This window comes from uncultured Sphingopyxis sp. (assembly GCF_900078365.1).
GTDB lineage: Bacteria > Pseudomonadota > Alphaproteobacteria > Sphingomonadales > Sphingomonadaceae > Sphingopyxis.
In genome coordinates this window covers 1,595,338-2,051,730 of the sequence record NZ_LT598653.1, presented here as the reverse complement: position 1 = coordinate 2,051,730, position 456,393 = coordinate 1,595,338, and the positions used below count along the sequence as shown (strand labels likewise).

Below are 456,393 nucleotides of genomic sequence, written 5' to 3'. Positions count from 1 at the left end.
GACGGCAACCACTGGGTCATCAATGGTCGCAAGACCTTCATCACCGGCGCGCAGGGCGCGCGCGTCGGCATCGTGATGGCGAAGGCCGAGCAAGGCGCGTGCATGTTCCTCGTCGACCTGCCCGATCCCGCGATCCGCATCGACCATGTGCCGAACACGATCGACAGCTCGATGCCCGGCGGCCATGCCACGATAACGATCGAAAATTTGCGGGTGCCCGCCGACCAGATGCTGGGCGAAGCCGGCGAAGGCTTCCGCTATGCGCAGGTGCGCCTGTCCCCTGCCCGCCTGTCGCACTGCATGCGCTGGCTCGGCGCGTGCATCCGCGCGCACGAGATCGCGACCGACTATGCCAACCGGCGCGAGGCGTTCGGCAAGCCGCTGATGGAGCATGAGGGCGTCGGCTTCATGCTCGCCGAGAATATGATCGATCTGAAGCAGGCCGAGCTGATGATCGACTGGTGCGCGGGCGTGCTCGACGCTGGTTCGCTCGGCACCGTCGAAAGCTCGATGGCGAAGGTCGCGGTGTCCGAAGCCTTGATGCGGATCGCCGACCGCTGTGTTCAGGTGATGGGCGGTACGGGCGTCTCCGACAGGACGATCGTCGAGCAGGTGTTCCGCGAGGTCCGCGCCTTCCGCATCTATGACGGGCCGACCGAGGTCCATAAATGGAGCCTCGCGAAAAAGATCAAGCGCGACTGGAAGGCCGGTCTGGCCTGACAGGGGCGACAGTTGATCCCGCTCTCTCGTCGCGTCAAAACACTTGACGTTTACGTTAACGTTCGGATGATGGCCGAAAGCACGGGATAGAGGAACAAGCCGATGTCGATTTTGTACGACGAAGGGCAGCAGGCGGTGGCGACCGAGTCGCGGCGGGCGCTCGAGGCGCGGGTCGGCAAGGACGACCTGCTGCCGCTGCTCCAGGCCAGCGGCCGGTATCACGAGCATTTCTGGACGACGGCCAAGGAGCAGGGCTGGACCGCGCTCGCGCTTCCCGAAGCTTATGGCGGCCTTGATCTTGGCCTGGTCGAACTGGGACTGATCGCGCATCAGACGGGGCGAACGCTCAGCGGCGCGCCCTTCCTGACCTCGAGTTTCGGCGCGGCGAAAGCCATCGAACTTTACGGCAGCGAAGAGCAAAGGGCGCGCTGGCTCCCCGGCCTTGCGAGCGGCGAGACGATCGGTGCGGTGGCGTTCGCGTCGGGCCCCGACCCCCTGCCCGCGCGGCCCGCCGTCGCGCTGGCGGCAGGCAAGCTCGACGGAAGTGCCGTGGGCGTATCGGGCGGGCTCTTCGCCGGTGTCGCTATTCTTCTCGCCAACGAGGGCGGCGCGCCCGCGCTGGTCATCGCCGATCTGGCGGGCGTCGAACGCCGCGCGGTCGACAGCTTCGACAACAGCCGCTGCGTCGCCGATCTGACATTCGCCGGCGCCCCCGCTGAAACGCTCGTGACCGGCAAGGCGGTGCGCGGTGCGGCGCTGCACATCCTCGCGCTGCAGGCGGTCGTGACTGCGCACGAGCAGACCGGCGGCGCCGAGGCGCTGATGGAGATCGCGCGCGACTATGCGCTGACGCGCAAGGCGTTCGGCCAGCCGATCGGCGCCTTCCAGTCGATCAAGCATCGCATCGCCGAACTTTACGGCCTCGTCGAACTGTCGCGCGCCAACGCGATCCACGCGGCGGCGCGCGAAGGGCAGGATGATTTCATCACCGCCGCCGCCGCCGCGCGCCTGTCGGCAACCGAGGCTTACGACACGGCTGCGCGCGACTGCATCCAGATCCATGGCGGCATCGGCGTGACGTGGGAGATCGGGTTGCATCTCCATATGCGCCGTGCGCGCACCCTCGCGCTCGAACAGGGGAGCGGCTTCTTCTGGGAAGATGTACTCGTCGACCGGCTGGCAGGAGCAGGCGCATGACCGATCTCGAAGCCTATCGTGCCAAGGCCGTCGCCTGGTGCGAATCGATGGTGCCGACGTTCGGCAAGGCCGCGCGTCAGGGTCTGGCCGTCGAAGAAGATCTGGCGCTCGGCCGCCGTTACCAGAAAGCCAAGTTCGATGCAGGCTATGCCGGCATCAACTGGCCGATCGACCTCGGCGGTCAGGGGCTCGGCCATATCGAGAAGATCACCTTCGAGGGCGAGGAGATGAAGCACGGCTTCCCCAACGTCTATTTCGGCATCTCGCTCGGTATGCCGGTGCCCGTATTGATGCAGTTCGGCAGTGACCGCGAGTTCGTCAAGGAACGCGTGCTCAAGGCGCTGCAGGGCGATGAAATCTGGTGCCAGCTCTTTTCCGAACCGTCGGGCGGCACCGATCTTGCCGGCCTGCGCACGCGCGCCGAGACCGATGGAAACGGCTGGAAGATCAACGGGCAGAAGGTCTGGACGAGCTGGGCGCAATATAGCGACTATGGCGTGATCGTCGTGCGCACCGACCCGACCGTCGCGAAGCACAAGGGCCTCACCTACTTCTGGGTCGACATGAAGGCGCCGGGTGTCACGGTGCGTCCAATCAAGCTCGCGGGCGGCGACAGCCACGTCAACGAGGTCTTCTTCGACGATGTGAAGATCAGCGACGACCATCGCATGTCGCCGGTCGGCGGCGGTTTTGCGGTCGCGCTCGCGACGCTGATGATCGAACGCTATGTCGCGACGGACAGCGCGGGTTTCGGGCCGCACCTCGACCTGTTCGTCGATCTTGCGAAAGAGGTGAAGCTGAACGGCCGCCCCGCGATCGAGGATGGCCGCATCCGCCAGCAGATCGCGCGCAATTATGCGATGCGCGCCGGGCTCGATTCGATCAACCGCCGCGCGCGGCTGATGATGCAGGCCGGGATGACGCCGGGTCCCGAAGGCTCGCTCAACAAGCTCGTCGCGGTGCGGTCGCGCCAGAAGCTCTCCGAGCTCGCGCTCGACCTGCAGGGAACCGATGCTTTCGCGTTCGACGAACATGCGTCGCCCAAGGATGATTGGGCGTCGAGCTGGATCAACGCGCCGACGGGCCGCATCGCGGGCGGGTCGGACGAGACTTTGCTCAACACGATTGCCGAGAAGATTCTCGGCCTGCCGCAGGATCACCGACCAGACAAGGGCGTCCCCTTCAACCAGATACCAGCCTGAGAGGAGCCTCCCCATGAAAATCGATTCCTCCATCGCCGCTGTCGTCACCGGCGGCGCGTCCGGCCTCGGCCGCGCGACCGCCGAGGCGCTCGCCGCCGCGGGGGTGAAGGTCGCCATCTTCGACATCAACGACCCGCTCGGCGAAGAGGTCGCGCAATCGATCGGCGGACTGTTCGTCCATGTCGACATCACCGACGAGCAATCGGTCCTCGACGGCTTCGCCAAGGCGCGCGCAGCGCACGGGCAGGAACGCGTCGCCGTCCACTGCGCGATGACCTCGCGTCGCGGCAAGACGCTGGCTTATGACAAGGAAACGGGCACGTTCCGGCGCACCCCGACCGAAGATTATGCCTATGGCGTGGAGGGCATATTGACCGCGAGCTACCGCATCGGCTCGATCGCCGCCGAAGGCATGGCGACCCTGCCCGAGATAGAGGACGGCGAGCGCGGCGCGATCATCTTCACCGCCTCGGTCGCGGCGCAGGACGCGCAGATCGGCCAGGTGATTTACGGTTCGGCCAAGGCGGGGGTGAACGGCCTCGTCCTGCCGATGGCCCGCGACCTGATGGACCTCGGCATCCGCGTCAATTCGATCATGCCCGGCGTGTTCGGTACGCCCCTGCTCGGCAACATGAACCCGAAGGTGAAGGAGAGCCTCGAAGCCTCGGTCCCCTTCCCCAAGCGGCTCGGCAAGGCCGAGGAATATGCGAGCCTCGCGATGGAGATGGTCCGCAACACCTATTTCAACGGCCAGGCCGTCCGCCTCGACGGCGCGATCCGCATGGCTCCCCGTTAATTCTCTCAGCGAAGGAATATCTCCATGGCCGAAGCCTATATCATCGACGCCGTCCGCACCCCGCGCGGGATCGGCAAGCCCGGCAAGGGCGCGCTGTCGCACCTGCACCCGCAGCATCTCGCCGCGACCGTCCTCGCCGCGATCCGCGACCGTAACAACCTCGACACCGCGACCGTCGACGACATCGTCTGGTCGACGTCGAGCCAGAACGGCAAGCAGGGCGGCGACCTCGGCCGCATGGCCGCGCTGTCGGCGGGTTACGACACCAAGGCCAGCGGCACGACGCTCGATCGTTTCTGCGGCGGCGGCATCAGCAGCGTGAATTTCGCTGCGGCGAGCGTGATGAGCGGCATGGAAGATTGCGTCATCGCGGGCGGCACCGAGATGATGAGCTATACCACCGCCTATGCCGCCGAACAGGCAAATGCCGGCCTGCCGCCGCGCCTGATGGGGTCCGGCCACGAGGCGCTCGACGAACTGCATCCGCAATCGCACCAGGGCATTTGCGGCGACGCGATTGCGACGATCGAGGGCATCAGCCGCGAGGCGCTCGACGCGCTCGCGCTGGTCAGCCAGCAGCGCGCCGACAAGGCGATCAAGGAAGGCCGCTTCGCCAAGTCGGTCGTGCCCGTGCTCAACCCCGACGGCAGCGTCGCGCTCGACCGTGAAGAGTTCCCGCGCCCCGAAACCACTGCCGAGGGTCTCGCGGCGCTCAAGCCGAGCTTCGCCGGTCTCGCCGATTTCGACATGGGCGGCGGCTTCACCTTCAGGAAGCAGATCAACCGCCGCTATCCCGACCTCGAAATCCAGCATTTCCACCATGCGGGCAACTCCTCGGGCGTCGTCGACGGGGCGGCGGCGATCCTGCTGACGTCGAAGGACTATGCCGAGAAGAACGGCCTGAAACCGCGCGCACGCGTCGTCGCCTATGCCAATATCGGCGACGATCCGACGTTGATGCTCAACGCCCCGGTTCCGGCGGCCAAGAAGGTGCTCGAGAAGGCGGGGCTCAAGAAGGAAGACATCGACGTCTGGGAAATCAACGAGGCCTTCTCGGTCGTCGCCGAGAAATTCATCCGCGACCTCGATTTGCCCCGCGAAAAGGTGAACATCAACGGCGGCGCGATGGCGCTCGGCCATCCGATCGGCGCGACGGGCTCGATCCTGATCGGCACCGCGCTCGACGAGCTCGAACGCTCGGGCGGCCGCTATGGTCTCGTCACCATGTGCGCCGCCGGCGGCATGGCGCCCGCGATCATCATCGAACGCATCTGAAGGAACAGGAGAGCATCATGGCCGGGCCGCTGAAGGGCATCAGGATCATCGAATTTGCCGGCATCGGTCCCGGCCCCTTCTGCGGCATGATGCTCGCCGACCATGGCGCCGAGGTGATCCGCATCGATCGCCCCGGCGGCTTCATGGATCCGCGCGACCCGCTGAGCCGCAACCGCACCTCGATCGCGCTCGATATGAAGAACCCGGAAGCAGTGCGGATCGCGCGCGAACTGTGCAAGAGCGCCGACGGCATCATCGAGGGCTATCGCCCGGGCGTGATGGAGCGGCTCGGGCTCGGTCCCGACGTGCTGCTCGCCGACAATCCGAAGCTCGTTTACGGCCGCATGACCGGCTGGGGCCAGTTCGGCCCCTATGCGCAAGCGGCGGGACACGACATCAACTATATCTCGCTTTCGGGGGTGCTTCACGGCATCGGCCGCGCGGGCGAGAAGCCGGTGCCGCCGGTCAATTATGTCGGCGATTTCGGCGGCGGCGGCATGATGCTCGCTTTCGGCATGTCGAGCGCGCTCGTCCATGCCGCGCGCACCGGCGAGGGTCAGGTGATCGACTGCGCGATGACCGATGGCTCGGCGCTGCTCGCGGGCATGACCTGGGGCTTCCTCGCCTCGGGGCGGCTCAAGGACGAGGCGGGCGTCAACATGCTCGACGGCGCCGCGCATTTTTACGACAGCTATGTCTGCGCCGACGGCAAGTTCATCTCGATCGGGTCGATCGAGCCGCAATTCTATGCACTGCTCCGCGAAAAGACCGGGCTGACCGACGACCCCGATTTCGACGCGCAGATGGACCCGTCGAAATGGGGGGCGCTCAAGGAAAAGCTGACCGCCCTGTTCAGGACCAAAACCCGCGACGAATGGTGCGCGATCATGGAAATGACCGACGTCTGTTTCGCGCCGATCCTGTCGCTGGGCGAAGCGCCGCAGCATCCCCACAATGTCGCGCGCGAGACCTTCCTGACCGTCGGCGGCGCGATCCAGCCCGCCCCGGCGCCGCGCTATTCGGCAACGGTCAACGACACGCCGCGCGCGGCGCCCACGGTCGGCGCCGATGGCGACGCGGTGCTGGCGGGTCTCGGCTACGACGCGCAGAAGATCGCGGCTCTGCGCGACGGTGGCGCTGTGCGGTAGAAAAGCGGTCTTTGAAAAAGCCATGTGCTCCCGCGAAGGCGGGAGCCCATCTCCGGTCGGTGCCATGTTGAACCGGCAGGAGATGGGTCCCCGCCTTCGCGGGGACACGTAATCTTTGATACGCGAAGGACTCCCAGCCTACCCCCGCGCGGTCATCGCTTCCCACAGGCCGCGCCCGCCGAAACCGGCGACCTGACGGCCCAGCCGTGCCGCCCAATAGGCGTCGTTCCCGTACGCGCCGCGCCAGCGCATCAGCGGGATCGTCACGCGGTGGAGGTCATATTCCTCGGTGAAGCCGATCGCGCCATGCACCTGATGCGCGATGGCAGTGACGACACCGACCGCGCGATTGGCGCGCAGCTTTGCCGCCGCGATTTCGAAGTCGGCGGCGGACGGATCGCGGTCCACCATGTCGAGACGCGCCGCCAGCGCCGCCGCGGCGGCATCGACCGCGCGCACCTCGCACGCCATGATCGCGAGCGATTGCTGGACCGCCTGGAACTTGCCGAGCGGGCGACCGAATTGCTGGCGCGTGTTGACATGGTCGATCGAGAGCGCGAGCGCCCGCCCCATCGCACCCGCCATCAGGCTGACGGTCGCCGCGGGCTGGAGCGCCTCGCCGACGGTCAGTTCGGCAATTGGGAGCTCGGGGGCCATCACGCCCGCGATTTGCAGCACGACATTCACGTCGCCCCAGTCGCCGCCGAAGCCGCCATCCTCTTCGGGGACGAGCAGCAGGTCGAAACCAGCCTCCTCGACCGGTGCCATTCCGGCGGCCGCGGCCTCGGCGAACACCGCCCTTGCAGTATAGCACAACATGTCGCGTGCCGCGCTCACCGGAGGCCCAGCCCGCGTGCGACGATCCCCCGGATCACCTCCCGCGTCCCGCCGCGCAGCGAGAAGCTCGGCGATGCGATGAGCAAAGCGCGAAGCAATCTCGCGAGGTCGTCGGGGTCGTCCCAACCGCAATCGACGATCGCCTGCACGCGGCGCGGCATATCCTGTTCGAAGCCATTGCCCAGCTCCTTCACCACCGACGCCTCGACCATGGGATCCTCGCCCGACGCGAGCTTCGCCGCGGTCGACATCGACAGCTGGCGCAGCGTCCACATTTCGGCGGTGAGCTCGCCGATCAGGCCCGCGACTGCCGGATCGGGGTCGGCCCCCGCCGCGTCGATCAATGCGACCAGCAGCGCGTGGCTCGACAGATAACGTTCGGGCCCCGACCGCTCGAGGCCGAGTTCGGCGGTGACCTGCTTCCATCCCTGCCCGCGCTCGCCGACCAAGGCGCCGTGCGGCACCAGCACGTCATCGAAAAAGACTTCGTTGAAATCATGATGCCCCGCCATGTCGATGATCGGGCGGATCGTGATGCCGGGCGTGTCGAGGTCGATCAGCAGCTGGCTGAGCCCGGCGTTGCGTTCGCTGCCTTCCTCGGTACGGACGAGCGCGAGCATGATGTGGGAGAAATGCGCGCCGGTGGTCCATATCTTCTGACCGTTGATGCGCCAGCCTTCAGCGGTTTCGCGCGCCGACGTCCGCACGGCGGCAAGATCCGACCCGGCGCCCGGTTCGGACAGGCCGATGCAGGCGTAGAGCTCGCCCTTCGCAATGCCGGGCAGATAGCGCTCGCGCTGTTCCTCGCTGCCATAGCGCAGGATCAGCGGACCGGTCTGGCGGTCGGCGATCCAGTGCGCGCCCACCGGTGCCCCCGCCGCGAGCAATTCCTCGATCACGACATAGCGTTCGAGCGGGTGGCGATCGCCGCCCCCGTAACGCGCCGGAAGCGTCATGCCGACATAACCCGCGGCGCCGAGCGCCCGGCTGAAATCCGCATCGAAGCTCGCCCAGCAATTCGCCCTCGCGACGACGTCGCCCGCCGGCTGATTCACCGCAAGCCAGGCCCGCAAATCGGCGCGCAGTGCGGCAACGTCGCCGGGCGGATCGAAAGGATAGAGCGCAAAGCCTTGCATGTCGCCCCAGCCATGCAATAGCTTTGGTTAGGCAGCAAAGGATTATTGACGATGAGCGATTTTGGGGGCGAATTTTTGAGTGTCGAGCGGCGGGGCAAGATCGCGATCCTGACGATGATCAAGCCCGAGAGCATGAATGCGATCGGCACCCACGAAGACTGCCGGGACATCATCGACACGCTGCGCACCCTCGGCGACGACCGTAGCGTCAGCGCGATCATCCTGACCGGCAGCGGCAAGGCGTTCAGCGCCGGCGGGAACCTCAAAGGCATGCAGGACCGCACCGGCATCGGCGTGCTCGACCAGCCCGATTCCACCCGCGCCAATTACCGCAAGGGCGTCCAGGCGGTAATCCGCGCGCTGATGGATTGCGAGGTGCCGATGATCGCCGCGGTGAACGGCCATGCGATCGGGCTCGGCGCCGACCTCGCCTGCACCTGCGACATCCGCATCGCCGCCGAGAGCGCCAAATTTGCGTGCAGCTTCATCAAGGTCGGGATCGTCCCTGGCGATGGCGGCGCCTGGCTGTTGCAAAAGATACTCGGCTACCCGCGCGCCGCCGAGCTGTTCCTGACCGGCGACCGCTTTGACGCGGCACAGGCAAAGGAATATGGTCTGGTCACGGACGTCGTGCCCGACGCGGAGCTGCTCGACCGGGCGATCGCCATTGCCGAGCGGATCGTCTGCAACCCGCCCCGCGCGCTGCGTCTGACCAAGCGTCTGCTGCGCGAGGCGCAGCACAGCCGGATGAGCGATATTTTGGAATTGAGCGCAGCCTATCAGGCGATCGTCCATGAAACCGCGGATAACCGCGAGGCGATCAACGCGTTCGTCGAAAAGCGTCCCCCTATGTTTACAGGAGAATGACCATGCTCGCCGAGCGTGTCCTGCCGCTGTCCGGCATCCACAATTTCCGCGACTATGGGGGCTATGCCGTCGATGGCAACGGGCGGCTGCGCGACGGGATGCTGTGGCGCTCGGCGCATCACGAGGCGGCGACCGACGAGGATCTGACCGCGCTCGACGCGCTGGGGCTCGAGACGGTCGTCGACCTGCGCGGCGACGACGAGCGCGAGCTGCACCCGTGCCGGCGGTCGGACAATTTCTCGGCGCGCGTGCTCTTCGCGGGCGGCGTGACCGCGGGCCTCGCGCCGCATCTGCAGGCGGCGGGCGGTACGATCGATGTCGCGACGGCGCGCGAGCGGATGATCGATACCTATGCCGGCATGCCCTACCGCCCCGCGCTCGTCGCGACGCTGCGGCTCTATCTCGCGGCGCTTTCCGAATATGATGCGCCGAGTCTCGTCCACTGCGTTGCGGGCAAGGACCGGACGGGCTTTGCGGTCGCGATCGTCCACCGGTTGCTCGGCGTCCATGAAGACGATCTGATGCACGATTATCTGCTCACCAACACCGCGGGCAAGATCGAGGAACGCATCGCGCAGGGCGCCGCGCATATCCGCTCGCGCTATGGCGCCGAAATCCACGACGACGCGATCCGCGCGCTGATGTCGGTCAATCCCTCCTATATCGACGCCGCGCTCGCGACGGTGCGGCGCGACCATGGCGACATTCCGACCTATGCCGAAGCGGTGCTGAACTTCACCCCCGAGATGCGCGAGGCGATGATCGACCGGCTGGTGGTGTAGGAAAAACCCGTCGCCCCCGCGAAGGCGGGGGCCATTATCGGCCTTACGCTATATCTCCAGCGGCCCCCGCCTTCGCGGGGGCGACGATCATCCTCAGTTCCCTCGCACCAGCACCCCGCCCTTCACCACCGCATCGACGCTCTCCAGTTCGCGAACATTCACCAGCGGGTCGCCGTCGACCGCGACGATGTCGGCATAGCGGCCGACCGCGATCGCGCCGACGTCCTTCTCGCGGCCAAGCGCCTCGGCGGCGTTCTTCGTCGCGGCCCGGATCGCCTGCATCGGCGTCATCCCATATTCGACCATCACGCGAAACTGCCCGCCGACGTCGCCGTGCGGCATCACCCCTGCGTCCGAACCGAACACCATCCGCACGCCTGCCTTCACGGCCTTGCGGAAATTGTCGCGCTGGATCTGCGCGATCTCGCGATCCTTGCGCAGATTATCCTCGAGCACGCCATTCTTCGCGCCTTCGGCTTGCGTATATTCGGTGTTGAAGATGTCCATCGAGAACCACACCGGTCGCTCGCGCGCCATCGCCAAGCGGATGCCCTCGTCATCGACCAGGCTGACATGCTCGATCGTGTCGATCCCCGCCGCGATGGCGGCCTTGATGCCCGTCGTGCCGTGGGCGTGCGCCGCGACGCGCAGGCCCCACTGATGCGCCTCGTCGGCGATCGCGGCGAGTTCCTTTTGGGACACCTGCAACTGGCCCGGTTCGGTGTTGCGCGAGAAGACCCCGCCGGTCGCGCAGACCTTGATCACCTCGGCGCCATATTTGCGCTGGCGGCGGACCTGATAGCGCAGTTCATCGGGCGTGTCGCCGATCCCCTCTTCCTTGCCGTCCTTCTTCTCGAGGCTGGGCGGCAGATAGGTGCTGTCGCAATGCCCGCCGGTGGCGCCGAGCGCATAGCCCGCAGGCACGATGCGCGGGCCCGTCGCATAGCCGGCGTCGATCGCCTGCTTGAGCCCGATGTCGTTGCGGTCGCTCGACCCCAGATTGCGCACGGTCGTGAAACCGGCGTTGAGCATGTCGTTGGCATTTTTGACCGCGGTCATGCCCCAGAAGCTGTCGGTGAATTCGAGGCCGCGATAGCCGCCGATGTCGGCGGGGCCGTCGAGATGGACGTGCATGTCGATCAGGCCCGGCAGCAATGTCTTGTCCCCAAGGTCGATATGCTTGACCTCCGATCCCCAGCGCACCGTGCGCGCGTCGGCGATGCTCGCGATGCGACCGTCGGCGCCGACGAAGATGGCCGGAAACTCGACCGTCTTGCCGGTCAGCACATCGATATAGCGCGCGGCGGTGATGACGGTCTGGCCGGTGCCGTCCTGTGCCATCGCGGGAAGAGCGGCCACCCCGGCGAACGCCGTCGAGACAAAGATGATTCCCCGCAGAAAACTGCCGAACTTCACTCGCGATTGCATGTTCGTCCCCGCCCGTTGTGAGTGCCCGCGAACGGGATGGCAAACCGACGCAAAATAGGACAGCGGAAAATGCGTCAGGCCGGGATCCTGTGCCGGTCGGTCCACCAGGCGCCGAGCATCGCGAACGCCGCGCCCAGCATCGTGCCCCCGGCGATGTCGCTCGCCCAATGGACGCCGAGCATGATGCGCGAAAAGCCGTTGAGGACGATCATCGCCGCTGCGAGCGCCCAGGCGAAAGGCCGCCAGCGCGGCGGCGCGAGCCAGGCGAGGAGTAGGTAGACGGCCGCGGCGCTGGTCGCGTGGCCGCTCGGGTAGGAAAAGCTCGTCTGGTGGTCGAGATGGTCGATGAGGTCGGGCCGTGCGCGGCCGAAGCCGAGCTTGAGCAGGCTGGAGGCGAGGTTCGAGAGGAGCGATGCGCCGCCGAGCGCGATGGCGCAGCGCGGGCCGCACCAGTGCCAGACGAGACCGCAAAGCAGGATGACGATGATCCAGCGCGGAACGCCGCCGCCGATCCAGCTCGCGGCCTGCATGAAGGCGATGAAGGCGGGGTCGCTTTCGTCGACGCGCAGCGAAAGCAGGTGCGAGATTTGCCGGTCGGCGGTCTCGGTCCAGCCGGCACCGATGGCGAGGCCGAGGAGGATCACGGCGAGGAGGAGTGCGGCTGCGATGACGGGCAGTCGCTTGGCTTGGATTATCATCTTATTCCTTCGTCATTCCCGCGAAAGCGGGAACCCAGTTGCAACGTCAACTCGCTGGGTTCCCGCTTTCGCGGGAATGACGAGGTTGGTGAAGACTAAATATGCAGCGGCCGCCCGAACGCCGCGAGCACGCCTTCGTGCATCGTCTCGCTCAAGGTCGGATGCGGGAAGACGGTGCCGATGAAATCATCCTCGACCAGTTCGGCGGTCTTGCCGATCGTATAGCCCTGAATCAGCTCGGTGACCTCGGCGCCGATCATGTGCGCGCCGAGCAGTTCGCCGGTCTTGGCGTCGAACACGGTCTTGGTAAAACCCTCGGCCTCGCCCAGCGCGATCGCCTTGCCGTTGCCGATGAACGGGAAGGTGCCGGCCTTCACCTCGTAACCGAGCTCCTTCGCCTTCGCCTCGGTCAGCCCGACGCTGGCGATCTGCGGGCGGCAATAGGTGCAGCCCGGGATGTTGCGCGGGTCCATCGCGTGCGGATGATTGCCCGCGATCGCCTCGACCGCGATGATCGATTCGTGCATCGCCTTGTGCGCGAGCCACGGCGGCGCGGTGACGTCGCCGATCGCCCAGATGCCGGGCACATTGGTGCGGCACATCGCGTCGGTGTCGATATGGCCCTTGGTCGTCTTCACGCCGAGCGTTTCGAGACCGATATTTTCGGTGTTCGGAACGATGCCGATTGCCACGATCGCGTGGCTGAACTCGGCGCTTTCGACCTTGCCGTCCTTGCCCTTGATCTTCGCCGAGACGCCGTTGGCGGTGGCCTTCAGTTCCTCGACGCCCGCGCCGGTGTGGATCGTCATGCCCTGTTTCTTGAGCGCCTTTTCGAGGAAGGCCGAGACGTCGGCATCCTCGACGGGGACGAGGCGGTCGAGCATTTCGACGACGGTCACTTCGGCGCCCATGTCGCTGTAGAAGCTCGCGAATTCGATCCCGATCGCGCCCGAGCCGATGACGAGCAGCTTCTTCGGCATTTCGGGCGGGACGAGCGCGTGGCGATAGGTCCAGATGCGCTTGCCGTCGGCGGGCGCGAACGGCAGATCGCGGGCGCGCGCGCCGGTCGCGACGATGATGTTCTTCGCGGTGAGGGTTTCGCTGCCTTTCTCGCCCTTCACTTCGAGCTTGCCCGGCGCGGTCAGCTTGCCCTCGCCCATATGGACGGTGATCTTGTGCTTCTTCATCAGGAAGGCGACGCCCTGGCTGAGTTGCTTGGCGACGCCGCGGCTGCGCTTCACCACCGCGTCGATGTCAGCGCTGATCTGCTGGGCGATCAGGCCATAGTCGCCCGCGTGCTGCATGTAGTGATAGATTTCGGCCGAACGCAGCAGCGCCTTCGTCGGGATGCACCCCCAGTTGAGGCAGATGCCGCCGAGATTCTCGCGCTCGACGATTGCAGTCTTGAGCCCGAGCTGCGCCGCGCGGATCGCCGCGACATAGCCGCCGGGCCCCGAACCGAGAACGATGAGGTCGTAGTTGGTGTCAGCCATTATGGGCTCCTTCAAAAGCCCCTCTCCCCTTGCGGGAGAGGGGTTGGGGAGAGGGGGTGGACGTCTCGTCCTGAAGCGCCGCCCAGATGGCTTCGCCTACACCCTCGGTGTTGGTTAGAATGTCGTTGTTCCAGAAACGAAGGACGCGAAAGCCCTGTCTGGCAAGGTAGGCGTCGCGTTCCGCGTCATAATCGCTTTCTGCATGTTGCGAACCATCTGCCTCGATGATCAGACGATCCGCAAAACAGACGAAGTCCACAATGTAGCGGTCGATCGGCACCTGGCGCTTGAATTTATATCCGACGAACCGTTTGGCCCGGAGAAGTTGCCAGAGCGCCCGTTCTGCGTCGGTGGGTTCCGATCGCATGCGCTTCGCGCGGGCGAGTGCGACAGGCCGCCCCCCTCTCCCCAACCCCTCTCCCGCAAGGGGAGAGGGGCTATGGGCCGCGTCGGGCATTTTATGCCACCAGCCCCAGCGGGTTCTCCACCAGTTCCTTGAAGGTCTTCATCAACAGCGCCCCATCGGCGCCGTCAATCGCGCGGTGGTCGAAGCTGCCGGTCGCCGACATGACGGTGGCGATCGCGAGCGCGTCGTCGACGACATAAGGGCGCTTCTCGCCCGCGCCGATCGCCATGATCATCGCCTGCGGCGGGTTGATGACGGCGGTGAACTGCTTGATCCCCATCATGCCCATGTTCGAGATCGAGGCGGTGCCGCCCTGATATTCGTTGGGCTGGAGCTTGCCTTCCTTCGCCTTGGCCGCGAGTTCGGACATTTCGGTCGAGATTTTCGACATCGACTTGCCGCCGGCATCGACGATGATCGGGGTGATCAGCCCGCCCGGGATGCTGACCGCGACCGAGATGTCGGCGCGCTTGTACTGGCGCATCACGTCGCCGCCGAAGCTGACGTTGCATGAGGGCACGCGTTCGAGCGCGACCGCGAGCGCCTTGATCAGCATGTCGTTGACGCTGAGTTTGACGCCGCGGCTTTCGAGGCTGGCGTTGAGTTCGCCGCGGAGCTTGAGCAACGCGTCGAGGCGGATGTCGACGGTCAGGTAGATATGCGGCGATTCCTGCATCGACTGGCTCAGGCGGCGCGCGATCGTCTTGCGCATGCCGCTGAGCTTTTCGTCCTCGTGCGGGATGCCGAAATCGGGGATCGCGCCGGCGGCTGCCGGGGCCGGAGCGGCCGCGGCAGGAGCCGGAGCGGCGGTTGCGGCCGCGGGGGCTGCGGCGCCCTTCGGCGCGCCTTCGAGGTCTGCCTTGACGATACGGCCGCCGGGGCCGGTGCCGGTCACGCCCTTGAGGTCGATGCCCTGCTCGGCGGCGAGACGCTTGGCGAGCGGGCTCGCCTTGATGCGGTCGCCATCTTTCGTCGTCCCAGCGGAAGCTGGGACCGCTGGCGTCGGCGCACTCACGGGAGCGGCCCCAGCTTCCGCTGGGGCGACGTCTTTGGCGGACGCCGGCGCGGGAGTTTCGGCCTTCGGTTCGGCGGCAGGGGCCGCCTTCGCTGCGCTCGCATCTTCGCCCTCGCCCGCGATCACGGCGATCACGGTGCCGACTTTCACATTGTCGGTGCCCTCGGCGACGAGGATCTGCGCAATCACCCCTTCGTCGACCGCTTCGAACTCCATCGTCGCCTTGTCGGTCTCGATCTCGGCGAGCAGGTCGCCCGACTTGACCTCATCGCCCTCCTTCACAAGCCATTTGGCAAGGGTGCCCTCCTCCATCGTCGGCGAGAGAGCGGGCATTTTGAGTTCGATTGGCATGTCTAGGCTTGTCCCTGTCAGTCTTGCAGGCGGGGCCTGCCGCTACGGATTCTTCCTCGCCATAAGCCCTGTCCCGGTCAAGGTCCAGCGGGCCAGCTTGCGTTTCATACGAATGTGACGCACTCTTCCGCTCAAGCAAAAACACGAGGGGTCGGGGTGATGCGGACATATCTGGTGGTGATCGACGACAGCCCGGAGGCGTCGCTGGCGCTGCGCTTCGCGGCGCGTCGCGCGGCGCGGACGGGCGGCGGCGTGATCGTGCTCGCGATCATCCCGCCGCATGATTTCGTCGCCTTTGGCGGGGTTCAGGCGACGATCGAGGCCGAAGCGCGCGAACATGCCGAGGAACTGACCGCCGCGGCTGCCGATGCCGTCATGCAGGAAGCGGGATTGACGCCGCAGATATTGATCAAGTCGGGAAAGCCCGTGGAGGCCGTGCGCGAGTTGATCGGCGCCAGCGATGAGATCGCCGCGCTGGTCCTTGCGACCGCGCCGTCGGGAGCCCCCGGACCGCTGGTCGCGCATTTCACCGGACAGGATGCGGGGACCCTCCCCTGTCCGGTGATGCTAGTGCCGGGCGGGATCGACATCGCCCGGCTCGATGCGCTGAGCTGAGCTCACCTTGAAACAATTCGTCATTGCGAGGAGCTGAAGGCGACGAAGCAATCCAGAGTGGGCAGTGCCGCCCTGGATTGCTTCGCTGCGCTCGCAATGACGGAGTGTTTATGCAGTGATAGCTTGCGCGCTCACCGCTGCGCCTTTCCATTCGAGGATCGCGAAACCGAGCACGGCGAAGGCTTGCGCGACGACAACCGCGATGCCGATGCCGGTCATTGCGGCGGCGAAGGTCGCGACGACCGCAAAGCTCGCGGCGACCCAGCCGAGATTGCCGAGCGCGATCAGCTTGACCAGCGCGGCATTCGGCGCCTTCTGCAGCGCGGCGACGACCATCAGCAGCGCGGCGGCGAGGCAGATCCAGCCGCCGATCGCGACGACATTGGCGGGCAGCCCGAGCAGCGCGCCGACCGGCGTCGCGGCGAGCAGGCCGATGGCGAAGACCCCGGTGCAGGTCACGGCGTCGGCGATGAGGATATTCTTGAGGTTGCGGATCGACATGGTGATTCTCCTTTCGACCCGCCCCAATTGAACCGCGAATGGAATGGCGTCGATTACGCCGGAGGTAATGGAAAAACCGAAGCCCGGGGTATAGCGGACGTTACGAAGGAGAATGATAATGAAGCCCGCTCCCCTCGGCGAACAGCTCCGCGAATGGCGTGTCCGGCGCCGGATGAGCCAGATGGACCTCGCACTCGACAGCGAGATTTCGACGCGGCATCTGAGCTTCATCGAAACGGGGCGTTCGAAACCGAGCGCGGCGATGCTGCAGCGGATTGCCGATTGCCTCGAAGTGCCGCACCGCGCGCGCAACGCGCTGCTGCTCGCGGGCGGGTATGCGCCCGACTATCAGGAGCGGCCGCTCGACAGCCCCGAAATGGCGGGGATGCGGGCGATCGTCGAGCATGTGCTGAAAGGGCATGAGCCCTACCCCGCGCTTGCGGTCGATCGCCACTGGAACATGATCGCGGCGAACGCCGCGGTCGCGCTGCTCATGCAACTGGTGGCGCCCGAATTGCTCGAGCCGCCGGTCAATGTTCTGCGCGTCGCGATGCACCCGAAGGGGCTGGCGCCGCATATCGTCAATCATGGCGAATGGCGCGCGCATCTGCTCGAACGGCTCGACCATCAAATCGATGCGAGCGCCGATGCCGGATTGATCGCGCTGCGCGAAGAGCTTGCCGGCTATGCCGGAGGCAGCGACGCGCATAACGGCAGCGCGGCGAACGGGATAGCGGTGCCGCTGATCCTCGACACGCCGATGGGTCGGATTCGCTTCGTATCGACGGTCACGATCTTTGGCACGCCGGTCGACATCACATTGTCGGAGCTGGCGATCGAGGCCTTCTTCCCGGCCGATGCCGAGAGTGCGGCGTTGCTGCGCCAAACGGCCGTCGAACAATCATAATTCGTCATTCGAAGATAAGGTTCAGCGTTTCCGTCCCTTGTGCTTGATATTCGCCGGGCGCCCGCGCTTGCCGACCATATGCTTGCCGGCCTTGTCCCTGTCCTTCACCCCGTCGCGCCGCGGCGGGCGGTTCCGGAAGCCGCCTTCGGGCGCGTCGGGCAGCTCGAAGCGCAGCGCGCCGCTGATCGGATTGGCGTCCATCAGCCGAAGCTCGATCCGCTGGCCGACGCTATAGCTCACCCGCCCATGCTCGCTGTCGAGCGTGCGCGCCGCCTCGTCATAAAAGAAGCGTTCGCTGCCCAGCGTCGATACCGGCACCAGCCCGTCGCCGCCGAGCCCGTCGACGGTCGCGAAGAAGCCGAAGGGCTGCACCCCGGTGATGCGCGCGACGAGGATTTCGCCGGTCTTGGTCGCGAGATAAGCCGCGACATAGCGGTCGACGGTCTCGCGTTCGGCTTCCATCGCGCGGCGCTCGAGCGCGCTGATCGCTTCGCCGATGCGCGACAGCCCTTTGGCGTCGGCCTCGCCCAGCCCGGTGCGCGCGGGCAGATCCTTGGGCTTGCCGGGCACTTCGAGCCGGTAGCTGTCGACGAGCGCGCGGTGGACGATCAGGTCGGCGTAGCGGCGGATCGGCGAGGTAAAATGTGCGTAGGAGCCGAGCGCGAGACCGAAATGGCCGGCGTTGGCGGGGCCGTAATAGGCCTGCGTCTGGCTCCGCAAAATCGCCTGCATGATCTCGGGCAGCCGGTCGTCTTCCGAAAAACCGTCGATCAGGCGATTGAACACCGCGGGCGTGATCACCTGCCCCAGCGCGAAACTCTGTTCGAAGGTTTCGAGATAATCCTTGAGGCTGACGAGCTTCTCGCGGCTCGGCGGTTCGTGGATACGGTACATCACCGGCGACTTCTTCGCCTCGAGCGCCTTTGCCGCCGCGACGTTCGCCGCGATCATATAATCCTCGATCAGCCGGTGCGCGTCGAGGCGATCACGCACCCGGATCTCGGCGATGCCGCCCTGCTCGTCGAGGATCACCTGCCGCTCGGGCAGTTCGAGGTCGAGCGGATCGCGCGCCGCGCGCGCCTTGGCGAGTAGCGCCCAGCAGGCCCACAGATTTTTGAGGGCCGGAATTATATCGCCATCCCAGCGCAAGCTGGGATCGCTGGGGTCCTGGGTGGCCTCCTGCGACCCCAGCTTTCGCTGGGGCGACGTAGATCTATCATAGGCCGCCTGCGCATGTTCATAGGCGATGTTCGCGCGCAGCCGGACGAGCGCGCGGGTGAAACGCCATGACGTCACCTTGCCATGCCGGTCGATGACGAGATGGCACGCCATCGCGGCGCGATCTTCGCCGGCCTTTAGCGAGCAGACGCCCGCCGACAAGGTTTCGGGGAGCATCGGCACGACCTGGTCGGGGAAATAGACGCTGTTGCCGCGCCGCCGCGCCTCGCGATCGAGCGCGGCATCGGGACGGACATAGAAGCTGACGTCGGCGATCGCGACGATCGCGCGGAAACCGCCCTTGTTGCCGGGGTCCTCGTCGGGGATCGCCCAGACCGCATCGTCATGGTCGCGCGCATCGATGGGGTCGATGGCGACGATCGGCAGCTCGCGCAGATCCTCGCGCCCGTCGGGGGTGAGCGGCAGTTTCGCCGCCTTCTCGGCTTCGGCGAGCGTTTCGCCGTCGAAGACATGCGGAATTTCGTGCCGCGCGATCGCGATCATGCTCAGCGATTTGGGCGCGAAGGGGTCGCCGATGCGGTCGATGACCTTCGCCTTGGTCGCCGGCCCCCGCCCCGTCAGTTCGGCGCGCACCAGATCGCCGATCTCGGCATCGCCCTTGTCGGCGACCGCGAAGTCATAGCGCGCGCGCTTGTCGGCGGGGCGCAGCCAGATCATCGGCTTGCCGCCGGGCGACTTGTCCTCGACGAGCACGCCGATCACCATCTCGGCGCTCGCCGCCAGGCGTTTCATCGGATGCGCGACATGGCCGCTGCCGCGCTCCTCGGTGCGCGCGAGAATGCGGTCGCCGACGCCGAGCGCCCCCTTCTTCCCCCGCTCCATCACGCGCAGGCGCGGCGCGGGACCGGCGCCTTCCCAGCGTTCGGGCACCGCCCAGAGATTGCTGCCCTCGATTGCCGCGACGCGCAGCACGGTCACGCGCGGCAGCCCGCCATGCTTTTGAAAGGCGCGGCCCGGCGCCAGATCGACGAGGCCTTCGTCGGTCATGTCCTTGAGCAGCGCCTTCAGCGCGATCTTGTCGTTGCCGTGGAGCGCGAAATGCTTGGCGATCTCGCGTTTGCCGACCGGCTGGTCGGACGCCGTGATGAAATCGAGAATCTGTTGGCTGCTGGGCAAGCCGGGTGAATTATTCGAACGTTTTTTCATTGGCCGAAGCTATAAGCGCGCGAACGGGCTTTACCAAGCGATAGCGCGCCTTCGCCATCGTCAGCCGTAAGCGATCCAGCGCCCCGACGCCCCCGCCGCGAGCCACAGGAGGAGCGACGCCCCGGCCATCGCCCGCGCCGCACGAGGAACGGGGCCGGTCCAGCGTGCCATGCGCGCGCCCCACGCCCACCGGAAGGCGGCCGCGTTCGCCAGCGCCGCGGCAATGATGACCAGTTTTCGCTCGAAGATGGCCGACCGCGCCAGTGCCGCGCCATCGGCGGCGAACAGGATCGTGCCGCTCGCCGCCATCAGGACCAGCCCCGCGACGGCAACCGGCGTCAGCGCGCGCGACAGCTCCGCCATTGGCAGTCTCCGCCACAGACCCACGATCCGCAGATCGACGACGCCGATGCCGCCGACCAGCATGACGAGGCCGAGCAGGTGCAGCGTATTGGCGACGGGATAGACCAGCGCCGATCCGCGCGCCCACGGCCCGATGCCCGCCGCATCGAGCCATGCCGCGGCGGCGGTCAGAACGGGCTCCACCCGCGCGTCCTCAGCGCAGCTCGACCGTCTTCTTGCCGATCATCACGCGTTCGATCCGCATTTCGGCGGTGCCGTCGCGCCGCAGATAGCCGGTCAGGCGAAAGCGTTTGCCGGGTTCGATCTCGGCACGCGTCAGCCCGCGCGCTTCCATGCGGCCGACCGGCGCCAATATCACGTCCCAGACCTTGCCCTGCCAGCGCATCTTCGCGCTGCCGTGCGGATTGGCCCACGACAATTCGGTGAAGGACGCGGTCAGGGTGACGGGCTTGGTCTCGTCATAGGAGGACCAGCCATGGTGGGCGGCGGCGGGAAGCGCAGCCAGGCTCAGCGTCGCGGCCGCCATCAGCAGGGGGTATCGCATCGACAGTCTCCTTCGAGCCCCTCTATGCGAAAACTAGAACTCCAAGCTCCCCGGTGCAAGGGCGTCGCCGCTTAAGGTTTGTGGGACGGGATCTTTCCCCATGTACAAAAAACCGCGTGTCCCCGCCCTTCGACGCCGCCTGCGGCGGCGCTCAGGATAAACTGCCCCTTCGGGGCAGGCGGGGACCCATCTCCGGCTGGTTCCATCTTGCACCGACCGGAGATGGGCTCCCGCCTTCGCGGGAGCACACAGCTTTTTCAAAGCGAAGAGAAAGTATTCGAACTGAATCCCCACAAACCTTAGTAAGTCCGCCCGATCAGCACCCGCTCGACCGCCGGTTCGCCGGTGAAGAAGCAGACGCCATCCGCCGGCGCCGCGTCGAGCGGCGTGTTGCGCATCGTCAGCTTGAGCGCCTTCAATTGCTCGACGATCCCGTCGAGCGTCGCCCCGCTCGGCCGCGACCATTGCACCTCGACCCAGCCGGCGAACTTGTCGTCGCCCGCGAAATGCGCCGCGAGGTCGGTGACGTCGCGGCGGATATTGGCGTGGAGCCGCGCGCGCGCTTCGGCATGGAGGCTCGTCTGGATATTCTCGAGCGTCGCGGCCGCGTCGGCGACGAAATCGCCCTTCGCGACGAACGCCGAGTTGAGCTTGCCGTCGTCCTTGTAGAGCCGGTCGCGGCGGATCACCGCGACATTGCCGCCGGCGACGTCGCGCGGGCCGACCTCGACGATGACCGGCGCGCCCTTCTTGACCCAGCCCCAGCGCTTGGTCTGCGCCTTGTTTCCTCCGGTGTCGAGCAGCACGCGCACCGGCTCGCGGAAGACGTCGAGCGCCTTCAACTGCTTTTCGAGGTCGCGGCAATAGTCGAGGATCGCGGCATCCTCGTCATTGTCGCGGAGCATGGGAATGATGACGATCTGGTGCGGCGCGATGCGCGGCGGGCAGCGCAGCCCGTCGTCGTCGCCATGCGTCATGATCACGCCGCCGATCATGCGGGTCGAGGTGCCCCAGCTCGTCGTGTGGCACAGGCTGTGGCCGCCGTCCTTGTCCTGATAACGGATGTTCGCCGCTTCGGCGAAGCCGGTGCCCAGATAGTGCGAGGTGCCGGCCTGCAGCGCCTTGCCGTCCTGCATCATCGCCTCGATCGAATAGGTCGCAACGGCGCCCGGAAAACGCTCATTCTCGGGCTTTTCGCCCGCGATCACGGGCATCGCCAGCACATCCTCGGCAAAAGCGCGATACATTTCGAGCGCGCGCAGCGTTTCAGCCATCGCATCGTCGCGGTCGGCATGCGCGGTATGGCCTTCCTGCCAGAGGAATTCGCTCGTGCGCAGGAACATGCGCGTGCGCATCTCCCAGCGCACGACGTTGGCCCATTGGTTGACCTTCAGCGGCAGGTCGCGCCAGCTCTGCACCCAGCGGCTCATCGCATTACCGATCACCGTTTCCGACGTCGGACGGACGATCAGCGGCTCTTCGAGCTTCGCTTGCGCGTCGGGGACGAGCTTGCCCTTGCCGTCCGCGATCAGCCGATGATGGGTAACGACCGCCATTTCCTTTGCGAAACCATCGACATGATCGGCTTCCTTCTCAAAGAAGCTCAAGGGGATGAAGAGCGGGAAATAGGCGTTCTGGACGCCGGCGTCCTTGATCGCGGCGTCCATCACCGTCTGGATGCGTTCCCAGATGCCATAGCCCCACGGCTTGATGACCATGCAGCCGCGCACCCCCGATTCCTCGGCGAGGTCGGCCTCGGCAATGACGTCCTGATACCAGGCCGCGAAGTCGGCCTGACGGGTTACGCTGAGCGCATGTTTGATCATCTGTCCTGTTTTCTGTGCTTTGGGGGCGGGAAAGCGGCCCCGGTCATTTCTTTTTGGCGAGCTCGGCCTTGAGGTCGGCGATTTCGGCCTTCAGCGCGGCGATCTCGGCGTCCTTCGCCTTGCCTGCGCCGGCGCCTGGCATGAAGGCGCCTGCCGCCTGCTGGAACATTTCCATGTTGCGGCGGGTGAGTTCGGCGAGCGGGTTCGCGCCGAGCGCGCCTTCGAACGCCGAGCGGACGTCTTGCTGGTTCTTGCGAAACGCCGCCATCGAGGCTTCCAGATATTGCGGGACCATCGATTGCATCTTGTCGCCGTACATGCCGATCAGGTGGCGCAGGAAATTGACCGGCAGCAATGTCTCGCCGCGCGTTTCCTCATCCATGATGATCTGGGTCAGCACATTATGCGTGATGTCCTCGCCGCTTTTGGCATCGACGACGCGAAAATCGCGGCCATCGCGGACCATCGTCCCCAGATCGTCGAGCGTGATATAGCAACTGCGTTCGGTGTCGTAGAGGCGCCGGTTGGCGTATTTCTTGATCGTGACGACGTCATCTTCCGCCGCCCCCTTGGATTTCGCCATTTTCACCCGCGCTCCTGCATCCCGGAACCATTGGCGACCGCGCCGCACCGGACAGGCCGACGCATTAGCATCAAATTATGATGCGTCGCAACATGCGGCACTGCCACCGCGAGTCGCAACGGTCGCGCGCAGTTTCGGGTGTGGGCAGGCGACGCCCGCGCCGTTGCAACGCAGACGTTCTGCCTTCGTGCTGGTCAAAGACGGCATAAGAAATTTAGTTTCTGGCGTAACGACAATTCTGAAATATTCCTCCACAGTTATGCGCACCGGCGCTCGTTCGTGTCGCGCCAGGCAAAGCATATTATCCGCAGGCTATTGCCGTTTCGCGACTCTTGTGTTGCGCAAATATCACAGGCACCGCGTCATAAATCGGCTGCGTCGAGAAATTGCCACGGAAGGCTTGTGCTTCGAATTTTTTGGGTCTTTCTGGAATGCAATCCGTTCATCTTGTTTTTTGAACGGACAACCGGGGAGTTATCAATGAATAAGTCGCACCTGTTTCTGGGTGCTGCTGCCTTTGCAGTGGCTATATCGGTAAGCCAGCCCGTGCTGGCGCAGGACACCGCTCCGGCAGACACCGCCGAAGCAACCGATGACAATACCGAACGTTCGATCGTCGTCACCGGCTCGCGCATTGTGCGCCCGACGCTCGACTCACCTGTGCCGCTCACCTCGGTCGACGTCAGCGAACTGACCGACACGGGTGACGTTTCGCTGGGCGACGCGCTTAACGACCTCCCTTCGCTGCGCTCGACCTTCAGCCAAGGGAACTCGACCCGCTTTATCGGCACAGCCGGCCTCAACATCCTCGATCTTCGCGGTCTCGGCACGTCCCGCACACTGGTGCTTGTCAACGGCAAGCGTCACATCACGGCCTCGCCGGGCGACTATCTGGTCGACGTCAACACGATCCCCGTCGACCTGCTGGAGCGCGTCGACATCGTCACGGGCGGCAATTCGGCGATCTATGGCTCGGACGCTGTCGCGGGCGTGGTGAACTTCATCACCAAGCGCGATTTCGAAGGGATTAACCTGCGCGCGCAAGGCGGCCTGTCGTCGCGCGGCGACCGCGGCAACGTCTTCATCAGCGGCACCTATGGCAAAAACTTCGCCGACGGCCGCGGCAATATCGCGGTGTCGGCCGAATATGCCGAATCGAACCCGCTCTATTTCACCGATCGCGACAAGCTGACTGGTGCCTACTCAGGGCGCTGCCAGTTCCAAACGGTCGAGCCGACCGGTGGCGAACTGAACGGTTCGGACGGTATCACGGATACCGAATTTGTCTGTGGCGTCAAAAATGGCTCCATCTCCGATGGCGGCACGCTCGGCCGTGTCGGTCCTGGCCAATATCTGCGCTTTGGCCCCAATGGCGATCTTTTTGTCGATGTTCCCGACGGCGACTTCGAAGCCGGCGGCTCGGCGAACATCCTGGGCGGTCAGGGTTCGACGCTTCGCAATACTGGCCAGCTTGCAGCCGGCTTGAAACGCTACGCAGTTAACTTGCTCGCACATTATGATGTCAGCGATGCCTTCCGTCCTTTCATCGAAGCAAAATATGTGCGCGTCGACGCTATCCAGGAAGGACAGCCGAGCTTCTTCCAGGGCTCGTTGGCGGGTTTCTTCGCCACGACTCAGGAACAGTTCGACGCCATTCCCGAACTGCGCTGCGACAACCCCTTCCTTACCACGCAGGCTTTCAGCACATTGTCATCCTATGGCGTGTGCGGCGCGGCACCGGATGCGACACCATTCACCATTTCGCGCTTCAACCCGGACTTCGGTGGCCGCGGTGAAAAGCACAAGCGCGAAACCTACCGAGTTGTCGCCGGGGTCGAGGGTACGTTCAATGACGACTGGGAATATGAAATCGCCCTGAACTATGGTCGTTTCGAATCTTCGATGAAGTCGCTGAACAACCTCGTCCTGTTCGACGAACAGGGCAATCTCGATGGCTTCCTGCTCGCAATCGACTCGGTTCGCAACACCAACGGTCAGATTGTCTGCCGCGTTAATGCTGATGCGGATCCGACAAATGATCGCCCTGACTGCGTCCCGATCAATGTGTTTGGCTATGGCGCCCCAAGCCAGGCGGCTTTGGACTTTGTCAACACTACAGCGTTGCGGAAAGAAAAAGCCGAGGAGTTTGTCGCGACGGCCAGCGTTGCCGGCGATCTGTCTCAGTTGTTCGAACTGCCGGGTGGTCCTATCGGCTTCGCGCTTGGCGGCGAGTATCGCGAAGAAAAGGCGTCTTCGGTCTATGATGATCTGACCGCGAGCGGTGGTACGTTCCTGAACGCAATCCAGCCGTTCACTCCGCCCAAATTGTCGGTGAAGGAAGCCTTTGCCGAAGTCAGCGTTCCGTTGCTAGCCAACGTGCCGCTGGCGGAAGAACTGACGATCAGCGCAGCCGCCCGAGTCTCCGACTATAATACGTCGGCTGGCACGGTCTGGGCTTATAATGTGCAAGGTCTCTATGCGCCGATCCCGGATATCCGGCTCCGGGCGGCTTATGCGAAATCGGTTCGCACGCCCACGCAGAGCGACCTTTATTCGCCGTTCAGCCAGAACTTCGCTCAACTGAGCGATCCGTGCGACAGCGCGAATATCACTAATGATCCGAATCGCGTCGCAAACTGCGCCGCGGCTGGCGTTCCTACGGTGTTCGACGCCGCGTCGGCAGCTGCCTGCGCCGGCACCAGCTTCCCGGAAGATCAGCGCGAAGTGGGGGATCCTTGGGTCAATTGTATCGCACGAACCTCGTCGACAAGCTACCGTTCAGGCGGAAACCCGACGCTGCAAAACGAAATCGGCAAGAGCCTCACGCTTGGTGCCGTTATCGAGCCGAGCTTCCTGCCGGGCTTCAACTTCACCGTCGACTATTACAAGATCAAGGTGAAAAGCCTTATCTCGGCTCTGTCTGCGCAGACAATTATCAATCTCTGCTATGACAGCGCGACGGGTATCGACAATCCGTTCTGTGCGACGGTTAATCGCGAGGCGACCGGCTTTTTCGATCAGCAGAATGGTGCCGTGATTTCTGGCGGTGTAAACTTTGCAGCGCAGAAGACCGAAGGTATCGACTTCGATCTTGCCTATCGTCGTACCTTCGACAATGGTCATCGTTTGTCGTTCCGCGCGATTGCCACTTATCTGATGCGTCTGGACAATTACACTGACCCGACGAATCCGGAAGCGCCGAACCGTCAGATGAGCGAACTTGGCGACCCCCGTTGGGCCGCTAATGCAAGCATCAACTATGACTTCGGCGCGCTCGATCTCAGTTGGTCCGTACGGTATATCGGCAAGCAGACGATCGGCACTTGGGAAACGCAGAATTCATACAAGGGAGCCTGCCCCGCCGATGGAACGATCCCTGGCGGCGGATCCTGCATTCCTGGAGCGATTGTCACTCTGCCGCCGACGAATGCCGACGCCTATCCGCGGATTTATTACCCGGATGCGCTATACCATAACTTGCGCGCTAACTTGGAAATCGACAACAAGTTCGACTTCTACATCGGCGTCGACAATGCGTTCGATAAGCAGCCGCCGCTGGGCTTGCTCGGCACGGCGGGCGGTGATCCCTACGACACCTTTGGCCGCTACTTCTACGCGGGCATCAAGGCCAGCTGGTAATCCAATTCGGCATAACGAAATCGACCGCCTTCCTTTGGGAAGGCGGTCTTTTTTTGCTCATAGCTGCGTTCTTGTCTCGCCAGTTCTAAACCCAAGCGCGCTCGAACCGCGCCCCCAACCCGGTCAGCAGCTCATATTGCGACAAGCCGCTGCGCGCTGCCGTCGATGGCGGATCATAGTCGAGCGTGAGCCAGTCGCCTTCTTCGACAGCGCCGGCGTCGCTGACATCGAAGGCGGTCAGGTCCATCGACACGCGGCCGATCAGCGGCAGCGCGCAGCCCTGCCATGTCGCGCCGCCCGACCCCGCGTGACAGCGCAGATAGCCGTCGGCATAGCCCATGTTCGCGATGGCGACCCGGGCGTCGCGTGGCGCGGTCCAGGTCGCGCCATAGCCGACCGTTTCGCCCTGCCGCACCTCGCGCACCTGCAGGATGCGCGCCTCGGGAAAGGCGACTTGCCGGATATGGCCCGCGGCCTCGCGGCGCGGAATGCCGCCATAGAGTGCGATTCCGGGGCGGGTCAGATCGAACGCATAATCGGCGCCGAGGCAGATGCCGGCGCTGTTCGCGAGGCTGTAGCGCCGGGCAGGGACTGCCTGCCGAACCTCGCGGAACACCGCGAGTTGCCGCGCATTTTGCGCGCTGTCCTCGTCAGCCGAAGCGAGATGGCTGAGCAGCGTTTCGATACTCAGCCCGTCGAGCGCGCCGCCGGCCGTCTCTTCGACGCGAAGGCCGAGGCGGTTCATCCCGGTATCGATCATCACGTCGCACGGACGCCCCTCGCCCGCCTCGCGCCAGCGCGCGACCTGCTCCAGACTGCCGAGCACGGGGCGCGCGGGAAGCGTACGCGCGGCGATCATGTCGCGCGCGCCGGCGCCGTGGAAGACCGAAAGCGATACGCCTTCCGGCAAGGGCGTCAGCGCCGCGGCCTCGGCCCAGGTCGCGACGAAGAAATCGCGGCATCCGGCGGCGGCAAGATGCCGCATCACCTCGCGCGCGCCGAGGCCATAGGCGTCGGCCTTGATCGCAGCACCGCACGCCGCACTGCGGCTTTGCGCGGCGAGCCAGCGCCAGTTGGCGACGAGAGCCCCCGAAGACAGGCGGAGGCGAAGCGGCGAGGGAACGGCGATCATCCCTTCGCCCCTATACGGCTTGGCTGCCTCCGCCAATGGGGCGATCAGGCGGCAGGCTTGTCCCATTGCCCCTCGACCGGGTCCTTCAGCATGAAGGCGGTGACGAGGAAAGCGACGAGGACGACCCCCCAGGTATACCAGAGCCCGGCATAGGCGTTGCCGGTCTTCGCGACGATGAAGCTCGCGATCAGCGGCAGGAAGCCGCCGAAATAGCCGGTGCCGAGATGATAGGGGATCGACAGCGACGAATAGCGGACATGCGGCGGAAACATCTCCGAAAGCAGCGCCGCGACGGGGCCATAGGTGAAGCCCGACAGCGCGCTGAGCCCGAGAAGCGCGAGGAAGATCACGGCGATGCCGCCGGCGTTCGGCACCTGCTTCGCGAAATCATAGCCCATCGCCTCCAGCGCGGGTTGGAGCAGTTCGGGCTCCTCGCTCGCGACCTCGCGGTTTCCGATGCGGATGGTGACGCTGTCGAAACCGCTGTCGGTCTGGGCGACCGTATAGGGCACGCCGAGCTTCGTCAGTTCGCCGAGCGTGCGGCCGCATGCCGTCGCCTGTTTCTGCGCGAACGGATCGAAGCTGCATTGCGAACCCGTCACGGTCACCGGCGCCCGCGCAGCGGCGGCCGACAGCGCGGGGTTGCCGACGCTGCCCATCCACCAGAAGAACGGGAAGAGCAGCAGCAGCGTCGCGCCATAGCCCCAGACGATCGGCTTCTTGCGGCCGACGCGGTCGGAGAGTTTCCCGGCCCAGATGAAGAAGCCCATGCCGAGCGCGGCGGCGAGGCCGACGATGATCTCGGCGGCGGTGTCCTCGACCTTCATCGGCCCTTTCAGGAACGACAGGCCCGAGAACATCGCGGTGTACCAGATGACCGTCAGGCCCGCGGCGATGCCGAACAGCGCGATGAAGATGCGGCGCGGATTGCCCGGATAGGTGAAGCTCTCCTTGAGCGGGTTCCGGGCCAGCTCGCCCTCGCGCTTCATCGCCTGGAACACCGGGCTTTCAGAGAGTTTGAGCCGCATCCAGAGCGAAATGGCGAGCAGGATCAGCGAGAGCAGGAAGGGCACGCGCCAGCCCCAGCTTTCCCACAGCGCATCGGACATCAGCGCCTTGCAGCCGAGCACGACGATCAGGCTCAAGACGAAGCCGCCGACGACGCTCGCCTGGATGAAGCTGGTATAGAAACCGCGCTTTCCGGGCGGTGAATGTTCGGCGACATAGATCGCCGCCCCGCCATATTCGCCGCCGAGCGCGAGCCCCTGAAGGATGCGGAGCAGGATGACGATGATCGGCGCGGCGATGCCGATCGTCGCCGCCGACGGGATCATGCCGACCCCGGCGGTCGCGATGCCCATCAGCGTGACGGTGACGAGGAAGGTATATTTGCGCCCGAGCCGGTCGCCGAGGAAGCCGAAGAGCACCGCGCCCAGCGGGCGGAAGCCGAAACCGACCGCGAAACCCGCCCAGACGAGCAATATTTCGAGCGTCGCATTGTCGCTGGGGAAGAAAGCCTTGCCGATGATCGCCGCAAGCGTGCCGTAGATGAAGAAATCATACCATTCGAAGATCGTTCCCGCCGACGATGCGGCGATGACCATGCGGATATCTTTCGCGGTCGGCTGATAGCCCGCGCCATGGTCGGCGACGGCGGCTGCGTCGGTCATATGCTCTCCCCTGCCCCTGAACGGGCTTTGCGCCATCTCTAGCGGGCGCCGGACGGTGCGCAAGCCTTCTTGGCGTAGCGTCATTCCGGTGGCAGACTGGCCCCATGCAGTTCATCGACCTTTCGATCCCGATCACCAACGACGTCATATCCGACCCGCCGGTGATGCGGCCCAGCATCACCTATATGACCCACGAGAATACGTGGGAGCAGATCGCGATGTTCTTTCCGGGGCTGACGCGCGAGGATTTGCCCGACGGCGAAGGTTGGGCGGTCGAGATGCTGTCGCTGAGCACCCACAACGGCACGCATATGGATGCGCCCTGGCATTATCACTCGACGACCGACAGCGGCGCCGCGCCCGCCCCGTCGATCGACGAGGCGCCGCTCGACCTTTTCTTCCGCCCCGGCGTGAAGCTCGACTTTTCGGATCGCCCGCACGGCCATGTCGTCGGCGGCGCCGAGGTCGAGGCCGAACTGGCGCGGATCGGGCACGATCTCCAGCCGCTCGACATCGTGCTCGTCCAGTCGGGCGCGATCTACGGCACCGACAATTTCACCGATCAGGGCTGCGGCATGGGCGCCGAGGCGACGCTTTATCTGACGACACGCGGCGTGCAGGTCGTCGGCACCGACGCGTGGAGCTGGGACGCGCCGTTCAGCCACACCGCGCGGCGCTGGGCCGAAACGCGCGATCCGTCGATCATCTGGGAAGGGCACAAGGCGGGGCGGATCAAGCCCTATTACCAGATCGAGAAGCTGACCAACCTCGCGGCGATCCCGGCGACGGGCTTCACCTTCAGCTGCTTTCCGGTGAAGATCGAGCGCGCGAGCGCGGGGTGGATCCGGGCGGTGGCGCTGGTGGAGGATTGAGGGGCGCCGGCGGGCACGGAAGGTTTCGACCGGGAGCGGACCTATGTTTCATCGTCACCCCGGACTTGATCCGGGGTCCATTCACGCAGCGTGGAAAGAATGGATCCCGGATCAAGTCCGGGATGACGAGGGGCTGAAACCGACCGAAACCAGCCGTCGCCCACCTTTTACTTCGTCATCCCCGCGAAAGCGGGGACCCAGAGCATGCGTAGGCTGACCCCAGACTGGGTTCCCGCTTTCGCGGGAATGACGAACGATTGGGTTTGTCCGCTTCCCACCCCGAAGCGGCCACCCACGATCCGCTAGAACAATCGTGAACCGTTCGGCACTTTCCGGTCAGGCGCGAACAGGATCACGGCGCCTTCCGCGTCGGCGAAGCCCAGCGTCAGCACCTCGGACATGAATTTGCCGATCTGGCGTGGCGGAAAATTGACCACCGCGGCGACCTGCCGCCCCGGCAGGTCCTCGATCGCATAACGGTCGAAGATTTGCGCGCTGCTCTTCTTCACCCCGATCGCGGGGCCGAAGTCGATCTTCAGCTTGAACGCGGGCTTGCGGGCTTCGGGAAAGGGCTCCGCTTCGACAATCGTGCCGATGCGGATGTCGACGCGCAGGAAGTCGTCGAAGGCGATTTCGGATGCGGCGACTGCGTCGGCATCGTGATTTACGTGCATTTCAAATCTCCGTCATTCCCGCGCACGCGGGAATCCAGCTTCATCGCTGCCTTAGCTGGATTTCCGCCTGCGCGGGAATGACGAAAATGGGCTATTCCATCTCCAAAATCACCGCATCGACCGCAAGGCTGTCGCCCTGCGCGGCGTTCACCGTCTTCACCACGCCGGCTTTCTCGGCGCGCAGGATATTCTCCATCTTCATCGCCTCGACCGTCGCGAGCGGCTGCCCCGCCTCGACGCTGTCGCCCTCGCCGACATGCAGCGCGACGAGCAGGCCCGGCATCGGACAGATGAGGAATTTCGAGAGGTCGGGCGGGATCTTCTCGATCATGTGCGAGGCGAGCGGCGCGACGTGCCACGGCAGCACGCGCACATCATGGATCGCCCCGCGCGTCGTCATGCGCCAGCCGGTGCGGGTTTTGGCAACCTTCACCGCCAACTCGCTGTCGTCGATCTCGGCCACCACCAGCCGATCGCCGGGCGTATATTCGAGCGCGATGCCGATCTTCTCGCCATCGACCTTGATATGCTTGTGGCCCAGCTTGACCTTGTGGCTCGCGCCGCCGATCGTCACCTGCCATTTGGCGGGCGGGTCGAGCCGGTCGCCGAGCTGACCATCGGTGCGCCGCGCGCGGTCGGCCTCGGCGCTCGCCATGAAGCCCGCGATGGCCGCGAGCGCGCGCGTCACCGTCTCGTCGGCCGGCGCGCCGTGGAAGCCCTCGGGATATTCCTCGGCGATGAAGCCGGTGGTCAGCTCGCCCGAGCGGAAGCGCGGATGCTGCATGATGGCCGAGACGAAATCGATATTGTGGCCGAGCCCTTCGAGTTCGAAGCGGTCGAGCGCCGCGACCTGCAGGTCGGCCGCGGCGTCGCGCGTCGGCCCCCAGGTGATCAGCTTGGCGATCATCGGGTCGTAGAAGATCGACACCTCGCCGCCCTCCTCGACCCCGGCATCGACGCGCACGCCGTCGACGCCGCGTTCGTCGCCTTCCCAAGCGGGAACGGGGGTGCGGTACCGCACGAGCCGTCCGGTCGAGGGCAGGAAGCCGCGATAGGGGTCCTCGGCATAGACGCGGTTCTCGATCGCCCAGCCGTCGATCTTGATGTCATCCTGCGTCATTTCGAGCTTCTCGCCCGCCGCGACGCGGATCATCTGCTCGACGAGGTCGAGGCCGGTGACGGCTTCGGTAACCGGATGCTCGACCTGCAGGCGCGTGTTGACCTCCAAAAAGTAGAACTCGTCGCGCGCGCCATTTCGAGAAAATAGAAGCTCTCGCCCGTCGGGTCGGCGCCCGACACGATCAGCTCGACCGTGCCCGCGCTGTAATAGCCGACCGCCTTCGCCAGCGCGACACACTGCTCGCCCATCGCCTTGCGCATTTCGGGCGAGACGAACGGCGACGGCGCTTCCTCGACCACCTTCTGGTGGCGGCGCTGGATCGAGCATTCGCGTTCGTTGAGGTAGAGCGTGTTGCCGTGCTGGTCGCCGAGGATCTGGATCTCGATGTGGCGCGGGTTGAGAATGAATTTCTCGATGAACACGCGGTCGTCGCCGAAGCTGTTGAGCCCCTCGCGCTTGACGCTCTCGAACCCCTCGCGGACGTCCTTCTCGTCATAGGCGAGGCGCATGCCCTTGCCGCCGCCGCCGGCGCTGGCCTTCATCATCACCGGATAGCCGATCTCGTTCGAAATCTCGACCGCATGCTCGGTGTCGCGGATTTCGCCGACGAAGCCGGGGACGACGTTGACGCCCGCTTCCTTCGCGAGCTTTTTCGACTCGATCTTGTCGCCCATCGCGGCGATCGCATTCACCGGCGGGCCGATGAAGGCGATATTTTCCTTGGCGAGCGCTTCGGCGAAGCTGGTGCGTTCGGACAAAAAGCCATAGCCCGGATGCACCGCCTCGGCCCCCGTCGCCTTGCACGCTTCGATGATCCTGTCAGCGATCAGATAGGATTCGGACGCCGGCGACGGCCCGATATGCACCGCCTCGTCGGCCATCCGCACGAACGGCGCGCGCGCGTCGGCGTCCGAATAGACGGCGACGGTCGCGATGCCCATGCGCCGCGCGGTCTTGATGACGCGGCAGGCGATTTCGCCGCGGTTGGCGATCAGGATTTTCTTGAACATTAGCGATCTTTCTTTTCGAGCTGCCACCGACCGGTTAGGCGATATGTCCCTGCCTCTAGCTTTTTCAGGCTAAAACCTTCGAACGAGCCAGAAGCAGACACTTCCACTCCGCAGTCAGGAAGCTCCTCGGGCAAAGCATCCGAGTCCCATCGGACCTGGTAAGTCTTTTTACGAGAGCCCTTTAACGTGCGACTGGCCTCGATGTGGCCTTCGCCGCGCTCCCGGGAATCGATGACGAAAGTGCCCTCGGCAATCACATCGCTGTGCTTCCGATCCTGTTCCGGGGAGGAGGGGATGCAGGCCATCGCGTCCGATGCGATCAAAAAGGCGGCGCTAACGATCGCAAGCGCACATACTCGGTTGCTCACCCTGGTACCCCCATCCGCATCGCCTTTTTGACAAACATATCAATACTCCGCGATAAGCTCTTGGAGTTGCTTGGTACGCGCTTCCGTCAACTGGGTCTGGCACCCGCTGATGACCATCGGCTCGGCCGACCCGCCGCGCATCGTGTAGCCTTCGCTGGCGCAATGCTGGTCGCGATAGGTCAGCCACGCGCGCTGCGCGGCGAGGAGCGTATCGAAATAGCCGGGGCGGTTGTCCTGCGAGCGGTCGAAATCGGCGTCGATTTCCTTCATGCGCGCGGCCGTCACCTTCCACTGCGCGTTCATCGCAGCGTCGGCGCGTTCATATTCCTTGTAGGCGCAGGCGTTGAGTTCGAACTGCGCCATCGCATTGTCGCAATCGATCTCGGGATCCTGCGCGGCCGCCGCCAGCGCCAAAAGGGTTGCAAGGATCATTCCGCCGCCTCCGTCTGCGCACGCATCGGTTCTTCGCTGACCATCGGCACGATCCCCAGCTTCGCGAACAGCGCGGCGTCGGCATTGTCGCCCGCGTTCGCAGTCGTCAGCAGCTTGTCGCCGGTGAAAATGCTGTTCGCGCCCGCCATGAAGCAGAGCGCCTGCGTCGCTTCCGACATGCTCTCGCGGCCCGCCGACAGGCGGACCATCGATTTCGGCATGGTGATGCGGGCGACCGCGATGGTGCGGACGAACTCGATGTCGTCGATCTTCGCGAGCGGCGTGTCGGCGAGCATGTCGCCGAGCACGGTGCCCTTCACCGGCACCAGCGCATTGACCGGCACGCTTTCGGGATGGCGTTCGAGCGTCGCGAGGGCGTGGATGAAGCCGACGCGATCAGCGCGCGTCTCGCCCAGCCCGACGATCCCGCCCGAGCAGACGTTGATCCCGGCGTTCCGCACTTCCTCGAGCGTGTCGAGCCGGTCCTGAAAGGTCCGCGTCGAGATGATGTTCGCGTAATTCTCCGGGCTCGTGTCGATATTGTGGTTGTAATAGTCGAGCCCTGCGACCGCGAGCGTCTGCGCCTGCTCCTTCGTGAGCATCCCCAGCGTCATGCAGGTTTCCATGCCCATCTGGCGCACGCCCTCGATCATCTCGACGATCGCCGGCATGTCACGGTCCTTGGGGTTGCGCCACGCCGCGCCCATGCAGAAACGCTTCGAGCCCGCGTCCTTCGCCTGCGCCGCGGCCTGCAACACCGCACGCACGTCCATCAGCTTCGTGGCCTTGAGGCCGCTGTCGGCGCTCTTCGACTGCGAGCAATAGCCGCAATCCTCGACGCATCCGCCGGTCTTGATCGAAAGCAAGGTGCAAAGCTGCACCTCACCCCGTGCATGATGGCGCCGGTGAACGCCCTGCGCCTCCCACATCAGTTCGTCGAACGGCAGGTCGAACAGTTCGGCGATTTCTTCGCGCGTCCAGTCGTTGCGGGTCTCGCTCATGCGATGCTCTCCAATGCTTGCGCCAGGTCGGCGATGATGTCGTCGATATGTTCGATGCCCACCGACACGCGCACGACGTCGGGGCCGGCGCCGGCCTCGACCAGTTCGGCTTCCGAAAGCTGGCTGTGCGTGGTCGATGCGGGGTGGATGATCAGCGAGCGCGTGTCGCCGAGGTTGGCGAGGTGGCTGAACAGCTTGACCGACGAAACGAGCCGGACCCCCGCGTCGTAACCGCCCTTCAGCCCGAAGGTGAACACCGCGCCGCCCTTGCCGCCCAGATATGTCTGCGCGAGCCCGTGATAGGGGCTGTCGTCGAGTCCCGCATAGGATACCCAGCTTACCGCCGGATGCGCCTGCAGCCATTTGGCGAGCGCCAGCGCATTGCCGCAATGCCGCTCCATACGCAGCGCCAGCGTCTCCATGCCCGTGAGCGCGAGGAAGGCGTTCATCGGCGCGAGCGCCGGGCCGAGATCGCGCAGGCCGAGCGTGCGCGCCGCCAGGATGAAGGCCAGCGGCCCGAACGCCTCGGTAAAGGTCAGCCCATGATAAGAGGCATTGGGTTCGCTGAGCGTCGGATATTTGCCGCCCTTCGTCCAATCGAAGCTGCCCGCATCGACGATCACCCCGCCGATCGCATTGCCGTGGCCGTTCAGGAATTTGGTGGTCGAGTGGACGACGATGTCGGCGCCATGCTCGATCGGACGGCAGAGGATCGGTGTCGCCATCGTGTTGTCGACGATCAGCGGCACGCCCGCGTCATGCGCAATCTTCGCGATCGCCTCGATGTCCTGTACGACCCCGCCCGGATTGGCGAGGCTTTCGATGAAGACGGCGCGGGTGTTTTCATTGATCGCCGCCTCGACATTCGCCGGATCGTCGGCATCGACGAAATGCGTCGTCCACGCCATCTTGCGAAAGCTCTGCCCGAGCTGGTTGAGCGAGCCGCCGTAGAGCTTTTTCGCTGCGACGATCTCGCACCCTGGCTCCATCAGCGTGTGAAAAGCGAGGAATTGCGCGGCGTGACCCGACGCCACCGCCAGCGCCGCCTGCCCGCCCTCAAGCGCCGCGATCTTGCCTTCGAGCGCACCGTTCGTCGGGTTCATGATCCGGGTGTAGATGTTCCCGAATTCCTGCAGGTTGAACAGGCGTGCGGCATGATCGACATCGTCGAACACATAGGAGGAGGTCTGATAGATCGGCGTGATCCGCGCCTTGGTCGTCGGATCGGGCGCGGTGCCGGCGTGAACGCTCAGCGTCTCGGGTTTCATATCAGTCATGCGGCATCCTCCAGCGGCGGCATATTGTGGCCGAGCAGGCGCAGCACGTCGGCGGCGCATTCGACCACGTTGGAGCCGGGGCCATAGATGCCCTGCACCCCGGCGTCGCGCAGATATTGATAATCTTGCGGCGGGATCACCCCGCCCGCGATCACCTTGATGTCGCCGCGCCCCGCCTCTTTCAGCTTGCCGATCAGTTCGGGGATCAAGGTCTTGTGGCCGGCGGCGAGGCTCGACGCGCCGACGACGTCGACGCCGCTGTCGAGCGCAAGCACCACCGTCTCCTCGGGCGTCTGGAACAGCGGACCCGACACGACGTCGAAGCCCATATCGCCGAACGCCGACGCGATGACGTTGGCGCCGCGGTCGTGCCCGTCCTGTCCCATCTTGGCGACGAGCAATTTGGGTTTGCGGCCCATGCGGCGCTCGACCGCCGCGACGCCGTCGAGCACCTGCTGCCAGCGGCTGTCGCCCTCATAGGGCGCGGCATAGACGCCCTTAACCGGGGTCGGCTGCGTTCCGTAACGCTGGAAGCTTTCCTCCATCGCCGACGAAATCTCTCCGAGCGTCGCGCGGGCGCGGGCGGCTTCGACGGCATGGGCGAGCAAATTGGTTTCGATCGACTGCGGCGCCGCGGCCGCCTTGCGCAGCGCATCGAGCGCCGACTGGCACGCCGCCTCGTCGCGGTTCGCCTTCACCTTGTTGATCCGCGCGACCTGCGCCTCGCGCACCTTCGTGTTGTCGACCTCGAGCGTTTCGAGCAGATCCTCGTCCTGCAGGCGATATTTGTTCACCCCGACGATCACATCGTCGCCGCGATCGACGCGCGCCTGCCGCGCCGCCGCCGCCGTCTCGATCATCGCCTTGGGCCAGCCCGCCGCGACGGCCTTCGCCATGCCGCCTTCCTTCTCGACGCGCTCGATGATCTCCCACGCCTTGTCGACCAGCTCCTGCGTCAGCGCCTCGACATAATAGGAGCCGCCGAGCGGATCGACGACCTTGGTCATCCCCGTCTCTTCCTGGATGACGATCTGCGTGTTGCGCGCGATGCGCGCCGAGAAATCGGTGGGCAGCGCGATCGCCTCGTCGAGCGCGTTTGTATGGAGGCTCTGCGTCCCGCCGAGCATCGCCGCCATCGCCTCGATCGTCGTGCGCATGACATTGTTGTAGGGATCCTGCTCGGTCAGCGAGACGCCCGACGTCTGGCAGTGGGTCCGCAGCATCTTGCTGCGTTCGTCCTTCGCGCCGAGGTTGGTCATCACGCGGTGCCACAGCACGCGCGCCGCGCGCAGCTTGGCGATCTCCATGAAGAAATTCATGCCGATCGCGAAGAAGAAGGACAGGCGCCCGGCGAACTTGTCGATGTCGAGCCCGCTGGCGACGCCATAGCGCACATATTCGGCGCCATCGGCGATGGTGAAGGCGAGCTCCTGCACCTGCGTCGCGCCGGCTTCCTGCATATGATAGCCGCTGATCGAGATGCTGTTAAACTTGGGCATCTCGCGGCTGGTGTAGCCGAAGATGTCCGAGATGATCCGCATCGAGGGTTCGGGCGGGTAGATATAGGTGTTGCGGACCATGAACTCCTTGAGGATGTCGTTCTGGATGGTCCCGTCGAGCAATTTGCGCTCGACCCCCTGCTCCTCGCCCGCGACGATGAAGAAGGCGAGGATCGGGATCACCGCACCGTTCATCGTCATCGAAACCGACATCTGGTCGAGCGGGATGCCATCGAAGAGGATCTTCATATCCTCGACGCTGTCGATCGCGACGCCCGCCTTGCCGACGTCGCCGACGACGCGCGGATGGTCGCTGTCATAGCCGCGGTGCGTCGCGAGGTCGAAGGCGACGCTGAGGCCCTTCTGCCCCGCCGCGAGATTGCGGCGATAAAAGGCGTTCGATTCCTCGGCGGTCGAAAAGCCCGCATATTGCCGGATCGTCCACGGCCGCCCCGCATACATCGACGCGCGCACCCCGCGCGTGAAGGGCGCGAAGCCTGGCAGGCCGGGGTCGGCGGTCACGTCCTCGGCCGTGTAGAGCGGCTTGACGTCGATCCCCTCGGGCGTGTGCCAGGTGAGGTCCTTGCCCTTCACTTCCTTCTCGGCGGCGGCGGCCCATTGGTCGAGGGTCGGTTTGTCGGTCATAATCTAGTCCCCAGCCCTCTCTCCTTCAGGGGAGAGGATACGAAGGCTTGGCAACTTGTTGCCTAGCCGGAGTTGGAGAGGGGCCTCCCCCTCTCCGCTGCGACTAGGGCCTGCTACGCAGACCCAAGTCTCGCGCCTCTCCCCTTCAGGGGAGAGGGCTGATAAGTCAGTGCGCCCCCTTCGGCGTCTCCATGATCTCGGTCAGCACCCCGCCCATGTCGCGCGGATGGACGAAGAAGATCAGCGTCCCATGCGCCCCGATCCTTGGGCTCCCGAGCACGCGCTTGCCCATCGCCTCGAACTCCGCCTTGGCGGCGTGGATGTCGGGCACCTCGTAGCACATATGATGCTGGCCGCCCGCCGGGTTCTTCTCGAGGAAGCCCGCGATCGAGGTGTTGCCGGGCAGCGGCTCGACCAACTCGATCTGCGTGCCATTGAGCGCACCATCGGCGCCCGGCGTATCGACGAAGCACACCTTCACGCCCTGCTCTGGCAGGTCGAACGGCTCGTGAATCTTCGTGGCGCCCATCACGTCGCGGTAAAAGACGATGCTGTCGGCGATCGACGGCGTCGCGACGCCGATATGGTTGAGGCGGCCCAGTTTCATCATCTTCTCCTCAGCAACCCGGAACCTGGTCCTTGCCGACCAGCGCATATTTGCCGTCCTTCAGCACATATTGCTGCTTGAACGACCGCGTGCCGGTGTAGGCGACGGTAAAGCTCTTGTCGGGAACGGCAGCGACGATCTGCCCGTCATAGGTCTGTACGGTCTGACCGATCCCGGCGCCCGAACTCATCGAATCGGTGAAGCCGCCGCGATCGACGGGGCCATCAGGGGTCAGTTCGGTGACGACCGCCGAGCCGATCGCGCAGCCCTGCCACACGCCGCCGCCTTGGGTGACCAGATAGGGATTGCGGCCAAGCAGGCTGGTGAAGACCCAGCTCGTCGCGCCATTCCCCACGGTGCCGACCGCGCCGACGTCGATCCATTCGCCCTGCTTCACCCAGCCCGTCGGGCTCGATTTCAGATAGTGGATCGCGTTGAGGCCGCCCTCGCTATGTCCCGCCTCGTCGAGCCCGCCGACGCTCAGCAGCACGCCGGTATTATCTTCGAGCAGATGGATCGCAACGGGACGGAAATGATAGGTGCGATCGTCGATCACCCGCTCGGCCTCCGCCTTGGCGCCTTTCGGAAGCGCGAAGGCGGCGCGGAACGCGGCGTCGATCGTCGTGTCCTCGTCATCGCCGAGCACGACCGGAAACGCTTCCTTGGGCGCGCCGACCGGCGTGTCGGGATCGAACGCCGATGCGGCGGGCGCGGCCAGCAGGGCCGGAGCCATCAGAAGAGCGAGAAAGGCGTTACGCATTTTCAAACCTCATTGGAAAATCAAGACCATCGCGGCAGCCTAGCCGCTTGCTGCTCTTGCCTCCAGCCCGGCGCATCGGATGTGCCGGTCGTCACAATCGAACCTCACCGCCTTCGTCACCCCGGACTTGATCCGAGGTCCATTCTTGCGGCGCCGGAGAAATGGACCTCGGATCAAGTCCGGGGTGACGACAGAAATTACAGCGGAATATTGTCGTGCTTCTTCCACGGATTCTCCAACTGCTTGTTGCGCAGCTTCCTGAGCCCCAGCGCGATCCGCCGCCGCGTCGAGTGCGGGTAGATCACCTCGTCGATATACCCCCGCTGCGCCGCGACGAACGGGTTCGCAAAACGGTCCTCATATTCCTTCGTCCGCTGCGCGATCTTTTCGGGATCGCCGATGTCGGCGCGGAAGATGATCTCGACCGCGCCCTTGGCGCCCATCACCGCGATCTCGGCGGTCGGCCAGGCATAGTTGAGGTCGCCGCGCAGATGCTTCGACGCCATCACGTCGTATGCGCCGCCATAGGCCTTGCGCGTGATCACCGTGATCTTGGGCACCGTCGCCTCGGCATAGGCGAACAGCAGCTTCGCGCCATGCTTGATGATGCCGTTATATTCCTGCGCGGTGCCGGGCAGGAAGCCGGGAACGTCGACGAAGGTGACGATCGGAATCTCGAACGCGTCGCAGAAGCGGACGAAGCGCGCCGCCTTCTTCGACGAATTGATGTCGAGCACCCCCGCGAGCACCATCGGCTGGTTCGCGACGATGCCGATGGTGCGACCCTCGATGCGCCCGAAACCGCAGATGATGTTGCCCGCGTGCGCCGGCTGCACCTCGAAGAAATCGCCTTCGTCGACCGTCTTGCGGATCAGCTCGTGCATGTCATAGGGCTGGTTCGCATTGGGCGGGATCAGCGTATCGAGGCTTTCCTCGGCGCGGTCATAGGGGTCGCTCGTCGGGCGCACGGGAACGCCGCTGCGGTTGTTCTCGGGCAGATAGTCGAAGAAGTCGCGCGCCGCGAGCAGTGCCTCGATGTCGTTCTCGAACGCCAGATCGGCGACCGAGCTTTTGGTCGTGTGGGTGATCGCGCCGCCGAGTTCCTCCTGCGTCACGACCTCGTTGGTGACGGTCTTGACGACGTCGGGGCCGGTGACGAACATGTAGCTCGAATCCTTCACCATGAAGATGAAGTCGGTCATCGCCGGGCTGTACACCGCACCGCCCGCGCACGGGCCCATGATCAGGCTGATCTGCGGCACCACGCCCGAGGCGAGCACATTCTTCTGGAACACGTCGGCATAGCCGCCGAGCGACGCGACGCCCTCCTGAATGCGCGCGCCGCCGCTGTCGTTGAGGCCGATTACCGGCGCGCCGACAAGCATCGCCTTTTCCATGACCTTGCAGATCTTCTCTGCATGGCGTTTCGACAGCGAGCCGCCGAAGACGGTGAAATCCTGGCTGAAGACATAGACGAGGCGGCCGTTGATCGTGCCCGATCCGGTGACGACGCCGTCGCCCGGGATCTTCTGGTCCTGCATGCCGAAATCGACGCAATCATGCTCGACATAGGTATCGAGTTCCTCGAACGATCCTTCGTCGAGCAGCACGTCGAGCCGCTCGCGCGCGGTGAGCTTGCCCTTCGCATGCTGCGCATCGATGCGCTTCTGCCCGCCCCCCAGCACGGCGGCGGCGCGGCGGCGTTCCATTTCGGCGATATTGGCGGACATGCGGCTCTCCGGTTGATCTGGAAGATGCCGTCTGCCTTCGTCGGCGCTGCGATGCAAATGCGAAATTGCAAAGTTGCAAAGTGATAGTTTGCAAACTATCGCTTCTCTCCCCTTGCGGGAGAGAAAGACTTGGCTTGGCGACTTGTCGCCTCAGCAAGTCTTGAGAGGGGGCTTCCCCTCTCCAACTCCGGCTAGGCGGCTTTGCCGCCAAGCCTCCATATCCTCTCCCGCAAGGGGAGAGGAGAAGCTTTGTGACCCGCCAACGCATCTTCGCCGGCAGCCGCCTGCGCCAACTCCGTACCGAGCGCGGTCTCAAGCAGGCCGAGTTCGCCGCAACCCTCGGCATTTCGACCTCCTACCTCAGCCAGATCGAGCATGACGACCGCCCGCTGACGCCCGCGCTGCTCGACCGGCTGCAAAAGCTGTTTCCGCTCGAATGGGAGGAGGTCGCCGCCGGCGCGGGCGATCGCCGCGCGGGCGCGCTGCGCGAGGCGGCCGCCGATCCGCTCTTCGCTGCCGCTCCGCTCGCGCCTGAGCAGCTCGAACGCGCCGCGCTCCAGCAACCGCAACTCGCCGACCAGTTCGTCGCGCTCCACGCGGCCTATCGCCGGGCGGGACAGCGGCTCCAGATCATCGACGAGGCGCTGACCGGCGGCACGGCGGAGGGCAGCCGGCTGCCATGGGAAGAGGTGCGCGACTGGTTCCACGACGCGGGCAATTATGTCGACCGGCTGGACCGCGCCGCCGAGATGCTGGCAGGGCAATTGCGCGGAAAGGCCCCCTCGCCTGCGATCGAGGCCATCGAACGGCGATTGCGCGACGCGCTCGGCATTTCGATCGTCTACAGCCAGACGCAGGCGCTGCGCGATTTCGACGCGACGATGCGCCACCTCGTCATCGATCCGTCGCAGCCCGCCGAAAGCCGGCGCTTCCAGCTTGCGCACCAGCTCGCCGCGCTGGCCTTGGCGGATGAAATCGCGGCCGTGGTCGAAGCCTCGCCGCTGCGCACCGCCGCCGCCCGCCAGTTGCTTCACGTCGGCCTCGCCAACTATGCGGCGGGCGCGGTGCTGATGCCTTATGCGCCCTTCCGCGCCAGCGCGCGCGCGGTGCGGCACGACATCGACCGGCTGCGCCTTCAATATGGGGTAAGCTTCGAGCAGGCGTGTCATCGCCTTTCGACGCTCCAGCGTCCCGGCGCGCGCGGTATCCCCATGTTCTTCTGCCGCGTCGACATGGCGGGCAATATCACCAAGCGGCATTCGGCGACGCGGCTGCAATTCGCGCGCTTCGGCGGCGCCTGCCCGCTGTGGATCGTCCACGAGGCGGCGGCGATTCCCGACCGCATCCTGTTCCAGCTTGCCGAGACGCCCGATGGCCTGCGCTATGTCTCGATGGCGAAGGGGCTGGTGAAACCGTCGGGAAGCTATGCGCGGTCCCCGCGCCGCTACGCCGTCGCGCTGGGGTGCGAGGCGCAATATGCCGCCGATTTCGTCTATGCCGACGGTGTGGACGTCGCCGCGCCGCGAGCCGCGACGCGCATCGGTTCCTCGTGCCGCATCTGCCCGCGCGACGATTGCGACCAGCGCGCCTTCCCGCCGAGCGACCGGCCCATCCTTGTCGATCCCGACCGGCGCGGCGTGGTGCCATACCGGATTGGGTAATAGATAGATGGCCGTCGCCCCCGCGAAGGCGGGGGCCGCTGTCGGCCTTGCCCGACGATGAAAGCGTAAACTTCCGGCGGCCCCCGCCTTCGCGGGGGCGACGGGCCCGCTACTTCAGCAGCACCAGTTCCTCGGCCATGCTGGGATGCAGCGCGACCGTCGCGTCGAAATCGGCCTTGGTGAGCCCCGCCTTCACCGCGACCGCCGCCGCCTGCAGGATTTCGGGCGCGTCGGGGCCGATCATGTGCAGGCCGACGACCTGGTCGGTCGCGGCGTTGACGATCATCTTGTAAAGCGCACGCTCGTTGCGCCCCGCGAGCACATTCTTCATCGCGCGAAAATCGCTGGTGTAGACGCGGATCGAGCCGAGCTTGTTGCGCGCCTCGGCCTCGGTCATGCCGACGGCGCCGATCGGCGGGTGACTGAACACCGCGCTCGGGACGTTGCTATAATCCACCACGGTCGGCTTTTCGCCGTAGAAGCTGTCGGCGAAGGCCTGCCCTTCGCGGATCGCGACAGGCGTGAGCTGGATACGATCGGTGACGTCGCCGACCGCAAAGATGCTCGGCACCGACGACTGGTTTTTCTCGTCGACCTTGACCGCGCCCTTGTCGTCGAGTTCGACCCCGGCCTCTTCGAGCCCTAGGCCCTTGGTGTTCGGAGTGCGCCCGGTCGCCATTAGCACGGCGTCGGCCTCGATCGGATCGCAGCCCTCGAGATGGACGATGAGCGTCCCGTCGTCCTTCTTGTCGATCGACTGGAAAGGCGCGTTGAACTTGAAATCGATGCCCTTGGTCATCGAAATCTGGAGCAGCCGGTCGCGGATCTGTTCGTCATAGCCGCGCAGGATGGCGTCGCCGCGATTGTCGATCGTCACCTTGCTGCCGAATTCGTTGAAGATGCCCGCGAATTCGTTGGCGATATAACCGCCACCCGCGATGATGATCCGCTTCGGCAGCGCATCCAAGTGAAAGACCTCGTTCGAGGTGATCGCATGTTCGCTGCCCGGAAACTCGGGAACGTGCGGCCAGCCGCCGGTGGCGATCAGGATGCGTTCGGCGGTGACTTCGGTCCCGTCGGCGAGGCGCACTTTCTGCGGACCGGCTACGGTCGCGCGCGTCTTGAGCACCGTGACCTTGTGGTTGTCGAGCGTCTGACCATAGAGGCTCTCGAGCCGGTCGACCTCGGCGAGCACATTGTCGCGGAGCACCGGCCAGTCGAACTTGCAGTCGGGTACGTCCCAGCCGAACTTGCGCGCGTCGTGGATGTCCTCGGCGAAATGGGCGCCGTAGACGAGCAGTTTCTTGGGCACGCAGCCGCGGATGACGCAGGTGCCCCCGACCCGATATTCCTCCGCCACCGCGACGCGCGCGCCGTGCGAGGCGGCGATGCGCGAGGCGCGAACGCCGCCCGAACCGGCGCCGATGACGAAGAGATCATAGTCGAAATCGCTCATGAGAAGTCCCTGCTGGTTAACTATGCCTATGTGGGTGGGCGGCACCGCCTTGCCAACCGAATTTTGCGGTCACTATCATCGCGTTCGTCATTGCGAGCGTAGCGAAGCAATCCAGAGCGGTTTGCGCCACTCTGGATTGCCGCGTCGCCTTCGGCTCCTCGCAATGACGGAGGTTGCTACTCCCCCAGCGCCGCCTGCATCAGCGCCTGCGTCGCGGCGTCGAATTCGACGGTGCCTTCGGCGAGGCCTTTCGCCATCTCCTTGCCCAGCTCGACGCCGAACTGGTCGAACGGGTTGATGCCGAGGAGCACAGCGTTGACGAAGACGCGATGCTCGTAGAAAGCGATGAGCGCGCCGAGACTGCGTGGGCTGACCTGGTCGAGCAGGATCGTCGTCGAGGGGCGGTCGCCCGGATAGTTGCGCGCGCCATCCTCGCTTGCGCGGCCCGTCATCAGCGCCGCGCCCTGCGCGATGCAGTTGGCGACGAGCGTTTCGTGATGCGCGTCGTCGAGCAGATGGTCGGGCTCGCGCGCGACGACGAACTCGACCGGAGTCAGATGCGTGCCCTGATGAAGCAGCTGGAACACCGCATGCTGCGCATCGGTGCCGACGCCGCCCCAGGTGATCGGCGCGGTCTGCTGCGCGACCGCCTCGCCGGTGAAGCTCACCGACTTGCCGTTCGATTCCATTTCGAGCTGCTGGAGATAGTCGGGAAGCAGCCGCAGCCGCTCGTCATAGGCGAAGACCGCGCGCGTCTGACAGCCGAGGCGGTTGGCGTAGACCTGATCGGCGAAGGCCGCGAGCAGGCAGATATTGTCGGCACCCTCGGCGAGGCGGAAATGCCGGTCCATTTCGGCGGCGCCTTCGAGCAGGTCGGCGAAAGCATCCCAGCCAAGCGCGAGCGCCGCAGGGAATCCGATCGACGACCAGAGCGAATAGCGGCCGCCGACGGTTTCGCTGAACGGCAGGATGCGCGTTTCGTCGATCCCCCATTCCATCGCGCGCTCGGGCTTGGCGGTGAGCGCGATGAAGCGGCCGACCGGGTCCTCGACCCCCGCCTCGTCGAGCCATTGCAGCGCCGAATTGGCGTTGAGCAAGGTCTCGGTGGTGGTGAAGGTCTTCGACGCGACCGCGACAAGCGTATGCTCGGGGCTGAACTTGGCGAAGGCTTCGTCGAGCGCCGCGCCGTCGACGTTCGACACCACCGCGACGTCATAGCGGTCGCTGTGACGGCCGAGCGCATCGACGAGCAGGTCGGGGCCGAGCGCCGATCCGCCGATGCCGATGTGGAGCAGGTGCCGGATCTCGCCGAACGCGCCCGCCTCGATCGCGTCGATCATCATCCGCATCCGCTGATGCAGCGCCTGCGCGACATGGACCGATTCCGGCGCGCCGTCGCCGCGCTCGGCGCTGTGCTCGGCGGCGCGGCCCTCGGTCGGATTGGCGATGCCGCCCGAAAAGAGCGTCTTGCGCCGGCCCGCAAAATCCTGCGCTGTGGCAAGGCCAGAGAGGATGGCGATCGCCGAGCTGTCGAGATGCGTCTTGGCGAAGTCGAAGCGGATGTCGGCGACGTTGCGCACCAGCGCCTGGAGCCGCGCTTCGGGATCGGCGGCGATCAGGTCGGTCAGTTTCTGCGGCTGCCAGCTGGAAAGGGCCTGCCAGGCTTCGGATGCGGTTGTCATAGAGGTTCCCTTGATTTCCGCTCGTGTCGAGCGAAGTCGAGACACCCGCTGGCCTTGCGCCACGCCGACGGGCATCTCGACTTCGCTCGATGCGAACGGCGATGAGATGTCGGCTCTTCTCTAAGCCCGCCGCCCGCACGGCGCCAGTGGCGTCCGCCGATATTCGCTTGACGTGGCAACCTATTCATCGCCAAGGCCGCAGCATGACCAATGCCAGCTTTACCGCCGATGTGACGCCTCCCGCCGGACCGACGCCGCCCGCCCCGACTCCCGCGCCGGTATCCGCCAAGGAAGAGGCGGTCGATACCGTCCGCTTCCTCGCGCTGCTCGCGATCGCGGTGCTGATCTTCCGCAGCTTTTTCCTGTCGCCCTTCAACATCCCGTCGGAATCGATGCAGCCGCGCCTTCTGATCGGCGACTATCTGCTCGTGAACAAGATGGCTTATGGCTATTCGAAATTCAGCCTGCCGTTCAGCGCGCCGCTGATCCCGGGCCGCATTTTCCCGCGCACCCCCGAGCGCGGCGACGTCGTCGTGTTCAAGGCGCCGCCGGTCAACGACAATGATTATATCAAGCGCGTGATCGGCCTGCCGGGCGACAGCGTGCAGGTGAAGGGCGGCATCGTCTGGCTCAACGGCAAGCCGCTCAAGCGCGAAGCGATGCCCGACTTCGTCATCCCCGTGACCCCGAACATGATCGAGGCGTCGCGCGCGACGGGCACCCTGCCCTGCTACGCCCCCGAGTTCGAGGAAGTCGCAGCCGACGGGACGCGCCAGTGCCGCTACAAGCAGTTCCGCGAAACGCTGCCCAGCGGCAAAAGCTATGCGATCCTCGACATCACGACGATCGCCGAGGACAACACCCCGCTCATCGTCGTGCCCGAGGGGCATATGTTCCTGATGGGCGACAACCGCGACCGCAGCGCCGACAGCCGCTTCCCCGCGGTGGAGAACCAGGGCATCGGCCTCGTTCCCGAAGAAAATCTGGTCGGCCACGCGCTCGTCGGCATGTTTTCGACCGACGGATCGGCGAGCTGGATCAACCCGATCAGCTGGTTCACCGCCGCGCGCTGGGAACGCATCGGGGACGGTTTTTGAGCGATATTCTCGACACCGGGGCTCTCGCCGACATTATCGGCTGCACTCCGGATGATATCGCGCTCTACGACCTCGCGCTGACGCATGGCAGCACCGGGCGCGCCGATTATCAGCGGCTCGAGTTCCTCGGCGATCGCGTTCTCGGCCTCGTCATCGCGTCCGAACTCTACACGCGCTTTCCCGCGGCGAGCGAGGGCGAGATGTCGTCGCGGCTGCATGTGCTCGCCTCGGGCGCGACCTGCGCCACGATCGCGCAAAAGCTCGACCTCACCGCGCTGATCCGTTTCGGCGCGCAGGCGCGCAACGACGGCGGCCGCTACAGCGACAATATCGCCGCCGACGCGATCGAGGCGCTGATCGGCGCGCTCTATCTCGACAAGGGTGCGGAAGCGGCTCGGCGATTCATTCTGACCTACTGGAACGAGATGATCGACGGGCAGCAGGCGGCGCCCAAGCATCCCAAGGCGGCGCTCCAGGAATGGGCGCTTGCGCGCAAGCGCCGCCCGCCCGAATATGAGATCGTGTCGCGCGAGGGCCCCGACCATGCGCCGCGCTTCCGCGTCGCGGTGCGCGTTGGCAAGCTCGCGCGCGCCGAAGCCGAGGGCGCCAGCAAACAGGCGGCGGAGAAGGCCGCGGCGGCAGCTCTGCTTGCCGAACTCGAAGGAATGAAAAAATGACTCAGCATTGCGGTTTCGTCGCCGTCGTCGGCGCCCCCAATGCGGGCAAATCGACCCTCGTCAACGCGCTCGTCGGTCAGAAGGTCGCGATCGTCAGCCCGAAGGCGCAGACGACGCGCACGCGCCTGATGGGGGTCGCTATGGAGGGCGAGACGCAGATCATCCTGATCGACACGCCCGGCATCTTTGCCCCCACGCGCCGGCTCGACCGCGCGATGGTGGCCGCCGCCTGGGGCAGCCTCGAGGAAGCCGAGGCGATTCTCGTGATGATCGATGCCGCGGCGAAACTGACGGGCCGCGTCGAGCGCGTGCTCGAAGGAATCGCGAACCGGCCCGAGAAGAAATATCTGATCCTCAACAAGGTCGATCTGACCAGGAAGGACAAGCTGCTCACGATCGCCACCGAGCTGAACGGCAAGGTCGCGTTCGACGAGACCTTCTTCATCTCGGCGAGCAGCGGCGACGGTGTGCCCGAACTCAAGGCGCATCTTGCCAAGCTGATGCCCGAGGGGCCGTGGCACTTCCCCGAGGACGAGGTCAGCGACGCGCCCGAGCGCATGCTCGCCGCCGAAATCACCCGCGAGCAGCTCTATCGCCAGCTCCACGAAGAGCTGCCCTATCAGTCGACGGTCGAGACCGAATTGTTCAAGACGCGCCCCGACGGCAGCGCCGAAATCCATCAGCAGATCTTCGTCGCGCGCGACAACCAGCGCGCGATCGTGCTCGGCAAGGGCGGCGCCCGCATCAAGGAAATCGGCGCCCGCGCGCGGGCCGAACTCGCCGAACTGATGGGCCGCAAGGTCCACCTGTTCCTGCACGTCAAGGTCAAGGAAAATTGGGACGAAGACCGCGGCGTCTATCGCGACATGGGGCTCGACTGGGTGGATTGAGCCTCTGTCGGGTCAGGTTGAAAACATCGCTTCCTTCATGTCATCCTGGCCTTCGCCGGGAGACGATTCAATGGCGGGCTTAAATCCGCCGGCAATCATTCGGCGGCGGGTTGCCGTCGAAGCGCGCGCTGATCCAGCCGATCGTTTCCTGCGCGCTGTCCTTCGCGCTCGTGCCATGCCCACCGGTCATGTCGATCCAGCGCAGCGGCGTGCCGCGCCGGCACACGACCTTCGCGAACTTGCGCGTCACCGCGGGCGCGACGATCGTGTCCTTGCGGCTCTGCGCGATCAGCAGCGGGCCCGGCACGCGCGCTGGATCGACGCTGTTGGCGCGTGCGAACGATCCGAAGGGCTCGATCCTCGCGATATCCTTGTCCTTCGTTGCCCGCCCGATGGTGAGGATGCCGAGGATCGTGCCGAGTTTCGGTTTTTTGTTGAAGGCGACGCAATTATTCTGCGCCAGCCGGTTGATGATCCCCTGATTGGTGCGGCCCGTGATGCCGTCCATCGAAAAGCCGTAGAGCGTCGACCAGCTATGCAGCGCGAAGGACAGGAGCAGCGCGCGGGCGTTCTTGTCGCTGCCTTGAGCGAGGTTCGCGGCGAGGTCGGTCGGCGGCGCCGCAGCGGCGGTTCCGACGAGCGTCAGGTCGGGGGCATAGGAGCGCGCGGCGGTGGCGGTCCATAGTGCGGCATGGCCGCCTTGCGATTCGCCCCAGACGGCGAAGCTGCTTCCCGCCGCTGCGCCCGGGATTTCCCGCGCCGCGCGGACGGCGTCGAGCACCGCGTTGGCGGTGTCCGGACCGACGAGGAACGGGTGCATCGTTGGGCTGGCGAGACCGATATAATCGGGCGCAACGACGACATAGCCCGAGCGAACGGCATCCATTCCCGCCGAATATTCGAAGAAATTGGGACTGAGCGATGGAGCGCATTTCTCGGCGACACCCCATGCGCCGTGTGTCCACGCGATGACGCGGCGCGGGCGCGGCGGGATTGCCTCCATCGGCGCGCCGACGATGCCGGTGACCGCGAGGCGCTGGCCGCTGCCGTTCGTCGTCCAATATTGGATGCGCCACGCCTGCGTGCCGGGCGGCGTGTCGGTCATCGGCTGGGCGGAAATCAGGTGACGCAAAGGCTGGGCCGCAGCGGGCAGGGAAGGAACGGACAAAATGGCGAGCAGGATCACGGCAAGGAAATGGCGCATCGAAGAACCTCCCGATACGTCGCCATACCATGCCAAAAAAGGATCGTCATCCCGGCGAAGGCCGGTATCTCGCCATTACTTCATGGTGTTAGGGTGAGATCCCGGCCTTCGCCGGGATGACGCTATTCCTATTCCTTGAATGCCGCCTTCTTCGCCGGAGTCTTTTTAGCAGGCGCCTTCTTCGCTGCGGGCTTCTTCTTCGGCGCCGCCTTCTTCTTACCCTTCGCGGGCCCTTTTGCCGCGCGCGCATCGATCAGCGCGATGGCTTCCTCGGCGGTCAGCGTCGCGGGGTCGGCGGTCTTGGGCAGTGTCGCGTTCGTCGTGCCGTCGGTGACATAGGGCCCGAAGCGCCCTTCCATCAGCTTCATCTCGCCGCCGCTCGTCGGGTGCGGGCCGAAGGTGTTGAGCGGCTCGGCCTTGGTCCGCCCGCGCCCGCCGCCGGCGGCGGCTTCGGCGATGCGGACGACCGCGGCGTTCATGCCGATGTCGAAAATTTCGGCGGTGCCCGTCAGCTTCGCATATTTGCCGTCGTGAAGCAGATAGGGGCCATAGCGCCCCAGCCCCGCCATGATCGGCTTGCCGCTTTCGGGATGCACCCCGACCTCGCGCGGCAGGCTGAGGAGCCGGAGCGCATAATCGAGGTCGAAATCCTCAACCGCTATGTCCTTCGGGATCGACGAACGCTTCGCCTCCTTGCCGTCGCCGAGCTGGACATAGGGGCCGAAACGCCCGCTGCGCTTGGTCACTTCCAGCCCGCTTTCGGGATCGGTGCCCAGCGTCTCCGGCCCCGTGTCGGCCTCGCCATTGCCGCCCGGCTGCGCGAATTTGCGCGTATATTTGCAGTCGGGATAATTGCTGCACGCGATGAACGGTCCGAATTTGCCGCCGCGCAGCGCGAGACGCCCGGTGCCGCAATTGGGGCACAGGCGCGGGTCGCTGCCGTCGCCCTTGTCGGGGAAGAGATAGGGGCCGAGGAACTCGTCGAGCGCCGCGGTGATCTCCGACGGCTTCTGCTCCATCACTTCGCCGGTGCGCGGCTTGAAGTCGCGCCAGAAGCGTTCGAGCACCGCCTGCCACTGCGCGCGGCCGCCCGAGACATCGTCGAGTTCCTCCTCGAGCCCCGCGGTGAAGTCGTAGCCGACATAACGCTCGAAGAAGCGTTCGAGGAAGGCAGTGAGCAACCGTCCGCTTTCTTCGGGAATGAAGCGGTTCTTCTCGACCGTCACATAGGCGCGATCCTTCAGCACCTGGAGGATCGAGGCATAGGTCGACGGGCGCCCGATGCCGAGCTCCTCCATCTTCTTGACGAGGCTCGCTTCCGAATAACGCGGCGGCGGCTGCGTTTCGTGGCGCTCTACCTCGACCCCGGTCTTGGCGGGTGCGTCGCCCTTCGCCATCGCGGGCAGCAGACGCGCGTCCTCGTCGTCGGCCCCCTCCCGGGAGGGGGAAATACTCTCGTCGCGGCCCTCGTCATAGAGCGCGAGAAAGCCCGGGAATTTCACCACCTGCCCCGTCGCGCGTAGCACCGTCTTGCCGGTGCCGTCGCTCAGGTCGACGCTGGTGCGCTCGAGCCGCGCCGACGCCATCTGGCTCGCGAGTGCGCGCTTCCAGATCAGCTCGTAGAGCCGCGCATGGTCGCCGCTGCCGGCCTTGTCCTTCGCGAAATCGGTCGGGCGGATCGCCTCGTGCGCTTCCTGCGCATTCTTTGCCTTGGTTTGATACTGCCGCGGCTTGTCGGGGACATAACCGCCGTCGTATCGCGTCGCGATGGCCTTGCGGGCGGCGCTGATCGCGCTGCCGTCCATCTGGACGCCGTCGGTCCGCATGTAAGTGATCGCGCCATCCTCGTAGAGCGCCTGCGCGATGCGCATCGTGTGGCTCGCCGAGAAGCCGAGCTTGCGCGCGGCTTCCTGTTGCAATGTCGAGGTCGTGAACGGCGGCGGCGGGTTGCGCGTCAGCGGCTTGGTCTCGACCGCATCGACCGTGAAATGCCCCGCCTTGACGTCGGCTTCGGCGGCGCGCGCATCGGCTTCGCTCGTGATCGACAGCCGCTCGATCTTGTCGCCGCGCCAGCGTGACAGCCGCGCCTTGAACGGCGTGCCGCCCATTTCGAAAAGGCCGGTCACCGACCAATATTGCTGCGCGACGAACGCCTCGATCTCGCGCTCACGCTCGACCACCAAGCGCAGCGCGACCGACTGGACGCGGCCCGCCGACTTGGCGCCGGGCAGCTTGCGCCACAGCACCGGCGACAGGGTGAATCCGACCAGATAGTCGAGCGCGCGGCGCGCGCGATAGGCGTCGATCAGATCGTCGTCGAGCGCGCGCGGATGCGCCATGGCGTCGGTCACGGCCTGTTTGGTGATCGCGTTGAAGGTCACGCGGTCGACCGATGCGGGAAGCGCCTTCTTGCTGCGCAGCAATTCCTGCACATGCCAGCTGATCGCCTCGCCCTCGCGATCGGGGTCGGTCGCGAGGATCAGGCGGTCGGCCTGCTTCGCGGCGTCCTGAATCTCCTTCAGCCGCTTCGCCTTGTCGGGATAAAGCTGCCACTGCATCGCGAAGCCGTCGTCGGGATCGACGGACCCGTCCTTGGGCGGCAGATCGCGGACATGACCATAGGATGCCAGCACCTTGAAATCGCGACCGAGATATTTCTCGATCGTCTTCGCCTTGGCGGGCGATTCGACAATCACCAATTGCATGAAAAAATTCGTTCCCCGAAAACTCTATACGTACGCGCGAGGGTGGCGGGGGTTCGGTGCTCCCGTCAAGGGGGTTTGGAATAACCGTCGCCCCCGCCTTCGCGGGGGCGACGGGAAAAGGTCAGCGCAGCGCGTCCAGCCGTCCGAGCAGCAGTTCGCTGGCAAGGCTCGCCGCCTTCGCCGCACCCTCCTCATAATTACCCGGCTTCGCGGTGAAGGCGAACTTGCGCGTCTTGCCGAAGCGCAGCCCGCCAAAGCCCATGGCCGCGGCCACTCCGCCCGCGACGTTGGCGCCCGACTGCAACGCCTTGTCGGTGCCGCTCGACGCGTCGCTCTTTTCGACGAACTCACCCTCGACGGCGACCGGCGCCTTGACGGTGATCACCGCCTGCTTGCCGCTCGGCGCGATCAGCGTCATGCGCGAATAATCGGCGCTCACCGACAACGCGCTGTTGACCTGCAGCCCGCCGAAGCTGAACGCGCCCGGGCGCTTCTGCTGCGAAAAATCGATCAGATAGACGACGTCGATCACCCCGACGCCGCTTGCGCGGGCATAGTTGCCGAGCGCCATGCCGGCTTGCCCCGCCGCCATGTTGATTCCCATGCTGCTCATCCCCGATCCGGTGAAGTCGCCGGGGATCATCAGCAGCGACGGCAGCGCCGACGGCTTGAAATAGGTCGCTTTGCCCTTGCTTCCCTTTTCGAGCGCGATGTTGATGTCGAGCGGCACGTCCTGCGACTTGGTCTTCGCCAGTGCGCCATGGGCGAACAGGTCGGCAGCGGGCTGGACGGCATAGCCCCGCGCGCCGAGCTGCGTCACGAAATCGGCATAGGCCGCGTCGGCGATCGCCTGCATCATGTCGGGCGTGACGCCGACGAGTTCGCTCTTCGCCTTGGTCGTGCCGCCAAAGGCGCCCATCAGCCCGCCCGATGCCGCGGTGCGATCGACCGATTCGAAGATGAAGCCGACGTTGAACGCGCCGATCGCGACATTGGTCACGCCCTTTGCATTGGCGGGCCCCGATATCTTGACCGGATCCTTTTCCTTGGCGGCGATGGCGACGGGCTGGGCCAGCATCGCCAGCATGGCGACGGCCGACAGATATTTCCTCATGAGTCGTTCCCTCCGAACGCCCGTTCCGGCAGTCGACCCGTCCGACCGGAAAGGGAGTTGTCGAAGCAACCCACGCCCTCCGCATCGGTCAGATGCGGAGACGTGTCAATGGCATGGATGACCGGGCACAGGGCCCGGGATCACAGCAGCGAGATTTTCGCTCCCGCGTGGCGTTCGATCCGGCCCGCGAGCTCGAGTTCGAGCAACAGCAATTGCACTGTCGCGGCGGCTTGGCCCGACTGGCGCACCAATTCGTCGACCGCCACCGGCGTCGGGCCGAGCAGGTCGATAAGCGAGCGCCGGTCCCCGTCGCCCGCGCCAGCCGGCGCCGGCGCCGCGTTAAAGGGCCGCACCGGTTCGCGCACCATCCGCGTGTCGATCGGCCCCACCGCCTCCATCACATCGTCGACGGTCTGGATCAACGTCGCGCCTTCGCGGATCAGCAGGTTCCCGCCTTGCGCGCGCGGATCGAGCGGCGAGCCGGGCACCGCCATCACTTCGCGGCCGTAATCGCCCGCCCGCCGCGCGGTGATCAGCGACCCCGATTTCGGAGCTGCCTCGATCACCACGGTGCCGTGCGCGATGCCGGCGATGATCCGGTTGCGCGACGGGAAATGGCGCGCGAGCGGTTCGGTTCCCGGCGGCTGCTCGGCGATGAGGAGCTGATCGCTCGCAATCTTCTCCTGCAGCGCGGCATTTTCGGGGGGAAAGGCGATGTCGATACCGCTCGCGATCACGCCGACCGTCGCGCCGCCCAGCGCGCCGATATGCGCGGCGGTATCGACGCCGCGCGCCAATCCGCTCACCACCGTGACGTCGCGCGCGGCAAGGTCAGCCGCAAGCTGGCGCGCGAAGCGGCACGCGGCGGCCGATGCGTTGCGCGCGCCGACGATCGCGACGCACGGCCGCCGCAGCATCGCCGTGTCGCCGCGCACGACGACGACCGGCGGCGCGCCCTCGACCTCGCGCAGCATTGGCGAATAATCATCCTCGTCGCTGAATATGTGCCGGGCGCCGAGTGCCGCGACGCGCTCGATCTCGCGCTCGGCGACGTCGAGGGGGGCGATCCGCGCGCGGCCCGCGCCGCCGCGCAGCACGAGACCCGGCAGTGCGTCGAGCGCCGCCTCGCCCGATCCGAACCGCGACATCAGCTGGTGCCAGCTGACCGGCCCGACGTGCGGCGTGCGGATCAGCCGCAGCCGCGCCAGCCGCTCGGCGTAGGTCACGCGCGCTCCTTGCCGGCGCCGACACGCGGCTCGGTCCCGGCGCGCAGCCGGGCAATATTCTCGCGGTGCCGCCACAGCACGATCACCGCGAGCCCCGCCAGCCCGATCGCATAAACAGGATAGCCGAACGCCAGCGCGGCGACCGGCGCCGACACCGCGCCGAGCATTCCGCCGAGCGACGAGATACGCAAAAGCAGGACGGCGCCGAGCCAGACAAGCGCGAACACAAGCCCGATCGGCCAGGCGAGCGCCAGCGCAAGGCCGAGCAGCGTCGCCACCCCCTTCCCGCCGCGGAAATTGAGCCACACGGGATAGCAATGGCCGATCATCGCCGCCGCGCCCGCGATCATCGCGGCATGATCGCCGAGTTCGGGCACGAAGTGCCGCGCGAGCAGCACCGCGGCCGCGCCCTTCGCGCCGTCGAGGATCAGCGTTGCCGCCGCCAACCCCTTGCGCCCCGTCCGCAGCACATTGGTTGCGCCGATGTTGCCCGACCCGATCTGGCGCAGGTCGCCCGCGCCGAACAATCGCGTCAGGATGACGCCGAATGGGATCGAGCCCAGCAGGTAGCCGGCGGCAATCAGCAGATAGATGGTCATGGCGCTCCCCGCTCCGTTCGCGCCCCTTTTGGCGGGGTTGGGAAAAGCAATCAACGGATTCAGACAGACGATCGCCGAAATGGACGAATCCGTGCCCCCGCGAAGGCGGGGGCGCTGGAGGCGTAGCGCAAGGCTGCCAGCGGCCCCCGCCTTCGCGGGGGCGACGGGAAGGAATTGAGCCTTGCCAGACTGCCTGCTAGGCGACACACATGCACGCACCGCCCCCCGACGCCCCCATCCTCTTCTTCGATTCCGGCCTCGGCGGGCTCAGCGTACTCGGCCCGACGCGCGTGCTGTTGCCCACGGCTCCCATCGTCTATGCAGCCGATTATGCCGGCCTGCCCTATGGCAAGAAGAGCGACGAGGAACTCGCCGCGCGCGTGCCCGCGCTGCTGGGCCGCCTCGTCGAGCGGTATCAGCCGCGGCTCGCCGTCATCGCGTGCAACACCGCTTCGACGATCGCGCTCGGCCACGTCCGCGCGGCGCTCGACCTGCCGATCGTCGGCACCGTGCCCGCGATCAAGCCGGCCGCCGAAATGACGCGGAGCGGCGTGATCGGGGTGCTCGGCACCGAAGCGACGGTGCGTCAGCCCTATGTCGACGATCTGAGCGCGAAGTTCGCCGCCGGCAAGACGGTGCTGCGCCATGGCAGCCCCGGACTCGTCACCGGCGCCGAGGCCAAGCTGCGCGGCGAAGCGGTCGATCCGCAGGTCATAGCCCGCGCGGTCGCGGGCCTCAGCGATCAGCCCGGCGGCGATGCGATCGACGTCATCGTTCTCGCTTGCACCCATTTCCCGCTGCTCCGCGACGAATTGCAGGTCGCGGCGGGCCCGGGCGTAAGCCTGATCGACGGCGCCGCGGGCATCGCGCGGCGGATCGCCTTTCTGACGGAAGGACAAAGCTGGCCCGATGCGCCCGCGCCCGGCGTCGCCGTCTTCACGCGCAGCGACGACCGCCCGCCGCCGCCGCTCGCCGCGCTCGCACCCTATGGCATCGGGGCGATCGAGACGATCTGATAGGACAATTTGCCCTAGGTGCTGCGAATCGTTCGCACTGGCCTTTGACGACTTTCGGCGTTATTGGCCCGCATGTTAATAGCCGCCGGGGGAGCGGCGCCCAGAGCTTGACTGGCACCTGACTGCGGGGCTGAAACGTGAACTACAACGACATCTTCGCACGCGCGATCGACCGGCTGCACGAAGAGGGGCGCTACCGCGTCTTCATCGACATCCTCCGTAACAAGGGCGCTTTTCCGAACGCGCGCTGCTTTGCCGGCCACAACGGGCCGAAGCCGATCACCGTCTGGTGCTCGAACGACTATCTCGCGATGGGCCAGCACCCCAAGGTCGTCGCCGCGATGGAAGAGGCGCTGCACGACGTCGGCGCCGGATCGGGCGGCACGCGCAACATCGGCGGCAACACCCATTATCACATCGATCTCGAACATGAACTCGCCGACTTGCACGGCAAGGATGGGGCGCTGCTCTTCACCTCGGGCTATATCTCGAACGAAGCGACGCTCGGCACGCTCGGCAAGCTGCTGCCGAACTGCATCATCTATTCGGACGAATTGAACCACGCCTCGATGATCGCGGGCATCCGCAACTCGGGCTGCGAGAAGCGCGTGTGGCGCCACAACGACCTCGCGCACCTCGAGGAACTGCTCGCCGCCGACGATCCCGAGGCGGCGAAGCTGATCGCGTTCGAAAGCGTCTATTCGATGGATGGCGACATCGCGCCGATCCACGCGATCTGCGACCTCGCCGAAAAATATAACGCCCTCACCTATTGCGACGAGGTTCACGCCGTCGGCATGTACGGCCCGCGCGGCGGCGGCATTTCGGACCGCGACGAGGCGGCGCACCGCATCACGATCATCGAGGGCACGCTCGGCAAGGCGTTCGGCGTTATGGGCGGCTATATCGCCGCCGAGAAGAATATCATCGACGTGATCCGCAGCTATGCGCCGGGCTTCATCTTCACGACCAGCCTGTCGCCGGTGCTCGTCGCGGGCGTGCTCGCGAGCGTGCGGCACCTCAAGGCGTCGAGCGTCGAGCGCGATGCGCAGCAAGCCGCCGCCGCCTATCTCAAGCAGAGCTTCCGCGACGCCGGCCTGCCGGTGATGGATTCGACGACGCATATCGTCCCGTTGATGGTCGGCGATCCGGTGCGCGCGAAGAAGATCAGCGACATATTGCTCGCCGAATATGGCGTCTATGTGCAGCCGATCAATTTCCCGACCGTGCCGCGCGGCACCGAACGCCTGCGCTTCACCCCCGGCCCGACGCACGACGAAGCGATGATGCGCGAGCTGACCGAGGCGCTGGTCGAAATCTGGGACCGGCTCGAACTGCAGCTTCAGAAGGCGGCGTGACGGGCGTCCCCGGTTATGACGAGGTCGTCGTCGGACGTCGATCGATCCGCGGCTTCCTCGACAAGCCCGTTCCGAAGGAATTGATCGCGGAGATCATCGGGGTCGCGATGCGCGCGCCTTCGTCCTTCAATAACCAGTGTTGGAATTTCTCGGTCGTCACCGGCGAACCGCTCGAGGCGATCCGCCGCGGCAACACCGACGGCATCCTCGCCGGCAATCCCGACAGCCGCGAATTTCGCCGCTTCGACAAGGTGCCCGACGCGCATCGCGGCCGCCAGATCGAGATCGCCAAGCAATTGTTCGGCGCGATGGGCATCGAACGCGAGGACAAGGACGCGCGGCAGGACTGGGTGCTGCGCGGCTTTCGCCAGTTCGACGCGCCGGTCAGCATCGTCGTCACCTATGACCGCGTCCTGCTCGGCAGCGACATCGCGCCCTTCGATTGCGGCGCGGTCACCAACGCGCTCGTCAACGCCGCCTGGTCGCGCGGGCTCGGCTGCGTGATCAACAGCCAGGGTATCATGCAAAGCCCCGTCGTGCGCGAACATGGGCGCATCCCCGACGACCAGGTCATCATGATCTGCGTCGCGATGGGATGGCCCGATGCCGCTTTTCCGGCAAATGCGGTCGTATCAAACCGCAAGAGTCTCGACGAGGCCGTCCGGTTCGTCGGCTTCGACGACTGATTCCGGGGCGACAGCTCACTGGCAAGACGATAGGCTGGGGCGCGAATCCGACGCCGACCGTCCCGAAAGATTGCCATGCCCGCAACGCGTTACAGCTACACCGCCATTGCGCTTCACTGGCTCATCGCGCTGCTGCTGGCGTTCCAGATCGCGCTCGGCTGGGCGCTCGAGGGGAACAACAGCCCCGAACTCTTCGCGCGATACCAACTGCACAAATCGATCGGCATCACGATCCTGCTGCTCAGCCTTGCGCGGCTCGCGATCCGCTTCATCCTGCCGCGTCCGCCCGCATCGGACGGTCCGGCATGGACGCGCGGATTGGCGAGCGCCGTTCATTGGCTCTTCTATCTGGTGATGATCCTCGGCCCTCTCACCGGCTGGCTGCTCGTTTCGACCGCGCGGGTCCAGGTGCCGACCCTGCTCTACGGCACGCTGCCCTGGCCGCACCTGCCCGTCAGCCCCGCGTGGCACGAACCCGCGGAGGCGATCCACGGCGCGATGGCGTGGCTCGCCATCGGGCTGTTCCTGCTCCATATCGCGGGCGCGCTTCGCCACCAGTGGCTGCTCGGCAAGCCCGAGCTTCAGCGGATAATCCCCTTTGCGCACGGCAAGGCGGCCGGCGCCGCGGTCGGCGCACTGGCGCTTGTCGCCGGCGCGTTCGTTGCCGGACAGACGATCTATCCAGAGCGGGACCGGCCCGTTGCGAAGAAGGCGGCGCTGGTGCCGACTGCCGCGCCCGTCGCACCGCGCGCGGCGCCCGCGGCTCTCCCGACCGAAGAAGAAGGCAAAGCGCCTGTCGAAGAAGCGGCTAAAGAGACCCCCGTGGAAGCGAAAGAGCCGCTCGCCAACTGGACGGTCGCGTCCGGCGGCCGGCTCGGCTTCACCGCACGCTGGAACGGCGAAGCGGTGGACGGCAGCTTCGGGCGCTGGCGCGCTACCATCCGCTTCAGCCGCGACGAACTCGCCCAATCGAACATTCGCGTTACCGTCGACCTCGCCTCCGCCGACACCGGCGACGGGCAGCGCGACGATTCGCTGAAGGGCAGCGACTTCTTCAACGTCACGGCGCAGCCCAACGCCATATTCGCCGCGCGCGACGTCCGGCACCTCGGCGGCGACCGCTATGAAGCGCGCGGCACGCTCGACCTGCGCGGCGTCAGCAAGCCAGCCACGCTGCGCTTCACCTTGCGGATCGAGGGCGACACGGCGCGCGTCGCCGGCACCGCGCGGATCGACCGCACCGCCTTCGGCGTCGGACAGGGCGAATGGGCAGCGACCGATGCGATTGCGGCGGGGGTCGACATCGATTTTTCGTTCAGTGCGACGCGCCCGGCATCCTGATCAGCGCGCCGGGCGCATCATGCCCCAGAAATGCGGGCCACCGCCCGGCACGTCCCATTCGACCTGCGTGACAAAGCCCAGCCGCTCGTACAGCGGCACATTCTCCACGGTCGCCGTTTCCAGCCAGCACGGAAGCTTTTCGGCGTCGGCGGTCGCCGTCTGCGCGCGGATGATCCGCCCGCCATGTCCCTTGCCCTGGTGCCCGGGTCGCACGCCGACATAGTGGAGATACCAGAAATGCCCCTTCGGCCGGTGCGCGTCGATTCCGCCCTGCACCTTCAACCCGCGCGGCAACGCCGTCCCGAAGGTGGCGACGAGCGGGATGACGGTGCGCAGGAATTCCGGCATTCCGCTTTGTGCCTGCCCCGGCGCACGCCAAAGCGCCGCCGCTTCATCGCCGGGCGCCCGCAGTGCGACACCCGCACGCATGTCGGCGGGAACGAGAGTGCGGAACAGGCCGCGAAGCGCGCGGGCGCGATGGGCTGGATCGGGCAATATCCACGATAGCGCCGGGTCGGCCTGAAACGCCTGCGCCAGCGTTTCGACGAGCGCGCTTCGGTCGGCAGCCGTCGCAACCTTGATCTGGCCCATTCTGCCTCCCCCCGAATTTTGATGTCAGTGTCCTTACTTCAATCGCGGCAATAGCCTTCGCCGGTCTTGACGATCAGGCATTCCTGCTTGCCCGCGAGATATTTGAGGCCGGTTTCGTCGCCGTTGCCGCGGTGCAGGCTCAGATCCTCGCCGCCGCGCTTGAACCGGATGCCATGCTCGCTGTCCTGGCCGTCATAGGTGCCCTTGGTGTCGAGATCCGACTGCATCTCGAGCTTGTATTTGCCGGGTTCGGCGGGGGTGATCGTGACATACATGCCCTCGACGCCGGTCCATTTTCCCGCCCAGCTCGCAAAGCGATGCGGCGCGGTCGCGGGATCGATCGCCTCGGCGCCTTCGGGCGGTGCCGTTTCGACCGGAACCTCGGTCGCCCCCGTATCGGTCGGCGCGGGCGCCGGCGCTTCCGCCTTTTCGCAGCCCGCCAGCAGCACCAGCGCGGCGCCGCTCGCCAATATCATGCTCTTGTGCATCATGCGTCTCCTTCCCTCTCCCAAACGCATCGGCCCGGATAAGTTTCCTATTCGCTGATGATCTCCGCGAACTTCAGCGGGTCGACATTGCCGCCCGACAGGGTGACGAGCGTCGCATCGGTCGCCGACGCCTTGCCCGCGAGCACCGCCGCCAGCGCCGCAGCGCCGCCGGGCTCGACGACGAGGTGCAGCCGCTCGAACGCCAGCCGTATCGCGTCGCGCACCTCGCCGCGCGTCACCGCGACGCCCTTGACGCCCCGCGCCTGGAGCACCGCGAAGTTGATCGGCCAGGTCTCGGGCGTCTGGAGCGCGTCGCATTCGGTTGGGTATGCCATATCCTCGACCGACAGGATTTCGCCCGCGGCAAGGCTGCGCGTCACATCGTCCCAGCCCTCGGGCTCGACCGCGACGATCTCGGCATCGGGGCAGGCGAGCGCGAGCCCCGCCGACAGGCCGCCGCCGCCGCAACAGGCGACGATCTTGTCGGGACCGTCGATGCCGCGCGCCTTCATCTGCGCCGCCGCCTCGATCCCGGCACTGCCCTGCCCCTCGATGATCCACGGGTCACCATAGGCATGAACCAACGTCCCGCCGCGCTCGGCGAGCAGCTTCGCGGCGACCGCATCGCGCGATTCGATGACGCGGTCGTAGAGTATGACCTCGGCGCCGAGCTTGCGCGTCACCGCGAGCTTCATCGCGGGCGCGTTGCTCGGCATCACGATCGTCGCCCGGATCCCCAGTCGTTTCGCGGCCCAGGCGACCCCCTGCGCATGATTGCCGCTCGATACGCCGACGACGCCCTCATTGGCCTGCTCGGGGCTGAGGTCGGTCAGCCGGTGCCACGCGCCGCGGATCTTGAACGCACCGACGGGCTGGAGGCACTCGGCCTTGCACCAGATGGTGTTTCCGTCGATTTCGAGCGGCAGCAGCGGCGTGGGCGGCAGCAATGCAGCGACTTTCGCCGCGGCGCGTTCGACCCCTGCGAGCGTGGGCGCGCGTGTCGGATCGATGAGGGTATCGGGGCTTTGCTGTGTCATGGCTTCGTCCTATAGGGCCGGGCATACAAGACAAGGCGGCACAGGCCGCGACAGGAGATTTTTCGATGAGCAAGGTTCTGGTGATCGGCGCGGGCGGCGTCGGTTCGGTCGCGGTGCACAAGATGGCGATGAACCCCGACATCTTTCCCGACATCACGCTCGCCAGCCGCCGCAAATTCAAATGCGACGCGATCGCCGAATCGGTAAAGGCGCGCACCGGCGTCACGATCAAGACCGCCGAGGTCGATGCCGACCATATCGACGCGACCGCGGCGCTGATCCGCTCGATCGGCGCGACGCACGTCGTCAACCTCGCTTTGCCCTATCAGGACCTCACGATCATGGAGGCGTGCCTGTCGACCGGCGCGCATTATCTCGACACCGCCAATTACGAACCGCGCGACGAGGCGAAGTTCGAATATCACTGGCAATGGGCCTATCACGACCGCTTCAAGGAGGCGGGGCTGATGGCGCTGCTCGGCTCGGGCTTCGACCCCGGGGTGACGAGCGTCTTCACCACCTGGCTCAAAAAGCATCATTTCGAGCGGATCGACACGCTCGATATTCTCGACTGCAACGGCGGCGATCACGGCCAGCATTTCGCGACCAACTTCAATCCCGAAATCAATATCCGCGAAGTGACCGCAGTCGCGCGCCACTGGGAAAATGGCGATTGGGTCGAAACCCCGCCGATGTCGGTGAAGCAGCAATTCGACTTCGAGGAAGTCGGGCCGAAGAATATGTACCTCATGTATCATGAGGAGATCGAAAGCCTGAAGACGCACCTGCCCGAGATCAAGCGCATCCGCTTCTGGATGACCTTCGGCGACGCCTATATCCAGCATCTCACCGTGCTGCAGAATGTCGGCATGACGCGGATCGACCCGGTGATCTATGAAGGCCGCGAGATCATTCCGCTGCAGTTCCTGAAGGCCGTGCTCCCCGAACCGTCGAGCCTTGGCGAAACCACCAAAGGCAAGACCAACATCGGCGTCATCGCGACCGGAACGGCCAAGGACGGGACGGAAAAGACGCTCTACCTCTACAATATCTGCGATCATGAGGATGCGTTCGCCGAAACGGGCAACCAGGCGGTGAGCTATACCACCGGCGTGCCGGCGATGATCGGCGCCGCGATGATGGTCACGGGCACGTGGAACGGCGACGGCGTGTTCAATATGGAGCAGATGGACCCCGATCCCTTCATGGACATGCTGAACAAGCACGGCCTGCCGTGGCAGGTGAAGGAATTGGACGCGCCGCTGGATTTCTGATCGCGTCGCCCACTTGAATTTCGTCATTCCCGCGAAAGCGGGAACCCAGTAGCAACGCCGGAACTGGGTTCCCGCTTTTGCGGGAATGACGAAGGGTGTTGATATGAAACTTCGAATTGCAACGCTCGCACTGCTTGCCGCGATCAGCCTCCCCGCCGCCGCCCAAACCGAAGACCCCTACGCACCCGCGCGCGCGATCGTCGCCGACATCGGCAAGATCGTCACGCCGAACGGGGTGCAGGAAACCTTCGAGGTCACCCTCGGCGGCGCGCGGCAGGTCGTGAATGTGCGCGGTGCGGACCGCGACAATCCGATCCTGATCTTCGTTCACGGCGGCCCCGGCGCGGTCGAGATGCCCTTCGCATGGGCCTTCCAGCGGCCGTGGGAGGATGTGTTCACCGTCGTCCAGTACGACCAGCGCGGCGCGGGGCGCAGCTATCCGCTGAACGATCCGGAGGCGCTCGCCCCGACGATGACGCCCGAACGTTATCGCGACGACGCCATCGAGCTGATCGAGTTGCTCAAGAAGCGCTATGCCAAGCGCAAGGTCGTGCTGATGGGGCACAGCTGGGGTTCGATCGTCGGCCTGTCGGTCGCGGTCGAGCGGCCCGATCTTCTTTTTGCCTATGTCGGCGTCGGGCAAGGCATTGATTTTCGCGAGGGCGAAAAGGCCGGCATGGCGTGGACGCGCGCAAAGGCGCTCGCGGCAGGCGATGAAGAGGCGGTCGCGGCGATCGACGCGCTCGCACCCTATCCGCAAGGCGCCTTCACCATCGCCAAGGCCGACGGCTGGCGCAAATATGCGATTCCCTACGGATCGCTCATCTACAACAAACCCGACCTCAAATATTATTTCCAGACACCGCGCCTGTCGCCCGAATATGGCCCCGCCGATGTGCAGGCCTGGGGCAAGGGCAGCGAATTTTCGGTGACGACGCTCTGGCCGCGCCTCGCCGACGTCAGCTTCAAATCGGTCCGCAAGATGGACGTGCCGATCGTCTTCCTGCTCGGACGGCATGATTATACTGTCCCTTCGCCGGTGGCGGCCGACTGGTTCGCACAGGTCCAGGCGCCCTCGAAGAAACTCGTCTGGCTCGAACATTCGGCGCATATGCCGATGGTCGAGGAGCCGGGGCATTTCTTTGCCGCGCTGCTCCGCCACGTGCTGCCGCTGACGAAAGACACAAAATGACCGCCTATCTCGCGCCGATCGGGCTCTTGTTCGTGTCGAACATTTTCATGACCTTTGCCTGGTACGGCCAGCTCGGCGCTGTGTCGCGGCCGGTGTGGCTCGCGGTGCTGATCGCGTGGGGCATCGCCTTTTTCGAATATTGCCTCGTCATCCCCGCGAACCGCATCGGCTATGGCGTCTACAGCGCCGCCGAGCTCAAGACCTTGCAAGAAGTCGTCACGCTGATCATATTCGCCGGGTTCGCGGTCTTCTGGCTCGGTGAGAAGCTGACGGTGAACCATCTCGTCGGCTTCGGTCTCATCGCGACGGGGGCGTTCTTCATCTTCAAGGGACCGATTACGGTCTGACAGAAAGCATATAGCGACATGGAAACCCGTGCCGGCGATCCCGGAGCCTTTGCCCGCTTCGACCTGACCCGCGTCCCCTCTCCCGCCTTCGTCGTCGACGCCGCCAAGGTGCGCGCGAATCTCGCGCTGCTGCGCCATATCGGCGACGCGTCGGGCGTGCGCGTGCTGGCCGCGCTCAAGGCCTTTTCGATGTGGTCGCTGGGACCGACGGTCGCCGAATATCTCGACGGTGTCTGCGCCTCCGGCCTCTACGAAGCCAAGCTCGGCCGCAGCGAATATGGCGGTGAAGTCGCGACCTATTGCGCCGGCTACAAGGAAGCCGACCTGCCCGAGATCGCGGCGCTGTCCGACCATCTGATCTTCAATTCGCCGGGACAGATCGCACGTTTCCGCCCCCTGCTCGACGAATTGCGCGCGAAAGGCGAGACGTTCGACGTCGGCCTGCGCATCAACCCGATGCACAGCGAGGGCGAGGTCGCGAAATATGATCCCGCCGCGCCGTGCAGTCGCCTCGGCTTTCCGATCAGCCAGTTGCTGCCCGAGCATATGGAGGGCGTCGACGGCGTCCATATGCACAGCCTGTGCGAACAGGACTTTCCGCCGCTCCTGCGCACCTGGAACGCGGTGCAGCCGATGCTGCGCCCCTTCTTCAACCAGCTCAAATGGATCAACTTCGGCGGCGGGCACCATGTCACGCGCGCCGATTATCAGGTCGACGATTTGATCGCCTTTCTGAAACAGGTGCGCGCGGCGACCGATTGCGACGTGATGATCGAACCCGGCGAGGCGATCGCGCTCGACGCGGGCATCCTCGTCGGCGAAGTGCTCGACCTGTTCGATAACGGCATGCCGATCGGGATCACCGACATTTCGGCGACCTGCCATATGCCGGACGTGATCGAAGCGCCCTATCGCCCGGCGATGCTCGATGAAGGCAGCGACGGCATGCCCACGCGGCTCGGCGGTCCGTCATGCCTCGCCGGCGACGTGATCGGCGACTACCGCCTCCCCGGCGGCGGCGCGCGGATCGGCCAACGCTTCGCCTTCCTCGACCAGGCGCATTATTCGATGGTCAAGACGAACACGTTCAACGGCGTGCCGCTGCCGTCGATCTGGCTGTGGGACAGCGAGAGCGACGAATTGAAGCTGATCCGCGAATTCGGTTACGAGGATTTCAAGACGCGGCTGGGGTGATTCCTCCCTGTCGCGAAGCGATGGGGAGGTGGCAGCGCGGAGCGCTGACGGAGGGGCTGTGACGCCGCCCCTCCACCACTCGCTTCGCGAGCGGTCCCCCTCCCCACCGCTTCGCGGCAGGGAGGATTAATGGGTGCCCATCTCCGCCAGCGCCTGATGGATGTCGCTGACCACGACCGACCCTTCGCCGACCGACGAAGCGACGCGCTTCACCGATCCCTTGCGGACGTCGCCGACAGCATAGATGCGCGGCCAGCTCGTCTCGAAGCGGCTCGGCATGCGGTCGAGCGACCAGCCCGCCTTGACCAGTTCGAGCGGTGCGATGTCGGCGCCCGTCTTCACGAAGCCGCGCTCGTCGCACACCATTTCCTTTGGCAACCAGCTCGTGTTCGGGCTCGCGCCGAGGAAGAGGAACAGGAAACCGCAATCGCAATGCCCCTCGTCGCCGGTTTCGCGGCAACGATAGGTCAGGCCCGCCAGATGCTCTTCGCCGTGCAGCGCGACGACGTCGGTCGACGGGATGATCTCGATATTCGGATGCTCCTCCAACCGCTTGACCAGATATTCGGACATCGTCTCACGAAGGCTGCCGCGACGAAAAATGACATGGACCTTCTTCGCGACGCTCGCGAGATAGATCGCCCCCTGCCCCGCCGAATTGCCCGCTCCGACGATCGTCACCTCGGCATCGCTGCACAACTGCGCCTCCATCGGCGTCGCGCCATAATAGATGCCGCGGCCCTCATAGGCCTCTATCCCGTCGATCGGCAGGCTCTGATATTTCGCGCCGCTCGCGACGACCACCGCGCGGCTGCGCAGCTTGCGGCCGTCGGCGAGATGCAGGCAATAGGCGTCGCCATCGCGGTTTATCGACGCCGCGCGCACCGGCGACACCAGCCGCGCGCCGAATTTCTGCGCCTGAACCGTCGCGCGGCGCGCCAGCTCATTGCCCGAAATGCCGGTCGGGAAGCCGAGGTAATTTTCGATCTTCGACGAAGTGCCCGCCTGTCCGCCCGGCGCGAGCGAATCGAGCGCGATCACCGTCAGACCTTCCGATGCCGCATAGACCGCCGCCGCGAGCCCGCCGGGCCCGCTTCCCACGACGAGGACATCGGCGGTCGCGCCATCGGGAAGCAGGTCGAGGCCCAGTCCCGCCGCAAGCTGCTCGGGCGTCGGCTGGACGAGCACCTCGGCCGCACCGAGGATCGCCACCGGTAGTTGCTCCTCGGTCAACCCGCGCTCGGCGAGCAGATGCGCGGCCACCGGGCCATCAGCGGGATCGAACCAGCGATGCGCGACGCCATGCTTCATCAACAGGTCGCGCATCGCATAGACGCCGCGGTCCATCGCCGCGCCGATGATGATCGTGACCGCAAAGCCGCGATGCTTGCTGAATTCGCGCCGCGCCGACAGTACGCGGACGAAGATATCCGAAAAATGGCTGTTGCCCGCGATCAGCCGCTGGAAATCGGCGTGGGCGATGCGGAGAATCTCCCCGTCGGCGCCCATTTCGACGCGCGACAAATGCCGCTGTCCGGTCAGCACCGACAGGTCGCCCGCGAACTGCCCGCGCTCCATCCAGCCGACGCGCTTTCGCCCCTCGTCGGTCGACGCGAAGATGTCGGTGTGCCCCGACAATGTGACGATGCAGTCGGGCGCCATCGCGCCCTCCTCGACCAGCAGGTCGCCTGCCTTATGCGGCTCGGTCGTCCCGAACGCCTTCAGTTCCTCAAGCTCGGTGTCGGTGAAGGTGTGATTCACTTCGGCGCGGGAGACCATCAAAGCTTCGCCCTGTCTTTGTCATCCCGATCGCTGCCGGGGTGACTCGATGAAATGGGATGACCTGTCCCTAGCGTGGCGCCAGCGCCTTGTCTCGCCTTCACGCGGCTGGGCGCGGACCGGCCCCGGTTCGCCCCCGACTGCCGTTCTGGCGTTACAAAATTGCGCGATAGGGTCTTTACAGGGGAGACCCCCCTCCATATATGCGCTCTCCGCTGCCCCAGGGGGACTTCCAATAACCGCAAGGCAGCCTTGGATGTTTAACGTATTTTTTGGGGGTCCCTTGAGTTGCACCAGCATCATAGCGCCCACGGGCTGATTCAGGCACTTTCGCCGGTCGAACCTGTTACGCTTGTCCGCCCGCACGCCGCGCGGCGCGCAGCGCGTTTCTTCATCGAGCGATTTCCCGGCACGACCATGTATGCGGTCAAGGCGAATCCGTCGCCCGACCTGCTGCGCGTGCTGTGGGATTCGGGCGTCACCCATTATGACGTCGCCTCAATCGCCGAGGTGCGCCTCGTCGCGCGCACGCTGCCGCAGGCGACGCTCTGCTTCATGCACCCGGTGAAGGCCGAGGAAGCGATTTCCGAAGCCTATTGGAAGCATGGCGTGCGCACCTTCTCGCTCGACACGCTCGACGAGCTTCAGAAGATCGTCCGCGCAACCGAAGGCGCCGCCGACCTCAACCTGCTCGTGCGTCTGCGCGTCTCGTCCGATCATTCGAAGCTCAGCCTCGCCGCCAAGTTCGGCGCCGAGCCCGACGAGGTCGCCGAACTGCTGATGGCGACGCGCCAGGCCGCCGACGCGCTCGGCATCTGCTTCCACGTCGGCAGCCAGGCGATGACCCCGCACGCCTATGCGCAGGCGATGGAGCGCGTCCGGGCCGCGATCGTCGCGGCGTCGGTCACCGTCGACATCATCGATGTCGGCGGCGGCTTTCCGTCATCCTATCCGGGCATGGAGCCGCCGCCGCTCGACGCCTATTTCGAGACGATCCACCGCAGCTTCGAAAGCCTGCCGATCAGCTATTCGGCCGAACTCTGGTGCGAACCGGGCCGCGCGCTGTCGGCCGAGTACAGTTCGCTGATCGTCCGCGTCGAAAAACGCCGCGGCGAGGAGCTCTACATCAACGACGGCGCCTATGGTGCGCTGTTCGATGCCGCGCATGTCGGCTGGCGTTTCCCCGTCACGCTGCTGCGCGACGGAGAGAGCAATGCCGAAATGGTGCCGTTCAGCTTCTACGGCCCGACCTGCGACGATCTCGACCATATGGCGGGCCCCTTCTTCCTGCCCGCCGACGTCAAGGCCGGCGACTTCATCGAGATCGGCATGCTCGGCGCCTATGGCTGCGCGATGCGGACCAAGTTCAACGGCTTCGGCGCCGACGAGACGCATGTCGTCAGCGACGAACCGATGGTCAGCCTCTACACCGGCGAAGTCGAACAGGAGCGCCGTAGCGCGACGGTGACCAAGCTGTTCTGATAAGGCCGTGCGGCAAAGCGCCGTCCGCGCTTCCACAAGCGTCATCCCGGCGAAGGCCGGGATCTCGCCGTGGCATTCTGGCGCACCGGCGAGATCCCGGCCTTCGCCGGGATGACTGCATGTTCGCAGTGGCATCGCCAACGGATGGCGCTAGATTGCGCCGCTCATGCAGCCCTTCCACCATCTCCTTGCCAACAATCTGATCGCCAACATCACCAATTTCACGGTGTGGTTCGCGTTGACCTTCTGGACTTTCCTCGAAACCCAATCGGTGTTCGCGACGGGGATGATCGCGGGCATCTATCTCGTCCTGACGGCGATGCTCGGCGTCTGGTTCGGCAGTCTTGTCGACCATCACGGCAAGCGCAACATGATGCTGGTTTCGAGCGCCGCCTCGCTGATCCTCTATGCCGCCGCGCTCGGCGGCTTCCTGCTCGATCCCGACATCCGCAATGCCGAGGTTCGGAGCCTGACGCTCTGGCTCTTCATCCTCGTCTCGATGCTCGCCGTGATCGTCGGCAACATCCGCATGATCGCGCTGCCGACACTCGTCACCCTGCTCGTTCCCGAAGACCGGCGCGACAAGGCGAACGGCCTCGTCGGCATGGTGAGCGGCATCGGTTTTCTTACCACATCGGCGATCAGCGGCTTTCTCGTCGCCTGGGGCGGCATGGCGGGGACGTTGGTCTTCGCGATCGGCTTTTCGCTGGTCGCGATCGCCCATCTGCTTTTCGTTCCCGTCGACGAACCACGCGCGGCGGAAGACCATGCCGAACCGCGCCGCATCGACCTCGCCGGCACTTTTCGCGTCGTACTCGCCATTCCGGGGCTGTTCGCGCTGATTCTCTTCTCGTCGTTCAACAACCTGCTCGGCGGCGTCTTCATGGCGCTGATGGACGCCTATGGGCTGTCGCTGATGAAGGTCGAGGAATGGGGGCTGCTCTGGGCCGTCATATCCTGCGCCTTCATCCTCAGCGGCATCGTGATCGCGCGCACCGGGCTGGGCGCCAACCCGGTACGGACCCTGCTCCTCGTCAACCTTGGCGCCTGGATCGTCGCGGTCTTCTTCACCATCCAGTCGTCGATCCTGCTGCTCGCGGCCGGCTGTTTCCTCTGGATGTTCCTCGGCCCCTATGCCGAAGCCGCCGAGCAGACGACGCTGCAAAAGGTCGTTCCGTTCGAGCGGCAGGGCCGGGTCTTCGGCTTCGCCCAGTCGGTCGAGCTCGCCGCCTCGCCGCTGACCGCCTTCCTGATCGCGCCGCTGACCCAATTCGTCTTCGTCCCGCTGATGACGACCGGATGGGGCGCCGACGCGATCGGCGACTGGTATGGCCGCGGCCCCGAACGCGGCATCGCGATCGTCTTTTCGATCGCCGGCCTGCTCGGCGTGCTTGCCACCGCCGCCGCCTTCGCGTCGCGATCCTATCGGCGGATTTCCGCCGCTTATGCCGCCGGCATCGACGACAGCGCCGCGCCCGCCGCGGCCTGACGGTCCCGCGCAGTCGATTCACTCTTCCGTTTCACTTCGCAATCCTTCTATCCTCGCGCAAACAGCAAGGGAGGATGCCGCTTGACGAGGACGATCTATCGAAGCGCAGCGGGCGATGCGGCATGACGATGCTCGAAGGCATCCGCATCGTCGACCTGACGACCGTCATCTTCGGCCCCTATGCGACGCAAATGCTCGCCGATCTCGGTGCCGAGGTGATCAAGGTCGAGACGCCGGGCACGGGCGACGTGTCGCGTTATCTCGGCAGCGGCGTCCCCCACCCGGCGATGGGTTCGATCCATCTCAACGTGAACCGCGGCAAACGCTCGATCGCGCTCGACCTGAAAAAGCCGGAAGACGCCGCGGTGCTGCGCGACCTGATCGCGAGCGCCGACGTCTTTTTCCATAATGTGCGCGGGCGGGCGATCGCGCGGCTTGGCTTCGATTATCCAGGCTGCCGGGCGATCAAGCCCGACATCATCTATGTCCATGGCACCGGCTTCGGGCAGGACGGTCCCTATGCGGACCTTCAGGCCTATGACGATGTCATCCAGGCCGCGAGCGGGACGACCAGCCTGCTCCCCCGCGTCGATGGCGACCCCCGCCCACGCTATGTTCCCTCGCTGATCGCCGACAAGGTCGCGGGCCAGTTCGGCGCACAGGCGATCCTCGCCGCGCTCGTCCACAAGCTCAGGACCGGCGAAGGGCAAGAGGTTCAGGTGCCGATGTTCGAATGCTTCACCTCGTTCATGCTCGTCGAGCATCTGCGCGATGCGGCGCTCGACCCGCCGCTCGGCCCGGCAGGCTATCCGCGCCAGCTCGACCCGACGCGCCAGCCCTTTCCGACAAGCGACGGCTATCTGGCGATCGTCCCCTACACGCCCGAATCGACCGCACGGCTGATGGCGCTGCTCGGCAGCGACGGCCTCACTGAAACGCCCGAGTTCGAAGCCGCCAGGGCGAAGGGCCGGCATATGCCGATCGTCTATAGCGAAATCGCGCGCAAGACGCCGGCGAAGACGACCGCCGAATGGCTCGCGCTGTTCGCCGAGAATGATATTCCCGCGATGGCGGTGCGCGACCTTCAGGACATAAAGGACGACCCGCATCTGGTCGAAACGCAATTCTTCCGCCACCGTACCCATCCCGATGTCGGCGCCTTTCACGAAATGCAGCCGCCGGTGAAATATGGCGCGATGCCGCCGCGCGACCTCGGCTTCGCACCGCGCGTCGATGGCGACGGCGCGGCGATCCGCGCCGAGATCGCGGCCCGGCACGATTGAATTTGGCAATTGCATATCGGGGCGCCATCCCTAGCATCGCCGCGACATGACAAGAGGGGGAGCTATATGACGCCGAACATCCTCGCGCCGGGCGCGGTGCTGATCCTGTGGACGCTCGTCATGCTGGTCTGGGTCGCGGTGACGCGCTTCCGCGCGCTTGCCAAGTCCGGGATCGACCTGAAAACGGCGCCGCCGGGTGGCCGCGGCGGCGACCTTGAAGGCGTATTGCCGGCCGTTACCAACTGGAAATCGCACAACTACACGCATCTGCTCGAACAGCCGACGCTCTTCTATGCCGTCATCCTGATCCTGCACGCGGTCGGCGGCTATCCCGCCTATGTCGTATGGATCGCCTGGGCCTATGTCGCGCTGCGTGTCGTGCATAGCCTCTGGCAGGCGACGGTGAATCGCATACCGGTCCGCTTTGCGATCTTTGCGGCGTCGACCTTGTGCCTGCTGGCGCTTGCGCTGCTCGCGGTGATCGCCACTTTGGGTTGAGGGGGAAGAATGATGGACACGAACGCCATATTGGGGCCGGTCGCGACACTTGCGCTCTGGTCGATGATCATGTGGGTGTGGATGTACGCGACGCGCATCCCGGCGATGCAGCGCGCCAAGATCGACGCGGCGAAAATGGTTGGCGGGACCGGCAAGGGGCTCGACGACGTGCTGCCGCCCGAAGTGCAGTGGAAGGCGCATAATTACAACCATCTGATGGAGCAGCCCACGGTCTTCTATGCCGTCGCGATCGCGCTTGCGGTCGGCGGCATGGGCGGCGGGCTCAACGCACAAATCGCCTGGATCTATGTCGCGCTGCGCGTCGTCCACAGCCTGATCCAGGTCACGGTCAATCGCGTCATGTGGCGCTTCCTCGTCTTCACGCTGGCGAGCCTCGCGCTGATCGCGCTGTGCATCCACGCCTTCATGGGCTTCGTGCTGCACTGAGAAGAACGCGTCGCCCCCGCGAAGGCGGGGGCGACTGTCGGTTTGCGCAGCAACGCAGGAAAAGGCCGACGGCGGCCCCGGCCTTCGCGGGGGCGACGGCTATTTCGAAAAGCGCGCCGCCAGTTCAACGTGGGTCGACCAGCGGAACTGACCGACGGGCTGGACCCAGTCGAGCCCATAGCCGCCTTCGATCAGCATCTTCGCATCGCGGGCGAAGCTCGCGGGATTGCAGCTCACATAGGCGATGACAGGCGCGGTAGAGGCCGCGAGCTGCTTCACCTGTTCCTCCGCCCCCGCACGCGGCGGGTCGAGGATGATCGCGCCGAAACGGTTGAGCTCGGCGGGCACCAGCGGACGCCGGAACAGGTCGCGATGCTCGGTCGCCACCAAGGCGCGGGCGCGGTTCGCGGCGCCGGTCAGCGCGGCGATCGCATCGCGCGCGCCCTCGGCGGCATAGACTTTGCGTCCCCCCTGCACCGACAGCGCAAAGGTGCCGACGCCCGCGAACAGGTCGGCGACCGCGCCGGCCTCGCCGATCGCCTTGCGCACCGCATCGACGAGCGCCACCTGCCCCGCCGCCGTCGCCTGAAAAAAGGCGAAGGGCGGGACTTCGACCAATATGTCGCCGAAGCGCACCGTCGGCGGGTCGGGTTGCCACAGGATTTCGAGCCCGTCGCCCTGATCGATCGCAAAGCGCGCGAGCTTGTTGGCGCCGGCAAAATCCTGCAGCGCCATCGCCGCATCGAGCCCCTCGGCCTTCACGCCCTCGAGGATCAGCTCTACGCCCTGATCGAGCATCTGCAGCTTGACCTTCACCGGACGCCGCGGCTGCGCGATCATCCCGAGCAATTCGCGCACCGGTTCGATCAGCGCGAACAATTCGGGGAGCAACAGCGGGCACATCCGCATATCGACGATCTGGTTGCTCTGGGCGGCGTTGAATCCGATCGCGACCTGCTTGCCCGTCCTGAGCGCGGTCAGCGCGGCGCGGCGGCGGCTTTGCGGCGGCGAAAGCAGCGCGGGAAATATCTCTCCATAAGGGACGCCCTGCCCCTCCAGCCCCCCGACAACCCGGTCGCGAACGAAATCGGCAAGCGCCGGCTCGGCGACATGCTGCAACTGGCATCCGCCGCATTTGCCGAAATGGCGGCACACGGGCTCGGTCCGGTTCGGTCCGGGAATGAGGATGCCGTCATCACGCACGCGGTCGCCGGGCGCGGCGCCCGCCACATGGCGGCCGTCAGCGGTCACGCCGTCGCCGCGCGCGGCGATGCGCTCGATCAGCGCAGCTTCGCTCATGTCAGTCCCTTATCAGATCGTCGGCCACAAGGCCGGGGCCTATACGCGCGGCCCGCGCGATATGCCAGCCCACCGCCGCGACGGCGGCATCGAAGGCATCGCCGCCGCGCGCCAGCATCGCGCCGCACGCGCCTGCCAGGACATCGCCCGTCCCCGCCGTCGCCAGCCACGGGCTGCCCGGCCACGCCGCCGCGACGCGGCCGTCGGGGGCGGCGACGATCGTGTCGGCGCCCTTGTAGATCACCACGGCGTGCGTGCGCGCCGCAGCGGCCTTCGCGCGGTCGATCTTGCTGCCGTAGGCTTGCGGAAAGGCGCGCGCGAACTCGCCCTCGTGCGGCGTCAGTATCGCCGTGCGCGGGGTTTCGGACAGGCGCGGCACCACCGCCGGCAGCTTGACGGGATCGAGCACCAGCGGCTTGCCCGAATCGAGCGCGGCCTCGACATCGAACAGCAGTTCGTCGCCCGCCGGAAATCCCGGCCCTATGACGACGGCGCCCACCCGCGGATCATCGAGCCGTTCGCCGAATTTTTCGTCGCTTTCGGCGATGATCGCCGAAAAGGGCGCGCGCTCGCTGCCGTCGAGCACGACATAGCCCGCTCCCGCGCGCAGCGCCGCCGCTGCCGTCAACCCCGCCGCCCCGCGCATGGGGCCCGCAAAGACCAGCACCATGCCGCGCGTGAATTTATGGGCAGCGGGCTCGGGCTTCGCCTCGCGCGCCTTCGGCAGCGTCCGCATCGTCTCGTTCGCCGCTATGCCGATCGGCGCGAGCAGGACGCGGCCGCACGCCGGCGCGGTCGGCAGCAGGACATGCGCGGGCTTGAGCGCGCCGAGCGCCAGCGTCACATCGGCGGGAAGCGGCGGCATCCAGTCGGCCGCGCCGTCGCTGTCGATGCCGCTCGGCACATCGACCGCCAGGATACGCCGGTCGGAAAAATGCCCGAGGATGGCCGCGAGATCGTCCGCGACGGGCCGCGACAGCCCGACGCCGAACAGCGCATCGACGATCAGGGGCGCGGCCGCCAGCCGGCCATTGAGGGCCTCGACCGGCCCGCTCCATCCCGCCCGCGCCGCCTTCGCCAGTTCGGTCGTGGGCTCGGCCAGCGCAGCGACGCGCACCAACGCGCCACGTTCGCTGAGACGCCGCGCCGCGACATAGCCGTCACCGCCATTGTTACCCGGACCGCAGAGGATCAGGACCGGCGCGCCCGCCGCCATCCGCCAGGCGGTATCGGCAACCGCGGCGCCTGCGCGCTCCATCAATTCCGCAAGCGAGGTTCCCTGGATCGCGCAAGCCGCCTCCGCCTCGCGCATCGCATCGCTGGTCAGGATCGGGGCATCGGCGGGAACGGACATGGCCCTGCCTATCACGATCGCGCGAACGCGCCTACTTCGCGCCGCCCGTATTCGCCGGGAGGCGATAGCGGTCGTGTCCGATCGCGACCTCGATCATATTATTGCCGACGATGCTGACCTTCGCCGGTTCGGCGCCGTCGGCCGGCACGACGCCGCGTCCGTCGGTGGTGATCTGCAACCTGCGGTAACCGACATTGGCGCGCCCGACGACGAGGATCGTCCCGTCCGCGCCGCTCATTTCATCGACGGTGCAGGTGCGATCGAACAGCTTCGCGCCTTCCAGCGCGCATTCGATTCGGCCGTTTTCGGCGGCTTCGCGCGACCCGCGCGCTTCAGCCTCGGCCAGATCGCCATTGTCCGGGGCACGATCGCAGCCCGCGAGCGCGATCAGCGTCAGCCATGCCCCCCCAAATCGCTTCATCCCTTGCCCTTCAGCTGCGACAGGTCGCGCACCGCGCCGCGCGCGGCGCTCGTCGTCATCGCGGCATAGGCCTGAAGTGCTACCGAAACCTTGCGCGGGCGCGCCTTTTCCGGCTGCCATGCGGCGTCGCCCTTCGCATCCATCACGGCGCGGCGCTCGGCCAGCACGCTATCGGCCACCGCCAGCGTGATCGTCCGCGCCGGAATGTCGATATTGATGAGGTCGCCATTCTCGACCAGCCCGATCGCTCCGCCCTCGGCCGCCTCGGGCGAGACATGGCCGATCGACAGGCCCGAGGTGCCGCCCGAAAAGCGCCCGTCGGTGATCAGCGCGCACGCCGCCCCGAGCCCCTTCGACTTCAAATAGCTCGTCGGATAGAGCATTTCCTGCATCCCCGGCCCGCCCTTCGGCCCTTCGTAGCGGATCACGACGACGTCGCCCGCCTCGACCTGTCCGGTGAGAATGCCGGCGACGGCGGCGTCCTGGCTTTCATAGACCTTCGCGGGCCCCGAGAATTTGAGGATGCTCTCGTCCACCCCCGCGGTCTTCACGATGCAGCCGTCGAGCGCGATATTGCCCGACAGCACCGCAAGCCCGCCATCCTTGCTGAACGCGTGGGTTGCCGAGCGGATCACCCCCGCCTCGCGGTCGAGATCGAGGCTCTCCCAGCGCCGGTCCTGGCTGAACGCCGTTTGCGTCGGCACACCGCCCGGCGCCGCCATGAAGAATGTCCGCACTTCTGGATCGTTCGTGCGCCCGATATCCCATTTGCTCAGCGCATCGCCCAGCGTCGCGCTATGCACCGTCGGCAGATGCGCGTGGAGCAGCCCCGCGCGCTCGAGTTCGCCGAGGATCGCCATGATCCCGCCGGCGCGGTGAACATCCTCCATATGGACGTCGCTCTTCGCCGGCGCGACCTTCGACAGGCACGGCACGCGGCGTGACAGCCGGTCGATGTCGGCCATGGTGAAATCGACCCCGGCTTCATGGGCAGCGGCGAGCAGGTGCAACACCGTGTTCGTCGACCCGCCCATCGCGATGTCGAGGCTCATCGCATTTTCAAATGCCTCGAACGTCGCGATATTGCGCGGCAAAACGCTTTGGTCGTCCTCTTCATAATGGCGGCGGCACATTTCGACGACGATACGCCCCGCGCGCAGGAACAATTGCTTGCGGTCGGCGTGCGTCGCGAGCGTCGAGCCATTGCCCGGCAGCGACAGCCCAAGCGCCTCGGTCAGGCAGTTCATCGAATTGGCGGTGAACATGCCCGAGCAGGATCCGCACGTCGGGCACGCCGAACGCTCGATCGCAGTGACTTCCTCGTCGCTATATTTCTCGTCGGCCGCGGCGACCATCGCATCGACGAGGTCGAGCGCGACCTCCTTGCCCTTCAGCACCACTTTGCCGGCCTCCATCGGCCCGCCCGACACGAAGACGACCGGAATGTTGATACGCAGCGCCGCCATCAGCATCCCCGGCGTGATCTTGTCGCAGTTGGAGATGCACACCATCGCGTCGGCGCAATGCGCATTGACCATATATTCGACGCTGTCGGCGATCAGGTCGCGGCTCGGCAGCGAATAGAGCATGCCGTCGTGCCCCATCGCGATGCCGTCATCGACCGCGATCGTGTTGAACTCCTTGGCGACCCCTCCCGCCGCCTCGATCTCGCGCGCGACCATCTGGCCGAGGTCTTTCAAGTGGACGTGGCCGGGTACGAATTGCGTGAAACTGTTGACCACCGCGATGATCGGCTTGCCGAAATCGCTGTCCTTCATCCCCGTCGCGCGCCACAGGCCGCGGGCGCCCGCCATGTTGCGGCCGTGGGTCGTAGTGCGCGAACGATAAGAAGGCATCTGGAGAGTTCCTGATAATATTATTTCATAAAACGACGATAAAATGCGCCTCTACACGCCTAAGCGCCGATGTTCAACGCCACTTTCCTGCACATCCGCGCCAGCCGTTCGGCGAAGAGCACCTGCCCTGCCGCATCGCCGACCAGATCCTGCCGCATCTCGATCCCGACATAGGGAATATCGTTCGCCTCGGCATGGCGGTTCATCGTCGCGTTGAGCAGCTTGCCCGAATAGGGCTGCTGGTCGCCGACAAGCAGTCCCTCACCCTCCAGCGCCGCGATTGCCGCGCCCGCGAGCCGGTCGTCCTCATTATAGAGCACCCCGACATGCCACGGCCGCGCCTGATCGGGATGCGCCGCGAGCGACGGCGTAAAGCTGTGCAACGACAGGATCATCGCCGGACGCCGCGCCGCGATCGTCGCCGCGATATGGTCGTGATAGGGCCGGAAGAAACGCGCCAGCCGCGCCTCGCGCGCATCGTCGTCGAGCGCGTTGCCCGGCACGGCATGGCCGTCGCTCGCAATCGGCAGCACCCCCGGCGCATCCTCCTCGCGGTTGCAGTCGACGACGAGCCGCGACACGCCGCCGAGGATCGCCGCATCGACCGCGCCGCTTTCGACGAGCAAGGCTGCAACCTCGGCTACGCCGATGTCGATAGCGATATGGTTCGACAGCAGCGCGGGATCGATGCCGAGATCGATGTCGGCGGGCACATATGCCGAGGCATGGTCGGCGATCAGCAGGATACCGCCCGCACGCGCCTCCCCGATCTGCCGCCACGCTTCACTCATCGCAACGCTCCCGCCATCGTCCACCAGCCCGGATGCCGCTCCGCCAGCAAGGCCGCCGCCGCGTCGCGTTCGGCCGCCGCATCGAACAAGGCGAAACAGGTCGCCCCTGATCCCGACATGCGCGCGAGCCAGGGACGGAGCGCGCCGAGTTCGAGCAAAATATCGGCAATCGCCGGGCACCCTGCGATGGCCGGCCTTTGCAAATCGTTGCGCGCGCCGAGCAGCCTCGCGCGCGGATCGGCGCCGGTGAACAGCGGCCCGCGATCGATCCCGTCCCACGCGGCGAATACCGGCCCGGTCGCGACGGGCTGGCGCGGATTGACGAGCAGCACCGGCGTCCCGCTCAGTTGCAAGTTGGGCACGGCGCTCAATTCTTCTCCGGTGCCGACGCCAAGACACGTCTCGCTCGCCACGCAAGCGGCGACATCGGCACCGAGCGGGCTCACGATCCGCGCCAGCGCCGTATCGCCGATTTCGGGCAGGAAATGCGCCCGCACGAGCCGCGCCATCGCCGCGGCGTCCGCCGATCCGCCGCCGATCCCCGCCGCTACGGGCAGCATCTTCGTCAGCGTCACCGCCAGCGGCGGCACCCGGCCGGCGCCATGGCGCGCGCGAAGCAGCGTCAGCACCTGCATCACCAGATTGTCGCCGCCCGCGCTCAGCCCTTCGCCGAACGCCCCGTCGATTGCGAGGCTGTCGGTTTCGGCCAATTCGGCAGCTATCGCGTCACCGCCATCGACGAAGGCGAACAGCGTCTCGATCGCATGATAACCGTCGGCGCGCCGCGACCGGACATGCAGCGCGAGGTTGATCTTGGCCCAGCCGGTCTCGCGAAACGCCGTCACGGCGCCGTCGTCGCAGGGGTCAGCCCGTCGCGCAGCTTCGCTTCCAGCCGCGTCGCCATCTCGGCCTCCGCCAGCAATGCCGCGGCGCGCCAATTGTATCGCGCGCGGAACCTCTGTCCCGTTCGCCAATAGGCATCGCCCAGATGCTCGACGATCACCGGATTGTCGGGCTCGCCGCGCTGCGCCTTTTCGAGAAGATCGACGGCGTCGTCGGCGCGCCCCGTCAGGAAATAGGCCCAGCCGAGCGAGTCGGTGATGCTCGCATTCTGCGGTTCGCTGCGCCAGGCAGCCTCGATCCGCGCCAGCGATCGCTCAATATCCTTGCGCCGTTCGAGCGCCGAATAGCCGGCGAAATTCAGTATCGACGCATCATGGGGGCGCAACGCCACGGCCCGTTCCATCAGCGCCGCCGCCTCGTCCCACTGTCCCGCCTGCAACAGCAGGTCCGCGCGCGCGATCAGCAGCGTGCCGCGCAGCGCCCGGTCGGCTTCGCCGTCGCCCAGCGCCGCCTCGAGCCCCTCATAGGCACGCGCCGCCGCCGTGGGATCGTGCGATTGCCGGGCGATGTCGGCGAAACGGACGAGCAGCCCGCGCGCCGGATCGGCGTCGGCGGCCGCCTCGGCCAGCTTCGCCGCGCCCGCAAGATCGCCCGCATCGGCCATCAATTCGGCGCGGCGCATCGTCAGGACCGGTGGCAGTTGCTGACGCTCCGTGTCGAGCAAGGCCATGGCATCGGCGGACTGGCCGTTGCGGTCGAGCGCCTCGACCAGCGTCGCCCGCACCGCCCAGTCTTCGTCGTTGAGCCAATAGGCCGCGCGCGCAAACAGCAATGGCAGCTTCGCGCTGCCGTTCGGCGTCCGCGCAAGGCCGTCGGCCAATATGCCGAGCCATTGCGCCACGCCCGCGCGCGGGGTCGAAACCGGCTGGTCGGGAAGCAGCAGCATCGGATCCTCGCGCTGTCCCGACGCCAGCGCGATCCGCCCGCGCAGCCGTTCGGCCACGTCGCGTTCGCCCGCCTTGTCGAGCGTCGCCGCGACCCGCATGGCGACAAGCTGGCTCGTCCGGTCGGTCAGCGTGATGCCGTCCGCGAGCGCCGAGGCCGAATCGACGCGCTTCGCCGCGATCTGCACGAGCGCGACCTGAAGCGTCAGCGCGGGCTCGGGCCGCGCCCGGCTGTTCACCGCGAGCAGATGCTGCTCGGGAAAATTCTCGCGCGCGCCGACGTCGATCCATGCGTTCACCGTCGGCAGGATCAGCCGCGCGATCGTGTCGGCGCCCGCCTTGTCGATGCGGCCCTTCATAATGGCGCGCGCCGCCTTCCAGTCCGAACGGCGCATCGCATCGACCATCAGCACCAACTGCGCATCGAAACGCCGGTCGCCCGCGGTCCACAGGTTTTGCGCGGCGTCGTGCGCGGCGTCGAGGTCGCCCGCCTCGATCGCCTGTTCGAGCATCCGTCCGCGGATGCCGGGCAGGCCCGGGGCGGCGCTCGACACCGTCGCCAGCGCCGACAGCGCGGCGGCCGGCTCGCCGCCCTCCTCTGCCAGTCGCGCGCGCACGAGCGCGTCGAGCACCATGCCGCCGTCGTCGTCGGCACGCGCGGGCGCCGCCGCCGCGAAAGCGGCAACGATCAGAAGGAGGCGCGCAGGCTTACATGTTCGGGTAATTGGGGCCTCCGCCGCCTTCGGGGGTGACCCAGTTGATATTCTGGGTCGGGTCCTTGATGTCGCACGTCTTGCAGTGGACGCAATTCTGCGCGTTGATCACGAACTTGGGATCGCCTTCCTCTTCGCCGACGATTTCATAGACGCCCGCCGGGCAATAACGCTGCGCGGGCTCGTCATAGAGCGGCAGATTATAGGCGACCGGGATCGACGGGTCCTTGAGCTGGAGGTGAACCGGCTGGTCCTCCTCATGGTTGGTGTTCGAGATGAACACCGAGGACAGGCGATCGAAGGTCAGCACGCCGTCGGGCTTGGGATAGTCCGGCTTCGGCATGATGTCGGCGCGATAGAGGCTTTCATTGTCCGGATGATGCTTCATCGTGAAGGGGACTTTGATCTTCAGCGTCTCGAGCCACATGGTGATGCCCGACAGGATCGTGCCTGCAAGATCGCCATATTTCTCGACGAGTGGCAGCACGTTACGCACGACGCTCAGTTCCTTTTTGACCCAGCTGTCGTCATAGGCCGCCTGATAGGCGCCCAGCGTATCGCTCGACCGGCCCGAGGTGACGGCGGCGAAGGCCGCCTCCGCCGCCATCATGCCCGATTTCATCGACGTATGCGTGCCCTTGATACGCGGAACGTTCAGGAAACCGGCGCTGTCGCCGATCAGCGCGCCGCCCGGAAACGCCAGCTTCGGCACCGACTGGTATCCGCCGTCGCTGATCGCGCGCGCGCCATAGGAGACGCGCTTGCCGCCCTTCAAGATGCTGGCGATCTCGGGGTGCGTCTTCCACTTCTGCATCTCCTGAAACGGGGAGATGTGCGGATTGCGATAGTTGAGCCAGGTCACGAAACCCAATGCGACCTGCCCGTTCGCCTGATGATAGAGGAAGCCGCCACCATTGGCGTTCGCGTCGAGCGGCCAGCCCTGCGTGTGGATGACGCGGCCCGGCGCATGGTTCGCGGGGTCGATGTCCCAAAGCTCCTTGACGCCGAGGCCATAGACCTGCGGTTCGCAATCGGCGTCGAGCGCGAATTGCGGCTTGAGCATCTTGGTCAGGTGACCGCGAACGCCCTCGGCGAAGAAGGTGTATTTCGCATGGAGTTCGAGCCCTGGAGCATAGTCCGCCTTGTGGCTGCCGTCGCGCGCAACGCCCATGTCGCCGGTCGCGACGCCTTTGACCGAGCCATCGTCATTGTAGAGGATTTCGGCCGCCGGGAAGCCGGGGAAGATTTCCACCCCCAGTCCTTCGGCCTGCTCGGCGAGCCAGCGGCAAAGATTGCCGAGGCTGCCGGTATAGGTGCCGACATTGTGCATGAAGGGCGGCGTCATGATGTGCGGCAAGCCGAACTTCTTGTTCCTGGTCAGCACCCAATGCTGGTTGTCGTTCACCGGCACCTCGGCGAGCGGACAGCCCTGGTCGCGCCAGTCGGGCAGCAGTTCGTCGAGCGCCTTGGGATCGATCACCGCGCCCGACAGGATGTGCGCGCCGACTTCAGATCCTTTTTCGAGGATGCACACCGACAATTCGTTGCCGGCTTCGTTCGCCAGTTGTTTGAGGCGGATGGCCGCCGAAAGTCCCGCCGGCCCCGCGCCGACGATGACCACGTCATAGGGCATCGATTCCCGTTCGCTCACCGCAAATACCTTTCTGCCGTCCCAGCGCGGACATTCATCGTGTCCTGCGCTCATTCTGTCACGATTTGCGATGCCCGCCAATTGACGCGCCCGTCAACCTCCTGTTTCAAACAATTTCATGGGAGGGCAAAACTCTGCATTGCTGGCGGAAAGCTACAGCGACTGGTGGTCGCTGGCGGGCGTCGAGGCGCTCGTCGGCGAGGAACCCGCGGGCTGGCTCGACGTGCCGCCGGCGAATGACGCTGCGGCGTCCAAGCCGAAACGCGTCGTCGAGGCCGAGCCCGAGCCGCTCCCGCTTCCCGCCGCGCTCCAGCGGCAGGAGACGCCCGAGGCGGCCGAACCGAAGGGACCCGTCGTCTTCCCCGACGACTGGAACGAATTTCAAAGCTGGCTGGCGACCGGCGCCGACGTGCCCGGCAGCCAGTGGGACGCACGCCGCATACTTCCGGTCGGCGAAGCGGGCGCGCCGCTGATGCTGTTCACCGCGTGGCCCGAAATCGACGACCAGCAGGGCGGGACGCTCTTTTCCGGCGCCGCGGGCAAGCTGCTCGATGCGATGCTGCGGGCGATCGGCATGGCGCGGGCCGACTGCTATGTCGCGAGCCTTGCCGTCACGCGCCCCGCGGGCGGCCGCTGCGACGGCCCGGATGCGGCCGAACTCGACCGCCTGCTCTGGCATCATCTGCGGCTCGCCAAACCCGAACGCTTGCTGCTGATCGGCAGCGACATCACGCGCATGGCCGCCGCGACCGCCCTACCCGATGCGCGCGGAAGGTTACTGAATATTAACCAAGATGGCGCCAAGATGGAAACGGTGGCTGTGGCGCATCCAGTGATGCTGCTGGCCCGGCCCGCCCAGAAGGCGGCGGCATGGGATAGCCTGAAACTGTTCAACCGGGGACGTTGACAGATGGGAAATATGACCAGAAATCTTATCTCCGGCGCCGTTCTGGCGCTTTCGCTTGTGGCAATGCCGGCCTTCGCTGCCGATGCCGGCAATCGCGATTTCGCGTCGGCGCCGCAAACGGTGCCCGACATCCTCTCGTCGAAACAGAAACAGCTTTACACGCAGGTTCTCGGTGCGATCCGCGGCCAGCGTTGGGCCGACGCGAAGGCATTGCTCGACGACTCCGGCAACGGCCCGCTCACCGACTTCCTGCGCGCCGAACTGCTGACCGCCGCGAACAGCCCGCGCGCAGAAGTAGCCGACATCATGCCGATCCTTTCGCGCTCGCCCTGGCTGCCGCAGGCCGCGCAGCTCGGCCGTCTCGCGACGAAGCGCGGCGCGACCGACCTGCCGGCGCTTCCCTTTGAGGCGCGCCTCGCCTGGGCCGGTAGCGCACCGCGCCGGCTCGGCGCCGACAGCGTCAGCGACCCGGCGGCCGCGCGCCTCGCCGCGACGATCCCCGACCGGATCAAGAATGACGATCCGGCGGGCGCCGAAGCCCTTCTCAACGCGGCCATCGACCAGCTCAGCCCCGCTGCGCGCGCCGAATGGACGCAAAAGGTCGCCTGGTCCTATTATATCGAGAATGACGACCAGAATGCACTGCGCCTATCGCTCGCCTGCACCGCGGGCGGCGGGGCGTGGGCGACGCAGGGCGCCTGGGTGCAGGGCCTCGCGTCGTGGCGGCTTCGCGATTACCGCACCGCGCTCGCCGCCTTCGACCGCGTCGCCAAGGAAGCGCCCGACAGCGAACAGCGCGCCGCCGCTTATTATTGGGCCTCGCGCGCCGCGGTCGCGGCGGGCCAGCCCGCGCTGGTGCAGCCGCGCCTGCGCGCCGCCGCGGCCAATCAGGAAACCTTCTACGGCCTGCTCGCAGCCGAATCGCTGGGCGTAGAGACGGCGATCCAGCGCGAGAATGTCCGCGCCGATCGCAGCGCGTGGCGCGCGCTCGAGAAGCTGCCAAACGTCCGCGTCGCGATGGCGCTGGCCGAGATCGGCGAGGATGTCTACGCGGGTCAGGCGTTGCGCCATCAGGCCCAGATCGGCGATCCCGACCAGCATCCGCAGCTGATTGCGATGGCGGGCGCGCTCAGCCTGCCCGAAACGCAGCTCTATCTTGCCCATAATACGCCGCACGGCCGCAAGCCCGCCATAGGGGCACGCTATCCGCAGCCCAAATGGGAGCCGAAGGGCGGCTGGCGCGTCGATCCGGCGCTGGTCTTTGCCCATACGCTGCAGGAATCGCGCTTCCAGCGCGGCGTCGTGAGCCCGGCGGGCGCCACCGGGCTGATGCAGGTGCGCCCCGGCACCGCGCGCGACATCGTACGCTGGGAAGGCGCGGTCGCGGCACTCGGCGATCTCAAGACGCCCGCGGTGAACATGGATCTCGGCCAGCGTTATCTGCAATATCTCAGCCGCGAGCCCGCCACGGGCGGCCAGCTGCCCAAGGTGATCGCCGCCTATAACGCCGGCCCCGCGCCGGTCGCGCGCTGGCAGACCGAAATTCGCGATAATGACGACCCGCTGCTCTATATGGAATCGATCCCCTATTGGGAAACGCGCGGCTATGTCGGCATCGTGCTGCGCAACTACTGGATGTACGAAGCGCAGCAGGGCAAGCCGTCGGTCAGCCGCGCCGCGCTCGCGCAGGGCAAATGGCCGCGCTTTCCCGACGGAAAGGATCGCACGCGCCTGACCTATGCCGGTGATTTCGCGAATGCCGATTGACGAGAGCCTGCCGTTCAGGCCCGTCCGCATCGCGATCCTCACGATTTCGGACAGCCGCAGCGCCGCCGACGACCGGTCGGGCGACAAGCTCGAAGAATTGCTGACCGGCGCGGGCCATATGCTGGCAGCACGCGCGATCATCCGGGACGAGACCGACCTGATCGTCTCGCGCCTCCACAACTGGATCGACGATCCCGAGGTCGATGTCGTCATCACCACCGGCGGCACTGGCCTCACGGGCCGCGATGTCACGCCCGAGGCGCTCCACCGGCTCGACGGCAAGGATATTCCGGGTTTCGGCGAGCTGTTCCGCTGGCTCAGCTACCAGACCATCGGTACCTCGACGATCCAGTCGCGCGCCTGCGCCATCGTCGCGCGCGGCACCTATATCTTTGCGCTTCCCGGTTCGACCGGCGCCGTGACCGACGCGTGGGAAGGCATTTTGTCCACTCAACTCGACAGCCGCCACAAGCCCTGCAATTTTGTCGAGTTGATGCCGCGGTTGATGGAATAGCCCTGATCGTCGCCCCCGCGAAGGCGGGGGTGACGAATATGTTCTTTATTTGTTCTCGCCCGAGGACTATCCTTTCCGGGTGGAATCGTTCAAACCCCTGCCCCCGATTGCGGGCCGCGGCGCCCCGACCAACCTGCGTCCGACCCGTACCGGATCGCTCGACCGCGAGGCCGATCGCGACTGGCTCGACGCGGCGGAGGACATCGACGGCGCCCCGCCACCGTTGCGCACGACGGTCACGGTCGAACATCCGAAGACGATCATCGCGCGCAATTCATCGCCCGATGTCGGCTTCGATCGCTCGATCAACCCCTATCGCGGCTGCGAGCATGGCTGCGTCTATTGCTTCGCGCGCCCGACGCACGCCTTTCACGACCTGTCGCCGGGGCTCGATTTCGAAAGCAGGCTGTTCGCCAAACCCGACGCGGCAAAGCTGCTTCGCGCCGAACTCGCGAAACGCAACTACAAGGTCGCGCCGCTCGCGATCGGCACCAATACCGACGGCTATCAGCCGATCGAACGCGAATGGGGCATCACCCGCTCGGTCGTCGAGGTGCTGGCCGAAACGCGCCATCCGCTGATCATCACGACCAAGTCGGACCGCGTACTGCGCGACATCGACCTGCTCGCCGGCATGGCGCGCGATGGTCTGGTCGGGGTCGCGGTGTCGGTGACGTCACTCGACCCGAAGCTCGCGCGCACGCTCGAACCGCGCGCGCCGCACCCGAAACGCCGCCTCGCCGCGATCCGCAAGCTGATCGATGCAGGCGTGCCGACGCAGGTCAATATCTCGCCGATCATCCCCGCGATCACCGACCACGAGATCGAGGCGATCATGGCTGCCGCCGCCGAGGCGGGCGCGATCCGCGCTTCCTATATATTGATGCGCCTGCCCTTCGAGGTCGCGCCGCTCTTCCGCGCCTGGCTCGCCGCCCACTATCCCGACCGCGCCGACAAGGTCATGCACATGGTGCAGGACATCCGCGGCGGTCGCGATAACGACTCCGGTTTCTTCACCCGCATGCGCGGCCACGGCGTCTGGGCGCAACTCATCCGCTCCCGCGTCAGGCGCGCCGCGCGCGAGCACGGCATGGACCGGAGCTTCCCGCCGATCCGCTGCGACCTGTTCCGCCCGCCCGAACGCGACGGGCAGATGGAGCTGTTTTGAGTGCGAACGGCGATGCTTTAACCGTCGCCCCGCGAAGGCGAGGGCCGCCGTCGTCACGGAGCAAGGTCGATGAGAAACGCCTATGTCTACATCATGACCAACAAGCCGATGGGCATCCTCTACATCGGCGTCACCGACAATCTGGCGGCCCGCATTTTCGCGCATCGGTCGGGCACTGGATCGGAATTTTGCCGAAAATGGAACCTGACCCGACTGGTCTACGCAGAGCCCTCCGACCGCATCGACGAAGCGATCGTGCGGGAGAGGGCGCTAAAGAAATGGGAAACTAAGGCTGATCTCCGAAACCAATCCCGAATGGATCGACCTGTTTGAAACCCTCAACGCTTGAGCAAGGCCGCTAGCGGCCCCCGCCTTCGCGGGGGCGACGCCATGTTTACGCCTCCGCCAACGACCGCAGCCTGTAATCCTTGTAATCGTCGCGGATCTGGCGCTTCAAAATCTTGCCGGTCGCCGTATGCGGCAGTTCTTCGACGAAGACAATCTCGTCGGGAAGCCACCATTTGGCGACCTTGTCCGTCAGATAGTCGAGCACGCTCGCCTCGCTCACCTCGGCACCCGGTTTCTTCACGATCAGCAGGATCGGCCGCTCGTCCCATTTGGGGTGATAGACGCCGACCGCCGCGGCTTCCTGTACCCCCGGCGCGCCGACCGCGGCATTTTCCAGTTCGATCGAGCTGATCCATTCGCCGCCCGACTTGATCACATCCTTCGCGCGGTCGGTGATCTGCATGACCCCGTCGGGATGCAGCACCGCGACATCGCCGGTATCGAACCAGCCGTCGCCGTCGGCCGCATCGCTGTCGGCCTTGAAATAACGCCGGATGATCCACGGGCCGCGGCATTGCAGCCGCCCGCTCGTCTCGCCGTCGCGCGGCAGCTCGTTGTCCTCGTCATCGACGATGCGCAGTTCGACCCCGAACGGCGGACAGCCCTGCCGCGCGACGATGTCGACGCGCTCGTCGAAGCTCATCTCGTCCCAGTTCCACGGCCTTTTGCCCATCGTCCCGATCGGCGAGGTTTCGGTCATCCCCCAGGCGTGGCCGACGTCGATCCCCGCCTTCATGAACCGCTCGATCATCGCGCGCGGCGCCGCCGATCCGCCGATGATCACGCGGTAAAGCTTGCCATAATCCATGCCGGTCGCGTCCATATGCGCGAACATCGCGAGCCATACCGTAGGCACGCCGGCGCTGTGGGTGACGCCCTCGTCGTGCATCAGGTCGCACAGCACCTGCGCGTCGTTGGTCGCCGAAAACACCAGCTTTGCGCCCACGGTCGCGGCGGCGAAGGGAATACCCCAGCTGTTCGCATGGAACATCGGCACGATCGGCAGGACCACGCTGCGGTTCGACATGTCGAACACATCGGGCTGGATTTCGGTGATCGCGTGGATGACGTTCGAGCGATGTTCATAGACCACGCCCTTCGGATTGCCCGTCGTTCCGCTGGTATAGCAGAGCCCGACCGGATCGCGTTGGTCGAGCTCCACCCAATCGAAGCGGCCGTCTTCCGCATCGATCAGATCGCGATAGGACAGATAGCCCTCGCGCGCCGGCGCGTCGAACAGGATGAAATGCTCGACCGTTGGCAATTGCGGACGAAGCCGCTCGACGATCGGCAGGAACATCGCGTCGAACAGCAGCACCCGGTCTTCGGCATGGTTGATGATATAGATCAGTTGCTCGTCGAACAGCCGCGGATTCACCGTGTGCAGCACCCCGCCCATCCCCGCGGAGCCGTACCAGCTGACCAGGTGATGACCGTGGTTCATCGCCAGCGTTGCGATGCGGTCGCCCTTCTTCATCCCGAGCCGGACCATCGCGGCGGCAAAGCGCCGCGCGTCGGTGCCGACGTCTCCCCAGTTCGATCGCGTCATGCTGCCGTCGGCCCATCGCGACACGATCTCGCGCCCCGCATGTTCGCGTGCGGCGTGATCGATCAGGCTGGTGACGAGCAGCGGCTGGCCCTGCATTCCCATGGTGCGGCATCCTCAATTTTATCGTTGCCACTCATGGATAGGGTCGGAAACGCCCCGCACGCAAGGGGGATGGTCAGCGCGCCCGGAATTCGCGCGGTGCGACGAGCGACAGCGCAGGTTCCGCCACCCCCGCGATCATGTCGAGCCGCGAGACCGCGTCGGGGCCGAGGGCGAAGCCGCGGCCGAGATCGATGCGAATCTCGTCGTCGGTCAGCGGATCGATCGTCGTGACGATCACGCGGCCTTTCGCATCGTCGCGCCTGACAAGCAGCCGTGCGATTTCCTCGATCGCCGACGGCATGTCGACGCGGCAGGTCAGCTGGAGCGCGGCGGTCGCAGCCATGTCCGCGAGCGATTGCGCGCCGCGCACGGTGACGCGCGGCGTTTCCTCGCCTTCGAGCAAGTCGAGCTCGACCGACAGCAAAGCGCAGCCGCCTTCCGCCGCCAGCGCCTCGAGCGTCTTGCCCGCCATCTCGTCGAAGCAGCTCGACTGAAACTGGCCGCTGCGGTCCGACAGCGTCAGGTTGAGGAAGCGGTTGCCGCGCTGCGACACGCGCGGCCGCGCGCTTTCGACCATCGCCGCCATCACCATCGGGATGCGCGTCCCCGGCGTCATTTCGACATTGTCGCAGATGTCGCCATAGGATCGCGCGCCGCGCGCCGAGACGATCGCCTCATATTGCTCGACCGGGTGCGACGAGAAATAGAAGCCGAACGCCTCCTTCTCGCGCGTCATCCGTTCCGCCAGCGTCCAGGGTTCGGCGGCGGGCAGCTGCAGCGCGGGCGCGATCGTGATGTCGCCGCCGAACAGCCCGCCCTGCCCCGTCGAACGCTCGTGCGCCGAGCTGTTGGCGCAGGCGAGCAGGCTTTCGGCGCCGGCAAAGGCGCGCGGTCGGTCGGGCTCGATACAGTCGAACGCCCCTGCCGCCGCGAGCGCCTCGATCTGCCGCCGGTTAAGCAGCTTGGGATCGATGCGGCCCGCGAAATCGTCAAGGCTGACGAAATCGCCCTTCGCGCGCTCGGCGACCAGCGCCTCCATCGCCTTCTCGCCCACGCCTTTGAGCGCGCCGAGCGCGTAACGGACCGTCAGCCCCTCATCGCCGCGCCCGACCGAGAAATCGGCTTCACTGTCGTTGACCGATGGCGGCGCGATTCCGACGTCGAGACGCCGCATATCGTCGATGAAGATCGAGAGCTTGTCGGTCTGGTGGCTGTCGAACGACATCGATGCCGCGAAAAATTCGTGCGGATAATGCGCCTTCAGCCATGCGGTCTGATAGGAGAGCAGCGCATAGGCGGCGGCATGGCTCTTGTTGAAGCCATAGCCTGCGAATTTGTCGATCAAGTCGAACAGCTCGTTCGCGGCCTTGGGGGCGATATTGTTATGCTCGCCGCAGCCCTTGACGAAGGTGTCGCGCTGCGCGTCCATCTCCGCCTGGACCTTCTTGCCCATCGCGCGGCGGAGAAGGTCGGCGCCGCCGAGGCTGTAGCCGGCGAGAATCTGCGCCGCCTGCATCACCTGTTCCTGATAGACGAAGATCCCGTAGGTTTCGGCGAGGATGCCTTCGAGCAGCGGGTGCGGATAGGCGATCTTTTCGCGCCCGTTCTTGCGCGCGCCGAACAGCGGGATATTGTCCATCGGGCCTGGACGATAGAGCGCGACGAGCGCGATGATGTCGCCGAAATTGGTCGGTTTCACCGCCGACAGCGTGCGCCGCATGCCTTCGGATTCGAGCTGGAACACCCCGACCGTCTCGCCGCGCTGGAGCAGGGCGTAGACTTCCTCATCGTCCCACGCGAGCGCGTCGAGATCGACGTCGACCCCGCGCAGCGCGAGCAAACGCTTGGCTTCTTTCAGCACCGACAGCGTCTTGAGGCCCAGAAAGTCGAATTTCACCAGCCCCGCGGTCTCGACATATTTCATGTCGAACTGCGTCACCGGCATGTCCGAACGCGGATCGCGATAGAGGGGGACGAGTTGGTCGAGCGGGCGGTCACCGATCACTACGCCCGCGGCGTGGGTCGAACTATGCCGCGGCAGGCCTTCGAGCTGGCGCGCCATGTCGAACAGGCGGCGCACCCCGTCGTCCTGCTTGTACTCGGTCATGAGCTCGGCGACGCCGTTAAGCGCGCGTTCGAGCGTCCAGGGGTCGGTCGGATGGTTCGGCACCAGCTTCGCCAGCCGGTCGACCTGACCATAGCTCATCTGGAGCACGCGGCCCGTGTCCTTGAGCACCGCGCGCGCCTTCAGCTTACCGAAGGTGATGATCTGCGCGACGGTGTCGCGGCCGTATTTCTCTTGCACATAGCGGATCACTTCGCCGCGCCGCGTTTCGCAGAAGTCGATGTCGAAGTCGGGCATCGACACGCGCTCGGGATTGAGGAAGCGTTCGAAGAGCAAGCCGAGCTTCAAAGGATCGAGGTCGGTGATCGTCAGCGCCCAGGCGACGACGCTGCCTGCGCCCGAACCGCGCCCCGGTCCCACCGGAATGTCGTGCGCCTTCGCCCATTTGATGAAGTCGGCAACGATCAGGAAATAGCCGGGGAAACCCATCTGGGTGATGACGTCGACCTCGAAATCGAGGCGCGTGACATAGGCCTGTCGTTCTTCGTCGGTCAGCTCGGGATAATGTGCGAGCCGTGCCGTGAGCCCCATATGCGCGTCGGCCTTGAGCTGCGCCGCTTCGCCCTCGCGGTCGCCGGCGAGGCTCGGCAGGATCGGCTTGCGCTTCGGCGCCATGAAGGCGCAACGCTGCGCGATCACCAGCGTGTTGCGGATCGCCTCGGGCAGATCCGAAAAGGCGTCCTCCATCGTCTCGGCGGGCTTCAGCCAGGCTTCGGGGCTCGAAACGCGGCGATCCTCGCTTTCGACATAGGCTGATTGCGCGATGCACAGCATCGCGTCGTGCGCGGGGTGGAACTGCGGCTCGACGAAATTGGCGGGGTTGGTCGCGACGATCGGCAGCGCGCGCGCATAGGCCATGTCGATCAGGGCATTTTCGGCCGCCATCTCGACCTGATCGCCGCGCCGCGACAGCTCGATATAGAGCCGCCCCCCGAACATGGCTTCGAGCTGTTCGACATAGTCATCGGCGGCCGTCTTCTGCTCGCCCGCGAGCAGCCGCGCAAGCGCGCCCTCGCCGCCGCCGGTCAGGCAGATCAGCCCGTCGGTCTTGCCCGCGATGTCGGACAGCAGCACATGCGGTTCCTGCTCGACCGGTCGGCCGAGATGCGCCGCGGAGACGAGCGCGCACAAATTGTCATAGCCCTTGTCGTCCTGCGCATAAAGCGCGAGCCAATCGATCAGCGGCGCGCCGTTCGCCAGCCGTTGCCCGGGCCGCGCGACGCTGAGCAGGGTGCCGACGATCGGCTGCACCCCCGCCGCCTTGCACGCTTCGCCGAACGCCATGACGCCATAGAGCCCGTTGCGATCGGCCACCGCGATCGCCGGAAACCCGAGCTCGCGCGCGGCTTTCGCGATCGCCTTCGGATCGATCGCCCCTTCGAGCATCGTGAAGCTGGAAAAAACGCGCAGGGGAACGAAGGGGCTGTAGGCCATTTGGTTACGCTAACGTGACGCTGATGATTCGACCATGCCATAATCGTCGCCCCCGCGAAGGCGGGGGGCCGCTATCGGCGTGGCGCTATCTCTCCAACGGCCCCCGCCTCCGCGGGGGCGACAGTTCAAAGCAACGCCTCTATCTCTTTCCTGAGTTGCTCGGGCTTTGTCGTCGGCGCGTGGCGCGACACGGTCTTGCCCTCGCGGTCCACTAGGAATTTCGTGAAATTCCACTTGATCCCGCTGCCGAGCAGCCCCGATTTCTCCTTCTTCAAATGCTTGAAGATCGGATCGGCATCGTCGCCGTTGACGTCGATCTTCGCCATCAGCGGAAAGCTGACATCATAGGTCAGCGAACAGAAGTTCCTGATCTCTTCGGCGTCCCCCGGCTCCTGCGCGCCGAACTGGTTGCACGGGAAAGCCAGTATCTCGAATCCGCGATCCTTGTAGTCGCGATACAGCTCCTCCAGCCCTTCATATTGCGGGGTGAAGCCGCATTTCGACGCGGTGTTGACGATCAGCAGCACCTTGCCGCGATAGTCGGCCAGCGATTGCACGCCGCCGCCCGGAAGTTTCGCCGAAAGATCGTAAAGCGCCATATTACTTCTCCCCACCGCCCATCTTATCCTGAGTCGTCATCCCGGCGAAAGCCTGGATCTCGCCGGTGCGCCAAGGAGCAAGGGCGAGATCCCGGCCTTCGCCGGGATGACGGACTTGGAAGGGCCGCCTACGCCTCGATATGCCCCTCGTGCAAGCGCAACACACGGTCCATCTTCGCCGCCAGCCGTTCGTTGTGCGTCGCCACCAGCGCCGCCGAGCCATGGTCGCGCACCAGCCCCACGAACTGGTCGAACACGCGGTCCGCCGTCGCCTCGTCGAGATTGCCCGTCGGCTCGTCGGCGAGCACCAGCAAGGGCCGGTTCGCGAGCGCGCGCGCCACCGCGACGCGCTGCTGCTCGCCGCCCGACAGCTTGCTCGGCTTGTGATGGAGCCGCTCTCCCAGCCCCAGCCGTCCGAGCAGGTCGGCCGCGCGCTCCTCCGCCTCGGCCTGCCCCGCGCCGCGGATCAGCTGCGGCAGCACGACATTCTCGATCGCGTTGAAATCGGGGAGCAGGTGATGGAATTGATAGACGAAGCCGATCTTCTCGCGCCGCGTCTTCGTCCGCTCGCCCTGCTCGAAACGCGTGACATCCTCGCCATCGATGCGGATGATGCCCTCGAAGCCGCCTTCGAGCAGGCCCACGGCTTGCAGCATCGTCGACTTGCCCGATCCCGAGGGGCCCAGCAGCGCGACGATCTCGCCGCGCCGCAGCGAGGCGTTGACGCCGCGCAGCACTTCGATGGTGACGTCGCCCTGGGTGAAGCTGCGCTTCAACCCGACCAGTTCCAATGCGACCTCACTCATAGCGCAGCACCTGCACGGGATCGGTATTCGCGGCCTTATAGGCGGGATAAAGCGTCGCGAGGAAGCTGAACACGATCACCATGATGACGATCGCGGTGATCTCGACGGGGTCGGGCTTCGACGGCAGTTCGGTGAGGAAGCGGATCGACGGATCCCATAAGGGCTGGCCGGTCAGGAACTCGACTCCGCGCAGCACCCCCTGCCGGAAATAGAGCAGCGAAAAGCCGACGATCATTCCCGCGATCGTGCCCGCGATGCCGATCGACAGCCCGATCGCCATGAAGATGCGCATCACCGCGTCGCGCGGCGCCCCCATCGTCCGCAAAATCGCCATGTCGCGCGTCTTCGCGCGCACCAGCATGATCAGCGAGGAGATGATGTTGAACGACGCGACGAGGATGATCAGCGACAGGATCACGAACATCGCGACGCGCTCGATCGACAGTGCCTCGAACAGGCTCGCGTTCATCGATCGCCAGTCGGAGACGACCGCCTGCGCCGCGAGTTTTTCGGCCAGCGGCTGCAGTATCTCGCCGACGCGGTCCGGGTCCTCGGTCTTGACCTCGATCATCTGCACCGCGTCGCCGGTGAGCAGCAGCAATTGCGCATCCTCCATCGGCATGACGATATAGGCCTTGTCGAAATCATAGACGCCGATCTCGAAAATCGCCGTTACGCGATAGCTGATCTCGCGCGGCACCGTGCCGAACGGCGTCGAGCGGCCCTGCGGGTTGATGATCGTGACGTTCGACCCGACCTGCGCGCCCAGGTTGCGCGCCAGTTCGCTGCCGATCGCGACATGGCCCGAACCCGCCGTCAGGCTGGCGAGATTGCCCTGGAGCACCTTGCCGCCCAGCGTCTTGTTGTTGCGGATGTCGGGCACCGTCATCCCGCGCACCAGCACCCCCTCTACGCGCCCGCTGAAAGTCGCGAGCAGGGGCTGCTCGATCAGCGGGGTCGCCGACACGACCCCCGGCGTCGCCTTCGCCTGTTTCAGCACATCGCGCCAATCGTCGATCCGCCCGCCAAAGCCCTGGACGACCGCATGGCCGTTGAGCCCGACAATCTTGTCGAACAAGTCGCTGCGCACGCCGTTCATCACGCTCATCACCACGACCAGCGCCGCGACGCCGAGCATCACCGCGGTGAAGCTGAACGCCGCCGCGACAAAGATGAACCCCTCGCCGCGCTGCGGAAGCAAATAGCGTTTGAAGATGGTGCGTTCGTAAGGACGCAGAATCATAAGGAGACCGGCCTTTGCGGCGCATGTGTGGTGACACGCATGAGAGCCGCTTTAGGCAGGTAAAACAGGGCTGGCAATGGCCGCTGGAAAGGCGTCAAATCCCAAATGATTTGCGATAATGTGTTGCCCATAGGTCACAGCAACCCGCAAAAGCGGGGGCATTTGCCCGTCAGAGGGTGACAAAGCCGAGCCCAAGACCTACCCCACGGCTTCTGGTTCAACGCGGCCCAAAGGCCCGGCTCCAGGGAGTGCAGGTCCTTCGCCGGCCTGCGCACAAGGGGGATGGCGAGTGTTCGTCACAGGCGCCCGGGTCTTGGAAACGAGGCCCGGGCGTTGTGATTCCGATGCTAACGACAGCTTTGGGGTGAGGAGCTGGCATGCCCCCATCTTCGTCATTCCCGCGAAAGCGGGAACCCAGAGTGGGGTCAGCCGACGCATGCACTGGGTTCCCGCTTTCGCGGGAATGACGACATTATGAGATGCGGAATGTCGCCTAGCGGTCGAAACCGGCCCCTACCCCTCGCTCTCGCTGATATCCTCGAGCATCTCCGCATCGAGCACGCGCACGCGTCCCTGTTCGAGCGAAATCACCCCCGATTCCTCCCAGCTCTTGAGCTGGCGGTTGATATGCTCGCGGCTCATCCCGGCGAAATTGCCGAGTTCGGTCTGGCTCAGCTCGACACGCTGCGATACCTCCAGATCCTTGCGGATCAGCCGCTTCAGATAGCGCGCGAGGCGCGGGCCCGACGCATAGGCGCGGTCGCTCTCGATCGTCTGGTCGGCGGTACGCAGCCGCCGCGCGAGCTGCTGCATCAGCGACCAGGCGAATTCGGGGTGGCTCGCGGCAAAATCCTTGAGCGCGTTGCGTCCGAGCTGGAGCGCGCTGCCCGCGCTGGTCGCGGTCACCGATGCGGTGCGCTCGCCGCCGTCGAGGAGCGCGATCTCGCCGAGCACCGCACCGGGTTCGGCATAGGCAAGCACGATCTCGCGGCCGCCCGCAGTCAGCATCGACACGCGTGCCGTGCCTTCGGTCAGGATCAGCATCATGTCGCTGGGGTCGCCCTGGACGAGCAGTTCCTTGCCCTTGACGAAATTGACCTGCACCGCGCGGCGCGCGATTTCGGCCCAGTCCTCGACCGTCAGGCCGGAAAAGATGCTGTCGGGGCCCTGCAACTCGGCGAGTTTCGCGTGATCCATCTGCCCCTGCACCCCTTTGCTTCGTCCTAGACCAGCCGGCTCTGCTTCACCGCCGCTTCGATGAATCCCGCGAACAAGGGATGCGGGTCGAACGGCTTCGACTTGAGCTCCGGATGGAACTGCACCCCGATAAACCACGGATGATCGGGGCGCTCAACGATTTCCGGCAGCATGCCGTCGGGCGACATGCCCGAAAAGACGAGGCCGCCCTTTTCAAGGCTTTCGCGATAGGCGCCGTTGACCTCGTAGCGATGGCGGTGGCGCTCGCTGATCTCGTTCGCGCCATAGACGCTCGCGACATGGCTGTTCGGCGACAGCTTCGCCTCATAGGCGCCGAGGCGCATCGTGCCGCCGAGGTCAGTGTCGGCGCCGCGCTTCTGCAACCCCTCGGCGCTCATCCATTCGGTGATCATGCCGACGACGGGCTCGTCGGTCGGGCCGAATTCGGTGCTCGACGCATCGGCGATGCCGCTCGTGTTCCGCGCGCCCTCGATGCACGCCATCTGCATACCGAGGCAGATGCCGAAGAAGGGCACGCCGCGTTCGCGCGCGAAGCGCACGCTCGAAATCTTGCCCTCGGACCCGCGCTCGCCGAAGCCGCCGGGGACGAGGATGCCGTGCATGGGCTCGAGATTGGCGGCGAGATCCTCGTCGCGCTCGAACATTTCGGCGTCGAGCCAGCGGATATTGACCTTGACCCGGTGCGCCATGCCGCCGTGGACCAGCGCCTCGTTCAAGGATTTATAGGCGTCGGGCAGCGACACATATTTGCCGACGACGCCGATCGTCACCTCGCCCTCGGGATGCTGCTTGCGGTCCATGATGTCGTACCAGCGCGACAGGTCGGGCGCGGGTGCGTCGTGAATACCGAAGGCGTGGAGGACTTCGCTGTCCAGCCCCTCGCCATGATATTGAACCGGCACCGAATAGATGCTGTCGGCGTCGAGCGCCGGGATCACCGCTTCCTTGCGGACGTTGCAGAATTGCGCGATTTTCGCGCGTTCGGTGTCGGGCAGCGGCTTTTCGCAGCGGCAGAGCAATATGTCGGGCTGGACGCCGAGCGACGCGAGTTCGCGCACGCTATGCTGCGTCGGCTTGGTCTTCAGCTCGCCCGCAGCGGCGATATAGGGCACCAGCGTGACATGGACCGAGATCGCATTCTCGCGCCCGACTTCATTCTTGAGCTGGCGGATCGCCTCGATGAAGGGCAGCGATTCGATGTCGCCCACCGTCCCGCCGATCTCGCACAGCACGAAATCGAGGTCGTCGGTCTCGGCGCGCGCAAATTCCTTGATCGCGTCAGTGACGTGCGGGACGACCTGCACCGTCGCACCCAGATAGTCGCCGCGGCGTTCCTTGGCGATGATGCCCTGATAGATGCGGCCCGAGGTGACATTGTCGCTCTGCCGCGCCGCAACGCCCGTGAAACGCTCGTAATGGCCGAGGTCGAGGTCGGTCTCCGCCCCGTCGTCGGTCACATAGACCTCGCCGTGCTGATAGGGCGACATCGTGCCCGGATCGACATTCAGATAGGGATCGAACTTCCGGATACGGACGCGATAGCCGCGCGCCTGCAACAAGGCTGCGAGGCTAGCCGCCATCAAACCTTTGCCAAGCGAGGAGACCACGCCGCCGGTGATAAAAATGAACCGCGCCATGGGAGGAAAGACTTACTCAACGGGAGGGGGACGGCGCAAGCCGTCGAATCGCTTGCCGCGGAAATATTTTCCGCCGGGCGGGTTTGGTCGGAGGCCGGCGCCGCCGGTTATTTCTTGGCGGGGGGTGCCTGCGCGGGAGCCGGAGCGGCTTCCTGATTGGCCGCCGCGGCGGCCGCAGCCGCCAGCGGATCGTCGCTCGCCGGGGCCGGCGCCGCATTTGCGGGCGCCTGCTGGGCCGGGGCGGTCAGCGACGAGGCCGGTGCCGCACCGCTCGTCTGCGCCGATTTCGACAGCGAGGTGTCGATCGTCGAGCCGCTGCGCCCGACTGAAGCCATCGCCGCGAGCAGGATCGACAGCGCGACGAACGCCGTCGCGAGGATCGTCGTCGCGCGGGTCATGAAATCCGCCGCGCCGCGCGCCGACAACAGGCCCGCGGGGCTGCCGCCGACGCCCAGGCCGCCACCTTCCGATTTCTGCATCAAAATGACGCCGATCATCGCCGCGGCAACGAGCGCCTGGACGACAAGCAGGAAGGTGAAAAGGCTGGACATCATGATTTCCCGAACTCGCGCGGCCTCACACGGACCGCGCCCGCGGCGCACATAGAGACGAAGCGGCTTCGCTTCAACCCGGAAGGTAACGTCGCCCCCGCGAAGGCGGGGGCCGCAATCGGCCTTGCGCGACCTCTCCAGCGGCCTCCGCCTTCGCGGGGGCGACGATTATAATTCGGCCGCCGCCGCCACGATCGGCACGAACTTCGCTGCCGTCAGGCTCGCTCCACCGACCAGCGCGCCGTCGACATCGCCCGCGCCGAGCAATTCGGCGGCATTGTCGCCATTGACCGACCCGCCATAGAGAATGCGCATTTGCTGGGCAGCATCGCCGAACCGCGCGGCCAGCGCCCCGCGGATCGCGCCGTGCATCGCTGCGACGTCTCCGACCGTCGGAACCAGCCCCGTCCCGATCGCCCAGATCGGCTCATAGGCGATGGCGAGGCGCGCCGGATCGAACGCATCGGGCACCGATCCCGCGATCTGCGCCAGCACATAGTCGATCGCCCCGCCCGATTCGCGCACCTCGCGCGGTTCGCCCACGCAAAGGATCACCGCCAGCCCTGCGCCCAGCCCCGCTTCGGCCTTGGCGCGCACGTCGGCGTCGCTTTCGCCGAATCCCTCGCGCCGCTCGCTATGCCCGACGATCACGACGCGCGCGCCGATGTCCGCGAGCATCGGCGCCGCGACCGACCCGGTGAAGGCGCCCGACGCCGCGCTATGGCAGTCCTGCCCGCCGACCGCACCGCCGGGCGCGGCGGCGACCATCGGAGCGATCAGCGTGAAGGGCGGGCAGATGGCGACGTCGACACCCGCATGATCCGCCGCCGCGGCGAAGATCGCCCGCGCCTCGGCGAGCGCGCCCGTCAATCCGTTCATCTTCCAGTTGCCGACCACATATTTGCGCCGCGTCATCTGCTCGCCTCTCCATCTGTTCAAACCTCGGCATCGCCCTAGCGGCGCGCGGGCGGCGTAGGCAAGGCGTGTCGCACCCTCACCAAAACCCCTTCCAGCCTTGATACCGCACCGCCTCCCGCCTAAAGCAGCGCGCAATCGCGCCTAACCCGCGCCCTGCCGGAAAGAATGCCCGCTTCATGATTACCGCCATCCGCGCCCTGTTTTCCTCGACGATCGGCAAATTTCTCGCCCTCGCCTTCGTCGTGCTCGTCGGCGTCGCCTTTGCCTTGAGCGACGTCACCGGCAATTCGACCTTCGGCGGAATGGGCGGCGCCAACGTCGCAAAGGTCGGCAGCGAGAATATCGGGATCGGCGAACTGCGCGAGCGCGTCCGTCAGACCTATAATCAGGCGCGGCAGGATCAGCCCGGGCTGACGATGGCCGCTTTCGTCGAATCGGGCGGCCTCGACCAGGTGCTCGACCAGCTCATCGAAGGCTCGGCCTTCGACCAGTTCGCGACCGAATTGGGCTTCGGCGTCAGCAAGCGGCTGATCGACGGCCGCATCGCCGACCTGCCTGCTTTCTCGGGCGTGTCGGGCAAGTTCGACCAGACGGTGTTCGAAAATTTCCTGCGCCAGAACGGCATCAGCGAAGCGCAACTGCGCCGCGACCTGCGCCAGCAACTGCTGGTCGAACAGCTTGCCGCCCCGATCGCGCAGATGCCGCGCATCGCGCCCGGCATGGCGCAGCCCTATGCCGCGCTGCTCCTCGAACAACGCCGCGGCCAGGCGACCTTCATTCCTTCGAGTCCCTTCGCGCCGACCGCCGATCCCGGCGACGCGGCGCTCCGGACCTTCCTGTCGCAGAATAAGGCGAAGTTCACCGTGCCCGAGCGCCGCGTGATCCAATATGCGCTGTTCGACCGCGGCGCCGTGCCCGTTCCCGCGGTCACCGACGCCGAAATCGCCAAGGTCTACAAGGACAATGCCGCGCAATATGCCGCGAGCGAAACGCGCCGCTTCGCGCAGGTGATCCTTCCTGACCGGGCGGCCGCGAACGCGCTCGCCGCGAAGGTTCGCGGCGGAGCCTCGCTCGCCGCAGCGGCGCAGGCGGCGGGGCTTTCCGCCTCGACCACCGGCGATCTGACCGAAACGGCCTATGCCGCAACGACGACGCCCGCCGCCGCGAAAGCGGCTTTCGCGGCGCAGCGCGGCGACCTCGTTGGCCCGGTGCAGACCGGTCTCGGCTGGACCGTCGCTCGCGTCGAGGACGTCACCGCCAAGCCCGCGCGCTCCTTGGCTCAAGCGAGCGAAGAGATCCGCACCGAACTCGCCAAGAACAAGGCGAACGAAGCGATCGTCGATTATTACAACGCGATTCAGGACGCCGTGAATGGCGGCGCCTCGGTCGAGGAAATCGCCGCCGACCGCAAGCTCCCGCTCGTCGAAACCCCCGCGCTGCTGCCCGACGGCCGTGCGCCCGGCCAGCCCGCTTTCGTGCCCGCGCCCGAACTCGCGCCGCTCGTCGCGCAGGCCTTCCAGGCCGCGGGCGAAGGCGAAGGCCATATCGCGACGATCGTCGAGAATGAGAAATTCGCCGTCTATGCGGTGAAGTCGGTCGTCGCCGCGGCGCCGCCCCCCTTCGCGCAGATCCGCGCCGACCTGCTCAGCGAATGGCGCTTTGCCGAGGGGCAGAAGGTCGCCCGCGACAAGGCGCGCGCGATCGTGAAGGCGGTCGAGGGCGGCAAGAGCCTGAACGAAGCGGTCGCCGCCGCGGGGCCGAACATCGGCAGCGTGCAGGCGATCGGCGGCCGCCGCGCCGAACTCGGCGCCGACGGCAAGCCCGTCCCGCCCGAGCTCGCCCTGCTCTTCTCGATGGCGAAGGACAGCGTCAAGACGCTCGAAATCCCGGGCAATCGCGGCTGGATGGTCATCGCGCTCAACGACGTGCAGCGCCCCGATCCGAAAGCGATCGAGCCGCAGCGCGTCGCCGCGATCGCCCAGCCGCTCGCCCCCGCCTTCGGTAACGAGCTGATCGAACAGCTCGCCGCCGAAGCGAAGCGCCGCGTCGGCGTGACGATCAACAAGGACCTCGTCGCCCAACTGCGCGCCGAACTCACCGGCAACGCGCCGGTCACCGAATAAGGCCGGCGTGAGCATCGAGGGAAGAGCCGCCGCGCTCGAGGCGCTGGCGCAGGGACGCGGCGCGGTCGTCTGGCAGCGGCTGATCGCCGACATCGAAACCCCCGTCTCGGCGGCGCTCAAGCTGATTGATCCGGGGCGCGGCGACTGGGTGCTCGAATCGGTCGAGAGCGGCGAGACGCGCGGACGCTACAGCCTGATCGGGCTAGACCCCGACCTGATGTTCGAGGTCACCGGCGATGCCGCGCGGCTCAACCGCGACTGGCGCCGCGACCGCACGGCCTTCGCGCCGCTCGAAACCGGCGCGCTGCAGGCGCTGCGTGACCTCGTCGCCGAATGCCGCTTCGACGTGCCCGAGGGGCTGCCGAAGGCACTCGCAACGCTCGTCGGCTTTTTCGCTTATGAGACGATCGGCCTTGTCGAGCGCATCCCGCGCGCGCCGGGGGCGGGCCTCGGCCTGCCCGACATGATCTTCGTGCGCCCGACGGTGATCCTCGTCTTCGACCGGCTCGCCGACGAACTGTTTCTGATCGCGCCGATCTGGCCCGACGCCCATGGCGCGATCGACCGGATGATCGACGCCGCGCAGGATCGTCTCGACACCATCGCCGCGCGCCTGTCGAGCGCCAGCGCGCACGCCGATCGCGCGACGACGGCGGCGCTGCCCGAAGCGATCGCCGCCGACCCCGCCACCACGCCCGCGCGCTTCGCCGAAATGGTCGCCGCGGCGAAGGGCTATATCGCCGCGGGCGACATTTTTCAGGTCGTGCTGTCGCAGCGCTTCTCGACGCCGTTCGACCTGCCGCCCTTCGACCTCTATCGCGCGCTCCGCCGCGTGAACCCCTCGCCCTTCCTCTATTTCCTCGATCTGCCGGGCTTCGCGCTGATCGGCTCGTCACCGGAGATTCTCGTGCGGGTCAGGGATGGCGAGATCACGATCCGTCCGATCGCGGGCACCCGCCCGCGCGGCCGCACCAGCGCCGAGGATGTCGAGAATCGCGACAGCCTGCTCGCCGATCCCAAGGAACGCGCCGAACATCTGATGCTGCTCGACCTCGGCCGCAACGACGTCGGCCGCGCAGCGGTGGGCGGCAGCGTGACCGTCACCGACAGCTATACGGTCGAGTTCTACAGCCACGTCATGCACATCGTCTCGAACGTCATCGGCCGCATCGCGCCCGGCAAGGACGCGATCGACGCGCTGTTCGCCGGCTTTCCCGCCGGCACGGTCAGCGGCGCTCCTAAAGTGCGCGCGTGCCAGATCATCGCCGAACTCGAAGCCGACGCGCGCGGGCCCTACGCGGGCGGCGTCGGCTATTTCGCCCCTGACGGCAACATGGACAGCTGCATCGTACTCAGGACCGCGATCGTCAAGGATGGCGAAATGCACGTCCAGGCCGGCGCGGGCATCGTCGCCGACAGCGATCCCGCCTATGAACAGCGCGAGTGCGAGGCGAAAGCCGGCGCCCTCTTCGCGGCGGCACGCGAAGCCGTGCGGTTGGCAGGCACGCCGGGATATGGGCAGTAGGCGCTGATCCGCAGGAAGGCGGCTATCGGCCGTGAACTGCGGCCTCCCTTATACTTCGTCATTCCCGCGAAAGCGGGAACCCAGTAGCGACGTCAGCTCGCTGGGTTCCCGCTTTCGCGGGAATGACGAGTGTTTGGTGTGTCCGCTCCCAGCCCAAAGCCGGCTAACGCGCCGGCAGGCTCAAAGTAAACCGCGCGCCCTGCCCCGGCGCGCTGTCGACCGTCAGATCGCCGTCCATCGCGCGCGCCAGCCGGCGGGCGATATAGAGTCCCAGCCCCGATCCGCCGCTGTCGGTGCGTCCGAGCCGTTCGAATTTCTCGAACACCACCGCCTGCTGCTCGGCGTCGATCCCCTGCCCCTGGTCGGCGACGGTCACCGTCGCGCGGCCCTCCTCACGGTCGACGCGGATCCATATCTGCGAATTTTCGGGCGAATAGCGGATCGCGTTGCCGAGCAGGTTGAGCAGCACCTGCAGCACGCGCCGGAACTCGCCAAAAGCCGGCGCCCGGTCGTCGGTGCGCGGCGCATCGATGCGGATGCCCTTTTCCTCGGCCTTCATGCCGAGCAGGCCGACGGCACGGCGGGCGAGATCGCCGAGATCGATTTCGTCGCGCGCCGCCTTGAAGCCCGGACGCTCGATATTCTGGAGGTCGGCAAGGTCGTCGACGAGGCCGAGCAAGTGGCGCCCCGCGTGAGCGATGTCGCCCGCGTAGCGTGCATAATCTGCGCGGATCGGCCCGTCGAACTGTCCCGAAATCGTCTCGGCCGTCGCGATGATGCGGCTCAATGGCCCGCGCAGCGCGCCGTCGATGCGGCGGCCGAACTGCGGGTCCGACAGCGGCAGCGATCCGAAAGCCGGATCGACGAGCGCGCCGGGCGTCTTGTGCTCGGCCGCGGGCTGCGCTTCGGTGGCGACCGCGCTGCCGCGAAAGCCGGTGAAGCGTCCCGTCGCGTCGAACAGGGCTTCGCCGGCAAGTGTCATCGCCGCCTCCGCGACCCGGACGCGCTGCCCCTCGAAGCGCGCCTGCCGCGCCAGCGCGCGCAGCACGGGAAAGCGGCCGTCCGCGTCGGGCTGAAGCTCGAACAGTTCGGACAGCGAGCGCCCTTCCCAGCCTTCGGGCACCGGCAGGGCGCCGGGGGCGGCGCGCAGCGCGACGATGCGCAATTGCTGGTCGCATTCCCACGTCCAGCTTTGCGGAACCACCGCGCCCTCGGCGATCGGCGGCACCTGCGGCTGGACCAGCGGCCGCGCGCGCCAGTCGGTGATCTCGAGGCTCGCGCCGTCGGCGTCGGGGGTGATGCGAACGAGCGCGTGAATGTCGCTATGGTCGTCGGCCGCATAGAGCGGCCGGCTGATGTCGCGGTGCAATCGCTGCGCCAGCGTGACGAGGCGTGCGAGATGCGGCAGCGCGAGCGGCTTGTCGAGCCCCGCGCCCGCGCGCTGTTGCAGGCGCAGCAGCGGCGCGTCGGCGCTCACCAGCGCGCCCGACCGGTCGATGCGGCCCCGGATGACGCGCTCGGTCACCGCGCACGCTCCGCAGCCGGGAATTGGTCATGGCCCGCATCGCCCACCGCGCGCGACGGCAGCATCGCCAGCGATGCCTCGAGCGGCGCCAGCGCGACATGGTCGAGGCGCAGCGGCGCGAACAGCGAAGGCAGCGCCGCACTCTCGGCGGTCAGCAGCGCGAGCGCCATATCGTCGTAGCCGCGGCGATGCGCCGCCGCCGCGAGCGCGATCAGCACCGGCCAGTCGTGCCGCGCGATCGCAGCCGCCGCCGCATCGGACGCATCGGCGCCGAGCGCGGCATGATAGGCCCGGCCCGCGTCGGCGATCCCGCTTTCCTTCGCCTGCCTGTCGGTCTCCGCGCGCACGGCATCGCCAAGCTCGGCGGCGCGCTTCGCATCCTTGCTCACCTCGGCCAGCCGCCACGCGGCAATGTCGAGCAATAGCGTCCGGAAAATCTCGGGATCGAGGTCGGCGATTGCGACCGCCGGATTGCCGAGCGCGTCGAAGCGCCGGCGGTCGGCGATCCGCACCGCCAGATGGGCGCGGTCGACATCGGACAGGGCTTCGGCAGCGGCGGCCCCCTCGTGATCCGCCGCTTCAGCGTCGGACAACAGAGGCGGCGGACTGCTACGCTGCGCCGACTGTTCGCGCCAGCGATGCTCCTCGGCGCGCGCGAAGCAGATTGCTGCCAATCGGGTTGCGGAGGGCAGCCCGCCAGCGAGCCACTCGCTCCACAATCGGCTGATGTCGATGGCGGGGTCGAGCCGCGCCGCGACGTCGGCGACCATCCGCCGCGCGATCCCCAGCGACAGCGCGCGCTGCTCCTCAGTCAGCCGGCCCGCGGCGGGCGCGGCCAGATAATCCGCCAGCTCGCGCAAGCGCGCCGACAGCGTCGGCGACGGCGGGTCGATGCCGGGAGAGAAGAGTGATTCACTCATGCGCGTCCGCCAATATCAGCATGACGTTAATAGGCCTTAAACCTTGAAGGCTGTTGTTTTATCGCGCCTCCGGGCGGCGCGCGAGGCGGAGCCAGAGCAGGATCTGGAACAGCGCGAGCAACGGCAGGATCGCGAACATCAGCGGCGCGAAGCCGAACAGCAGCGCGGGCGCGAGCAAAATCCACGCCTCGTCCGCGTCGGGAAGCAGCCAGTGAAAGCGCCGCCGCTCTCCCGAATCTTCGTAAAGCGCACGCGCGAGCAGGATCGTCGCGGCGAGGCACGGCGCGAGCGCGGCTTCCGAAAAGGGCGGCATCTTCTGTCCCGGCCCGGCGAGCGACAGCAGCCAGGGAAAGACGGCGAGCAGCACCCAGGCGAAAGTCCGGATGACGTCGCGCGCGCGGTCCTGCGCCGCGCTTTCGGCGCGAAACGCCGACAGGAAACGCATCGCCGCCAGCCCCAGCCCGCCGAGAATCGCGACGAGCGCCCCCGCCGCCGCGAGGCCGCTGGCGGCGAGCAGCGCGACCGCCACCCACAGGAGCGCGGTGACATAAGGAAGATAGCGCGCGGTCGCCGGCGATTTGACGAGCAGCGGTCCCGCCAGCCGGATGACCGGCATCATGATCGCCGACCGCCCGAGCCCCATGCCGCCATATTCGACCTGTTGCAGGCTCGCTTGCTCGATCAGCGCCGCGGTCGGGCGGTCGGCGACGATCGCGATCTCGCCCTGTTCGAACAGGGCGGGCTCGCAATAGAGCCGCCGCGCCCCCGCCTGCACCGCTAGGCGCAGCAGGGTCAGCATCATGTCCCATTCGCCGGGCATGCCGGCGAGTTCGGCGACCATCGGCTGCGAGATCGAGGCGAGCCCGCCCCAGCGCCGCGTCGCGTCGATCCGCTCGAACCCCTGCGTCAGCATCGTGTCGCCGGTGACGAGGATCGCGGGCGATCCGGGCTTCGCGATCGCCGCATAATGAGTGCCGCCGGCGCGCAGCCCGTCGGCGACGAGGATGATCCGGTCGTCACCCTCGACCAGCGGGACGAGGTCGCTCGCCGCGCGCACCGGCGTGACCTTCATCCCCCGGCGGCGGATGCGGTCGCAGGTCGCCAGCAGCTCGCCCGGCACCGCGCCGACCGCGACCGCGATATGCGTCACCCCGACATCGGCCAGGCGCGCCGCCTGGCGCTCGATCAGCGGCTCGCCGGCGACGGTGACGAGCGCGCGCAGCGTCCCGTCGGGCAGCGTTTCGGAAGCGCCGACCAGCGCAATCAGGGCCATCGGCGCCAATATTTCTCGGCAGCGGTCATCGCGGCGAAGCTTTAGGGACAGCGAAGCGATTGGCAAGACCCACCACAACAACTCTCGTCATCCCGGCGAAGGCCGGGATCTCGCCGGTGCATGGCAGCGAGATGGCGAGATCCCGGCCTTCGCCGGGATGACGAAGAAGTGGATGTTATGACGTCGTGGCAAGCCTCTGGAAGAACAGCAGAATCGAGAACGTCCCGGCAATGTCGAAGATCGCAAAAAATCTCCCGAAAACCGACCGAATCGCTGGTCTTTCCTGCCCCCATCGGCTAGACCAAGCCCATCTCCCGAAAGAGCAGAAAAAGGCCGGGTCTTGACCGAAGAAAATACGCCTATGCAACCGTCCGACGACGGCGTTTCGCCGATCAACATCGTCGACGAAATGAAGACAAGCTACCTCGATTACGCGATGAGCGTGATCGTCAGCCGCGCGCTCCCCGACGTGCGCGACGGGCTGAAGCCGGTGCATCGCCGCATCCTCTATGCGGCGCAGGAAGGCGGCTTCGTCCCGGGGCGCCCCTACAAGAAATCGGCGAAGATCGTCGGCGACGTGATGGGCAATTATCACCCGCACGGCGACAGCGCGATCTACGACGCGCTCGCGCGCATGACGCAGGACTGGTCGCTACGCGTGCCCCTGATCGACGGTCAGGGCAATTTCGGCTCGATGGACCCCGATCCGCCGGCGTCGATGCGCTACACCGAAGCGCGCCTCGCCAAGACCGCGATGGTGCTGCTGAACGATCTCGACAAGGATACGGTCGACTTCCAGCCCAATTATGACGCGAGCCGCGACGAGCCGACGGTGCTCCCGGCGCGCTTCCCGAACCTGCTCGTCAACGGCGCGGGCGGCATCGCGGTCGGCATGGCGACCAACATCCCGCCGCACAATCTGGGCGAAGTGATCGACGCGACGCTCGCGATGATCGACCGTCAGCTCGAAGGCGGGCCGCCGGTCACGCTCGAGGAACTGATGGCGATCGTCCCCGGCCCCGATTTCCCGACCGGCGCGATGATGCTCGGCCAGGGCGGTGCGCGGAGCGCCTATGCGACCGGGCGCGGCTCGATCATGATGCGCTCGACGCATGTAATCGAGGAAGGCAGGAACGACCGCCAATCGATTGTTTTGACGTCGATTCCGTTCCAGGTCGGCAAGTCGGGCCTCGTCGAGAAGATCGCCGAGGCGGCGCGCGACAAGCGCGTCGAGGGCGTCGCCGACATTCGCGACGAATCGAACCGCGAAGGCGTCCGCGTCGTCATCGAGCTGAAGCGCGACGCGACCGCCGAGGTCGTCCTGAACCAGCTCTGGCGCCACACCCCGGCGCAGTCGAGCTTCCCCGCGAACATGCTCGCGATCCGCGGCGGCCGCCCCGAAATGCTCGGGTTGCAGGACATCCTGACCGCCTTCATCGCCTTCCGCGAAGAGGTCATCACCCGCCGCTGCAAGTTCGAACTCGCCAAGGCGCGCGATCGCGCGCATATCTTGCTCGGTCTCGTCGTCGCGGTGTCGAACCTCGACGAGGTTGTCCGCATCATCCGCGGCTCACCCTCGCCCGCCGCCGCCCGCGAAGCCCTGCTCGCGCGCGAATGGCCGATCGGAGAGATCGCGCCCTACATCCGTCTCGTCGAGGCGATCGAGGGCGAGATGGAAGAGAGCGCGACCTATCGCCTGTCCGAAATACAGGTGAAGGCGATCCTTGACCTCCGCCTCCACCGCCTCACCGCACTTGGCCGCGACGAAATCGGCAAGGAACTCGGTGAGTTGGCGGCCGAGATTGAGGAACTGCTTTCGATTCTCGCCGACCGCGTCAAACTCTATGGCGTGATGCGCGAGGAGCTGGTCGCGGTGCGCGACGAATTCGCGACGCCGCGCAAGACGCTCGTCGCCCCCGCCGCCGACGGGATCGATGACGAGGATCTGATCGAGCGCGAGGAGATGGTCGTCACCGTCACCCTCGACGGCTATATCAAGCGCACCCCGCTCGACACGTTCCGGGCACAAAGGCGCGGCGGCAAGGGCCGCGCCGGCATGGCGACGAAGGACGAGGATGTCGTCACCGAGCTGTTCGTCACCTCGACGCATACGCCGGTGCTCTTCTTCTCGACCGCGGGCAAGGTCTATCGCATGAAGGTGTGGCGCCTGCCCGAGGGCGGACCCGCGACGCGCGGCCGCCCGATGATCAACCTGCTGCCGCTCGCGCAGGGCGAAACCATCTCGACCGTGCTGCCGCTGCCCGAGGACGAGGCCGAATGGGGCAAGCTGCACGTCATGTTCGCAACCGCGAAGGGCAGCGTGCGTCGTAACAGCATGGACGCTTTCACCAACGTGCCCTCGAACGGCAAGATCGCGATGAAGTTCGAGGGCGAGGACGAGGACGACCGGCTGATCGGCGTCGCGCTGCTCGACGAGAGCGACGACGTGCTGCTCGCGACGCGTCAGGGCAAGGCGATCCGCTTCGCCGGCGACGACGTCCGCGAGTTTCAGAGCCGCAATTCGACCGGTGTCCGCGGGATGAGGCTTGCCGATGGCGACGAGGTGATCTCGCTGTCGATCCTGCATCGCGGCGGCATGCGCGATCAGGACGAGCGGGAGGATTATCTGCGCTTTGCGCCGTGGAAGGCCGAAAAGGAAGGCGCGCCCGAGATGACCGCCGAACGCTTCGCCGAACTGGCGGGGCGCGAGCAATTCATCCTCACCGTCTGCGCCAATGGCTATGGCAAGCTGTCGTCGGCCTATGAATATCGCCGCACCGGTCGCGGCGGCCAGGGAATCACCAACATCGACAATATCGCCCGCAACGGGCCGGTCGTCGCCAGTTTCCCCGCGACGCAGGCGCATCAGCTGATGCTCGTTACCGATCAGGCGAAGCTCATTCGCATGGGGCTCGATTCGCTGCGCGTCATCGGCCGCGGCAGCGCGGGCGTGCGGCTGTTCGATGTCGCAAAGGACGAGCATGTCGTTTCGGCGGCACTGATCGAGGAAGGCGACGAGGAAGCGGCGGAAGGCAATGAAGAGGCCGAAGCCGAAACGCCCGCGACGGAGGCTTCCCCGGAATGACGCCCGCGACGGCCTTCAAGGTGCTCACCGCACAGCAATGGGCCGATTTCGAGCGTGAACGCGTGTTCCGGGGCGCGCCGGTGGATATTGCCGACGGCTATATCCACCTGTCGACCGCCGAGCAGCTCGAGGCGACGATCGCCAAATATTTCGCGGACCAGACCGGGTTGATGATCGCCGAGGTGGATCTCGCCTGCCTCGGCGACGCTGTCCGTTGGGAGCCCGCGCGCGGTGGCGATCTTTTCCCGCATATCTACGCCGAACTGCCGATCCACGCGGTCGTGAGCCTGCAAAGGCACGATTGATTTCCAAAGGCCCGCCCGGGACTCCACAGCACCGCCTTGCGATGTGAATGACCGTTTTTGGGTGGGGAACTGCCGTTGAGCTGTTGAACTGGTTTCCCCTCCCGCAGGCGGGAGGGGCAGCGAAACTTGCGAACTTGTTCGCTAGTTGCAGCGGGGTGGGCAATCGCGGCGTCGCTGCCCACCCCCAACCCCTCCCGCAAGCGGGAGGGGAGAGCAACGGCCGCAATCGGCCGCAAACAGGCATTCCGCAAACGTCGCCCGGCTCAGCGCCGCCGAGCCTTCCATGCGCGCACCGCGGCCATCGTCTTTTCGACATGCGCCTGCGGCTTGCTGTCGGTGTAGCTCAGCAGGATCGTTCCGTTCGGCGCGATGACATAGGATGTCCGGTTCGAAAGCATCGTCCCGTCGGGACGCCGCATGGTCGAATCATATTTCGCCGCGACCTTCGCGCCCGGATCGGCGGCAACGGCAAATTTGTCGCGGCATTCGGATTTCGAAAATTCGGCGACGCGCTCGATATTGCCCGCGGTGACGCCGACGACGCGCGCGCCGAGCTTGTTGAAATCGTCGCTCGCCTCGGCGAACAGATGCGCCTCCATCGTGCAGCCGGGTGTGAAGGCGGCGGGAAAGAAATAGAGCACCACCGGCCCCTTTTTCAGCGTCTGTTGCAAGGACAGGCTGAACGGCTTGCCACCCTGCGCCGCACTCAGCGTGAAATCGGGCGCTTTCGCCCCTTGCTGGAGCGCCGCGATGCCCTGGGGCGCGACAACGGCCAGCGACACGCCGCAGCCAGCCGCCACCGCGAATTTTGCCAGGAACTTCATTAGCGGCCTCCACCAGGAACGGCGGGACGATCTTCCGCCGGATACCACTCTACGCTCTTATTCGCAGACCGCAAACGACCGTGACGCCGCGCCGGCGCGAACCGTGGCTCGCGCGGCGCGGGCGCCAGCCGGCACCCCCGCCGCCGATCAGCAGCGGCGGCCGCCGCGATCGATCTCGCGTCCGATCAGCGCGCCCGCGGCGCCGCCGATGATCGTGCCCGGCAGACGGTCGCCGTAACGATCGACCTCGCGCCCGAGCAAAGCGCCTGCGGCGCCGCCGACGATCAGCCCCGTGGTGCCGCTGCCGCGGCGGCAATAATAGCGGCGGTCGCGATAGTGGCTGCGCCGGTAATCGCGGCGATAGTCGCGCCTGTAATCGCGTCGATAGTCGCGCCGGTAATCGCGATAATCGCGGTCGCCATAATAGCCATGGCGGTGATGGCGGTCGCGCGCCTCCGCCTCGGCGGGCAATGCCGCGACGGTGCTGGCGCCAATCAACGCCGCCAACGCCAATTTCTTGAGCAGGAACATCTGTCTTCTCCATCTTGCCCCCCGTGGAGCAGATTAGGACCGCAAAGATGGCGCCCCGCTGAATTGCCGATGCTTCCGCACCCCGCCCCGCATCAACTCGGCGATATTTCGGGGCGCCCTGCCGCTCCCGATTGACCGCGCGCCGCAATCGGCGCACCATCGCTTCCCATGACGCTCACCATCACCCCCAGCGGTCAGGCGTGCGGCGCGCGCGTGACCGGGGTCGACCTGACGCAACCGCTTGATGCCGGGACGATCGCGAATATCCGCGCCGCATGGCTCGACCATCATGTCCTCGCCTTTCCCGACCAGAAGATGAGCGACGACGATCTCGAGCGTTTCACCGGCTATTTCGGCGGCTTCGGCGACGATCCCTTCATCCGCCCGATCCCGGGCCGCGAACATATCATCGCGGTGAAGCGAAAGGCCGACGAGACCGCCCCGCTCTTCGCCGAAAACTGGCACAGCGACTGGAGCTTTCAGGCCCGTCCGCCCGCGGGCACCTGCCTGTTCGGCATCACCATACCGCCCGTCGGCGGCAACACCGAATTTGCGAATCAGCACGCCGCGCTCGACGCGATGCCCGCCGATCTGCGCGCACGCATCGAGGGGTTGCAGGCAATCCACAGCGCGCGGAACGGCTATGCGCCGCAGGGCATGTACGGCGCGAAGGACAAGAACCGCAGCATGGATATCCGGTCGGACGAGGAGGCGCTCGAAACCTGGCTCCACCCCTTCGTGCGCGCGCATCCCGAAACCGGCCGCCTCGGCCTCTTCGGCTGCGCGGGCTATATCATCGGCTTCGACGGCCTCGACGATAGCGAGGCTCTGCCCCTCCTTTACGAACTCATCCAGTGGCAAGGGCGCGAAGAGTTCCGCTACAGCCACGCCTGGGAACCCGACATGCTCGTCATGTGGGACAATCGCTCGCTGCTCCACCGCGCAACCGGCGGTTACGACGGCCACGACCGCCTGCTCCACCGCACGACGATCGCGGCGTGGGAGGGGACCGCCTGACGACCGGTTCAAGGGTGGTGAGCGGTCGTTGCCTACAACCGTCGCCCCCGCGAAGGCGGGGGCCGCTGTCGGTTTACGCAACACCGCTGATTAAGGCCGCTGGCGGCCCCCGCCTTCGCGGGGGCGACGGCAGTTACCAGCCGAAAACCGCCGGACCGTCTCGCTGTCCCCACGCCCCGCCGAAACCTCGCCCCTTCCCATGCGTTGCTCCCGTCAGAAGGAGCAATAGCATGACCCTCCCCCATGACGCGCTCGTCCTCGTCGCCGACGGCCGCAAGGCGCTGTTCCTGCGCAATCGGGGCGACGAGCAGCGGATCGACCTGCGCACCGCCTCGCACCGGACGCGCGAAGACCGCAAGGACAGCGACATCAAGACCGACGCCGCGGGCCGGTCGCCCGCCCCCGGCGGCAGCGGCCTTCCGGGCGGCACGATGGGCGAACCCGATTTCCACCAGCAGGAGGAAGACCGCTTCGCGCGCGATCTCGCTGAAAAGGTCAATGCAATGGCGCTCGACGGCCAGTTCGACGCGCTCGTCGTCGTCGCCCCGGCGCGCACCATGGGCGAGCTGCGCCCGCTCTGGCACAAGGAGGTCGGCGCGCGGATCGTCGGCGAGCATGTCAAGGAAATGACCGACCGCCCGATCCCCGACATCGAGGCGCTGCTCGCCGGCGAGGCTGCGCCGCCTTCCTGATCAGCCGCGCGCCTCTTTCGACAGCGTGCTCACGACACCCCACGCGATCAGCGCCTGCCCCGCAAAATAGAACGGCCAGACGAGCCACATCGTGACGCCTTTGGACAACGCCCCGCCCTCGCCCGCGAAAATGAACAGGTCGCTGGCAAGGAAAAGCATCGCGCCGATTCCGGTGCGATAACGCGGAAATCGGCTCGTCCATGCCGCGGCCGCCATCGCGGCGACGAACAGCGAATAGATCGCGGCGTGCCACCAGCCGGGCGCCGGGCTCAACACGGCCCAGACGATCACCAGCGTCGCGGGCATCGCCAGCCAGCCCAGCAGGCGCTGCGACGGGGTCATCTTCGCTCGCCGGTTGAACAGATACAGGGCGATCGCCACCAGATGGCCTACCACGAACGCGACGGCGCCCGTCTCGAGCCCCTTCGCGTCGAGCAGCCAGTCGCCGAGCGCCCCGAAACCGAGCGCCGCCGCGATCATCCAGCCGTCGCGGCTGCGCGCATTCGCCGCGGCCCACAGCGCCAGAAAGCCGACTCCGCTCGTTTTCCACGCCCAGATCGCGGATCCGTCGAGCCGCTGCACCACGGCGATCATGAAACTCACGCCGCCCGCCAGCGCCAGCCACCACAGCCAGCGCGCGCGATCCCAACCCTGTTCTCCCGTCATCAGCTTCCGCCCCTTTGCATCTTGCTCCCAACCGGCCTAGTGCGCAGCCCACCCAATCAAGTCAACGGACATGCTAGATGAGCTACGACATTCACATCATCGGCGGCGGCCTCGCGGGCTCCGAGGCGGCGTGGCAGCTGGCCGAGGCGGGTTGCCGCGTGCGCCTGTCCGAAATGCGCGGGGGCGGCGATACGACCCCCGCGCATCAGGGCGACACGCTCGCCGAAATGGTGTGCTCGAACAGCTTTCGCAGCGACGACGGAGACAGCAATGCCGTCGGTCTGCTCCACCGCGAGATGCGCGCGCTGGGTTCGATCATCATGCGCGAGGCTGACGCGACCAAGGTGCCCGCGGGATCGGCGCTCGCGGTCGACCGCGACCTCTTCTCGGGCGGCGTCACGAAAGCACTCGCCGAGCACCCCAACGTCACCATCGTCCGCGAACGGATCGACACTCTGCCGGCCGAGGGCCTGACGATTGTCGCCACCGGCCCGCTCACCGCCGCCGGCCTCGCCTCGAGCATCGGCACGGCGACCGGCAAGGACGCGCTCGCCTTTTTCGACGCGATCGCCCCGATCGTCTACCGCGACAGCATCGACATGGACGTCGCGTGGATGGCGAGCCGCTGGGACAAGGTCGGCCCGATCGGCGATGGCAAAGACTATATCAACTGCCCGATGGACAAGGATCAATATCACGCCTTCGTCCAGGGGCTGATCGACGGCGAAAAGACCGACTTCAAGGACTGGGAAAAGGACACGCCCTATTTCGAGGGCTGCATGCCGATCGAGGTGATGGCCGAGCGCGGCGTCGAAACGCTGCGCTTCGGGCCGATGAAGGGCGTCGGCCTCGACAATCCGCGCACCGGGCGCTGGCCCTATGCGGTCGTCCAGTTGCGTCAGGATAATGCGCTCGGGACGCTGTGGAACATGGTCGGTTTTCAGACCAAGCTTAAACATGGCGCGCAGGTCGAGCTGTTCCGCACCATCCCCGGGCTCGAAAAGGCCGAATTCGCGCGCCTCGGCGGGCTCCACCGCAACAGCTTCATCCGCTCGCCCGAGCTGCTCGACCAGCAACTCCGCCTCAAATCCGCGCCGCATATCCGCTTCGCGGGGCAGATCACCGGCTGCGAAGGCTATGTCGAGAGCGCCGCGATCGGCCTCGTCGCCGCGCGCTTCGCCGCCGCCGAGCTCGCGGGCCGCACTCTGCCCCCGCCGCCCCCCGAAACCGCGCTCGGCGCGCTCCTCGGCCACATCACCGGTGGCGCCGACGCCGCATCCTATCAGCCGATGAACGTCAATTTCGGCCTCTTCCCCCCGCTCGCCGAGGATGTGCGCAAGAAGGACCGCAAGCTCGGCTATACGCAGCGCGCGGGCGCGAAGCTCGCGGAGTGGATCAGGCTGGCTGAGGGCGTCGCTGCCTGACCGGCACCGTCATTGCGAGGAGCGTAGCGACGAAGCAATCTCCAGCTATCGGCAAGGCGGGACGATGGCTGGAGATTGCTTCGCTACGCTCGCAATGACGAAATGCCTCAACAACGACACTTCGGCTTCGCTTTCCGCTTCGGCGCCGTCGTCGCGAACTCGGCGCGCGTCAGGTCCCCCGACCTGTCGGCATCGGCGCCCGCGAATTTTTTGCCCGTCGTCACCGCCCATTCCTCGAAGGTCAGCAGATTATTGCCGTCGGTGTCGAGCTTGCGGAACGCCGCCGTACGCGACGACATCAGCTCGACGCGGCTGATCCGTTCATTGCGGTCGCGGTCGAAGCGGTTGAAGCGCCGCTCCTCGCGCGACGCCTCTTTCGCGGCGGGCAGCGCGGGCGGCGCCGGGCCGCGCTTCGGCGCATTCGCCGCGGCCGCGGGAATCGCGGGCAAGGCCGGCGGCGGGTCGGGCAACACTTCGACCTCGGCGATTTGCGTATAGCCTTTCCACATGAACAGCCCGCCGGTCAGCAGCAGCGCGCTCGCCACGCCGCCGATCAGAAATCGGGAAATCGCCATCCGCCCCTCCGCGCCGGTTGATCGGGCATAGCTATCACGGCGCGACGTCGAACGACAAGGATCGCCGCCACTATGGTCGCGAAATACAATCGAGAAAACCTCTCGAAATTGCGCCGGTAATTGCTACATTCGATCAATGCACAACTACCTCCCTTCGCTCAAACAGATGCAATATCTCGTCGCGCTGCATGAGCACGGCCATTTCGGCCGCGCCGCCGATGCGTGCAACGTCACCCAGTCGACCTTGTCGGCGGGCATCCGCGAGCTCGAGACGCTGCTCGGCCAGACGCTCGTCGAGCGCACCCGCCGCGTCGTCCGCTTCACGGTGCTCGGCAACGCCATCGTCGAAAAGGCGCACCGCGTGCTGCGCGAGGCCGAGGAACTCGCCGACATGGCCGCCGCGGCGTCGGCGCCGCTGGTCGGCGAACTCCGGATGAGCGTCATCCCGACGATCGCGCCTTTTCTGCTCCCCGGCCTGCTCCCCCGCTTGCGCAAGGAACGCCCCTCATTGAAGCTCTTTCTACGCGAGGAGCCGAGCGCGCAGGCGTGCGAGTCGCTCCATCACGGCACCGTCGACTGCGTCCTCCTCGCGCTGCCCTATGCGTGCGGCGACGTCGAGAGCGAGAAACTGTTCGACGACGCGCTCTTCGTCGCCTTCCCGGGCGACCAGTCGGAAGAGCTCCCCGCGATGGTCAGCGCCGATCAGCTCGATCCGGCGCAGATGCTGATGCTCGAGGACGGGCATTGCCTGAAGGACCATGTCCTCGCCGCGTGCAACCGCCCCGAACTGCGCGCCGGCGCGCGGATGATGGGCACCTCGCTCCACACTTTGGTGCAGATGGTCGACAACGGCCTCGGCATCACGATGCTTCCCCAAATGGCAATCGAGGCGGGCATCCTCGACCACACCGACATCGACACCCGCCCGCTCGATTCGGAGCATGACTGGCGCACCATCGCGCTCGTCTGGCGCAAGGGCAGCCCGCGCGCCGACGAATTCCGCCTGCTGGCCGATATTTTCAGGAAGCATCAGGTCGCATGACGAAGGCCGGATACGACCGGGAGCGGACCTATCTTACATCGTCATCCCGGACTTGATCCGGGGTCTATTCACGCAGCGTAGAAAGAATGGATCCCGGATCAAGTCCGGGATGACGAATGTCTGAGACCGGCCGGTTGCGGCCTCATATCGTCATCCCCGCGAAAGCGGGGACCCAGAGCGCGCGTAGGCTGACCCCACAGTGGGTTCCCGCTTTCGCGGGAATGACGAATGTTGGGAATGGAGCAATCCACCCCAAAACAGACATCCGCGCGCCTTATGACCGGCTAGCTCCACCGCTCTGCCCGGCGCTGATCCTCCTCGCGAGGTTCGACCCACTGCACCCGCCCATCGCCAAAAGTCTCGCGCTTCCACAGCATCACATCGGTCTTCAACCGGTCGATCATAAACTCGCACGCTGCCAGCGCCTCGGCGCGGTGCGGGCTGCTCGCCAGCACCAGCACGATCGTCTCGCCGGGCGCCATCGCGCCGACGCGGTGGATCAATGTCAGCGCCGACAGCTTCCAGCGATCGGACGCCCCATGGGCGAGCGCGGCGAGCCCCGCCTCGGTCATCGCGGGATGATGTTCGAGGAACAGTTCGGTCAGCCCGTCCTCGCCGCGCACGCGCCCGACGAAGCTCGCGCTCGCACCGTGGCCGCCGGCATCGTGCAGGTCGAACTCGGCGGCGACGTCGATCGCCGCGGGCTGGACGGACACGCGGATCATCCGCCGGTGACCGGCGGAAACAGCGCGACCTCGCGCGCACCCGAAAGCGGCGCGTCGGGGCCCATCATCGTCCCGTCGATCGCCGCGCGGATGCGGTGCGGTTCGGCAAAAGCCAGCGCCCCGCGCTCATCGCGCGCGCCAAGCCACGCGAGCAGCGCGGCAACGTCGGCAACCTCGCCGGGAAGCTCGACACTTTCGGCCGCGACGCCCATCCGTTCACGCACCCAGGCGAAATAGGCGATCTCCAGCACCATCAATCCATATGCTTCAGGCCGACGCGCAGATAATCCCAGCCGGTGATCAGCGTCAGCACCGCGGCGCCCCACAGCGAGGCGAGCCCGACACTCTTGATCCACGCCATCGCCGGCAGCGCGCCCGCAAGGATCAGCGCGCCGAACGCGACGAGCTGGAAGGTCGTCTTCCACTTGGCGAGCTGCGTCACCGGCATCGACACCTGGAGCGTCGCGAGAAATTCGCGCAGCCCCGACACGATGATCTCGCGCAGCAGGATCATCAGCGCCGCGATGACGTGCCAGCCCGCGATGTCGCGCGTGAAGACGAGCAGCAGGATCACCGCCGCGATCATGATCTTGTCGGCGATCGGATCGAGGAAGGCGCCGAGCCGCGACACGATCCCGCGCGAGCGCGCGACATAGCCGTCGAAATAATCGGTGATGCCCATCAGGCAATAGAGGCCGAAGGCGAGCGCATAGTCGATCGGCTTCGGCTGGTGCGATCCCTCGACCACCCCCGGCCACAGCAGGAAAAGCAGGATGGGGACCGCGAGGATTCGCGAGAGGGTCAGGATATTGGGAAGGCTGAGCATGACCCTGATTGCCTGAATGTTTGAGAAAATGGGCTTTGACCCCGCTTCCCCTACCCGATAAGCCCCCCGGGCGACAACCAAGGATGCTCAAAAGAATGGATCACGCATGACCGGCTCCTTCGCGCTATTGAAGCAACGCCGGTTCCTCCCTCTTTTCGTCACCCAGCTCCTCGGCGCGTTCAACGACAATCTGTTCAAGAATGCGATGGTGCTGTTCGTCGTCTATGGCGTGTTCAACGACGAGGCGTCCGAAACGCTGTTCAGCGCGGTCGCGACGGGGCTGTTCATCCTGCCCTTCTTCCTCCTGTCCGCGCTCGCGGGCCAGCTTGCCGACACGCGCGACAAGGCGCGGATCATTCGCATCGTCAAATTCTGCGAGATCCTGATCATGATTGTCGGCGGCCTCGGACTCGTCCTCGCGTGGATGGGCTTCGCGGTGCATCTGATCGCGATCCCGCTGATGATGCTCGCGCTCTTTGCCATGGGCATCCACTCGACCTTCTTCGGCCCGATCAAATATGCGATCCTGCCGCAGCACCTGAAAAGCGACGAAGTGCTCGCGGGCACCGGGCTGGTCGAGGCGGGCACCTATATCGCGATCCTCGCGGGCACGATCCTCGCCGGCGTGATCGACGTCGAATGGGCGGCGCTCGGCGTCGTCCTTGTCGCGGGCATCGGCTATTGGACCGGGCGCAAAGTGCCCCCCGCGCCGCCCGAGCATGAGGAAACGGGAATCGACTGGCACATCGTCCGCTCGTCGGTCGCCCTCGTCCGCGGCACGATGCACATCCCGCGCCTTTATCTCGCGATCCTGTCGATCAGCTTCTTCTGGACGATCGGCGCGGTGCTGTTCATCCAGTTCCCGCCGCTCGTGAAGAATATCCTCCACGCCGACAAGAGCGTCGCCAGCCTGTTCCTCGCCATCTTCTCGATCGGCATCGCGATCGGCTCGGTCGCGGTCAACCGCCTGCTCAAGGGGCAGGTGTCGGCGCGCTACAGCCCCGCCAGCGTCATCGTCATGGGCCTGTTCGTCGTTGCCTTCTATTGGGTGTGCCGCAACTGGGGCGCCGAACCGGCGGGCACGCTTTACGACATAGGCGGCTTCCTCGGTCATCGATCGGTGATCGCGCTGCTCGCCGCGCTGCTCGGCATCGCGATCAGCGGCGGCATGTTCGTCGTGCCGCTCTATGCCTTCCTCACCACCACCGTCCCCAAGGACCAGACCGCGCGCACCGTCGCCGCGAACAATATCGTCAATTCGGGCGCGATGGTCGCCGGCTCGCTGCTCGCGATGGGCCTCGGCCTCGTCGGGGTGGGCGTCGTCGACCAGCTGCTGATGAGCGCCGCGATGTGCCTCGTCTCCGCCTGGCTGGCGGTCAAGCTCCACCGGGCATGCGACTGACCGGAACCGGCGACGGCACACCTGATATCTGCTCTGGGGTGGAGAGCGGGCGTTGCCTATAACCGTCGCCCCCGCGAAGGCGGGGGCCGCCAGCGGCCTTAATCAGCGGTGCCCACGTAAGCCGACAGCGGCCCCCGCCTTCGCGGGGGCGACGGCTAGTTTCGGTCGGTTTCAGCCCCTCGTCATCCCGAGCTTGACCCGGGATCCCGCTTTTTGGGGCATCGACCGGTCTTCGGCATCAAGCGGGACCCCGGATCAAGTCCGGGGTGACGAATAAAGAGACGGCAGCAATCTGTCGGTAGCGGATGTTCCCTTGTTCCGTTCGTGTCGAGCCCTTCGATTGCCTTGGCAGGCGCTCAGGATAAACTTCGACCTTTGGTCGAAGTCGAGACACCCATCGATGTAGCGCCTGGCCCGAGGGGCATCTCGACTTCGCTCGATGCGAACGGATATTTTAAAGCGCAATGTCCGCTACCGGTCGAAACCCGACCTCAGATCAAGAACATCATCGTCGCGGTGAAGAAGATGGCGAAGCTCTGAAGAAACAACCGGAAATCATTGCCCGAAAAGATCGTTACCGGCTCGCGATGCGCCGCGATCGCCGCGCGCAATTCGCCTTGCCAGTCCTCGGGCGCGTTCAGTCGGGCGATCGCCAGCTGGCGCGCGCCATGTGCCCGCACCCGCTCGCGAATATCGATATGATCGTCCGAGTCCATGCACCCGAAGCTAGGGCGATGTTAACGAGTCGATAAGGTTAAAAGAGTGTTAACGCGCCGCCGTCCCGCGGCGGGACGCTTTCGCGCCGACTGCTTAATCCCTGGGCATCGGCCGCACGCGCACGCGGCGGCCGTCCTTCGCGCCCGCCTGAAACGGCTTGCAGCGCGCCGGCTTCATCCGCGGCCCCAGGCACAGGCGCACTTCGTCGAGCCAGCCCTGCCGGTCGACCGAAACCGCGATCATCGGCGTCGTCACCCCGCGATTGGCGGCGGCGAAGGCGCGTCGGATGCTGCCCGCGGTCTGCGGCTTCGCGGCCAGCGCCTTCATGTCGGGAAAGCGCACCGCGCGAAACAATATCTCCGCCGCGCGGAAATAGGCGGCGGGATGCGGGCTCATGCACGTCCCATGCTTCGCCCATTCATGCTGGAGGAGCTGCGCCGAGGGCGTCATGCACATATGCTTTCTCAGTACCGGCTGCGGCACGATCTTCGCCGGGCGGCACCATTGCGGATAGCCGGGCCCGTCGGTTTCGGGCCACAGCCCGTGGAGCACCCAGCCGAAACGGCCATTCTCGCCCGAACATTGAAAGCGGTCGCGCGCGCCTTTCGGGCTCCGCACATCGGCGCAATGCTGCGGCGACCAGCTCAGGCTGAGCAAATAGCCGGTGGTCGCGGGCCTGCGCACCGGCTCGCCCCGGCGCGGCTGTTCGAGGCGCGGAACGGGGATGCGGTCGGGAACCGAGCAGGACAACGCCTGCGCCTGCGCCGCGACCGGCGCGACGACTGACAGCGCCAATATCATAAGCCGTCGCCCCCGCGAAGGCGGGGGCCGCTGGCAACCTTGCGCTACGCCGACAGCGGCCCCCGCCTTCGCGGGGGCGACGCTTTGTTCATCAAACCAGCGCAAAGTCGAGCCCGATGTCCGCCGCCGGCGCCGACTGCGTCAGCCGTCCGACCGAAACATAGGTCACCCCCGTCGCGCCGATCGCTCCGATCGTATCGAGCCGCACGCCGCCTGACGCTTCGGTCGGCACCTTGCCATCGACCAGCGCGACACATGTCCGAAGTTCGTCGAGGCTCATATTGTCGAGCAGCAGGTGCGTCGCGCCGGCGTTCAGCGCGGGCTCGACCTGTTCGACCCGGTCGACCTCGACGATGATGCTTTCAATTCCCGCATCGACCGCGCGGCGTACCGCTTCCTCGACCGATCCCGCGACCGCGACATGGTTATCCTTGATCATCGCCGCGTCCCACAGCCCCATGCGATGATTTTTCGCGCCGCCCATCCGCGTCGCATATTTCTCGAGCACGCGAAGTCCCGGGATCGTCTTGCGCGTGTCGAGCAAGGTTGCGCCCGTCCCTGCCAGCGCATCGACATATTGCCGCGTCATCGTTGCGATGCCCGACAGATGCTGCACGGTGTTGAGCGCCGAACGCTCGGCGGTCAGCAGCGCGCGCGCATTGCCCGACAGGCGCATCAGGTCGCTCCCGGCGGCAATCTCGGCGCCCTCCGCGACGAGAATCTCGATCTCCATGCCGGGGTCGAGCGCGCGAAAGAATCGCTCGGCGATCGGCAGCCCCGCGACGGTGATCGCATCGCGGCTGTCCATCACGCCGCCGAAGCGCGCCTCCGCGGGGATCGTCGCCATCGAGGTGATGTCGCCCCCCGCGCCCAGATCTTCCGCCAAAGTGGCGCGGACAAAGGCATCGAGGTCGAAATCGGGGAGCGTGAATTGGGTCATGCGACCTGCGATAATCCGCCCGCCCAGCAAATCAACTTGACGTTTACGTCAACTGGCGCTGACATGCACGCGAACGGATTGGATGCCTTCCTCTCCCGTTGGTGCTGAGCTTGTCGAGGCACCGCCCTTCTCTTCCGATGTCGAAAGAAGAACGGCCCTTCGACAAGCTAGGGCAAACGGCTTTTTTGGGAAGGCGGCCAGAACAAGAACGGAGAGGTCCCATGCAATCCCCCATCTGCGCCATGCTCGGCATCGAATTCCCCCTTCTCGCCTTCTCGCACTGCCGCGACGTCGTCGTCGCCGTGTCGAAGGCGGGCGGCATGGGCGTCTTCGGCGCCGCCGCGCTACCGCCCGAACGGCTCGAGGAAGAACTCGCGTGGATCGACGAACATATCGGCGGGCGTCCCTATGGCGTCGACCTGATCGTCCCCAACAGCTTCGCAGGCAAGGGCGACGCGCCTTCGCCGGGCGCAGCGAAGGTGCCCGAAACGCATCTGCAATTCGCCGCCGACCTGCTCGGCAAATTCGACGTCGATGCCGCGGGACTCGAAGCCGCGATGGAAACGCGCCAAAGCTTCGGCGACAATATGCACGAAGACGGCGCGGCGAAGCTGCTCGAAGTCGCCTTCCGCCACCCGATCAGGCTGATTGCCAACGCGCTCGGCGTCCCGCCGCCGCTGATGCTCGACCTCGGCAAACGCCATAATGTCCCCGTCGCCGCGCTCGTCGGCACGCGCGACCATGCGCTGGCGCAGGTTCGCGCGGGCGTCGACATCCTCGTCGTCGCGGGCGGCGAAGCGGGCGGCCATTGCGGCGAGGTCGCGACGATGGTGCTCGTGCCCGAGGTCGCGGCAGCCGTCGAGGCGGTCGGCGCGAACACACCGATCCTTGCGGCGGGCGGTATCGTCACGGGGCGCCAGATGGCGGCTGCGATGGCGATGGGCGCGCACGGCGCCTGGACCGGATCGGTGTGGCTGACGACTGCCGAAGCCGAAACCAATCCGGTCGTGAAGGAAAAGATGCTCGCCGCCTCGGCGCGCGATACGGTGCGATCGAAAAGCCGCACCGGCAAGCCGTCGCGCCAGCTCCGCTCGCCGTGGACCGACGCGTGGGAGGCCGAAGGCGCGCCGAAACCGCTGCCGATGCCGCTCCAGTCGCTAGTCAGCGAACCGGCGCTTCGCAAGGTCGATAAATTGTCCGAAGGCGGCCACGAAGGCGCCAAGGCGCTTGCGACCTATTGGGTCGGTCAGGGCGTCGGCCTGATGAACGAGGCGATGGGCGCCGGACAGGTCGTGCAGGCGTTCAAGGAAGACTGGATTGCCGCGTGCGAGAGATTGAACGGGTTCGTGGGGGAATAGCCAATGAAAAGCCCCTCCTCTTCAGAGGAGGGGTTGGGGTGGTCGACGCCGATGAAGGAGCACCACCCCGCTGCGACTAGGGAACAAGTTCCCAAGTCTCGCTGCCCCTCCTCTGAAGAGGAGGGGATGAGGCATCAGGCCACCGTCGCTTTCACGATCTTCCCCGGCTCGCGCGGCGGTTCACCCTTGGGCAGCGCGTCGACATTTTCCATGCCTTCGACCACTTCGCCCCAGACGGTATATTGATTGTCGAGGAAGCGCGCATCGTCGAAGCAGATAAAGAACTGGCTGTTCGCGCTGTTCGGATTCTGCGCGCGCGCCATCGAACAGACGCCGCGGACGTGCGGCTCGCTGTTGAACTCCTGCGGCAGGTCGGGAAGCTTGCTGCCGCCCATGCCGGTGCCCGTCGGATCGCCGCCCTGCGCCATGAAGCCCGGAATCACCCGGTGGAACACGACGCCGTCGTAGAAGCCTTCCTTGGCGAGCGTCGAGATGCGCTCGACATGCTGCGGGGCGAGGTCGGGGCGCAGGCGGATGACGACATCGCCGGTCGACAGCGAGAGCGTGAGGGTTTCGGACATATCGGGACTCCTATGGTCTGGTTCGGCGGTGCCATAGCGGCGCGCGGCGGCCAAGGCACGTTCAAATTGTCGAAAACCTATCTCCGCGGCGTTGCCATCGGCCGGTAGCGGCACTAGGGGAGGCTCGGACGCCGCAAGAGACAGGGAGGACCGCGCGATGGACGAACGCGAAGATTCCCTGCCGCCCGGCGATGCCGCGATCGCCGACGATCGCGAAACCCCTGCCCCCGAAACCGAACTCGACGAGGACGACCGGCTGAAGCCCGAGTTCGTTCGCGACGTGATCGAGCTCGCCGAGGCCGGCGAGGGCGAGGCCGCGCGCGAACGCGTCGGCCGCCTCCACCCCGCCGACATCGCCGACCTGTTCGAACTCGCGCGCACCGACGAGCGCCCGATGCTCGCAGCGGTGCTCGGCGACATGCTCTCCGCCGAGGTGCTCGCGGAGATGAACGATTATGTCCGCGAGGAGCTGATCGACCTTCTCGCGCCGGAGCAAGTGGCCGAACTCGCCTCAGAACTCGATACCGACGACGCGGTCGCGATCATCGAGGATATGGAAGAGGACGATCAGCAGGCCGTCCTCCAGGCGATGGAGCCCGAGGATCGCGCCGCGATCGAGGACGCGCTCTCCTTCCCCGAGGAATCGGCGGGGCGCCTGATGCAGCGCGACCTCGTCGCGGTGCCCGAGCATGTCACGGTGGGCGATGTCATCGACCGGCTGCGCGAAGATACCGAACTCACCAGCGATTTCTGGGAAATCTTCGTCGTCGACCCGATGCACAAGCCGGTCGGCACCTGCCAGCTGAGCTGGATATTGCGCACGCCGCGCGACATCGCGATCGGCGATGTGATGAAACGCGAGCAGACTTTGATCCCGGTCGACATGGACCAGGAGGAGGTCGCGCTGCGCTTCCAGAAATATGCGCTGATCTCCGCCGCGGTCGTCGACAAGAGCGGGCGGCTCGTCGGCATGATCACGGTCGACGACATCGTCCACATCATTCAGGAAGAGGCAGGCGAGGATATTTTGCGCCTGTCGGGCGCCGGCGACGGCGACATCAACGAACCGATCCGTGAGACCTATAGCGCGCGCGTGCGCTGGCTCATCGCCAATCTCGGCACTGCGCTGGTCGCCTCGACGATCGTCGGGATATTCGGCGGCGCGATCGAGCATATGGTCGCGCTCGCCGCGCTGATGCCGATCGTCGCGGGGGTCGGCGGCAATGCGGGAACGCAGACGCTGGCGGTGACGGTGCGCGCGCTCGCGATGAACCAGCTCACCGATTCGAACAGCTGGCGCGCGATCTGGCGCGAAATGAAGATCGCGCTGCTCAACGGCGGCACCATCGCGCTGATCGCCGGCACCGCGACCGCGCTGTGGTTCGCCAACCCCGAACTCGGCGGCGTGATCGCGGCGGCGATGATCGTGAACATCTTCGTCGCCGGCGTCGCCGGGGTCGCGATCCCATTGCTGCTCGACCGGCTCGATCAGGATCCCGCGGTCGCGAGCTCGATATTCGTCACGATGACGACCGATTCCATGGGCTTTCTGGCCTTCCTGGGCCTTGCCGTGCTCAGCGGGCTCACTACGCTCTGAATGCAAGATACTGGAATCCAAGCGATTCAGAAGCAGCGAAAAAAATTTCGTGACTCGCGATTTTTTTGGGAACCTATCGCCCCTATCGGTCGTTTCCCATTCGAGCAGCGGTCATCGCCCCCCCGCAGCGCTGCTCAGCAACATTGGCCCGGCCCGCATTCCCTCCCCCCCCTCGAAGCGTGCCGGGCCATTTTGCGCTCAATCCTGATGAGGTGAAGAATGTCGAGTGCTCGTATTATCCTTCTTACCCTGCTTGCCAGCTTTCTGGTCGCTGGCTGCAACACGGTGAAGGGTGTCGGCCGGGATATCGAATCGGTCGGTCAGGCGGGCAGCGACGCCATCGACTGATCCTCAGCCAACTTACGCTAAGCCTCTTCGAGAGGCTCGACAGGCGCCGCTTCGGCGCCTGTTTTGCGTCGGCGCTGGGTAAACCAGATCGCAAAGAGCGACATTTCGTAGAGCAGGATCAGCGGCACGGCGAGCAGGAACTGGCTCAGGATGTCCGGCGGCGTCGCGACTGCCGCGATCGCAAAGGCTGCGACAATCATGTAGCGACGCGACGAAACAAGTTGCTCGCGCGTCACCAGCCCCGAACGCTCGATCAACATCAGGAGAATCGGCAGCAGGAACGCGATGCCGAACGCCATGATGAACTGCATGATAAAGCTAAGGTAATTGCCGACCGACGGCAATGCTTCCTGCGACACGCCCCCGATATCCCCCTGATATCCCAGCAGGAATTTCAGCGCCAAAGGCACTGTCACGAAATAGGCGAAACTTGCGCCGATCGCGAAGAGCACGGGCGTCGCGAACAGGAACGGCAGCAATGCCCGCTTTTCCTGGCGATACAGGCCCGGGGCCACGAATTTCCAGAGCTGGTTGGCGATAATCGGGAAGGAAATCATCATCGCCGCGAAAAAGCCCACCTTTACCTGGACAAAAAAGGCTTCGAACAACTGGGTGTAGATCAGCTTGCCCTGCCCTGCCCGGACCAGCGGCTGGACGAGAACGGCAAAGATATTCTCTGCGAAATAGAAACAAACCCCGAAAGCCAGACCGATCGCGAGCAGCGATTTCAGCAGGCGCGAGCGCAGTTCGATGAGGTGATCGAGCAGCGGCATCTTGCCGCCGCCGCCATCCTCGTCTTCGGTGGTCGCAGGCGTATCGGCGCTCATGGCAGCGGGCCATCTTTGGGCGGCACGGCATGGGTTTCGGGCGGGTTGCCGGCGGCAGCCTGATCGACTTCGGCGTCGGTCACCGCCGGCGCGGTTTCGGCCTCGGGTGCAGATTCCGCAGTGGCGGGTTGCGACGTGCCGGCATCGTCAATGCGCGGAAATTCGCGCATGATCGCGTCATTCTGTTCGCGCCACTGCTTTTCGAGTTCCTCGAGTTCGGCCTCGCGCATCATCGTGTCGAGCCCGGCGCGGAAATGGCGCGCCATTCCGCGCGCCTTCCCCATCCATTTGCCGACGAAGCGCATCGCCTTGGGAAGGTCCTTGGGGCCGATGACGACCAAGGCCACCACCACGACGAGCAGCAACTCGGTGGGCGCAACATCGAACATTTACAAGCAATCCGGCAGGCGCTGGAACTCAGCGGTTTTCGGTTTCCGCGGTCGGGGTCGGCGTCGCGGTCAGATCGGGCGCGCGCTGGCCTTCGATCTGTTTCGGCGAGGGCGTCGGCGTTTCGTCCTCGGCCATGCCCTTCTTGAAGCTTTTGATGCCCTTGGCGACATCGCCCATCATGTCCGAAAAGCGGCCCTTGCCGAACAGCAGCAGGACGAGAATCCCGACCACGAGCCAGTGCCAGATGCTGAAGCTACCCATCTCAAATTCTCCTTGAAGGGCTCATCTAGGCCTCTTCACCGTCTTTTACTAGGTCCAGTTCGCCCATCGCTTCCTCGAAAGCGAGATCGACCGGGTCGAGCAGCCCTGCCGCACGCAAATCCTCGATTCCCGGCAGGTCCTTGCGGCTGGTGAGGCCGAAATGTTGCAGGAAAGCGTCGGTCGTCTTGTAGATCAGCGGCCGTCCCGGAACTTCGCGGCGTCCGGCGGGCATGATCCATTCGGCCTCCATCAGCACATCGAGCGTTCCCTTCGAGGTCTGGACGCCCCGGATCGCTTCGATTTCGGCGCGGCTGACGGGCTCGTGATAGGCGATGATCGCGAGCACCTCGGCGGCGGCGCGCGACAATTTGCGCGGGTCGTCGCGTTCGCGGCGCAAAAGATGCGCGAGGTCGGCCGGGGTCTGGAAATGCCAATGCCCGCCGCGTTCGACGAGCTCGATCCCGCTGCCCGCATGGCGCTGCGCGATGGTTTCGATGATCGCCTTCACCTGACCTGGCGTCATTTCGTCGCCGAGCCGGCCGGCGACCTGCCGCGCGTCCAGCGGCTCGTCGCTGGCGAACAGCATCGCTTCTATCGCGCGTTCGAGATCGTCGATCATGCCCCTGCTGCTTTCAGATAGAGCGGCGCGAAGGCGCCATCCTGCTTCAATTCGACCTGCCCCTGCCGCGCCAGCTCGAGCGCGGCGACGAAACTCGATGCGATCGCCGAACGGCGCAGCGGACCATCATAGTCGGACGGCAGGAAATCGGCGAGTTCGGCCCAGTCGAGCGTCACTCCCAGCATGCGCTGCAGGTGATGCAGCGCGGCGTCGAGCGTGACGACCGGGCGCCGCGACACCATATGCACCACGGGCTCGGAGCGCAGCTTGACCTGCCCATAGGCGGCGAGAAGGTCATAGAGGCTCGCGTCCCAGCGCCGCACCTTGATGTCGCGCAGCCCCTCCGGCTTCGCGCGCAGAAAGACGTCGCGGCCGATCCGGTCGCGCGCGAGCAAACGCGCCGCCGCGTCGCGCATTGCCGCAAGCCGCTGGAGCCGCAGTTGCAGGCGGAGCGCCAGTTCGTCGGGCGACGGATCCTCGAGCGGATCCTTGGGCAGCAGCAGTGCCGATTTGAGATAGGCGAGCCACGCCGCCATCACCAGATAATCGGCCGCGACCTCAAGCTTCAGCTCGCGCGCTTCGGCGATGAAAGCCAGATATTGCTCGACGAGCGCGAGGATCGAAATCTGCTTGAGGTCGACCTTCTGGCTGCGCGCGAGCGTCAGCAGCAGATCGAGCGGCCCCTCCCAGCTTTCGAGCGACAGTTGCAACGCATCGTCGCGCTCGGGCGCCGCCGGCACGATCTCGAAATCGAGCGGCAGCGACTCCATCGGCGAATCAGGCCGTCGCCAGTAGCGCGTCGCGCTGATCGACCAGAGTGGCGAACTCGCGGCCGTCGCTGGCGCCCGAAATCCGGTCCATCGCGCCCTCCAGCCGTGCGAGCGATACGGTGCTGATCGGGTCGAGCGCATTCGCTATGCCGATCATGTCGTCCATCTTCGCCCAGCAATTGAGCGCGATGTCGCAGCCGGCGGCAATCGCGTCGGCGGCGCGCGACGGCACGTCGCCCGACAGCGCCTTCATATCAAGATCGTCGGTCATCAGCAGGCCATGGAAGCCGATGCGCTGGCGAATGACGCTGTCGACGACGACCGGCGACAGCGTCGCGGGCCGTTCGGCGTCCCATGCCTCGAAAATGACGTGGCAGGTCATCGCCATCGCCGCGTCGCGCAATGCCGCGAAAGGCGCAAGATCGGTCTGCAGGTCACGGTCGGACGCGGTCACCGTCGGTAGCGCCTCATGCGTGTCGAGCAGGGCGCGGCCGTGGCCGGGAATATGTTTGACGATGCCGACGACGCCGCCCGCCTGCAATCCGCCGAGGATCGCGCGGCCGAGCGCGGCGACGCGCATCGGCTCGCTGCCGAGCGCGCGATCGCCGATGACGTCGCTGGCGCCCGGCTGGCGGACGTCGAGCAAAGGCAGGCAATCGACGGTGATGCCGACCTCCGCGAGCATGGCGGCGAGCGCCATCGCGTTGAGCCGCGCCGCCTCGATCGCGCTGGCGGGCGCGCGGTCGTAGAGCGCGTCGAACGCCGCGCCGCTCGGGAAAAGCGGCCATTCGGGCGATTTCATGCGCGCAACGCGCCCGCCCTCCTGATCGATCAGGATCGGCAGGCTGGCGCGGCCGTCGAGGCTGCGAAGCTCGTCGGTCAGGCGCCGCAGTTGCTCGCGGTTCTCGATGTTGCGTCCGAACAAAATATAGCCCGCCGGGTCGCTGTCGCGAAAGAAGGCGCGCTCATCGTCGGTGAGGGTCAGGCCCGACAGGCCGAAAATAGCCGGTATCATCGTCGATCAAACTCCATCGGCCGCCGCCCCCTCAGGCAACGACCAGCACGACAACATGCCATAGCGACGGGATCGCACCAACGGAGTCTGCGGCCAAGCGGGCCGAATCAGCGGACGACGACGCAATTTTCACCGGCAACGCGCAATTTTCCGCACAAATTCGACGCATTGGCCGCCGTTCCTGCCGAAACACGCAAGCGATAGACCATACCGTCGCCGACCTTGGCGGGCGAAATCGACCTGTTGAGCTCGGCCAGATAGGCAAACCGCTTCGACAGGTTGGTCCATGCCTTGGCGGCGGCGCCCTCGCTGCTGAAGGCGCCGAGTTGGATCATCGTCGAGCCCTGTGCGACTGGCGCCGGTGCCGGCTTGGTCTCACCCGCCTTGACCGGCGCGGCTGGCTGCTGCTTGCTTTTCGGGGTCTTTTCAGCCGCGGCCTTCTTCGCCGCCGCCTCGCGCTCGGCCACCGTCACCGCGGGTTCCTCGGGCATCCGCTTGGGATCGACCTTGCCCGCGGGTTCGCCGCCCTCGCTGGCGGAAAAGGCGACATCGCCCTCGCCCTCGAAAGTCCTCGCCCCGTCGCTCTTGGGCGCCACCTTGTAATCGCCCTGCTGCGCGGCGATCAATTCGCCGTTGCCGCGCGCGCCGCCATTCTGGATCCACCACAGGCCGCCGAGTACCGCGCCGATCAAGAGCAGCCCGCCGAGCACCATGACGAGCAGGCGCACGGGCGAAACTTCGCCATCTTCCTCGAACCCGTCGGCCGCTTCGAGCCAGGGGAGCCGATCCTCGTCATCGAGACCAAGCCCCGTATCGCCCTGCCCCGCATCCCGCCCCTCAGCCATCAATTCATCTCCTCGAGCGCCTCGACCCCCATCAGGAAGAGCCCGTTGCGGATAACCTGCCCGATTCCGTCGGCCAAATAAAGGCGCGTCGCGGTCAATTCGGGGTCATTGTCGAGCACGATGCGCGCCGACGGGTCGTCGTTGCCCAGATTATACCAGGCATGGAACGCCGCCGCGACGTCGGCCAGATAGAAAGCGATCCGGTGCGGCTCGCGCGCCGACGCCGCCGCTTCGACGGTGCGCGGGAATTGCGCGAGCAGCTTGATCAGCCCCAGTTCCTGCGTGCCCAGCCGCGCCGGGGCGGGCGGCGGCAGGTCGATCGCGGCCTCGGCGGCCTTCCTGCGCAGGCGCGAAATCCGGGCGTTGGCATATTGCAGATACCAGACGGGATTGTCGCGCGACGCCTCGACCACCTTGGCGAAGTCGAAGTCCATCTGCGCGTCGGCCTTGCGCGTCAGCATCGTGAAGCGCACCGCATCCTTGCCGACCTCATCGACGACATCGGCCAGCGTGACGAAATTGCCCGCGCGCTTCGACATCTTGAACGGCTCGCCATTCTTGAGCAGGCGGACCATCTGCACCAGCTTGACGTCGAAACGGGTCTTGCCGTCCGTCAGTGCCGCGACCGCAGCCTTGATCCGCTTGACCGTGCCCGCGTGGTCGGCGCCCCAGATGTCGATCAATTCGTCGGCGTTCTGGCTCTTCTGGAAATGATAGGCGAGGTCGGCGCCGAAATAGGTCCAGCTGCCGTCCGATTTCTTGATCGGGCGGTCCTGATCGTCGCCGAACCGCGTCGAGCGGAACAGCGGCAGCTCGACCGGCTCCCAATCCTCGGGCGTTTCGCCCTTCGGCGCTTCGAGCAGGCCATCGTAGACGAGATCATGCTCGCGGAGCCACTTCTCGGCAGCGGCGGGCTTACCCTCGGCCTGAAGTTCGGCTTCGGACGAGAAAAGGTCGTGATGGATGCCGAGCTTGGCGAGGTCGGCGCGGATCATGTCCATCATCGCGCTGACCGCCTCGGCGCGGAACAGGCCGAGCCACGCGCTTTCGGGCGCCCCCGCAAAGCGGTCGCCATGTTCTGCCGCCAGCTTTTCGCCGACCGGCTTCAGATAATCGCCGGGATAGAGCCCCTCGGGGATCGCGCCGACGTCCTCGCCGAGCGCCTCGCGATACCGCATATGGACCGAGCGCGCGAGCACGTCGACCTGCGCCCCGGCGTCGTTGACATAATATTCGCGGATCACCTCGTGCCCCGCATATTCGAGCAGCGCGGCGAGCGCGTCGCCGACCACGGCGCCGCGGCAATGGCCGACGTGCATCGGGCCGGTCGGGTTGGCCGAGACATATTCGACGTTGACGCGCCGCCCCTGTCCCATCGTCGACCGCCCGTAATCGCGGCCCTCGCTGAAGATCAACGCCAGTTCGTCGCGCCAGCTGTCGTCGGCGAGGCGCAGGTTGATGAAGCCGGGGCCGGCGACGCTCGCCTCGGTCACCTCGTCGAGTTTGCCGAGTTCGGCGACGAGCAGGTCGGCGAGCGCGCGCGGGTTCATTCCCGCGGGCTTCGCCAGCACCATCGCGGCATTGGTGGCGACATCGCCATGCGCCGGGTCGCGCGGCGGTTCGACGCTGATCCCGCTGCGATCGAGGCCATCCGGCAGGGCATTGCGAGCGGCCAGCGCGTCGAGCGCGGCGCCGATATGGTCGGAAAAACGACTGAACAGGGTCACAGGGTTTGGCCTATCTTCGGATATAATAATCACGATTGGGCGTGATCATCTTCAATTGAAAAACGCGGAGTGCTCCCGCGAAGGTGGGAGCCCATCACCTGCCGGCTCCATCTGAAACCGACCGGAGATGGGTCCCCGCCTTCGCGGGGACACATAATCCCTTCGAGCTTATCAATTCGCTCAAACGGAACTATCGCGCGCCCTAACGCAGCTTGGGGCACGCGAAAAGCCCTGCGTCGCCGGGCGGCGCGCAGGGCGTGCAGGAGCGAACGGCGCGCCGCGCCGCCGCAATGCCTATCGTCGGACGTTATATTCGAGCTGTTCCTGGGTCAGCTGAAAGCCGACTAGCAGCTCGAAACTGGCGCGTTGCACCGCCGCGCGCACCTCGGGAAGGCTCAGCGGATCGATCGCGGCGTCCTGATCCCCCGGCTTGCGCTTGCGGGTGATGCGCTCATGAATATCGGCGGGAAGCGTGGCGGCAGCGCGATCGACATAGGCCGAGGCCTGCCCGCGCCCCGTGCCGCGCACCTGCCCTTCGGCAAAGGTCACGGCGACGTTGCCGAGGCGCTTCGCGACCACCGCGGTCCCGCCCTGGAGCACCGTGGCATAATAAGGCAGCGTCACGGTACGCGCCGGCCCGGCCTCGCGCCGCGTCGCGACGACGTCGAAACTCGCGAGCTGATAGACTTTCTCGCCCGTGTCGTTGCACTGCGGCGTTACATTGGTAATCGCCGCGACGACGTCGATCGCGCTCGCGTCGCGGCTCGTCGCGGGATCGAACAGCGTGATGTCGCCGGTGTGCAGCGGCACGGCGACCGCCGGACAGGCGCTCCGCGTCGCGGTGATACCGACGCCGCCCGCGATCGCGATTTCATTATCCTTCGCGCAGCCCGCCGCCGTCGCCACGGCCGCCGTGCCGCACAGCACGGTCAGGAATTTACGCGACGGGAACGAAATGGACATCATGATGATCGGGCTTTCCAAACAGGCGCACGGGACTAGGGCCGGGACGATTGATCCCGCTTCATGCGCGCCGCTTCTTATCGGTGCGATGAACGCGGCGCAACAAAGAGAACGACAAAGGGAGGCGGCAAGGGAAACGGCAGGGGGATGGGGACGAAGCGGCTTTACCCCATGGGACTTGCTGCGCTAGAGCGCGCGCATCATGAACGCTCCCTATCCGACGACGCCCGCACGGGGCCGCGAAGCGGCAGAACTCAAGGTTCTGATCGCCGCGCCGCGCGGATTCTGCGCCGGCGTCGATCGCGCGATCCGCATCGTCGAACTCGCGCTGCAGAAATATGGCGCGCCGGTCTATGTCCGGCACGAGATCGTGCATAACCGCTATGTCGTCGACTCGCTGAAGGCCAAAGGCGCGATTTTCGTCGAATCGCTCGACCAGGTCCCCGATGGCGTCCCTGTCGTATTCAGCGCGCATGGCGTGCCGAAGGCGGTTCCGGCGAAGGCCGAGATGCGCGGGCTCGACTATATCGACGCCACCTGCCCGCTGGTGTCGAAGGTGCATCGTCAGGCCGAGCGCGCGCATGATGCCGGGCGGCATATCATTTTCGTCGGCCATGCGGGCCATCCCGAAGTCGTCGGTACGCTCGGCCAGCTTCCCGAAGGCGCGATGACGCTGGTCGAATCGGTCGACGACGTCGCCGCGCTCGCGCCATCCGATCCCGACATGCTGTCCTATCTGACCCAGACCACCCTGTCGGTCGACGACACACGCGACATCATCGCGGCGCTTCAGCACCGCTTCCCCGCGATCAGCGGGCCGCGGGGCGAGGATATTTGCTACGCCACCTCGAACCGGCAGGACGCGGTGAAGGCGATCGCCGGGCAGTGCGACCGCATGATCGTGATCGGGGCGCCGAACAGTTCGAACAGCCTGCGCCTTGTCGAGGTCGCCGAGCGGCTCGGCACCCCCGCCCATCTCGTCCAGCGCGGCAGCGACATCGATCCGGCCTGGCTGGAAAATATCGCGACGCTCGGCATCACCGCCGGCGCCAGCGCGCCGGAAACGCTCGTCCGCGAAGTGATCGATGCCGTGGCGGCGGTTCGGCCGGTCGTCGAAGACATCGTCGTCACCGCCGAAGAACATATGATCTTCAAGCTGCCGCGTGGGCTCGAAGCCGCATAGGGTCAAAACCCGTGCATGACGCGGTCGAGGTTTGAAGCGATTTTGTTCAGGGCAAGGAGGCGAGACGCAGCCATATGAATATATTGCAAGGCTCGCTGACGCGGCCATGGACAAAATCGGTCAAATCCCGAAGGGACGTCGAAATGGCTTCGATCTCGCCTCCGCCCGGCCTTGCAGATGGAACCACCATCCGCAGCGGCCACGCGAAGGCGATATCTTCGCCATTTCGACGCCTCGACCGCGTCATGCACGGGCTTTGACCCTTCAATGGCCGTCTATACCCACGTCGAGCCCGACGACCTTGCGGCGCTTGTGGCGCGTTACGACATCGGCACCGTCGTGTCGTGCAAGGGCATTGCCGAGGGCGTCGAGAACAGCAATTTCCTCCTCGAAACCACCGGGGGACGCTTCATCCTGACGCTCTACGAAAAGCGCGTCAGCGAAGGCGATCTGCCGTTTTTCGTCGATCTGCTCGACCATCTCGCGAGCCGGCACTGCCCGGTTCCGGCGATGATCCGCGACCGCGAGGGCGTTGCCATCCAGCAGGTCTCAGGACGTTCGGCCTGCGTCATCCAGTTTCTCCAGGGCATTTCGCTGACCCAGCCGACGCCGGGTCAGTGCGAAGCCGCCGGCGCGGCGCTCGGAGCGATGCACCGCGCGCTCGAAACCTATGCCGGCGGGCGCGAAAACAGCATGGGCCACGGTCATTGGCACGCCATCGCCGAGGGGGCGGGCAATCTCGATGCCGTGCTTCCGGGGCTCCAGGCGATCGTCGATGACGAGCTTCGGCATCTCGATGCGCACTGGCCTGTCGATTTGCCTGCGCACGTCATCCATGCCGACCTCTTCCCCGACAATGTGCTGATGCTCGGCGACCGGGTCACCGGGCTGATCGATTTCTATTTTGCCGCGAGCGATTTCCGCGCCTATGATCTGGTCATCACCCATGCCTCATGGGCTTTTTCGGCCGACGGCAAAACGTGCGATCCGGCGCGCGCGCGCGCGCTGATGCGCGGCTATGCAGGCGAAATATCGTTGACGGAAGCGGAGATCGCCGCACTCCCCCTGCTCGCGCGCGGCGCTTCGCTTCGCTTCCTGCTCACACGCGCGCATGACTGGATCCATACGCCTCCCGACGCGCTCGTCACGCGCAAGGATCCGTCGCCCTTCCTCGCCCGCCTGCAACGCTATCGCGCCGCCGACGCCGCCGGCCTGTTCGCGCTCGCATGACGACGGCCGCCGGCAGGACCGTGATCGTCGCCACCGACGGCGCGTGCAAGGGCAATCCCGGTCCCGGCGGCTGGGGCGCCGTGCTGCGCTGGGGCGACGTCGTGAAGACCTTGTCGGGCGGCGAACCCGACACGACGAACAACCGCATGGAATTGATGGCCGCGATCGAGGCGCTCGCCGCGCTCAAGCGCAGCTGCAACGTCGAACTGTCGACCGACAGCGTCTACGTCCGCGACGGCATCACCAAATGGGTCTTCGGCTGGCAGAAGAATGGCTGGAAGACGGCGGCCAAAAAACCCGTCGCCAATGCCGATCTGTGGCAACGGCTGATCAAGGAAAGCGCGCGCCACAAGGTCGAATGGATCTGGGTCAAGGGCCACGCGGGCCACGGCGACAATGAACTCGCCGACCGGCTTGCCAGCGATGCCGCGCTCGAAGTCGCGCGGGCGCGCAAGGCGCCCGCGCGCTAACCCCTAAGAGATTACTCGGTTTCGCGAACTTCGGCGCCGGGACCGTTCTTCAGGATAGAGTCGATGGCGTTTTTGGCCGACGCCTTGCTGCTATAGCCCTCGGTCCAGAAGATCGGCTCGCTATTATATTTGAAATAGGCGACAAATTCACCGGCCTTGTTCTTCTTGATCTCGAAATAATGGGCCATGCCATCCTCCACATATCGCGCCGCGCCGGGGGTGGCGGGCTAAACACAGGTTAATTCAATCGTTTCGCAGCGCAAGACAAGATGGGCTCAGGCGAAGCGCGAAGGAGCGAAAGGCAAGGAGTCGATCCGTCCGATCGGCCCGGAAGGCGCCGGAGCCCCCAATTGCGCCGCGAGCAGCGCCGAAATCGCCGGCGCGGTCTGGATGCCGAACCCGCCCTGCCCCGCGCACCAGACAAACCGGTTTTCATCGCGATCGGCGCCGAAAACCGGAATCCGGTCGGGCGCGAAGCTGCGCAGGCCCGCCCATTTGCGCTCGACCGCCGCCACGGGCCAGTCGACGACCGACTGCAGTCGCTCGATCGCGATGGCGACGTCCATATCCTCGGGCGCCACGTCGTGCGCCATGGCCGGTGTCTCGTCGTGCGGGCTCAGCCATATGCGCCCCACGCTTTCGCCCTTGAAATAGAACCGGCCGCCGACATGGATCACCAGCGGCAGTTCGGCCGGAACCGCAACGCCGAGCCGCACCTGAAGCACCGTCCGCCGATAGGGCTGGATTCCAAGCGGCGCGACGCCGCAAGCGGCGGCGACCTCGTCCGCCCATGCCCCCGCGGCGTTGACGATCACCGCCGCGTCCATCTCCTCCTCGCCCAGCCGAACCCGCCACCCGTCGCCCGCGCGGCGGGCGCGGCGCAGCGGCGCGCGGGTAACCAGCGCGGCGCCCGCGCGCTTCGCGGCGCGCAGATAGGCCGCGTGGAGGCCGCCGACATCGATGTCCCGGCACGCGCCTTCATAGGCTGCTTCGCTCCACTCGGATCGCAGGCCCGGAACCCTTGCGGCGATGGCTTCCCCCGACAGGCGCTCGATCTCCACGCCCTTCGCCCCGAACTCGGCGGCGAAGGCCTCGACCGCCGCCGCTTCGGAGGTCCGCCCGATCGTCAACGCCGAGCGCGGCGACAGGAACGCATGGTCCGAAAATTCGGGGTCGGGATCCAGCAACGCTCCCAGCGACGCCAGCGTCAAGGGCTGCACCCGTGCGCCGCCATAGGTTTCGTGCCAGAAGGCGGCCGACCGGCCCGTCGCGTGATAGCCGGGCGCATTCTCGGCTTCGGCCAGCACGACGCGGCGCCATGGCGCGAGCGCGGCGGCCAGGCTCGCGCCCGCGATTCCGGCGCCGACGATCAGCACATCGGTGGCAGAGGGCGGCCGGTCGGTCATGGCCCGCCGCATATCGGCTGGACCGCGGAATGCAAGCCGCGGCGTCGCCCGCAACATGGTTACCCTTTGGTAAGCCATGTTGCGTAGAGGGGCCAAATGGATAGCGCGATCTCGCTCGGCCTGATGGTCATTCTCGGCCTGCTGATGATGGCCGCGGCGATCAGCGACGTCCGGTCGCGGACGATTTCCAACCAGCTCAACGCCGCCATGGCGCTGCTCGCAATCCCCTTCTGGATCGCCTCCGGTCTCGCATTCTGGCCCGACGTCGCGATCCAACTCGGCGCGGCCCTTCTGGTCTTCCTGCTTTTCGCCGGATTGTTCGCGATGGGCGCGATGGGCGGCGGCGACGTGAAAATGATCGGCGCGGTGATGCTCTGGATCCCGCTTCCGCTGTTCCTGCCGATGCTGATGGTCATGGCGATAGGCGGCGGCCTCCTGTCCGCGGCGATGCTTATCCACATGAAATTGCGCCCTTCGGAGCGGTCGGTCGAGGTCCCCTACGGAGTCGCCATCGCCGCTGCGGGGCTTTGGGCGCTTCACCAACACTATCTTAACCAGTTTCAGGCTATCGGATGACCTGAGGGAAAAGCACGACCGTCTCTGGTGGGTGCAGGAGGGCGAAAACTCGTCATGGATACGCGAAAGATTATGCTGATCGTCGGCGCGCTGGTGATTGCCATCGGCGCGGCGTTCGGGGTCAACCAGATGTTGCGCGGCGCCGCCGCCCCGAAGGCACGAGCCGCCGCGGCGCCCGAAATCACCGGCCCGATGATCCTCGTCGCGACGCGGCAGTTGCCGGTCGGCACGATTATCGGCCCCGACAGCTTCCGGTTTCAGCCGTGGCCGAAGGAACTGGTCGAAAAAGCCTATTTCCTGAAGGACAAGACCGACGTGAACAATCTCGTCGGCACTGTCGTGCGCCATGCGATCACCGCCGGGCAGCCGCTCACGCAAGGGGCCCTCGTCCATCCCGACGACCGAGGCTTCCTCGCCGCGGCGCTTGGTCCCGGAATGCGCGCGGTCACCGTCAAGGTTTCGCGCGAAGAGGGTGTCGGCGGCTTCGTCTTTCCGGGCGACCGCGTCGACGTCGTGCTCGCACAGCAGCTCGCGGTCGATTCCGAGACCTCATCCTATCCGGACAAGCAATTGTTCACCGCCGAGACGATCATCCGCAACGTTCGTGTCCTGGCGACGGACCAGCGCTACAATGCCGAGGACGAGACGGGCAAGACGCCGGTGCGTACCTTCAGCTCGGTGACGCTCGAAGCGACGCCGGAGATCGCCGAGAAGATCGCCGTCGCCCAGGACATGGGCAAATTGTCGCTCGCGCTGCGTCCGCTGGCCGAAACCGCCGGCGAACTCGAGGCTGCGATCGCCTCGGGCGAGATCGACGTTCCCGCGGGCAGTGCCGCCGAGAAGAAGATGCTGGCCGAAGCCGCCGCGCGTCCGACCGCCAGCCGCTCGTCGGCGACGACCGGCGGCGACGTCTCGCGTTTCTGGGTCCCGGTGCGCGGCCGCGTCCGCGCGCCGAGTTCGCAGCCCGAGAACAAGGGCGACTATGCGCCGTCGGGCGAGGGGCGCCAGACGGCCGCGCCGGCCGGCCCGGTCGTGCGCGTGACCCGCGGCGACAAGATGACCGAAGTTCCGGTTGGGGGTAAATAAGATGAACAGCAAAGCCAATTTCAAGGCGGCGGCGCTCGCTCGCACCCTGGCTATCGGCCTGGTGGCGGCCCCGCTCGCGACGGCGCCCTCGCAGCCAGCCATCGCCCAGGCCGTCCAGAACGCCAACGGCAGCCTCGAACTGTCGGTGGGGCGCGGCCGCCTGGTCAGCCTTCCCGCCACCATGTCCGATGTCTTCGTCGCCAACGACGACGTCGCCGACGTCCAGGTCCGCTCGGGCCGCCAGCTCTATGTCTTTGGCAAAAAGCCCGGCGAAACCAGCATCTATGCCACCGATTCCGGCGGCCGGGTCGTCTTTTCGACCGTCGCCCGCGTCGGCAACAATATCGAGACGATCGACCAGATGCTGGCGCTCGCGATGCCCGAAGCAAGCATTGTGGCGACCCCGATGAACGGCTTTGTCCTGCTCACCGGGACGGTCCGCTCGCCCGACGACGCGGCCGAATCCGAACGGCTGGTTCAGGCCTTTGTCGGCGAAGAAACCAAGGTGCTCTCGCGCTTGCGCACCGCGACGCCGCTGCAGGTCAATCTGCAGGTCCGCATCGCCGAAGTGAACCGGTCGCTGGTTAAGGAAATCAGCGGCAACCTCCTGACACGCGACACCGACGGTCCGCTCGGCAACGGGTTTCTGGGCGGAGTCTTCGGTGGCCGCCAGGCGGGCACAATCACGACCGATGCCAATGGCAACACCACCTATACGATCACTACGCCGGCAGGGACGCGCAGCCTTGCCGGGGCGGGCCGCCTGTTCGGGCTCGACCTCATCGCCTCGCTCGACATCGGCGAGCGGTCGGGTCTGGTCGCGACGCTGGCGCAGCCCAATCTGACCGCGATTTCGGGCGAGACCGCCGAGTTCCTGGCGGGCGGCGAATTTCCGGTTCCGATCCCCGGCAACTTCGCGGGCACGACGATCGAATATCGCAAATATGGCGTCAGCCTCGCCTATACGCCGACCGTATTGTCGAACGGGCGGATCAGCCTGCGCGTCCGGCCCGAAGTGTCCGAACTCTCGACCGAAGGCGCGATCGAGATGCAGGGCTTCCAGGTTCCGGCGCTGACGATCCGCCGCGCCGAAACGACGGTCGAGCTCGGCTCGGGCGAAAGCTTCATGATCGCGGGGCTGCTCAACAACCGCTCGATCGGAGCGATCGACAAGATGCCCGGTCTCGGCGATGTTCCGCTGCTCGGCACGCTGTTCAAATCGGACAGCTTCCGCCGCGGCGAAACCGAACTTGTCATCGTCGTGACGCCCTATCTGGTCCAGCCCGTGTCGGCGAACGACATCAAGCTGCCGACCGACGCGTTCCAGGACACGCACGATCTGCAACGGCTGCTGCTCAACCAGACGAGCGACGGCGTGACCGGCGGCGACCGCCCCAAACCGCGGCTCGATACCGATGTTGGCGACGCCGACCGGCCGCGGACGGGCGGCGGCAGCGTCGCCCCCGGTTTCAGCATCAAGTGACGCGCTGGATTTCAGGAGCAAAGTGATGAAGAAAATCGCAACTTGGACGATCCTGGCATGCGCGAGTTCGCTCGCCGGCTGCACCGGCGCCGCATATAGCAACCGCAGCCTGGAATCGGTGCATCAGCCGGTGGTGCGCAACAGCCTTTATCAATTCGACGTCGCGACCGCGAATGGCGAACTGCCGCCCAGCGAACAGGGCCGCCTGCAGGGCTGGCTCGACGCCATGGGGGTTCGCTACGGCGACCGCATCGCGGTGGAGGATCCGTCGGCTTACGGCGCATCGTCGGCGCAGGCGACGGTCCGCGCCATGGTCGAACGCCGCGGGCTGTTGCTGAGCCGCGAGGCGCCGGTAACGACGGGCGCGGTTCCGGAAGGCTATCTGCGCGTGGTCGTGACCCGCGCGTCGGCTTCGGTTCCAGGATGCCCCAATTGGGACAGCAAATCGTCATTGAACTCGGCCAATGCGACCTCGTCCAACTATGGCTGCGCGGTCAACGGCAACCTCGCCGCGATGGTCGCCGACCCCAATGATCTGATCAAGGGAACGAGCGACACGGGGCATGACCCGCTCGCAGCGACGCGCGCGATCCAGACCTACCGCACAAAGCCCCAGACCGGGGCGGCAGGACTGAGCAAGGTATCAACCGGAGGTGGTCAGTGAACGCTCCTTTCAAATCAGCGGGACTGCGCGATCCCTTCAACGCCTTCGTCTGCGACGACGATACGCTGGAACTGATCCGCGCGGCGGCGGGCGACATGGGCTGGCCGGTCGAAAAGTGCAACAAGGGCGGGCTGCGCAACGCGGTGCAATCGCTGTCGGTGTCCGCGAGCCCGAACATCCTGTTCGTCGACATGTCCGAATCGGGTGATCCGATCAACGACATCAACGCGCTGGCCGAAGTCTGCGAACCCGGGACGGTCGTGATCGCCGCGGGTCAGGTCAACGACGTGCGCCTGTATCGCGACCTCTTGTCGAGCGGCATCCAGGATTATCTTCTGAAGCCGCTGTCGCTCGAACAGGTCCGTGAATCGCTGACCATGGCGCAGGCGATGCTGTCGGCCCCGAAACACGCGGACATGCACGACGACAAGCCGCACCATATGATGGGCGTCGTCGGCGTTCGCGGCGGCGTGGGCGCCTCGCTGGTGGCGACCTCGCTCGCCTGGGCGATCAGCGAACAGGCCGACCGTCAGACGGCGCTGCTCGATCTCGACGTCCATTTCGGAACGGGTGCGCTTACGCTCGACCTCGAACCCGGTCGCGGCCTGATCGATGCGATCGACAATCCGAGCCGGATCGACGGCCTGTTCATCGAGCGCGCGATGGTGCGCGCATCCGACAAGCTCAGCCTGCTGTCGGCCGAAGCGCCGATCCACCAGCCGGTGATGACCGACGGCTCGGCCTTTTTCCAGCTGGAGGAAGAACTGCGGGGCGCGTTCGAGATGACGATCGTCGACATCCCGCGCCAGGTTCTGATCCCCTTCCCGCACCTGGTGTCGGAGATGGGAACGATTCTGCTCGTCAGCGACGTGACGCTCGCCGCGGCGCGCGACACGATCCGGCTTCTGTCGTGGTTCAAGCAGAACATTCCCGGCGCGCGCGTCGTCCTCGTCGCGAACAAGTTTCAAAGCGCGGTCGGCGAACTGTCGCGCAAGGAATTTGAATCGTCGATCGAACGGCCGATCGACATCGTCATCCCGTTCGATCCGAAGCTCGTCGTCCAGGCGGCGAAGCTCGGGAAATCCTACGCCGAAACCTGCAAGGGAACCAAGTCGGCGCAGGTCTGGAACAATCTCATGCGCCTCGTCCTCGACGGCGCCGATGTCCATGCCGGGGATGCGCCGGTCACCGCCGTGAAAGACAAGTCGGGCGGCTCGCTGCTTGGCAAGCTCGGCCTGACCAAAAAGGGCGCGAAACAGGCGGCGTGAGGGCGTGCATGACGCGCCGTCACAACCTCCAGCGATAGAAGCGGACACCAGCTGACCATGAACCTGCCAGTCATCCTGATCATCGCCGGAGCTTTCCTGGCCTTCGCCCTGCTCGTCATTCTGGTCGGCGGGCCTTCGGCGGGCAAAGCGAAGACGCGGCGGCTGGCGATGGTCAAGGATCGCCATGCGGCTTCGACCGAAGCGGTCGTCGCGGCGCAAATGCGCAAGACGATCCAGTCGGGCCGCGCGGGCGGCTCCTCGCTGACTCATCTGCTGCCGCGCCGCGAAGAGCTCGAGAAAAGGATTCGCCGGACCGGCAAGAGCTGGACGCTGACGCAATATATATTTGCAACGATGATCATCTTCGTCGTCGCCACCGGCGCGATGCTCGTCGTCCGCGCCCCCGTCCTGATGGCGGGGCTCGTCGGATTGCTGCTCAGCCTCGGCCTCCCCTATCTGGTCGTCGGCATGACGATCAAAAAGCGCGTCGCGGCTTTCAACAGCCGCTTTCCCGACGCGATCGACCTGCTCGTGCGCGGTCTCAAGTCGGGTCTGCCGGTCACCGAAACCTTCCAGGTCGTGAGTCACGAGCTCCCCGGTCCGGTCGGCGAGGAGTTCAGGGGCGTCGTCGAACGCATCCGCATCGGCAACACGATGGAAGCCGCGTTGCAGGAATCGGCCGAAATGTTGGACACCCCCGAATTCCAGTTCTTCTGCATCACGATCCAGATCCAGCGCGAGACCGGCGGCAATCTCGCCGAGACGCTTGCCAACCTGTCGGACGTCCTGCGCAAGCGCGCCCAGATGAAGCTCAAGATCAAGGCGATGTCGTCGGAAGCCAAGGCGTCCGCCTATATCGTCGGCGCGCTGCCCTTTTTCGTGTTCGGCGTCGTCTGGACGGTGAACCCCGGCTATCTCGCCGGCTTTTTCGCCGAGGAGCGGCTCATCATTGCGGGTATCGGCGGTCTGGTCTGGATGAGCATCGGCGCCGGCATCATGGCTAAGATGGTCAATTTCGAAATTTGAAGGGGCAGAGACAGTGAACAGCAGCCTCCTTCTCTCATCGGCCTTCTCGGGTGCGCAGAGCGGTCCGACCCTGCTCGGCGTCGACGTCGTATGGGCCGGCACCATGCTGGCGGCGGTCGGCGTCTTCGCCGTGCTGTTCGCGATCTACAACGCGCTGTCCGTGCGCAACCCGATGACGAAGCGCGTCAAGGCGCTCAACGAACGCCGCGAACAGTTGAAAGCCGGCATCACCGCCTCGACAGCGAAGCGCCGTGCCCGGTTGGTCCGCAAGAACCAGACCGCCGACAAGATGCGGACCTTCCTCGGCAAGCTCCAGGTCCTCCAGGACAGTCAGATCAAGGAAGTCCAGCAAAAGCTCGCGCAAGCCGGCATCCGGTCGAAGGACCTCGCCGTCGCGGTGATCTTCGGTCGCATGGTGCTGCCGATCCTGTTTGGGGGGCTCGCGCTTTTTCTGATCTATTGGGTCGACATGTGGCCCGACCTGACTTCGGTCAAACGCTCTGCCTATACGATGGGCGCGCTGATCCTGGGTTACAAGGCGCCCGACCTCTTCGTCGATAATATGCGCCAGAAGCGGACCGACGCGATCCGCAAGGGCCTTCCCGACGCGCTCGACCTGCTCGTCATCTGCGCCGAGGCGGGTCTGACGGTCGACTCGGCTTTCGCCCGCGTGGCGAAAGAACTCGGCCGCGCCTATCCCGAACTGGGCGAAGAGTTCGCGCTGACGTCGATCGAACTCAGCTTCCTGACCGAGCGCCGGCAGGCGTTCGAGAATTTCGCCTACCGCGTGAATCTGGAGTCGGTGAAGGGCGTCGTCACGACCATGATCCAGACCGAAAAATACGGCACGCCGCTCGCGTCCGCGCTTCGCGTATTGTCGGCCGAATTTCGCAATGAACGCATGATGCGCGCCGAGGAAAAGGCCGCGCGTCTGCCTGCGATCATGACGGTGCCGCTGATCCTGTTCATCCTGCCGGTGCTGTTCATCGTCATTCTGGGCCCGGCGGCTTGCTCGCTGAGCGACGCGATGTCGGGCGGCGCCTTCGGCGGCAAGGGCTGACCGCCCTGGCTTCCACATAGGATCGAGAAGAGGGCGGAAAGCAATTTCCGCCCTCTTTGCCGTTAGCCGACCGTCTGCTCGATCGCGCCAAAAATGCTATGATGGCGGTCGTCGTCCATCCAGATGCGGACCGTATCGCCCTTCTTCATGAACGGCGTCCTGGGCTCGCCCAGCCGGATCGTCTCGACCGTCCGCACTTCGGCGAGGCAGCTATAGCCCAGCCCGCCTTCGGCGATCGGCTTGCCCGGCCCGCCGTCGGCGTCGCGGTTCGACACGGTGCCCGATCCGATGATCGTGCCCGCGCCCAGATCGCGGGTTTTCGCGGCATGCGCGATCAGCGCGCCGAAATCGAAAGTCATATCGACCCCCGCGTCGGCGCGGCCCAGCGGCTCGCCATTCAGATCGACCGACAGCGTTCCGTGCAGTTTGCCGTCCTTCCAGCGATCGCCGAGCGCATCGGGCGTCACGAACACCGGCGACATCGCGCTCGACGGTTTCGACTGGAAAAAGCCGAAGCCCTTGGCGAGTTCGGCCGGGATCAGCCCGCGCAGCGACACATCGTTGGTGAGGCCGACGAGCAGGATCTTCTCGCGCGCCGCAACGGCATCGATACCCGCCGGCACATCGCCCGTCACGACGACGACCTCGGCCTCCATGTCGCAGCCCCATGCGGGATCGCCGAGCGGTATAGGATCGCGAGGCCCCAGAAAGGCGTCGCTGCCGCCCTGATACATCAGCGGATCGTGCCAGAAGCTGTCGGGCATTTCGGCGCCGCGCGCCTGCCGCACCAGCGCGACATGATTCACATAGGCGCTGCCGTCGGCCCATTGATAGGCGCGCGGCAGCGGCGATGCCGCATCATGCTCGTGGAACCGCTCCTTTGGAATCGCGTCATGGTTCAGATCTTCGGCAAGCGCGGCGAGGCGCGGCGCGGCGTCGGCCCAATTGTCGAGCGCCGCCTGCATCGTCGCCGCGATCTGACCGGCGTCAGCAAACCAGGCCAGATCGTCCGAAACGACGACGAGCCGGCCGTCGCGGCCCTTTTTGAGCGATGCTAGTTTCACGAAAACTCCCTTGTCTGACGATGCGGCCGAAAACCGTCATCGCCTGCCGGGAAGCGATAATCAGCGCGACGTCGTGATCGATGCGAAACAGGTAAAGCCGCTCTGCCCCGCCTGCAAGCGCCGGATATATTGCAGATAGGCCTGCGACTGGTTGTAGGTCGTTCCGGGCAGCGTCTGGCCGCGGAACGCACGCTTCACTTCCTCGCCGGTGAACGGCCGCGGCGATCCCGGAAAGGCGCCCTTCGTCCCCGCCGGCACCAGCTTGCCCGCGCGGTCGATATATTGACCGGCCGCCGTCGCTCCAGGCACGGGAATCTCGCAGTTCATCACCGACACGGCGGTCTGCGCAAAGGCGGGCCGGATCGTCAGCGCCGCCGACACGCCGGCGGCGCCGAGCGCCAGCATCCTGCGGCGCGACGGAACGGCTTCGCCATCCATTTCGGGCGGACCGGGTGGAATGTCGCTCTTTTCCATGCCCGGCGCATAACGCAATGAAGCGTCAAGGAAAAGCAAAAGACCGCCGCAGCCGTTCGGCTTCCCGCTTTGGCACAGCCTCCCCCAAAACATTAACCGCCGCAAAGCCGCTTGCGCTGATCCCATGCTTCGTGCGACGCGGGCGGCGCATGTTCGATCGCCTGTCCAGCCTCGTCATCGCCCTGACACTCGTCGTCATCGCGGCGATCCTTGCCGCGCTGACGAGCGGCGGCGCCCTGTCGATCGCGATGATGGCGGTGGCGGGTTTCGCCGCCGCCGCCATCGTCTACAGCGCCCTTCCCGCCCCGCTCCCCGAAGCGCCGAGCACGGTGCCGGCGACCGAAGCGCCGCCGGTCTCGCTCCTTCGCCATCCCGATTTCGCGAGCTGGGTCGATCAGGAGAAGGATCCGCTCCTTGGCGTCGCCGACAATATCGTCGCGATCGCCAACGACGCGGCGATCCGTCTGCTCGGCCGCCATATCGTTGGCGCCGATATACGCACGGCGATCCGCCATCCGGCGGCGGCGGAGTGGCTATCGCGCATCGGTGACGGTCCGCTTTCAACGGTCAATCTCGTCGATTTCCCCCGCCCCGGCCAGCGCTGGACGATGCGCGTCGCCGCGCTGTCGGGCGGACAGTGCATCGTCATGCTGTCGGACCATTCGGCGATCGACGCCGCCGACCGGATGCGATCGGATTTCGTCGCCAACGCAAGCCACGAGCTGCGCACGCCGCTCGCCGCGATCCTCGGCTATGTCGAGACGCTGCAGGACATGAACGGCGATACCGACGCGCCGACGCGCAGCCGTTTCCTGTCGATCATCCACCGCGAGGCGGGGCGGATGCAACAGCTCGTCATCGACCTGCTCTCGATCTCACGCGTCGAGGCCGATCGCTTTCGCCGCCCGACGACGCCGGTCGACCTCGCCGCGATCGTCCAGACGTCGGTCGCGCAGCTTCGCGACAGCGAACAGCCGCGCGCAAAGGACATCGTCGCGGTGCTCGGCGACGCGCCGCAGCCGATGCTCGGCGACGGCGCGCAACTGGGGCAGCTTGCGCACAATATCATTTCGAACGCGATGAAATATGGTCATCCGGGAACCCCCGTCACCGTCGAACTGGTCCGCGAGGGAAGCCGCGTGCGGCTGTCGGTCCGCGACGAAGGCGACGGCATCGCGCCCGACCATCTGCCGCGCCTCACCGAACGCTTCTACCGCGTCGACCGCGGCCGTTCGCGCGCTGCCGGCGGCACCGGCCTGGGCCTCGCGATCGTCAAACACATCAGCGAGCGCCATCAGGGTCAGCTCGACATCGAAAGCGAGCTTGGCAAGGGAACGAAGGTGTCGGTGACCTTCCCGCTTGCCGGCTAGTCGATTGCGCTCAGCAGATCGGCGATCCGTCCGAACATCTCGTCGATCTGCGGCTTTTCGACGATCAGCGGCGGCGACAGCGCGATGATGTCGCCCGTCGCGCGGACGAGCAGCCCATTGTCGAAACAGGCGTGGAACAGCTCCATCGCGCGCGCGGTGGGCGCCCCCGGACGCGGTTCGAGTTCGATCCCCGCGACGAGCCCGATCGTACGGATGTCGATGATATGGCGCCGCCCTTTCAGGCTGTGCGCCGCATCCTCCCAATAGGAAGCGAGTTCGTTCGCGCGGTCGAACAGGCCTTCTCGCGCATAAAGGTCGAGCGCCGCGAGCCCCGCCGCGCTCGCCAGCGGGTGGCCCGAATAGGTATAGCCGTGGAACAGCTCGATCCCGCCCGGCACGCTGTCCAGCACCGCATCGTGCAGTTCGCGCTTCACCGCCACCGCCCCCATCGGCACCGCCGCGTTGGTGAGCCCCTTCGCCATGGTGACGATGTCCGGCGTCACGCCCCAGGCTTCGGACGCCGTCGCGCCGCCGACGCGCCCGAAGGCGGTGATCACCTCGTCGAAGATCAGAATGATGCCGTGCCGGTCGCAAATCTCGCGCAGACGCTGGAGATAGCCGACGGGCGGCAAAAGCACCCCGGTCGATCCCGCCATCGGTTCGACGATCACCGCGGCGATCGTTTCGGCGCCGTGCAGGTCGACGAGGCGCTGGAGATCGTCGGCGAGCTCGGCGCCATGCTGCGGAAAGCCGCGTGTGAAGGCGTTGCGCGCAACGTCGTGCGTGTGGCGGAGATGGTCGACCCCGGGCAGCCCCGGCCAGGTCCGGCGATTGCTGACGATCCCGCCGACGCTGATCCCCCCGAAGCCGGTGCCGTGATAGCCGCGCTCGCGCCCGATCAGCCGCGTCCGCGTCCCCTCTCCTTTCGCGCGCTGGATAGCGAGCGCAATTTTCAGTGCCGTATCAACCGATTCGGAGCCGCTGTTGGTAAAGAATATGCGGTCGAGCCCCGCAGGCATCAGGTCGCCGAGCCGCTGCGCCAGTTCGAACGGCAGCGGGTGGCCGAGCTGAAAGGTCGGCGCGAAATCGAGCGTCGCGGCCGCCTTCGCAATCGCCTCGCTGATTTCGGGGCGGCAATGGCCGGCGTTGCTGCACCATAGACCCGATGTCCCGTCGAGGATCTCGCGCCCGTCGCTCGACCGATAGAACATGCCGCTCGCCGAGACGAGCTGACGCGGCTGGCTCTTGAAGGCGCGGTTCGCGGTGAAGGGCATCCAGAAGGCGGCTAGCTGGTCGTTGTCACCTCTCATAGCCGCTTATCTCCCCAAGCCTCGTCATTGCGAGGAGCCGAAGGCGACGCGGCAATCCAGAGCAGGCGTAAACCGCGCTGGATTGCTTCGCTTCGCTCGCAATGACGGCGTTTAATCTGACGCGCCGCCGTACCGCTGGCAACAGCGAAAATGGCCGAATAACCGCCCCTCTGGCACTTCGCCCGGTCATGCGATACGCTGCCCCTTCCACAAGCGGGCCGGCTCCTCGGCCCAATCGGGGGCGCATGTCAGTCAATCTGGAACAATGGATCAGCGATCATAAGATCGACGAAGTCGAATGTATCGTCCCCGACATCAACGGGGTTCAGCGCGGCAAGGTGTTGCCGGCCAAGAAGTTCCTCTCATCGGTCAAGGACAAATCGCTGCGCATTCCGGGCAGCGTGTTCATCTGCACGATCGACGGCCATTATCCCGAGGACATCGACGACATTTGGGACAAGGATCCCGACAAGATACTGCTTGCCGACCCCGATACGATCTGCGTCGCGCCGGGCTTCACCTCGCCGACCGCCTTCGTCATCGCCGACGCCTATAACGGCGACGGAACCGAGGTCGACATCGCGCCGCGCACGATCCTCAAGAAAGTGCTCGGCCTCTACGCGGACAAGGGCTGGAAGCCGATCATCGCGCCCGAGGTCGAATTCTACCTCGTCTCGCAGAACACCGACCCCGACTTCCCATTGACCCCGCCGACCGGCCAGTCGGGGCGCAGCGAAAGCGCCAGCCAGCCCTACGGGCTCGAGGCGATGAACGAATATGAGGACATCATCGATCATATCTATGACGATTGCGAGCTGATGGGGCTCGACATCGACACGATGATCCACGAAATGGGCGCCGCGCAACTCGAGGTGAACTTCATCCACGGCGACCCGCTGCGCCTCGCCGACGAGGTCTTCCTGTTCAAGCGCGTCGTGCGTAACGTCGCGAAGCAGCATGATGTCTACGCGACTTTCATGGCGAACCCGATGGCGGGCCAGCCGGGCAGCGCGATGCACCTCCATCAGTCGGTCGTCGACGCCGAAACCGGGCGCAACCTGTTCGCGACCGCCAACGGCCGCGACAGCGCGGCGTTCCGCAGCTATATCGCCGGGCTGATCCGCTTCATGCCGCAAATCTCGCCGATGTGGGCGCCCAATGTGAACAGTTTCCGTCGCATGCGCCCCGACAGCGCCGCGCCGATCAACGTCCAGTGGGGCGAGGATAACCGGAGCTGCGGCTTTCGCGTGCCGATCGCCGACAAGCACAACCGCCGCGTCGAAAACCGCCTGCCCGGCGCCGACAGCAATCCCTATCTCGCCATCGCGGCGTCGCTCGTCTGCGGCTATATCGGCATGGTCGACCGCATGGTCCCGCCCAAGCCGATCAGCGGCAGCGCCTATAATCGCGCACGCACTCTGCCGCGCACCCTGGAAGCCGCGCTCGACCGCTTCGCCTCGTGCAAGAAGGTCCGCAACCTGCTCGGCGACGATTTCTTCGAAATCTTCTTCGCGGTGAAGGATTATGAGCTGTTCAACTATCAATCGGTGGTGTCGAGCTGGGAACGCGAACATCTGCTGATGCGGGTCTGATCCGCGCGCCGGCGATGACCGATCCGCTCAGCCACAGCTATTATGCCGCGACCGCGCACGACTGGCGACCGCGCGCATTCGAAGGCGATCTCGCATGCGACGTTGCCGTGATCGGCGGCGGCTTCACGGGGCTCAGCGCGGCGCTCGCGTGCGCCGAGCGCGGTTTTTCGGTGATCCTGTTCGAAGCCGAGCATATCGGCTTCGGCGCCTCGGGACGCAACGGCGGACAACTGGTTCCGGGCCTCCGCTGGACGGCGTCGGAACTCGAAGCGGAATTTGGCCGCGAACGCGCCGATGCCCTGTTCGACCTTTGCTGGCGCGACAATCGCGTGAAAGCTCGGATCGCGCAGCACGCCATCGCCTGCGACCTCAAAGCCGGCCATCTGGAGGCGGCGTGGACGCACAAGGATTTCGACGCGATGCGGCGCGAGGCCGATTACCTCGCCACGCGCTTCGGCTATCCAAGCGATATTGTCGCCAAGGCCGCCATGGGCGCTCACATCGCGAGCCCACTCTATCATGGCGGCATCTACGATCCGCGTGGCGGGCATTTCCACCCGCTGAATTATGCGATCGGGCTGGCGAAGGCGGCGGAGACCGCCGGGGTTCGCATCGTCGAGGGATGGCGGGTGGAAGGCCTCCTCGATTTCGATCCGGGCGAATTGCTCACCCGCGACGCTTCGGTCGAAGCCCGCTATTTCATCAATGCAACCGACAGCTGGATCGGCGATCTCGAACCCGATTTCGGCCGCTATACCGTGCCGATCATGAACTATAATATCGCGACCGCGCCGCTCGCCAATGCCGACGAACTGCTGCCCACCGACGCCGCGGTCGCCGACAGCCGCTTCGTGCTCAACTATTTCCGCCTGTCGGCCGACAAAAGGCTGATCTTCGGCGGCGGCGAGCGTCACTCGCAGACGCCGCCGCGCGACATAGCTGCATTTGTGCGGCCGTTCATGGCACAGGTTTTCCCGCAGATTGCCGGTGCAAGGATCGACTATGGCTGGGGCGGCGCGGTGGCGGTAACGATGAACCGTTTGCCGCATATCGGACGGCGCGGGAACATCTTCTACGCGCACGGATTTTCGGGCCACGGCGCGCTGGTGACGACGCTCGCGGGCGAGCTGATCGCCGAAGCGATGGCGGGAACCGCCGAACGCTTCGACGTTCTGGCGAGCCTGCCGTCGCGGCCCTTCCCGGGCGGAGAATGGCTGCGCCGCCCGCTCGCCACGCTCGGGCTGCTCTGGTATGCGCTGCGCGACCGGTTGGGGTGAAGGAGCCTATATGTCGAAGTCATCGGGCGTGATCGCGCCGCGCTCCGAGGCGGAGGCCTTCTTCAAGGCGAACCCCGGCGTCGATTCGATCGAGATGATCTACACCGACATGGGCGGCGTCCCGCGCGGCAAGCGGTTGCGGCAGCACGAAGTGCTCGCGGTCTATGACAGCGGCCGCATGATGCCGGGATCGATCACCGTCGTCGACATCACCGGGCAGGATACGGTCGAAACCGGCCTCGTCTGGGAGGATGGCGACGCCGACCGATCGATGAAGCCGGTTCCCGGCACCCTCGTCCGCACGCCATGGGGCGGCGATCGTGCCGCGCAATTTCTCGTCGATTTCTACGAGCTCGACGGCACCCCTCACGACCTCGACCCGCGCCATGTGCTGGGCCGCGTCGTCGACCGTTTCGCCGCCGATGGCCTCATTCCGGTGCTCGCGGTCGAGCTCGAATTCTACCTCGTCGACCCGCGCCGCGCGCGCGACGGGAGCATCCGCCCCGCCCGACCCGGCTACAGCCGCAGCGCCCCGCGTAATGTCGAGGTCTATGGCCTGCGCGAACTCGATGACTTCCGTCCCTTCTTCGACGCGCTCTACGCCGCGACCGACGTGCAGGGCTTGCCGCTCGAAAGCGCCATCTCCGAATTCGCGCCCGGCCAGTTCGAACTGACCCTCCGCCACAAGCCCGACGCGCTGCGCGCCTGCGACGATGCGATCATGTACAAGCGCCTCGTCAAGGCGATCGCGCAGGCGCACGGCCTCGAGGCGACCTTCATGGCTAAGCCCTTCGCCGATCAGGCGGGCAGCGGCATGCACATCCACGTTTCGGTCGATGACGAGGCGGGCCGCAATATCTTCGCGAGCGACGATCCCGAAGGCGCGCCCGCGCTGCGCCACGCGATCGGCGGCATGATCGGCAGCGTCGGCGACGGCTTCGCCCTCTTCGCCCCGCACGCGAACAGCTATCGCCGTTTCAAGGCGAACAGCTACGCCCCCGTCGCGCCGACCTGGGGGGTCAACAACCGCACGGTGTCGTTCCGCATACCCGTCGGCCCGCCGCCGAGCCGCCATGTCGAGCATCGCGCGTGCGGCGCCGACGCCAACCCCTATCTCGCCGCAGCGGCGGTGCTCGCGGGGATGCACCATGGCATGGCGACCAGGGCCGATCCAGGTCCCGCGGTCGTCGGCAACGGATACGACCGCGACAACAGCAGCGAGGACAAGCCCCCGTCGAACTGGTTCGCCGCGGTCGACCGCTTCCACGCGTCGGGGCTGATGCGCGACTATCTCGGCGAGCGGTTCGTCGACATGTTCAGCATCGTGAAGCGCGTCGAACAGGATGTTTATTTCAGCGCCGTGCCGACGCTCGATTACGACTGGTATCTGCGCAACGCATGAAAGTTTCAACGATTCTCGGCACAGCGCAAAAATGCCTCTTTCCAAGCCGCCCCTATTGAGTCAGCTTGAGGTCCATACAGGGAGGCCGGCCATGGATTTCAACGAACTGATCAAGCAAACCCGCGGGCGTCGCTCGCTGCTCCAGGCGCTCGGCGCCGCGGCGGTCGGGATCAGTTTCGGCGGGCTCGCCGCGTGCGGCAAGCAGGGCGGCAAGACGCTCGCGAACGGCGAGGAGGCCAAGCTCAACTTCTATAATTGGGACACCTATATCGGCGAGAATACGCTCGACGGTTTCAAGGAAGCAACGGGCGTCGATGTGACGATGGACCTGTTCGACAGCAACGACGTGCTGTTCGCCAAATTCAAGGCGGGCAACCCCGGCTACGACGTGATCGTGCCGTCGAACGACTTCGTCGAGCGGATGACGAAGGCCGACATGCTGCTGCCGCTCGACCATAGCCTCATTCCGAACAAGCGGAATATCGATCCGGCCTACATCAACGTCGAATATGATCTGCAGCGCAAATATTCGATGCCCTACACCTGGCTCGTGACCGGCATCGGCTATCGCAAGTCGAAGGTGTCGTCGCCGCCCGACAGCTGGAAAGTCCTGTTCGACAGCCCCGAATATGCCGGCCGCATCGCCTGGCTGTCGGAGGCCGGCGACATGTTCCGGCTCTACGGCAAATATCTCGGCAAATCGGTCAACGCGCTGACCCCCGCGGACATCGCGACGATCGAAAGGATGATGATCAAGCAAAAGCCCAATGTGAAGAAATTCCACGAGGACGACGGGCAGGACCTGCTGCTGAAGGGCGATTGCGACGTCGTGCTCGAATATAATGGCGACATCGCGCAGGCGATGCTCGAGGACAAGGACATCGACTTCGTCATCCCCAAGGAAGGCAGCCAGCTCAACTCGGACAATCTGTGCATCCCGAAAGGCGCGCCGCACCCGAAGAATGCGCATGCCTTCATCAACTATATCCTCGACGCCAATGTCGACAAGCATATCACCGAGACGATCCTCTATCCGACGCCCAACACCGCGGCGCGCAAGCTGATGCCCGCCAGCTACAGCAACAATCCGGTGATCTTCCCGCCCGCCGAAGCCTTGGCGAAATGCGAATATGCGCGCTTCGACCCCGAGCTTCAGCCGCTGTTCGAGGAAGCCTTCACGAGGGTGCGAGCGGCCTGAAACCTGAAAGGGGCATCGGGGGATGGCCGGGCAGGACTGGAGAACGAACAGGCGCGTCTTCGCGGCCGTCTCGCTGCCCACCTTCTTGTGGGTCCTCCTCTTCTTCCTCCTGCCCATGGCGATCCTCTGGCTCTACAGCTTCGGCGAGAACAGGGGCCTTGCCGACATCGCAATCTCGGGCACGCTCGACAATTACAAGCGCGCGACCGAATGGCTCTATCTCACCATCTTTGGCAAGAGTTTCGCGATCGCGGCGCTCGTCACGCTGATTTGCCTGATCGTCGGTTTCCCGGTCGCGATGGCGATCACCTTCGCGAGCGAGAAGTGGCGGCCGTGGCTGCTCCTCGCCATCATGCTGCCCTTCTGGACCAATTTGCTCATCCGCACCTATGCGCTGATGATGCTGCTCGGGACGCAGGGCTATGCCAACAAGGGGCTCGGCGCGCTGTGGGAAGGCGCGAGCTGGCTCAAGACGCTCGCCGGCCTCCAGCCGCTGCCGACATGGGAACCGGTGCCGCTGCTCTTCAACAATTTCGCGCTCGTCTTCGGGCTCGTCTACGTCCACCTGCCCTTCATGGTGCTGCCGCTCTACGCCGCGCTCGACCGGCTCGACCGCAGCCTGATCGAGGCGAGCCTCGACCTTGGCGCGGGCCATTTTCGCACGATCATCCGTATCGTCGTCCCGCTCACGGCGCCGGGTATCGTCGCGGGGGTGATGATCACGCTGATCCCCGCGCTCGGCGCCTATCTGACCCCCGACCTGATGGGCGGGACCGACAGCCAGATGATCGCCAACGTCATCGAGCGCCAGTTCAAGAAAGCGAACGACTGGCCCTTCGGCGCCGCCCTCTCCTTCCTGCTGATCTATGCGATGTTCGCGCTGATCGCGATCCAGTCGATGCGCCGGAAGGTGCCGGAGGCGGGTTGATGGCGCTCTTCGCCCGCCGCCCGCGCACGCCGCTCGAATATGGCCGCAGGCTATGGATGCGCCTTTGGGTCGGTGCGGTGATGCTGTTCCTTTATGCGCCGCTGGCCGTGCTCGTGATCTTCAGCTTCAACGACAGCAGGCGCAACGTCGTCTGGCGCGGCTTCACGACGAAATATTACGAGAAGGCGCTCGGCAACGACCAGCTCGTCGAGGCCTTGCTCAACTCGCTGACCATCGCGGCGCTCGCGACGATCGTCAGCCTCGCGCTCGGCACCGTCTCGGCGGTGATGCTGTGGCGCTTCCGCTTTCCGCTGAAGGGCGCGGTCGACGGCACGATCTCGTTGCCGATCATCGTCCCCGAAATATGCCTCGGCGTCGCCTTTCTGATGTTCTTCGCGGGCATAGGCTGGCCGATCGGCCTCGTCTGGCCGTTCAACCTGGGCGCGATCACGATCGCGCACATCACCTTCTGCTTTCCCTTCGTGACGATGGTGGTGCGTTCGCGCCTCGCGAGCTTCAACCGCGAGCAGGAGGAGGCGGCGAAGGATTTGGGCGCGAGCGAGTGGCAGATGTTCCGCGACGTGCTGATTCCGCACCTCAAGCCCGCGCTCGTCGCGGGAGCCTTGCTGTCCTTCACGCTCAGCCTCGACGATTTCGTCATCACCTATTTCACCAGCGGCCCCGACACGATCACCTTCCCGGTGAAAGTCTATTCGATGGTCCGCTTCTCGGTGACGCCGGAGGTCAATGCGGCATCGACGCTGCTCATCGTCCTGACAGTCATCCTGACCTTCCTCGCGCTGAAGCTTCAGGGCGTCAAAACCATTGCGGAAACCCACTGACCATGACCGAACCCGCCCCGCCGATCATCCGGATCCGCAACGTCTCGAAACGTTTCGGCAAGATGACCGCGGTCGACAATGTCAGCCTCGACATCAACGCCGGCGAATTCTTCGTGCTCCTCGGCCCCTCGGGTTGCGGCAAGACGACCTTGCTCCGCATGATCGCCGGGTTCGAGCTGCCGACCGAGGGGCAGATCCTGATCGACGGACAGGACATGGCCGGCATCCCGCCAAACCGGCGTCCGGTGAATATGGTGTTCCAGAGCTACGCCGTTTTTCCGCACATGAGCGTTGCGGACAATGTCGCCTATGGTCTCAAGATCGCCGGCGTAAAGGGGGGCGAAATCAAGGATCGCGTCGCCGAAGCACTCGAACTGGTCAAGCTCGGCGGATTCGAGCGCCGGATGCCCGACCAGTTGTCGGGCGGGCAGCGCCAGCGCGTCGCGCTCGCGCGCAGCCTCGTCATGCGCCCGAAGGTGCTGCTGCTCGACGAGCCATTGTCGGCACTCGACGCGAAGCTGCGCGCACAAATGCAGTTCGAGCTTTCGGAATTGCAGGAAAAGGTCGGCATCACCTTCGTCACCGTCACCCACGATCAGGACGAGGCGCTGTCGATGGCGTGCCGGATCGCGGTGATCAACAAGGGCGAGGTGGCGCAGCTTGCGACGCCGTCGGATCTATACGAATTTCCCGCCAACCGTTTCGTCGCCGACTTTGTGGGGTCAGTGAATATGTTCGAGGGCAGGCTGACGGTCGATGAGCCCGGCAGGGCTGCGGTCGATTGTCCGGGCCTTGGAAAAGTGTATCTGAATCATGGTGTTACAGGATCGCACGGCGCCGGCGTCTGGGTCGCGCTGCGGCCCGAAAAAATCTATCTTCATGTCCCCGGCGCAGGCAAGGCCGTCAGGTCGGCGGCCGAGGATGCGCCCGAGGGGCACAATTTCGCGCGCGGGACGATCAAGGGGATGCGCTATCTTGGCGACATCACGCTGTTCGAGATCGAGCTCGAGACCGGCGCGCGCATCCGGGTGTCGCGCCCGAACCTGTCGCGCCGCGACCAGGAGGATTTCACCTGGGGCGACAAGGTGAGCATGCACTGGCGCGCCGACAGCCCGGTGGTGCTGCTCGGGTAGCTCAGTGGGCTTTCCTGCCCGGCAGGATGTGCAGCGCGCCGGCGATCAGACCGCCGAGCAGCAGCCCGAAAATTCCCGCGCCGCCCGCGTTGATCAGCCATTCCCACACGCCCGCGCCCGGCAGATTGCCCGCGACCGCATGGGCGAAATCGTGCAGGCCGTGCCCGATATTGCCGATATGATATTCGTCGAGCCCGTGGAGGAAAATCTGGCCGCCGACCCACAGCATCGCCGCGGTGCCGATCGTGGCGAGCGCGGCAAGCAATTTGGGCATGAAAGCCACGAGCCCGCGCCCGATCGCACGGCGCGCGCGGTTCCCTTCCTTCGCCATGTGAAGCCCGATGTCGTCCATCTTCACGATCAGCCCGACGACGCCATAGACCGCGATGGTGATCGCGACGGCGACGACCGCGAGCGTCGCGGCGCGCATCGCGAAATGCTCGTCGAGCACTTCGTTGAGCGCGATCACCATGATCTCGGCCGACAGGATGAAGTCGGTGCGCACAGCGCCCTTCACCATCGCCTCTTCATGATCCTGATCGGCAACGATCGCGGCATCTTCGGCGAGGCTCGTTCTGTCCTTCTGTAGCGAGTGCAGCACCTTTTCGGCGCCCTCGAAGCAGAGATAAGTGCCGCCGACCATCAGCAGCGGCGTGATCGCCCACTGCGCGACCGCCGACAGCAACAGCAGCGCGGGCAGGATGAGCACCAGCTTGTTGAACAGCGATCCCTTGGTGATCCGCCAGATGATCGGCAGCTCGCGGTCGGGGGTGAAGCCGGTGACATAGCGCGGCGTCACCGCGGTATCGTCGACCACCACCCCTGCCGCCTTGACCCCGGCCTTCGACGCCGCGGCGCCGATGTCGTCGATGCTCGCGGCGGCAACCTTGGTGATGGTGGCGACGTCGTCGAGCAGGGCAAAAAGGCCGGAGGGCATAGGGCTTTGGTCTTTCCTCTAAAATATTGTGCCTTGCCCTTATCCGTTCGCCCTGAGCTTGTCGAAGGTCGTTTGCCCCCTTCCGTCATCCCGGCGAAGGCCGGGATCTCGCCGGTGCATCAGGCCGCTAGGGTGAGATCCCGGCCTTCGCCGGGATGACGAATGAAAGGTTCAGAGCGCGCGGAGCTTGGGCATCACCTCATCCAAGGATTTGCGGATGATGGCAACCATCTCGTCGATCTGTTCGGTCGTGATAATCAAGGGCGGGCACATCACGAGGCTGTCACGGATGCCGCGCACCATCAGCCCGTTCGCGATGCACCCGTCGCGCGCGATCGGCCCCGCCGTCCCTTCCGCCCCGCCGAAGCGCGCGCGGCTGTCCTTGTCGGCGACGATCTCGACCGCGCCGAGCAGGCCGACCGAGCGCGTCTCGCCGACGAGCGGATGATCGTTCAGCGTCGCGAGCGCCTTGGCGAGATGCGGGCCGGTGACGCCGCCGGTGCGCTCGACTAGCCCCTCGCGTTCGATGATCTCGATATTCCTGAGCGCGACCGCGGCGCAGACGGGGTGCCCCGAGTAAGTGAAGCCATGGACGAAATCGCCGCCGGTCTTGAGCACCTCGACGATCGGTGCCGCGACCGCCGTCGCCGAGATCGGCAGATAGCCCGACGACAGCCCCTTCGCCATAGGCATCAGGTCGGGGGTAAAGCCCATGGTTTCATGGCCCCACATGCGGCCCGTGCGTCCGAAGCCGCAAATCACTTCGTCGGCGACGACGAGCAGGCCATATTTGCGGGCGACGGCCTCGACCTTGGGCCAATAGCCCTTGGGCGGGATGATCACGCCGCCGGCGCCTTGCACGGGTTCGCCGATGAAGGCGGCGCAATTTTCGGGGCCGACCTCGAGGATCTTGTCCTCGATCGCGGCCACGCAGGCGTCGCAGAAGGCTTCCTCGCTCATCCCCTGCCCTTCGCCGTAGGCATAGGGCTGGCGGACATGCTCGACGCCGGGGATCGGCAGGTCGCCCTGCGCGTGCATCGCCTTCATCCCGCCGAGCGAAACGCCCGCGACGGTCGAACCGTGATAGGCGTTCCAGCGGCTGATGAAGATGGTGCGCTTCGGCTCGCCCTTCAGCTTCCAATAATGGCGCACCATACGGAAGACGGTGTCGTTCGCCTCGCTGCCCGAGGCGTTGAAGAAGATGTGCGGCAGGCGGTTTCCGGTCAGGCTCGCGATCTTTGCCGCGAGCGTCACCGTGGGCGGCGTCGCGGTCTTGAAGAATGTGTTATAGAACGGCAGCTCGCGCATCTGCGCCGCCGCCGCCTCGACCAGTTCCTCGCGGCCATAGCCGACATTGACGCACCAGAGGCCCGCCATCGCGTCGAGGATGCGCTGGCCGTCGCCGTCGGTGATATGGCAGCCCTCGGCATGGGTGATGATGCGGCTGCCGCCGAGCGCCTCGATTTCGGCCCAATCGGCCTGCGCGGGAAGATGGTGCGCGATGTCGAGGCGGCGCAGTTCGGCGATGTCGTGATTGCGGGGCATGTTTCTCTTCCTGAAGTCCCCCTCCCGCTTGCGGGAGGGGCTAGGGGTGGGCACGTGCGAAGCGCGTCCGAGGGACGAGAGGATGGATGTTCGCCTGCGGCTCACCCCACCCCCGGCCCCTCCCGCAAGCGGGAGGGGAGTCCCATGTCAGGGCGAAAAGCTGATCCGCGCGAGGTAGCGGTCGTAGCGGGTGACGCGGCGGTTCATAACTCCCCCCGTAGCGCGCGGCCGAGAAGGTGAAAATAGGTCTGGCTCTGCTCATTGCCGTCGACCGCCCATTCGGGATGCCATTGCACCGCGAGCAGCGGGGCGCCGTTCGGCCGCGTGCTATAGGCTTCGACCAGCCCGTCGGGGGCGCGCGCCTCGACAGACAGACCATCGGCGAGCGCGCCGATGCCCTGATAATGGACCGAATTCACGTCGAGCGAGCGCGCGTCATAGGCGGAGGCGAGCAAGCCGCCTTCGACCAGATCGACCTTGTGATGGTGATCGAACATGCCGTCGAAGCCGACGCCATCGGGCGCATGATGGTGGAGCAGTTCGTCGCTCGCCGACGTGTCGCGCCGCAATGTGCCGCCGAGCGCGACGTTGATTTCCTGAAAGCCCCGGCAGATGCCGAACAGCGGCCGCTGCGCCGCGATCACCGCTTCGACAAGCTCGGTCATCATGCGGTCGCGATCGGGGTCGAACGGCCCCTCGCCTTCGGAGACATCGCCATAGAGCGCGGGTTCGACATTCGACGGCGTGCCGGTGAGCAACACCCCGTCGAGCCGCCCGACGACCTCGGCGGCGCGCATATGGTCGGGAAGCGACGGGATGATGAGCGCCGCACAATCGGCATGGCGCATCGCCGCGGTCGCGTAGCGGTTGACCACCGCCTGCGCGACCTCGGTCCCGATGGTGCGGTTGCAGGCGATAATGCCGAGGACGGGACGTTGCGACATGGCGTTACGCTGCCGTGTTTCGGGGGTGAGCGCCAGCGAAATATATGCCCAGGCTGTGTCGGTTTTGGGGTGGGGAGCGGACGTTGCTTATAACCGTCGCCCCCGCGAAGGCGGGGGCCGCCAGCGGCCTTAATCAGCGGTGCCCACGTAAACCGACAGCGGCCCCCGCCTTCGCGGGGGCGACGGCTGGTTCCGGTCGAAACCGGATAGCATAAGCTACCTCGCGAATTGGCGCGCAAACGCCGCCGCCGCGCCGAACAGGCCGGGCTGCGGGTGGGTGATCAGCTTGACCGGCAGCGCTGCCATGAAGCCTTCGAAGCGGCCTTTTTCGATGAAGCGTTCGGGGAAGCCCGAGCGCACGAGGCTGTCGCGGATGCGCAGGCCGAGCCCGCCCGCGACGACGACGCCGCTCGCTCCCTGCGCCAGCGCGAGGTCGCCCGCGACGCTGCCGAGCGAGAGGCAGAAGCGGTCGACCGCCGCGGCGGCGAGGCTGTCCTCGCGGTCCATCGCCCGGCTCCAGATCGCCTTGTCGTCGAGCGGCGTCACCGCCCGCCCTTCGAGCGCGGCGAGCGTTTCGTAAATATCGACGATCGCCGGGCCCGACACGATCCGCTCGACCGACACGCGGCGGTGGCGCTTGCGCAGCCGCGCGAGGATCGCATCCTCGATGCTGTCGAGCGGCGCGAAATCGATATGCCCGCCCTCGGTCGCCTGCACGCGATACTGGCCGCCGTCGCGCCAGACATGCGCGACGCCGAGCCCGGTGCCGGGGCCGATGATCGTGATCGTCCCGGTCGCGGGCAACGGCTGATCGGGGCCGGCCAGCCGCTCGAAATAGCTTTCGTCGGCCTGCGCGACCGCATGGCCCACCGCCTCGAAGTCATTGACCAATATGTTGCGGTCGACGCCCAGCTTCTCGTTCACCAGCGCCGGGCGAATGATCCATGGATTGTTGGTGAAGCGGATGATGTCGCCGCGCGTCGGCCCGGCGATGGCGATCGCGACCGCACGGGGGAGCGTGCCGCCCTGCTGCCGCTCGAAATCCTGCCACGCGGTCTGAAAGCTCGCATGGTCCCTGGTATGGAGCGTCGTCGCTTCGCCGAGCGAGAGGACGCGCCCGCCCTCCACCTCGGCGATCGCGAAGCGCGCGTGCGTGCCGCCGATGTCGACCGTGACGATCTGTTCGCTCATGGCTCTCCCTTGTCGGCCTGCGTGACCGTTCGACCTCGGCATGTCCGATGGCCGGGGGCGATGCAACAGGGCATAGCTATGCGCGTGCTTGCCTTCACCGTGCAAATCGCCTAGATGAGAATTATTCTCAATAAGGAGGCTCCGCCATGCCCGACGCCTTGCCCGCCCCCACCCACGACTGGAACGGCGACAGCGGCGATCGCTGGGCCGCCAATCTGACGCGGCTCGACCTGATGCTTCAGGATTTCAGCGACGCCGCCATCGCGGCGGCCAATGCGAAGCCGGGCGAGCATATTCTCGACATCGGCTGCGGCTCGGGCACATCGACCTTCGCGCTCGCCCGATGCGTCGAACCCGGCGGCCATGTCCTCGGCGTCGACATATCCGAACAACTCATCGCGATCGCGCGCGCGGCGACGCCCGCCGGGGCGCCGGTCGAGTTCCGCCTGGCCGACGCCGCGACCGCGCGGCTGACCGCGGGGCGCTTCGACCTCCTCTTTTCGCGCTTCGGCGTGATGTTCTTCGACGATCCGGTGGCGGCGTTCGCGCATATGCGCGGGGCGCTGAGGCCCGGCGGACGGCTTGCCTTCGTCTGCTGGCGCGGCGCGGCGGAGAATGACTGGGTGCGGCTGCCGATGTCGGCGATCCGCGACATCGTCGAGGTGCCCGCCGCCGATCCGGACGCGCCCGGCCCCTTTGCCTTCGGCGACAGGGAACGGCTGGCGCGCATCCTCGCGGCGGCGGGATTCACCGCCATCGACATCGCGCCATTCGACACCGCCATCGCCTATGGCCGCGGCGCGACGCGCGAGGAGGCGATCGACGATGCGCTCGACATGGCGTTTCAGGTCGGGCCGCTGTCGCGTGCGCTGGCCGATCAGCCGGAGGATGTCCGCGCCCGCGCCGCCACCGCCGTGCGCGCCGCCTTCGCGAAGCGGCCCGGCGACACCTCGATCCGGATCGACGGCGCCGCGTGGATCGTCACCGCGCGCGGGTAGGCGGGATCCCGGCCTTCGCCGGGATGACGGCAGAGCAGCTTCCGGTCCGAGCACATTTTTTTCCAAGGCCGCGCCGACACCGCTCCGTCTTGTGATTGTCGCCGGGAAGACGTCCCGGCTCCGATCTCAAGAGGAACCCGATGCGCAAGACCTTGCTGGCCTCCACCTGTCTGGCCGCCCTATTTTCGACCGCCGCCCATGCCGAAACGACGATCACCACCGCGACGACGGCGCCGGTGCGTACTTCGACGATCAAGTCGGGCGCGCCCGACGATATCAAGATCACCTCGGCGGGGTCGATCAAGCCGACCGTCACCGGGCCCGCGGTCACGATCGACAGCAATCACAAGGTCGTCAACGAAGGCACGATCGAATTCGCCAATGTCGACGGCGCGACGGGCATCCTCGCGGGCGCCGGCACCTCTGGCGGCATCACGAACGGCGCGACCGGCAAGATCACGATCGGCGAAACCTATACCGCGACCGATATCGACAAGGACGGCGACATCGACGGTGCGTTCGCGATCGGCAGCGATCGCGTCGGCATCGCGACGGCGGGCGCCTTTACCGGCAATATCGTCAACTCCGGGGCGATCGCGATCGAGGGCAATGACTCGGCGGGCATCCGCCTCGGCGGTCCGCTGACCGGCAAGTTCACCAACGACGGGACGATCAGCGTTCTCGGCGATCGCGCGCTCGGCGTCGGCCTGCAGGATGTGACGGGCGATGTCCGCCTCGCGGGCAAGATCACCGCCGTGGGCGTCGATGCGATCGGCGCGCGCCTCGCCGGCGACGTCACCGGTGCTCTTGTCGTCCAGGGCGATCTCACCGCTACCGGCTATCGCGCCACCACGCCGCCCTCGGACCCGTCGAAGCTCGACGCCGACGACCTGTTGATCGGCGGCAACGCGCTTTCGGTCGAGGGTGATGTGACCGGCGGCATCGTCCTCGCCGTCGCGCCCAAGGACGCGAAACCCGACGACAAGGACGAGGACAAGGACGGGATCGAAGACGCCAAGGAAGGCAATGCCGTCGTGCGTTCCTACGGCTCGGCCGCGGCGATCCGCGTCGGTTCGGCCGACCGCGACGTCGCGATCGGCGCGGTTGCCGGAACGGGCACGGGCCTTGGTTTCATCATCGACGGCGCGGTACTCGGCGACGGCCTCTATGCCGGCAAGGACGGTAATGGGATCCAGATCGGCGGTCTCGGCGGCGCGGTGACCATCGCCGGCGGCATCGGCATCGGCGGCACCGGCAGCGTCGCCGCGAAATCGAAAGACAAGGCCGCGACCGCTATCCGCATCGGCAGCGGCGCGACGACCCCCGAAATCCGCAACGCGGGCAAGATCGAGGCGACGAGCGGCGGCAAGGCCGCGGATGCAGTCGCGACGGCGGTACTGATCGAAGCCGGCGGCGATGTTCCGCTGATCCGCAACAGCGGCACGATCGCCGCCAAGACCGGCGGCGACGGCGGCACCGCGCGCGCCATCGTCGACCTGTCGGGCAACGTCGATACGGTCGAGAACAGCGGCGCGATCAGCGCGTCCGGCGCGCTCGCCTCGTCCGACCGCAATATCGCGATCGACCTGTCGGCGAACGGCAATGGCGCGACGGTGAAGCAGACCGCGGTCGCCTCGGGCATCACGGCGCCCAGCATCGCCGGCGACGTCCGCTTCGGCGGCGGCAACGACGTGTTCGACATCGCCGACGGTTCGGTCAAGGGCAACAGCTTCTTCGGCGCCGGCGACAACAAGCTCGCGCTGTCGGGCGATGCGACCTATGAGGGCAACGCGCGCTTCGGCGCCGGCAGCGACACGATGACGCTGGCCGGAACCTCGAAGTTCACCGGGCTCGCCGATTTCGGCGGCGGCGCCGACACGCTGACGATCGGCGGCACTTCGACCTTCGCGGGCACGCTCGCCAATTCGCAGGGTCTCGCGGTTTCGGTGGCCGGCGGCACCTTTGACGTTGGCGGCGCGGCGACGATCTCCTCGCTCGCGGTCACCGAAAAGGGCACGCTCACGGTGATGCTCGACAACGGCGCGACGGGCACGGCACTCCAGGTCACCGGCAATGCCAGCTTCGCCGAGGAATCGAAACTCGCGCTCAAGCTTTCGAGCATCGAGCAGGCCGAGGGTAAGCATGTCGTGCTGACCGCCGGCACGCTGACCGGCGCCGACAAGCTGACCGCGTCGCAGACGCTGCTGCCCTTCCTCTACAAGGGCACGCTGACCTCGAACGCCACGCAGCTGATCGTCGATGTGTCGCGCAAGAGCACGACCGAGCTCGGGCTCAACCGTTCGGAAAGCGGCGCGTTCGACGCGGTGCTCGACGCAGTCGTCGCCGACGAGAAGATCGAGGACGTCTTCCTCGGCATCACCGACGGCGACCAGTTCCGGGGTCAGCTCGGCCAGATGCTCCCCGAGCATGAAGGCGGCGTGTTCGAAACCGTCACCTCGGGCTCGCGCGCCCTGTCGCGCTATCTCCAGGATCCCAACGCGCCGTTCCAGGACGAGGGCAAATGGGGCTATTGGGTCAACCAGGCCGTCTGGGGCACGTCGAAGAGCGTCGGCAACACCGCGAGCTATGACGTCAGCGGCTGGGGCATTTCGCTCGGCGCCGAGATCGAAAGCGACATCGGCAATTTCGGTGGCTCGATCGGCTATCTCAGTGGCAAGGACGGCAACGGCAGCAACGCCAATGAAGTGAGCACGAGCCAGTTCGAAGGCGCGCTGCACTGGCGCCTGCGCTCCGACGGCTTCATGGCGAACGCCCGCGTCTCGGGCGCGCCGATCAGCCTGAAGGGCACGCGCATCTTCCGCGCCGAAAGCGGCGCCGAGGACATCGAAAAGACGATGAAGGGCAAGTGGGACGCGACGCTCTGGTCGGCTTCGGGCTCGCTCGCCTATGACACGCGCGTCGGCGGCCTCACGCTCCGCCCGATGGTCGCCGTCGACTATTTCAAGCTGAAAGAGGACGGCTATCAGGAAACCGGCGGTGGCGACGCGCTCGACCTCACCGTCCTGAGCCGCGACAGCGACGAACTCGCGGTGTCGGGCACGATGACGCTCGGCCTCGAGTTCGGCGGCGCCGACGAATATGACGGCTGGACGCGCTTCGAACTCGAAGGCGGCCGCCGCGAGATCGTCAGCGGCGCGCTGGGCGCGACGACGGCGTCGTTCAAGGACGGCACGCCATTCACCCTGGTTCCGGATGATCGCACGAGCGGCTGGGTCGGCCGTTTCCGCGGCATCGCCGGCAATTCGGCCTTTCAGGTCGCCGGCGAAGTGTCCGCGGAAGAACAGCAAAGCCATGTCGGCTGGGCTTTCCGTGCGAGCTTGCGGGTCGGTCTCTAGCCCCCCGGGGCCGACCCCGCCCGCAAGGGGGAAGCACTACCCCTACCCATGCTTCCCCCTTGCCTAGGGCATGAACGAATGAAGAAGACGATGCTTGCACTGTCCATCCCCGCTTTCCCGGCACCGCGGTTGCGCGGTGGAGCCTGGACGCTATATGACGGCGTCATCAGGGGGACGTATGGCGCAGGGCGAAGCGGCGCTGACCGACGGAAGATGGCGTTCCAAAGCAAGCAATCCATGACCCATACGCGTGATCGATCCGACGCCGCCCAGGGCATTGAAGGCGTGTTGCTCGCCAACCGCGACCGTATCGTGCGCTTCCTCGAGGTACGCGGCGCGGGCGACGGCGCCGAGGATCTGTTTCAGGACCTGTGGATGCGCTTGACCGACCGGCCCATGGGGCCGATTGCCGACCCCCTGCCCTATGTCATGCGCGCCGCGAACAATCTCATGCTCGACCGCTACCGCTCGGCGCGCCAGCGCGAGCTCCGCGACAAGGCATGGGGCGAAGCATCGGCGACGCAAAGTCCGTCGAGCGAAAGCGCGCTGATTTCGCGCGAACAGCTCGCGCTCGTCGAAAGCGCGATTGCGGCGACGGGGGAGCGCCCGGCCCGGATTTTCAGACGTTTCCGCGTCGACGGCATCCATCAACGCGATATTGCCAGTGAAATGGGGGTCAGCCTGAGCACCGTCGAAGCCGATCTGCGCAAGGTTTATGCGAAGCTCGCCGAAATCCGGAGGCAGTTCGATGCAGGTTGAACGGGCGGACGCCGAAGCGCGCGCGATCGACTGGCTGGTCCGCCAGCGCGATCCCGGCTTCTCCGACTGGGACGGCTTTGCCGATTGGCTCACCGAAGACGACACGCACGCCGCGATTTACGACGCGGTCGCGAGCCTCGATCGCGACCTCGATGCGCTGCCGCCTTCGCCCGCGCCGTCGGTGGTGATGATCCCCGACGCCCCGCGCCGACCTTCGCGGCGCGCCTGGTTCGGCGGTGCCATGGCGGCTGCGATCGTGGGGGTGGTCAGCATCTCGGGGCTTGGCCTGCTCGGTGGCGGCGACCGGATCGAGACCCTTGCGGGCGAACATCGCACCGTCACCCTCGCCGACGGGTCGAAGATCGAGATCAACGGCGCTTCGGTGGTCGAGATCGACGCGGATCGTCCGCGCTTTGCCCGGCTGGAAGCGGGCGAGGCGATGTTCCATGTCGTCCACCGCGATAACGATCCCTTTGTGGTCGAGACGGGCGGCGCCAAGATCGTCGATCTCGGCACGGCGTTCAACGTCGTGCGCCGCGACCGCCAGACCAGCGTTGCCGTGTCCGAAGGCATCGTCCTCTACAACCCCGACCGCGACAATGTTCGGCTGGTCGCCGGCAAGGGCATCGAAGCGCGCGACGGCGACAGCACGCCGCCGGTGGTGCGGGATGTTGACGTCGCGAACGTCGGCGGCTGGCGCAGCGGTTTGCTCGTCTATAACGGCACCCCGCTCGCCGTGGTTGCCGAGGATCTGAAGCGCACCGCCGGGATGCAGGTGCGCATCGCGCCAGAGGCGACCGACCTGTCGTTCCGCGGCGCGCTGATCATCGACAAGAATCGCGACCGCACGATCGCCGACCTCGCCGCATTGTCGGGGACGAAGGCCGCGCGGCAAGGCGATGGATGGATATTGACCCGCTGACCATGCACCCGCGCCTCTCCCTTGCCGTAGCAGCGATAGCGCTGTGCCTGCCCGCGCAGGTTCAGGCGGGGGAGGAACGCGCGTTCGACGTGCCGAAGGGCAGCCTGTCGGCCGCTCTCCCGCTGATCAGCCGGCAGGCGGGCGTCAGCATCAGCGTCGCCGATGCGAAACTGTGGAAAGCGCGCGTCAAACCCGTGCGCGGGCGGATGAGCGTCGAACAGGCGATCCGGCGCCTGCTCGACGGCTCCGACGCGCGCGCGGTCCGGGTCAGCGCGACGAGCTGGCGCATCGAACGGCGCCCCGCCCGCGTCGCGAAGGCGGCCGCTGCGCCGCGACCGGTGCCGCAGCCGCGGGCGCGCGAGCCGGCGAACGACATGATCGCGGCGCCGCGGGACGAGATCATCGTCACCGCGTCGAAAACCGACCTACCCCATTCGCACTTCGCGGGCGTCGTCACCCGATTGGATGGCGACGATCTGGCGTTCGGCGGCGAACGCGGGATGGATTCGATCCTGTCGCGCACCGCCAATGTTTCCTCGACCCATCTGGGTTCGGGCCGCAACAAGCTGTTCATCCGCGGCATCGCCGATTCGAGCTTCACCGGCCCGACGCAGTCGACCGTCGGCCAATATTTCGGCGACATCCGCCTCAGCTACAACGCGCCGGACCCCGACCTGCGCCTCTACGACATCGACAATGTCGAAATCCTCGAAGGGCCGCAGGGCACGCTCTATGGCGCGGGCTCGCTCGGCGGCATCATCCACGTCGTGCCGAAAGCGCCCGATCCGCGCGCAATGACCATCCAGGCGATCGCGGGCCTGTCGGTCACCCAGCATGGCGACCCCGGCGGCGACATCGCCGCGATCGCCAACCTGCCCGTCGGCGAGGACGGCCATGCGCTGCGCCTCGTCGGCTATATGCTCACCGACGGCGGCTATATCGACAATCCGCTGCGCGGACAGAATGACGTCAACCGCGTACATGTCCGCGGCGGAAGGGGCACCTTCCGCTTTGAGGCCGGCGATGGCTGGACGGTCGATTTCGGCGGCATCTACCAGGCGATCACCTCCGACGATGCGCAATATGCCGACAAGGATGCGCCGCCGCTGACCCGTGCCTCGATGGTCGAGCAGAATGCGAGCGCGCGTTACGGCATGGGCACGATCGTCGTGATGAAGGATTGGGGCGATCTTTATTTCCAGTCGTCGAACGCCTTCATCGACCATCGCCTGTTCGAGCGGTTCGACGCGAGCCTGCCCGAAGCCCGGCGCGGCGAAGGAGCGGATGCGGGGGCCGCCATGGGCGCGGTCGATGTCGAACGCCTGTTCGCCCCGGTCGAGGTCACCCCCATGGCCGATGTCCCGCGCGTGCTCGACCAGCATAACGACACGCGCATGTTCGTCAGCGAGAACCGGCTGTCGCGGCCCTATCACGACGGGCTCGGCTGGGTGGTCGGCGCGAGCTTCATCCACAACCGCGCGCGGCAGGACCGCGAATATGCCTATGGTTCGCTGCGCGCGGTCCTGCCCGGCGTCACCAACCGGATCACCGAAGTCACCGGCTATGCCGAAGCGACGGTCGAAATCATGCCCAACCTGATCGCTTCGGGCGGCCTGCGCCTGTCGCATGCGCGGCTGGGCGGCCAGGCCGAGGGCGTATCCTTCGCGCTGGCGGAAGCGAACCGCGCGACGACCGCGTCGCGCAACGAAACCGACCTGCTGCCGTCGCTTTCGCTGCTCGCGACCCCGCTCGACAATGTCCGGCTCTATGCGCGCTATCAGGAAGGTTTCCGTCCCGGCGGGCTTGCCGTCGACGGCAGCTTCGTGCGGCGCTTCCTCAACGACAAGGTCCGCACCTGGGAGGCCGGGATGCGTTTCGGTGACCGCGGCCGAAGCCTGCTCGACGCCAGCCTTTCGATCTCGCACAGCCGCTGGCGCAACATCCAGGCGGACTTCATCGACAGCAGCGGCTTTCCGACCACCGCCAATATCGGCAACGGGCGCATCACCAGCCTGTCGGGCGCGGTCGCGATGCGGCCGACCGCCGCGCTGACCTTCGAGCTCGGCGCGGTCTATAACCACAGCCGCGTCGACGACCTGTCGCCGCAGATCCTGCCGGTGTTCGCCGCGGCGCCGGCGCGGCTCGGCCGGATCCCTAATGTCGCGAGCCACGCGGTGCGCGGGTCGATCAACTATGCGACGATGATCGGCAGCGAGGATTTCCGCGTGAACGGCTGGGCAAATTATGTCGGGCCGTCGCGGCTCGGCATCGGGCCGGTGCTGGGCGAAAGCCAGGGCGATTATGTCGATACGGGGCTCGCGATGCGGGTCGGCAACGATCGGCGCGGGCTGTCGCTGACGCTGACCAATTTGTTCGATTCGCGCGGCAATCGCTTTTCGCTGGGAACGCCGTTCCTCGAAGGCAATGAGGGTTTTCTCACACCGCTGCGCCCGCGCACGCTACGGATCGCGGTGGATGTGGCTTATTGAGCGCGAGATCCTCCCTGTGCCGCAGGCATGGGGAGGTGGCAGCCCGAAGGGCTGACGGAGGGGCCATGACGCACCGTAGCTGCCCCTCCACCACCCGCTTCGCGGGCGGTCCCCCTCCCCATCGCTACGCGACAGGGAGGATCAATCAATCCGCCAGCACGATCCGCTCATAGCGGTCCATATGGAAATCGGCGCTGCCGAACTGGCCCTCGATCATCGTCGCGCGCTTGAAATAATGGCCGATCGCCAGTTCCTGCGTGATGCCGATGCCGCCGTGGGTCTGGATCGCGTTCTGGCCGACGAACTTGGCGCCGCGCGCGACCTTGTTCTTCGCCGCCGACACCGCCGCCATGCGCTCGTTCGCGGGCAGGCCGAGCTTCAGCGTCGCCATGATCGTCATCGAGCGGGCCTGTTCGACTTCCATGAACATGTCGACCATGCGGTGCTGGAGGACCTGGAACTTCGCGATCGGCACCCCGAACTGCTTGCGCTGCTGCGTATATTCGAGCGTGCCTTCGTGCAGCTTCTGCATCACGCCGGTCGCTTCGGCGCAGACGGCCACGGTGGCTTCGTCGACGATCTGCTCGATCAGCGGCAGCGCCGCGCCCTCGCCGCCCAGCAGCGCGTCGCCGGGGATCGCGACATTTTCGAAATAGATTTCCGACGCGCGGCTGCCGTCGACGGTCGGATAGTCGCGGCGGACGATGCCGGGCAAAGCGGCGTCGATCAGGAACAGCGAGACGCCGTCCTTGTCCCGCTGACCGCCGCCGGTGCGCGCGGTGACGAGCAGGTGCGTCGCCCAGGGCGCGGCGTAGACGACGCCCTTGTGGCCGTTCAGCACATAGCCCGCGCCGTCCTTTTTCGCGTTGGTGCGGAGGTTGGCGAGGTCGTAGCGGCCCTGCGGCTCGGCATAGGCGAAAGCGACGATCGCATTGCCCGCGATGATCTCGGGAATCATCGCATCGGCCTGCGCGCCGCCGACGGCCTTGAGCGCGCCGCCCGCGATGACGACGGTCGGAAGATAAGGCTCGATCCCGATGACCTGGCCGAGTTCTTCCATCACGATCGCATTTTCGAGCGCGCCGCCGCCGAGGCCGCCATGCTCCTCCGCAAAGGGCGCGCCGAGCATGCCGAGTTCCTGCGCGAGCGCGGTCCAGATCGCGGGATCGCGGCCGCTGTCCGAGTTGATGAACTTCTGGCGCGTCTCGAAGTCATAGGTGTCGCTCAGAAATCGGGCGAGCGTGTCGCGGATCATGTCCTGCGTTTCGGTGTAGGTGAAATCCATTTATCGTTATCCTCGATTTCGACGTCATCCCGGCGAAGGCCGGGATCTCGACCTCTCGCCATGACGCGGCGGCGCAATCCCGGCCTTCGCCGGGATGACGTCCATTATGTGGTCAAAGGCCGAGCACCATCTTCGCGATGATGTTGCGCTGGATCTCGTTCGATCCGCCATAGATGGTCGTCTTGCGCATGTTGAAATAGGTCGGCGCGGCGCGGTGCGCATAATCGGGCCCGATCGGATGCTCGTTGTCGCCCTCTCCGAACCCGCGGAAATAAGGCGCGCCATAATGGCCGACGGCTTCGAGTGTCAGTTCGGTGAGGCGCTGCTGGATTTCCGAGCCCTTGATCTTGAGCAGGCTCGATTCCGGCCCCGGTCCCTTGCCCGCATTGGCGCCGGCGAGGCTGCGGAGTTCGGTGAATTCGAGCGCGGTGAGATCGACTTCGAGCTCGGCGACCTTGCGCTTGAAGAAGGGATTCTGGAGCAGCGGCTTTTCGCCATCGAGTTCGGTGCGGGCGATGTCTTTCACCTTCTCGATCCCGCGCTTCGACGCCGCGACGCCGGCGATGCCGGTGCGTTCGTGCGCGAGCAGGAATTTGGCGCAGGTCCAGCCCTTATTCTCCTCATAGACGCGCTGCGACACCGGCACGCGGACGTCCTCGAGCCACACTTCGTTGACTTCATGCTCGCCGCCGAGCGTGATGATCGGGCGCACCGTGATGCCGGGCGACTTCATGTCGATGAGGAGGAAGCTGATGCCCTCCTGCTGCTTGGCGTCCTTGTCGGTACGAACGAGGAAGAAGCCCCAGTCGGCGTGCTGCGCGAGCGTCGTCCAGGTCTTTTGCCCGTTGACGATATAATCGTCGCCGTCGCGGACGGCCGTCGTGCGCAGCGAGGCAAGGTCCGAGCCGGAGCCGGGCTCCGAATAGCCCTGGCACCACCAATCCTCGCCCGACAGGATGCGCGGCAGGAAATGCGCCTTCTGCTCCGGGGTACCGAAGGTGTAGATGACGGGGCCGACCATCGCGAGGCCGAAGGGCATCAGGCGGATGCAATCGGCGCGCGCGGTCTCCTCCGACCAGATGAAACGCTGCGTCGGCGTCCAGCCGGTGCCGCCATATTCGACCGGCCAGGCGGGCGCGATCCAGCCCTTCTTGTAAAGAATTTTGTGCCAGGCGAGGAAATCCTCCTTGGACAATTCTTCGCCCTCGTCCTGCTTGCCGCGGAGTTCCGCGGGGTAATTTTCGGCGATGAATTGGCGCACTTCCTGCTGGAAGGCCAAATCCTCGGGGCTGAATTCCATGTCCATCACGAATCTCCCATTGGGCACTGGCGCCCTTATAATGGGCGCTCACCTTTACGTAAACGGTAAGTTGCCACTTGCAACCTTCCCTGACCGGATGATTGCGCCTAACCTCCCGGCTTGTCCAGCATGTGCAGAAGCCGCGTGCGGACCGGGAGGGGGTAAGAATGACCAGAAATCATCGAGCCGCGCTGTGGATCGCGGCGATCATCGGCGTCGGGGCATTGTCGGCATGGCTGTTCCAGCGGCCTATCGGCATGTGGCTCTTCGAGCGCGCGGCCCAGCGCAACATCGCGCGCGACCCGCTCGCTGCTCTGCCCGATGGATTGCACGTCGGCCTGTGCGGCACCGGATCGCCGCTCCCGGCGCGCGAGCGCGCGGCATCCTGCACCGTCGTCATCGCGGGCAAGGCGATGTTCGTCGTCGATGCGGGCGAAGGCTCGGCGCGCAATATCGCGCAGATGGGCCTGCCCAACGGGCGCATCGGCGCGCTTTTCCTGACCCATTATCATTCGGACCATATCGACGGCATGGGCCCGATGATGCTGCTGCGCTGGACCGCCAGCGGGAACAAGACTCCCCTGCCCGTCCACGGTCCCACCGGGGTCGAGGGCGTGATCGCGGGCTTCAACGCCGCCTATGCGCTCGACAACGGGTATCGCACCGCGCATCATGGCATGAAGATCACGCCGCCCGCCGCCGCCGGAGCGGTTGCGGTGCCCTTCGAGGTTCCGGCTTCACCGAGCGTCGTTTATGAGGCCGAAGGCTTGCGCGTCACCGCCTTCGCGGTCGATCATCGCCCGGTGCAGCCCTCGGTCGGCTATCGCTTCGACTACAAGGGGCGCAGCGTCGTGATCAGCGGCGACACGGCGGCGTCCAAATCGCTCGAAGCCGCCGCGAAGGGCGCCGACCTGCTGATCCACGAGGCGCTCCAGCCGAAGATGGTGAAAACCCTCGCCGCGCAGCTCGACCGGGCGGGCCGCAAGCAGACCGCGCAGATCATGCGCGACATTCTCGACTATCATGCCAGCCCGGCGCAAGCGGCGGACAGCGCGCGCGCCGCGGGGGTGAAGATGCTCGTGCTCAGCCATGTCGTGCCGTCGATGCCCTCGCCCTATCTGAACGCGGCCTTCCTCGACGGCGCCGAGGATCATTTCGACGGGCCGGTCGTCGTCGGCGAGGATGGCGAATATTTCTCGCTGCCCGCGAACGGCACGGCGATCGAGCGCGGGCGCTGGTTTTAGGAGCGCCTGACAAGCACGACCGCGCCTTCGCTGGCATAGGGACCGCGCACTTCCGCGATCGTCAATATGACATCGATGGCCGATCCGTCGCGCGTCACCATCTGCGACGCGACGCGGGCGGAATCGCCCGAGCGGAAGACCGATTCGAGCGCCTCGACGAAGGCGGCGCGCCGCCCTACCGCCAGTAGCGCGGAAAAGCGGACGCGGCGGATCGCCGCGGGATCGACGCCGACCAGCGCGGTGAGCATCGCGTTCGCTGCCTCGACCGTTTCGCGGACCGAAATGCGGGCGTGGCCGATCCCGCCGTCACTCTCGACGGCGTCCAGCATCGCGGCGCGCATGCCGCCCGCCGCGAAATCCTCCATCGCTTCGCTGACGTCGCGCAGCATGATCGCGCCGCCGACGGGCGCCGGAACCAGATCGACGTGCAGCCATTGGCGCGGTCGCAGCAGCCCGGGCAAATCGCCCGAAAACCTCTCCCTATGGTCGAGCAGGCGGACGATGTGATGAAGGATAAGGCTGTCGCCGAGCGACGGCAGCGCGGCCGTCAATTCCTGACCGATCAGGCCCGCCGCCGGCCTTTCGAGCATATCGGACGCCGCCGGATTGACCGCGACGATGCGCCGCTGCCGGTCGATCAGGATCACCGCGTCGCGGACCGATTCGACGAGGCCGGCGAGCGAGCTCTGGAGCAGATCCGAAGCCCCGGCGACATCGCGCGCCGTCCTGTCGCCCAGACGGCGATAATCGTCGAGCGAGATCAGTACATGCGCGTCCTTGCCATGATGCGTCACGACGACGGGCTTGCGCGCCGACTGCAATCGCCAATTGGCAAAGCCGCGGATGAAATCCGCCGCCGATACGCGCTGTGGTTCTTGTGCGGTCGCCACGATTGCCCCCAAATTCTTTCGACCATTATAGGGTCCGCGAGCGATGATCGGGCGCGCCATTATGTCCCTAATGGCGCCACTGTGCGCGGGATCAGACCAACCGCGCCTTGCCGCAGCGCAGCGCGTTGACCCGCGTATCGGCCTGCCCGACCTGCAAGCCGAGCAATCCCGTGAGGTCCGACAGCACGCTATCGAGCACCGGCGCGGCAAGCGCGACGGTCTCGCCGACCACGCTCGTCAACGCTTTCAGGTTCAGGCCGAGGCCGAGAACGTTGACGTCGAGCTCCATCTCGTCGGCGAGCGACCCCGCCGCGCCCGCGACCAGCCCCGTGCTCGACACCGTCTTCACCCGCCCCTCGTCGATCTCGCTGCGCGAAAATGCGACCGGCTTTTCATCGAGGTCGGACAGATTGAGCTCGGCGCGCGCATCGACGCTGACGAGCGGCAGTTTCACCACGCGCGCGGGCTGGGGGTCGAGCGGGCGCTGCATGTCCTGGAAATCGGCGTCGGGAACCGTGCCGATCGCCACCATCGCCGGCGAGGTGACGACGCCGAGCGAGACCGCGGCGCTGCTGTCCGGCGCACAATCGATGTCGGTGATCCGCGCCGACGCCGATCCGAGCTCGGCGAGCAGCGGCACATGGACGCTGGCGAGCGGCGTAGAAACCCGCGTGTCGACCTTCAGCCGGACCTGTGCGGTGCGGACGATGACGTCATTGGTGTCGGTCACCGCGATGAGCGGCGAGTCGGCGGGCGGCTCGCCGACGAGCAGCGCGACATTGACGCCCGATCCGCCGGGGAGATTGCCCGCGAGCGACAGGTCGACCTGGCGGTTCGCATTGCCGAGGAGCAGCATCGTGCGCAGCAGGCTGAGCGCATTGACCTTGACCGGATTGGCGGCGTCGATGCGGATGCTCGACGACCGCGGACCAAGGTCGATCGCGCGCGACGGCAGCAGCGCATGCGGCAGCGCGGCATCGGCGATCTGCTCAAGCGCGCTTGCCGCCTGCCCGTCCGACGCGCTCGCCAGCGCCGATACCACCTGCGGCAGCGTCGCCTGCGTGTTCAGCGTCTGACCGAAGGTCAGCACATCGGCATCGAGCTCGGTGCGAAGCGCGTCCGAAAAGGCGAGCAGGTCGATGTCGGTGCTGGCGAGCGCATTATAGTCCATCACCGACAGATTGACCTCGCTGCCGGTCAGCGCCGACAGCAGCGCGTTGGGCAGGCCGCCGTTCAGCGCCGCGACGCGCGATCCGAGCGAAAAGGCGGCATAGCCGCGCCGTGCGCCGGTCGCGGTCGCGCGGATGATGCTGTCCTTCCGGCCGGTCAGGAAGCGGCCGAAGAACAGCGGGCGATCGCGCGTCAGCGTGACGCGTATCGCGTTCGGCGACGCGCCGCCGCCGGTGAAGCGCTGTTCGGCCTGAACCGAAGGATCCGCGGTGTAGGTGCCCGGCGTGAGCGCGGCGATGGTGATGCCGCAATCGCAATTGGCCGCGATGATCCGCTCAGCCGCCGCGCGCTCCTCGCCGGGCCGTCCCGCCGCCGCCATCGCCGCAGCGTCGGCGATCCCCTGCAATTTACGGCGATCGAGATAGAGCGAGCCGAGATCGACCGCGAAGGCGGCCGAGCCGATCAGCATCGCCATGCCGAAGGCGGTCGTGATGCTGATACTCGCGCGGCGGCTGCGGACGAGGCGGCGAAGCAAGGACGGGCGCGCCACGATCAATCGACCGGCAATTCGAAGGTCGCGCGGGCGCGGATGACATGGTCGGGCGACGGAACGAGGCTCGAGCGCAGGAGGCTGCCCTGCGGCGCGGTGTAAGTGACGGCGACGGTGATCGCCTCGCTCGTTTCGGATATTGCGACGCTGTGCGCGCCACCCACGGCCTGCAGGCTGCGCGCGACCGCGCGGGTCGCGACCGCGCTACGGTCGGCGGCGTCGAGGCCGACGATCGCGGCGCGCGCACCGTCGTTGGCGGCCTGCTGCACATTGTGCGCGAGCAGGAAATATTGGCCGTAGACGAGGATGCCCATCAGCAACGCGAGGAGCAGCGGCAACACCAATGCCATTTCGACGATGGCGGCGCCGCGCTCCCCGCGCGCCAGGGTAAGGGCTGTGACGCCCATCTTGCGAACGCGCCGCGAAATTCTGCTGGAGCCGGTCATGCGGCCAGAATGGCGCGTGCAAATGAAAAGGGCGTCGAGAAGCCCCGACGCCCTTTTCGTGCATTTTACGAATTTTCGCCGCGCTTCCTGTCACGGCAAATGGCGTTGCAACAGCGGAACTTGCCGGGACGTTAATCGCCGCGACGCGCCGCTACGCGCAAAATGCGATCATTCGGCGTCCTGCAATTTGTCCTGCGTGCGCAGGTCGAAGTCCGAGGCGTCGTGGCGCTCGCGGAGCTGGCTCGCCGGGTCGCCGGTCACGCGATTGACCATCCGCCCGCGCCGGACTGCCGGGCGCGCCGCGAGCTGGTCGGTCCAGCGCTGGACGTTCTTATAGTCGTCAACCTGCAGGAACTCGCCCGCGTCATAGACGAGCCCCTTGGCGAGCGCGCCATACCAGGGCCAGATCGCCATGTCGGCGATCGTATAGTCCGCGCCGGCGATATATTCGCTCTCCGCGAGGCGCCGGTCGAGCACGTCGAGCTGGCGCTTCACCTCCATCGCATAGCGATTGATCGGATATTCCTGCTTGGTCGGCGCATAGGCATAGAAATGGCCGAAACCGCCGCCGAGGAAAGGCGCGCTGCCCATCTGCCACATCAGCCACGACAGCGTCTCGGCGCGCTTGGCGGTGCCGGTCGGCAGAAAAGCGCCGAATTTTTCGGCGAGATGGATCAGGATCGCGCCCGATTCGAACACGCGGATCGGCTCGGCGCCGCTGCGATCGACGAGCGCGGGGATCTTGCTGTTCGGATTGGCGCCGACGAAGCCGCTCGAAAACTGGTCGCCCTCGCCGATGTTGATCAGCCAGGCGTCATATTCGGCGCCGCGGTGTCCCGCCGCGAGCAGTTCCTCGAGCATCACCGTGACCTTCACGCCGTTGGGCGTGCCGAGCGAATAGAGCTGGAGCGGGTGCTTGCCGACCGGCAGTTCCCTGTCGTGCGTCGGCCCCGCGACCGGGCGATTGATGTTGGCGAAACGTCCGCCGCTTTCCTTGTCCCACGTCCAGATTTTGGGCGGCACATATTCGCTGTTGTCGGTCATCGGGGGCTCCTCGGCTGAATTTTATACTGACCGGTAACTTAATGGGCGATCGATGTTTGTCCACCCTCCCCGGCTCAAATAATCTTTGCCGCACGCAAAGCCGCGGTGGCTTCGGCGTCATAGCCGAGTTCGGCGAGGATCGCGTCGCTATGCTCGCCGACCCGCGGCGCGCGGCCGGGCGCGACCTTGTCGCTCGCCGACAGGCGGATCGGCGCGCGGATCACCGGGACGGCGCCGTTCGCGCCCGGATAATCGACCGGCTCGACCAGTTCCATCGCTGCGACCTGCGGCTGCGCCAGCGCCTCGCCCGCGCGCAGCACCGGCGCGGCGGGAACGCGCGCCGCCGCGAGTTCGGCGATCGCTTCGGCGCTCGTCCGATCGATGCACCAATGCTGCATGATCGCGCTCAGCTCCGCGCCATTGTCGCCGCGCGATATGTCGCTGGCATAAAGCGGGTCGTCGATCAGCTCGGGGCGCCCGACGAGCGCCGCCCAGCGCGCGAAGATCGACGCGCCGACGATCTGGGTGACGATCCAGCCGTCGCGCGTGCGGAACAGGTCGGTCGGCGCGGAGCTGAAACTGCGGTTGCCGATCGGCTGGCGGTCGATGCCGTTCAGCGCATGGTCGATGGTGAGCGCGTTCGACAGCGCCAGCGCGGTGCCGAGCAGCGATCCCGACACGCATTGCCCCTTCCCCGTCGCCTCGCGCTCGCGCAGCGCGAGCATGATGCCGAAGGCGCAGTGGAGCGCGGTGCCGAAATCGACATAATTGACCTGCGCGCGATAGGGCTGGTCGGGCGTGCCCGTGAGGTGCACCGTTCCCGACATCGCCTGCCCGACCGCGTCGAAGCCGACGCGGCTGGCGAGCGGCCCCTCGCTGCCGAACGCCGATGCGGTCGCGAGGATGATGCGCGGGTTGATCGCGGAAATACTATCGTAATCGAGGCCCAGTTTGACCAGCGCGTCGTGCGGGAGATTGGCGATCACGACATCGGCGGTTTCGACCAGGCGGCGGACGATCTCGCGGCCTTCCGGGCTGCCGGGCTTCAAGGTCAGGCCACGCTTGGCGCGGTTCATCTGCATGAACATCGCCCCCGATCCGTCGTCGGCGACGGGCACCGTATAGCGATCGTCATTGCCGCCGGGCGCCTCGATGCGGATCACGTCGGCGCCATAATCGGCGAGCAGCGCCGCGCAATAAGGCCCTGCGATATAACGGCCGAAATCGAGTACCCTGATCCCTTTTAGCGGCACGCCTCGCCCTCCCCGATCATTGTCTTTCGACCGGGCTAGCAGCCGCTCGTCGAAGCTGCCAGTTCTTCATCGAAACCTGTCACTTGCATGTTCGCGCCCGGGCCATATGGTCGGCACCATAATTTCAAACGGGGATAATTTCATGGCGCGCTTCGCTCTCGCCCTTGCGGCGGCTCTGGCTTGTTCAACCTCGGTCTGGGCGCAGACCGCGCCCGATGCCGACACGAAGAAGGAGGAGGACAAGTGGGACGTCAACGCTCCGCCGGGCCTCGCGACGCGCAAGATCCAGCTGTCGGTCGACGAGGGCAGCTGGATGAACGTGGATGTCGCGCCCGACGGCCGCACGATCGCCTTCGACCTGCTGGGCGACATTTACACCATGCCGATCGACGGCGGGACGCCGACGCGAATCGCCGAGGGGCTCGCCTATGAGCATCAGCCGCGCTTCTCGCCCGACGGCAAGCGCATCGCCTTCGTCTCCGACCGCGCGGGCGGCGACAATATCTGGCTGATGAACCGCGACGGCAGCGACAAGCGCCAGATCTCCAAGGAGGATTTCCGCCTGCTCAACCAGCCGAGCTGGTCGCCCGACGGCCAGTTCCTCGTCGCCAAGAAGCATTTCACCACCGGCCGCTCGCTCGGCACCGGCGAGGTGTGGATGTATCACGTCTCGGGCGGCGCCGGCGTCCCGCTGGTCAAGAAGCCCAACGAGCGGCACCAGAAGGAACTCGGCGAACCGATCTTCGCCCCCGACGGCAAGAGCGTCTATTATACGCGCAACGTCACGCCGGGTCCGATCTTCGAATATGCGCAGGACAGCAACACCGACCTGTTCCATATCGAACGCTACAGCCTGAACGACGGCGAAATCAGCACCGCCGCGTCGGGGCCCGGCGGCGCGGTGCGCCCGACGCCGTCGCCCGACGGCAAGCGCCTCGCTTTCGTGCGACGCGAGGGCACCCAGTCGAAGCTCTATGTGAAAGACCTCGCCTCGGGAGCCGAGAAGAAAGTCTATGACGCGCTCGACCAGGATGTGCAGGAAACCTGGGCGGTCACTGGCGTCTATCCGAACATGGCGTGGACCCCCGACAGCCGCGACATCGTCTTCTGGGCCGGCGGCAAGCTGCGCCGCGTGAGTGGCGACGGCGGCGAAGCACGCGTCATCCCGTTCGCGATCAACGACGACCGCGTGATCGTCGATGCGACGCATCCGGCGGTCGAGGTCGCGCCCGACAGCTTCGCGACGAAAATGCCGCGCTGGGCCGAAGTGTCGCCCGACGGCCGCAGCGTCGTGTTCGAAACGCTCGGCAAGCTCTGGGTCAAGCCCGCGACCGGCGGCACCGCGCGGCGGCTGACGAACGCCAAGGACGGCGCGATGGAATTGTGGCCGAGCTGGTCGCGCGACGGCAAGTCGATCGTCTTTGTCCGCTGGACCGATGCCGGTCTCGGCGAAATCCATGTCATCGGCGCGGGCGGCGGCGCGTCACGCAAGGTGACGGCGAACCCCGGCCATTATGCCGAACCGCGCTTCTCGCCCGACGGCAAGACGATCGCGTTCGAGCGGCGCGGCGGCGGCGGACTCACCTCGGAGCGTTGGGGCGAAGACCCCGGCGTCTATCGCATCGCAGCCGCGGGCGGAACCGCCGAGCGGATCGCCAGCGACGGCGCCAAGCCGCAGTTCGGTGCGGCGAACGACCGCGTCTTCATGATCACCGCAGAGGGCGGCAAGAGCCAACTCGTCAGCACCGATCTGCACGGGCAGGACAAGCGCGTTCACGCCAATGGCGAACTCGTCAGCGATTACGAGATTTCACCCGACGGCCGCACCCTCGCCTTCCGGCAGAATTATGACGCCTATGTCACGCCGCTGATGCCCGGCGGACAGGATGTGGCGCTCGGCACCAAGAGCGGCGCGCTGCCCGTAACCCGCGTTTCGGGCAGCGGCGCCGAATATATCCACTGGTCGGATGGCGGCGGCCGCCTCCACTGGAGCCGCGGCGCGACCTTGTTCAGCGCCGACCTCGCGAGCCTCTTCGCGAGCGCGCCCGCCGACGAAAAGGCGCCGAAATTCACGCCCCCGACCGACGGCGTCTCGCTGTCGATGACGCAGGCGGCGGCGAAGCATAAAGGCGTCGTCGTCATCACCGGCGCGAAGATCGTGACGATGGCCGACAAGGACGGCGGCGTGATCGAAAATGGCGCGATCGTCATCGACGGCGACCGCATCGCCGCGATCGGCCCGGCGGGGGCGATTAGCGTTCCCGCGGGCGCGGTGACCGTCGATGCGGCGGGCAAGACGATCGTCCCCGGCTTCGTCGACGCGCACGCGCACGGATCGCACGGCGAAGACGAACTCGTGCCGCAGCAGAACTGGTCAGAGATCGTCAATCTCGCGATGGGCACGACGACGAGCCACAATCCCTCGTCGCGCGCGTCGGAAATTTTCGTCTCGTCCGAAATGCAGCGCGCGGGCCTGATCCTCGCGCCGCGCATCTTTTCGACCGGCGAGGTCATCTATGGCGCGAAGGCGGCGGGCGTCTATGCCGAGATCAACGGCTATGACGACGCGCTGGCGCATGTCCGCCGGCTGAAGGCGCAGGGCGCGCACAGCGTCAAGAATTACAACCAGCCGCGCCGCGACCAGCGCCAGATGGTCGTCAAGGCCGCGCAGATGGAAGGCATGACCGTCGTGCCCGAGGGCGGTTCGCTCTTCACGCAGGACGTGACGCTGATCCAGGACGGCAATTCGACCGTCGAGCATAATATTCCGCTCGACATTTTCTATCGGGACCTCGTCCAGCTGTGGGGGCAGACCAAGGTCGATTACACGCCGACGCTCGTCGTGACCTATGGCGGCCCCGCCGGCGATCCCTATTGGCGCGCGCATACGAACGTCTGGGAGCATCCGATCCTGTCGCGCCACGCGCCGCCGGCCGAACTCGCCGCGAACAACAAGCGCCGCGTGATCGCGCCCGAGAGCGATTATGTCGACGATGATTCGGCGCGCGAGGCGGGCAAGATCGCCGCCGCGGGCCGCATGGTCTCGATCGGCGCGCACGGCCAGCAGGCAGGGCTCGGCGCGCATTGGGAAATCTGGTCCTTCGTGCGCGGCGGCTGGAGCAATATCGACGCGCTGCGCGCCGCGACGATCATGCCGGCGACGTCGCTCGGCTATGCGAAGGATGTCGGATCGCTCGAGGCGGGCAAGCTCGCCGACCTGCTGATCCTCGACGCCGATCCGACGCAGGATATCCGCAATACCGACAAGATCCACCGCGTGATGCTGGGCGGTCGGCTCTATGATCCGCTGACGATGAACGAGGTCGAGACGGGCGACCGCCAGCGCGCGTCCTATTGGTGGGAGACCGACTAGCCCCGACAAAGCTGTCATCCCGGCGAAGGCCGGGATGACAGGAATGTGGGATGATTTGCGACTAGAGGGTTGCAACGGCGACGGACCGTCGCTAGGGGCGTCTCCTCTCAGCGAGGAGAGTTGGCTGAGTGGTCGAAAGCGTCGCACTCGAAATGCGAAGTGCCGGCAACGGTACCGAGGGTTCGAATCCCTCACTCTCCTCCACCCCTTCCCCAAGGGTTTGAAATCGCAGAAAATGCTGAACAAGCGCGGGCGTCGCGGATAGCGACGCCCCAATGTCTGCTACAAAATCACATGCCCCGCAAACAATGCAACGGGTTGCACCCCACCTATATCGTCGGGGCAACGGCTACACCTTTCGCGGGAATATCCCCCGTATGCGCGCCCAGCGTTTGGCGGGATCACGGAATATGTCCGCAGCTTCAGCGATGTGACCGAGGCGCCATCGCCGGTCTGTGGTCGACCGGAATCAACGGGGGACGAGTCGAGCTGTATCGCTGAGGCGCGGCGATCTGCGGCAAGGTGGTTGATGCCGCTGTCGGGCATCATGCGCGACGGCGGCATAAGCTGGAGCTTCGGGCGCCAGCGTAGCGGGCCGAATATTCAGTAGCCCAATCTGGCCGATTTCTGTCTGGCAGCTTGGAGGTCTGCGGAGCAAGAAAGTTGCTCTTGTTTATCGCACCGGCTGCGCTTGGCCCAGGCAAATCGCGTGATCGTGGTTGCGCGCCGACGCCATCTCCTCAGAACTCTCCCGCGACGCCGATCCGGAGCAGGTTGTTCGAATGGCCGCCATAAGCGAAGCCGGCAGTGATCGCGAGGGACGCTTCGGTATAGAAACGGTGCGCGATCGAGCCGCCGATCGCCTGCTGGTCGCGGAACAATGTGCCGTTCAACACATAGCTGGTCCGTCCTGGCTCCGAAGGCATCGGCGCGTAGCCGAGCGCGGCCGCGGCGGCGATGCCCTCGCGCGCATCCCGGCGGTCGATCCGCATCGTCCGGTCGAGCGCGGCGATGTCGGCGGGACCAAAATCGGTGACCGCGAGACGGCCGGCGCCGTCGGCGGTGACGAAGCCGGTCGCGCCTGATTGCGCGGCGCGGCTGGTGTCGGAGGCGATGCCGGCGAGGGTGTAGGTCGAAGCGGCCGAGCCGAGCGCGACCTCATCGGCGCGGGTGGCGATAGCGCCGCGGCCGATCGCGACGCTGCCGTCTGCTTGCGCATTTGCACCATCGCCGAACGCCAGTGCGCCGTTGCCGGCGGCGACATTGTGGTTGCCGATCGCCACTGCGCCGTCGCCGGTCGCGGTGTTGGTGTTGCCGATCGCCACCGCCCCGAGGCCGGTTGCGGTGTTGGGATCGCCGATCGCCACCGCGCCGTCGCCCGAGGCGACATTGCCCGCGCCGATCGAGACCGCCGCGCCGTCCTTGGCGACGGCGCCATAACCCATCGCCACCGACCGGTCGCCGCTCGCCGTGCTGCCCGCGCCCATCGCCATCGAGTTGGTTCCGGTCGCTTGCGGCCCGTCGCCGGTCATATTGGCGCGAAAATACTTCCCGTTGGCGAGCGCGAGATCGGCGGTCTGCTGCGCGGTCGCGGCGTTGGCGAGCGCCGTGTCGGCGATCTTGTGCGCGGTCGCGGCATTGCCGACGGCCAGATCGGCGGTGTGCTGCGCGGTATCGGCTTTCTGCCGCGCGACGTCGGCGGCGCGCTGCGCGGTGGTGGCATTCGCCAGCGCCTTGTTGGCGGTCTCGCTGGCCGCCACGCCCGACGCGAGCGCCTTGTTCGCCGCGGCCTGCGCATCGTTGGCGCTCCGTTGGGCATGGTCGGCAGCGGCGCGAGCGTCGACGGCGTTAGCGATCGCCGTCTCGGCAGTCCTTAGCGCCCTCGCGGCATTGGCCAGCGCGGTGTTTGCCGTGCGATGGGCGGCGTCCGCGCTCGTCCGCGCCGCCGCGGCATTCTGATCGGTCGCATAGAGCTGCGATCCGGTGACCGCGTCGGTCGAGCCCGCAGTGACATTGCCCGCCGCCACGCCGGTCAGCACCCGCGCGCCAGCGGTTCCGCCGAAATCGACCGTAGCGCCGTCGGTCGCCGCGGCGACGCTGACGGCGCGGCTCGCCGGATCCTGCTGGACGAGACCGATCGAGCCTCCCGCGATCTGATTCTGGAGCGTGGCGATGCCGCCGGTGTTGATCGTCACCTGGCTATCGAGCGCGCCGAGCGCGCCGCCGACGTTGTCGTGGTTTCCTCCCTGGACGACGTAGCTCGGCGGCGTCAGCAATCCGCTTGCTTCCACCCCGGCGCCTCCGCCGAACGCCAGCGCGATCCGATTATTGGCGGCGAACAGCTGACCTCCGGTCACCGCATCGCTCGATCCTGCCCCGACGACGCCGTCGGCAAGATTGACGATCCGCCGCCTGGCGTCCGCTTTCCCCACCGACACGGTATCCGCCTGATCAGCGACCGATCCCCGCCCCAGCGCCACCGCGTTCGTGGCGGAGGCGCGCGCGCCCTGGCCGAAGGCGGAGGCGCTGGCGGCATTGGCATGTGCGCCATAGCCGATGGCGGTGGCGTTGGTCTGTCCGGCGGCGACCATGCCTGCCTGAGCGCCAGCACCGACCGCAGTAGTGCCTTGGTTGGTGAAGCCGTTGGCGAGCGTGCCTCCGGCAGCCGCACTGGCGCCGGTTGCCGTGCTGCCGTAGCCTGAAGCAACGCTGTTCTCTCCGATTGCCGCGCTATACGCACCCGTGGCGTAGCTCTTGGCGCCGGTTGCGGTGCTGTAGTCGCCCCAGGCGTTGCTGGCCATCCCGGTCGCTGTGCTGCTTTGGCCCGAGGCGACCGCGCTGGTACCGATCGCAGTGCTGTTGGCGACCGAGGCGTAGCTGCCATTGCCTATCGCGGCGCTCAGGTCGCCGCTTGCCTCGGCGCCATTGCCAACGGCCAGGCTGTTGGGGCCGGTGGCGACCGGCGCCGCGAGGCCGCCGGTATTGTTGCTGGCGATCGGCACCGCGGCGATCGCCGCGTCGAGTTGGCCGAGATTGACCGCATCGGTGGTGCTCGTACCGTCGGCGACGTTGGTGATCCGCCGCCTGGCGTCCGCTTTCCCTACCGACACGGTATCCGCCTGGTCCGCAATGGAACCGGCGCCGATCGCCACGCTATTGTCTGCGCTCGCCACGGCGACGGTGCCGATCGCGGTGCTGGTGGCGCCCGTCGCTTTGCTCTGGTTGCCGATCGCGGTGCCGCCGACGCCGGTTTGCGCCAGCCTACCGACCGCGGTGCCGCCGCTGTCCGCGCTGGCCTCGCTGCCGATCGCCGTCGCATAATCGGCAGCCGCGGCGTGCGCGCCGATGGCGGTGGCGAGCTGGCCGGCGCTACTGTTCGCGCCCACCGCCGTGCCGTCGTCGCCGGTCACGGTGCTGGAGGTTCCGATCGCGGTGGCGCGCAGCGCGACGCCAGTGCTCGCGCCGGTCCCGCAAGCCAACGAATCGTCCACCGACGAGATGGCCGCGTCGAACGGCATCGGAGGGCCGACCGATTCGAGCACATGGCCCGGGCCGCCCCCGCCCGATGGCGGCGGAATGGGGGTCGGGGTCGGGGTCGGGGTTGGCGCCGGTGCCAGCGGCGTCAAGAACAGGTTCCGGCAGTCGGCGGCCTCGCTGGTGAAGTCCGCCGGCGAAAGCGGCGGCGTCGGCGTCGGCGTCGTGGGGCAGACGCCGTCGAAGACGAAATAGCCGCCTTCGCAAAGCTGGGCGCCCGGGGTGCCGGTCTGCATGGCGGCCGCGGGCGCTATCGGCGCGCCGGCTAAGCCGATAGCCAGCGTCGCCGCGGCGCAGTTAAGCAGCAGCCCGGCGCGCGCACACCGGGCGGACGCCTGCGCGTCGGCGGTCGGCTCGGCGAAATCGAACAACAGGATCGTCATGAGTTTTCCCCTCTCCGCGCGTCAGGTGGACGCGCGGCCCAAACGGGGCGGAAATGGCACGGGTTGGGCCGATGCCGTTAGGCCAAGTGTTTCATCGCATTGGTTCAATCGTCTCAACGTCGATTGACGGACGCGCCGGCGGCCCTGGGAAGTGTTTACATTCAGGATTCCCATTGGGGATAGATTGTGATTCAAGCTGCTGGCTGTTTGGAGGTCGGCATGGATGGATCGACAGGAAGTAAGCGACGCGCTTTGCGCTATTAAAGAATATATCTTGCACCTCTTCGGTAACACGTTACCTTGCATCAGGAGAGGAGACCAAATGCCATGCAGAAGCTGCACGACCGCATTGTCGAACAAGGGCTTGAAGAGAATGTCGCCGAGCTGGACCAATGGGGATACACCATATTCCACGACGCGCGCACTGACCGGATTGTCGATGAGGTCCGCGAGGCCATCATTCGCACCGTGGCGGCAGGCGATGAGGAAAAAGCCCCGACGCGTTTCACGATATTGGGTGAGGATCCGATCTTTGCCGACGCCATATCGACACCAAAGCTTTTGACACTGGTCGAGTATCTGCTGGGCAAAGGCGCACTCTTCTCGCAATTGTCCGGCTCGCGGCGGCGCGCGGGAAAAGGTTCTCTCGGTCTCCACGCGGACAATAGCTGGTTTCCCGCCCCCTTCCCCGAATGGGAGATCATGTGCACGGCCTGCCTGGTCACCGACGAATTCACTGAGGAATCGGGCGCGACGCTTGTCGTTCCGGGTTCGCACAAGCTGAAGCGTCATCCGTCGCCCGAAGAACGCGCGGAACCGGAAGGTGCGCGACCGATCGTCGCATCCAAGGGCGCGATCTGCCTGTGGGACGGATCGGTATGGCACGGCAACTATCCGCGCCAGATCCCCGGCGAGCGCGTCGTTTTGCACATGACATATACGCGGATCGGCATGCAGCCGATCGAGAATTACGATCATCTGGGCGAGGATTGGTTCGCCGGCAAGGACCCCGAACTACCCCGCTTGCTGGGTCGGGAAATCTTCCTCGGACGCAGCCCGACGTTCAAACAAAACGACCGCGAGTTGCTGCGCAAGACATATGACCAGGTTCACGGATCGGAATTCTGGCAGAAGCGCGGGATTACCTGACCGGAAGCGCCGCTCCGCCGGGATAATCCTGAATCGCTTTGTCGTAAGCCCGGGCGTTCAGGTGCAGCCGGTCGACCCATTGCGGCGTGGCGACGCCGGCAAGCGCAAGCGAAAATCCGAAACATATTTTCTGCCCGGCAAGCCAGATATCGAAATCGCTGGACGCCCAGTTGCGCAGGTTCGCCGCAAACAGGTCTGTGAGGATTTCGGCGATATTCGTGATGTCCAGATCGTTGCGCAGGAAGCCCTCTTCGATCGCGCGGCGGACCATATTGGTATAGATGGGCAGCATCTCACGCGCAGGTTCGGTCTCGTCGCCGCCCGAAAATGCCTGCGTCGCTCGGAAAAGCGCGCGATAAAAGGGCTGTTCGCGAGCATAGAACTCCATGCCGAGCAATGTTCGGTCGAAGAACATCTCGAGCCGATCGATGGACCGGTAATTTCTGACGATCTCCCGGAACTCTTCCTGTTCCGATTTCAGCAGCGCGCGGATGATCCCGTTCTTCGATCCGAAAACCTCATAGGGCGTGCGCAGGCTGACCTGTGCGCGCGCAGCCAATGTCCGCATCGGCAGATCGAAATTCCCTGTCTCGCGGACAATAGCCTGCGCGGCCTGCAGCAAGGTCGCCGCTCGCTTGTCCGACATATGGCCGCCCGGGCCCGTCACGTCTTCGACATCCGCCATAACATCGCCGCTATATCGCGTGCCTCGCCGCCTGCAACCCATGACATTGACTAGCTCGCCCCCCGATGGCATGTCGCTGGTAACGCATTACCAAACAGATTCGCGAGCGCAGCGATGCGCTGTGAGAAATGGAGAGAAGGATGAGGGAAGCAGTTCCGGGAGCTCCCCCGGTCGTAGCCTGTACGCCCTCTCCTCCTATCGGCGAAGCCGCTCGCGAGGGCAGAAGCACCGACCATCTCTCGATCGGAACCAAATTGGGATATGGCCTCGGCGAAATGGCCGAGGGCGTAAAAACCGCGACGCTCGAGACATTTCTCTTTTTCTATTATGTTCAGGTCATCGGACTGCAAGGCTCGCTGGTCGGACTCGCGCTGCTGATCGCATTGCTGTTCGACGGCATCTCGGACCCGTTAATCGGCCAATTGTCCGACCGGACGGCGACGCGCTTTGGCCGTCGGCATCCCTATCTCTATCTCGCTCCCCTCCCGCTCGCCTTCGGCCTTTACATGCTCTTCGATCCGCCCGCAGGCTTGGGCCAATGGGGAATATTTTTCTGGCTCCTCGGCTTCACGGCCTTCTGCCGGCTGATGCAGTCTTTCTATTTCATCCCCCATATGGCTCTCGGCGCCGAACTCTCGACCGACTTCAAAGAGCGGATTTCGGTTTCCGGCTACAGAAACATCTTTGCTTTTGCAGGGCGCCTGCTCGTGATTGCGATTGCTTTCAGCATATTCTTTCACACAACCCCCGAATATCCGCAGGGCCAGTTGAACGAAGGCGCCTATCCGCCGCTCGCGCTGACATGCGGCGTGATCGCGCTGGTTGCGATCCTGGCGTCCGCCGCGACGACCCAAAAGCGCGCGCTGCAATATTATTCCCGGATGCAATCGCAGGGCCGCGGCCAGTTCCACGAACCGATGCTCAGCAATCTCTTCAACGCGTTCCGGCTGCGGACCTTTGCGATCTTTTTCGTCGCGATCCTGATTTCCTATGTCCTTGGCGGCGTGCAGGCAGCCCTGGCGGTGCATGTCAACACCTTCTACTGGAAACTGCCCACATGGGGTATCCAATGGGTGTTCCTCGGCGCGGCATTCGGCTTCATGCTCGGATCCGTCTTTGCTCGCGCGTTGGCCGACCGGTTAGACAAACGCACAGCCTATATTGCGTCGGTGATATTGTCGGTCGCGTTGAATGTCGCCCCGATCGCCCTTCGCGAAGCGGGCGTCCTGACGCCTCCCGAAAGCGCAGAGATGCTGACCGCGCTGCTCGCTGCCGCGGCATTTTTTGCGTCGCTGGCAGGCGGCCCGGCCATGGTGATTGCAGGCGCAATGCTTGCCGACATCGCCGACGCCTACGAGTTGCGTTTCAAAAGCCGGAGCGAAGGTTTTCTCTTCGGCGTCAGCGCGTTCACGCGAAAGGCGTCGCTGGGGATCGGCGGCGCGCTCGCCGGGGTAGCACTCGACCTGATCCGCTTCCCGCAAGGCGTCGCAGTCGACGAAGTACCGCACGAGACCGCCGTCCATCTGGCGCTGCTGTATGGTCCCATGATGCTCGTTTTCACCGTGATCGCGATGTCGATCATGTGGTTCTACGACCTCGATCGCGACAAGCATGCACGTATCCTGCACGAACTGGAATCGAAAGAATGACGATGATTTTTGCCGGCCCGCAGTGGATCGAACGCATTAAGGAACTGCTCGCGCGATTGGTGACCGAGAACAGCGACCGTCTGGCCGGCCATCATTTTTCTCTGTCCGAAACCTTCACTTCCGTGCCGCCCGATGGCGGGACCAGTTTCTGGGCAGCGAGGATCGAAGGCGGAAAAGTTCGTTTCGGCGACGCCCCCGACCCCGACGCGGATTTCGCGCTGGTTGCGGAGCAGACGGCCGCTTTGCCCGGTGCAATGTTGATCTATGACGGCGCGACGGAGCAGATGCTGAAAGCGGCCAATGATCACCGGCGCGCGATGATTGCCGCAGGCCGAATGACGATCCGCGTCGGAAGCCACAAGGCACCGGAGCCAATCATGGCGGTTTTACGCGAGCTACACGACAGCATCGCGAAAGAAACAGCAGTCTAGATCATGAAAAAGCTGTTGATAGCCAATCGCGGCGAGATTGCCGTCCGCATCGCTCGCGCCGCCGCAGGCCGCGGTATCAGGTCCATCGGCATCTATTCGGCCGACGACCGCAACGCATTGCACAGCCGGCGGACCGACGAAGCGCTCGCGCTTCCCGGAAGTGGCCCCGCCGCCTATCTTGACATCGATGCGATCGTCGAAGTCGCACGCGACGCAGGCTGCGACGCGGTCCACCCCGGATACGGATTTCTGAGCGAGTCCGCAGAGTTCGCTCAGCGGTGCGAGGAGGCCGGTCTGGTCTTTGTCGGCCCCGCAGCGGTGACACTTGCAGCGCTCGGCGACAAAGCCCACGCGCGCGCGATTGCCTTGGCGGCAGACATTCCCGTTCCGCCCGGCAGCGATGGCCCGGTCGGTGTCGAAGAAGCCCTCGCCTTTTTCGACCGTCACGGGGCGATGATGATCAAGGCGGTCGCGGGCGGCGGCGGTCGCGGAATGCGCCCGGTCACCGATCGCGCGGCGGTCGCCGACACGCACCAGCGCTGCAGCTCAGAGGCGCTCGCCGGGTTTGGATCCGACGCTGTCTATTGCGAAAAGCTCGTCGGCCGGGCGCGCCATGTCGAGGTACAGATCATCGGCGACGGCACGGGCGATGTCGTCCATCTGTGGGACCGCGAATGCAGCCTGCAACGCCAGCGGCAAAAGATCGTCGAAATCGCTCCCGCACCCGGGCTGGATACGGCGCTGCGTGAAAAACTGTTCGACGCCGCCGTCGCTATCGGCAGGGCCGTGAATTATCGTGGGGTCGGGACGGTAGAGTTTCTCGTCGACCTCGATAACGGCAGCTTTTACTTCATCGAAGCGAATGCCCGGCTACAGGTCGAACATACGGTGACGGAGGCGGTTACCGGGCTCGACCTTGTCGACATCCAATTGGAGCTGGCAAATGGAATGTCGCTCCGCAACCTCGAACTGCGACAGGACCGAATTCCCGCCCCGCGCGGCGTAGCCATTCAGGCGCGCGTGAACGCGGAAGCAATCGCTGCCGACGGGATGCCCCGACCGTCGGGCGGTCGCATAGGCCGCTACGAAATACCGGCGGGTCCGGGTGTGCGCGTCGACGACTGCGGAGAGCGGGGATATCAACCCAATCCCCGCTTCGACAGCCTGCTTGCCAAGGTGATCACGACCGCGCCGACCGGCGGTCTCGCGAACGCCGTTCGTCTGGCTGACCGCACCCTCGGCGAGTTTGCGATCGAGGGCATCGAAACCAACCTCTCGTTTCTCCGCGCATTGTTGCAGCATCCCGAAATTGCGGCCGGCGCGTTCGATACGTTTTTCATCGAGCGCCATCTCGGAGCACTTCTCGATCATGCAGACCAGTTGAAGCCCGACCCTTCGTCCGACGCCGCAAGCGACGCGCCATCACCGGACCATATAGTGGACGTGCCCGCCGGTACGGTCGCGATCGCGGCACCGATGACCGGCTCGCTCATAGCATTGCCGGCAGCGGCGAACGAGGCGGTCGCGGCAGGACAGCCTGTCGCGGTCATGGAGGCAATGAAACTCGAACATGTCATCACAGCGCCGGCGGCGGGCTATGTGCGGCTGTTGCCGAACGAGATCGGCGCCGTGGTATCGGAGGGCAGTCCCATCCTGTTCTTCGAGGAAGCCGATGTTGGTCTTTCGGCGATCGAATCCGCCGCCGACATCGATCCCGACCATATTCGCCCCGATCTCGCCGAATTGCACGCGCGCCGTGCGCTCACGCTCGATACCGCGCGTCCCGATGCCGTCGCCCGCCGGCGTGCCCGCGGATATCGCACGGCGCGGGAGAATGTCGACGATATCGTCGATGAAGGCAGCTTCATCGAATATGGCTCGCTCGTCATCGCGGGCCAGCGGTTGCGTCATCCCGTCGACCATCTCATTCGCACGACTCCGGCCGACGGCATGGTCACCGGGATCGGGCGCGTGAACGGCGACATATTTGGCGCCGATGCGTCGCGCTGCGTCGTCATGTCCTATGATTATACCGTTTATGCCGGCACACAGGGCCTGAAGAACCACGAAAAAACGGACCGGATGCTGGAACTGGCCGAGCGTTGGCGCCTGCCGGTCATCCTGTTTGCCGAAAGCGGCGGCGGCCGCCCCGGTGATACCGACCGGCCCGCGGGCGGCGGCATATTCAATACGCGCGCCTTTGCGTTGCAGGGCCGCCTGAGCGCGCTCGTGCCCCAGATCGCGATCGCAAATGGTCGCTGCTTCGCGGGCGCCGCCGTACTGCTCGGATGCTGCGACGTCGTGATAGCGACGAAGGACACGACGATGGGCGTCGGCGGCCCGGCTCTGATCGAAGGCGGCGGCCTCGGCGTCTACACGCCGGAGGAAGTCGGGCCGGCCGAGGTACAGGCGGCGGGCGGCGTCATCGACATCCTGGCGGAGGACGAAGCCGACGCCGTGCGCATCGCACAGAAATATCTCTCCTATTTTCAGGGACGACTGCCCTCGTGGGATGCCGCCGACCAGCGGCTTCTGCGCAGCATGGTGCCTGAAAATCGTCTGCGTGCCTATGATATCTGCCGGATCATCGAGACATTATGCGACACCGGTTCGGTGCTGGAGCTTCGCGAGACATTCGGCCGCGCCGCGATTACCGCACTGGCCCGGATCGAGGGTCGTCCGATCGGAATCATCGCGAACAATTCGGCCTATCTCGGCGGCGCGGTCGATGCCGATGCTGCGGACAAATGTTCGCGCTTCATGCAATTGTGCGACGCGTTCGACATCCCGATCGTCGTTCTGGCGGACACGCCGGGCAATATGGTGGGTCCGGAAGCCGAAAAGTCGGGGCTGATCCGGCATTGCTGCCGCATGTTCGTGACCGGCCCCAACCTGACGGTTCCGCTTTTCTCGGTCGTCCTGCGCAAAGGCTATGGCCTTGGCGTGATGGCGATGGTCGGCGGCCATAGTCAGGCCCCCTTCTTTACCTTGTCCTGGCCCACCGGCGAATTCGGCGGCATGGGGCTGGAGGGCGCAGTCAAGCTGGGCTATCGCAAGGAAATGGAGGCAATCGCCGATCTCGACGAGCGGCAGCGCTGGTACGAACAACGCGTCGCCGAATCCTATGAAAATGGCAAAGCGATCAGCACCGCGATGGGGTTCGACTTCGACGAAGTGATCGATCCCGCCGAAACGCGGGCTCACATCGTCGCGGGTCTCGAAAGCATTCCCGCGCCTGTACGGACGGGCAAGAAAAAGCGTCCGTTCATCGATAGCTGGTGATGCAGAGAGAGTAGCGCCGTCGCCCCTCCTCCGCCGCCGGACGATCAGCCGAGCCGGTCGAACGTGTCTGTCGTGATTCCTTCCGCGCGTAGCAGATGCTTTTGCACCTTCTGCGTCGGCGTCTTGGGCAGATCGTCCATCGTGCGAATGTAGCGCGGCAACATGAAGCCGGCCATGCGCGGCTCCAGAAATTCGATGAGCTTTTTCGGATCGATCTTCTCGCCCGGCGCGGGGGCTACGACGACCATCACTTCCTCCTCGCCAAACGGACTTGGAACGCCGATCGCGGCTGCCTCACGGATCGACGTGTGTGAGCAGACGTCGCTCTCGACCTCAAAGGACGAGATATTCTCGCCGCGGCGGCGGATCGCATCCTTGATCCGGTCGACGAAGAAATAATTGCCTCCTTCGTCTCGCCGGAAAGCATCGCCCGTATGGAACCAGCCGTTGCGCCACGCCGTCGCGGTGGCTTCAGGGTTGTTCAGATAGCCAATCGTCATCGACCACGGACGGTCGCATCGCAGGATGAGTTCGCCGATCTCGCCATCGGCGACATCGACGTCATTGGCGTCGACGAGCCGCGCCTCGACCCCGGCGCGTACCGTGCCGCAGCTGGATACCGGAAGATTTCCGCCCGGTTCGGCCACCAGCGGGGTCGATATCTCGGTCATATTGAAGCAGGTCCGCACCTCACAGCCGAAGCGGCTTTCGAAGACAGCGGCGTCCTCGGTGTAAGGGACCATCATGACAGATCGCAACGGGTGATCGCGATCATCGTCGCGCGGCGCTTCCTTGGCAAGAAACGCCGCCATCACGCCCAACAGGACCAGACAGGTGGTCCCCGTCTCGCGCACGACGCGCCAGAAATTCGAGGTCGAAAATTGCGTGATAAGCGCGAACGACGCGCCGCTGTAGAGCGCGAGAAGCACGCCCCCGGTCCCCGAGATATGGAAAAGAGGCAAGGCGACGAGATAGCGATCGTCAGGACCGACATAGCCGAACGCCGCGTTGATCGACGTATAGCTGTGACAATAGGTGACAAGCACGCCCTTCGACGGACCGGTCGTGCCGGACGTGTAGATTACCATCTGCACATCCCATGGCATGACCTTTGCCGGATCCGCGACCTTCGGCCCGTCGAGGCTTTCCCACTTGTGGAAGCGTATATCGCCCATCGCTTCGGGCGCATCGCCGAGCGTGACGATGTCGGTCAGACATGCACGGTCGATTGTCCGCAGCCGTTCGGCAAGTTCCGACTGGGCGATCATCAGCCGCGCCTGTCCGTTCGCTACCACATGTTCGAGAATATTTCCGCGGTACGCCAGATTGATCGGAACATAGATCGCCCCGAGCCAGTTGATCGCCAGCCAGACCGCAACCGCTTCCCGGCCATTCGGTAGCCACACATTGACATAGTCGCCCTGCGCGACGCCAAGCGCGCGTAGACCGCCGGCCATTTTCTGAACGATCGCCAGCGTTTGCTCGTAGGTCCAACTGCTTCCGTCCTCGAAGAGAGCGAAGACCTTGTCGGGCGTTTCGCGCGCATAGCGTTCCAGCAGCGGTCCCGTCACGCAAGCGTCCGCCGATGGAACTGCGCTTCCCGTCCAGATATCGCTCATTTCGTCTCCTCTGCGGCGTTGCCGGTCAATATCCCTGAGGACCGTGAACCATCCTGTAGGTATGGCGCAATCTGTCCTGATCCGTCTGCCCGCTGGTTTCGGTAGTCGAATGAAAGAAAAGGTCGCGGCCTAAAAGGCCGCGAAATTCGGAGGCATTCTGCTCCAGCCATGTGTCGCCGAGATGGCTGTAATCGTCGATCGGCTGCATCCCGAGCCGCGTGTAAGTGGTATGAAGAACAACCCGTTCACCCGGCGTTTTGCGGGCGTAATTTCCGTGCCAGACCGATCCGTCCCACAGGCAGATGGATCCTTTCGGTGCGACAATCGCCCGCGCGCCTTCCAGAGACTCGCGGACGTCCCGCGGGGGGTGGCGCTTTTGCTTATGCGTCCCGGGGATGATCATCGTCGCCCCATGCTCTTCGGTAAACTCGTCGGTGACCCAGCATGCGGTGCACATGATTTCCCAAGCCGGAAACGGCTCGGGGAACCAGCTATTGTCCGCGTGTAGCCCGAGGTTCCTGCCGCCCGGCCCCCGGATCGTCCCCAGCAGTTGGCTCAGCAGCATGCCGCGCCCGACAAGAAATTCCGCCAGCGCCAGCAGGCGGGGAACGGTGACCGCCTTTGCAAATACCGGATCGCGGCCGAGCAGAAGCCCCGCACGCCGACCCCTGTTTTCACCTTCGGACGTCTGCGACAGCCGCAGGATCGCTTCACGCAACTCGTCGGTAATCGCGTGGGCGGCCGGATCCTGGATGATCGTGTAGCCGTCCTCCACCAGGTCGCGCGCATTGTCCCATAAATCCAGTTCTTCGAACCGCGCGCTCAATTCCGGCGAGAGATTGTCCACTCCGTGGCGGATCGTTTGCGTTGCCATGTTTGGGCCTCCCTGGCGTTAGCGTCCTAGAATTTCTTCCAGACCTGAAGCCCGAACATGCGCGGCGGAGCATAATTTGCAGCCGCGAAACCGAGCGTGTGAAGTTGTGCGACCTTGCCGGTGGCATAGAGCTTGTCGGTCACATTGTTCACGAAGACCGCCCCGTTCCAGCCCGATCCGGCCACGTCGCGCAATTCCGCCCGCAGATTGACCGTGCTGTAGGGGGCCTGCGAAATGGCATCGAGGCCTTCCGGATAGAGCTGGAGATCCCGCGCCGCGGCCGCGACATAGTAAACCCGGCTCTGCGTGAAGAGCGACGCCGACAGCCCGAGTTCGCCAACGTCGGAACCGAGCGGCGCCGTGTACTGGAATGTCACATTGCCCGAATGCTTCGGCATGTAGGGTAACGGGTTGTTGCTGAGATCGAGGAAACAGACGCCGGCGGGAGATTCGGGCACACAAACCGCATCGCCGGGACGTGCGGCATTGTACGGATCGACGCCCGTCCACGTCTTGTATTTCGCATGGTTGTAGGAATAGCCGAAGTTGACGCTGAAGCTCGGATCGAATGCCACCGTGCCTGCCACTTCGACGCCGCGTAGCTGGATTGCGGCGATATTGGCGAGGTAACGATAGGATACACCATCGACGAGGCCGAGCAATGTCTGGGCGATATTCTTGTAATCGGTGTTATAGGCCGCCGTATTCAACCGGACCGCCACGTCGCCAAGATAGAATTGGGTCTTGAGACCGATTTCCTGGGTGTTCACCGTGGCGGCATCATAAACGGGCTTGTAGCCTGGCAGATTGGAGCCGGGAGGCGGACTGATCGCATTCACACCGCCGGGCACATAGGCCCGCGTCGCCGAGGCATAGGCCATGATGTCGGGCGTGAACTGCTGCTGGATCGACAGCGTATAGTTATAGCCCTTGCTCTTCGTCGCCGAGTTGGTCTCCAGCGTACCAGGCTCGAAGTTGCCGGTGACCGGGTTGCGGACCGGGGCGATCGTCGTCAGTTCGGAATCGGACCAGCTGTAACGATATCCGCCGGTGAGGCTGAGCCCCTCGATGCCGGCATGCGACAGATCGAGCGTGGCCTGACCGAAGACTGCCTTTTCCTTCGCCACCGATCGTTTGATGAAGCCCACGGCATTCACATAGCCGTTTGGATTGCTGTAGAGCTTGTAGACGTTCGAGGTGCCTTCCATGTTCCGGGGCGCCCGCTGATGCTGATAGAAGCCGCCCACATTGGCTTTCAGCAGACCGTCCCACAGTTCGGCGTGCAGTTGAAGCTCGTTGGTGTAGGTATGGAGCGCGGGGCCGAGCTTGGCCCTCAGCATCGTTCCCACCTGGTTGTTCGAACCGAAGTTGCTGTAGTTCGCGGAGGCGAAGCCGCCTTCCTGCAGAATGCCGCCGACACCATCATAGGAGCCGGCACTGTTCGATGTGAAAGAGTCGAACGAAAAGATGTTCTTGAGGCTGATCCGCGTCGAACCAGTATCGATCGCCTCGATCTGGGTATTGTTAACGACGCTGGCATGCTTCATCTGCGTCAGCTGCGCCTGCCCGTCGTAGGTCGGAGCGGTGATGCGTGCAGCCTTCTTTCCGCCCTGCTCCAAACGCGCCGTTTCCGCCTCGAGCACGGCGAGAAACGCGGGAGTCAGATTGGGATGGGTCGGTTTGTAACCGGCCAGGATCGAACCGGTGGCAGACTGATCGATATTTTCATAGGAAGCGAAAAGCGTGTTCTCCAGTCCCCCCGACTTGAACGCCACGCCAAGGCGGTACTGCTGGTTGTTGACATCATCGAGACGTTTGCTCGTCCCGAACTGCTTGGTGTAACCGCCCACGCGATTGGCGTTTGCGGCAAGCCGAATGGCAAGACGATCGTCGATCACCGGAATGTTCACCACACCTGTGAACTGAGCCCGGCCGTAAGTGCCCACGGTCATGTCGACCAAGCCGCCCCATTCATTGAATTCAGGCTTTTGCGGGGTGATCAGGACAGCGCCAGCCGCGCTCGACCGTCCGAACAATGTGCCTTGCGGACCGTTCAGCACCTGAACTGAGGCGATATCGAGAAAGGGTGCGCTGGCGATGCCGCCGCAGCAGGGAGCCTCGGCAAAATAGGTCGTGACCCCTGCCGACAGGCCGCGCACCGAGAAGCGGGCGTTCATGTCGTTGAAATAGGAAACGACGCTGAGCGACGGCGCAAGCTTCGGCAGGTCCTTGACAGCAATCACGCTTTCCGTGCGCAACATATCTCCGCTTACCGCGGTGACCGAGGTCGGGACACGCTGCAGATTTTCCTCCACGCGGCGCGCCGTGACGATGATATCGGTGAAGCCCTGATGGCTTACCCCTTCGTCGGCGCTTTCGGGCGGGGCGGCTTCCTGGGCCGCGGCAGGGGCGACGTGAAACAACGTCAGCGGCAGTACCGCGGACGACAACAAGAGCCTCTTGAACATGCCCTCTCCTCTTCATGTCACAGCCCTCCCCGATGGCAGGTCGCTGCTGATTATATTATTACCCGCCCCAGGGAACCCAGCGGCCTCGCAAGTCCGCAAATCGCACCTTGGTAACGCGATACCAATGGTTATCGTCGAACCGGAGCCAGTGTCAACAGGCTTTCGACAGCGCACGTCTCAAAGCATTAAATAGAATTCAAGATACTGTTATATAGGAATAGTTTTCTTTGACGTCGCCATCTCTGCTCGATTCTCGACGAACCACTCGGCGCATCGCACCCGCGAATGCACATGAACCTTGCCTCTCATTGGTAACGCGTTATCATCGCATACAATCCATGCCCTCGGACGCGGAGGAGACATGGTGATGGAGAGGCCAATCGATGAAATTGTACACCCGCGCCGAAGCCGGGCCGCTTGCCGGAATCGCGGTTCTCGAAATGTCGGACGACGTCGCCGCCCGTTACTCCGCCCGGGCCTTGTCCGTCCTTGGCGCACAGATATGGCGCATCGGCAGCGCAGCACCCCGCCAAGCTGATGCCGTGGACCTCTGGCTTGACCAAGGCAAGTCGTTCATCGGGACGTTCGAGGAGGGGCTCGGACGGCTGGCGGAGTTCCGGCCCTCGCATCGCGTGGTTCTTGTTGGCCAGTCGCCGACGGCCGTCGAGACGGTCGACAGGCTCCTGGCTGAGCATAGCTTCGACGCGCTTCGCCTCGGCATCACCTGGTTCGGCCACGACGGGCCCTATCGCGATTGGCAGGGCGACGACGCCTTGGTCCAAGCATTGATCGGCATCGCCGCCTCCTTCGGCCCCTCCGATGGACCGCCGATGCTACCGCAGGGCTTCGCTCCGCAAATCACCGCCGGCGCGACCCTCGTCGTGGGGGCTCTCGCCGGGCTCTGGTCGCGCAAGCGAGGCGGCGAGACAAGGCGCGTCGACGTCAACATTTTCGAAGCCGCCATGTGCTTCACCGAACCCTCGCCGCCCCTTGCCGAAGCGGGTGCCGCTTCGCCCGGCCGGACCGGTATCAATCGCTTCGCGACGAACCACCCTACCACCGTCTATCCCACGCGCGACGGCTGGATCGGAGTTACCGCGCTCACGCCCGCCCAATGGGCAGCACTCGCCGATATGGTTGGACATCCCGACTGGGCGAACGATCCCCGCTTCGCGACATCTCTCGCGCGCGTCGAAAACGCCGAAGCCCTTGATGCCGCGCTCGCCGCAATCCTGCCCCGTGAAACCACCGATCACTGGCTGATGGAGGGCCAGCGCCGCCGCGTCCCGCTCGCTCCAGTGCCGGACCACCGAGAGCTCCTGGCGACGCCGCATTGGCGCGAGCGCGGAAGCTTCGCTCCCCTGCCCGACGCCGAAGGCGTTATCGCACCGCTGCTACCGTTCCGCATTTTTACCGACGGGCAGTCCCTAGCCGAACAGCCACCGGAAAGCCCTCCCGCTGCGCCGCTCGATGGTGTGTGCGTTGCCGACTTCTCGATGGGCTGGGCGGGGCCGATGTGTACGCGGCTGCTTGCCGATCTCGGCGCCGACATCATCAAGGTGGAGTCGGACACCCATTATGACTGGTGGCGCGGCTGGGAACCACCGGGGGCATCCGACCCGCCAAAATATGAAATGATGCCCGCATTTCTCGTCATGAACCGTAACAAGAGGGGCATCTGCCTCGACCTTACCGACAAACGCGGCCGCACGCTTGCCGAGACGCTGGTGCGCCGGTCGGACATCGTGATCGAAAATTATGCACCCGGGGTGATGAAAAAGCTCGGGCTTGACCCCGGCCATCTGCTCGATCTTCGCTCCGGTCTTGTCATGGTATCGATGGGCGCGTTCGGGGCCTCCGGTCCCTGGAGCTTCTTCCGCGCCTATGGCTCCACCGTCGAGCACGCCTCCGGCATGCCCCATGTCAACGGCGAAGCCCATTGGCCGCCCGTGCTGCAGCACACTGCGCTCGGAGATCCGGTCGCGGGCATCTATGGTGCCATCGCCGCGCTTGCCGGCCTCCACGGAAGGGCCGAGCTTGGCGGCACCTGGTTTGACCTCGGACAGGTCGAATGCCTGTTCCAGCTCGGCGCCGACGCCATCATTCGCACCCAAACAGAGGGCGCCCCGCAGCGCCTCGGCAGTCGCTCGGCCCTCCATGCGCCGCGATGCGTCGTCGCTGCGAGCGACGGTTATGTGGCGACCGTCGTTCGGGACAGTGCTCAATGGACCGCCCTCGCCCGGTGGCTGGGCAAACCGGAATGGGCGACGGCCTGGACCAGCATCGCGGACCGGAATCTGCACGGCGATGCGATCGAGGCCGCCCTCCATGCGTCTGTGAAATCGATGACGGCAGCGGAGGCGGCCGACGCACTCCAAGCCTCGGGAGTTCCGGCAGCACCGATCAACCGGGCGGAAGATCTGCCGGTTGAGAGGCATCTCGGCCAAACAGGCGCCTGGACCCGGATCGAGCGCCGCTATGTCGGTAGCCACTGGACCTCCGCGCCGGTCATCCGGATCGATGGCCCCCGCCCGCCTATATCCCGCCCGGCACCAACCTTGGGAGAGCATGGCGACGAAATCATGGCAATGCTCGTGGGTCCGCCGGCGTAGTCGCTAACCTATCCGAAGGACCCGAAGAAGCTGATCGGGCAAGCCGCACACAACGGGGTGGAACTATGCCGAATACACCTACCCGAGGTGGTTCTCGGTACCATCATCCAGGAGCTCATCGACGACAATCGGTATTGCAGCTAATGGCCGTTGCACGAACCGCTCCGCGGATTGGTGTTAGCGGCGATATAAAGCGGCCCAGCGAGCGCGGCGCCTGATTGAACGCGGACTGCAGCAGGCAGACCCTTTCGACTCCTTCAACTGAGGAGTCGAACGATGAACGAGCTTATCCAGATTGGCCCGATCAGCCCGCTGCGCCAGCGCCTGATCGACGATATGGCCTTGCGCGGGTTCTCCAAGGAGACGCAGCGTAACTATCTTCGCGACGTCGGACGGTTCGCGACCTGGCTGCGTCGCTCGCCCCACACCGCGAGCACAGAGGACATCCGGCAGTTCCAGTTCGAACAGCACCAGGCGGGCGTGCCGGCGCCAACGATGAACAGCATCGTTGGCGCGCTCAGGTTCTTCTTCACGCACACACTCGACCGCCCCGATCTCGCGCGTAAGCTGATCCGCACCAAGCAGGCCCGCAAGATCCCGGTCGTGTTGACCATGGCCGAGGTGAAGCGGCTGCTCGATGCCACGCGCTCGCTCAAGCACCAGGCAGCCCTGTCGGTCGCCTATGGTGCCGGCTTGCGCGTTGCGGAGGTGGCGGCGCTCAAGGTCAGCGACGTCGACAGCAAGCGGATGCTGCTCCGGATCGAGCGCGGCAAAGGCGGACGCTACCGCAACGCGATGCTGCCCCAAGGCTTGCTCCTGCTGCTGCGCGACTGGTGGCGCGCCGGACGGCAGCAGGGCATCTTGCTGCCTGATGGCTGGCTGTTCCCCGGACAGAGCGCCGCGGCGCCGATCAGCACGCGGCAGCTCTACCGCGTCGTCGTCGAAGCCGCGGAGGCGGCGGACATCGACAAGCGCGTCGGACCGCATACCCTGCGCCACAGCTTCGCCACCCACCTGCTTGAGGACGGTGTCGATATCCGCGTCATCCAGGCGCTGCTCGGCCATGCCAAGCTAAACACCACCGCCTTCTACACGCAGGTCGCGACCAAGACGGTACGGTCGATCGTCAGTCCGCTCGACAGGCTCGCGCTCGCATCACCGAGCGAGGAGGCGCCCGACGGCTGAGGCCGATGCGCGCCTCGCTCGAGGTCGCCGACATCTTCCGTGCCGCGGGGCCTGCCTATCGCATGGCCCATGCCGGGCATCTCAGCCTGCATCAGCTCAAGATCATGTCGGCGATCGAGCATTGCCGCACCGCCGCGCTCGGCGGCCACGTGGAGGCCTGTACCGACTGCGGCCACTGGCAGATCGCCTATATCAGCTGCCGCAACCGGCACTGCCCAAGGTGCCAAGGCGCCGCGGCGCGCAGCTGGCTCGAAGCGCGCGAGGCCGACCTTCTCCCGGTCGGCTACTTCCACGTCGTGTTCACACTCCCTGCTGAGGTCGCCGCCATCGCCTATCATAACAAAGCGCTGGTCTATGATCTGCTGTTCAAGGCCGCGGCCGATACGATGCTGACGATCGCCGCTGATCCTAAGCATCTCGGTGCCCGGATCGGCATCACCGCCGTACTCCATACATGGGGATCCGCGCTGACCTATCATCCCCACATCCACATGATCGTACCGGGCGGCGGCATCTCCCGCGATGGAACACGCTGGATATCCGCCCGCCCCGCTTTCCTTTTGTCGGTCCGCGTGCTGGGCGCCCTGTTCCGCCGCCTGTTCCTGACCCGGCTACGCGCCCTCCATGACCGTGGGCAGCTCACCTTCTTCGGCGGCATGACACAGCTTGCCGAACGACGCGCATTCCTGCGCCACCTCTCGCCCGTCAGGAAGAAGCGCTGGGTGGTCTATGCCAAGCCGCCGTTTGCGGGCCCCGAGGCGGTGCTCGCCTATCTGTCGCGATACACCCACCGGGTCGCCATATCGAACAGCCGCCTCCTCCGGTTCGACGAGGCCGGGGTCACCTTCCGCTACAAGGATTACCGCAAGGCCGGCGCCGGACGGCAGCAGGTCATGACACTCGCCGCCGACGAGTTCATCCGCCGGTTCCTCCTCCACGCCCTGCCGCGCGGGTTCCACCGCATCCGCCACTATGGCCTCCTCGCCAGCGCACGCCGCAAGGATCATCTCGAACGCGCCCGCCGCCTGCTCAGCGTCGCACCCCCGCCTGTCGACGAACAGCCCGACGAGCCCGACGCTCGGCGCCCGTGCCCGTGCTGCGGCGGCAACATGATCATCATCGAGACCTTCGAACGTCGCTATCTCGCCCGCGCGCCGCCGTTCCCGTCGCCATCATCCGGGAGCCAAGCGTCGTGATCCGGCACGGCCTATCGCCAACACCATCCAGGCCAGACCCGCGTCTGGAAGCGGACCCGCTTGCGCTGGCCCGGCTCAAAAGCAGACGCCGGAACAGTAAAATCGGTCCGTCCGCTTTTCGACGTCCGCTTTCGCAACCTACATCCAGACGGTCTGCTCTCAGATCCGTCCGCTTTTGGACAGCTCTCGGTTACCCATCGTCCCGCTCAAAACCGCTTTCCCCATAGATCAGCCTATGCAACCCGCGGTTCGGGCATCGCAGACTTTCTGACGCCTACCGGCGTCTGAAACTCTTCACGGAAAGAGACCGGCAACTCTCGGGTGCGTTACACAAAAAGCAGTCATTCGGTCGTCGTGAGACAGGCATGCACTCTGCCCGCAGTTGAGAATTCTCCGCAACAGAGGAAAATGCGTGAAATAGGATGTGTGGCAAGAGTTTTTTGGTGAGAGAATTAGTATAATATAACAAATAGTTAGATAGTCCAAACGGGATCCTCACTCTCCTCCATTTTTCCCTGATCTCGACCCAGGCGAACAGCCGCCCCGGCCTCGGCCGGGACGGCCGGAATGGTCACCCCCGGATGCTGAGCAGCGACGGCGCGGTCAGCGAGGCGACGATCGCCCCGACGATCAGGAACAGCACGATATAGACGATGACCACGACGACGGTGTAACCGAGCGCCTTGTCCTCGGGCGCCTTCATCAGCACCGGCAGGCCGAGATAGAGGAGATAGAGGCCGTAAAGCGCGAACAGGATGCCGATGGCGGCGAGCGCCGGGACAAGCCCGAAAATGCCGCCGACCCAGCCCGCCGTCGCCGAATAGGCCGCGACCTTGAGCGCCTGCACCTGATCCTTCTGCCCGCCGAAATTGGGCGCGAGGCCGTCGATAACGAGCGCGAGGATGAAGATGGTCGCGAGCGTCAGGCCATAGGTCAGAAGCGCCGAACCCAGCGCGGTGCCGATCGGCGGATGGTAGGTCACGCCAAAGGCGGTGAAGCCGAAGACTTGCCCGCCGATGAACTGCGCGATCGGTCCGATCGCGGCGAGCACCACGACATAGGGCACATAGATCGATTGCGTCGTCGCGGGCTCGGCGGCGATTACGGGCCAGGTCTCCTTCGGTTTGAGCAGGATATCCTTCGCGCGCTGGACGATGCCCGATGCCGGGCCGGAGATATTGGGTGGTATGTCAGCCATAATATTTCTCCCCTGAAGGTGCGGCCCGCAACCCGAATGGGAAATGCTCAAGCCAGAGGAGCCATTTAGCCCGGATAGCCAGTGCATCTGTAACGTCGGTCACAGCCGATTCGGCAAACCGCGGCCGGTGCGAATGTAACGGACTTGAAACAGGCGTAAACAGCCATAGATTGACCATATGACACCCGAGTCCTCTTCCGAAGCTCCCGTGACCGTTACGGCGCCGCTGATCGGCCGCGCGCGCTTTGCGCCGGGCGACATCGTGCGTCACCGCATGTTCGACTTTCGCGGCGTCGTGTTCGACATCGATCCCGTCTTTGCGAACAGCGACGAATGGTATGAGGCGATCCCTGAGGAAATCCGGCCCGCCAAGGAACAACCCTATTACCACCTGCTCGCCGAAAATGGCGATTCATCCTATATCGCCTATGTCAGCCAGCAAAATCTGGTCGCCGACGGCGACGGCGGGCCGATCGATCATCCGCAGATCGAGGCGATGTTCGACGGGCTCGATCACGGCCGCTACCGCGTCCGCGCGATCCACCGGCATTAAGTGGAAAATGATCCTCCCTGTGCCGCAGGCATGGGGAGGTGGCAGCGCGAAGCGCTGACGGAGGGGCTCGTGACACGGCCCCTCCACCACTCGCTACGCGAGCGGTCCCCCTCCCCATTGCTGCGCAACAGGGAGGACTTACAAGATCAGGCCTTCAGCTTCCAGCCCGACGCGAGCAAGCGGTAGGTGATGACGCCGAGCAGGATGTTGACCGCGACCAGCACCAGCGCCGCCGTCGGCACCGGATTGGCGATCGTCGAATCGACCGTGTCGATGAAGCCGTAGCGAAAGCCCATGATCGCGTAATAGACGGGGTTGCCGTGCGCGATCGTCTGGAACCAGGGCGCGAGCTTGTCGACCGAATAGAAGGTGCCCGACAGCAGCGCGAGCGGCGTCACGACGAAATTGGTCACCGCCGCGGCATGGTCGAACTTTTCGGCCCACACAGACGTGATGAGCCCGAGAAAGCCGAGCATCATCGCGCCGAGAATGCCGAAGACAGCGACGGCCCATGGATGATCGGCGCCGACATGGACGCCGGGCCAGAAGAGCATCGCGAGCCAGAGCGCGAGGCCGACGAGGATCGCGCGGGTGACCGCGGCGCCGATCAGCGCGATGATCAACTCGCCGACCGCGAGCGGCGGCATCAGATAATCGACGATCGTCCCCTGTATCTTGCCGACGAGGAGCGAGAAGCTGGAATTGGCGAAGCTGTTCTGGAGCATCGCCATCATGATCAGGCCGGGCGCGATGAAATCGGCGAAGGGCACGCCGATGACGGTGCGCCCCGCGCCGCCGAGCGCGACGGTGAAAATGACGAGAAAAAGAAGCGTGGTGATCGCGGGAGCCCAGATTGTTTGCAACTGGACCTTGAAAAAGCGCCGCACCTCCTTGACATATAGCGCCTGCATGCCCGGCACGTTCAGCGTGTGGATGTGCGGGACGCCGGGTTCGGCGAAAGCCGGACCTGAGCGGATATTCGCTGAGTCGGGGTTCGAAATTTGGGGCTGGTCGTTCATGGCGTTCTCGCCTATCGCCTCCCCGATCCTACCGCAAGCTGCCGCCCGCGACATCGATCCGAAAGGATCGCGATGCGGACGATATGGCCCGCGGTCTGGAATGATGAGGAATATTTGGATGTCATGGACTGACGAGCGCATCGAACAGCTGCGCAGCATGTGGGAAAAGGGCCTGACCGCCAGCCAGATCGCCGACGAGCTCGGCGGGGTCAGCCGCAATGCGGTGATCGGTAAGGCGCACCGCCTCGGCCTGAAATCGCGCCCCTCGCCGGTCAAGGCGACCGAAAAGGCGGCAAGGCCGGTCAAGGCCGCCGCACCGAAACCCGCGACGCCTGCCGCCGCGCCGCGCCCCGCCGCCCCGGCTGCGCCGCGCCCCGTGGCGGCGGCGCCCAAACCCGAACCCAAACCTCCGGTTCAGGCGGAGCAAGGCGGCGTCGAGGCCGCGCCGAAGCCCGATGCGCCGCGCATCGTCTCGATCGGCCCCGGCGGCTTCATCCGCCAGGGCCCCGGCGACCAGCAGGCGCCGATCCCGCCCGCGCCGCCGCGCCGGCTGGTGCCCGCGAAGCCGAGCCCCGAGATCGCCGACAAGACGAGCCTGCTCGACCTCAACGACCGCATCTGCCGCTGGCCGATGGGGCATCCGGGCGAGCCCGACTTCCATTTCTGCGGCGAAGCGGTGAACCCCGGCTTCCCCTATTGCGTCGAGCATTGCGGCCGCGCCTATCAGGCGCAGCTGCCGCGCGGCACGCGCCGCCCGCCCCCGCCCCCGCCCTTCGGCGGCCCCCGCGTTCGTTAAGCGCGTCCGGTGAGGCCCTTCGGGCAGGACTTCGAATTCGCCCGCGCGCTCGGCCTGCAAATGGTCGAGCGCGGCGACGGGCGCTGCACGATGGCGATCGACATAGAGGCCGCGCGCCATTTCAATCCGCAGGGCGTCGCGCACGGCGGCGTCGCCTATTCGCTCGCCGACACGGCGATGGGCGGCGCGCTGTTCAGCACGCTGGACGAGGGTTTCTGGTGCGCGACGCTGGAGATCAAGTTCAACTATCATGTCGGCGTGCGCGAGGGCCGGCTGATCTGCGACGCAAGCGTGCTGCACAAGGGCAAGCGCGTCGCGAACATCGACGCGCGGCTGTTCCAGCACGACCGGCTCGTCGCGAGCGCGAACGGCAATTTCGCGATCTTCGCCGCGCCGCACGCACGCTAAAGCCGATCATCATATATGAATCGTCATCCCGGCGAAGGCCGGGATCCCGCCGGTGCCTCAGGACGAAGCGATGAGATCCCGGCCTTCGCCGGGATGACGGCACGAGGAAGGCCGTGTTTCAGTCGAGCCCGATCACACGCTAGACAAGCGAAAGGCGCCGGACCCATCGACCCGGCGCCTCCCTTTCCGCTCCCAAGAGGTCAGAAGCGGTAGCTCAACGTCCCGCGCACGCTGTGGGTGCGGAAATGCGGATCGCTGCGGCGGATGTCGGTCCCGCCGCCGTTCAGCAGGAACGGGTTGGTCGCCGGGTCCGCGCTGCCCGCGCCGACGTTCACGACATAATCCTTGTCCTTGACGTCGGTGTAGAGATATTCGAGCCCGAGCCCGATCTTCTTCGTGACCATCACCTCGGCGCCGCCGCCGACGGCATAGCCCCATGCGTTGGTCTTGCCGTTGTCGTCGAAGCTGTTGGCGGCATTGGTCGTCGCGAACTTGTTGTCGAGGCGGGCATAGGCGCCGCCGCCCGTGACATAGAAGAGCGCGCCGCCGCCCGGCGTATAGCCGGCGCGCAGGCGGGCGTTCGCCTGATAGTCGGCCTCGCGGCTCATTGTGTAGCTTGCGGGCGTCGTCGAAAAGCCGCTGACGCTGTCGCGCGCTTCGCTCCGGCCGCCCTCGATCACCGCGCCGAGCACGAAATTGCCCAGGCGCTTGTCATAGCCGAGGCGCCCGAAATATTCGGGTCCGTCCTTGTCGTTGCGGCAGCCGGCATTGGCGGTCCCCGTCGCGGCGCCGTTGCAGAAGCCCGGCGCGAAGGCATTGGTGCCGCCTGCGGTGTTTACCGGGTCGCCATAGGTGCCGTCCTGGTCGGTGTCGAAGATCAGGGTTTCGCCGCGGTCGCTTCCCTGAAGCGAGGCGCCGCCGCCGATCGAGACATAGGGCCCGTCGAAGTCCTGTGACGCATCGCGATTGTCCTGCGCGATGGCCGGAACGGCGAGCAAGGAAGCCGCCGAAACGGCGAGGAGAGCTGCGAATTTCATTGTTATTACTCCACTTTTTGGTGACTTTACAGTCGCTGATCCAACCCGGCGGCAGCCGCCAAAGTTCCTTGCCGTCGCCGAAATGCGATGAACCGAGCCAGCGGCGAGATGCGCGAGCGCGGCGCAAAACCGCGCTTGCCAGGGCCCTTCCCCGCCCCTTATAGCCATCTTATGAGTCACGATTTGTTCGACGCCGCGAGCCCCGCCACCGACAGCTACAACGCTTCGCAGATCGAGGTGCTTGAGGGACTCGAACCCGTCCGCCGCCGCCCCGGCATGTATATCGGCGGCACCGACGAGCGCGCGCTCCATCATCTCGCCGCCGAGGTCATCGACAACAGCATGGACGAAGCCGTCGCCGGCCATGCGACGCGCATCGAGATCACGCTCGACGTCGGCAACCGGCTGACCGTCGTCGACAACGGGCGCGGCATGCCGGTCGATCCGCATCCGAAGTTCCCGGGCAAGTCGGCGCTCGAGGTCATCATGACGATGCTCCATTCGGGCGGGAAGTTCGAAGGCAAGGCCTATGCGACCTCAGGCGGTCTCCACGGCGTCGGGGTCAGCGTCGTCAACGCCCTGTCGACCGACACGGTGATCGAAGTCGCGCGCAGCAAGCTGCTCTATCGCCAGCGTTTTTCGCGCGGGCTCCCGCTCGGCGGGATCGAGGAGCTGGGCCCGACGCCCAATCGCCGCGGCACCAGCGTCTCTTTCGTTCCCGATCCTGAAATCTTCGGCGAGCATGGCCGCTTCAAGCCGCAGCGCCTCTATCGCATGGCGCGGTCGAAGGCCTATCTGTTCGCCGGCGTCGAAATCCGCTGGAAATGCGCCCCCGAGCTGATCGGCGACGACACGCCCGCCGAAGCGGTGTTCCAGTTCCCCGGCGGGCTTGCGGACCACCTCAAGGAACAGATCGGCACCCGCGAATGCGCGACGGCCGAACCGTTCGTCGGGCGCCAGGAGTTCCCGGGCGAGCAGGGCCGCGCCGAATGGGCGATCGCCTGGCCGCTCTGGTCCGATGGATCGTACAGCTGGTATTGCAACACCATCCCGACCCCCGCGGGCGGCACGCACGAAGCGGGGCTGCGCGCGGCGCTGACCAAGGGGCTCCGCGCGTTCGGCGAGCTGATCGGGCAGAAGAAGGCCACGCAGATCACCGCCGAGGACGTGTTCAACGGCGGCGAGATGATGCTGTCGGTCTTCATCCGCGACCCGCAGTTCCAGAGCCAGACCAAGGACCGGCTGTCGAGCCCCGAGGCCGCGCGCTTCACCGAAAATGCCGTGCGCGACCATTTCGACCATTTCCTGTCGGACAATATGGACCGCGGCCGCGCGCTTCTGGGCCTCGTCCTCGACCGCATGGACGAGCGGCTGAAGCGCAAGGCCGAGCGCGAGGTCAAGCGCAAGACCGCGACCAGCGGGCGCAAGCTGCGCCTGCCCGGCAAGCTCACCGACTGTGCGAACGACGGCCCCGAAGGCACGGAATTGTTTATCGTCGAAGGCGACAGCGCGGGCGGCAGCGCCAAGCAGGCGCGCGACCGCAAGACGCAGGCGATCCTGCCGATCCGCGGCAAGATATTGAACGTCGCGAGCGCCAGCGCCGACAAGATCCGCGCCAATCAGGAAATCGCCGACCTCGCGCTCGCGCTGGGCTGCGGGATGCGCAAGGATTGCGACGCCGATCGCCTCCGCTACGACAAGATCGTGATCATGACCGATGCCGACGTCGATGGCGCGCATATCGCGACCCTGCTGATGACCTTCTTCTTCCAGGAAATGCCCGACATCGTGCGTGAGGGGCATGTTTATCTCGCGCAACCGCCGCTCTATCGCCTGACCGCGGGCAATCTCTCGGCCTATGCGCGCGACGACGCGCACCGCGCCGAGCTCGAGACGACGCTGTTCAAGGGCAAGAAGGTCGAGGTCGGGCGCTTCAAAGGGTTGGGAGAAATGAACCCCAACCAATTGAAAGAAACGACAATGGACCCCGCGACGCGGTCGATGCTGCGCGTCACGCTGCCGCAGGAATATGAGGAGCGGCATCAGGTCAAGGATCTGGTCGACCGGCTGATGGGCAAGCATCCCGAGCACCGTTTCCAGTTCATCCAGGCCAATGCCGCGACGCTCGACGAGGCGGCGATCGACGCCTGACGAGAAAATTTTCGCGTCTCCGTCAGAAAGTCGCCGCCCCGCCGACTAAAAGGGCATGCGACACGAAAGATTGGAGAGCGGCGTGGCCGAGGGGGATCAGGATCGGCTTTTCGCGGAAGCGATCGACCGCTTCGGCGCTGCGCTCGCCCGGCTCGCGCGCGGCTATGAAGCCGATGCCGAGCTGCGGCGCGATCTCGAACAGGAATTGCAGGTCGCGCTGTGGCAAAGCTTCGCCGCCTTCGACGGCCGCTGTTCGCTCAGCACATGGGTGTGGCGCGTCGCGCATAATCGCGCGACGTCGCACATGCTTGCCAACAAGCGCCACGCGCAGCGCGGCTGGTCGTCGATCGAGGATGTCGAGATCGCCGATACCGGCGCCACGCCCTTTGAATGCGCCGATAGCGACCGTGCCATGGCGTTGATCCTCGCGATCATCGACCGGCTCGACCCGCCCGACCGGCAGATATTGCTCCTCTATCTCGAAGGCGTCGCCGGTACCGAAATCGGCGCGGTCACCGGCGTATCGCCCGACGCCGTGGCAACCAAGATTCATCGCTTCAAATCCATGCTGACGCGCCGCTTCGCCGGCGCCGGAGATGCAAGATGACCGATTTTTCCGACGACAATGGGCTTCACGCCCTCTGGCGCGGCAGCCAGCTCGCTTTCGAACCGCTCCCGCTCGACGAGATCAAGCACCAGGCGGGACGCTTCGGCGATGCCATCCGCCGGCGCAATCGGCGCGAATATGCCGCGACGGCGCTGGTCGTCGCCATTTTCGCCTTTTACGCCGTGATCTTCACCGAACCGCTGGTCAAGCTCGGGAGCTTGCTGGTTGTCGCGGGGGCGCTGGTCGTCGCGTGGCAACTCGCCCGTCGCACCTCGCGGCCCGATCCCGACGCGGAGGCGCAGGACATCAGCGGCTATTACCGGGCCCGTCTGGTGCGCGAAGAGCATATGCTCGCGCGCGTCGGCCGCTGGTATCTCGCGCCCTTCGTGCCCGGCCTGCTGGTCTTCCTGCTGGGACAGGCCAAGGCGAGCGGGATGGGCGGCTCGCTCGTTTTCCTGCTGGTCGTCGCGTTCCAGCTGCTGGTGTTCGGCGGCATATGGATGCTCAATCGCCGCGCCGCCGCCATGCTTCGCGACCGGATCGCCCGGATCGATCGCACACGTATCTTTGAAGGAGAGAAGCTATGACCAGGCCCATGCTCGCGGCCCTCTGCCTCGCCGCCATGGCGCTGCCGCCCTCCGCCGTCCACGCGGTCCAGTCGCCCGAAACGGCGGCGGCGGCCGATACCGCGTTCGATCGGCGCGCGGCGCAGCTCGTCGAGCTGCTGGCGGGCCGCATCGCCTATGCCGATTATTTCGCGGCATCGTTCCAGGCCGCCGTTCCCAAGGCGCAGTTCGATGCGATCACCGCCAGCCTGATCGCGCAATATGGCGCGCCAGTCGCGGTCGACCGGGCGACATCGTCCGACGGGCGCACGGGAACGGTGCTGTTGCGGTTCGAAAAGGGGATCGGCACCATCTCGCTCGAGGTCGATGCCGGTCCACAGGAAAAGGTGTCCGGGCTCCTCGTCACCGGCTTCACCATGGCGGACGACAGCTTCGACAAGGTGGCCGCCGGGATCGCGGCGCTTCCCGGACAGACCGGCTTCCTTGTTGCCGAACTTGGCGGCGACGCCGTCCGCCCGCTCGCCTCGGCCCATGCCGACCGGCAATTCGCGACGGGTTCGACCTTCAAGCTCTATATCCTCGACGAACTCGCGGCGCAGATCGCGGCGGGCAAGCGCCGCTGGTCCGACGTCGTGCCGCTGTCGCATTTCAGCTTTTCGTCCGCCGCCACCGCGAACTGGCCCAAAGATACGCCGGTCACGCTCCAGACGCTCGCCAACTGGATGATCTCGGTCAGCGACAATGGCGCGACCGATACGCTGATCCACCTGCTCGGCCGCGACGCGATCGAAGCGCGCATGAAAAGCGCCGGGCACAGCGATCCGTCGCGCAACATCCCGCTACTCACCACGGTCGAGGCCTTCGCGCTCAAGGGCAATAATTTCAATGATTTGCGCCCGCTCTTTATCGAGGGCGACGATGCCGCCCAGCGCAAGCTGATCGAGGACAATCGGACCCGCCTGACCCTCGCCAATGTCGACGGCGTCAGCTTCACCGCCGGCCCGCGCTTCATCGACAGCCTGGAATGGTTCGCGAGCCCGGACGATATAGCGCGGCTGATGGTCGATCTGCGCGCGCGCCAGTCGAAAACCTTGCTCGACGCGATGTCGATCAACAACGGCGTCGGGCCGGTCGCGGCGGCCGACTGGTCCTATCTCGGCTACAAGGGGGGGGCCGAGAACGGCGTCCTTTCGATGAGCCTGCTGGGGCAGCGCAAGAGCGACGGCAAATGGTTCGTGGTGACCGCTAGCTGGAACAATCGGCAAGCGAACGTCGAGACCAGTACGTTCGTGGGGCTCGTCACTCGATTGCTGGCGTTGGCCGCGAAATGAGTCGATCAGACCGCGAACCCGGCGTCTCGCTGACGCAGGGTGTGCCCTGCATGCAGCGTCAGCGCCAGACAGGCAGCTAGCAGGACGGCGTCCTTGAACAAGAATTGCGCTGTCGAACCCATGAAAGGAAAGCCAAATCCGTCTTCCCACAACGACGCGCCAAAACTGAAGCTGAGCGTAACGAGGAAGGTACCCATTCCCATCATCCCGCCGAGTAATCCCAATCGATGCGACCAGAGCCCGAGCGCGATCAGCCCGCCGGTCGTCAGTTCGATCGTGCCGATCACATTGCTCGTCCCCTGAACCCCGATCAGCGGATACATCCAGGCGAAGAGCGGATGGTGCATGGCGATGCCCGCAACGCCTTCCGCTTCATAGGAAGCGAATTTCGCTACTCCGAAAAAGGCGAAGATAAACACCATCGACCAGCGCAGCGCGCCAATAGCGAATGTTTGAGGCGGAAGGCCGTTCAAAATTTTACGCATGCAAAACCCCCGAATGATTGTTTCGGGATATTCGTGCATGGCCCCGCTCTGGTTACATCAGGCGGTGAGCGCGGCGACCAGCGCCTTGACCTTGGCCTGCCGCCACTGCGGCGTCGGCGCAACAAGCCAATAGCCGCGTTTCACCGTGAAAGCATCACGCACCAGACGGATGCGGCCTGCCGCGAGATCAGCTTCGGCGAGCATCGCGGGGACATTCGCCTGCCCCAGCCCGTTCGCGGCGGCATCGATCGCCAGCCCGGCGTCGCCCAGCCGCAGCGCGGGTTCGCCTTCATCGGCGGGGCAGCCGGGCCATGCGATGCGCGTCTCGCTCGCGCTTCCCGGACCCGCGACGGTGACCATGAGCGGATCGGAAAGCGCGACGCCTTCATGCTCGCCCGCGCCGTCGGTCCAGAAGATCGCGAGGTCGAGATTTGCTTCGGTGAAGTCGATCCCGCCGTCGGCGGACACCAAGGTAAAGCGCACGTCGGGCGCCTGCTGGCTGTAACGCGCGAGCCGCGGCGCGAGCCATTTGGCGGTCAGGTCGCGCGGCGCGGCGATCGTCAGCGACTGCGACGATTGCCCCGCCTGCATCGCGCGCACCGATTCCTCGAACTGCAAAAAGCCCTGGCGCAGCGCGTCGAGCCCGGCATTCGCCTCGCCCGTCAGCTCCAGCCCCTTCGGCGTGCGGCGGAACAGCACGACGCCGAGCATATCCTCGAGCGCGCGAATCTGCTGTCCCACCGCGGCGGGGGTCACCGCCAGCTCGTCGGCGGCGCGCGTGAAGCTCAGGTGCCGGGCAGCGGCGTCGAAGACGCGGAGCGCGTTGAGGGGCAGGTGCGTGCGCTTCATGACGCGGTCGCGGGCGCCACGAGCGGGAAATGCGGGATGGCGACGAGCATCTGCGATCCGTCGCCCAGTTCCATCGCATAGCTGCCGACCATCGACCCTTCGGGAGTCGGCAGCGGACAGCCCGACACATAATCATAGGCGCCGCCCGGCACGATCAGCGGCTGTTCGCCGACGACGCCTTCGCCCTCGACTTCGCTGGTCTGGCCGCGTCCGTCGCTGATCCGCCAGTGGCGGCTGATCAGCTGCACCGCATCCTCGCCGTGATTCTCGATGCGGACGTGATAGGCCCAGAACCAGCGCCCGAGCGCGGGGTGCGACTGTTCGGGCAGATAGCTGACCGCGACGCGAACGGTGATCGACCCGGTGGTCGCCGCAAAGGGGAAGAAGGAGTCGATCATTTCCATCGCAGATTCGCCTAAAGCCCGACGCGGGTCAATGCCTGGTCCAGATCGGCGATCACGTCGCGCGGGTCTTCGAGCCCGATATTAATGCGGAGCAGCCCTTCGCCGACCCCCATCTCGAGCCGCACTTCGGGGCTGACACCATAATGGGTGGTCGTCCACGGATGGCAGCACAGGCTGCGCGAATCGCCGATATTATTGCTGATGTCGACGAGTTCGAGCGCGTTGAGGAACGCCATCGCCTGATCGCTGCCGCCCGCCAGTTCGAAGGCGAAGATCGGACCGCAATCCTCCATCTGGCTTTTCGCCAGATCATGCTGCGGGTGGCTGGGCAGCCCCGGATGGAGCATCCGCGCGACGCGGCTCTCGATCGCCTTGCCGACCGCGAGCGCATTTTCCGACTGGCGCCGCGCGCGCAGGTCGAGCGTCTCGAGCCCCTTGAGCACCACCCACGCGTTGAACGGCGACAGATTGGGCCCGGTGTTGCGCTGGAACGGCAGCAGCACGTCGTTGATGAACTTTTCGGTCCCGCAGACGGCGCCCGCGAGGACGCGCCCCTGCCCCTCCATCAGCTTGGTCGCCGAATAAGCGACGACGTCGGCGCCGAAATCCATCGGGCGCTGGAGCACCGCGGTGGCGAAGGCGTTATCGACGACGCTGGTAATGCCGTGCGCTTTCGCCAGCCCGCAGACATGCTTCATGTCGACGATATCCATCGTCGGATTGGCCGGGGTTTCGAAGAAGAAGACCTTGGTGTTCGGCCGGATCGCCCTTTCCCATGCGTCGTTGTCGCGGCCATCGACGACGGTCGCTTCGATCCCGAAGCGCGGGCAGAGATGATCGACGAGCCAGCGGCACGAACCGAAGGCGGCCTTCGCCGCGACGATATGGTCGCCCGCGGACAATTGGCACAGCAGCGCGGTGGTCATCGCCGCCATGCCCGACGCCTGCACGCGGCACGCCTCGGCCCCTTCCATCAGCGCGATCCGCTCTTCGAGCATCGCGACGGTCGGGTTTTGCAACCGCGAATAGGTCATGCCCTGCTCGTCGCCGGAAAAGCGCGCTGCGACTTCCTCGGCACTCTCATAGGTATAGCCCGAGGTCAGGAAGAGGGCTTCCGACGTCTCGCCATGCTCGCTGCGCCAGGTGCCGCCGCGCACCGCCTGCGTCGCGGGATGCCAGTTCTTCGTCCTGCTGCGATCGAAACCCGTGGTTTTCTTCATCTTCTTATCCGTTCAAAGCTTCGACGACCGCATCGCCCAACGCCGCCGTTCCCATATTGCCCCCCAGATCCGCACCGCGCGCGCCGTCCGCCAGCACTTTCGCCACCGCCGCCTCGATCCGCATCGCGCTCGCCTCGTCGCCGCCCGAATGGCGCAGCAGCATCGCGAGCGACAGGATCATCGCGAGCGGGTTGGCGACGCCCTTGCCCGCGATGTCGGGCGCGCTGCCGTGGATGGGCTCGTACAGCCCGAGCTTGCCGTCGCTCAGCGACGCCGATGCGAGCAGCCCGATCGAGCCGACGCACATCGACGCCTGATCGGACAAGATGTCGCCGAAGAGGTTGCCGGTGACGACGACATCGAACTGCCCCGGGTTGCGCACCAGCTGCATCGCGGCATTGTCGACATACATATGGCTGAGCGCGACGTCGGGATAGCCCTTCGCGACCTCGATCACCACGTCGCGCCACAGCTGCGAGGTTTCGAGCACATTCGCCTTGTCGACCGAGCAGAGGCGTTTCGCCCGCCCCTGCGCGGCGCGAAAGGCGACATGCGCGATACGCCGCACTTCGCTTTCGCTGTACGACATGACATCATAGCCTTCGCGTTGCCCATCAGTGGTCGTGCGCATGCCCTTTTCGCCGAAATAGACGTCGCCGTTGAGTTCGCGGACGATCAGCAGGTCGATCGCCGACGCGACCTCGGGACGCAGCGCCGAGCTGTCTTCCAGCCCCGCGAACAGCTTCGCCGGGCGCAGATTGGCGAACAGGCCGAGTTCGGCGCGCAGGCCGAGGATCGCCTGTTCGGGACGCAGATGGCGCTCCACCGTGTCGAAGCGCGGATCACCGACCGCGCCGAAGAGGATGGCGTCGGCCGCTTTCGCCTTCGCGAGCGTTTCGGGCGGCAGCGGGTGCCCGGTTGCTTCATATGCCGCGCCGCCGACGAGCGCGCGGTCGAGCGTCACGGGAAGCGCGAGCGCGGCCAGGGTCTTCTCGGCCTCCGCCATGATCTCCGGACCGATACCGTCGCCAGCCAGCAGCAGGATTTTCAATGCGCGCGCCTTTCCTGTCCAAAATAGGCCGTTCGCCCTGAGCTTGTCGAAGGGCCGCTCTTCTCTTCTGGCGCCGTCAAGGAAAAGGACGGTGCTTCGACAAGCTCAGCACAAACGGAATGGGCGGACAGCCTCGGTTTGACGCTGCCGCTCTAGGCAGCGGCGGCGAGTCACGCAACCGCCCTCTTGAGCCGGTCGATCAATCTTTCCCTTGACCCCAGCAAGTCGCGGTTGCGGCCGTCGAGGAGGTCGCGGTCGATAAAATGTCCGGTGATGCGGAGACCATCGAGCACATCGCCCATCGGCGGACCTGCGTCCCGCCCCCGCAGGAAAGGCGGCAGGCGGAACAGGCGCTCTTCATAACCCGCCGCCGCGTCGGCGCCTACCGCCGCGCCCGACTTGGGGCTGACGAAGGCGAGATCGTCCGGCGAGCCCGTTACGACGCATTCCTCCAGGTTCAGCCCAAAGCCCAGCTCGGCGAGAAGCAGCAGTTCATAGCGCGCCAGCGCCGCAGCCCATTGGCGCGCCGACGCCGCGACGCCGATCGCGTCGAGAACCGCCGACAGCGCCGCATAGAGCGCCGGATAGGGCTGGTTTTCGGGAAGCGTCGCGGCGGTAAGGCTCGTCGCCCAGTCGATCGCGGCGGCCGCGAGCGGCTCGGCAAGCAACGGTGCGCGGCTTTCCAGCAGCTCGACCGTCGCGCCGCCCAATTGCTCTTCGGTTCGCGCGCGTAGTTCGAGCGCCACCAGATTGCCCGGCATCAGGATCGGGCGCAGCCGCCGCGAACGCCCGCCGCGCACATAGCCCGCGACCAGCCCGGCTTCGTGCGTCAACGCGCGCAGGATCGCGCCATGCTCGCCATGCGCGCGCACCGCGCAGACGATCGCCGATGCCGTCAGGCCGGCCAAAGTACCATCTGGGTCTGGGTGACGAGCGCGACTTCGGCGCCCTCCTCGGTGCGGATGCGCGTTTGCCAGACCGACAGGCGCTTGCCGACCTTCACCGGAGTCGCTTCGCCGACGAGCACCGAGCCGACCTGACCGGCGCCGAGGAAGTTGGTCTTGCTCTCGATCGTCGTCGTGCCGCTCGCGCCCTCGGGCAGCGTCAGGAAAGCGCCCACGGCGCCCAAGCAATCGGCGAAGGCCATGATCGCGCCGCCATGGACGATACTGCCCGCGGTGCAGATTTCGGGCCGCACGGGAAGCTTGCCGGCGACGCGCTCCTTGCTGCCTTCGTGAATGGTGACGCCCAGCGTTCCCGCGAGTGGCATCAAGGCGGTGAAATCCATATGTCCTGCTCCTGTCTAACCCCTCCTCTTCAGAGGAGGGGCAGCGAGACTTGCGGACTTGTCCGCTAGTCGCAGCGGGGTGGTGTCCTGAACCGGCGTCCACCACCCCAAACCCCTCCTCTGAAGAGGAAGGGCTTAATTGTCACCTCCCCGCATGGTAGAAATCATGCACCGCCTGCGCGACCGCGGCGCTGACGCCTGGCGCCTTTTGCAGATCCTCGAGGCTCGCGCCGCGCACCGCGCGGGCGGTGCCGAAGTGCATCAGCAGCGCTTTCTTGCGCGCGGGGCCGATGCCCGGCACCTCGTCGAGCGGCGAGCTGCCCATCGCCTTCGCGCGTTTCTGCCGGTGCGCGCCGATCGCGAAGCGGTGCGCCTCGTCGCGCAATCGCTGAATATAGAAGAGCACCGCATTGTTCGTCGGCAGCGTGAATTCGCGCCCGTCGGGCAGGTAGAAGGTCTCGCGCCCGGCGTTGCGGTCCGGCCCCTTGGCGACGCCCACATAAGGAAGATCGTCGATCCCGAGCTCGGCGAACACCGCCGACACGGCCGACACCTGCCCCTTGCCGCCGTCGATCAGCACCAAGTCGGGCCATTCGCCCTTCGTCCGCTCGGGGTCCTCCTCGATCGCGCGTGCGAAGCGGCGCTGGAACACTTCGCGCATCATCGCGAAATCATCGCCTGGCTGCGTCTCGGCGCGCTTGATGTTGAACTTGCGATAGGCGCCCTTGATCCAGCCCTCGGGCCCCGCGACGACCATCGCGCCGAGCGCGTTGGTGCCCTGGATATGGCTGTTGTCGTAGATTTCGATGCGCTGCGGCGGCGCGTCGAGGTCGAACAGCTCGGCCAATTCGCGCCCGAGCTTCGCCTGGCTGCTGCTCTCCGCGAGCCGCCGGTCGAGTTCCTCGCCCGCGTTGCGCACCGCCTGTTCGAGCAGGCGGCGGCGGTTGCCGCGTTGCGGCACGCTGATTTCGACCCTGCGGTTCGCGCTCTCGCCCAGGGCCTCGGCGAGCAGCGCGCATTCGGCAGGCTCGCGGTCGACGAGGATCGTCTTCGGCGGCGGCACGCCTTCGTAGAATTGCATCAGGAAGCTCGCCATCACCTCGCTCTCGGGCACGCCGGCGACATGCGCGGGAAAGAAGCTGCGATGCCCCCAATTCTGGCCGCCGCGGATGAAGAAGCCCGCGATGCACAGCTGCCCGCCCTTCGCCGCGAGCGCGAACACATCGGCGTCGCCGAGACCGTCGGCGTGGACTGACTGGCTGCCCTGGATGAAGGTCAGCGCCTTCAGCCGGTCGCGGAGCACCGCCGCCTGCTCATAGTCCATCGCCTCGGCGGCGCGCGTCATCGCGTCGCCCAGCCGCTTCTGCACTGCGGTCGAGCGGCCTTCGAGGAAGTCCTGCGCGTCGCTGACCAGCCCGGCATAATCTTCCTTGGAGATGCGGTCGACGCACGGCGCGCTGCACCGCCGGATTTGATAGAGCAGGCACGGGCGCGAGCGGTTGGCGAAGAAGCTGTCGGTGCAGCTTCTGAGCAGGAAGGTCTTCTGCAGCGCGTTGAGCGTCTGGTTCACCGATCCGGCGCTGGCGAAGGGCCCATAATAACGCCCCTTCGCGCGCCGCGCGCCGCGGTGCTTTTGCACGCGCGGGAAATCATGGTCGGCGCGCAGCAGAATGAAGGGGAAGCTTTTGTCGTCGCGCAGCAGCACATTGTAGGGCGGGCGGTACCGTTTGATCAGCTGGGCTTCGAGGAGCAGCGCCTCGGCCTCGCTCACCGTCGTGACGATCTCCATCGCGCGCGTCTGCGCGACCATGCGCTGGAGCCGCTGCGGCAGGCGCGCGACCTGAGTGTAATTGGTGACGCGGTTCTTGAGCGCGCGCGCCTTCCCCACATAGAGCACGTCGCCGCGGGCATCGAGCATGCGGTAGACGCCCGGACGCGCCGGCAATTTACGCACGACGCTGCGGATCGCCTCTGCGCCGCGTTCGAGGTCGGGCTGGTCCCCCTCCCCGTCGCCGCCGCGGATCACATAGGTCGCTTTTTCTTCGTTGAATCGGTCGGGAGCATTCGGGCGGGCCATGATTTTGCATGTAGGCGATGGCGATGCGACCCGCCATAGTGCGCGAGGTAAAAGCGCATGGGAGGGGTCGCATGAACTTACGAGGAAAGCTCGCACTAGTCACTGGCGGCAGTGACGGCATCGGGCGCGAGATCGCGCTGCAATTGCAGGGCGCGGGCGCCGACGTCATCGTCACGGGCCGGTCGGCGGAGAAACTGCGGGCGATGGCGGGGCTCGGATTCGGAACGATCGCGGGCGATCTTTCGATGCCGGCGGGCATCGACGCGGTCATTGAGGGCGTGGCGGGCAAGCCGCTCGCGCTGCTCGTCAACAATGCGGGCGTCGGCAGCGAATATGCGCTGGACCGACCCGAAACGCTCGACGATGCGGCGCATTGCATCCGCACCAATCTCGACGCGCCAATCGCGCTTTGCACCCGGCTGTTACCGCTGCTTCGCGCGCAGCCCGAAGCCGTGATCGTCAACGTCACGTCGGGCCTAGCGATCGCCCCGCGCGCGGGCGGGCCGGTCTATTGCGCGACCAAGGCGGGGTTGCGCAGCTATACGCAGGCGATCCGCCATGTGCTGAAGCACAGCCATGTCCGCGTGATCGAGGCGCTGCCGCCGGTAGTCGAAACCAATATGACCGCGGGCCGCGCGGGCCGGAAGATGAACGCGCACGACTGCGCCGCCGAGATCGTCCGCGGCATCCGCACCGGCAAAAGCGAGGTGAATGCCGGGATGGTGAAGCTGCTCCAGCTGGTTCACAGCATGTCGCCCGCGCTCGCGCGGCGGATCATGATCCGGTTTTGAGGCGGAGATTAATAAGCCAAACCATGAACCCGGCGTCCGGTTTGGGGCGGAGAGCTGCCATTTCCTATCTTCGTCATTCCCGCGAAAGCGGGAACCCAGAGCGTGCGTCGGCTGACCCCGCACTGGGTTCCCGCTTTCGCGGGAATGACGAGTTATGGGATACCAAGCGTCGCATTTTAGTCGCAACCGATTATCGCCGCCAGTCAGGCGCAGGCGTCGATCGCGGTCATATGCTTCGCCTTGTCGGCATCGCTCAGGAACGATCCGGTAAAGCTGTTGCGCGCGAGCGTGACGAGTTCGTCCCTCGACAGGTCGAGCGCATCGGCGACCGCCTGGTAATTGGCGCCGACATAGCCGCCGAAATAGCTGGGATCGTCGCTGTTCACCGTGGCCTTGAGACCCGCATCGAGCATGGTCTTCAGCGGATGGGCGGCGATGTCGTCGACGACGCAGAGCTTGAGGTTCGAGAGCGGGCAGACGGTCAGCGTCATGCCTTCGGCGGCGAGCCGCGCGACGAGCGCGGGGTCCTCGAGGCTGCGATTGCCATGGTCGATGCGATCGACCTTCAAGAGATCGAGCGCTTCGCGGACATATTCGGGCGGCCCTTCCTCGCCGGCGTGCGCGACGGTCTTGAGGCCCAGTCGCTTCGCGCGTGCGAAGACGCGTTCGAACTTGGCGGGAGGATGCCCGACTTCGGACGAGTCGAGCCCGACGCCGGCGATGCGATCGAGATATGGCAGCGCCGCGTCGAGCGTCGCTTCGGCCTCGTCCTCGCTGAGGTGGCGGAGAAAGCACATGATGAGCTTCGACGTCATGCCGTAGCTCGCTTCGGCATCGTCGAGCGCGCGTGTGATGCCCGCGACAACGGTGCCGAAGGCGACGCCCCGCGCCGTGTGCCCCTGCGGATCGAAGAAAATCTCGACGTGCCGGACATTGTCGGCATGCGCGTGCGCGAGGTATGCGGCGGTCAGGTCATGGAAGTCCTGCTCGCGGTGGAGCACGCCCATGCCCTGATAATAGATGTCGAGAAAATCCTGGAGGTTCGAGAAGGCATAGGCCGCGCGCACTTCCTCGACGCTGGCAAAGGGGATCGCGACCCGGTTGCGCTGCGCCAGCTCGAACATCAGCGCGGGTTCGAGCGATCCTTCGATTTGGAGGTGCAGTTCTGCCTTGGGCAGTTCCGCTATTAAGGCGGCGCGTTCTTCGCGCGAGGCGAAACCTTCATGCATTTGGCTCCTTCTCTTTCCCTAGGATGATCGCCGCCTCGGGCTTGTGTCGGCGGATTTCCTCGTTCGTCAGCCCGTCTATCTCGTGCGGGAAGATCAGCCAGCGGTCGGTTTCGTGAACGAAGAAATCGGGGCGGAGATCGGTGACATTGCGGCCGGGCTTGAACCAGACGGTGGCGATGCGGATGTCGCGCGGCATATTGTGGCGGCAGCGCGCCTTCAATTCGGCGATGAAGGCGCGGATGCTGCGACCGCTGTCGAACACATCGTCGATAATCAGCAGCCGGTCGTCGGGATTGAGCGTGTCGATCAGGTAGCCGAGCGCGAACACCTTCACTTGCGGGTCCTGCTGGTCGATGCCTTTGTAGGAGGAGGTGCGGATCGCGATATGGTCGCAATGGTGGCCGTGATAGTCGAGCAGTTCCTGCACCGCGATCCCGACCGGCGCGCCGCCGCGCCAGATGCCGACGAGGTGCGTCGGCCTGAAATCGCTGCCCACCACCTGCATCCCGAGACGCAGCGAGTCGGCGAGCAGTTCGTTGGCGCTGATGAAGATTTTGTCGTCGCTCATGGAGAGCGGAGTAATCTTCCGGGCGGGACGCCGCAAGATAGGGCGGTATTGGGGTGGAAAGCGGACATTTCAGTTCCGTCATCCCGGCGAAGGCCGGGATCTCACCCTAACGGTTTATCGCACCGGCGAGATCCCGGCCTTCGCCGGGATGACGATGGAAAGAATGTCGTATTCCGGCCAATTCCAGCCGCCGTCAGCCGTGCGGCCTGATCAGATATTTCTCGCCCGTGCGCTTCGCGTTATAGGCCTGCGCCGTGTCGAGGTTCAGTGCCTCCGTCAGCGACACTTCATGGCTATAGTGGCTCTTGAACGTCGTCGTCAGTTCGTCGACGACGCGCTGGCGCATCCGGCTCACGACGTCCACCCCGGCCTTCGCCATGAAGGGCGTCAGCAGGAAGCCGCCGAGCGCCCAGGTCAGGCCGAAGCTGCGCGCCGAGAAGGTCGTCGGCGACAGGTCGAGCGCGCCATAGATATAGACCTGCTTGAAGGTGTCGGAACCATAGCGGCTGTAGGCCGTCATCTTGCGCACCGCTGCCGCTTCCATCGCGGTCAGGATCTGGCCCGCGAGCTTGCCGCCGCCGGTCGCGTCGAAACCGAGCGTCGCGCCGGTTTCGGCGATCGCATCGACCAGCCGATCCATGAAATCATCGGCGCTGCTGTTGACGATATATTTCGCGCCGATTCCTTTCAAAATCTCGACCTGCGCGTCGCTGCGCACGATGTTGACGAGCGGAATGCCGTCCTTCGCGCAGATTTTCACGAGCATCTGGCCGAGGTTCGACGCGGCGGCGGTGTGGACGATCGCGCTGTGATTCTCCATCCGCATCGTTTCGGTGAAAGCAAGGCTGGTCAGCGGATTGACGAAGCAGGAGGCGCCGTCGGCGGGATCGGTGCCGTCGGGCAGCGGCATCACCATCTGGACGGGCAGGCAGCGATATTCGGCGTACATCTCACCGCCGAGCAGCGCGACGGTCTTGCCGAGCAGCGCCTGCGCCTCGGGCGAATCGCCCGCCGCGACCACGGTGCCGCAGCCTTCGTTGCCGATCGCGAGCGCATCGCCGATGCGCCCGCCCATCGCGCGCATCCCCGCGGGCGGCACGTCGGCGGTGATGACGGGCAGGCCGTCACGCGTCGAAGCGCGCGCCGTCGTCATGTCGGCGCCGCCGAACAACAGGCCGAGGTCCGACGGGTTGATCGGTGCAGCGAGCACCTTGACCAGCACTTCGTGCGACTTCGGCACCGGCATCGGACGGCGCTCGAGCGACACTTCGAGCTGCCCTTCGGGCTTCACGAGCGTCAGCATGGTAAGGTTGGTTTCAGGCAGGTCGGTCATCATGCGTCTCCCGTGTTCGGTTTCTCGATGAAACTGGTTTAGGGGGCGCCGGCTTGACTGGCAACCTCTCCCTCATTCGTCATCCCGGCGAAGGCGAGGCCGCCGGCCTTATAACATGCTTGTCACCGGGTTGCGGATTTGCCGCATCACGCCCCGTTTCAAGGCTCGGCCCCGATCCGATGACCGACCGAGGCCCGCGCGCCTAGAATTGCTTCTGGATGCCGATCTGAATGGTGCGGCCCAGTGGCTCTACTTCATAGCGCCGGTATCCTGCCGGAATGCTTCCGTCGGCCAGCCTGACACGGCGGTAGGTGTCGAACAGATTCTGGACATCGAGCGTGAGGCGGAGCTTGGAGAGCCAGGACCTTTTCCCGGACGCTGGTCGCAATTGGCCCGGCTCGAAGAACAGCCCCAAATTGAACTGTGTCGTTGCGGGATAGACGAAATCCCGCTGCCCGCCCGGATTCGCGGCATCGCGAACGCGAGCCGCGCTCTGCCAGTTCCCGCTGAGATTGGCTCCCAGGCCCCGCCACCCGGCGTTGACCTGCAACGCCAGCGTATGACGGGACTGGCCGCCGTCACCGCCGAGCCGGTCGAGCAGCGGCAGTCCGGGCGCGATCAGCAATTCGCTTCGCAACTGCCAATTGTGCCTGAGCGACAGCGTAATTTGTCCATTGTCCCATATCCTCGCTTTCGGAACGCCGCTATAGGCCACCTTGGCCTTTCCAGCGAAGAACAGCGTGACGCTGCTGCTGAGCTGCGACGTCAGGTCGCGCTCGATCGGGATAGGGCGCGCGTCGATCGACACGAGACGCCCATCGGCATCGCGCACGATCCGGTCGGCGAAAATGGGCTCGGTCGTGGGGCCGAGCTGCGGGAACGGGGCAATGCCGCCGCGTCCGACCTGCCGCTGATAATCGGTCGTGAAGGTCACCAGCTGGCTGCCGAAGGGGCGCAGCGTCGCACGGAGTGAAAGCAGGCGCTGGCTGCCGCTGCGAAGCTCGGGATTGCCTCCGAGAATCCAGATCGTTTCGGCTGTTTCCTGGCGGAGATAATCATAGAGACGCATCGTGGTTTCGGTCCGCGGTGCATTAAGAAGCTCGGCGGACAGCACCATTTCCGAATAGGTCAGCGACGCGCGCAGGTCGAGCGCGGCGATAGGCGACCAATTGAGACCCAACGTGTAGCGCGATCGCTGTTTTTCGTGCGAAGCCATGTCGAGGCCGCCGACAAGGTCGACCGAAATATTGCCGATGGCGCCGAGAAAAGGCGTATCGCGGCTGGTGACGGGGATAGCGAACGACAGCTGGGTCGTAAGCTGGTTGCGCCGAAACGCGCTCGTGGGCCCTTCGTCGCTCCGCGAGCGCAAGACGCTGCGATTGCCGCCGATCATGAGATTTGAGGTCAGCGGTCCTGCCGGCAGCGCCGCGACCGTTTTATTGACAAAGAGCTGGGCGTTCCAGTTTTCGCTTTTCGACGAACTCCGGCGACCCGGCGCCGACGCGCTGTCTTCGAACAGATTCTCGCCCCAGTTTCGCGCGTAGCTCGCGGAAAGGCTGGTCTGAAAGCCGCCGATCGCCCCCCCCAATGTCGTCGACAGATTGAAGGACCTTGTGTCCTGCCGGTCCCGCAATAGCCGGTTACCGTCGCGTCCGAGCAGGCCGCGGTTCCCGTTCACACCCGCGCTGAGGCTCAGCGACCCCGAAAAATCACCGATCGGATGCGTGACACCCGCGGTGAAATCGACACCGCGGGTCGACGGAAACAGGCTTTTGTAGCGGTCCTCTTCGTCGGACAGCGACATGCGCTCGCTGCGCAGCAGGCGGCGCGCGCGCGACACCCGCACACCGGCATTCCAATAGGTCGGTCCGTCGATCGCGACACGGTTCGCCGAAAACGTCTCGGCGTCGCGCCCGCCGGCGGTCGGCAGCGTTGCCGTCGCCCTCAGCGTCCAGCTCGCGAAATGCGGCTTGAGGACGAGGTTCACCACGCGCTGGTCCGCAGGATAGCCATAGCGCGCGGCGGCTTCGGGGGGCAGGATCGCGAGCCGGTCCAGGGCTTCGGGCGGAAAGCCTTCGATGCCCGTCGAATCGCCGACGCGTTTGCCGTTGACGAGCAGCGCCGGCGGCTTGCCCCGGCCGTCAATCAACGGCGCGAGGTCGCGTATCAGTTCGCCGATGGTGAACGCGCCGTACATGCCGATCCGATCTTCGCCGAGTTCGGCCTCGGGCTCGACCAGCGCCTCGCCGCGGCGCGCCGTGACGACGATCTCCCGAGGATCGGCATCAGGCGGCATCCCATATACCGCCGATTTTTCGACTTCGTCGGCAGCTTTCGCGCCCGCGCCCGATGAAGGTGCTTGGGCATCGGCAGGGCCCGCACCGGCGATACATAGAAAGATCGCAAGAACCTCAAGCAGCGAGGTAGAAAACAATCCCGGATGGTAGCAGAATTTCGCCGCGGGCCTGCCATGCCCGCGTCCCTGTCGCGCAAAACTGCCATCGAGAGGCAAAGGATAATCCCGAACCATCATATCCGCGCAAAAAGCGGGCGCCTTGATCGGGCGCCCGCCAAGTTGGGACCGCCATCCCGATCCGATGGCGGCTCCGAGAGGAGCCGTTAAGGGTTGAAGACGCTAAGCGGCGGAGTCGCCGCGGTCTGGCTGAGGACACCCCTGATCCGGCACGGGGCTGTTCCGCCGGAGGTAGAGGGAATATTCGAGAGTCCATCCTGGAACGCAATAGTGCGCGGCACTGGGGTGTTGCCGCCCCAAAGGAAAGAGAGGCTTCCACTGCACGTGCCGGCGGGGAACGCAATATTCACGGTAACGGCCGGTACCTTAGCAACCGGCAATGCCGATACATCAAGAGGAGCGCTAGGGAGGCCAGTGAAGGTGATACCCGGGCAGATGAGGCCGCCGGAGAGTGTAACCGACTGCAGTCTGGGAACGCTCGACGAAACATCAACCTTGGCGTCAACGCTGCAACTCGTCCATATCCCCAGACTCTTTTGGACTTCCAGGGTTCCCGTAAAACTGTGCAAGCCATCCGGCGTGGCGCTGGCATGGGCGATGCCCGGAGTAGCCAGCGCGAGCGCGGTCGCGCTAATAACAGAGAACTTTTTCATATCAACTCTCCTGTTAGCCGTTTGAATTATATTCAAGCATCAAGCGAATCGATGCAATTTAAAAATAAAAATTCTATGAGATTTAATCAAGATTAAATATTGATTCACCAATATACGTATTAATACTTAAGATTATATTTAGAAAATAGCTTCCCTCTACAGAAACATAGTTTCTGCATCATATTCTTACGCATTTATAACTTTTCAATATTATTCAAATATCAATCGAGAAATGCTATTGCCATTCATGGCCCGGTGCCGGACCGGACGCGCCGATGATCTATTTGCGAACCTTGCCCCCCCGCTTTCGCGGGGGCGGGCGCTGGCGCCGAAGGAGGACAGGCCCGTCATCAGAACCGCTTCGTCGCGCTGAACCCGATGATGCGCGGGTCGAGCGTGAAGACGTTGGTGCTGAGCAGGGAGTCGTCGCTGTTGGTGAAGGAGTCGGTGATGGGTGTCTTGTTGAAGACATTCTTGACATAGAGTTGCAGCGCGAAATCATCCGCCGGCCGCGCGAGCGTAACCGCGAGGTTGACATTGTCCCAAGCTTTCAATCGATCATATTCGGTATTGTAGACGCGCGCAAAGCTCTTCGACTGACGGTAGTAATCGCCGCGGAAGGTCAGTTCCCAATCGCCACCGTCGATGAAGGCGGTATATTGCGCGCCCAGATTGAAGGTCAGCCGGGGCGAGTTGGGCAATTCATTGCCGCCAAGGTCAGCAAAAAAGCCGCGCCCGCCATTCGGCGCGCCGCTGACCTGGCTGCGCCACGCATCGGGATTCGCCGGATCATAGGGCACCAACGCTCCGACAGTATCGGGATTATATGGCGCAAAGGGATCGTAAGTGAAGCCATAAGCCTGTGCCAAATAGCCGAGCACGTCAGTAGCGGGATCGAAGGTACCGAAGGACTTGGATTGGCCGCATAAGGCGTAGGTAGCCTCGTAATTTACAGCCGCCGGATCCACTTCCCGAATCCGTTCCACATAGGCGCGCGGCGCAATGCAATTGGAGGGAACCTGAAGAAACGGCCTGACCACTACCCAATCATCATCGCCTTGCGTGCGATTCATGACATCGATCGATTGCGAACCTTCCTTCAACCGGGTCTTCAGATAACCAAGATTGGCATCGACGCGGAAGGCGCGCGATGGCCGCCAGGCGGCTTCGAATTCCAGCCCCCAACTCGTCGCATCGAAATTTTCGTTGAGCGCAATCCGGTCCACGATCTGCGAGACCTGGTAATCCTTATAATCATAATAGAAGCCCGTGGCGTTCAGGGTAAAACGCCCGCCATCGAAGCTGTTCTTTATGCCCACTTCAAAGGCGTTGACATATTCGGGCTTAAATGTGGGAGAAATATCGGAAAACTGGACATTGATGTCGGAGATCCCGGGTCGCGCCGGATTGGCGCCGCCGCCCTTGTATCCACGCGAAGCCGACGCATAGACCAGGCTGTCATCGGTAAATGACCAGTCCGGTTTCCAGTCGATCACCAGTCGTCCGGTCGGTTTTGTCCAGCGCTGAACGAGTGGCGGATCGGCTGGATACCCCCCGCTGACGGAACCGCCGCTGGTGCCACCACCGCCCAGGAGAAGCTGGCTGGGATAAAGGACGGCGCGTTTGCTGTCACGGGTCAGGCGCAGCCCGGCGGTAACCTTCACATTGTCGGTAACGTTCCAATAGGCTTCACCGAAAAAGCCCCAGCTTTTGGTCCGCACATTGTTGCGACTGAGAAAATAATTATGCCCCTGTTCGTCGAGTGAATCGATCGGATTGGGATCGATATAGACACAATCCCCTGTCGTTACATCGGGACCGCAAAGATCATATCTGTACGCACCGTTAGACGAGCCATCCTGAGCTCTATTATACCGGTTATAGGCGATGAACGTATAAAGATTGTTGAAAACGAAATAATCGTCCTGCGATTTGAAATCGAGATAATTGACGCCAAGGTTGAAATTGAACGGCCCGTCGAAATCCGATTGCAGGCGGAATTCCTGCGACCATTGGCGGTTGCGCGACCGGCTGAGATCCATCGAAAGGATGCGGTCCGAACAGCCGAGTTGCGGATCGCAAAATATCCCGCCCGGCGCGGCGTAAGTCTGGTCGATCGGTAGGGGCTCTTCGCCGAAAACCAGCGGCGGCAGCGGCGGCGGCATCGGAATGATGATCTGTGGCGGCCCGTCCACCAATCCCAACGTATCGTTGAATATCGGCGCCGATACATAGCGGTTATAATCCTGTGTCGAAAAATATCGGTCGCGCGCATAGGCCGTCTGCGAAACGAATTTCACCGTATCGGTAACGTCGAATTCCAGATTGCCCTGGAAAACATCATTTTTGGCCCGAAACACCGGATCGATGCTCGTCGCAATCTCGCGCAGATTGCGCGATTGCACGGCATTGGCGAAGGGATCGCCGGGCCTCAGGCCCTCCACAAGGTCATATGTACCCGGAATATAGCCCATCCTCACATATCCGCTATTGCCCGCGACCACCGCCGCATAGCCGCTGGCGTTGGGGGTTCCATAGGCCGCGTCATCGTAAAGCGAGCCGGGTAGACAGCCCTGGCTGAGGCGCCCCTGAATATTTTCCGGCACGACAACCCCGCCGATCGTCGCCGGCCCCGGATCGCGCGTGCAAAGTTGTTTGCCGGTGCGCGACCGGTTGTCGTCTTCCTCGAAATGCTGCCAGATGATATTGGCCCTGAAGCGGTCGCTGGGTTCCCATGCGACAATGGCCCTGGTCGACCAGAGGTCGCGGTCATTGACGCGCCGCTGCGTGATTGTGTTGTAGTCGAAGCCGTCGCGGCTCGTCAGCGCGCCCGATAAGCGAAAGGCCAGTGTGTCGGTGACGGGCACGTTGATCATGCCCTGCAAGCGCATCGACTTGTAATTGCCGACCTCAACCTTGGCGTCGAGACCGAAATCCTGTTCGGGAAGCGCCGGGATGATATTGACCACGCCGCCCGTCGCGTTGCGTCCGTAGAGCGTGCCCTGCGGACCACGCAGCACCTCGACGCGAGCGAGATCGAAAAATTCGGATTCGAACAGCCGGTTGCGGATGAGGGGGGTGTTGTTGAAGCTGACGGCGACCGCCGGGTCGGACGATGCCGATATCGCCTTCGTCCCGATCCCGCGGATCGAGATGTTATACATGCTGAAATTGGCCTTGGAGAAGCTCATATTCGGAACCGCGCGCAGCAGCTCCGCTCCCCCCTCGATCTTATGATCGTCGAGCGCGGCGGACGACAGCGCCGTCATCGCGATCGGCACGTCGACGATCCTCTCCGCCTTTTTCTGTGCCGTCACGATGATTTCGGCGGTGTCGCTGCTGTCCGGCGCCGAAGCCTGCGTAGCCATTACGACCGGCGCCGCACTCGCCATCTGGACAGGAGCCTGTGCGATCGTCCGCGCCGGGCTGACGATGAAGATCTTTCCTTTGCGATGATAGGCCATCCCGGTTCCGCGAAGCAGCTCGCGGAGCGCCTCTTCTGCACCCGACCGCGACCGAAGCGCCTCGCTGCGCTTGCCTCGCACGGCTTTGCCATCGAAGATGACCTGTACGCCCGACGCGCGCGCGAAGGCGCGTAGCGCGCCGCCCAGATCCTGGGCCGGAATATCAAACTGCTGAATCTGGCGCGCTTCGGCCTGCGCGGGCGCCGACACGGAAACGAGCGCACCAACGGCAAGGCTCGACAATAGATAGCGACGGTTAGACATATTCTCTCCCTCTATGCGAGGGATCGATATTTCCGCCCCCCTGTCATAAAGACGATCCAGTCGCCGATTTTGGCCTATTATTTTTAACTTCTGCTATTTTTTTTCTTATCTGTTCCAGAATTTACTGTTTTAATCAAAATTTTGTCGCCTGTGTCATGCGCGGACAGCGGATAGAGCGATGTGACGCCCTTGACGAAGCTGTCGGTGTCGCCCGCATCGAACACGCCGTTGACAAGATGGCGGCCCGCCGCCGCATCGCCGATGACGATCGGCGATGCGGCGTAACGGTTCATCCGCTCGACCGCATCCGCCAGCGGCATGTCGACAAAATCGACGCGGCCGCCTTCCCAGCCGAGCGAGCGCTCGGCTTCGACAGGCAGGACTTCCGCAGCACCGGATGAAAGATTGGCCACCAATTCCTGTCCGGGCAAAAGCTGGGTTGTCGCCGATGCCGGTCGCCGCGCCCTGATATTGGCCGCGGCGATGGCACGCGGCACGACCGCGACCTGTCCTTCGAACAGCAGGACCCGGAGTTGATCTTTCAGCAGTTCGACGCTGAAACTCGTACCCACCGCGACCACCGACTGCGAACCGGCGGTCACCGTGAACGGCCGGAGCGGATCTTTCGCCACGTCGAACTTGGCCCGGCCGCGCTCGAGCGTGACCGCGCGCCGTTCGTCGGTGAAGGACACCAGCATCCGGCTGGCGGCGTCCAGCGAGACGCTGGACCCGTCATCGAGGCGAACGATCCGCCGTTCACCCACGGCGGTAGCATAGACGTCGGGACTCTCGGCCCAGTACCAGGCGCCGCCCCCCGCCGTCAGCGCGAACGCGGTCAGCGCCCCGAAAGCGTGGCGGCGGGTCAAGCTTCGCGATGGCTGCTCATTATGGGTCCGGGCGCTTTCCATCGTCGTCAGCGCCTTGGCGCGAAGCGACAGAAAGCCAGGAAGTTCCGCGATCGCGTCGGTGCCTTGCCACACCGCCACCATCTGCTCGAAATATTGGGCGTGGCGCTCGTCGGCGGCGAGCCATTCGTCGAAATCGGCCTGCTCGGCGGAGGTGAGCGGCCGCTCGGCAATCCGCAGGCACCAGGCGGCGGCCCGTTCTTCCTGCTCGGCAAAACCGTCGTTGTCGTTCTCGGGAATCATGCCTGCTGTCTCATCCGACGGGCAAGAAAGACCAGCGCGCGCGAGATATGCTTGTCGACCGTCCGCAGGTGGAATCCGAAATTGTCGGCAATCGTCTGCTTGGGAATATCCTCGACGCGGTACAATATGAATATCTGCTGCGTGGGTTCGGGCAGCGCCTGGATCGCGGCCCAGAGGACCGAAATGCTTTCGCGCGCCGAAGCGATCCGGAAGGGGTCGAAGGGATCGATGCCCACGCCGCCTTCGCTTCGCACGGCGTCGGCGAAGTGTCGGCGCACAAGATCGTGGCGGGCACGATCCTTGATGAGATTCGCCGCGATCCGGAAAATATAGGCGGCACTCGTCTCTTCGATATTCGCTTGCGTTCGCATCAGCCGTACGAAAACCTCCTGGGTCATGTCCTCGGCCTCAGCGAGACCCGTGACCCGACGCGAAAAAAAGGCGATCAGCGGCGGCCGGAATTTCCGGGTCAGCCGTTCCAGTTCGGAGACAGATTCCGCTGCCACCCCGCTCCTCCTGATCCGTTACCTATCTAAAACGGCCATCAAGGCAAAATGCGCCTCCCTTTTTTTTGAGTGGACGATCGAATGATACGGCGGGGACTTCATCAAGGTGGACATACACGGCGGCTGCGTTCGCCGGCGCCCGGCCTCAGCATGAATCGCGAATTGAAGGCGACGCACCCGAGGTGCTTAAATCGCGACATCAAGCGAGTTATTACGTCGGTGTTCCGGCGACGGCCGGGATGACGATTATGCGAGGGAAGAATATTCTGCCGCCACCCGCAACACCTCTTCGGCGAGTTCTTTACGGCAGATCAGCAGATCGGGCAGATAGGTGTCGGGGTTGTTGTAGCGGATCGGCGAGCCATCGACGCGGCTGACGTGAAGGCCCGCGGCCTGCGCCACAGCGACGGGAGCGCAATTGTCCCATTCATATTGACCGCCGGTGTGGAGGTAGATGTCGGCCTGCCCAAGCACCACCGCCATCGCCTTGGCGCCCGCCGAGCCCATGGCGAGCAGTTCGGCATGGAACCTTTCGGCGACGAAGACTGCTTCGGCGGCGGGGCGAGTGCGGCTGACGAGCATGCGGAGTGGCTGGTTTGCCGGTTGAAGCGCAACCGGCACACCCGAAGTCAACGTGACGCCCAAACCCGGCAACGCGACCGCGCCGACCGTGGCGACACCATCGACGGCGAGCGCGACATGCACCGCCCAATCGTCCCTGCCCTCGCCATATTCGCGCGTGCCGTCGAGCGGATCGATGATCCAGACGCGCGAGTTGCTACAGCGCGCGGGGTTATCCTTTTCCTCTTCGGACAGCAGCGCATCGGCGGGCCGTGTGGCGCGAATCTCGCGGCAGAGCATCGCGTTCGCCCGCTCATCGCCCGCTTTCCCCAACGTCTTGCCGTCAAGCCCGCCCCGCGCGCGCAGATCGAGCAGGATCGCGCCCGCCGCCGTCGCGAGCCGTTCGGCCAGTTGTTCGTCGGTCTCCGCTGCGGTCATATCTACCCCAGCAGACGATCGATGATCATGTCCGCCGCCTCTTCGGGCGTCATCGCGGTCGTGTCGATGCGGATCTCGGGATTTTCGGGTGCCTCATAGGGGCTGTCGATCCCGGTGAAATTCTTGAGCTGCCCCGCGCGCGCCTTCTTGTAGAGGCCCTTGACGTCGCGCCGTTCGGCCTCGGCCAGCGGGGTGTCGATGAACACCTCGATAAACTCGCCCTCGGGCAGCATCGCGCGCACCATCTCGCGCTCCGCCCGGAAAGGCGAGATGAAGGCGGTGATGACGATCAGCCCCGCATCGCTCATCAGCTTGGCGACCTCGCCCACGCGGCGGATATTCTCGATCCGGTCGGCCTCGGTAAAACCGAGGTCGCGGTTGAGGCCGTGGCGGACATTATCGCCGTCGAGCAGGAAGCTGTGCCGGTTCATCCGGTGCAGCTTCTTCTCGACGAGGTTCGCGATCGTCGACTTGCCCGAGCCGGAAAGGCCGGTGAACCAGAGCAGCGCGGGGCGCTGGTTCTTGAGGTTCGCGCGCATGTCGCGGTCGATGTCGGTCGCCTGCCAGTGGACATTCTGCGCGCGGCGCAGGCTGAAATGCAGCATCCCCGCGGCGACCGTCGCGTTGGTCAGCTTGTCGATGAGGATGAAGCCGCCCAGCGCGCGGTTGTCGCCATAGGCTTCGAAGGTGATCGGCTTGTCGGTCGACAGCTCGACGACGCCGATGCCGTTGAGGTCGAGCGTCTTCGCCGCGAGATGGTCGAGCGTGTTGACGTTGATCTCGTACTTCGGCGCCTGAACCGTCGCCGAGACGCTCTGCGTCGCGAGCTTGAGCCAATAGGCGCGGCCCGGGATCATCGCCTCGTCGGCCATCCACACCAAAGTCGCCTCGAACTGATCGGCCGCCTCGGGCGGCGCGTCGGCGGCGGCGATCACGTCGCCGCGCGAGCAGTCGACCTCGTCGGCGAGGGTCAGCGTAACCGACTGCCCGGCCACCGCTTCGTCCAGATCGCCGTCGAGGGTGACGATGCGATCAATCGTCGTCGTCTTGCCGCTCGGCAAGATACGGACCGCATCGCCGGGCTTGACCTTGCCGCTCGCGAGCTGGCCCGAGAAGCCCCGGAAATCGAGGTTCGGGCGGTTGACCCACTGCACCGGCATACGGAACGGCTTCGCCTCGTCGGTGGCGCTGCCGATCTCGACAGTTTCGAGATGCTCGATCAGCGCCGGCCCCTTGAACCAGGGCGTATTGTCCGAGAGCGCGGTGATATTGTCGCCCTTGAAGCCCGAGATCGGGATCGCGGTGAAATGGGTGATGCCGATCTCGCTCGCGAAGGCCCGGTAAGCCAGCATGATGCGGTCGAAGACGCTCTTGTCGTATCCGACAAGGTCCATCTTGTTCACCGCGAGCACGATATGTTTGATCCCGAGCAGATGCGCGAGGAAGCTGTGGCGGCGCGTCTGCGTCAGCACGCCCTTGGTGGCGTCGATCAGGATGATGGCGGCATCGGCAGTCGAGGCGCCGGTGACCATGTTGCGCGTGTACTGCTCGTGCCCCGGCGTGTCGGCGACGATGAACTTGCGCTTCTCGGTGGTGAAGAAGCGATAGGCGACGTCGATCGTGATCCCCTGTTCGCGTTCGGCGGCGAGGCCGTCGACGAGCAATGCGAAGTCGATCTCCTGCCCCTGCGTGCCGACGCGCCTGCTGTCGGCTTCGAGCGCGGCGAGCTGGTCCTCGAAGATCATCTTCGAGTCATAGAGCAGCCGCCCGATCAGCGTCGACTTGCCGTCGTCGACCGAGCCGCAGGTGATGAAGCGGAGCAGCGACTTCTTTTCATGGCCCGCCAGATAGGCGTCGATATCCTCGGCGATGAGAGCGTCGGTGACGTAGATGGGGTCCGTCATCAGAAGTACCCCTCCTGCTTCTTCTTTTCCATGCTGGCGTCGCCGCCATCCTTGTCGATGATGCGGCCCTGCCGTTCGCTGGTCGTGGTGAGCAGCATTTCCTGGATGACTTCGGACAGGGTCGTCGCCCCGCTCTCGACCGCCCCGGTGAGCGGATAGCAGCCGAGGGTGCGGAAGCGCACCGAACGTTCGACAGGCGTCTCGCCGGGAAGCAGCGGGAAGCGGTCATCGTCGACCATCAGCAGCAGGCCGTCGCGCGCGACCGTCGGGCGCGGCGCAGCAAAGTACAGCGGCACGATCGGGATATTTTCCCGCGCGATATATTGCCAGATGTCGAGCTCGGTCCAGTTCGAGATCGGGAAGACGCGGATGCTCTCACCCTTCGCCTTGCGGGCGTTGTAGAGGTTCCAGAGCTCGGGACGCTGCTTCTTGGGATCCCAGCCGTGGCTCGCGGTACGGAAGGAGAAGATGCGCTCCTTGGCGCGGCTCTTTTCCTCGTCGCGGCGCGCGCCGCCGAAGGCGACGTCGAAGCCGTGGAGGTCGAGCGCCTGCTTGAGTCCCTCGGTCTTCCACATGTCGGTGTGGAGCGGACCATGATCGAACGGATTAATTCCGCGCGCCTTCGCCTCAGGGTTCTGGTAGACGATGAGCTCCATGCCGCTTTCGGCCGCCATGCGGTCGCGCAGCTCATACATCGCCTTGAATTTCCATGTCGTATCGACGTGGAGCAGCGGGAACGGCGGCGGCGAGGGATAGAAGGCCTTGCGCGCGAGATGGAGCATCACCGCGCTGTCCTTGCCCACGCTGTAGAGCATCACGGGCTTGGCCGCGTCGGCCATCACTTCGCGCATGATATGGATGCTCTCGGCCTCGAGCCGGTCGAGATGGGTCAGCGTATCGATCATGCCCCGCCCTTGCCGCCCCCATTGACGGTGCGCAAACTGTATGGCCTTTCGAGGGGGCAAGCCAGACTTGTGAGGCACCCGATCATGCCGCGGCATCGACCCTCGTCTGCCGCCACTCGGCCGCGATGGCGCCGATCGTTTCCAGCGCATGGGCGAGTTGCGGCGCGACCTCGGGCAAGGCCGCCCACGCGGGATCGGCGATCAGTCCCAGTTCGCGGCGGAAATCATATCCCGCGACCTTGAGCGGGACGATGCCGTCGATCGCGAGCGAGGCCGGCGCGGTGGTGATCCCGATTCCGGCGGCGACCATGCGCAGGCAACGCTCGTCGCTTTCGCTGCGCAACGCGAAGCGCGGGCGGACGCCGTGGCGCGTGAAGAAGCGGCTGGTCGCGTCGAGAAATTCGCACGAGCGGCGCGCGATCATTGTCTCGGCGGCGAGTTCCTCGGGCCCGACCTCGATGCGTCCGGCGAGCGGATGGTCCGACGCCATGAACATCAGCACCGGTTCTTCGTAAAGCGGCGTCACATGGCCGCCGCGCTCGCCTTCGCGCAGCGGAACCAGCGCCATGTTGATGCGCCCGCTGCCGAGTGCCGCGCGAAGTTCGGAGTCGCTGCTCTCGATCAACTCGATGGCGAAGCCGGGGCGCAGCGCCGACGCGATCGCCTGCAACAGCTCGGCCGGCACCGAGCGGATGACGCCGAGCTTCATCTCGCTCGCCCGATGGCCGGCCTCGCGGCCAAAGCCATCGGCGGCGCGAAAGCCGCGTTCCAGATCGCGCGCGATCGGCAGGAAGCGCCCGCCCGCCTCGGTCAGCCGGATCTGGCGGCGGTTGCGGATGAACAGCGGCGTGCCGACGAGTTTTTCGAGTTCGGCGATGCCGGTCGACAGCGCCGGCTGGGTGACGCGGATACGAAGCGCGGCCTGGGTGAAGCTTCCGGCATCGACCACGGCGAGGAACTGGCGGATATGCGTACGCTTTATCATAAATTTTTCTTATGCCGAATCTGCTTTCGTTTCAATTTCCATATGCCCGGCTTTTGAGGCACTATCACGCCCAGCCTCGCCCTCGATCGACAGGAACCTCATGCGCGCCACCCCCGATTTCGATTTCGCGCTCGGCGAAACTGCCGACATGATCCGCGAAACCACCGCCCGCTTCGCCGACGAACAGATCGCACCGCTCGCCGCCAAGGCCGATGCCGAAGACTGGTTTCCACGCGACGAGCTATGGACGCGGATGGGCGAACTCGGCCTCCACGGCATCACCGTCGAGGAAGAGTATGGCGGGCTCGGGCTCGGCTATCTTGAGCATGTGATCGCGGTTGAGGAAGTCTCGCGCGCTTCGGCCGCGATTGGCCTCTCCTATGGCGCCCACTCGAACCTCTGCGTCAATCAGATCCGCCGCTGGGGCAATTCCGAGCAAAAGGCGAAATATCTCCCCAAGCTGATCTCGGGCGAGCATGTCGGCAGCCTCGCAATGTCCGAAGCCGGCGCGGGCAGCGACGTCGTGTCGATGAAGCTGAAGGCCGACAAGGTTCAGGGCGGCTATGTGCTCAACGGCACCAAATTCTGGATCACCAATGCAACTTACGCAGACACGCTCGTCGTCTATGCCAAGACCAGCCCCGAGGCGGGATCGCGCGGCATCACGGCCTTCCTGATCGAAAAGGACATGCCGGGGTTCGCCATCGGGCAAAAGATCGACAAGGTCGGCATGCGCGGCTCGCCGACCGCCGAACTCGTCTTCACCGATTGCGAAGTGCCCGAAGAGCAGGTGATGGGCCCCGAAAATGGCGGAGTCGGCGTGCTGATGTCGGGGCTCGACTATGAGCGCGTCGTGCTCGCCGGGCTCCAACTCGGCATCATGCAGGCGTGCCTCGACACGGTCATCCCCTATGTTCGCGAGCGCAAGCAGTTCGGCAAGCCGATCGGTTCGTTCCAGCTGATGCAGGCGAAGGTGGCCGACATGTATGTCATGCTCCAGTCGGCACGCTCCTATGTCTACAACGTCGCCAAGGCGTGCGACGCGGGCCAGACGACGCGCTTCGACGCGGCGGGCGCGATCCTGCTCGCGAGCGAGAATGCGGTGAAGGTCGCGGGCGAGGCGATCCAGGCCTTGGGCGGCGCGGGCTACACCAAGGACTGGCCGGTCGAGCGTTACTGGCGCGATGCCAAGCTGCTCGACATCGGTGCCGGCACCAACGAAATCCGCCGCATGCTGATCGGCCGCGAGCTGTTCGCCGAAACGGCCTGACCTCGCTCTGGCTGTCGGCCGCCTTCATGGTGACGACGGCCGGGGTTCATTCGGTGCTTGGCTACAGGCGGCTGATCGTGCCGTTGCTGCGGAGCGGCGAAGGCTTGCTCGCCGATGCGCTCGTCCGCCGGATCGTCCGCTTCGCATGGCATGCGACTTCGGTCCTGATGCTCGTTTCGGCGGCGGCGGTGAGCTGGCCCGGCACGCCGAAAGGTTTGCTGGCCGTCATCGGCGCGGCGTGGCTGGCGACGGGGCTGTTCAATGCGGCCTATACCAGGGGGCGTCACATCGCCTGGCCGGTGCTGAGCGCGGCGGGCATCTTCGCGCTGATCGGCGGCTTACCATGAGCCAGACCTTGCTCGATGCCCTGCAATATTATGGCGCGGGCGCCGCGACGCTCGCGGCGTTGCTCGTCTCGCTCAATCTTGGGCGGCGCTGGACCGGCTGGGCGTTCGTCATCTTCGTGACGAGCAGCCTCGCGCTGATCGGATGGGGGTTCCTGCAACCCGACAGCGAAGGCATCGGGTGGCAGAATATCGCGCTGCTCGGCATCAACTGCGTCGGTGTCTACAGCCATTTGATTCGCAGGAAACCGGCGAAGCAACAGGCTTCCAATGATTAGCGTCATTGCGAGGAGCGAAGCGACGCGGCAATCCAGAGCAGGTGTAAACCGCCCTGGATTGCTTCGCTTCGCTCGCAATGACGAGCTTGTCTTACCCCCAGACGCGGACGCGCTTGTCGGGCGCGAGGTAAAGCTTGTCGCCTTCCTTGACGTCGAACGCCTTGTACCAGGCGTCGAGGTTGCGGACGGTCAGCGCGCGATACATGCCCGGCGCGTGGCCGTCGGTCGCGACGCGCGCGCGCAGCGCCTCGGCGCGCATCTTGGTCGCCCACGTCTGCGCATAGGCGATGAAGAAACGCTGGTCGCCGGTGAAACCGTCGATCACCGGCGCTTCCTTGCCGCCGAGCGACGCGCGGTAGGCATCATAGGCGGCCTGCAGCCCCGCGACGTCGGCGATATTCTCGCCCAGCGTCAGCTTGCCGTTGACCGCAAGGTCGGGGAACGGCTTGTAGGTGTCGAACTGCGCCGCAAGCGCGTCGCCCGCGGCGTCGAACTTCGCCAGGTCCGCCGGCGTCCACCAGTTGCGCAGCGCGCCGGTCGAGTCGAACGCCGCGCCATTATTGTCGAAGCTGTGGCTGATCTCGTGCCCGATGACGGCCCCGATCGCGCCATAGTTGAACGCCGGGTCGGCCTTGGCGTCGAAGAAGGGCGGCTGGAGGATCGCGGCGGGGAAGTTCAGCGCATTCTGCACCGGCAGGTTGACCGCATTGACCGTCTGCGGGGTCATCCACCATTCGCCCTTGTCCATCGGCTTGCCGATCTTCGCGAGCTGGTGCGCATATTCGGCCTTCTGCCCCGCGACTTCGTTCGCATAGGCGTTGTCGGCGCTGACGGCATAGCTGCCATAGTCGCGCCACGTCTCGGGATAGCCGACGCCGACGACAATCGTTTCGACCTTTCGGATCGCTTCCTTCTTTGTCTCGGGCGCCATCCAGTCGATGCCGTTCACACGGGTTGCGAACGCCGCCTTGATCCCTTTCACCATGTCGCCGACTTCGGCCTTTGCCGACGCAGGGAAATATTTCTCGGCATAGACGCGGCCGACCGCGTCGCCGAGGTCGGTGTTCAGCGCGCTGAGCGCACGCTTGTCGCGGCTGCGCTGCTGCGGTGTGCCCGCAAGAGTCGTCCCGTAAAAGGCGAAATGCGCGTTATCGATCGCGCTCGGCAGCACGTCGGCGTGGCTGTTGATCTGATGGAATGTCAGCCAGTCCTTCCACGCATCGAGCGGCTCCGACGCCACAAGCGCCGACAGGCCGGTGATCGCCTTCGCGTGATAGGCGCCGAACTTGCCCGCCTTGTCGAGCTTCGCCGCGACGAAATAGGCATCCCAGTCGATGCCGGGCGCCTTCTTCGCGAAATCGGCCTTCGCCCAGACGTCGGCCGATTTGGTAAAGTCCTCGCTCTGTTCGCGGCTGGCGTGCGCGCGCGCGATCTTGAGCTCGAGGTCATAGATGCGCTTGGCCTTCGCCGCCGCGTCGCTCTGCCCCGCCGCGGTCAGCAGCTTTTCGATATAGGCCTGATATTCGGTGCGAATCGCCGCCATTTTGGGGTCCGCCGACAGATAATATTCGCGCTCGGGAAGCCCGAGGCCGCCCTGCAGCATATAGGGGATCACCTCCCCCGGGGTCGCGAGCCCCTGCGTCACGAAGATGCCGAACAGATTCTCGGTGCCGAAGTCGGTGGCGTTGAGCGGGTCGACGTCGGCGCGCGTCTGTTCGCCAAGGACCTTCGACAGCGCCGCCTTGTCGGCGATCGCGGCGAAGCGCGCGAGGTCGGCCGCGACCGGCTTCATCCCCGCGGCGTCGATCGCCGGCCTGTTCATATAGGCCTTGTAAAAAGCGGCGATGCGTCCTTCATCGGTGTCGAGCGCCCCGCCCTTCTGAACGATCGCGCCGACGAGTTCGCGGACGCGCTTCTCGGTTTCGAGAAAGGCGATGGTGAAGGCGCCGATCGACGAGCGGTCGGCGGGAATCTCGGTCGTCCGGTCCCAATTGCCGTTGGCATAGGCGTAGAAATCATCGCCGGGCTTCACGCTCGTGTCCATCGCGGACTTGCTGATCCCGAGGTCGGTGCCGACAGTGTAGCCGGCCTCGGCCTTGTCGCCCTTCGAACAGGCAACGGGCCCCGCGACGATCGCGGCGGTCGAAAGCAATATGGTGAAGACGGCTTTTTTCATGGGAAGGACCTTGTTCTTAAACGGGTATGCGGGGGGGCATAGGCCTGTGACGAACCGGTTTCAACGCCAACCATTTTCGGCCTGCGGTCCTTGTCGCTCGACGAGCGGCGGGATAGTCCGGCCCGGCTTCAAAGGAGATTAGGAGACGTGAGCGCACCTGTTCTGGGCACGATGGTGAATAACGAGAGCGACGCGTTCCGCGCCAATGCCGCGCACAACCGCGCATTGCGCGACGAGCTGTATGCGCGCGTTGCCGAGGCGGCGCTCGGCGGCAACGAAAAGTCGCGCGAGCGGCATGTGAGCCGCGGCAAGCTGCTGCCGCGCGAGCGCGTCGAGCGGCTGCTCGATCCGGGCTCGCCCTTTCTCGAAATCGGCCAGCTGGCCGCGAACGACCTCTATGGGGGCGAAGTGCCCGGCGCCGGGATGATCGCCGGGATCGGCCGCGTATCGGGGCGACAGACGATGATCGTTTGCAACGACGCGACGGTGAAGGGCGGCACCTACTACCCGATGACCGTCAAGAAGCATCTCCGCGCGCAGGAGATTGCCGAGGCGAACCGCCTCCCCTGTATCTACCTCGTCGACTCGGGCGGCGCGAATCTGCCGCATCAGGACCAGGTCTTTCCCGACCGCGACCATTTCGGGCGCATCTTCTTCAACCAGGCGAATATGAGCGCGAAGCGCATCCCGCAGATCGCCTGCGTGATGGGGAGTTGCACGGCGGGCGGCGCCTATGTCCCCGCGATGAGCGACGAGACGGTGATCGTCCGCAATCAGGGCACGATTTTCCTCGCCGGCCCGCCGCTGGTGAAGGCGGCGACGGGTGAAGAAATCAGCGCCGAGGATCTGGGCGGCGGCGATCTGCATGCGAAGAAATCGGGTGTGGTCGATCACCTCGCCGAGAATGACGAACATGCGCTGACCATCGTGCGCGACATCGTGAGCCACCTCGGCGCCGACGAGGGTTTCAAGGTCGAGATGAAGGAGCCGCGGCCGCCGAAATATGATGCGGAAGAGCTATACGGCATCATTCCGCAGGACGTGCGCGCACCCTATGATGTTCACGAGGTGATTGCGCGCATCGTCGACGGCAGCGAGTTCCACGAATTCAAGGCGAATTACGGCAGCACCCTCGTCTGCGGCTTCGCGCATATATGGGGCATTCCGGTCGCGATCCTCGCGAACAACGGCGTGCTGTTCAGCGAAAGCGCGGTCAAGGGCGCGCATTTCATCGAGCTGGCGCAGCAGCGGCGCATTCCCCTGCTCTTCCTCCAGAACATCAGCGGCTTCATGGTCGGCGGGAAATATGAGGCCGAAGGGATCGCCAAGCATGGCGCGAAGCTGGTGACGGCGGTGGCGACCGCGACGGTGCCGAAGATCACCGTGCTGATCGGCGGCAGCTTCGGCGCGGGCAATTACGGCATGTGCGGGCGCGCCTATAGCCCGCGCTTCCTCTTCACCTGGCCCAATGCGCGGATCAGCGTGATGGGAGGCGAACAGGCGGCGTCGGTGCTGGCGACCGTCCACCGCGACGCCGACAAATGGACGCCCGAAGAAGCCGAAGCCTTCAAGGCGCCGATCCGCCAGAAATATGAGGATGAGGGCAACCCCTATCACGCCACCGCGCGGCTATGGGACGATGGCATCATCGACCCCGCGCAGACGCGCGACGTGCTGGGGCTGGCTTTTGCGGCGACGCTGAACGCGCCGGTCGAGGACCGCGGCTTCGGCGTGTTCAGGATGTGACGATGTTGCAACCGAGCCACCCGTCATTCCGGTTCCGCAGCGTCGTGCTTTTCCCGCTTCTGGCGCTTTTGTCGGCACCGGCTGTTGCCCAGATGCCGGTCAACGTGCCTTCGGCCAAGCTTCCCGAACGATCGCCCCAAGAACGGCTGGAGCAAGGGGTGCGAAATCTGTTCGAACTGCTTGCCAAACCGGATCCGCGTTACCAGACGTTCGTCCACTTCACCGACAAGACGCGACTTTGGTTTGTCATGACCAGCGCGGGGCTCGCCGATGCCGAATTGACCGACGGTCAGGCCGCCCGCGACATTCTGGCGGCGATGTTCGGCCCGGAATCGGGGATCAACCCGAGTTTCGGCGCACCCGACATCACAATCGACGGCGCATTCGGGCGCGCGACTTTACCCATCACCGTTCATGAGGGAACCAAGCCGCCGGAATGCGGGACGGCTTATGTCGATGCGGTGCTGGAACCGCCGGGTCCTTGGGCAAAGACGCCCGAACAAGGCTTGTGGCGCTTCACCCAGATTACCCTGTCATTCGAAAAGTTCAGGAAATGTCCGGCATGATCACCTCCCTCCTCATCGCCAATCGTGGCGAAATCGCCTGCCGCATCATCCGCACCGCGCGCGAAATGGGTATCAGGACCGTTGTGGTCTACTCAGATGCCGATGCCAAGGCGCTGCATGTGCGCGAGGCCGACGAAGCCGTGCATATCGGACCGTCGCCCGCGCGCGAATCCTATCTGATCGGCGAGAAGATCATCGCTGCCGCCAAGGCGACCGGGGCCGAGGCGATCCATCCGGGTTACGGCTTCCTGTCGGAGAATGCAGAGTTCGCGCAGGCGGTCGCCGATGCGGGGCTCGTGTGGGTCGGGCCGAAGCCTTCGTCGATCACGGCGATGGGCCTCAAGGACGCCGCGAAGAAGCTGATGGCCGAAGCCGGGGTGCCGGTGACGCCAGGCTATATGGGCGAGAATCAGGACCCGGCCTTCCTCGCCGAGCGGGCGGCGGAGATCGGCTATCCCGTGCTGATCAAGGCAGTCGCGGGCGGCGGCGGCAAGGGGATGCGCAAGGTCGATGCGGCAGCCGATTTCGCCGACGCGCTCGCCTCGTGCCAGCGCGAGGCCGCGTCCAGTTTCGGCGACGACCGCGTGCTGATCGAACGCTATCTGCAGAAGCCGCGCCACATCGAGATCCAGGTGTTCGCCGATACGCACGGCAATTGCGTGTACCTGTTCGAGCGCGACTGCTCGCTCCAGCGGCGCCACCAGAAAGTGATCGAGGAGGCCCCCGCCCCCGGCATGGACGAAGCGACACGCGCCGAACTATGCGCCGCCGCGGTGCGCGCGGCGAAAGCGGTCGATTATGTCGGCGCGGGGACGATCGAGTTCATCGCCGACGCGTCGGAGGGCCTCCGCGCCGACCGCATCTGGTTCATGGAAATGAACACGCGGCTGCAGGTCGAGCATCCGGTGACCGAGGAGATCACCGGCGTCGACCTTGTCGAATGGCAGCTGCGCGTCGCGTCGGGCGAGCCGATCCCGCTCAAGCAGGAAGAACTCGCGATCAACGGCTGGGCGATGGAAGCGCGGCTCTATGCCGAGGATCCCGCCAAGGGTTTCCTCCCCTCGATCGGCACGCTCGAACTGTTCCAGCTTCCCGAGCATCTCGGCCGCGTCGACACCGGCGTCTATGAAGGCGCCGAGGTCTCACCCTTCTATGACCCGATGATCGCCAAGGTCATCGCCTGGGGCGAGGATCGCGAGGAAGCGCGCGAGCTTTTGTCGGAGATGCTCGAAGACAGCGCGATCTGGCCGGTGAAAACCAATTCGGCGTTTCTGTTGAGTGCGCTCGATCATCCCGATTTCGTCGCCGGCACCGTCGATACTGGGCTGATCGGCCGCGACGGCGACGCGATGACCGAGGAGCCGGAGCCGAGCGCGCAGGCGCTGACCAACGCCGCGATGGCGATGGTGCCGCGTGCGCTGCAATCGGGCTTCCGTCTCAACGCCCCCGACGTCCGCACCGCCCCCTTCCTGCTCGACGGCAAGCGCGTCGATGTGGCGCTTCACGGCCCCGGCGCCGAAGAACCGGCCCCCGCGATGCTCGTCGCCGAACGCGGCTCGGTGTGGCAGCTCGCACCCTGGCGCGCCGAGGGCGGCGCGGGCGGCGCGGCGGGCGACGGCGCGATCCTGTCGCCGATGCCCGGCAAGATCATCGCGGTGGACGTCGCCGCGGGCGACAAGGTGACCAAGGGGCAGAAACTGCTGACGCTCGAAGCGATGAAGATGGAACATAGCCTGACCGCACCGTTCGACGGCGTGGTCGCCGAACTCAATGCCGTCGCGGGCGCGCAGGTGCAGGTCGAGGCGCTGCTCGCGAAGATCGAGGCAGACGATTAACTTCAATCCGTTCGTGCTGAGCTTGTCGAAGCACTGTCCTTCCTTTTACGTCGCAAAGACAAGAGCAGCCCTTCGACAAGCTCAGGGCAAACGGAGATAAGAAATGGCAGGCAGATTTTTCGACGAATGGGCTATCGGCGACACGCTGGCGCACGACATCCGCCGCACCGTCACCGAGACCGACAATCTGCTCTTCACCACGATGACGCACAATCCGCAGCCACTCCACCTCGACATCGAGGCGGCGAAGGCTTCGGAGTTCGGGCAGATCCTCGTCAACGGCACCTTCACCTTCAGCCTGATGGTCGGGCTGTCCGTCGGCGACACGACGCTCGGCACGCTCGTCGCCAACCTCGGCTACGACAGGCTGGTGATGCCGAAGCCGGTGTTCATCGGCGACACCCTGCGCGCGACGAGCGAGATCATCGGCCTGAAGGAATCGAAATCGCGGCCGAATGCGGGTATCGTCACCTTCCTCCACCGCGCGATCAACCAGCGCGATGAAATCGTCTGCCAGTGCGAACGCTCCGCGCTGATCAAGAAGAAGGACGCCTGATGCGCCTCCGCTCCCTCCTCTTCGTCCCCGGCGACCGGCCCGAACGCTTTGCCAAGGCCGCGGCGTCGGGCGCCGATGCGATCATCCTCGACCTCGAGGATTCGGTCGCGCTCGCAAACAAGGAAGCGGCGCGCAGCGCGGTCGCCGACTATCTTTCGGGCGAGCGGGAGGTCATCACATTGGTGCGCGTCAATCCGCTCGATGGGCATATGACCGCCGCCGACGTCGCCGCGATCATCGGCGGCCGCCCCGACGCGATCATGCTGCCCAAGGCCGAAGGCGCGCCGAGCATCCTGCAACTCGACACCATATTGCGCAGCGAATCCGCGCCCGAAGCGTCGCTGCCCGCGATCCTGCCCATCGCAACCGAAACGCCTGCCGCGCTCTTCACACTCGGCAGCTACCGCGACGTCAAGGATCGCCTGCTCGGCCTGACCTGGGGCGCGGAGGATCTGCCCGCAGCGATCGGTGCGACGACCAGCCGGCACGAGGACGGCAGCTACACCTCACCCTATGAGGTCGCGCGCGCGCTGACCCTGTTCGCGGCGCATGGCGCGAGCACTGCCGCGATCGACACCGTATTCCCCGCGATCAAGGACGAAGCCGGTCTCGCCGCCTATGCGGCCCGTGCGCGGCGCGACGGCTTTACCGGCATGATGGCGATCCATCCGTCGCAGGTCGGTCCGATCAACGCCGCCTTCACGCCCTCGGCCGAAGAAGTCGCGCGCGCGCACGCGATCGTCGATGCCTTCGCGGCCAACCCGGGGGTCGGCGTGCTCCAGGTCGACGGCAAGATGGTCGACGCGCCGCACCTCAAGCAGGCGCATCATATCCTGTCGCTAGCCGACTAGGTCTTTCGCCGGAAAGGCCGGTGCCGCCGCATCCAGTCGCGGCCGCGATGCCAGCTCTTCCTGAGCCCGCGCTCGGTCAGGCTTTCGAACATGTCGTCGGGGCTCGTCGGATCGAGCAGTTCGTTTTCAGCAATGAATTCGTCGAACGGGCCCGGCTTGACGAGATCGAGCAGTTCGAGCGAACGCCCCTTGCCGCGCAGCGCCTCGATCGTCGCGATCAGCGATCCTGTGGCCTCGAAGCGGCCGCCGACCTCGGCCGGATCGACGCCCAGATGCTCGGCAATCAGCGATTCGCGCAGGCGCCGGATCACCCCTTCGACGCCGGCGTTCGCCGGCAAGGCGGCGTCGATCGTCACGTCGCATTCGCTGTCGAGCCCCATCGAACGATTGTTCATATTGGCGGAACCGACGCGCAGCAGCCGGTCGTCGACCACCGCGGTCTTGGCATGGACATAGATGGGATCGCCCTTCACCGTGCGCGGATAATAGATTTTCAGCCGGTCGCCATGTTTCGCCTTCGCGATTTCGCGGACGAGCCCGACGCGCGCGGCGTCCATCGCCATCTGCTCGAGCCAGCCATCGGCGGTTTCGGGCATCACCATCACGAATTCGGGCGGGTCCTCCTCGTCCAGCCGCTCGGCAATCGCGGCGGCGATCTTGCCGCAGGTGAAATATTGATTTTCGAAATAGACGAAGCGTTTCGCGGCCGCGATCATGTCGAGATATAGCTGCTCGATCTCGCGGATTTCCTCGAAACCGTCATATTCGGCGCGCGTGCGCGAAATGGCGACGTCAACGCGCTCGAAATCGGACTCCAGATCGTCGGGCCAATTCTCGCCCTTGCCCGTCAGATCGCGGAGCGGCTTTTTTGTCGCGCGCTGCCAGCGTTCATTACCGAGGTCGGCGAGCGCGTTGCCGACCGGCCCCGCCAAGATCATCGTGCTGTCGTGCCACGGCATATAGGCTTTGCCGTCGGGCGCGGTGCGATGCGGGTCGCCGTCCTTGTGACCCCGCGTATCCCAGCGGCGCGCGCCGACGTCGATCCCGCCGCACACGGCGAGATGGTCGTCGAACACCGCGACCTTCTGGTGATGGCTGCACCCCAGCGGATGGGCGCTATCGAGGCGGAAGCTGATTGCGCGCGTCAGTTTCCAGCGCGCGACCATCGACAGGATGCGCGGCACCGCAAACTGTTTGAGCCCGCCGAAATTCCAGCGCAATATGTCGATGTCGCGATCGGGCTTTTCGTGCGCGAGCCGCAGCAGATAGTCGCCGAGCGGCTCACCCTTGCCTTCCCTGTCGGGCTTCAGCGCGATGCGCGGATCGAAGTCCCAGCCGATGAGCAGGATGCGCTCTTTCGCATCGGCCATCAGCCGTTCGAGCAGCGCGTAATAGTCGGCGGCGTCGACGATCATCCGCGCCTTGTCGGCGCGCTCGATCCGCCAGCAATTGCGGCCTGCGACGACTATCGGTGCGACTTCGGTCCCCATCGCTGCCACCACGCATGATGGCGGCGATGGTTGCAAGGGGAAAATCAGGCAGCGAAGAATTGCTCGGGGGTGAGCGCCATCATCGCTTCGCTGCCCGCTTCGATCTTGCGGCGCAGCGATCCCGCGTCGGGCAGGAAACGCTCGCCGAAATGGCGCGCGGTGACGATCTTGGCTTCGAGGAACGCCTTGTTGCCGCGCCCTTCGCCCAGCGCCGCCTGCGCCGCCTCGGCCATGCGCAGCCACATCAGGCCCAATGCGACGATGCCGGTGATGTGCATATAATGATGCGCGCCCGCGCCCACATTGTCGGGGTTTGTCATGCCGTTCTGCATGAACCACATCGTCGCGGCCTTGAGCTCGCCATTCGCCTTTTCGAGACGGGCGGCAAAATCGGCCAATGCCGGCTTGTCCTTCGCTGCGGCGCATTCGGCGTCGACGATGGCGAAGAAGGCCTGAATCGCGCGTCCGCCATTCTGCGCGAGCTTGCGGCCGACGAGGTCCATCGCCTGCACGCCGTTCGCGCCTTCGTAGATCATCGTGATGCGGGCATCGCGGACATATTGGCTCATGCCTTGCTCTTCGATGTAGCCGTGGCCGCCGAACACCTGCTGCGCATTGGTCGCGACCTCATAGCCCTTGTCGGTGCCATAGCCCTTGATCACCGGAGTGAGGAGGCTGACGAGATCGTCGGCCTGCTGACGTTCCTCCTCGCTTTCGGCGAGGTGCGCCAGGTCGACCTGAAGCGCCCCCCAGACGCAGAGTGCGCGCAGCCCTTCGACGGTCGCCTTGGCATCCATCAGCATGCGGCGCACGTCGGGATGGACGAACAGCGGATCGGCCTTTTCCTGCGGGTCCTTGGGTCCGGTCAGCGCGCGGCCCTGGCGGCGGTCCTGCGCATATTGGACGGCGTTCTGGAAGGCGATGTCCGCCTGCCCCAGCCCCTGGATGCCGACGCCGAGGCGCGCGGCGTTCATCATGATGAACATCGCAGCGAGCCCCTTATTCTCCTCGCCGACCATCCAGCCCTTGGCGCCGTCGTAATTCATCACGCAGGTCGAATTGGCGTGGATGCCCATCTTGTGCTCGATCGAACCGCACGACAGGCTGTTCCGTTCGCCGAGCGAGCCATCGTCGTTCACGAGGAATTTCGGCACGATGAAGAGCGAGATGCCCTTGACGCTGTCGGGAGCGTCGGGGGTCTTGGCGAGAACGAGGTGGACGATATTGTCGGTGAGATCATGCTCGCCCGACGAGATGAAGATCTTCGTCCCCGTGACGGCATAGCTGCCGTCGCCGTTCGGCACCGCGCGCGTGCGGATAAGGCCGAGGTCGGTGCCGCAATGCGGCTCGGTCAGGTTCATCGTCCCGCCCCATTCGCCCGACACCATTTTGGGAACGTAAAGCTGCTTCTGTTCTTCCGAGCCCTTGGCAAGGATGGCAGCGATCGCGCCCTGCGTCAGCCCCGGATACATGGCGAAGGCCTGGTTCGCCGCCATGCGATATTCCTCGGCCGGAAATCCGATGACGTGCGGCAGCCCCTGTCCGCCGAATTCCTCGGGTTGAGTGAGGAGCGTCCAGCCCGCATCGCAATAGGCCTTATAGGCTTCCTTGAAACCCTTCGGCGTCGTGACGCTGCCGTCGTCGTGCCGCGTGCAGCCTTCGAGGTCGCCCGACTGGTTGATCGGGAACAGCACCTCCTCGCAGAACTTGCCCGCCTCGGTGAGCACCGCCTCGATCATGTCGGGAGTCGCGTTGGCGAAGCCGGGAAGGTTCGCATAGCGTTCGACGCCGAGCACGTCGTTGAGGAGGAAAAGCGTATCCTGCACGGGAGCGCGATAGACGGGCATAGGAAATCCTTCTGAAAAGCGGTTCTGCTATGTCTTTGCCCGGGGAGAGGCCGAGAGTCGCCGGCGGATCGGCCTATTGGCCCGCGTCGACCTTCTTCACCGTTTCGATGAAGCGTGACAGCTCATCTACAGCGCTGTCAATATCGTCGCGCTGGCGACGGAGCAGCGCGATGCGCTCCTCGCATTTCTCGATCGTCACCTGCCGCTGCAATTTGCGGCCGTCGCCGACGTCGTAAAGGTCGATCATCTCACGAATGTCGGCGAGGCTGAACCCGGTGCGCTTCGCGCGCAAGATCCACGCGAGCCGCGCGCGGTCGCGCTTCGAATAGATGCGCGACAGGCCCTTGCGCGACGGGCTGATCAGCCCTTCGTCCTCATAGAAGCGCAGCGCGCGGGCGGTGACCCCGAACTCGGTCGACAAGTCGGTGATGCTGAATTGCTCGCGCCCCAGATGATCGGGCGTATCGATATGGGCGTGGCCGTAGGCTTCGGTCATGCCGGAGAAACTAGTTTCCGTTGACGTGAACGTCAATAGCGCCGGATCGCGCGATTGCCGGGCGGTTCAACCCGCGCAGGGACGTGTCATATTGCCGCTTCGGTCGGTGATCCGCAAGCCCCTCGCATCGTCGGCCGACCAACTCGCGCGCGGCAGGCGCAAACCCGACAGCGAGGCGCGGCTCGGGCAGAGGCGCGCGCATTGCGGCGGCAGCCGCCCGGGCAGGCGCAATTCATCCTCTTCCTCATGCACCAACGCCTCGCAGCCCTCCGCCCCGGCAAAGCGCATCCGCCACCTGTCGCCCTCGCGCGCCATCGTTCCAGTCGCAAGGCAGGACAGCGTCGTTCCGAAGGAAGCGGTGACAGCGAAGCGCCATTTCCCGGCGCCGTCGGGAACGACGCACATCGCGTCACGGCCGAGGTCGTGCCGGCGCTCGAACACACCGACGGGCGAATCCGCTTCGGGACGAACGACGCCGCGCTCGCGCGCCATGGCGTACGCATACGCACCGCGGACGCCGCGCTCGCGCGCCGCGACCTCCAGTGGATTGCCGGCGTCGATCCCCTTGGCGTCGGGTTCGGGCCGCTCGCACCCCCCAAGTAGCAGCGCCGCCAGCGCCAGAAGAGCGTCAGCCTTGCGCATCGTCCGCCAGAAAGCTCAGCGTGCCGTCGGGCTCGATGCGGCGATAGAAGCAGGAGCGGCGCCCGGTGTGGCAGGCCGGCCCCGCGGGCCTCACGCGCAGCAGCAGCGCGTCCTGATCGCAATCGACGCGCATCTCGACGAGCGTCAGCCCGTTGCCCGAGGTTTCGCCCTTGCGCCACAGCGCAGCGCGCGAGCGCGACCAGAAATGCGCCTGCCCGGTCTCGCGCGTTTTGGCGATCGCCTCTTCGTTCATATGCGCGACCATCAGCAGGATGTGGCTGTCGGCGTCGGTGACGACCGCGGTCACCAGGCCCGCGGCGTCGAAACGCGGAAGAAATCGGTCGGTCGTGTCGCGCTGATCATCCATGAAAGGCGCTCTAGAGCAGGATTGAAGCCGCTGCCACCCCGTCCGTCGCGCCCCATGTTACAAATGCGTGATTAGGGGGGCGACATTTGCGATTGCCGTCCCTATATGCGCCGCAGTCACTGCCCCCCTGCCCCTGGCCCCGACCCTGGAATGACATGCTGACGACCCATCCTTTCGACGACGACAAGCTCCGTGAGGAGTGCGGCGTATTTGGTATCCATGGCGCCGACAGCGCCGCCGCGGTTGTCGCGCTGGGACTGCACGCCCTGCAGCACCGTGGACAGGAAGCCGCGGGCATCACCGCCTTTGACGGCAAGGATTTCCACACCCACCGCGCGATGGGCCATGTCGCGGGCAATTTCGACCGCGACGAGATCATCCGCCAGCTGGACGGTGCGTCGGCGATCGGCCATGTCCGCTATTCGACGACGGGCGAGACCGCGCTGCGCAACGTCCAGCCGCTCTTCGCCGACCTTGCGACCGGCGGTTTCGCGGTCGCGCACAATGGCAATATCTCGAACGCCGCGGCGCTGCGCAAGGTGCTCGTCCGCCGCGGTTCGATCTTCCAGTCGACGAGCGATACCGAGGTGATCATCCACCTCGTCGCGACGTCGAACTATCGCTCGCTGCTCGACCGCTTCATCGATGCGCTGAAGCAGGTCGAGGGCGCCTATTCGCTGATCTGCCTGACCGCAGAGGGCATGATCGGCTGCCGCGACCCGCTTGGCATCCGCCCGCTCGTGATCGGCAAGCTCGGCGACGCGCATATCCTCGCCTCCGAGACCGTCGCGCTCGATGTCGTCGGGGCGGAATTCGTGCGCTCGGTCGAGCCGGGCGAGCTCGTCATCGTCCGCGACGGCCAACTCACCTCGCACCGCCCCTTCGCCGAGCAGTCGGCGCGTCCGTGCATCTTCGAATATGTCTATTTCTCGCGTCCCGACTCGATCGTCGACGGGACGAGCGTCTATTCGGTGCGCAAGGCGATCGGCGCCGAACTGGCGCGCGAAAATCCGGTCGATGCCGACCTTGTCATCCCGGTGCCCGATTCGGGCACGCCCGCGGCGATCGGCTATGCGCAGGAATCGGGCATTCCGTTCGAGCTCGGCATCATCCGCTCGCACTATGTCGGCCGCACCTTCATCCAGCCGGGCGACAAGGTCCGCCACCTCGGCGTCAAATTGAAGCACAATGCCAACCGCGCGCTGATCGCGGGCAAGCGCATCGTGCTGATCGACGATTCGATCGTGCGCGGCACGACGAGCCTCAAGATCGTGCAGATGATGCGCGATGCCGGCGCCGCCGAAGTGCATATGCGGATCGCGAGCCCGCCGACCCAGCACAGCTGCTTCTACGGCGTGGATACGCCGGAACGTGCGAAATTGCTCGCGGCGCAGATGACGGTCGGTCAGATGGCGAATTTCATCAACGCCGACAGCCTCGCCTTCCTGACGATCGACGGCCTCTATCGCGCGCTCGGCGAGGCCGACCGCAAGCATGACGCGCCGCAATATTGCGACGCCTGCTTCACCGGCGACTATCCGACCACGCTGACCGATTTCGACGAGCATGGATTGGAAGATCAGTTTTCGCTGCTTGCCGAACGGGTTGTCTGACGCAATGATCACCAAGCCTGAAGAACTGGCGGGCCAGGTCGCGCTCGTCACCGGGGCAAGCCGCGGGATCGGTGAGGCGATCGCGGAATCGCTCGCGGCGCGCGGCGCGCATGTCGTGATCACCGCACGCACCGCGGGCGGGCTCGAGGAACTCGAGGATCGCATCCATGACGCGGGCGGCAGCGCGACGATCGCACCGCTCGACCTCACCGACGGCGACAGCATCGCGCGGCTCGCGAGCGCGATGGCCGAACGCTGGCAGCAGCTCGACATGCTCGTGCTCAACGCTGCGATGCTCGGCACGCTGACCCCCGTCGCGGCGATCGACGGCAAGGAATTCAACAAGACGCTGACGCTCAATTTGATCGCGCAGCAGGCGCTGATCGCCAATTTCGATCCATTGCTGCGCCGCGCCGCGAATGGCCGCCTGCTTGCGCTGTCGAGCGGCGTCGCGCGCGAGCCGAGGGCCTATTGGGGCGCCTATGCCGCGTCGAAGGCGGCGTTCGAGACGCTGGTGATGAGCTATGGCGCCGAAATGCGCAATATCTCGGGCGTGCGCACCGCGATCCTCGATCCCGGCGGCACCCGCACCCAGATGCGCGCGCGCGCCTATCCCGGCGAGGATCCGCAGAGCATCAAGGATCCGGCAGCGGTCGGCGAATATGTCGCGCAGCTAATGGTCGAGGGCTTCGACAGCACCGCGTTCCACGCACTACCCAAGGTCATGAAAAAAGCTTGAAGCCATCTTCGTTTTCCTGCGCTAAGATATTCGCATAAGAGGGTTTGCGAGGGCGCGGGAATAATGACCAAAACAGTTTTGCGATCGGCGATCGCCGCCGTGATCGGCATCGTCGTCGCTTTCGGGCTGATCTGGCTGGCGCAATATGCCGGCAGCGAGATTTCTCCCGACGTTTATGATCCAGACACCGGCGAAATCCTGATCCCTCTCGGATCGACGATCGCGCTCGTCGTCGGCTGGTTCGTCGGCACCTTCGCCGGCGGCTGGCTCGCAATGCGCGTGTCGGCGGGCACCGGCCCGGGCTGGATTGTCGCGGGCGCCGTCATCGGCGCCGCGCTCTATCGCGCCGTCACCCTCGCCGACAGCTGGTGGATCATGGCCGTCGGGGTGGCCGTGCCGCTGTTCGCGGCGTGGCTGGCGCAGCGCGCTGCGAGTATTGTCGCCGAATAAAAGCTCGTCGCCCCCGCGAAGGCGGGGGCCGCTGTCGGCGTGGCGCAGGGCTGCCAGCGGCCCCCGCCTTCGCGGGGGCGACGCTCGTTTTGCCTATTTGGCTTCCCTGTCCACCGCCGCCTGGACGCTCTTGTAGAAGGCTTCGCGCGCCGCGCCGACGCCTTCGGGGTCGGTCGCGGTCGGCCAGTTGCCGTTCGACGCGATCACCAGCTTGCGCTCGGGATCGATGAAGATGCCCTGCCCGAAGATTCCCTGCGCGGCGAAGCTGCCGTCGTCGTTCGTCCACCATTGATAGCCGTAGCCGCGGCCCGGAACGTCGATCCCCGCCTGCTTCGTCGTCGCCGAGGCGAGCCAGTCGTCGGGCAGCACCTTCTGGCCGCCCGCGACGCCGCCGTTCAGGATAAATTGCCCGAAGCGCGCATAATCCTTGAGGCTCGCCGACATGCAGCAGCCGCTGATCTCGTGCCCCGTCGGCCCGAGCATCCACACCGCATCCTGCTCCATGCCGAACGGCTTCCAGATCTTTTCGGACAGATATTGCGACAGCGTCTTGCCCGTCGCGCTCGACACGAGCACGCCGATCAGATTGGTCTCGCCGGTCTTGTACACCCACTTCGACCCGGCGGGTGCTTCGCGCGGCAAGGTCTTCATATAGCTGACCGTTATGTCCTCGCCCGCGACGGGCTTTTGCAGGTTGAACTGCGCGACGTCGGATTTGGGATCGGTATAATCCTCGTTCCATTTGACCCCCGAGGTCATCGTCAGCAGCTGCTTTACCGAGACATCATCATAGGCCGACCCCCTAAGTCCTGGGATATACGTCGTAACCTTGTCATCGAGGCTCTTGATATAGCCGTCCTTCACAGCCGCGCCGACAAGCGTCGAGGTGAAACTCTTTGCGACCGAAAAACTCGTCCAGCGCCCCGAGGCGCCATAGCCGAGCGCATATTTCTCGAGCCGGATCTTCCCGTCCTGAACGATGATCAGCCCCGCGTTGCGCTGCTTCGCCATATGGGCGTCGACATCGATACCGAGGTCGAGCGGCTTGCCCTGCGGCAGCGGATAGACGGCATCGCCCGCTTCGATCGCATTGACGACGACCTTCGGAACCGTCTCCATCGTGCGGAAGGCAGCGTCGCGTTGATCCTGGGTCCAGAACAGCACATTCAAATCCTTTGGCAGATCCTTTGACAGTTGATCGGTGGCTTGGGTGGTCGCGGGCGCGCTGCACCCCGCCGCCGCGGTGCTCAGCAGCACCGCCGCCCATAATCTTCGCATATGCCTCTCTCCCCTGTTTTCAGGCCGTCTTTTCGAGCGTGACCTGCGCGACGTCGATCCCGCCGCCGCGAAAGCCACCCTCGCAATATTGCAGATAATAGCGCCAGAGCCGGACGAAGCGTTCGTCGAACCCCGGCGGGAGCCGTTCGGCGGCGACCGCCGCGTCGAAGCGTTCGCGCCACTGGCGCAGCGTCTCGGCATAGTCCCCGCCGAAGCGGCGCACGTCGCGCCATGCGAGCCCTCTCGCCTCGGCCAGCGCGCGAAAGCGACTTTCCGAGATCAGGCAGCCGCCCGGAAAGATATAGGCCTGAATGAAGTCGCTGCTCGCCGCGTAACGCTCGAACAGCGCATCGTCGATCGAGATATACTGGATCGCCGCCTTGCCGCCCGGACGCAGCAGCCGCGCGATCGCGTCGAGATAGGCGGGCCAATAGGCCTCGCCCACCGCCTCGACCATCTCGACGCTGGCGATCGCGTCATAGGGGCCCTGCGCATCGCGATAGTCGCACAGTTCGATCCGCGAACGCCCCGACAGATCGACCGCATGGAGCCGCGCATCGGCGATTTCGGCTTGTGCGGGCGACAGGGTGACGCCGGTGTAGAGCACGTCGTGGCGTTCGACCGCCCGTTCGGCGAGCGCGCCCCAGCCGCAACCGATTTCAAGCAGCCGGCTCCCCGAACGCAGGTCGAGCCGGTCGAGGATCGCATCGATCTTCGCCGCCTGCGCCGCCTCGAGCGACTGGCCCGGATCGGCGAACAGTGCGCTCGAATAATTCATCGCATCGTCGAGCCACAAGCGATAGAAATCATTGCCCAAATCATAATGGGCGTGGATGTTTCGCCGGGCCCCGCGACGGTCGTTGCGGTTCAGCGCATGAATCGCGCGGTTGAGCCAGCGCCACGGCCCGCGTGCCCGCCCGGCGTTGCCCAGCGCCTCGCCATTGCGCATGAACAAGTCGAACAGCGGCACCGGATCGGGCGACGACCACTCCTGCGCTTCCCACGCCCGATACCAGCCGACCGAGCCCGACAGCGCGAGACGCGCGAGCGCCGTCCAGTCGTGAAGGTGGACAATCGCGGTGGGGCCCTTGCCGCGCCCGCCGAGCAGCCGCACGCTGCCATCAGGCAAATGACCCTCGATCGTGCCGAGCATCAGCCCCGCATCGATGCGGTCGAGCAGGCGGTGGAAAAGACGCGCGGGCGCCAGCGCGATGAGCCGCGCCATGCCGCCTCCCGCGCGATAGGCGCGATCGGCGCGGAGCAGTTCCTTGCCGCGGCGTGGGCTGACATGCGTGTTCATTGTCACCTTCCTGCCCCAAACGCACCGCGCTGACAATCGGTTGAAACGCGCGCCGCCCTGACGCCACGCGCGCAGGATCATTCGGGATAACTGGCCGTATCGGGCGCGGTCAGCCGCACCTGAAAGCGCTCCTGCGCGAGCGGGTGCATGAAACGCTGGTCGCGCAGCAGGATCGCGTCGCCGTCCTTTTGCGCCACCGGCATCCGCGACCAGAACAGGAAGGCGCGCGCCGCGGGATCGGCCTTCACCCAGGTCGCGAGGCGCGGATCGTCCATGCCCGTCGGGCTGCCGGTCAAATCGACGTGGCCGCCGATGCCGGGCACGAAACTCGCGGTGCCATAGCGATCGGCGGTGCGCCAGAAGATGTCGCGCTTCCAGAACGCCAGCGGCGGCGGGCTCGCGACGACGAGCGCATCCTTGCGCCCGCCCGCCTCGAGCGCGCTCGACGCCATGCGTTCGGCGGCACCGGTGATCAGGCCGTTGGCGAAGATATAGGCGCACACGACCGTGAAGCCGATCCACGCGGGGGGTTGCCAGTGCGTCGTCCCGCCCCGCTCGCGGCGGAGCGACAGCCAGACCGACAAGCCGAGCGCGATCCATATCCACAGGTCGATGATGAAGATGCTGTCGCCATAGAACCAGCGATGGCTGAACGGTTCAAGCAGGCGGATGCCGTAATTGTTGAGCCAGTCGAGCGCCGGATGGCTGAGACAGCCGATATAGGCGAGCGCGAGCAGCCAACCTTTGTGAATCGGCGACCGCCCCGCCGGACGCTTGCCCCGCCGCCCCTGCCAGCGGTCGAAAGCGAGCATCAGCGCCCACAGCAGGATCGGCAGCAGGACGAGCGCGATCGGCCCGTGCGTGATCCCGCGCCGCATCGACAGCGACTCGATCCCATAGATCGCGCAGCCGGCGTCGATATCGGGCAGGTTCGCCGCGATGATCAGCGTCGGCATCGCCAGCCCGGTCTTCTCCTTGAGCCCCATCTGGCCCAGCAGAGCACCGACGAGGCTGTGGGTCAGATTATCCATGTCGGTGGAAGATCAGAGTTGCGGCCCGCCCTCGGTCACCGTCCAAGTCTGTCCCTTCTTGAGCAGCCCCTGCAAGTCCGCTTTCTTGCCCTCGGCCGCCGCCTTGTTCTGGCGAACGACGTCAGCTTCGAAGGTCGGGCGCGGATCGTCGTAAAGAACGCCCAAGGCCATCGGGAACTCGCCGAAGCGCATTTCGACGAGCATGTGTGCGACGCTGCGGTTGGTGACGTCATGGACGATCACGCCCGCCGCTTCCCAGTCGCCGTCGATGACGTCAACGGTCTTGAGGTGCAGCGCCTCGGCATCGAGCGCGATGCCCTTGGTGCCCTTGGCATAGAGCATCGGTTCGCCCTCTTTCAGCCAGAGCTGGCGGTCCTCGGCCCCCTTGGGTGCCGCAAAATCCTCGAACACGTCTTTATTATAGACGATACAGTTCTGGAAAATCTCGATAAAGGCCGCGCCCTTGTGCGCATGCGCCGCTTTCAGCACATTGGGCAGTTCCTTCGACACGTCGAAGCCGCGTGCGACGAAACGCGCCCCTGCCCCCAATGCGAAGGCCGCAGGCTGGGCCGGACGATCGATCGAGCCATAGGGCGTCGATGGGCTGGTCGTCCCGACGCGGCTCGTCGGCGAATATTGTCCTTTCGTAAGGCCATAGATCTCATTGTTGAACAACATGATCTGGCAATCGAGATTGCGGCGGATCAGGTGCATCGTGTGGTTACCGCCGATCGACAGCCCGTCGCCGTCGCCGGTGACGATCCAGATGTCGAGATCGGGATTAGCGAGCTTCAACCCCGTCGCGAACGCCGGCGCACGGCCGTGGATCGTGTGGAAGCCATAGGTTTCCATATAATAGGGAAAGCGCGACGAGCAGCCGATACCACTGATGAACACGGTATTTTCGGGCGCGGTGCCGATGTCCGGCATAGTGCGCTGCACCGCTTTCAGGATCGCATAGTCGCCGCAGCCGGGGCACCAGCGGACTTCCTGATCGGTCTCCCAATCCTTGAGCGTCGTCGTGCGCGCGATGGTGGTCATTTCGTTCATTGGAGCGCCTCGTACTGCTTGAATTCAATATCCGCCGCGGTCTCGATCTTTGCAAAACCGTTGCCGAGAATCTCATTATGATGCCGCACGATCATATCGCCGGCGAGGCCGGGCTTCGAGAATGTCGTATGAGCGTCGCTTGCCAAAACGACATCATACCCCAGCGAAAAAGCGCGGCGGCAGGTCGTATCCACGCAATATTCCGTCATCATCCCCGTCAGGACGAGCGTGGAGACGTCCAGATCCGCGAGGCGTTCTTGCAGGTCGGTATTCTGAAAGGCGTCAGGATTACGCTTTTCGACCACCGCATCGCCCTCGCGATAGCCCGTTCCCGGGTGCACACCCCAACCTTCGTTCGGCTTTTCGAGCGGGTGGCCCGCGCCGCCGTCATGCTGGACGAAGATCAGCGGCGTCGATGTTTCGCGAGCGCGCGCCACGAGGCTGGCAATCCGCGACAGCACTGCCTCGCCATCGTGCGGCGGCTGGTCGGGAAAAGCGAACATACCCCGCTGAACGTCGATAACTATCAGGGCGGCCTTGCTCACCCCACCCCCTCCTCGATCGCAGCCTCGATTTCAGCGATGGTGAAGGGCTGACCCGACACCTTGTTCACCGGTTTCGCATCGACGAGATATTGATCGCGCAGCACGGTCTTCAATTGCCCCGTGTTCATTTCGGGCACGATCACCCTGTCATAGCTCTTCAAAAGTTCGCCGAGATTAGCGGGCAGCGGCCAGATATGGCGGATATGGATATGGCTGACGTCCGCCCCTTCGGCGCGCTTGCGGCGCACCGCCTGATGGATCGGGCCGAAGGTCGAGCCCCAGCCGACCACCGCGAGCTTGCCGCCCTCGGCGCGCCGAGGTCGACGACCTGGTCGGGCACCTTGACGCCGTCGATCTTGGCCTTGCGAATGTCGGTCATCGCCTGGTGATTGCCCGGCGCATAGTTGATGTGGCCGGTATCGACTTCCTTCTCGATCCCGCCGATGCGGTGGAGCAAGCCCGGCGTGCCCGGCTTGACCCACGGCCGCGCGAGCTTTTCGTCGCGACCATAGGGTTTGAAGCCGCCCTCGGGCACTTCGGTCAGGAACTCGACCGGGAAGGCTTCATAGGTCGTGAGATCGGGCACCGCCCACGGTTCGGCCGCGTTCGCGATATAGCCGTCGGTGAGCAACATCACCGGTGTCATATATTGCACCGCGATGCGGCACGCCTCGATCGCGCATTCGAACGCGTCACCAGGCGACCGCGCGGCGACGACGGGCATAGGCGCGTCGCCGTTGCGGCCGTAGACGGCCTGATAGAGGTCGGACTGTTCGGTCTTGGTCGGCAGCCCGGTCGAGGGACCGCCGCGCTGCGAATTGACGATGACGAGCGGCAACTCGGTCATGATCGCCAGGCCCATCGCCTCGCCTTTCAACGCGATGCCGGGGCCCGACGACGAAGTGACGCCGAGCGAGCCGCCATAGCTCGCGCCGATCGCCGAGCAGATGGCCGCAATCTCGTCCTCGGCCTGGAAGGTCGTGACGTCATATTCCTTGAGCCGCGACAGATGATGGAGGATCGCCGACGCCGGCGTGATCGGATAGCCGCCGAAGAACATCGGCAGCTTCGCAAGCTGCGCGCCCGCCACGAGCCCGAGCGCGATGCCCTCGGCGCCGGTCAGCGTGCGATAGAGGCCCGGCGCCGCGGGCGCGGGATCGACATGATGCTGCTTGAGTGGGCCCGCGAGCTCGGCGGTCTCGCCATAGGCATGCCCCGCGTTGAGCGCCGCGACATTCGCCGCCGCGAGATCGGGCGCCTTCGCGAATTTCGCGTTGAGCCAGTCGACGAGCGGCTGGCGGTCGCGGTCGAACATCCAGAGCGCGAGTCCCAGCGTCCACATATTCTTGCAGCGCAGCGCCTCCTTGTTGCCGAGGCCGAAGGGCTTCACCGCGTCCATGGTGAGCTGGCTGATGTTGAGCTTCAGAAGCTGCCATTTGGCGAGGCTGCCGTCCTCGAGCGGGTTGGCGTCGTACTTCGCCTTGGCGAGATTGCGGTCGTTGAACTCGCCCTCGTCGGCGATGATCAGCCCGCCCGGCTTCAGCTGCGGCACATTGGTCTTGAGTGCCGCGGGGTTCATCGCGACGAGCACGTCGGGCGCGTCGCCCGCGGTGTCGATCGCCGACGACCCGAAATTGATCTGAAAGGCCGAGACGCCGAACAAAGTGCCCTGCGGCGCGCGAATCTCGGCCGGAAAGTCGGGGAAGGTCGCGAAATCATTACCCGCGAGCGCCGACGACAAGGTAAATTGTCCGCCGGTCAGCTGCATCCCGTCACCGCTGTCGCCGGCGAATCTGACTACCACCGCATCCGAAAGGGGGGACTGCCGCTCGCCGTCGGCCCGGTCCTCTACCGCTGTCGCCATTTTTTCCTCTGCCTCAAATCTTGCGAACCTGTGACATGGGCGTAGGCCTCTGCGCCCTAAGCCGCAATTGAGAAAAAATTGTGCGCCGCAAAGGGTGAAGCACAGGTGAGTTTCATTTCGGGATTGAATTTGCCCCGCCGATACCGAATAGCAGGACGAAATATCGATCAGGGAGAGATGCGAATGACCGACGGCACCACCCAGCAGGCGCGCCCCGACGTGGCAGCTTTCCTTGCCTTCCTGAACGCGCAGGAAGGGCCGAAGATGGAGGAGTTGCCGCCGGAAGGCGCGCGCGAGATGTTCCGGGTGATGGGCCAGCTCGCCGACGTTCCGCGCGGCGACATCGCGAAGGTCGAAGATCGCACGATTCCTGGACCCGCCGGCGACATTGCGATCCGAATCTATGATAGCCATCCGGGCCGCGAGACGGGGCCGGTGATGGTCTTCTTTCACGGCGGCGGCTGGGTGATCGGCGACCTCGACACCCACGATCCCTATTGCGCCGAGGCGGCGCGCCAGCTCGACATGCCGGTGATCGCGGTCGACTACCGCCTCGCGCCCGAACACCCCTTCCCCGCCGCGCCGGAGGATTGCGAGGCCGCGGCGCGCTGGGTCGCCGACCATATTCCCTGCACCGGGCTCGTTCTGTCGGGCGAAAGCGCCGGCGGCAACCTCACCATCGCCACTGCGCTGACGCTCCGCGACAAGCCGGCGTCGAAACCGGTCGTCGCGATCCACCCCATCTATCCCGCCGTCACGACGCACGACGACTGGCAAAGCTATCGCGATTTCGGCGAGGGCCACCTTCTGACGCAGGGCAGCATGACCTGGTTCGGCAATCATTATGCGGCCGATCCCGCCGACTATCGCGCCTCGCCGCTCGATTTCCCAGCGGAAGGCCTGCCGCCGGCCTTGCTCATCACCGCGGGCCTCGACCCTTTGCGCGATCAGGGGCGCGCCTATGCCGCGAAGCTGATCCAAGCGGGCGTTCCCACGACCTATCGCGAGGCGAAGGGCAATATCCACGGCTATATCAACCTGTCGCAGGCCATTCCGAGCGCGCGCGAAGATATTCGCGGTGCATTGACGGTATTGAAGGCGATCGTCGCCGAAGCTACCGGGGCGCGATGATCGACCATAGCAAACTTCCCTATCGCCCTTGCGCGGGCGTGATGCTCGCCAATCGCGCTGGCCGCGTCTTCGTCGGCCAGCGACTCGATACCTCGAGCGAGGCGTGGCAGATGCCGCAAGGCGGCATCGACGACGGCGAGGACGCCGAGACGGCGGCGATCCGCGAGCTCGGCGAGGAAACCGGCGTCCATGGCGGGCTGGTCGAGATCATCGCGCGCAGCCGCGAGGAATATTTCTACGACCTGCCCGACCATCTGATCGGCAAGATGTGGGGCGGCAAATATCGCGGGCAGCGCCAGCACTGGTTCCTGATGCGTTTCATGGGCGAGGACAGCGACGTCAACATCCACACCGATCATCAGGAGTTCCGGGCGTGGAAATGGGCCGAGCTGAACGAGATCGAGAAGCTGATCGTTCCGTTCAAGCGCGTGCTTTACCGCGGGCTGGTTGAGGAATTCGGCCCGCTCGTCTGATCCCTGATCGCGATCGCGGTGCGAAAGACGTCGGCGAACATCTCCGCCGTCAGCCGCCCGGTGTTCGTGTTGTAGCGCGAACAATGATAGCAATCGACCAGATGCCGTCCGTCGGGCAGCGCGTGGACCGCGCCATGCGCGAAGCGATGCACGGCCAGACGCTCGCCCGCCGCGCGGAGCGCCGCATCGTGGGCGATCCGCCCGAGCGCGATGATTACCCGCACCTTCGGCAGGGCCGCCAGCTGGCGCTCGAAAAAGGGCCGGCAGTTCGCGATCTCAGACGGGATCGGTTTGTTCTGCGGCGGCAGGCATTTGACGCTGTTGACGATGATCGCGCCGTCGAGCGTCAGCCCGTCGTCGATCCGCGCCTCATATCGTCCCCGGCTCAGCCCGAATTCGGCGAGCGTCGCGAACAAAAGGTCTCCGGCATAGTCGCCGGTGAACGGCCGCCCGGTGCGGTTCGCGCCATGCTTGCCCGGCGCCAGCCCCGCGAACGCCAGCCAGGCATCGGGATCGCCGAAGGCGTGGACCGGCGCGTTCCACCAACCCGGATGCTCGGTCTGGCATTCGCGCCGCAACGCGACGAGACGCGGGCAACGCGGGCAATCACGCGGTGGCTCGGTACCGGGCAATGGGCTGTCAATTTCCATGCGCCTGCGATAGGCGCGGGGGCATGAGCAACGCAATGCCGCTCCCTCTTTACGCCATCGGCCTCGGATCGAACCGTCGCCACGCGCGCCACGGCGATCCGCGCGCGGTGCTGCTCGCCGCGCTCGCCGCGCTCGAAAGTGAGGACATTGAAGCGGTCGATGCGAGCCCGATCATCGCGAGCGAGCCGCTGGGCCCGTCGCGCCGGCGCTACGCCAACGCCGTCGCCCTCGTCGCGTCGGAACTCAGTCCGCCCGAAATGCTCGAACGCCTCCAGGAAATCGAAGCGAACTTCGGCCGCCGCACTGGTCAGCGCTGGAGCGCGCGCACGCTCGATCTCGATATATTGCTTTGGTCGGGCGGCGTCTGGTCCGATGCGACCCTGACGATCCCTCACCCCGCGATGGTCGAGCGCGCCTTCGTGCTCGGCCCGCTTCGTGCAATTGCCCCCGAATGGCAGCACCCGCTGACCGGGCGCAGCATCCGCCAACTCGCCGCGCGCCTGACGCGTCCGAAGCCGGTTGACCGGGGCGCCTGTGCGCACTAGGGCGACGGCTCACTTCGCGCGCCGCGATCTTCCGGCGCCGGATGGGCCCTTAGCTCAGTCGGTAGAGCAACTGACTTTTAATCAGTAGGTCGCTGGTTCGAACCCAGCAGGGCTCACCATAACACCATGATATTTGATGGCTTTATGGGAGATGCGAGCGACGAAGTTTTCACCCTCCGCTTCTAGGTAACATACAAGGTAACAAGTGGTCGGTCAGATGATCGGTTTCCAAGGGTCAAATTTGCCCGACCTTCCCTCTATTCAGGGAAACTGTCGCAATTGAGGGAGTTTTCGTTTCGCAGGCCCGCGCCGATGGGCGCCAGGCCGGGCAGATACCGCAATTGCGGTATCGTCAAAACTAACTAAGCGCGCATATCCGGTGGCGGTGTGAGCGAACAGCGTTCAGCGATTTCCATCTGGCTGACAATGCATCCATTGCAATGGATACGGCAATGCCGTATATTCTCTCTATGCAAACGGTGATCGAAACCAGTGCCTATCTCTCCGCCGCGATGCTGGCATGTCGGATGATGAGCGCGCGGCGGTTGTCGACCTGATCGCTGCCAATCCTCAGGCTGGGGAAATTATGCCCGGTTGTGGTGGAGCCCGCAAGCTCGCTACGCCAAGCCCGGCAAAGGCAAGTCGGGTGGCTATCGTGTCATCACCTATTTCGCGGGTGAGGACGTTCCCGCTTTCTTGCTGACCGTGTTCGGCAAAGGGGAGAAGGTTTCGCTATCGCAGGGCGAGCGCAATGCTCTGGCCGCCCTGACAAAGACCCTGAAGAGCACACTGTAGGAGGTATTTATGGTCAAGGGAGCATTCGACAAGATCGCGGCTGGTCTCAACGACGCCATCGCCTTTGCAGAGGGTGATGCCTCGCGGGGGAAGATTGCGGCCGGTCCCGACATCAAGGCGATTCGCGGCAAGGTGAAATTGTCGCAGGCCGCCTTTGCGGAAAAACTGCATATCAGCGCCGCTACCTTGCGCGATTGGGAGCAGGGACGCCGTATGCCTGAAGGGCCTGCCCGGACGCTACTGGGAATGGTAGAGGTCGATCCGGACGCCGCATTCAAGCTGCTGGCAAAGGTGACGGCGCGCGCAAACGCGGCCTGAAGCCATTTGCGCCTTTCGGGTGTCAAACGGCCCTTTAATTGCTGGTTTCTGTCAAGCCTGATGGTTGATCCGAACCGGGGTCATGGTCCTTTTCGAGGTCGTGGCCTCATGATGATGTCCGGGTCGGGTGTCGGGATCGTTGAGTGCTGGCTATTCGGGCGGCTGCGCAACCGGGTGTTCCATGGTCTTGCGGAGCTCAATGGGGCGATCGCCGCGTTGATGCGGCGGCTCAATGACGGGCTCGTGCTACGGCAAGGAGCTCCGCCCATCTCTAGAGACATTCGTGATCGGCCGGGTCACAGGTTAACGCTGTAAAACACGAGATAACCTAAAAATCGAGCACCATTATAACCTAAATTCCATACATCGTGATAACCTAAAAACCATCCGACGGATTGGAAGGCAACCATGGCTATCCGCGGACTGTCATTCCGGTTGAGCGACGCAAGATTTATATGGCAGCCCTCGAGGGGGCGAGCAGTGAGCAGAATATTGGCGCATTGCTTGTTCAAGACATTCAAGCGCAAGGGGATAGATCAACCACCTTGCCACGGATCGATCAATTTGATCCCGCACGCCTTAAAATCACGGGTGTTTCGCGTGGCTAGCGCAGCGCCGTGCGCCTTTACGATCGCGGCGATCTGGCAGTCGAACTGGCTGATCGGGTAGCCGCTCCGTCGCCTTTCGGCAGCGATGGCGGCATAAGCGGGCGCTGCCTCCGTATCGAAACCCAATATTCGCCCCCCGAAATCCTCCGCGAACATCGCGGCCGCGGCCCGGGCAAGTTCATCGCGTCGGCAACCGCTGTCCAGAATGGCAATGCCGTATAAAATCTCGGCTTCGGTGATGGCAGTGAGAAACAGCAAATTGGCGGGCTGTCGCGCGACCCAGTCGAGCACTTGCGGTTCGGGCGCCGGGCGCAAGCATTCGGAAAGCACATTGGTGTCGAGAATGATCAAGAAAGATCGACCGGGTTGCGCATGGGCTCGCGCGGTTCGAGGGCTAGGTCGACACCGCCGAGCGGCGCAAAGCGCGCGCGGATCGAGGCGGCGATATTGGCTGAACGAGATGCTTCGGTCGAGAGGGCCGCGCGGAGGATATCGCGCGCTTCCTCTTCCATCGACCGGCCATGTTCGGCTGCCTGCATGCGCAGTCGGCGCTTGAGTGCTTCATCGATATTGCGGATTGTCATACTTGCCATCGTCTGGCCTCCTCATCTCCGATAATAATCACTGACTGCAAATTAATCAATGATTGCAGATCAGCACGCGCTGGCTGGAAACGAGTTATTAGCGGGTATCCGCGTAATATGGATGATGGGTCGCCGCATCTCTCGATCATCTTGAGAAACCAAAACGGCAATGCAATCGTCGAACGGACAGTCGCGCTCGCCGCCGACGGCGCGGGGATGGGCGGTTCCGGGATCATTGCGACGTACGTCGCTAAAAATGAGAGCGCGCTCCCAGTTATCGCCGAAACCGCAGATCGAGCGGATTCCTAAAAGAAAGGTTAGCGGATCATTTGCCGGATGACACTGATTTGCGTTTAGCATGACCAAAGGTCGAAAAATCAGGCGTAGGTCCGGAACTCAGGAGGGCTCACCAAGTTTCAACGATTTTCAGCCAATTGTCGAACTAGCAAAGCCGGTCGGCCTTGAATCGACCCTTCAGCTTGCTACTGGCTGCAAAGGCCAGAGGGCCACAAGGGGAAGAGATTTGACGACGCTTATCACCGGCGCCGCCGGGTTCATTGGAATGCACGTCGCAGCGGCGTTGCTCGGCCGCGACGAACCCGTCGTCGGGATCGATAATTTTACTCCCTATTACTCCCTCGATCTTAAGCGCGCACGCGTCGCGCATCTCGAGACACTCTACGATGAATTGTTCACATTCATCGATGTAGACTTCGGCGATGCGAATGCGCTCGCGCATGCGCTTTCGGGCCGCAGGGTCGACCGGATCGTCCATCTCGGCGCTCAGCCAGGCGTCCGCTATTCGCTCGAAAACCCGGGTGCCTATATCCATTCGAATGTCGCGGGACACGTCAACATTCTCGAACTCGCGCGTCACAGGGAGATAGAGCATCTCGTTTATGCCTCATCGTCGTCGGTTTACGGCATGCGCGCCGACACGCCCTTTCGCGTCGCCGACCGCGCCGACACCCCCATCTCGCTCTACGCGGCGACGAAGCGGTCCGACGAACTGCTCAGCGAAACCTACGCGCATCTCTTCCGCATACCCCAGACCGGCCTGCGCTTCTTCACCGTCTATGGTCCGTGGGGTCGGCCGGACATGGCGGTATGGAAATTCACCGAAGCGGTGCTGCAGGGCCGGCCGATCGACGTCTATAATCACGGCGACATGCTCCGCGATTTCACCTTCATCGACGACATCGTCAACGGCGTCGTCCTGGCGCTCGACCATCCCCCCGAAGACAACAACCGGGAAAAACCCGGAGGTTTCACGACGCCGCACCGTCTGTACAACATCGGTAACAATCGCTCGGAGCAGCTCACCGCGCTGATCCACGCTATTGAAGAAGCGTGCGGCCGCAAGGCGGAGATCAACCTGCTGCCGATGCAGGACGGCGACGTCTATCAGACATCAGCCGACATCGACGACATCAGCCGCGATCTCGGCTTTGCGCCGACCACACCGATCGCGGTCGGAATCCCCGCCTTCGTCGCCTGGTATCGGGAGGAATGGCTGGGACGGCAGGAAGCGGATCGCCGCGAGGCGTGACGCGCCTACCAGCGCAGGAAGCGCGGCAGGATCAGCCGCCCGGCGATCGCTGAGAGCAGGACCGCTGCGCCGTGCCAGAGCGCGATATGAACGACGTCGTCGGTTGCGCAATGGAGCGCGACGATCGTTGCACCCGCAGCCCCCGCAGCGATGCCGACGACCCAGCCTGCACGGGTCGGCGATGTTGGCGCGCCCGCCTTTAGCCAGAAAAACAGCGCCCCGCCGACGCCTAGGCCCGATGCCAAGCCTTTCAGGAGGCAACCCAGGCCGACGTCATGACGCGCAGCCTCCATCGCAGCGTGGCCGTCGGCGATGCAGACGGCAAGGGCCGCGAGCGGCAGTGACAACGAGGCGCCGACCGCCCAACGCCAGCCGCCATAGTCGCGCCCGACGCCCGGAAGCCCCATGCGCAGCGCGCTCCATGTCGCGGCGAGACCTGTCGCCGCGGTCAGCCAGAAGGCGAGCATCGAAAGCGGCGGCATTCCGCGCCCCGCCAGATCATGGCGCAGCCCGAACAGCAGCAGCAGCGCCGCGGCGCCCGCCACCCATCCGGCCGCGACCCACATCGATCCGCGCGCGATGCGTCGCGGCCGAACCGGCGCCAGATCACCCGCCAGCTCGTCGATCAGATCGTCGATCGATGCCTCCTTCATCTCATTCGCTTTCAATTAGTTCGGCGAGCTTCTTGAGTCCGCGATGAATGTTCACCTTGACGAGCGACTCGCTCTGTCCGGATATCCGCGAGGCCTCGGCAATAGAGGCACCTTCGATCTTGACCAGCGTGATCGCCTGCGCCTGCTTCGGCGGCAGCAGCGCCAGCAGATGGTCGATGCTGAGCCGGGCGTGGACCGCCTCGTCCTCCGCTCCGACCGCGGCGTCATTATCGCCAAGTTCGGCTTCGTCGCGTTGGCGGCGCAGCATGTCGATCCACCGATAGCGCGCAATCGCGGCGAGCCAGGGAAGGAAGGCCCGCCCGCTGTCCCAGGTCGCGAGCTTGCGGTGCATCGACACCAGCGTCTCCTGCACGAGATCATCGATATGGTGCGGCGCGATCCGGCGCGCAAAATAGCGTTCGAGCCATTTGCGGCAAGCGGCGAGCAGGGCGCGATAGGCGCTGCGATCTCCCCGCTGCGATGCGGCCATCAAGCGCGCCAGCGAAGGTTCGTCCATGCTCATTGCGCGCATCCTAGCACGGGCAACTCTCTTCGAAAGGGCGATGCAGAATAGCATCAATTGTGGGTTCGCGGGAAAGGGTGTGAAAGTTACGCCGAAACGGGCAGCAAGGATTTGGCAGGGCGGTCCCAATAGAATAGGCGTCCGCTCGAACGACGACGCACGAATGGAGACGGGCAAGGCATGAACATTCTGCTGACGGGCGGCGCCGGCTATATCGGAAGCCATGTCGCCGCACCGCTAGTATCGGCCGGGCACCACGTCGTCTGCTTCGACAATCTGTCGAACAGCGATCCGGCGGTCATGGAACGGATCGAGGCGATCACGGGCCAGGCGGTACCGCTCGTCACCGGCGACATCCGCGACGGCGACGCGCTGCGCGAAGTGCTGCGGAACCATGCGATCGAAGCCGTGATCCATTTCGCCGGGCTGAAGGCGGTCGGCGAATCGGTCGCCGAGCCCATGAAATATTACGACAATAATGTCCGGGGCACCTTGTCGCTGCTCGAAGCGATGGCCGATTGCAGGACCAGGACGCTCGTCTTCTCGTCGAGCGCGACCGTCTATGGCCAGCCGCAATATCTGCCGCTCGACGAGAACCACCCGACATCGGCGACCAACCCCTATGGCCGCACCAAGCTGATGATCGAGGAGATGCTCGCCGACGTCGCCGCCGCCGATCCCGAATGGCGCATCGCGATACTGCGCTATTTCAATCCCGTCGGTGCGCATGACAGCGGGTTGATCGGCGAGAATCCGAACGGCGTTCCGAACAACCTGATGCCCTTCATCAGCCGCGTTGCCGCCGGACGGCTAGGTGAACTGTCGGTTTTCGGCGCCGATTACGACACGCCCGACGGCACCGGCGTTCGCGATTATATCCATGTCGTCGACCTCGCCGACGGCCATGTCGCCGCGCTCGAAGCGATCGCGAAGAACGACGAGCCGCTGTCGATCTGGAACCTCGGCACGGGCCAAGGCTATTCGGTGCTCGACATGGTCAAGGCGTTCGAGCGCGTGAACGGCGTCCGCGTCCCCTATCGCATCGCCCCGCGCCGCGACGGCGATGTCGCGAGCTGTTTCGCCAGCCCCGACCGCGCCGCGCGCGAACTGGGCTGGAAGGCCGAGCGCGGTCTCGACGCGATGTGCGCATCGAGCTGGAATTTCGAACGCACGCTCGCGGGGCGCAACTCGGACTAAACCCCCTCGCTCTTGATCGGGCTAGACCGGAGCGCCGCCTTCCCCATCTCGTCATCCCGGCGAAGGCCGGGATCTCGCCGGTGCGTTGGAAGGCAAGGTCGAGATCCCGGCCTTCGCCGGGATGACGATCCTGAAGGGCCCGCTTTTAGCCGAGCCACCCCGCGGTTTGCACGAGCACCCACAAACCGATCACGAGGAACAGGCCGGCGGCGACGAGACGGACTTTCGCGAGGTCGACGCGCTTCAGCAGTTCGTGACCGAGGAAGATCGCCGGCACATTGGCGATCATCATGCCGAGCGTCGTGCCCGCGGTGACCGCGACGACGTCGTGATATTGCGCCCCGAGCGCGATCGTTGCGACCTGGGTCTTGTCGCCCATCTCGACGAGGAAAAAGGCGACGAGCGTGGTCAGGAACGCCCCGAAACGCGGCTTCGGCGCTTCGTCGTCGTCAAAAGTATCGGGGATCAGCGTCCACGCCGCCATCGCGATAAACGAAGCACCGATCGCATAGCGAAAGACCGGACTGTCGAGAAAGGCGGCGGCCGACGCACCGAGCAGCGCCGCGAGGGCGTGATTGGCGAGCGTCGCGATGAGGATACCAAATATGATTGGCAACGGACGGCTGAACCGCGTCGCGAGCAGAATCGCGAGCAGCTGCGTCTTGTCGCCGATTTCGGCGAGCGCGACGATTGCGGTCGATGTGAACAGGGCTTCCATGATGACTCCGGGGCCGGGCGGCTTGCGATTCCAACGGACATCGAACCCGCCGCCCGGCCCGGACGGAGGTCGATGCCATTGGTCTCGCCCAAGCGGTCTCCCGCTTCCACCGCACCATGACCTCTCGGCCAAGTATGTTGACGCGGCGGCCCGTCCCGAAGGACGGCTGGCTACTCCCCAGATGACGGGAGCGGGTTAGACGGCTTGGGCTCACCTTGCAAGCCCTTCGCCGCGGCCGCCTTCTCCGCCTCGGCGATGTCGGCATCCATCGCCTTTGCGCGCGCGTCTATCTCCTTCGCCGCCTTGTCGTAGCGCGTATCGAAGTTGGGTTCGTCCTTGCAGGCAGCAAGGAGCAGCAGCGGCATGAGCAGGAGGGCGGCGCGCATCAATAATCCTTGCGATAGCGGATCGAGAGGTTCGACTGCCCCGACCCGCCCGCCTGGCTGAGCAGCGACAGCGCCCGTGTCAGGCTGATCTCGAGCTGGGTCGCGGTATAGCCGCGCGCGTCGGTGATCACCTCCAAATAGATGTCCTTGGTGATATATTGCCCGGCGGCGAGCGCCGCGCCGCGCCCGACCGTATCGTCGGGTCCAAGCACGCGCAGCCGGTCGATCCCCGTCGCCGACTGGAGCGCCCCGAGCGGGCTCAGGCCGCCGCCCCCGCTGCTCAGCGTGTTGAGCGAGGCAGCAAGCTGGACCGCCTGCAACGGCGACAGCGTCGTGATCGAATCGCCGAACAGGATGCGCGAGACGATCTCGTCCTGCGGCAGGCCCGGAACGCTCGAGAAGGCGACCTGCGGATTGCTCGCGCGCCCGGTCACGCTGACGGTCACCGTCACCGTTTCGATCGTGTCGTCGGCGATCAGCCGGATCGCGGGGTCGAAGGCATCGCCGGTCGGGAAGGTCACCCGGCCCTCCTGAAGCTCGAACGAGCGGCCCGCGAAGCCGAGCGTGCCGCGCACCAGCTCGATCTCGCCGGTCACCTGCGGCGCCTGCGTCGTGCCGCGCAGCACGATGTCGGCGCTCCATTCGGATTCGAGCCCCATGCCCGAGACATAGATTTCGTCGGGCGCCTTCAGCGCGATGTCGAGGCGGATGAGGTCGAACAGGCTGCCGCCGACCGCGGCGAGCCCGTCGCCGCTGATCCGCTGGCGCCCGGCGGGGGGCTTGCGGCGCACGCCGGTCAGCACCGGCACTTGGGCTGCGCCTTCGCGCACGATGCGGTAACGCGTCTCCGGAAGGCGCAGGCTGCCTGACAGCAGCGCGGCCTGCCCCGCGACCTTTTCGAGCGTCAGATTGCCGGTCGCGCGCGCCGCGATATTCTCGCTCCGCGCAAGGCGGGCGTTGTCGAGCGTCACCGCGATATTCATCGGATAACCATCAGCCGAAGCGAGGCTGACGAAGCCTTTTGCCTGAAGCGTGCCGTCGCCGGCCTTTGCGGTCAGCTCCTCTATTTCCAGCCGGTTGCCCGTGAAGCGACCGTTCACGACGATATTCGTCAGCTTGGTGCCATAAGTCTGGTTCTCGTAGGTCATGTCCTTGCCGCGCACCACACCATTAAGGCAGGGGTCGGCGACGCTGCAGCTGAAATCGGCGGCGACGGCGACCGGCCCCGCCACATGCTGGTCAGCGGGACCGAAGAAGGAATAGAGCGTGTCGGCGGGGCCGTTGTAGCGAATGCCGCCGCCGAGCGGCGCCGCCATCAGCCGTTCGGTCCAGCCGCCCGCGCTGGGCCCGAGCGGGCGCAGCGAGGCCTGCACCCGGCCGATGACGCTCCCCCGCTTGCGCATCACCGCGCGCGCCTCGCCGCCGTCGGCGAGCAGCTTGCCGGCGAAATTGACGTCAACCGGCTGGCTGACCGACGCCGCGGTGGTGCGCGTGAAGCCGGTGATTGTCAGCCGCGCGTCGGCGCGCGGGAAAGCGTCGGAATTCGCCTGCTCGAAATCGAGGCTGCCCGTCGCCCGCCCGCCGAGCCCCATGTCGGGATAGACGGCGTTGAGGATCGCCATGTTGACGCGCTCGAGCCGGCTCTGGAGCAGAATGCCGTCGCCAAAGCGGCCCGCGATGCGCGCGCTGCTGCCCCGACCCAGATTGACCGTCGTGGGCAGCAATTCATAACCATCGGCGCCCGGAATGATGCGCGCGGGCGAAGTCGTGCGGAAATTGATCCCCGTCGCTCGTCCCTGCACCGACGCGCGCCAGAGTTCGGGCGTTAGATCAGCATTCGCGGCGATGCGGAAGGGGACGCCGCTCGTCCCCTCGACCAGCGCCTGCGCCTTGCCGCTGCCGTTGCGATAATCGATCTTCACGCGCCCGACGGCGATGTCATAGTCGCGGATCTGTGTATCGGCGATCTGGATGTCGGCGACGATATGCGGCTGGTCGTAAAGGGTGACGTCGGCGTCAACGATCGCCGAACCGACCGCGAGGTTGGCTGGCCCGGGAAGCACAACATCATTCGCACGGACATTGATCGCGGCCGTCTGATACTGGCCCGCCGCGCTCAGACGGACGAGACCGCCGAGCCCCTGCCCCGACGCGTTGAGCTGGCCGGTAAAGGGGCCGGCCTCGCTCTGCACGAGGCGGCCGTTGAACCCGATGCCCGCGAGGTCGCCGCGCTCGACATCGATCGTCAGCGGTCCCGCCGCCATCAGCAGCACGACGTCGGCCGACAGCGGCCCATAGTCGGTGTCGCCCGTCGCCGCGAGGCGATAGCCGTTCGGCGCGCCGTTCACGCGCGCGACGAGGTTGGCGAGCCCGATACCAAGCCCGGGCCGCTCGGCGGTCACCACCGCGCGCGGATCGCTGATCGTTCCGGCGAGCTGGACGCCGATCGGGCCATAATCGGTCGAATTTGCGCGCGCGGTCAGCCGGATCTGTCCGTTCGGCGCATAGCTCCCCTGCCCGCCGGTGATGCGCAGGCGCGGTGCCGACAGGCGGAGGCCGGAGAAGCGGACGATGCCGTCGGTGCCATAGCGCACGGCGCTCGACGCGGTCGCATTGCCGCCGAGGAAGTCACGGACGCCAGAGTTGAACAATCGCGTCGAGCGCGCGCGAACGTTGCCGACAATTTCGAACCCGCCGCGCGGCGCGGTCTTGAGGTCTGCATCGGTGTCGATGTCAAAGATGCCGACGCTTTCGACGCGGTAATCGTTGATCCGCCCGTCGATCGCGCCCGTGTAGAACCCCTTGTTGAGATCGGCGATCAGGATCGCCTTCGCGTCGATGCGCGGCGAGCGGAGGCGCAGATTGTCGCTGAGGATGCGCCCGCCAGCGTACGCGAGATCGCCGTCGAGCCGCACCTGCACCAATGTCCCGCCCGCGACCGTATCGAGCCCGCGTATCCGCGCGGCGCGGCCCTCGACGGGAATTACGATCTGGTCGGCAGCGACGCGCGCCTTGCCCGCGAGGCTCAGCCGCTCGACGATGATGTCGTTGACCGCGAGGCTGTTCGCGTTCGCCTGATAATCGACGGTCGGCAGCGCGAATTCGCCATCGAGCGTTGCCGTCGCGCGCAGACCGCTGGCGCGCACGGCGGGGGCGATCGCGCTTGGCTTCAGGACATTGGCCGCGAATTGCAGCCCCTCGAAGCGGTTCGCGCCGAGATCGAGCCCGCCGCTGATCCCGAGATGCGCCGCATCCGACGAAAGCCGTCCGTCGATCGCGGCCTTGCGCTCCTGCAGCCGGGCGGTGAGGTCGATCGCGGTTTCGGTACCCAGTAATTCGGCCGCCGGCCCGGTCAGCAGCCGCGAAGCCTGCGCCGTCCCCTTGGCGGAGAAGGTTCCGTCGCGCCCCGTCAGTGCGACGCGGGCGAGCGGCGCGGTGCCGAGATTGGCGGTCAAATTGCCGTTCCACGCCTTCCAGTCGCCGCGCCCGGCCAGCTTCGCCGTCAGCGGTTCCGCAAACCCGCCCATCGCCGCGAGCACGCCGCCTTGGGGCGCGGTGAGGTCGAGCGCGACCATGAGCCGGTTCTGTTCGGGCACTGCATCGAGGACGAGCTTCAGCCTATCGCCCTCGCCGCCACGGCCCAGCGTTTCCGCATTGGCGCTGACCTGTGCCCGGCGATCGGCGATTGCGACCTTGCCGTTCAATGTCGCGACGCGCCGTTCGCCCGCAACCGCCGGCTCGAAAACGAAACGATCGACGCGGAGCAACCCGACGTCGATATCGAGATCGGGCAGCAGCGGCTCGCCGGTATCGGGCACCGGCTTGAACGCAGGGATCTTCTCCATCACCAGCGTCTCCGCCGTCGCCGAGCGGACATCGATGTGATTGGCGAGATAGCGGATGGGCCGCCAGTCGATGCGAAGCTCGGGTGAACGCAGGAAGACACCCTTGGGATCGGACAGCGTGAAATCGCGGACGACCATCCGGCCATAGAGCGAGCCGTCGAGCCGGCCGATGCCGATCTTCATCCCGTTTTCGAATTCATATTTCTCGATCTGGGTGACGACGAAACGCCGTCCGGCGTCGCTGTTGAGCCCGACAAGGAACAACGCGAAGAGCAGTATCAATCCGAGCAGGCCCAGGCCGATCCAGCGCAGGACCATCAGCTGCCACGACCGCTGCCTTGGCGGCGCGGCGACGTCCGGGGGGAGAGGCGCCTCCTCGGCCATCAGAAAGCCTGTCCGATCGAGACATAGACGCTGACGCGCGCTTCGCCCGGCTTGCGTCCGATCGGCGTCGCAATGTCGAAGCGCATCGGCCCGAAATTGGTGTAATAGCGCGCGCCGATCCCGGCGCCGAAGCGCAGATTCTGGAAGGTCGGCGCCGAAGAGCGATAGACCTGCCCGCCATCGACGAACCCGACGACGCCGAAATTGCCGAAGCGATAGCGCGCTTCGAGCGCCACTTCGTTCACGCTGCGGCCGCCGATGGGGTCGTTGTTCGGGTCCTTGGGCCCCAGTTCCTGATAACCGAAGCCGCGCACCGACCCGCCGCCGCCGGCATAAAAGCGCCGCGAAGGCGCCAGCCGCTCGCGCGCCGCGCCGACGATCGAACCGACGCGAACTCGCCCTGCGAGCACGATGCTGTCGGTCACCGGATAATAGCCGCTGATGTCGGTACGCAGGCGCGCATAGGGCGAGAAGCGCCCGGCGAGCGAGCCTTCGGGCTGGATCAGGCTGGTGACGCGAAAGCCCTTGGTCGGATCGAGCAGGCTGTCGGTACGGTCCATCCCGACCTGTCCGGTGAGGCCGAGGATCGTATAGAAGTCATAGGACCGCTCGCCCTTGTCGAAATCATAATCATCCTCGCGCGTCGCGATCAGTTCGACGCCATAGGCATAGGTGAATTTCTTCTGCCAGATCGGCGTCGAATCATAGCTGACGCGCGCCGCGACACGGCCCGTGATCGCGTTGAACGCGTCATAGGTGCTGCGGGTGATTTCGGTCGCGAGTTCGAAGGTGCGGTCGCGGCGCCCGGCGTTCGATCGGCGCATCGTCGCGCCGATCCCCTGCTCCTGCGTTCCCAGCACGCCGCGGAACGTCAGGGCGCCTTCGGGCGGCAGCAGGTTGCGGTGCGTCCAGCTGCCCTCCAGCCTTATCCCCTCGCCCGTGCCATAGCCCGCGCTGGCGGCGAGCGTGCGCGGCGGCCCCGCCTGCTGGGTCACCAGCATCGTCACATATTCGGTGTCGTCGCCCGCGCTCTCCCCGGTCGGCTGCGGCTCGGCGGCGACGGTCGCGAAGAGGCCGGTCGCGACGAGCGCCTGGCGCAGATCGTCGACCATCCGGCTGTCGTAAAGGTCGCCGCGCTTGAAACGCGCGAGCACTTCGACATGCTCGGCATCGAAGGCGAGGTCGCCCGTCGTCTCGATGCCGCCGAAGCGCGATCGTTTGCCGATGTCCACCGGCAGCGTGTAAACGCCGTCGCCCGTGGCGCCGTCGAGCAATATGTCGCGCTGCCCGACCTTGGCGAAGGGATAGCCCTCCTCGGGTAGCTTGAGCGCGATCGCCGCTTCGGCGCCCTGGATGCGCTGCGCGACGATCGGCTCGCCCACGCTGAGCGGGAAATTGTCGGCGATCAGGTTCGGCGGGATCGTCGGATCGGCGTCGATGACGATGTCTGCCAGAGTGTAGCGTTTGCCCGGCTTCACGTCGATGATCGCGGTAATCGGCCGGCGCCGGCGTTCCTGCCCCTCCTCGCGCGGGCCGCGTTCGATGCGCGTGTCGACGACCGCGTCATAATAGCCTTCGGACGCGAGGATGCGCTGCATCAGTTCGCCGTCGGCGGAGAGGCGCGCGCGGATCATCGCCGCATTGTCCGCCTTGCCGTCGCCATCGTAGAGCGCCGACAGATCGCCGAACAGGTCGGCGAGGTCGATGTCGGTGCTGTCGTCGGCCTCGCCCAGTCCATTGACCTGCACCGTGTAGGACAGGTCGACATTGTCGCTGTCGTCCTCGGCCTCGGCGAACTCAACGGGTTCCACGTCGAAATTTTCGAGCGGCGGCAGCGGCGCGGCAAGTTCGCTGTCGCTGATCGGCGCATCGCCGATCGCCTCCACCGCATCGCCGTCGGCCAGCGCCGGAACCGGCACCCCGTCGACCTGCGGCGGTTGAGTTTGCGCGGTCGCGCCCTCGCCTTCCTCGGCGTCGGCGGCTTCGCGCCTGGCCGCTTCGGCCGCCTGGCGCTTTTCGAATTCGGCGATCGATTCGAGCGGCCGGTCGAGTTCGGCGTCATCCTCGGCGCTGATTGGCGGGATCGATTTTTCGAACTCCTCATCCTCGATGATCGGTTCGACGGCGGGCAATTGCGCTTCGGGCGGCGGCGGTAACGGCGCGGCGATCTCCGCCGCTCTGGTATCGAGCGTCGGCACGACCTTCGGCGGCGCGACCTCCTGTCCCTCCGTTTGCGCCTGTGCGGCGCTCGCCCAAGCCAGACCTATGAGCGAGGTCGCGCCGATCAGCAGCGGACGCATCCGCGAGCGCGGGCGCCAGCATGATCTGCGGAAAATGTCAGATTGTTTCATCTGCAGGCCACCGGTCGATGCTTGTGGCTCGCAAGATATGGCTACGCAACCCGTTTCTCCCCTGTTTCCCAGCTAACTCTCCGAGATCGGGACAGTTCCCGGTCGTGCGGCAAACTGCGTCCGGGGAGGCGATCAGCTATCGGCGCCGAACAAGTCGCGGCTATAGACCTTGTCCGCGACGTCGGCGAGATCGCCCGTTACGCGGTTGGCGATGATGACGTCGGCTTCGGCCTTGAAGGCGTCAAGATCGCGGATCACACGCGAATTGAACAGCCGGTCCTCCTCGATCAGCGGCTCATAGACGATCACCTCGATCCCCTTCGCCTTGACGCGCTTCATCACGCCCAAAATGCTGCTGGCGCGGAAATTGTCCGATCCCGCCTTCATCGCGAGGCGATGGATGCCGACGACGCGCGGCTGGCGCTTGATGATCTCGGACGCGACGAAATCCTTGCGCGTCGTGTTCGACGAGACGATCGCCTGGATCAGGTTCTGCGCCTGCAGGATGGTGATCAGGCTGATGCCCACTGCGGCCCTGTTCGAAGAGGCGTCAAACGCCTGGATCAGGTTCTGCGGCACATCCTTGTAATTGGCGAGCATCTGCTTCGTGTCCTTGGGCAGGCAATAGCCGCCGTAGCCGAAGGAGGGATTGTTGTAGAAGCTGCCGATCCGGGGGTCGAGGCATACGCCCTCGATCACCTGGCGCGAGTCGACATCGTGTGCCGCCGCATAGGTGTCGAGCTCGTTGAAGAAGGCGACGCGCATCGCGAGATAGGTGTTGGCGAACAGCTTGATCGCCTCGGCTTCAGTGTTGCCGGTCTGCAGGATCGCGGCATCGGGCTTCAGCGACCCTTCGAGCAGCAGCCGCGCGAAATCAGCCGCGCGCGGATGCGTGTTGCCGACGATGATCCGCGAAGGATGGAGATTGTCGTAAAGCGCGCGCCCTTCGCGCAGGAATTCGGGCGAAAAGACGATCGCATCACTGCCGAGTTCGGCGCGCATCCGCTCAGTGAAACCCACGGGCACGGTCGATTTGACGACGATCAGCGCGCCCGGCGCCATGACCAGCGCGTCGGCGATGACACTCTCGACCGTGCCTGTGTTGAAATAATTGGTGTCGGGATCATAGTCGGTCGGCGTCGCGACGATGACGAAATCCGCGCCCTTATAGGCGGCATCGCGATCGGTAGTCGCGATCAGATTGAGCGGCCGGTTCGCCAGATAATCCTCGATCTCGGGATCGGCGATCGGCGATTGTTTGGCATTGAGCTGCTCGACCTTGTGCGCGTCGATGTCGAGCGCGACCACCTCGTTGCGCTGCGCCAGCAGGATCGCGTTGGAAATACCGACATAGCCCGTGCCGACGACGGCAATCTTGGAGGGCGACGCGGGCGAAACATGTGCTGGGGCCAATGACTTATCCTCTGAGTGGTGCGCCGCCGTCCCTAGCAACTGCGATGCACCCGCTCAACCGCGGTGGTCAGGTCCCGCAGAAGGTCTTGTATGGCCCCGCATCGGCCGGCGCGGGAAGCGTGAAGCGTTCGAGCCCTGGGCGGACTTCATACGGATTGCGGACGACGCCAAGCAATTTTAGCCATGGTGCAAGATCGCCGGCCTCGGCCGCCTCCAGCGCCTCTTCGACCAGATGGTTACGCGGGATGTAGAGTGGATTCACCGCATCCATCGCATCGGCATGTTCGACCGGCCCCATGCTGTCGTGCTCGATCCTCTCCCACCATGCGGCGATCCAAGGCGCCATCGCGTCGGCGCTGGGAAGCAGGCTTTCGAGCATCGCGCCGTCGCCGCGCAGCAGCATCGCGAGCGCGCGGAAGAAGGACGTGAAATCGACCGCATGGGTTTCAAGTTCGTCGAACAGGCTGTCGATCAACTCGCCATCGTCCGCGCCCTCGCCGCTCAGCCCGAGCTTTCCCCTCACCTTGGCATGCCAGCTGGCGCGAAAGCGGCCGGGGACCGCATCGACGATCGCTTTCGCCGCCTCGACGTCCTCGGGCGACACGCGGTGGATCGCCGGCAGCAACGCCTCCGCAAAGCGCGCCATGTTCCAGTGCATGATCTGCGGCTGGCGGCCATAGGCATAGCGGCCGTTTGCATCGATCGAGCTGAAGACCGTGTTCACCGCGAAGCGGTCCATGAAGGCGCAGGGGCCGTAATCGATTGTCTCGCCGCTGATCGCGACATTGTCGGTGTTCATCACGCCATGGATAAATCCCACGCCGAGCCAGTGCGACACCAGCTCGCATTGCAGTCCGATCACGCGGTCGAGCAGCGCAAGATGCGGATTAGCCGCATCGGCAAGGTCGGGGAAGTGACGCCGGATGCTGTAATCCGACAATTGCGCGACATGCTCGGCGCCGAAATGCGCGGCGAAGAACTGGAAGGTGCCGACGCGAATGTGGCTGCTCGCAATGCGGGTGAGGACCGCGCCCGGATGCGCACGTTCGCGCTGGACCCGGTCGCCGGTCGCGACGGCCGCCAGCGCGCGCGTCGTCGGCACACCCATCGCCGCCATCGCCTCGGACACGAGGAATTCGCGCAGCACCGGACCGATCGCCGCCTTGCCGTCGCCGTTGCGCGAAAAGGCGGTAGGGCCCGATCCCTTGAGCTGGACATCGAAGCGCGCGCCGTCGGGCGCGACGATCTCACCGAGCAGCAGCGCGCGCCCGTCGCCGAGTTGCGGCGAGAAATGGCCGAACTGATGTCCGGCATAAGCGAGCGCGAGCGGTTCGGCGCCTTCGAGGATCTCCGCGCCGGAAAAGACGCGCGCCAGTTGATCGTCCGTCGCGCCCGCCACGTCGATCCCGAGCCGTTCGGCGAGCGCGTGGTTGAATAGGAGCAACTCGGGCGCCGAAGGCTTCGCTGCCTCCGCGGGCGCGTAGAAGCCTTCCATGGAATCGTGGAAACTATTTTCGAACGCGAAATCCATGGCGCCTATGTCGAGCGTTGACGTCATGAATGCAAGTGCTCCCCGGGCGCGCATCTCGCCGCGCCGGCTTTTGACGAAACGCAAAATGCTGTCATTCGGGACAGCCTTGCGCCAAATGCGCGAGACGGCGCATAATAATCGACATATCGACGACGCCGGAACCCTTTTGGGACGCGCGTGTTTGGTGAACCGACAGGGACGATCTTAATTTATGCGAATCCAGAACAAACAGGCCTGGCTGGCGATCCCGATGCAAATTCTGCGTATGGCGCTCAACTGGTCGCGCGATCAGCGGCGCCTGCTCGCCGCGGGCATGGACGGCGTGCTTTGCGTCATCGCGGTCTGGATCGCCTATTCGCTGCGGCTCGGCGTGTGGGAACTTTTCTCGCGCCCGGTGCTGACCTTTGCCGCCGCGACATTGCTGTTCTGGTATCCCATCGCCTATCTGACCGGCGTCTACCGTTCGTTGATCCGCTTTTCGGGCGCGCGGACGATCGCCAATCTCGCCATTGCCTGCACGATCCTCGCCGGTCCGCTGATGATCGCCTTCGTGCTTTTCCGCTTTCCCGAAGTGCCCCGGACGCTCACCATCCTGCATCCGATCATATTTCTGCTGCTCCTTGCATCGAGCCGGATCGTCATCCGGTTCGCGCTGCTCGACCTGTTGCACAGCGTATCGCCCGACGCGCGCCGCGTGATCATCTATGGCGCCGGGCGCGCGGGACAGCAGCTCGCCCTGTCGCTGCGTCACGAGCCGCAAATCTATCTCGTCGGCTTCGTCGATGACGACCTGCGTCTCGCCGGGCAGCGGCTCGACGGCGTTCCGGTCTTCAGCTCCGAACAATTGGGCAAGCTGCTGGACGATACCGACGTCGACGAGGTTCTGCTCGCCATCCCGAGCGCGTCGCGGATGCGCCGCCGCGAAATCATCGAGCGCCTGCAGGAAGAGCAAATCTACGTCCGTTCGCTACCGAGCCTCTCGAACATCATCGAAGGTTCGGTCACCGTCAACGACCTGCGCGAGATTCAGATCGAGGAACTCCTCGGCCGCGAGGCGGTGGCGCCGAACGAGGTGCTGATGGGCAAGACGATCGTCGGCAAGACGGTGCTGGTATCGGGTGCCGGCGGCTCGATCGGCAGCGAATTATGCCGCCAGATCCTGCGGTGCCATCCGGCGCGCCTGATCCTCCTCGAACAATCCGAATTCGCGCTCTATGCGATCGAGCAGGAATTGACGGAGATGACGCGCGCGATGGACGCCGACATCCCGATCATCCTCGAACTCGGCAATATTGCCGAGCGATCGACGCCGATGCGCATCTATCGCAACCACCGGCCCGACACCGTCTTCCACGCCGCGGCGTACAAACATGTTCCGCTCGTCGAGGCCAATCCGATTTCGGGCGTTCGCAACAATGTCCTCGGAACACTCTACAGCGTCGAGGCCGCCGAGGCCAATGGCGTATCCCATTTCACCTTGATCAGCACCGACAAGGCGGTGCGTCCGACCAATATCATGGGCGCATCGAAGCGCGTGTGCGAACTGATCCTTCAGGCGCGCGCCGAGCGCCCCGATGTCGCCACCGTGTTCAGCATGGTCCGTTTCGGCAATGTGCTCGGATCGAGCGGCTCGGTGGTTCCTCTGTTCAAGGCGCAGATCGCCGCCGGCGGGCCGGTGACGATTACCCATGCGAAGATCACGCGCTATTTCATGACCATTCCCGAGGCATCGCAACTCGTCATCCAGGCAAGCGCGATGGCGCGGGGCGGCGAAGTCTTCGTGCTCGATATGGGGCAACCCGTTCGTATCATCGACCTCGCGCGCAGCATGATCCAGCTGTCGGGCCTCAGCGTCCGCGACACCGACCGCCCCGAAGGCGACATCGAGATTGTCGAAACGGGGCTGCGGCCGGGCGAGAAGCTCTATGAGGAGCTGCTGATTGGCGACAATCCCGAGCCGACCAACCACCCCCGCATCCTTCGCGCCCGCGAAAGCCGCTGGCCGTGGAAGGAATTGGAGGCGGAGCTTCAGGCTCTCGAAACGATCATCCGCGGAAGCGGCGACCCCGCCCTGGCAATTCGCATCATCGGCAAGCTGGTGCCCGAATATACCCCCGACACGGCGTGGGCCGCGCGAATTTCGACCGCGACCTCCTAGAGTGTTTTCAAGTCAGGTGGAATCACCTGACGACTTGGAAAACGCGCTCTAGCCCCCCCGATTGCCGGAGGCGGCGGCGAGAACCTCGTCGATAGCCTGCGTCGTCAACCGCATCTGCGCTTCGGTCAAGCCGGGGTGAACGAGCCACATGATGCTCGTCTCACCCAGCTCGCGCGCGGCGGGCAGGCGCTGGGCCGGGCGCCATCCGGTGCCGTCAAAGGCCTTTTCCAGATAGACTTCCGAACAGCTGCCCTGAAAACAGGGGACACCCCGCGCGACGATTTCGGCAACGATGCGGTCGCGGTCCCAACCCGGCGCAAGGCGGTCGGGACGCACATAGGCGTAAAATTTATACTGGGCGTGGCGGCTCGTCGCGTCGGCCGGTGCGGGCAAGCGAACGATGCCGTCGGCCCCGGCAAAGCGGGCCAGTGCTTCGCCCAGCACATCGGCGTTGCGGGTGCGCGCCGCCGTCCATCCGGACATCCGCTGCAACTGGATCCGGCCGATGGCCGCCTGCATCTCGATCATCCGCCAGTTGGTGCCAAAACCTTCGTGGAGCCAGCGAAACCCCGGAGGATGGGCACGCTCATAGACGGCCTCCCAGCTTTTGCCATGATCCTTGAACGACCACATGCGCGACCAGAGATCGGGGTCGTTCGTGGTGACCATGCCCCCCTCGCCGCCCGTCGTCATGATCTTGTCCTGGCAAAAGGACCATGCGCCGACATGGCCGATCGAGCCGACGCTCCGTCCTTTATACAGCGCACCGTGCGCCTGCGCGCAGTCCTCGATCACCTTGAAATCATGCTTCGTCGCCAGTTCCATGATCGGGTCCATATCGGCCGGCCAGCCCGCAAGATGGACGATGATGGCGCCGCGCGTGCGCGGTGTCAGCACGGGAGCGATCGTGTCCGCCGACATATTGCCGCTGTCGCGGTCGACATCGGCGAACACGGGAATGGCACCCGCGTTGACCACACAGCTGACCGACGCGAGGAAGGTGCGCGGCGTCACCACGACCTCATCGCTTGCATCGCCCCCGTTGACCGCGCCAATCCCTAGCCCGTGAAGCGCGAGGTCGAGCGCCACCGTGCCATTGGCAAGGGCGATGGCGTGGCCGCTCTCGCTCCAGTCGGCGAACTCGCGTTCGAACGCCCGGCATTCGTCACCCGTCCAGTAATTGACGCGGTTCGACCGCAGGACGGCAGCGACTGCCTGCGCTTCCTCCTCGGTGAAGTTCGGCCAAGGTGCGAAGGCTGTGTTCAGCATATCATTTCTTTTCCATGGGCTTTGCCGGATTGCCGATGACCGTCGCGCCCGCCGGAACGTCTTTCGTGACGACGGCGCCCATGCCCACCGTTGCACCGCGCCCGATCACAAGCGGCTTTTCCGGGGTGCCCTGGCGAAGGATGGCGCCGGTGCCGATATAGGCGTGATCCTCGATACGGACATTCCCATTGCACATGACATTCGGTGCAAAGGTCACGAAATCTCCGATGACGCAGTCGTGGGCCACATAGCTGTAAATATTGGCATGGAACCCCCGGCCGATATGACAATCGCCGGTCAGCATAGCGAACGGTTGCAGGATCGCGCCTTCACCGACGGCAACATTGTCACCCACGATGACGTTCGACGCGCGGATGTCGCACATCGAAATTCCGGCCTTGCCGCATCGTTCGGTCAGCCGCTCGCGAACCTGCGACGCGGCAATCGCGATCGACACGGCGGCGTCCCGCCCTGCCGCTTCCTCGATGAAATCGTCCCACGACAGAATCGCATGGCCGCTGTGCTGCCGCTCGCCGCCCTGGGCGCCATCGTCGATGAAGACCAGGCGGTCATCGGACGAAAATTGCGCTCGCGCGACGGGCATCACTTCGCGGCCAAAACCGCTCGCGCCGTAAATTCCGATCAATCTGCTCATCATCCTCTCCAATCCCTCACGTCGCGCCGCTCGGCGTCATTGGCCGGCTCTTCCTTCGAATCGCGGCATCGTCGCCTCTCCGTCGGCGCTGATTCCATCGCGTTTCAGCACTTTGACCAGCGTCATGATCATGATCCTCCCGTCGAGTGCGAGCGACCGGTTGTCGACGTACCAGACATCGAGCGCGAACTTCTGTTCCCAGCTCAGCGCGTTGCGGCCGTTGACCTGTGCCCAGCCCGTGACACCCGGACGCACTTCATGCCGCCGCGCCTGTTCGGCGCTATACAGCGGCAGATATTCCATCAGCAAAGGCCGCGGCCCGACCAGGCTCATGTCGCCTTTCAGCACATTCCAGAGCTCGGGCAGTTCGTCGAGGCTCGTCGAGCGCAGAAACTGCCCCAAGGGCGTGATCCGCTCCGAATCGGCGAGCGGATTGCCGTCGCGATCGACCGCGTCGCGCATCGTCCGCAGCTTCAGCATCTCAAAAGGCCGGCCGTGCAGACCGGGGCGAGTCTGGCGAAAAAGGACGGGCCGCCCCATGCGCAGGAATATCAGCAAGCTCAGAGCGAGCAGCAGCGGCAAGAGCAGCAGCAGCATGCTGCCGCCAATAAGGATGTCGAACAGCCGCTTCACACCACGCATCCCGCTTTCAATCCGGGATCCGAGCGAGGCGTTCCACGGAACCGCGACGCCATTTCGGTCTTGCGAATGTCGATAAGGGCAGCGAACACCCTATCGCCCCTAGCTTGGGCTCCCGATACTGGCAAGCGCCCGCTGGTCCCCGTGCTGGCTTGGGCCGTGCGATCGAACTTACCGGTATCTTCAGCATATTTTCACGATAATTCTCCAAGGGTTCGATACCCGCCGTAAACGCAGAATAAGATGATCGAGGCCATGACCAACCACCGCGCCCAACAGGATAATCGCCGCAACGTCCTGATCACCGGAACCGCGGGCTTTATCGGCTTTCATCTTGCCAGCATGTTGCTGGCCGACGGGTTTCGCGTGCATGGCTATGACGGGATGACCGACTATTACGACGTCGCGCTCAAGCAGCGGCGCCACCAGATTTTGAAGCAGCATCCGGGGTTCGATGCGACCGAGGCAATGCTCGAGGATTTCGAACGGCTGTCAGCGACGGCGGAGGCGTTTCGCCCCGACGTCATCATCCACCTCGCGGCACAGGCGGGCGTCCGCTACAGCCTCGAAAATCCGCGCTCCTATATCCAGAGCAACGTCGTCGGCACCTTCAACCTGATGGAGATCGCGCGCGTCCTCGAGGTCCGCCATCTGCTCATGGCCTCGACCTCGTCGATCTATGGCGCGAACGACGAGATGCCCTTTACCGAGACGGAAAAGGCCGATGCGCAGCTCACCATCTATGCGGCGTCGAAAAAGGCGAACGAGAGCATGGGCCACGCCTATGCCCATCTGTGGAACCTGCCGACGACGATGCTCCGCTTTTTCACCGTCTATGGCCCCTGGGGCCGCCCCGATCTCGCCCCGTCGCGCTTCGCCGATGCGATCCTGAACGGACGCCCGATCGACATCTACAATCACGGCGAAATGTACCGCGACTTCACCTATATCGAGGACCTCGTCCGTGCGATCCGCCTGTTGGTCGACGTCCCTCCCGTTCGCCCGGCGTCGAAGCAGGCCATCGCCGAAGGCGACAGCCTGTCGCCCGTCGCCCCCTTCCGCGTCGTCAACATCGGCAATTCCGACAAGGTGCGCCTGCTCGATTTCGTCGATGCGATCGAAGCGGAGTTGGGGATAAAGGCGATCCGCAACTATATGCCGATGCAAAAGGGCGATGTTTTCGCGACCTGGGCCGACGCCTCGCTGCTACAGCGGCTCACCGGCTATCGCCCGCAGACCGACATTCGCGACGGTATTGCGCGCTTCGTCGCCTGGTATCGCGACTATCACGGCAAATAGCGGCACAGGGGCGTTTATTTGCCCCCCGCGTTGACGAGATGCTGGACGATTGTCTGGGCCGCGTCACCCTTGCCATAGGGGGCTATCGCTTCGCCTTGGCTGCCCAGCGCCGCGTCGAACGCTTCCACCATCGTTGACCGCGACATTGGGGGCGCCAGACGGTTCCAGCCCGCGTCCACCAATTCGGTCCATTCGGTTTCGTCGCGCAGCGTAACGCACGGCACCCCATGGAAAAACGCCTCTTTCTGCACCCCACCCGAATCGGTTGCGATGAGCGCGGCGAATTTCTCCAGTTGCACCATCTCGAGATAGCTTACCGGATCGACGATCAGGATCGCCCTCTCCGCGTCAGCCCAGCGATCGGTCCGGGCGAGAATCCCCCTTGTTCGGGGATGCACCGGCCACACGACCGGGACGCGCTTCGCGAGTTCGATCAATGCGTCGACGATGTTCGACAGCCGCTGGGGGTCGTCCGTATTCTCGGCCCGGTGGACCGTCGCCAGCGCATAGGATTTGGGCGCCAGCTTCAATCGACCCAGCGCCCCGCCCGCAGCGTCAACGCGCGCGCCCTGCAACAAGGCGACGTCAAACATCACGTCACCGACATTGTGAATGCGGTCGCCGGCGACACCCTCGCCGCGAAGATGGGCGCATGCCTCCTCGGTCGGTGCGAACAACCAATCGGAGACGCGATCGGTCAATATGCGGTTGATCTCTTCGGGCATCCGCATGTTGAAGCTGCGCAAGCCTGCCTCGACGTGCGCGACGGGAATATGAAGCTTCGCCGCGGCCAACGCCCCCGCCAGCGTGGAATTCGTGTCGCCATAGACCAGGACCGTATCGGGACGGACATCCATCAGGAGCCGTTCGATGCCCTCCAGCATCCGGCCGGTCATCGCACCATGCGAACCGCCATGGACGTCGAGGTTATGGGCCGGACGCGGGATACCAAGCTCCTCGAAAAACACGTCCGACATATTGGCGTCATAATGCTGGCCGGTGTGGATGATGATCTCATCGATGTCGGGCCGCGCCTGAATCGCGGTCGACACGGCGCTCGCCTTGATGAATTGGGGACGCGCGCCGACTATGGTTGCGATTGTCAGCTTGGCCGTCATGCCAGAATATCCGTATAAAGTTGCAAGAGTTTTCTTTCCTCGATCGACCAGTTGAAGATTTCATGGACCGCCCTGCGGCCGTTGCGGCCCATCTGTTCGGCCCTTTCGCGATCCGACACCAGCGCGTCTATGGCGGCCGCGATGGCGTCGGGGTCCTCGGGATCCACACAGAGGCCGCAATCATGACCAACGATGATTTCGCGCCAGAGCGGAAAATCGGATGCGATCACGGGAATGCCGGCCGACATATATTCGAACATCTTCACCGGCAACGCATCGAGATAGGCGGGAGTCGGCAAAAGCGTGACAACCCCCAGTATCGATCTGGACAGGAGGTCGCGGACACCCTCTCGATCCAGAAAGCCCAATTCATTGACCGATTGCCAGCCCTCCGAGCTTTTCAACACCTGCTCGAACGAGCTGCTTTCGAATTTCCCCGCAAGGTTGAGCCTGACGTCTGATTTCGTTCGCTCAAGCGATCGAACCAGAGGAAGAATGCCCCTGGTTTCGGAAATTCCTCCGACATAGGCGACCTCGTTTGCTTTTTCTCCAGAAGGAAGCGTGCTCTCAAGTTCTCCGAGACGCGGGAAATTATTTATATTGGCAAGCCTCTTGGCCTTGCCGCGAAATTTTTCAGTGATGATAGGGGTAGCGCCGATCACCGCATCCAATTTCCCTGCGGCTCGCTTTTCATAACGTGCAAAAATCGCAGAAATAACATGCAGCATCCAAGGATTGAGATAGGGTTTGCTCAGCAACTGCTTGGGCACATCCTCGTGAAAGTCGAAAACAACGCGTTTGCCGCGTCGTTTCAGCGCCAAGCCGAGGGGCATCAATTCCGGATCGTGCAAATGATAGAGATCGGCGTTCAGTTCGCGCGCCCGAGCACCCACCCGTCGGGTCGCTTCGATCATTCTGCGAAGCCTGCCAGTCGAACGCCCGGCATCGACGATCCGAACGCCATTGCTGCAGCGTTCATCGCCTTTCCCGTCGGCAACCACGAGCGATACCGCATAACCGGCATCGGCGAGACTATTGCAGAGTTTTCGGAAAATGCGCGTATCGTACCGGGAGTGGACCGAGGTCAGATGCGCGATATGCTGCGGTATGTCGTCACACATCGGATGGGTCATATCTCTCTATAGTCTGCTTTTTCGCGCGGCTGCGAAGCCTGCCGCCGATACCGGTCTACAATGGTCTGCATCACGCACTATCCGGCAATGGCTGGCTTCCGGAGGACTGCGCCTGGACTTTCTTTCCGGACTCTTCGGGGGAGCTGATGATGACGAGCAGCACCAGGGAAACCAGCAGACCGTGCGTCAGGAAAGTCGTCAGGAAATCCGAGGACCTCACCATGGTTAGCACCTGCCCCATCATCGCGGGGGCAACGAATGACGGCCCCAGATATCGCCCGTAGGATTGGAAAATAGCGAAGATGGTTCCGACACCGAGCGCATAGGCGATCACGCCCACGAGACCCGCCTGCGAAAACCCGCTTCCGATAAAGCCGGTATTGGCGCTCATGTCGGCGTCGAAGAAATACACTTCACCGATAATTTTAGGAGCAGGAATTCCGTAATAGTCCGGAACAAGTCCAAATGTAATAAATGAAGAAGACCAATAATATTTTGGACTTCCAGAAAAAAACTCTAGATAGTAATAATCCAGAAGAGAAGGAACCATAAGGACGCGACGAATAAGCAAGGTATTATACCATCCCAGCCCCCCACCGCTTCCGGTCGCCCCCAAATATATTTCCCCTATTACACCAAATGTTAGCATTATTATCAATACATACAGAATAACTGAATATCTATTATATCTAGAAAGAAATATATAAAGTCCAGTTACAACGAATGGTCCAAATAATATAGATTTATGGCTAGTGAACCCGAATAGCATCACAGTCATAAAAAAGAATATTCCGGTAAATATGTAAATCCTATAGCGCAGGGACAAAATCACCCCAACAGGTATGATCACTTTGGAAAACACCGATATCAAATAGCCAAAAACCCCCGGAAGATCTTCTGCTGCCTCGCGGCGAAACTCGTAAACGCGCGTTATGTCTAGGTTGAAGTTTTGGAAACCGCCAAAAACGTAGGAAAATACCAGCAACCATACCGTCAGGGCAGCCAGGAGCCACATCAAAGGCTTTGCCGGAACCGTAGCCAAGGAGAAGCGCGGTATCGAAATTGCGCTCGTCGCATAAACCACTGCAAAGGCGAGCGTTATGATCAACAGGGCCGATGTCGGCCTGTCCGCATAAGTGTAGATCGCCAGCGACGGTAGCAGATAGACCGTCAGCGATAAGTTCAGGAAGAAAGCCCGCACGCTGAACGTCCGCGGCGTGAACCAGGCGAATGAAGCTATGACCGCAAGCGAGGTCATCAGCTTATATGGATTGAACGCATCGACAAACCCCATATACCCCCAATAGGGCGCGAGATAATATCGATAGGATGCGATATAGAGGCCAAATAGCAGGATATAGAGAAATATCATCCAGCCCTTGCGGTCCTGATGCGCGTCCTCACCGCCGAAAGCGCCGTTCATTTTAGGAGCGGCCATCCGGTCCCTTCGTCGATAGGGCATCGCAAGACTGGCGGTATCGACAGATGACAACGACATTTTAACGATCTTTCCGAATAATTTCCTGGAAGAAGGCACGATCCGCCTTCGTAAGCAGATAGGAATTGTGCCACAACAAGGTGAAGTCGCCCCCGTGCTTCAGCGCGCGGGATTTCAGCTGCTGCATCAGGTCCATCGCCGCCGATGAATGCCCTAGACCCAAATAGGCATCTGCGAGCACCGACCCCTCCATGAGTATTAAGGGACGTTGCCGCAACCGTAGCGGCGACAGGCGCTGCCAACTCCACATCGGGAACGAACGCGCAGTCCCATAGCGGAAACCCGGGCGGTCGGCAAAGCATCCGGTCGTGTCATAGTCATATCCCGCCGCATCGAGCCAGTCCGGCGTCTCATTCGCGTCCCAGCGAAGATAATGCTGTCGGTTGCCGCAGACTGCCTGCGCAACCCCTGCCTGCGCGCACGCATCCCTCATGCGCTGACGTTCATGGGCGATCTGCCCGGCGTCGCGGTACGTATTGTAACTGCCGTGGACGCCGACCTCGTGCGCGCGCGCGCCGACCGCGCGGATCAGCGCGAGCGTCCGGGGCTCGAACAAATCATAGCTGCCATCGATCTCGCCCGCCGAATGATCGGGAATGAAATAGAAGGCGGCCGAATGACCGGCGGCTTCGCACGCGTCCATGTACCAATCGAAAGTGTAGTAGGGATCGAAGCGCAGATCGCCGCGACGGTGCTCCACGAAATTTCGTACCCGGCGCAGCGCGAGGCGAGGGTCGCGGCGGCGGACGAGATCGCCGGCGAGCGAGCGCACTAGCGCGCCGGCGCTCCGTCCCACGCGGTCGAAGGGCTGGTCGACATCGCAGCTCACGCGGATGCGGCCCTCGCGCCGCGGATGAGCGACATCCGGCCATAGCCGACGGATCATCGCCCCTAGCAGTACGACATATTCATCGACGACCGGACGATAGAGAAAGCCGCCCTTCCAGGCGAGCGAAGCCGTTGCCGGAAAGCGATCGTGCGCATCGCGATCGGGAAGCGCGACTTCCTCGAACCGCGACAGCATCAGAAAGATCGCACCGAACATATCGATACCGCAGTGGATTTCGTTTTCGGATTCTTCGATCCGGGGCAGACCGGACAGCACCGGCAGCGGCCCTTCCAGATCGGCTTCGGCCCATGCCTCTCGGGTATCCAATTCCGCAAGCGGGAGCATCGGAAGCTGCGCATCCCAAGTCGACCGCACGGCGGCGAGATCGGGGAACTGCGACGCGAGAACCAACCGGCGCCCTCCCCGCTCCAGCACCACCGCATTCTCAGCGCCCTCGACAAGATCGAAGGGAAGACCTAGCCACTCGCCGAGCACGATGTCCGCGATCCACTTTAACGGAGTGGACCGGGACGAAGGGAGGGTCAACAGCAAGGTCATCGGTTTTCGCAAGTCTCATAGCAAGGTCGCCGCGCGGCGGGGCAAGATTCGTGTCGGCCAACTTGCCACACTTCAAGGGTAAAGCGGATTTCCCCGCCCGGCACAATCCGCGGCATTCATTGAGGGCAACGCCTGAAAATCCTTATGCTGGATTCACCGTTCCCGGGGCGCTGTCGGGCCCGGATGACGGGTGCCTGCGCGACGGTGGCAGCCAAAGCGCGCGATCATCATACGTCCGTCCAATCCGCGTCAACATCGTTGCGAGAGCGTATGATCCGGGCGGGGTTCCCTACCACGATCGCAAAATCCGGCACATCCCGTGTCACGACGGATCCAGCACCGACAACCGCTCCCGAGCCGATACGAACGCCTTTCAGGATGGTGACATTGGCGCCAATCCAGACATCGTTGCCGATATGGATGGGCGCCTTCCGATGCGCCTGCGCCTTCATCGGCACGCCCATTTCCAGCCCATGATCGCGCCCCCAGATAACGGTTTGCGGTCCGATCATGACATGATCGCCGAACGTAATTTCGCCCAAGAAATGGCATCCCGCATTGGCGTAAAAATCATTGCCGCATGTGATGAGAGGATCACCGATCAGCCGGCTATGCGGCTCGATAAGGGCAGTACCCAGGAAACGCACCCGCGAAACAACGGCACCGCCACGCACGATGACGCCTTGGCGCCGCAGACACGCTCGACGGAAAAATTGGACCGCCGAACCTTTCAGCGCCTTAAACATAACCGGACCGCTGCAAGCATGAGATAAGGAATGTCACATATGGCCGGCATTGGGTCTTTCCAGTTAAAGATAGCAAAATGCCGCTCCTGCGCTCCTCTGAGGTTACGCCAGAATGTCGGAAAATATTTACGATCCGAGAGAAGATTGAGAATTTCATGCTTCATATAAACAAGATGGATTTTCTTTTCCGTTTCCTGGTGATCCCGATCAACATTAAGTCCCAGCGCATCTTTCCACTGGGAAAGCTGCAACCGAACGCCACAGAGATTCCCCAGGCGATGCCACATCATGCTTCTCAGATTGACTTCCATCAGCTTATATTGCCCATCCCGGCTATCATATTTGAATTCCGGCTCAACAATACCGATCACGTCCATAGCTTCTATCAACTTGCGCCCAAGAGCGACGACCTCTGGCGGAGCCTCATTGCTAGCACTTGAAAACACGCCGAAATGCTGTGGATATTGGCTAAGCTTGCGCCCCGCCCACTCGTTGAGCAACACGCCATCTCTGGAGCGGTAAGCTGTATAAGCGTAGATTGTGTCATCTTCCCCTGGGACGATTTCCGAGGCCATGAGCTTGATGCCGCGAAGCAATATGTCCTCGAGAACGGCCTTGTTTTTCGATAGGTCAGAATCAGAATTCAATACCAGATTACGAAATACATCCTTTCCTAGATCCTCCCTGGAACGGGGCTTAACGATCACGGGATAGGCCATGCTTTCTAATAATTTTAGATCATGTTTCTGACTTATCTCAAATGTCTTTGGAAAAGGCACATCCGCTTTTTCGCAAGCAGCATATTGTGCGATCTTATCGAGGTATTTTTTTGATGTTCTTTCATTGAACGGCAAAAAGCTGAATTCAGATATTTTACTCTCTATACCACTGAGTATCTCGATATGATCGTCAGCTGTAGGAAATATAACAAGAAATTCATAATCTTTCGAAATTCTCTCTAAAATCTCAATATATCTCTCACTATCTTTTTCAACTTTAATAAACTTACTTATCCTATTGCTGAAGCTTCCTATGCTTCTCCGGTTATCAATCAGAAATATTGAATCAACGCCACCATCGCTGAGCTCTCTTATTATGGAATAGCCGTTAACATATCCACCAAATACCACAGCGGCGTGTCTATTTGATTTAATTTTTTTTTCACTTACCATCTCCATATTTATAACTTCCCTCTAGAAACTAAATACAGAGCGTACAAAAGAATTATATAGCACATAGATATTAATATTGAATACATAAGAATGAATTGACTTAGGTTCATCCCGAGGGTTTTTGAAAAATGAAGAGAAAATACAGTTGTAGAAAGCAAAAAAACTTGCCAAGCTAGAGATATTTTTTGCTTCTCGAACACGCTGTTAATTGTTGTTAGCGCTGCTACAATGAACTGGATAGCAAATAAAGGCGCCAAAATTGCGGAAAGCTCTCCAGACACCTTCCACGAAGCCCCGAAAACATAGAAAAATAGCTTATCGGAGAGGAAGAACACGCACAGGAAGATCGGTATGGAAAATAGAGTAAGTGTCCGGAGCACCTTATTGAATGCCGTTACAGCCAACCCCGTCCTCTTCTTTTCTTCCGCCGCTGATTGAAAAAATACCTGACTTATGCTTCCTCCGATAAGAGAAGAAGGAGCACCAAGCACTCTCTGTACCAAAGCATAATATCCTAGTGCTTGCACACCGTAAATTGATGCTATCATGATGCTAAGATAATTCTGAGACAACGTATTAGCAAATATGGCTGGCATGGAGTATGTAGGAAACGCGCGATATCGTATTGACAGTGATTTCATGATGCGAGCATCTATGATCGATCGCAAATCATATCCCTTCACAGATGCCTTCATCAAGCGCATATTAGCCAATATTACTGATGACGCATAACCAGAGATCAATCCAATAGATCCAGCCCGCATGAATCCCGCAGTTAATTGCACAGAGGCCAGAATGATCGACTTGATCACTCGGGTTTCCGCCATTACGCGATAATTCTTCTGCCTATTGTTGGCATAAGTTAGTACATTGTTTATACCAGAAAAAAGCACTATCGCGGGCATCAGGAACAGCCAAGGCGCAATGGCAGGTACGCCCAGCGAAGTGGCTAAAGCTCCCCGAAAAATCAATACGACAAGAAAGACTATAGTCGAGAGAATGAGCGCGATAACCGTTCCCACGGCCGCGAGGTTTATGGCCTCCTCCTCGCTGTCGGAAATCATGATCGCCAATTCATACCGGCCGCTCGATATCGAACTGAGCACGGCGGCAATCGACATGAAAATCGCAAGAACGCCAAACTCGGCGGGCGTGTAAAGGCGCGTCAGTATCGGACTGATCGCGAGCGGGATGACTTGGGCGACAGCCGTGCCCGTCATGAGCGTCAACACGTTTTTGACGAAGTCCCGCTTCAGCCACCCTCGCATGTCATTCCGCCATCTGCTCGATCTTTCAGGAGGTTCGCGACGACGCTTTCCCTACCCGCGGGCAGGCAAGGTTTCAAACGCGCAACAGCACGTCGATGATCCGATCCTGATCCTGCTCCGAAAGATAGGGGTGCATAGGCAGGCTGAACACCGTTTTCGCAAGCTCGGCGCATGTTGACAACCCCTGTGGGTCGGCGGGATAATCCTTATAGGCCTGCTGCTGGTGCAGCGGCAGCGGATAATAGACGACGCTCGGGATATGTTCGGCCTTCAGTGCCGCCATCGCGGCGTCGCGTTCCTCGGTGGAGGCAGCTCGCAGCGTATATTGCGCCCAGACCGACCGCGTCTCGTTGGGAATGTAGGGAACCTGGAATCGCTCGCCGAGCGCCGCCGAATAGCGCCCCGCCACCGTCTGCCGGGCATCGAGTTCGTCGGCATAGATGGCGAGCTTTTCGAGCAGGATCGCCGCTTGCAGCGTATCGAGCCGGCTGTTCACGCCGATCCGGACATTGTCATATTTGTCGCTGCCCTTCCCGTGGACCCGCAGCGAACCGATCAGCGCCGCCAGTTCGTCGTTGCTGGTGAACACCGCGCCGCCATCGCCGTAGCAGCCGAGCGGTTTCGCCGGGAAAAAGGACGTGGTCGCGATGTCGCCGATGCTACCGGTGGTGCGGTCCTTGTAGGTCGCGCCAAAGCCCTGCGCGCTGTCGGAGATGATCCACATGCCGTTTTCGCGGGCGATCGCCTCGATCGCCTCATAATCGGCGGGCAGACCGAACAGATCGACCGGAATGATCCCCGCGGGGCGAAAGCCCAGTTCCTTGGCATGGACGATCGCGCGCTTCAGGCTCTCGACGCAAAGATTGAATGTCCGCGCATCGACATCGACGAAGACCGGCGTCGCACCGACGTGCGGTACGATTTCCGCGGTCGCCGCAAAGGTGAAGGACGGACAGAAGACCGCGTCGCCCGCCTTGGCGCCGAGCGCCATCAGCGCCAGATGCAGCGCATCGGTGCCATTGGCGCAGGTCAGCGCATGCTTCGCGCCGCAAAATGTCGCGAGTTCGCCTTCGAGTTCGCGCACTTCGGGCCCCATGATATAGGCGCCGCCCGCCAGCACCGCCTGGATGCGCGCGTCGAGCTTGTCCTTGATCCGCGCCTGCTGCGCCTTGAGGTCGATAAATTCGATCGTCATGATGGTTCAACCTTCAACCAGGCGCAGCGCGCCGTCGATTTCTTCATAGACTTCGCCCGTGCGCGGGCAGACGAGCGTCTCGTCGAGGCGTTCGCCGGTGCGCGAAACCCAGCCGATACGCCGCGCGGGCACTCCGGCGACGAGCGCGAAGGGCGGCACGTCGCGCGTGACCACCGCGCCCGCCGCGACCATGCAATATTCGCCCAGCCGGTTTCCGCAGACGATGGTGGCGTTGGCGCCGATCGTCGCTCCCTTCCCCACCGGCGTATCGCGAAACTCGTCCTTGCGCTCGACGAACGCGCGCGGCGTCAGCACGTTGGTGAACACGCACGAAGGGCCGCAGAATACATCGTCGGCCAGCGTCACGCCCTTGTAGAGCGCGACATTGTTCTGAATCTTGCAATTGTCGCCGATCGTGACGTGCGGCCCGGCCATCACATTCTGGCCGAGCGAGCAACGCGCACCGATCGTGGTGTGCGGCAGCACATGGACGAAGTGCCAGATGCGCGTATCTTCGCCGATCGACACATTGTCGTCCACGAAGGCGCTTTCATGGACGACGGCTTTGGGATGGATCGTCATGGTCGATCCCTTTCTAGGAAGCGGATGCGAGCGCGTCGGAGGCGCGGCGCAATACGTTCAGCACGGCAAGTCCCTCGGCCCCGTCGGTCAGCGGCGCGGCGCCGTTCGCGATACAGTCGAGGAAATGCTGGCATTCGTTGCGAAGCGGCTCCGACTTCTCGACGACGATCGCCTCGGCCGCGGCCGGATGCGGAACCGGCACCGGGCCGTCGCGGTCGATGCGATGGCGATAGAGCCGCAGCTTGTTGTCCCATTCGGGTGCCGAATCCTCGAACACCAGCATGCCCTCGCTGCCGATCGCGACGAGGCGCTGTTCCTTGAAGGGATGGAGCCAGCTCGTCTGGATATGCCCCTTCAGCCCGTTGGCGAAGCGCAACTGGAGCAGCGCCCAATCCTCGATACCGGGGGTGACGATCGCCGCCCCCTGCGCCGTCACCCCGGTGCAATCGGCGTCGACGAGCGACAGGATCATCGACACATCGTGCGGTGCGAAGGACCAGAGGACATTTTCCTCGACCCGGAATTTGCCCAGCGACATGCGGTTCGAATAGACGTAACTCAGCGCGCCGATCGCGCCCGAGCGCACCATCTCGCGCATCTTGCGAAAGATCGGGTGATATTGCAGCAGATGCCCGACCATCAGCCGCCGGTCGTGTCGCGCCGCGACCTCGATCAGCGTCTCGGCATCGCCCGGCGAAAGCGCGACGGGCTTTTCGACGTAGACATGTTTGCCGCTTTCGAGCGCGCGCAGCGCGAGCGCGGCGTGCGTTTCGGCAGGGGTCGCAAAGGAGATGCCGTCGATCGCGGGATCGGCGAGGACCTCGTTCAGCGACGCGATCCGCGCGCCGGTCGCCTCCGAAATGCGTTCGGCGGTTTCGCGGTGATCGTCGACAATGGCTTCGAGCGCGCCGAGCTCGGCGAAATTGCGCGCAAGATTCTTGCCCCAATAGCCGCAACCGACGTGAGCGATACGAGGCTGGCTCATGCGCGCACGACGTTCGGAAGATTGAGGCCGAGCTTGCCGCGTGTATCGACCAGCAGCCGGGCCTCGCGCATCACCAGATCATAGTCGACGTCGCTGTGGTCGGTCAGCAGCAGAACCGCATCCTGCGCGCGGATATTCTCGGCCGTCAGCGGCATCGAGGAGAGGTCGAAAACATGCTCGCGCATCTTCGGGAAGCGCGGAACGTTCGAATCGCTGTAGGCGACCTCCGCGCCCATATCGCGCAGCAGTTCCATCACATGCACCGACGGACTCTCGCGCATGTCGTCGACGTCGCGTTTGTAGGCGATGCCGAGCACGAGAATTTTCGAGCCCTTCACGGCCTTCCCATGCTCGTTGAGCGCGGCGGTCGTCTTGTCGACGACATATTGCGGCATCGCGGCGTTCACTTCGCCGGCCAGTTCGATGAAGCGCGTGTGCAGCCCGAACTCGCGCGCCTTCCACGTCAGGTAGAAGGGGTCGATCGGAATGCAGTGCCCGCCGATCCCCGGTCCCGGATAATAGGCCGTGAAACCGAAGGGCTTGGTCGCCGCGGCGTCGATGACCTCGAAGATGTTGAGGCCCATCTTGTCGGCGACGATCTTCATCTCGTTGACGAGGCCGATGTTCACCGAACGGTGGATATTCTCGAGCAGCTTGACCATCTCGGCCGCCTTGGTCGAGCTCACCGGAACCACCCGGTCGATGAACGCCGCATAGAGCGCGGTGCCTAGCTTCAGGCAGGCCGGCGTGTGGCCGCCGATCACCTTGGGGATCGTCTGCGTATCGAACGAGGCGTTGCCGGGATCCTCGCGCTCGGGCGAATAGACGAGATAGAAATCCTCACCGACCTTCAGCCCGGCCTGTTCGACGTAAGGCAGCAATATTTCTTCGGTCGTGCCCGGCCAGGTCGTGCTTTCGAGCGACAGCATCTGCCCCTTGCGCAGATGCGGCAGCAGATTGTCCATCGTCGAGGTCACGAAGCTGAGGTCAGGCTCGCGATAGGTGTTGAGCGGCGTCGGCACGCAAATGATCAACGCATCGCATTCGGCCGAACGGCTGAAATCGGTGGTCGCCTCGAACCCCGAAGCGCGCATCTCCGCGATTTCGTCATTGCCGATATGCTTGATCGGACTGGTGCCGGCGTTCAACTCGTCGACCCGCTCCTGAACGATGTCGAAGCCGAGGACGTGCAAGCCGACCGCCGATATGCGCTTAGCCAACGGGATGCCGACATAGCCAAGGCCCAGTATGCCGACGCGCAAGGTTTTTGCCGCGAGGCCATCGATAAATTTTTGCATGGGGGGAGTCATCAGACCTTTCGATTGGAGAAGTCCCCCTATGGAAGCCTGCCGCGATTTGCAATCCTCTAGCAACCCCAGATCTACCGACCTTCGCGCTTCTGCGGCGGTTCATCGCAGCGGCTGAATATATAGGGGGCGCCGGGACAGGAACGGTGCGGAGTGTGGAGTCGATCCCATGGAGAGCAAAGATTGACGCTTCGGCCTCGTCATCATAACGCTCGCGCGACCCCCTTCTGCGCATCCGCGCACGTCTCGCTCTCCCTTTGACGACTATTCGCGACGGTGAAATTTCATATGAAGAATGTCTGGATACTCAATCATTACGCCCAGGAACCGGGATCCTTCGGCGGTACCCGGCATTTCGATCTCGCCAAACATCTTCGCGAATTCGGCTGGAAGGCATCTATCATTGCGGCCGGCACCGAATTGAATACCGGGCGGCAGCGGTTAGCTGCGGGAGAAAACCATCGCCTCGACACATTCGACGGCATCGACTTCCTTTGGCTCGCGACCCCGGCCTATCAGGGCAACGGCCTCGGCCGCTTGCGCAATATGGCAACATACGCCGTGCGAGCGCTGGGCAAATCGACCGCGCCGCTACCGCCGCCCGACGCAGTCATCGGGTCCAGCGTCCATCCACTCGCGGCTTGGGCCGGGCTCCGGCTCGCATCGCGATTTAATGTTCCCTTTTTTTTCGAAGTCAGGGATCTCTGGCCCGAAACGCTGATCGACATGGGCACGCTCTCGCGCAATCACCCGGCAGCGATTGCCATGCGTATGCTCGAAGGGCGTCTTTACCGGGGTGCAGAGAAAATCATTTCGCTCTTACCGCACGCCCACCGCTACATACGTCGCTTCGACATTTCCGAAGACAAAATTGCGTGGCTGCCCAACGGGATCGATCTGGACCGCTTCCCTTCGCCTCCTCCACCGCTTCCCGCGGAAACCTTCATGCTAATGTATTTCGGAGCCCATGGTGGCGCCAACGGTCTTGACAACGTGATAGCCGCGATGCGTCTGTTGGGGGATCAGCCGGTCCGCCTCCGCTTGATCGGCGACGGCCCTTCCAAGACTTCCCTTGTCGAGGCGGCGGCCGGTCTCGCCAATGTCAGCTTCGAACCGCCAGTACCGAAGGATGCTATTCCTGCCTTGGCCGCGCAGGCAGACGCGTTCGTGTTCAACCTGATCGACGCGCCGGTATTCAACTATGGTATCAGCAGCAATAAGCTCTTCGACTTCATGGCGTCGGGACGGCCGACTCTGTTTTGCAGCAGCGCGTCGAATAACCCGATCGCCGACGCATCCGGGGGGATCACCGTGCAACCAGGCAAGCCGGCCGCCTTGGCGGACGCAATTCGGCAACTATTGGATACGCCGCTGACTGTGCGACAAACGATGGGTACAAATGCTCGCGAATATATCGAGAAAAATCACGACTTCAGATCTCTAGCGCGCAAGCTCGCCGATATTCTTCCTTGAGCAGCTCCGCGGCAACACCCGGAGAAAATTCAATTCTCTCCGTCGGAACCGCCCGAAACGCCACGATCGCTTGGAGCTGGTTTAAGCGATATTTGTTTCAGATGGACATCAACGCCGGCGGCTGAATCCGGGATCTCCACGTCGATCGCAAACCAGTACCAGTTGCAACCGGCGCCGGAGACGGTGACAGTCTTGGGATGGGATGGATCCGCAAGATCTATGCGCGGAGCTCCGTATTTGGCACCACCCTCCGCGCAGCTAATCCGCGCGAACAAAGTTTCACGGCTTAATTCGCCATTGGCCGACAATTCCCAGTCGACGACGTATTTACCGGGGGAAAGACGAAGCAATTGCTGTGCCGCCGGCGCGCGTGCGCCACCGATTGCCGATATTAGAAGCGTCTTTCCGCGGGAGTCGATCGACGCCCCCAAACTCCCTATCGACGACAGTTGCCAATCAAAGGGAGCCAGGTCGGGAACGGACCCGAAATTGCCATTCCGGAGGAGATTGGCGCCGGCGCCTTTCGCGTTTTTATCGCGTAACCCTAGACCCGATGCCAGTTCATATCCCGCGTCGAGATGTCCATAGCGAACAAGTTCCTGCAACAGCCGCTTGTCTGTCGCCGCTATGTCGGTCTGACGCCACGGCGCTCCGGCAACCGCCAGCCGTAGCCTGGCCGCATTGATCAGGCTGGCCGGACGCCTGACGACCAGCGACCAATAATAATCAGTCCACTTAGGGCGCGGGCCGATGATCGGGGCCAGTGCCGCCACGGTGCCCTCTCTCGCCGTCGCGTCCGCCATTGCCGCGCCGTACGTCGTTTTCGCTTCGTTTCCGGTCAGCATGACCCGCGACAACCAGGTGAAAAAGGTGCGATCGTCGCCGCGTAGCGCCGCCGCCTTGATCAACTCGTTGTTGACCAGCATATTGCGGCGATTGATTTTGCCCGCCAGGTCGAGCAGCGCCTGCCGCTTCTGCGCCTGCTCGGCGTTGGTCATCGACACCGCCAAAATGCCGAGCGCGGGAGCCGAGAGGGGTTCGCTCCGATAGGCAGCGTTCGCCAGCTCTGTTTCTTCCCGGCTTACATCGGCTTTCGCATTCTTCGCGCTCCGCGCAGCGAAACTATTATAAGCGACACTGGCCTTTGCAGTGCCAGACATCGGTGCCGCGACGACCAGCGCCCGCGACGGCGCCCGCTTCGCATTGGCAACGGCATAGCTCCACACGCCGACGACCAAAGAGGCCGCGATCACGATCAACCAGCCGATTCCGCGCCTGACAGTCATTGCATTTCCAAACCGGTCCGTAGATCGAGCGGAAAGGTCAACCCTTCTGCTCTTCCTTACCGTAGCTGAACCCGTAACCGTAACCGTAGCCATAACCATAGGCTTGATTGCGGGCGCCAACCTTTGTGACGATCGCGCCGAAAATCTTCGCACCCGACATGCGGAGCCTGATCAGCGCGTTCGAGATCGGACGCTGCTTCGTCGCATTCGCTTCGATCGTGAACAGCACCCCCTCCACGCGGCGCGCGATCAGCGGCGCGTCGGCCAGCCCCAGCAACGGCGGCGAATCGATGAGAACATGGTCATAACGCTTCAGCAGCTCGGCGATCAGATCATCCAGGCGCTCGCTGCCAAGCAGTTCCGCCGCATTGGGTGGCACCTTCCCCGCAGTGATGATCGAGAAGCCGTGCTTGGGCAATTCGGCGATCATCGCGTCGATGTTGTCATCGCCCGCCAGATAATGGCTGAGACCCAATTTGTTCGGGATACCCAGATACTCGTTTTGCGACGGGTTGCGGACGTCGGCATCGACCAGAATCACCGACTTTCCGACACCCGCCATCACCGTCGCGAGGCACAGCGAGGAATTGCTCTTGCCTTCCCGCGGTTGCGACGACGTCAGCATGATCGACCGCGGCGCGCCATGCGTCGTCAGGAACGACAGGTTGGTCATCAGGGAGAAATAGGCCTCGTAGATCGCCGACTTCTTGTCGGTGATGAGCTCGGCCGGATGCCCCGACACTTCGGGGATTGCCCCAAGCAGCGGCAAACCGAAGCGCACGCCGACATCTTGCGGGTCGCGGACCGAGCTGTCGATCTTTTCCAGCGCGAAAATTAGTCCGCCGGCAAGGCCTATGCCCGCGAGCAACGCCAGCGCGACATTGAGGATCAGGCGCGGACTCGACGGCCGGTCGGCAATCTTCGCCGCGTCGACGACCGAAATATTGTTGGTCCCCACTCCGGCCGCTCCGATTTCCTTATATCGTTGCAGGAGCCCGTCATAGAGTTGGCGGTTCGAATCCACCTCGCGCTGCAGGATCGCCATTTCGATCGATTCACGCTGCTGCTTGTTGTAGCGCTGGGTCAGGTTGTCGAGTTCGTTCTGCAGGTCGCGTTCGCGGCGCACCGACGCCTGATACGCCTCGCGATTGCCCTGCGACGAGCGCGCGGTTTCGGCAGCGATGCTGCGGTCGAGATTGGCGATCTGCGCCCTGAGCGACGCGACCGCCGGATAATCGTCAGCGAATATCGTGCGTTGCTGGGCCAATTCGGCCTGCAATTCCGCGCGCTTTTGCCGTAGGGCCCCGATCGTCGGCGCATTGACCGCGGCGATGCCGGACATCTCGTTGGCGAGTTGCGCTTCGGCGGCGATCCGTTCTTCGCGCGCCTTGGAGAGCGCCGCACTGATGCCCGCGATGTCCGAAGCCACCAGCGTTTGCGTCTGCGTGCGGCCGTCGGCACCGGTCTGTGACGAGATCGTAACGATCCCCTTGCTCATGCCGTAATTGATCAGCGACCGTTCCGACGATTCGAGATTCCGGCGCAACGTCTGGAGACGCGCTTCAAGATATTTCCGCGCGTCCGAGGTGGCGGCAAACCGGCGATCGATGCTCGCCTGCTGGAACTGCTGGCCCCACAGATTGGCAAGCTTTGCCGAGAGACGCGGGGACGGTGTCGCGAAAGCGACATCGACGAGGCTCGAATTGCGCACAGGGGAAACCGAAAGCCGGTCGAGTAGAATCCCTACCGCGTCGCCGTTCAGATTGCGCCTTTCGGCACTACTCATCGAGGCGTCGACATTCTCCATCTTAAATGCCGTGAGAAAATCCTTGTCGGAAAGCAGATTTCCGGCTCGCACGACGCGTTCGGCGAGCGATTCCGACTGCAACAGCGAATATTGCGTGTTGTAGAAGGAGATTTCGTTGACCAGCGCCTTGTCGCGCTGCCCCTCGACCGAAGTCGCGACCGGCGCGTCCGGCAGAATTTCCAATCGCGCGGTTGAGCGATATTGCGGCGTCGCGAGAAACGTCGCCAAAAGCCCGAGCAACAACGCTCCGAGGATGACACCAATCGCGAGGTTGCGATGACTGAGCGCAGCCGTCCATAGCTGCTCGACAATCGCCACGCCCGACGGTTCATCCTGAACGCCATAGTCGGCATCGGTTGCCGACACCATGGCTTGGCGATCACTGACCAATTGATTCATTACCCGATCTGTCCCGATCAAAATTCTCTGGCAAGCAAAATGACAGGCGACAACAGCGCCGGCACGACCGCCAGTATATCCTTGAACCGTCGCCGTGCCGGGGAATCGCCGACAACGACTACGTCGTTCGGAAAGATTTCCGGATCCGGATAATTACCCCGCCGGATGGCTTCCAGATTGTAAATGCCGACATATTTCTGATTGCCGACATCGCGAAATACAACCACGTCTTCCAGTTTGGCGAACTCGTTCGTGCCGCCCGCAAGCGCCACCGCCCGCATCAGCGTGACACGGCCAACGACCGGATAGGCTCCGGCCTTATTCACCTGACCATCGACGGTCACCGACATCGACTGAATGGAAAGCGGATTGGACGACGCCTTGAAATTGACCGTTACCTGCGGATCGCGAATATAACGGCCCGCCAATTTCTGACGAATTTCTTCTGAAACATCGGCGGGCGTCTTGCCCGCAGCGGCGATTGACCCAACGAGCGGGAACGCGAAATTACCCTTCCCGTCGGTCATGATATCGCGTTGCATGTCCGGAACGCCGAACACCTCGACACGCAATTCGGTGAAGGGTCCGACGAACGCCAGTCGCGTTGAACGAACGACGTCGCTCGCCTCCGGTTCGGGCAAGTTCTTGAGTGCGGTGACCGGGCTGTCCGGAACGCTCGCGACCGGCGGCGCATTCTTGACGCATCCGGCAAGCAACAGCGCAGGCACAAGGGCAAAAGCAGGAATTCGGTTCATATCGGGAAAGGGGCTCGATCCAAATGAGATTGGGGCTGCTATAGAGACTCTCGGTGGTGCCGCAACCCTAATCCTGTCGCGTCGGCCCACCTTTGGAGCAGCACAACAGGATCACGAGAATGATCGACAGAAGCTGAATCGAGGGCACACGAAGCGGGTAATCGACGACGCTTCCGAGCGCGATCAGACACAATATCAGCATCGCCGACAGACGGATGTCGCCGCGATGCCCCTTGAGCAGTCCCCGCGTGCCGCGACGCAGCGCGCCGCGCACGATCCAGGCGATCGCCGCAATCATTATGACCATCGCCGGCACGCCGCCCGTGATGAAGATTTCCGCCCAGTCATTGTGCGCGTGGTTGAAATAGGAAGGCTGAAGGAGCCGGTCGGGTTCGAACATTTCGTACACATCCGGGAAGGAGCCGAAACCGCTTCCCATCACCCAATATGTCTCCAGCATCGATTGAACGGTCGACCAGGCCTGAACGCGCATGTCCTCCGCGACGTCGGCACCCAGCACTCGCGAAAATGCCGTCATCCGGCTCGAAGCCCAGAGTCCGCCTCCCAGCAGGAGAGCCATCGCGACAACCGGCGCGTAGAGCAGCCATTTCGCCCGGCGCGGAGACAATGCAGGCGCGCCGGAAGTTCGCCTCGACCCGTGCGACTGCCACGCCGACGCCACCATCAGATATCCGGCCGAAAAAGCGACGACCCCGGCCACAAGGCCGGCTCGCGACCCGATAAGGACCGTCATCACGGTCAGGCTGACGCCGACGAGCGCCAAACAAACACAAACCAGCCCGCGCCGCTGCTTGCGCATGAATTCGTCGCGCAACAACATTGCCGCAATAATCACGGAAGAGGCAAGAAATATGGAATGATGATTGCGGTTGGCGAAGAGGCCGACCATGTCTTGCGAATTGGTAATGCGGTAGAGATAGGCGCCGCTCGACGGGCCCGACATGATCTGCACAAGCCCCAGCAGCGCGCTGACACAGGCGATGCCGACGACGGCGAAAAGGATTCGCGAACCATCCTCCGCGCTGCCGCGGCTGTAGACGAGCAAGGCCGCAAACGGCACGGTCATCGCCAAAAGGCTGTTGAAGCCTTGCGAGGGCGTCAGCGAAATCGGGCGCCAGATGTCCGGCTGCCCCAGCAGACGATCGATCGCCGCGATCGTCTCGCGTCCCGGCAACCCCTGCCACATCGCGGGCGGCAACGGAATCAGCTGGATACCGATCCATGCGGTCAACGCACCGAGCAACAACAGCGGCGTCCGCACCCGCCGCCAATCGCTGCCGTCCATCTGTAGCGCCGCCCAAAAGGCGAAAAGGACCGCGCCGCCGCGGAGCAGGGGCAATGATGCTATGTCACTGCGCGCGCCGCCCCCGGTCAGGAAGACGAAGACGAGAAAGGCCACGGGCACCCAGGCCGAAAGCGGCTGTCGACTCATTGCGGATTTCGACGACGATCTTGCAGATTTTCTGGAATTTCTGGTCATTTACTCGGGTTTCTGTTCCGGGTTCCGGAAGAAAGGAGGGCACGATGTCCCGATTTCGAAGGCCGCCGTCAAGCGGCACCTTCCGGTTACCCGTCGCGTGCGAATAGAAACCAGCGGCGCGTCCCTTCGATACCCAGCGCGGCCAGGGTGCCGCTTTGGAAGGCGCCAACGTCGACCCCGATGCGGTTGGCCTGCTCGTCGGGTGCCGGCGTGATGCTGTGACCATGCACGATCATTTTTCCATGATCGCCAAGGTCGTCGAGAAATTCGTCGCGGATCCACCGCAAATCGGAAAGCTGCTGCTTTTCGAGCGGGACGCCCGGCCGCACGCCCGCATGGACGAAAGCGTAATCGCCGATCTCGATCACATCCTCGCCGCTGCCCAGGAAATCGACATGTTCCGCCGGAACCAGCGTCGGCATGCGCGCCGCCACCTCTTCGAAGCTCGCTTCGGCAAAACCCGCATCGTCCCGCCAGTAACTGCGAATCGTCGCATCTCCTCCGATCCGCATGAAATAGCGCACGCGCCGGATGTCACCGGTCAGCGCGGCGAGAAAACACTCTTCATGATTGCCGATCAACAGCCGCGTGTCGGGAAAGTCCTCGCTCAGCCGCATGGCGCGATCGACAACGCCCGCCGAATCCGGGCCGCGATCGACAAGGTCGCCGAGCAGGATCAGCGTAACTTTGGCCGGATCGCGCTTCGCATTGTCGGCGCGGATCGCGTCGATCATCTGCGCGAACAGGTCGTCGCGGCCATGAATATCGCCGATCGCATAGACACGCTGCCCGTCGGGTATCGAGAATCCTCCGCGCGCCGACGACGGAGCCGACTTGGTCTTACGCTTCCAGAACATCACTATAGAGCCGATCCAACGCCAAATATCGAGCCGAACAAGAGGGAGAGAGCGTCCGCCAAGCGTCGCTTGCGCCCTCCCCTAATCGCCTCGCCGGGCGATGACAACATACGCCGGACAGGGCCGAGGGTTGCGCCAGCCCTTCGAAAGTACGGCAGACGGAGGAAGTTATTGCTTAAGAGTGTCGAAAGCATTGCCTGTTAACCCGCGACGCTTCACGCCTGTGCGCACAAGAATCGCGCCCTGGCCCCGGAGGCACTTCATGAAGGTTATGACGGTTTTCGGCACCCGGCCGGAAGCGATCAAGATGTTTCCCGTCGTCCATGCGCTGCGCGAACGGGCCGAAATCGAGGTCCGCGTTTGCGTGACCGCCCAGCACCGCGAAATGCTCGATCAGGTTCTGGACATCGCGCGTATAACAGCTGACGTCGACCTCGACGTGATGACCCCCAACCAGTCGCTCGACGCCCTGCTCGCCCGGCTCGTCACCGGCCTAGGCGAGACGTTCGACCGCGAAAAACCGGATCGCGTCCTTGTTCACGGCGACACGCTGACGACGATGGCTGCGACGCTCGCCGCCTATTTCCGCAAGATTCCCGTCGGCCATGTCGAGGCGGGGCTGCGTAGCGGAAATATCTATCATCCCTGGCCTGAGGAGGTGAACCGCAAGGTCGCGGGCGCGGTCGCCGACCTTCATTTCGCGCCAACCGAAACCGCCGCGGCGGCCTTGCTCGCCGAGAACGTGCCTGCGGAGCGCATCCACGTCACCGGCAACACCGTGATCGACGCGCTGCTCGCGACCAAGGCGCGGATCGGTGGCGAACCCTCGCTCGCCGCCGGTCTCGACGCCTTGGCCGCGCGTTTTTCGGACAGGCGGATCATCGCGGTCACGTCGCACCGCCGCGAGAATTTCGGCGAGGGGATGAAAGCGATCGCCGATGCGATCGCCGGAATCGCCGCGCGCGACGACGTCGCGGTCGTTTTTCCGGTCCACCCCAATCCGCACGTCCGCAGCGCGATGGAACCGATCCTCGGCAATCTTGCCAATGTCGCGCTGATCGACCCGCTCGATTATCCGCATTTCGTCCGCCTGCTCGGGATGAGCACGCTTGTGCTCACCGATAGTGGCGGCGTGCAGGAGGAAGCGCCCTCGCTCGGCAAACCGGTCCTCGTGATGCGCGAAACGACCGAACGCCCCGAGGGGATCGAGGCCGGCACCGCGCGCCTTGTCGGCACCGACAAAAATCGCATCGTTTCGGAAATTTTCAGCCTTTTGGACGATGAAAACGCCTATAACGCCATGGCCCGCGCCCATAATCCCTTCGGTGACGGCCGCGCGGCGGAACGAATAGCGGAGATTGTTGCGCGTGCCCATTGATAGCGAACAGACGGTCACCGTCCTCGGCCTCGGCTATATCGGCCTACCCACCGCCGCGCTGATCGCGCGCTCGGGCAACAAGGTCACGGGCGTCGATGTCAGCCAGCACGTCGTCGACACGGTCAACAATGGCAAGGTGCATATCGAGGAAGTCGATCTCGACGGCCTCGTCCAGGGCGTCGTATCGCGCGGCGCGCTAGTGGCCGCGACCGAGGTCGCGCCCGCCGACGTTTTCGTCATCGCGGTGCCGACGCCGCACGACGAGGAGCATCGCCCCGACATCGGCCATGTCCTGTCGGCCGCGCGCGCGATCGCGCCCAAGCTTCAGCCGGGCAATCTCGTCATCCTCGAATCGACTTCGCCCGTTGGCACCACCGAGAAGGTCGCGGCGTTGCTCGCCGAGCTGCGCCCCGATCTCAAGGTGCCGGGCGCCTGTAACGGCGCCGCCGACATCTTCGTCGCCTACTGCCCCGAGCGCGTGCTGCCGGGCCGCATCCTCGTCGAGCTCGTCGACAACGACCGCTGTATCGGCGGCATCACGCCGCGCTGCGCGCGCCGCGCGATGACCTTCTACCGCCAGTTCGTGCGCGGCGCTTGCGTCACCACCTCGGCGCGCGCCGCCGAAATGGTCAAACTCGTCGAAAACAGTTATCGCGACGTCAACATCGCCTTCGCCAACGAACTGTCGATGATGGCCGAGCACATGGGCGTCGACGTGTGGGAGGTGATCCGCCTCGCCAACCGCCACCCGCGCGTCAACATCCTTCAGCCGGGACCCGGCGTCGGCGGCCATTGCATCGCGGTCGATCCCTGGTTCCTCGTCCATGGCGCGCCCGACCACAGCCGCCTGATCCGCACCGCACGCGAGGTCAATCTCGCCAAGACCGCGCATGTAATCGGCGCCGCCGAAATGCTCGTGTCGCAGTATCCGAAGGCGCGCGTCGCGTGCCTCGGCCTCGCCTTCAAACCCAATATCGACGATTTCCGCGAAAGCCCCGCGGTCGAAGTCGCCGCCGCGCTCGCGCGCCGTTTCGGCAAGCAGATCGAGATCGTCGAACCCTATGCGCGCGGCCTGCCGATGGAATTCGCGGGCACCGGCGCCGAGCTGATCGACCTCGACAGCGCGCTCGCCGGCTGCGACCTCCTCATTGTCCTCGTCGATCACGACCTCTTCAAGTCGATCCCGATCGAGGAACGCGGCGACAAGATCGTCTATGATACCCGCGGTCTCTGGCTCGACCAGCCGAACGGCGCGGCCGGCAATCGGCTGCACAGAGCCGCCTGACGCTCTTCGCTTGACGCTTCTATGGCGACCCAGCATCCTGATGCGATGCTGACCCGCCTCGAAACGATCGTCGTCGAAAAGCCGTGGGGCCGCACCGACATCCCCGCCGATTTCGGCGACTTCGGCGGCCGCCGCATCGGGGAGATATGGTTCGCCAACCCCGCCGGCGACGACGCGCCGATCATGGTCAAATTCCTCTTCACGTCGGAGCGGCTGTCGATTCAGGTTCACCCCAATGACGAAGCCGCGCGCGCCGCCGGATTCCCGCGCGGCAAGGAGGAATGCTGGCTGATCCTCGATGCGCAGCCGGGTGCCGAGCTGGGCGTGGGCCTCAACCGCGAAACCGCGCGTGAGACGCTTCACGACGCCGCGCTCGACGGATCTATCGTCGACATGATCGACTGGCGGCCCTCGAAGGAGAATGACTTCGTCTATAATCGGGCGGGCACGATCCACGCGATCGGCGGCGGGCTCACCGTGGTCGAGGTTCAGCAGAATGTCGATTGCACCTACCGCCTCTACGATTACGGCCGGCCGCGCGAGCTGCATCTCGACCAAGGACTCAAGGTCTCGAACCCCGGTCCGGTCCACGACCCGCGCGATACGGTCGTCGACCCCGCGGCGAACCGCATGCTGGTAAGCGGCCCGCATTTCCATCTCGCCCAGCTCGCCGTCCCGATCGATCCGGCCATCATCGAACAGGCGACGGGTGAGCTGACCTTCGTGCCACTTTCGGCCGGCTGTCGAGTCGCGGGCGAAGCCATCGCGCTCGGCGAGGCCGTACTGCTTACCGATCCGACCGAGATCGAGGTCGATGAAGGCGCCCGCGCGCTCCTGACCTGGCCTGCCTGATCCTCCCTGTGCCGCAGGCATGGGGAGGTGGCAGCGCGAAGCACTGACGGAGGGGCTAATGGCGCAACGTTGTCGCCCCTCCACCATCGCCTGCGGCGACGGTCCCCCTCCCCACGGCTTCGCCGCAGGGAGGATCGAGCCGCCCTCCCCTTGCAGCCCCGCCGCCCATCGCCCATATCCCGCCGCATGACCAATCCCCATGCGCAAAGTGCCGCGCCCTGGCACGGAACCACTATCCTCTCCGCCCGCAGCGACGACAAGGTCGTCATCATCGGCGACGGCCAGGTGTCGATGGGCCAGACGGTGATGAAGCCCAATGCGAAGAAAGTCCGTCGCCTCCATGACGGCAGCGTGATCGGCGGTTTCGCGGGCGCGACCGCCGACGCCTTCACTCTCTTCGAACGGCTCGAGGCCAAGCTCGAGCGCCACAATGGCCAGTTGCTGCGCGCCGCGGTCGAACTCGCCAAGGACTGGCGCACCGACAAATATCTCCGCAATTTGGAAGCGATGATGATCGTCGCCGACAAGGAGGTCACGCTCGTCATCACCGGCAACGGCGACGTGCTCGAACCCAAGGGCGGCATCGCCGCGATCGGCTCGGGCGGCAACTACGCCCTCTCCGCCGCGCGCGCGCTGGCGGACTATGAGAAGGATCCCGAGGTGCTGACGAGGAAGGCAATGGAGGTCGCCGCGGACATCTGCGTCTACACCAACGACCAGTTCACGTCCGAGACCATCGACATCAAGGGCTGACCCTCTATGGTCGCGGGGTGATTCACGCCCTCCCCCGCCGCCATTTCGTTGCCGCCTCGGCCGCGCTCGCCCTGCCCGGCTGCGCCACTACCACGGTCCGCACCCCCACCGCCTGCCTTGCACCGGTCAAGGCGTCGCCCGACCGTGTCATCCGCACTGTCGCTGGCCTGCGCCCCTATCGTCCCGGCGGCTTCGTTGTTCGCGCCGATACGCTCGGCGCCAAGCGGCTCGTCCACAATTACGGCCACGGCGGTTCGGGCATCACGATGAGCTGGGGCACCGCGAAGCTCGCGGTCGAAATGAGCGCGCCCGGCCACAGCGGCCCCGTCGCGGTGATCGGCGCCGGCATCGTCGGCCTGTCGACCGCGCGGCTGCTGCAGGAAGCGGGTTTTCCCGTTACCGTCTATGCCAAGGCGCTGCCGCCCGACACGACTTCGAATATCGCGGGGGGGCAATTCCATCCCTTCGGCCTGTTCAAGGCAGACGCGGTCACCCCCGAATGGCGGCGGCAGTTCACCGCGGCGCTCGATTACAGTTGGCGACGCTTTCAGATCATGGTCGGCGACGATTATGGCGTGCGCTGGCTGACGACCTATTCCGAAGGCTCGCCCGAGGAACCCAAGCTTGCGACCTTCCCGCCCGCCGCGCGCGCGCTTCGCCCTGATGAACACCCCTTCCCGGTCGAGCGGCTCTGGCAATATGACACGATCTATGTCGAGACCGGCCGCTATCTTCGCCAGATGATGCGCGATATCGAGGGCGCGGGCGGACGCATCGCGGTGCGCGGCTTCGCGTCGCCCGCCGAGATCGCGTCGCTCTCCGAAACGCTCGTCTTCAACTGCACCGGTCTCGGCGCGCGCGAGCTCTTCGGCGACACGGAGCTGATCCCGATCCGCGGCCAGCTCGCGATCCTGATCCCCCAGCCGGAGGTCCGCTACGCCTTCACCGGCGACGCAGGCTATATGTTCCCGCGCCCCGACGGGATCGTGATCGGCGGCAGCTACGAGCGGAACATATGGGAGGCCGAGCCCCAGCCCGAGCGCATCGCGCGCATCGTCGACGCGCACCAGCGGCTGTTCGCCGGCTTTCGCTGCCCGGCTTGACTTGCCGGGCCCCCTTCCCATCTAGCCGCCACATGAATTTCTTTCTGCTGGACCTCTCCGACATATGAACAAAGACCTGACCCCGAAGGCGATCGTCGCCGCGCTCGACACGCATATCATCGGCCAGACCGCCGCGAAGCGCGCGGTGGCTGTCGCACTGCGCAATCGCTGGCGCCGCCAGCAGCTGGCGCCCGATCTCCGCGACGAGGTGACTCCCAAGAATATTCTGATGATCGGCCCCACCGGCTGCGGCAAGACCGAGATTTCGCGCCGCCTCGCCAAGCTTGCCGACGCCCCCTTCGTCAAGGTCGAGGCGACCAAGTTCACCGAGGTCGGCTATGTCGGCCGCGACGTCGAACAGATCGCGCGCGACCTCGTCGAGGAGGCCGTGCGGCTCGAAAAGGACCGTCGTCGCGAAGCGGTGCGCGCCGCCGCCGAAGAGGCCGCGATGGAGCGCCTGCTCGACGCGCTCACTGGTAAGGGTGCCAGCGAGGCGACGCGCCAGAGCTTCCGCCAGCGCATCCGCGAAGGTCACCTCGACGATAGCGAGGTCGAGATCGAGGTTGCCGACGCCCCCGGAATGTCGTTCGAATTGCCCGGTCAACCGGGGCAGATGAGCATGATCAACCTGTCGGACATGCTCGGCAAGGCGATGGGCGGTCCGCCCAAGAAGCGCCGCAAATTGAAAGTCATCGACGCCGCGACGCGGCTGATCGAAGAGGAGCAGGACAAGCGCCTCGACCAGGACGATGTCGCGCGCGTCGCGCTCGCCGATGCCGAAGCGAACGGCATCGTCTTCCTCGACGAGATCGACAAGATCGCGGTCAGCGACGTGCGCGGCGGCTCGGTGAGCCGCGAGGGCGTCCAGCGCGACCTCCTGCCGCTGATCGAGGGCACGACCGTCGCGACCAAATATGGTCCGATGAAGACCGATCATATCCTCTTCATCGCGTCGGGCGCCTTCCACGTGGCGAAGCCGAGCGACCTTCTCCCCGAACTTCAGGGCCGGCTCCCCATCCGGGTTGAACTCGGTGCGCTCTCCGAAGAGGATTTCGTCCGTATTCTCAGCGAGACGAAGGCCGGTCTTCCCGAACAATATGCGGCGCTGCTTGGCACCGAGGGCGTGACGCTGAACTTCACCGATGACGCCATCGCGCGCGTCGCGAAGCTCGCCGCACAAGTAAATGAAAAGGTCGAGAATATCGGCGCGCGCCGCCTCCAGACGATCATGGAACGGCTCGTCGAGGAAATCAGCTTCACCGCCGAAGACGCCCCCGGCACGACGCTCGACATCGACGCCGCCTATGTCGACAGCCAGCTCGCCGACGTCGTCGGCGACACCGACCTCAGCAAATATGTGCTTTGATGATCGGGCGTCGCTCACGCGCACGTGGCTGAGTGGCTGAGTGGCTGAGTGGCTGAACGGCCCCGTGAGTGATGGATCGGACATGCATCACGTGAATTTCGGTGTCCGATCAACCGATCGCGGCATGGACAGGCCCTTGGAAACCGACCGCCGAATGGGGCGGCGCCTATTCAGGCGTCATGGTCGATACGACGGAAGAGCTATGGGATATCCACGACAGAATGCCGGTGATCCTGCATCCTGATGAGCACGAAACAGATATCAGGCTGGATATGGAGCCTGAACGCGACGCCATCTATTATGAACAGCTAGCTCATGTCGCCCGCCTGAAAGGGAGCGCGACCGACGATCCATTTCTGGCTATCCGGCTTCGCGAAGCGGCGATCAGGCACGAACGAATGGCACGAAAGCTTCGCCGCGATTCTGCATGACGCACCAAGGGACGCGTGTCGGATTTGCGGATGGGTTTCTCACTCTTCCGTATCAACGAATATGATCTCGCTATCGTCATAGGGTGGCCAATCGCGCTCGTTCGAGGACGGGGCCATGTAAAGCCCGCCGCGAGCAGCAGCGATGAAGCGGCGTACGGTCATCAGCATTTCTCGAGTTCCGCCGGTGATGAGATCGATCGGCGCTGCTCCTCCGAAAACCCGAGCATCATGTGGCTGACGAAGCCATGCGACACCTTCTTGCTCGTCGTCGAAGAGCGTCCTCAGGCCTATATGAATCCCGAAGGTCGCCGAAATCCGCATCAAGACATCGACGCTCAGCGTGATGTCCCGGTGCTCGCGAGCTTTCTTGACCCAGCCCCGATAGGTCGATCGAGCCGGATTGCCGAGGATCAACCGGCGCTGTTTCTCGGTCAGTCCCCAAAAATTGGCGATCACAAGGAAGGTGCGCAGACTAGCCCCGCTCAGCCGTCGCCGGTTCGCCGGCGCGAACCGTGCGATAGCAGCCTTGGCGGCGGAGCTGGAGTTCGAGGAACCGGGGTGCTTATCCATCTCTCACACATCCGGCGAGATTGACCCGGGCCCGGCATCGGACGCGCCATCGCCTTCTTCAGGCAACGGAACGGCAATCAGCAGCGCGTCAGGGATGAGCGCCAGCGCACCAGCGCTGCGATCGTGATCGCGAAGCAGGAATTCTTCATCGATTGCGGGCGCGCCTTCCGCCTCATAGCCGTCTTGTTGAACGCGGACCTTGTAGGTGGAGATGCGGCCGCCTGCGATATTCCCGGCCCTGATCTCGCCGATCTTGTACTTCCGCTCCTCGCGGCCCCAGGGCCAGACTTCGATATTCACTACCAGCATCATTTCTTCCTTTTCATATCTATAGCGACGCCATTCTTCGGGGGTCAGATCCACTCAGGGTTCAGCGCGTCGAAATCGACCGCCTGCTTCAACCCGAGCCTGGTCAGCTTGAACGCGGGTTTGCTTGCATCCTGATCGGGTACGAAATGGAGCACGTGATCGATCAGGCAGAGGCGGTATTCGCGGTGCCAGACGGGCACGAGGCCGTGGATCCCAATGTCGACGACAACCCGGTTCGCTCCAGTCCCCGGCCGCGCGACATAGACCATGAGCGCGTCGCAGCGTGACAGGCCCATGATGTCTTCGACGGCATGATGATCGCCGACGGCCGAGGACTTGGCCGGCACGATCAGCAGATCGGCATCGGCCGCGATCAGATAGTGCGCGCATTTCGCGGGCAATATCGGCGGCTTCTCGTCGAGTTCGATCCCGGCGGTCCGGACGATCGCGAGCGCCGACCTCAGCGTTTCCATTTCTTCGGCTCGGTCGATCGCGTTGGGGTATTTGGGCATATATAATCCATTCCTTGGCAGCGCTGGCTGGACAGCGGCTGCTTTCCTTCATTCGCTCCAGCCACAGCTGAGCAGTCTTCTTTCGGGTTTGTTCTGGGGGCGGTCGTGGCGCAGCGGCAGGCCGTCGGCGCGTCAGGCGCCGGGGCTGCGTCCTTGATGTGCCTGCCACTCGGCCCACTCCGCAGCGAACATCGCCTTGCCTGCATCCGCCGCAAACGGTCGCACAAAGTCGGCAAAGCCGTAGGCTTTGAGCTCGCGCGCCAAGGCCATCAGGTGCACATGCGGCGGATTGGTCGAGCCGATCTGGACCGGCAGGTGGAAGGCGGCGATGACGGCGAGATTACGCTCGCGGCAAAGCCGTTCGCGAGCAAAAGCGCGCACATCTTCCCAGATGACGTGGATCCGGTCGGCGTCAGGAAAACGGATCGTCATCATGACGAGCAGATCCTTCTGCCCTTCGAAGGCCTGTTCTTCATATTGCTCGCACAAGCGCTTCGGATCGAGGCAATCGTCATGCGCCATCGATGGAAGCAGGACGTCCCAGCGGTAGCATGTGGGTTCCCATGGCGCCGTGACGTCGGCCTTGCGTCCCGGCGACAGACGCCGGAGCACCGAACCCGGAGCGCTCTGGATCGGTCCGGTACCGATCTGGCGTCGGACGACCCCGAAAACGAGGTCGGGGTCGCTGCCGCCTTCGACCGGGACAAAATCGAGGCCGTCGATCGCAGGTCGTTTTTTCATCACCATGACCACCCTCCGCGAAGGTGCGCGTCGAGATGCGCGCTCGCGCGCTCGATGCCGGCGGTCTGGTCCCAGTCGTCGGCGTATGGCGAATGCTCGGTCAGGAACAGGCCGTGGGGCAACAATCGGACCGAGGGACCGTCACCGGAGGGCACCAGCCAGCTGTCGCCCGAGAGGCCGCGGAACAGCCGATAATCCTCGAGCCATTTCAAATCGCCGTCGCTGGGTAGAACGAGGTCGATCGTGACATCTGTTTCCGAATGGCCGCGCGAATGCCGCAGCAACACGACAGGATGACGGGTTGCGATCGCTTCGGCCTCCATCTCGGCGAGGAACAGCGGAGCGGCACAGGCGGTCGCGCGCACGATGACGCCTGGCGTCGCGATGAACAGGCTGTCGGCCAGGAACCCGGCCATGTTCAGCACGTCGCGGGTCGCGCGGCTGTGCATCAGCGACGCCACGTAGCGCATGAGCTTGAGGTCGGTGCGCGTTGCAGTGGGTAGCGTGACGCTGCCCTTGATCACGCGCCCCAGCATGGCCGGGCGCGGCTCGATCATCAGATCGATTGCGCCGTTCGGTGGATAGAAGTTCGTCATTGGACTTGCTCGTGTTGCACGAGCCCGGGTGCCGGGGCTCTCGGCAGCCCCAGCGTCAGATGTTTTTCATCCTTCTCGCAGGGCCAACCTGCGCCTTCTCTTCCGTTTGGACTTCGGAGTGTGATCGCGCCGCCTTATTGTCCGAGAGACCTAGGTCGACGATTAGTCACGGCGGCGCGCCGCGATTGCCTTATCCGAGCAGGCTTGGAATAGACGCGGCATGATATCCGTAGCTCAATTCCTCGCGTCGATCGCTCCGTCGGGCGAGTCGTTCGACTGCACACCGACCGCGGCCTGGGACGGCGACGGTCCGATGTGGTGCGCGCCGTCTTAGCGGTGCGGCAAATGCCTGATAGGGACGCTGTTCCATCGAGAGGCAGCCATCCAACTCGCAAGGGGGAGCATGCAACATGCCACTCTAGACAGACGCTCTCGCCTCCAGCTCCGAAATTCGGTCCAGGCAAACCGCATGCACGGCCTGCCCTAATGCATCGACGTTCCCGCTCAGCCGAAGCAATTCTTCGTGGTTGATACGGTAATGCTTGGAATATCGGGCCTTAACGTAGGCCTCTTTCAGCTTTTCAAACAACGCCCGATCTTCACGCCGTTCTCGAGGCCAGGCATCGACAAGGCGCATATCTATGCGCTCGGCCTGGGTACGCAGGAAGGCGAGATTATGGACGTGCGGGGTGTAGAAGGTGCAGACAAGGAGGACGCAGTGATACAACCGTTCGGCCGCTTGATGGAGGGAAAAAGCTGCCTCCTTCAGCCTCCCCTTCTCGCGGTAAAATTCAGTCCCCTCCAATAGCGCTGCAGCACTGGGAAACCATTCGTCGAAATATTCCTTCGCCATCGCCAGCGCCTGCTCGGGCGTCTTCGGTTTTGGAGTATGGAGCTGCTTGTCATCGTAGCTGTAGAGCGCGATGCCATCACGCGCGACGTCCATGAAGAAATAGCGCCCGTGCGCGAGGCCATCGTTCACCTCTTGCAGCGTATGCACGATGAAATTCACCGGCGTGTGCAGGCTCTTGTCAATGGCAAGTTCGCGGATGAGCCGGTCATCGAGCTTGAGCCAGTAATCGACGCGTTCGGTCAGGCGCTTGTCATTGACGATGATGAGCAAATCGAAGTCGGACAGATATCCCTTCGCCGTATGCGGTTCGTCGACCCAGCCGCCCCGGGCGTAGCTGCCATAGAGGATGATCTTTTCGATCCGCCCCTTCTTCTTCCACTGCTTCTGGGCGAGTGCCAGCGCATCCTCGAATTCCTCGAAAATGATCTGGACAACGCGCTCTAATTCACGCTGCTTGCTCGCGGGGAGATGATCCAGGTCGGTACGCATGATCCGATTCACCCTGTCGGGCTGGCCCTTACTTGGCAAGCGTCAAACACGCCTAGCGGCGCCAAAACCGCCACCAGCGCCGCGGATTCGGCTCCAGGACATCGGCCAGAATTTCGAGCCCCCGACAAAGCGCCGCTTCGACTTCGGCAATGCTGATGCCATGCCAGTCAGCAAGTTCAGTAAAGGGTGCATTATCGATGAAATGCCCGCGAAATATCGCCTGGTCCCGCGGCGCCATTAGCAGCATTGCCTGTTCCAATTTGCGAAGGCGGCGACGGTTTCTTGAAGCCATTTTGACCATGTCTGCGTGTTCCGGCAGTTGCCAGCAGAGGCCCATTACGGGTTGATGATCGTGACCGGCATCAATGAAGCGGCCGACATCCGCGAAGGCGTCGGCGGACAGTGTCCGCTCGCTCCTTCCCTCTTTCACATTTGCAAATCTGCTACCGGGAGATCTCTGTTCTCCTCCCCTTCCCTCTTCCTCTTTCCTCTTCCCTCTTCCTCTTCCCTCTTCACTTCTTTCCTTCCGGCCGCACACTCGGGGGGATACGCCCAGCGCCAGCCGGGCCGGTATGGCGAGATGGTTGCGAACTCGATATCCCGCGCCAAAAACCACCATTCTGGCTGTATCGGCGACAAAACTGCAATATCGACTCGACCTCCACGCCGTCGGCATGAAATAGTTCATTTCATGGACAAAATTTGATCGGAGGGGCGCAGTTGCAGCGGCGCTATGAACGAACTGGAATCGCAAACGGCGGGGGAAGCTGAGCGCTGGGCTCGGCTGACAGACAAGCAACGCGCTTGCCTCGACCTCCTGGTAGAGCGCAAGACATCGAAGCAAATCGCACGCGAGCTCAACATTGCGAAGGTCACGGTCGATCAACGCATCAAGTCTGCCCGCGATATACTGGGCGCCTCCAATCGGGACGAGGCGGCGATAATCTATTCCCGGTTGAAGCCCATATATGACCGGATGATATATGATCCGGTGGGCCTTGCCCGGGCATCGCCTGCGCTGCCAATCGACCGTCCGAACGGGGACAAACCCGTGGTCACCGCGACGAGCGATCGCATGACCATAGTGGGCAAGCTGCCCAGGCAGCTCTCGCCGTTCAGGGATCTATGGAGGCGTGACCACAGCCCATCGAACGTAGTATATATTACCGCGATTATAGCCGTAAGCTTGGCCGTTTTCGTCCTCACCGGGCTGGGAATTGCACAAGCACTCACGCAGTTAATCTCCGGCTGATCCCTACATCGTCGCAACCAAAGATCGGAGCGAGCACCGTTTCCGAAAAAGGAGAAGCTATGTCTATCGAAGTCGCCCCGATTGTGGCCCGCCTGCAACTCGACGTTCCGGCCGCAGAAGCTGTCATCGACGACGCAATGATTGCCCTGTTGTCGCTGACTACCAGCGTCGTGACGGCTCGCCGTGATACTGCCGGCGTGCCGGCTGCAAAAGGCCATGCAATGATTCAACGCCTCACCAAGGCCCAAATGTCGCTCGTTGGCATCAGCGGCGATGTGCTTCGCGTTCACGGCGAACTTGTTACGATCGGTCGAGAGACCGCAGGCTATGACATTCACCAGGATTGCCCCGAACGAAAATCGGCGGTTCTTCCGCTCCACGCTGTCGCCTGACAAATTTGACCGGGAGCCACTGCCATGAATATGGATTGGAATGCGCGTCGTGACATTCTTTCTGCTTCTGTCGGTGGCTCTCGGTTACGCCGTGTTGCGTGGCGGCGGTCCCGAAAGAGTGATGGCGGGGATTGCGACCGGGATGGTCATATCCGATCCCCTCCTCCATCACTTTATGCCGCTCGGCTATGCTTCATTAGACGTGGGCCATCTCGTTATCGACGGGTTCGGTGTTGCGTCCACATTGACCCTCGCGTTGGTGGCATATCGCTTCTGGCCGATGATAGCGGCGGCGCTCCATATCCTGCCAATGATGGCGCATGCCAGCCGGGCTACCGATTTGGCGATGCACCCGGCCGCTTATATGATCATGCAGGTCGCATGGTCATGGTTGGTGCCGCCTTTGCTGATCTTCGCAACCTGGCGGCATCAGCGTCGGTTGCGCGAGAATGGCAGAGATCCAGCTTGGCGATATTCATCCCGGCGGTTCTCCGAGGCGGGACGGCACGAGTAACAGATATTTGTCTCGAGATTGATGAATGTCTCAGTCGACTGCTCCATCAGCGCGACGAGGGAGCCGGATACAATGGCGCCGTCGATGAAGAGCGCCGAGTTTACGGAGTGATGCCCCGTGGCTTGGCACAAGCCAAATTACGCTGATCCCATGTGCCCGGCGCGCGTTCTCGAACCCTGTTACCACGCAATCAAGCGGCGTCTTATGGATGGCTCATGGCCGTGGGGCTCGCGCTTAGAAGCGGGCAAAATCGCCGATATGCTATCAACCAGCATCACGCCGGTCCGGGACAGTCTTCACCGGCTGGTCGGCGAGCGAATGGTCTCATTCGCCCCTGGTCAAGGGTTTCATGTGCCGCGAATGAATGAAACTGAATTGCGTGATCTTTTTAAACTCAATCTCATTCTTCTTCTCGCCGCGATCACTTCTTCTTCGCAAAATTTGTCCGCAATTTCCGTGGATGGGGCGTATCCGGACCAAGTCTCGAATATATTCCTGAAACTGGGTAGCCGATCAGGTAATGGCGCAGTGATCGCAGACATCTCGGCGCTTAATGATCGCCTGTACCAGTTTCGCCGTTGCGATCATCGGTTCTTTCAAGCCGTCGATTCCGAGCTGGAAGATCTCAAAACGGCATCGTACGACGACTTTTCGGGCGCAATATTACGACGTCTCGTCATGCGATATCATAATCGGCGCAGCGCTGAAGCAGCAGGATTTATTCGGCTGATGACATCGAACTTGGATTGACCAGGCTTGCCCTGATTTCGTTGCAGCTTTGGAAATTTTCACATCAGAAAAAGTCGGATTGTATCGACGAAAAAATTTCCACGGTGTTTTGCTTGCCAATTTTCACGGCCGTTGGCATGACGGCACGGCGCAGCGAGCAAAATGGCAGCAGCCGCGTGGAAGTGCCGTCACGCATTATAAACGCTTGTCCCTGCCGGACGGGTGGCCCGACCCTCAAATTGCCGCTTGGCGATTTTACGGCGGCAAAGCGATGAACGACTTGCAGGCTGGTGATAACCCGCCTGCTCGCATTGCCATTTCAGATCAATCCCGTGGCATTTTCTTCATTCAGTCGCGACCGTTCTGCGCGCGCACTCCCACTTTCAACATCGGATCGGATCGAGGAGCCGGAAAAGTCCGTCGACATTTCGGCTGCGGCCCGCACTCCCAACGACGGGAGTGCTGCATTGGATCGAGCCTTTCGCAATGACGGCGCCGTCTTGCTACGCTACCTCGGGCGACACGTTGGTCCAGAGGCAGCGCCAGATTTGATGCAGGAAGTATTCTTGCGCGCCGCTGGTAGCGAACAGCGGCATCGCCTCGCCAACCCGGCTGCCTTTCTCCAGCGCATCGCGCGGAATCTGCTTATCAACCGCGCAGTCAGCAGGCGCCGGAACAAGATCGTCCTGCTGCCGCTCCAGGACGATCATGATGTTGCCACTCCGCCACAGCAGGAACTCGAAATGGAAGCTGCCGATCTCCTCCGGCTCTATGAGCGAGCCATTACAGGTCTAAGCGAGAAAACGAGGCGAGTTTTTCTGATGCACCGTGTCGAGGAACTTAGCTATCGCGAGATTCATCGGCGTCTGGGTATCAGCATCGCGACGGTGGAATATCATATGATGAAGGCCTTGGCACATATCGCTCAAGTAGTGGATCCAATCGATGAATGACAATGATGACGCGAAGCTCGATGACGCCCTTCCCAAGGACGACGCGCTCACCTGGAGCATCAGGATGCGCGGCGAGGTGACGGAAGCGCTTCAGGGAGAATTCGAGCAATGGCTCGCAGAATCGCCCCGTCACAGACAGGCCTATGATCGCTATTCTCGCGTGATGAGCCAAGCCGAGATCCTCAAATCGCCCGGGCAAACCGACGAGGCGAACTCGGCGAAACTAACCAGACGGGCTTCGAAACGCTGGCTGATGGTCGGCGCAGCCGCTGCGGCAGTCATTGTGTTTGCGATCACGATCAGCGCCGGAGGAACTCCAATCCCGGGTTCGGGCGTCGTCCTATCTGCCCACGCTGCGGAACCGCTGGTAACCGAACGCGGCGAAATTCGTAGTTTCGAACTTGAGGATGGATCAACGGCGACGCTCGATTCCGACACCCGGATCGAGGTATCGATATCCCCAGACACACGATATGTGCGCGTGGCACAAGGCCGGGCTCGGGTGAAGGTTGTCAATGACGTCCGCCCTTTCCGGCTCGCGGCTGGTCAAGGCATCGTGACTACGAACGAAGGCGTTGTCGATGTGATGATAAATGACGACCGTGAGGTCGTGGTAGAGTTGATCAGCGGAAAGGCAGATCTCGCCTCGACAACGCGCGTTGTTCCCGCAGCCACGCCGCCCCGGCCATTACAAGGCGGCACGGAGGTCCTCTACCGTGCTGACGACAAACAGGTCCGGCCTACCGCGCGGAAGAGCAGGAAATCCTCACTCGAGTGGCCGTCCGGTTGGGCGGTGCATCGTTCGATCGCCCTGAATGAGCTAATTTCGGAAGCCAACCGATACGCTCCGGTTCCGATTATCGTGGAAGACCCGAATCTCGCGAAGCGTAAAATCTCCGGGCGATTCAAGATCAACGAAACTGAAATGTTCCTGAAGCACGTTGCGGGCCTGTTTGATCTTACGATTCACCAGCGTCCAGACGGCGTCTACCTCCGCAGCCAATAAAATATTCACCGGCCGCCTAAGGTTACCCTCCCCCTGATTGTCGAAGCATTCCCGATAGGCACTGCGCGCAGCGCGGGCAATTTGGGGAGGCTTTATGAAGATTTGGAAATCACGCACGGTACAGGCACTTCTAGCTGGCACAATCATGGCGTTGTCACCACTGGAATTGGCCGCTCAGGAAACCGAACACTATGCGTTCGACATTCCGACACAGGACCTGGGCGATGCGCTGAGAACGGTCGCCGCGACGGCCGACTGGGAACTCTATGCCGCAGCGGATGAGATAAATGGCGTTTCCGTCCCTCGGCTGCGCGGAACCTTTACAGCCAAAGAGGCTATTGAAAGGCTGTTACAAGGGACGGCGCTGGTGGCCCGGTTCGACAAAGAATCGGTGTTGATCGAGAAGCGATCCGGGCGCGGCGCGGCCGTGGCCCAGGTGTCAGAAGAAGCCATCGTTGTAACGGGAACGCGCATTGAGGGTGCACCTCCGGCTGCCCCCGTCATCACGATCACGAGCCAGGACATCAAGAACGCCGGTTTGGCTGATCTCGGCGAAGTGGCGCGCAGCCTTCCTCAGAATTTCGGAGGCGGCCAAAACCCGGGAATCGGGTCGGCCCAAGGCACGCAAAACGAGAATGTGAACGTCAATGGCGCATCGACCTTCAATCTCCGCGGCATCGGACCTAACGCGACCCTCACTCTGCTGAACGGCAACCGCTTCGCCTATAGCGGGACCAACAGCGTGATCGACGTGAGCGCGATACCGGTTGCCGCAGTCGAGCGCATCGAGATCGTTACCGACGGAGCATCAGCGATATATGGTGCCGACGCGGTCGCCGGTGTGGTCAATATCCTGCTGCGCAAGGACTACGAAGGGTTCACGACGACCGCGCGGCTCGGCGGCTCGACCGATGGCGGCAATTTCCAGCAGCAGTTTAGCCTGCTCGGCGGAACCAAATGGTCGACCGGCGGCATCCTTGCAGTTTATGACTATTTCGACAACAGCGCGATCCGTGCCGACGATCGCAGCTTTTCATCAAGCAGCAATCCCGCCTCTACTTTCTATCCCGATCTGAAGCGCCATAGCGTACTCCTGAGCGCTCACCAGCAGTTCACCCCTGGCGTCCGCCTCAAGGCAGACCTGATCTACAAACGCGGCGACATGACGTCGGTGCGCGGCCTGTTCGTCGATCGGCCGATCGAAACCCGCGGGACCCGGGTTGTAAATGAGTTCGAGACATTCGGCATCGCTCCGACGCTCGAAATCGACCTTGGCGGCGACTGGAACACGCGCCTGACGGGATTCTACGGCACCGACGAGACCTACGGCGTCACCGATAATTTCACCAATGGCGTTGCCGCCAAGCTGATCCGGATTTTCGACAATCGCAATATCGCCATCGAGGCAGGCGCGGAGGGCCCGCTATTCGCTCTGCCCGCGGGTGATGTCCGGCTAGCAGCAGGCGGAGGTTGGCGTCAGAATCGCATTCACGGCGAATTTTCTGGGCGCAACATCACGCCGGCGCGAGAGAACAAATTCGCTTACGGCGAATTGTTCATTCCACTGGCAAGTCCGGATCAGAACCTCGGCTTCGCCCATCGTGCCTCCTTCACCGCGGCTTTGCGCTGGGAGGACTATTCGGACTCGGGCAGCATTGTGACGCCAAAGTTAGGGCTGGTCTATTCACCGGCGCCAGAGTTCAGTCTTGGTGTCTCTTGGGGCCGGTCGTTCAAGATGCCGACGCTCATCCAGCAATATACCGGATATTCCGCAAGCCTCGTGCCGGTCACCGGCTATGGCACGCAGTTTCCGGCAGGTTCGACCTTCGTTTACATCGGCGGTCCCAATCCGGAGGTCGGTCCTGAACGCTCAGAGAATATGACGCTAAGCGCCACGTTCCGTCCGTCAACACGCCTCCAAATCGTAACGAGCCTTTTCAATATCGACTATCGCGACCGCGTCGGACCGCCGCTGAGATCGGTGCTGGGAGCACTGACCGAGCCCCTCTACTCGCACCTCGTGACCTTCAATCCGACTGCGGCCGAACTCGATGCCGCGATCGCGGGCGCCGCCGGCCCGCTGGCGAACGGCACGACCGGTCCCTACGACCCGGCCAACGTAATTGCTCTTCTCGACGGGCGCGACCGCAATATCGCAGAACAGAGATATCGCGGCGCCGATCTCGCAATCCGCTATCGCGCTTCCCTGAGTAGGGGCCGGTCACTGACTCTCAGCGCCGGAGCGACTTGGCTAGACAGCCAGCAGCGTCTGCTTCCCGGTCTGCCGATCACTGATCTCGCGGGCAATATCTTCAGCCCGCCGCATTTTCGCGCGCGCGGCGGTGCGGCTTATGACGGTGGCCGGTTTACCCTCGCCGCCTTCTCGAGTTTCACTGGCGGTGTGACGGACCGCCGCCGCGCAGTGCCTATCGAGATTTCTCCAGTCGCAACTTTCGATCTCACCGGCCGATTCAAGATCGCGGGCGTCGCGGACGTCACGGTTAGCGCCCTCAATATATTTAATGCGAAGCCCGACCAAATACTTGTAGCAGCGCCAAACAACACTCCGTTCGATTCGACGAATTATTCCGCCATCGGGCGTTTTCTCGCCCTGACGATCAGCCGCGATTGGTGAGAGGGAGGCCATGCTGAACTCCCACAAGCCCGGCCTGTTCGCCGCGGCGTTCCTGGCCGCCGTGACTCTCTCCCCTGCCTCCCCGGCGGGGGAGAGAAAGGGCCGACCCTGGACGTTTGAGGATATCCTGCTGGTCCCAGAAGTGAACGAACTCGCGCTTTCAGCGGACGGGCGTTTTGCGATTTACTCGGCGGAGATCGCAGATTCCAGCGCAAAGCGGACCCGTGCGCAGATCCGAATCGTCGATATCCGTGCGAGAACGCAGCGCAGCATCGCGAACGCCGACATCGCGAAATCGTTAAAGCGGATTCCGGGCAGCGGCGACTGGAGCGGCCTTCTCGATATCGGAGAGGGACTGCAACTTTACCGGATCGCGGCCGATGGCAAGATCAGTCCGATTGTCAAAAATCCTGACCGGGTGGCGGTCGGCAAGGCTGACCTCTCGGTGGTCATGGGTGGCGGGACCCCGCCGCACGAGATCGGGATATTGGCCTATGACTGGTCCCCCGACGGGCAATGGCTCTGGTTTTCGCAGCTCAAGGCGAAGTCCGGTCCGCCTCCCGTCCGCTTCGATGACGCGGTGACCCGTTTGCGCAGCCGCAGGCGATCATCAATCGAGGCCGAGGTCGAATTTTTCCTGCGCGCGCCCGACGGAAGCATCGACAAGATCATCACCCGTCCGACCAGCGATCGGATGGCGATGCACGCCGGAGGCAAGGTTATCTGGCGCGGTGACGAGATTCTTTTCAGGACCGAGGCCCCGGATGGCACACCCGGCAGCGTCTTCGAGACGCTCGCATGGAACCGCAAGCAGAAGAGCTTCCGTATCATATCGAACGAGCGTGACGCGCGCACGCTGACGATGCTCAGAGGGCCGCGGGGCGGCGCACTCTCCGCCACAGGAATCGGCGCGGCACTCGACCTTGTAGAAAACGGTCCGGGCAATGAGCGCCACCACTATGGCCGGTTCGCTTTCACCATCGGCGATCACAATTACGCGACCAGCCTCGATGGGCGGAAGACTATCATTGGCACACGCAGCCTCGGAACATCGCGCTACGGCCTCGCCTTGGTGGAAAAGACAGGCGTACGCGAGATCACCGGCACCGGCAGTCTAACAAAATGCAGTTTCGATGATCAGCTCAGTTTTGCAATCTGCGTGGAAGAAGGCGTTTCGATGCCGCCAAGACTTGTTCGCGTCGACATTGCCCGCGACGCCACCGAGCCCATTGTGACAATTTCCCCTCGCCATGACGAGATCGCACCGCTTCAGGCGCGCGCCAGAACCTGGATCAATCGCAATGGTTACAAGGCTTCGGGCTATGTCCTCTACCCGCGAGAATTCCGTCCCGGCACACGCTATCCGGCGATCGTAATCACCCACGGGTTTGACGCCGACGAGCGCTTCGCCAAGGCGGAAAACCAGTGGAACTATCCCGCACAGCTCTTTGCCGAGCGCGGCTATGTCGTGCTGTTGATTAACGATCCGTCGCCCTATCAGTCAGCGGATCTGCGCGCGGCCTACAGCGCCTGGTCCCGAGGTAGTGGGCCGCCCGATCCGGAGACAGTGAGGCGGCTCATCTGGATCGAAGGCGTCCATAGCCTGGTGGATGCCATAAACGAACTTGCGGCCGAGGGCCTCGTCGACCCAGCACGCGTCGGGATTGCCGGCTACAGCCGCGGAGCGCAGATGGTCAATGTCGCGATCACGCGGACTCGAATTTTCAGCGCCGCGTCGAGCGGCGATGGCGGCTTTCTCGAACCTTCTGGCTACGCTGGATGGCCGGCGAGCTATGACCCCGTCTATAGCGGCTCGCCAATGAGTGAGCATTTCGAACAGTATCGCCGCTTCGCGCCTTCTCTCAATGCCGTGAAAGTCTGTACGCCGGTCCTGCAACAGGTTGCGGCCGCCTCCCCGGCACAGGCCGAACTGTTCGATGCGCTACGGGCGGCGAAAGTACCCACCCAGCTTACCTATTATCCCGGAGCCAGCCCGGCATCCGACGAAACGCACATCTTTCATATCCCGTCGAACCGTATTGTCGCCATGCGCGAGAATATGGCTTGGTTCGACTATTGGCTGCTCGGCAAGCGCGATACGGACGCCCCTTTTCCCGAACGCTTCGCCGTGTGGGATCGGATGGCTGCAAACGGTAAACCGCGCTGCGGCACCGCCGAGTCAGTTCGTTAGCTCAACCGCCATTCCAGTGACGCGCCCAGCTCTCGGCCGCGGCGAAAGCAAGAATGCGTTGCTCGCGCGCATTGCCCCGCCAGGAAATATCTTCGGGCTCGTCCAAGAGGGATATATCGATGATACCGGCGGCGGCCAGGACGCCGTCGCGGATCAGCTCGTGAAGGCGATCACGCTGTGTCCTATAAATCGAAAGGCTGAACTCCGCCGGACCGCCCTTCTGCTGCCGCTCAATGATCGTTCTTGGGAGCCGGTTCGAGAAGGCGGCGCGGGCGACGGCGCGGTCGCGTCCGTCGGCTATCCAGCGCCAAGTCGGAATAGCGAGACATCGTTCGACGATCGGCTGGGAGAGCAGCGGCGCGATGTGCAGCGGCGCGCTTCGCCGCGGATAAAGCTCGAGGCTTTTCTGGGCTCGCATCAGGAACGCGACATGAACCGTCTTCCCGGGGAGGGCGTCGGCGGGCGCCGAGAGCCATGGATGAGAAAAACCCTGCGCTTCGATCCGCGCCAGCATCTCCCTTTCAAGGCCAAGCTCATTGTAGCGCGGCAGATGTGCCCCGCCTGAGCGCCTGTGCCGCAACCAAGCGTGCCTGAGCACCGTCACGATGTCCGCCCCGGTGAGGCTGGAGATATCCCGAACTGTTTTGCCGAGACCGGTACGCTGTCCTTTGGACAGGAAATGATCGAGTAGCGGAACGGCGCTGCGAATGCTGCAAAATATTCCGTCGCCGCCGTTGCCGGAAAAATGCGCATCGGTAGGCATTTCAGACTGCAATCGCCGATGGACGGCGCCAACCGCCTGTTTGAATATCGGAGAGATCGGCCAGGGGTGGTGAGGCGTGACTGCACGCTCAACGTCGATATCAGCAAGGTCGAGCGGCGCATCGCGTAGGGGGATCCCGAGCGAACTCGCCACGGCGTGCGCATAAGGGCGCTCATCGCCAGCAGCGCCTGGACTGACGAGCGTTAGGGCCGTCAGCCTTTCCGACCGCGGAGTGGCCGCCACAGCAACGATCGAGGAATCCAGACCGCCAGATGATCCCAGCAGGATCGAGGGAAAACAGCTCGACCAAGAGCCGACGCAATCGGAAATCGTCTCGCAAAGCTGGCTTGTCTCGTCCCCGGTAGACATTTTTCTGGGAGCCACATGGTCCCATGGTGACCACCATCGTTCGATCCGCGAGCTTCGCTGATCGACCACGAGACACTCTCCCGCAATCAGTTCCTCGACGCCGGCAAGACAGGTGTTCCGGCCGCGAGCATCTCCCGAGGCCAGGATGCGCCCGATTTCTTCAAAGTTGACCCGGCCCAGTCCCGGCGCCGCCAAATCAGTGACATCGCAAGCCAGCGCCGTCGCGCGCCCCGAGCGCCGGAGGTAGCAAGGCAATAGACCGGACGGGTCCCGCAGCACGTAAAGCGCGCCGTCCTCCGTGACATGGACAAAGACGTAACCGCCCCAATAGCCAGTAATCAGCGCCCGCCCATTGGCAGCAGCGAGTGCGCTCCCGTCCTCCCCTGCCCCTTTGCGCACGCGCACGCTCGGCGGCCCCTTTCGGAATAAATATCCGAGAACGACGGTTCTTGCGTCGATCACGATCATCGGCTCATCCGACCAGAGCATCACATTTGCGGCAGTGAAGTCTGGAGCACGTTGGAAAATTTCCTGACCCTCTGAAGGCTTCCCAGCGGCGAGATTGACGTCGATGTAGAAACCGCCAGTCATCAGACAGCAAATATCGGCTGGTAGCGGCGGACGATGTCGAGCGTATCGGTGAGAACCACGTCGCCGGCCTGCACCCAGCAGTGCGCCGAGAATGGCATCGTGACTCCGAACACGAGCCTTGCATCGCAGCCCCGCTGAGCCAACATGCGTTTCATTGCGATTCCCCGGACGAGGCATTGGTCTTCGGCGGAAACGAGACGTCGGCTGCGGAGAAATGCCGCCGCGATATTCTGGCAGACACGCTCGCCGCACGAAGCGTTTCGGGGGCGGCCTCGGCCCAACCGCTCGACGATCTCGAGAAGGCTGTCCCGACGAAGCTCGACGCTGGCGCGACGCTGCATCCAGATTGCCCGCAAGATTTGCCGCGCAGACGCCGCGCCGAGCGGGCCGTCAACAAGACTCTCGACAGCATGCGTAAAGGCGGGCAGCGTCGGCGAGTCTTCGGCTTGCCCCGGACCGATCAAACCGGCGGCAAGGAGCTGGGAAAGCGCGTGGCCACTTGGCGCTCCGTTCAAATAGCTCTCGAAGGCAGGGTGAAAATGGAGCGGAAGGAGAAAATAGCGGTCAGCCGGCAAATCGAAGAAAATGTAATCGCCTCCGATCCGGCGATGGTGAAGCCCTGGGCGCAGGTGAAGTGACACGATCGGCAATGGTGCGATAGCGACTGCGGTTGGCGTGCCACCGTTCGGCGGCACGCCTACGCTTTCAATCGTCGGTGCTGATCGCACCCACGAGGCCATAATGATCGCCATCCTCGAAATCGGGCTCGCCGAGTTGCTTGATGCCGCGCGTCTCGACGCTGATGGCACCGAGATCGATCATTTCCTCATTATTCAGGGTTTTCATCGCATTTTCCTTCCGAATAGACAGCTCAACTGAACTGCATCCGAAAAGTTATTCAGCAGACGACTCAAGTTCCACTTTATAATCTGATTATAATCGAATGAGATTTAGCAGAATAAGACTAGGGCAAGGTCGTATGTCGTCTTAACACCCTCAAGAGTCGGCAGTCTCGGTAGCGGCCCCTCCTCTTGGCATCGCGCTGGACATAACACGGATGCCGGCCCAACCTCTTTTGGCTCGATCACTCATCAATCTTTGTTCCCTGGATGCAAACGTGCCATTTTCGCGGACTTTCTATTCGAGGCTGTCCATCGATCACCGATGCGTGGTTTACGACGGCTCCCCCCTAACGAGATGGAGCATGGCTTCGGCGACGCGAATGCGCTCTTCTTGGTCGAACACCGTCTCGACAGCGGGTCACCTATTCCAATTTCCGTCGATAACCCGTCACCAACGCAGAACGTTGAGTTCGCTGCCCTTGCCGGAGCGTCGTATGATTTCGAGGTCACCGCCTCACTTGCACCCGTCGAACAGAGTTCGCTCGTCGCATTCACCGTAAGCAGCCTCGAAGTCTTCGAATTCATATGCCGTCTGAACTGTCGTCAGCGTAGACATCGGTTGTCCATCAGCCTCATGGCGCTGCATCATGTACGCGATGACCTGGCCGCCAATATGTTGACGTTTGTCGAGATCCAACCTGTCCTGCTCGAACCGGAGGCGTCGACATGCTCTCACGAGATCGCCTGGGAAAGCTGTGATAGGAAATGCACCACCCAAACCTGGCTCGGGGTAAGTCCCGTGCCCGAGAGGCTCGCTTTCGAAATCGTTCGAAGAGCGGTATGCAAAACCTCCAAATTGATCATCGTCGGGATCATAGCATAGATGATAAATATCGGCGGGGCCACCGCCGCGCTCCTCGTCCGACATCTCTGCCCAAATTTTCCGAAGCCTGCTAGGCGTACAAAGATCGAGCACGTGCATATGGGCTGCCAGGATCTCGCTAACGATCTTGAGCGACCAGCGTTGAAACAGGACCATCGAACCAGTCCCGGATACAAGACCGTGCATGTGAGGTAGCGTCAGGACTTTGGCCGTAAACATCAATGGTCGGCCATCACGGGAGACGAGCGTATCGGTCGCAAGGAAAATCCCTTCATCGGTGATCGCAAAATTAAGAGCTGTCATTGGGCCTCCATTCCTCGCTGCGTCTGAACGTCGGAGGTAAATTTTTTGTTTCTTAGCAGCGAATTAGGAGGGCCGCGAGAGACCGCGCGAGGCAATCAACTCGTCATCGCATGGCAACTTCGATGCCAGCGACACCCTTGGTTGAGCGAGAGCTTCAGGCGTCGTCGCGCATAGAAAAAACCAGCGCCGGAGCGTCGAGGCGACCGGAAAATATGGTAGCAGGATCCGCCACGGTGACCTGCCGCGCATCAGGTAAAGAATGCCCAGACAATATACCGCACCGGCCACTTGCGCAGGCGCCGCAAATGCGGGGTCGGCGGAAAAAAGGGAGCCAACCACCGTCGCATTCGGAACCGGTTGAAGCACTTGGCAAGGCGGCCTTGGGCTCCTGGATTGAACGGCATCGCTATGCAGGATGAATAATCCGGCAACCGACCGGCGCGACAACATATCCGATGCAACCAAATCGGCAGCAATTTCGCGTGCCGATAAATACATTATTAAGTAATTTCAAACCACTAATTCGAGCATGACAAATATTATGCTAATGCCCGACTGGTCAGTTTCCGACGTTTATGTTGACGAGAATGACACTTACCAAATCACTGCAACCTATGATCTCGCACCCGACGAGTGCGCACGATGTGAAGACCCTGCCCGACTGGTCAAGCGGGGCGCAACAACCAGGATTTTTGTGGATGCACCGGTTCATGGCAGGCACACCTTCATCCATGTCCGACACAACAAATATACTTGTCGCACATGCGGGGCGTCGTTCAAGCAGATCTTGCCAGGAATGCATCACACCCGCCGGATGACCAAGCGCTTGGTGGAATATATCGAGAAACAATCTCTGTTGAAGCCGATTGCTCACGTGGCCGAAGACACTGGCGTGTCAGAGACAACCGTCTGGGAGATCAGCAAAGCGTATTTCGCCAGATTATCCGAACATCATGCGCGCAATTTACGCGCTCCCCGCCACATCGGAATCGACGAACTGGCGCTAGTTAATAAACAGATGCGGGCGATCTTCATCAATCTTGAGGACAGTTGGCCGTTCGAGTTACTTCGTAACCGAACTCTGAAGTCCGTTCAGAACTTTCTTATGAAGATACCGAACCGCGGGGATGTCGAGGCGGTTACGATGGACATGTGTGATTACTATAGGACGGCTGTAAAGAGAACGATGCCACAGGCTGCCATTATCGTCGACCGATGGCACATGGCCGATAAAGTTAATGGCGCTATGGATGAGGCGCGCCGTCGCTATCAGCGAAAGATCCACCGCGGTCGCGTGAAGGCTCTCAAAGGCGTGAATGGGATTTTTCTAAAACGAAGGTCAGAACTCAGTGGGAGCGAGGAAATTGAACTCGGAGGCTGGCTCGCAAATTCAGAGGAGCTCTATGCCACGTACGAGGCAAAAGAGGCGCTGCTTAGCATTTGGGATTTACATGACCGCGCCACCGCGGAAGAGGCCCTCGACGAGTGGCGCGCTCGCATACCGAACGATGACAAGCATGTTTTCGCCGGCGTCGCGGGCGTGATCGACGATTGGCGGACAGAAATATTGAACTTCTTCGACCACGGGCGACTTACAAATGGCCCGACCGAGGCGAGAAACGGCGCTATAAAGCGGGTGTACAATTATGGCGCTGGCTATGATTTTGAATCGATCCGAGCACGCGCGCTTTTTGGAAAGCGCCCGGGCAGACGTAAAGAGGAAGCGGATGCAAAGGACGAGGCGTGGCGCGCGAGAAAACCCGTCTGCATCAGATGTAGTCAACCTATAGACGCGGCTGCCCTGATGGAAGATTGGAAGGCCTATGTCGCGCCGCTCATGGAACCGCCGCCCCGCGTTCACGAACACGCCCTTTGCGAGGAATGCTCGAAACCAGAGGCATGGTCGTAAGCGGCCGTGCGAGGCTGGCCCCATTTGGCCAGCCCGCCTGCTCGGGCAACTCTCACTGCGGGTCCAGTTCGATCCAGAACCAGTTTCCCCAACTCCAAAATCCGCTTCTTTTCAAACCGGCCGTTTACCGAACTTCATTTGACTTTCTCGCGCCGTCAATGCGATGAACGGGCGACACGGTCGAACCTGGGTCCAACGACCGGCACGGAGACAGCAATGACGGATGAGGACGTCGCCCCCGAACAGGGCGAGTTGGCGATCACGCGCACCGGCGATCGGCTTCGGCTGGCGCGGGAGGCGGCGGGACTGTCGCTCGCCGACGTGGCGACGCGGACGCGCATCACCCAGCGCCACCTTGCCGCGATCGAGAAGTCCGATTTTTCGGAACTTCCGGGCCGGACCTATGTCACCGGTTTCGCGCGCGCCTATGCGCGCGCTGTCGATTTGCCCGAGGCTGAGATCGGCGCCGCGGTCCGCCAGGAGCTCGAGGACGACGAATATGGTTCGCGGCCGCTTTACGAGGCCTATGAGCCGACCGATCCCGCGCGCCTGCCGACGGCGCGGCTGACCTGGACGCTGGTCATCGTCACGCTGCTGCTCGCCTCGGCCTATGGCGTCTGGCGCTTCCTCTCGGTCGAACCCGACGAGGCGCTGATCGCCGCGCAGAACCGCGCCGCCGACGAATCCGAAGCGCCGCAGAGCGACGCCGCCCCGACGTCCGCGACCAAAGCCGGCGCTGCTGCCGTCGCGGCGAACGCGCCAGTCGTGCTGACCGGCCTTGCGGAAGTCTGGATCGGCTTCGACGATGCGACCGGCAAGACCGAGAACTGGCGCACGCTCGAAGCTGGCGAAGTCTATCAGGTGCCGCCCGCCTATATCGAACAATTCACGCTGCGCACGAGCATCCCGCAGGCGCTGCGGGTCACTGTCGGCGGCCGCGACGTCGGGTCGATCGGGCCCGCCGACACGCTCGTAAAGGGCGTTTCGCTGAAACCCGCCGACCTGACTGCACGCACCGAAGGCAGCGGGAGCAGCACTCCCACGGGGCCACGCCCCAAAGGCTGAGCCCAAAGGCTAGGACGGGTCGACATTTAGTTCCTGGTGAATCGAAAATGGTGGTTTTCCGTGACCCGGAGCGCAGCGTGCTTTTGGCACGTGAGCACCGGAAGCGCGGAAGACCGCCATTTGCAGGCCGCCGGGGGCTAAATGTCGATCCGTCCTAGGGGGTAAACAGGGCCTGAAACACCGGCCATCCGGGCCGGTTCGAACGGCAGCGCACCGAAATGGGTTTGCGCTGGCGCCGATTGCCGCGTTATGGCGGCGCAATTGGTTAATCAGTGGGGACCTAACGGCAGATGATGATGACGCGTCAGATCACTTTTCTCGGAGCGGCGGCGATCGCGCTCGCAGCGGCCATGCCGGCGGCGGCGCAGGACAACAACATCGGCAAGCGCGTGGAGCGGCTCGAGAAGGAAATGCGGGCCGTCCAACGCTCGGTCTTCCCCGGCGGCAACCCGACCTTTTTCGAAGGCGAGATCGCGCCCGACAACACGCCGGGCGAACGCTCGCGCGCCAACGCTCCGGTGATCGACCTGACCGCGCGGGTCGATGCGCTCGAGGAACAGTTGCAGACGCTGACCGGCCAGACCGAACAGAATGCCTATCATCTACGCGAACTCGAAAAGGCGTTCACCGCCCATAAGGCCGAAATGGACAAACGCTTTGCCGATCCGGCGGCGGTCGACCCGGCCGCAACTCCGGCGGGCCTCGCGCCCACGGTTAAGGCACCCGCGACCGTATCCACCGTGGCCGCAGCGCCGGCGAAGAAGCCCGCCGGCAAGCCGGCTGCAAAGCCTGGCTCCCCCGATGCGGCGCGGCTCGCGCTCGTCAAGAAGGTCGAAGTGCCGTCGACCGGCAACGAGACGAAGGACGCTTATGATTATGGCTATCGGCTATGGGACGCCAAGCTCTATCCCGAGGCGCAGGCGCAGTTGAAGACGGTCGCCGAAAAATGGCCGAAGAGCAGCTATGCGAGCTTCGCGCAGAATCTGCTCGGCCGCGCCTATCTCGACGAAGGCAAACCTAGCCTTGCCGCGGTCGCCTTCTATAATAACTACAAGGACCGCCCGAGCGGCCCCCGCGCGCCGCACAGCCTGATGTATATGGGCGTCGCACTCGACAAGCTCGGGCGCAAGTCCGATGCTTGCAAGGCGTTCCGCGAGCTCGACGAAGTCTATGGCGACAAGGCGCCGCAGGATGTCCGCACCGATGCTGCCGCCGCAAAAGCAAAAGCAGGCTGCTGATCGCGACCTCGCCGGCCGGTTGGCCCGCGGCATCGCGGCGCTGCTTGGCCCCGACTGGCACCGGCTCCATTACGGTGTCGCGGTATCGGGCGGCCCCGACAGCATGGCACTGCTCTGGTTGATGACCAGTCTGCTGCCCGGACAGGTCTGGGCGGCGACGGTCGATCACGGCCTCCGCAAGGGGTCTGACGACGAAGCGCGGATGGTCGCGGGCTTTTGCGCGCGCGAACATATCCCCCATTCGACGCTCGCACCCCCGGCGCCGATCATCGGATCGCAGCAGGCGGCGGCGCGCGCCGAACGCTATCGCCTGCTCGAACAATGGCGCGCGGCGAACGCGCTCGACCATATCGTCACCGCGCATCATGCCGACGATCAGCTCGAAACGATCGTGATGCGGCTCAACCGGTCGAGTGGCGTCGGCGGCCTCGCTGCGATCCGCGCGAAAAACGGCCTGATCCTGCGCCCGCTGCTCGACTGGCGGAGGAGCGAGCTCGTCGAGGTTGCGCTCGACAACGACCTGCCGTTCGTCGATGATCCATCGAACAGCAACGACCGCTTCGACCGCGCGCGGCTGCGCCACGCGCTGCGATCGCAGACCGCGCTCGATCCCGTCGCCGCGGCGAAATCGGCGGCTTGGCTTGCCGAGGCCGACGAGGCGCTCGACTGGGCGGTCGAGCGGCTGATCGCGTCATGGCCCGACGCCTCCGACATCGCGGTGATCCGCGACGATGGCTATCCCCCCGAGATGTTCCGCCGCATCGTCGCGCAGCGCCTGCGCGCCAACGCGCCCCAGCTCGTCCTGCGCGGCGCTTCGCTCGATGGCGTGATCGCCGCGATGCACGAGGGCCGCCGCGCGATGGTCGGCGAGCTGCTGATCGACGCGGTACGCGGCCTCGAAGGGACGATCTGGCGCATTTCCGCGGCGCCGCGGCGGAAAGCGCGCAAATAAGGCCGATTGCCTCATTGTCATTTAACCCGATTATCCTATCTTGGCAGCATTGAAGCGCCGCGCGCGCGGCTTTTGGAAAGATTCCGATGCAGGACGACAAGGAACCGCAGGGCAACCCCTGGATGAAGAGCGTGATGATCTGGAGCGGCATCCTGCTGGCCATGCTCCTCGTCGCCTCGATGTTCGGCGGCGCCGCACAGCCCGCGGGCAGTCCGCTCGCCTATTCGGAATTCCGCCAGAAGGTCGAGGAGGGCAGCGTCAAGGACGTCGTGCTGTCCGAAGACAAGGTGACCGGCACGCTGTCGAACGGCGACCGCTTCACCGCCAACGTCGTGCGCGATCCCGAGCTGCTCAAGATGCTCAACGAAAATGGCGTCAAATATGACGGAAAGGCGGCCGAAGTGCCGAATTTCTGGATGTATATGCTCGTCCAGTCGCTGCCCTTCCTGCTGATCCTCGGCATCGCCTTCTTCGTCTTCCGCCAGGTTCAGAAGAACAACGGCTCGGGCGCGATGGGCTTCGGCAAGTCACGCGCCAAGATGCTCACCGAAAAGCAGGGCCGCGTGACCTTTGACGATGTCGCGGGCATCGACGAGGCGCGCGAGGAGCTCGAGGAAATCGTCGAATTCCTGAAGGACCCGACCAAATTTTCGAAGCTCGGCGGCCAGATTCCGAAGGGCGCGCTGCTCGTCGGCTCGCCCGGCACCGGCAAGACCTTGCTCGCCCGCGCGATCGCGGGCGAGGCGGGCGTTCCCTTCTTCACCATTTCGGGCTCGGACTTCGTCGAGATGTTCGTCGGCGTCGGCGCATCGCGCGTGCGCGATATGTTCGAGCAGGCCAAGCGCAACGCGCCGTGCATCGTCTTCATCGACGAGATCGACGCCGTCGGCCGCCACCGCGGCGCCGGGCTCGGAAACGGCAACGACGAGCGCGAACAGACGCTGAACCAGCTCCTCGTCGAGATGGACGGCTTCGAGGCGAACGAAGGCATCATCATCGTCGCCGCGACCAACCGTCCCGACGTGCTCGACCCCGCCCTCCTCCGCCCCGGCCGCTTCGACCGCCAGGTCGTCGTGCCGCGCCCCGACATCGAGGGGCGCCAGAAGATCCTCGAGGTCCATACGCGCAAGAAGCCGCTCGCGCCCGACGTCGACCTGCGCCGCATCGCGCGCGGAACTCCGGGTTTCTCGGGCGCCGATCTGGCTAATCTTTGCAACGAAGCGGCATTGCTCGCGGCGCGCAAGGGCAAGCGCCTGATCGCCTCGAACGAGTTCGAGGAAGCCAAGGACAAGGTCATGATGGGCGCCGAGCGCCGCTCGATGGTGATGACCGAGGACGAGAAGAAGGCGACCGCCTATCACGAGGCCGGCCACGCGCTCGTCTCGCTTCATGTCGAACACAACGACCCGCTGCACAAGGTCACGATCATCCCGCGCGGCCGCGCGTTGGGCGTGACGTGGAACCTGCCCGAGCGCGACCGTTATTCGCAGAATATGAAGCAGATGAAGGCGCGCCTCGCGCTCTGCTTCGGCGGCCGCATCGCCGAGCAGCTCATCTACGGCAAGGACGAACTCAACACCGGCGCGTCGAACGACATCCAGCAGGCGACCGACATGGCGCGCGCCATGGTCATGGAATATGGCATGTCCGAAAAATTGGGCTGGCTGCGCTATCGCGACAATCAGGACGAGGTTTTCCTCGGCCACAGCGTGTCGCGCGCCCAGAACATGTCCGAAGAGACCGCCAAGCTGATCGACGCCGAAGTCCGCCGCCTTGTCGAGGAAGGCGAAAAGGTCGCGCGCAAGGTCCTCACCGACCATATCGACGAGCTCCACCTGCTTGCTGGCGCACTACTCGAATATGAAACCCTGTCGGGCGAGGAAGCGAAGCGCGCGATCAAGGGCGAAGACATCGGCCGCGAGGACGATGCCGGCAAGCGCGGCACGCCCATTTCGGGCCATGCTGGCGGCCTGCCGCAAATCAAGCGCAAGCCGCGTCCGTTCGGCGACGCCAATCCCCAAGGGGCATAGGCTTCGCGCCTAGCCCCTTCGATTCAGGGAGCATTCATTGGCCGGGGGCAGGTACGGGGCATGATAAACGCCAAACAAGCGCGCGTCCTGCCTGTCCTGCTCGCTGCACCTTTCCTCTGCGCCATGGCGCCGGGCGACATGAGCGTTGCGGCATTTCTGGCGCGCGCGGCCTCGATCGAACGGCTCGGTCCGCTCGCACTCGCGACGCCGCAAGGCCATCAGCTAAAGGGCGAAGTCGTCGCGGCAGGCAAACGCTACAAGGCGCGGATCGACGCCGAACGCCGCGCCGGGCGCAAGACGACGAGTTGCCCGCCCGAATCGGGCAGCCTCACCCCCGATCAATGGCTGTCGCACCTGCGCAGCTATCCGGTCGCTGTGCGCAGGAAGGTCAGCGTCTATTCGGCCTTCGATGCCCTGATGAAGAAACGCTATCCCTGCCCTGCCTGATGCGCCAAAAGTGCGGAAGGACCGAAGGAGATGCCTATATGATCGGCAAGGTGGGGACTATATTGGCCGCGGCGATGTTTCTGGCCGTCAACTCCGGAGCGGCGGCGGCGCAGGACAGCGGCGCGCTGACGAGCAGGATCGAACTTGAGAGATCGACGACCGCTGCAGACGGCCAACCCGCGAAAAAGACCTATGTTGCGCCCGACGTCGTCGTGCCCGGAGACCGTGTGCGCGTCACTCTGACCTTTATCAACAGGGGCGCCGCCCCCGCCTCAGGCGTCAATCTGGTCAATCCTATTCCCGAGGGTCTGGCTTATGACGGGACCGACGACGCCGCGGGATTCGGTGTCTCGGTCGACGCCGGCAAGAATTTCGGCCCGCTCGCCGATCTCGCCGTGCCAGTCGAAGGCTCAGTCCCTCGCCCCGCCACAACCGCCGACGTCACGCATGTCCGCTGGCTCTGGCCCGACGCCATCGCGTCCGGCGAGAGCCGATCGGTCGCCTTTTTCGGGCGCGTGCGGTAACCAGCGGGAATGACGATCTATTGCGACGAATCGGGCGGGCTCAACGCGGGCGCGATGACCTTCTCGGCGGTGATGCTGACACCCCAGGCCGCGACCGAAATCCATGACCGGTTCCGCGGCGTCACGGGACTGCGCGGCGAGCTCAAGGGCAGCCGCATCAGCCTCGTCGAGCGCGCCTATCTGCTCGAACTGTTCGATCGCGCCGGCGGCCGGGCGTGGGTCGCGGTCGCCAAGCGCGACCAGCTCGCCCAAAATCCGGGCGGAACGCTGCCGAGCGATCTGGCGCTCTATGCCGCGCTGCTCGATCTCGCGATCGGGCGCTGGCTACCCGAGACGGGCGGTGTCTGCACCGACGTCGTGATCGACGATGGCCGCTACGATCCCAAGATACTCGCGGGCGTCCGCGAAGAGATACAGGCAGGCCTCGGCCAATGGGGCCGCGCCTCGCTCGCCGACAGCCGCCGCAGCGACGGCGTCCAGATCGCCGACGTGATCGCCAACAGCCTGTTCAACATCGCGGTCGGTTCACAGCGCGCGCGCCGCATCCAGCGAATACTCGACCCGATGCTCGCGTCGAAAACGATCCGCATCACCGAACTCACCCAGCTTCCATAAGCCAAGGCCGGTCATCCGGCATTTCGGTTGATATTTATTGTAAGGCAATTGCCCGCGAACATTGCGGACGATGAGAGAGCCGGGCGTTTGAGAAGAAGCGCTGCCCTATCGCAAATGTAGATACATTTGTTGACACATTGCTGCATTCTGCTAATGTATCATTATCATTGCAGAATGGAGTCTCCGATGGGCATCCTGGTAAAAAAGTGGGGCAATAGTGCGGCAATCCGCATCCCTTCCGGACTCATGGTGGCGGCTGCGCTGAATGTCGGCCAGGAGGTCGAAGTTCGCGAAGAAGGCGGTCGGCTCATCATCGAACCGGTTTTGAAGCCTGCTTACACGCTCGACGAACTGCTTGCGGGCATGAAACCGGAGACGTTCCACGAGATTGTCGATTTTGGTCCACCGGTTGGTAATGAGATGCTTTGATGGTCAGTCGCTATGTGCCCGACACTGGCGATATTGTGTGGCTGCAATTCGATCCCCAGGCAGGGCACGAGCAAGCCGGTCATCGCCCCGCCCTCGTCCTCTCGCCTGCTGCGTACAACAAGACGCGGGGCATGATGATTTGCTGCCCGATGACGAGCCAGATCAAAGGCTATCCATTCGAAGTTGTCGTGTCTCAAGCACCACCCAGCGTCGCCTTGTCCGATCAGATCAAGAGCCTCGATTGGAAGGCGCGAGGGGCGAGAAAAAAAGGTGCCGTATCAAAGGCTGTGATCGATGAGGTACGCGCAAAGGTTGGTGCGCTCTTGGGCTTTTAGTCGCTCCGACGCGGACGGCTGGCTGTGGCGGCTTATCAGGCCCGTTTTGCCGGAGAATCCAAAGGGCCGCAGTTTCCTGCGGCCCCGTTGGTGATTCTGATGCAAGCGGCGCTTATTCGAAGTCGTTGCCGCCGCCCGCGGGACTGCGCGGCGGCGCAGCGGCGGTCAGGCGCAGGGCTTCCGCCGAACGGCTGATCGAACTGATTTCATCGGGCGTGTCGTCATCGTCGACGACGACCTTCTGCATCGAGCCGACGAGCGTTTCCTGCAGATCCTTGGGACGGATCGTCTGCTCGGCGATCTCGCGCAGCGCGACAACGGGGTTCTTGTCGCGGTCGCGGTCGACGGTCAGTTCCGAGCCGCCCGAGATTTCACGCGCGCGATGCGCCGAAAGCAGCACCAGGTCGAAGCGGTTGGAAATCTTGTCGACGCAATCCTCGACGGTAACGCGGGCCATATTGTTTCCTTAGATATCGGAGAGACCAGCCTTTGGGGCATGGCGGCAAGCGCTGCGCGCTAGCAGGGAGACCCGCCGATGTCAACCAAAGCGGCGCTCTTGCGGCCCTTATAGCTGCCAGCCTATGAGCGGTGGATGACCGACGCCTGCCCTCCAGCCGACCTGCATCAGCGTCTGTCGGCGGATGTGGCGGGCCACCGGCTCGAACTGCTCTTCGACGGCGGCGATCGGCTGGCGCGGCTGCTCGACCTGATCGGCGGCGCGGCGCACAGCGTCGATATGATCATGTATATCTTCGAGGGCGATGCGGCTGGCCGGCGCATCCTCGATGCGCTGCTGGCTGCCGCCAGACGCGGGGTGCGCGTGCGCGCGGTCATCGACAGCTTCGGATCGGTGGAAACCCCCGACAGCCTGTTCGAACCGCTGCGGGAAGCGGGTGGCAGCGTGACCTTCTTCTCGCGGCGCTGGCGGTCGACCTATCTGATCCGCAATCATCAGAAGCTGATCCTCATCGACGAATATGTTGCGGTGACCGGCGGGTTCAATATCGCCGACGACTATCTGAGCCCGCCGCGCAGCGATTGCTGGTTCGACATCGGGATGGTCATCACCGGACCAACCGTCGTCCATGCGGCGCGATGGTTCGCCGAGATCCACGATTATACCGTTCATGACGACGGCAAGGTGCTGACCCTACGGCGGCTGATCCGCGAATGGCCGGTCGGCGGGGAAGCCGTCTCCTGGCTGGTCGGCGGTCCGACGCAGCGGCTCTCCCCTTGGGCGCGCGCTGTGCGCGCCGACCTCGATGATGCGCGGCAGCTCGACATGGCGATGGCCTATTTCTCGCCGGGCCAGGGCATGCTGCGCCGGCTCGGCCGCGTCGCGCGCCGCGGTCGCGCACGCTTCGTGATGGCTGGCAAGTCGGACAATCCGGCGACGATCGGCGCGTCGCGGCTACTTTACGGCTATCTGCTGCGCAAAACCGCCGACGTCTGGGAATATCGGCCGTGCCGGCTGCACATGAAGCTGATCGTCATCGACGATATCGTCTATATCGGATCGGCCAATTTCGACGTCCGCAGCCTGTTCGTGAATGTCGAAGTGATGGTGCGGATCGTCGACGCAGGATTTGCCGAAAAGATGCGCAACTTCCTTTCGAGCCTGCGCCCCGACTGCGAAATCATCACGCCCGAATCGCACAAGGCACGCGGCAACTGGCTGACCCGGCTGCGCTGGACGCTCGCCTGGTTCGTCGTCGGCGTCGTCGATTATACGGTGTCGCGGAAACTCAACTTCGGGCTCGCGGATCCCGATCCGGAAGTTTAGTCCTTCCAGCCCCAGAAGAGGAAGCAGGGCGGGACGTTCACCCATTCGAACGCATTGTCGATGCGCTTAAAATGCGCCGCGAGGAAATCACGAGCGCGGGCGCGGAACTGATAGACAAGGAAGGCGCCGCCCGGGCGAAGCACGCGGTGCGTCGCTGCGGCGATGGCAGGGCCGACGCCCGCGGGCAGGGTCGAAAACGGCAGGCCCGACAGGACATAGTCGGCCTGCTCGAAGCCATGTGCGCGGACGATCGCCTCGACGTCGGCGGCCGAGCCGTGGACCGCGATGAAGCGGCTGTCGCGAATGTCCCGCCGGAGATAGTCGATGAAATCCTCGTTGGTGTCGATCGCGATCAGCGTCGCGTCACCCGCCATATGTTCGAGCACAGGGCGGCAGAAAGTGCCGACGCCGGGCCCATATTCGACGAACAGCTTCGTATTCTTCCAGTCCACGGGGCGGAGCATGTGGCGGATCAGCGTCGGCGATGAGGGCACGATCGACCCCACCATGACCGGGTGCTTGATGAAGCCGCGGACGAACATGCCCCACGGCCCGAAAAAGCGTTTGAGGCCCTCGCGCAGCCGGCGGGCCAGCGGGAGTTTCGTTTGTTGGGCCTGCGCCCGCGGATTGGTCATGATGGCTTTCGCGTTGTTGCGGTTGGCAAAGGCGTGGCAAAATCAGCACGCTCGCGCAAGGAAAGAGTCTGTCTTGACTCTGGACAGCGAGGCGTCCGCGTGTAGGGAGAAGCGGCGTTACCGGCTGTAAACGAAGAGGGGCGGACATGGCGACAACATCGCATTCCATCCCTCCCGATCGCATGGCGGTGCTGTTCGCAGTGATGCTGGTCGCCGCGGCAGGCAATACGGCGATGCAGTCGATCCTGCCCGCCATCGGCACCGAGCTCAAGATACCCGATGTCTGGGTCAGCTTGGCGTTCAGCTGGTCGGCCTTGCTCTGGGTTCTCACCGCGCCGCATTGGGCACGCCAATCCGACAAGCGCGGCCGCAAGGTGTTGATGGCCCTCGGCGTCGTCGGTTTCCTGTCGTCGATGGCGCTGTGCGGGATCGTCCTCTGGGCCGGGCTGGCCGGTCTTGTAGGCGCCGGCGTCACCTTCATCGCCTTCGCCCTGTTTCGCAGCCTTTACGGTGGCCTCGGATCGGCCTCGCCCCCGGCCGTGCAGGCCTATGTCGCCTCGCGCACCGATCCCCAGCAACGCACGCAGGCGCTGTCGCTCGTTTCCTCCTCCTTCGGCCTCGGCACGGTGATCGGCCCGGCGGTCGCGCCCTATTTCATCCTTCCCGTCGTCGGACTCGCGGGGCCGATGTTCGTCTTTGCGCTGATCGGGCTCGTCGTGCTCGTCATGCTGCGCTGGCGCCTGCCCAACGACACGCCGCGCTTCGCCGCGCGCGGCGCGATCGCCCCCTACCCGCTTTCCGCCGGGCCGCCAGAACCGACCGGCGAGGAAGAAAACGAGCCCGACGCGCCCGAACAGGAATCCCTGGGCTGGCGCGATGGACGGGTGCGTCCATGGCTGCTCGCAGGCTTTCTGGGCGGGCAGGCCCAGGCGATGATGCTCGGCGTCATTGGTTTCTTGATTCTCGACCGGCTCCATTTGCGCCCGACACCCAAAATCGGCGCCGATATCACCGGCACCGTCCTGATGTCGGGCGCCATCGCGACTTTGCTGGCGCAATGGGGGCTCATCCCGCTGTTCAAGCTGACCCCGCGCGCCACCGTATTGTGGGGCGCCGCGCTGGCCGGTGTCGGCATCCTGATGACCGGACTCGCACAGGATCAGCACGCGATCACGATCGGTTTCGCGACCGGCTCGCTCGGCTTTGGCCTGTTTCGTCCCGGCTTCACCGCGGGCGCGTCGCTTTCGGTGCCGCGCCGCGACCAAGGGAGCGTCGCCGGCATGACCGCGTCGATCAACGGCTCGGCCTATATCATCTCGCCCGCGGTCGGCGTGCTGCTCTATAACTGGCACCCGATGGCCGCCTACAGCCTGATGGCCGGCTTCTGCGGCTGGCTGGTGATATGGGGCTGGTCCGCGCTCAGGCAGGACCAGCCCGCTTCCTTCTAGTCGTTGGGTTCCTCATGCTTGCGCTCACGGGAAGGCTTGAGCATGCCGGGCGCGAAGAAGCCGATCGGATCGACGCTCATCGCCGCCTGTTTGATCTCGCCCTGGATCTTTTCATAATCCCGCTCCATCGCTTCGGTCACCGATGCGCGCGTGTCCTTCAGCGCCGTCTCGAAATCTTCCATCGTCACCGTTTCGCTGCCCATCGAACGCTTGAGCGCGGCAAGCCCTGCGCGCCGGGTCAGATCCTCGAGGTCGGCGCCGGTGAAACGGTCGGACTTTCCGGCCAGGACGCCAAGGTCGACGTCGTCCGCGAGCGGCATCTTCGCCGTCTGGATTTCGAGGATGCGTTTGCGCCCTTCGGCATTGGGCACAGAGACGTAGATCAGTTCGTCGAGCCGCCCCGGGCGCAGCAGCGCCGGGTCGATCAGGTTCGGGCGATTGGTCGCGCCGATGACGACGACCGACTGCATCTCCTCGATCCCGTCCATCTCGGCGAGAATCGTGTTGACGACGCGCTCGGTGACCTGCGGCTCGCCGGACGTCCCGCTGCCGCGGGCGGGCACGAGGCTGTCGAGTTCGTCAATGAAGATGATCGTCGGCGCGACGGCACGTGCGCGCTGGAACAGCCGCGCGATCTGTTGCTCGCTCTCACCATACCATTTCGACAAGAGGTCCGACGATTTGATCGAGATGAAGTTCGCATCCGATTCGCGCGCTGCGGCCTTGGCGAGCAAGGTCTTGCCGGTTCCGGGCGGACCATAGAGCAAGAAACCCTTGGCCGGACGGATACCCAGGCGCCGAAACGCCGCGGGGTTCTTCAGCGGCAGCTCGATCCCCTCGATCAGCTTGTCGCGCGCCGCGTCGAGCCCGCCGATGTCGCTCCAGCGCGTCTTGGGCGCCTGCACCATCACCTCGCGCATCGCCGAGGGCTGGACGCGTTTCAACGCATTGTTGAAGTCCTCGCGCGTCACGCGCAGTTCCTCGAGCACCTCGGGCGGGATCGTCCCTTCCTCGAGATTGAGCTTGGGCATGATCCGGCGCACCGCCTCGATCGCCGCTTCGCGGGTCAGCGCCGCCATATCAGCGCCGACGAAGCCGAAGGTCGTGCGCGACAGCTCGTCGAGATCGACATTGTCGCCCAGCGGCATGCCGCGCGTGTGGATGCCCAATATCTCGCGCCGCCCCTTTTCGTCGGGGACACCGATCACAATCTCGCGGTCGAAGCGACCCGGACGGCGCAGCGCCTCGTCGATCGCGTCTGGGCGATTGGTCGCCGCGATCACCACCAGATTCGTTCGCGGCTCCAGCCCGTCCATCAGCGTCAGCAACTGCGCCACGAGCCGCTTTTCCGCCTCACCCTGCACCTGCCCACGCTTCGGTGCGATCGAATCGATCTCGTCGATGAACAGGATCGACGGCGCGGACTTGGCCGCCTGCTCGAAGATGTCGCGCAGCCGCTTTTCGGATTCGCCATAAGCGGACCCCATGATTTCGGGCCCATTGATCAGGAAGAATTGCGCTTCGCTTTCATTGGCGACCGCGCGCGCGAGCCGCGTCTTGCCCGTCCCCGGCGGGCCGTGCAGCAGCACCCCGCGCGGCGGATCGACGCCCAGCCGACGGAACAGCTCGGGATAGCGCAGCGGCAGCTCGACCATCTCGCGCAGCTGGTCGATCGTCTCGCCCAGCCCGCCGAGATCGTCATAGGTGACGTCGGTGCGGCGCGCGTCCTGCGGCTCCTGATATTCGGGGAGCAATTCGATTTCGGTATTCTCGTCGATGAAGACGACGCCCTTGGGGGTCGCGGAGACGACGAGCAGGCGCACCTCGGCGAGCGCATAGGCAGGCGCGTTGAGCATCTGGCGAAGCTGCGGCGGCATGTCGCCCGACGGCAACCGCTGCTGCCCCGCGGTCGCGACCGTATCCCCTGCGACAAGCGGACGGCCGAAGAAGCTGCGCTTCAGCGCGTTGGCCGAACCCTGAAGGCGAAGATTCTCCTGCGCCGGCGCGAACACCACACGGGTCGCCGGGCGCGTCTCGACACGGCTGAGCATCACCATGTCGCCGGCGCCTGCGCCGGCATTGGCGCGCTGCAAGCCGTCGAGCCGGATGACCTCCAGCCCCTCATCCTCAGTATAAGGCGCGACGATGCGCGAGGCCGTCTGCCGCTTGCCGCTGATCTGGATGATATCGCCCTCGGTCACGCCGAGTTCAGCCATCGCCGAGCGCGGAATGCGGGCGATGCCGCCGCCGCTTTCCTCGGCGCGCGAATTCGCCACCTGCAGTTTCACATGTTTTTCTTTTACCGCCGCATCGGCCAAGGCGCGTCTCCCTCAAAAAGGTCAGAATGCCGAAGATAGGATCGTCGTTCCCGATTTGCGACCCTGTTCCTTTATGACGCACCGCACAAATTTCTGGCAAGTCCGCCACGCCCATGCCATCATCGGTGATCGATATGCCCCGCCTCCCCCCTCTCAGCAGCATGGAAGCCTTTCTCGAGGTCGCCCGTCACGGCACGGTCAAAGCGGCGGCGGTTGAGCTCGGCCTGTCGATGCCCGCGCTGTCGCGCCGCATCCAGACGCTCGAACATGCCGTGGGGCGCCCGCTGTTCAACCGGCATCACCATGGACTCAGCCTCACCGAGACCGGGCGCGCGCTGCACGCGCAATTGTCGCCGCTTCTCGACGAACTGCGCACGGTGATCGGCCAGGCGGGTAGTCCCGACGCGTCGCTCCGCCTCCATCTCAACGTCCTGCCGCTCTTCGCGCAGCAGCGGCTGTTCCCGCGCCTTCCCGAACTCCGGCGCCAGCATCCCGAACTGCATATCGATATCGACACCATGTCGCACGGCGAGGCGCGCCTCGGCGAGGGCATCGACGCGGCGATCGCGCTCGCCCGCTCGATCGATCCGATGCTCTACGCGGCGCGGCTCGATCAGGACAAGGTGCTCCCGATCGCGTCGCGGACGCTGGCCGACGGCGACCGCCCGATAACGGTGCCCGAACAGATGCAGCGGATGACTGTCCTGCTGCACAGGGAAATGCCCGAGACCTTTTCCGAATGGAAAAAGGCGATCGGCATGCCCTATCTCGAGCCGGCCGGGACCGACTATTTCGATTCGGGCCCTCTGATGCTCGAGGCCGCGGCGCAGGGCATCGGCGTCGCCTTCATGCACGGCCATCATTTCGACGATGCGCACGACCCGCGCCTCGTCCGCTTGTTCGACTTCGACGTCGACAGCCCTTACAGCTACTGGTTCGTCTGCCGCCCGCGCGCGCTGCGCCAGCCAGCGGTCAAGCTGTTCCACGACTGGCTGCTGGCCGCCAGGATCTGACGCGGCGGATTAAGCGGCCGTTCATGGCCGCGCACCGACCTTGGACCGCGACATGCAACCCTTGAGGCTGAATATTAACTGGCGAGCTCCGACACTGTGAAACGCCGAGAGACATTTGGGCTGGCGGCAGGTTTTGCCATTTCGGCGCTTGGCGTCGGGCGATCGTCCGCTGCGCGGGATACCGCCGATGACGAGGTGCTGGCGGGCATAATGGCCCGCCTGGCGGCCACGGGGCGCGCTTATCTGCCGTCGGGCACCTACAAATTGTCGAAGCCGCTTGTCATCCCCCCCGGCGTTCTCGAAGGCGGCAGAGTGACGCTGGATTTCCGTGATGCCGACCCGGCGAATTTTCCGGACCGGATTTGCGTGCTGGTGAAAGGCGCGCCAAAGACGCGACTACCCGATCTGAGCGGCAATTTGACGATCGGCGCCGACCTGTTCCGCTTCAAAGCCCCCCACGGCCTTTCGGCCGGAGACGCGTTCCAGCTCTCCGGAACCGTCGATTTCGCCGGCAACGGATATCGCCACTATTATCGCAAGGGCGAAATTTTCCGTGTCGAGCATGTCGTCGATGCCACGACCGTCAGGGTCGCCGCCGGCTGCCGCGACACCTATCGGGCTGCGGAGGTCGAGGTGTGGAAACGGGCCGGCGACCGCTTCACCCAAGCCTGCACGTCGCTAACCATTCTGGGGCGCGACGACATCAAGCTTTCCCTTCGCCTCGCCGCACTCGACCGCACGGTCATCGATAATGTCCGGGTCGAACGCGGCAAGCACAGTGCTCTTTCCTTTACGGACTGTTTCGGAATTAGAGGCGAGAACATCGTCGCGCGCCAATTCTCCGACGCGCATGAGGGCTATGGCATCCTTGTCGGTAATAGCCAGGACGTGCGGCTGCGTGGAGACGTTTACGGCTATTTCAACGGTATCGCGGTCGGCGGCGGCCTGACCAAAGGCGGCAAGATCGGAATGAACCGCGACATTCATTTTGAAGGGACGGGAGCCAGCGACCCGGTGGGCGGCCTGTCCGGTGCGAATTTTCACGGAAACACCGAATATAGCAGCTATCGCGGCACGTTCAGGAACGGCGTCACCCTGGCCGGCAACAAGAACGAGGCGCATGGCGAATTCATCGGAGGCAGCGGGCGTAGCGTCATTCGTTTTGGCGAGATGCACGGACATGAATTTCGTGTCAGTGGCGTGGCGCGAACAAATGGCGCCGATCTGAAAATCCAGCACGGTGCGATTCACCAGCCCGATTACGGAATGCACGCACGCTATGGCGGCCGCACTGTCCTCGACCTGCAACTCCACGTCGCGCAAGCCACGCGAATCATCTGGTGGCGCCCGCAGAAGCTTTCGCGCGCCGATGCCGTCCTCGAACTTCGCCTTGATATCGTTGAAGCTCATCCCACGACGCGATTCATGGCGCTGCGGCGACAAGGCTCGAAGGGCCGCGCGTTTCCCTCGGTCGAACTCCGGCAATTTGTCCTGCGCGACGATCGCGTGCCGATCCGCTGGTGGGTGGATAGTGACACCCGCCTCGGTGGCCCTGCCGCTGCAAACGCGCTCTCCGCGAAGCGAGCCATCATCTCCAGAGCGCAAGCGTATAAATAGCCATACGCGAGAAGGTTCAGCGATTTGCGAATGTGGGAAAATGGTGCTGCTGGACAGGATTGAACTGTCGACCTCGTCATTACCAATGACGCGCTCTACCACTGAGCTACAGCAGCAACCGGGCCGCCCGCCAACGCATGTTCGCTGGGCAGGCGCGGCCTATGGCGGGGCGCCCGTCGCCTGTCAAGACGCGAGGCTTGACGATGCGGCGATTTCGCGGGCATGGCCGCGTTCGTGAGCAAGACGCCCTCCCCCGCAGACATCGAGCGCGAGCGTCGGCTCGCCGAAGCGTTGCGCGCCAATCTGCGCAAGCGCAAGACGCGAGCCCGCGACGCGAAGGCCGAAGCAGCGCCGCCTAAAGACTGACCGTCACGGTCACCACATCGCCCTCGGCGAGGCCCTCCGCCTTGCGGACCCCCGCCTTGACCGGCAGCAGCCAGCCGCCGCTTTCCCTGTGCGGGAACACCGAAGTCCTCCACCGCGTGCCGCCGATTCGCGCCTCGACGCGCGCAGAGCCGAATCCCTTTCGCCCGTCCAGCCACTGTCCGGTCATCGCCGCCACGCGAATCCCGTCTGCATCGTCGCCCGCTATCGTCACGAAAAACCAAGCGGCGGACGCCGTCGCCGATTGCCAGCGCCAGAGCGGCGTGGTGAGCGTGAAATCCTCCACCGGCCCTATTGCGCCGCCACCGGACGAACGGGAACCGGGATATTGCAGATGTCCGCGCCGCCCGCCGGGCGAACGAAGAAAGGGTCGCGCCGGTTGGCGCGCGCATCAGCATAGGGCGCAAAGCTGTCGCTTTCGGTCGACAGATATTCGAAGCGCGGCTGGTCTGCGGTCGGCAGTTCGCTCGCGATGCGGATCGACGCGATCGGCGTGCGCTCGGCCTCCGTATTGTAGAAACCAAGCGCCTCCGTCCCGCGCGGCAGGCTCGACAGATGCTCGATCCCGCTGACGACGCGGCCGACGAGCGCGATGTTGCGGTCGAGATGGCGCGGCGCATGGCCGATCACGGCGTAGAGTTCAGCCCCACTGCCGGTATCGGGCGACAGGTTGCGGCCGACGCCGACCATTGCGTAGCAGTGGACGGGCCAGCCCGTTTGCGTCTGACGGTCGACGGCGATCGGCCAACCCTGGAATGTAATGGTCTCGTCGGCGTATGGATCACGCGGGATGGCGCGTTTGATCGCCCGAATTTTGCCGTCGCCCGGCTGCCGAAAAGCCGCGCGCAACGCGTCCTCATCGGCCTTCATCTTCGCGCGCAATGCGGCCAGCACATCCTCACCGAGCGCCATTTCATACGCACTCTCCGGCACCGTCGCCAACCCCTCGGGCAACGCCTTCTTCTCGGTCGCATCGCCCCATTGGACGACATAATTGTCCTGCACCCGGTTGATGCTCGTCCCGTCCCACCAATGCGCCGCGGCGAGCTTGCGGATATTGCCGATCCAGCCCTGGCTGAACGGCGCAGGCATCAACTGGATGACGACGCGGCGCGGTTTGCCCTTCGCATCGGGCGCAAGCTCCATCACCAACAGGTCCGAAGCGGTGATGGCGATCCAGTCGTTCGCCGGCGCCGCCGCGACGATTTCGCCCGGCGACGGGGCCGGCGCGGGCTCGGCAGCGGCGACGGGCAGGATGAGCGATGCAGCCGTAGCGGCCGCCAGCAACAGATATTTCATGGCCGATGTCTGCCACGCCCAATCGGCTTGCGAAAGCCCCGCCAAACGATTAGGGCGCGCGTTCCAAGCACGCGGAGCGGTGGCCGAGTGGTCGAAGGCGCTCGCCTGGAAAGTGAGTATACGTCAAAAGCGTATCGAGGGTTCGAATCCCTCCCGCTCCGCCATTCATGGGTCCGCAGCGGTCCAGCGATATCGACTTTTTCTCCTTAAATTCTGATGCTTAGATTGCTCGAGTTTCCGTAGCGGTTCGCAACCGTTCGGAGCCCTCCAATGCCAATCCGGGTACTGATCCATGGTATCGGCGGTCCAAAAGCATGGCATCTTAGGAGAAGAGAAATGCTGAGCGAAATCAAGATCAAAGCTGCCAGGCCGCGCCCTAAACCCTATAAGGTGTCCGATGGCGGCAGATTGCTGCTTCTTGTGCCCCCTAACGGCGGCAAACTCTGACGCTGGGACATCCATGACGGCAAGCAAAAGAACATGGCTTTCGGGGCCTAGCCGCTGGTCAAGCTTTATGAATTGGCAGGATCGAATCTATTGTGTCTTTCAGAGCAATAGGACCAATAAAGGTGACTGGGTAGGAAACGCCAATTTTCCGCTACGGAATCCTCAAATATTCAATAGATATCAATGTGGTAAATTTATGCTGCGCGTGTCGCGAGAAAAAATGGTTTCGACCAACTTAACTACAGCCTAAGTGACTTGGGGGACCACCGTATAGGAACGGGAGACTGTGTGTGGGGGTCGGACGATATGCCTAGAGAACATGGAGACCGGGACCAACCCGGCAGTGGACTGCAACGACTCAACGCCGGTGAACGCGCGTGCCTGAAGCTGGTCGGCGAAGGCAAATCGTCCAAACAGATCGGACGCGAGCTCGATCTCTCGCCTCATACCATCGATGACCGAGTCCGCTCTGCTTGCGAAAAGCTGGGAGCGAGCAATCGCGCCGAGGCGGCCAAAATTTACTGGTCCGAAATTTCCATAGATAATACAGAATCTTATGATGAGACCTCAAAATTGAGGTATGAAAATTCGGGGATTCCGGGCGCTGCGAATTCACGCAACAAGAAGCTGTCGGCGGGGGAAAGCGACGGCTCCGACGAATATGACCGCGAACGGCTTCGCAGGCTGGTTTCTCTTGCAGATTCCCGCCGTGGGAAAGTGCGGTCGAAGGATAGCCATCCGATCGCTACATTCTTTTGGGGCACCAACAAGCTTCCTGCGGGACGGCGCATCCTCGTCATTCTTGCCATCGCATTCGGCTTTGTCGTGGCGCTGGGCACGGTGGTCAACGGTTTGAGCCTTCTTTCCAAGATGCTTGATGCCCCGGAGGGGGCCGTCTCCCAGCGGAGCGGCCGAGGGAGTAAAAATATGCTCAAGGAACGTCTCGCCGCCGCGAACAAGGTCGCAACCGAACTCTCCGAAGCCGAAGCTGCGGTCGATCTTGCGATCGCCAAAATCGCAGCTTTGGTCAATTCGCTGCCCAATGCCCAGGCGGCCGTCAAACTCTCGCCTGTGGTCGGCGACACGGCTTATGGTCACATCCAAGGCACAGTGGCGTCGCTTTTCACCGCCCGGTCCAGGCTGGTAGCCTTTCATCATGAAATGGACGGCATTAAGAATCATCTCGGGCTCCGCAATTTCCGGGTGAGGGCCGCCGGTGACGCCGTGAAAATCCTCGAGCCGCAAGGGCGCAACGACGACGCCGTCACCGCCTCCGACGCGCAGGCGGCCTGACCGGACATATCCCCAGGTCGTGCGACAAGAATAAGAAAGACGATCGTCATGATCTGGGGCTATATCTTCATAGCGCTGATCCTCGCTGCCACCGGTTATGTTCTCTGCGCAGGCGACCGGGATGCTCGGCTTGCCATGCTCACACTGGTTGGCGCTTCAGCCCTCACGGTTCTGACCGTCTATATCTCGGGGCAATATTATGAGACGGCGAACGGCTTGGTTGCGTTGGTGGACTTCCTCCTGTTCGGAGCGTTTTTGTGGTTGGCGCTGGTCAGTCGCCGCTATTGGACACTTTGCCTTCCAGCGCTTCAACTGATTGTCTGCCTCACTCATATTGCCAAGTTCCTCGCGCCTGACATCCTTCCGCGCGCTTATGTCGCCGGTCAGGGCCATTGGTCCTACTACCAGATCATTCTGATCGTGATGGCGGCCCATATGCACAGGGCGCGCCGAAAACTCCTTCGGGAATGGCTGCGTGGCCGCAGACCGTCAAAGGACGGAATTCACAATGTTTGATCCTGACAGAGAGAAGCCGTCGGCGGACTACTTGTTACGCGCAATGGCGATCATGAAGAGCATGGACGCGGGCGCGAACCTGATTTCGGAAATATCCTATGCGACGGCGTTGCCGGTGACGACCGTCATCCGGACCGCAGCCATTCTGGCCGATGACCGGATCATCAAAGCGACCCTTGTCGGAAGCGATGTGGAACTGTCGTTTATCCGCCGCGGACTACCGCTCCAACCCTGAACCTAAATCCGGTTTCCCCACCCGCTTGCATCTGTTAAGCGGCTGCGCCTCTTCCGCGAAGGAGGGCGAGGCCGCGAGGGGAAACCATGGCTGACAGCGAGCAAGACAAGATTGCCATCCGTGCCGTCAGGGACCAATTGCGGGTCACGCTCGCAGAACTCGACCGGCTGGAAATCCGGATGGCCGGCAATGAGGTCAATGCCGCGATCGAGGTGCTGAACGATCGTCTCGGCGAACAAGCCGACCCGGCCGAAATCGAGCGGCTGCAGCGCCGCCACTTCTCCAACTAGTCTTCGATATCGTCGAAATACTCGTCCATTTTTGCGCGAGCCGTATCGCTCATGGCAAGGAATATCCTCCTGCGATCGTGAGGATCCTGCGATCGCACAAGATGGCCTTCTTCCTCCAGCGTCTTGATCCAGCGTAGCGCCGTCGTCGCGGGGACCGCAGCGGCAATGCACAGGCTCGAGACCGGGACCTTCTGCCCTTCATAATGCGCCGCATAGAGATCTAGGAGCATATCCCAGCCGGGATCGGCGAGGAGGTAGGAAGGAAACTGCCGCTCGCGCTTCCGGCGATGCCGGATGATTTGCCTGACCATTCGCGCGCGCGCGCAGTCAAACGATACCGGCACCGGTTGCGGCATGGTCACAGACGGCACATAAGATTTTCGTTCTACGACGGGATTCATGCCTTCGTGCGCGGTGCCATTTCGAGCAGCCAGCTGCAACACTAGGCTGGTCAGCCGAGCCACTTCGGCCTCGATCATCTGAAGCTTGTCTTCTGCGCCCGAGTCCCCCGATACGCCGCCCATGATTGCATGCATTAGTCCACCCCCGTGCTTGCAATGACGGCATCAACATGCCCCAGTTTGAATGTGGTTACCGCTTATTAATCATCCAAAGCGGACCGCGATCGCAGCCAAACTGGCAGTAACTGACTTCCGCCCACCGCTCCATCGCGGCCAAAAGCGAGAACCAGATAGTACACCGGATCAGAACCGCTGGGCGAATGGACGCCCAAGCAGCGGTCAGAATGACGCCATAGCGGTGACATTCGAAGAACGCGCCGTGAAGCTGCGTACCTTGGCTCGTTTGCTCGGGTTGCATGCCAGCAACCCATCTTGGCACCTAGATGCCGTGAGCGGGAGCCATCCACCTCATCCGCTTCTGGGCGCAGATTGCAGGGCAATCGGCGGCTCGATCCACCGTAGATTGTCCCCTTGCCGTTCAACTCTCCTTGCTCGCCCCTGTACAATTTGGCGCGATGGCTTCCCCGGCCATCACGCGGAGCGCGAAAACCCGCGAATCGGCGAACGAGCGGTTGACCGTCCCCGAATGGTCGAGCCCCGGATAGACGTGCCATTCGATCGTCGAACCCGCGGCGCAGGCGCCATCGACGACCGTTTTCTGCATCGCCGCGGGCGTGTCGACATCCTGGGCGCCGGTGCCGATGAACACCGGCGTGGCGATATGGAGCGTCGGATAGCCGGCATAGGTCAGCATCGGTGCATAATGGCGCCAGAAGTCGGTCTTGAAGCTGTTGGCGCGGGTCAGTCCCGCATCGACCACCGCATTGAACATATCGACGACGCAGGTGTCGGCGGCTTGCCGGTAGAGCGGCATCGCGCGCTCGGTGATCACGGCGGCGGGATCATATTTGGGGTCGATCTGCTGCGCCGCCGAGGCGATATAGAGGAGGTAGGCGATCAGCCGGTCGGGCTTGTCACCATCGCTGCGGCTCGTCTCCCTCGCCACGGCGAGATTGGGGAGGCCGGTGGCGATCGTTCCGCGCAGATTGACGTCGGGCGCATAGTCCGCCGCATAGCCCGCGGTGGCAAAGGCCGCGCCGGCACCCTGCGACTGGCCGACGAGCAGCACCTTGTTCGCGAGGCCGAAATCGCCGCCGAGCACGGCGCGCACCGCATCGAGAGTCGAATAGGCGGCGGCGCGGCTGTTGAGATAGGGGTGTGGGCCCGGCGAGCCCAGTCCCTGATAATCGGTCGCGACGACGGCATAGCCCTCGCCCAGCCAATGATCGAGATAAGTGCGGTCGCGCGCCGAGCGCGGGTTGCGCGACGGCGCGCAATCGTCGCCGATGCCGACGGTACCGTGCGCCCAGGCGATCAGCGGCCAGCCCCCCGCGGGCGGCGTGCCCTTGGGGATGAACAGCGCGCCGGTCACCGGCACCGCGCCGCTGCCGGTGACGCCGTCGGTCGAGCCGTAACGGATCGCAAAGGCCTGCGCCGCGCCGTCGAGGCCGAACTCGAGCGCGAGCGGTGCGCGTTCGATCAGCGTTCCCGCCACGGGAGCGGGCGCCGCCTGCGCGGCAGGCGCCTCTGCCGCCAGCGCCGGGGTTCCCGTCGCGAGGCCGAAGGCGGCGAGGATTGCCGCCGGTCGCATCCATTTGGGCATCGCTTTTCTCCCTTTCCTGACCATTAGAAGCGCGCCGTGGCGGCGAGATAATAGGTGCGGCCGAGCACGTCATAGGTGCTCGCGTCGGTCTGGCCGAGCACGCCGCTCACCACCGGCGGCGTCTTGTCGAACAGATTGTTCACCCCGAAGCGCAGGCTGAAGCGCTCGGCCGGGTCGACGCGCAGCGAGAGGTCGAAATAGTCATAAGCCTTGACCCCCGGCGTCGTGCTCGCTGCGTTGGTGACTTTCGACGCGTCGATCATCGCACCGATGTGCCGCCAGCGCACCAGCGCGCTCATGTTGTCGGTGCCGAAGGTGAAGGATGTGGTTGATCGCCAGCGCGGGAGCGTCGTCCCCGATCCGATCGTGCGGCTGAAATCCTGGAACGGCCCGCCGGGGAGATTCTGGATATCGCCAGCAGGCGCTCGAGCCCAATGCGCCCCACCGGCGCCACGATCCCAAACTCCGACATATGGGCCCGCGTCGCGTTCGACAGCTGAGTGCGCTGGCGGTTGAGCATCAGTCGGACCCGGTGAAGCATCATCACGCTCTGCTGCTCCGGAGTCTTCACCGTCACGAACCGCATCGCCGGCCGCGTCACCGCCTCGCAGATCGCCTCGGCATCGGCAGCGTCATTCTTGCCGCGCTTCACATAGGGCTTCACATATTGCGCCGGCATCAACCGAACATCATGCCCCAGCGCGATCAACTCCCGGGCCCAATGATGCGATGTACTGCAGGCCTCGATGCCGACCAGACATCGCGGTAGTTTCGCGAAGAACGGAATTACCCGCGCCCGGCACAGGCGCTTGCGCACCAGGACCTCGCCTGCGGCATCAACACCGTGGACCTGAAACACCGACTTAGCGATATCCAACCCGACTGTTGCAATCTTCTCCATCGTAGCTCTCCTTCCAGCTCATCCTGCGGATCATACCGCGGGGAGTTGGAGAGCCGTCCACGTCATCACTTGGAGACAGCCTGCTTTCGGCAATTAAACAAGGAGATCGGACGTTCCACGCGAATCCAGAGCACCCTCTTTCCAGAGCATCGAGATTTAGTGGTTAGACTTCAACGTCTTCCGCCAGTGTCAGTGCATGCGTCCCATAGTCTCGCTTCGGAGCCCAACTGCAGTCACCCACTCGTCGACGACACGCATATTGACGTGCGCTCATAGCCGAAGAGACGCGATGTGCCCAGGAGCACCAGCATTGTCGCGGCAAGAACCGCGAGCGCGGTTCCCGGAAGCATCGACGGGTGGCGCTGCGGGGAAGGCGCGAGCGATTCCGGAAAGCGTTTCATTCCGCCGTCCTCGCCGCTCCCTTCGCCGGCGTGCCGCCCGCGTTCACCGGCGGCGCCGAGGGACTTGCCGCAATCAGCCACGCCATCGCCGCGAAGGATAAGCAGGCGGAGACGAGCCAGCCGCGCCAATTGCGCTCGGTCACCGCGAACATAAGGCTGTAGAGGCCCACGACCCCGGCAACGATGACGAGGCCCAATATGTCTTCGAGCGGGTAGGTCCAGCGGACCGACAGACCCGCCAGTTCGGTCGACATGTCTATCTCCATCCGATCAGGTGGCGGCGCGCAATGCCGTCCCGACGAGCCAGCAGGTCGCGGCAAAAAGCGTGGTAAAGGCGATCATGAGAAGCAGCCGGGTTCTGCATCCCATTTCGAGCGGCGGATATTCCAGCCGTTGCGAGGAGTGTCTCATGAGCGCGCCGCCTTCCGCCCGGCCATGTCCGCGGGCGCGCAACGTTCATTGAGCGCGCTCACGAGCGCCAGCATTTCGCGTCGCGCGATGGTGGGTGCGGCGATCCTGGGATCGCACCAGAGATCACTGTAGAGGTCTGCATAGGTCCGCAGATCTCCGAACGCTTTGCCTCCCTGCCGGTCCAACCGCCCCTCTATTTCGGCGGCGGTTTCGCGAGCGCGTCCGATCGGCAGCCCCTGACCTGTAACGGGGCCGAAGGCGGCGCGCCGCTGCGCCTCTACGGCGAGCCGGCCAGGGGGCGTCGCGAAGAAATTCTGCAGCGCGGCTTCGATCGCGAACGGCGTCGCCGGGCCTGCCGTCAGCCGCAGCGCCGCTGCCAGCAATTGATCTTCGGCGAGGACGGAATGTTCCAGCCGCTCGATTTCGGTCAGTCCGCAGTCCGACGGAGTCCGCAATCGTGCCGCTTCCAGCGGATCGGCGAGCATCGCGCTCGCCCCGAATGCCGCCTCCCTGATGAGGTGATCGAGCAGCGATTGCTGCTCCAAGGGATTGTTCACGCAATTTCTCCATCGCCGCCGGCGCCGAACGCCAGGCGGATAAAGGTTCGAACGGGGTCGTGGGCGGGGGCGCCGGATTAACCGGTCGCGCTGCCGTCCTGGCGGGAGACACCCCGGGCCCGCCGGATGCGGGCCCGGGGCCGCTAAGGTTCGAGCAGCCGCACCCCGCGGCGTTGAACAGGCGAACAGGGTTGAATGGCGCCGATCATGACGGGGCCCCGTTGGCAAACCCGGGCCTCGCTGAAGCATGCAATTCGGCGGGATCGCCTCGCCCGCCACTCGGCGGCACGGCCAGCGAGGACCGCTCCTGTCGAAACAACGCGAGAAGCGACGCCTCGTCGGGGCGCTCGGCGACGTGAATTCGAACGCGCGGGAGTTGATGAAAGCAGGCCGCAACCGCCGCTGAGATACAATGAGCCGTGCCGGGCCAATCGGGCATCGCGGCGCGTATCAGCTCTGCGGCGTGACGGCCCGCCCGCGGCGAATGAATCAGGATCAGGTCGATCTTATCGAGGCCGCCGCAAACCCGGTCCAACTGGCGCGGGTCGCGTTCCCGGACGTCATAGACGGCGAGCTTTCGGACGCGAAATTCAGGCCGCAGCATGCCGGCGAGGTCGCCGGCCGTACGGAGGGCGCCGATATGGAGCAGGTCGGCACCGCCTTCGAACCCGGCCTCGATCGACCGGCAAAGGTCCCGCACATTGCCGCTCGCCGAAATGACGTTTCGATAGCCGCGTGCCCGCGCGAAACGCGCGCTATGATCCCCGACCGCGAATACCGGCAATCCTGCCAGGGCAGGAAAGAAGCGATGCAGCCGCACGCCGTTGAGGCTCGTGAATATGAGCGCGTCGGGAACAGCCGCGACCGCCCTAACCGCCAGCAGTTCGACGTCTAGCACCGGCGCTCCAATCGCCTCATATCCTGCTGCGGCAAGACGCTTTACGGTAAGCCGGTTGAACGGCTCGGTCCGGGTAACCCAGACCCGCTTGCCAGTCATACCGGTTCCAGCACCGAGGCGGCGTTCCGCAGCTTCGGGCACAGAATTGTTCATGGAAAACTCCAGGCGCGCGAACGCCACTTTCGACCCGCGGGCTGCGGGTCACTACCTATCGAATGTGCGGAAAGCCGGCGGGCAATACCGGCATCGAGCCTCGGGGTCGGCGTCGACCTGCGCGTTAGGCAGACCGCAGCCGCGCCGAGGCCGACGCGCGCGTCAGCAGGCTGCCGGCATGGGCCAGGAAACGAAGTGCCGTTGAACACATCATGAAAAGCCGCATAGCATGAACGGGTGAAAGGGCAAAATCACGCCGGCCCTCCGTCGCGAACGCGCAGATTCCCGAATTCACCTGCGAAAGTGAATGGGCAGATCCCGGGCCTCGGGATTTGACTTCCGTCCGCGCAGCCCCCACCTTGCCGCCATGCAAATCTGCATTCGCCCGTCCTGCTTTCGCTTCTCTACGAGCACTCTTCTCGTCGGCTTCTAGCCCCGACCGCGGCGCGACACGGCCCCGGTTCGGGGCTGTAACAACCGAATATGACCGCGCCGCGCCGGCGCCCGTCCTATTTTGAAAGCGAAATCCGATGAAAACATCCAAGGCTGCGAAGCGGCCGCCAATCCATATGATCGATAGCGAAGCCGAATGCCTCTCCAATCTGGCGCTGGCCGTTGAAGAACGCCTCCCGGACGTGAGCGAGCTGTTGCTCGGCGAAATATCGCGAGCCGTCCTTCACAAGCGGGAACGCATGCCGGTCGACACGGTGACCATGCACTCACACATCGGCTTTGCCGACGAAGCGAGCGACCGCGAATATCGCTGCCAGCTCGTTTTTCCGAAGGACGCCGACATCGCGGAGAACAGGATATCCATTCTCACTCCGGTGGGGGCCGGGCTGATCGGACTGAAACCGGGACAGTCGATCCTGTGGCCGGACCGGGAAGGACGAAAACGCACGCTCACGGTCCGCACCGTCGAGCGCGCGGATTAGTGCAAAATGTCGGCGAAAACGGAACTGCAGAACGCTGTGCAGAGGGAGAAAGAAGATGGAACCAAAGGAACAGCGCTCGTTGCCGCAAACCATTCTTGTCGCCACCGACCTTAGCTGTCGGTGTGACCGTGCCCTCGACCGCGCGATTGCGCTGGCGGAAGAGTGGGGCGCGCGGTTGATCGCGGCGACCGTCGTCGAGCCGGACCCCGGGCATTTGCTGGAAGGAAGAGGACGAAGGCGCCGGACGACACCCGCCGGGCGCGCGCGACGGACGCTTCGGTCGCACCTGGCGGGCAGCGGTACCACCGCCGAAATCCTGGTAGCCGTCGGCGATCCCGCGACCGAACTCCAGGCGATCGCGGAGAAGGAGCATTGCGATCTGGTGGTTGCGGGTGTCGCGCGGAACGACATGCTCGGCAGCCTCCTGCTCGGCGGAACGGCCAAACGGTTGATCAAGAATCTCTCGATTCCCGTGCTGGTCGTCCACGATCGCCCCGCCGGCCCCTATCGCAACATCATCGTCGCGACCGATCGTTCGCAGGGAGCGCGCGAAGCCCTTCTCGTATCGGCAGCGCTTTTCCCGCGCGCGCGTCTCACGCTCTTCCACGCGCACGACCTTCCCGCCGCCGCGGGACTCGCCGCAGCCGCGCGCCCTCAAATCGATCATGACCTGCGGTCGCACATGCTCGCCGAGATCATCGCCGATCCGCGCGTGGGCACCGATCTCGCGGCCCGCCTCGACCTGATCGTCGAAACCGGCGCCGTGGAGCGACTGATCAGCGAGTTTGCCGAAGACCGCTTCGCGGACCTCACGGTCGTCGGAAGCCACGGCCATGGCGCTCTGTTCGAAGCGATCATCGGCAGCACCGAGCGGAAGTTGCTCGAAGGCCATTCGGGCGACCTTCTTGTCGTCAGCAGCGTCGACGGCTGAGAAACGTTCGCCGTGCCGGCTCCGGGACAGCCTGCGGCCTTGCCTTGGCGCGGCGGGCACCCCTAAGACGAAAATATCTTACCGCCAGCAGGAGCGCCCACTCACCGATGCACGACCCGCACTATCTGTTGGCCGTGGTGAGCCTTCCCTTCTGTGGCAGCGTGATTGCGGCGGCCTTGCCGCAGGCAGGGCGGAACTGGGCATCCGCCATCGCCGGGGCGATCGCGCTCGCGGGCGTTTTGCTGGTTGCCGCATTTTATCCGGCTGTCGCGGGGGGCGAGGTCGTGCGCCACGAGGCGTCGTGGCTGCCCTCGCTCGGTCTCCAGTTCACGCTGCGGCTCGACGGTTTCACATGGCTTTTCGCGCTCCTAGTCCTGACCATCGGCGCGCTCGTGATCCTCTATGCGCGCTATTACATGTCGCCGAAGGACCCGGTTCCGCGTTTCTTTGCCTTCCTCCAGGCTTTCATGGGTGCGATGCTGGGCATCGTCCTCTCCGGCAATCTGATTCAGCTCGCCTTTTTCTGGGAGCTGACCAGCCTCTTCTCCTTCCTGCTCATCGGGTATTGGCATCACAATCAGGCGGCCCGCGACGGAGCTCGAATGGCCCTGATCGTCACGGGCTTCGGCGGCGTCTGCATGCTCATCGGCTTCCTGCTGCTCGGACGGATCACCGGCAGCTATGACATCGACACCGTGCTGGCGGCAGGATCTATCATTCGCGCGCACGACGCCTATCTGCCGGTGTTGATCCTGATCCTGCTGGGCGCCTTCACGAAAAGCGCGCAAGTCCCGTTTCACTTCTGGCTGCCGCACGCCATGGCCGCGCCGACGCCCGTGTCGGCCTATCTCCATTCGGCGACGATGGTGAAGGCGGGCGTCTTCCTCCTCATTCTCCTGTGGCCCGTCCTGTCGGGAACCGAGAGCTGGTATCTGATCGTGACGACAGCCGGGCTCGCCACCTTGCTCGTCGGGGCATGGTCCGCGATCTTTCAGCAGGACCTCAAAGGACTGCTCGCCTATTCGACGATCAGCCATCTCGGGCTCATCACCCTGTTGCTAGGGCTTGGCAGCCCGCTCGCCGCGGTCGCTGCAATTTTTCACACCGTAAATCATGCGACCTTCAAGGCTTCGCTGTTCATGGCGGCGGGCATCATCGATCATGAAACGGGAACGCGCGACCTTCGGCGCCTAAGCGGTCTCGTGAAATTCATGCCGATCACCGCAACGCTCGCGATGGTCGCCGCGGCTGCGATGGCCGGCGTCCCACTGCTCAACGGTTTCCTGTCGAAGGAAATGTTTCTCGCCGAAGCTCTCGAGGCACACAGCGGAACGATCATCGACGCGGCCTTGCCCATTCTGGCGACGCTCGCGAGCGGCTTCAGCGTCTTTTATTCGATCCGCTTCATTCACCAGACATTCTTCGGCCCTCCACCCGTCGACCTTCCCCACACGCCTCACGAAGCGCCGCACTGGATGCGATTGCCGATCGAGATATTGGTGCTCGCCTGCCTGCTCGTCGGCACCCTGCCCGCGCTCACCATCGGACCCGTTCTCGCACTCGCGGTCGAGGCGGTGCTGGGCGAACGGACGCCGGCCTACAGCCTCGCCGTCTGGCACGGGTTCAACCCGCCGCTGCTGATGAGCCTCATCGCGCTGATCGGCGGAACGGTCGCCTATGCGCGCTTCGGCGCGCGCCTCAACGCGGTCGAACGCTCACCCGTGATCGGCCGCCTGAAGGCGCGGCGCACGTTCGAAGCCGCGCTGGCCGCCATCGTCGGCGCGGCACGTGCAATTCACGAATGGTCCGGCACCGCGAAATTGCAGGTCCAGTTGCGGCTTTTGGTCGGGACCGCGATCCTGCTGGGCGCCTTGCCGTTTCTTTTCCTGGGATACAGCCGCGGGCCCCAACCCATGACGCTGATCGATCCGGTCTTCGCGCTGCTGTGGATCATCGGCTGTCTCTGCGCGATCGGCGCGGCATGGCAGGCCAAATTCCATCGCCTCGTCGCCTTGTCGCTGATCGGCGGGGCAGGCCTCGCGACTTGCATCAGCTTCATCTGGCTCTCGGCCCCGGACCTGGGCCTGACGCAGTTGCTGGTAGAAATCGTCACGCTCGTGCTGCTCCTGCTCAGCCTTCGGTGGCTGCCGCTGCGCAAGCCCGATATCTGGCCCGAGGCGCGCACGCCGCTGATCGTCCGGCTGCGCCGTAGCCGCGACCTGCTGCTCGCGGTCTCGGGCGGCGCCGGAATGGCCGCGCTCTCCTATGCGATGATGAGCCGGCCCAACGTCGACAGCATATCGCGTTACTTCGTCGAGAACGCCTACCCCGAAGGGGGCGGCGCCAATGTCGTCAACGTCATCCTCGTCGATTTCCGCGGCTTCGACACGCTCGGCGAAATCACCGTTCTCTCGATCGTCGCACTGACGGTTTTCACGCTCCTCCGCCGTTTCAGGCCGGCACCGGAAAGCGTCGAATTGCCGCATCAGCAACAGCGCCAGAACGACTTCGACCGGGCCGAACAGGATCGTTCGCACGGCGACACGCTCGCCCATTATCTGTTCGTGCCGCGGATCATCATGCAATGGCTGTTTCCGGTGATCCTGACCTTTGCCATCTATCTACTGATGCGCGGGCATGACCTGCCGGGCGGCGGCTTCGCGGGCGGGGTGACCGCCTCGATCGCCATCCTCCTGCTCTATATGGCGGGCGGGACGCGCTGGGTCGAAGGGCGGCTGGATATCCGTCCGCTGCGATGGATCAGCTTCGGGCTGCTGCTCACGGTGGGCACCGGTCTTGCAGCATGGGTCGCGGGCTATCCCTTTCTCACCAGCTATTTCAGCTATCTGACGATCCCGCTGATCGGCGATATTCCGATCGCCAGCGCGCTGCTGTTCGATATCGGCGTCTTCGCTGTCGTCGTCGGAACGACCGTCCTTATCCTGATCGCGCTGGCGCACCAGTCGATCCGTTCGCCGCTCAAGAGGAAGGCGGACGACGAGCCGCAAGTGCGCGCGCCGGAAGGAGGAGGCTGATGGAAATCATCCTCTCGCTCGCCATCGGCATCCTCACCGCGTCGGGGCTCTGGCTCCTTTTCCGCCCGCGCACCTTCCAGGTCATATTGGGGCTGTCCCTGCTTTCCTACGCGGTCAATCTCTTCATCATCGCCGCGGGACGCCTGCGCACCGATGCGCCGCCGATCGTCGGCAAGGGAGCCGCAGACCCCGCGGCCTATGGCGATCCCTTGCCCCAGGCGCTGGTGTTGACGGCGATCGTCATCTCGTTCGCGACAACCGCGCTGCTCCTCGTCGTGCTGATGGCCTCGCGCGGCCTGACCGGTACCGACCATGTCGATGGAGAGGATGGAGAGACGTGAGGGGCTGGCTCGCGCATCTCATCATCGTGCCGATCCTGCTGCCGCTGGTGGCGAGCGCGCTCATGCTGTCGCTGGACGAGCGGCGGCGCGCCACCAAACGGACGCTCGGCCTCGGCGTCGCGGCCTTGCTGGTCGGGGTCGCGGGCGTGCTGCTATGGTCCGCCCGCGAAAGCGGCCCGGTGGCGTACCGGCTCGGCGACTGGCCCTCGCCCTTTGCGATCACGTTGGTCGCCGACCGTCTGTCGACCATGATGCTGCTGCTCACCAGCATCCTCGGCTTCACCTCTCTATTCTATGCCACCGCACGCTGGGACCGGTCGGGGCCCCGCTTCCACGCGCTGTTCCTGCTGCTCCTGATGGGAATCAACGGCGCCTTCCTGACCGGCGACATCTTCAATCTCTTCGTCTTTTTCGAGGTTCTGCTCGCCGCGTCCTATGGCCTCATCCTGCACGGGTCGGGCACCGAACGCACCAGCGCCAGCCTTCATTATATCGCGATCAATATCGCCGCATCGCTGCTGTTCCTGATCGGCGTTGCGCTCCTCTATTCGGTGACGGGCACGCTCAACATGGCCGACCTCGCGGTCAGCGTGAGTTCGGCGGCCGAAGAGAATCTGGCATTGCTGGAGGCCGGGGCGGCCATCCTCGGCGTCGCCTTTCTGGTCAAGGCCGGCATCTGGCCGCTCTGCTTCTGGCTGCCGCGAACCTACGCGGCCGCCTCGCCTCCGGTCGCGGCGGTGTTCGCCATCATGACCAAGGTGGGCATCTACATCATCCTGCGCCTGTCGTTCCTCCTCTTCGGAAAGGATTCGGGAGGAGCCGCGGGCTTTGCCAACGACGTGCTGCTCTATGGAGGGCTCGCGACCATGGTATTCGGCATCGTCGGCATCCTGGCCGCGCGCCAGCTGACCCGCATCGCGGGCCATTATGTCCTCGTGTCATCGGGCATCCTGCTCGCCGCGATCGGCATCGGCGGTGAAGCGCTCACGGCGGCGCTGCTCTTCTATCTCGTCAGTTCGACGCTGGCGGTCAGCGCGCTCTACCTCATCATCGAACCCGTCGAGCGCCACGCCGACGAGGAGGACATGATCGAGGGCATCGCCGAGCCGGTTTTCGACGACGAATATGTCGGCGCGATCGAGGACAGGGAGACCGAAGAAGGCGTTGTCATACCGGGGACGATCGCCATTCTGGGCGGCGGATTCATCTTTTGCTCCTTGCTCCTTGCCGGGCTTCCGCCGCTGTCGGGCTTCATCGCCAAATTCGCACTCATCGATGCCTTGTTCCGGCATGTCTCCATCGCGCCCTCGCAATGGATATTGATCGCCCTCATCATCCTGTCGGGGCTCGCGACGATGATCGCGATGACGCGCGCCGGGATCGATCGCCTCTGGACACCGGGCGAGGATTCGCCGCCGCGCCTCAGTCTGGTCGAGGTCACGCCGATCGGCCTGCTTCTCGCCGTGTGTCTGACGCTCATGCTTGCCGCCGGGCCCGTCATGGATTTCATGCAGGCGACGGCCGGGGCGCTCCACGACCCGGGCGGCTATGTCGAAGCCGCCGGCCCCGCAGCCAGCGCAGGCGACCAACAATGAGCCGCCTGTTTCCCTATCCGCTGCTGACCCTTGCGCTCTTCGCCATGTGGATTCTGCTCACGGGCTTCTCGCCGGGCCATGTGCTGCTCGGCGGTCTGGTCGCGGCGCTGGTGTCGCGCACCATGTTGTCGCTCAGGCCGGAACCCACCGGATTTCGGCCAAGCATGGCCGTGCTCCGCCTCGCGGGCATGGTTTCGGCCGATATCGTCCGGTCGAACATTGCGGTGGCGCGGATCGTTCTGTTCACACCGGCCGAGCGTCAATCGGGCTTCCTTCGTCTGCCGGTCGAACTCCGCAATCCCTATGCGCTCGCGGTGCTGGCGATCATCATCACCGCCACGCCCGGCACCTTATGGGTTCAGCATGACGCGCGCCGGCATGTCATCCTCATCCATGTTCTCGACCTTGTCGACGAAGAGGCCTGGATCCGCCTCATCAAGGATCGATACGAACGGCTGCTCCTGGAGATTTTCAAATGAGCACGCTGTTTCTCGCGCTCGTCATCACGACCTCGCAGATCATTCTCGGGCTTTCGATGCTTTGCGCAACCTATCGCATGATGCGGGGCCCGCGCGCGCAGGACCGGGTGCTGGGCCTCGACGCCCTCTATCTGGGAGCGATGCTGCTTCTCGTCACCTACGGCATACAGACCGGACGCACCTTATATTTCGAGGCCGCGCTCGCCATCGGCCTGCTCGGTTTCGCGGGCACGGTCGCGCTCGGCAAATTCCTCATGCGGGGGGAAGTGATCGAATGATACAGGGGCCGGACCTCCCTATCTGGGCAGCGATAATCGTCGGCCTGCTCCTGCTGACGGGCGCTACGATAACGCTCGTCGGCACGCTGGGCCTGCTCCGATTGAAGAGCTTTTACGAACGGGTGCATGCGCCGACGCTCGGCACGACGCTCGGCGTCATCCTGATACTCATGGCATCGATGGTCTGTTTTTCGGTGCTCCAGTCGCGCCCCGTCGTGCACGAAATATTGATCGGCCTCTTCGTGACGCTCACGACGCCAGTGACGCTAATGCTTCTCGCGCGGGCCGCCATCTATCGCGACCGAAGCGAGGGCACTATGCCCGTGCCGCAAGACGGCACAAACGGGAAACAGCGCGAATAAATGGCCGGCGCACGAACTGCTCCGCGGATTGGAGCTAAGGTCGAGGGAAAGCTGATCTGCCCCCTTTCTGAGTGGTCCAGAATCAATTACATTCTTGGATAACGAGGAGGCAAGGAATGCCGAGCAAGCAGCATCGCCCGGGAGAGATTATCGGCTAGCTACGTGAGGCGGAGGTTGTGCTTGCACATGGGGCGACGACTGCGGCAGCGACGGGTTCGAGCCGAGCACACCTTCCCGTTTGGTGATTGGTCGCGATACGGCTCATGTCGACAAACTGGTCAACCGCAAGAACAATCGCGGCGCCTCAGCCAGCCATTCCGGCCGCAGGCTCGTTTAAAATCTCCTCCTGACGCTATAGATCAGCGCGACTGCCACGTTCCAACCGAGAAACAGGATCTGCGTCGAGCGCGGCAGGCTGAGAAAGAGAAACAGGCAGCCTATGATCGCCGCCGGCCCGGTGATCCAGGCGAGCGGCGCGCGTCGACGCATTACCAGCATGGCGACCGCGACGCGGCGAACACAACGAGCGCCCCCCAACATGTTGACGACAAGGCCAGGCGCGACAAGCTGTGGACCGAATATCGGAACCGCATTCTCGATCATGCTGGGGTCGCGCTGTTCCTCTTCGGTAACAATGAGGAGTATGGGAGGACCGGGTCGGCCTCGGGTATGCAGCAGGAATGGGAGATCGCGCACGCGAAGGGCCTTGTCCTGCTCCTCGTTGGCGCCACGGGATCGCTCGCGAAGACGCTTGCCGAACTCGCGGCGGCCGACAACCTATGAACGCCCTTGGGTACTCCACGAGATCAAGCGCAGCCACGAACTCCGGAAAGGTCTGCTCGCGATCGATCTCTTCGGGGTCAAGTATCCGCAGACGGGGATCGGCACGCAGGGATCCAATCCGCTCAGCTATTGGCAAGAGACCGCAAACGGGGTCGAGAAGCCTTTCACCGCGCTCTGCAAGACCTACAGTTGGGTGAACGACGACGGCTATCGCAACATGCCGACGTGGATCGAGACGGCAGCCATCGCGGCGGGGCGCTGAGCAATGGCGATCCGGCAATCCGATCTCCTCGCCGCCGCGCGCACATCGACCGTCCGCGTCACCAAGGCGATGGTCGAGGAGGCGCAGCTACGCGGGCGCAAGACGGTCTTTCGCTGCCGCAGTCAACAAGGATGCCGAACTGGTGAAGGGCTTCGTGGAGATGCTGCACAAGGCAGGCTGGGATGCCTATGTCGACTGGATGGACTATGAGATGCCGGCGCGTCCCAACCGGCGCACGGCCGAGAATATCCAGAAGCGCATCCGCGAATCGACTTTCTTCATGTTCCTTGCGACGCAAAACTCGATGGCGTCGCGCTGCTACCCCTAGAAGATCGGCTATGCCGACGGCAAGAAGCCGATCTACAATATCTTCGTGGTGGCAACGCAGGACGCGGGAGGCACGACGCACGGAATCGAATATCTCGACCTCTATCGCCGGGTCGACTTTTCGACGCTTAACAGACTTGCAGCGTGGCGGCCCGGCACGGACAATGGCGTTGTCCTGGTCACCATCTAGCGATCGGCGCTGAGCGACCCAGAACCACCGCCGACTGGGTGTGGAACTGTCGGGTTTCACGGTGAAAACATCCTAGCATGGCATCGAGCGCAGCCTCAGCGAGGGATCGGACTGAAAAACGACACGGTTTTCAAAAATCTACTCGCTTCCAACAGAATCCCTCCCCGCCCCCCTGCCTTTCGCGCTGGCGCGCGACGCCGAGTTCGCTCTTTCCCGTCAGATGGGCCGCGACATCGTGCCGTCGTTCGGCTGATCGCGCCATCGAGTGCGCCGCGCCGCCGCGCTTGGCATGGGTACGGAAACCGAAGCCGGTCGGCCGATCATCCGGTGGGCCGCGAGCCGGTCAATCATGGAGAAAAAGGCTTCCCAGCCTGTCGAGCGACAATGGCGAGAAGGAAGTGGCGCACCCGGAGCGATTCGAACGCCCGACCCTCAGATTCGTAGTCTGATGCTCTATCCAGCTGAGCTACGGGTGCGTGGAGAGGCGCCTTTAAGGGCCAGTGCGCGGGGGCGCAACCCCCTATTTCAGCTTTGTGACCGCTCGGCAGGATTATTGGCCGCGGACGGCGTCCAGCACATGGTTTTTCACATGCTACAACGCAGCATCCGGGCCGGGCGGCCCCGCGATGCGAAGCGGCACGCCCGGTTCGGGCACAGCCGATCCCGCACGCGCGCCGACAATGATTCGAAACACCTGTCCGTCACTGCCCCGCCATCGCGGGGCAATGAGCTATTTTGCCTTCAGCGCCGCCTGCGCCGCCGCGAGGCGGGCGATGGGCACGCGGTAGGGCGAGGCGCTGACATAATCGAGCCCCGTCTTCTCGCAGAAATGGATGCTCGGCGCGTCACCGCCATGCTCGCCGCAAATGCCGAGCTTGATGCCCGCACGCGTCCCGCGCCCGCGCTCCGCCGCCAGCTCGATCAGCTGGCCGACACCCTCGACGTCGAGGCTGACGAACGGATCGGTGACGAAAATGCCCTTGTCGACATATTGGGTCAGGAAGCGGCCCGCGTCGTCGCGGCTGATGCCGATCGTCGTCTGGGTGAGGTCGTTGGTGCCGAAGCTGAAGAATTCAGCCGACTGCGCGATCTCGCCCGCCATCAGCGCGGCGCGCGGCAGTTCGATCATCGTGCCGACCAGATAGGCGATCTCGCGCCCCTTTTCGGCAAACACCGCCTTGGCGGCCGCCTCGACGACCGCTTTCATCAGGTCGAATTCGCGGCGTGTCGCGACGAGCGGGATCATCACCTCGGGGATCGGCGCCGCACCAGTTTCGGCAGCGACGTCGCACGCCGCCTCGAAAATCGCCCTCGCCTGCATTTCATAGATTTCGGGGTAAGTGACCCCTAGGCGACAGCCACGGTGGCCGAGCATCGGGTTGAATTCGTGTAGCTCGTTGGCGCGCGCTTTCAGCGCCTCGATCCCCACTCCCGCAGCAGCGGCGACGTCGGCGAAATCCTCCTCGCGCGTCGGCAGGAATTCGTGGAGCGGCGGGTCGAGCAGGCGGATCGTCACCGGCAGCCCCGCCATCACCCCGAAGATCGCGGCAAAGTCGCCGCGCTGTTCGGGCAGCAGCTTCGCGAGCGCGGCACGGCGCCCGTCCTCGCTGTCGGCGAGGATCATCTCGCGCACCGCGGTGATGCGCGCGGCGTCGAAGAACATATGCTCGGTGCGGCAGAGCCCGATACCCTCCGCGCCGAAGTCGCGCGCGACTTGAGCATCTTGGGGAGTTTCAGCATTGGTGCGCACCTTCATGCGGCGCACCTTGTCGGCCCAGCCCATCAGCGTGCCGAAATCACCGACGAGTTCGGGGAGCAGCGTCGGAACCTCGCCCGCCATCACTTCGCCGGTCGAGCCGTCGAGGGTCAGGATGTCGCCTTCGCGCAGTTCACGCCCGCCGACCCGCAGCACCCGCGCCGCGCCGTCGATCGACAGCCCGCCCGCGCCCGAGACGCAGGGGCGCCCCATGCCGCGCGCGACGACCGCCGCGTGGCTGGTCATCCCGCCGCGCGCGGTCAGGATGCCCTTTGCCGCATGCATACCGTGGATGTCCTCAGGCGACGTCTCGACGCGGACGAGGATCACCGCCTCGCCCATGCCCGCGGCCTTTTCGGCGCTGTCGGCGTCGAACATGATCTTGCCCGATGCCGCGCCGGGGCTCGCCGGGAGCCCCTTGGTGAGCACGTCGCGCGGCGCCTTGGGGTCGAGCGTCGGGTGGAGAAGCTGGTCGAGCGCGCCCGGATCGACGCGCTGCACCGCTTCCTCTTCGGAGATCAGCCCCTCGGCCGCCATTTCGACCGCGATGCGCAGCGCCGCCTTGGCGGTGCGCTTGCCCGAACGCGTCTGAAGCATCCAGAGCGTCCCGCGTTCGACGGTGAACTCGATGTCCTGCATGTCGCGATAATGATTTTCGAGCGTGTCGAAGACGCGGCCGAGTTCACCGAAGGTCTCGGGCATCGCTTCTTCCATCGACAGCGGCTTGGCGCCCGCCTTCTCGCGCGCTTGTCTTGTCAGATATTGCGGCGTGCGGATGCCCGCGACGACGTCCTCGCCCTGCGCGTTGATCAGCCACTCACCGTACCAAGCCCGCTCGCCGGTCGCGGGGTCGCGCGTGAACGCCACACCCGTCGCCGAGGTGTCGCCCATATTGCCGAACACCATCGCCTGCACATTGACTGCGGTGCCCCATTCACCGGGAATCGAGTTGAGGCGGCGATAGACTTTCGCGCGGTCGCTTTCCCAGCTCGCGAACACGGCGCCGATCGCGCCCCACAGCTGGTCCTTGGGCTCCTGCGGAAAGGGCGCGCCGGTCTCGCGCTCGACGATCGCCTGATAATCCTTGACCAGCGCCTGCCAGTCTTCAGCCCCCATCTCAGTGTCGAGATATAAGCCCTTGTCCTCCTTTGCGATTTCCAGCGCTTCCTCGAACTCGGCATGGTCGAGGCCCATGACGACGTCGGCATACATCTGGACGAAGCGGCGATAGCTATCCCACGCGAAGCGCGGATCGCCCGACGCTTCGGCAAGGCCGACGACGGTCTGGTCGTTGAGCCCGAGGTTGAGGACGGTGTCCATCATGCCGGGCATCGACACGCGCGCGCCCGAGCGGACCGAAACGAGCAGCGGATCGGCGGGATCGCCGAAGGCCTTGCCGGTGATCCCCTCGATATGCGCGATGCCCGCGGCGACATCCTCGACCAGCCCGACCGGGAACTGCTCGTCATTGGCGTAATAAGCGGTGCAGACGTCGGTAGTGATCGTAAAACCCGGCGGGACCGGCAGGCCGATCGAGGCCATTTCGGCGAGGTTCGCCCCCTTGCCGCCCAGCAATTCCTTCGAGCGTTCGGCCGTCGTGGCCGCGCCGCCGAACAAATGCACCATCTTCGTCATCATATGCTCCTGCTGCCCCGGGGAGGAGGTTGCGGCTGGATAGTGGCGGTTCCCCGCCGGGTCGATTCAGTTTTCCTTTAGCGGCATCAGGCAGCGTTGCCTGTACCGAAAGCTTGCCATCGTTCGGCAACCGCGCGCGCCGACTGGCCGCGCATCGCGAGCGTCGGCGCGTCGGCACGAAAGGTCAGCCGCGTGCCGCCGTTCAGAAATCCCTTGCGAACATCCGCCTTCGCGATCTGGTCCCAGCGGATATACACCAGCGGGTGAAACAGCCGGAAGAGCAGCTGCGGACGCATGTAGAAACCGCGCGGGTCGATCCAGACGTTCACGCAATTACCGTAGTTCGCGATCGTGAAGAACGAATCACCGATCGACATCGACTGCGAGCCGTAGCGCTGGGCGTCGGAGGGCACAGGGCGATCGAACGCGAAACGCGCGGCAAGCGCCGACCAGCCCATCCAGGAAATGATGCGCATCACGAGCACCCACATCGCGACAAAGAAGACCGGGAACAGAAAGGCCAGCCAGACAGGAAAGTCCTGCTTCATTGCCCGGGCCTCTCCCTAGCCCTCGATCTTCGAGAAATCGGCCACGCCATGCACCGCGCCGGTAAATCGCGCGAGCAGGCCGAGGCGATAGGCGCGGACCGCTTCGTCGGGGTCGTTGACCATCACGCCGTCGAAAAAGGCGTCGATCGGCGCGCGGAGGCTCGCGAGCGCGGCCATCGCGTCGGTGAAGCGTTCCTCGGCAACCGCGGCGGTGGCGGCAGGCTCGGCGGCGTCGAGTGCGGCGAGCAAGGCCCGATCCACATCCGTCGCCCCCGCGAAGGCGGGGGCCGTTGTCGTGGGAGCAATACCACCAGCGGTCCCCGCCTTCGCGGGGACGACGTCTTTTTCCGCCTGCTTCAATATATTCGCCGCGCGCTTGTAACCCGCGAGCAGGTTGGTGCCGTCCTCGGTCGCCATGAACGCCTGCAACGCCTTCACGCGCGCGAGCAAGCGCACGAGATCATCCTCGCCGCCGAGCGCGAACACCGCGTCGATCAAGTCGTGCCGAACACCGGCTTCGCGCTGCTGAACCTTGAGGCGGTCGGCGAAGAAGTCTGCGATTTGTTTGGCCGTTTCGGACTTTCGGCCATCAATCATTTCCTGTGCTTTGCCCTTCGGCATCGCGTGGAGGTTACCGTCTCTCATTTTGAGAAGCGTTCCACGTTTGAAAGCATCGAACGACGCACTGGAAAGCACACGGACGATCTCTAATCGAAGCTCATTCGTTTGCAAAAGGGCGAGGATACCCAAGGCCGCCCGCCGAAGTGCAAAGGGATCTTTCGAGCCTGTCGGAAACTCCTCAATCGCGAAGAACGCCGAGATAGTATCCAGCTTGTCCGCCAACGCCACGGCCACCGTCACCGGCGCCGTCGGCACGTCATCGCCCTGCCCGACCGGCTTGTAATGGTCGCGGATCGCGTCGGCGACCACGTCAGGCAGGCCTTCGGCGCGGGCGTAGTAGCCGCCCATCAGGCCCTGCAGTTCGGGGAATTCGCCGACCATTTCGGTGACGAGGTCGGCCTTCGCTAGTTCCGCCGCCTGCCGCGCGAGTGCGGGATCGCAGTTCGGGACGATGCCTTCGCTCGCCAGCCATTCGGCGAGCTTGGCGACGCGCTCGACCTTGTCGGCGACGGTGCCGAGCTTTTCGTGGAAGGTGATGTTCGCGAGCTTTTCGGCGTGCTCGGCGAGCGTCTTTTTCTGGTCCTGTTCCCAGAAGAAGCGCGCGTCGGACAGCCGCGCCGCCAGCACCTTGCGGTTGCCCGCGACGATCTCGGCGCCGCCGTCGCTCGCGTCGATGTTCGCGGTGCAGATGAAACCGTTGGCGAGCTTGCCGTCGGCGCCATTCACGACGAAATATTTCTGGTTCACGCGCGCCGTCAACTGAATGACTTCGGGCGGCACTTCCAGAAACGCCTCGTCGAAACGGCCGAGCAGCGGCACCGGCCATTCAGTGAGGCCAGCATTCTCGATCACCAGTCCCTCATCCTCGACGAGACTCAGTCCCGCATCGGCCGCGGCTTTCGCAGCGCCGTCGCGGACGATCGCCTGCCGTTCCTCATGGTCGACGATGACATGGCAGGCGCGCAGCTTTTCGGCATAGTCCGCAGCCGAACCGATCGTGATCTCGCCCGGGCAATGGAAGCGGTGGCCCCGCGTCGCGAAACCGCTCACGATGCCGCCGATCTCGCACGGCACCAGTTCCTCGCCAAAGATCGCGACGATGCCCGACAGCGGACGCACCCAGCGCAGGCTTTCGCTGCTTTGGCTTTCCTTGCCCCAGCGCATCGACTTGGGCCAGGCAAAGGCGCGGACGATCGCGGGGATCGCCTCGGCGAGCACCTCGGCGGTCGCGCGGCCGGGTTTGTCGATCACGGCGAAATACACGCCCTCGCGATCCTCGAGCTGGTCCTGCGTCAGGCCGGTCTTGCGCAGGAAGCCTTCGAGCGCCTGCGGCGGCGCGCTGGTGCGCGGGCCTTTCAGTTCCTCGCTGACCGCGGCGGTCGCGTCGGGCAAATCCCTTGCGATCAACGCAAGGCGGCGCGGGGTCGACCAGATGGTAAGGTCGCCCGTTTCGAGGCCCGCGGCCGACAATTGCGCGCGGAACAGCTTTTCGAGCTCGGCGCGCGCACCCGCCTGCATCCGCGCCGGGATTTCCTCGCTGCGTAGTTCGAGAAGAAAGTCGGTCACAGCGTCCACCCCGGATATTTTGCGGTCCAGTTTTCGGACTGGCTGTCGATCCACGCCTTGCAACTGCCCTTCGCGAGATCGCGGACGCGCGCCATATAATTGGCGCGTTCCTGTACGCTGATCACGCCGCGCGCCTGCAGCAGGTTGAACAAATGGCTCGCCTCGATCGCCTGGTCATAGGCAGCCAAAGGCACGCCCGCGTCGATCGCGCGCTTGCACTCTTCCTCGGCGGCCTTGAAGCCCGCGAACAGGCTGTCGGTGTCGGCAACCTCGAAATTCCACTTCGAGAATTGCCGTTCGTTTTCAAGGAAGACGTCGCCATAGCTCACGCCGGGCACGTCGCCGACCGCGTCGGAGAAGCGCAGGTCGTACACATTGTCGACATTCTGGATATACATGGCGAGGCGTTCGAGCCCGTAAGTGAGTTCGCCCGCGACGGGCTTGCAGTCAAAGCCGCCCATTTGCTGGAAATAGGTGAACTGGGTGACTTCCATGCCGTTGAGCCAGACTTCCCAGCCCAGGCCCCACGCGCCCAGCGTGGGGTTTTCCCAGTCGTCTTCGACGAAGCGGATGTCGTGGAGCAGCGGGTCGATGCCGATCGCGGCGAGGCTGCCCAGATATTGCTCCTGCAGGTCCGCGGGCGAGGGTTTGAGGATCACCTGATACTGATAATAATGCTGGAGGCGGTTCGGGTTCTCGCCATAGCGGCCATCGGTCGGGCGGCGGCTCGGCTGGACATAGGCGACGTTCCACGGCTCGGGGCCGAGGCTGCGCAGCGTCGTCGCGGGGTGAAAGGTCCCCGCCCCCACCCGCATGTCATAGGGCTGCAAAATCGCGCAGCCGCGCGCGCTCCAGTAATTGTGCAGCGTCAGGATCATGTCCTGAAAGCTGAGTGGTGTCTTGTCCGCCCCGTCGGCCACGGCCGCAATCCCTTCGCAGGTGCAAAAATCGCCGCCGCATTGGCCCAGCGGCGGCGCATGGTCAAGGCTTCCCGCCGCTCGCCACGGCGCGAAAATATCCGCTTTAGTCAGGTCTCCAAAACTTTTTGTAAGGTGTTGTTGACATAGTCAGCGAATCGCGACATATAGTCATGGATACCTGACATAATGACAGGCTGAGTTAACCACGACCCGCCCGATTCCAGGAGAATGGATATGATGACCCGCACGCTGACCCTCGCCCTCTCGCTCGCCGCCATTGCAACGCCCGCTGTTGCCGCCGAGAGCGAAAACGCCACTGTCGAAGTCCGCATCGATGACCTCGACCTGACCCGCATCGCCGATCGCGAACGACTCGACACCCGCATCAAGACCGCCGCGCGCAGCGTTTGCCGCTCGGGCCGTCGCGGCGCTGCCGAGTGGGCTCACCAGTCGGCATGCACGTCGAGTGCGATCGAGAAAGCCGGACTGCAGGCCGAACGCGCCGTCGCGCAGGCACAGAACGGAACACAGCTCGCACTGCTGATGATCGATACCGCCCGGTAACAATGAATCTGGACGACTTCGCTCGCGCCGTCGCTCCCCGGTGACGGCTGGCGACTTGGGCTGGAGCGCCCGCCATGGGACGGCGCTCCAGTCCCTTGTCCCGGCGAAGACCCGATCCAGATATTTGCCCAACCCCGACATATGATGTCTATGGGAAACCCACGGTCCTTCGGATGGACATGCTGGCGAGGCGCCGATGAACAACAAGTTGAAAGTGCTGCGCGCGATGCGAAACTGGAGCCAGGCGGAACTCGCCGACCGGCTCGACGTCTCGCGGCAGGCGGTGAATGCGATCGAAACGGGGAAATACGACCCGTCGCTGCCGCTCGCCTTCAAGCTCGCGCGGCTGTTCGAAATGCCGATCGAGGAGATTTTCGATGACGGCCATGAGGGATAAGATAATGGCGAATGATCCACAGAACCGTCCAGCGCCCGGCATGGGCTGGCCGGTTGCCATCTTCATCGGCACCGCAATGCTCGCCGGCGGCTTTGCCGGTTACAGCAGCACCGCGGCCGAAACCGGCGGCCCGGCGCTTTCCCCCTGGATCGGCGCCTTGATCGCGATCACACTGGGCGTCGCAGCCTTCGGCTTCTATGTCCGCCGCCATGCCGACTGGTTCCGCAGCTGGTCGCCGCGCAAGCGGCTCTATTGGGTGAGCGTCGTCCTGGCGGGCACGCTCGGCATGGTGTCGGCCATCATGTTGCAGGCCGACGGCAACACCGACTTGTTCGACAATGGCGCGCTGGCTCCCTCCATTGCGATTGGGCTGTCGGCGCTGTGGGTGGTCGGGCTCGTCGTATCGTTGATCATCTATCACCGCACGGTCGACGATCATGAACGCCATGCCTATCACCTGGGTGCGCTCGCGGGCTTCTATGCCTTTGTGTTCCCATGCCCGGCGTGGTGGGTTCTGTCGCGTGCCGAACTTGCACCGCCGGTCGAAGCGATGCCGTTGTTCGTGCTGTCGATGGTCGCCAATGCGGTCGTTTATTTCTGGTTCAAATTCCGTTGATACCTCATTTCCCTTTCACCCCCTCCGAAGCCACAAGAACCGAATCGAAAGGTGATTCCCCGATGAAGACCTGGTTCAAGACGCTTGTCGCCACCTGCGCCGTCATCCCCTTCGCCCAATGCGCTATGCTGCCCGGCACCAATGCCGTCCGCGCTGCCGAGCCCGCCACGGCGGCCGCCCCCGCGACCACCGACGCCGACCCCGCGCTGTGGGTGGTGAAGGACGACGACACGACGATCTATCTTTTCGGCACCGTCCATGTGCTGAAGCCCGGCCTCGGCTGGTTCGACGAGGCGGTGAAGACCGCGCTCGAGACATCCGACCAGTTGATGCTCGAAATGGTGATGCCCGAGGATCAGGCCGAGGTCGCGAAGACCATGATGCCGCTGGCGCTCGACCAGAGCGGCAAGACGCTGTCGTCGCGGCTCAATCCCGATCAGCTTGCAGCCTATCAGGCCGCGATGGCGAGCGTCGGCCTGCCCGCCGCGCAGTTCGACAAGTTCGAGCCGTGGTTTCCGGCGATCACCCTGTCGGTGCTGCCGCTGACCAAGCTCGGCTATGATCCCGAGCAAGGTGCCGAAAAGCAGCTGACCGGCTTTGCGAAGGCGGCGGGCAAGCCGGTTTCGGGGCTCGAAACCTTCGCCGAACAGCTTGGCTTTTTCGACACGCTGCCCGAAACGCAGCAGGTCGCCTTTCTCGACGCAGTGGTGAAGGACCTCGACCAACTGGGGCCGCAACTCGACAAAATGGTCGTCCTGTGGGCGAAGGGCGACCCCGACGGGCTCGCCACCGCGATGAACGAGAGCCTGGCCGCGACGCCCGAACTCGCGAAAACATTGCTCTGGGATCGCAACGCGCGCTGGGCGGACAAGCTGAAGGCGCGGATGGACCAGCCGGGGACCGTTTTCGTCGCAGTCGGCGCCGGGCATCTCGCGGGCGAGCACAGCGTGCAGGATTATCTGAAGGAACGTGGTCTCACGGTGAAGCGGGTCGAATATTGAGGCGACCCGCCCCCCGGCCCGGACAATGGGGCCGCCGCCTTGCGGCGGCCCTTTTGCCGCTTCTGCTGACGGCCTGCGGCACCGCCGAGCCGGGCCCCGAAGCGCGCCCGGCAATGTGGCTCGTCGCGGACGCGGATACGAGAATCTATATTCTCGGCACGATGCACGCGTTGCCGCGCGGCACCGATTGGGATGGGGGCCGCGTGGAAGACGCGATCGAGGCCGCCGACGAACTGATCCTGGAACTGTCGCCCGCCGAACTCGACGCCGCGGGCGCGATATTCAGGAAACTCGCTCCGCGCGACGCCCCGCTCGCGATCGAGGCGCGCCTCTCCGGCAAGGCGCTGACCGGCTTTCGCGCGCTCGAAGCGAGCGGCCGCGGCTTTGGCGAGGAAGGGCTGGACGATTGGGCGGTGATGGTCCTGATGGGCCAGCGCGTCGCGCAAAATGCCGGCCTGTCCTCGGCCGACGGCGTCGAGACGGGTCTCGCCAAAAAGTTCAAGGCCGCGGGCAAGCCGATCGCCGGCTTTGAAACCGCGCGCGAACAGCTGATGCTGTTCGAAACGCTCGACCCGCATACCCAGCGCATCCTGCTCACGCGGGCGGCTGAGGAAGCGGACGGTGCGGTGGAGCAGGTCGGGGCGCTGACCGCAGCGTGGGGGCGCGGCGATGTCGCCGCGCTCGAAAAGCTGATCAACGAGGACATCGACGCCGTGCCCGCGGCGCGCAAGGCGATCATCACCGACCGCAACCGGCGCTGGAGCGCATGGGTGAAGCGGCGGATGGAACGGCCGGGGACGGTGCTGATGGCGGTGGGCGCTGGGCATCTGGTCGGAAGCGACGGCGTTCCGGCGAGGCTGGAAGCGGACGGACTGACGGTGACGCGGGCGCAGTGATTTGCGCAGTGTCCGCCTTGGGGTGGGAAAAACCCTTCCCAACATTCGTCATTCCCGCGAAAGCAGGAACCCAGTGTGGAGTCAGCCGACGCACGCTCTGGGTTCCTGCTTTCGCGGGAATGACGAAGTTATGAGATGCTCGGCGTCCGCTCCCGGCGCAAACCCGCCATCTCTCCCTTCCACCGCCAACACTTGCAATTCCACCGCTTCCCCGCTAAGCGCCGCGGCTTCCGTCATGGTCATCCCTGGAGGCGTGGCGGAGCTGTGCAACTGTTTCTCGGAGAAATATTATGAGCGATCAGCTGACGCTGACGGCCGAGACGCGGACGCGCGGAGGCAAGGGAGCCTCGCGTGAACTGCGTCGTGAAGGTCGTGTCCCCGCCGTTGTCTATGGCGGCAAGGAAGAACCCCTGATGATCCACGTCGAAGAAAAGCTGCTGATGAAGCAGCTGATGACGGGTCACTTCATGAACTCGGTCGTGATGATCGAAGTCGGCGGCAAGGCCATCCGTACGCTGCCCAAGGACGTCGCTTTCCACCCGGTCAAGGATCGCCCGATCCACGCCGATTTCCTGCGCATCGCCAAGGACGCCAAGGTCCAGGTCGCGGTGCCGGTCTCGTTCCAGAACGAAGAAGCCTCGCCCGGCCTGAAGCGCGGCGGCGTGCTCAACATCGTTCGCCACGAGCTGGAACTCGTCTGCGACGCGGACAAGATTCCCGACGAGATCGCGATCGACGTGACCGGCTTCGACGTCGGCGATTCGATCCACATCAGCAACGTCGCCCTGCCCAAGGGCGTCGAAAGCGCGATCACCGACCGCGACTTCACCATCGCCACCATCGTCGCCCCGTCGGCGCTCAAGTCGAGCGACGGCGACACGACGAAGGATGACGGCGAAGAAGCCGCCGCCGAAGGCGAAGAAGCCTAAGCATTCCGGACCGCCCCTCCCTTGGCGGGAGGGGCGTTTCCGCCAGACCCGGGAAAGGCACCGCCATGCAGCTCTGGGTCGGCCTCGGCAATCCCGGGCCCAAATATGCGATGCACCGTCACAATGTCGGCTTCATGGCCGCCGACGTCATCGCCGACTTCTACGACTTCCCTGCCCCGGCCAAGAAATTCCAGGGCTGGATCCAGGAAGGCCGTATCGGATCGCAGCGCATCCTGCTGCTCAAACCCGGCACCTTCATGAACGAAAGCGGGCGCAGCGTGCGCGCCGCGCTCGATTTCTACAAGTTGACGCCGCAGGACGTCACCGCCTTCTACGACGAACTCGACCTCGCGCCGATGAAGGTCAAGGTGAAGCAGGGCGGCGGGGCGGCGGGCCACAACGGCATCCGCAGCATGATCAGCCACATCGGCGAGGATTTCCGCCGCATACGCATCGGCATCGGCCATCCGGGGCACAAGGACCGCGTGACGGGCCACGTCCTCGGCAATTATCATAAGAGCGAAATGGAGCCGCTGATCGACCTGCTCGGCGCGATCGCCGCCGAAGCGAAATGGCTCGCCGACGGCGACGAGGTGCGGTTTCAGAGCGACCTTGCGCTGCGATTGCAGGGATGAGGCGGCGGCGCGGCGGGTTTCGGGCGGAAGCTGTCGTTATCTCCCCTCCCGCTTGCGGGAGGGGCTGGGGGTGGGCAGCGACGTTGCGATTGCCCACCCCGCTGCAACTAGCGAACAAGTTCGCAAGTTTCGCTGCCCCTCCCGCCTGCGGGAGGGGAAACCACCTCAACTCCTAAACGTCGTCAATCCACCCCAAAGCGGCTTCGGAACACCGATTTGGCGAAGCGGCCGAACTAAGGCATGATCCGCTCCCGAAAGGAGCCTTCCCATGCCCGATCGCCACACCCCCAATCGCCGCCAGCTCATCGCGGGCGCCGCCGCGCTGACCGCCGCCGCCCCCGCGCTGCTTCGCGCCGCAACGCCCGCCCCCTCGCTGAAAGGCCGCACCGTGCTGATCACCGGCTGTTCGAGCGGTTTCGGCCGCATCGGCGCGCTGCTCTATGCCAGCCTCGGCGCGAAGGTGATCGCAACGATGCGCAACATGCCGCGGCCCGAGGCAGAAAGCCTCGCGACCGAAGCCGCGAAAGACGGGCTGGACCTCCATATCGTCGAGATCGACGTCACCGACGATGCCTCGGTCGCGGCGGGGACGGCGAAGGCGCTCGAACTCGCGGGCGGCCGCATCGACACGCTCGTCAACAATGCCGGCATCGGCATCACCGGGCCGGTCGAGGTGCAGGACATGGAGGCGACGAAGCTGATCTTCGAAACCAACATTCTTGGCATCCATCGCATGGTTCGCGCGCTCCTCCCACAGATGCGCGCGGCGAAAAGCGGGCAAATCTTCAACATCTCGTCGCAGCTCGGCCGCGTGATCGTGCCCGGCGGCGGCCATTATTCGGCGACCAAATTCGCGGTCGAGGCCTTGTCCGAACAGCTCGCCTATGAACTGGTCCCGCACGGGATCGACGTGACGATCATCCAGCCGGGCGGCTATCCCACAAAGGTCTGGGTCAATCGCAACATCTATACCGGCGCGCTGAAGGAGCGGAGCGATCCCGCGCTGCTCGACGCCTATGCCCCCTTCACGCGCGGCATGGGGACCGAGGACGGCAGCGGACGCAGCGCCAACCCGGCCGACGTGCCGCGCGCGATCGCCGCGATCATGGCGATGCCGGCGGGCAAGCGTCCGCTGCGCCGCGCGGTCCATCCGGGCAACAAGCCGCAGGAAGCGATCAACCGCGTGTCGGCCGAAGTCCAGCTCGCCTGGCTCGGCGGCGGCGGGCTCGGGCCGCTGGTCAAGGCGGTCCACGACTGATCCGTCACATGACCGTCATATAAGTCATTGCAATTCGACGCTTTCAAGCCACGCGACTGAAACGAACCTCTGCAATCGGTGCGCCACCTCCAAACCGGGACAATCGAGTCCCGGGGCTCAACCGAAAAACAGGGGAACTGCATGTCACATCTTACCGACAAAGCCCGTGCGCCTTATCGCGGCGAAACCGGCGGCCTTCCGGGTCCCGACAGCCTCGAGGCGATCGTCGCCGAGAATCCGACGCGCCGCACGCTGCTGCGGAACGGCCTGTTCGGCCTGTCGGTGATTCCGGCGATGGCGCTCGCGGCCTGCGACGACGACGGCAACCCGATCGTCACGGTCCCGCCCACGCCGACGCCGACCCCGTCGCCGACCCCCACCCCGACCCCGCCGCCGAGCTTCGCCGCCACCTTTGCCGCGGTCGCCGCGAACCAGGACGACCGGGTGACGGTGCCCGACGGCTATACCGTCGACGTGCTGCTGAAAGCGGGCGATTCGGTCGAAGCCGGCACCGCCTATTCGGGCAGCTTCCCCGCGAGCCCGGCAGTCGCCGAGAAATGGGCGGGCGGCAATCATGACGGCATGGAATATTTCGCGCTTCCCGACGTCGACGCCAACACGCGCGGGCTCCTCGCGATGAATTATGAATTTCCCGACTTCAACATCCTGATGGCGGGCAGCTACGACGCCGCGACGGCCAGCGCCGACCAGAAGGCGATCGCGCTGTCGGCGGTCGGCATCGGCGTCGTCGAGGTCGCCAAGGGCAGCGACGGCAAATGGACCGTGCAGGCCGGATCGACCTATAACCGCCGCTACACCGGCAACAGCAGCTATCGCGCCGGCGGCCCCGCCGCGGGACTGCTCTCGGGCAGCATCAAGGGGATGCTCAACAATTGTTCGAGCGGACGCACGCCGTGGAACACCTACCTCACCTGCGAAGAGACGATGGACAATTATCTCGACCCGACGCAGCCCGAGACCAACTATGGCTGGGTGGTCGAGATCGACCCGCTGCGCGAACTCGCGGCGCCGACGAAGCGCACCGCGATGGGCCGCTTCAATCACGAGAATGTCGCCTTCATGGCGAATGCCGACCGCCGCGTCGCTTTCTATATGGGCGACGATACGACGCCGGGGTGCATCTATAAGTTCGTTCCCGACCGCGCCTATAGCGACACCAACCGCGCCGCGAACACCGACCTGCTCGACTATGGCACGCTCTATGTCGCGCGCTTCAACGGCGACGGCACGGGCGAATGGCGCGCGCTGGCCGTGGGCGAGAACGGCCTGACCGCCGGCGCGTCGGATCCGGGTAACGTCAGCCAGAGCGAGACGCCGCCGGCGCCGACGACGGTCGATTTCAACAATCAGGCCGACGTGCTGATCAAATGCCAGCAGGCGGCGCGCGTCGCGGGCGGCACGGTGATGGACCGCCCCGAATGGCTGACCGTCGCGCCCGACAACAGCGCGATTTTCTGCACCCTGACCAACAACAGCGGCCGCCGCGTCACCGATCCCGCCAACCCGCGGATCCGGAATCTGCACGGTCATATCCTGAAGTTCAGCGAAGAAGGCGATTCGCCGCTGGCGACCAGTTTCAGCTGGGAAATCTTCCTGACCGCCGGCGATCCGTCGCTCGCGGCGGGCGGCAGCAATCTGGTCGGCGACATCGACGGCGACACCTTTTCCAGCCCCGACGGCCTGCGCATCGACCCCGAAGGCCGCATGTGGGTGCAGACCGATCACAGCGTCCCGGGCAATTCGGGCGTCGACGGCACGACGATCGACCAGGCCTTCGGCCACAATGCGATGTTCTATGTCGATCAGCAGAACAAGCAGTCGAAACGCTTCCTTGTCGGGCCGCTCGGCTGCGAGATCACGGGACTGGCCTATACGCCCGACCTCACGACCTTCTTCGTCAACATCCAGCATCCGACCGGCGACTGGCCGGTCGCAGGCGAGCAGCCGCGATCGTCGACGATCGTCGTGCGCCGCACCGACAACCAGCCGGTCGGCAACTGATCGCGGACGAATATCCGGGAGTGAAAAAGCCGTGTGCTCCCGCGAAGGCGGGAGCCCATCACCAGCCGGCGCCATTTCGAGCCGGCCGGTGATGGGTCAGTATCGGGTTGACCATGCCCGCATGGTCAAGGATCGTCCGGGGGACGATCCGACCCGATGCTCCTTCGCGGAGACACATGCCGGGAGCTAGCCCCGCGCTGACTTCCTATTTTCGCTTCGGCGGCGGCGGCGGAGAGCCGTCGCGCGTCTGTGACATCAGCGTCACGCACATCGTCCGATGCACCGGATGGCGACCGCAGGCGATTCCGGCATAGCGATGCGCCGGGCGAAGCAGGCTGTGGCGATGGCCGCGACCGGGCACGCCATCGTCGATCAGCAGTTGGTCGACGACGCCTTCGGGCGTGTGATGACCATAGGTGATGACCTCGCTGACATAGGGTCCGCCGCCCCGCGCCCGCATCCGTTCGCCGGGCCCGCTGCCGCGCGTATAGTGACCGACCGCGCCCGAGCGCGACTGGACCGCGACATGGTCCGCCGCGGCGCGGGCAAGCGGGGCGCTCCATTCGAGCGTCGGGAGCGGCCTTTCGCGGCGCAGATCGCGGATCGCCTCGTCGACCGCGGCGACGCCTTCGCGCGTCATGATGTCGATCTCGCCGTCGTCTTCGCCGATCAGCAGCCTGCCCTCAAAGCGCGGACGATAGTCGTCGAGATAGTCGGCATAGGCCGCAGGATCGCTGCGGAAGCGGTTGAGCTCGGCGAAGACATCTTCCTCGAACCGGCTCTGCGCGGCAACTGCCGCGGTCATGCCAAGGGCCAGAAGGGTGCCGGCTGCGAGGAGGCGGGGTTGCGTCATGTCTCGCGCGATAAAGCGGCAAGTCTGAACGGCGCGCAACGGCAAAGACTGGCATCCGGCGCAACTTGGCGCTAGGGGCGCTGCAACACCGGCCCTCATCCAGCAGCGGCCGGACTTCACGGAGTTTTTATGGGTTTCAAATGCGGGATCGTCGGCCTGCCCAACGTCGGCAAGTCCACCCTGTTCAACGCGCTGACGGAGACGGCGGCGGCGCAGGCGGCGAACTATCCCTTCTGCACGATCGAGCCGAATATCGGCAACGTCGCGGTCCCCGACGCGCGGCTCGAGAAACTCGCCGCCATCGCGGGCAGCAAGAAGATCATCGCGACGCAGCTTGCCTTCGTCGACATCGCCGGCCTCGTGCGCGGCGCGTCGAAGGGCGAAGGGCTCGGCAACCAGTTCCTCGGCAATATCCGCGAGGTCGATGCGATCGTCCACGTCCTGCGCTGCTTCGAGGATGACGACATCCAGCATGTCGAGAACAAGGTCGACCCCGTCGCCGACGCCGAGACGGTCGAGACCGAGTTGCTGCTCGCCGACCTCGAAAGCCTCGAAAAGCGCGTTCCCGCTTTCGCCAAGAAGGCGGCGCAGGGCGACAAGGAAGCAAAGATCGCCTCGTCGGTGCTCGGCCAGGCGCTCGACCTCCTTCGCGAAGGCAAGCCCGCGCGGCTGGCCGAGCCGAAAGACGACGAGGAAGCCCGCGTGCTGCGCACCGCGCAGCTTTTGACCTCGAAGCCCGTCCTCTATGTCTGCAACGTCGATGAAGGCAGCGCCGCGAACGGCAACGCCTTCTCCGAAAAGGTCTTCGCCAAGGCGGCGGCAGAAGGCGCCCAAGCGGTCGTCGTCTCGGCGGCGATCGAGAGCGAGCTGGTCACGATGGACATGGCCGACCGGATGGAATTCCTGTCCGAAATGGGCCTCAGCGAAACCGGCCTCGCGCGCGTCATCCGCGCGGGCTACGAACTGCTTCACCTGATCACCTTCTTCACCGTCGGCCCGCAGGAAGCGCGCGCCTGGACCGTCCACACCGGCGCAACGGCGCCCGAAGCCGCGGGCGAGATCCACAGCGATTTCCAGAAGGGCTTCATCCGCGCCGAAACGATCGCCTATGACGATTATGTCACGCTCGGCGGCGAAGCGAAGGCGCGCGAGGCCGGCAAGCTGCGCGCCGAAGGCAAGGCCTATATCGTGAGCGACGGCGACGTGATGCACTTCCTGCATAGTTGATTTGCACCGCAATGATGAGGCCGATAGGCGCTTAAAGCCACAAAAGCCCCGCACGCGCGCATCGGAACTGCGTCCTTTGTGGCTTTAAGAGCGGGTTGCGGAAGCCGACGATTTCAAAGAGCCGGGCAGATGCCGACACGGTGCAATAATGTAGAACAGCGATTTTTTGCGGGCGGCCGATGGCGGCTTTGGGGTGGGAAGCGGACACACCCAATCGTTCGTCATTCCCGCGAAAGCGGGAACCCAGTCTGGGGTCAGCCTACGCATGCTCTGGGTCCCCGCTTTCGCGGGGATGACGAAGTAAAAGGTGGGCGACGGCTGGTTTCGGTCGAAACCCGACACTCCCGTCATCCCGGACTTGATCCGGGATCCATTCCTCCATTGCTGGCGTGAATGGACCCCGGATCAAATCCGGGGTGACGATGAAACATAGGTCCGCTTCCAGCCGTTAGCGGTCATCGCGGAAGAGGTTGCGGCTCGAACGCCGCCAATATCGGGCACGGTCCCTTGTCGCTCGCGGCGCACTGGTCGGCGAGGCGCGCTAGCGCGGCGCGCGTTGCGGTCATCTGTGCGATCTTCTCGTCGAGGACATCGATCCGCTGGCGCGCGAGGGTGCGGACGCGGACGCGGTCATCGCTCGCTTCGAGCGCGAGCAGTTCGCCGATCTCGTCGAGCGTGAAGCCCGCACCCTGCGCCGCGCGGATGAATTTGAGCCGCCTGAGGTCATCCTCGCCATAGCGCCGAATCCCGCCGCCCCAACCATCACCGCCGCTGCGCGCCGGCGTTTCGAGCAGCCCGCGGCGCTGATAGTAGCGCACCGTTTCGACGCCCACATCGCCCGCCGCCGCCAATTTTCCGATCGTCAATTGCATCGCTTGACTCCGTACCATGGTACAGAGACTATATGGGGTGCATGACGAAACAGGCAATCCTCCATCGCATGGTCATGCCGGGGCACATCTGCCCCTATGGCCTCAAAGCAAAATATCTGCTCGAAAGCCGCGGCTTCGCGGTCGACGACCGCTGGCTGACGACGCGCGAGGAAACCGACGCGTTCAAGGCGGAGCATGGCGTCAAGACGACGCCGCAGACCTTCATCGACGGCGCGCGCATCGGCGGATACGACGATCTGCGCCGCCATTTCGGGCTGAAGGTCACCGATCCCGACGCCACGAGCTACACCCCCGTCATCGCGCTCTTCGCGATGACCGCGCTGATGGCGCTCGCCGCCAGCTTCGCCGCCTATGGCAGCCCGTTCACGCTGCGTGCCGCCGAATGGTTCATCTCGTTCAGCATGATCGTGCTCGCGCTCTTGAAGCTGCAGGACGTCGACAAATTCGCCACCATGTTCCTGAACTATGATCTGCTCGCGCGGCGGTGGGTGCCCTATGCGAGCATCTATCCCTTTGCCGAGGGGCTCGCGGGGGTGCTGATGACCGCGCACGCCCTCGACTGGCTGTCGGTCCCGGTCGCGCTGTTCATCGGCGGCATCGGGGCGGTTTCGGTGTTCAAGGCCGTCTATATCGACAAGCGCGACATCAAATGCGCGTGCGTCGGCGGCAGCAGCAAGGTGCCGCTGGGCTTCGTCTCGCTCACCGAGAATCTGATGATGATCGCGATGGCGCTGTGGATGGCGCGGATGTGGCTGTAGTGCGGCGCATCGGTCATTGATGAAAGCCATGGCTGGGCTATCAGGGGCGGTGATTCGCGCCCAGGGAGCCCAGCCATGTTCGACCGCCGCCACTTCCTTGCCGGGGCCACGCTCGCCGGCCTTGCCGCCCCGGCGATCCTGCGCGCCGAGGGCGGCATCTTCCGCGAATTTCCGTTCAGCCTCGGCGTCGCGGCGGGCGATCCGGCAAGCGACGGCTTCGTCATCTGGACGCGGCTCGCGCCCGAACCGATGAAGCGCCACGGCGGGATGCCGCTCGCCAATTTCCCGGTCGATTGGGAGGTCGCGAGCGACGGCGGCTTTCGCGACGTCGTCGCCAGGGGCACCGAACTCGCGCGTCCCGAGCTCGGCCACAGCGTCCATGTCGAGGTCGCGGGACTTCAGCCCGACCGTCCCTATTTTTACCGCTTCACCGCCGGCGGTGAACGCAGCCTGCGCGGCCGCGCACGCACGCTCCCGCGCGTGGGTGCACCGACCGATGCGCTGAAATTCGGCGTCTGCGGCTGCCAGCATTTCGAATCGGGCTTTTTCGGCGCCTATCGCCATCTCGCGCGCGAGGATCTCGCCTTCGTCTATCATTATGGCGACTTCATCTATGAATATAGCCAGGATTATCTGTTCGACACCGGGCTGCCGACGCGCCCGGTGCGCAAGCATGCGTATCGCAACCTGATCGACCTCGGCGATTTCCGCCTCGCCTATGCGCAGCAGCTGGGCGACATCGACCTGCAGGCCGCGCGCTGCACCCACGCCTTCCTGTCGAGTTTCGACGATCACGAGATTCGCAACGACTGGGTTTCGGACAAGGACAATTGGAAACTGGGGCTCGACGGCCACGATCCCGACGCGCCGCCGCCCGAGGTCTTCATGCTCAAGAAACAGGCGGCGATGCAGGCGTGGTACGAGCATATGCCCGTGCGCCGATCGATGCTGCCGCGCGGCGGAATGGTCGCGCTGAACCGCGAGCTTCGCTATGGCGACCTGATGGCGATGCAATTGCTCGACACGCGGCAATATCGCGACGACCAGCCGTGCGAGGACGGGTTCAAGCCGGCCTGTCCGGGCGTTTATGACAAAAATGCGCAGGTGCTGGGCAAGGCGCAGGAAGCCTGGCTGAACCGCAATCTGGGCGAAGGCGGCGCGACATGGAACGCGCTGGCGCAGCAGGTGACGATGATGTCGCTCGACCGGCGGCGGCGGCCCGAGGCACCCGAGAAGATTCTGAACCTCGACAGCTGGGCAGGCTATGAAGCGCCGCGCGAACGCATGTTGTCGCGGCTTGAGGGGCTCAAGAATGCCGTCGTGCTGACCGGCGACGAGCACCAGAATTTCTGCGGCGATCTCGTGCTGAAAAACAAGGTCGTCGGCGCCGAATTCGTCGCGACCTCGATCTCGAGCGGCGGCGACGGCAGCGACAGGAGGAACGGCACCGACATGTTCCTGAGCCGGAATCCCGAGCTCAAATTCGCCAACGACCAGCGCGGCTACGTCGTATGCGACGTGAACCGCGAGGCGTGGCAGACGCATTTCATGGTCGTCGACAAGGTGACGACGCCGACCAACACATTGTCGAAGCGCGCGACGGGCATCGTCGAACGCGACGTCGCCGGGATCAGGATGGCCTGATGTGTCGTGGGGCGGTCACATAGAAGCCATAGCGGAGCGCGCATGAACCGCCTTTTCCCGCTGCTATTCGCCCTGCTCCTTCCCCTCTCCGCGCAAGCGCAAGAAGGCAGCGAACGCGACCCCGTCACGATCCTGATTTCGATCGACGGCTTTCGCGCCGATTATGTGGACCGGGGCATCACGCCGAACCTGTCGCGGCTCGCGGCCGAGGGCGCGCATGGCAAGCTGCGCCCCTCATTCCCGACCAAGACCTTTCCCAATCATTATGCGATGGTCACCGGCAAGCGCCCCGACACCAACGGCATCGTCGGCAACAATATGATCGACCCGCGGCGCCCCGACGTGCGCTTCAGCCTCGGCGATCCGAAGCAATCGCTCGATCCTTTCTGGTGGGACGAGGCCGAACCGGCATGGATCACCGCCGGCAAGGCGGGCGTGCGCAGCGCGACGATGTTCTGGCCGGGGAGCGAGGTCGCGATCCACGACAGCCGCCCGCCCGACTGGCTGCGCTACGACAGGCATGTCGGCTATGCCCAGCGCGTCAACACGATCCTCGACTGGATGCGCCGCCCCGCCGCCATTCGCCCCGCCTTCGTCACTCTTTATTTCGAGGCGGTCGACGATGCCGGGCACCGCTTCGGCCCCGACAGCGCCGAAGTGAACGCCGCGATTGCCGAGGTGGACGGGCGCATCGGCGAGCTGACCGCCGGCCTCGCCGCGATGGGCCAGCCTGCGCGCCTGCTGGTCGTCGCCGACCACGGGATGCGCGCGATCGACGAGAGCCGCGTGATCCAGCTCGCCGATCTGATCGACCTGCCGAGCATCATCGCGGTCGAAACCGGACCCTATGCCGCGATCGAGCCCGCGGCGGGGACCGATGATCGCGTGTACGATGCCCTGCTGAAACCGCATGACCACATGACATGCAACCGCCGCGAAAAACTGCCCGAGCGGCTGCATTACGGCCGGAATCCGCGCGTCGCCGCGATCATCTGCATCGCCGAGCCCGGCTGGTCGATTATCGCCGGCACGCCGAACTGGCCGGTCCGGGGCGGCGCGCACGGCTACGACAATCAGGACCCCGAAATGCTCGCGCTGTTCGTCGCCAGCGGTACGGGGCTGAAAGGCGACGTCGGCATCGTCGACAATATCGAGGTCTATCCGCTGCTGATGCGGCTGCTCGGTGTCGCGCCGCTGCCGGGCGACGCGACGGGCGAACTCGCCAAGCGGCTGCCCTGATCAGTCGCGCAGCACCGCCATCGCATGGATCGACGCCGCGGGCGCGTTGACGATCTGAAGCTGATAGCGCCCCTGCGTCACGTCGAATTCGACCATCTTGCGGATGCCCGAGCAAGCGGGGCCATGCCCGTGCTTGACCGATTTCACCACGCCGCCGCCCTGCACCAGGTCGATCCACGCCCCCGCGTCGAGCGCGACGACCAGCCGCCCCGCCTTCTTCACCTCGATCGGGATCATCCCGCCGAACTTGTGGACGTCGGGCTTGCGCTCGGGCGCGATGCCGTAGCGCAGGCTTTCGAACCTGTGCAGCGGCAGCTCGGTCCGTGCCGCGCCGAGCGGCGACCAGTCGGCGCCGAGGTCGTCGCCATAGGCATAGATCGTCTTGCTCGACGCGTCGCGTGACCAGCCGGTGAGTTCGGGCGGAAGAACCGGTGCGGCCGAGCAGGCGGGCGCGGCGGGCGCTGCATAGACCGCCACGGGCAAAGCCGCGGCGAGCGATATGGCGATGATCCGGAACCCCATCCTATTTCCTCCCGAACAATTTCTCGACATCGTCCATCGCGAGCTTCACCCATGTCGGGCGCCCGTGGTTGCACTGGCCCGAGTGCGGCGTGACCTCCATCGTGCGGAGCAGCGCGTTCATCTCGGCGACGTTCAGCGTTCGCCCGGCACGCACCGATCCATGGCATGCCATCGTCGCCGCGACCAGTTCGAGGCGTTCGCTGAGGCCCAGCGCCGCGTCGTAGCCCGCCAGATCGTCGGCGATGTCGGTGACGAGCTTGCGGCAATCGATCGCCCCCAGCATCGCTGGGGTCGCGCGCACCATCACCGCCGCGGGGCCGAAGCGTTCGAGTTCGACGCCGAGCGCCGCGAGCTGCGGCGCGGCGGCTTCGAGCCGGTCGCAGGCGGGTTCGTCGAGCTCGACGACTTCGGGCAGCAGCAGACCCTGCGATGGCACCGCCTGCCCGCTCATTCCGCGGCGGAGCTGTTCGAGCACGAGCCGTTCGTGCGCGGCGTGCTGGTCGACGATGACGAGGCCGTCCTCGGCTTCGGCGACGATATAGGTTTTCGCGATCTGGCCGCGCGCGATGCCGAGCGGATGCGCTTCGGCTTCGGGCACCGGCGCGGTGGCGGGTTCGGCACGGCCCATCGGAAGCGCGTCGCGCGGCGGCGCGAAATCGACGATGCGGTCGTGCAGCAGCGCGGTCGTCCCGGCATCGGCCGCACCGAACATGGGTGTAGCCGGGCTTTGCGAGTGCGCGGGGTGCGGCGCAAAAAGGGTCGGCGTCAGCGGCTGCGGCGCGACGGGTTCCTGCTGCCACGCGGCGAGCGCGGCCTCGGCGGGGCGCTGGACGCTGCGAAAGCCATGTTCGTCGAGCGCGCGGCGGAGGCCCCCGACGATCATCCCACGGATCAGCTGCGGATCGCGGAAGCGCACCTCGGTCTTCGCGGGATGGACGTTCACGTCGACCTCGCTCGTCGGCACGTCGAGGAACAGCGCGACGACCGGATGGCGGTCGCGCGCAAGCAGGTCGGCATAGGCGCCGCGCAGCGCGCCGACGAGCAACCGGTCCTTCACCGGCCGCCCGTTGACGAACAGATATTGATGATCGGCGATGCCGCGATTGTAGGTCGGCAGGCTGATCACGCCGCCGAGATGGACGTCGCCGCGGTCGAGATCGACCCCGATGCTGTTCGCGGCGAGCTCGCGCTGGGTCAGCGCCGCGACGCGCGCCAGCCGGTCCTGCCCTCCCTGCACGTCGAGCACGCGGCGCCCGTCATGCTCGACCACGAAAGCGATGTCCGGGCGCGCCATCGCCAGCCGCCGCACGGCGTCGAGGCAGGCGGCATATTCGCTGCGCCCGGTGCGCAGGAACTTGCGCCGCGCCGGAACGCGCGCGAACAGGTCCTCGACCATCACGCGCGTGCCCTTGGCAAGCGCGGCGGGTCCTTCGGCGACCATCGCGCCATTGTCGACAATGCGTTTCCAGCCGTCGCCGCCCTGCGTCCGGCTTTCGAGGGTCAGCCGCGCGACGCTCGCGATCGAGGGCAGCGCCTCGCCGCGAAAGCCCATCGTTACGACATCTTCGATCGCATCGGTCGGCAGCTTCGACGTCGCGTGGCGTTCGAGCGCGAGCGCCATGTCGGCAGCGGTCATTCCGCAGCCATCGTCCTCGACCTCGAGCCGCGAAATCCCGCCCTCGGCGATTCGCACCGAGATGCGAGTCGAACCGGCGTCGATGGCGTTTTCAACCAGCTCCTTGAGCGCCGCGGCGGGTCTTTCAACCACTTCACCCGCTGCGATCCGATTTACGAGCTTTTCCGGCAGGCGACGTATTGACATGGCCGCTGTCCTAGCGCAGTCGAACGCAAATCGCGACCCATCCGCACAGCCCTGATCATTTTGTCCAGCCACCCCCCGTGGACGAGCCGGAATCTCCCCCTGATTGCAGCTGTCGCCGGCCGGACGCGCGGGTGAAATCACGACAGGGGCGTGTCCGTCAGGGGCGCGGCTTCGATGACAGGAAGCAGTATCGATGTCCTTCTTTTCTCGCTGGCTTAAATTCAACTCCCAAGACATGGCAATCGACCTCGGCACCGCGAACACGGTGGTCTATGTGCGCGGCAAGGGCATCGTGCTGAACGAACCCTCGGTCGTCGCGGTCGAGACGCTGAACGGGATCAAGCGGGTGAAGGCGGTCGGCGACGACGCCAAGCTGATGATGGGCAAGACCCCCGACAGCATCGAGGCGATCCGTCCGCTGCGCGACGGCGTCATCGCCGACATCGACGTCGCCGAACAGATGATCAAGCACTTCATCACCAAGGTGCATGGCGGCAAGCCCAACGCCTTCCGCAGCCCCGAAATCGTGATCTGCGTCCCCTCGGGCTCGACCAGCGTCGAACGCCGTGCGATCCGCGACGCCGCGTCGAACGCGGGCGCGAGCGAAGTGTGGCTGATCGAGGAACCGATGGCCGCCGCGATCGGCGCCGACATGCCCGTCACCGAACCGATCGGGTCGATGGTCGTCGACATCGGCGGCGGCACCACCGAAGTCGCAGTGCTGTCGCTCCGCGGTCTCGCCTACACCACCTCGGTCCGCGCCGGCGGCGACAAGATGGACGAAGCGATCGTCTCCTATGTCCGCCGCCATCATAACCTCCTGATCGGCGAATCGACCGCCGAGCGGATCAAGAAGGATTTCGGCATCGCGCGCATTCCCGCCGACGGCACCGGCCTGACGATCCACATCAAGGGCCGCGACCTCGTCAACGGCGTGCCGAAGGAAATCTCGATCAACCAGGCGCAGATCGCCGAAGCACTCTCGGAACCGATCGGCACGATCGTCGAAGGCGTGCGCATCGCGCTCGAAAACACCGCTCCCGAACTCGCCGCCGACATCGTCGACCAGGGCATCGTCCTGACCGGCGGCGGCGCGCTGATCGCCGAGCTTGACGAATTGCTCCGCGACGCGACCGGCCTGCCGGTCACCGTCGCCGAGGATCCGCTGACCTGCGTCGCGATCGGCACCGGCCGCGCGATGGAAGACCCCGCCTTCCGCGGCGTGTTGCAGCAAGCCTGATCGGACGGTAGCGCTTTACCATGGTCCGCCCGGCACATCGGCGTCCGGGGCAATCCCGAAAGGCCCAATACGGCCTGTTCGCGGCCTATGTCATTGCGGTGACGGGGGCGGTGGCGGGTCTGCTGTTGGCGATCCTGTCGGTCGTTGACCCCGTCGGCTTCGCCCAGCTGCGCGTGGCGAGCCAGGAAATCACCGCGCCGATCGCGCGCGTGACGCGCTCGGTGACCGGATCGCTCTCGGGCATCGACGACAGTGTCGGCGCCTATGTCGGCGCGGGCACGCAAAACCGGCGGCTGCGCAAGGAACTCGCCGAGACGCGCCGCCAGCTTGTCGCGACCAGTTCGCTGCAGGAAGAGAATCGCCAATTGAAGGCGCTGCTCAAATTGCAGGAAACCGACAAGGCCGCGCTCGCCAACGGCTATCTGCTCACCTCGACCTCGACGAGCGCCAAGCGCATCGCGCTGCTCAGCATCGGCCGCAATCTCGGCGTCGCCGCGGGCCAGCCGGTGCGCGGCGCCGACGGGCTGATCGGCCGCATATTGTCGAGCGGGCCGTCGGTGTCGCAGGTGCTGCTGCTCACCGACGTTGACAATATCGTCCCCGTCCGGCGCGCGCGCGACGGCCTGCCCGCGCTCGCCAGCGGCCGCGGCAACGGCGACCTCGACGTGCGCACGCTCAACATCGCGAACAATCCGTTCAAGCCCGGCGATATCCTCGTCACATCGGGCACCGGCGGACTTTATCCGCCGAACATCCCGGTCGCGATCGTCGTCCGGCGCCAGCACGACGGCGCGCTTGCGCGCCCGCTCGCCGATCCGGGCAAGGTCGATGCGGTGGCGGTGCTGCGTCCCTACACCCCCGACAATATCGAGGCCCAGGGCCGACCGGCGCCCGCGCCCCTCCCCGCCCCCGCCGGCGCGCCATGAACCAGAAGGGGCCGCGCCTCGGCGAACCCGCATCGCTGTGGCGGATGCGCATCGTTCCGATCGCGAGCGTGATGTTCGCCTCGGCGCTGCCGCTGATGCTGCCGCTGATCGCCAACTCACCGGTGCTGCCCCCACTCGGGCTGCTGTTTTTCCTGTGCTGGCAATTGCTCCGCTCCGAAATGTGGCCGGTGTGGATCGGCCTGCCGCTCGGCCTGTGGGACGATCTGTTCAGCGGCGCGCCGATCGGCACCGCGGTCGGACTGTGGACGCTCGCGAGCATCGCGATCGCTTATTCGTCGCAGCGCATCTATTGGCGCGGCTTTTTCCACGATTGGGCGATCGCGGCGCTGCTGGTCGCGATCATCCAGTCATTGGCGGCGCTGATCACCCACCCGCACGCCGATCCCGGCCGGGTGCTGGGTCTCGTCCTGCCGCAGATCATCGTCTCGGCGCTGCTCGTGCCGCTGTTCATGCGCCTGACCGGCAAGTTTGACAATTTCCGCCTGAAACGCCGATAAACTGGTTCCAATCCGCCGATGCCGAAGAAGAAGAGTCCGCCGATCACCGAAGCCTGGAGGGGCATAACCTTCACCCGCCGCGCGCTCGTCGTCGGCGGGGCGCAGGCGGCGGTCGGCGTCGCGCTCGCGGCGCGCATGACTTATATTTCGGTCATCGACAATGATCGCTACGTCCTCGAATCGGAAAGCAACCGCGTCAATCTGACGCTCGTGCCCCCGCGCCGCGGCTGGATCGTCGACCGCCACGGCAAGGCGCTCGCCAACAATCGCGTTTCGCTTCGTATCGACCTCATTCCCGATCGCCTGCACAACAAGGACATGGTGCTCGGGCAGCTCCAGACGCTGCTCCGGCTCGACGGCGACGCGATGGAGCGGATCAACCGCGACCTGAAGGCGGCATCGGGATTCCAGCCGGTCGCGGTCAAGGAGGATATGACCGAGGCCGAATATAGCTCGATCCTCGTCCGCCTGCCCGAGCTTCCCGGCATCGCGCCGCAGCGTGGCTTCGCGCGCAACTATCCCACCGGCGCCGCGGTCGGCCATCTGATCGGCTATGTCGGCGCCCCGAACGCCGAGGAATATGAAAAGGCGAAGGATCCGCTCTACATCACCCCCGGCTACAAGATCGGCAAGGACGGGCTGGAGAAATATTTCCAGGAGATGCTGAAGGGCAAACCCGGCGCGCGGCGCGTCGAGGTAACGGCGCGCGGCAAGGTCGTGCGCGACCTTTCCACCCAGCCCGACGTGCAGGGCAAAACCGTCCATCTGACGATCGACGCCGGCTTGCAGGAATATGTCGCGCGGCGGATGGGACGCGAATCGGGCGCGGCGGTCGTGATCGACTGTCATAATGGCGACATCCTTGCCTTTGTTTCGATGCCGAGCTTCGACCCGAACAGCTTTTCCGACGGCATCAGCACCAGCGAATATGCTTGGCTGCGCGCCGACGATCACCAGCCGCTGATCAACAAGGCGACGCGCGGCCTCTATCCGCCCGGATCGACGCTGAAACCGATGGCGGCGATCGCGGCGATCGAGCATGGCGTCGACCCGAGCGAACGCCACACCTGCATCGGCGGCTACCGCCTCGGCACCCGCTTTTTCCGCTGTCTTGGCACCCATGGCAGCCTCGACATGCCGTCGGCGATCATGAAAAGCTGCAACAGCTATTTCTACTGGCTCGCGCACCGGCTCGGCTATGACGCGATGGCTCCCACCGCCCGGCTGCTCGGGCTCGGCGAGGAATTCCGGCTGGCGGGGAGCAATCAACGCTATGGCACCATCCCCGACAGCGCGTGGAAGATGCGGAAATACGACCAGCAATGGTCGGCGTCGGATTCGCTCAACGCGGTCATCGGACAGGGCTATGTCAGCGTTAATCCGCTCCAGCTCGCGGTGATGGCGGCGCGGATCGCATCGGGGCGCAGCCTCTATCCACGCCTCGTCAACCGCGAATTCAAGAACGAACCGCTGCCCTTCTCGCCCGAAGCACTCGCGGTAGCGCGGCACGGCATGGACCTCGTCGTCAATGGCGCGGGCACCGCGGTGCGTAGTCGCCTGCCGCTTGACGGCATCACCATGGCGGGCAAGACGGGCACGGCGCAGGTCCGCGGGCTCGGCACGGGCAATGGCAAAAGCGGCACCTGGAAATTCCGCGATCACGGGCTGTTTGTCGGCTTCGCGCCGGTCGTGAACCCGCGCTACGCCACCGGCATCGTCATCGAGCATGGCATGGGCGGCAGCCGCGCCGCGGCGCCCGTCGCCCGCGATTTCATGACCTATCTGTTCGACCGCGAAAAGGGGATGGAGGCGCTCGAGACGCTCGAGGCCGGCTGGGGCGGCCCGATCAAGGCGCGTATGGACCGCGACTATGCCGCATGGAAATCGGGCGCGTCGAGCGACCCCGATCCCGGGGTGCCGCAATGATCCCGGTTCCGCCCGCCATCCAGCGCATCCCGTGGAAATTGATCGCCATCCTCGGCGGGATCACCGGCTTCGGTCTGCTCGTGCTCTATTCGGCCGCGGGGGGCAACTGGTCGCCCTGGGCGTGGCAACAGGGCGTGCGCTTCCTCGTCTTCCTCGGCGCCGCGCTGGTGATCGGGCGTTTCCCCTTACGCATCTTCGAGGATTTCGCCTATATCGCCTATATCGGCGTGCTGATCCTGCTCATCGCGGTCGAGCTCTTGGGCTTCGTCGGCGGGGGCAGCCAGCGATGGCTGAATCTCGGCATCATCAACCTCCAGCCGTCCGAGTTGATGAAGGTCGCGATCGTCATCGCCCTCGCCCGCTTCTACGCCCAGTTGCCGCCCGGAAACACGCGCACCTTCACCGCGCTCTGGCCCGCGCTGGTGATGATAGGGCTGCCCGCCGCGCTCGTGATGCTGCAACCCGACCTCGGCACCGCGCTCGCCATCTCAATCGGCGGGGTGGTGGTGATGTTCGTCGCCGGCCTCCCCTTCTGGTGGTTCGGCAGTACCGCGGCCGCCGGCATCGCCGCGCTGCCCATCCTCTTCTCCTTCCTGCACGATTATCAGCAGAAACGCGTGCTGATCTTCCTCGACCCCGAAAGCGACCCCTTGGGCGCCGGCTATCACATCAGCCAGTCGAAGATCGCGATCGGGTCGGGCGGCATCGGCGGCAAGGGTTTCCTCAACGGATCGCAAAGCCACCTCGACTATCTGCCCGAGGGGCACACCGACTTCATCTTCGCCACCATGGCGGAGGAATGGGGGCTGATCGGCGGGCTCGCCCTCCTCTTCGGCTTTTTCCTGCTGCTGCGCTGGTCGACGCGCGTCGCGCTGGGCGCGCGAACGCGCTTCGGCCAGCTCGCCGCCGCCGGCCTCACGATGACGATCTTCTTCTATATCGCGATCAACCTGATGATGGTGATGGGCCTCGCGCCCGTCGTCGGTATTCCGCTGCCGCTCTTTTCCTACGGCGGCTCGTCGATGCTGACGATCATGACCTGCGTCGGCATCGTCCTGGCGATCGAAAACGACAGCAAAACGGGCAGCCGCCGCTTTCATTGATAAAAAAATGCGGCAAGGCCATTGCCAAGGGTTCACCGCCATGATAGCGGGCCGCTCTCTTCACGACGCAGGGGACTTTCTCCCGGCTTCGTGAGTGCCGGAAACCGGCAGTGGACGCATAGCTCAGTTGGTAGAGCAGCTGACTCTTAATCAGCGGGTCCTAGGTTCGAGCCCTAGTGCGTCCACCATTTCTTTCTCTTATCATTCAAACACTTACGCCGTTCGAAGCCACCAAACGAAGCCCGCCTCCGGCGAGTTTTGTAGGTGATTTTGTGACGTAGGCTCCCTCGGACCCTCGAACCCGTTCGGTTTCCAGATCGGGCTCGAAACCAAGCCGGTCGGCGTAAGGCTGCAAATGGTCGACCGACATGTGCGCATAACGCCGCACCATCGATTCCGATTTCCAGCCGCCGAGTTCCTGAAGCACCCAGGTGGGGACACCCGCCTGCCTCAGCCAGCTTGCCCAGGTGTGGCGAAGATCGTGCCAGCGGAAATTGGTGATCCCCGCGCGCACGAGCGCTTTTCGCCATGCCCTTGTGTTCGCCGACCGGAGCCTTTCGCCCCGATAGGTGAACACCGCCGTCTTGTGCTTGCCCCGCTGCCGCATGAGCACGGCCACCGCGATATCGTTGAGCGCGACGCCGAGGGCGTCCTCGTTCTTGGTATCGCCATGCTCGATCGTCGCCTGGCGCCGGTCCATGAAGACGCGGTCCCAGGTCAGGCCGAGAACATTCCCCTGGCGCAGGCCAGTGGCAAGGGCAAACACGACCACGTCGCGCTGATGTTCGGGCAGTTCGAGCAGCAGCGCCTTGGCCTGTTCGTGGGTGATCCAGCGAACGCGAACCTTCTTGCCCTTCTCGTAGGTCTTGAACGCCGGCATCGTATCGATCCATTCCCATTCGCGCATCGCCATCCGGAAAATGGCGCGAATGAGCGCCACGTAGAGATCCTTCGTTCGATCCGTCGCATGGACATGCGTCGTGATAAGCCGGTCGACGAGACTCCGGTCGATCTGGTCGAGGGTCTTCCCCCGCAGATGACCGGTGAACCAGCGGATCCGTTGCACATCGTCCCTGAGGGATTTCTTGTGCTCCTTCTCCTTCAGCCACCGCAGCGCCGCTTCGTCCCAAGAACGCTTCGGCTTCTGCTTCAGTCTGCTCAAGTCCCACAACTCTGCCTTCAGCTTGTCGTGGTATTCCTTCGCTTTCGCTCGGTCGGTCGTCCCAGTCGTGTGTCTAACTCGGCTTCCGTCCGGGCTTGCGATGTCGACATGATATGTTTTTGCACGTTTCCAGAGTGCCATAAGCTAGCCTCCTTGGTTGAGGCACCTGGCTGCATTCGTGCGCGCACAGGATATCGGCTGCGCAGCGCAGCGACAAGATCGCACGCGAGAAAGCGCCAGAACCGACCAATCTTTGCGCCCGGGACGAGCCCGGAGACCGCGTAGGAGCGAAGCGTATTGGGATGGACGTGAAGGAGATCGGCCGCAGCCTGCAGATCGAGGACGATCGGCTCTTCGCCGCCGTCACCCGCAAGCTGCGCTGCACCCGTCTCCTTCGCCGCCCCGGTCATCTTGGCCGACGGGTTTTCTGAAACTCGCGGTCGCTTTCGAGGAATGACGCCAGCATCGCGGGGATCAACTCGGCCACCGGCTCGGCCCTTCCATAGCTAGCCTCATAGGCCGCGGCATATTCCTGAAGCGCTTCGGCGAGCTCAGGCAGAAGCTGGAGGGTCATCTTGACCGGCGTGCGTTCGGGGAGCTTGCGGAGCTTGATTTCGGCCATGTCAGCCCCTCCACGGCGCGAGAACGAGGTCCCGATGGACGAGAACGCGCACCGGCCAGCCTGGCCGAACGACCATGGTCGGACGGATTTCGAGACCTCGCTCGACGAGCCGATCGCCTGCTCTCGCGCCGCTCTGCTGCGCCGCTTCGCGCATGGCGCGAACCAGCTCGCTTTCACCATTGCCGGTGCCAAGCTCGGTCCCGACGCCGAGAAGCGTCGAAAGCGCGACACCCTTGATCAGCTGCCAGCCATGCGCATCGATGCGGTCGCGAATGCCGGCATAGCCTGAAGGATCGCTCGCAGGCGCATCCTCAAGCGTCAGCGATGAGCCGTCCGGCCAAATGATGCGTTGCCAGATGACGAACGCGCGCTGTTGGCTGTAGCTCGTATTGCTCTCGTAACGGCCAATCAGACGCGCGCCCTGCGGAATAAGCAGCGTCCGCCCCGTCACGCTGTCGAAGACATTCTCGCTGACCTGCGCGATCACGATCCCCGGCAATTCGCTGTTGAGGCCGGTGACAAGGCTGGCGGCGATGACGCTGCCGCTGGTGACCAGCCACGGAGAGGCCGCCGCTTCGATGCGATGGGGACTGACGTTGGCGCTTCCCGCGGTGCCGGAAGCTCGCGACGGCAACGCCGATGCAGCTTCCTCGGGACCCGCCGCCACGGCGCGAGCCTCGACCGCGGCGGGCGTCGTCGGACGCGTCGATCCTAGCGACATCATCACGGCGGACTGGCGAGCGGCTGCCACTTCGGCAATGCGTCGCTCGCGTTCGGCCTCGGCAGCTGCGGCGGCATCGCCCTTCGCGTCCGGGGAAGGATATTGGCCATCCAGCTTGCGCCGATGTTCGAGGATGGGTCTACCGAGATCGCCGGGAAGCGGCGGTCCGAGCTTCGGAATCTCGTCGTAGCGGCCCGGCGCTCCCGCGAGCGCTTCGGGTGCCTTGCCCGGCCCTTTCTCGAACATCTCTCCGCCATTTGCCGCAAGCCGGAACGACGCCGGTTCCAGCGCGACCCATGTTACGATGGCGATCGCCAGTGCGCCGGTAGCAGCGACGCCGATGATGATTTCGCGGCGGAAGCGCGCGACGCGGCGCGGCGTGCCGCGCAAGACCAGGGTTTCCGGGTCGACCTTGGCGATTGGCCGCTCGATGGGACGGTCGCCGGTTGCCGCCTCTCCGCCGTCGTGCGGCGCGACGCTCTCCGGCGCGCTCACCTTGTATCTCCCGTACGGACGATCCGGACAACCATCTGGCGCTTCGCCCCGTGGCGCAGCTCGGCACGGGCGAATAGGCGGTCGACGATGTAGAAGCGGCCCGAGACCCGGTAATTGACGAGTTCGGGCTCACCGCCCTCCCCGCTCACGAACAGCGGCGGCGCCTCGCCCTGCGCAAGGCTCGGCGGAAATTCGATGAAGGTCTGACGGCCGTCATCGAACGCGCGGAGCGGTCGCCATGCAGGCTTGTCGCCGCGGATCGCGTAGCCGAAATCGAGACGCACCGGGTCGATCGTGGTACGCGCCTCGACCGCCGCGCGCGTCGCGATCGCGGCTCGTTCGATCGCGAGAAGACTGTCGTGCGGATAGGTCCAGGACACCGCCGCCATCGCCGTGCGCGCCGTACTCGCCAGCGCGAGATGATAGACGCGCCGGTCGGTGGTGATGATGAGATTGGTGGCGAGGCCGGGCGCGAGGGGCTTGATCATAATATGGACGCGGCGCTCATCCCCCGCCCCGCTCGTCGTATCGCCGACCGTCCAGCGCGCGGTATCGCCCGCCGCGACCGCGACGAGCGCTTCGCCCGGCTGAAGCGCGATGTCGGTAACATGCTCGGGCGCGGTGACGAGGCGGTAGACCCCGCCTTCGACATAAGCATAGGTCTGGATCGCGCCGCGGTAGTCCTGCGTACGCGGCTCCTTGACTGCTGCGGCCGCCGCCGCACGGACACGCTCGACCGGTCCGGGTCCGGCGCTGGCGGATGAGCTCAGGACTGCCGCACCGGCGGCGGCAAGGATCGGGCGAAAGCAGATCATGGCAGGGCTCCTTCGGCGGTTGCGGGAACGGGAGGGATATCGACGAGCAGTTCGTCCGCCGGCGGCGGAACGCTCCTGGCCGCAGGCGCCCGCTCCTCGCGCTCATATTCGCGGCTCCAGTCGATGGCCTCGACGTAGAGACCGAGCGGGTTCCTGCGGAGGACATCGGCGGAACGCGGCGGTTTGACGGCAACGGTCAGCATTGCGGTCCAGCGCGAAGTCGCGGCGAGGCTGCCGCGCTCATAGGCGCTCTCCTTCCACTTCACCTGCCACGATCGCGGCGAGGCGCGCACGACGCTGGTGATCTCGACCGAGACCGAGCGCGTGCCGACCTGCGCGAAGGGATCGCTGCTGCGGGCAAATTCGTTGAGGAACAGGGCGCCGCGTTCGCCTGCGAAATCATAGGCGGCGAGCCAATTCTCGCGCATCAGCACCGGGTCGAGCGATATGCCGCGGACGTTCGCGATAAAACGGCCGAGCGCCCAGGCGATCTGCGGGTCGGTAGGATTATAGTCGGCGGTCGCGGGCGCGACGCTGCGCGCCTCGCCGAGACGGTCGACCTCGACCACATAGGGCGTAACGCGGCTTTGCACCGACTGCCAGACGAGCCCAGTAGCGAGCCCGGTCGAGAGCAGCAGGCCGCCGAAGGCCATGATCCGCCAGTTTCGCGCCTGGACGCGCGCGGCGCCGATCCGGTCGTCCCACGCCTGGCTGGCGCGCTGATAGGGCGTGACAGGCTCGGGAGTCAGCCCGTAGCGTTGAATGGGTCGTTTGAACTTCATCGGATCAATCCTCCTTTTCGGCGATGTCGGGGCTCGCGCCGCTGCCGCCGCGGCTCCCGTCGGAAATCACATGGGCGGCGGTTTGCCGCGCCGAGCGGCGGCGCTGGTCGGCCTTGAGGTCGGTCGCCCATGCGGGCGGTGCGGCCGACGGAGCGGCATGTTCGTTCGACGGCGGCGAAGCCGGGCTCTTGCTCTGGTTTCCGGCATTCCAGGCGGCGTTGCGCCCGGCAGCCGCGGCTTCGCCGATCCCGAGCGAGCTACCGGCGCGGCGCGCGGCGTTGGCCGCCGCGCCTTTGGTCGCGGTCGCGACGCCCGAGAGGCCGGCGCCGATCGTCTGCGATCCCGATGTTTCCTGTCCGAGCCTGTAGGAGGTCGATGCCGCGGCCCCCATCGACGTCCCGGCGCGGACGGCGCCGAGCGCGGCGCCGCCGCCGGCGCGCGCGGCCGCCATGCCGGCGCCGCCGGCAACGATCATCGTTCCCGCGGCAGCAGCGACGGTTCCGACAGCGGCACCTGCTCCAAGCTGCGGCGCGCCCGCTACAAGACCCGATGCAATGCCGGGGCCGTAGATGCCGAGCCCGAGCAGAGCCAACGCACCGAGTGCCAGCGACATGGCTTCCTCGACGTCGGGCTCGGAGCCCGCCATCGTCGTCAGAAAATCGGGAAAGAAGCCCGAGCCGATGCCGACGATCACGCCGAGCACCATCACCTTGACGCCCGACGATATGATGCTGCCGAGGACGCGTTCGGCGAGGAAGGCCGTCCGGTTCCAGAGCGCGAACGGCATCAGGGCGAAGCCCGCGAGGCTGGTTAGCTTGAATTCGATCAGCGTGATGAAGAGCTGGATCGCGAGGATGAAGAAGGCGAGGATCGTCAGGACCCAGGCAATTAACAGCACCACGATCTCGAGGAAGTTAGTGAAGAAATCGATCGGCCCGAGCAGGTCCTTGATCTGGTCGATCAGCGGATGCGCCGCCTCGAACCCCGCACCGGCAAGCCGTCCGGGCTTCAGAAGGTCATCGGCCGAGATCGTGCCGCCGCCGGCGGTGATGCCGAGCCCGGCGAAGGAGCGGAAGATGATATCCGAAAGCGCCCCGAAGTTACCAATGATGAAAGCGAAAACACCGACATAGAGGATTTTCTTCAGAAGCTTTGCGATGACGTCATTTTCGCCGCCCATCGCCCAGAAGAGCCCCGCGAGCGTGATGTCGATGCCGATCAATATGCTGGTGAGGAACGCGACATCGCCGCCGAGCAGCCCGAACCCGCTGTCGATGTAGCGGATAAAGGCTTCCATGAAGCGGTCGATGACATTGAGGTCGTCCATCGGGCGGGCTTTCGAAGGGGATGAAGGGTCCGCGGGGCCTCGCAGGGGAGCATGCAAGACCCCGCGGCGAACGGCGGGCCAGGAGAGGGGCAGCCTCGCGCCGTTCGTGTCGCTGGTCAGCGGATCGGGGTGTAGGCCTTGCCGTCCCCGAGGAAGCGGCGCATGCGCTCGCGCGCTTCGGCCGCGCTCTGCGCCGCGCGGGCGCGGTCGAGCATGTCGGCCTCATAGGCGGCCGCCATCATCTGCTGGAGCTGCATCTGCTGCTTGGCGGCGAGCGCGAGAAGCTGGTTGGTCGCCTGTTGCGCCTGCAGGCTACCCTCCGCACTCGAACTCCGCGCCGCGACCTCGGCGAGCACCGCGGCATCCTCCTTGACGTCGGCGGCGATCCTGGACTGGACGGCGAGTGTGCGGCGGTACGACGCCATGGCAGCCTCGAGCCGCGCCTTCGCCTGCGCGACGCTGGCCGACCGGGTCAGCCCGGAGAAGTCCTTCGGGAAGAGCGCCGCCATGCGCGCGTCGAGCTGGTCGACGCCGAAATCGACGCCTTCGGCCTTCTCCATCAGCGCCTCGACGCGCGCGAGATTGTCCTTGAGCTTCGCTAGCTCGGGGAAATCGACGCGCTTCAAATGCTTGTCCATATTGGAGAGCATCTGCGCCTCGTTTTGCAACTGCCTGATTTGCTGGTCGATCTGCTTGAGCGTACGCGCGGCGGTGAGCAGGTTCTGCGAGTAATTGGCCTGATCGAACACCGGCATCGCAGCGGCGGGTGGCACGGCAAGCAGCAACGCCGGAATGGCGGCAGCGGCAAGCAGCATATGGGCAAGCGTCTTCATGGCATGTCTCCTTCTTGGGGGGCAGGTTGATCGGTCGTGGGGAGGCCGGGAAAGCCGGCGAGCAAGTCGGCGGCCCAGTCGAGGCCGGCATCGCGAAGAAAATGCGACGCGAAATCGGCTTCGCCATGCTCGGCGAGGATGGCGTCGATCCGCGCTTGCGTCGCCGGATCGGACGCGCCGCAGAGCGCCAGCGCGACGGGTCCGAGACCAAGCTCGAAGAGGCGGTTGCCGCGTGCCGACTGGAGATAATATTGACGCTTCGGCGTCGCGTGCGCGACCAGCTCGATCTGCGCTTCGTTGAGCCCGAAGGCAGCGTAGGCGGCGCGGCTCTGCGGCTCGATGGCGCGATCGTTCGGCAGCAGGATGCGCTGCGGACAGCTTTCGATGATCGCGGGCGCGATGCTGTTGTTCGAGATATCGGCGAGGCTCTGCGTCGCGAAGATCACCGCGACATTCTTCTTGCGCAGCACTTTCAGCCATTCGCGGATGCGCGCCGCGAAGAGCGGATTGTCGAGAAAGATCCAGGCCTCGTCGAGGATGAGCAAAGTCGGCCGTCCGTCGAAGCGCGCGTCGAGCCGGTGGAAGAGATAGGAGAGGACGGGCTCGACCACACTCGCCTGCCCCATCAGCGCCTCGGTCTCGAAACATTCGACTGATCCGAGCGCCAGCCCTTCCTCGGCGGCGTCGAGCAGGCGTCCGTGCGGACCTTCGAGCGTGAAGGGCTGGAGCGCCGCTTTCAGCGCATTCGACTGGAGGAGCAGCGACAGACCGGTGAGCGTGCGTTCCGAGGCGGGGGCGCTCGCGAGGCTGGTCAGCGCCGACCAGATCGCGTCCTTGGTGTCGGGGGTCACCGCGACGCCCTCGTGCGCGACGAGCGAGGCGATCCAGTCGGCGGCCCAGCTGCGCTCCTCCGCGCGGTCGATCCCGCGCAGCGGCTGGAAAGCGAGCATATCCTCACCCTCACCGAGCGGATGGTGCCGCCCGCCCATCGCCAGCACCGCGGCGCGCGCCGAATTGCCCTTGTCAAAAATGTAGAGCTGCGCGTCCGCGTAACGGCGGAACTGCAATGCGATGAGCGCGAGCAGCACCGACTTCCCTGCCCCCGTCGGCCCGGCGATCATCATATGGCCGACGTCGCCGATGTGCGTCGAGAGGCGGAACGGCGTCGATCCGCCGGTCTCGGCCATAAGCAGCGGCGGGCCGCCGAGATGGGTGTTCCAGCCGGGCCCGGCCCACACCGACGATAGCGGCATCAGGTGCGCGAGATTGAGGCTGTGGACGAGCGGCTGGCGGACATTGGCATAGGTCTGCCCCGGCAGGCTCGAGAGCCAGGCCTCGACCGCATTGACGCTCTCGCGGATCGCGGTGAAGCCCAAGCTATGGACGATGCGCTCGGCGGCGCGCAATTTTTCTTCGGCGCGCGCGCGATTGCGATCCGATACCGTGATCGTCGTCGTCAGATAGCCGAACGACACATGATCGCCGCCGAGCGCCTGAAGCGCGGCATCGGCGTCGACGACCTTGTTGTCGGCGTCGCTGTCGAGCAGTTGCGCGGGCTGGTTATACATCACCTCGCGCAGCAGCGCCGAGAGCGACTTGCGCTTGTTGAACCATTGCCGCCGGAGCTTGGTCAGCGCAGCGGTCGCCTCCTGCTTGTCGAGCGCGATGAAGCGCGTCGTCCAGCGGTACGCGAAACCCTGTCCGTTGAGCGCGTCGAAGATGCCGGGGCGGCTGATCGAGGGAAAGCCGAGGATCGTCAGCGACCGCAGATACTCGTCGCCGAGCATCGGCTCGAGCCCGCCCGTCAGCGGCGTGTCGGCGAGCAGTGCGTCGAGATACATCGGCGTCGCGGGAACGCGGATACGATGGCGGTGCGGCGAGATCGCGCGGTGGAGATAGGTCAGAGTCTCGCTGTCATCGAGCGCGCGGACCTCGGGCATGAAAGAAGCCATCAGGTCGATCGCGCGCAGGCTCTCGGCCTCGAAGCGCGCGAGCGCCTCGCACCAGTCGCGCGCGCCGGTAGCGGCGCCCGGACGTTCGATGAGTGCGCGCCCGGCGCTGTCGGCCTGGTCGGCGGGCGGCATCCAGACGAGCGTGAGATGGAAATGGCTCTCGAAATGCTGCCGCTCCTTGTCGTCGAACGCGGCGCGCCGTTCGGCATCGACGAGCCACGAGGCCGCGTCGGGGAAGTCGCTCTCGGGATAGCCCGCCACGGCGACGCGCTCGGCCTCGAAGAAGAGCGCCCAGCCCGAGCCGAAGCGCCGCAGCATATTGTTCGCGCGGGCGCAGGCGGCGACCAGCTCGGCCTCGGTCGCGCTGTCGAGGTCGGGACCGCGAAAGGCGATGCTGCGCTGGAAGCTGCCGTCCTTGTTGAGGACGACACCCGGCGCGACGAGCGCCGCCCACGGCAGATGATCGGCGAGCCGGTCGGCGCGCGGGCGATATTCGGCGAGATTCAGCATGTAAGCTCGCCTTTCTGTCGAAGATGCCGCGCGAGCACCGGCGCGAACTCGGGATCGCGTTTCGCCGCGAACACCATCAGCGTGTGTCCGAGCGCCCAGAGGATGAGGCCCGCGACCCATTGCTGGAGCCCGAGCCCCATCGCCGCGGCGATGGTGCCGTTGACGATCGCGAGCCCGCGCGGTGCGCCGCCAAGCAGGATCGGCTCGGCGAGCGACCGATGGATCGGCGCTTCATAGCCTGCAATGTGGCTCATGCGACGAGCGCCCCGCCGCCGAAGCTGAAGAAGGAGAGGAAAAAGCTCGAGGCCGCGAAGGCGATCGAAAGGCCGAACACGATCTGGATCAGCCGCCGGAAGCCGCCGGAGGTCTCGCCGAATGCCAGCGTCAGCCCGGTGGTGATGATGATGATCACCGCGATGATCTTGGCGACCGGCCCCTGCACCGATTCCAACACCTGCTGGAGGGGTTCTTCCCACGGCATACCCGACCCCGCGGCGAGCGCCGTTGCGGCAAGGCCGAGCGCCAGGCCGGCGGCAAGAAGCGGGCGCTCGGCGTGCGTGCCCATGGCAGCGCGCGACATCGCAAGGGGAATCAGGGACATGACATTTCTCCTTCAGGCTCGATGGAAAGGTCGGTGAGCGCGTAGTCGCCGGTCGGGCCGACGCCCTCGACGCGCGCTACGCCCGAGATGCGGCGCGCGGCACCGCGCCCGGCGATGAAGACGATGAGATCGATCGCCTCGGCGATCAGGCGCCGCGGTACGGTGACGACACTTTCCTGGACCAGCTGCTCGATCCGGGTCAGCGCCGATGCCGCGCTATTGGCGTGGACCGTCGCGATCCCGCCGGGATGTCCGGTGTTCCAGGCCTTGAGCATGTCGAGCGCCTCGGCGCCGCGCACCTCGCCGACGATGATGCGGTCGGGGCGGAGCCGCAGCGTCGAGCGGACGAGATCGCCCATCGACACCGCCCCCGCGCGCGTGCGCAGTTCGACACGGTCTGGCGCGGGGCACTGGAGTTCGCGCGTGTCCTCGATCAGGATCACGCGCTCATCGAGGCTCGCCATTTCGGCGAGCAGCGCGTTGGCGAGCGTCGTCTTGCCTGAGCTGGTACCGCCAGCGACGAGGATATTGAGCCGCTCCACCACCGCCAGCGACAGGAGGCGCGCCGCCTCGGGTGTCGCGATGCCGGCACCGACATAATCCATCAGCGTGTAAACCCGCGCCGCAGGCTTGCGGATCGAGAAGCAGGGCGCGAGGCTGACGGGCGGCAGCAAGCCTTCGAAACGCTCCCCTGCCCCCTCGCCGTGCGGCGGCAGCTCGGCGCTGACGATCGGCGACGCCGCATGCACCTCGGTCCGCGCATGGCTCGCGACGAGCCGGACGATCCGCTCAACCTGCTCGGGCGCCATTCGCACGCCGGTATCGACGCGGCCTTCCCCGAGGACATCGACGCGCAGCGCCCCGTCGGGATTGACCATCACCTCGACGACATGCGCGTTCGACAGCGCCGCCTCGATCGCGGGGCCCATCGCGCTGCGCAGCATCGTGCGACGCCGTTCGGCCGCGATCTGCGCGCTCACGAGCCCGTTCCCGAACCGAAACTGCCGCGGCCCTCGCGGAAGGCCTCGACAACCTTCGCCGTGAACCATTCGAAGCGCTCGCGGCCCTGCGCGCGCGCAACGTCGTCGCCCTCGGCGACGGGCGGCACCGACGCGAGCAGGTAGCGCACGAGAAGCGCGAGGATCTCGATCTCGATCTGGCTGTTGCGCTCGATCCGCGCGAGCACGCGAGCGAGCCCATCGAGGCGCGGACCGAAGCGTTGCTGCAGTTCATTGACGCCCTGACGCGTGAGCCAGGTCTCGAGCGCCTCTGCGAGGATCGTCGATTTGGTCACGCCGGGCTTTCGCGCGAGCAGCGCGAGGCGGTCGCTGAGGCCGCGCTCGAGAAAGAGCTGGTGCCGCACCTGGCTGCCGCGCGCGCTCACAGCCCGAGCCCCAGCTGCTCGCCGCCGTGCGACACCGCCTCGTCCATCGCATGACCGATCAGCACCGGCGCGAGCGGACGGATCCGGTCCATGAGTTTCTTGTCGATCGCGGGATCGGCGTCGTCGTCGATGCCGAGCGGATTGGTCGGGCGCGCGGTCTCGACGCGCTGCTCCGGCTGTTCGGCGAGTTCGGGCTCCTTCGCCTGCTGCGCGCCGCCGTCCTCGACCAGCTTGTCGTCGGCGCCATACACATCGATGTCGGCAGCGACCGGCTCTGCGACGCAGCCGCTCCAATCGTCGCCGCGTGTTGCCGGTCGATCGGCATAGCCGCCATGGGCGAGTTCGGGCGCGGCGCCGAGGCGCGCCTTGAAGTTGGCGTCCTCGAAATAGCGCAGCTTCTTCGCGCGGATCGGCGCCAGCCCGGCGACGAGCACCAGCTCGTCGGTCGCCGGCAGCTGCATGACCTCGCCGGGCGTGAGCAGTGCGCGCGCGGTTTCCTGCCGGCTGACCATGACGTGGGCGAGCCAGGGCGCGAGGCGGTGCCCGGCATAGTTGCGCATCGCGCGCTGTTCGGTCGCGGTGCCGAGCGCGTCCGAGATGCGCTTCGCGGTGCGCTCGTCGTTGGTCGCGAAGGCGACGCGGACATGACAATTGTCGAGGATGGCGTTGTTCTCGCCATAGGCCTTGGAAATCTGGTTGAGCGACTGCGCGATCAGGAAAGCCCGGATGCCGTAGCCGGCCATGAACGCGAGCGCGGTCTCGAAGAAGTCGAGCCTCCCAAGCGCCGGAAACTCGTCGAGCATCAGCAGGAGGTCGTGGCGGCGTGCGGTCGAGCGCCGGTCGTCCAGCTTCTCGGTGAGGCGGCGACCGATCTGGTTGAGGATCAGGCGGACCAGCGGCTTGGTCCGCGAAATATCCGACGGCGGAATGACGAGATAGAGCGAGAGCGGCCGCTCGGCGGCGACGAGATCGGCGATCCGCCAGTCGCAGCCCGACGTCACCGCGGCGACGGTGGGATCGCGATAAAGCCCGAGGAACGACATGGCGGTCGAAAGCACGCCCGAGCGCTCATTCTCGCTCTTGTTGAGGAGTTCGCGCGCCGCCGAGGCGACGACCGGATGGACCCGAGGTTCCTCCGCCGTCCCGAGATGGTTGGTGCGCATCATCGCGACGAGCGTCGCGGCGAAGCTGCGCGAAGGATCGGAGAGAAAGGTCGCGACGCGCGCGAGCGTCTTTTCCTCCTCGGCGTAAAGGATGTGGAGGATCGCGCCGACGAGCAGCGAATGCGACGTTTTTTCCCAGTGATTTCGCCGCTCGAGCGCGCCTTCCGGGTCGACGAGAATATCGGCGATATTCTGGACGTCGCGGACTTCGCAGGCGCCCTTGCGCACCTCGAGCAGCGGATTGTAGCGTGCCGAGCGCACGTCGGTTGGGTCGAAGTAGAGGCAATGCGAGAAACGCGAACGCCACGCCGCGGTCAGCTGCCAATTCTCGCCCTTGATGTCGTGGACCACGGCCGAGCCGGTCCAGCTGAGCAAGGTCGGAACGACGAGCCCGACACCCTTCCCGCTTCGCGTCGGCGCGAACGCCATGACATGCTCGGGACCGGCGTGGCGCAGATAGCGGCCCGACAGGCGCCCGAGAAACACACCGGCATCGCCGCGCAGCCCGGCGGCATCGATCTCGCGCTCCTTCGCCCAGCGCGCCGAGCCATAGGTGGTGACCTGTCCTTTCTGGCGCGCGCGCCAGAGCGAGCCGCCGATCGCCGCGCCGCAACCGATGAAACCGCTCGCCGCCGCAAGCGAACCCGCCTTGTCGAAGACGTGCGGCGCATAGGCCTCATACTGATACCACCACGGAAAGAGGTCCCACGGCCGATAGACCGGCACTCCCCCGAGGTGGAGCCACGGCGTGCCAAGCTCGGGCTGATAGCCGAGCATGGCGGCTGCCCATTGCGTAGCGGCCCAGACGCCGAGAATCACGATCGCGAAGACGATCAGGATCTGGCCGATGAGTAATTTGGTCGGGGTCATGATGAGGCTCCCGTCCGGACAGCCTTGTCCGGACCCGAGCCCATAAAATCCGCGCTAGGCGGCCAAACTTACAGTACGTCTCCGACGCACCGAGGTACGTCTCCGACGCATTTCGAACCACAATGGCCGATTGCTGACTGACGGCTTACAGGTTCAGAAATAACCAAAGCTGACGTAGCGCGCGCAATGTCGTTGTTCCCGAAATCCCCAACCGATTGACCGAGAAATGTGGGCACGTATGCCGAAAAGGCCTATATCAGCAAAGTGACCTGAAACTCACCGAGCGACCGCATTTGAAAGTGATCGAAGCGACGTAGGGGCGGCGTAGCATTTCGGCCGACGGTCGATTTCCCAACGAAGGCGCGCGCCTGATCTGAACGCAGCGGCGATGCCGGAGCGCACCGTGAGCCTCAAATATCGTACCCCTCGTCCCTCAACAGCGCTTTCGATTTGATGACGATCAATTCGGGATTCCCCAGCTGGATGTATCGAATGGCGTCGGACGCCGCAATGACTTCGCGCCCCATTTCAGCCGCCCTTTCGGGTTCCAAACCAAGTATTGCCGCGACCGAATGCAGTGCATCGTCCCACCAGTTATCCTCACGGTTCGTTGTTGCAGTGATCGCGCGGACGTTGATGTCATGATAGTTCGCCGAAGTGATGGAGCCCGCTTTCAGAAGAGGGCTAATCAGATCGAGGATGAGGTGCAATCTCAACATCCCAGCCACCACCTCGCTCCAGAGATGGGCACGTCCGTCCTTGCCTGTAACGGCGGGAAGGAATTCCGCCAGACGCCATATCAAACGCGCGACAAGCATGGCGGCGTCGCGAGCATCGACTGGCAGCAAGCTTCCCAGCACGGTGACGGCGCCGCCCGCCAGAAAGGCGTTCGCCGTCGTTGCATGCGACCGGTCCGCAGCCTGAGTGTCGCAGGCGCTCAGGATGACGATCGGTGGGATTCTGATCTCCGTTTTGAGATCCCAGATCGAAATTTCATCGCGACCGACGCGAAGTGTCGCCACCCCGTCTGCCCCATCGTGGCCACCGTGCCCGTCAAATATCATGACCGCACCCTGAAAGGCATTGAGAGCCGCGATGAACTCGCCTCGCGTCGCCACCTTCACGATCCGCAATCTGACTTGGTTGCCGTAAATAGGTTGCCACTCCTCGATCATGTCAAGCAGGATAGCGGAAATCGGATCCTCCGGGGCCAAGGCGGAGATGATCAAAATGTTCCTGAATGCGTCGGGCGAAAGGTGTATGAGACCGGTGCGGGCGAGAAGGCCGATCTGCAGGTTGCCCGGCGTCGTCGTTATACGCGAGACCGTCTTGCACAAGCCGAGTGGAAGGCCGTTTATGGGCAGCCACTCAAGTGGCGCATCGGCGACCAGCTTCACTCCCGTCTGCGAGCTGGCAATTACCCGGAGGAGTTCAGGTCCGACCGCTTCGGCGAGCCGGAATTGGACTTCTCCGAAAGTCTTGGCGAGTTTGCGGGGCGATCTCATCTGATCGGAACGAGCATGGCTCGACATCTGGCGTACCGAGCCGTTGGCACGGTTGACTGCCGATGGCAGGCGAACGGTTGCCGATAAGGTCCCGGCGGCCGCGAGGCCCGCCGCGACGGTCTGGAACGACACTTCGCGTCGACGAATATCCAGCAACCCCATGGCGATTTCGTCGTCCAGAATATCCCGCCACACCTTCCCGTGACCCAGTAGGCGATAGCCCGTCTGGCGCTGCATCATCCGGACCAGTGCACGTGCGGCGTGCCCGCGCTTGCCGGACGGCACTCCCAAGCCTTCCTTGTAAATGTGCGAGTAGAGCGACGGCGCAGTGATATAGATGTCCGGCTGAGGCGGCGTTGTCCGATAAGCAAGCGAAGAGTAGGTCAGTGACCTGGCGTTCAGAACAAAGTCGGCGAGCTCCGCGATTTCGCGACGATAATCGGCGGGATCCTCCTGCAACAACTTCTCAGACTCGATGAAGGCGTAGCCCACTCCCTCCAGAGACATAAGATTGGGAATGACCACATTATGCCCCGGCACCGGACGGCCGAACGGAAAGGTCGGGCGCGGTGCCCATTTCTCTAGACCTTCGCGAACAAGTCTCGAATCCAGTGTGGGGTCGGCTTGCATGGCAAGTTCGAACGTCTCCCGAAAATGGTCGAGAAGGTGCCGGGCTTCAATATCGCGAAGCCGGATCCGTCCGCGACCATCAATCTCGCTGATATGGAGCGGGGGAATAGCCTGCGACGCGATCCAGCGATCGACTTTTCGCGCGGTCGAACGATCGCAGGTCATCATTACCCAGAAGGGGCGGAACGCTGATATCGCTAGGCCGTCGATTGCATAGGCCGCGGCAGGATTCCATCGCCATGCGGCAACGCCATTTGTCCTTCGCCCGGCCTGGGCCTGAATCGGAAGCGCGGGCTCAAGCACATCTGCCGGGAGCGAGGCAACCGCACGAACGAGGTTCCACGCTTCGGTGATCCCGAAGGAAAAGCCTTGGAAGGGACTGGCTTTCCAAGGGTCGTCCTCGGGAATAACAACGAAATAGTCTATTTCGGGCCGCATCACTCGCGGTGGCGGACCCTCGCCGAAAGATGCGGAAGCACTCAACGCTCGTGCCCGTCCACATGGTGCACGAACAGGAAACTTCTCCACCGGTGCTGATCACGACCTAGCGCGTCGGGCGATTCGACGTGCTCAATGCATTCCAGACCTGCACCAGAAGCAGCGGCCAGCAGGTTCGCATCGCTATGGGGATAAAAGACCCCAGTTGGTTCGCCTTCAACGGGTGCGCGGACATTCACCCACAAATATCCCGCCGCAGCGAGAAGCGCGCGCATTGTCTCGAAACTCTGCGGGATATCGCGCGGCTCGACGAGCATGAGTACGCCAGAGCAAAGGATGAAATCGTAGCGGAGCGCCTCATCGACGAGCCGGGGTAGGCGCGGCAGCCTATCGTCGACCCAGCGGATGCGCGGATCGCGGTTGGCAGCAAGGGCTCTAAAGGATGAAGATGGCTCTGCTGCGGTGACGACCAAGCCGCGGTCTGCAAGTGCACGCGCGTCCCGCCCGCTCCCAGCGCCCACGTCGAGCGCGCTACCTTTTTTCGGCAGAAATGAGACCACGGGGTGGTGGACCGCCTCGAATGTGACCCGATCGTAGTGCTTGGACAGTCCGCGAGCTTTGTCGTCATAATAGGAGACGCCGTCGGCGACAGTCATATCGGGCACGCTGTCTTCGTCACGGCTCCTTCAGGGACTTTGCAGAAATAGTCGGATGGAGTTCTCGCGGCCATGAAGGAGCCCCCAGCGGCAAGCAGCAGCAGTGTCGAGAAAATACCGACTATGATGAAATTGCTTCCGGTCACGGTTTTCCCATCATATTTGCGGATATCGCCAAGAACACGCTGCATCACCCAGCGGAGCCGTATGAGCGCGCCGATCATCAGCAGATTGGCGAGGCCTGCGAAGTTGAGAAGATAGGAACGCCCCTGATCGGTGAGTTCGAAGCTGGCGACCGCGAACCACAAGCCGCCCGACAACGTCATGATAAGCAGCGGCGACTGCCATAGAAAGCCGTTCAGCGAGCGGAAATCCTCGCACCGCTGCTGATAGACGAGTGCCTCATCGCGCCCTGATCCCGGATCCTGTGACATTCGCTCCCCCTTCACCATCATTCCTGTGCGTAAACTACCCAGTTTGCCAGCGGACCGCCTCGATGTAATATCAAATCGTCAGAATTTGGATGTGGTGACAATCAACGCCCGGTACAATATCCATCCAAAGCCCCTCCCCGGACCGCTTGTCCTGTTCGATGATCCGCTAAAATATGTCGTCCATCCCCAGGGCATCTCGCAGAATGCGCGCTTCGCGGTGCTCGCCGCCCGAGGGAACAATGAAATGCAAATAGCGCTTCTCGCCCGAAGCGGCGAGCTCGGCATGGCGCGCCACCAGCGAATTGATCGTAATCTTCGTCTCAATATAGATGTCGTTGACCCGCCGATCATAGACGCGCTTCGCGCCCAGAAGCGCCGGGCTTGCTACGCCGGCATTCGAAGGCGCCTCCCCCTGTTCGCCGGCCCCTGAGCGAGCGCCTTTTGTCGGAGCTCAAATCATCGGCAATCCTCCTCACAACCGGACGATCAGTACATCTCCTCCCACGCCGATTTCTTTTCGCAAAGCGGCCTCGGCGTGGAGCTGACCGCGTGTCGCCCGACCGGATATTCTGCTTTTAGCGATCAGCCGCCGCCTCGTCGGCTGCGACACTGCAGCCTGCCGCTTGAGATCGATCTTGATAATCGACGTTGCAAAAGGTGCGGCGGACTTCGGATCGTCGAGCGGAATGTAAGCGACGATTTTCCGCTGACTGTCGATGCGTACGAGCGAATTGTCGCCCGGCTCGCCCGCCAGATAGGCCGCGCATCCGAGATAGACACGCAAAACGCCGGGCAGATCCTCGCGCCGGCGCGCATCGACAAACAGGCGGCCACGCGGGTCGAGCGCACCGATACCCCCCGCCGCTGCCTGCGCGATTGCGGCATCGACGGCGGCGACGTCGGCGAGACCCATCAGATAGGCGCCGGACTCGGCCAACAGCTCCTTCTGACTCCCGAAATGTGTGCGAATATCCCGCACGATCGCACCGCCGAGCCGGTCCGCGCCCTGGCGCTGGTTGAGCCGAGCCAGCGCGAAATGAACGAGAAGATCCTCGCGCATGGCCGTCGCGGCCTGCTCCATCGTCGCAGGATCGAGGTGGAGCGACGCCATGAGATCGAGCGCCCGCGGGAGTGCGACATGATGTTGCGAGAGAAGCGCCATCACCGCCAGCGGAACCTCCTCCGCCACCGGCATTCGTCCGCGCATCTGGGCAAGTTCGGCGAGTTCGTTCAGCGCGGGCGCGATCCGGTCGGCAAGTAGCGGTCGGGCCGAGGCCGCGCGCCGTTCGCGCGGCGCGCGATAGGCCGCCGTGCTCGATCGCCGCCCCATACGGCGGCGGAGGAGAAATTCTTCGAGATCGTCGGCGCGGCGGCACGCGAAAAATATGCCGGGCGCGGCCGCCACGGGCTGCGTCCCCGTGACATCGGCGACGAGTTCGCCCAGTTCGGCATGTCCGAAATATTTCTGGAACGTGCCGCGGCTGGTCAGAAAACCGTCGCGATACGGCCGCAAGCCTTCGGTCGACACCTGCCCCGCGATCATCGTAGAGACAGCGAGCACGCCGCGCGCGAGCTGCCAGGCGTCGCGAAGCGCCTCGCGGCGTTCTCGGGCATCCTCGATGACATTGAGCACGAACCCAAGGTTGACGACATCAGCCTCCTGCCTGGCAATGTCCGGGGCGAAATGCGGATCCCAACCGCTCGCCTCGATACCCGCAGCGGCGAGCGCCCGCAGATCATCGCCCTGTCCGCACCCGTAATCGAAGACCGCGACGCCCGGTGCGAGAACCCCGTGCTGAACGAGCAGCGACATCGGCTGCGAGAGGCTGTGGCGAACGATGGCCGTGCGGTGCCGCATGACGGGTGCACCCGCGACGGTCATAGCGGCTGCCCCTGCCCGTCGAGGCCTGCCGCAGCCAAAATCGCTCGCCATGCCGACAAGCGGCCGATCCGGTTGCGATCTTCGAACAGGCCGAGCCGATCGAGCTTCTCCGTCAGTTCCGTCCAGGCGGGCCGGCGGGGATCGTCGCGCAGCAGCAGAAGCTCCTTGCGGTGCAGGATGAACGGGTTGAGCGAACCTTCATAAGCGATCCGCCCTATCTTGGATGTCGCATGATCGACGCGTGTCGCGGCGACGAGCCTCGGAAAAGCATCGCGCTCGAAATCGGCATAGTAGAGCAAGCCGACCGCTTCCTTGCCAAGGCGCGCGACGTTCCAGGGGGGACACCCCGCGCGTGCATCCGCCTCCTCGATGATCTTGCGCTGCCCAGGATCGAGAGCCTTCAGCGCGCTTCGATGGATATAGAGGTCACCGCGGACCCGTTTTCCGACGCCCGCGCCCATGGTCAGCTTGCCGGTGCACCGCGCTGGCGCCAAGCTGCAACGATGGCATCGACGAGATCCTCGACCTCATCGTCACCGATGAAGGGGACCTGTGCGTAAATTTTCTCGTCGCTATCGAGCTTGGCGATGAGATGCCCCTTGCCGAGCAGGCGATCGGCGCCCTTTTCGCCGAGCGCGATCTTCGAGCTGCCTTCATCGGGCAGGCGCAGGATCAGCCGGTTGCCAAGATTGGTGCGCAATTGCATCGTCATGACCTGCACGTCGGCGCGCTGATAAACCATGAAAAGATGCAATCCCGCGGCCCGCGCCTTGGTCGCGATCTTATTGAGCAGGCTGTCGACCGTTTTCTTGAAGTCGTCGTCCTGCATCCAGTTCGCCACCTCGTCGAAAAATATGAACACGCGGGGCAACCTCTCCTCGGCCGCGACGCGTCGATTATATTGATCGATATTGCGGTAACCGCGCTCCGAAATAAGATCGTAGCGCTCCTCCATCTGGTTCACGAGCCGCTCGAGCAGCGCCACCGCCTCGTCCTGATCCGCTACGATCCCGCCGCGCAGATGCGGCAGACGTCGCGCCCAAGCATAATCGACGCCACGTTTGGGGTCGATCAGATGAAGTTCGATATCCTCGGGTGCATTGAGCGCACAAAGATCGAGCATCAGATTGGTCGCGAGAATCCCTTTGCCGCTACCGGTATTCCCCGACACCAGACTATGCGGCGCAGCGCGCTCCTGCCCCCCGAAATCGCCTGCCAGAGGCAGGTAGAGCAGCGCGCCGTCATCTTCCTTTTCCCCGACGAGCGGCGCGCAGCTTTCGGCGGGCGACGCCCCGGGGCTCGGCGAGCGGCGAAGCCAGGCGTCGGCGAGATGGAGGATGGCGCGTTCGGGGCGACGGATCGCGACCGCTATATGTCCGGGCATTGGGCTGATGCGCACGATATCGATACGATGCTTCGTAAGCAGATCGGTCTGGCGCCGTTCGAGCCAGCCGACGGTCAGCGTGCGCGCGCCCACATAAACAAGCGCACTATTGGGCGTCAGCCGGCTCTCGATGATGGGCGCATCCATTCCCTCCGCCTGCAGGGCATTCTGGAGGTCGCGCACTTTTTCCTGGAGCCAGAGTTCGCCAATTGCCTGGTCCTCGGCATGGCTCATACTCAGGAGGGCGGCGCGGATCGGCGGCGCCCAGCCTTCACCACCCGCGGCAAAGGGCGTGGCCGTAGCGGACGCTGGCGCAGCCTCTCCGTCGCTATCGGCCGCCGCGTGTTTCTCTGCCGGCTCGGGAACGATGTCCGCCACGGCGTTGCTCTCCATGTCCGGATAGGCGCTGGCGAGAGGTTCCGTATCCGCGCCTTGTTCTGCAACACCACCACCAGACGGGAGCGGACCGCGCTCGGGCGCTGGCGGCGGTCCGCCGTGCGGCCAGTCCGGCGGCAAAGGGAGCGGCGGCGGCGGCAGATCGTCGCCGAGCGAACGGAGAAGAGCGACAACGTCGCCGCGACCGTGGACCCATTGGGCGATCGGGCGACGCTCTTCGGGCGGGAGATCCTCATCGGGCAGCATCGGTTTGTTGCCGTCCGCACCTTCGAGATCGAAACTGAACAGCATCGAATGGCCACTGACTTCGACGCGCACCGTCTGCTGGCGGAGGGCCTCGAGCCAGGCCGCCTGAGTCAGGCCCCCAACCGTATCGAAGGGGTCCATATGTTCGAGCAGCATATCAGCAATCCGGTTGCGCCAGATCGCGGGATCGAGATTGCTTTCGGCAAGCAGAAGTCGCCGGTCCATTTCGGTGTAGCTGGCCTCGAGCTGGCGCAATGACTTCACCCGATGCTGCGCGAGGGTCGACGCCGTGCAATATTTCGCCTCGGCGATCACGACGCGGACGAGCGGCCCTTCGCCGTCCGCCGAAAAGCATATGCCCATGATATCGGCCATCTCGCCCTTGAGATCGAGCCAGCGGCGATTGTCGTCGAGAAAGAACCAGGCGGCGGCATGGTCGCCATGCGCGGCGAACAGCCCCTCAAGGCGGCGTTCGGTAAGAACGAGGCCCAGCATTTCTTGCGCATAGTTGCGCCACTGCGCGGCGCGCATGACGACCGCGCCCGACAGGCGGGCGGCCGACGCATGAATGCGCGTCAGCAGCCGCCCGCGGTCTTCTGCGGACATATCGGGTAGCAGCTGTGCGAGGTCTCCCCCGAGCCGATCGCCGATATCGCTGCTCGAAACCTCGGCGGAGACGATGACATTATGGGCCGAATTGGGTGTCGAAAAATAGCGGATGATCCGGCGGCCATCCTGCACGATCAGCCGTTTGTCGGCAATGCGGTCGAAGGTCACGACCCAGTTGGCGAGCCCGTGCGCCCGCGCGAGGACGTCGGCGACCTCGGTGTCGACAAACTCGACCCATCGGAGGGGCAGCCAGGGTCCCGCGGGAGCGGTGACCTGCCGGTGGAGCACATCATAAAGAGCATGCGTCCAGGCCGCGACGGGCGCGGGCTGGATGGGCGCGGTCAGGAACAGCCCGGATTCCACGCTTCGCTTCTGGAAGGGTAGCCGCTTCGACCGGTCGGTCGGCATGTGCGCTGCAATATCCATGGGATCGGCGACGGGCTCTCCCTCTTTCCAGCGCACCTGGGCGGATCGCGCGATCACGTCCTGAAGCAGAATGAGATCGCTGCCTTTCCCGCCGTCGGGTGCGACCAGACGGTCCGGCCCGACGAGACTGATGCGGAGACGCGACAGGAAACCACGCGAGAAATCACTCGATGCCGGCGCGGCGATCTCGGCGGCGATCCGCCGGTTTTGGCTCTCGTAAAGGTCGCGAAGGCGCGCCTGGTCGTCATGGGTGATGACGAGATCGCAGCGGACATCTGGGTTTTCGTCGACGAACCGCGCGAGATTATTGGCCAGCAGGACCGGGATATCGTCGGATTCGGTACCGAGCATCGCGATCGAGAAATTGGTCCGCTCGTGCGGCCGCAGCTCGAGATATTCCGTGGTGATGCGCCGCAGCGCCTCGACCGCCTCTTTCGCGCCTTCCTCGCCGATGTTGCGCACGCCCTCGCCTTGCGCCTCCTCGAGCAGGCTGCAGTCGAGAACGCGCTGGGTTTCGGCGAGGAGATGCCCTCCGCTTCGCCCAATATCGCCATAATAGCTGTTTGCGAGAATGCGCACCCGGCTCTCGAGAAATTCGGACGCCCCCGTTCGCTGGGTGGCGGTGGAGCTGGTAAGCGCCTTGCTGGCGGCGCTGAACTGCCGCGCCTTCGCTCCGATTTCGGCGAGACGCAGCGGATTCCAGGCCGTGACGATCGCACCAGGGCGGCGGCTGTCGGCCTCGATCGAACCGATCGCGAGCAAGGGTGCGAAGAGTTCGCGAAGGCCTGCCTCGGTCGCGGCATGGCTCCGCAGTGCGGCGAACACATCGCCGAACGCCTCTAGCTGCCCGATGAGGTCGGCCGATGCGAGACCGTCGCCCGCGATCATCGCCGCGATCGCGGCCGAATAGCGGGCTCGGAAACCCGCAAAGGCCCCACGAATGGCGACGGCGCCGTCTCGCGTGACGATCGCGTCGGCCTCAAGCTCGGCGAGCGAGGCAAGGAAGCGCTTGCAGACGAGATTGCTTTCCCGTTCGGAGTTCGCGAGCACGCCGAGCGTCATGCCGAAGGTGTCGATCATCGACGCCGCATCTTCGAGATCGATGCCCGATGCGCCGCCCCGCGAGCGCCGGTTCTCGGTAACCGATCCGGTGAGGAGGAAGGCGTCGCTGGCGCCGTCGGCCAGGATGAAACGCAGGTCGGTTGGCAGCGAATAGCCGATCGCATTGGCGATCGGCCGCCAGTTCATATGCGCGCGGGCGAGCGGATCGCGGACTTTCCCGCCGCGCGCCGAGCCCGCTTCGCTGGCAGGCACCAGAAAGGCTTCGAATTCGATCGAGTTGGTGCCCGACGGGCCGTCGGCCGCTTCCTTCTCCCAATCGCGTTCCCAGCACAGGCCGAAGTCGAGGATGATCTCGGGCGCCAACAACTGGTCGAGACCGCGATAGCGGTCACGCAGGTACACAAGTTGGCGTTTAAGCTTCTCGTTCGCCCAGAAGCTGGCCTGGTCCGACCCGCGAAGCCAGATATAGACGCGCATGTCGCCGTCGCCGTCGCTTTCCGCCGAAACCCGGTCGATCAACCGCAGCAGGCCTTCGTAGAGGTCGCCGACTTCAATCGCCTTCTTGAAAATCAGCTTTTCCCAGCGGCGGTACAGCGCGGGGTTGCGTTTCAGCCGCTCGCGATGGCTCTCGAAAAAATCGTCGATCTTCGGCCCGGGCGTTGCGACGTCGGTCTTGAGACCGTCGAGAAACTCCTTCTCGGCGTCCGTGAGCGTCGCCCGGAACTCCTGATCAAAAAGCCTCCGCGTGTCCTGTCCGAAGGTCGGTTTTTCGGTCTTGCGGGCCTGCGCGAAAACCGCAGACATTTCATCCCAGGGTATTTCGGCGGCGGCCGCCTGGGCTTGGCTCCACAGGCCATCGCGAACGTTGCGATCGTCGCAGAGCGCCGCGATCCGGTCGGCATGCAATTCGCCGAGCGTTCCCGCTTCTTTCAGCTCGCCGAGCTTGCGCAGAAGCTCCCCTGCGGCGAGGGTTTCGCCTTCCTTGTTGCGGCGGAAAAGGAAGGGCTGCGCGTCGGCGCGTAGTTGCTGGAAGAACTGGCGCGCCGCAGGCGCGTCGGCCGATATCTTCGTCTTGGCATCGCCAGCGCTGCGCGGCAGACGCAACGCGGGAAGCGCATCGCGAACAGCATTGTCGAGCATCGCGCCCGCCAGCATCGTTTGCGCGACGCGCGCGCAGAATTCCGCGAGCAGTGCGGGCGTAACCATCAGGTCGCTGGCGAGTAGGCCAGCGATCACATGACCGAAACCTTCGCGGGTTTCTTCGAGACTGTGCGCGAGGGCAATCTCGCTCCAGTCATAAGGGCGTTCGACGAGCCAGGCTTCGTCGATCCGGGTGACATGCCCGATGCTCTGCTCGACCGACCGGATGTGCGCGGCTGGGACCGAAAAAATCGTGGCGCGCACGCCGGGCGTCGGGTGGTTGCGGTGCCAGGTGGCGGTGCGGCTTGACACGCTCGCCGCACCGAGATCGCCAGCGCGAAGCAGCGGGTGGACGAACACCTCGATCGGGCCGATATGAGAAATCGCCGCAATATGGCGCGCCATCGCGCTCGTGATGTCGGGTCGCAGCCCCATGATTCCGAAAAGCGCGCGCGTCCCGGGCGCTTGCAGCGTATCGGCGATCCGCCGCGCGGCGACGCGCCCGATGATGTCAAGCGACTGCATCGCGCACCTCGCTGGCCAGCGCCGCACCATCGGCGTGAAACGGATTGGTCACGAAAGCGCAATCGTCGGACTTGCGTTCGAGGTAGCCGAGCATGCGTAGCCGTTCCTCGAAGCTGCGCTCATTTTCGCGAAAGCTCGCCTCAGTTTCGGGAAGTTCGCCGCCGAAGGCCTGCATCGCCTCCTGCGCACCGATGACGATGTGATAGCGCCGATAGAGCCGGGCCAGAAAGGCGTCGAGCTCGACCGGACCGCCGACGTTGGCGAGCACGAGCGCCTCAATGAGTTCGTCATTCGGCGCATACCATGTCCCGACCCCGGCACGGGCGGTGACCGCGCCAGTCTGGCGCCCGGTCGCGACATACATGGCGCCGACCGAATGGCTTCGCGAACGCTGGACGTCGTTCAGAAGTTCTTCCATCTGTTCACGCGCACTGGGCATTGCGTGCGGATCGGTCCCGATGTCGCGCGACCACAGGAAGCGTCCCGCGAGATGGTTTCGCGCGGTGAGGCTGTTGTTCGGACTGGTCTCGATCGCCTGCCATTCGGAGCTGGCCCGGTAGTTTTCGACGAAGCTGCGCATCGCTTCCTGCGGCAGGCGGCGATGACGACGATACATGGAATCGGAAAGCTTGCGCAGGCCGGTCGCGCTCGACGTTCCTACCATGTCCATGACGAAAGGCGGAACATGGTCGCTGTCGCTCTCGGACGTCTCGATGCCGCGCTCGACGACGTAGATCATGAGGTCGAATCCGCTGAGCCGGGCCAGCGAAGCGAGCGAGGTCGCCAGCGGCAATCGCCGCAAGGACAGGATTGCCAGCCAGTCGGCGGCGATCCGGTCATAGGCGCGGTGTGTCAGGAGCGGAAGATAGCCGGTGGTCAGCGAGCGCGTCGTGTTTTCCTCCGCCTCGCGCCCCTGAAGTTTGCGCGTGAGCCGATTCCACGGGCTGCGCGCCTTGAGCAGCCGTTCGCGCAGAATGGCCTCGATCCGCGCGCGGTCGGGCGAACGGTTGAGCATCAGGTAGATGATCTCGCCCGATCGGCGGAGCCAGCGCCGGTCGGGCTGCAGCTTCACCTCGCTCACATCGGAGAAGATCATATTGTCGCCGAGCGGGAGAAGGTGCCGCGAGGTCGGGCGGCGGTTGTTGTTGCCGTCGATCTGGCTGCTGCGCAGCAAGGCGACCGCGTTCGCCAGATCCTGAAAATGCGGAAATGCCTTGCGCAGATAGGCGATGTCGAGCTGGTTCGACGCGGCCGCCTCGCGCTCCCATGTCGCCCACATCGTTGCATTGTCGTTTCCGGAGGCGGCGATGTCATCGAGATACTGGTCGGAAAAGAGCAGATGCCGCAGCGATTCGGACAGCGGGACATTATATTGAAGCCACTCGTGCACGGGATTTCCCGCCCCGTCACTCTCGGGCCCGGGAAATATCGTCTTCGCGTCGCGCTCGCGCGCAAAGCAAATGTGGATGGTCTCGAGGATCGAGAGCCAGGGCGACTGGTCGTCGTACAGGAGAAGGCCCCAGATCGGATATTCGCACCACAAGGTGATCTGGTTGAGCTGCAACCGCGCGGGCGGGGTCAGCGCCTGGTTGACGACAAGCGGCGACATTTTGCTATCGGACATCGTCAGACCTCGAGCATCTTGGCGTCGATCTGGCCCGAAGATCCGAGCGAGAGCACATGAACCGCGTTCAGTTCCTCGTCCTGGTCGCCCTCGCCGAACGCTGCCGCCGCAATCAGGGCGAACTGGCGGATTTCCTGCTGGCACTGGCGCGAGAAACTCGAGGGAAGACTGCCCTCCTCCACCCGTAGAAGATATTCGAACAACAGCGGGCGGAGATCGAGCGGATCGATTTCGCCGCTTGCCGACTTGCTTGTGATGCGCAAGCGTGGGCGGCCAGCCCCTTCCCCCATCTCGAGGCGAATATTCTCGAATTTCGCCGCGCGCGAAATCGCATCGACGGTGGCGATACGGCCGACCGTATCGTCGGTCCGCCCAATCGTCCCCGCGAGCCAGAGCTTGTCGCTCTCCTCGGCCATCATCCCGAGATAGGCGCGGTTCAAGCCTTTCACGAGGCGTCGCGTCACCTGGTCGAGCAGCGTCTTGTCGCCATCGCCTTCGAGCCCCTCCATCACCTTGAGATAAAGGCCGGCATGATGGAACATGGTCAGCCGCCAGGGCGAGGCCGGACCGTCCCCCGCATCGGGAAGACGAAAGAAGGCGCGGCGGCGCTGGGTTGCGATCGCGCGCCGGAATTCGTCGGCCTTGTCGCGATCGGCGGTCACATAATAGGCGCGGCGCGCGGGCTCAAAGAGCTGTTCGCCGTAGAGAAGATCTGCCTCGAACAAATGCCGCGCGACCTCTTCGGGAACGCCGCGGGTCAAGGCGTCGTCGAGGAGATTGTTCGTTTCCTCGCCAAGGCCAAGCGCGGCCATCTGATGGAAAACGACATAACCCGATCGGCGCGCGGAAGGCACATTGAGACCGAGCGCATTTTCATAAGGGTTGCAGACCGCATATTGGCCGCGGCTGGCTCGGACCCGCGCCCGCGCACAGTCGAGCATCGGATCGTCGGGCGTCGTGCGGTCCCCGAGAAGGATATTGACCCCAAGCATGATCAGAAAGCGGATCGGTACATGACTGTCGTTCGCCGCGCCGAGCCGCAGCACATCCTCAATGCGATCGCGGAAAATCGAGCCCACCCCAAGATCTCCGCGCAGCAGCGCGCGGTTGAGCCGTATCGGACACGGGTTGTCGGTCCCAGTGCCCGGGCACCCCTCACAGCCCTCGTCCCATTGCGGATGATCGAGGATCTGCCCGAAAATCCGTTCGACCGTGTCGCGGCTCCAGGTGCGGCTCAGGTTGAGCAGCGCCAGATCGAGCGGTCCCTCGACGCGGTCAAAGCGCAGCATTCGCGCCAGTTCGGCCTGGATCTCGGGCGCGCCCGCGAGGTCGCTCGAACGGAAGTAGCGCAGTAGCTGGCCATCATTGGCCGCCACCAGATAGCGGATATCGCTGCGCTCGCCCTTGAGGCAGGCGATAAGGCCGGCAAGCTCGGCGTCCTTTTCCTCCTCTTCGAGCTCGCTGAGATCGCGGATCACCCGGAGCTGCGCGCCATTGGGCAGTTCGACCTCGAGAACCGGATCGCGGCCGGGCCACTGCTCAGGGGGGAGCGCGAGCTTTCCGAGCAGAAATTGCCGGATATGATAAGTTTTTCCATCCCCCGCCGTCCCGGTGAGAATGACGTTGCGCGGCGTATCGCCGCAAAGCGCCTCGACCATCTCGTCCAGCCGCGGCGCGGGAATTTCGAGCGGCGCGACGTCGAACCGGTCGAGCGCATCGCGCACATTCTCGTCGCTCAGCATGTCGGCTTCGGGCGAAGGACCGTAGGTCTTCAGAAAGGAGACCAGCGGATTGGAGTGGCAGGCGCTCACAGGTGGCAGACCGCGCAGCCGTCGTCCGCCTTTGCCTTGATCTGGCGCCGCGGCATGCGCTCGACGTCATCGAGCGACCGGCCATCGACCCAGGTATATTTGCGTCCCCCCTTCATCCGCTCATAATCCTTCGCCCGCTCGTAGAGGGCCGGATGCCGTTCCTTCAGCCCCTGCCATTCCCCGATCTGCTGGTAGAAACAGAAATAGCAGCCCGAGCGGCTGCGCCATTCATAATAGTCGGGAAGGCCGAGGCCCGCGCTATCGAGGATGCGCCCGACCTCCGCAATGTCGATCGCATCGTCGCGATAGGGATAGACCGGTGTGATATTGGGACGCTCGGAGATCACCACGGGCTTGGCCCCCGAAGTCCCCGTTCCGAGATAGCCCGCGCGGTTTTCATCGGCGCGCAGCCCGATATAGGAATAGGCGCGGCCGCTGCCCACGAAGCGCTCGAACGGCGCGATCTTCATGATCCGCGTACACCAGCGTGCCCGCGGGCTCGGCAGGAAACCGGCAAAATGCTCGTACAGCGCGATGTCGAACGGCGTACGGCCCGGCTTTTCCGCCACGTCGAACATTTCCATGGCCGACACCCGGTGAATCGTCTCGCCGAGAACATTCTCGAGGCGGTCGAGATAATCGATCGTCTCGGGAAGCTCGACGCCCGTGTCGGAGAAGACATATTCGAACCGGACGTCGGGATTGCGCTGCTTCAGATAGACGGCGAGCGCCGAACTGTCCTTGCCGCCCGACACCGGCACGATATGCCGCGCCTCCGCGTCGCGGACCGCTTCGTCGACATGAACCGCACCGCTCGTCATATATTCCCCCCCGCGACCCTGAGGCCCGCTTCGCGGTCGGCCTCGTCATCCTCCTCGTCCAGCCTTTGCAACATCGCGGCGAGCCCCGCGAGGCGCGCCTCGATGATCGGCCGCAGCGCCTCGTCTGGACGATCTGTATCGAGCGCGGCCGATTCGATCCGGTCGCGCGCGTCGCGCAGCGCAAAACGGAACTCGGCCGCGGTGCGGTCGTCCCACTTGTCGAGACTGCGCTGGAGCAGGATCGAACTCAAATTATTGGCCAAAGACTTGGGCGAGAAGCGGCCGTTGATGGCTTCGACCGATTTCCGAAGCACCGCCTTGTCGATGATGCGCAGGTCGCCGCGCCGCTCGATCGCGGACATGTCGAAGCAATTCGCCCAGGCGGTGACCGCGGCCAGCGGGTCTGGCACGGGAATGTTCGAGCGAAAGCTCTCCCGGATGACATCGACGGCCTCGGCCGCAAATTGGTCGCGCATATGATCGACATCGTTGCGCGCCCCTTCGAGCGCCGCGATATTCTCCAGCAGGGCTTTCTTTCCGCCCATCGCCTCGGGAAGCGCGCGAAACAGAAGGTCGACCGGATCGCCCATCGCGCCGAGTGCACGAAGTAGGCTCTTGCCCCTCGCGCTCAGCTTCTGGGACCGCCGCGACCCGTCGGGAACCGTGAGAAGCCAGCGCAGGATCGCGTCATATGCAAAGCGCACCAGCTCATCGGCGGACGAGGGATGCTCATGCGCGAAGACATAAGCGATCTCCGACAGATATTCCTTCCTTTCGGGCGTTACGTCGAGAACCTGGACGGTAAAGCCCTCGGGATTGGCGACCATGCCGTCGAACTGGAAGCCGAGCGTATCGGCGACATAGATGCCATCCTTGTAGAGTGCGACGGCACGAGCGAAATGTTTGAAGCCCGCAGCGACAAGCAAAGGGATGACCGCCCGGGGCGCCCCGATCGGCACTGCGGTCAGCCCGGCGACGAAGGCGCCGAGATCCTTATAGCCGTGCATCCCACTCGGTTGCCGGAAAAATTCCGCGATCCTCGTCCAGACCTCGCGAAGCCCCGGATCGGCCAGTTCGTCGGGATCGGCAAAGCGTGTCGCGCCCGCGGGACGCAGTCCGCTATGTTCGAAGACCGTGCGGTAGATCGACCCCTCCGCGCTGCGATCGCCTTCCTCATAGCCGAGCCGCGGCCGATCGCCACGTTCGAGGATCGCGCCGACGATCCGCACGCGGGCGGTCTGCATCGTCCGCGACGCCGCGTCGCGCATCAACTGCTCGTTCGCGATCCTCGGGGTCTGATGGAACCAGCGCCCCAGAAGCCGCGACGCTGCCATCGAGGCGGGGCGCTCGGCGCTGACCCCGAGCTGCTCGCCTTCGGCATACCAGCTCGCCGATCCGCCGCGCGGATCGAGAAGGGTTCGCAGTTGTGACGCGAGTTCCTCGAAGGCGACCGACTGAAGCTCGTCAATCTCGGTGACGACCATCGGGTCGGATTCGAGAAATTCCTTGTCGGCCCGCAAGGCTTCGATCGAGGTCAGTTCGAGAGCGGCGCTCTCGGCCGCCAGAGGGCGGTCGGGAACGACGATGACCGCGCGGGCGCGCGTCTTGAGCGCAGCCTTGCGCGCCAGTTTGATCGCCGCCTTGTCATCGGCGAGAACGTAGAGGAGCTGGCCTTCGATAGCCGCGGGATCCTCGACGAGCGCCGTAAGTTCGTCTAGCGATACATAGCGCCCCCCGAGGAACCGGTTAACGCCGAATTCGGCATTGTGCCGCGTCGCGCGAAGATGGGGCGCGGGAAAGCGCTCTTCGAGGAAGGGACGCAGCGCGAAGGCCGCGCCACGCCGCTCGCGCTCTTCGCGAACACGGATCGCGACATCGATATCGGCGCCGTGCCAGACCGCCACATCGTCGGTGTGTCGCCGCCAGAGCAACAGATTGGCTGCCAGCAGCGCATCGATGGCCTCGGATATGTCGGCGCGCGGCGCCGAGCCGGCCAGCGCGAGTTCGAGCAGGTCCCGCGGCAGCCGGCGGCGCTCGCCGCTCGTGCCCAGCTGGAGAAGGCAGGCGCCCGCAAGGATGGCGCGCTGCAGATCGTCATCGGCGCGCGACCGGGCGCTTTCGGTCTCGATCCAGCGGCGGTAGGTGCCGCCGATCCCGACATCGGTGCGCATCGCGTCCGAAAACGCTGAGTAGATCGCCTCGATATCGACCGGACGCGCAAGATCGGCCTCGCGCAGGAAGGAGAAAAGGCTTCGCTCATTCTGGCCGACCCGCGCGACGAGCGTCGGGAGGATTTGGAGCGCGCCTGGCGAAAGCGGACGCGCATCGTCGAGGATGGCGCGCATTCGCTCGCGGGTTTCGATGCCGTCGAGCCATTTCCAGCGCAGCGCGGCATCGATCGTCTCGTCATCGGCGACGGCGAAGGCGGCATCGACCGCGGCGGGGCGCATGTCGCGTACCACATCGGCGACGAGGCGGTAGAATTCCTGGCTGTCCTCGACCATGCGCAAGGCATCGAAACGGCCTTCGATCTTGCGCCATTCGCTGCGCGACGTCTCGTTGAGCCGCGTCGCATAGGCCAGGAGATTCTGGTGGAGGAGGAGCGTGAGGCTCATCGAGGGGTCCGACGCGCGCGCGACGCGCTCCGCCAGACGCTGGACGACGTCGAGCTCGCTCGCACGACCGTCGGCGACAAGCCCTTCTAAATGGCGCCCGAACTCGTCCCAGATGATGGCGACATGATCCCAGCCGCCATCGCGCATCGCCTTCCCGAAGCCCTCGACAGTCTTGGGCGGGTTCGCCATGCCGAGCGATGCGGCAATCGCGGCCAACGGATCGTCGACGAGGCCGGTCAGAATGACGAGATTGCCCCGGCCGTTCCGCCCACAATAGGCGAGATAGTCGGCGCTAGCCGCCGGATCGACATGCGCGAGGCGGTCCAGAACGGGTGCGAGCGCCTCGCAATCGCCGGGCTCGCCGCGAACCAGGAGCGCGCCAACCCCTGCCGCGAGGCTCTTTCCACTGCCATATGGTGCAATGACCATCGTGACGGCGCCAGGCCGGGTTATCGCCGTGATGATCGGCAGCGCGCGCCGGGTCGGCCTGTAATGCGCGAAACGCGGCGGATGCGCGAGATCCTCGACGAGACTGAGCGAGCGGAAGAAGCTGGCCTCTATCATACGTCCGCCTCGATGCGCTCGTAATAATCCTGCATCCAGCTCTCGACCTTGCGATGTCCCGCTAGGACGTGCCGTTCCCCCGCCAGCGATTCGATGCTCACCCCCTTCATCCAGAGCGCATCGGCAGCGCGCGACGCGATATCGTCGATCGTTTCGAACGAGGAGCAGAATATCCGGCCGGGACCGCCAGGAAGCGTCGCCAGCTCGCGCAACGACAGCGCGTCCTTTCCTGTCGCCTCGGATAAGAGCGAGACCGAGGCAAGAAAGGCCTCTGGCGGCAAACCGACCGGAGAACGCGCCCGCTCGAAGCGGCGCACCACATCTTGGCGGAGGATCAGCCCAAGCTCGCGCAGCGGGCAGGCTCCGACATCATCGGGATCGACGAAGTCGACGCCGGGCCGGGCGGCATAGGCGCTGAGAATACAGGCGACATCCTTTTGCGCGACCGCCGGACTTGCGGGACGGACCGCCTTGGCGCGGACATGATCAAGGAAGGCGTCGGTGCACATTGCGCGGTCGAAATGCCGCTCGGCAAAATCGTTGAAGAACCAGTGCCAGACGCTGCCCTCGCGCGAGGTAAGAAATAGGTGAAGAAACCACCAGGTGCCGGGCAGTTCGCAATAGGGATCATAGCGCAGGACGAGCTTAGCAGCTTGCGACGGGACGCGCCCACTGCGCGCGTCAGCGCTGTCGTCCGCGAGCCCCGTGGCACGGAGCCAGAAACCCAAGGATTCGACCATCTTGGACCCAAGGCCAAGCTCGTCGGCGACCTCGGTCGTCGGATGAAAGGCGCCCTCGCGCTGCATCTGGAGGAGGCCCTTCGGCAGCCAGCCGTAGCGCACCGGGAAGGTTGCGTGCCCGCCGTAGGAATAACGGGTCATGCCAGTTGCCATGACCGGTTCCTCAAAAGGCTCACGCTGGCCGCAACGACGTCCGCTGCGATATCGATCTCGGCCGCGCTGTTGAGCGCGGACACGGAAAAGCGCAGCGTCTCAAAGGCTTCGGCCTCGGTCAGCCCGAGCGCGGTCAGCACATGCGAAGGCTCGGGTCGCTGGCTCGAACAAGCCGAGCCCTGCGAGGCGGCGACGCCGCGCACATCGAGCTGGCCCGCGAGCGCCATCGCGTCGATGCCGGGAAACCTGATGCTCATGATGTTGGGTAGCCGCGGCGCTGAAGCGCCGAGGAGGATGGCATCGGGCACGGCGGTCCGGAGCCGCCCCTCGAACCGTTCACGCAGCGCGGCCATATGCGCAACGCTGCCCGCCAACGTGCTCGCGCGCTCGTCGCAAGCCACACCAAATCCCGCGATCAGCGGCACCGCTTCGGTGCCCGCGCGCAGCCCATGTTCCTGATCGCCGCCGAACAGGAGCGGCGCGAGCGGGACGTCGCGGGTGCCGGCCACGACCGCCCCCACCCCCATCGGCCCGTGCAGCTTGTGCGCGGACACGGTAATGACGTCGGGACCGCGGCCTTCCGCAAGATCGATCGGCACCTTGCCGAACGCCTGTGCCGCATCGGAATGGAAGAGCGTTTGCGATCGGCCCGCAAGGATCGCGGCGATCTTGTCGATGGGTTGCAGGATTCCCGTCTCGCTGTTGGCAGCCTGAATCGAGACCAGCAGCGGTCCCTGAATAGACGCGGCGAGCGCCGTGAGCGTGGCGAGATCGACGATGCCCTCGGCATCGACGCCGAGGACATGCACCCGCTCGGGAGACGGGGCCTGCGCCGCGGCGCGCAATATCGAGGGATGTTCGACGCTCGTCGTGACGAGCGTGCCCGCAAACCCGCTGCGCAGGACCATATTATTGGCTTCGGTGCAGCCCGAGGTGAAAACGACCCCTTCCTCGAATGCGCCGTCGACGAGCCGCAGCACGCTGTCTCGCGCGGCGGCGAGGATCTTTCGCGAGCGGGCGCCGAATTCATGGGCGCTCGCAGCATTGCCCGCGCCGCCCTCGAGCGCCGCGACGATGGCGGCGATAACATCGGGTGTCGCGGGTGTGTTCGCCGCCGCATCGAGGTTGATGGACAAATCGCTGTCGTAAAAAGCCGGCAAATTCTTGCCAATCCCATCCTGAATCACATCGCCCCCATTCGCCTTGCCCGACCATAGGAGTCGCGCTCGCCACTGCCAACCGCCCAATCGACACCAAAATGGTTGCCATCCTTCGACAAAGATGCACCAGTATTGAAACATATCACGAACAAATAGTAGGAACCAGCCGGTTTCCGGTGATTTCGTATCAGAATAGTTTCGCGCTCACCGCTCCTTTGCTCCTCTCGCGCACCGACGAGTCGATTGGCATTGACCGCAACGGAGCGGACAAAGGTCATATGACTCAAGATGTTTCCTTACGCTGGTAGCGCTTGTTATCGCAGGGCTGCTTTCTTCCTGTGGAGCGGCGGCTCCACCTTCGCGCGGCCTTGTGACCGTCCTCGCTTTTCTCCTGATCCTCTACTTCGAGTTCTACTCAGCAGCGCAGCTTCACTGCCCCGCCTTCTCGGTAGAATCTGCAGCCATCTGACGATGACAAGAAGCGAATGCAAAATCCTATGTTGTCCCGTGCGATTAAGGAAAGAGGATCACTTACAATATTGGCGAGTACAGTGTCGTTACGCGTAACGATTGGATGTTTCTTGCGATTGACAAGCGAGACGATGTGCCTTCACCAAGGCCGCTAGGGCAACTTTCGGATATTATGATGACGACGCAATTTGCGATCAGAGCGGTCAACGTCGACTTGCCGATGTTGGGCACACAGAGATTATCATTCTCCAATCCGACCGAACTTGCTTCGCATTCGACGATTCTCGTCGGCCGGAACGGTACAGGAAAATCAACGATCCTGCGCGATCTTGTCATGGCGCTACGCGCCTATTTCGCGACCAATGCGCTGCAAAGCCGCCAGGGCCTCGGACGGATTTCCAGCATCGAGATCGACAGCGAGGGGCGACATGTCGAATTGAATTTCGGCGCCGATGTGAAGCAATTCAAAGATGAACGGGATTCGCTGCGCGGAGAAGGCTGGGCGCCAAGCAAGGTCATTGCACTGTCCTTCACACCGTTCGACAAGTTTCCGCCGATCGACGACACGCTGCCCAGGCCCGGATCCCGCCCTGAGACGGCGCGCACAATAGTCGACCCGTTCTATGTCTATCTCGGCTTCAAGAACGATTTCAGGAGCTCGCCTCGCGCCCGACTGCTCCGCACAATCGACCAACTCGCCTTCGCGGAGTCGACCGTGCAATCCGACGAGCGGGTCGTCGATGCTTTCGACGCTATCGGCTATAGCCCGGTCATAGAGCTCGAGTATGAATTCACGCCGGGATGGCGCAGCGGCAGATACCAGTCAGATTTCGACGAGCAGAGGCTCAAGGAACTGGAGAGCATGCTCGAGGGTCATGTCCGCTCGGATGGCAAGCGACGGCGCCGAATGACCTATTACATCGACTTCCGTTTCGGGCGCCGCGACGCCTCGATCCCGATCGACTTCGAAGAAATCCGCCGCCTCACGGATGCCAGGGTTCTACGCCTCGGTTCGGTCAAGCTCCGTACGGCCGACGACAAGGAGGTCGAACTACTCGAACTGTCATCGGGTGAGCTCAATCTCTTCTCGGGTTTTCTCGGCCTCGCCGCTTTTCTGGAAGACGGGTGCCTCGTGCTGATCGACGAACCCGAGAACAGTCTCCATCCGGACTGGCAAATGCGATACACCGAGATGCTCGAAGCGGTATTCAGCCGGCATCGCGGCTGCCACTATATCATTGCAACACACTCGCCGCTGGTCGTCAGTGGCGTCGCCGGCCCACACGCGAAGATTCTGCGGCTCGATCAGGAACCGATCGAACTGCCGAGCCGGGCGGTCGCCAATGCATCGCCCGACGCCACGTTGCTGAGCGCATTCACAGTCGTCACCTCCGGCAACAATTTCCTCAAGCAAATCGTGCTCGAGACGATCACGCTGATCGATACGGGCAAGCATCGAAGTGCGCGCGCCCGCGAACTCGCACTGGCGCTTGCGAGCATCTACGACAAGATACCAGAGGACGATCCGATCCGCGATCTCGTCGCCGGCGTCGTCCAGACCATCCTGCAGCCATCATGAGCCGGTTTCTCGACTGCGAGATCGCCGAGATGGCCGGCGTGCGCGCGGACGTTGGCGAGGAGGTCTTCAACCGCTGGTTCGATAAGTCGGAGATCAAGGGGCGTCTCAAGAAGGTCTGCATGGACGAGCAGGGCCTGCGCTGCTGCTATTGCCGTAAGTTCGACAACACGACGAACAACCTGATATGGGATCTCGAGCATGTTCTCTGCGAGCTCTACTATCCGCAATTTTTCGCATCCGATGACAATCTAGCGGTAGCGTGCAAGCGTTGTAACAACGCGAAGAAACATGAAGATGTTCTGCGCCCCCAGCCCCGCCCCGACCCCCGTATCGAAGAGGTCCCGCAGCAGCCTGAATGCTATTCGATTCCTCACCCGCGCTTCGATGCCTGGTCGGATCATCTCAGCCATGTGAACTACCAGATATATAGTTCGGACACCGACAAGGGGGTCGAACTCATGCGCGTCTGCAAGCTCAATGAACCCGCGGTCGATCAAGCCGGCCTTGATCATGAAAGCGTGGTCGCCGCGATCAAGACGCAGTTTTTCCAAATCGTCGATAATGCGGTTAGCGCGCCGCCACCCGATGAGGAGATTCTGGTACGCATGGCGCGGGGTGTTCAGAATCTGGAGGATGAGCGCGCCGCGATGACGCTCGCTGGTCTTGCCCCAAAACTGCGAGCGCTCGGACGCAAGGCTGGGCGGCGCAATATGGAGCAATCGATCGCCGAGGCGCGTGCGCTTGCAGCCCCGCCCGCAAAACCGCCGAAAGAGAAAATCTCTGAAGGAAGAGCCTTATCGCTAGTGGCGTCTGTCGGAGGACCCCGCGCGCGCTACTCGCTGTCCGATCTTCGCGATAACTAGTTCTGTCGTCTTCGGGCAGTCGTATCTCCGCTTCAAGGCTTCATTTCGCCCCACCTAAACGGCCGGCATCAGGCACAAAGCCGCCGCTCTTCAATGAGGCCGGGCGTTGAGAAGTAAGCGTGGTCAGGAAGCCGCCATCGATTAGCTGTCGCGGGATTTAGCGTCGGCGTAGGCGGCTTTTCCCTGCGCCCTTCGCTTGGCGAGCTTTGCCATGCGTGCGCTGATCTCGTCGGGGCTGATATCGGCGGGGTCGAAGGGTCGGCCATACCATTCGATCATGGATTTGCGTTCGGGATGACGCGGCTTGGACATGGCCTCAAGGAACTCTTCGAACCCTGGTGTGCCACCGACATCTTCGGGCGGGGCTCGTCGTTCGCCATCGACGAAGCGCGGGTAATCGATGCCGGGGATGGCGGGTGTGATCTCTTCGATCTCGATACGATGTCGCCAGTTGTCCCCGAAATCATAGGTGTAGGTGAAGCTGGTGATGCCGCGCTCGACGAGCTTGCCGATGCGCATATTGGCGGCATCGCGGGTGCGGACCATGAAAGCGTCATCATCATCGAAGCGGATGCCATAGGCGGCATCGCCGACGTCGAAACGGAACAGATGGTAGTTCTCGAAGAGCATGCAGGCCTGGATCGCGAGGTGCAGGGTCTTGAGGCTGTTGGTGACGGGAAGTTCGACACGGCGCCAGATGGCGGGCTTCATGTCTTCGAGCGTGATGCGAATCCGTGCGATCTGGTCGGTCATGCCGCCATGCTGACGGGTGCGCTTTGCGCTGTCCAGTTCCACGGCATGAGCTCGTCCCAGCGGGAGGCGGGCCAGCCCGATGCGATCTTCTCGATGACATCGGCGATATAGGCCTGCGGCTCGACGCCGTTGAGCTTGGCTGTCTCGATGACCGAGTAGGTGGCAGCGGCGCGTTCGCCGCCAGCCTTCGATCCGGCGAACAGCCAGTTCTTGCGGCCGATCGCGATGGCGCGGATCGCGCGCTCGGCGATATTGTTGTCGATCTCCGCGATGCCGTCATCGATGTAGCGGGTGAGCGCATCCCAACGCTTGCGGCCATAGGCAAGCGCCTTCGCCATCGCCGACTTGGGCGACAGACGACGCAGGGCGTCGTCGATCGCGCCGCGAAGCGCATCGATCTGCGGCCTGGCTTGCTCCTGTCGTTGTCGGCGCCGGATATCGGGCGGCTGGCCGCGCACATCCTCTTCGATCCGGTAGAGCCCGGCGATACGTGTCAGCAGGTCGGTGGTAAGCGGCGTCGGGCTCGTCTGGTGGCACTCGAAGATCTTGCGGCGAAAGTGTGCCCAGCAGGCGACCTCGCGGATGCGGTTGCCTTCATAGAGCTTCTCATATCCGGCATAGCCGTCGGCCTGGAGAAGGCCGGTGAACGATCTGAGCTCGCTCTGCGGATGGATGCCGCTGCGATCGGGGGTGAACCGATACCAGGCGAGCGCCGGGGTGGCGGCGCCCGATGCGCGGTCATCGACGACATAGGCCCAGAGCCGCGCCTGCGCGGTGCGGCCCTTGCCGGGCACGAGCATCGGCACCGGCGTGTCGTCGGTGTGGAGCTTGGCGGCCTTCAGTCCTTCCTCGCGGATGCGGCTCACGATGGGGTCGAGCAGATGCGCGGCCTGGCCCGCCCAGCCGGCGAGGGTCGAGCGGTCGATGTCGATGCCCTGCGCCGCCATCATCTCTGCCTGGCGATAGAGGGGCAGATGGTGATCGAACTTGTTCACGACGACATGGGCGAGCGTCGCGAAGCGCGCCTTGCCGCGTGCTATGGCCTTCACCGGCGCCGGTGCCTGGACAATCCTGTCGCAGGCGCGGCAGCTATACTTGGGCCGCACGGTGCGGATGACGCGCCACTGGATCGGGGCGACGTCGAGTTGCTCGTCGCGGTCATCGCCCAACGGACGCAGCGCGCCGCCGCAATCGGGACAGGTGCAACTGCCGGCCTCGGGCTCGATCCGCCGTTCAGCGCGCAGCAGATGATCGGGCAAGGCGCGCACCGGCGATACCCGCTCGGCGGGCACCCTGTCGGTCGTTCGGCTATCCGCGACCTCGGCTTCGCCTTCGAGTTCTTCGAGAGCGAGCTCGAGCTGTTCGATCTGCAGCGCGAGCTTCTCCGACGACTGGCCGAAGGTCATGCGTCGGAGCTGGGCAAGCTGGTGCCGCAGGGTATCGATCAGCGTATCGCGGGCCGCGAGAGCGGCTTCGAGCTCGGCGATCCGGGCGTCCTTGTCGATGCTGGAAGAGGCTGGTTCCGACACCCCGGACGCCTAGCAAAAGCGGCGCCGCGATGCCAGTAGAACCCTCACTAATCCGCCACTTTTTACCCTGCAAGCAGGGGCGCCGCGGTGCGTTCGGGACGCCGCCAGTCGATGCCCTCAAGCAGCATCGAAAGCTGCGCCGCGGTGAGGCTGACTTTGCCCGCCTTGGTGATCGGCCAGATGAACCGGCCCCGGTCCATGCGCTTCGAGAACAGGCACAGGCCCTGGCCGTCATACCAGAGCAGCTTGACCAGATCGCCGCGCTTGCCGCGGAACGCGAACAGCGCGCCCGAGTGCGGACTCTTCTCCAGCACCTGCTGCACCAGCACCGCGAGACCATCGAACCCCTTGCGCATGTCGGTGGCGCCGCAGGCCAGATAAATGCGCGTTGTCGGTGGTAACGGGATCATCGGGCAAGGACGGACAACACCCGTGCCAGCGCATCGGCATCAACCGCCGCGTCGACGGTGAGCCGCACGCCTGACGGCAGCTCGATCCCGATCTGGCCGCTGCCTGCCGTCGCGGTGGCCGGCACCGACACCTCGACCTCGGCGAACGATGGCACCGGCGTGCGCTTCGCTCCCGTCAAATCACCCGCCAGTGCTTGCCGGCGCCACGTATAGAGCATCCCGCTGCCGACCGCGTGTCGCTGGCACGTCGCCGAGACCGAGCCGTCAGGGCCGAACGCCTCGCGCAGGATCGACAGCTTCTGATCCACCGACCAGCGACGACGCCCGCCCACGACCGCGATCCGACTGCTCATATGATCACTCATATGACCGGTCGTAAGAGCACTCGCTCCCGTCGCCGCGATATCCTCGTTCATCACCGCTCCTCGCAAAGAGCGGCTATCAGCACCGCGCAGCAGCTTCCTGCAAGGCGGCCTTCAGGACACGCTTACGTTGAGAACAAGTTCGAGAACTTGCGCCGCCGCTTTTAGCCGAGGCTTGCACATATGCGGCGGCCGCCCGGCGGCCTGTCTGTAACAAATGCCCGGCGGGCTGGCGACGGTGTGCGCAAACAATCGCTCTCGATTTGAGAGTTTCTGCGGTCTTTTGTTGCTCGGTCGTGACGCACCGCGATAATTTGCCGGCTCGCAAAGGAGAGCCTGATGAAGACGCAAGTTATTGGAATTGTTCTTCTCGGAACCGCGCTTACGGGCTGCGGGAAGGAGGAACCGCGCAGCCGGCAGTATTTCGAGGCGCATGTTGACGAGGCGCGCGAGGTATATGCGGGATGCCAGGATGGCTCGGTCCGCGGCGGTGAATGCGACAATGCCGAGATGGCTGTGAAGCGCGCCGATGCGAAAGCGCGGAGCAAGCGGTTTATCGGTGACGGGAAGGCTTACACACCCCGTTGATCTCCGTGCCGGGCATTAAAGCCCGGCGGCTACCCGGAGCTGTTCCAACTGTTCCCGGCAAAGCCTCTCGACAATCTCGCGCAGGTTGCGGGCCGCGGCGGCAAGTGCTTGTAGATCCTCGGCGGTGATCGCGTAGCTCGGCGAATATCGCGCCTCGACATACGCCCGCTTCAACAGCTCGAAGCGGCGCCGATCCAATTTGCTGTCGCGCGGCCAGGCTTCGATGAGCTGTGGTTCGCGGTCCTCGGCGAGCGAGCGGAGGAATTTGATGTTGTGCGAGCGCGGAAAGTAGAAGGTGTTCGTTAGCAGATAGCATCCGTAGAGGCGTTCAACCGCCTGATGCAGGGCGAATGCAGCTCCTTTAAGCCACCCTTTGTCCTGGCTCGCTTTGTCGAATTCAAACGCGAAGGCCTCTAATCGGCGTCCCGCCTCAGAGGAACCCTCATCAAAATATTCCGCCGCCATCTCGTAGGCGTCGGCCGGCGTAAGGGGTTTCGGTTGAGCAAGAGCGTGGTTCGGCAAATCGTAGAGCAGAATTCCGTCGCGCAGGATGTCGACCCAGAAATATTCGCCGCGGGTCAGCGCCTTGTTCACGTCGGACAGCGTGTGGACGATGATGTTGAGCGTCCGGCCGACCTCAGGATCGCGAAGAATCTTGTCCTCTGCGATATACCAGTGATCCGAGATATCGGTCAGGTCCTCGTGGCTGACGATGACGAGCAGGTCGAAATCCGACTGATAGCCGTTCTCGGGCTCGTCGACCCAATCCTCCCGCGCGTAGCTGCCGAACAGGATGATCTTCAGAATCTTGCCGTTACGCTTCTCGGCCTTGGTCGCGCGCTCGATCGAACGCGCGAATTCCTCCATCAGCACATCCTTGATGCGCTGGAGTTCGCCCTGCTGCCGCGCGGGAAGATGATCGATGTCCATTTTCATGTCAGCCCCTGAATCTGGCCGACAATCAAGACTCTGGCAAGCCAAACTCGATTCATTCCGGACCTGATCGCACCATGATCGGCCTGCCCTTTGCGGCGTCGCGCTTGACTCGGCAAGTCGAGAAGGAACAAAGAGGGAACGAATCCACTATCTGCCGAGTCCTATGACATCATGCGCCACCCTGCCGTCCTCGCCGATCTTCGCGCCAAAATTGCGCGGATCGATGGCGTGTGCGCGCGGCACGAGGTGCTTCCCTTCGGAGTCGACGCGGTCGATTCGCGGCTCCCGGGCGGCGGAATCGCGACCGGCGCGCTCCACGAGATAGCCGGAAGCCCCGAGCTCGCCGACGATGCGAGCGCGACGATCTTCCTCGCCGGCATCCTCGCGCGGACCGAGGGCCCCGTATTCTGGTGCCTGCGCTGGCACGACCTGTTCGCCCCTGCCCTTCACCTCGCGGGATTGCACCCCGACCGCGTGATCCATGTCGAGGCGGGCAGCGACACCAATGTCCTGCTCGCGATGGAGGAATGCCTGCGGCACCCCGGCCTCGCGGGCGTCGTCGGCGAGGTGAGCAAATATTCTTGCGTTGCGTCGAAGCGCCTCCAGCTCGCCGCCGAAACCTCGGGCGTGCCGGCCTTCGTGTTCCGCCGCACCAGCAAAGCCGATCAGGCGGCCGAAGGCACCGCCGCGGTGACGCGCTGGCGGATCACCGCAAGCCCGAGCGAGGACCTCGGCATTCCGAGCCTCGGCCGCCCGCGCTGGCGCGTCGCGCTCGAGCGGGTGCGCGGCGGCAATCCGCATTTCTGGATATTGGAGGGCTGCGATGCGACGGGTCGTATCGCTCTTCCTGCCGCACTGGTCGACCGACCGGCTGCGCAGGAAGACCGGCAAGCCGCGGCCTGACGGCGGCGTCCCTGCCCCACCGCTCGTGACCGCGATCCCCGACCATGGCCGGCGGATCGTCGCCGCGGTCGACGCGGACGCCCGCGCGCTCGGCATCCGCCCCGGCATGACGATCACCAAGGCGCGCGCCTTCGCGCCCGAACTCGATGTCGTCGACGCCGAGCCCGAAGTCGATTTCGAGGGGCTGCGCCGCCTCGCGCTCTGGGTGGGTGCGCGCTATTCGCCGGTGGTCGCGCCCGACCCGCCCGACGGACTCTGGCTCGACGTGACCGGCTGCGCCGCGCTCTTCTCGAGCGAGCGCGCTCTGCTCAAGGATCTGCACCGCCGCACCGGCGCTTTCGGCCTTTCGCTGCAGATCGCGGTCGCCGACACCGCGGGCTGCGCGCACGCGGTCGCGCGCTATGTCCCCGCCGGTCGGCCGGTGACGATCGAACCCGGCGCGCACCGCAAGGCCATTGCGCTGCTGCCGATCCGGGCGCTCCGCCTGCCGCCCGCCGACGTCGAGGCGCTACGCAAGCTCGGCTTCGAGCGGGTCGAGCAGTTAACCGGCGCCCCGCGCGGCCCACTCGCCAAGAGGTTCGGGCGCGAGCTGCACCGCCGCCTCGACCAGGCGCTCGGCACATTGCCCGAGCCGATCGAGCCGATCTTCCCCGAGCAGCTCCCGCGCGCGCGGCGCGGTTTCATGGAGCCGATCGCGACCGCCGAGGCCTTTGCGCAGGTCATCGGCGACCTTGCGCACGATATCGCGGGCCAGCTGGGCCGCCTCGGCAAGGGCGCGCGCCGGCTCGACTGCTATTTCCACCGCGTCGACGGGCAGGTGCAGGCGATCCGCGTCGGCACCGCGGCGCCATCGCGCGATCCAAAGCATCTCGCGAAACTCCTCACCGCGAAGATCGAGACCATCGACCCCGGGCTCGGGATCGAGGCGATGACGCTCGTCGCGCCGCTTATCGAGGTGCAGGCGCTGCGGCAGGGCGAGAGCCTCGAAAGCCTGACACGGCGCGGGCCCGACCTGCCCGCGCTCGTCGACACCCTCGCCAACCGTTTCGGCCAGCGCAGCCTGCACCGGACAGTACCCCGCCCCGGCGCGATGCCCGAGCGATCGGTCGCAATCACGCCGGCGCTCCGCCAAGCCGATGGCGCGGCATGGTCCGACGAGCTCCCGCGCCCGTCACGGATGCTCGCACGGCCCGAGCCGGTCGATGTCATCGCCCTGCTCCCCGACGACGCGCCGCGCCTCTTCGTCTGGCGCGGCAAGCGCTACCGCGTGACGCAGGGCGACGGGCCCGAGCGACTGCAGGGCGAATGGTGGCGCGATGGCGGGATCGAAGGCGAGACGCCGCTGAGCGTGCGCGACTATTACCAGGTCGAGACCGAAGCGGGCGGCCGTTACTGGCTGTTCCGCCTCGGCGATGGCGTCCACGCCGCGACCGGATCGATGCGCTGGTTTATCCACGGAGCCTTCGCTTGAGAAGGCGACCGATAGCAACCGGCATTCGCTTGAGAAGGCGGCCGAACCGGAGCGCCTTCGCTTGAGCGGCGACACGCCCGCTTATGTCGAACTGCAGGTCACCACGCATTTCAGCTTCCTGCGCGGCGCCTCGTCGCCCGATGAGCTGTTCGCCGCCGCGGCGCTGCTCGGCCTGCCCGCGCTCGGTATCGTCGACCGCCATTCGGTCGCGGGGATCGTCCGCGCCTGGGATGCCGAGAAGGCAACCGGCGTGCGCGCGATCGTCGGTTCGCGGCTCGACCTCACCGACGGCACCGCGCTTCTCGTCTATCCGACCGACAAGGCGGCTTACGGCCGCATGTGCCGGCTGCTCAGCGTCGGCAAGGGCCGCGCCGGCAAAGGCGCGTGTCATCTCGACTGGCCCGATGTCGAGGAATGGAACGAAGGGCTGATCGCCTGCCTCGTTCCCGACCGCGCCGACGCGGCAACCGAAGGCGCGCTCGAACGAACGAAACGGATCTTCGGCGACCGCGCCTATATGGCGCTGACGATCCGCCGCCGCCCGCGCGATGCGATCCGGCTGCGCGACCTCGCGGCGCAAGCCGCCGCCGCGCGGGTGCCGACCGTGGCGACCGGCGACGTGCTTTATCACATTCCCGAACGCCGCCTGCTGCAGGACGTCGTCACCTGCATCCGCGAGAAATGCACGATCGACGATCTCGGCGATCGCCGCGAGCGCTTCGCCGACCGGCATTTGAAATCCGCCGCCGAGATGGAGCGCTTGTTCCGCCGTTACCTCAAGGACGCCTCACCCGTCGCGCGGACGGTCGAATTTGCGGAGCGCTGCACCTTCAGCCTCGAGGAGCTGCGCTACCAATATCCCGAGGAAATCCGCGTCCCCGGGCGCACGCCGCAACAGGAGCTCGAGCTTCTGACTTGGGAGAAAGCCCCCGCGCGCTATCCCGAAGGCCTCGACGGCAAGGTCCGGACGCAGCTCGAGCATGAGCTGCGATTGATCGGAGAACTCGATTACGCGCCCTATTTTCTGACGGTCCACTCGATCGTCGCCGAAGCGCGCCGCCGCGAAATCCTCTGCCAGGGCCGCGGTTCGGCGGCGAACAGTGCGGTCTGCTACGTGCTCGGCATCACCTCGATCGACCCGGTGCGCTCCGAATTGCTCTTCGAACGCTTCATCTCGGCCGAACGGCGCGAGCCCCCCGATATCGACGTCGATTTCGAGCATGAGCGGCGCGAGGAAATCATCCAGTGGATCTACGAAACCTATGGCCGCACGCGAAGCGCGCTCACCGCAGTGGTCACCCGCTACCGCTCGCGCGGCGCAGTGCGCGAGGTCGGCAAGGCGCTCGGCCTCAGCGAAGACATGACCGCGGGGCTCGCAGGTGCGGTCTGGGGTTATAGCCGCGAAGGCGTCGACGAAAGCCATGCCGCGGCGCTGAATCTCGACATGGCCGACAAGCGGCTGATGCTGACGCTCGAGCTCGCGCGCACGCTGATCAATACCCCGCGCCACCTCTCGCAGCATCCGGGCGGGTTCGTGCTGACGCGCGACCGGCTCGACGAGCTCGTGCCGATCGAACCCGCGGCGATGGACGACCGCCAGGTCATCGAATGGGACAAGGACGATATCGACGCGCTTGGCTTCATGAAGGTCGATATCCTCGCGCTCGGTATGCTCTCCTGCATGCGCCGCGCTTTCGAATTCCTGCGCGAAGCCAAAGACATCCATCACGATCTTTCGACGATCCCTGCGGAAGACCCTGCGACCTACGCGATGATCCGCAAGGCCGACACCCTCGGCGTCTTCCAGATCGAAAGCCGTGCACAGATGGCTTCGATCCCGCTGATGGCGCCGCGCACCTTCTACGATCTCGTGATCCAGGTCGCGATCGTCCGTCCTGGCCCGATCCAAGGCGACATGGTCCATCCCTATCGCCGCCGCCGCAACGGGCAGGAAGAGGTCACCTACCCCACCTCCGAGCTGCGCCGCGTGCTCGAAAAGACATTGGGCGTCCCGCTCTTCCAGGAACAGGCGATGCGTGTCGCGATCGAATGCGCGGGGTTCACGCCGAGCGAGGCCGATCTCCTCCGCCGCGCGATGGCGACCTTCAAGCTGACCGGCGGCGTCTCGCATTTTCGCGACAAGCTCATCAACGGCATGGTCTCGCGCGGTTACGACCAGGACTTCGCCGAAAGGACCTTCAAGCAGATCGAGGGCTTCGGCTCCTACGGCTTTCCCGAAAGCCATGCCGCGAGCTTCGCGCTGATCGCCTATGCCTCGTCGTGGATGAAATGCCATCATCCCGATGTTTTCTGCGCCGCGCTGCTCAACGCGCAGCCGATGGGCTTCTACGCGCCGGCACAGATCGTACGCGATGCGCGCCAGCACGGCGTCGAGGTGCGTCCCGTCGACGTCAACCACAGCCGCTGGGACTGCACGCTCGAAGCGAGCGATCCCGGCGGCGGTGCGGGCAAATATCTCGCGGTGCGCCTCGGCCTGCGCATGGTGCGAGGGCTCGCCAACGAGGACGGCGCGGCGATCGTCACTGCGCGTGCCGACACGGCGTTCACGAGCGCCGAAGAAATCCAGCGCCGCGCTGGCGTCGGTCGCGGTGCGCTCGACCGCATCGGCGACGCCGACGGCTTCGCCTCATTGGGCTCTTCGCGCCGCGAAGGCCTGTGGGAAGTGAAAGGCCTCGGCCACGCCGCCCTCCCGCTCTTCGCGGCGGCCGACGAGCGCGCCGGCATGCTGCAGCGCGAAGCGGTCGAGCCCGCCGTCCCGCTCGCGCCGATGGGTGAAGGCGCCGAAGTGGTCGAAGATTACCGCGCCTCGGGCCTGTCGCTCCGTGCACATCCGCTCGCCTTCCTCCGCGATGAGCTACGTGCGCGCAAGATGATCAGCTGCCAAGAGCTGCAAGGCGTCAAGGACGGGCGCTGGATCGAACTCGCCGGGGTCGTGCTCGTCCGCCAGAAGCCGGGATCGGCGAAAGGCGTCATGTTCATCACGCTCGAGGACGAGACCAATGTCGCCAATCTCGTCGTCTGGACCAAGGTCTTCGAGGCCAATCGCCGCACGGTGCTCGGCGCATCGATGATGGGAGTGCGCGGTCAGGTCCAGCGCGAGGGCGAGGTCATCCATGTCATCGCGCAGCGCCTCGACGATCTGTCGCCGCTCCTCGCGAGCGTAGGCAACCGCGCCGACGTCGCCGATGTCTATCGCGTGAGCCGCGCCGATGTCGTCAAAAGCCCGGTCGGCCGCGACCCGCGCGACCCCACGACTCAACCTCTCGGCCGCAATCCGCGCGACATCTATATTCCCGATCTCCGGCTCGGCTCGGGAATCATCCCCGGCCAGCCGACCGAGGGCATCAAGATCAAGCCGCGCGACTTTCGATAGGTACGGACTAACCGAGTAAGGGGCGCTTCTCAGCTACTCCGGCCCCTTCGCATCGCTCACAACAGCCGTTGCCACCAACCGACATCGTGCCAAGCATCAAATTTTCGTCCGACCTCGCGATAGACGCCCACCAACTCGAACCCCATGACTTCGTGCAGCCCGACGCTGGCGTCGTTTGGCAGCGCGATACCGGCAAACGCAGCATGATAGCCCAGGCTCGCTGCGGCAGGCAGCAGACGGGAGTATAAACAACGCGCGACGCCACTCCGTTGTGCGCCCGGCGCCACATAAACGGTTACATCGACCGACGTCCGATAAGCCACACGAGTCCTATGCTCAGAGGCATATGCATAGCCAACGATGCGTCCATCCTCTTCGGCCACCAGATAAGGATAGCGGGGCAGAATAGCCGCAATCCGCCTTTCGATTTCCATGACGTCTGGCGGCACGTCCTCGAAGGAGATCGTGGTCGACGTTACATAGTGTGCGTAAATGGCCTGAACCGCTTGTGCGTCCCCCATGGTTATTTGACGGACATGCATGTTGCACCACCTCAGAAGCAGAATTTCGTCAAATTGGCCCGACGCGTCCGTGCGATCAAGAGCGTAGGTCCACTGACGCGTACGATGCGCGACAAGAACATACAGCCGACTAAATGCATCGTATTTTTCCGATAGGTCTTGACGCACGCACACCCATCGGATAATTCCGATGCATGAATACCGACACCGCCCTTACAGCGCTCGCCGCACTGGCACACCCGACCCGGCTCGAAGCTTTCCGCTTGCTGGTCCAGCACGAGCCCGAAGGGCTATCGACCGGGCAGCTCGTCGATGCTTCGGGACTGACGCAAAGCACGTTTTCCACACATCTCGCGGTCTTGGCAAAGGCGGGGTTGGTCAAATCGGAGAAGCGCGGGCGGCAGTTCATTCAACGCGCGGAGATCGACGCGTTGAAGGGTCTGATGCTCTTTCTCGCGAAGGACTGCTGCCAGGGCCGCGCCGAGCTGTGCGAGCCGCTGCTCGCAGAACTTGCCTGCTGCTGACGGAAATCAACGAATGACCGACATCATCATCTATCACAATCCCGAATGCGGGACGTCGCGCAATGCGCTCGCGATGATCCGCAATGCGGGAGTTGAACCCCATATCGTCGAGTATCTGAAGACCCCGCCGACGCGGGGATTGCTCGTGCAGCTGATCGAGCGAGCCGGAATCACGCCGCGCGATCTGCTGCGCGAAAAGGGCACGCCATATGCCAAACTCGGACTGGAGCGCCCGGAGCTCACCGACGATCAACTGATCGACGCGATGATGGCGCATCCGATCCTCATAAACCGCCCGCTGGTCGTGTCGCCGCTGGGTGTGAAGCTCTGTCGCCCGTCCGAAGTCGTGCTCGACCTGATCCCGGCGCGCCAGCGCGGCGCTTTCGCGAAAGAGGACGGCGAAGAGGTCGTCGACGACGCCGGCAACCGCGTCGGCGCCTGACGAGATAGTCGATGACGCACCCAAAGCGCGAACGCCTGTCGTTCCTCGATCGCTATCTCACCCTGTGGATCTTTCTCGCGATGGCGCTCGGCGTCCTGCTGGGCTCGGTGTTCACGGGCCTGCCGGACGCGATCGACCGCCTCTCCTGGGGATCGACCAACATCCCGATCGCGATCGGCCTCATCCTGATGATGTATCCGCCGCTCGCGCGTGTTCGCTACGAGGAATTGCCGCGGGTGTTCGAGGACAAAAGGGTTCTCGCCATCTCGCTGATCCAGAACTGGATCATCGGTCCGGTGCTGATGTTCGCGCTCGCGGTGACCTTCCTGTCGGACCGGCCCGAATATATGACGGGCCTGATCCTGATCGGCCTCGCGCGCTGCATCGCGATGGTGATCGTCTGGAACCAGCTCGCAAAGGGCGACAATCAATATGTCGCCGCGCTCGTTGCCTTCAACTCGATCTTCCAGATCCTGTTCTTCAGCGTCTATGCTTGGTTCTTCCTGACTGTGCTCCCGCCGCTCTTCGGGCTCGAAGGCAGCATCATCGACGTGAGCTTCTGGACCGTTGCCGAGGCGGTGCTCATCTATCTCGGAATACCGTTCGTAGCCGGATATCTCACCCGCAAATGGCTCGCCAGCGCCAAGGGCAACGACTGGTACGAGACACGCTTCCTGCCGAAGATCGCGCCGATCACGCTCATCGCATTGCTCTTCACGATCGTTGCGATGTTCAGCCTCAAGGGCGGCGAGATCGTCAGCATTCCCGGCGACGTCATCCTGATCGCGATCCCGCTCACCATCTATTTCATCGTCCAGTTCATCATCAGCTTCTGGATGGGTAAACTGATCGAAGCCGACTATCCTCGCACAACAGCAGTCGCTTTCACCGCGGCGGGCAATAATTTCGAACTCGCGATCGCGGTCGCCATCGCTGCCTTCGGGCTCGCCTCGCCGGTCGCGTTCGCAGCGGTCATCGGCCCGCTCGTCGAAGTCCCCGTGCTCATCCTGTTGGTGAGCGTTGCCTTCTGGTTCGGACGCCGCTGGTTTCCGGCGTCCACGCCCGCGAAAGACTGATTTTGATGACCACTCCGATCTTTTCCCGTTTGCGCACGCTGGCCGATCCCGAGCACCTTCCGGCGCTGAGCCCCGAATATATCCGATCGCAGCCGGCGCTGGGCCTCGGTCCGCTCGATCCGGCGCCGCGCATACTCTTGCTCTACGGCAGCTTGCGCGAACGCTCCTATTCGCGGCTCGTCGTCGAGGAGACGGCGCGCTTGCTCCAGCTCTTCGGCTGCGAGACGCGGATCTTCGATCCATCCGACCTTCCCCTTCCCGACCAGATCGCCGACGATGATCATCCGGCGGTCGAGGAACTGAGACAGCATTCCATCTGGTCCGAAGGCCAGGTCTGGTGCAGCCCCGAGCGGCATGGACAGATCACAGGCATCATGAAGGCGCAGGTCGATCATCTGCCGCTCGCCTATAAGGGACTCCGTCCGACCCAAGGCCGCACGCTCGCGGTCATGCAAGTCTCGGCGGGATCGCAGTCGTTCAACAGCGTCAACACGCTGCGTATTCTCGGCCGCTGGATGCGAATGATCACCATCCCCAACCAATCAAGCGTCGCCAAGGCTTATGCGGAGTTCGATGAGGCCGGCCGCATGCTGCCATCGAGCTACTATGACCGGATCGTCGATGTCGCCGAAGAACTGGTGCGCTTCACTGTCCTTACGCGCGGTCATGCCGGCCAGCTCGTCGACCGCTATTCGGAACGCAAGGATCGGAACGAGCCGGTTGTCACGCCCGCCGACTTGGCGGGTCTGCCGGGCTGTCTGTCCCTTTCAAGCGACCCGGGTGTGCCTTGAACACAACATGGGTGTCGCCGCGCATCAATTGATAATTTCGCCACCTTTATCTGACCGCAGCACGGTCAGTCTCTCTCTCCACATCTGTAGCGCTTCGGGCGTCAACCTGGCCCAATCCGTGATTTCGCCAGTAACTTTGAGCGGTGCGCTGCTGCGATACGACCGGGTGGGATTGCCGGGAAATTTCTTGTCGGTCACGTTTGGATCGTTCTCGAACGGCCCGGTCGGTTCTACCGAATAAACACGCGGGACTGCGCTGCTTTTGGCGAGTTCCGCCGCAATTTCAGCAGCGAGACCCGCACCGTCAACGAGAGCAGTGAAGTAGATGTGGTTCATCACCACTTCGGGGCGATAGTTCGACCGATATCCCGCGCTCAGGAAATCGCCCACGCGCAACTCCGCGATTGTGCCGTGAAAGAACGGCCCTTCGTCCAGTACGTCTTCCCTGCCCCTACAACTCGATAGCTCGAGCGTCTGCTCGTCGCGCTCTCCGTCAAACCAGCGCGCAAGAGCCGCTCCGAACAACGGCGAACCGCCAGCCAACTCGAACAAAGTCAGCGAAGAGCGAAGCTTCACCGCGTCAACCGCACCAAACACCGCGACCGGATCGCTCCGTTCGAGGTCCTGCAGGGCTTCAACACATTCGAGATAACGCGCTCCGAGCAATGGATGCGCGAGATAGGCCTGCGCCTCGCCTAGATCGGCGATCGCGTAATGCTGCGCCATCGCGCTTCGACCGAGGCCCGCGAGCTGCGGGAAGATGAACCACATCCAGTGCGACCGCTTGGCCCCGCGTCGTATTTCATCGAGCGCGCGCGAATAGACCCGATCCTGCGCCGCGACGAAGCGTTCGAGCTCCGGCCCACTGCTCATAGCGCCAGCGCACCTTGCGCCGGCGGCTGACCGAAAACCTGCGTGACCTCGAGGCTGCCCTCTGGCAACCAACCGAGCACCTCAGCCGCCGGGACGCGCGGATCGAGCCAGTCGGCCCAGCGGTCGCGCGCAAGCGGGATGATCTGCCGGTGATGATAGGGCGCGATATCGGGTCCGGCGTCCATCGTCAGCAGCGTGAACGCCTCACCGCCGTCATATTCGCGCCAGATGCCCGCCATGCAGAACCAGCGATGATCCTTCATCGTGAAGAGCCATTTATCGAGGCGTTTCTGCGCCTTGTCCGCCGGATCGGTGAACTCATAGAAGCCGTCGCATAGTATCAGGCAGCGATGCGACGAGAAATCGCGCCCCTCGGAGCGGAAATTATAGACGGGTTTGCCGGTCGGCCCCGGCCAACTCCAGCGCCGGTTGACCAGCTCGCCGAGCGCGGCGCCCTCGCTACTCCGCACGATCGGCGCCATGTCGGTGATCTTGATGTCCTCGCGCGCCGCAACGTTCGGTGCGCCCTCGGGCATGTCGATCTTGATCTGGAGATCGTCGAAGTCCTCGGCGATCGACGCGATATCGACCTCGAGCCGGTAATCATTGCACATCGGCCGCACTCTCCTGGCTCTTGCGACTCATCTTCGTTCCCATTATGTTCTATCCATGGGTACGGCGCCAACCCCTTTCGATCCCGACGCCGCGAGCGACGCGGCGCGCGCGCTCGTCCGGCGCAATCCCGACGATATGACCGAGATCGAAATGGTCAACGCCGTCTGGGGTTCCGACCCGCGTTTCAGCGACGGGATCAACTATCGCTTCGTCCGGTCCGAAGGCCGCGCCTTCCCCAATCGCCGCTGCCTGATCCCCGCATCGGAATTCCGCATGGGCACCGACGACAAAAGATACCGGGTGACGCTCGACAGCGGCAACTTCTTCTATCTCGCGGCGATCTGGGATCCGCCGCTCGCCGACTGGCCGCTCTCCTACCGTATTCTCACGATCGACGCGGGTCCCGACGTCAGCCCGTATCAGTCGCGCCACGGGGTCATCGTCGAGCGACGCGATGTCATGCACTGGCTCGATGGGACGCTCCCGAATGAGACATTGTTCGCGCCGCCCCCGAAACACAGCCTGTTCGTCGAGCCGCTTCGCGCGCAGGCCGCGCTGCCGCTGTGACCGCTCGCGCAGCGGCGTGCGCGCGCCAGGCCGATCTGTTCGGCGCCCCGCTCCTGCCCGGCCTCGCTTATCGCGACGCGCTGATCGACGCCCGCGAAGAGCATGCGCTGATCGCGCAGATCGAGACCGCGGGCCTCACCCCGTTCCAGTTCCAGCAATGGGAAGGCAAAAGGCTGACGCGTTCGTTCGGCTGGACCTATGATTTCCAGACCGGGCGCTTCGCACCGGGCGAGCCGATACCGGGCTGGCTCGACCCGCTTCGCGACCGCGCCGCCGCTTTCGCCGGCATCGAAGCCGAAGCCCTCGAACAGGCCCTCGTCATCGAATATGGGGCCGGCGCCGGCATCGGCTGGCACAAGGACCGCCCGGTCTTCGAACATGTGATCGGCGTTTCGCTGGGCGCACCGGCGACGATGCGCTTCCGGCGGCGCCGCGAAGCCGGGTTCGACCGTGCGACCGCCGATCTCGCGCCGCGCTCGATCTACCATATGCAAGGCGAGGTTCGCGACGATTGGGAGCATAGCATCGCCGCGATGGACGCGCCGCGCTGGTCGGTCACCTTCCGAAGTCTCCGATAATGCGACAAGCTGCGTCCGCCGCGATTGATGTCGGCGCACAACGACGGCACAAGCCGCGCATGTCGCATCGCTTCACCGCTCCGCTCGCTGTCCTCCTCGCGCTTGCCGCATGCGCACCGCAACCGGCTCCGCCCGCCGCAATCGGGATGGTGCACGCGGCGCCGCTCAAGCTCGCGAGCTGGAACCTCGAATTTCTGGCCGAGAAGGATGGCGTCGGCTGCGCGCCGCGGGCGCCCGAAGATTATGCCGCGATGCGCCGGATCGTCGACGGACTCGACGCCGACGTCATCGCATTCCAGGAGGCCGAGAATGCCAAGGCCGCGGCGCGCATCTTCGATCCCGCGCGCTTCACAATCGTCATGGAAGCGCGGCCCGGGAGCCCAAGCGGAACCTGCGGCGGCGACCATCCCGAGCAGCAGGTCATCCGGCAGGCGGTGGGCTTTGCAATCCGCAAGGACATCGCGTTCGACCACCACGCCGACGTGACCTCGCTGATGCTCGGCAATCCGCAGCTCCGGTCGGGCGTCGACATCACGCTGCGGCCAGGCGGGCGAGCGCCGATACGGCTCCTGTCGGTCCATCTGAAATCGGGATGCTTTTCGGGCGCCGAGGCGAAGGCCTGCCCGGTGCTGCTGCAGCAAATCCCGGCACTCGAAAGCTGGATCGACGCGGCCGCGAACGGACCCGATCGTTTTGCCGTGCTCGGCGACTGGAACCGCCGTCTCGCGCTGCCGGGCGATGCG

412 protein-coding genes, 6 tRNA genes, 6 pseudogenes and 1 riboswitch (2 of these 425 cut by a window edge) are annotated in these 456,393 nt (G+C 64.6%); of the genes and pseudogenes, 192 read left to right on the top strand and 232 right to left on the bottom strand.

Translation table 11 applies throughout. The annotated features are described in order from the left end of the window. The 6 genes from QZL87_RS09335 to QZL87_RS09310 form a co-directional block, all read left to right on the top strand. Positions 1–720, top strand: partial view of an acyl-CoA dehydrogenase family protein gene (locus QZL87_RS09335; protein WP_295326696.1) — the 3' portion only. Its footprint begins 462 nt before the window's first position; the window shows 720 of its 1,182 coding nt (coding positions 463–1,182); the start codon falls outside the window, past its left edge; it ends in the stop codon at positions 718–720. Between the two features lie 102 nt (positions 721–822). Further along, positions 823–1,917 carry an acyl-CoA dehydrogenase family protein gene (locus QZL87_RS09330; RefSeq protein WP_295326694.1) on the top strand — a complete coding sequence of 365 codons (1,095 nt, stop codon included), beginning with the start codon at positions 823–825 and terminating at the stop codon, positions 1,915–1,917. Then, the gene (locus QZL87_RS09325) at positions 1,914–3,119 is read left to right on the top strand and encodes an acyl-CoA dehydrogenase family protein (RefSeq protein WP_295326691.1); all 1,206 of its coding nucleotides are present in this window, start codon (positions 1,914–1,916) and stop codon (positions 3,117–3,119) included. The genes QZL87_RS09330 and QZL87_RS09325 overlap by 4 nt, the downstream gene beginning before the upstream one ends. 13 nt (positions 3,120–3,132) lie before the next feature. After that, positions 3,133–3,915 carry an SDR family NAD(P)-dependent oxidoreductase gene (locus tag QZL87_RS09320; RefSeq protein ID WP_295326689.1) on the top strand — a complete coding sequence of 261 codons (783 nt, stop codon included), beginning with the start codon at positions 3,133–3,135 and terminating at the stop codon, positions 3,913–3,915. 24 nt (positions 3,916–3,939) lie between these two features. Further along, the gene (locus tag QZL87_RS09315; RefSeq protein ID WP_295326687.1) at positions 3,940–5,190 is read left to right on the top strand and encodes an acetyl-CoA C-acetyltransferase; all 1,251 of its coding nucleotides are present in this window, start codon (positions 3,940–3,942) and stop codon (positions 5,188–5,190) included. Positions 5,191–5,207: 17 nt separating this feature from the next. Beyond that, positions 5,208–6,338, top strand: a complete 1,131-nt coding sequence (locus QZL87_RS09310) for a CaiB/BaiF CoA-transferase family protein (protein WP_295326685.1) — start codon at positions 5,208–5,210, stop codon at positions 6,336–6,338. A 138-nt stretch (positions 6,339–6,476) separates the two neighbouring features. Here the strand turns inward: QZL87_RS09310 and QZL87_RS09305 are convergent, their stop codons facing one another. Both QZL87_RS09305 and QZL87_RS09300 read right to left on the bottom strand, forming a co-directional pair. After that, a complete protein-coding gene (locus QZL87_RS09305; RefSeq protein WP_295326683.1) occupies positions 6,477–7,157 on the bottom strand; it encodes an acyl-CoA dehydrogenase family protein in 681 nt (226 codons plus the stop codon). 14 nt (positions 7,158–7,171) lie between these two features. Next, on the bottom strand, positions 7,172–8,311 hold the full coding sequence (locus QZL87_RS09300) for an acyl-CoA dehydrogenase family protein (protein WP_295326681.1): 1,140 nt from the start codon (positions 8,309–8,311) through the stop codon (positions 7,172–7,174). Positions 8,312–8,362: 51 nt separating this feature from the next. Between QZL87_RS09300 and QZL87_RS09295 the strand changes: the two genes are divergently transcribed. Beyond that, positions 8,363–9,178: a crotonase/enoyl-CoA hydratase family protein gene (locus tag QZL87_RS09295; RefSeq protein WP_295326679.1), complete on the top strand. Its 816-nt coding sequence runs from the start codon at positions 8,363–8,365 to the stop codon at positions 9,176–9,178. Then, positions 9,175–9,960, top strand: coding sequence for a tyrosine-protein phosphatase (locus QZL87_RS09290; protein ID WP_295326677.1), 786 nt, complete (start codon positions 9,175–9,177; stop codon positions 9,958–9,960). The genes QZL87_RS09295 and QZL87_RS09290 overlap by 4 nt, the downstream gene beginning before the upstream one ends. A 93-nt stretch (positions 9,961–10,053) precedes the next feature. On the opposite strand, the gene QZL87_RS09285 is transcribed toward QZL87_RS09290, so the two are convergent. From QZL87_RS09285 to QZL87_RS09265, 5 genes are all read right to left on the bottom strand, one after another. Further along, the gene (locus QZL87_RS09285; protein ID WP_295326675.1) at positions 10,054–11,301 is read right to left on the bottom strand and encodes an amidohydrolase family protein; all 1,248 of its coding nucleotides are present in this window, start codon (positions 11,299–11,301) and stop codon (positions 10,054–10,056) included. Positions 11,302–11,462: 161 nt separating this feature from the next. Further along, positions 11,463–12,086, bottom strand: a complete 624-nt coding sequence (locus tag QZL87_RS09280) for a phosphatase PAP2 family protein (RefSeq protein ID WP_295326673.1) — start codon at positions 12,084–12,086, stop codon at positions 11,463–11,465. Positions 12,087–12,181: 95 nt separating this feature from the next. Continuing rightward, positions 12,182–13,579 (bottom strand): dihydrolipoyl dehydrogenase, encoded by a 1,398-nt coding sequence (lpdA, locus tag QZL87_RS09275; RefSeq protein ID WP_295326671.1) that lies wholly within the window; start codon positions 13,577–13,579, stop codon positions 12,182–12,184. Further along, entirely contained in the window at positions 13,572–13,946 is a 375-nt protein-coding gene (locus QZL87_RS09270; protein ID WP_295326669.1) for an endonuclease domain-containing protein, read from the bottom strand. Before QZL87_RS09270 ends, lpdA begins: the two co-directional genes overlap by 8 nt. Before the next feature lie 91 nt (positions 13,947–14,037). After that, positions 14,038–15,351: a pyruvate dehydrogenase complex dihydrolipoamide acetyltransferase gene (locus QZL87_RS09265; RefSeq protein ID WP_295326667.1), complete on the bottom strand. Its 1,314-nt coding sequence runs from the start codon at positions 15,349–15,351 to the stop codon at positions 14,038–14,040. 159 nt (positions 15,352–15,510) lie between these two features. On the opposite strand from QZL87_RS09265, the gene QZL87_RS09260 reads away from it, so the two are divergent. Next, positions 15,511–15,966: a universal stress protein gene (locus QZL87_RS09260; RefSeq protein WP_295326665.1), complete on the top strand. Its 456-nt coding sequence runs from the start codon at positions 15,511–15,513 to the stop codon at positions 15,964–15,966. A 108-nt stretch (positions 15,967–16,074) separates the two neighbouring features. Here QZL87_RS09260 and QZL87_RS09255 read toward each other — a convergent pair whose 3' ends face one another. After that, positions 16,075–16,467: a hypothetical protein gene (locus QZL87_RS09255; protein WP_295326663.1), complete on the bottom strand. Its 393-nt coding sequence runs from the start codon at positions 16,465–16,467 to the stop codon at positions 16,075–16,077. 118 nt (positions 16,468–16,585) lie between these two features. Here QZL87_RS09255 and QZL87_RS09250 point away from each other — a divergent pair, with 118 nt between their 5' ends. Beyond that, complete coding sequence (locus tag QZL87_RS09250; protein ID WP_295326662.1) at positions 16,586–17,374, top strand: helix-turn-helix transcriptional regulator; 789 nt, start codon at positions 16,586–16,588, stop codon at positions 17,372–17,374. Positions 17,375–17,395: 21 nt separating this feature from the next. On the opposite strand, the gene QZL87_RS09245 is transcribed toward QZL87_RS09250, so the two are convergent. The 5 genes from QZL87_RS09245 to phaR all read right to left on the bottom strand — a co-directional run bounded on the left by QZL87_RS09245 (position 17,396) and on the right by phaR (position 23,075). Then, the gene (locus QZL87_RS09245) at positions 17,396–19,759 is read right to left on the bottom strand and encodes a VacB/RNase II family 3'-5' exoribonuclease (protein WP_295326660.1); all 2,364 of its coding nucleotides are present in this window, start codon (positions 19,757–19,759) and stop codon (positions 17,396–17,398) included. Positions 19,760–19,819: 60 nt separating this feature from the next. Next, positions 19,820–20,305 (bottom strand): hypothetical protein, encoded by a 486-nt coding sequence (locus tag QZL87_RS09240; protein ID WP_295326658.1) that lies wholly within the window; start codon positions 20,303–20,305, stop codon positions 19,820–19,822. Between the two features lie 10 nt (positions 20,306–20,315). Next, positions 20,316–20,666, bottom strand: a complete 351-nt coding sequence (locus tag QZL87_RS09235; RefSeq protein ID WP_295326655.1) for a DUF6152 family protein — start codon at positions 20,664–20,666, stop codon at positions 20,316–20,318. Positions 20,667–20,965: 299 nt separating this feature from the next. Further along, complete coding sequence (gene proS, locus QZL87_RS09230) at positions 20,966–22,492, bottom strand: proline--tRNA ligase (protein WP_295326653.1); 1,527 nt, start codon at positions 22,490–22,492, stop codon at positions 20,966–20,968. A 43-nt stretch (positions 22,493–22,535) separates the two neighbouring features. Beyond that, positions 22,536–23,075, bottom strand: coding sequence for a polyhydroxyalkanoate synthesis repressor PhaR (phaR, locus tag QZL87_RS09225; protein ID WP_295326651.1), 540 nt, complete (start codon positions 23,073–23,075; stop codon positions 22,536–22,538). 480 nt (positions 23,076–23,555) lie between these two features. Here phaR and QZL87_RS09220 point away from each other — a divergent pair, with 480 nt between their 5' ends. Beyond that, positions 23,556–26,714, top strand: coding sequence for a TonB-dependent receptor (locus QZL87_RS09220; protein WP_295326649.1), 3,159 nt, complete (start codon positions 23,556–23,558; stop codon positions 26,712–26,714). A gap of 85 nt (positions 26,715–26,799) precedes the next feature. On the opposite strand, the gene alr is transcribed toward QZL87_RS09220, so the two are convergent. Both alr and QZL87_RS09210 read right to left on the bottom strand, forming a co-directional pair. After that, positions 26,800–27,846 (bottom strand): alanine racemase, encoded by a 1,047-nt coding sequence (gene alr / locus QZL87_RS09215; RefSeq protein ID WP_295326647.1) that lies wholly within the window; start codon positions 27,844–27,846, stop codon positions 26,800–26,802. 44 nt (positions 27,847–27,890) lie between these two features. Further along, the gene (locus QZL87_RS09210; RefSeq protein ID WP_295326645.1) at positions 27,891–29,516 is read right to left on the bottom strand and encodes an MFS transporter; all 1,626 of its coding nucleotides are present in this window, start codon (positions 29,514–29,516) and stop codon (positions 27,891–27,893) included. Between the two features lie 104 nt (positions 29,517–29,620). Between QZL87_RS09210 and QZL87_RS09205 the strand changes: the two genes are divergently transcribed. Further along, positions 29,621–30,388, top strand: coding sequence for a cyclase family protein (locus QZL87_RS09205; RefSeq protein WP_295326643.1), 768 nt, complete (start codon positions 29,621–29,623; stop codon positions 30,386–30,388). Between the two features lie 302 nt (positions 30,389–30,690). Here QZL87_RS09205 and QZL87_RS09200 read toward each other — a convergent pair whose 3' ends face one another. From QZL87_RS09200 to QZL87_RS09155, 10 genes and pseudogenes are all read right to left on the bottom strand, one after another. After that, entirely contained in the window at positions 30,691–31,062 is a 372-nt protein-coding gene (locus QZL87_RS09200; protein WP_295326641.1) for a tRNA-binding protein, read from the bottom strand. Positions 31,063–31,153: 91 nt separating this feature from the next. Continuing rightward, a pseudogene (locus tag QZL87_RS09195) lies at positions 31,154–33,192 on the bottom strand (acetyl/propionyl/methylcrotonyl-CoA carboxylase subunit alpha). Then, positions 33,192–33,560: a hypothetical protein gene (locus QZL87_RS09190; RefSeq protein WP_295326639.1), complete on the bottom strand. Its 369-nt coding sequence runs from the start codon at positions 33,558–33,560 to the stop codon at positions 33,192–33,194. The pseudogene QZL87_RS09195 and the gene QZL87_RS09190 overlap by 1 nt, the downstream one beginning before the upstream one ends. Positions 33,561–33,599: 39 nt before the next feature. After that, positions 33,600–33,992: a lysozyme inhibitor LprI family protein gene (locus tag QZL87_RS09185; RefSeq protein WP_295326637.1), complete on the bottom strand. Its 393-nt coding sequence runs from the start codon at positions 33,990–33,992 to the stop codon at positions 33,600–33,602. After that, positions 33,989–34,993, bottom strand: coding sequence for a biotin synthase BioB (gene bioB / locus QZL87_RS09180; RefSeq protein ID WP_295326635.1), 1,005 nt, complete (start codon positions 34,991–34,993; stop codon positions 33,989–33,991). The genes QZL87_RS09185 and bioB overlap by 4 nt, the downstream gene beginning before the upstream one ends. Further along, positions 34,990–36,270, bottom strand: a complete 1,281-nt coding sequence (locus tag QZL87_RS09175; RefSeq protein WP_295326632.1) for an O-acetylhomoserine aminocarboxypropyltransferase — start codon at positions 36,268–36,270, stop codon at positions 34,990–34,992. The genes bioB and QZL87_RS09175 overlap by 4 nt, the downstream gene beginning before the upstream one ends. Then, positions 36,267–38,414, bottom strand: a complete 2,148-nt coding sequence (scpA, locus tag QZL87_RS09170; RefSeq protein WP_295326629.1) for a methylmalonyl-CoA mutase — start codon at positions 38,412–38,414, stop codon at positions 36,267–36,269. The genes QZL87_RS09175 and scpA overlap by 4 nt, the downstream gene beginning before the upstream one ends. Positions 38,415–38,580: 166 nt before the next feature. Beyond that, positions 38,581–39,021, bottom strand: a complete 441-nt coding sequence (gene mce / locus QZL87_RS09165) for a methylmalonyl-CoA epimerase (RefSeq protein ID WP_295326627.1) — start codon at positions 39,019–39,021, stop codon at positions 38,581–38,583. Between the two features lie 10 nt (positions 39,022–39,031). Next, positions 39,032–39,754, bottom strand: coding sequence for a hypothetical protein (locus tag QZL87_RS09160; RefSeq protein WP_295326625.1), 723 nt, complete (start codon positions 39,752–39,754; stop codon positions 39,032–39,034). A 224-nt stretch (positions 39,755–39,978) separates the two neighbouring features. Further along, on the bottom strand, positions 39,979–41,511 hold the full coding sequence (locus QZL87_RS09155) for an acyl-CoA carboxylase subunit beta (protein WP_295326623.1): 1,533 nt from the start codon (positions 41,509–41,511) through the stop codon (positions 39,979–39,981). A 251-nt stretch (positions 41,512–41,762) separates the two neighbouring features. On the opposite strand from QZL87_RS09155, the gene QZL87_RS09150 reads away from it, so the two are divergent. Then, the gene (locus QZL87_RS09150; protein WP_295326621.1) at positions 41,763–43,172 is read left to right on the top strand and encodes a helix-turn-helix transcriptional regulator; all 1,410 of its coding nucleotides are present in this window, start codon (positions 41,763–41,765) and stop codon (positions 43,170–43,172) included. A gap of 109 nt (positions 43,173–43,281) precedes the next feature. On the opposite strand, the gene gor is transcribed toward QZL87_RS09150, so the two are convergent. Both gor and pgi read right to left on the bottom strand, forming a co-directional pair. Continuing rightward, the gene (gene gor, locus QZL87_RS09145) at positions 43,282–44,628 is read right to left on the bottom strand and encodes a glutathione-disulfide reductase (protein WP_295326618.1); all 1,347 of its coding nucleotides are present in this window, start codon (positions 44,626–44,628) and stop codon (positions 43,282–43,284) included. A gap of 176 nt (positions 44,629–44,804) precedes the next feature. Beyond that, the gene (pgi, locus tag QZL87_RS09140) at positions 44,805–46,310 is read right to left on the bottom strand and encodes a glucose-6-phosphate isomerase (RefSeq protein WP_295326616.1); all 1,506 of its coding nucleotides are present in this window, start codon (positions 46,308–46,310) and stop codon (positions 44,805–44,807) included. 203 nt (positions 46,311–46,513) lie between these two features. On the opposite strand from pgi, the gene lepB reads away from it, so the two are divergent. From lepB to era, 3 genes are read left to right on the top strand one after another with little or no spacing between them, the layout of a single operon-like run. After that, positions 46,514–47,407 carry a signal peptidase I gene (lepB, locus tag QZL87_RS09135; protein WP_295326613.1) on the top strand — a complete coding sequence of 298 codons (894 nt, stop codon included), beginning with the start codon at positions 46,514–46,516 and terminating at the stop codon, positions 47,405–47,407. Beyond that, on the top strand, positions 47,404–48,084 hold the full coding sequence (gene rnc / locus QZL87_RS09130) for a ribonuclease III (RefSeq protein WP_295326611.1): 681 nt from the start codon (positions 47,404–47,406) through the stop codon (positions 48,082–48,084). Before lepB ends, rnc begins: the two co-directional genes overlap by 4 nt. Beyond that, the gene (gene era / locus QZL87_RS09125) at positions 48,081–48,974 is read left to right on the top strand and encodes a GTPase Era (RefSeq protein ID WP_295326607.1); all 894 of its coding nucleotides are present in this window, start codon (positions 48,081–48,083) and stop codon (positions 48,972–48,974) included. Before rnc ends, era begins: the two co-directional genes overlap by 4 nt. 79 nt (positions 48,975–49,053) lie before the next feature. Here the strand turns inward: era and QZL87_RS09120 are convergent, their stop codons facing one another. From QZL87_RS09120 to plsY, 5 genes are all read right to left on the bottom strand, one after another. Next, complete coding sequence (locus QZL87_RS09120) at positions 49,054–50,178, bottom strand: lipase family protein (RefSeq protein ID WP_295326604.1); 1,125 nt, start codon at positions 50,176–50,178, stop codon at positions 49,054–49,056. Between the two features lie 128 nt (positions 50,179–50,306). Continuing rightward, on the bottom strand, positions 50,307–52,883 hold the full coding sequence (gene topA, locus QZL87_RS09115) for a type I DNA topoisomerase (RefSeq protein ID WP_295326601.1): 2,577 nt from the start codon (positions 52,881–52,883) through the stop codon (positions 50,307–50,309). Between the two features lie 121 nt (positions 52,884–53,004). Further along, complete coding sequence (locus QZL87_RS09110; RefSeq protein WP_295326599.1) at positions 53,005–53,997, bottom strand: hypothetical protein; 993 nt, start codon at positions 53,995–53,997, stop codon at positions 53,005–53,007. A gap of 140 nt (positions 53,998–54,137) precedes the next feature. After that, the gene (gene dprA / locus QZL87_RS09105) at positions 54,138–55,223 is read right to left on the bottom strand and encodes a DNA-processing protein DprA (RefSeq protein ID WP_295326597.1); all 1,086 of its coding nucleotides are present in this window, start codon (positions 55,221–55,223) and stop codon (positions 54,138–54,140) included. Next, positions 55,220–55,822, bottom strand: coding sequence for a glycerol-3-phosphate 1-O-acyltransferase PlsY (gene plsY, locus QZL87_RS09100; protein WP_295326594.1), 603 nt, complete (start codon positions 55,820–55,822; stop codon positions 55,220–55,222). The genes dprA and plsY overlap by 4 nt, the downstream gene beginning before the upstream one ends. A gap of 209 nt (positions 55,823–56,031) precedes the next feature. On the opposite strand from plsY, the gene murI reads away from it, so the two are divergent. From murI to QZL87_RS09080, 4 genes are all read left to right on the top strand, one after another. Further along, positions 56,032–56,838: a glutamate racemase gene (murI, locus tag QZL87_RS09095; RefSeq protein ID WP_295326591.1), complete on the top strand. Its 807-nt coding sequence runs from the start codon at positions 56,032–56,034 to the stop codon at positions 56,836–56,838. A gap of 137 nt (positions 56,839–56,975) precedes the next feature. After that, positions 56,976–58,196, top strand: coding sequence for a 5-aminolevulinate synthase (hemA, locus tag QZL87_RS09090; RefSeq protein ID WP_295326588.1), 1,221 nt, complete (start codon positions 56,976–56,978; stop codon positions 58,194–58,196). Further along, positions 58,193–58,882, top strand: a complete 690-nt coding sequence (locus QZL87_RS09085) for a nitroreductase (protein WP_295326585.1) — start codon at positions 58,193–58,195, stop codon at positions 58,880–58,882. The genes hemA and QZL87_RS09085 overlap by 4 nt, the downstream gene beginning before the upstream one ends. Positions 58,883–58,957: 75 nt before the next feature. Then, positions 58,958–60,223: a YceI family protein gene (locus QZL87_RS09080; protein WP_295326583.1), complete on the top strand. Its 1,266-nt coding sequence runs from the start codon at positions 58,958–58,960 to the stop codon at positions 60,221–60,223. Here QZL87_RS09080 and QZL87_RS09075 read toward each other — a convergent pair whose 3' ends face one another. Genes QZL87_RS09075 through QZL87_RS09065 form a run of 3 tightly spaced genes read right to left on the bottom strand, consistent with a single transcriptional unit; the run spans position 60,224 to position 62,339 of the window. Further along, entirely contained in the window at positions 60,224–60,814 is a 591-nt protein-coding gene (locus tag QZL87_RS09075; protein WP_295326580.1) for a GNAT family N-acetyltransferase, read from the bottom strand. Between the two features lie 38 nt (positions 60,815–60,852). Next, complete coding sequence (locus tag QZL87_RS09070; protein WP_295326578.1) at positions 60,853–61,305, bottom strand: hypothetical protein; 453 nt, start codon at positions 61,303–61,305, stop codon at positions 60,853–60,855. A 44-nt stretch (positions 61,306–61,349) separates the two neighbouring features. After that, positions 61,350–62,339, bottom strand: a complete 990-nt coding sequence (locus QZL87_RS09065; protein ID WP_295326575.1) for a pyridoxal-phosphate dependent enzyme — start codon at positions 62,337–62,339, stop codon at positions 61,350–61,352. A gap of 65 nt (positions 62,340–62,404) precedes the next feature. Here QZL87_RS09065 and QZL87_RS09060 point away from each other — a divergent pair, with 65 nt between their 5' ends. The 4 genes from QZL87_RS09060 to QZL87_RS09045 all read left to right on the top strand — a co-directional run bounded on the left by QZL87_RS09060 (position 62,405) and on the right by QZL87_RS09045 (position 66,346). Beyond that, positions 62,405–63,613: a saccharopine dehydrogenase family protein gene (locus tag QZL87_RS09060; protein ID WP_295326573.1), complete on the top strand. Its 1,209-nt coding sequence runs from the start codon at positions 62,405–62,407 to the stop codon at positions 63,611–63,613. 103 nt (positions 63,614–63,716) lie between these two features. Continuing rightward, the gene (locus QZL87_RS09055; RefSeq protein WP_295326570.1) at positions 63,717–64,805 is read left to right on the top strand and encodes an alpha/beta hydrolase; all 1,089 of its coding nucleotides are present in this window, start codon (positions 63,717–63,719) and stop codon (positions 64,803–64,805) included. Further along, positions 64,802–65,152 (top strand): DMT family protein, encoded by a 351-nt coding sequence (locus QZL87_RS09050; RefSeq protein WP_295326567.1) that lies wholly within the window; start codon positions 64,802–64,804, stop codon positions 65,150–65,152. Before QZL87_RS09055 ends, QZL87_RS09050 begins: the two co-directional genes overlap by 4 nt. 18 nt (positions 65,153–65,170) lie before the next feature. Continuing rightward, positions 65,171–66,346: a carboxynorspermidine decarboxylase gene (locus QZL87_RS09045; RefSeq protein WP_295326565.1), complete on the top strand. Its 1,176-nt coding sequence runs from the start codon at positions 65,171–65,173 to the stop codon at positions 66,344–66,346. A gap of 126 nt (positions 66,347–66,472) precedes the next feature. On the opposite strand, the gene QZL87_RS09040 is transcribed toward QZL87_RS09045, so the two are convergent. After that, positions 66,473–68,125: an FAD-dependent oxidoreductase gene (locus QZL87_RS09040; RefSeq protein ID WP_295326562.1), complete on the bottom strand. Its 1,653-nt coding sequence runs from the start codon at positions 68,123–68,125 to the stop codon at positions 66,473–66,475. 288 nt (positions 68,126–68,413) lie between these two features. Here QZL87_RS09040 and QZL87_RS09035 point away from each other — a divergent pair, with 288 nt between their 5' ends. The 5 genes from QZL87_RS09035 (at position 68,414) to QZL87_RS09015 (ending at position 73,324) form a co-directional block, all read left to right on the top strand. Then, positions 68,414–69,607: a type III PLP-dependent enzyme gene (locus QZL87_RS09035; RefSeq protein WP_295326560.1), complete on the top strand. Its 1,194-nt coding sequence runs from the start codon at positions 68,414–68,416 to the stop codon at positions 69,605–69,607. A gap of 166 nt (positions 69,608–69,773) precedes the next feature. Next, on the top strand, positions 69,774–71,096 hold the full coding sequence (locus QZL87_RS09030) for an MFS transporter (RefSeq protein WP_295326558.1): 1,323 nt from the start codon (positions 69,774–69,776) through the stop codon (positions 71,094–71,096). 122 nt (positions 71,097–71,218) lie between these two features. After that, entirely contained in the window at positions 71,219–72,379 is a 1,161-nt protein-coding gene (locus QZL87_RS09025) for a CoA transferase (RefSeq protein ID WP_295326556.1), read from the top strand. A gap of 66 nt (positions 72,380–72,445) precedes the next feature. Next, positions 72,446–72,877: an MAPEG family protein gene (locus tag QZL87_RS09020; RefSeq protein WP_295326554.1), complete on the top strand. Its 432-nt coding sequence runs from the start codon at positions 72,446–72,448 to the stop codon at positions 72,875–72,877. A 12-nt stretch (positions 72,878–72,889) separates the two neighbouring features. Beyond that, complete coding sequence (locus QZL87_RS09015; RefSeq protein ID WP_295326803.1) at positions 72,890–73,324, top strand: MAPEG family protein; 435 nt, start codon at positions 72,890–72,892, stop codon at positions 73,322–73,324. 99 nt (positions 73,325–73,423) lie between these two features. Here QZL87_RS09015 and QZL87_RS09010 read toward each other — a convergent pair whose 3' ends face one another. From QZL87_RS09010 to QZL87_RS08975, 8 genes are all read right to left on the bottom strand, one after another. After that, positions 73,424–74,623: a class I SAM-dependent RNA methyltransferase gene (locus tag QZL87_RS09010; RefSeq protein ID WP_295326552.1), complete on the bottom strand. Its 1,200-nt coding sequence runs from the start codon at positions 74,621–74,623 to the stop codon at positions 73,424–73,426. Position 74,624: 1 nt separating this feature from the next. Next, positions 74,625–75,977: an NAD(P)H-hydrate epimerase gene (locus tag QZL87_RS09005; RefSeq protein WP_295326550.1), complete on the bottom strand. Its 1,353-nt coding sequence runs from the start codon at positions 75,975–75,977 to the stop codon at positions 74,625–74,627. Positions 75,978–76,008: 31 nt separating this feature from the next. Continuing rightward, positions 76,009–76,398: a hypothetical protein gene (locus QZL87_RS09000; protein ID WP_295326549.1), complete on the bottom strand. Its 390-nt coding sequence runs from the start codon at positions 76,396–76,398 to the stop codon at positions 76,009–76,011. Continuing rightward, complete coding sequence (gene ilvD, locus QZL87_RS08995; protein ID WP_295326547.1) at positions 76,395–78,254, bottom strand: dihydroxy-acid dehydratase; 1,860 nt, start codon at positions 78,252–78,254, stop codon at positions 76,395–76,397. The genes QZL87_RS09000 and ilvD overlap by 4 nt, the downstream gene beginning before the upstream one ends. A gap of 59 nt (positions 78,255–78,313) precedes the next feature. After that, a complete protein-coding gene (locus QZL87_RS08990; protein ID WP_295326545.1) occupies positions 78,314–79,045 on the bottom strand; it encodes an N-formylglutamate amidohydrolase in 732 nt (243 codons plus the stop codon). Continuing rightward, on the bottom strand, positions 79,042–79,890 hold the full coding sequence (locus QZL87_RS08985; RefSeq protein WP_295326543.1) for a 4-(cytidine 5'-diphospho)-2-C-methyl-D-erythritol kinase: 849 nt from the start codon (positions 79,888–79,890) through the stop codon (positions 79,042–79,044). The genes QZL87_RS08990 and QZL87_RS08985 overlap by 4 nt, the downstream gene beginning before the upstream one ends. Further along, entirely contained in the window at positions 79,887–81,467 is a 1,581-nt protein-coding gene (locus QZL87_RS08980) for a tetratricopeptide repeat protein (protein WP_295326542.1), read from the bottom strand. The genes QZL87_RS08985 and QZL87_RS08980 overlap by 4 nt, the downstream gene beginning before the upstream one ends. 73 nt (positions 81,468–81,540) lie before the next feature. After that, positions 81,541–83,196, bottom strand: a complete 1,656-nt coding sequence (locus QZL87_RS08975) for an electron transfer flavoprotein-ubiquinone oxidoreductase (RefSeq protein WP_295326540.1) — start codon at positions 83,194–83,196, stop codon at positions 81,541–81,543. 118 nt (positions 83,197–83,314) lie between these two features. Here QZL87_RS08975 and QZL87_RS08970 point away from each other — a divergent pair, with 118 nt between their 5' ends. The 5 genes from QZL87_RS08970 to QZL87_RS08950 all read left to right on the top strand — a co-directional run bounded on the left by QZL87_RS08970 (position 83,315) and on the right by QZL87_RS08950 (position 87,885). After that, entirely contained in the window at positions 83,315–84,103 is a 789-nt protein-coding gene (locus tag QZL87_RS08970) for a uracil-DNA glycosylase family protein (protein WP_295326537.1), read from the top strand. A 63-nt stretch (positions 84,104–84,166) separates the two neighbouring features. Next, complete coding sequence (locus tag QZL87_RS08965) at positions 84,167–85,870, top strand: lytic transglycosylase domain-containing protein (protein ID WP_295326535.1); 1,704 nt, start codon at positions 84,167–84,169, stop codon at positions 85,868–85,870. After that, complete coding sequence (moaB, locus tag QZL87_RS08960) at positions 85,860–86,384, top strand: molybdenum cofactor biosynthesis protein B (protein WP_295326533.1); 525 nt, start codon at positions 85,860–85,862, stop codon at positions 86,382–86,384. Before QZL87_RS08965 ends, moaB begins: the two co-directional genes overlap by 11 nt. Before the next feature lie 106 nt (positions 86,385–86,490). Then, the gene (locus QZL87_RS08955; protein ID WP_295326801.1) at positions 86,491–87,552 is read left to right on the top strand and encodes a PA0069 family radical SAM protein; all 1,062 of its coding nucleotides are present in this window, start codon (positions 86,491–86,493) and stop codon (positions 87,550–87,552) included. A 69-nt stretch (positions 87,553–87,621) separates the two neighbouring features. After that, entirely contained in the window at positions 87,622–87,885 is a 264-nt protein-coding gene (locus QZL87_RS08950) for a GIY-YIG nuclease family protein (RefSeq protein WP_362989238.1), read from the top strand. Positions 87,886–87,946: 61 nt separating this feature from the next. Here QZL87_RS08950 and QZL87_RS08945 read toward each other — a convergent pair whose 3' ends face one another. The 9 genes from QZL87_RS08945 to tpiA all read right to left on the bottom strand — a co-directional run bounded on the left by QZL87_RS08945 (position 87,947) and on the right by tpiA (position 100,079). Beyond that, positions 87,947–89,551, bottom strand: coding sequence for a long-chain fatty acid--CoA ligase (locus tag QZL87_RS08945; RefSeq protein WP_295326531.1), 1,605 nt, complete (start codon positions 89,549–89,551; stop codon positions 87,947–87,949). Positions 89,552–89,624: 73 nt separating this feature from the next. Continuing rightward, positions 89,625–93,110: a DNA polymerase III subunit alpha gene (dnaE, locus tag QZL87_RS08940; protein ID WP_295326529.1), complete on the bottom strand. Its 3,486-nt coding sequence runs from the start codon at positions 93,108–93,110 to the stop codon at positions 89,625–89,627. 125 nt (positions 93,111–93,235) lie between these two features. Continuing rightward, positions 93,236–93,709, bottom strand: coding sequence for a glutathione peroxidase (locus tag QZL87_RS08935; protein WP_295326527.1), 474 nt, complete (start codon positions 93,707–93,709; stop codon positions 93,236–93,238). Positions 93,710–93,837: 128 nt separating this feature from the next. Further along, the gene (locus tag QZL87_RS08930) at positions 93,838–94,515 is read right to left on the bottom strand and encodes an ABC transporter ATP-binding protein (protein ID WP_295326525.1); all 678 of its coding nucleotides are present in this window, start codon (positions 94,513–94,515) and stop codon (positions 93,838–93,840) included. Then, positions 94,508–95,758, bottom strand: a complete 1,251-nt coding sequence (locus QZL87_RS08925; RefSeq protein ID WP_295326523.1) for a lipoprotein-releasing ABC transporter permease subunit — start codon at positions 95,756–95,758, stop codon at positions 94,508–94,510. The genes QZL87_RS08930 and QZL87_RS08925 overlap by 8 nt, the downstream gene beginning before the upstream one ends. Before the next feature lie 513 nt (positions 95,759–96,271). Beyond that, positions 96,272–96,955, bottom strand: a complete 684-nt coding sequence (locus QZL87_RS08920) for a Crp/Fnr family transcriptional regulator (protein ID WP_295326521.1) — start codon at positions 96,953–96,955, stop codon at positions 96,272–96,274. 26 nt (positions 96,956–96,981) lie between these two features. Beyond that, positions 96,982–98,613, bottom strand: coding sequence for a CTP synthase (locus QZL87_RS08915; RefSeq protein WP_295326519.1), 1,632 nt, complete (start codon positions 98,611–98,613; stop codon positions 96,982–96,984). Between the two features lie 107 nt (positions 98,614–98,720). Then, complete coding sequence (gene secG / locus QZL87_RS08910) at positions 98,721–99,164, bottom strand: preprotein translocase subunit SecG (RefSeq protein ID WP_295326517.1); 444 nt, start codon at positions 99,162–99,164, stop codon at positions 98,721–98,723. 168 nt (positions 99,165–99,332) lie between these two features. After that, positions 99,333–100,079: a triose-phosphate isomerase gene (gene tpiA, locus QZL87_RS08905; RefSeq protein ID WP_295326515.1), complete on the bottom strand. Its 747-nt coding sequence runs from the start codon at positions 100,077–100,079 to the stop codon at positions 99,333–99,335. Positions 100,080–100,258: 179 nt separating this feature from the next. On the opposite strand from tpiA, the gene QZL87_RS08900 reads away from it, so the two are divergent. Both QZL87_RS08900 and QZL87_RS08895 read left to right on the top strand, forming a co-directional pair. Continuing rightward, positions 100,259–102,205, top strand: a complete 1,947-nt coding sequence (locus QZL87_RS08900; protein WP_295326514.1) for a peptidylprolyl isomerase — start codon at positions 100,259–100,261, stop codon at positions 102,203–102,205. 7 nt (positions 102,206–102,212) lie between these two features. Then, a complete protein-coding gene (locus QZL87_RS08895) occupies positions 102,213–103,730 on the top strand; it encodes a chorismate-binding protein (protein WP_295326511.1) in 1,518 nt (505 codons plus the stop codon). A 163-nt stretch (positions 103,731–103,893) separates the two neighbouring features. On the opposite strand, the gene QZL87_RS08890 is transcribed toward QZL87_RS08895, so the two are convergent. Genes QZL87_RS08890 through QZL87_RS08880 form a run of 3 tightly spaced genes read right to left on the bottom strand, consistent with a single transcriptional unit; the run spans position 103,894 to position 107,448 of the window. Further along, the gene (locus QZL87_RS08890) at positions 103,894–105,255 is read right to left on the bottom strand and encodes a HAMP domain-containing sensor histidine kinase (RefSeq protein WP_295326509.1); all 1,362 of its coding nucleotides are present in this window, start codon (positions 105,253–105,255) and stop codon (positions 103,894–103,896) included. Continuing rightward, positions 105,252–106,175, bottom strand: coding sequence for a hypothetical protein (locus tag QZL87_RS08885; protein ID WP_295326507.1), 924 nt, complete (start codon positions 106,173–106,175; stop codon positions 105,252–105,254). The genes QZL87_RS08890 and QZL87_RS08885 overlap by 4 nt, the downstream gene beginning before the upstream one ends. A 58-nt stretch (positions 106,176–106,233) precedes the next feature. Then, positions 106,234–107,448: a hypothetical protein gene (locus tag QZL87_RS08880; RefSeq protein ID WP_295326505.1), complete on the bottom strand. Its 1,215-nt coding sequence runs from the start codon at positions 107,446–107,448 to the stop codon at positions 106,234–106,236. Between the two features lie 361 nt (positions 107,449–107,809). Here QZL87_RS08880 and gyrA point away from each other — a divergent pair, with 361 nt between their 5' ends. Together gyrA and QZL87_RS08870 are read left to right on the top strand one after the other, a co-directional pair. Next, a complete protein-coding gene (gyrA, locus tag QZL87_RS08875; protein WP_295326502.1) occupies positions 107,810–110,533 on the top strand; it encodes a DNA gyrase subunit A in 2,724 nt (907 codons plus the stop codon). Then, positions 110,530–110,838: a DUF952 domain-containing protein gene (locus QZL87_RS08870; protein WP_295326500.1), complete on the top strand. Its 309-nt coding sequence runs from the start codon at positions 110,530–110,532 to the stop codon at positions 110,836–110,838. The genes gyrA and QZL87_RS08870 overlap by 4 nt, the downstream gene beginning before the upstream one ends. Before the next feature lie 263 nt (positions 110,839–111,101). Here QZL87_RS08870 and QZL87_RS08865 read toward each other — a convergent pair whose 3' ends face one another. Beyond that, a complete protein-coding gene (locus QZL87_RS08865; RefSeq protein WP_295326497.1) occupies positions 111,102–111,662 on the bottom strand; it encodes a peroxiredoxin in 561 nt (186 codons plus the stop codon). A 147-nt stretch (positions 111,663–111,809) separates the two neighbouring features. After that, positions 111,810–112,193: a glycine zipper 2TM domain-containing protein gene (locus tag QZL87_RS08860; RefSeq protein ID WP_295326494.1), complete on the bottom strand. Its 384-nt coding sequence runs from the start codon at positions 112,191–112,193 to the stop codon at positions 111,810–111,812. Between the two features lie 168 nt (positions 112,194–112,361). On the opposite strand from QZL87_RS08860, the gene QZL87_RS08855 reads away from it, so the two are divergent. Then, positions 112,362–113,210 (top strand): TauD/TfdA family dioxygenase, encoded by an 849-nt coding sequence (locus QZL87_RS08855; protein ID WP_295326492.1) that lies wholly within the window; start codon positions 112,362–112,364, stop codon positions 113,208–113,210. A gap of 230 nt (positions 113,211–113,440) precedes the next feature. Then, positions 113,441–113,902, top strand: a complete 462-nt coding sequence (locus QZL87_RS08850; protein ID WP_295326490.1) for a host attachment family protein — start codon at positions 113,441–113,443, stop codon at positions 113,900–113,902. Here QZL87_RS08850 and QZL87_RS08845 read toward each other — a convergent pair whose 3' ends face one another. After that, positions 113,903–114,568 carry a lysoplasmalogenase family protein gene (locus tag QZL87_RS08845; protein WP_295326487.1) on the bottom strand — a complete coding sequence of 222 codons (666 nt, stop codon included), beginning with the start codon at positions 114,566–114,568 and terminating at the stop codon, positions 113,903–113,905. A gap of 77 nt (positions 114,569–114,645) precedes the next feature. Here QZL87_RS08845 and trmFO point away from each other — a divergent pair, with 77 nt between their 5' ends. Next, positions 114,646–115,992, top strand: coding sequence for a methylenetetrahydrofolate--tRNA-(uracil(54)-C(5))-methyltransferase (FADH(2)-oxidizing) TrmFO (gene trmFO, locus QZL87_RS08840; protein ID WP_295326485.1), 1,347 nt, complete (start codon positions 114,646–114,648; stop codon positions 115,990–115,992). Between the two features lie 107 nt (positions 115,993–116,099). On the opposite strand, the gene QZL87_RS08835 is transcribed toward trmFO, so the two are convergent. Next, the gene (locus tag QZL87_RS08835; protein WP_295326483.1) at positions 116,100–116,567 is read right to left on the bottom strand and encodes a hypothetical protein; all 468 of its coding nucleotides are present in this window, start codon (positions 116,565–116,567) and stop codon (positions 116,100–116,102) included. A 136-nt stretch (positions 116,568–116,703) separates the two neighbouring features. On the opposite strand from QZL87_RS08835, the gene QZL87_RS08830 reads away from it, so the two are divergent. Next, entirely contained in the window at positions 116,704–117,609 is a 906-nt protein-coding gene (locus tag QZL87_RS08830; RefSeq protein WP_295326481.1) for a hydrogen peroxide-inducible genes activator, read from the top strand. A gap of 284 nt (positions 117,610–117,893) precedes the next feature. On the opposite strand, the gene QZL87_RS08825 is transcribed toward QZL87_RS08830, so the two are convergent. Genes QZL87_RS08825 through pgsA form a run of 3 tightly spaced genes read right to left on the bottom strand, consistent with a single transcriptional unit; the run spans position 117,894 to position 119,160 of the window. Next, positions 117,894–118,334 carry a molybdenum cofactor biosynthesis protein MoaE gene (locus tag QZL87_RS08825; RefSeq protein ID WP_295326478.1) on the bottom strand — a complete coding sequence of 147 codons (441 nt, stop codon included), beginning with the start codon at positions 118,332–118,334 and terminating at the stop codon, positions 117,894–117,896. Next, positions 118,331–118,588, bottom strand: coding sequence for a molybdopterin converting factor subunit 1 (gene moaD / locus QZL87_RS08820; protein ID WP_295326476.1), 258 nt, complete (start codon positions 118,586–118,588; stop codon positions 118,331–118,333). Before moaD ends, QZL87_RS08825 begins: the two co-directional genes overlap by 4 nt. Then, positions 118,588–119,160 (bottom strand): CDP-diacylglycerol--glycerol-3-phosphate 3-phosphatidyltransferase, encoded by a 573-nt coding sequence (gene pgsA, locus QZL87_RS08815; RefSeq protein WP_295326474.1) that lies wholly within the window; start codon positions 119,158–119,160, stop codon positions 118,588–118,590. Before pgsA ends, moaD begins: the two co-directional genes overlap by 1 nt. A 106-nt stretch (positions 119,161–119,266) precedes the next feature. On the opposite strand from pgsA, the gene QZL87_RS08810 reads away from it, so the two are divergent. Next, on the top strand, positions 119,267–120,562 hold the full coding sequence (locus QZL87_RS08810) for an MFS transporter (RefSeq protein ID WP_295326471.1): 1,296 nt from the start codon (positions 119,267–119,269) through the stop codon (positions 120,560–120,562). A 491-nt stretch (positions 120,563–121,053) separates the two neighbouring features. Here QZL87_RS08810 and QZL87_RS08805 read toward each other — a convergent pair whose 3' ends face one another. From QZL87_RS08805 to nadC, 3 genes are all read right to left on the bottom strand, one after another. Beyond that, a complete protein-coding gene (locus QZL87_RS08805) occupies positions 121,054–121,278 on the bottom strand; it encodes a hypothetical protein (protein ID WP_295326469.1) in 225 nt (74 codons plus the stop codon). A gap of 94 nt (positions 121,279–121,372) precedes the next feature. Further along, entirely contained in the window at positions 121,373–122,080 is a 708-nt protein-coding gene (locus QZL87_RS08800; protein ID WP_295326467.1) for a ribonuclease T(2), read from the bottom strand. A gap of 91 nt (positions 122,081–122,171) precedes the next feature. After that, positions 122,172–123,020: a carboxylating nicotinate-nucleotide diphosphorylase gene (gene nadC / locus QZL87_RS08795; protein WP_295326465.1), complete on the bottom strand. Its 849-nt coding sequence runs from the start codon at positions 123,018–123,020 to the stop codon at positions 122,172–122,174. Positions 123,021–123,241: 221 nt separating this feature from the next. Between nadC and QZL87_RS08790 the strand changes: the two genes are divergently transcribed. Next, the gene (locus QZL87_RS08790; protein ID WP_295326463.1) at positions 123,242–124,378 is read left to right on the top strand and encodes a nitronate monooxygenase; all 1,137 of its coding nucleotides are present in this window, start codon (positions 123,242–123,244) and stop codon (positions 124,376–124,378) included. 134 nt (positions 124,379–124,512) lie between these two features. Here the strand turns inward: QZL87_RS08790 and QZL87_RS08785 are convergent, their stop codons facing one another. Then, a complete protein-coding gene (locus QZL87_RS08785) occupies positions 124,513–124,959 on the bottom strand; it encodes a peptidylprolyl isomerase (protein WP_295326461.1) in 447 nt (148 codons plus the stop codon). A gap of 157 nt (positions 124,960–125,116) precedes the next feature. Between QZL87_RS08785 and mgtE the strand changes: the two genes are divergently transcribed. Next, entirely contained in the window at positions 125,117–126,556 is a 1,440-nt protein-coding gene (gene mgtE / locus QZL87_RS08780; RefSeq protein WP_295326459.1) for a magnesium transporter, read from the top strand. A 219-nt stretch (positions 126,557–126,775) separates the two neighbouring features. After that, a complete protein-coding gene (locus tag QZL87_RS08775) occupies positions 126,776–126,904 on the top strand; it encodes an entericidin A/B family lipoprotein (protein ID WP_295326456.1) in 129 nt (42 codons plus the stop codon). A gap of 17 nt (positions 126,905–126,921) precedes the next feature. On the opposite strand, the gene tatC is transcribed toward QZL87_RS08775, so the two are convergent. The 9 genes from tatC to QZL87_RS08730 all read right to left on the bottom strand — a co-directional run bounded on the left by tatC (position 126,922) and on the right by QZL87_RS08730 (position 134,324). Further along, entirely contained in the window at positions 126,922–127,677 is a 756-nt protein-coding gene (gene tatC, locus QZL87_RS08770; protein WP_295326454.1) for a twin-arginine translocase subunit TatC, read from the bottom strand. Between the two features lie 50 nt (positions 127,678–127,727). Beyond that, complete coding sequence (tatB, locus tag QZL87_RS08765) at positions 127,728–128,120, bottom strand: Sec-independent protein translocase protein TatB (RefSeq protein WP_295326452.1); 393 nt, start codon at positions 128,118–128,120, stop codon at positions 127,728–127,730. 28 nt (positions 128,121–128,148) lie between these two features. Further along, a complete protein-coding gene (locus QZL87_RS08760; RefSeq protein ID WP_295326450.1) occupies positions 128,149–128,382 on the bottom strand; it encodes a twin-arginine translocase TatA/TatE family subunit in 234 nt (77 codons plus the stop codon). Positions 128,383–128,407: 25 nt separating this feature from the next. Continuing rightward, positions 128,408–129,001 carry an SMC-Scp complex subunit ScpB gene (gene scpB / locus QZL87_RS08755; RefSeq protein WP_295326448.1) on the bottom strand — a complete coding sequence of 198 codons (594 nt, stop codon included), beginning with the start codon at positions 128,999–129,001 and terminating at the stop codon, positions 128,408–128,410. After that, positions 128,998–129,771 carry a ScpA family protein gene (locus QZL87_RS08750; RefSeq protein ID WP_295326445.1) on the bottom strand — a complete coding sequence of 258 codons (774 nt, stop codon included), beginning with the start codon at positions 129,769–129,771 and terminating at the stop codon, positions 128,998–129,000. Before QZL87_RS08750 ends, scpB begins: the two co-directional genes overlap by 4 nt. A 7-nt stretch (positions 129,772–129,778) precedes the next feature. Continuing rightward, complete coding sequence (gene nagZ, locus QZL87_RS08745) at positions 129,779–130,786, bottom strand: beta-N-acetylhexosaminidase (RefSeq protein ID WP_295326443.1); 1,008 nt, start codon at positions 130,784–130,786, stop codon at positions 129,779–129,781. 107 nt (positions 130,787–130,893) lie between these two features. Beyond that, the gene (locus QZL87_RS08740; RefSeq protein ID WP_295326440.1) at positions 130,894–131,631 is read right to left on the bottom strand and encodes an SPOR domain-containing protein; all 738 of its coding nucleotides are present in this window, start codon (positions 131,629–131,631) and stop codon (positions 130,894–130,896) included. Then, positions 131,631–133,358, bottom strand: a complete 1,728-nt coding sequence (gene argS / locus QZL87_RS08735) for an arginine--tRNA ligase (protein ID WP_295326438.1) — start codon at positions 133,356–133,358, stop codon at positions 131,631–131,633. The genes QZL87_RS08740 and argS overlap by 1 nt, the downstream gene beginning before the upstream one ends. Positions 133,359–133,652: 294 nt before the next feature. Then, complete coding sequence (locus QZL87_RS08730; protein ID WP_295326435.1) at positions 133,653–134,324, bottom strand: hypothetical protein; 672 nt, start codon at positions 134,322–134,324, stop codon at positions 133,653–133,655. 199 nt (positions 134,325–134,523) lie between these two features. Here QZL87_RS08730 and ispH point away from each other — a divergent pair, with 199 nt between their 5' ends. The 3 genes from ispH (at position 134,524) to rnhA (ending at position 137,204) form a co-directional block, all read left to right on the top strand. After that, positions 134,524–135,504 carry a 4-hydroxy-3-methylbut-2-enyl diphosphate reductase gene (gene ispH / locus QZL87_RS08725; RefSeq protein WP_295326433.1) on the top strand — a complete coding sequence of 327 codons (981 nt, stop codon included), beginning with the start codon at positions 134,524–134,526 and terminating at the stop codon, positions 135,502–135,504. A gap of 267 nt (positions 135,505–135,771) precedes the next feature. Continuing rightward, on the top strand, positions 135,772–136,734 hold the full coding sequence (gene thrB, locus QZL87_RS08720; RefSeq protein ID WP_295326430.1) for a homoserine kinase: 963 nt from the start codon (positions 135,772–135,774) through the stop codon (positions 136,732–136,734). Beyond that, positions 136,731–137,204: a ribonuclease HI gene (rnhA, locus tag QZL87_RS08715; RefSeq protein ID WP_295326427.1), complete on the top strand. Its 474-nt coding sequence runs from the start codon at positions 136,731–136,733 to the stop codon at positions 137,202–137,204. The genes thrB and rnhA overlap by 4 nt, the downstream gene beginning before the upstream one ends. Positions 137,205–137,215: 11 nt before the next feature. Here rnhA and QZL87_RS08710 read toward each other — a convergent pair whose 3' ends face one another. Both QZL87_RS08710 and QZL87_RS08705 read right to left on the bottom strand, forming a co-directional pair. Beyond that, positions 137,216–137,392 (bottom strand): DUF1508 domain-containing protein, encoded by a 177-nt coding sequence (locus QZL87_RS08710; RefSeq protein WP_295326425.1) that lies wholly within the window; start codon positions 137,390–137,392, stop codon positions 137,216–137,218. A gap of 87 nt (positions 137,393–137,479) precedes the next feature. Next, the gene (locus tag QZL87_RS08705; protein ID WP_295326422.1) at positions 137,480–138,610 is read right to left on the bottom strand and encodes an FAD-binding oxidoreductase; all 1,131 of its coding nucleotides are present in this window, start codon (positions 138,608–138,610) and stop codon (positions 137,480–137,482) included. 96 nt (positions 138,611–138,706) lie between these two features. Between QZL87_RS08705 and QZL87_RS08700 the strand changes: the two genes are divergently transcribed. The 7 genes from QZL87_RS08700 (at position 138,707) to QZL87_RS08670 (ending at position 145,773) form a co-directional block, all read left to right on the top strand. Then, a complete protein-coding gene (locus tag QZL87_RS08700) occupies positions 138,707–139,186 on the top strand; it encodes a prepilin peptidase (RefSeq protein ID WP_295326420.1) in 480 nt (159 codons plus the stop codon). Positions 139,187–139,240: 54 nt separating this feature from the next. Beyond that, positions 139,241–140,272: a Flp pilus assembly protein CpaB gene (cpaB, locus tag QZL87_RS08695; protein WP_295326418.1), complete on the top strand. Its 1,032-nt coding sequence runs from the start codon at positions 139,241–139,243 to the stop codon at positions 140,270–140,272. A 1-nt stretch (position 140,273) separates the two neighbouring features. Continuing rightward, positions 140,274–141,755: a type II and III secretion system protein family protein gene (locus QZL87_RS08690; protein WP_295326417.1), complete on the top strand. Its 1,482-nt coding sequence runs from the start codon at positions 140,274–140,276 to the stop codon at positions 141,753–141,755. 25 nt (positions 141,756–141,780) lie between these two features. After that, a complete protein-coding gene (locus QZL87_RS08685) occupies positions 141,781–142,419 on the top strand; it encodes a CpaD family pilus assembly protein (RefSeq protein WP_295326415.1) in 639 nt (212 codons plus the stop codon). Then, positions 142,416–143,687 (top strand): pilus assembly protein CpaE, encoded by a 1,272-nt coding sequence (locus QZL87_RS08680; RefSeq protein WP_295326413.1) that lies wholly within the window; start codon positions 142,416–142,418, stop codon positions 143,685–143,687. Before QZL87_RS08685 ends, QZL87_RS08680 begins: the two co-directional genes overlap by 4 nt. Positions 143,688–143,744: 57 nt before the next feature. Further along, complete coding sequence (locus QZL87_RS08675; RefSeq protein ID WP_295326411.1) at positions 143,745–144,713, top strand: type II secretion system F family protein; 969 nt, start codon at positions 143,745–143,747, stop codon at positions 144,711–144,713. Positions 144,714–144,816: 103 nt separating this feature from the next. After that, the gene (locus tag QZL87_RS08670) at positions 144,817–145,773 is read left to right on the top strand and encodes a type II secretion system F family protein (protein WP_295326799.1); all 957 of its coding nucleotides are present in this window, start codon (positions 144,817–144,819) and stop codon (positions 145,771–145,773) included. Between the two features lie 62 nt (positions 145,774–145,835). Here the strand turns inward: QZL87_RS08670 and QZL87_RS08665 are convergent, their stop codons facing one another. Then, complete coding sequence (locus QZL87_RS08665; RefSeq protein ID WP_295326409.1) at positions 145,836–146,837, bottom strand: fumarylacetoacetate hydrolase family protein; 1,002 nt, start codon at positions 146,835–146,837, stop codon at positions 145,836–145,838. Between the two features lie 60 nt (positions 146,838–146,897). Continuing rightward, the gene (locus tag QZL87_RS08660; RefSeq protein ID WP_295326407.1) at positions 146,898–147,311 is read right to left on the bottom strand and encodes a hypothetical protein; all 414 of its coding nucleotides are present in this window, start codon (positions 147,309–147,311) and stop codon (positions 146,898–146,900) included. Positions 147,312–147,460: 149 nt separating this feature from the next. Between QZL87_RS08660 and QZL87_RS08655 the strand changes: the two genes are divergently transcribed. Then, positions 147,461–148,681, top strand: a complete 1,221-nt coding sequence (locus QZL87_RS08655) for an ATP-binding protein (protein WP_295326404.1) — start codon at positions 147,461–147,463, stop codon at positions 148,679–148,681. On the opposite strand, the gene QZL87_RS08650 is transcribed toward QZL87_RS08655, so the two are convergent. Beyond that, complete coding sequence (locus QZL87_RS08650; protein ID WP_295326402.1) at positions 148,678–149,991, bottom strand: aspartate aminotransferase family protein; 1,314 nt, start codon at positions 149,989–149,991, stop codon at positions 148,678–148,680. The two genes, QZL87_RS08655 and QZL87_RS08650, sit on opposite strands and share 4 nt — an antisense overlap. Before the next feature lie 245 nt (positions 149,992–150,236). Between QZL87_RS08650 and QZL87_RS08645 the strand changes: the two genes are divergently transcribed. The 7 genes from QZL87_RS08645 to QZL87_RS08615 all read left to right on the top strand — a co-directional run bounded on the left by QZL87_RS08645 (position 150,237) and on the right by QZL87_RS08615 (position 158,363). Beyond that, on the top strand, positions 150,237–151,583 hold the full coding sequence (locus QZL87_RS08645) for a glutamine synthetase family protein (RefSeq protein WP_295326400.1): 1,347 nt from the start codon (positions 150,237–150,239) through the stop codon (positions 151,581–151,583). 14 nt (positions 151,584–151,597) lie between these two features. Then, positions 151,598–152,860 carry an FAD-binding oxidoreductase gene (locus tag QZL87_RS08640; RefSeq protein ID WP_295326398.1) on the top strand — a complete coding sequence of 421 codons (1,263 nt, stop codon included), beginning with the start codon at positions 151,598–151,600 and terminating at the stop codon, positions 152,858–152,860. A gap of 10 nt (positions 152,861–152,870) precedes the next feature. Beyond that, entirely contained in the window at positions 152,871–154,262 is a 1,392-nt protein-coding gene (locus tag QZL87_RS08635; RefSeq protein ID WP_295326396.1) for a glutamine synthetase family protein, read from the top strand. Positions 154,263–154,353: 91 nt separating this feature from the next. Continuing rightward, entirely contained in the window at positions 154,354–155,460 is a 1,107-nt protein-coding gene (locus QZL87_RS08630) for a spermidine/putrescine ABC transporter substrate-binding protein (protein WP_295326394.1), read from the top strand. A gap of 22 nt (positions 155,461–155,482) precedes the next feature. Next, positions 155,483–156,388 carry an ABC transporter permease gene (locus QZL87_RS08625; RefSeq protein WP_295326392.1) on the top strand — a complete coding sequence of 302 codons (906 nt, stop codon included), beginning with the start codon at positions 155,483–155,485 and terminating at the stop codon, positions 156,386–156,388. Then, positions 156,388–157,230 (top strand): ABC transporter permease, encoded by an 843-nt coding sequence (locus QZL87_RS08620; RefSeq protein WP_295326390.1) that lies wholly within the window; start codon positions 156,388–156,390, stop codon positions 157,228–157,230. The genes QZL87_RS08625 and QZL87_RS08620 overlap by 1 nt, the downstream gene beginning before the upstream one ends. Positions 157,231–157,232: 2 nt before the next feature. Then, positions 157,233–158,363: an ABC transporter ATP-binding protein gene (locus tag QZL87_RS08615; protein WP_295326388.1), complete on the top strand. Its 1,131-nt coding sequence runs from the start codon at positions 157,233–157,235 to the stop codon at positions 158,361–158,363. Between the two features lies 1 nt (position 158,364). Here QZL87_RS08615 and QZL87_RS08610 read toward each other — a convergent pair whose 3' ends face one another. From QZL87_RS08610 to QZL87_RS08595, 4 genes are all read right to left on the bottom strand, one after another. Then, entirely contained in the window at positions 158,365–159,300 is a 936-nt protein-coding gene (locus QZL87_RS08610; protein WP_295326386.1) for a DUF808 domain-containing protein, read from the bottom strand. A gap of 171 nt (positions 159,301–159,471) precedes the next feature. Further along, on the bottom strand, positions 159,472–160,845 hold the full coding sequence (locus QZL87_RS08605) for an aspartate aminotransferase family protein (protein ID WP_295326384.1): 1,374 nt from the start codon (positions 160,843–160,845) through the stop codon (positions 159,472–159,474). Positions 160,846–161,048: 203 nt separating this feature from the next. Continuing rightward, positions 161,049–161,789, bottom strand: a complete 741-nt coding sequence (locus tag QZL87_RS08600) for a gamma-glutamyl-gamma-aminobutyrate hydrolase family protein (RefSeq protein WP_295326382.1) — start codon at positions 161,787–161,789, stop codon at positions 161,049–161,051. A gap of 216 nt (positions 161,790–162,005) precedes the next feature. Further along, positions 162,006–162,980: a glucokinase gene (locus QZL87_RS08595; RefSeq protein ID WP_295326380.1), complete on the bottom strand. Its 975-nt coding sequence runs from the start codon at positions 162,978–162,980 to the stop codon at positions 162,006–162,008. A gap of 146 nt (positions 162,981–163,126) precedes the next feature. Between QZL87_RS08595 and QZL87_RS08590 the strand changes: the two genes are divergently transcribed. From QZL87_RS08590 to QZL87_RS08570, 5 genes are all read left to right on the top strand, one after another. Continuing rightward, complete coding sequence (locus tag QZL87_RS08590; protein ID WP_295326378.1) at positions 163,127–163,978, top strand: class I SAM-dependent methyltransferase; 852 nt, start codon at positions 163,127–163,129, stop codon at positions 163,976–163,978. 140 nt (positions 163,979–164,118) lie between these two features. Beyond that, positions 164,119–167,334 (top strand): autotransporter outer membrane beta-barrel domain-containing protein, encoded by a 3,216-nt coding sequence (locus QZL87_RS08585; RefSeq protein ID WP_295326375.1) that lies wholly within the window; start codon positions 164,119–164,121, stop codon positions 167,332–167,334. A 78-nt stretch (positions 167,335–167,412) separates the two neighbouring features. After that, complete coding sequence (locus QZL87_RS08580; RefSeq protein ID WP_362989191.1) at positions 167,413–168,093, top strand: sigma-70 family RNA polymerase sigma factor; 681 nt, start codon at positions 167,413–167,415, stop codon at positions 168,091–168,093. Further along, entirely contained in the window at positions 168,083–169,015 is a 933-nt protein-coding gene (locus tag QZL87_RS08575; RefSeq protein WP_295326373.1) for a FecR domain-containing protein, read from the top strand. The genes QZL87_RS08580 and QZL87_RS08575 overlap by 11 nt, the downstream gene beginning before the upstream one ends. Then, positions 168,997–171,504, top strand: a complete 2,508-nt coding sequence (locus QZL87_RS08570; RefSeq protein WP_295326371.1) for a TonB-dependent receptor — start codon at positions 168,997–168,999, stop codon at positions 171,502–171,504. The genes QZL87_RS08575 and QZL87_RS08570 overlap by 19 nt, the downstream gene beginning before the upstream one ends. Before the next feature lie 145 nt (positions 171,505–171,649). Here the strand turns inward: QZL87_RS08570 and QZL87_RS08565 are convergent, their stop codons facing one another. Together QZL87_RS08565 and QZL87_RS08560 are read right to left on the bottom strand one after the other, a co-directional pair. Beyond that, the gene (locus QZL87_RS08565; RefSeq protein ID WP_295326369.1) at positions 171,650–172,789 is read right to left on the bottom strand and encodes an acyl-CoA dehydrogenase family protein; all 1,140 of its coding nucleotides are present in this window, start codon (positions 172,787–172,789) and stop codon (positions 171,650–171,652) included. 112 nt (positions 172,790–172,901) lie between these two features. Further along, positions 172,902–174,095, bottom strand: a complete 1,194-nt coding sequence (locus QZL87_RS08560) for an acyl-CoA dehydrogenase family protein (protein WP_295326367.1) — start codon at positions 174,093–174,095, stop codon at positions 172,902–172,904. A 161-nt stretch (positions 174,096–174,256) separates the two neighbouring features. On the opposite strand from QZL87_RS08560, the gene QZL87_RS08555 reads away from it, so the two are divergent. Continuing rightward, complete coding sequence (locus tag QZL87_RS08555) at positions 174,257–175,333, top strand: MBL fold metallo-hydrolase (protein ID WP_295326364.1); 1,077 nt, start codon at positions 174,257–174,259, stop codon at positions 175,331–175,333. On the opposite strand, the gene QZL87_RS08550 is transcribed toward QZL87_RS08555, so the two are convergent. From QZL87_RS08550 to QZL87_RS08530, 5 genes are all read right to left on the bottom strand, one after another. Continuing rightward, a complete protein-coding gene (locus QZL87_RS08550; RefSeq protein ID WP_295326361.1) occupies positions 175,330–176,223 on the bottom strand; it encodes a PAS domain-containing protein in 894 nt (297 codons plus the stop codon). The two genes, QZL87_RS08555 and QZL87_RS08550, sit on opposite strands and share 4 nt — an antisense overlap. 91 nt (positions 176,224–176,314) lie before the next feature. Then, on the bottom strand, positions 176,315–177,943 hold the full coding sequence (locus tag QZL87_RS08545; RefSeq protein ID WP_295326359.1) for a TadG family pilus assembly protein: 1,629 nt from the start codon (positions 177,941–177,943) through the stop codon (positions 176,315–176,317). 2 nt (positions 177,944–177,945) lie between these two features. Further along, positions 177,946–178,389 (bottom strand): TadE/TadG family type IV pilus assembly protein, encoded by a 444-nt coding sequence (locus QZL87_RS08540; protein ID WP_295326356.1) that lies wholly within the window; start codon positions 178,387–178,389, stop codon positions 177,946–177,948. A gap of 168 nt (positions 178,390–178,557) precedes the next feature. After that, positions 178,558–179,433, bottom strand: a complete 876-nt coding sequence (gene yghU, locus QZL87_RS08535) for a glutathione-dependent disulfide-bond oxidoreductase (protein ID WP_295326353.1) — start codon at positions 179,431–179,433, stop codon at positions 178,558–178,560. 74 nt (positions 179,434–179,507) lie between these two features. Continuing rightward, entirely contained in the window at positions 179,508–180,686 is a 1,179-nt protein-coding gene (locus QZL87_RS08530; protein ID WP_295326351.1) for a CoA transferase, read from the bottom strand. A 142-nt stretch (positions 180,687–180,828) separates the two neighbouring features. Between QZL87_RS08530 and QZL87_RS08525 the strand changes: the two genes are divergently transcribed. Both QZL87_RS08525 and QZL87_RS08520 read left to right on the top strand, forming a co-directional pair. Then, entirely contained in the window at positions 180,829–184,059 is a 3,231-nt protein-coding gene (locus tag QZL87_RS08525; protein WP_295326348.1) for an amidohydrolase family protein, read from the top strand. A gap of 114 nt (positions 184,060–184,173) precedes the next feature. Then, positions 184,174–184,263, top strand: a tRNA-Ser gene (locus tag QZL87_RS08520). A 536-nt stretch (positions 184,264–184,799) separates the two neighbouring features. Here QZL87_RS08520 and QZL87_RS08515 read toward each other — a convergent pair. Beyond that, entirely contained in the window at positions 184,800–187,976 is a 3,177-nt protein-coding gene (locus tag QZL87_RS08515; protein ID WP_295326345.1) for a hypothetical protein, read from the bottom strand. 327 nt (positions 187,977–188,303) lie between these two features. On the opposite strand from QZL87_RS08515, the gene QZL87_RS08510 reads away from it, so the two are divergent. After that, complete coding sequence (locus QZL87_RS08510) at positions 188,304–189,125, top strand: phytanoyl-CoA dioxygenase family protein (RefSeq protein WP_295326342.1); 822 nt, start codon at positions 188,304–188,306, stop codon at positions 189,123–189,125. Here the strand turns inward: QZL87_RS08510 and QZL87_RS08505 are convergent. Further along, positions 189,118–189,747, bottom strand: a complete 630-nt coding sequence (locus QZL87_RS08505; RefSeq protein ID WP_295326340.1) for a hypothetical protein — start codon at positions 189,745–189,747, stop codon at positions 189,118–189,120. The genes QZL87_RS08510 and QZL87_RS08505 overlap by 8 nt on opposite strands. A gap of 191 nt (positions 189,748–189,938) precedes the next feature. Between QZL87_RS08505 and QZL87_RS08500 the strand changes: the two genes are divergently transcribed. From QZL87_RS08500 to QZL87_RS08490, 3 genes are read left to right on the top strand one after another with little or no spacing between them, the layout of a single operon-like run. Continuing rightward, the gene (locus tag QZL87_RS08500; RefSeq protein WP_362989179.1) at positions 189,939–191,459 is read left to right on the top strand and encodes an MFS transporter; all 1,521 of its coding nucleotides are present in this window, start codon (positions 189,939–189,941) and stop codon (positions 191,457–191,459) included. After that, positions 191,456–191,890 carry a hypothetical protein gene (locus QZL87_RS08495; protein ID WP_295326336.1) on the top strand — a complete coding sequence of 145 codons (435 nt, stop codon included), beginning with the start codon at positions 191,456–191,458 and terminating at the stop codon, positions 191,888–191,890. Before QZL87_RS08500 ends, QZL87_RS08495 begins: the two co-directional genes overlap by 4 nt. A 3-nt stretch (positions 191,891–191,893) precedes the next feature. Beyond that, the gene (locus QZL87_RS08490) at positions 191,894–195,172 is read left to right on the top strand and encodes a carboxyl transferase domain-containing protein (protein WP_295326334.1); all 3,279 of its coding nucleotides are present in this window, start codon (positions 191,894–191,896) and stop codon (positions 195,170–195,172) included. A gap of 44 nt (positions 195,173–195,216) precedes the next feature. On the opposite strand, the gene QZL87_RS08485 is transcribed toward QZL87_RS08490, so the two are convergent. Genes QZL87_RS08485 through QZL87_RS08475 form a run of 3 tightly spaced genes read right to left on the bottom strand, consistent with a single transcriptional unit; the run spans position 195,217 to position 200,133 of the window. Further along, positions 195,217–196,791: an AMP-binding protein gene (locus tag QZL87_RS08485; protein ID WP_295326331.1), complete on the bottom strand. Its 1,575-nt coding sequence runs from the start codon at positions 196,789–196,791 to the stop codon at positions 195,217–195,219. 25 nt (positions 196,792–196,816) lie between these two features. Next, positions 196,817–197,665, bottom strand: coding sequence for a phytanoyl-CoA dioxygenase family protein (locus QZL87_RS08480; RefSeq protein ID WP_295326329.1), 849 nt, complete (start codon positions 197,663–197,665; stop codon positions 196,817–196,819). Positions 197,666–197,691: 26 nt separating this feature from the next. Beyond that, positions 197,692–200,133: a TonB-dependent receptor gene (locus QZL87_RS08475; RefSeq protein WP_295326327.1), complete on the bottom strand. Its 2,442-nt coding sequence runs from the start codon at positions 200,131–200,133 to the stop codon at positions 197,692–197,694. A 383-nt stretch (positions 200,134–200,516) separates the two neighbouring features. On the opposite strand from QZL87_RS08475, the gene QZL87_RS08470 reads away from it, so the two are divergent. From QZL87_RS08470 to QZL87_RS08460, 3 genes are all read left to right on the top strand, one after another. Continuing rightward, on the top strand, positions 200,517–202,745 hold the full coding sequence (locus QZL87_RS08470) for a CoA transferase (RefSeq protein WP_295326325.1): 2,229 nt from the start codon (positions 200,517–200,519) through the stop codon (positions 202,743–202,745). A 276-nt stretch (positions 202,746–203,021) separates the two neighbouring features. After that, positions 203,022–203,930, top strand: a complete 909-nt coding sequence (locus QZL87_RS08465; RefSeq protein ID WP_295326323.1) for a tyrosine-type recombinase/integrase — start codon at positions 203,022–203,024, stop codon at positions 203,928–203,930. Between the two features lie 5 nt (positions 203,931–203,935). Continuing rightward, positions 203,936–205,126: an IS91 family transposase gene (locus QZL87_RS08460; protein ID WP_295326320.1), complete on the top strand. Its 1,191-nt coding sequence runs from the start codon at positions 203,936–203,938 to the stop codon at positions 205,124–205,126. Between the two features lie 571 nt (positions 205,127–205,697). Here QZL87_RS08460 and QZL87_RS08455 read toward each other — a convergent pair. Then, a complete protein-coding gene (locus QZL87_RS08455) occupies positions 205,698–206,324 on the bottom strand; it encodes a Yip1 family protein (protein ID WP_295326317.1) in 627 nt (208 codons plus the stop codon). A 178-nt stretch (positions 206,325–206,502) separates the two neighbouring features. Between QZL87_RS08455 and hspQ the strand changes: the two genes are divergently transcribed. Beyond that, the gene (hspQ, locus tag QZL87_RS08450; protein ID WP_295326315.1) at positions 206,503–206,877 is read left to right on the top strand and encodes a heat shock protein HspQ; all 375 of its coding nucleotides are present in this window, start codon (positions 206,503–206,505) and stop codon (positions 206,875–206,877) included. A gap of 146 nt (positions 206,878–207,023) precedes the next feature. Here the strand turns inward: hspQ and QZL87_RS08445 are convergent, their stop codons facing one another. Continuing rightward, entirely contained in the window at positions 207,024–207,896 is an 873-nt protein-coding gene (locus QZL87_RS08445) for an ABC transporter permease (RefSeq protein WP_295326313.1), read from the bottom strand. Between the two features lie 118 nt (positions 207,897–208,014). On the opposite strand from QZL87_RS08445, the gene QZL87_RS08440 reads away from it, so the two are divergent. Continuing rightward, positions 208,015–208,692 (top strand): GcrA family cell cycle regulator, encoded by a 678-nt coding sequence (locus QZL87_RS08440; protein ID WP_295326310.1) that lies wholly within the window; start codon positions 208,015–208,017, stop codon positions 208,690–208,692. Positions 208,693–208,701: 9 nt separating this feature from the next. Continuing rightward, positions 208,702–209,100 (top strand): PaaI family thioesterase, encoded by a 399-nt coding sequence (locus tag QZL87_RS08435; protein WP_295326308.1) that lies wholly within the window; start codon positions 208,702–208,704, stop codon positions 209,098–209,100. A 200-nt stretch (positions 209,101–209,300) separates the two neighbouring features. Here QZL87_RS08435 and QZL87_RS08430 read toward each other — a convergent pair whose 3' ends face one another. Further along, positions 209,301–210,137: an outer membrane beta-barrel protein gene (locus QZL87_RS08430; RefSeq protein WP_295326305.1), complete on the bottom strand. Its 837-nt coding sequence runs from the start codon at positions 210,135–210,137 to the stop codon at positions 209,301–209,303. A gap of 171 nt (positions 210,138–210,308) precedes the next feature. Between QZL87_RS08430 and parE the strand changes: the two genes are divergently transcribed. The 4 genes from parE (at position 210,309) to QZL87_RS08410 (ending at position 214,792) form a co-directional block, all read left to right on the top strand. After that, the gene (gene parE / locus QZL87_RS08425; protein ID WP_295326302.1) at positions 210,309–212,288 is read left to right on the top strand and encodes a DNA topoisomerase IV subunit B; all 1,980 of its coding nucleotides are present in this window, start codon (positions 210,309–210,311) and stop codon (positions 212,286–212,288) included. An 82-nt stretch (positions 212,289–212,370) separates the two neighbouring features. Further along, positions 212,371–212,895: a sigma-70 family RNA polymerase sigma factor gene (locus tag QZL87_RS08420; RefSeq protein WP_295326300.1), complete on the top strand. Its 525-nt coding sequence runs from the start codon at positions 212,371–212,373 to the stop codon at positions 212,893–212,895. Beyond that, positions 212,892–213,482 carry a hypothetical protein gene (locus QZL87_RS08415; protein ID WP_295326297.1) on the top strand — a complete coding sequence of 197 codons (591 nt, stop codon included), beginning with the start codon at positions 212,892–212,894 and terminating at the stop codon, positions 213,480–213,482. The genes QZL87_RS08420 and QZL87_RS08415 overlap by 4 nt, the downstream gene beginning before the upstream one ends. After that, positions 213,479–214,792 carry a serine hydrolase gene (locus tag QZL87_RS08410; protein ID WP_295326295.1) on the top strand — a complete coding sequence of 438 codons (1,314 nt, stop codon included), beginning with the start codon at positions 213,479–213,481 and terminating at the stop codon, positions 214,790–214,792. Before QZL87_RS08415 ends, QZL87_RS08410 begins: the two co-directional genes overlap by 4 nt. A gap of 5 nt (positions 214,793–214,797) precedes the next feature. Here the strand turns inward: QZL87_RS08410 and QZL87_RS08405 are convergent, their stop codons facing one another. The 8 genes from QZL87_RS08405 to uvrC all read right to left on the bottom strand — a co-directional run bounded on the left by QZL87_RS08405 (position 214,798) and on the right by uvrC (position 222,166). Beyond that, complete coding sequence (locus tag QZL87_RS08405) at positions 214,798–215,277, bottom strand: DUF417 family protein (protein WP_295326292.1); 480 nt, start codon at positions 215,275–215,277, stop codon at positions 214,798–214,800. A gap of 57 nt (positions 215,278–215,334) precedes the next feature. Continuing rightward, a complete protein-coding gene (locus tag QZL87_RS08400; protein WP_295326290.1) occupies positions 215,335–216,126 on the bottom strand; it encodes a LysR family transcriptional regulator in 792 nt (263 codons plus the stop codon). Next, positions 216,123–216,524 carry a Co2+/Mg2+ efflux protein ApaG gene (apaG, locus tag QZL87_RS08395; protein ID WP_295326795.1) on the bottom strand — a complete coding sequence of 134 codons (402 nt, stop codon included), beginning with the start codon at positions 216,522–216,524 and terminating at the stop codon, positions 216,123–216,125. The genes QZL87_RS08400 and apaG overlap by 4 nt, the downstream gene beginning before the upstream one ends. A gap of 17 nt (positions 216,525–216,541) precedes the next feature. Continuing rightward, a complete protein-coding gene (locus QZL87_RS08390; RefSeq protein WP_295326288.1) occupies positions 216,542–217,750 on the bottom strand; it encodes an aminotransferase class I/II-fold pyridoxal phosphate-dependent enzyme in 1,209 nt (402 codons plus the stop codon). Positions 217,751–217,754: 4 nt separating this feature from the next. After that, positions 217,755–218,756 (bottom strand): 3-isopropylmalate dehydrogenase, encoded by a 1,002-nt coding sequence (gene leuB, locus QZL87_RS08385; protein WP_295326793.1) that lies wholly within the window; start codon positions 218,754–218,756, stop codon positions 217,755–217,757. Between the two features lie 215 nt (positions 218,757–218,971). Beyond that, positions 218,972–219,709, bottom strand: coding sequence for a DNA repair protein RecO (gene recO / locus QZL87_RS08380; protein ID WP_295326286.1), 738 nt, complete (start codon positions 219,707–219,709; stop codon positions 218,972–218,974). Next, a complete protein-coding gene (locus QZL87_RS08375) occupies positions 219,697–220,089 on the bottom strand; it encodes a PaaI family thioesterase (protein ID WP_295326284.1) in 393 nt (130 codons plus the stop codon). The genes recO and QZL87_RS08375 overlap by 13 nt, the downstream gene beginning before the upstream one ends. Before the next feature lie 142 nt (positions 220,090–220,231). After that, complete coding sequence (uvrC, locus tag QZL87_RS08370) at positions 220,232–222,166, bottom strand: excinuclease ABC subunit UvrC (protein ID WP_295326282.1); 1,935 nt, start codon at positions 222,164–222,166, stop codon at positions 220,232–220,234. A gap of 71 nt (positions 222,167–222,237) precedes the next feature. Here uvrC and QZL87_RS08365 point away from each other — a divergent pair, with 71 nt between their 5' ends. Continuing rightward, positions 222,238–222,957, top strand: coding sequence for an SDR family NAD(P)-dependent oxidoreductase (locus tag QZL87_RS08365; RefSeq protein ID WP_295326280.1), 720 nt, complete (start codon positions 222,238–222,240; stop codon positions 222,955–222,957). Positions 222,958–223,160: 203 nt separating this feature from the next. Here QZL87_RS08365 and QZL87_RS08360 read toward each other — a convergent pair whose 3' ends face one another. The 4 genes from QZL87_RS08360 to QZL87_RS08345 all read right to left on the bottom strand — a co-directional run bounded on the left by QZL87_RS08360 (position 223,161) and on the right by QZL87_RS08345 (position 228,383). Further along, complete coding sequence (locus tag QZL87_RS08360) at positions 223,161–224,186, bottom strand: adenosine deaminase (RefSeq protein ID WP_295326278.1); 1,026 nt, start codon at positions 224,184–224,186, stop codon at positions 223,161–223,163. Next, the gene (locus QZL87_RS08355) at positions 224,179–224,754 is read right to left on the bottom strand and encodes a phosphoribosyltransferase family protein (RefSeq protein WP_295326276.1); all 576 of its coding nucleotides are present in this window, start codon (positions 224,752–224,754) and stop codon (positions 224,179–224,181) included. Before QZL87_RS08355 ends, QZL87_RS08360 begins: the two co-directional genes overlap by 8 nt. A gap of 193 nt (positions 224,755–224,947) precedes the next feature. After that, entirely contained in the window at positions 224,948–226,087 is a 1,140-nt protein-coding gene (locus tag QZL87_RS08350) for a zinc-binding dehydrogenase (RefSeq protein ID WP_295326274.1), read from the bottom strand. A gap of 202 nt (positions 226,088–226,289) precedes the next feature. Further along, on the bottom strand, positions 226,290–228,383 hold the full coding sequence (locus QZL87_RS08345; protein WP_295326272.1) for a hypothetical protein: 2,094 nt from the start codon (positions 228,381–228,383) through the stop codon (positions 226,290–226,292). A 330-nt stretch (positions 228,384–228,713) separates the two neighbouring features. Here QZL87_RS08345 and QZL87_RS08340 point away from each other — a divergent pair, with 330 nt between their 5' ends. Then, complete coding sequence (locus QZL87_RS08340; protein WP_295326270.1) at positions 228,714–229,238, top strand: hypothetical protein; 525 nt, start codon at positions 228,714–228,716, stop codon at positions 229,236–229,238. Positions 229,239–229,563: 325 nt separating this feature from the next. Here QZL87_RS08340 and QZL87_RS08335 read toward each other — a convergent pair whose 3' ends face one another. The 7 genes from QZL87_RS08335 to QZL87_RS08305 form a co-directional block, all read right to left on the bottom strand. Then, the gene (locus tag QZL87_RS08335; protein ID WP_295326268.1) at positions 229,564–232,941 is read right to left on the bottom strand and encodes a TonB-dependent receptor; all 3,378 of its coding nucleotides are present in this window, start codon (positions 232,939–232,941) and stop codon (positions 229,564–229,566) included. A gap of 83 nt (positions 232,942–233,024) precedes the next feature. Beyond that, on the bottom strand, positions 233,025–234,089 hold the full coding sequence (locus QZL87_RS08330; protein ID WP_295326265.1) for a FecR domain-containing protein: 1,065 nt from the start codon (positions 234,087–234,089) through the stop codon (positions 233,025–233,027). Next, positions 234,086–234,595, bottom strand: coding sequence for a sigma-70 family RNA polymerase sigma factor (locus tag QZL87_RS08325; RefSeq protein ID WP_295326263.1), 510 nt, complete (start codon positions 234,593–234,595; stop codon positions 234,086–234,088). The genes QZL87_RS08330 and QZL87_RS08325 overlap by 4 nt, the downstream gene beginning before the upstream one ends. Before the next feature lie 246 nt (positions 234,596–234,841). Then, entirely contained in the window at positions 234,842–235,594 is a 753-nt protein-coding gene (locus tag QZL87_RS08320; protein ID WP_295326261.1) for a 3'(2'),5'-bisphosphate nucleotidase CysQ, read from the bottom strand. Between the two features lie 2 nt (positions 235,595–235,596). Then, positions 235,597–237,498 (bottom strand): sulfate adenylyltransferase subunit CysN, encoded by a 1,902-nt coding sequence (gene cysN, locus QZL87_RS08315; protein WP_295326259.1) that lies wholly within the window; start codon positions 237,496–237,498, stop codon positions 235,597–235,599. Beyond that, the gene (cysD, locus tag QZL87_RS08310) at positions 237,498–238,403 is read right to left on the bottom strand and encodes a sulfate adenylyltransferase subunit CysD (protein WP_295326257.1); all 906 of its coding nucleotides are present in this window, start codon (positions 238,401–238,403) and stop codon (positions 237,498–237,500) included. Before cysD ends, cysN begins: the two co-directional genes overlap by 1 nt. 82 nt (positions 238,404–238,485) lie before the next feature. Continuing rightward, positions 238,486–239,388, bottom strand: a complete 903-nt coding sequence (locus QZL87_RS08305; protein ID WP_295326254.1) for a LysR family transcriptional regulator — start codon at positions 239,386–239,388, stop codon at positions 238,486–238,488. A gap of 100 nt (positions 239,389–239,488) precedes the next feature. Here QZL87_RS08305 and QZL87_RS08300 point away from each other — a divergent pair, with 100 nt between their 5' ends. Genes QZL87_RS08300 through QZL87_RS08290 form a run of 3 tightly spaced genes read left to right on the top strand, consistent with a single transcriptional unit; the run spans position 239,489 to position 241,280 of the window. Beyond that, positions 239,489–240,658, top strand: a complete 1,170-nt coding sequence (locus tag QZL87_RS08300; RefSeq protein WP_295326252.1) for an isovaleryl-CoA dehydrogenase — start codon at positions 239,489–239,491, stop codon at positions 240,656–240,658. A 26-nt stretch (positions 240,659–240,684) separates the two neighbouring features. Continuing rightward, on the top strand, positions 240,685–241,005 hold the full coding sequence (locus QZL87_RS08295; RefSeq protein WP_295326250.1) for a hypothetical protein: 321 nt from the start codon (positions 240,685–240,687) through the stop codon (positions 241,003–241,005). Continuing rightward, the gene (locus QZL87_RS08290; protein WP_295326248.1) at positions 241,002–241,280 is read left to right on the top strand and encodes a hypothetical protein; all 279 of its coding nucleotides are present in this window, start codon (positions 241,002–241,004) and stop codon (positions 241,278–241,280) included. Before QZL87_RS08295 ends, QZL87_RS08290 begins: the two co-directional genes overlap by 4 nt. 91 nt (positions 241,281–241,371) lie before the next feature. Here the strand turns inward: QZL87_RS08290 and QZL87_RS08285 are convergent, their stop codons facing one another. Further along, entirely contained in the window at positions 241,372–243,456 is a 2,085-nt protein-coding gene (locus QZL87_RS08285; protein WP_295326246.1) for a M13 family metallopeptidase, read from the bottom strand. A 147-nt stretch (positions 243,457–243,603) separates the two neighbouring features. Here QZL87_RS08285 and QZL87_RS08280 point away from each other — a divergent pair, with 147 nt between their 5' ends. The 5 genes from QZL87_RS08280 (at position 243,604) to QZL87_RS08260 (ending at position 249,010) form a co-directional block, all read left to right on the top strand. Further along, positions 243,604–245,202 (top strand): carboxyl transferase domain-containing protein, encoded by a 1,599-nt coding sequence (locus QZL87_RS08280; protein ID WP_295326244.1) that lies wholly within the window; start codon positions 243,604–243,606, stop codon positions 245,200–245,202. Positions 245,203–245,204: 2 nt separating this feature from the next. Then, a complete protein-coding gene (locus QZL87_RS08275) occupies positions 245,205–245,768 on the top strand; it encodes a hypothetical protein (RefSeq protein WP_295326242.1) in 564 nt (187 codons plus the stop codon). Next, complete coding sequence (locus QZL87_RS08270) at positions 245,765–247,603, top strand: acetyl/propionyl/methylcrotonyl-CoA carboxylase subunit alpha (RefSeq protein ID WP_295326240.1); 1,839 nt, start codon at positions 245,765–245,767, stop codon at positions 247,601–247,603. The genes QZL87_RS08275 and QZL87_RS08270 overlap by 4 nt, the downstream gene beginning before the upstream one ends. Positions 247,604–247,706: 103 nt before the next feature. Then, positions 247,707–248,159 (top strand): MaoC family dehydratase, encoded by a 453-nt coding sequence (locus tag QZL87_RS08265; protein ID WP_295326238.1) that lies wholly within the window; start codon positions 247,707–247,709, stop codon positions 248,157–248,159. Next, complete coding sequence (locus QZL87_RS08260) at positions 248,159–249,010, top strand: CoA ester lyase (RefSeq protein ID WP_295326236.1); 852 nt, start codon at positions 248,159–248,161, stop codon at positions 249,008–249,010. Before QZL87_RS08265 ends, QZL87_RS08260 begins: the two co-directional genes overlap by 1 nt. On the opposite strand, the gene QZL87_RS08255 is transcribed toward QZL87_RS08260, so the two are convergent. The 5 genes from QZL87_RS08255 to hisI form a co-directional block, all read right to left on the bottom strand. Continuing rightward, positions 249,007–250,500, bottom strand: a complete 1,494-nt coding sequence (locus tag QZL87_RS08255) for a phospholipase D-like domain-containing protein (protein ID WP_295326234.1) — start codon at positions 250,498–250,500, stop codon at positions 249,007–249,009. The genes QZL87_RS08260 and QZL87_RS08255 overlap by 4 nt on opposite strands. A gap of 44 nt (positions 250,501–250,544) precedes the next feature. Beyond that, positions 250,545–252,347, bottom strand: coding sequence for an acyl-CoA dehydrogenase C-terminal domain-containing protein (locus tag QZL87_RS08250; RefSeq protein WP_295326232.1), 1,803 nt, complete (start codon positions 252,345–252,347; stop codon positions 250,545–250,547). Positions 252,348–252,420: 73 nt separating this feature from the next. After that, a complete protein-coding gene (locus tag QZL87_RS08245; protein ID WP_295326230.1) occupies positions 252,421–252,843 on the bottom strand; it encodes a MerR family DNA-binding transcriptional regulator in 423 nt (140 codons plus the stop codon). A gap of 66 nt (positions 252,844–252,909) precedes the next feature. Beyond that, entirely contained in the window at positions 252,910–253,485 is a 576-nt protein-coding gene (locus tag QZL87_RS08240; RefSeq protein ID WP_295326228.1) for a hypothetical protein, read from the bottom strand. Then, positions 253,472–253,852 carry a phosphoribosyl-AMP cyclohydrolase gene (gene hisI / locus QZL87_RS08235; protein ID WP_295326226.1) on the bottom strand — a complete coding sequence of 127 codons (381 nt, stop codon included), beginning with the start codon at positions 253,850–253,852 and terminating at the stop codon, positions 253,472–253,474. The genes QZL87_RS08240 and hisI overlap by 14 nt, the downstream gene beginning before the upstream one ends. A gap of 155 nt (positions 253,853–254,007) precedes the next feature. Here hisI and purF point away from each other — a divergent pair, with 155 nt between their 5' ends. The 3 genes from purF (at position 254,008) to QZL87_RS08220 (ending at position 256,654) form a co-directional block, all read left to right on the top strand. Continuing rightward, on the top strand, positions 254,008–255,465 hold the full coding sequence (gene purF, locus QZL87_RS08230; RefSeq protein ID WP_294029313.1) for an amidophosphoribosyltransferase: 1,458 nt from the start codon (positions 254,008–254,010) through the stop codon (positions 255,463–255,465). Positions 255,466–255,469: 4 nt separating this feature from the next. Then, positions 255,470–256,204: an SDR family NAD(P)-dependent oxidoreductase gene (locus tag QZL87_RS08225; protein ID WP_295326223.1), complete on the top strand. Its 735-nt coding sequence runs from the start codon at positions 255,470–255,472 to the stop codon at positions 256,202–256,204. A gap of 63 nt (positions 256,205–256,267) precedes the next feature. Next, a complete protein-coding gene (locus QZL87_RS08220; RefSeq protein WP_295326221.1) occupies positions 256,268–256,654 on the top strand; it encodes a hypothetical protein in 387 nt (128 codons plus the stop codon). A gap of 93 nt (positions 256,655–256,747) precedes the next feature. Here QZL87_RS08220 and QZL87_RS08215 read toward each other — a convergent pair whose 3' ends face one another. From QZL87_RS08215 to QZL87_RS08190, 6 genes and pseudogenes are all read right to left on the bottom strand, one after another. Next, on the bottom strand, positions 256,748–257,932 hold the full coding sequence (locus QZL87_RS08215; RefSeq protein WP_295326218.1) for a serine hydrolase domain-containing protein: 1,185 nt from the start codon (positions 257,930–257,932) through the stop codon (positions 256,748–256,750). A gap of 19 nt (positions 257,933–257,951) precedes the next feature. Then, a complete protein-coding gene (locus tag QZL87_RS08210; protein WP_295326216.1) occupies positions 257,952–259,232 on the bottom strand; it encodes a cyclopropane-fatty-acyl-phospholipid synthase family protein in 1,281 nt (426 codons plus the stop codon). A gap of 77 nt (positions 259,233–259,309) precedes the next feature. Beyond that, complete coding sequence (locus tag QZL87_RS08205; RefSeq protein ID WP_295326214.1) at positions 259,310–260,263, bottom strand: metal-dependent hydrolase; 954 nt, start codon at positions 260,261–260,263, stop codon at positions 259,310–259,312. A 12-nt stretch (positions 260,264–260,275) separates the two neighbouring features. Further along, the gene (locus tag QZL87_RS08200; protein ID WP_295326211.1) at positions 260,276–261,313 is read right to left on the bottom strand and encodes a 2-oxoacid:ferredoxin oxidoreductase subunit beta; all 1,038 of its coding nucleotides are present in this window, start codon (positions 261,311–261,313) and stop codon (positions 260,276–260,278) included. After that, complete coding sequence (locus QZL87_RS08195) at positions 261,310–261,858, bottom strand: cysteine hydrolase family protein (protein WP_295326209.1); 549 nt, start codon at positions 261,856–261,858, stop codon at positions 261,310–261,312. The genes QZL87_RS08200 and QZL87_RS08195 overlap by 4 nt, the downstream gene beginning before the upstream one ends. Then, positions 261,855–263,722, bottom strand: a pseudogene (locus QZL87_RS08190) (2-oxoacid:acceptor oxidoreductase subunit alpha). The gene QZL87_RS08195 and the pseudogene QZL87_RS08190 overlap by 4 nt, the downstream one beginning before the upstream one ends. Before the next feature lie 183 nt (positions 263,723–263,905). Here QZL87_RS08190 and QZL87_RS08185 point away from each other — a divergent pair. Continuing rightward, positions 263,906–264,853, top strand: a complete 948-nt coding sequence (locus tag QZL87_RS08185) for an alpha/beta hydrolase (RefSeq protein WP_295326206.1) — start codon at positions 263,906–263,908, stop codon at positions 264,851–264,853. Then, complete coding sequence (locus QZL87_RS08180) at positions 264,850–265,326, top strand: RNA pyrophosphohydrolase (RefSeq protein ID WP_295326204.1); 477 nt, start codon at positions 264,850–264,852, stop codon at positions 265,324–265,326. Before QZL87_RS08185 ends, QZL87_RS08180 begins: the two co-directional genes overlap by 4 nt. On the opposite strand, the gene QZL87_RS08175 is transcribed toward QZL87_RS08180, so the two are convergent. Then, positions 265,287–265,976, bottom strand: coding sequence for a uracil-DNA glycosylase (locus QZL87_RS08175; protein WP_295326201.1), 690 nt, complete (start codon positions 265,974–265,976; stop codon positions 265,287–265,289). The two genes, QZL87_RS08180 and QZL87_RS08175, sit on opposite strands and share 40 nt — an antisense overlap. A gap of 23 nt (positions 265,977–265,999) precedes the next feature. Here QZL87_RS08175 and folK point away from each other — a divergent pair, with 23 nt between their 5' ends. The 4 genes from folK (at position 266,000) to QZL87_RS08155 (ending at position 267,634) form a co-directional block, all read left to right on the top strand. Next, on the top strand, positions 266,000–266,521 hold the full coding sequence (folK, locus tag QZL87_RS08170; protein ID WP_295326199.1) for a 2-amino-4-hydroxy-6-hydroxymethyldihydropteridine diphosphokinase: 522 nt from the start codon (positions 266,000–266,002) through the stop codon (positions 266,519–266,521). Between the two features lie 43 nt (positions 266,522–266,564). After that, positions 266,565–266,640, top strand: a tRNA-Lys gene (locus QZL87_RS08165). A 475-nt stretch (positions 266,641–267,115) separates the two neighbouring features. Then, on the top strand, positions 267,116–267,316 hold the full coding sequence (locus QZL87_RS08160; RefSeq protein WP_295326197.1) for a type II toxin-antitoxin system RelE/ParE family toxin: 201 nt from the start codon (positions 267,116–267,118) through the stop codon (positions 267,314–267,316). A 9-nt stretch (positions 267,317–267,325) separates the two neighbouring features. After that, a complete protein-coding gene (locus QZL87_RS08155; protein ID WP_295326194.1) occupies positions 267,326–267,634 on the top strand; it encodes a helix-turn-helix domain-containing protein in 309 nt (102 codons plus the stop codon). 536 nt (positions 267,635–268,170) lie between these two features. Here QZL87_RS08155 and QZL87_RS08150 read toward each other — a convergent pair. Next, positions 268,171–268,593, bottom strand: coding sequence for a type II toxin-antitoxin system VapC family toxin (locus QZL87_RS08150; RefSeq protein WP_295326191.1), 423 nt, complete (start codon positions 268,591–268,593; stop codon positions 268,171–268,173). Beyond that, positions 268,590–268,835, bottom strand: coding sequence for a hypothetical protein (locus QZL87_RS08145; protein WP_295326189.1), 246 nt, complete (start codon positions 268,833–268,835; stop codon positions 268,590–268,592). The genes QZL87_RS08150 and QZL87_RS08145 overlap by 4 nt, the downstream gene beginning before the upstream one ends. A 108-nt stretch (positions 268,836–268,943) precedes the next feature. Here QZL87_RS08145 and QZL87_RS08140 point away from each other — a divergent pair, with 108 nt between their 5' ends. Together QZL87_RS08140 and QZL87_RS08135 are read left to right on the top strand one after the other, a co-directional pair. Further along, complete coding sequence (locus QZL87_RS08140; protein WP_295326186.1) at positions 268,944–269,135, top strand: hypothetical protein; 192 nt, start codon at positions 268,944–268,946, stop codon at positions 269,133–269,135. A gap of 214 nt (positions 269,136–269,349) precedes the next feature. Next, positions 269,350–270,375, top strand: a complete 1,026-nt coding sequence (locus QZL87_RS08135) for an NAD-dependent epimerase/dehydratase family protein (protein WP_295326791.1) — start codon at positions 269,350–269,352, stop codon at positions 270,373–270,375. Between the two features lie 5 nt (positions 270,376–270,380). On the opposite strand, the gene QZL87_RS08130 is transcribed toward QZL87_RS08135, so the two are convergent. Next, positions 270,381–271,028, bottom strand: a complete 648-nt coding sequence (locus tag QZL87_RS08130; RefSeq protein WP_295326183.1) for a DUF1109 domain-containing protein — start codon at positions 271,026–271,028, stop codon at positions 270,381–270,383. 1 nt (position 271,029) lies between these two features. Beyond that, on the bottom strand, positions 271,030–271,551 hold the full coding sequence (locus QZL87_RS08125; protein ID WP_295326180.1) for a sigma-70 family RNA polymerase sigma factor: 522 nt from the start codon (positions 271,549–271,551) through the stop codon (positions 271,030–271,032). A gap of 180 nt (positions 271,552–271,731) precedes the next feature. Here QZL87_RS08125 and galE point away from each other — a divergent pair, with 180 nt between their 5' ends. After that, positions 271,732–272,748 carry a UDP-glucose 4-epimerase GalE gene (galE, locus tag QZL87_RS08120; protein ID WP_295326177.1) on the top strand — a complete coding sequence of 339 codons (1,017 nt, stop codon included), beginning with the start codon at positions 271,732–271,734 and terminating at the stop codon, positions 272,746–272,748. A 145-nt stretch (positions 272,749–272,893) separates the two neighbouring features. On the opposite strand, the gene QZL87_RS08115 is transcribed toward galE, so the two are convergent. From QZL87_RS08115 to QZL87_RS08090, 6 genes are all read right to left on the bottom strand, one after another. Beyond that, complete coding sequence (locus tag QZL87_RS08115) at positions 272,894–273,466, bottom strand: TMEM165/GDT1 family protein (protein WP_295326175.1); 573 nt, start codon at positions 273,464–273,466, stop codon at positions 272,894–272,896. Between the two features lie 18 nt (positions 273,467–273,484). Then, a riboswitch (yybP-ykoY riboswitch) is annotated at positions 273,485–273,658 on the bottom strand. Next, positions 273,637–273,852, bottom strand: coding sequence for a hypothetical protein (locus QZL87_RS08110; protein ID WP_295326173.1), 216 nt, complete (start codon positions 273,850–273,852; stop codon positions 273,637–273,639). Its footprint overlaps the riboswitch before it by 22 nt. Further along, complete coding sequence (locus tag QZL87_RS08105) at positions 273,852–278,081, bottom strand: translocation/assembly module TamB domain-containing protein (protein WP_295326171.1); 4,230 nt, start codon at positions 278,079–278,081, stop codon at positions 273,852–273,854. Before QZL87_RS08105 ends, QZL87_RS08110 begins: the two co-directional genes overlap by 1 nt. After that, a complete protein-coding gene (locus tag QZL87_RS08100) occupies positions 278,081–280,381 on the bottom strand; it encodes a BamA/TamA family outer membrane protein (protein ID WP_295326168.1) in 2,301 nt (766 codons plus the stop codon). The genes QZL87_RS08105 and QZL87_RS08100 overlap by 1 nt, the downstream gene beginning before the upstream one ends. A gap of 183 nt (positions 280,382–280,564) precedes the next feature. Continuing rightward, complete coding sequence (locus QZL87_RS08095; RefSeq protein ID WP_295326165.1) at positions 280,565–281,845, bottom strand: nucleotide sugar dehydrogenase; 1,281 nt, start codon at positions 281,843–281,845, stop codon at positions 280,565–280,567. Between the two features lie 67 nt (positions 281,846–281,912). Next, a complete protein-coding gene (locus QZL87_RS08090) occupies positions 281,913–283,376 on the bottom strand; it encodes a protein adenylyltransferase SelO (RefSeq protein ID WP_295326162.1) in 1,464 nt (487 codons plus the stop codon). 211 nt (positions 283,377–283,587) lie between these two features. On the opposite strand from QZL87_RS08090, the gene QZL87_RS08085 reads away from it, so the two are divergent. Then, complete coding sequence (locus QZL87_RS08085) at positions 283,588–285,534, top strand: nucleoside-diphosphate sugar epimerase/dehydratase (RefSeq protein WP_295326160.1); 1,947 nt, start codon at positions 283,588–283,590, stop codon at positions 285,532–285,534. A 48-nt stretch (positions 285,535–285,582) separates the two neighbouring features. On the opposite strand, the gene QZL87_RS08080 is transcribed toward QZL87_RS08085, so the two are convergent. From QZL87_RS08080 to QZL87_RS08070, 3 genes are read right to left on the bottom strand one after another with little or no spacing between them, the layout of a single operon-like run. Continuing rightward, complete coding sequence (locus QZL87_RS08080; RefSeq protein WP_295326158.1) at positions 285,583–286,803, bottom strand: DegT/DnrJ/EryC1/StrS aminotransferase family protein; 1,221 nt, start codon at positions 286,801–286,803, stop codon at positions 285,583–285,585. 1 nt (position 286,804) lies between these two features. After that, a complete protein-coding gene (locus QZL87_RS08075; RefSeq protein WP_295326155.1) occupies positions 286,805–287,461 on the bottom strand; it encodes an acetyltransferase in 657 nt (218 codons plus the stop codon). Positions 287,462–287,494: 33 nt separating this feature from the next. Further along, entirely contained in the window at positions 287,495–288,100 is a 606-nt protein-coding gene (locus QZL87_RS08070; protein WP_295326153.1) for a sugar transferase, read from the bottom strand. Between the two features lie 240 nt (positions 288,101–288,340). Between QZL87_RS08070 and QZL87_RS08065 the strand changes: the two genes are divergently transcribed. Continuing rightward, the gene (locus QZL87_RS08065) at positions 288,341–289,396 is read left to right on the top strand and encodes a GDP-mannose 4,6-dehydratase (RefSeq protein WP_295326150.1); all 1,056 of its coding nucleotides are present in this window, start codon (positions 288,341–288,343) and stop codon (positions 289,394–289,396) included. A 14-nt stretch (positions 289,397–289,410) separates the two neighbouring features. Here QZL87_RS08065 and wecB (QZL87_RS08060) read toward each other — a convergent pair whose 3' ends face one another. The 11 genes from wecB (QZL87_RS08060) to QZL87_RS08010 all read right to left on the bottom strand — a co-directional run bounded on the left by wecB (QZL87_RS08060) (position 289,411) and on the right by QZL87_RS08010 (position 301,778). Then, positions 289,411–290,514, bottom strand: a complete 1,104-nt coding sequence (wecB, locus tag QZL87_RS08060) for a UDP-N-acetylglucosamine 2-epimerase (non-hydrolyzing) (RefSeq protein ID WP_295326148.1) — start codon at positions 290,512–290,514, stop codon at positions 289,411–289,413. Beyond that, positions 290,511–291,647 (bottom strand): glycosyltransferase family 4 protein, encoded by a 1,137-nt coding sequence (locus QZL87_RS08055; protein ID WP_295326146.1) that lies wholly within the window; start codon positions 291,645–291,647, stop codon positions 290,511–290,513. The genes wecB (QZL87_RS08060) and QZL87_RS08055 overlap by 4 nt, the downstream gene beginning before the upstream one ends. Before the next feature lie 70 nt (positions 291,648–291,717). Then, positions 291,718–293,145, bottom strand: a complete 1,428-nt coding sequence (locus QZL87_RS08050) for a hypothetical protein (RefSeq protein WP_295326144.1) — start codon at positions 293,143–293,145, stop codon at positions 291,718–291,720. 1 nt (position 293,146) lies between these two features. Next, positions 293,147–294,532 (bottom strand): polysaccharide deacetylase family protein, encoded by a 1,386-nt coding sequence (locus tag QZL87_RS08045; protein WP_295326142.1) that lies wholly within the window; start codon positions 294,530–294,532, stop codon positions 293,147–293,149. Positions 294,533–294,759: 227 nt separating this feature from the next. Next, the gene (locus tag QZL87_RS08040) at positions 294,760–295,278 is read right to left on the bottom strand and encodes a DapH/DapD/GlmU-related protein (RefSeq protein ID WP_295326140.1); all 519 of its coding nucleotides are present in this window, start codon (positions 295,276–295,278) and stop codon (positions 294,760–294,762) included. Then, on the bottom strand, positions 295,263–296,456 hold the full coding sequence (locus QZL87_RS08035) for a hypothetical protein (protein ID WP_295326137.1): 1,194 nt from the start codon (positions 296,454–296,456) through the stop codon (positions 295,263–295,265). The genes QZL87_RS08040 and QZL87_RS08035 overlap by 16 nt, the downstream gene beginning before the upstream one ends. A gap of 2 nt (positions 296,457–296,458) precedes the next feature. After that, positions 296,459–297,682 carry an oligosaccharide flippase family protein gene (locus QZL87_RS08030; protein WP_295326135.1) on the bottom strand — a complete coding sequence of 408 codons (1,224 nt, stop codon included), beginning with the start codon at positions 297,680–297,682 and terminating at the stop codon, positions 296,459–296,461. A 109-nt stretch (positions 297,683–297,791) separates the two neighbouring features. Next, positions 297,792–298,913, bottom strand: coding sequence for a DegT/DnrJ/EryC1/StrS family aminotransferase (locus QZL87_RS08025; protein WP_295326133.1), 1,122 nt, complete (start codon positions 298,911–298,913; stop codon positions 297,792–297,794). Positions 298,914–298,919: 6 nt separating this feature from the next. Beyond that, the gene (locus QZL87_RS08020) at positions 298,920–299,495 is read right to left on the bottom strand and encodes an acyltransferase (RefSeq protein ID WP_295326131.1); all 576 of its coding nucleotides are present in this window, start codon (positions 299,493–299,495) and stop codon (positions 298,920–298,922) included. Positions 299,496–299,508: 13 nt separating this feature from the next. Then, positions 299,509–300,480 (bottom strand): Gfo/Idh/MocA family oxidoreductase, encoded by a 972-nt coding sequence (locus QZL87_RS08015; protein ID WP_295326129.1) that lies wholly within the window; start codon positions 300,478–300,480, stop codon positions 299,509–299,511. After that, on the bottom strand, positions 300,477–301,778 hold the full coding sequence (locus QZL87_RS08010) for a nucleotide sugar dehydrogenase (protein ID WP_295326127.1): 1,302 nt from the start codon (positions 301,776–301,778) through the stop codon (positions 300,477–300,479). The genes QZL87_RS08015 and QZL87_RS08010 overlap by 4 nt, the downstream gene beginning before the upstream one ends. Positions 301,779–302,075: 297 nt before the next feature. On the opposite strand from QZL87_RS08010, the gene QZL87_RS08005 reads away from it, so the two are divergent. Beyond that, positions 302,076–303,260, top strand: coding sequence for a glycosyltransferase family 4 protein (locus QZL87_RS08005; protein ID WP_295326125.1), 1,185 nt, complete (start codon positions 302,076–302,078; stop codon positions 303,258–303,260). A 29-nt stretch (positions 303,261–303,289) separates the two neighbouring features. On the opposite strand, the gene QZL87_RS08000 is transcribed toward QZL87_RS08005, so the two are convergent. From QZL87_RS08000 to QZL87_RS07980, 5 genes are all read right to left on the bottom strand, one after another. Then, on the bottom strand, positions 303,290–304,546 hold the full coding sequence (locus tag QZL87_RS08000; protein WP_295326123.1) for a hypothetical protein: 1,257 nt from the start codon (positions 304,544–304,546) through the stop codon (positions 303,290–303,292). Positions 304,547–304,583: 37 nt separating this feature from the next. Further along, positions 304,584–306,722: a polysaccharide biosynthesis tyrosine autokinase gene (locus tag QZL87_RS07995; RefSeq protein WP_295326121.1), complete on the bottom strand. Its 2,139-nt coding sequence runs from the start codon at positions 306,720–306,722 to the stop codon at positions 304,584–304,586. Positions 306,723–306,769: 47 nt separating this feature from the next. Then, positions 306,770–307,507, bottom strand: coding sequence for a polysaccharide biosynthesis/export family protein (locus QZL87_RS07990; RefSeq protein ID WP_295326119.1), 738 nt, complete (start codon positions 307,505–307,507; stop codon positions 306,770–306,772). Between the two features lie 67 nt (positions 307,508–307,574). Next, a complete protein-coding gene (locus tag QZL87_RS07985; protein ID WP_295326117.1) occupies positions 307,575–308,960 on the bottom strand; it encodes an O-antigen ligase family protein in 1,386 nt (461 codons plus the stop codon). A 134-nt stretch (positions 308,961–309,094) separates the two neighbouring features. Continuing rightward, positions 309,095–309,865, bottom strand: coding sequence for a metallophosphoesterase family protein (locus QZL87_RS07980; RefSeq protein ID WP_295326115.1), 771 nt, complete (start codon positions 309,863–309,865; stop codon positions 309,095–309,097). A gap of 262 nt (positions 309,866–310,127) precedes the next feature. On the opposite strand from QZL87_RS07980, the gene wecB (QZL87_RS07975) reads away from it, so the two are divergent. The 7 genes from wecB (QZL87_RS07975) (at position 310,128) to QZL87_RS07945 (ending at position 317,033) form a co-directional block, all read left to right on the top strand. After that, positions 310,128–311,243 (top strand): UDP-N-acetylglucosamine 2-epimerase (non-hydrolyzing), encoded by a 1,116-nt coding sequence (gene wecB, locus QZL87_RS07975; RefSeq protein WP_295326789.1) that lies wholly within the window; start codon positions 310,128–310,130, stop codon positions 311,241–311,243. After that, the gene (gene wecC / locus QZL87_RS07970) at positions 311,233–312,528 is read left to right on the top strand and encodes a UDP-N-acetyl-D-mannosamine dehydrogenase (protein ID WP_295326113.1); all 1,296 of its coding nucleotides are present in this window, start codon (positions 311,233–311,235) and stop codon (positions 312,526–312,528) included. Before wecB (QZL87_RS07975) ends, wecC begins: the two co-directional genes overlap by 11 nt. Before the next feature lie 21 nt (positions 312,529–312,549). Next, entirely contained in the window at positions 312,550–313,380 is an 831-nt protein-coding gene (locus tag QZL87_RS07965) for a class I mannose-6-phosphate isomerase (protein ID WP_295326111.1), read from the top strand. Positions 313,381–313,566: 186 nt separating this feature from the next. After that, complete coding sequence (hslV, locus tag QZL87_RS07960) at positions 313,567–314,133, top strand: ATP-dependent protease subunit HslV (protein ID WP_295326109.1); 567 nt, start codon at positions 313,567–313,569, stop codon at positions 314,131–314,133. 17 nt (positions 314,134–314,150) lie between these two features. Continuing rightward, positions 314,151–315,236 (top strand): FAD-dependent oxidoreductase, encoded by a 1,086-nt coding sequence (locus tag QZL87_RS07955; protein WP_295326107.1) that lies wholly within the window; start codon positions 314,151–314,153, stop codon positions 315,234–315,236. A 64-nt stretch (positions 315,237–315,300) separates the two neighbouring features. Beyond that, positions 315,301–316,602, top strand: a complete 1,302-nt coding sequence (gene hslU, locus QZL87_RS07950) for an ATP-dependent protease ATPase subunit HslU (RefSeq protein WP_295326105.1) — start codon at positions 315,301–315,303, stop codon at positions 316,600–316,602. Positions 316,603–316,703: 101 nt separating this feature from the next. Next, positions 316,704–317,033 carry a hypothetical protein gene (locus tag QZL87_RS07945; RefSeq protein WP_295326103.1) on the top strand — a complete coding sequence of 110 codons (330 nt, stop codon included), beginning with the start codon at positions 316,704–316,706 and terminating at the stop codon, positions 317,031–317,033. 39 nt (positions 317,034–317,072) lie between these two features. Here QZL87_RS07945 and QZL87_RS07940 read toward each other — a convergent pair whose 3' ends face one another. The 7 genes from QZL87_RS07940 to QZL87_RS07910 form a co-directional block, all read right to left on the bottom strand. Next, on the bottom strand, positions 317,073–317,603 hold the full coding sequence (locus tag QZL87_RS07940) for an MbcA/ParS/Xre antitoxin family protein (protein WP_295326101.1): 531 nt from the start codon (positions 317,601–317,603) through the stop codon (positions 317,073–317,075). A 3-nt stretch (positions 317,604–317,606) separates the two neighbouring features. Continuing rightward, a complete protein-coding gene (locus QZL87_RS07935) occupies positions 317,607–317,966 on the bottom strand; it encodes a hypothetical protein (protein ID WP_295326099.1) in 360 nt (119 codons plus the stop codon). After that, on the bottom strand, positions 317,957–318,424 hold the full coding sequence (locus QZL87_RS07930; protein WP_295326096.1) for a hypothetical protein: 468 nt from the start codon (positions 318,422–318,424) through the stop codon (positions 317,957–317,959). Before QZL87_RS07930 ends, QZL87_RS07935 begins: the two co-directional genes overlap by 10 nt. A 132-nt stretch (positions 318,425–318,556) precedes the next feature. After that, positions 318,557–319,165, bottom strand: a complete 609-nt coding sequence (locus tag QZL87_RS07925; RefSeq protein WP_295326093.1) for a hypothetical protein — start codon at positions 319,163–319,165, stop codon at positions 318,557–318,559. After that, positions 319,165–319,761 (bottom strand): hypothetical protein, encoded by a 597-nt coding sequence (locus tag QZL87_RS07920; RefSeq protein WP_295326090.1) that lies wholly within the window; start codon positions 319,759–319,761, stop codon positions 319,165–319,167. Before QZL87_RS07920 ends, QZL87_RS07925 begins: the two co-directional genes overlap by 1 nt. Before the next feature lie 418 nt (positions 319,762–320,179). Further along, positions 320,180–321,103: a nucleotidyltransferase and HEPN domain-containing protein gene (locus QZL87_RS07915; protein ID WP_295326087.1), complete on the bottom strand. Its 924-nt coding sequence runs from the start codon at positions 321,101–321,103 to the stop codon at positions 320,180–320,182. Between the two features lie 52 nt (positions 321,104–321,155). Then, the gene (locus QZL87_RS07910) at positions 321,156–321,791 is read right to left on the bottom strand and encodes a hypothetical protein (RefSeq protein ID WP_295326085.1); all 636 of its coding nucleotides are present in this window, start codon (positions 321,789–321,791) and stop codon (positions 321,156–321,158) included. A 45-nt stretch (positions 321,792–321,836) separates the two neighbouring features. Here QZL87_RS07910 and QZL87_RS07905 point away from each other — a divergent pair, with 45 nt between their 5' ends. From QZL87_RS07905 to QZL87_RS07865, 9 genes are all read left to right on the top strand, one after another. Further along, on the top strand, positions 321,837–322,355 hold the full coding sequence (locus tag QZL87_RS07905; protein WP_295326082.1) for a helix-turn-helix transcriptional regulator: 519 nt from the start codon (positions 321,837–321,839) through the stop codon (positions 322,353–322,355). 59 nt (positions 322,356–322,414) lie between these two features. Further along, complete coding sequence (locus QZL87_RS07900; RefSeq protein ID WP_295326078.1) at positions 322,415–322,747, top strand: hypothetical protein; 333 nt, start codon at positions 322,415–322,417, stop codon at positions 322,745–322,747. Between the two features lie 40 nt (positions 322,748–322,787). Next, positions 322,788–323,261 (top strand): hypothetical protein, encoded by a 474-nt coding sequence (locus QZL87_RS07895; protein ID WP_295326074.1) that lies wholly within the window; start codon positions 322,788–322,790, stop codon positions 323,259–323,261. Between the two features lie 150 nt (positions 323,262–323,411). Continuing rightward, positions 323,412–324,011, top strand: a complete 600-nt coding sequence (locus QZL87_RS07890; RefSeq protein WP_295326787.1) for a GntR family transcriptional regulator — start codon at positions 323,412–323,414, stop codon at positions 324,009–324,011. After that, positions 324,008–324,265, top strand: a complete 258-nt coding sequence (locus QZL87_RS07885) for a hypothetical protein (protein WP_295326069.1) — start codon at positions 324,008–324,010, stop codon at positions 324,263–324,265. Before QZL87_RS07890 ends, QZL87_RS07885 begins: the two co-directional genes overlap by 4 nt. Before the next feature lie 15 nt (positions 324,266–324,280). After that, positions 324,281–324,943: a sigma-70 family RNA polymerase sigma factor gene (locus QZL87_RS07880; protein WP_295326065.1), complete on the top strand. Its 663-nt coding sequence runs from the start codon at positions 324,281–324,283 to the stop codon at positions 324,941–324,943. Beyond that, on the top strand, positions 324,936–325,949 hold the full coding sequence (locus QZL87_RS07875) for a DUF4880 domain-containing protein (RefSeq protein WP_295326062.1): 1,014 nt from the start codon (positions 324,936–324,938) through the stop codon (positions 325,947–325,949). Before QZL87_RS07880 ends, QZL87_RS07875 begins: the two co-directional genes overlap by 8 nt. 94 nt (positions 325,950–326,043) lie before the next feature. Beyond that, on the top strand, positions 326,044–328,584 hold the full coding sequence (locus QZL87_RS07870; RefSeq protein WP_295326059.1) for a TonB-dependent receptor: 2,541 nt from the start codon (positions 326,044–326,046) through the stop codon (positions 328,582–328,584). Between the two features lie 10 nt (positions 328,585–328,594). Continuing rightward, entirely contained in the window at positions 328,595–330,775 is a 2,181-nt protein-coding gene (locus QZL87_RS07865) for a prolyl oligopeptidase family serine peptidase (RefSeq protein ID WP_295326055.1), read from the top strand. A gap of 1 nt (position 330,776) precedes the next feature. Here the strand turns inward: QZL87_RS07865 and QZL87_RS07860 are convergent, their stop codons facing one another. From QZL87_RS07860 to QZL87_RS07840, 5 genes and pseudogenes are all read right to left on the bottom strand, one after another. Further along, positions 330,777–332,498 (bottom strand): asparagine synthase C-terminal domain-containing protein, encoded by a 1,722-nt coding sequence (locus QZL87_RS07860; protein WP_295326051.1) that lies wholly within the window; start codon positions 332,496–332,498, stop codon positions 330,777–330,779. Further along, entirely contained in the window at positions 332,498–332,839 is a 342-nt protein-coding gene (locus QZL87_RS07855) for a lasso peptide biosynthesis B2 protein (RefSeq protein WP_295326785.1), read from the bottom strand. The genes QZL87_RS07860 and QZL87_RS07855 overlap by 1 nt, the downstream gene beginning before the upstream one ends. A gap of 364 nt (positions 332,840–333,203) precedes the next feature. Beyond that, a complete protein-coding gene (locus QZL87_RS07850; RefSeq protein ID WP_161786571.1) occupies positions 333,204–333,344 on the bottom strand; it encodes a hypothetical protein in 141 nt (46 codons plus the stop codon). Between the two features lie 510 nt (positions 333,345–333,854). Then, complete coding sequence (locus tag QZL87_RS07845) at positions 333,855–334,526, bottom strand: hypothetical protein (protein ID WP_295326046.1); 672 nt, start codon at positions 334,524–334,526, stop codon at positions 333,855–333,857. A 171-nt stretch (positions 334,527–334,697) separates the two neighbouring features. Beyond that, positions 334,698–334,831, bottom strand: a pseudogene (locus tag QZL87_RS07840) (IS5/IS1182 family transposase); the annotation flags it as partial. Positions 334,832–335,055: 224 nt separating this feature from the next. On the opposite strand from QZL87_RS07840, the gene QZL87_RS07835 reads away from it, so the two are divergent. From QZL87_RS07835 to mazF, 10 genes are all read left to right on the top strand, one after another. After that, positions 335,056–336,435: an ISL3 family transposase gene (locus QZL87_RS07835; protein ID WP_295326042.1), complete on the top strand. Its 1,380-nt coding sequence runs from the start codon at positions 335,056–335,058 to the stop codon at positions 336,433–336,435. 216 nt (positions 336,436–336,651) lie between these two features. Continuing rightward, positions 336,652–337,500: a helix-turn-helix domain-containing protein gene (locus tag QZL87_RS07830; RefSeq protein ID WP_295326039.1), complete on the top strand. Its 849-nt coding sequence runs from the start codon at positions 336,652–336,654 to the stop codon at positions 337,498–337,500. Between the two features lie 296 nt (positions 337,501–337,796). Further along, positions 337,797–338,738, top strand: a complete 942-nt coding sequence (locus tag QZL87_RS07825) for a hypothetical protein (protein ID WP_295326036.1) — start codon at positions 337,797–337,799, stop codon at positions 338,736–338,738. Next, positions 338,692–339,690 (top strand): tRNA lysidine(34) synthetase TilS, encoded by a 999-nt coding sequence (gene tilS / locus QZL87_RS07820; RefSeq protein ID WP_295326034.1) that lies wholly within the window; start codon positions 338,692–338,694, stop codon positions 339,688–339,690. Before QZL87_RS07825 ends, tilS begins: the two co-directional genes overlap by 47 nt. A gap of 86 nt (positions 339,691–339,776) precedes the next feature. After that, complete coding sequence (ftsH, locus tag QZL87_RS07815) at positions 339,777–341,720, top strand: ATP-dependent zinc metalloprotease FtsH (RefSeq protein WP_295326032.1); 1,944 nt, start codon at positions 339,777–339,779, stop codon at positions 341,718–341,720. A 60-nt stretch (positions 341,721–341,780) separates the two neighbouring features. Next, complete coding sequence (locus tag QZL87_RS07810; RefSeq protein ID WP_295326029.1) at positions 341,781–342,167, top strand: hypothetical protein; 387 nt, start codon at positions 341,781–341,783, stop codon at positions 342,165–342,167. 38 nt (positions 342,168–342,205) lie between these two features. Further along, positions 342,206–342,691, top strand: a complete 486-nt coding sequence (locus QZL87_RS07805) for a hypothetical protein (protein WP_295326027.1) — start codon at positions 342,206–342,208, stop codon at positions 342,689–342,691. A 9-nt stretch (positions 342,692–342,700) separates the two neighbouring features. Next, positions 342,701–343,306, top strand: coding sequence for a DUF3800 domain-containing protein (locus QZL87_RS07800; RefSeq protein WP_295326025.1), 606 nt, complete (start codon positions 342,701–342,703; stop codon positions 343,304–343,306). A 186-nt stretch (positions 343,307–343,492) separates the two neighbouring features. Continuing rightward, entirely contained in the window at positions 343,493–343,735 is a 243-nt protein-coding gene (locus QZL87_RS07795; RefSeq protein ID WP_295326023.1) for an AbrB/MazE/SpoVT family DNA-binding domain-containing protein, read from the top strand. Further along, positions 343,735–344,070: an endoribonuclease MazF gene (gene mazF, locus QZL87_RS07790; protein ID WP_295326020.1), complete on the top strand. Its 336-nt coding sequence runs from the start codon at positions 343,735–343,737 to the stop codon at positions 344,068–344,070. The genes QZL87_RS07795 and mazF overlap by 1 nt, the downstream gene beginning before the upstream one ends. Positions 344,071–344,182: 112 nt before the next feature. Here mazF and rpoZ read toward each other — a convergent pair whose 3' ends face one another. Further along, entirely contained in the window at positions 344,183–344,527 is a 345-nt protein-coding gene (rpoZ, locus tag QZL87_RS07785) for a DNA-directed RNA polymerase subunit omega (protein WP_295326017.1), read from the bottom strand. 135 nt (positions 344,528–344,662) lie between these two features. Here rpoZ and QZL87_RS07780 point away from each other — a divergent pair, with 135 nt between their 5' ends. Further along, positions 344,663–345,853 (top strand): phosphatidylserine/phosphatidylglycerophosphate/cardiolipin synthase family protein, encoded by a 1,191-nt coding sequence (locus QZL87_RS07780; RefSeq protein WP_295326014.1) that lies wholly within the window; start codon positions 344,663–344,665, stop codon positions 345,851–345,853. Here QZL87_RS07780 and QZL87_RS07775 read toward each other — a convergent pair. Continuing rightward, positions 345,850–346,488 carry a methyltransferase domain-containing protein gene (locus QZL87_RS07775; protein ID WP_295326011.1) on the bottom strand — a complete coding sequence of 213 codons (639 nt, stop codon included), beginning with the start codon at positions 346,486–346,488 and terminating at the stop codon, positions 345,850–345,852. The two genes, QZL87_RS07780 and QZL87_RS07775, sit on opposite strands and share 4 nt — an antisense overlap. A 146-nt stretch (positions 346,489–346,634) precedes the next feature. Between QZL87_RS07775 and QZL87_RS07770 the strand changes: the two genes are divergently transcribed. Next, the gene (locus tag QZL87_RS07770; protein WP_295326008.1) at positions 346,635–347,936 is read left to right on the top strand and encodes an MFS transporter; all 1,302 of its coding nucleotides are present in this window, start codon (positions 346,635–346,637) and stop codon (positions 347,934–347,936) included. On the opposite strand, the gene QZL87_RS07765 is transcribed toward QZL87_RS07770, so the two are convergent. Beyond that, positions 347,933–350,254 (bottom strand): CDC48 family AAA ATPase, encoded by a 2,322-nt coding sequence (locus tag QZL87_RS07765; RefSeq protein WP_295326003.1) that lies wholly within the window; start codon positions 350,252–350,254, stop codon positions 347,933–347,935. The two genes, QZL87_RS07770 and QZL87_RS07765, sit on opposite strands and share 4 nt — an antisense overlap. 134 nt (positions 350,255–350,388) lie before the next feature. On the opposite strand from QZL87_RS07765, the gene QZL87_RS07760 reads away from it, so the two are divergent. Further along, positions 350,389–351,267 carry a LysR substrate-binding domain-containing protein gene (locus QZL87_RS07760; protein WP_295325998.1) on the top strand — a complete coding sequence of 293 codons (879 nt, stop codon included), beginning with the start codon at positions 350,389–350,391 and terminating at the stop codon, positions 351,265–351,267. Between the two features lie 96 nt (positions 351,268–351,363). After that, positions 351,364–352,884: a hypothetical protein gene (locus QZL87_RS07755; RefSeq protein ID WP_295325994.1), complete on the top strand. Its 1,521-nt coding sequence runs from the start codon at positions 351,364–351,366 to the stop codon at positions 352,882–352,884. A gap of 41 nt (positions 352,885–352,925) precedes the next feature. On the opposite strand, the gene QZL87_RS07750 is transcribed toward QZL87_RS07755, so the two are convergent. Continuing rightward, positions 352,926–353,000, bottom strand: a tRNA-Thr gene (locus tag QZL87_RS07750). A gap of 106 nt (positions 353,001–353,106) precedes the next feature. Between QZL87_RS07750 and QZL87_RS07745 the strand changes: the two genes are divergently transcribed. Beyond that, a complete protein-coding gene (locus tag QZL87_RS07745; protein ID WP_295325990.1) occupies positions 353,107–353,250 on the top strand; it encodes a hypothetical protein in 144 nt (47 codons plus the stop codon). Here the strand turns inward: QZL87_RS07745 and QZL87_RS07740 are convergent. Further along, a complete protein-coding gene (locus tag QZL87_RS07740) occupies positions 353,240–353,554 on the bottom strand; it encodes a DUF1905 domain-containing protein (protein ID WP_295325986.1) in 315 nt (104 codons plus the stop codon). The two genes, QZL87_RS07745 and QZL87_RS07740, sit on opposite strands and share 11 nt — an antisense overlap. A gap of 5 nt (positions 353,555–353,559) precedes the next feature. After that, positions 353,560–354,567 carry a peptidylprolyl isomerase gene (locus tag QZL87_RS07735; RefSeq protein WP_295325983.1) on the bottom strand — a complete coding sequence of 336 codons (1,008 nt, stop codon included), beginning with the start codon at positions 354,565–354,567 and terminating at the stop codon, positions 353,560–353,562. Positions 354,568–354,640: 73 nt separating this feature from the next. Here QZL87_RS07735 and QZL87_RS07730 point away from each other — a divergent pair. The 5 genes from QZL87_RS07730 to QZL87_RS07710 all read left to right on the top strand — a co-directional run bounded on the left by QZL87_RS07730 (position 354,641) and on the right by QZL87_RS07710 (position 357,348). Further along, a tRNA-Ser gene (locus tag QZL87_RS07730) sits at positions 354,641–354,731 on the top strand. A gap of 589 nt (positions 354,732–355,320) precedes the next feature. Then, positions 355,321–356,307: a helix-turn-helix transcriptional regulator gene (locus tag QZL87_RS07725; RefSeq protein ID WP_295325980.1), complete on the top strand. Its 987-nt coding sequence runs from the start codon at positions 355,321–355,323 to the stop codon at positions 356,305–356,307. 48 nt (positions 356,308–356,355) lie between these two features. Continuing rightward, positions 356,356–356,823 carry a hypothetical protein gene (locus tag QZL87_RS07720; protein WP_295325977.1) on the top strand — a complete coding sequence of 156 codons (468 nt, stop codon included), beginning with the start codon at positions 356,356–356,358 and terminating at the stop codon, positions 356,821–356,823. Continuing rightward, on the top strand, positions 356,816–357,058 hold the full coding sequence (locus tag QZL87_RS07715; protein WP_295325974.1) for a hypothetical protein: 243 nt from the start codon (positions 356,816–356,818) through the stop codon (positions 357,056–357,058). The genes QZL87_RS07720 and QZL87_RS07715 overlap by 8 nt, the downstream gene beginning before the upstream one ends. Before the next feature lie 86 nt (positions 357,059–357,144). Beyond that, positions 357,145–357,348 carry a hypothetical protein gene (locus tag QZL87_RS07710; protein WP_295325971.1) on the top strand — a complete coding sequence of 68 codons (204 nt, stop codon included), beginning with the start codon at positions 357,145–357,147 and terminating at the stop codon, positions 357,346–357,348. Here QZL87_RS07710 and QZL87_RS07705 read toward each other — a convergent pair. The 8 genes and pseudogenes from QZL87_RS07705 to QZL87_RS07670 all read right to left on the bottom strand — a co-directional run bounded on the left by QZL87_RS07705 (position 357,345) and on the right by QZL87_RS07670 (position 362,793). Beyond that, complete coding sequence (locus QZL87_RS07705) at positions 357,345–357,872, bottom strand: MarR family winged helix-turn-helix transcriptional regulator (RefSeq protein ID WP_295325968.1); 528 nt, start codon at positions 357,870–357,872, stop codon at positions 357,345–357,347. The two genes, QZL87_RS07710 and QZL87_RS07705, sit on opposite strands and share 4 nt — an antisense overlap. 415 nt (positions 357,873–358,287) lie before the next feature. Next, a complete protein-coding gene (locus tag QZL87_RS07700) occupies positions 358,288–359,472 on the bottom strand; it encodes a lipase family protein (RefSeq protein ID WP_295325965.1) in 1,185 nt (394 codons plus the stop codon). 23 nt (positions 359,473–359,495) lie between these two features. Then, positions 359,496–359,771: a hypothetical protein gene (locus QZL87_RS07695; protein ID WP_362989081.1), complete on the bottom strand. Its 276-nt coding sequence runs from the start codon at positions 359,769–359,771 to the stop codon at positions 359,496–359,498. Between the two features lie 128 nt (positions 359,772–359,899). After that, positions 359,900–360,373 (bottom strand): annotated as a pseudogene (locus tag QZL87_RS07690) (IS110 family transposase); the annotation flags it as partial. Between the two features lie 397 nt (positions 360,374–360,770). Then, positions 360,771–361,028, bottom strand: coding sequence for a hypothetical protein (locus QZL87_RS07685; RefSeq protein ID WP_295325962.1), 258 nt, complete (start codon positions 361,026–361,028; stop codon positions 360,771–360,773). A 16-nt stretch (positions 361,029–361,044) separates the two neighbouring features. Then, the gene (locus tag QZL87_RS07680) at positions 361,045–361,185 is read right to left on the bottom strand and encodes a hypothetical protein (protein WP_295325959.1); all 141 of its coding nucleotides are present in this window, start codon (positions 361,183–361,185) and stop codon (positions 361,045–361,047) included. Next, positions 361,182–361,742, bottom strand: coding sequence for a hypothetical protein (locus QZL87_RS07675; RefSeq protein WP_295325957.1), 561 nt, complete (start codon positions 361,740–361,742; stop codon positions 361,182–361,184). The genes QZL87_RS07680 and QZL87_RS07675 overlap by 4 nt, the downstream gene beginning before the upstream one ends. 205 nt (positions 361,743–361,947) lie before the next feature. Continuing rightward, positions 361,948–362,793, bottom strand: a complete 846-nt coding sequence (locus tag QZL87_RS07670) for a uroporphyrinogen-III synthase (protein WP_295325954.1) — start codon at positions 362,791–362,793, stop codon at positions 361,948–361,950. A gap of 530 nt (positions 362,794–363,323) precedes the next feature. Here QZL87_RS07670 and rnk point away from each other — a divergent pair. Genes rnk through mnhG form a run of 8 tightly spaced genes read left to right on the top strand, consistent with a single transcriptional unit; the run spans position 363,324 to position 370,749 of the window. Further along, a complete protein-coding gene (gene rnk / locus QZL87_RS07665) occupies positions 363,324–363,728 on the top strand; it encodes a nucleoside diphosphate kinase regulator (protein WP_295325952.1) in 405 nt (134 codons plus the stop codon). A gap of 55 nt (positions 363,729–363,783) precedes the next feature. Continuing rightward, a complete protein-coding gene (locus QZL87_RS07660) occupies positions 363,784–364,659 on the top strand; it encodes a universal stress protein (RefSeq protein ID WP_295325947.1) in 876 nt (291 codons plus the stop codon). Positions 364,660–364,703: 44 nt separating this feature from the next. Then, positions 364,704–367,694 carry a monovalent cation/H+ antiporter subunit A gene (locus tag QZL87_RS07655; protein WP_295325944.1) on the top strand — a complete coding sequence of 997 codons (2,991 nt, stop codon included), beginning with the start codon at positions 364,704–364,706 and terminating at the stop codon, positions 367,692–367,694. Next, on the top strand, positions 367,694–368,035 hold the full coding sequence (locus tag QZL87_RS07650; RefSeq protein WP_295325942.1) for a Na+/H+ antiporter subunit C: 342 nt from the start codon (positions 367,694–367,696) through the stop codon (positions 368,033–368,035). Before QZL87_RS07655 ends, QZL87_RS07650 begins: the two co-directional genes overlap by 1 nt. Next, positions 368,032–369,630 carry a monovalent cation/H+ antiporter subunit D gene (locus QZL87_RS07645; protein ID WP_295325939.1) on the top strand — a complete coding sequence of 533 codons (1,599 nt, stop codon included), beginning with the start codon at positions 368,032–368,034 and terminating at the stop codon, positions 369,628–369,630. Before QZL87_RS07650 ends, QZL87_RS07645 begins: the two co-directional genes overlap by 4 nt. After that, on the top strand, positions 369,627–370,109 hold the full coding sequence (locus QZL87_RS07640) for a Na+/H+ antiporter subunit E (RefSeq protein ID WP_295325936.1): 483 nt from the start codon (positions 369,627–369,629) through the stop codon (positions 370,107–370,109). Before QZL87_RS07645 ends, QZL87_RS07640 begins: the two co-directional genes overlap by 4 nt. Then, positions 370,106–370,387 carry a K+/H+ antiporter subunit F gene (locus tag QZL87_RS07635; RefSeq protein WP_295325932.1) on the top strand — a complete coding sequence of 94 codons (282 nt, stop codon included), beginning with the start codon at positions 370,106–370,108 and terminating at the stop codon, positions 370,385–370,387. Before QZL87_RS07640 ends, QZL87_RS07635 begins: the two co-directional genes overlap by 4 nt. Continuing rightward, on the top strand, positions 370,384–370,749 hold the full coding sequence (gene mnhG / locus QZL87_RS07630; RefSeq protein WP_295325925.1) for a monovalent cation/H(+) antiporter subunit G: 366 nt from the start codon (positions 370,384–370,386) through the stop codon (positions 370,747–370,749). The genes QZL87_RS07635 and mnhG overlap by 4 nt, the downstream gene beginning before the upstream one ends. Before the next feature lie 333 nt (positions 370,750–371,082). Here mnhG and QZL87_RS07625 read toward each other — a convergent pair whose 3' ends face one another. Next, positions 371,083–371,352, bottom strand: coding sequence for a hypothetical protein (locus QZL87_RS07625; RefSeq protein WP_295327174.1), 270 nt, complete (start codon positions 371,350–371,352; stop codon positions 371,083–371,085). Here QZL87_RS07625 and QZL87_RS07620 point away from each other — a divergent pair. The 4 genes from QZL87_RS07620 (at position 371,317) to QZL87_RS07605 (ending at position 372,311) form a co-directional block, all read left to right on the top strand. Continuing rightward, positions 371,317–371,532, top strand: coding sequence for a hypothetical protein (locus QZL87_RS07620; RefSeq protein WP_295326780.1), 216 nt, complete (start codon positions 371,317–371,319; stop codon positions 371,530–371,532). The genes QZL87_RS07625 and QZL87_RS07620 overlap by 36 nt on opposite strands. Further along, positions 371,501–371,794 carry a TIR domain-containing protein gene (locus QZL87_RS07615; protein WP_295325920.1) on the top strand — a complete coding sequence of 98 codons (294 nt, stop codon included), beginning with the start codon at positions 371,501–371,503 and terminating at the stop codon, positions 371,792–371,794. The genes QZL87_RS07620 and QZL87_RS07615 overlap by 32 nt, the downstream gene beginning before the upstream one ends. A 142-nt stretch (positions 371,795–371,936) precedes the next feature. Beyond that, positions 371,937–372,122 (top strand): hypothetical protein, encoded by a 186-nt coding sequence (locus QZL87_RS07610; protein WP_295325917.1) that lies wholly within the window; start codon positions 371,937–371,939, stop codon positions 372,120–372,122. A 45-nt stretch (positions 372,123–372,167) separates the two neighbouring features. Beyond that, positions 372,168–372,311 (top strand): hypothetical protein, encoded by a 144-nt coding sequence (locus QZL87_RS07605; protein ID WP_295325914.1) that lies wholly within the window; start codon positions 372,168–372,170, stop codon positions 372,309–372,311. A 399-nt stretch (positions 372,312–372,710) separates the two neighbouring features. Here the strand turns inward: QZL87_RS07605 and QZL87_RS07600 are convergent. The 5 genes from QZL87_RS07600 to QZL87_RS07580 all read right to left on the bottom strand — a co-directional run bounded on the left by QZL87_RS07600 (position 372,711) and on the right by QZL87_RS07580 (position 379,315). Further along, a tRNA-Arg gene (locus tag QZL87_RS07600) sits at positions 372,711–372,787 on the bottom strand. Between the two features lie 254 nt (positions 372,788–373,041). Then, positions 373,042–375,702, bottom strand: a complete 2,661-nt coding sequence (ppdK, locus tag QZL87_RS07595; protein ID WP_295325911.1) for a pyruvate, phosphate dikinase — start codon at positions 375,700–375,702, stop codon at positions 373,042–373,044. Positions 375,703–375,788: 86 nt separating this feature from the next. Next, positions 375,789–376,250, bottom strand: coding sequence for a hypothetical protein (locus QZL87_RS07590; RefSeq protein WP_295325908.1), 462 nt, complete (start codon positions 376,248–376,250; stop codon positions 375,789–375,791). Between the two features lie 15 nt (positions 376,251–376,265). Then, complete coding sequence (glyS, locus tag QZL87_RS07585; protein ID WP_295325903.1) at positions 376,266–378,437, bottom strand: glycine--tRNA ligase subunit beta; 2,172 nt, start codon at positions 378,435–378,437, stop codon at positions 376,266–376,268. Next, positions 378,434–379,315, bottom strand: a complete 882-nt coding sequence (locus QZL87_RS07580; protein ID WP_295326777.1) for a glycine--tRNA ligase subunit alpha — start codon at positions 379,313–379,315, stop codon at positions 378,434–378,436. The genes glyS and QZL87_RS07580 overlap by 4 nt, the downstream gene beginning before the upstream one ends. Before the next feature lie 276 nt (positions 379,316–379,591). On the opposite strand from QZL87_RS07580, the gene QZL87_RS07575 reads away from it, so the two are divergent. From QZL87_RS07575 to QZL87_RS07535, 9 genes are all read left to right on the top strand, one after another. Continuing rightward, positions 379,592–379,921, top strand: a complete 330-nt coding sequence (locus QZL87_RS07575; protein ID WP_295325896.1) for a UrcA family protein — start codon at positions 379,592–379,594, stop codon at positions 379,919–379,921. A gap of 196 nt (positions 379,922–380,117) precedes the next feature. Next, the gene (locus QZL87_RS07570) at positions 380,118–380,318 is read left to right on the top strand and encodes a helix-turn-helix transcriptional regulator (protein WP_058803043.1); all 201 of its coding nucleotides are present in this window, start codon (positions 380,118–380,120) and stop codon (positions 380,316–380,318) included. A gap of 4 nt (positions 380,319–380,322) precedes the next feature. After that, positions 380,323–380,934 carry a hypothetical protein gene (locus QZL87_RS07565; protein WP_295325891.1) on the top strand — a complete coding sequence of 204 codons (612 nt, stop codon included), beginning with the start codon at positions 380,323–380,325 and terminating at the stop codon, positions 380,932–380,934. Positions 380,935–380,996: 62 nt separating this feature from the next. Next, positions 380,997–381,935: a TraB/GumN family protein gene (locus QZL87_RS07560; RefSeq protein ID WP_295325887.1), complete on the top strand. Its 939-nt coding sequence runs from the start codon at positions 380,997–380,999 to the stop codon at positions 381,933–381,935. A 53-nt stretch (positions 381,936–381,988) separates the two neighbouring features. After that, on the top strand, positions 381,989–382,831 hold the full coding sequence (locus tag QZL87_RS07555; RefSeq protein ID WP_295325884.1) for a TraB/GumN family protein: 843 nt from the start codon (positions 381,989–381,991) through the stop codon (positions 382,829–382,831). Between the two features lie 290 nt (positions 382,832–383,121). Further along, positions 383,122–383,760, top strand: coding sequence for a 50S ribosomal protein L25/general stress protein Ctc (locus QZL87_RS07550; RefSeq protein WP_295325880.1), 639 nt, complete (start codon positions 383,122–383,124; stop codon positions 383,758–383,760). Between the two features lie 65 nt (positions 383,761–383,825). Next, positions 383,826–384,395: an aminoacyl-tRNA hydrolase gene (gene pth / locus QZL87_RS07545; protein WP_295325875.1), complete on the top strand. Its 570-nt coding sequence runs from the start codon at positions 383,826–383,828 to the stop codon at positions 384,393–384,395. Positions 384,396–384,663: 268 nt separating this feature from the next. After that, positions 384,664–385,653 (top strand): SDR family oxidoreductase, encoded by a 990-nt coding sequence (locus tag QZL87_RS07540; protein WP_295325871.1) that lies wholly within the window; start codon positions 384,664–384,666, stop codon positions 385,651–385,653. A gap of 141 nt (positions 385,654–385,794) precedes the next feature. After that, positions 385,795–387,675: an alkaline phosphatase PhoX gene (locus tag QZL87_RS07535; RefSeq protein ID WP_295325861.1), complete on the top strand. Its 1,881-nt coding sequence runs from the start codon at positions 385,795–385,797 to the stop codon at positions 387,673–387,675. 205 nt (positions 387,676–387,880) lie between these two features. On the opposite strand, the gene QZL87_RS07530 is transcribed toward QZL87_RS07535, so the two are convergent. After that, positions 387,881–388,480, bottom strand: coding sequence for a CAP domain-containing protein (locus tag QZL87_RS07530; RefSeq protein ID WP_295325856.1), 600 nt, complete (start codon positions 388,478–388,480; stop codon positions 387,881–387,883). A gap of 177 nt (positions 388,481–388,657) precedes the next feature. Between QZL87_RS07530 and ychF the strand changes: the two genes are divergently transcribed. Continuing rightward, positions 388,658–389,755 (top strand): redox-regulated ATPase YchF, encoded by a 1,098-nt coding sequence (gene ychF / locus QZL87_RS07525; protein ID WP_295325852.1) that lies wholly within the window; start codon positions 388,658–388,660, stop codon positions 389,753–389,755. Positions 389,756–390,210: 455 nt separating this feature from the next. On the opposite strand, the gene QZL87_RS07520 is transcribed toward ychF, so the two are convergent. Continuing rightward, positions 390,211–390,627, bottom strand: a complete 417-nt coding sequence (locus QZL87_RS07520; RefSeq protein WP_295325848.1) for a MerR family DNA-binding protein — start codon at positions 390,625–390,627, stop codon at positions 390,211–390,213. Positions 390,628–390,668: 41 nt separating this feature from the next. Here QZL87_RS07520 and QZL87_RS07515 point away from each other — a divergent pair, with 41 nt between their 5' ends. From QZL87_RS07515 to QZL87_RS07505, 3 genes are all read left to right on the top strand, one after another. Further along, positions 390,669–391,406 (top strand): glutaredoxin family protein, encoded by a 738-nt coding sequence (locus QZL87_RS07515; protein WP_295325843.1) that lies wholly within the window; start codon positions 390,669–390,671, stop codon positions 391,404–391,406. A 75-nt stretch (positions 391,407–391,481) separates the two neighbouring features. Beyond that, a complete protein-coding gene (locus tag QZL87_RS07510) occupies positions 391,482–393,050 on the top strand; it encodes an alkaline phosphatase D family protein (RefSeq protein ID WP_295325839.1) in 1,569 nt (522 codons plus the stop codon). 42 nt (positions 393,051–393,092) lie between these two features. After that, positions 393,093–394,289 carry a nucleotide pyrophosphatase/phosphodiesterase family protein gene (locus tag QZL87_RS07505; protein WP_295325834.1) on the top strand — a complete coding sequence of 399 codons (1,197 nt, stop codon included), beginning with the start codon at positions 393,093–393,095 and terminating at the stop codon, positions 394,287–394,289. Here QZL87_RS07505 and QZL87_RS07500 read toward each other — a convergent pair whose 3' ends face one another. Continuing rightward, positions 394,290–394,811: a hypothetical protein gene (locus QZL87_RS07500; RefSeq protein WP_295325828.1), complete on the bottom strand. Its 522-nt coding sequence runs from the start codon at positions 394,809–394,811 to the stop codon at positions 394,290–394,292. A 1-nt stretch (position 394,812) separates the two neighbouring features. Then, on the bottom strand, positions 394,813–396,633 hold the full coding sequence (mutL, locus tag QZL87_RS07495; RefSeq protein WP_295325823.1) for a DNA mismatch repair endonuclease MutL: 1,821 nt from the start codon (positions 396,631–396,633) through the stop codon (positions 394,813–394,815). A 193-nt stretch (positions 396,634–396,826) separates the two neighbouring features. Between mutL and QZL87_RS07490 the strand changes: the two genes are divergently transcribed. The 6 genes from QZL87_RS07490 (at position 396,827) to QZL87_RS07465 (ending at position 402,534) form a co-directional block, all read left to right on the top strand. Further along, positions 396,827–397,873, top strand: a complete 1,047-nt coding sequence (locus QZL87_RS07490) for a rod shape-determining protein (RefSeq protein ID WP_037557053.1) — start codon at positions 396,827–396,829, stop codon at positions 397,871–397,873. 20 nt (positions 397,874–397,893) lie between these two features. Continuing rightward, positions 397,894–398,799 carry a rod shape-determining protein MreC gene (gene mreC, locus QZL87_RS07485; protein ID WP_295325819.1) on the top strand — a complete coding sequence of 302 codons (906 nt, stop codon included), beginning with the start codon at positions 397,894–397,896 and terminating at the stop codon, positions 398,797–398,799. Then, on the top strand, positions 398,796–399,317 hold the full coding sequence (locus QZL87_RS07480; RefSeq protein WP_295325815.1) for a rod shape-determining protein MreD: 522 nt from the start codon (positions 398,796–398,798) through the stop codon (positions 399,315–399,317). The genes mreC and QZL87_RS07480 overlap by 4 nt, the downstream gene beginning before the upstream one ends. Positions 399,318–399,335: 18 nt before the next feature. Next, positions 399,336–401,243 (top strand): penicillin-binding protein 2, encoded by a 1,908-nt coding sequence (gene mrdA, locus QZL87_RS07475; RefSeq protein WP_295325812.1) that lies wholly within the window; start codon positions 399,336–399,338, stop codon positions 401,241–401,243. Then, positions 401,240–402,346 (top strand): rod shape-determining protein RodA, encoded by a 1,107-nt coding sequence (gene rodA / locus QZL87_RS07470; protein ID WP_295325807.1) that lies wholly within the window; start codon positions 401,240–401,242, stop codon positions 402,344–402,346. The genes mrdA and rodA overlap by 4 nt, the downstream gene beginning before the upstream one ends. Before the next feature lie 112 nt (positions 402,347–402,458). Beyond that, positions 402,459–402,534, top strand: a tRNA-Lys gene (locus tag QZL87_RS07465). A 17-nt stretch (positions 402,535–402,551) separates the two neighbouring features. Here QZL87_RS07465 and QZL87_RS07460 read toward each other — a convergent pair. The 17 genes and pseudogenes from QZL87_RS07460 to QZL87_RS07385 all read right to left on the bottom strand — a co-directional run bounded on the left by QZL87_RS07460 (position 402,552) and on the right by QZL87_RS07385 (position 419,246). After that, a complete protein-coding gene (locus tag QZL87_RS07460) occupies positions 402,552–403,649 on the bottom strand; it encodes a site-specific integrase (protein ID WP_246427327.1) in 1,098 nt (365 codons plus the stop codon). Positions 403,650–403,714: 65 nt separating this feature from the next. Then, positions 403,715–403,918 (bottom strand): annotated as a pseudogene (locus tag QZL87_RS19255) (helix-turn-helix domain-containing protein); the annotation flags it as partial. After that, on the bottom strand, positions 403,915–404,130 hold the full coding sequence (locus tag QZL87_RS07455) for a DUF2274 domain-containing protein (protein ID WP_184101019.1): 216 nt from the start codon (positions 404,128–404,130) through the stop codon (positions 403,915–403,917). The gene QZL87_RS07455 and the pseudogene QZL87_RS19255, both read right to left, overlap by 4 nt. A 1-nt stretch (position 404,131) precedes the next feature. Beyond that, positions 404,132–405,346 (bottom strand): TrbI/VirB10 family protein, encoded by a 1,215-nt coding sequence (locus QZL87_RS07450; protein ID WP_184101021.1) that lies wholly within the window; start codon positions 405,344–405,346, stop codon positions 404,132–404,134. Next, positions 405,343–406,161 (bottom strand): P-type conjugative transfer protein TrbG, encoded by an 819-nt coding sequence (gene trbG / locus QZL87_RS07445; protein WP_184101023.1) that lies wholly within the window; start codon positions 406,159–406,161, stop codon positions 405,343–405,345. The genes QZL87_RS07450 and trbG overlap by 4 nt, the downstream gene beginning before the upstream one ends. Beyond that, positions 406,158–406,943, bottom strand: a complete 786-nt coding sequence (gene trbF, locus QZL87_RS07440) for a conjugal transfer protein TrbF (protein ID WP_184101025.1) — start codon at positions 406,941–406,943, stop codon at positions 406,158–406,160. The genes trbG and trbF overlap by 4 nt, the downstream gene beginning before the upstream one ends. A gap of 4 nt (positions 406,944–406,947) precedes the next feature. Continuing rightward, a complete protein-coding gene (trbL, locus tag QZL87_RS07435) occupies positions 406,948–408,270 on the bottom strand; it encodes a P-type conjugative transfer protein TrbL (RefSeq protein WP_184101027.1) in 1,323 nt (440 codons plus the stop codon). 116 nt (positions 408,271–408,386) lie between these two features. Beyond that, positions 408,387–409,103 carry a P-type conjugative transfer protein TrbJ gene (gene trbJ / locus QZL87_RS07430; RefSeq protein WP_184101029.1) on the bottom strand — a complete coding sequence of 239 codons (717 nt, stop codon included), beginning with the start codon at positions 409,101–409,103 and terminating at the stop codon, positions 408,387–408,389. Further along, on the bottom strand, positions 409,100–411,565 hold the full coding sequence (trbE, locus tag QZL87_RS07425; RefSeq protein ID WP_184101032.1) for a conjugal transfer protein TrbE: 2,466 nt from the start codon (positions 411,563–411,565) through the stop codon (positions 409,100–409,102). Before trbE ends, trbJ begins: the two co-directional genes overlap by 4 nt. Beyond that, complete coding sequence (locus QZL87_RS07420) at positions 411,559–411,819, bottom strand: VirB3 family type IV secretion system protein (protein WP_184101034.1); 261 nt, start codon at positions 411,817–411,819, stop codon at positions 411,559–411,561. The genes trbE and QZL87_RS07420 overlap by 7 nt, the downstream gene beginning before the upstream one ends. After that, a complete protein-coding gene (locus tag QZL87_RS07415) occupies positions 411,816–412,145 on the bottom strand; it encodes a TrbC/VirB2 family protein (RefSeq protein WP_221235258.1) in 330 nt (109 codons plus the stop codon). Before QZL87_RS07415 ends, QZL87_RS07420 begins: the two co-directional genes overlap by 4 nt. 11 nt (positions 412,146–412,156) lie before the next feature. Then, entirely contained in the window at positions 412,157–413,146 is a 990-nt protein-coding gene (gene trbB, locus QZL87_RS07410; protein ID WP_295325799.1) for a P-type conjugative transfer ATPase TrbB, read from the bottom strand. Then, complete coding sequence (locus QZL87_RS07405) at positions 413,143–413,550, bottom strand: CopG family transcriptional regulator (RefSeq protein WP_184101038.1); 408 nt, start codon at positions 413,548–413,550, stop codon at positions 413,143–413,145. Before QZL87_RS07405 ends, trbB begins: the two co-directional genes overlap by 4 nt. Then, positions 413,547–415,583, bottom strand: a complete 2,037-nt coding sequence (locus QZL87_RS07400; RefSeq protein WP_184101040.1) for a conjugal transfer protein TraG — start codon at positions 415,581–415,583, stop codon at positions 413,547–413,549. The genes QZL87_RS07405 and QZL87_RS07400 overlap by 4 nt, the downstream gene beginning before the upstream one ends. A 410-nt stretch (positions 415,584–415,993) precedes the next feature. Then, a complete protein-coding gene (locus QZL87_RS07395) occupies positions 415,994–418,156 on the bottom strand; it encodes a CHAT domain-containing protein (RefSeq protein WP_184101045.1) in 2,163 nt (720 codons plus the stop codon). 41 nt (positions 418,157–418,197) lie between these two features. After that, on the bottom strand, positions 418,198–418,812 hold the full coding sequence (locus tag QZL87_RS07390; RefSeq protein WP_184101047.1) for a methyltransferase: 615 nt from the start codon (positions 418,810–418,812) through the stop codon (positions 418,198–418,200). After that, positions 418,809–419,246, bottom strand: a complete 438-nt coding sequence (locus QZL87_RS07385; RefSeq protein WP_184101049.1) for a hypothetical protein — start codon at positions 419,244–419,246, stop codon at positions 418,809–418,811. Before QZL87_RS07385 ends, QZL87_RS07390 begins: the two co-directional genes overlap by 4 nt. 94 nt (positions 419,247–419,340) lie before the next feature. On the opposite strand from QZL87_RS07385, the gene QZL87_RS07380 reads away from it, so the two are divergent. After that, on the top strand, positions 419,341–419,676 hold the full coding sequence (locus QZL87_RS07380; RefSeq protein WP_184101051.1) for a hypothetical protein: 336 nt from the start codon (positions 419,341–419,343) through the stop codon (positions 419,674–419,676). Between the two features lie 42 nt (positions 419,677–419,718). Here the strand turns inward: QZL87_RS07380 and QZL87_RS07375 are convergent, their stop codons facing one another. Genes QZL87_RS07375 through QZL87_RS07335 form a run of 9 tightly spaced genes read right to left on the bottom strand, consistent with a single transcriptional unit; the run spans position 419,719 to position 436,380 of the window. Beyond that, complete coding sequence (locus QZL87_RS07375) at positions 419,719–421,179, bottom strand: DNA phosphorothioation-associated putative methyltransferase (RefSeq protein WP_295325796.1); 1,461 nt, start codon at positions 421,177–421,179, stop codon at positions 419,719–419,721. Next, a complete protein-coding gene (locus QZL87_RS07370; protein WP_184101055.1) occupies positions 421,125–421,589 on the bottom strand; it encodes a hypothetical protein in 465 nt (154 codons plus the stop codon). The genes QZL87_RS07375 and QZL87_RS07370 overlap by 55 nt, the downstream gene beginning before the upstream one ends. 2 nt (positions 421,590–421,591) lie before the next feature. Continuing rightward, the gene (locus QZL87_RS07365; RefSeq protein WP_184101057.1) at positions 421,592–426,916 is read right to left on the bottom strand and encodes an FtsK/SpoIIIE domain-containing protein; all 5,325 of its coding nucleotides are present in this window, start codon (positions 426,914–426,916) and stop codon (positions 421,592–421,594) included. Then, positions 426,903–428,540 (bottom strand): hypothetical protein, encoded by a 1,638-nt coding sequence (locus QZL87_RS07360; RefSeq protein WP_184101060.1) that lies wholly within the window; start codon positions 428,538–428,540, stop codon positions 426,903–426,905. The genes QZL87_RS07365 and QZL87_RS07360 overlap by 14 nt, the downstream gene beginning before the upstream one ends. A 2-nt stretch (positions 428,541–428,542) precedes the next feature. Then, on the bottom strand, positions 428,543–430,351 hold the full coding sequence (locus tag QZL87_RS07355; protein WP_184101062.1) for a hypothetical protein: 1,809 nt from the start codon (positions 430,349–430,351) through the stop codon (positions 428,543–428,545). Further along, positions 430,348–431,172, bottom strand: coding sequence for a phosphoadenosine phosphosulfate reductase family protein (locus QZL87_RS07350; protein WP_184101064.1), 825 nt, complete (start codon positions 431,170–431,172; stop codon positions 430,348–430,350). Before QZL87_RS07350 ends, QZL87_RS07355 begins: the two co-directional genes overlap by 4 nt. Continuing rightward, entirely contained in the window at positions 431,169–434,351 is a 3,183-nt protein-coding gene (locus QZL87_RS07345) for a hypothetical protein (RefSeq protein WP_184101066.1), read from the bottom strand. Before QZL87_RS07345 ends, QZL87_RS07350 begins: the two co-directional genes overlap by 4 nt. Beyond that, positions 434,348–435,232, bottom strand: coding sequence for a DUF4007 family protein (locus tag QZL87_RS07340; RefSeq protein ID WP_184101068.1), 885 nt, complete (start codon positions 435,230–435,232; stop codon positions 434,348–434,350). The genes QZL87_RS07345 and QZL87_RS07340 overlap by 4 nt, the downstream gene beginning before the upstream one ends. Beyond that, positions 435,229–436,380, bottom strand: a complete 1,152-nt coding sequence (locus tag QZL87_RS07335; protein ID WP_184101070.1) for a cysteine desulfurase family protein — start codon at positions 436,378–436,380, stop codon at positions 435,229–435,231. Before QZL87_RS07335 ends, QZL87_RS07340 begins: the two co-directional genes overlap by 4 nt. Before the next feature lie 667 nt (positions 436,381–437,047). On the opposite strand from QZL87_RS07335, the gene QZL87_RS07330 reads away from it, so the two are divergent. Further along, entirely contained in the window at positions 437,048–438,454 is a 1,407-nt protein-coding gene (locus QZL87_RS07330; protein ID WP_295325793.1) for an ATP-binding protein, read from the top strand. After that, the gene (locus QZL87_RS07325) at positions 438,451–439,317 is read left to right on the top strand and encodes a hypothetical protein (RefSeq protein WP_184101074.1); all 867 of its coding nucleotides are present in this window, start codon (positions 438,451–438,453) and stop codon (positions 439,315–439,317) included. Before QZL87_RS07330 ends, QZL87_RS07325 begins: the two co-directional genes overlap by 4 nt. Before the next feature lie 141 nt (positions 439,318–439,458). On the opposite strand, the gene QZL87_RS07320 is transcribed toward QZL87_RS07325, so the two are convergent. The 4 genes from QZL87_RS07320 to QZL87_RS07305 all read right to left on the bottom strand — a co-directional run bounded on the left by QZL87_RS07320 (position 439,459) and on the right by QZL87_RS07305 (position 442,425). Continuing rightward, positions 439,459–440,070 carry a plasmid pRiA4b ORF-3 family protein gene (locus QZL87_RS07320; protein ID WP_184101076.1) on the bottom strand — a complete coding sequence of 204 codons (612 nt, stop codon included), beginning with the start codon at positions 440,068–440,070 and terminating at the stop codon, positions 439,459–439,461. After that, complete coding sequence (locus QZL87_RS07315; RefSeq protein WP_295325790.1) at positions 440,067–441,599, bottom strand: IS66 family transposase; 1,533 nt, start codon at positions 441,597–441,599, stop codon at positions 440,067–440,069. The genes QZL87_RS07320 and QZL87_RS07315 overlap by 4 nt, the downstream gene beginning before the upstream one ends. Positions 441,600–441,661: 62 nt before the next feature. Then, entirely contained in the window at positions 441,662–442,009 is a 348-nt protein-coding gene (tnpB, locus tag QZL87_RS07310) for an IS66 family insertion sequence element accessory protein TnpB (protein WP_137754517.1), read from the bottom strand. Then, a complete protein-coding gene (locus QZL87_RS07305) occupies positions 442,006–442,425 on the bottom strand; it encodes a transposase (RefSeq protein ID WP_246427310.1) in 420 nt (139 codons plus the stop codon). The genes tnpB and QZL87_RS07305 overlap by 4 nt, the downstream gene beginning before the upstream one ends. A gap of 285 nt (positions 442,426–442,710) precedes the next feature. Here QZL87_RS07305 and QZL87_RS07300 point away from each other — a divergent pair, with 285 nt between their 5' ends. After that, positions 442,711–442,959: an EexN family lipoprotein gene (locus QZL87_RS07300; protein ID WP_184100756.1), complete on the top strand. Its 249-nt coding sequence runs from the start codon at positions 442,711–442,713 to the stop codon at positions 442,957–442,959. Positions 442,960–442,974: 15 nt separating this feature from the next. Here the strand turns inward: QZL87_RS07300 and QZL87_RS07295 are convergent, their stop codons facing one another. Next, a complete protein-coding gene (locus QZL87_RS07295; protein WP_184100754.1) occupies positions 442,975–443,895 on the bottom strand; it encodes a HEPN domain-containing protein in 921 nt (306 codons plus the stop codon). Positions 443,896–444,066: 171 nt separating this feature from the next. Between QZL87_RS07295 and QZL87_RS07290 the strand changes: the two genes are divergently transcribed. From QZL87_RS07290 to QZL87_RS07280, 3 genes are all read left to right on the top strand, one after another. Beyond that, the gene (locus tag QZL87_RS07290; protein WP_184100752.1) at positions 444,067–444,798 is read left to right on the top strand and encodes a damage-inducible mutagenesis protein; all 732 of its coding nucleotides are present in this window, start codon (positions 444,067–444,069) and stop codon (positions 444,796–444,798) included. Next, entirely contained in the window at positions 444,719–446,269 is a 1,551-nt protein-coding gene (locus QZL87_RS07285) for a DUF6504 family protein (RefSeq protein WP_184100750.1), read from the top strand. The genes QZL87_RS07290 and QZL87_RS07285 overlap by 80 nt, the downstream gene beginning before the upstream one ends. Before the next feature lie 61 nt (positions 446,270–446,330). Next, the gene (locus tag QZL87_RS07280; RefSeq protein WP_246427309.1) at positions 446,331–449,663 is read left to right on the top strand and encodes an error-prone DNA polymerase; all 3,333 of its coding nucleotides are present in this window, start codon (positions 446,331–446,333) and stop codon (positions 449,661–449,663) included. A 56-nt stretch (positions 449,664–449,719) separates the two neighbouring features. Here QZL87_RS07280 and QZL87_RS07275 read toward each other — a convergent pair whose 3' ends face one another. Then, on the bottom strand, positions 449,720–450,205 hold the full coding sequence (locus QZL87_RS07275) for an arsinothricin resistance N-acetyltransferase ArsN1 family B (protein ID WP_184100748.1): 486 nt from the start codon (positions 450,203–450,205) through the stop codon (positions 449,720–449,722). Between the two features lie 173 nt (positions 450,206–450,378). Here QZL87_RS07275 and QZL87_RS07270 point away from each other — a divergent pair, with 173 nt between their 5' ends. Genes QZL87_RS07270 through arsH form a run of 4 tightly spaced genes read left to right on the top strand, consistent with a single transcriptional unit; the run spans position 450,379 to position 453,017 of the window. Further along, positions 450,379–450,708 (top strand): metalloregulator ArsR/SmtB family transcription factor, encoded by a 330-nt coding sequence (locus QZL87_RS07270; RefSeq protein WP_184100747.1) that lies wholly within the window; start codon positions 450,379–450,381, stop codon positions 450,706–450,708. A gap of 13 nt (positions 450,709–450,721) precedes the next feature. Further along, positions 450,722–451,150, top strand: a complete 429-nt coding sequence (gene arsC / locus QZL87_RS07265) for an arsenate reductase (glutaredoxin) (protein ID WP_184100746.1) — start codon at positions 450,722–450,724, stop codon at positions 451,148–451,150. An 11-nt stretch (positions 451,151–451,161) separates the two neighbouring features. Beyond that, positions 451,162–452,226 carry an ACR3 family arsenite efflux transporter gene (arsB, locus tag QZL87_RS07260; protein WP_184100745.1) on the top strand — a complete coding sequence of 355 codons (1,065 nt, stop codon included), beginning with the start codon at positions 451,162–451,164 and terminating at the stop codon, positions 452,224–452,226. A 5-nt stretch (positions 452,227–452,231) separates the two neighbouring features. After that, complete coding sequence (arsH, locus tag QZL87_RS07255; RefSeq protein WP_184100744.1) at positions 452,232–453,017, top strand: arsenical resistance protein ArsH; 786 nt, start codon at positions 452,232–452,234, stop codon at positions 453,015–453,017. Between the two features lie 24 nt (positions 453,018–453,041). Here arsH and arr read toward each other — a convergent pair whose 3' ends face one another. From arr to QZL87_RS07240, 3 genes and pseudogenes are all read right to left on the bottom strand, one after another. Next, positions 453,042–453,452 (bottom strand): NAD(+)--rifampin ADP-ribosyltransferase, encoded by a 411-nt coding sequence (gene arr / locus QZL87_RS07250; RefSeq protein ID WP_276569299.1) that lies wholly within the window; start codon positions 453,450–453,452, stop codon positions 453,042–453,044. Between the two features lie 39 nt (positions 453,453–453,491). After that, positions 453,492–453,890, bottom strand: a pseudogene (locus tag QZL87_RS07245) (DUF1810 domain-containing protein); the annotation flags it as partial. After that, a complete protein-coding gene (locus tag QZL87_RS07240) occupies positions 453,887–454,504 on the bottom strand; it encodes an SOS response-associated peptidase (protein WP_184100742.1) in 618 nt (205 codons plus the stop codon). The gene QZL87_RS07240 and the pseudogene QZL87_RS07245, both read right to left, overlap by 4 nt. A 55-nt stretch (positions 454,505–454,559) precedes the next feature. On the opposite strand from QZL87_RS07240, the gene QZL87_RS07235 reads away from it, so the two are divergent. The 3 genes in view from QZL87_RS07235 to QZL87_RS07225 are tightly spaced (at most 59 nt apart) and all read left to right on the top strand, a layout consistent with a single transcriptional unit that may run on beyond the window. Beyond that, the gene (locus QZL87_RS07235; protein WP_295325786.1) at positions 454,560–455,072 is read left to right on the top strand and encodes an SOS response-associated peptidase family protein; all 513 of its coding nucleotides are present in this window, start codon (positions 454,560–454,562) and stop codon (positions 455,070–455,072) included. After that, positions 455,069–455,650, top strand: a complete 582-nt coding sequence (locus tag QZL87_RS07230; RefSeq protein ID WP_184100740.1) for an alpha-ketoglutarate-dependent dioxygenase AlkB — start codon at positions 455,069–455,071, stop codon at positions 455,648–455,650. Before QZL87_RS07235 ends, QZL87_RS07230 begins: the two co-directional genes overlap by 4 nt. Before the next feature lie 59 nt (positions 455,651–455,709). Next, positions 455,710–456,393, top strand: partial view of an endonuclease/exonuclease/phosphatase family protein gene (locus QZL87_RS07225; RefSeq protein ID WP_184100738.1) — the 5' portion only. It continues 225 nt past the right edge of the window; 684 of the gene's 909 nt are visible here — the first part of the coding sequence; its start codon is at positions 455,710–455,712; the stop codon falls past the right edge of the window.

What these genes read in the sequence shown, in the direction of transcription:
- hslU (WP_295326105.1), top strand. Translation starts at nt 315,301, where the DNA reads ATGAACAAAGACCTGACCCCGAAGGCGATCGTCGCCGCGCTCGACACG.
- QZL87_RS07845 (WP_295326046.1), bottom strand. Translation starts at nt 334,526, where the DNA reads ATGACAGCTCTTAATTTTGCGATCACCGATGAAGGGATTTTCCTTGCG.
- ppdK (WP_295325911.1), bottom strand. Translation starts at nt 375,702, where the DNA reads ATGACGAAGATGGTGCATTTGTTCGGCGGCGCGGCCACGACGGCCGAA.
- QZL87_RS08455 (WP_295326317.1), bottom strand. Translation starts at nt 206,324, where the DNA reads ATGGCTGACATACCACCCAATATCTCCGGCCCGGCATCGGGCATCGTC.
- QZL87_RS08070 (WP_295326153.1), bottom strand. Translation starts at nt 288,100, where the DNA reads ATGCGTGGTGTGAAGCGGCTGTTCGACATCCTTATTGGCGGCAGCATG.
- QZL87_RS08305 (WP_295326254.1), bottom strand. Translation starts at nt 239,388, where the DNA reads ATGATAAAGCGTACGCATATCCGCCAGTTCCTCGCCGTGGTCGATGCC.
- QZL87_RS08480 (WP_295326329.1), bottom strand. Translation starts at nt 197,665, where the DNA reads ATGGCAACGCAAACGATCCGCCACGGAGTGGACAATCTCTCGCCGGAA.
- QZL87_RS07570 (WP_058803043.1), top strand. Translation starts at nt 380,118, where the DNA reads ATGAACAACAAGTTGAAAGTGCTGCGCGCGATGCGAAACTGGAGCCAG.
- QZL87_RS08740 (WP_295326440.1), bottom strand. Translation starts at nt 131,631, where the DNA reads ATGGCTGAGGGGCGGGATGCGGGGCAGGGCGATACGGGGCTTGGTCTC.
- rnhA (WP_295326427.1), top strand. Translation starts at nt 136,731, where the DNA reads ATGACGACGGCCGCCGGCAGGACCGTGATCGTCGCCACCGACGGCGCG.
- QZL87_RS09290 (WP_295326677.1), top strand. Translation starts at nt 9,175, where the DNA reads ATGACCATGCTCGCCGAGCGTGTCCTGCCGCTGTCCGGCATCCACAAT.
- QZL87_RS08155 (WP_295326194.1), top strand. Translation starts at nt 267,326, where the DNA reads ATGGTCAAGGGAGCATTCGACAAGATCGCGGCTGGTCTCAACGACGCC.
- QZL87_RS08675 (WP_295326411.1), top strand. Translation starts at nt 143,745, where the DNA reads ATGAACCTGCCAGTCATCCTGATCATCGCCGGAGCTTTCCTGGCCTTC.
- QZL87_RS08970 (WP_295326537.1), top strand. Translation starts at nt 83,315, where the DNA reads ATGGGAGGGCAAAACTCTGCATTGCTGGCGGAAAGCTACAGCGACTGG.
- QZL87_RS09305 (WP_295326683.1), bottom strand. Translation starts at nt 7,157, where the DNA reads ATGTTGTGCTATACTGCAAGGGCGGTGTTCGCCGAGGCCGCGGCCGCC.
- QZL87_RS08570 (WP_295326371.1), top strand. Translation starts at nt 168,997, where the DNA reads ATGGATATTGACCCGCTGACCATGCACCCGCGCCTCTCCCTTGCCGTA.
- gyrA (WP_295326502.1), top strand. Translation starts at nt 107,810, where the DNA reads ATGCAACCGTCCGACGACGGCGTTTCGCCGATCAACATCGTCGACGAA.
- QZL87_RS08600 (WP_295326382.1), bottom strand. Translation starts at nt 161,789, where the DNA reads ATGTCGCAACGTCCCGTCCTCGGCATTATCGCCTGCAACCGCACCATC.
- QZL87_RS09265 (WP_295326667.1), bottom strand. Translation starts at nt 15,351, where the DNA reads ATGCCAATCGAACTCAAAATGCCCGCTCTCTCGCCGACGATGGAGGAG.
- QZL87_RS07540 (WP_295325871.1), top strand. Translation starts at nt 384,664, where the DNA reads ATGCCCGATCGCCACACCCCCAATCGCCGCCAGCTCATCGCGGGCGCC.
- dnaE (WP_295326529.1), bottom strand. Translation starts at nt 93,110, where the DNA reads ATGGCCTACAGCCCCTTCGTTCCCCTGCGCGTTTTTTCCAGCTTCACG.
- QZL87_RS08640 (WP_295326398.1), top strand. Translation starts at nt 151,598, where the DNA reads ATGACCGATCCGCTCAGCCACAGCTATTATGCCGCGACCGCGCACGAC.
- QZL87_RS07760 (WP_295325998.1), top strand. Translation starts at nt 350,389, where the DNA reads ATGCCCCGCCTCCCCCCTCTCAGCAGCATGGAAGCCTTTCTCGAGGTC.
- QZL87_RS08130 (WP_295326183.1), bottom strand. Translation starts at nt 271,028, where the DNA reads ATGAAGGAGGCATCGATCGACGATCTGATCGACGAGCTGGCGGGTGAT.
- QZL87_RS09160 (WP_295326625.1), bottom strand. Translation starts at nt 39,754, where the DNA reads ATGGCTCCGGCCCTGCTGGCCGCGCCCGCCGCATCGGCGTTCGATCCC.
- QZL87_RS09310 (WP_295326685.1), top strand. Translation starts at nt 5,208, where the DNA reads ATGGCCGGGCCGCTGAAGGGCATCAGGATCATCGAATTTGCCGGCATC.
- QZL87_RS08105 (WP_295326171.1), bottom strand. Translation starts at nt 278,081, where the DNA reads ATGGCCGAGGAGGCGCCTCTCCCCCCGGACGTCGCCGCGCCGCCAAGG.
- QZL87_RS07350 (WP_184101064.1), bottom strand. Translation starts at nt 431,172, where the DNA reads ATGACGAGCGGTGCGGTTCATGTCGACGAAGCGGTCCGCGACGCGGAG.
- gor (WP_295326618.1), bottom strand. Translation starts at nt 44,628, where the DNA reads ATGAGCGATTTCGACTATGATCTCTTCGTCATCGGCGCCGGTTCGGGC.
- QZL87_RS08145 (WP_295326189.1), bottom strand. Translation starts at nt 268,835, where the DNA reads ATGGCAAGTATGACAATCCGCAATATCGATGAAGCACTCAAGCGCCGA.
- QZL87_RS07320 (WP_184101076.1), bottom strand. Translation starts at nt 440,070, where the DNA reads ATGACCGACCAGATCGCACGGATTCGCATCACGCTCGAAGACATGAAG.
- QZL87_RS07345 (WP_184101066.1), bottom strand. Translation starts at nt 434,351, where the DNA reads ATGATAGAGGCCAGCTTCTTCCGCTCGCTCAGTCTCGTCGAGGATCTC.
- QZL87_RS07705 (WP_295325968.1), bottom strand. Translation starts at nt 357,872, where the DNA reads ATGGGCGGCGTATCGGGGGACTCGGGCGCAGAAGACAAGCTTCAGATG.
- QZL87_RS07400 (WP_184101040.1), bottom strand. Translation starts at nt 415,583, where the DNA reads ATGACCCCGACCAAATTACTCATCGGCCAGATCCTGATCGTCTTCGCG.
- QZL87_RS07510 (WP_295325839.1), top strand. Translation starts at nt 391,482, where the DNA reads ATGTTCGACCGCCGCCACTTCCTTGCCGGGGCCACGCTCGCCGGCCTT.
- QZL87_RS07855 (WP_295326785.1), bottom strand. Translation starts at nt 332,839, where the DNA reads ATGCAGCGTCGCGCCAGCGTCGAGCTTCGTCGGGACAGCCTTCTCGAG.
- QZL87_RS08615 (WP_295326388.1), top strand. Translation starts at nt 157,233, where the DNA reads ATGACCGAACCCGCCCCGCCGATCATCCGGATCCGCAACGTCTCGAAA.
- trbF (WP_184101025.1), bottom strand. Translation starts at nt 406,943, where the DNA reads ATGAAGTTCAAACGACCCATTCAACGCTACGGGCTGACTCCCGAGCCT.
- QZL87_RS08595 (WP_295326380.1), bottom strand. Translation starts at nt 162,980, where the DNA reads ATGAGCGAACAGATCGTCACGGTCGACATCGGCGGCACGCACGCGCGC.
- QZL87_RS07660 (WP_295325947.1), top strand. Translation starts at nt 363,784, where the DNA reads ATGGAACCAAAGGAACAGCGCTCGTTGCCGCAAACCATTCTTGTCGCC.
- QZL87_RS08885 (WP_295326507.1), bottom strand. Translation starts at nt 106,175, where the DNA reads ATGAGTGAATCACTCTTCTCTCCCGGCATCGACCCGCCGTCGCCGACG.
- QZL87_RS08800 (WP_295326467.1), bottom strand. Translation starts at nt 122,080, where the DNA reads ATGATATTGGCGCTGTCAGTCGTCGCGCCGGTCGCGGCGCAGGCGCAG.
- QZL87_RS08320 (WP_295326261.1), bottom strand. Translation starts at nt 235,594, where the DNA reads ATGACCGCAGCGGAGACCGACGAACAACTGGCCGAACGGCTCGCGACG.
- trbG (WP_184101023.1), bottom strand. Translation starts at nt 406,161, where the DNA reads ATGATCTGCTTTCGCCCGATCCTTGCCGCCGCCGGTGCGGCAGTCCTG.
- QZL87_RS07635 (WP_295325932.1), top strand. Translation starts at nt 370,106, where the DNA reads ATGAGCACGCTGTTTCTCGCGCTCGTCATCACGACCTCGCAGATCATT.
- QZL87_RS09250 (WP_295326662.1), top strand. Translation starts at nt 16,586, where the DNA reads ATGAAGCCCGCTCCCCTCGGCGAACAGCTCCGCGAATGGCGTGTCCGG.
- QZL87_RS09080 (WP_295326583.1), top strand. Translation starts at nt 58,958, where the DNA reads ATGCCCGCAACGCGTTACAGCTACACCGCCATTGCGCTTCACTGGCTC.
- QZL87_RS09245 (WP_295326660.1), bottom strand. Translation starts at nt 19,759, where the DNA reads ATGAAAAAACGTTCGAATAATTCACCCGGCTTGCCCAGCAGCCAACAG.
- QZL87_RS07240 (WP_184100742.1), bottom strand. Translation starts at nt 454,504, where the DNA reads ATGTGCAATGATTACCGGCTCGAGGTCGATATCGCGTCGATCGCCGAG.
- QZL87_RS08690 (WP_295326417.1), top strand. Translation starts at nt 140,274, where the DNA reads ATGAACAGCAAAGCCAATTTCAAGGCGGCGGCGCTCGCTCGCACCCTG.
- QZL87_RS08065 (WP_295326150.1), top strand. Translation starts at nt 288,341, where the DNA reads ATGATCGAGGCCATGACCAACCACCGCGCCCAACAGGATAATCGCCGC.
- QZL87_RS07900 (WP_295326078.1), top strand. Translation starts at nt 322,415, where the DNA reads ATGTCTATCGAAGTCGCCCCGATTGTGGCCCGCCTGCAACTCGACGTT.
- moaD (WP_295326476.1), bottom strand. Translation starts at nt 118,588, where the DNA reads ATGGTGCTGGAGATCGCCTATTTCGCCTGGGTGCGTGAACGGATGGGC.
- QZL87_RS09005 (WP_295326550.1), bottom strand. Translation starts at nt 75,977, where the DNA reads ATGTCCGTTCCCGCCGATGCCCCGATCCTGACCAGCGATGCGATGCGC.
- QZL87_RS08575 (WP_295326373.1), top strand. Translation starts at nt 168,083, where the DNA reads ATGCAGGTTGAACGGGCGGACGCCGAAGCGCGCGCGATCGACTGGCTG.
- pgi (WP_295326616.1), bottom strand. Translation starts at nt 46,310, where the DNA reads ATGACAACCGCATCCGAAGCCTGGCAGGCCCTTTCCAGCTGGCAGCCG.
- hisI (WP_295326226.1), bottom strand. Translation starts at nt 253,852, where the DNA reads ATGGATGATCAGCGCGACACGACCGACCGATTTCTTCCGCGTTTCGAC.
- QZL87_RS07295 (WP_184100754.1), bottom strand. Translation starts at nt 443,895, where the DNA reads ATGAAAATGGACATCGATCATCTTCCCGCGCGGCAGCAGGGCGAACTC.
- trbE (WP_184101032.1), bottom strand. Translation starts at nt 411,565, where the DNA reads ATGCTGAATCTCGCCGAATATCGCCCGCGCGCCGACCGGCTCGCCGAT.
- QZL87_RS07685 (WP_295325962.1), bottom strand. Translation starts at nt 361,028, where the DNA reads ATGTCGACCGAACTGGCGGGTCTGTCGGTCCGCTGGACCTACCCGCTC.
- QZL87_RS08050 (WP_295326144.1), bottom strand. Translation starts at nt 293,145, where the DNA reads ATGTCGTTGTCATCTGTCGATACCGCCAGTCTTGCGATGCCCTATCGA.
- QZL87_RS08115 (WP_295326175.1), bottom strand. Translation starts at nt 273,466, where the DNA reads ATGGAAGCCCTGTTCACATCGACCGCAATCGTCGCGCTCGCCGAAATC.
- mnhG (WP_295325925.1), top strand. Translation starts at nt 370,384, where the DNA reads ATGATACAGGGGCCGGACCTCCCTATCTGGGCAGCGATAATCGTCGGC.
- QZL87_RS07925 (WP_295326093.1), bottom strand. Translation starts at nt 319,165, where the DNA reads ATGAAAAAACGACCTGCGATCGACGGCCTCGATTTTGTCCCGGTCGAA.
- QZL87_RS08430 (WP_295326305.1), bottom strand. Translation starts at nt 210,137, where the DNA reads ATGAAATTCGCAGCTCTCCTCGCCGTTTCGGCGGCTTCCTTGCTCGCC.
- QZL87_RS07640 (WP_295325936.1), top strand. Translation starts at nt 369,627, where the DNA reads ATGAGCCGCCTGTTTCCCTATCCGCTGCTGACCCTTGCGCTCTTCGCC.
- QZL87_RS07865 (WP_295326055.1), top strand. Translation starts at nt 328,595, where the DNA reads ATGCTGAACTCCCACAAGCCCGGCCTGTTCGCCGCGGCGTTCCTGGCC.
- QZL87_RS09270 (WP_295326669.1), bottom strand. Translation starts at nt 13,946, where the DNA reads ATGCGATCGGAACCCACCGACGCAGAACGGGCGCTCTGGCAACTTCTC.
- QZL87_RS09040 (WP_295326562.1), bottom strand. Translation starts at nt 68,125, where the DNA reads ATGGTCTCCCGCGCCGAAGTGAATCACACCTTCACCGACACCGAGCTT.
- leuB (WP_295326793.1), bottom strand. Translation starts at nt 218,756, where the DNA reads ATGGCGGAGGCCGAGAAGACCCTGGCCGCGCTCGCGCTTCCCGTGACG.
- QZL87_RS08525 (WP_295326348.1), top strand. Translation starts at nt 180,829, where the DNA reads ATGGCGCGCTTCGCTCTCGCCCTTGCGGCGGCTCTGGCTTGTTCAACC.
- QZL87_RS07715 (WP_295325974.1), top strand. Translation starts at nt 356,816, where the DNA reads ATGTTTGATCCTGACAGAGAGAAGCCGTCGGCGGACTACTTGTTACGC.
- QZL87_RS08850 (WP_295326490.1), top strand. Translation starts at nt 113,441, where the DNA reads ATGACCCTCCCCCATGACGCGCTCGTCCTCGTCGCCGACGGCCGCAAG.
- QZL87_RS09025 (WP_295326556.1), top strand. Translation starts at nt 71,219, where the DNA reads ATGACGATGCTCGAAGGCATCCGCATCGTCGACCTGACGACCGTCATC.
- hspQ (WP_295326315.1), top strand. Translation starts at nt 206,503, where the DNA reads ATGACACCCGAGTCCTCTTCCGAAGCTCCCGTGACCGTTACGGCGCCG.
- QZL87_RS07550 (WP_295325880.1), top strand. Translation starts at nt 383,122, where the DNA reads ATGAGCGATCAGCTGACGCTGACGGCCGAGACGCGGACGCGCGGAGGC.
- QZL87_RS07650 (WP_295325942.1), top strand. Translation starts at nt 367,694, where the DNA reads ATGGAAATCATCCTCTCGCTCGCCATCGGCATCCTCACCGCGTCGGGG.
- QZL87_RS08250 (WP_295326232.1), bottom strand. Translation starts at nt 252,347, where the DNA reads ATGCCCGTCTATCGCGCTCCCGTGCAGGATACGCTTTTCCTCCTCAAC.
- ilvD (WP_295326547.1), bottom strand. Translation starts at nt 78,254, where the DNA reads ATGCCTTCTTATCGTTCGCGCACTACGACCCACGGCCGCAACATGGCG.
- QZL87_RS07910 (WP_295326085.1), bottom strand. Translation starts at nt 321,791, where the DNA reads ATGAACTATTTCATGCCGACGGCGTGGAGGTCGAGTCGATATTGCAGT.
- QZL87_RS09045 (WP_295326565.1), top strand. Translation starts at nt 65,171, where the DNA reads ATGGAAACCCGTGCCGGCGATCCCGGAGCCTTTGCCCGCTTCGACCTG.
- QZL87_RS08805 (WP_295326469.1), bottom strand. Translation starts at nt 121,278, where the DNA reads ATGGACTCGGACGATCATATCGATATTCGCGAGCGGGTGCGGGCACAT.
- QZL87_RS08220 (WP_295326221.1), top strand. Translation starts at nt 256,268, where the DNA reads ATGACCAAAACAGTTTTGCGATCGGCGATCGCCGCCGTGATCGGCATC.
- QZL87_RS07965 (WP_295326111.1), top strand. Translation starts at nt 312,550, where the DNA reads ATGGCGACCCAGCATCCTGATGCGATGCTGACCCGCCTCGAAACGATC.
- uvrC (WP_295326282.1), bottom strand. Translation starts at nt 222,166, where the DNA reads ATGGCCCGCCCGAATGCTCCCGACCGATTCAACGAAGAAAAAGCGACC.
- QZL87_RS08785 (WP_295326461.1), bottom strand. Translation starts at nt 124,959, where the DNA reads ATGTCCGAAACCCTCACGCTCTCGCTGTCGACCGGCGATGTCGTCATC.
- QZL87_RS08270 (WP_295326240.1), top strand. Translation starts at nt 245,765, where the DNA reads ATGATCACCTCCCTCCTCATCGCCAATCGTGGCGAAATCGCCTGCCGC.
- QZL87_RS08625 (WP_295326392.1), top strand. Translation starts at nt 155,483, where the DNA reads ATGGCCGGGCAGGACTGGAGAACGAACAGGCGCGTCTTCGCGGCCGTC.
- QZL87_RS07830 (WP_295326039.1), top strand. Translation starts at nt 336,652, where the DNA reads ATGACGGATGAGGACGTCGCCCCCGAACAGGGCGAGTTGGCGATCACG.
- QZL87_RS08285 (WP_295326246.1), bottom strand. Translation starts at nt 243,456, where the DNA reads ATGAAAAAAGCCGTCTTCACCATATTGCTTTCGACCGCCGCGATCGTC.
- QZL87_RS08705 (WP_295326422.1), bottom strand. Translation starts at nt 138,610, where the DNA reads ATGACCGACCGGCCGCCCTCTGCCACCGATGTGCTGATCGTCGGCGCC.
- QZL87_RS08610 (WP_295326386.1), bottom strand. Translation starts at nt 159,300, where the DNA reads ATGCCCTCCGGCCTTTTTGCCCTGCTCGACGACGTCGCCACCATCACC.
- rodA (WP_295325807.1), top strand. Translation starts at nt 401,240, where the DNA reads ATGATCCCGGTTCCGCCCGCCATCCAGCGCATCCCGTGGAAATTGATC.
- QZL87_RS09315 (WP_295326687.1), top strand. Translation starts at nt 3,940, where the DNA reads ATGGCCGAAGCCTATATCATCGACGCCGTCCGCACCCCGCGCGGGATC.
- QZL87_RS08880 (WP_295326505.1), bottom strand. Translation starts at nt 107,448, where the DNA reads ATGGCCCTGATTGCGCTGGTCGGCGCTTCCGAAACGCTGCCCGACGGG.
- QZL87_RS08650 (WP_295326402.1), bottom strand. Translation starts at nt 149,991, where the DNA reads ATGAGAGGTGACAACGACCAGCTAGCCGCCTTCTGGATGCCCTTCACC.
- QZL87_RS07990 (WP_295326119.1), bottom strand. Translation starts at nt 307,507, where the DNA reads ATGAACCGAATTCCTGCTTTTGCCCTTGTGCCTGCGCTGTTGCTTGCC.
- mutL (WP_295325823.1), bottom strand. Translation starts at nt 396,633, where the DNA reads ATGTCAATACGTCGCCTGCCGGAAAAGCTCGTAAATCGGATCGCAGCG.
- QZL87_RS08710 (WP_295326425.1), bottom strand. Translation starts at nt 137,392, where the DNA reads ATGGCCCATTATTTCGAGATCAAGAAGAACAAGGCCGGTGAATTTGTC.
- QZL87_RS07825 (WP_295326036.1), top strand. Translation starts at nt 337,797, where the DNA reads ATGACGCGTCAGATCACTTTTCTCGGAGCGGCGGCGATCGCGCTCGCA.
- QZL87_RS08175 (WP_295326201.1), bottom strand. Translation starts at nt 265,976, where the DNA reads ATGGAAATTGACAGCCCATTGCCCGGTACCGAGCCACCGCGTGATTGC.
- phaR (WP_295326651.1), bottom strand. Translation starts at nt 23,075, where the DNA reads ATGGCGAAATCCAAGGGGGCGGCGGAAGATGACGTCGTCACGATCAAG.
- QZL87_RS08110 (WP_295326173.1), bottom strand. Translation starts at nt 273,852, where the DNA reads ATGCGCGCCGCCCTCCTGCTCATGCCGCTGCTGCTCCTTGCTGCCTGC.
- apaG (WP_295326795.1), bottom strand. Translation starts at nt 216,524, where the DNA reads ATGATCGACTCCTTCTTCCCCTTTGCGGCGACCACCGGGTCGATCACC.
- hslV (WP_295326109.1), top strand. Translation starts at nt 313,567, where the DNA reads ATGACCAATCCCCATGCGCAAAGTGCCGCGCCCTGGCACGGAACCACT.
- QZL87_RS09055 (WP_295326570.1), top strand. Translation starts at nt 63,717, where the DNA reads ATGAAACTTCGAATTGCAACGCTCGCACTGCTTGCCGCGATCAGCCTC.
- topA (WP_295326601.1), bottom strand. Translation starts at nt 52,883, where the DNA reads ATGCAATTGGTGATTGTCGAATCGCCCGCCAAGGCGAAGACGATCGAG.
- QZL87_RS09070 (WP_295326578.1), bottom strand. Translation starts at nt 61,305, where the DNA reads ATGATGCACAAGAGCATGATATTGGCGAGCGGCGCCGCGCTGGTGCTG.
- QZL87_RS08405 (WP_295326292.1), bottom strand. Translation starts at nt 215,277, where the DNA reads ATGCGTAAAATTTTGAACGGCCTTCCGCCTCAAACATTCGCTATTGGC.
- QZL87_RS08000 (WP_295326123.1), bottom strand. Translation starts at nt 304,546, where the DNA reads ATGACTGTCAGGCGCGGAATCGGCTGGTTGATCGTGATCGCGGCCTCT.
- QZL87_RS08350 (WP_295326274.1), bottom strand. Translation starts at nt 226,087, where the DNA reads ATGACCGACCTGCCTGAAACCAACCTTACCATGCTGACGCTCGTGAAG.
- QZL87_RS08585 (WP_295326375.1), top strand. Translation starts at nt 164,119, where the DNA reads ATGCGCAAGACCTTGCTGGCCTCCACCTGTCTGGCCGCCCTATTTTCG.
- QZL87_RS07920 (WP_295326090.1), bottom strand. Translation starts at nt 319,761, where the DNA reads ATGACGAACTTCTATCCACCGAACGGCGCAATCGATCTGATGATCGAG.
- QZL87_RS07670 (WP_295325954.1), bottom strand. Translation starts at nt 362,793, where the DNA reads ATGAACAATTCTGTGCCCGAAGCTGCGGAACGCCGCCTCGGTGCTGGA.
- QZL87_RS07780 (WP_295326014.1), top strand. Translation starts at nt 344,663, where the DNA reads ATGACCGACGCCTGCCCTCCAGCCGACCTGCATCAGCGTCTGTCGGCG.
- QZL87_RS07360 (WP_184101060.1), bottom strand. Translation starts at nt 428,540, where the DNA reads ATGTCCGATAGCAAAATGTCGCCGCTTGTCGTCAACCAGGCGCTGACC.
- QZL87_RS07810 (WP_295326029.1), top strand. Translation starts at nt 341,781, where the DNA reads ATGATAAACGCCAAACAAGCGCGCGTCCTGCCTGTCCTGCTCGCTGCA.
- tnpB (WP_137754517.1), bottom strand. Translation starts at nt 442,009, where the DNA reads ATGATCCCGTTACCACCGACAACGCGCATTTATCTGGCCTGCGGCGCC.
- QZL87_RS08365 (WP_295326280.1), top strand. Translation starts at nt 222,238, where the DNA reads ATGAACTTACGAGGAAAGCTCGCACTAGTCACTGGCGGCAGTGACGGC.
- QZL87_RS07375 (WP_295325796.1), bottom strand. Translation starts at nt 421,179, where the DNA reads ATGGCGAGCGATTTTGGCTGCGGCAGGCCTCGACGGGCAGGGGCAGCC.
- QZL87_RS09325 (WP_295326691.1), top strand. Translation starts at nt 1,914, where the DNA reads ATGACCGATCTCGAAGCCTATCGTGCCAAGGCCGTCGCCTGGTGCGAA.
- mazF (WP_295326020.1), top strand. Translation starts at nt 343,735, where the DNA reads ATGGTCAGTCGCTATGTGCCCGACACTGGCGATATTGTGTGGCTGCAA.
- thrB (WP_295326430.1), top strand. Translation starts at nt 135,772, where the DNA reads ATGGCCGTCTATACCCACGTCGAGCCCGACGACCTTGCGGCGCTTGTG.
- QZL87_RS08225 (WP_295326223.1), top strand. Translation starts at nt 255,470, where the DNA reads ATGATCACCAAGCCTGAAGAACTGGCGGGCCAGGTCGCGCTCGTCACC.
- tilS (WP_295326034.1), top strand. Translation starts at nt 338,692, where the DNA reads ATGTCCGCACCGATGCTGCCGCCGCAAAAGCAAAAGCAGGCTGCTGAT.
- QZL87_RS07340 (WP_184101068.1), bottom strand. Translation starts at nt 435,232, where the DNA reads ATGACCCGTTATTCCTACGGCGGGCACGCAACCTTCCCGGTGCGCTAC.
- QZL87_RS08485 (WP_295326331.1), bottom strand. Translation starts at nt 196,791, where the DNA reads ATGAGCGATATCTGGACGGGAAGCGCAGTTCCATCGGCGGACGCTTGC.
- QZL87_RS07795 (WP_295326023.1), top strand. Translation starts at nt 343,493, where the DNA reads ATGGGCATCCTGGTAAAAAAGTGGGGCAATAGTGCGGCAATCCGCATC.
- nadC (WP_295326465.1), bottom strand. Translation starts at nt 123,020, where the DNA reads ATGACCCAATTCACGCTCCCCGATTTCGACCTCGATGCCTTTGTCCGC.
- arsH (WP_184100744.1), top strand. Translation starts at nt 452,232, where the DNA reads ATGACCACTCCGATCTTTTCCCGTTTGCGCACGCTGGCCGATCCCGAG.
- QZL87_RS08825 (WP_295326478.1), bottom strand. Translation starts at nt 118,334, where the DNA reads ATGATCCGCGTGTCCGTCCAGCCCGCGGCGATCGACGTCGCCGCCGAG.
- era (WP_295326607.1), top strand. Translation starts at nt 48,081, where the DNA reads ATGACTCAGCATTGCGGTTTCGTCGCCGTCGTCGGCGCCCCCAATGCG.
- QZL87_RS08205 (WP_295326214.1), bottom strand. Translation starts at nt 260,263, where the DNA reads ATGGATAATCTGACCCACAGCCTCGTCGGTGCTCTGCTGGGCCAGATG.
- QZL87_RS08860 (WP_295326494.1), bottom strand. Translation starts at nt 112,193, where the DNA reads ATGTTCCTGCTCAAGAAATTGGCGTTGGCGGCGTTGATTGGCGCCAGC.
- QZL87_RS09185 (WP_295326637.1), bottom strand. Translation starts at nt 33,992, where the DNA reads ATGATCCTTGCAACCCTTTTGGCGCTGGCGGCGGCCGCGCAGGATCCC.
- arsC (WP_184100746.1), top strand. Translation starts at nt 450,722, where the DNA reads ATGACCGACATCATCATCTATCACAATCCCGAATGCGGGACGTCGCGC.
- QZL87_RS08010 (WP_295326127.1), bottom strand. Translation starts at nt 301,778, where the DNA reads ATGCAAAAATTTATCGATGGCCTCGCGGCAAAAACCTTGCGCGTCGGC.
- QZL87_RS07330 (WP_295325793.1), top strand. Translation starts at nt 437,048, where the DNA reads ATGATGACGACGCAATTTGCGATCAGAGCGGTCAACGTCGACTTGCCG.
- QZL87_RS08620 (WP_295326390.1), top strand. Translation starts at nt 156,388, where the DNA reads ATGGCGCTCTTCGCCCGCCGCCCGCGCACGCCGCTCGAATATGGCCGC.
- QZL87_RS07325 (WP_184101074.1), top strand. Translation starts at nt 438,451, where the DNA reads ATGAGCCGGTTTCTCGACTGCGAGATCGCCGAGATGGCCGGCGTGCGC.
- QZL87_RS08590 (WP_295326378.1), top strand. Translation starts at nt 163,127, where the DNA reads ATGCCCGACGCCTTGCCCGCCCCCACCCACGACTGGAACGGCGACAGC.
- QZL87_RS08980 (WP_295326542.1), bottom strand. Translation starts at nt 81,467, where the DNA reads ATGGTGCTCGACGCGCTCGTGCGCGCGCGACTGGCAGAGGAGGGCGGC.
- QZL87_RS08300 (WP_295326252.1), top strand. Translation starts at nt 239,489, where the DNA reads ATGCGCGCCACCCCCGATTTCGATTTCGCGCTCGGCGAAACTGCCGAC.
- QZL87_RS08275 (WP_295326242.1), top strand. Translation starts at nt 245,205, where the DNA reads ATGTTGCAACCGAGCCACCCGTCATTCCGGTTCCGCAGCGTCGTGCTT.
- pth (WP_295325875.1), top strand. Translation starts at nt 383,826, where the DNA reads ATGCAGCTCTGGGTCGGCCTCGGCAATCCCGGGCCCAAATATGCGATG.
- secG (WP_295326517.1), bottom strand. Translation starts at nt 99,164, where the DNA reads ATGTCCAGCCTTTTCACCTTCCTGCTTGTCGTCCAGGCGCTCGTTGCC.
- QZL87_RS08915 (WP_295326519.1), bottom strand. Translation starts at nt 98,613, where the DNA reads ATGGCGCGGTTCATTTTTATCACCGGCGGCGTGGTCTCCTCGCTTGGC.
- QZL87_RS08020 (WP_295326131.1), bottom strand. Translation starts at nt 299,495, where the DNA reads ATGACGATCCATCCCAAAGCCGTCGTCCATGAAAGCGCCTTCGTGGAC.
- QZL87_RS08760 (WP_295326450.1), bottom strand. Translation starts at nt 128,382, where the DNA reads ATGGGTAGCTTCAGCATCTGGCACTGGCTCGTGGTCGGGATTCTCGTC.
- QZL87_RS09200 (WP_295326641.1), bottom strand. Translation starts at nt 31,062, where the DNA reads ATGCACGTAAATCACGATGCCGACGCAGTCGCCGCATCCGAAATCGCC.
- wecB (WP_295326148.1), bottom strand. Translation starts at nt 290,514, where the DNA reads ATGACGGCCAAGCTGACAATCGCAACCATAGTCGGCGCGCGTCCCCAA.
- QZL87_RS07980 (WP_295326115.1), bottom strand. Translation starts at nt 309,865, where the DNA reads ATGTTCTGGAAGCGTAAGACCAAGTCGGCTCCGTCGTCGGCGCGCGGA.
- QZL87_RS08515 (WP_295326345.1), bottom strand. Translation starts at nt 187,976, where the DNA reads ATGACGATCCTGTTGTTCGATTTCGCCGAGCCGACCGCCGACGCGCAG.
- QZL87_RS07835 (WP_295326042.1), top strand. Translation starts at nt 335,056, where the DNA reads ATGACAAATATTATGCTAATGCCCGACTGGTCAGTTTCCGACGTTTAT.
- lpdA (WP_295326671.1), bottom strand. Translation starts at nt 13,579, where the DNA reads ATGGCTGACACCAACTACGACCTCATCGTTCTCGGTTCGGGGCCCGGC.
- QZL87_RS08335 (WP_295326268.1), bottom strand. Translation starts at nt 232,941, where the DNA reads ATGTCTAACCGTCGCTATCTATTGTCGAGCCTTGCCGTTGGTGCGCTC.
- QZL87_RS08700 (WP_295326420.1), top strand. Translation starts at nt 138,707, where the DNA reads ATGGATAGCGCGATCTCGCTCGGCCTGATGGTCATTCTCGGCCTGCTG.
- QZL87_RS08565 (WP_295326369.1), bottom strand. Translation starts at nt 172,789, where the DNA reads ATGGATTTCACCTACACCGAAACGCAGGACATGATCCGCGACACGCTC.
- ispH (WP_295326433.1), top strand. Translation starts at nt 134,524, where the DNA reads ATGAACGCTCCCTATCCGACGACGCCCGCACGGGGCCGCGAAGCGGCA.
- QZL87_RS07420 (WP_184101034.1), bottom strand. Translation starts at nt 411,819, where the DNA reads ATGAGCCACATTGCAGGCTATGAAGCGCCGATCCATCGGTCGCTCGCC.
- QZL87_RS09300 (WP_295326681.1), bottom strand. Translation starts at nt 8,311, where the DNA reads ATGCAAGGCTTTGCGCTCTATCCTTTCGATCCGCCCGGCGACGTTGCC.
- parE (WP_295326302.1), top strand. Translation starts at nt 210,309, where the DNA reads ATGAGTCACGATTTGTTCGACGCCGCGAGCCCCGCCACCGACAGCTAC.
- QZL87_RS07285 (WP_184100750.1), top strand. Translation starts at nt 444,719, where the DNA reads ATGCGACGGGTCGTATCGCTCTTCCTGCCGCACTGGTCGACCGACCGG.
- QZL87_RS07535 (WP_295325861.1), top strand. Translation starts at nt 385,795, where the DNA reads ATGTCACATCTTACCGACAAAGCCCGTGCGCCTTATCGCGGCGAAACC.
- QZL87_RS08990 (WP_295326545.1), bottom strand. Translation starts at nt 79,045, where the DNA reads ATGAGTGAAGCGTGGCGGCAGATCGGGGAGGCGCGTGCGGGCGGTATC.
- rpoZ (WP_295326017.1), bottom strand. Translation starts at nt 344,527, where the DNA reads ATGGCCCGCGTTACCGTCGAGGATTGCGTCGACAAGATTTCCAACCGC.
- QZL87_RS08440 (WP_295326310.1), top strand. Translation starts at nt 208,015, where the DNA reads ATGTCATGGACTGACGAGCGCATCGAACAGCTGCGCAGCATGTGGGAA.
- QZL87_RS07625 (WP_295327174.1), bottom strand. Translation starts at nt 371,352, where the DNA reads ATGATCGAGAATGCGGTTCCGATATTCGGTCCACAGCTTGTCGCGCCT.
- QZL87_RS09075 (WP_295326580.1), bottom strand. Translation starts at nt 60,814, where the DNA reads ATGGGCCAGATCAAGGTTGCGACGGCTGCCGACCGAAGCGCGCTCGTC.
- QZL87_RS07275 (WP_184100748.1), bottom strand. Translation starts at nt 450,205, where the DNA reads ATGCATGTCCGTCAAATAACCATGGGGGACGCACAAGCGGTTCAGGCC.
- QZL87_RS08345 (WP_295326272.1), bottom strand. Translation starts at nt 228,383, where the DNA reads ATGCCGCCTGATGCCGATCCTCGGGAGATCGTCGTCACGGCGCGCCGC.
- QZL87_RS08630 (WP_295326394.1), top strand. Translation starts at nt 154,354, where the DNA reads ATGGATTTCAACGAACTGATCAAGCAAACCCGCGGGCGTCGCTCGCTG.
- QZL87_RS09065 (WP_295326575.1), bottom strand. Translation starts at nt 62,339, where the DNA reads ATGACACAGCAAAGCCCCGATACCCTCATCGATCCGACACGCGCGCCC.
- QZL87_RS07985 (WP_295326117.1), bottom strand. Translation starts at nt 308,960, where the DNA reads ATGAGTCGACAGCCGCTTTCGGCCTGGGTGCCCGTGGCCTTTCTCGTC.
- QZL87_RS08730 (WP_295326435.1), bottom strand. Translation starts at nt 134,324, where the DNA reads ATGATGTCCATTTCGTTCCCGTCGCGTAAATTCCTGACCGTGCTGTGC.
- QZL87_RS08685 (WP_295326415.1), top strand. Translation starts at nt 141,781, where the DNA reads ATGAAGAAAATCGCAACTTGGACGATCCTGGCATGCGCGAGTTCGCTC.
- QZL87_RS08265 (WP_295326238.1), top strand. Translation starts at nt 247,707, where the DNA reads ATGGCAGGCAGATTTTTCGACGAATGGGCTATCGGCGACACGCTGGCG.
- QZL87_RS08040 (WP_295326140.1), bottom strand. Translation starts at nt 295,278, where the DNA reads ATGTTTAAGGCGCTGAAAGGTTCGGCGGTCCAATTTTTCCGTCGAGCG.
- yghU (WP_295326353.1), bottom strand. Translation starts at nt 179,433, where the DNA reads ATGACCGACAACAGCGAATATGTGCCGCCCAAAATCTGGACGTGGGAC.
- QZL87_RS07995 (WP_295326121.1), bottom strand. Translation starts at nt 306,722, where the DNA reads ATGGTGTCGGCAACCGATGCCGACTATGGCGTTCAGGATGAACCGTCG.
- QZL87_RS08045 (WP_295326142.1), bottom strand. Translation starts at nt 294,532, where the DNA reads ATGACCTTGCTGTTGACCCTCCCTTCGTCCCGGTCCACTCCGTTAAAG.
- QZL87_RS07875 (WP_295326062.1), top strand. Translation starts at nt 324,936, where the DNA reads ATGAATGACAATGATGACGCGAAGCTCGATGACGCCCTTCCCAAGGAC.
- QZL87_RS07745 (WP_295325990.1), top strand. Translation starts at nt 353,107, where the DNA reads ATGGCCGCGTTCGTGAGCAAGACGCCCTCCCCCGCAGACATCGAGCGC.
- QZL87_RS08210 (WP_295326216.1), bottom strand. Translation starts at nt 259,232, where the DNA reads ATGAACACGCATGTCAGCCCACGCCGCGGCAAGGAACTGCTCCGCGCC.
- QZL87_RS08090 (WP_295326162.1), bottom strand. Translation starts at nt 283,376, where the DNA reads ATGGATTTCGCGTTCGAAAATAGTTTCCACGATTCCATGGAAGGCTTC.
- QZL87_RS08965 (WP_295326535.1), top strand. Translation starts at nt 84,167, where the DNA reads ATGCCGGCCTTCGCTGCCGATGCCGGCAATCGCGATTTCGCGTCGGCG.
- QZL87_RS07300 (WP_184100756.1), top strand. Translation starts at nt 442,711, where the DNA reads ATGAAGACGCAAGTTATTGGAATTGTTCTTCTCGGAACCGCGCTTACG.
- QZL87_RS09220 (WP_295326649.1), top strand. Translation starts at nt 23,556, where the DNA reads ATGAATAAGTCGCACCTGTTTCTGGGTGCTGCTGCCTTTGCAGTGGCT.
- QZL87_RS07515 (WP_295325843.1), top strand. Translation starts at nt 390,669, where the DNA reads ATGACGAAACAGGCAATCCTCCATCGCATGGTCATGCCGGGGCACATC.
- QZL87_RS07895 (WP_295326074.1), top strand. Translation starts at nt 322,788, where the DNA reads ATGCGCGTCGTGACATTCTTTCTGCTTCTGTCGGTGGCTCTCGGTTAC.
- QZL87_RS08255 (WP_295326234.1), bottom strand. Translation starts at nt 250,500, where the DNA reads ATGGGGACCGAAGTCGCACCGATAGTCGTCGCAGGCCGCAATTGCTGG.
- QZL87_RS07770 (WP_295326008.1), top strand. Translation starts at nt 346,635, where the DNA reads ATGGCGACAACATCGCATTCCATCCCTCCCGATCGCATGGCGGTGCTG.
- QZL87_RS08055 (WP_295326146.1), bottom strand. Translation starts at nt 291,647, where the DNA reads ATGACCCATCCGATGTGTGACGACATACCGCAGCATATCGCGCATCTG.
- QZL87_RS07500 (WP_295325828.1), bottom strand. Translation starts at nt 394,811, where the DNA reads ATGGGGTTCCGGATCATCGCCATATCGCTCGCCGCGGCTTTGCCCGTG.
- QZL87_RS08355 (WP_295326276.1), bottom strand. Translation starts at nt 224,754, where the DNA reads ATGAGCGACGACAAAATCTTCATCAGCGCCAACGAACTGCTCGCCGAC.
- QZL87_RS08835 (WP_295326483.1), bottom strand. Translation starts at nt 116,567, where the DNA reads ATGGCGATTTCCCGATTTCTGATCGGCGGCGTGGCGAGCGCGCTGCTG.
- scpA (WP_295326629.1), bottom strand. Translation starts at nt 38,414, where the DNA reads ATGACCGACAAACCGACCCTCGACCAATGGGCCGCCGCCGCCGAGAAG.
- QZL87_RS07395 (WP_184101045.1), bottom strand. Translation starts at nt 418,156, where the DNA reads ATGCGGCCCGAAATAGACTATTTCGTTGTTATTCCCGAGGACGACCCT.
- QZL87_RS08140 (WP_295326186.1), top strand. Translation starts at nt 268,944, where the DNA reads ATGGATGATGGGTCGCCGCATCTCTCGATCATCTTGAGAAACCAAAAC.
- QZL87_RS08945 (WP_295326531.1), bottom strand. Translation starts at nt 89,551, where the DNA reads ATGGGAATGCAGGGCCAGCCGCTGCTCGTCACCAGCCTGATCGATCAC.
- QZL87_RS08635 (WP_295326396.1), top strand. Translation starts at nt 152,871, where the DNA reads ATGTCGAAGTCATCGGGCGTGATCGCGCCGCGCTCCGAGGCGGAGGCC.
- QZL87_RS08555 (WP_295326364.1), top strand. Translation starts at nt 174,257, where the DNA reads ATGACCAGAAATCATCGAGCCGCGCTGTGGATCGCGGCGATCATCGGC.
- nagZ (WP_295326443.1), bottom strand. Translation starts at nt 130,786, where the DNA reads ATGATACCGGCTATTTTCGGCCTGTCGGGCCTGACCCTCACCGACGAT.
- QZL87_RS07575 (WP_295325896.1), top strand. Translation starts at nt 379,592, where the DNA reads ATGATGACCCGCACGCTGACCCTCGCCCTCTCGCTCGCCGCCATTGCA.
- QZL87_RS09295 (WP_295326679.1), top strand. Translation starts at nt 8,363, where the DNA reads ATGAGCGATTTTGGGGGCGAATTTTTGAGTGTCGAGCGGCGGGGCAAG.
- QZL87_RS08495 (WP_295326336.1), top strand. Translation starts at nt 191,456, where the DNA reads ATGACGATGATTTTTGCCGGCCCGCAGTGGATCGAACGCATTAAGGAA.
- QZL87_RS08660 (WP_295326407.1), bottom strand. Translation starts at nt 147,311, where the DNA reads ATGGAAAAGAGCGACATTCCACCCGGTCCGCCCGAAATGGATGGCGAA.
- QZL87_RS08360 (WP_295326278.1), bottom strand. Translation starts at nt 224,186, where the DNA reads ATGCATGAAGGTTTCGCCTCGCGCGAAGAACGCGCCGCCTTAATAGCG.
- purF (WP_294029313.1), top strand. Translation starts at nt 254,008, where the DNA reads ATGCTGACGACCCATCCTTTCGACGACGACAAGCTCCGTGAGGAGTGC.
- QZL87_RS08005 (WP_295326125.1), top strand. Translation starts at nt 302,076, where the DNA reads ATGAAGAATGTCTGGATACTCAATCATTACGCCCAGGAACCGGGATCC.
- QZL87_RS08185 (WP_295326206.1), top strand. Translation starts at nt 263,906, where the DNA reads ATGACCGACGGCACCACCCAGCAGGCGCGCCCCGACGTGGCAGCTTTC.
- QZL87_RS08930 (WP_295326525.1), bottom strand. Translation starts at nt 94,515, where the DNA reads ATGAGTGAGGTCGCATTGGAACTGGTCGGGTTGAAGCGCAGCTTCACC.
- mgtE (WP_295326459.1), top strand. Translation starts at nt 125,117, where the DNA reads ATGGACGAACGCGAAGATTCCCTGCCGCCCGGCGATGCCGCGATCGCC.
- QZL87_RS08470 (WP_295326325.1), top strand. Translation starts at nt 200,517, where the DNA reads ATGAAATTGTACACCCGCGCCGAAGCCGGGCCGCTTGCCGGAATCGCG.
- QZL87_RS08560 (WP_295326367.1), bottom strand. Translation starts at nt 174,095, where the DNA reads ATGGACATGGAATTCAGCCCCGAGGATTTGGCCTTCCAGCAGGAAGTG.
- QZL87_RS09020 (WP_295326554.1), top strand. Translation starts at nt 72,446, where the DNA reads ATGACGCCGAACATCCTCGCGCCGGGCGCGGTGCTGATCCTGTGGACG.
- QZL87_RS07700 (WP_295325965.1), bottom strand. Translation starts at nt 359,472, where the DNA reads ATGCCCAAATGGATGCGACCGGCGGCAATCCTCGCCGCCTTCGGCCTC.
- QZL87_RS09280 (WP_295326673.1), bottom strand. Translation starts at nt 12,086, where the DNA reads ATGATAATCCAAGCCAAGCGACTGCCCGTCATCGCAGCCGCACTCCTC.
- QZL87_RS08290 (WP_295326248.1), top strand. Translation starts at nt 241,002, where the DNA reads ATGAGCCAGACCTTGCTCGATGCCCTGCAATATTATGGCGCGGGCGCC.
- cysN (WP_295326259.1), bottom strand. Translation starts at nt 237,498, where the DNA reads ATGACGGACCCCATCTACGTCACCGACGCTCTCATCGCCGAGGATATC.
- mce (WP_295326627.1), bottom strand. Translation starts at nt 39,021, where the DNA reads ATGAAACTGGGCCGCCTCAACCATATCGGCGTCGCGACGCCGTCGATC.
- QZL87_RS08295 (WP_295326250.1), top strand. Translation starts at nt 240,685, where the DNA reads ATGGTGACGACGGCCGGGGTTCATTCGGTGCTTGGCTACAGGCGGCTG.
- QZL87_RS09030 (WP_295326558.1), top strand. Translation starts at nt 69,774, where the DNA reads ATGCAGCCCTTCCACCATCTCCTTGCCAACAATCTGATCGCCAACATC.
- QZL87_RS08460 (WP_295326320.1), top strand. Translation starts at nt 203,936, where the DNA reads ATGCGCGCCTCGCTCGAGGTCGCCGACATCTTCCGTGCCGCGGGGCCT.
- QZL87_RS08080 (WP_295326158.1), bottom strand. Translation starts at nt 286,803, where the DNA reads ATGCTGAACACAGCCTTCGCACCTTGGCCGAACTTCACCGAGGAGGAA.
- plsY (WP_295326594.1), bottom strand. Translation starts at nt 55,822, where the DNA reads ATGACCATCTATCTGCTGATTGCCGCCGGCTACCTGCTGGGCTCGATC.
- QZL87_RS08500 (WP_362989179.1), top strand. Translation starts at nt 189,939, where the DNA reads ATGGAGAGAAGGATGAGGGAAGCAGTTCCGGGAGCTCCCCCGGTCGTA.
- QZL87_RS09175 (WP_295326632.1), bottom strand. Translation starts at nt 36,270, where the DNA reads ATGACTGATATGAAACCCGAGACGCTGAGCGTTCACGCCGGCACCGCG.
- QZL87_RS09260 (WP_295326665.1), top strand. Translation starts at nt 15,511, where the DNA reads ATGCGGACATATCTGGTGGTGATCGACGACAGCCCGGAGGCGTCGCTG.
- lepB (WP_295326613.1), top strand. Translation starts at nt 46,514, where the DNA reads ATGACCAATGCCAGCTTTACCGCCGATGTGACGCCTCCCGCCGGACCG.
- QZL87_RS09255 (WP_295326663.1), bottom strand. Translation starts at nt 16,467, where the DNA reads ATGTCGATCCGCAACCTCAAGAATATCCTCATCGCCGACGCCGTGACC.
- QZL87_RS08870 (WP_295326500.1), top strand. Translation starts at nt 110,530, where the DNA reads ATGACGCCCGCGACGGCCTTCAAGGTGCTCACCGCACAGCAATGGGCC.
- QZL87_RS09015 (WP_295326803.1), top strand. Translation starts at nt 72,890, where the DNA reads ATGGACACGAACGCCATATTGGGGCCGGTCGCGACACTTGCGCTCTGG.
- pgsA (WP_295326474.1), bottom strand. Translation starts at nt 119,160, where the DNA reads ATGCTCAGCCTTCCCAATATCCTGACCCTCTCGCGAATCCTCGCGGTC.
- QZL87_RS08025 (WP_295326133.1), bottom strand. Translation starts at nt 298,913, where the DNA reads ATGACGATCGAATTTATCGACCTCAAGGCGCAGCAGGCGCGGATCAAG.
- QZL87_RS08540 (WP_295326356.1), bottom strand. Translation starts at nt 178,389, where the DNA reads ATGACCGGCTCCAGCAGAATTTCGCGGCGCGTTCGCAAGATGGGCGTC.
- QZL87_RS08085 (WP_295326160.1), top strand. Translation starts at nt 283,588, where the DNA reads ATGCGAATCCAGAACAAACAGGCCTGGCTGGCGATCCCGATGCAAATT.
- QZL87_RS09000 (WP_295326549.1), bottom strand. Translation starts at nt 76,398, where the DNA reads ATGAAGCGATTTGGGGGGGCATGGCTGACGCTGATCGCGCTCGCGGGC.
- QZL87_RS07305 (WP_246427310.1), bottom strand. Translation starts at nt 442,425, where the DNA reads ATGAACGAGGATATCGCGGCGACGGGAGCGAGTGCTCTTACGACCGGT.
- QZL87_RS07490 (WP_037557053.1), top strand. Translation starts at nt 396,827, where the DNA reads ATGTCCTTCTTTTCTCGCTGGCTTAAATTCAACTCCCAAGACATGGCA.
- tatC (WP_295326454.1), bottom strand. Translation starts at nt 127,677, where the DNA reads ATGCCGCTGCTCGATCACCTCATCGAACTGCGCTCGCGCCTGCTGAAA.
- QZL87_RS08920 (WP_295326521.1), bottom strand. Translation starts at nt 96,955, where the DNA reads ATGGATCACGCGAAACTCGCCGAGTTGCAGGGCCCCGACAGCATCTTT.
- QZL87_RS07850 (WP_161786571.1), bottom strand. Translation starts at nt 333,344, where the DNA reads ATGAAAACCCTGAATAATGAGGAAATGATCGATCTCGGTGCCATCAGC.
- QZL87_RS08410 (WP_295326295.1), top strand. Translation starts at nt 213,479, where the DNA reads ATGACCAGGCCCATGCTCGCGGCCCTCTGCCTCGCCGCCATGGCGCTG.
- QZL87_RS08125 (WP_295326180.1), bottom strand. Translation starts at nt 271,551, where the DNA reads ATGAGCATGGACGAACCTTCGCTGGCGCGCTTGATGGCCGCATCGCAG.
- ychF (WP_295325852.1), top strand. Translation starts at nt 388,658, where the DNA reads ATGGGTTTCAAATGCGGGATCGTCGGCCTGCCCAACGTCGGCAAGTCC.
- tpiA (WP_295326515.1), bottom strand. Translation starts at nt 100,079, where the DNA reads ATGACGCGGCGCAAATATGTGGTCGGCAACTGGAAGATGAACGGATTG.
- cysD (WP_295326257.1), bottom strand. Translation starts at nt 238,403, where the DNA reads ATGATCGATACGCTGACCCATCTCGACCGGCTCGAGGCCGAGAGCATC.
- QZL87_RS07800 (WP_295326025.1), top strand. Translation starts at nt 342,701, where the DNA reads ATGACGATCTATTGCGACGAATCGGGCGGGCTCAACGCGGGCGCGATG.
- QZL87_RS08215 (WP_295326218.1), bottom strand. Translation starts at nt 257,932, where the DNA reads ATGCGAAGATTATGGGCGGCGGTGCTGCTGAGCACCGCGGCGGCGGGG.
- QZL87_RS08100 (WP_295326168.1), bottom strand. Translation starts at nt 280,381, where the DNA reads ATGCGTCCGCTGCTGATCGGCGCGACCTCGCTCATAGGTCTGGCTTGG.
- QZL87_RS08240 (WP_295326228.1), bottom strand. Translation starts at nt 253,485, where the DNA reads ATGCGCAAGGCTGACGCTCTTCTGGCGCTGGCGGCGCTGCTACTTGGG.
- QZL87_RS08445 (WP_295326313.1), bottom strand. Translation starts at nt 207,896, where the DNA reads ATGAACGACCAGCCCCAAATTTCGAACCCCGACTCAGCGAATATCCGC.
- QZL87_RS08260 (WP_295326236.1), top strand. Translation starts at nt 248,159, where the DNA reads ATGCGCCTCCGCTCCCTCCTCTTCGTCCCCGGCGACCGGCCCGAACGC.
- QZL87_RS08670 (WP_295326799.1), top strand. Translation starts at nt 144,817, where the DNA reads ATGCTGGCGGCGGTCGGCGTCTTCGCCGTGCTGTTCGCGATCTACAAC.
- QZL87_RS07385 (WP_184101049.1), bottom strand. Translation starts at nt 419,246, where the DNA reads ATGTCACAGGATCCGGGATCAGGGCGCGATGAGGCACTCGTCTATCAG.
- QZL87_RS07505 (WP_295325834.1), top strand. Translation starts at nt 393,093, where the DNA reads ATGAACCGCCTTTTCCCGCTGCTATTCGCCCTGCTCCTTCCCCTCTCC.
- QZL87_RS07415 (WP_221235258.1), bottom strand. Translation starts at nt 412,145, where the DNA reads ATGTCGCGCGCTGCCATGGGCACGCACGCCGAGCGCCCGCTTCTTGCC.
- QZL87_RS08415 (WP_295326297.1), top strand. Translation starts at nt 212,892, where the DNA reads ATGACCGATTTTTCCGACGACAATGGGCTTCACGCCCTCTGGCGCGGC.
- QZL87_RS08015 (WP_295326129.1), bottom strand. Translation starts at nt 300,480, where the DNA reads ATGAGCCAGCCTCGTATCGCTCACGTCGGTTGCGGCTATTGGGGCAAG.
- QZL87_RS08180 (WP_295326204.1), top strand. Translation starts at nt 264,850, where the DNA reads ATGATCGACCATAGCAAACTTCCCTATCGCCCTTGCGCGGGCGTGATG.
- QZL87_RS08465 (WP_295326323.1), top strand. Translation starts at nt 203,022, where the DNA reads ATGAACGAGCTTATCCAGATTGGCCCGATCAGCCCGCTGCGCCAGCGC.
- QZL87_RS07735 (WP_295325983.1), bottom strand. Translation starts at nt 354,567, where the DNA reads ATGAAATATCTGTTGCTGGCGGCCGCTACGGCTGCATCGCTCATCCTG.
- QZL87_RS07805 (WP_295326027.1), top strand. Translation starts at nt 342,206, where the DNA reads ATGATCGGCAAGGTGGGGACTATATTGGCCGCGGCGATGTTTCTGGCC.
- mreC (WP_295325819.1), top strand. Translation starts at nt 397,894, where the DNA reads ATGGTCCGCCCGGCACATCGGCGTCCGGGGCAATCCCGAAAGGCCCAA.
- QZL87_RS08830 (WP_295326481.1), top strand. Translation starts at nt 116,704, where the DNA reads ATGCACAACTACCTCCCTTCGCTCAAACAGATGCAATATCTCGTCGCG.
- QZL87_RS08390 (WP_295326288.1), bottom strand. Translation starts at nt 217,750, where the DNA reads ATGAAGAAAACCACGGGTTTCGATCGCAGCAGGACGAAGAACTGGCAT.
- trmFO (WP_295326485.1), top strand. Translation starts at nt 114,646, where the DNA reads ATGAGCTACGACATTCACATCATCGGCGGCGGCCTCGCGGGCTCCGAG.
- QZL87_RS07725 (WP_295325980.1), top strand. Translation starts at nt 355,321, where the DNA reads ATGCCTAGAGAACATGGAGACCGGGACCAACCCGGCAGTGGACTGCAA.
- QZL87_RS09330 (WP_295326694.1), top strand. Translation starts at nt 823, where the DNA reads ATGTCGATTTTGTACGACGAAGGGCAGCAGGCGGTGGCGACCGAGTCG.
- QZL87_RS07560 (WP_295325887.1), top strand. Translation starts at nt 380,997, where the DNA reads ATGAAGACCTGGTTCAAGACGCTTGTCGCCACCTGCGCCGTCATCCCC.
- wecB (WP_295326789.1), top strand. Translation starts at nt 310,128, where the DNA reads ATGAAGGTTATGACGGTTTTCGGCACCCGGCCGGAAGCGATCAAGATG.
- QZL87_RS09110 (WP_295326599.1), bottom strand. Translation starts at nt 53,997, where the DNA reads ATGAGGAAATATCTGTCGGCCGTCGCCATGCTGGCGATGCTGGCCCAG.
- QZL87_RS08075 (WP_295326155.1), bottom strand. Translation starts at nt 287,461, where the DNA reads ATGATGAGCAGATTGATCGGAATTTACGGCGCGAGCGGTTTTGGCCGC.
- ftsH (WP_295326032.1), top strand. Translation starts at nt 339,777, where the DNA reads ATGCAGGACGACAAGGAACCGCAGGGCAACCCCTGGATGAAGAGCGTG.
- QZL87_RS08865 (WP_295326497.1), bottom strand. Translation starts at nt 111,662, where the DNA reads ATGAAGTTCCTGGCAAAATTCGCGGTGGCGGCTGGCTGCGGCGTGTCG.
- QZL87_RS09060 (WP_295326573.1), top strand. Translation starts at nt 62,405, where the DNA reads ATGAGCAAGGTTCTGGTGATCGGCGCGGGCGGCGTCGGTTCGGTCGCG.
- QZL87_RS08475 (WP_295326327.1), bottom strand. Translation starts at nt 200,133, where the DNA reads ATGTTCAAGAGGCTCTTGTTGTCGTCCGCGGTACTGCCGCTGACGTTG.
- proS (WP_295326653.1), bottom strand. Translation starts at nt 22,492, where the DNA reads ATGATCAAACATGCGCTCAGCGTAACCCGTCAGGCCGACTTCGCGGCC.
- QZL87_RS07565 (WP_295325891.1), top strand. Translation starts at nt 380,323, where the DNA reads ATGGCGAATGATCCACAGAACCGTCCAGCGCCCGGCATGGGCTGGCCG.
- QZL87_RS08375 (WP_295326284.1), bottom strand. Translation starts at nt 220,089, where the DNA reads ATGGATTTCACCGCCTTGATGCCACTCGCGGGAACGCTGGGCGTCACC.
- galE (WP_295326177.1), top strand. Translation starts at nt 271,732, where the DNA reads ATGAACATTCTGCTGACGGGCGGCGCCGGCTATATCGGAAGCCATGTC.
- QZL87_RS08810 (WP_295326471.1), top strand. Translation starts at nt 119,267, where the DNA reads ATGACCGGCTCCTTCGCGCTATTGAAGCAACGCCGGTTCCTCCCTCTT.
- QZL87_RS07940 (WP_295326101.1), bottom strand. Translation starts at nt 317,603, where the DNA reads ATGGATAAGCACCCCGGTTCCTCGAACTCCAGCTCCGCCGCCAAGGCT.
- QZL87_RS07455 (WP_184101019.1), bottom strand. Translation starts at nt 404,130, where the DNA reads ATGGCCGAAATCAAGCTCCGCAAGCTCCCCGAACGCACGCCGGTCAAG.
- mrdA (WP_295325812.1), top strand. Translation starts at nt 399,336, where the DNA reads ATGCCGAAGAAGAAGAGTCCGCCGATCACCGAAGCCTGGAGGGGCATA.
- QZL87_RS09050 (WP_295326567.1), top strand. Translation starts at nt 64,802, where the DNA reads ATGACCGCCTATCTCGCGCCGATCGGGCTCTTGTTCGTGTCGAACATT.
- QZL87_RS08655 (WP_295326404.1), top strand. Translation starts at nt 147,461, where the DNA reads ATGTTCGATCGCCTGTCCAGCCTCGTCATCGCCCTGACACTCGTCGTC.
- murI (WP_295326591.1), top strand. Translation starts at nt 56,032, where the DNA reads ATGCACGCACCGCCCCCCGACGCCCCCATCCTCTTCTTCGATTCCGGC.
- QZL87_RS07680 (WP_295325959.1), bottom strand. Translation starts at nt 361,185, where the DNA reads ATGAGACACTCCTCGCAACGGCTGGAATATCCGCCGCTCGAAATGGGA.
- QZL87_RS07860 (WP_295326051.1), bottom strand. Translation starts at nt 332,498, where the DNA reads ATGACTGGCGGTTTCTACATCGACGTCAATCTCGCCGCTGGGAAGCCT.
- QZL87_RS08750 (WP_295326445.1), bottom strand. Translation starts at nt 129,771, where the DNA reads ATGGAGTCGCTGCCGCTCGATTTCGAGATCGTGCCGGCGGCGCCCGAG.
- QZL87_RS08925 (WP_295326523.1), bottom strand. Translation starts at nt 95,758, where the DNA reads ATGATTCTGCGTCCTTACGAACGCACCATCTTCAAACGCTATTTGCTT.
- QZL87_RS07365 (WP_184101057.1), bottom strand. Translation starts at nt 426,916, where the DNA reads ATGCAGTCGCTTGACATCATCGGGCGCGTCGCCGCGCGGCGGATCGCC.
- QZL87_RS08035 (WP_295326137.1), bottom strand. Translation starts at nt 296,456, where the DNA reads ATGGAGATGGTAAGTGAAAAAAAAATTAAATCAAATAGACACGCCGCT.
- QZL87_RS07710 (WP_295325971.1), top strand. Translation starts at nt 357,145, where the DNA reads ATGGCTGACAGCGAGCAAGACAAGATTGCCATCCGTGCCGTCAGGGAC.
- alr (WP_295326647.1), bottom strand. Translation starts at nt 27,846, where the DNA reads ATGATCGCCGTTCCCTCGCCGCTTCGCCTCCGCCTGTCTTCGGGGGCT.
- QZL87_RS07775 (WP_295326011.1), bottom strand. Translation starts at nt 346,488, where the DNA reads ATGACCAATCCGCGGGCGCAGGCCCAACAAACGAAACTCCCGCTGGCC.
- arsB (WP_184100745.1), top strand. Translation starts at nt 451,162, where the DNA reads ATGACGCACCCAAAGCGCGAACGCCTGTCGTTCCTCGATCGCTATCTC.
- QZL87_RS08580 (WP_362989191.1), top strand. Translation starts at nt 167,413, where the DNA reads ATGAAGAAGACGATGCTTGCACTGTCCATCCCCGCTTTCCCGGCACCG.
- QZL87_RS09210 (WP_295326645.1), bottom strand. Translation starts at nt 29,516, where the DNA reads ATGACCGACGCAGCCGCCGTCGCCGACCATGGCGCGGGCTATCAGCCG.
- QZL87_RS07890 (WP_295326787.1), top strand. Translation starts at nt 323,412, where the DNA reads ATGTGCCCGGCGCGCGTTCTCGAACCCTGTTACCACGCAATCAAGCGG.
- QZL87_RS09205 (WP_295326643.1), top strand. Translation starts at nt 29,621, where the DNA reads ATGCAGTTCATCGACCTTTCGATCCCGATCACCAACGACGTCATATCC.
- QZL87_RS07915 (WP_295326087.1), bottom strand. Translation starts at nt 321,103, where the DNA reads ATGCGTACCGACCTGGATCATCTCCCCGCGAGCAAGCAGCGTGAATTA.
- QZL87_RS08330 (WP_295326265.1), bottom strand. Translation starts at nt 234,089, where the DNA reads ATGATTCCCGAGAACGACAACGACGGTTTTGCCGAGCAGGAAGAACGG.
- QZL87_RS09120 (WP_295326604.1), bottom strand. Translation starts at nt 50,178, where the DNA reads ATGCGCCATTTCCTTGCCGTGATCCTGCTCGCCATTTTGTCCGTTCCT.
- QZL87_RS07580 (WP_295326777.1), bottom strand. Translation starts at nt 379,315, where the DNA reads ATGATCCTGACGCTGCACAATTACTGGAGCGCGCGCGGCTGCGCGATT.
- QZL87_RS08950 (WP_362989238.1), top strand. Translation starts at nt 87,622, where the DNA reads ATGAGAAACGCCTATGTCTACATCATGACCAACAAGCCGATGGGCATC.
- QZL87_RS07370 (WP_184101055.1), bottom strand. Translation starts at nt 421,589, where the DNA reads ATGGGCGCGGGCGTCGGAAAACGGGTCCGCGGTGACCTCTATATCCAT.
- moaB (WP_295326533.1), top strand. Translation starts at nt 85,860, where the DNA reads ATGCCGATTGACGAGAGCCTGCCGTTCAGGCCCGTCCGCATCGCGATC.
- bioB (WP_295326635.1), bottom strand. Translation starts at nt 34,993, where the DNA reads ATGAGCGAGACCCGCAACGACTGGACGCGCGAAGAAATCGCCGAACTG.
- folK (WP_295326199.1), top strand. Translation starts at nt 266,000, where the DNA reads ATGAGCAACGCAATGCCGCTCCCTCTTTACGCCATCGGCCTCGGATCG.
- QZL87_RS07520 (WP_295325848.1), bottom strand. Translation starts at nt 390,627, where the DNA reads ATGCAATTGACGATCGGAAAATTGGCGGCGGCGGGCGATGTGGGCGTC.
- QZL87_RS07390 (WP_184101047.1), bottom strand. Translation starts at nt 418,812, where the DNA reads ATGACTGTCGCCGACGGCGTCTCCTATTATGACGACAAAGCTCGCGGA.
- rnk (WP_295325952.1), top strand. Translation starts at nt 363,324, where the DNA reads ATGAAAACATCCAAGGCTGCGAAGCGGCCGCCAATCCATATGATCGAT.
- QZL87_RS08775 (WP_295326456.1), top strand. Translation starts at nt 126,776, where the DNA reads ATGTCGAGTGCTCGTATTATCCTTCTTACCCTGCTTGCCAGCTTTCTG.
- QZL87_RS07905 (WP_295326082.1), top strand. Translation starts at nt 321,837, where the DNA reads ATGAACGAACTGGAATCGCAAACGGCGGGGGAAGCTGAGCGCTGGGCT.
- QZL87_RS07480 (WP_295325815.1), top strand. Translation starts at nt 398,796, where the DNA reads ATGAACCAGAAGGGGCCGCGCCTCGGCGAACCCGCATCGCTGTGGCGG.
- QZL87_RS08490 (WP_295326334.1), top strand. Translation starts at nt 191,894, where the DNA reads ATGAAAAAGCTGTTGATAGCCAATCGCGGCGAGATTGCCGTCCGCATC.
- QZL87_RS09155 (WP_295326623.1), bottom strand. Translation starts at nt 41,511, where the DNA reads ATGTCCGCCAATATCGCCGAAATGGAACGCCGCCGCGCCGCCGCCGTG.
- QZL87_RS07290 (WP_184100752.1), top strand. Translation starts at nt 444,067, where the DNA reads ATGCGCCACCCTGCCGTCCTCGCCGATCTTCGCGCCAAAATTGCGCGG.
- QZL87_RS07270 (WP_184100747.1), top strand. Translation starts at nt 450,379, where the DNA reads ATGAATACCGACACCGCCCTTACAGCGCTCGCCGCACTGGCACACCCG.
- QZL87_RS08605 (WP_295326384.1), bottom strand. Translation starts at nt 160,845, where the DNA reads ATGCCCCGCAATCACGACATCGCCGAACTGCGCCGCCTCGACATCGCG.
- QZL87_RS08845 (WP_295326487.1), bottom strand. Translation starts at nt 114,568, where the DNA reads ATGACGGGAGAACAGGGTTGGGATCGCGCGCGCTGGCTGTGGTGGCTG.
- cpaB (WP_295326418.1), top strand. Translation starts at nt 139,241, where the DNA reads ATGGATACGCGAAAGATTATGCTGATCGTCGGCGCGCTGGTGATTGCC.
- QZL87_RS09010 (WP_295326552.1), bottom strand. Translation starts at nt 74,623, where the DNA reads ATGAGCGAAGCTGCGCTGATCGAGCGCATCGCCGCGCGCGGCGACGGC.
- QZL87_RS07530 (WP_295325856.1), bottom strand. Translation starts at nt 388,480, where the DNA reads ATGACCGCGGCAGTTGCCGCGCAGAGCCGGTTCGAGGAAGATGTCTTC.
- QZL87_RS09285 (WP_295326675.1), bottom strand. Translation starts at nt 11,301, where the DNA reads ATGGCACAGGACGGCACCGGCCAGACCGTCATCACCGCCGCGCGCTAT.
- QZL87_RS07590 (WP_295325908.1), bottom strand. Translation starts at nt 376,250, where the DNA reads ATGAAGCAGGACTTTCCTGTCTGGCTGGCCTTTCTGTTCCCGGTCTTC.
- QZL87_RS08645 (WP_295326400.1), top strand. Translation starts at nt 150,237, where the DNA reads ATGTCAGTCAATCTGGAACAATGGATCAGCGATCATAAGATCGACGAA.
- QZL87_RS07870 (WP_295326059.1), top strand. Translation starts at nt 326,044, where the DNA reads ATGAAGATTTGGAAATCACGCACGGTACAGGCACTTCTAGCTGGCACA.
- QZL87_RS08935 (WP_295326527.1), bottom strand. Translation starts at nt 93,709, where the DNA reads ATGGCGCTTTACGATCTTTCGGCGAAACTTCCGGGCGGCGGCGTGCAA.
- QZL87_RS08855 (WP_295326492.1), top strand. Translation starts at nt 112,362, where the DNA reads ATGACGCTCACCATCACCCCCAGCGGTCAGGCGTGCGGCGCGCGCGTG.
- QZL87_RS07720 (WP_295325977.1), top strand. Translation starts at nt 356,356, where the DNA reads ATGATCTGGGGCTATATCTTCATAGCGCTGATCCTCGCTGCCACCGGT.
- QZL87_RS07235 (WP_295325786.1), top strand. Translation starts at nt 454,560, where the DNA reads ATGGGTACGGCGCCAACCCCTTTCGATCCCGACGCCGCGAGCGACGCG.
- scpB (WP_295326448.1), bottom strand. Translation starts at nt 129,001, where the DNA reads ATGATCGACGATCTCGAACGCGCGATAGAAGCGATGCTGTTCGCCAGC.
- trbL (WP_184101027.1), bottom strand. Translation starts at nt 408,270, where the DNA reads ATGGACGACCTCAATGTCATCGACCGCTTCATGGAAGCCTTTATCCGC.
- QZL87_RS08790 (WP_295326463.1), top strand. Translation starts at nt 123,242, where the DNA reads ATGCAATCCCCCATCTGCGCCATGCTCGGCATCGAATTCCCCCTTCTC.
- QZL87_RS07460 (WP_246427327.1), bottom strand. Translation starts at nt 403,649, where the DNA reads ATGGCACTCTGGAAACGTGCAAAAACATATCATGTCGACATCGCAAGC.
- QZL87_RS09235 (WP_295326655.1), bottom strand. Translation starts at nt 20,666, where the DNA reads ATGCGATACCCCCTGCTGATGGCGGCCGCGACGCTGAGCCTGGCTGCG.
- QZL87_RS08400 (WP_295326290.1), bottom strand. Translation starts at nt 216,126, where the DNA reads ATGAAGCGCACGCACCTGCCCCTCAACGCGCTCCGCGTCTTCGACGCC.
- QZL87_RS07695 (WP_362989081.1), bottom strand. Translation starts at nt 359,771, where the DNA reads ATGAGCGCGCTGGTGCGCTGGCGGCACATCGGTGCGATGATCGACGCG.
- QZL87_RS08245 (WP_295326230.1), bottom strand. Translation starts at nt 252,843, where the DNA reads ATGACCGAAGCCTACGGCCACGCCCATATCGATACGCCCGATCATCTG.
- QZL87_RS08200 (WP_295326211.1), bottom strand. Translation starts at nt 261,313, where the DNA reads ATGAACGAAATGACCACCATCGCGCGCACGACGACGCTCAAGGATTGG.
- QZL87_RS08900 (WP_295326514.1), top strand. Translation starts at nt 100,259, where the DNA reads ATGATTACCGCCATCCGCGCCCTGTTTTCCTCGACGATCGGCAAATTT.
- tatB (WP_295326452.1), bottom strand. Translation starts at nt 128,120, where the DNA reads ATGTTCGATGTTGCGCCCACCGAGTTGCTGCTCGTCGTGGTGGTGGCC.
- trbJ (WP_184101029.1), bottom strand. Translation starts at nt 409,103, where the DNA reads ATGAAGACGCTTGCCCATATGCTGCTTGCCGCTGCCGCCATTCCGGCG.
- QZL87_RS08510 (WP_295326342.1), top strand. Translation starts at nt 188,304, where the DNA reads ATGCAGAAGCTGCACGACCGCATTGTCGAACAAGGGCTTGAAGAGAAT.
- QZL87_RS07930 (WP_295326096.1), bottom strand. Translation starts at nt 318,424, where the DNA reads ATGCCCAAATACCCCAACGCGATCGACCGAGCCGAAGAAATGGAAACG.
- QZL87_RS09320 (WP_295326689.1), top strand. Translation starts at nt 3,133, where the DNA reads ATGAAAATCGATTCCTCCATCGCCGCTGTCGTCACCGGCGGCGCGTCC.